Genomic DNA, 461,373 nt, shown 5'->3' with positions numbered 1-461,373 from the left:
CGAGACCGTCTCCGCCACGGTCACCACCGGCGCGACGACGACCGTGAACGTCGCGCTCGACCCGCTGCCGAGGGTCACGGTGAGCGGTGCGGTCACCGACGGCTCGGGCCACGGCTGGCCGCTGTACGCGAAGGTGAGCGTCGCCGGGCCCTCGGGCGCCGCCGACTACACCAACCCGACGAACGGCCGCTACAGCCTCACGCTGCCGGCGGGCGGGACGTACACGCTGACGTTCTTCCCGCAGTACCCGGGCTACCAGACCGTCACCAAGGAGGTCGTGGTCGGCACCCGGAACGTCGTCGAGAACGTCTCCCTGCCGGTGACCCTCGCCTCCTGCTCGACCGCGCCGGGCTACGAGTACGGCTCGGACGGCGAGTACGAGACCTTCGACGGCACCACGACGCCGGCCGGCTGGACGGTCGTCGACCACGCCGGGACGGGCCAGGTCTGGAAGTTCACGGACGACGGCGCGCGAGGCAACCTGACCGGCGGTACCGGCGGCTTCGCCATGATCGACAGTGACGACTACGGCACCGGCGGGCGGCAGGACACCTCGCTGGTCAGCCCGGTCGTCGACCTGACCTCGGTCACGACGCCGGTGGTCCGTTTCAACCAGGACTTCCGCTGGCTCGGCAGCGACCGGGCGGACGTGGACCTCAGCCTCGACGGCGGCGCCACCTGGACGAACCTGCTCCGGCAGGCGGCCAACGTGCGCGGGCCGAGGGTCACCGAGATCCCGATCCCGCAGGCCGCCGGCCAGTCGCGGGTACAGGTCCGGTTCCACTACTACGACGCCTCGTTCGAGTGGTGGTGGGAGGTCGACAACGTCCTGATCGGCAGCCAGGTCACCTGCGTGCCGACCAACGGCGGCCTCGTCGTCGGTCACGTGCGCGACGCGAACGACAACGGGTACGTCAACGGCGCCACCGTCACCAGCGACGACCGGCCGTCCGAGTCGGCCGTCACCACGGCGACGCCGGACGACACCGGCCTGCCGGACGGCTTCTTCTGGCTGTTCTCCTCGCTGACCGGGACGCACCCGTTCACGGCCAAGGGCGGCAGCTACGTCAGCCAGACCAAGGACGTGGACGTCGAGGCGGACTGGGTCACCTCGACCAGCTTCCAGCTCGCGGCCGGCAAGCTGACCGTCCAGCCGGGCTCGCTGACCGGCAAGGCGCGGATGCCCAGCGGCAAGGTCACCAAGACGTTCACGGTGACCAACACCGGCGGGGCGCCCGTCGACGTGACGTTCGGTGAGCGGGACGCCGGTTTCGAGCTCCTGCGCGCCGACGGCTCGCGGATGACCCGGGACCAGATCCTCGCCGCGGCGGGCGCGCCCGCGCAGCGGCTCACCGTGCCGACCTCGTTCGCCGCGCACGCCTCGATGGGTGCCAACGCGACGGGTGCCGCGGCGACCGGCCCGCAGGCCGCGCCGTGGACCGACATCACCGACTACCCGGCGAACGTGATGGACAACCGGGTGGTCAGCCTCGACGGCAAGGTGTACTCGATCGGCGGCGGCACCGGCTCGGCCTCCACGGCGAAGAACTTCGTCTACGACCCGGTCGCGCAGACCTGGTCGGCGATCGCGGACCTGCCGGCCGCGCGCAACGGCATGGCCGTGGGCGTGGTCGACGGGAAGATCATCGCCACCGGCGGCTGGGCGTCCGCGGGACCGGACGCGGCGACCTGGTCGTACGACCCGGCGGCGAACGCGTGGACGCAGAAGGCCGCCAACCCGGCGCCGCGCTCGGCGGCCGGACAGGCGGTCGTGGACGGCAAGCTGTACTCCGTGGGTGGCTGCACCACCTCCGGCTGCACGCCGATGTCCAACACCGTGACGCGGTACGACCCGGTGGCCGACGCGTGGCAGACGCTGGCCGCGTACCCGAAGTCGGTCGCGTTCGCCTCGTGCGGCGGGGTCGAGGGTGTCCTCTACTGCACCGGCGGCAACGACGGCACGGTGGCCCAGAAGGCCAGCTACGCCTTCGACCCGGGTGCGGGCAGCTGGACGCCGATCGCGGACGCGCCGGCCGACAGCTGGGCCAGCTCGTACGCGGTGGCCAACGGCAAGCTGCTGGTCGTCGGCGGCGTGCAGGGCGGCGCCATCACCAACGCCGGCTTCGCCTACGACCCGGCCACCAGCGCCTGGTCGGCCCTGCCGAACGCCAACACCGCCCGGTACCGCGGCGGCGCGGCGTGCGGCTTCTACAAGATCGGTGGTTCCTCGGGCCAGTTCAACTCCACACCGGACAGCGAGGCGCTGCCCGGGTTCGAGGAGTGCGCCACGGGTGCCGCCGACGTCAGCTGGTTCTCGATCGACAAGACCGAGGCCACGCTGGCGCCCGGACAGAGCGTCACGGTCACCGTCGTGATGACGGCGAACGTCGACCAGCCGGGCACGTACAAGGGTGCGGTCGCCATCGGCGAGAACACGCCGTACAGCGTGGCGCCGGTCGCCCTGACCTTCGAGGTGCAGCCGCCGACGACCTGGGGCAAGCTGCTGGGTACCGTCACCGGCAAGGGCTGCGACGGGGTGACCGCGCCGATCTCGGGTGCGGTCGTGCAGGTGGACTCGTGGGCGATGTCCTGGACGTTCAGCACGGACGCGCAGGGCAGGTACGCCTACTGGCTCGACCGGCGCAACAACCCGCTCTCGTTGATCGTCGCGAAGGACGGCTGGAAGCCGCAGACGCGCCAGACGAGGGTCAACACCAGCACGCCGACGGTGGAGGACTTCACCCTCTCCCCCATCAAGTGCTGACCACCCGCTAGATGGTTTCGGCCCCGCTCGGCTGCCGCCGGGCGGGGCCGTCGCCTTTGTCAGGCCGCGCTGAGCCGGAACCCGACGCCGCGCACGGAGTGGATGGTCGCGGCGGCCTCCACCTTCGCGAGCTTGCGGCGGATCCGGCGGACCACGGAGTGGATGTCCGAACCGCGGCCCAGGTGCTGGTTGCCCCAGACCTCCAGGTGCAGGCGCTCGTACGTGAAGACCTGCCCCGGCGCGTCGAGCAGCCGGTGCAGGAAGTCGTGCTCCAGCCGGGTCAGCTCGACCTCGCGGTCCAGCCACCGCAGCACCCGGCGGTCCGAGTCCACGCGCAGGTCCGGTGGGCGCCGCGCCTCCTCCTCGCCGCCGTCGGGCGCCGCGGCCCCGGTGGACGCGTGGGTCGTGGTGCGTGGCACGGCCGCGTCCAGGAACTCCCGTGCCTGCTCAACGCTCGCGACGATCAGGAACGCCTCGGTCCCGCCGAGGAGCTGCGCGAGCTGCCGGCGCTCAGCCGCCGACGGGGCTATCCCGATGATCAGTGGCACGGCAAGGTTTCCGCTCATCCCCCAACCCCTTCCCCCGCATGTCGATCATTGGCTCCGCACCCTAGCGGCGGTAAATCACAAACGAGTTAAATATTTAGATTGCGTCCTTCTGTATCGCATTGATCTGCTTAACTCTTATTTGTTGCTGACGTGCCCGCCGGGCCGGCTAGACGTAAGGATGCGGCTCGATGTGTCACGACGGGGCTACAACCAGTGTCTTGAATGCGCCATGGCGCATGTCCGACAGCTCCACGACACGCCCCTGTCGTTCCGGCAAGATCGTGCCATGAACGCGACGGGTCGGCTGCTGGCCGTTGTCCTGCTGCTGCTGGCGGCGGCGTGTTCGTCGTCGCCGGACGCCTCGACCTCGCCGGACGTCACCGTCGACCTCGACGGCCGCCCGTTCCGCCTCCACGTGCCCAACGGGTACGACGCGGCCGCCAAGGCACCGCTCGTGGTGCTCCTGCACGGGTACACGTCCAGCGGCACCGAGCAGGAGGAGTACTTCCAGCTCACCGGCGAGTCCGACCGCCGCGGCTTCCTCTACGCGATCCCCGAGGGCACCGTCGACCAGGAGAAGAACAAGTTCTGGAACGCGACGGCGACCTGCTGCGACTTCTACGGCTCCCGCGTCGACGACTCCGGCTACCTGCGCCGCCTGGTGGACACGGTCGCCGGAAAGTACACGGTCGACCCCGCGAAGGTCTACTTCGTCGGCCACTCCAACGGCGGCTTCATGGCCCTGCGCATGGCCTGCGACCACGCCGACCGGGTCACCGCGGTCGTCTCCCTGGCCGGCGCCGCCACGGCCGACCCGACCGGGTGCAAGCCGTCGCGGCCGGTCAGCGTGCTCCAGATCCACGGCACCGCCGACCGCACGATCCTCTACGAGGGCGGCCCGTCCACCCGCCCCTACCCGTCGGCGAAAGCCACCGTCGAGCTGTGGCGCGACCTGGACGGCTGCGCGGCCGGGCCCGGCACGTCCGCGGCGCCGATCGACATCGAGCCGGTCCTCGACGGCGCGGAGACCACGGTCACCGCGTACAGCGAGGGGTGCCGGGGCGGAAGCCGGGCGGAGCTGTGGACCATCCAGGACGGGTCGCACATCCCGTCACTCAGCCCTCAGTTCGCCACGTCAGTGGTCGACTTTCTGCTTGCCCGCAGCTCACCGTAGCCGCGATCCGGTTTACTCAGGGTGTGGACGGAGTTGTTCCGGCGCTGATCGGGGTCGGCTGCGTGCTGCTCGTGGCACTCCTGGTCGTCGGCATCGTGTACTCGATCCGGCAGGAGCGGCGCCGCATGGAGGCCATCCGCGCCTGGGCCTACGCGCACCGCTGGCGGATCGTCGAGCGGCCGCAGGCGGCGTGGGTGTCCCGCATGCCGGGCCGCAACCGCCGCGGCGTGTCGCTCGCGCTCGTCGGCGTCGAGCAGGGACACCAGGTCAGCGTCGCCGAGTACAAGTACACGACGACAAGCTCCTCGACGAACGCCAGCGGCCACTCCACTCCTCCTCGACGACGCACCACTACATCGTGACCGTCGTCCACCTGGACGTGCCGGCGGCGGCCATCGCGGTACAGCAGCGGGGCGGCCTGTCCAAGCTGGGGCGGAGCATCTTCGGCGACCGGCCGACGGCGCTCGGCGACGAGCGGTTCGACAGCCAGTGGCGGGTGAGCGCCAAGGACCCCGCGACGGTGCGCGGCTTCATCGGCCCGATGCTGGCGGAGGAGCACATCGCCGGCCGGGTGCCGAGCTGGAGCATCGAAGGCAACGAGCTGATCACGTACCAGAACGGCCGCCTCACCGACCCGGCGGTCATCCCGGCGCTGGTCGCGCCCCTGGTCCGGGTCGCCAGCCTGCTCGGGCGCTGAGTCAGGCGCCGAGGAAGCGCCGGGCGTTCGCGGTCAGCAGCTTGGCCCGCTGCTCCTCGCTGAGGAAGGACGCCTTGCGGACCACCTGGCCGGCCGGGCGCTCGCCCAGCGGGTACGGGTAGTCGCTGCCCACCACCACCCGGTCCTCGCCGACCACCGACACCAGCAGGCGCAGCGCCGGCTCCTCGAAGACCACGCTGTCCACGTAGAACCGTCCGATGTAGTGGCTCGGCGGATGCGCGGAGCGGCCGCGTACCAGGTCGCCGCGGCGGTGCCAGGCGTTGTCGGCGCGTCCCAGCCAGTACGGGAAGCTGCCGCCGCCGTGCGCGAAGCAGATCCGCAGCGTGTCGGGTACGTCGTCGAACACGCCGCCCAGGATCATCGCCATCAGCGACAGGTGCGTCTCGGCGGGCATGCCGGTCAGCCAGCGGGCCATCCACCGGTCCAGGCGGGGGCTGTCGGGCATGTCCCACGGGTGTACGAACACCGGCGCGCCCACCTCGGCGCAGTGCCGCAGGAACTCCACCACCCCGGGGTCGTCGAGGTCGCGGTCGCCGACGTGGTTGCCGATCTCGACGCCGGCGTGCCCCGCGGCCAGGCAGCGGTCGACCTCCGCGCACGCGGCGTCCGGGTCCTGGAGCGGGACCTGGCAGAACGGGACCAGCCGGTCGCCGCCGGCGGCCGCGCACTCCAGCACCAGGTCGTTGAAGATGCGCGCCACCTTCACGGCCTGGTCGGCGGGGCGGTCGTACGAGAAGAAGATCGGGGTGGGCGAGACGACCTGCACGTCGATGCCGTCGGCGTCCATGTCGGACAGCCGCGTCGGCGCGTCCCAGCAGGACGACTGGACCGGGCGCCACTCGCGCTCGCCCACCATCAGCATCGCCGCGCGCTCGGAGTCCACGCGCAGCCACGGCCAGCCGGTGCCGCCGCACTCCGCGGCCAGGTCCGGCCAGCCCTTCGGCACGACGTGCGTGTGCACGTCGTAGACGGGAGCGGTCATGCCGTGCCCACCGCCGGCCCGCCTCACCCGCGACCCGGGTGCAGCGTGCCGCACCTGTCACAGGTGCGGGCGGCCTCGTCCTCGTAGAACTCCTTGAACACCGGCGGCAGGTCCACCACGATGTCGCGGACCTGCAGCTCGACCTCGTGGACGAGGTTGCCGCACGCGGGGCAGTACCACTGGAACTTCTCCAGCGTCCCCTCCTCGCGCACCCGCTCCACGACGAGGCCGACCGAGCCCTCCTCGGGGCGCTGCGGCGAGTGCGGCATGTTGCCGGGCAGCACCCACATCTCGCCCTCGCGGACCTGGATCGTGTCCGGGCCGTCGGGCGTCATCACGTTCAGGTGCATGTTGCCCTTGATCTGGTAGAAGAACTCCTCGTACGGGTCGACGTGGAAGTCGGTGCGCTGGTTGGGACCACCGACCACCATGACGATGAAGTCCGACCCGGTCGGAAACATCTGCTTGTTGCCCACCGGCGGCTTGAGCAGGTGCTGGTTTTCGGCGAGCCAGCTCGGGAAGCTCACCGGTCGCGCGACCTCGGACATGGCAACCCCCTCAAGGTAGAAGAGCGACTGCTTGCATCTCGATGAGCAGATGCGGATGCGGCAGCTGGTGCACGGCGACGGTGGTGCGCGCCGGGCCGGTCTCGTCGAAGAACTCCGCGTACACCTCGTTGTAGCCGCCGAAGTCGTTCATGTTGACCAGGTACGTGGTGACCTGGGTGAGGTCGGAGAGGTCCGCGCCGATCGAGCGCAGGATCTCCCGGATGTTCTCCACGACGGCGCGGGTCTGCACGCGGATGTCCAATGTGGTCGTGCCCAGCTCGTCCACAGTGGCCCCGGCGATGCTGTTGTCGGGGCGGCGGCTGGAGGTGCCGGAGACGAACGCGAAGCCGCCCGCCACCTTCACGTGCGGGAAGCGGCCGCGGGGCCGGGCCATGCCGTCGACGATCATGACGCCCGCACCGCCACCGTGCCGAGGCCCTCGACGACCGCGCGCACGTGCGCGCCCTTCACGAGCGAGACCGCCGCCGTCGCCGCGCCGGCCAGTAGCACCCACCCGGCCTCCGCCGGCGCCCCGGCCAGGCGGCGGGCCGCGCCGAGCGCCCGCCGCGGGTCGCCCAGGATCGCCGCCGTCGAGCCGACCTGCGCGACCCGGCCGTCGACCTCCAGCAGCACGCCGAGGTTGTCCAGGCCGTCGGGCAAGGGCTTCCAGGACCCGATCGTGTACGCGGCCGCGGACGCGTTGTCGGCGACGACGTCCGCGAGGGAGAACGTGAAGTCGGCGTACCGGGAGTCGATGACCTCCAGGGCCGGCGCCACGGCGGTCGCGTTGCCGTCGGCGTCGAGCAGGAACGCCACCTCCGGCTCGATCCGCGGGTGGATGAGCGCCGACGTGTCCACGGTGCCGCCGTCGGGGACCGCCATCGCGTCGGTCAGCCGGCCCCAGATGACCTCGTCGACGCCGACCTGCGCCATCTTGGCCCGGCTGGTGAGGCCGAGCTTGAGGCCGACGAGCCGCTCGCCCCGGCCGAGGCGGCGGGCGACGAGCGCCTCCTGCACCGCGTACGCGCCGTCCGCGTCCAACCCCGCCGCGGAGACGACCTGCGGTATCGCGGTCGCGTCGCGGGCCGCCGCGTCCAGCCGTTCCGCGAGGTCGCCGGTCATCGCCCGCCCTCCTTCACCAGGTCGAGCGCGACGTCCACGATCATGTCCTCCTGGCCGCCGACCATGCGCCGCCGGCCCAGCTCGACGAGGATCGTGCGCACGTCCACGCCGTAACGGTCGGCCGCCGTCTCGGCGTGCCGCAGGAAGCTGGAGTACACGCCGGCGTACCCGAGCGACAGCGTCTCCCGGTCCACCCGCACCGGCCGGTCCTGCAGCGGGCGGACGAGGTCGTCGGCGGCGTCCATCAGCGCGAACACGTCGCAGCCGTGCGCCCACCCCATCAGGTCGGCGGTCGCCGCGAAGACCTCCAGCGGCGCGTTGCCGGCCCCGGCGCCGTGCCCGGCCAGCGCCGCGTCCACCCGCGTGGCCCCGTGCTCGACGGCGACGACCGAGTTGGCCACGCCGAGGGAGAGGTTGTGGTGCGCGTGGATGCCGACCTGCGTCGCCGGGTCGAGCACCTGGCGGTACGCGTCCACCCGCTCGGCCACGTCGCCCATCAGCAGCCGGCCGCCGGAGTCGGTCACGTACACGCAGTGCGCGCCGTACGACTCCATCAGCTTCGCCTGCGCGGCGAGGCCGGCCGGGTCGTTCATGTGCGACATCATCAGGAACCCGGCGACGTCCATGCCGTTGTCCCGGGCCCACCCGATGTGCTGGGCCGCGATGTCCGCCTCGGTGCAGTGGGTGGCGATCCGCACGCTGCGTACGCCGAGGTCGCGGGCCGCGCGCAGGTCGTCGATCGTGCCGATGCCGGGCAGCAGCAGCGTGGTGAGCGTGGCCCGCCGGACCACCTCGGCGGCGGCCGCGATCCACTCCGCGTCGGTGTGCGCGCCACGCCCGTAGTTGATGCTCGACCCGGCGAGCCCGTCGCCGTGCGCCACCTCGATGGCCGCCACGCCCGCCGCGTCGAGGGCGGCCGCGATCTCGCGCACCTGGTCGACGGTGAAGCGGTGCCGCGAGGCGTGCATGCCGTCCCGCAGCGTCACGTCCTGGACGTACACGTTCATACGACGGCCTCCTCGCGCAGGGCGACCATGCGCTCGGCGGTCCGCAGCGCCGCCGAGGTCATGATGTCGAGGTTCCCCGCGTACGCGGGCAGGTAGTGGCCGGCCCCGGACACCTCCAGGAAGACCGTCACCAGCAGACCGTCCTCGATGGACGCGAACTGCACGTCCTGCTTGAGGCGGTACCCGGGCACGTACTGCTGGACGCTCGCCACCATCTGCCCCACCGAGGCGGCGATCCGCTCCCGGTCGGCGCCGGCGTCGGGGCACAGGCAGTAGACGGTGTCGCGCATCAGCATCGGCGGCTCGGCCGGGTTGAGCACGATGATCGCCTTGCCCCGGCCGGCGCCGCCGACCACCTCCAGGGCGCGCGCGGTGGTGACGGTGAACTCGTCGATGTTCGCGCGGGTGCCGGGTCCGGCCGAGCGGGAGGCGATGGCGGCGACGATCTCGGCGTACGCGACCGGCGTGACCGCGGCGACCGCCGCGACGACCGGCACGGTGGCCTGGCCGCCGCAGGTGACCATGTTGACGTTCGGCTCGCGCAGGTGCTGGTCGAGGTTGACCGGAGGCACCACGTACGGGCCGACGGCCGCCGGTGTGAGGTCGACGACGAGCCGCCCGTGCTCCCGCAGCACCTCCGCGTGCCGGTGGTGCGCGCCGGCCGAGGTGGCGTCGAGCACGATGCCGACGTCGGCGAACTCGGGCATCGCGACGAGCCCGTCGATGCCGCCGGCCGTCGTGGCCACGCCGAGGCGCCCGGCCCGGGCCAGCCCGTCGGAGGCCGGGTCGATGCCGGCCATCGCCACCATCCGCAGCGACGTCGACAGCCGCAACACCTTGATCATCAGGTCGGTGCCGATGTTGCCCGACCCGATCACCGCCACGCCGGTCGTCATCAGCTGTCCCCCTTGTCGAAACAGGCGCGGACGGAGCCGAGCCCGGAGATGCGTGCCTCGTACGCCGCGCCGGGCGTCACCGGGACCATCGGCCCGAGCGCGCCGGACAGCACCACGTCGCCGGCGCGCAGCGGCTGTCCCGCCTTGGCGAGGGTCGCGGCGAGCCAGGCCACGGCGTGCACCGGGTTGCCGAGGCAGGCGGCGCCGGCGCCGACCGAGACCGGCTCGCCGGCGTGCTCCAGTACCGCGCCGCACAGCCGCAGGTCCACGTCGGAGAGCCGGACCGGGCGGGTGCCGAGCACGAACAGGCCGCTGGAGGCGTTGTCCGCGACGGTGTCCACGATGGAGATGTCCCAGCCGGCGACCCGGGAGTCGACGACCTCGATGGCCGGCAGCAGGTGGTCGGTCGCCCGGATCACGTCGACGACCGTGGCGTCGGGTTCGGGCAGGTCGGCGCCGAGCACGAACGCCACCTCCGCCTCCACCCTCGGCTGCAGCAGCCGGCCGAGCGGGATCTCGGCGCCGTCGGGCACGGCGGCGTCGGCCATCAGCACGCCGAAGTCCGGCTGGTACACGCCGAACGCCTCCTGCACCGCCCGCGCGGTCAGGCCGATCTTCGCGCCGACCTGCCGGCGGCCGGCTGCGAGCCAGGCGTCGACCTGCTCGCGCTGCACGGCGTACGCGGCCTCGACGTCACCGGTCGGGATCAGGTCCCCGCGCAGCGGCGGACACGGCACGCCGGTCTCGTACGCGGCGCGCAGGACGTCGGCGGCGGCGGTCATGTCAGGTCCACGCAGACGTTTGTGAGCTCGGAGTAGAACGCGAGCGAGTGCACGCCGCCCTCGCGCCCGATCCCGGAGGCCTTCACGCCGCCGAACGGGGTGCGCAGGTCGCGCAGGAACCACGTGTTGACCCACACGATCCCGGTGTCGAGGAGCGCGCCGGCGCGGTGCGCCCGCCCCACGTCGCGGGTCCACACGGTGGCCGCCAGTCCGTAGTCGCTGTCGTTGGCCAGCGCGAACGCCTCCTCCTCGTCGTCGAACGGTGCCACGTGGCACACCGGTCCGAAGATCTCCTCGCGGTTGGTGCGGTCGGCGTTGGACAGTCCGGTGAGGACGGTCGGCTGCACGTAGGCGCCGCCGTCGCGGGCGTCGCCGAGCTCCGGCACCCCGCCGCCGGCCACGACCGAGGCCCCTTCGGCGCGGGCCAGGTCGTAGTAACCGAGCACCTTCTCGCGGTGCTGGCGGGAGATGAGCGGCATCGTGCCGGTGTCCTCGTCGGACGGCCAGCCGAACGGCAGCGCCGCGGCGCGCTTGCCGAGCCGCTCCACGAACTCGTCGAAGACCGGCCGCTGCACGTACAGGCGCTCGGTGCACAGGCACACCTGGCCGCCGTTGGTGAAGCTCGACCGGACCGAGCCGTCCACCGCCGCGTCGAGGTCGGCGTCGGCGAAGACGAGCCCCGCGTTCTTGCCGCCGAGCTCGAACGAGACCGCCTTCACCCCGTCAGCCGCGGCGCGCATGATGGCGCTGCCGGTGGCCGACTCGCCGGTGAAGGTGATCGCGTCCACGCCGGGGTGGCTGGTCAGGAACTCGCCGGCCGAGTCCGGGCCGAAGCCGTGTACCAGGTTGAAGACGCCGTCGGGAACGCCGGCCGCGGCCATCACCTCGGCCAGCACCGTCGCGGAGGCCGGGGTCTCCTCCGACGGCTTGACGACGACCGCGTTGCCGCACGCCAGCGCGGGCGCCACCTTCCAGGTGAGCAGCAGCAGCGGCAGGTTCCACGGCACGACGATCGCGACGACGCCGGCGGGCTTGCGCACGGCGTAGTTGAGCGCGCGGCCGCCGGACGGCGTGACCGTGGTGAACGACTCGGTCGGTGCCGTGGAGACGATGTCGGCGAAGGCCCGGAAGTTGGCCGCGCCGCGCGGCACGTCGAGCGTGCGGGCCTGGCTCACCGCCTTGCCGGTGTCGGCGACCTCGGCCGTGACCAGGTCGTCGAAGCGGCGGTCGAGCTCGTCGGCGATCCGGCGCAGCACCACCGCGCGCTCCCGCTCGCCGAGCCGCCCCCACGGCCCGCGCAGCGCCGCCCGCGCCGCGGTGACGGCGGCGTCCACGGTGGACCTGTCGGCCTCGGCCACCTCGAAGACCTGCTCGCCGGTGACCGGGGAGATCTTGGCGAACGTCCGCCCGGCCGGCTCGAAGCGGCCGCCGACGAAGTTGCGCAGCAGGCCCGGCGCGCCGTCGGGGCGGCCGGTGCGGGCGAGGCGCGGGTCCCAGAGCGTCACGCGACCCACCTCCCTGGCCCCGGGGCCGGCGGGATCCGGTCCGAGGAGCGCAGCGACGAGGCCGGATGGCGCCGGCTGCCCGGGGTCACCAGCGAGCGGAGCGAGCCGGACAAGCCGAGTCCCACGGCCGCGAGGCCGGCGCCGGCCACCAGCGCGGCGGCGCCGACGGCCCGGTGCTGCCACTGGACGCGGCGGCGCACCTCGGCGTACGGCGTGTTGGAGAACGAGACGAGCTCGTACCGGGAGACGTAGCGGCCGGGCAGGGCGCGTTCCAGCGCGTGCTCGACCCGCTTGCCGAGGCGGAAGGCCGGCGAGGCCACCTTGTCGCGCATCTCCACGAAGTTCTCCAGGGCCATCTCGGCGATCGCCGCGGTGTCGTCCCGCCGCCGCTGGTGGAACAGCGGCAGCGCCCGCGCCCACTGCCCGCCGGTGTCGTCGAGGCAGCGGTCCAGCTCGACCACGTCCTCGAAGGCGCAGTTGGCGCCCTGGCCGTAGAACGGCACGATCGCGTGCGCCGCGTCGCCGATCAGCCCGACCCGGCCGTGCGCGTGCCAGGGGTCGCATCGGACGGTGCCGAGCAGCCCCACGGGGTTGTGCTGGTAGTCGTCGACGAGGTTGGGCGCGAGCGGCACGAGGTCCGGGTAGTGCGCGGCGAAGTGCCGCTCGATCGCCGCCGGGCTGCTCAGCGAGGCGAAGCTGCGGGTGCCGCCGTTGGGCCAGAAGAGCGTGCAGGTGAACGAGCGGTCCGGGTTGGGCAGCGCGATCATCATCGACGTGCCGCGCGGCCAGATGTGCAGCGCGCCCGGGTCCAGCGCGAAGTCGCCGCCCGCGGGTGGGATGCTCAGCTCCTTGTACCCGTAGTCGAGGAAGTCCAGCGACTCGGTGAGCGCGTCGTGCGCGAGCAGCTGGCCGCGCACCGCGGAACCGGCCCCGTCGGCACCGAGCACCGTGCCGGCGGTGGCCTGCACCTTGCCCTGCGGCGTCTCGAACGTCAGCTCGCCGGTCGCCGGCTCCAGCCCGACGAGCCGGTGGTCGAAGACGACCTGGACGCCCGGTGCCCGCTCGGCGGCGTCGAGCAGCGCGTTGTTGAGCGCGCCGCGGCTGATCGAGTTGATCGCCCGCTGACCGTCCACACTGTACGGTTGGAAGTCGAGCTTGCCCTCCACCGAACTTTTTTCAACCTGAATCGGGCGGCGCCCACGCTTTGGACGCACGGCAAGGGGAGGTTGAAAATGGTTCGCTGGGTGGATCATGCGGCCGCGCATCGGGAGCGCGTCGACCATCACCTCCTCGGCGAGGCCGATGCGGCGCAGCGCGTTGAGCCCGCGCTCGGACAGCGCGAGGTTGATGGACCGCCCCCGCTCGGCCTTGCCGGCCCGCGGGTCGGGGCGCCGCTCGTAGACGGTGACCTCGTATCCGCGCCGGGAGAGGAAGCAGGCGAGCAGGCACCCGCTGAGGCCCGCCCCGACGATCGCGACGTCGCGACTCCCGCTCATGAGCTCACACCTCCTTGACGACGGCCGCGAGGGCCCGCGCGGCGCGCCAGCAGTCGTGGTACGTCGAGTAGAGCGGCACCGGCGCGAACCGGACGATGTCCGGCTCCCGCTCGTCCGCGACGACGCCGTGCTCGTGGCGCAGCCGGCGGGTGACGTCGCCCGCGCCGCCCTCGCCGATCCGGACGGAGAGCTGGCAGCCGTGCCGCTCCGGCTCGCGCGGCGTGACGACCCGCAGCGGCCGCCCGGGTGTCACCTCGTCGAACAGCGCCCGCAGGTACCCGGTCAGGCGCAGGCTCCGGGCGCGCAGCGCGTCCATGCCGATCCGGTCGAAGATCTCCAGCGAGGTACGCACCGGCCCCATCGCGAAGATCGGCGGGTTGGAGATCTGCCAGGCGTCCACTGTGGCCGGTGGGCGGGCGACCGGGGTCATCTCGAAGCGGGTGGCCGGTTCGGTGCTCCACCAGCCCTCGAAGCGGGGCAGGGAGCGGTCGGCGACGTGCCGCTCGTGGACGAACGCGCCGGCGAGGGCGCCGGGCCCGCTGTTGAGGTACTTGTACGAGCACCAGGCGGCGAAGTCGACGCCCCAGTCGTGCAGGCGCAGCGGCACGTTGCCGGCGGCGTGCGCGAGGTCCCAGCCGACGACCGCCCCGGCGGCCTGGCCGGCCCGGGTGATGCCGGGGATGTCGAGCAGCTCGCCGGTGAGGTAGTTGACGCCGCCGAGCAGCACGAGCGCCACCCGGTCGCCGTGCTCGCGCAGGTACGCCAGGACGTCGTCGCCGCTCGCGAGGCGTACCACTGTCGTGTCGGGGTCGAGGCCGTGGAAGCGGGCCTGGCTGCGTACCGCGTAGCTGTCGGAGGGGAAGGCCGAGTCCTCGATGAGGATCTGGGTGCGCGTGCCGGCGGGCCGGTAGAACGAGACCATCAGCAGGTGGAGGTTGACGGTCAGCGAGTTCATCACGACCGCCTCGCTGGGCAGCGCGCCGACGAGCCGGGCCGCCGGGCCGGTCAGCAGCTCGTGGTAGGGCAGCCACGGCCGGCCGCCCTCCAGGTGCCCCTCGACGCCGAGGCGGGCCCAGTCGTCGAGGTCCGCCGTCAGCTCGGGGACGGTCGCCCTGGGCTGCAGGCCCAGCGAGTTGCCCGCGAAGTAGGCGATGCCCGGCGGGACGTGGAAGAGCTCTCGGTGCCCGGGGTCCGCCTCGTCGCGGCGGCGGGCGTCATCCTCGGTGAGGGTCACGGGAAGCACCGCCTCACATGTGGGTCCGGGCGGACCACAGCTCCGGGAAGACCGGCCGGGTCATGCTGCGGCGCAGCCAGTTGGCGCCGGACGAGCCGGCGGTGCCCGGCTTGTCGCCGAGGGTCCGCAGCACCGCCTTCAGGTGCAGGTACCGCCAGTCGCTGAACTGCTCGCCGACCTCGGTGAGCGCCTCGGCGAGCAGCCACAGGTCGTTGCCGGGGTGGGGCTGGGTGTAGACGCGCACCCAGGCGTCCTCCACGGCCGGGTGCGGCTCGTGGTCGCGGGTGCGGTCGCGGTCGAGCGCGTCGGCGGGGATGTCGTTGCCGCGCCGCGCGAGCAGGGCGACCACCTCGTCCCACAGGCTCGGCTCGCGGATGTCGCGGGTCAGCTCCGCGTACACCGCCTTCTGCCGGCGGAACGGGCGGATCAGGGTCTCGCTCTTGAGGCCGAGCGCGAACTCCATGTGCCGGTACATCGCGGACTGGAAGCCGGAGGCCTCGCCGAGCTGGCCGCGGAAGCGGTTGAAGTCCGCCGGGGACATCCAGCGCAGCGTGCGCCACGAGGCGTTGAGCCCCTCCAGGTGCAGGCCGGCGCGGCGCAGCGGTTCGAGCGCTCCCCACACGTCGTCCTCGCGCACCAGCCGTTGCGCCTCGCGCAGCTCGAAGCGGATCAGCCCGAAGTACAGCTCCATGATCTGGCTGACCACCAGGAACGACATCTCGCCGGCGTCGTCGCTGATGGTCCGCTGGAGCGTGTGCAGGGTGCTGGCGTGCACGTACTCGTCGTACGGCGCGCTCTCCGCGAACTGGATCTGGTCGTCCTCCTGGACGGCCACGGGTGCAGCCACGCAAGATCACCTCCAACCAACAGGATTCTCTGTCGAAGCCCCGCGGTGAATGGCGGATCGAGGGGTTCATGACCGCGGTACCCGCAAAGCCAGCGGTTGAACGGCCACCTGACTTAACGATCGAAAAGTGCGCCGGTTATAGGGTCTTCTGTCCGATTCTGGAGGTGTCCCGCTGACGCCAAGTTCGATAGGATCAAACAGACTCGCGCGGGTCGTACCCCTCCCGCGCAGCACCCCGGGAGGATCGTTGGGCACGTCGGCATCCCAGAAGGAAGAGACCCGCCAGGACCAGGTCGGCGCGCGGATGCGGCAGTTCCGCACCGAGCGCGGCCTGACGCTGCGCGGGCTGGCCGCCCGGGCGGGGCTGTCGATCGGCTTCCTGTCGCAGGTGGAGCGGGGTGTCTCGTCGATCGGGCTGACCGCGCTCAACAGCGTCGCGGCGGCGCTCGACCGGCCGGTCGCGGAGTTCTTCTCCGACGGCGACGAGCCCAGCTCGGACGGCGCGGCGGCCGCGCTGCCCAGCCATTTCACGCTGACCAAGGCCGAGAGCGGCGCCACGCAGTACGTGTCCGGCCAGGTCACCTACCGGATGCTCTCCGACCGCGGTCCCAACCTCGTGCTGGAGCCGATGGTCGTGCACATCGCGCCGGGCGGCCGCCGCGAGGAGGCGTACGCGCACGCCGGCGAGGAGTTCGCCTACGTGGTGACCGGCGAGCTGCTCTACGAGGTCGACGGCGTGGAGCACCGGCTGCTGCCGGGCGACAGCGTGCACCTGCGGTCGAATGTGCCGCACAACATGTACAACGACACCGACCAGGTGACCACCGTGGTCTCGGTGGTCACCCCGCGGCTCTTCTGACCGAGCCCGTGTTCACTGTCACGTAACTTTTAGCGTGACCGACAGCGCGTCGGCGGTCGTGTGCCACAGCGGGGCCGCCGGATCGATCACCGCGAAGTGGTCGCCGGGCTCCTCGATGTACGTGACGTCGTCGCCGGCCGCCCGGGCCGCGGCCACGTAGCGCCGGTTGAAGTCGACCAGGTCGAGGTCGTCGTCGGCACCGACGACCACGAGCTGCGGCACGCCGACAGGCACCCGGGCCATCGGGTCGGAGGCGGCGTAGACCTCGGGCACCTCGTAGCGCGGGCCGCCGAGCGCCGCGGTCACCGCGCCGGTGCCGATCCCCCGCCCGTCGCCGCCGGCGAGGTCGAGCACGCCGGCCAGGGGCACCGCGAGCGCGACACGCCCGTGGTCGGCCGCGACCCGCAGCGCGAGCTGCCCGCCGGCCGAGTGCCCCAGCACCGCGACGCGGTCCAGGTCGAGCGGCTCGTCCACATCGGACAGCGCGGTGAGCCCGGCGGCGACGTCGCTGACGGTGGCCGTCCAGCCGTGCCGGTCGGGGCGCCGGTACTCCAGGTTCCAGGCGGCGAAGCCGCGCGCGGCGAGGTCGGCGGCGAGCGCGTCCATCAGGTCGGCGGCCCAGACCGACCGCCAGAACCCGCCGTGCAGCAGCACCGCGACAGGCACCGGCGACCCGACGCCGTCAGCGAGCGCGGCGCCGGGCGGCATCCGCAGCTCGCCCCACTGCTCCGGGCCGGGCCCGTACCGGATCCGGGTGGCCGGGTGGCGGCGCCGCAGCACCGCGTGCCGGATGGCCCAGACGAGGCCCCAGACACCGCGGCCGTAGAGGTGGGCGGCGCCGGGCGCGACCGCGGCGGGGCCGGTGACCTCGATGTCGTACCAGACGGTCGCCGGCGCGTGCGGGCCGGCGAGCGTCATGAGCGCGCGGGCCTCCGGATGCGGTCCGGGCAGCACGACGGTGGGGATGCCCACGGCGAGCCGCTCACGCACCGCGGCCGCGCCGTCGACGACCGACACGGTCCCGTCGACGCCGAGCCGCGCCAGCTCCCCTTCCGCGACGGTCGTGAGCAGGTCGTGGTCGGCCCGGACACCGGCCACGACGAGCACCTGCGCGCCGTTCATGACAACACCTCCACGGGCTCGCGCCGCAGCAGCGGCAGCACGGCGGTGCCGAGCAGGTCGACCCCGCCGCCGTCGGTCAGGCCGTGCGGGGTGCCGAACTCGACCCTCCGCACGCCCGCGTCGATCAGCGCCTGCGCCCGCGCGGCCACCTGCTCCGGCGTGCCGGCGAACGCGAACATGTCCAGCACGTCGTCCGGGATCAGCCGCCCGGCGGCCGCGTGCTCACCGGCGTCGACCAGCGCGGTCACCCGGGCTACGAGGTCGGCCGGTACCCCGGCGGTGGGGTCGAGGTCGGCGACGACGGCCAGGTACATCGCGACCTCGGTGCGGGCGTGCGCGCGCGCCGCCTCCCCGTCCCGGTCGACGACGGTCACCGCGCCCAGCACGATGCCGACGTCCTCGACCGGCCGGCCGGCCCGTGCCGCCCCGGCCCGCAGCCGCTCGCGGATCACCGGCACCATCGCCGGGTTGGCGCTGCCGCCCACCTTGATCTCGGCGGCGATCCGCCCGGCCAGCGCGGCGCCCCGCTCGCCCCACGCGCCGACCAGCAGCGGCGGGTCGGGACGGTGCACCCGGTAGCGCAGGGCGGTGCCGGCGGCAAGCGTGAAGACCTCGCCGGTGAACCCGCCGGTGTCGCCGCGCAGCAGCCGGTACACGACCTCGGCGCACTCGCGCAGCGCCACGACCGGGCGCGGCTGGGCGATGCCGACCGCGCCGAGCCAGGTGCCGCGGGCCAGCCCGAGGTAGGCGCGTCCGGCGGAGGCGAGATCGAGGGCGGCCACCTGGCCGGCGATCTCGTACGGCGCCATCGAGTACGGGTTGAGGCAGGCCGGGCCGAGCCGCACCCGCTCGGTGGCCGCGGCCATCTCCAGCAGCGGGAAGATCGGCGGCTGGTACATCAGGTCGCCGAAGACCGTCAGCACGTCGAAGCCGCACTCCTCGGCGCGGCGGGCGAGCCGCGCGTAGGTGCCGGCCGGCTTGTCGCTCTGCAGCCCGAGGCCGATCTCCGCCCTGGCTGGACGGTCTTCGCGATCGTTGCCGGCCGCGGGGCAGGCCATCGCTGAGCCTGATGATTCGCTCGCAAGCTCCCTCATGTGAGGTCCGCGGAGTCCATCCGCCGCTTTGCGGTGCGCTCGACCCGCATGACGAGCCGCTCCTCCGGGTCGGGGCAGGCGAACAGCGTGTCCCGCTCGAGCCAGTCGCCGGGGGGCATGTCGCGCTGCTTGGCGGCGAGGAAGGGCAGCACGGCGGCGAGCGCGTACACGCAGAAGTGCTTGCCCTCCGGGATCGTGAGGTGGGCGCTGTGGGTGAGGTCGAAGTAGTCACCGACGTCCATGCCGCAGACCGAGCGCCCCTCGATCCGGTCGACGCACACCCGCAGGTCGTAGATCTCCATGTCGCTCATGGCGCTTCCCTTCCGACGCGGACGACGATCTTTCCGGTGGTGCGCCGGGCGGCCAGGTCGGACAGCGCTGCCGGCGCCTGCTCCAGCGTGGGCGTGCGGCCGACCGGCGGGCGCACGGCACCGGCGGCGCAGAGCGCGAACAGCTCGGCGTACACCTCCCGCACCCGCTCGGCGCGGCGCCACGGGTAGGCCGAGCCCCAGGACAGGCCGACGAGCGTGGCGTTGGCGGCGACGAGCGCCATCGGGTCGACGGGCGGTGGCGGGCCGCCGGCCGCGCCGATCGCCACGATCCGGCCCTCGAAGTCCAGACAGGACAGCGACCGGGTGAACACGTCGCCGCCCACCGGGTCGAGCACCACATCGACCCCGGCGCCGCCGGTCGCGTCCCGGACCGCCGCCACGAAGTCCTCCGCGCGGTAGTCCACCGCGAGGGCGGCGCCGTTGTCCCGGCACACGGCGAGCTTGTCGGGGCCGCCGGCGGTGCAGAACACCGTCGCGCCGCGGGTCACCGCCAGCTGGGTGGCGGCGATGCCGACCCCGCCGGCACCGGCGTGCACCAGCACGGTCTGTCCGGCGCCGACGCCGGCCCGCTCCAGGGCCCACCACGCCGTCTGGTACGTCACCGGCAGCGCCGCCGCGAGCACCGGGTCGAAGCCGGCCGGTAGCGGGGTGGCGAGCGCCGCGTCCAGCGTGACCGTGTCGCCGAGGGCGCCGTGCGGCAGCGCCGGGCAGGCAACAATGTCCACATCGGACATATGCTCCGCGCCGGGACCGGCCGCGACGACCCGGCCGGCGACCTCGACGCCCGGCGTCATCGGCGGGTCGGGGCGCACGGGGTACGTGCCGCGGCAGAGCATCACGTCGAGGAAGTTGAGCCCGACCGCCCGCACGGCCACGGTGACCTGGCCGGGGCCGGGCGGCGGGTCGTCGGGCAGGTCGGCGACCGCGAGCACGTCGGCGGGCTCGCCGTGCGTGTACGCCACCAGCCGCCGGATCACGACGGCTCCGGGGGCCCGCCGGGCCTGGTGCGAGACCCGGCGGGTGTCCCTGAAGAGCCGGAGGGCGCCTCGACCGGCACCCTCTCGGCGTGGTGGTGCACGATGAGCCACCGGCCGCCGTCGCGCCGCAGCACGTCGGTGACCCGGGACTCCTCGGCGGCACCGGAGCCGGCCGCCACGGCGACCAGCACGTACCGGGCGGCGGCGGTGTCGTTCCAGACGTCGACGCGCAGGTCGGTGGCGTCGAGCCGGTCCAAGCGGGGCCGCTGCCCGGCGGCGTCCCGCCCCTCGCGGTAGGCGTCGAGCTCCGAGCGGGTGCGCAGCGGCCCGGGCAGGTGCGTCTCCCAGGTGGTGACCTCGGGGTGCAGGTGGCTGTCGAAGCGCGCCCGGTCGCCGGCGAGGAACGCGTCGTACATGTCCGCGATCCCGGCGGCGATCCGTTCCGCGTCCTTACGCTCCGCCTGCAACGCTCCGCCGCTCGGCGCTCGTCCGCCGTCGTGGTCCATGCCCGTAGCCTCGCGTCTCCCGCTCACCGCACGTCCCATCCGGCCCGGTCGTCCCGGACCACCCGGCCGCCGGACATCACCCAGCGCACCCCGCGGAACGCGGACGTGTGCGCCACCGGGTCGGCGTCCATCGCGATCAGGTCGGCGTACCGTCCGGTTTGGACGGTGCCGAGGTCGTCCTCGGCCCTCAGCCAGCGCACCGGCCCGAGCGTGCCCGCGTACAGGGCGCGCGCCGGGCCGATGCCGGCCTCGGACATGTACTCCAGCTCCCGCACCGAGGCGTTGGTGCCCTCGAAGTGCCAGAACGGCGGCATGTCGCTGCCCAGCAGCACCTCCACGCCGGCCGCCACCGCGGTCGCGTAGCTGTCCAGGTGGCGCGGCCCGGCGCCGAGCGAGCGGGCCTGCATCCACGCCGGTACGCCGAGCTCGTCGAAGAACTCCTTGCAGCGGGTGACCAGCAGCGTGGGCACGAGCGCGGTGCCGCGTTCGGCCATCAGCGCGGCCACGTCCTCGGTCAGCTCGTACCCGTGCTCGACGCAGTCCAGCCCGAGCGAGACCGCCTCGGCGATCACCTCGGCCGGCCCGGCGTGCGCGGTCACCCGCCGCCCCCACGCGTGCGCCGTCTCCAGCACGGCGGCGAGCTCGTCCGGGAAGAGCTGGCGGGTGGTGATCCGCTCGTGCTCGCCGGCGATGCCGCCGGAGATCATCACCTTGATCAGGTCGGCGCCGGCCCTGACCTGGCTGCGCACCCCGCGGCGGAACCCGTCGGCGCCGTCGCATTCGAGCGTGTCCGGGCTCTCGTGGCCGTGCCCGCCGGTGCAGACCAATGCGCGGCCGGCGGTGAAGATCCGCGGCCCGGGCACCCGGCCGGCGGTGATGGCCCGGCGCAGCGCGAAGTCGGCGTGGTCCTTCTCGGCCACGCACCGCACGGTCGTGACGCCGGACAGCAGGGTGCGCCGGGCGCCGTCGGCCATGTAGAGGGCCAGCTCGTGCGGGCTCATCGTCTTGACGCCGTCGCCGCCGCTGCCGGGCAGCGACAGCGACAGGTGGGTGTGCATGTTGACGAGGCCGGGCGTCAGGTACGCGCCGTCGAGGTCGACCGTCTCGTGCTCGCCGGCCTCGCGGGCCTGCGCGAGCACCTCGTCGCGGGGCCCGACGGCGGCGATCCGGTCGCCGCGCACCCAGACACCGGCGTCGGGCAGCGCGGGCACGCCCTCGACGATTCGTCCATCCACGACGGTGCAGCCGACCACCACAGTGGACCCGGTCGATCGTTCCTGGCTCATGTCGACACTCCATACAGATCGCGGGAGACGTAGCCTTCGAGAAGGTCTTCCCGCACCGCGGCCGGATCACGCAGCCGCGGATCTCCGTGACCGCCACCACCGGCGGTCAGCAGGGTGACCCGGTCCCCGGCGGCCACCCGCGTGCGCTTCGTGCTGACTGATGCCTCACTCGGCGTACCGGGAAAGACGATGACCTGGTTCGGCTCGGGCTCCTGCCCGCCGTCGAGCGCCCACGGCCGGCTGCGGGTCTTCTTGATCACCGACAGGAACTCCCCGGCGTCACGAACCGGATGTCCCGCCGCAGCCCCACACCGCCACGGAACCGCCCCGCCCCACCGGAGTCCGTGCGCATCTCCACCCGCTCGAAGAACATGCCCGTCTTGGCTTCCAGCACCTCGACCGGGGTGTTGCGGGCCTGGGTCTGGCACAGGTGGTTGGCCGGGCCGATGCCGTCGTGGTCCGGCGCCGCGCCCCATCCGACCGCGTCGTTGTTGCTGACCGCGAAGAGCTGCCCGGTGTCCGGGTGCGTGCCGACCATCATGAAGCCCGGCACGTCACCGCCCGACGACGCCGGCAGCCGCTCCGGCATGCCCTGGGCGAGCGCCTTGTAGATGAGCTCGAGCGCGACGGTGCCGGTCCACTGGGTGAACGTGGCGGCCGGGTACACGGCGTGGAAGAGCGTGCCCGGCTCGGCCCGCACGTCGAGCGCGGCGAAGTGGCCGGCGTTCGTCTGCTCGCCCGGCGTGGTGATCGCCTTGAACGCGACCCGCGCGGTGGCGATCGTGGCGCCGAAGGGCAGGTTGACCGGCCCGGGCACGGCCGGTGAGGAGCCGGCGAAGTCCACGGTGAACCGTCCGTCCGCGACGGTCACGGTGCAGCGCATGAGGATCGGGTCGTCGGTGACGCCGTCGTCGTCGAGCCAGTCCTGCGCGCTCCACGAGCCCTGCGGCAGCGTGTCGACCGCGGCCCGGGCCCGCGCCTCTCCGTCCTCGATCATCCGCCGTACGGCCGCCGCGACGGTCTCCCGGCCGAACTTCCCGAAGATCTCCAGCAGCCGCCGCTCGCCGGTGCGGATCGCCGCCACCTGGGCGTGCAGGTCGCCGAGGACGAGGTCGGGCATCCGCGAGTTGAAGCGGATCAGCTCGATGATCTCGGGTGCCGGCTCGCCGGCCCGGAAGATCCGGGTGCCGGGGAAGATGACGCCCTCCTGGTGCATGTCGGTGGAGTCGAGCACGTAGCCGGGGTCCTTGGCGCCCAGGTCCATCCAGTGCGCCCGGATGCACAGGTAGCCGACGGACGTTCCATGAAGAAAGACCGGCGCGAAGAGCGTGGCGTCGTACGTGTGCGCGGCGTTCCAGTAGGGGTAGTTCATCAGCACGACGTCGCCCGCGCGCAGGGTGTGCGCGCCGACGTACTCCACGCCCTTGCGGATGGAGTAGTCGTTGGCGCCGAGGAAGCGGCTCAGCCCGGTCGACTCGGCCACCAGGCGCAGCTCGTCGTCGTAGATGGAGATGCCGAAGTCGTGCACCTCGTAGATGACCGGGTTGAACGCGGTGCGGATCAGCGTCGCCCGCATCTCCTCGGCCGCGGCGACGAGGTAGCTGCGCACCACCTCGACCGTGGCGCCGTCCACATCAGACATCGCCGGTCACCCCGTACACGTCCCGCGCGGCCTCGGCCGAGACGAACCCTTCGGCGACGTCCTCGCGTACCGCGTCGGGATCCCGCTCCCCCGGCGCGCCGTGCCCGCCGCCGCCGGCGGTCAGGAGGGTGACCCGGTCGCCGACCTCGACGCGGGTGCGCTTGGTGCTGACCCGCGCCTCCCGCTCGGTGCCCGGAAACACGACCACCTGGTTGGGCTCCGGCTCCTGCCCGCCGGCCAGGGCCCACGGCCGGCTGCGGGTCTTCTTGATCACCGACAGGAACTCCCCGGCGTCACGAACCGGATGTCCCGCCGCAGCCCCACACCGCCACGGAACCGCCCCGCGCCGCCGGAGTCCGTGCGCATCTCCACCCGCTCGAAGAACATGCCCGTCTTGGCTTCCAGCACCTCGATGGGGGTGATCCGGCCGGTGCTGCCGGAGACGTGGGTCGCGGCGTTCATCCCGTCGTGCGCGACGGTGGCGCCCCACCCGACCGGGTCGTTGTTGCTGACCGCGAAGAGCTGCCCGGTGTCCGGGTGCGTGCCGACCATCATGAAGCCCGGCACGTCGCCGCCGGAGGAGGCGGGCAGCCGGTCCGGCATGCCCTGGGCGAGCGCCTTGGTGATGAGCTCGACCGCGACGATGCCGGTCCAGAGGGTGTACGTCGGCTGCGGGTAGACCGCGTGGAAGAGCGTGCCGGGCTCGGCCTTGACCCGCAGCGGCGCCACGGTGCCCTCGTTGGACGGCTGGTCCGGCGAGGTGAGCGACTTCAGCACGACCTTGCAGATCGCCTCGGTGGCGCCGAAGGGCATGTTGATGGGGCCGGCGGTGGCCGGGGACGAGCCGGCGAAGTCCACGGTGAACTCGCCGTCCGCGATCGTCACGGTCGCCTGCATCCGGACCGGCTCGGTCCCGATTCCGTCGTCGTCGAGCCAGTCGACAGCGGTCCACGAGCCCTGCGGCAGCGCGTCGAGGGCGGCCCTGCTGCGAGCGGCGCCGTCGTCGATCATCCGTTGCACGGCCGCCGCCACGGTGTCCCGGCCGAACTTTTCGAGGATCTCCAGCAGGCGCCGCTCGCCCGTCCGCAGGGCGGCGATCTGCGCGTGCAGGTCGCCGAGCACCTCGGCCGGCATCCGCGAGTTGAAGCGGATGAGCTCGTGTATCTCGTGTACCGGCTCGCCGCGCGAGACCACCTTGGTGCCCGGGAAGATGAGCCCCTCCTGGTGCATGTCGGTGGAGTCGAGCACGTAGCCGGGGTCCTTGGCGCCCAGGTCCATCCAATGTGCCCGGACGCAGAGGAAGCCGACGAGCGTGCCGTCGCCGGGCCAGAAGACCGGCGCGAAGAGCGTGGCGTCGGAGGCGTGCGCGGCGTTCCAGTACGGGTAGTTGAGCAGCACCACGTCGCCGGGGTGCAGGTTGTCGCGGCCCACGTACTCCACGCCCTTGCGCAGCGAGAAGTCGTTGGCGCCGAGGAAGAACGTGAGGCCGGTGGCCTCGGCGACCAGGCGCAGGTCGGCGTCGTACATGGACATGCCGAAGTCGTGCACCTCGTAGATGACCGGGTTGAACGAGGTGCGGATCAGCGTGGCCCGCATCTCCTCGGCCGCGGAGACGAGGTAGCTGCGCACCACCTCCACGGTGGCCCCGTCGATCATGAGTCCTCCAGCGTGACGAGCAGGTACCCGTGCCGGTCGACCTCGACCCGCTGTCCACCGGGGACGACCGTGGTGGAGGTGCCCTCGTCGACGAGCGCGGGCCCGGCGAAGCGGTCGCCGGGCGCGAGCAGGTCCCGGTCGTACACGGCGAACGGGACCATCGCCCGGGACGCCACGTCGTACGCGTCGCGGTGCCCGCGCAGCGCCCGGCCCGGGTCGCCGTCACCGGGTGGCGGCTCGTCGAGCGAAGGGCGCTGGGTGCGGCCGATGCCGCGCACCCGCAGGTTGAGGATCTGCAGGCGGTTGCCCATCGTGTGCCCGTACCGGGCGTGGTGCAGCTCCTCGAACGCGGTGCGGATCGCGTCGGGGCGCAGCTCGCGGCCGACCGTGACCATCAGCGAGTGCTCCTGCCCGAGATAGCGCAGCTCCAGCTGCCGCTCCAGCACGGTGTCGGCGGCGCCGACCCCCTGGTCGGTCAGCGACGCCAGCGCGTCCGCCTCGACTCCCTTGTAGAGCGCCTCCAGCTCGTCCAGGTCGGCGTCGTCCAACGTGGCCATCACGGTGCGCGCGAAGTCGTCGACGATGTCGGCCGACAGCATGCCCCAGGCGGAGAAGCCGGACGGGGCGAACGGCACGACCACCTCGCGGATGCCCATCTCCCTGGCCAGCAGCGGGGCCAGCAGCGGTCCCGCGCCGCCGAAGGCGAGCAGCGAGAAGACGCGGGGGTCGTGTCCCCGTTCGACGGTGATCTGCCGGACCGCGCCGACGGTGCGGGCCAGCAGCACGTCGACGACCCCGGCCGCGGCCGCCTCGGCGGTGAGCCCGAGCGGCTCGGCGACCGTCGCGGTGAGCGCGGCCCGTGCGGCGTCCGCCTGCAGCCCCATGGTGCCGCCGAGGAACCGGTCCGGGTCGATGTACCCGAGCACGACCGCGGCGTCGGTGACGGTCGGCTCGGTGCCGCCCCGGCCGTAGCAGACCGGGCCCGGGTCGGCGCCGGCGCTGCGCGGGCCGACCTTGAGCAGGCCCCGGTCGAGCCAGGCGATCGAGCCGCCGCCGGCGCCGATGGTGCGGATGTCGTACGCCGGGATCAGCAGCGGGAAGTGCTCCAGCTGCGCCTCGTACGCGGCGACCGCGCCGCCCCGCTCGATGACGCAGGCGTCCAGCGAGGTGCCGCCGATGTCGAAGGTGAGCATGTTGTCGCGGCCGAGCGCCTCGGCCAGGTACGCGGCGCCGACGATCCCGCCGGCCGGTCCGGACAGCACGGTGTGGGTCGGCGACGTCTTGGCCACGGTGGACGTCATCGAGCCGCCGCCGGAACGCATGATCAGGAACCGGCCGGCGAAGCCGCGCCCGGCCAGGCCCGACTCCAGCTCGTCCACGTACCGCTCGAAGATGGGGCGGATGTACGCCTCCAGCACGGTGGTGCTGGTCCGCTCGTACTCGCGGTACTCCCGCACGATGTCCGTGGACAGCGACAGGCTCACGTCCGGGTACGCCTCGTGGACGATCCGGGCGGCCTCGCGCTCGTGGGTCGGGTCGAGGAACGAGTGCAGGAAGCAGATCGCGATCGACCGTACGCCCTGCTCCTCGACGAGCGTGCGGGCGGCGGCGCGGACGCTGTCCGGGTCGAGCTCCTGCACGACGCGGCCCTTGTAGTCCAGGCGCCCCACCACGCCGGCCGTGTACCGCCGCTTCACCAGGCTCTCCGGCCGCTGGTACGTGAAGTCGTACATGTGGTCGGCGGGCACGTTGCCGCGGCCGAGCAGGAAGATGTCGCGGAAGCCCTCGTTGGTGAGGATGCCGGTGGCACCGCCGCGCCGCTCCAGCACCGCGTTGAGCCCGAGCGTCGTACCGTGGATGAACAGCTCCACAGTGGACAGGTCGGTGCCCAGCTCGGCGATCGCGTTCAGCACGCCGTCGGCCGGGCGGGCGGGCGTGGTGGACGCCTTGCGGAAGCGGACCCGGTTGGTGCGGGTGTCCAGCTCCATGGCGTCGACGAAGGTGCCGCCGATGTCGACGGCGAGCCGGATGTGCTCAGGCACTGTCTTGGCTCCTCTGCATCTGGGTCCTTTCCTGAAGCAGTCCGGGGATCTGCGGCACGCGCCAGCAGGCGGCCTCGCTGGCCCCGTACCGGATGAGCGGCTGCGGCTCGGCGCGGCACTCGTCGGTGGCGAACGGGCAGCGGGCGGCGAGCGGGCAGCCGGTGGCGGCGTCCGCCTCGTCGAGGTCCTTGGCCAGCTCCACGCGCGGGCCGGTGGAGCCGCCGTCGAGGCTGGGCGCGCTTCCCAGCAGCGCCCGGGTGTACGGGTGGCGCGGGTTGCCGAAGACCTCCTCCACCGGGCCCTGCTCGACGATCCGGCCGAGGTAGAGCACCACGACCCGGTCGCAGAAGCCGCGCACGGTGGCGAGGTCGTGGGAGATGAACACCGAGCCGCGCGAGGCGTCGCCGGCCAGCTCGGCGATCACGTCGAGGATCTGCGCCTGCACGGTCACGTCCAGCGCGGACGTGGGCTCGTCGAAGACGATCAGGTCCGGGTTGCCGACCAGCGCGCGGGCGATGCCGACCCGCTGCGCCTGCCCGCCGGACAGCTCGTGCGGGCGGCGGCGGAGCATGGACGCGTCGAGGTTCATCCGGGTGAGCACCTCGGCGACCCGCTCGGCCCGCTCGCCCGCCGGTACGCCCAGGGCGCGCAGCGGCTCGCCGATCGCGTCGGCCACGGTGCGGCGCGGGCTGAGCGAGCCGATCGGGTCCTGGAAGACCATGCGCGCCTTGGTCCGCAGCCGGCGCAGCTTCCTGCCGCGCAGCGCGCGCAGGTCGGTGCCGGCCAGCCGCACGGTGCCGCTGCTGGGCACGGTCAGGCCGAGCATGAGCCGGGCGAGGGTGCTCTTGCCGCAGCCGCTCTCGCCGACCACGCCGACCGTCTCGCCGGCCGAGACCGTGAGGCTGACGCCGCGCAGCGCGTGGTGGCCGCCGCTGCCGAAGCGGCTGCCGTACACGACGTGCGCGTCGTCGATCTCCATGACGACATTGCCTTTGTCTGCTTTGTCCCGTACCTCGACGGGAGCGGCCACCCGGACCGGCCCGCTCTGCGGGTGGAAGCAGGCGAGCTCCCCGTTCAGCGGCGGCCTTTCGGCGGTGCAGCGGTCGGTGGCGTGGGCGCAGCGGGGCGCGAACGGGCAGGACGCGGGCGGTGAGGACAGCAGCGGCATCGCGCCGCCGATCGCGCGGGCCGGGCGGCCGGAGACATCCGGTACGGAGGCGAGCAGCGCCCGCGTGTACGGGTGCGACGGCTCGCGCAGCACCTTCGCGGCCGGGCCGCTCTCCACGACGGTTCCCGCGTAGAGCACGACGACCCGGTCGCAGATCGGCGCGATCGAGGCGAGGTCGTGCGAGATGAGCAGCACGCCGCGGCCGTCGGTGTCGGCGGCGTGCCGGAACTGCCGCAGGATCTCCCGGGTCAGCGTGACGTCCAGGCCGGTGGTCGGCTCGTCGGCGATCAGCAGGCCGGGCGCGCAGCCGGTGGCCAGCGAGATCATCACGCGCTGGGCCATGCCGCCGGACAGCTCGTGCGGGTACGCCTCGAGCCGCCGGGCCGGGTTGCGGATGCCGACCGCCTCGAACAGCTGCCGCGCGGCCTCCCGGGCCGCCTGCTTGTCCAGCTTCTGGTGCGTGGTGAGGCGGTCGGTGAGCTGGCGGCCGACCGTGCGGGTGGGGCTGAGCGCGCCGCGCGGGTTCTGGAAGCAGAGCGCCGCGCCGTGCCCGCGGTGGTCGGCGAGCGCGGCGTCGTCCATCGCGAGCACGTCCGCGCCCTCGAAGCGGACCGCGCCGCCGGTCTGCGAGCCGCTGGGCAGCAGCGCCACGATCGCGCGGGCGACCATGCTCTTGCCGCCGCCGCTCTCGCCGACCAGCCCGACCACCTCGCCGGCGTCGACGTGCAGGTCGACCCCGCTGAGCGCGGCGACGTCCCGCCCCGGCCGCCGGATCAGCACCGACAGGTCCTCTATGGAGAGAAGGCTCATGATTGCCTCCTGGCGTCGGCGCGCTCCTGAAGGCCCTCGCCGAGCAGGCTGAAGCCGAGCACGCAGATCAGCAGGGCGAGGCCGGGCGGTACCGAGGTCCACCACCGGCCGGCGACCACGTCCGGGCTGCCGAGGCTGATCATCGCGCCCCACTCGGCGGCCGGCACGGTCACGCCGAGGCCGAGGAACGACAGGCCGGCCAGCGTGAGCATGGCCCAGCCGCAGTTCAGCGGCGCGATGACCCGGACCGGCGTGAGGCTGTTCGGCAGTACGTGCCGCCACAGCACGCCGAGCGTGGAGGCGCCGGAGGTGATGGAGGCGTCCACGAAGGGCAGCTCGCGGATCGACCGCACCTCGGCGCGGACCAGGCGCGCGTAGGCGGGCGCGTTGACGGCGGCGATCGTGATGACGAGGTTGACGGTGCCGTTGCCGAGCAGGGCGGCGACCGCGAGGGCGAGGATGAACGTGGGGAACGCCTGGAAGATGTCGACGATCCGCATCAGCACGTCGTCGATCCAGCCGCCGAGGTAGCCGGCGAGCAGGCCGAGCGCGGTGCCGAGCACGACCGCGAGGGCCACCGCGGCGACCGCGACGCCGAGGTCGAGGCGGGCCGCGTAGAGCAGGCGGCTCCAGATGTCCATCCCGTTGGTGTCGGTGCCGAGCAGGTGCGCGCCGCCGGGGCGGCCAGCGTCGCGTTCGCGTCGATCTCCTCCGGGCCCCAGCTGCTCAGCAGCGGCGCGGCCAGCGCGGCGAGCGCCACCACCGCGAGGATCACCGAGCCGGTGACGATCAGCGCCCGGGAGAAGCGGCCGCCGCCCGCCCGGCGGCTCTTCGCCGGCGTCGGGATGCCGCCGGTCGCCCTCAGGTCGGCCATCAGATCCTCACTCTCGGGTCGAGGATCGCGTGTACCACGTCGGCGATCAGGAACACGATCACGTAGCAGAGCGCGATGAGCAGCACCGACGCCTGCACCACCGGGTAGTCGCGGTAGAGCAGGCCGCGCAGCGCCCACTGGCCGAAGCCCTGCCACGAGTAGACGTACTCGATCAGCACGGTGGAGCCGATCGCGGTGCCGAACACCAGCGCGGCGAGCGCCGGGAGGCGGACCAGGGCCGGGCGCAGCAGGTACCCCCGGAGAAGCGTGCGCGGGCGCAGGCCGTGCGTGGTCGCGGCGAGGTAGGCCTCCGAGCGCAGCACCTCCAGGGCGGAGGCGCGCACGCTGCGCAGCAGCGGCGCGACGACGACGATCGTCAGCGTCGCCACCGGCAGGACCAGGTGGCTGAGGGCCGAGGTGAACGCCGGACCGTTGGCGGTCAGTGCCGCGTCGAGCAGGTCGGCGCCGGTGAGCGGCGTGAGGTTGGTGTCGGGGTCGACCCGCCCGCTGGGCGCGGGGAACCAGCCGAGCGCGCTGTACCCGACCAGGATGAGCACGAGGCCGAGCCAGAACTCCGGCATCGAGTTGCCGACCAGCGCGAGGATCCGCACGCTGTGGTCGCCGAACCGGTCCGCGCGCCGCGCCGACCACACGCCGAAGACGACGGCGACCACGATGGCCAGGCTGACCGAGAGGACCACCAGCTCCAGGGTGGGTCCGACCCGGACCGCCAGCTCCGAGCCGACCGAGGTTCCACTTTGGATGGAGGTACCGAAGTCGCCGGTCGCCAGCCCTTTGAGGTAGTCGAGGAACTGCTCCCACATCGGCTTGTCGAGCCCGAAGCGGGCGCGGGCCGCCGCCGCGTCCGCCTCGGTCGCGTTCGGGCCCAGGATGGTCCGGATCGGGTCGCCGGGCAGCACGCGCACCAGCACGAAGGTCAGGACGACCACACCGAGCAGGACCGGGACGACCTGTAACAGCCGCCGGGCGACGAAGCGTAGGAGCCGCATCCGCGGGTCAGGCCGACGTGCTCAGGTACCGCAGCCGGGCCAGCCCGTCCATGGGCTGCACCCAGCCGGACACCGACGAGCGGACCGGCAGGTTGAAGTTGGGCTGGCAGATGATCACCCAGGGCACCTCGGCGGCGAAGACCTCCTGCACCCGCTTCCACAGCGCGAGCCGCGCGGCCTCGTCGACCGTGGTGTGCGACTTCTCGTAGATCTGCTCGATCTCCGCGTTGGTGAAGTTGGAGTAGTTGAGCGCCGCGCCCTTCACGAAGCTGGTCGCCAGCATGTACTCGACGTCGTTGACCCACAGCTGGCCGGAGGTGAGCTGCAGCGGGATGTTCTTCTGCTGCCGGCGGCCGGCGAGCGTGGCGGGGTCGAGCGGGGTCAGCTTCAGCTCGATGCCGGCCTTGCGCGCCTCGCTCTGCACCAGCACCGCGATCGCCTGCTGGGTGTCGTTGTCGGTCTCGAAGACCAGCTCCGAGTTGACCGTCCGGCCGCCGAGCGTGGACTTCGCCTTCTCCACGTCGTAGGTGAACGGGTAGCCGCCCTCGTCGTAGCCCGGCATGTCGAGCGGGACGAGGCTCTTGGTGGGGCGGGCGTCGCCGCCGTACACGTTCGCGATGATCTGCTCGTACGGCACCGCGTAGGCCAGGGCCATGCGCACGTTCACGTCGTTGAACGGCGCCGTGGTCACGGACATCTGGATCGCGACCTGCTCGTTGCTGGCGGCCGAGACCACGGTGATGCCGTCGGCCTTCTTGAGGTCGGCGATGTCCCGCTGGCCGATGCCGAGGGCGACGTCGATGTCGCCGTTCTGCAGCTGGAGGCGCTGGTTGGAGCCGTCGGGCACCACGGAGATGCGGATGGTGGCGGCCTTGGCGGGGTCGGGTCCCGGGTACCCCTTGTTGGCCTCGAGCACGATCTCCTGGCCCTGGGTGGCCTTGGTGACGTTGAAGTAGCCGCCGGTCGGCGCGTTCTTGGCCTGCCAGTCCTTGGCCCACGGGTCGGCCTCGGTGGCGTGCTTCTTGGCCTCGACGGAGTCGAAGACGTAGAGCGAGATGGCCTGGATCTGCTTGGTCAGCGCGCTCGGGAACGCCTGCGTGAACGTCACCGTGTAGTCGTCGACGACCTGCACCTGGCTGGCCTCGGTGAGGCCGATGGTGCGGTAGATGCCGGCGACGTTGGACTGGGCGGCGAAGGCGCGGTCCTTGGACCACTTGACGTCCGCGGCCTTCATCTCGTTGCCGCTGGCGAACTTCACACCTTTGCGCAGCTTGAGCGTCCAGACCTTCTGGTCCGCGCTCGGCTCGAACGACTCGGCGAACGTCGGCACGATGTTCTGCGTGTCCAGGATCCTGGACCCGCCCGCGTCGGTCACCCCGTAGTCGATCATGTACGGGAACACGTTCTTGTACAGCATCAGGGCGGTCAGGTCGAACCCGACGAAGTCCTGGTCCCAGCTGCTGAGGTAGCTGGAGACCGCGATGCGCAGGGTGCCGGCCGCCGGCCCGGCCGACTTGGCGCCGGAGCCGCTTTCCTTGGAACCGGCCGCGCAGGCGCCGGTCGCGAACAGCAGCGCGACGCCGCCCCGAGTTGGAGCACGGAGCGGCGGGAAACCCTGAACGGGAGAGGCCTGAGTCAGCCATGAGATGTCCTTCCAGAACCGCGACCGGAGGTGGACCGCTCCGTGTGTTCTATCAGGCTTAAAGTTTGTGAACAAGAGTGCGCGCCTTGTTCACCGAAACCTGTGTCCTAGCTGTTGGACGGGCCCCTGGTGTCCCACTGGCCAGGGCAGCCCTGTTGTTCATCAGCGTTCACACGAGCGTTACACCCACCCGCCGCCACTCCACCCGAACGGCCATGGCCCACCCCCAAAGGGCCCGTGCCAAGCGCGGGAGTCAGTCGGAGGGGTGACCAGCGTGTAGAGGTAGCGGCGGTCGCCGGATACGAGGGCGTCCGCGGGCGTGCCGTCCGGCAGGGCGTCGTAGACGTCCTTCGGCACCTCCCAGCCGGGGAACTCGTCGCGCGTGCCGTCGTCGACGGACAGGTAGTGGACGTCGTACGGCTCGCCGGTCTCCTCGACGTGGTAGGTGCGGGTCAGGCGGGCGACCGTCACGCCGCGCACCACGTCGCGGCCGGCGCCCCGGGCGGCGCGCACGAAGTGGGCGGCGCTGATGTACCATCACCAGGCCACGAAACCGAAGGCCAGGGTGGCGCCGGCGTAGTCGTTGAGGGTGCGGTCGTCGCCCGCGAGCGCCCACACGCCCAGCGCGACGAGGACCGGGCTGCCGATCAGCGTGAAGATCAGCAGCACCACGCCGTCGCGGCCGGTACGGGCCGGGCTGTCGAGGCGCGGGAAGCGGTAGCGGACGCGCACCGCGCGGCGGGGCACGCGGCCGCCGGCGTCCGACCAGGCGGCGTGGGTCCACTCGACGGCCGGGCGGTTTTGCGGTCTGGGCTGCGGATGGACCTCGTACCGGGCCACGGCGCGCATCGTAGCGACGCCGGGCAACGCGCCGGTGGCGCGCGTCAGCGCGCCACCGGCGGGGCGGTCACAGTCCGGCGGCGTGGGCGGCGGCGGTGCCGCCGACCACGGGGAGCACGATGTTGCTGGTCTTGAGAGCCACGTTCAGGTTGGCGCGGCTCTGGTCGGCCTGGCTGGAGTACTGCGGGTAGCTGCCCACGATGATGACGCCGATCCGGTGGCCGGGCGCGAAGACATAGTCCTCGGGCAGCATCGGGAAGCTGTAGTTGTACGCCTGGCCGGGCACCAGCGGCACCGCGGTGCGGATGGACTGGCGGTTCTGGGCGTCCTGGATGCCCTTGGTCACCAGCTCCACGTCGGACGTGGCCACCCGCTTCTGGGTCTGCCTGTAGCAGCCGTCGTCGGTCGGGCTGCTCTCGCCCCAGCAGTCCTGCGTCTCCAGCGTGATGATGCCCTCGCCCGACGCGCGGTGGTTGACCCGCTCGGCGGTGCCGTAGTCGACGAGGATCGCGCCGAGGTTGGTGTCGGTCTGGTCGGCGGTGACGCGCAGCTGCACGACCGGGGTACCCGAGATGTGCAGCGGGGCGGTGAGCGGCGCGGAGAGGAAGGCGAGCCGGTTGGGCTGTACCGCGTCGGGGTTGAGGATCATGGTGTTTTGACTTTGGGTCGGGTTGTCCTGGAATGACGCCGTCGCCGGCTGCGCCGCCGGCACCAGCGTGAGGCCGCCGGCGCCGCCGGCGCCGGGCTGCAGGAAGACCTCGGTGTCGGCCTTGCCGGGCACCGGCCAGTCGGCGTGGGTCTCCCACACGTCGGCCGCGCGCTCGATGTCGACGCGGGGCTCGTCCATGATGCCGTTGGCGACGCCGTGCAGCCAGAAGTCGAACCACCGGTGCAGCGTCGAGACCCACACCGCGCGCCGCGAGTCGAACGGGTCGACGTGCCCCTCCTGGGAGAGCCACAGCTTGCGCGGGATGTTGTTCTCGGCGAGCGCGTACCAGAACTTGCTGAAGTGGTCCGGCCGCACGTTGTCGTCGTTGAGGCCGTGGTAGAGCAGCACGCTCGCGGTCATGTTGGGGACCTTCTTGACGTAGCTGCGCTCGTTCCAGAAGGCGGTGTAGTCGCCGTGCTCGTCGCCGTCCTCGGCGGCGATCCGGTCTCTCGTCGGCTGGCAGTACGCCCGCCGTTCGGGGTTGGTGACCGCGTTGGCCAGGAAGGCGACGTAGCTGTTGCCCCGGGTGATCACGCCGTTGCTGCGCACGTAGTCGTAGTACTCGGTCGGCCCGCTGATCGGCACCACCGTGGTCAGGCCCTTCACGCCGGTGACGGCGGTGGCCATGGCGAGTGAGCCGTCGTACGACTTGCCGATCATCGCGCTCTTGCCGTTGTGCCAGTCGGCCGTCACGGCCTGCCCGGCGGCGTTGCGGGCGACGGCGCGGCCGTTGAGCCAGTTGATCGCCTGCTTGGCGCTGAGGTTGTCCTCGTTGGCGTTTGTGGTCGGGCAGCCGGTGGACTTGTTGGTGCCGACCATGTCGAGCAGGATCACCGCGTAGCCGCGCGGCACGAAGTAGTTGTCGTAGAACAGCGGCCACTTCTCCAGCAGGCCGTCGCCGTCGAGGTCGGCCTTGCACTCGCCCTCGTTGCCGCGGCAGAGCGTGGAGTAGTACGGGCTGGCGTCCATGATGACGGGGACCTTGAGGCCGTCGAGCGTGGCCCTGGGGCGGATCACGTCGAACGCGATGATGTCGCGCAGCCCGTCGCGGTCACTGTCGAATGTGGAGTCGATGAACAGCCGCTCGCGGACCGCGTCCGCGTAGCCGAAGACCGGCTGGGTGACGCCGTCGGATACGACGATCGACGGTGCGGCCGCCGCGGACGCGGGGCCGGGCCCGCCCACGACAGCGATCGCCACCACCGGCAGCAGGGCGGCGGCTGCGGACAGCAGGCGGCCGATACCTCTCATGCACCCTCCCCAACACAACCAGAGGCTGCCGACGTTAGGACCGATCGACCGGCGGGCGCCATACACGGGGGTGAAAATTTACGAACCTCAGTCAAGTGTCGAAAGCCGCTCGATGATCTACCGGCAGATGTACAGTGACGCCCTCCCGTGCCCACCCATACATTCACGGTCACCTACGAAGGGTGACCTGATGAGCCTGTACTTCATTCGGCGTTCGGCCCGGCGCACCGCGCTGGCCGCCACCCTCGCGACCACCCTCGTCGCCGCCGTGGCCGCCGGTCCGGCGATCGCCGCGCCGGGCAACCCCGCGGGCGGGACCGGCCCGTTCGAGGTGCTCGACCCGCAGGCGTGGCAAAACCCGGACACCATGACGTGGAACGACTGGAAGGCCGTCCCGAACAAGAACTGGGCCGACCCCGGCGTGGCCGGCTCGGTGCGCAACTTCAAGATCGCCCTGGTCACCCTCGACTACCCCGACCAGCCCTTCGTCGTCACCCAGCGGGCCCGCTCGACGGTCTTCGGCAACCCGCAGGCGACCGCGCAGAACATCCCCCGCGACCAGGTCTCCACCTTCTACCGGGACTTCCTCAACACGCCGAACACGCTGAACAAGGGGCACACGCTCCACGAGTACTGGATGCAGGACTCCAACGGGCGGTACGGCGTCGACCTGACCGGCTTCGGGCCCTACGAGATGCCGGCCAAGTCCTACCAGTACGGCATCGACAACGGCTTCAACCCGGGCGCGTGCCCGGCCGGCGAGCAGTGCGCGCGCAACATCCGCACCGACGGGCTGGGCGCCTGGCGCGCGGCGGTCGGTGACGAGGTCGCCGACTCGTTCGAGCTCGTCTTCATCCTCTCCTCCGGGCAGGACGAGTCGTCGACCTGGCAGGAGTTCGGCCAGATGATGTTCCAGACGAAGGAGGACGTGCCGGAGGCGTGGGGCCCGCCGGACCCGGCGCTGCCCAACTACGCGCGCACCCGCTACGTCGAGTGGACCTCGTGGAAGGCGGCCGCCACCATCTGGCCCAACGCCGGCGGCGGCTCCTCGACCCAGGCGGAGAGCTCCGGCATGGGCGTGTACGCGCACGAGCTGAGCCACCTGCTGAGCATCGGCGACAACTACAACAACCCGTACGGCGTGCCGCTGCGCCGCGCGTACACGGGCATCTGGAGCATGATGTCGCGCGGGTCGTTCAACGGGCCCGGCGGCCCGCACACCCGATGGCAGATACCACCGGTCAACGGCGGCTCGATGGGCTCGCTGCACACCGTGCGCGACAAGGTGAAGATCGGGCTGCTCGGCGAGGAGCACCTGCTGCGCCTCTCGCGCGAGGCGCTCGCCTCCTCCGGCATGGTCGTCGCGCAGGTCACCGCGCGGGCCGTCGACGCCGGGCCGAAGGGGCTGACCGGCATCAACATCGCGATGAACCGCGACAACTCGCCGGCCTGCGTGGTCGCCGAGAACCCGCTCTGCGACGGCGGCGGCTACAACAACTACACCGTCGAGGTCGTCGACCGGATGGGCGCGGACTCGTTCACGCCGGACAACGGCGTGCTGATCAGCAAGACGAAGAACGCGGACAGCGCGCCGTTCGTGTGGGTGATCGACGCCAACCCGCAGGACATCGACATGATCGACTTCTACCAGCCCAACGGCACGCCGCAGAAGATCACCATGGGCGACTACCGGCAGCTGTCGGACGCGCTCTTCCACGCCGGCACCCGCTCGGGCAGCGAGTACGAGTACGTCGACGAGGCCAACCGCCTGCACTTCTACGTCCTGGACCTCAAGCGGGACGCGAACGGCGTCCTGTCGTACACGGTCGCGGTCCGCTCGCTCGACGGCACCGGCGGCCCGAGCACGCACGGGGTGGACCTCGGCGACGGCTTCGTCACCACGAGCGGCAAGCCGACCGGGCGGGGCGTGACCTGCACGTTCGACCTGACCAACACGGGCACGTGGTCGGCCGGCGGCCAGCAGCACCCGGAAAACGTCGCGCAGTACCTCAAGTCGGACGTCTACCGCCTCTCCGCGGACATCGGGCAGATCGGCTGGCGGGTCGAGGTGCCCAACGCGCTCGCGGCGGTCGGCTTCGGCAAGATGACCAAGGTCAAGGTCTCGGTCGGGGCGACCGCCGACGCGGCCGCCCGCGGTTTCGTGAAGCTGACGGCGACGTCGGTGAGCGACCCGACCAAGACGGTCACCCGCTCGTGTCACGTCGAAAAGGCCTGATCCTGGTGCCCGCCGCGGCCGCCCTGCTCCTCCTGGGCGGCTGCGGCGGGGCCGAACCGGCCTCCCCGACCACGGTCCGGGTGCTCGTCCGCGACATCAACATCCGCGAGGAGGGCGTCGACTGCGCCGGCACCGGCGCGTACACGTTCTTCCACAACCGGGCCCCGTTCCGCGTCCTGGACGGCGAGGGACAGACGCTGGCCGACGGCCGCCTCCCGCCCGGCAAGGCGGTGCGCACCTTCGAGGAGGACCTCGAGGTGGACCGCGTCCCGACGTACTGCGAGTTCGCCGTACCCGTCTCCGTGCCGTCGCGCCCCGGCTACCAGCTGGTGGTCGACGACGAGCCGGCGATACCCCTCACCACCGACCAGGGAGCGCTCGTGGCCGTGGTGCCGTCGTGAGGCTGGTGGCCGCGCTCCTCGCCGCGGCGCTCTGCCTGGCCGCCTGCGACAGCGGCGGTGGGAGGGAGGCCACGGCCGGCGGGGCGGGCACGCTGCCCGGGCCGGTCCCGGCCGGACTCGCCCTGCGCCCGGTCCCGCCGGGTACCCCGAGCGCCCCGGTCTTCACCGGAACGCTCACCGACGGCACCGCCCTCGCCGCCGCCGACCTGTGGGCGCGGCGCCCGGTCGTGCTGCTGTTCTTCAGCTCGTGGTGCACCACCTGCGCGCAGCGGCAGGGCGCGCTGAGCGAGCTGGCCCGCGGCTACCGGGACCGCGTCGTCTTCGTCGGCGTGGTCACCGGGGACGAGCCGGACGAGCTCGACGCGTACCTGCGCGCGCACAAGTCCGAGTTTCCGGTCGTGGTCGACGGGGATGGCACGATCTCCCGGTCGTACGCGGTCCGCGAGCCCGGCGCCGTCGCGCTCGTCGCCAAGGGCGGTGCGCTGCTGCGCGGCTGGCCCGGCGGCCTCGACGCTTCCACATTGGACATACGGATTCGCGAGCTGCTCCTGGGATGAGGTGAGCCGATGAGAACCCGAGCGACGCTGATGCTGGCGGCCCTGGCGGCCGGCCTGGTGGTGGCCGGTCCCGCGCCGGCGCGCGCGGCCGACCCCGCGCCGCTGCCCGAGCCCACGGTTCGCCCGGTCCAGGTCACCGGCCCGGCCGCCGACCGGCTCAACCTGGTCATCCTCGGCGACGGCTACCAGGCCGACCAGCAGGCCATCTTCCGGGCCGACGTCGACCGCAACCTGGCCGTCATGTGGGCCACCGAGCCGTTCCGCACGTACCGCGACTACATCAACGTGTACGCGGTCGAGATCGCCTCGATCGACTACGGCGTCCGCTGCGACCCCGACGGCCGCGTGCGCCACCCGGACGGCACGATCCGGGACACCGGCGAGCGCGAGGGACCGATCGACGGCAAGCGCACCGCGCTGCGCATGATCTTCCAGAACGGCTGCGCCGACCCCCTCGCCCGCGGCACCGTCTACGGTGGAGCGCCGGTGGGCTGCGAGAACGACGCCGCCTACTACCCGCCGGGCGTCAACCCGTGCGAGACCGGCGCGCAGGCGCACAACCGCATCCTCGACTCGTACGTGGTGCCGGCGCTCGGCATCCCCCGCACCTCGCAGAACGTGCAGACGCTCGCCATCTTCAACACGTTCACGTACGGCGGGATCGGCGGCACCAACGCCACCACCTCGGGCGGCTCCCCGCAGGGCCCGCTGATCTCGCTGCACGAGCTCGGCCACTCGCTGGGCACGATGGCCGACGAGTACCCGTACTCCTCCCGCGACGTCGTGCGCCCCTGCTACACCGGCGGCGAGCCGGGCAGCTTTCACCACACGATCTACTCGAGCACCGGCCAGATGGTCGCCGACCAGCACAAGTGGTGGCGGTGGGTCGGCGAGGAGAGCCTGTCCGGCGGCACGATCGGGCTGCACGAGGGCGGCGGCACCTACCCCTGCGGGCAGCGGCGGCCCAGCGAGCACTCCATCATGCGGTGGATCGGCTTCGACTGGGACCAGGTCGGCCGCGAGCACATGGTCGCCCGCATCACCGGGCGGCGCAACGCGGGGCAGATGGCGCTGCGGCACGCCCCGCCGGGGACGGTGCCGGCCGACGGCGTGCTGTGGGTCGAGACCGGGCATCCGCGGTACCACGCGCTGCGGGTGACCTGGCTCGCCGGCGAGCGGGTGCTCGGCACCGGCGGCAGCCTCGACCTCGCGCCGCTGGCACTGCCCGCCGGCACCACCGTGCGGGTCGAGGTGCGCGACCCGGTCGGGCCGGACGGGATCGACTGGGTGCGCAACCCGTCGACCGGCGGCGGCGCCACCGACTCGGGGTACAACGGGCCGCGCTTCGTGCAGACTCGCGAGTGGACGGTCGCCGCGGCGGGCGTGACGCCGTCACCGCCGGCCGCCGAGATCACCAGCTCCACGATGACCACGCAGCCGGTCGCCGGCGACGAGGTCGTCTTCGTCGAGACCAACCACCCGGCCGACCGCATCCTCGATGTGGCCTGGTCGCTCGACGGCCAGCCGGTGCCCGACCAGGGCGACGGGCGCAGCCTCGACCTCGGCGCGCTCGACCTGTCCCCCGGCACCCACCGCCTGGTGGCGACGGCCACCGACCCGGCCGGCGCCACCGACGCGGTCGAGTGGAGCGTCGACAACGGCATGCCGACCGCGCCGCGGCGCCTCTCCACGCCGCTGGCCACGCTGCCCGGCGCGCTGGAGCACCCGGTGTACTTCGACGGCTGGGACATGTGGCTCGACCCGCGCGACGACCAGACCGGGCGGCACGTGGTGGGCCAGTTCCGGCTCGACGGGGACGGCTGGTTCAACTACTTCGGCTTCCCGGAGCGGCCGATGCCGGACTCACCGTTCCAGTTCCGCCACTCGGGCACCAGCGTCAAGGCGCTGACGTACGGCAACCTCGGCACCGGCGGCCTGTCCCGCGCCACGTTCGAGCAGACGCTGCCGGACGACCACCCGAGCGGCGGCTTCGTGCCCGGCTTCGGCACCCACCTGGTCGAGCACCGCGCCATCGACCCGGCCGGCAACATCGGCCCGGCCAGCGGCTACCGCGCCACGGTGCTGCCCGGCGCCTCGCCCGCGTGCACGACCACGCTCACCGGCCGCCAGAGCCGGGTGACCGTGACGCAGGGCGTGACCTGCCTGACCGGCGCGCGGGTGGCGGGCCAGGTGACCGTGCGCGCGGGCGCCTCGCTCGTGGTCCGCGACAGCACGATCAGCGGCACGCTCGCGGCGAACGGCGCCCAGGCCGTGCAGCTCTTCGGCTCCACGGTCAACGGCGCGGCCCAGATCACCGGGACCACGCGGGACGTGACGGTCGCCGGCAACACGTTCAACGGCGCGGTGGTCCTGGCCGGCAACACCCAGGTCAGCGCCAACGAGCGGTACAGCCGGCTGGTCGGCCCCTACGGCCCGGTCCTGGTCGGCAACCGGGTCAACGGCGCCCTGAGCTGCGCGGGCAACAGCACCCGCCCGAGCGACTTCGGCGCACCCAACACCGTCCGCGGCGCCGACTTGTGCCGCGGCTGACCAGCCCCATCCGGAGATTTCGAGCTACCGCGACGCCCGTCGTGGTCCGGACCGTCGCTCCAGCGACTGGTCAGGAGGTCTCAAGATCTGTGATGGCCGGCTCGGTGGCCATCGAAGCGACCGCCGACCTCCCGAAGCCCGCCTACGGCGTATCGCCAAGGTTCGATAGGCCCCGGCGGCTCGGACTGTTCTTGAACCTTGGTCCGGGTGAGGGCGGGGTTCTCGACATAGGCCATCACACTCTCATCGTGTTGATAGCTCGCGTAGCCGACGACCAGCAGCATCTTTGCTGCTCCGCACGCGCCTAACGGTGTCGCATCTCGCCAGGACATACTGCGTCTGGTCTCGACTCTTGAATTGCCAATCCCATTAGGATGATCAAATTTCGGAACATGGCATTGGGTCTAGTCCGGCCAGCCGCTCTTTGAATAGCGAACCCTGCATGGCAGATGACGACAAGGCAGTAGCAACCACACGACGAGGCGGCAGAAAAGACGATCTTGTCCGCAGTCATTGACTTAAGTGCATCGATCTGATGTCATCATGTGGGTGACGACCTCACGACCATAAAGGCTTAATGCTAGCGTCGGGCCTCATGCAGGAGGCCGATACTTTCTGGTTCGCGGAGGAAGGTCTTGTTACTCAAGCCTCTGCGCGGGAGCCACCTTGGATAGCTTGCCGACCGCCAGGATATCGGCGTCTCACTCCGTTGTTTGCCAAGCTCTGCGCCCGTTGTAGGTATCGAGAGAACCCCTGGAGGGAGTTCGCCTAATGCTACGAAGGCTGGTTGCCGCGATGACGGCTGCATTAATTGGAATCGTCGGAGGCTCGGTCCTATTAGCTCGGCCTGCCGAAGCGTATCCGATTAGCTTCTGCAATGACCCCATAGGAGATCTTTGCTACTACTATAGTCCGAACTTCTTGGGAGCCTATGCTGGGATTTGGCAGGCCGTGCCGGATCTTCTCAATCCGAGGGGAACATACCCTGACAACTCCCTTGGTAGCCCTTATCAGCCTGGAACTGGCCAACAGATCGGCAACAACGCCGCTTCGGCGCAGAATCACGACCGGATTACCTGCGTAGCCACGATCTTTTACCGAGCAAACTACAACGCCGGCTATCCAAGCGCCCCGAAAATCAGTCTCCAACCAGGCCAGGCCGTAGCGAATCTTGGCTCGTTGCGAAACAACAATCGATCCCACACCTGGAATTGTTGAAGAGGCAGGTCTTTGGTTAGCCTCTGGCCGATTCATCGCGGGCCGCCCGACTGGGATTTGCTGTTCAATTCAGCGTGACCACGTTCCCAAAGAGTTGTGTTGATGGTCGATTGTACCGAACGGAAGGCTGGCGACTATAATGCGAACGCTTCTCCTGCGATCCCTCGTCGTTGGTGCGGCCTCCTTGCTTGCTGCAACTGGATGTGCCAACGGTGGTGACACAAGTGGGCGGAATGATTGGACCTTGCAAATCGCCGCGCCGCCCCTCGTGACTGATGTACCAGATACGAAGTCCGTGCTGGATACTTCGGCAACATTGCCCATTGCAGGATACCTGCCGACCGAGCAACAAGCGGATCTGGTGAACAATGGACGGGCGGTCGTGATCAATCGATGCCTGGAGCGATACGGATTCGAGCATTTGTTATCGACGACACAGAGCGGCACATTCCAACACACATACACTGCAGACGGTCGATACGGCATCAACGACCTGGTCCGGGCCGAACGCTATGGCTATCATCCAGCCCTCGACGGCAACACCCCCACAGCGCGCCCGCTGCGTGAAGCACCGATCTCAACCGATCTTGAGATGGTCATGACTGGTGGTTTAGATAGCTCAGGCCGGCGCTTGGCTAGCCGAAAGCTCGTCAACGGTCAGATGCCGCCAGTCGGTGGGTGTGTCGCCGAGGCCGCGAGGAAACTAGGTGCCAGAGACGGGCGAACCTACCTTGATACGGAGCTGGCTCAGGTTCTCTCCATCTCTAGCTATGAGCAGTCCTTCGCGGATAGCAGGGTTCAGGATGCCGTTCAAAAGTGGAGCTCCTGCATGCTCGGAGAAGGCTATGACATAGATAAAGATCCGACGGTGGCACCAGACAGGTTTCCGATATTGAACAATCAAGTTCCTTCGGGCGTCGAGATTCGTCAGGCGGTCGCGGATGTCACCTGCAAGATACATTCGAATCTGGTCGGCGTGTGGTTTGCTGTAGAGACAGCGTACCAATCCGCCCTGATAGACCAAAACCTCCAGGAGCTCGCAGCCGCGAAGGACAGCCTCGATACCGCAATAAGTCGGGCTACTACCCTGATGGCCGGCGCCGTATCTTAATGCGCTGGTGTGACTTGACGTCCGCTGCGATCAGGCCCACGGTCGTCACGACCCGGGCGACGGCGAATGCGCGGTATTGAGACCCTGCGATCGGAGCGCTAACCGCTTCTTTGGGGCGCCCCATAACTCCTGACAGTTATGGGCGCCCCTTCATGCCGACTCGTCGCCGGAGTACCGGACCCGGAAGCGGCGGGTCGATATGACGCCTGGGTGTCCTGCTCAGCTGCCCGCTAAGGCTGCTCGGCGAGTTACCGCTTCGCTCCCGGCGTGAGCCGGCAGCCGCTTCGCGGCCTCGGAATCCCTGCCCATAGGGACTTGCAGTGCTCCGGGAGAATGCTTCGGGTGAGCGAGATCCAGCAGTTCGCGGGCAGTTGGAATACGAGACCGGTCAATCCATCGAGGACTTCGTAACAGAACACGCTACTGACGGTCCGAAGCGGGAGCTTTCGGCCGCATCGTGGAGGCGGCAGCCTCTGCCCGTGCTGGTTGGAAGATCAAGGTCCTTGCCAGAGCATTCGTACAGGGCGCCAGGGATGGAGACCGCGTTGACGAGCACTGATGTTCGTCAACGTTCTCGGCGACCTGGCGGCAGGCCACGCACGCGCAATGGCGTCCATCGCGGCGCGGAAAAGGCTCGGTTCGATTCGTTCAACTCTGTGGTCGACGCTGATCTGGCCTGAATGCTGTGGCGCCTTTCCTGCGCGGAACAGGCTGCAATGCGGTGGCTTCGTCACCGACCGGCGTACGGGCACGCACGGCCTCGGTGAAGGTGCGAGGGTGTCGATTGGCGTCACCCCGGTGACTGGCCGGGAGGAGTCAAGATCTCCCATGGCCGGAACCCTGGCCATCGAGGCGACCGCAGACCTCCCGAAGCCCGCATACGGAGTGCGCAGCGGCGGCAACACATAGGACGCGAGGAGCGCCTTGTTGAGATCCCCGGCCGCATGCGGCCGGGGATCTTCTACGTCCAGGCCCGTCAAAACTACTTTCGAAGGCGCGCGAACGTTGCTGTCCCAGGGTCAGTGGTGGATCAACGTGTGGGCAGGCGTACCGGTTACGGCGGCCCATGTTGGCCGCCCTCGACTCGCTACGACGCAATCCGTGGCTGTGTCGCCGGTCCGCCCACACCCCTCCCCTGTCGATCAACGCCGGAGCGCCAGCGGCTCCAGCTGGACAGCGAACACAACAGCATCAAGAGACGCTAGGGAGTAGGGGAGAAAGTATGTGGAGTTTGGCGGCCAAAGGACCAGATGTCCAAATCGGAGGCTTCCCGGAAATGAGTACCTGTCGCCGACGAAGCGTGAGAGAATCGATATCCCTCGCAGAGGATTAACAGCAAAGCCGAATGGATTTGGATTTCGTAATGAAGAACCGTCGACGACGTGTAAGCGTTCAGCAACATCGCGAGAAGAAGACGCAAGACCTGCGCCGGCGGATGTCAAAGGTGGATAGGGTTGGCCGTAAGGTCCGTCCTACCGTCGAGGCGTACGAGCGGGTTGCCAGCAAGAATGCGAAAAAGCTAGCGCAGACGTTGATAGCTCGTCATACGCTCCGAATAGACGCCCTCCAGAGGATTGAAGATTACCTACGCATACCCATCCTTTCGGCACTAGCGCCTATCACTATTCTTGACTTGGCTCTGACCCATCTAGGAGCCTCCACGAGACGGTCGCCTGCCGCATATATAGGCGGATGGGTAGATCACCTTGCGTGGGGAGTCGACAGCGCCATTACGGTCGTTCGCGTCGGGGCGCAGGGAGATTGATGTGGCGATTGCGATTTCGATCGTAAGCGTAATGGTTGCCTGCTTGAGTCTTACTTGGACTGTCTGGACGTGGCTATCTGGGCGACGCACCAAGCTCAGACTTGAGATTTTGGCCGGCGACGTTCCTGATGGGACTGTGTGGGCAATTGAGTGTGTATGCATAAATGACAGTAATCACCGCGTCTACATTCGTGGAGTCTATATTGAGCTGGACCGCTCGGATCCGCTCGAAATCGTCCACATGTTTGCCGGAAAGAATCGCATCAAAACCGCCGAGCTTGAACCGGGTCAAGAGGTTTCATTTTTCTTTCCTGGAGAGGAAATCGCAACAAAGTATGACCTGAATGGTCTTGCGTTCGTCGCCCGAACCACTCGGGGGCAGTGCGCTTTTCGCCAGATACTGACTTGGAATACACCGCCGCTATCATGGCTGTACTAGATCGTGGAGGTGAGGACGGCGTTCGAGAGGATGAACTGGGGCAAAGAATCGATGAGCAGATTGTTGAATGGACCCTCAAGCGAATGGTGCGCGCTGGCTTAGTGCAGGAGATTCCAGGGCTGGAGGGGCAGCCTGAGCGGTACCGACGGACGCAGCCTTTGAAACCCCGCCGCCAGCCGCCGAAAAGTCGCCTAGAACGGCTACGAACGCGCCTTCTGTTTTGGAAGAAGTGACCAACGCTATTTTAATAGGGCATGCTACCTCGTGGCATCCTGGTTGCAGGGCGAGTTACCTGGACGCCACTACTCGTCTCGTTCTCCATCCGCCCATCCTGGAGTCGGAGATCCCCGCCGGAGGCTTCTTCTTGTGGGTGAGTCCGGCCGTAGTCCGGTCCTCCTTGTTCTTCTGCCCCCGTGCGCTTGCCTGTTCTCAAGGCGGCCCTGGGCTTCTTTGCTATATGGGTCAACGCGCCGCCGGCGGGGCTATCACCGCAGGGTGCCCGCCGTGCGCTTGCGCTAAGGCGGGCGGGGTCCCCGAGCGGCGCCCCCTGTAGGGCGGCCCCTGGTCGGCGGCGCGAGCGGCCCGCGGAGCGGGCCGCCTTGATTCCGAGCGCGAGCGAGCCACCGGCCGTCGCGCGGTGCCCGCCGGAGCATGCGATCCGCAGGTCCTGGCTGGCGCACCCGCCCGAACTGGTCGGAGACGAACGCGTCGCTGAACCCCGCCGCCGACGGCGCGGGCCGCAACCCGCGCGTGCAGGCCGCCGCTTCGGTGCGGCGGTAGCCGGCGTAGATGGCGTCGCCGACCAGTGCGGCGCCGCTGGCGGCGGCCGGCCGCGACCAGGTCGGCGGTGTGCCGTCGCCGCCCGCGGTGCCCGTCGCCCGGCTCACTCCCACCGGCCACCAGTCGCCCCGCCAGCTCGCGGCCGGCGGCGGCCACCGCCGCGTCGGTCGAGGAGCGGAGCGGGCGGGCGAGGCCCACACGGACTCCGCCGGCGCCCTCGGCGTCGCGGAAGAAGCCCCGAAGCACACGACGGTGTACCCGCCCGCCGCTCGATCTCCGCCAGCAGCCGCTTGTCGCCCCGGCGGCTCACGGCCAGAAGGAGCAGGTGCCCTGCGCCCTCCCGCGCCGCGCGGCCAGCGCCGGTCGGCGAGCGCGAGCAGGTCACCCGCCCCCAAGGACCGGCGAGACGCCCACCCCGCTCATGACCGCGAAGCCACGGTTCGGCCCGTGCGGGAGGGCGAAGATCCATATTACGCCGATATGCAGCTCCGCGTCTGATTTGCCGGATCAACGCCTGGATGTCGGTCGCCTCGACAAAACTTGAAAACCGGCGCCAGGTCGGATGCCCGACGCTCGACCGGCTGCCGGCGGCGACCGTGGAAGGCGACAGGCAACCAGAAGACGACAGGCAGGCAGAACGCGACAAGCAAGCGGCACGAAAGGGAAATCCAATGGGGACGTTCATGGATGTACACAGTGGCTTCGTCGGCGTCACCGCCGACCAGCTGAAAGAGGCGCACGAGGCCGACCAGGCGATCGAGGCGGAGGAGGGCGTCCACTTCGAGCGCGCCTGGCTGGACCCGGAGTCCGGCAAGGTCTTCTGCCTCTCGACCGCGCCCAGCCGCGAGGCCGTCATGCGGATCCACGAGCGGGCCGGGCACCCGACGACCGAGGTCTACGAGGTGCCGATCCAGGTCGCGTAGCGGCGGCCGGACCCGACGGGTGATCCTGCCGTTGCGGGGCGGCAGGATCACCACTTCTCGATAGTGGACGGACCGCCACGCGTGCGATCCCGGTGAGAATGATCATCTGGGTGGGACACTTGCGCGGGCGGCGGATGGCGTCGAGGGTAGGGAACCGGCGGTACGCCGACGGGTTGGGGCCGCCATGCGGGCCACAAACCGGTCGGGAGCGGCATGAACCTGGAGCTGCAAGGCATCGTCGACACGATGGCGGCGCGGGTCGGCCGGCCGGCGCTGATCGAGGATCGGCGGCACCGGGTCGTCGTGTACAGCGAGCACACCGGCACCATGGACGACGTCCGCCGCAGCTCGATCCTCCGCCGCCACACCACGCCCGAGGTCATCTCGTGGTTCCGCGGCTTCGGCATCATGAAGGCCCGCGCGCCCGTGCGCATCCCCGCCTGCCCCGAGCTGGACCTGCTGCCCCGCCTCTGCGTGCCGATCGTGCACGGCGACCGGCTGCTGGGGTACGTGTGGTTCATCGAGGCCGACAGCGGCATGAGCGAAGCCGACATCGACGTGGTCACGCGCGCGACCAGCGACCTGTCGCTCGCGCTCTACCGGGAAAACCTGCTCGGCGAGCTGGCCGCGCAGCGCGAGGCGGAAGCGGCCCGCAGCCTGCTCTCCGACAACCAGGGCACGCGCGAGGAGATGGTGCGCTCGCTGCAGGCCGACGGCCTGGTCACCGCCGACGGCCCGGCCACCGCCATCGTCGCCCAGCTCGTCCCGGCCCGCGGGCAGGTGCTCGACGAGGACGCCGGGATCGCCCTGGAGCAGGTCCTCGTCGCCACCCGCCGCTGGATCGGCGTGCGCGACGCGCTCCACCTGCTCCGCCACGAGCAGGGCGTCCTGCTCGTCCGCGGCGGCCAGGTCGGCGGCCGCCCGTCCGCCGAGGCGGCCGCCGGCTACCTGCGCGGCGCGCTGCGCAACGTGATCGACGACCTGCCCGAGGTGTCCCGCGTGGTGGTGGGCATCGGCGCGCAGCGGCCGAGGCTGGCCGACGCGATCCACTCGTACGACGAGGCCGTCCAGTCGGCCCGCGTCGGCGTGCAGCTGCCCGCGCTGGGACCGCTGATCTCCTGGTCGAACCTCGGCATCTACCGGATGCTGTCCCAGATGGACGGTCGCCACCTGGACGTGGCCACCATCCACCCCGGCCTGCACCGCCTGCTCGGCGACGACGCCAACCACGTCCTGCTGGGGACGCTGGAGGTCTACCTCGACCTGGCCGGCAACGCACACGCCACCGCCGAACGGCTGCGCCTGCACCGCACCACGCTCTACTACCGCCTGCACCGCGTGGAGCAGCTCGCCGAGACCGACCTCAAAGACGGCAACGAACGCCTCTGCCTGCACCTCGCCCTCAAGCTCGCCCGCCTCAACGGCGCCTACGACCCGAACCCGTAGGACCCTTTTAAGCGGATATACCCCGGTCCGCGTCACCTGCGGACCGCATGCTCCCGCGGGCACCGCTACGGCCGGCGGCTCGCTCGCGCTCGCCGACTTCCCCGGCCTCCGCTGCCGGCTCCGCGCGCCAAGCCCGACCGTCGCCGCCGCCACATCCGCCAGGATGTCATCCCCGCCGCTCACGGTTCGCGGTCGGGTGCCGGGCTTGCGCGCGCTGCCGGCCTGCTTGTTCCGCGCCATCGTCCGCCTCCATCCGTCCGGTGCTCACAGGCTATGAACGGGGCGGCGGTCTCCACTTCTCGAATCCTGACCGATCGGGGTGGGGTGAGGCGGAGGCTGCGGGCCGTCATCGTCCACAAGCGACGCTACGTCGGAGCCGTGCTCGCCGGTTGGGCGACGGCGACGCAGCCGGCCGGGCGGGCCGGGCGCCCGCAGTGGCGGTCCCGGCGGCGCCGGCGGACGAGCCGGTGATGACAGTGTGGAGGATGAGCAGCCGCGCGCCCGGGTCACCGTCTCAGACGGCGAGGGTTACGGGGATCGTCCGCGGGGTCGGGGTGATGGTGAACGGCAGGGTGTGGCCGTCCGCGGTGAGGGAGTACTCGCCGTGGAAGCCGCTGACCGTCAGCGTGCCGTCCGCTGTCGTGCGCATCGGCGTGGGCTTGAGCCACCACTCGCCGTTGATGAGCGCGTCAAGCGCCTCGTACGCGGGCTTCGGGCTGCCGTCCTTGCGTACCAGGCCCGCCGGCGCGCCGAGCCAGGCGCCCTCGTCGGTGATGCCCCAGTAGTTGATGGACTGGACGGCGGGATGGGCGACCAGCGAGCGGTAGTGGCGCGTGATGTCGTCCGCCTGCCGGGCCTCGCCCTCGGCGTCGTGGGCCACTCGGGGATCTGGTAGTCGTTGAGGTCCACGATCTCGGGTGGCATGAGGTGGCCGGAGACGAGCGTGGTCTCGGTCATGTGCAGCGGCAGGCCGTACCGGGCGAACCGGTCCAGCGTGTGCCACATCGCCTCCTCGCCCCGGTACCCCTGGTGCATGTGGGTCTGCAGCCCGATGGCGTCGATCCGGACGCCGGCCTCCAGCACGCCCTCGATCAGGCACTCGTAGGCGGAGCTGAGGTCGAAGTCGTTGAGCACCAGCGTCGCCGACGGGTTGGCGGCGCGCGCCTCCTCGAACGCCATGCGCACCATGTGGATCCTCCCCGGGCGCGGGCGAGCGGGGTGATCGCGTTGTCCCCGTTGTCGAAGACGGGCATGATGACCGCCTCGTTGATGGCGTCCCACAGGTCGATGAGACCGGCGAACCCGCCGACCACGTCGCGGATACGGGCGCGCTGCAGCCGTTCCACCTCGTCGAGGTCGAGGCCGAGCAGCCACTCCGGCTGCACCGTGTGCCAGACGAGCGGGTGGCCCTTGACGGTGACGCCGCGCTCGGCGAACCACCGCGCCGTCCGCGCGAGCCGCTCGGCGTCCGGGGAGCCGCGCCGCGGCTCGTAGCCGCCCCAGTAGAACGGCAGCGTCGCGGTGTTGAAGAGCCGGAGCCACAGGGCGCCCAACCGGTCCAGGGCGGCGACGTCCGCGCCGCCGACCAGGTCGACGAAGTCGAACCCGATGTTGCCGAACGCGAACGCGTGCCGCTGCTGCGCCACCGTCACGTCCCGCTCGGCCAGCGGGCGGCCGTCGGGTCCGGCCACGGTGAGCGTGACCTCGCCGACGCGGTGCTCCAGGGTGTCCGACACAGTGCTCCTCCTCCGCCTGGCCGTTGATTTTCACACGACGTTCACGCGGCCGTATCGGCGCAGGTGGGCTTCATGCTAATAAATCTGACATTGATCTATGTATCCACGTCGCGTCCCCTGCCGGAACACCCCCGTCCGGCCGCGCCGCGGATAGTCAGGAGTCCACATGGCTCGCGTGTTCAAGGCTGGCGCCGCCACCCTCGGCGCCATCGCCGCGCTGCTCGCGCTGACCGCCACACCGGTCCGCGCGACCCCGCCGAACATCCCGTCCGCCAGCACCGCGGCGAGCCGCCTCGCCACGCTCACCGTCGCGGCCGAGTCGCACCAGTCCAGCTACAACCGCGACCTCTTCCCGCACTGGATCACGATCACCGGCTCGTGCAACACCCGCGAGCAGGTGCTCAAGCGGGACGGCACCGGCGTCGCCGTCGACAGCAGCTGCTACCCCACGTCGGGCTCGTGGCGCAGCCCGTTCGACGGCGCCACCTGGACCAACCCCGCGGACGTCGACATCGACCACATGGTGCCCCTCTCCGAGGCGTGGGCGTCGGGCGCCTGGGCGTGGACCACGTCGCGGCGGCAGACGTACGCCAACGACCTCGGCGGACCCGAGCTGTGGGCGGTGACCGACAACGTCAACCAGGCCAAGGGTGACCAGGACCCCGCCACCTGGCAGCCGCCGCTGGCCTCGTTCCGCTGCACGTACGCGCGGGCCTGGATCCAGGTCAAGTACTACTACAACCTCAGCGTCGACAGCGCGGAGAAGAGCGCGCTGAACGGCATGCTCGGCACCTGCTGACCCCCGGCACGAAAGGTAGCGGGTCCGGCCGCCGGCCGGACCCGCTCAGGCGTCGGCGATGACGATCTCCGTGCCGCCGCGCCGGATGGCGTCCAGCGCGGCCGGGTCGGCCGAGGAGTCGGTGATCAGCTCGGAGACCTCGGTGACCGAGCACATGCGGGCGAGGTAGATCTGCCCGATCTTCGATCCGTCGGCCACGACCATCACCCGGTCGGCCCGCGCGATCATCGCCGCGTTGGTGTGCGCCTCGATCTCGTCGTGGGTGGTGAGGCCGCCGCGGGCGGAGATGCCGTCGACCCCGATGACCGCCACCCCGATGTTGAGCCCGGCGAGCGCGCGGTCGGCGAGGGGACCCACCAGCTCGTACGACTGGGTGCGGCTCACCCCGCCCGTCATGATCAGCTTCAGCCGGGGGCGGAGGGCGAGGTCGACGGCGATGTTCAGCGCGTTGGTCACCACCGTCAGGTCGAACCGCTCGGCGACCAGCCGGGCCACCTCGTACGTCGTCGTGCCCCCGGTGAAGCCGATGGTCAGCGGCCCGTGCGGCAGCCGGGAGACGGCGCACCGCGCGATCGCCCGCTTCTGGTCGCGGTGCTGGCCGCCCCGGTAGAGCACGGGCAGCTCGTACGCCACGTCGGCGGTCACCGCGCCGCCGTGGGTGCGGGACAGCAGCTTCTGGTCCTCGAGCATCTGCAGGTCGCGGCGGATCGTCGCGGCCGAGACCCGGAACTCGCCGGCGAGCCGCCCGGCGTCGACCGAGCCGTCCTGCGCGAGGCGCTCCAGGATGCCGCTGACCCGGTCGGCGCGGCGGAGGGTGCTTCGGGCCATGGGTGTCGCTCGCTTTCGGCCGGCTCATGGCGTGCGCGAAACGCACACGATCGCAAATCGTAACCTGCGCGTTCGGCCACCGGTGCCCACGATGTCGTCCAAACGCGCAACCCAGAATGCGCGCATGCACGCGAAGTCTTGTTCTTCGCTCACCGCCGCGCATAGTTTCCCGCCATGACAGCGACCGCGGCGGAGATCGCCAGCCAGCCGGACACCTGGCAGACCGCGTTGGGCCAGGTCGACGCGTTCCGGGACGCCCTCGCCGCGCCCGGCGAGCGGGTCCTCGCGATCGGGTGCGGCACCTCGGCGTTCGTCGCGCAGTCCTACGCGAAGCTGCGCGAGGAGGCCGGGGTCGGCGAGACCGACGCCGCGTACGCCAGCGAGCTGCCGGCCGGCCGCCGCTACGACCGGGTCGTGGCAATCACCCGGTCCGGCTCCACCACGGAGATCCTCACCGCGCTGCGCGCGCTGCCGGCCGGCACCCGGCGGGTGGTGGTCACGGCGGTCGACGGCGAGGCCGTCGACGCGCTGGCCGACGAGCGGCTCGTCCTCGGCTTCGCCGACGAGGCGAGCGTCGTGCAGACCCGCTTTCCGACAACGGTGCTGGCCGGCGCCCGCGCCGCACTCGGCCACCCGCACGGCCAGCTGATCCACGATGGACGGTCGGCGGTCGCGATGCCACTGCCCGCCGACCCCTCAGCGTTCGACCACTTCGTCTTCCTGGGTACCGGCTGGACCGTCGGCCTGGCGCACGAGGCCGCCCTCAAGGTGCGCGAGGCGGCGCAGGCCTGGTCCGAGTCGTACCCCGCGATGGACTTCCGCCACGGCCCGGTCGCGGTCGCCACCGCGCGCAGCCTCGTCTGGGTCTTCGGCTCCGTGCCCGAGGGCATCACCGAGACCGCGGCGGGCGCCGGCGCGACCGTCCACCACGAACCCTCCCGCGACCCGCTCGCCCAGCTCGTGCTCGCACAGCGCCTGGCGCTCGAGCTCGCGCGGAGTCGCGGTCTCGACCCCGACCACCCGCGACTGCTCACCCGGTCGGTGGTGCTCGCCCCCTAGAAGTCGGTCCCGACATGAGCGAGGTTGGCATGAGACACGATGTCCGGCGCGCGTTCGCCGCAGGTATATCCGCCCTGGTCCTCGCTCTCGCGGGATGCACCTCGGGCGCGCCCGAGGACGACGGCAAGGACGCCGCCGAGGGCTACGACCCCAACGCCAAGGTGACCCTCACCTGGTGGACCGGCCAGTCGGCCGAGGCGCAGAACATCCTGGAGGGGCTGGCCAAGGAGTACCAGGCCCTGCACCCCAACGTGACCCTCAACGTGTCGTCCGGCGCCGCCACCACGGACGAGCTGCTCACCAAGCTGTCGGCCGGCTTCACCAGCGGCACCTACCCGGACATCTCGTACGCGTACGGCAGCTGGGCCACCGAGCTCGGCCAGAGCGGCCGCACCCAGGACCTCAAGGCCTTCGTCGCCGAGCCGGCGACGGCGTGGGAGGAGATCCCGCCGGCCGCGCGGGCGACGGCCACCGTCGAGGGCCGGGTGATCGGCGTGCCCGCGCTGGTGGACAACCTCGGCCTCATCTACAACAAGAAGCTCTTCGACGCCGCCGGCCTGCCCCACCCGACCGACGACTGGTCGTGGGACGACTTCCGGGCCGCCGCGAAGAAGCTCACCGACCCCTCGAAGAACATCTACGGCACCGCGTACTCGGTCTCCGGCAGCGAGGACACCACCTGGCACCTGTGGCCGCTGCTGTGGCAAAAGGGCGGCAGGATTCTGGACCCCGGCGGCGCGCCCGCGTTCAACTCCGACGCCGGCGTGGCCGCCCTGGAGTACCTGCGCCAGCTCGCCGTCGTCGACAAGTCGATGTACCTGGACCAGACCGACGAGAAGTACGCGCCGCTGTTCTACTCCGGCAACGTCGGCATGATCATCTCCGGGCCGTGGGTGCTGTACGACCTCAAGGAGCAGAAGGTCGACTACGGCGTCTCGTTCCTGCCCGGCTTCGACGGCAACCACGAGACGGTCTCCGGCCCCGACCTGTGGGTGCTGCTCGACCACGAGGACCCCAACCGGGCCGGCGCCGCCCGCGACTTCGTCCGCTGGCTCACCAGCAAGGAGATCGACGCCAAGTGGAACCTGACGTTCGGCAACCTCCCGCTGCGCTCCTCCGAGCAGGGCACGCCGGAGTTCGCCGCGTACGTCAAGGAGTACGCGCCCGGTGCCCAGAAGTTCTTCGACAACCTCGCCAACGCCAAGCAGCCCCGGCCCACCGTGACCGGGTACGTGGAGATGTCCCGCTACGTCGGTGAGGCCATCTCGAAGGTGCTGCAGGGCGCCGCCGAGCCGAAGGCGGCCCTCGACGACGCCGCGCAGCGGGCCAAGCCGGCGCTGGAAGACCGGTAGCCCCGATGGTCCCGTCCACACTGGAGGCTCCGCGCACCCGCACGGGGAGTGCGCGGAGCCTCCGAACCCACCGGTGGCGCCGCACGGCGGGGCGGGCGGCGACCGGCTGGGCGTTCGCCGGCCCCGGGACCTTGCTGGTCGTCGGCCTGTCGATCTTCCCGGCGGTGTGGGCGTTTCTCATCTCCCGCACCCGGTGGAACGGCATCGCGCCGGCCCGCGACCTCGGCTGGGGCAACTACCAGCGGATGGTCGAGGACCCGGAGCTTTGGGAGTCGGTACGCCACACACTGCTGCTGACCGCGCTGTTCGTACCGTCGTCGATCGCCTTCGGCCTGGTGGTGGCGATCGCGTTGAGCCAGCCGATCCGGCTGATCCGCTTCTACCGCACCTGCATCTTCGTGCCGTTCGTCGCCTCCGCGGCGGCGACCGGCATCCTGGCCGGGTACGTGTTCAACCCGCAGTTCGGCAGCGCGAACGAGCTGCTGCGCCGCCTCGGCCTGCCCGCGCAGCAGTTCCTGGAAGACCCGCGGCAGGTGCTCGTGGTGATCTGCCTGATCGCGCTGTGGGGGCAGGTCGGCTTCGTCGCGGTCATCTACCTCGCCGCGCTGCAGGACATCCCCAAGGACCTGGTCGAGGCGGCCACAGTGGACGGTGCCAGCCGCTGGCAGGTCTTCTGGCACGTGACCGTGCCGGCGCTGCGGCCGGTCACCGTCTTCACCGGCGTGTGGCAGACCATCACCGTGCTCCAGCTCTTCGACCTGGTCTTCACCACCACCCGCGGCGGGCCGCTCAACGCCAGCCAGACGGTCGTCTACTACGTGTACGAGCTGGCCTTCCAGACCCAGCGCTACGGCTACGGGTCCGCGGTCGCGTACGGCCTGTTCGCGTTCACGATGCTGCTCACCGTCGCGATGATCCTGTACTCCCGCCGGGCGAAGGTGGAGGCGTTCTGATGGCTGCCACGGTCAAGCGTCGACGCCTGCCCTTCAGCCCGTGGCACCTGCTGCTGATGCCGCTGTCGCTCACCTTCGCGCTGCCGCTGCTGCAGATGGTGCTCACCTCGTTCATGACCGCGGCCGACATCAACCGCTTCCCGCCCCGGCTCATCCCCACCCAGCTGAGCCTCGCCGGCTACCAGGCGCTGTTCGCCGAGTCGCAGATCCTGCGGTGGCTGGCCAACACGGTGGTCGTCGCGGCCATCTCGATCGTCGGGCACCTGGTGCTCTGCTCGCTGGCCGGGTACGGCTTCGCGCGGCTGCGCTTCCCCGGCCGCACCCTCGGCTTCTTCGCGATGGTCGCGACCGTGATGGTGCCGATCCAGCTGCTGATGATCCCGACCTTCCTGATGTTCAGCCGCCTCGGCATCGCCAACACGCTCGCCGCCGCGTTCGTGCCGTGGCTGGCCTCCGCGTTCGGCATCTTCCTGATGCGGCAGTTCTTCCTGTCCCTGCCCCGGGAGCTGGAGGAGGCGGCGCGGCTCGACGGCTGCGGCACGTTCGGCGCGTTCCGGCGGATCGTGCTGCCGCTGGCCAAGCCCGCCCTCGCGACGCTCGCCGTCTTCACCCTGCTGGGCTCCTGGAACGACCTCGTGTGGCCGCTGATCGCCATCAGCGACGAGCGCTGGTACACGCTCCAGGTCGGGCTGACCTCGTTCCAGGGCACCCGGCGCACCCAGTTCGAACTCTTGATGGCCGGAAACGTCGTGGCCACGATGCCGCTGCTGATCGGGTTCGTGCTCGCGCAGCGGTGGTTCGTCGCCTCGATGACGTTCACCGGCCTGAACCGCTGACGGAGGGATCTCGTGGCGAACATCGTGTTTCTCGGCGCGGGCAGCGTGGTCTTCACCCGCGAGCTGCTCGCCGACATCTTCGGGTTTCCCGAGCTGACCGGCGCGCGGATCGTGCTGCACGACATCGACCCGGAGCGGCTGGAGACCGCGGAGGCACTCGCGCGGCGGATCGCCGACCACTTCGGCGCGCGGCCGACCATCGTGTCCACACTGGACCGCCGGGCCGCGCTGGACGGCGCCGACTACGTCGTCAACGCGATCCAGGTCGGCATGTACCCGGCGACGCAGCGCGACTTCGAGGTGCCCGCGCGCTACGGCCTGCGGCAGACGATCGGCGACACGATCGGCGTGGGCGGCATCTTCCGGGGCTTGCGGACGTTTCCGGTGCTGGCCGGCATCGCGGCGGACATGGCGCAGCTGTGTCCCGACGCGTGGCTGCTCAACTACACCAACCCGATGGCCATGAACGTCACCTACCTCGCCGCCGTCGCGCCCCGGCTCAAGGTCCTCGGGCTGTGCCACTCGGTCTACTGGACGGTGCAGGGGCTCTGCGAGATCGTCGACGTACCGTACGAGGAGGTCACGTACCACAGCGCCGGCGTCAACCACCAGGCCTGGATCCTGCGCTGGGAGCGAGACGGCACCGACCTGTACCCGTTGCTGGACAAGGCGGTCGCGGCCGACCCGGAGCTGCGCCGGCGGGTGCGCGTGGACATGTACCGCCGGCTCGGCCACTACCCGACGGAGACCAGCGAGCACTCCGCCGAGTACGTGCCCTGGTACCTCGGCCACGACGAGGAGATCGCCCGGCTGCGCATCCCGGTCGGCGACTACCTGCGGGTCAGCGAGGAAAACCTCGCCGAGTACGCGGCCTGCCGGCGCGCGGTCGCCGACGGCACCGCCCTCGACATCGAGCGGGACACCACCGAGTACGCGCCGCAGGTGATCCACAGCCTGGAGACGGGTACCACGCGGCGCATCGTCGTGAACATCGCGAACCGTGGGCACGTCACCAACCTTCCGGACGGTTTCGCGGTCGAGGTGCCGTGCACGGTGGACGGCGTGGGCGTCCTGCCGGAGAAGGTCGGCGCGCTGCCGGCGCAGTGCGCGGCGGTCAACCGCCCGTACGTCAGCGTCGGCGAGCTCACCGTCGCCGCCGCGGTCACCGGTGACCCGCGGCTGGTGCGCCAGGCGGCGATGGTCGACCCCAACGCGGCGGCCAACCTCACGCTGGACCAGATCTGGGCGCTCTGCGACGACCTCACCCGCGCGCACGGCGACCTGCTGCCCGAACCCCTGCGCGCGGCGGTGCCGCTCTGATGTTCGACCTGCTCGTGGTCGGCGACGCCAACCCGGACGTCGTGCTGACCGGCGTGCCGAGGCCGATCCCGTTCGGGCAGCGCGAGCGGCTGGTGGACGGCGCCGCGCTGACGATCGGCGGCTCCGGGGCGATCACCGCCTGCGGCGCGGCCCGGCTCGGCCTGCGCACCGCGTTCGTGGGGCGGGTCGGCGACGACGCGGCCGGCCGGTACATGCTGTCCGCGCTGGCCAACCGCGGTGTCGACGTCAGCGGCTGCGTGGTCGACCCGGCCACGCCGACCGCGATGACCGTGGTGCTGGCCGACGGCGAGGACCGGGCGATCCTCACCTACCCCGGCTGCCTGCCCCTGCTCTCGGTCGCCGACGTCGCGCCCAGCATCTCCGCGCGGCACGTGCACGCCAGCTCGTACTTCCTGCAGCCGCGCCTCGCCGCCGGCCTGCCGGACTGGTTCGCCGGCCTCCGCCGCGGCGGCGTGACCACCTCGCTGGACACCAACGACGACCCCGCCGGCGCGTGGGACGGCGGCGTGGGCGCCGCCATCGCGCAGGCCGACGTCCTGCTGCCGAACGAGGTTGAGGCGCTCGCGCTGGCCCGCCGCGACGACGTGGCGTCGGCCGGGAAGGCGCTCGCCGCCTCGGCCGGGCTGGTCGTGGTCAAGCGCGGCGGCGAGGGCGCCGTGGCCTGGCGGGACGGCGCCCCGGTCGGCGTCCCCGGCCTGCCGGCCCGGCCGGTCGACACGGTCGGCGCCGGCGACAGCTTCGACGCCGGTTTCCTGGCCGGCTGGCTGGGCGGCCGCGACCTGGCGGCCAGCCTCCGCCTGGCGGCCGCCTGCGGGGCGCTGTCCACGCGCGCGGCCGGCGGCACGGCGGCGCAACCGACGATGGCCGAGGCACTCGCCGCCGCCGGCCTGGACGAGGAGGACTGATGGCGCTCGTGCCGACGGCGGAGCTGGTCAAGGCCGCGCCGGTGTGCGCGTTCAACGTGATCACGCTGGAGCACGCCGAGGCCGTCGTGGCCGGTGCCGCCCGGGCCGGCCGCCCGGTGATCCTGCAGGTCAGCGAGAACGCTGTCCGCTTCCACGGCGGCCGCCTCGCGCCGCTGTCCGCCGCGTCCCGGATCGTCGCGGAGGAGGCGGAGGTCGACGTCGCCCTCCACCTCGACCACGTGGTGACCGAGCGGCTGTGGCGGGCGGCTCCGGAGCACGGCTTCGGCTCGTTCATGGTGGACGCCTCCCGACTGTCCTATGCGGACAACGTCGCCGCGACCCGCGCCGCGGCCGACTTCGGGCACGCGCACGGCCTGTGGGTGGAGGCGGAGCTGGGCACGATCGGCGGCAAGGCCGGCGACCCGCACGCTCCGGGCGCCCGCACGGACCCGGCCGAGGCCGCCGCCTACGTCGCGGACACCGGCGTGGACGGGCTGGCCGTCGCGGTGGGGTCGCAGCACGCGATGACGAGCCGCGACGCGGCGCTGGACCACGAGCTGATCGCCGCGCTGCGGGCGGCGGTACCGGTGCCGCTGGTCCTGCACGGCTCGTCGGGCGTCGGCGACGGCGAGCTGCGCCGCGCGGTGGCCGGCGGCATCCGGAAGGTCAACGTGGGCACGGCGCTGAACCTGGCGTACACGGGCGCGGTCCGCGCGGGGTCCGGCACGCACACGGACCCACGCCGGTACCTGGCGCCGGCCCGCGACGCGATGGCCGAGGCGGTCGCCGCCTACCTCAGGACGGTCGCGGCCGCCGAGGGGTAGGTAATTCGCTTGCCGGCGCGGTGCCGGTGCGCGACCGTGTACTCCATGACGTTCTGACGGAGAGCACCCGCACCGGTCCCCCGCCTTCCCCAGCGAAGAGAGAGCGTCGTCTTGTCTGCCCCCACCTCGGGCGTTGCCACCGTCACCGTGTTCGCCGCGGCGAGCAGCTGGATCGAGTCCGACGCCGTCGCGCAGTGCCACCAGGTCGCCGCGCTCGACGGCATGCGCCACGTCGCCGGCATGCCCGACCTGCATCCCGGCAAGGGCGCGCCGATCGGCGCCGCGATGAGCTCCACCGTGCTGTACCCGTTTCTCGTCGGCTCGGACATCGGCTGCGGCATCGCGGTCTTCCCGATCCGGCTCAAGCGCGCCGTGCCGGAAAAGCTCGCCGCCCGCTTCCCCGACCTGGACGTGCCGCTCGACCCGGAGCGGGACGCCGGCGACCCGGCGTGGGACGCCGCCGGCGGCGACATCCCGGCCGGCCACCTCGACGGGCTCGGCACGGTCGGGCGCGGCAACCACTTCGTGGAGCTTGCCCGCGTCGACACCGTCCTGGCGGCGGACCACGCGCACCGGGTCGGCGTCGCCGCCGGCGACCTGGTGCTCATCGTCCACAGTGGCTCGCGCGGCCTCGGCGAGCGGATCCTCCGGGCACACACCGAGGTACACGGCGCCGGGCCCGCTGCCGACCCGGCGGCCTACCTCGCGGCGCACGACGAGGCCGTGGCGTGGGGCTCGCTCAACCGCCGGCTGATGGCCGCCCGGGTCGCGTACGCGCTGGGCGCCGAGCCCACCGAGCCGGTCGTCGACGTGTGCCACAACCTCGTCGAGGTGCGCGCCGGGACGTACCTGCACCGCAAGGGCGCGGCACCGGGCGACGGCCGCGACGTGCTGGTGGCCGGTACCCGCGGCACCCGCTCGTACCTGGTGGCCGGGCACGCCGGGCCGGAGGCCAACCACTCGGTGGCGCACGGAGCGGGGCGCAAGATGTCCCGGGCGGACGCGCTGCGCCGGGGGCGGGCCAAGCACACGGTCGAGGAGCTGCGCCGCACCCCGCTGGGGTCGCTTGTCGTGTGCGGCGACCGGCAGCTGCTTTTCGAGGAGGCGCCGACCGCGTACAAGCGGATCGAGCAGGTGGTCGGCGACCTCACCGACCACGGCCTGGCGACGCCGGTCGCCACCACGGTGCCGCTCGTCACGTACAAGACCGCCGCCGCGGCGCGCCGCCGATGAGCCCGCACCTGCTGCTGTCCGCCGGCCGCGGTCCGCGCGAGTGCGCGTGGGCGCTGGCCCGGCTGGCCGGCCGGCTGGAGTCGGAGGCGGCACGGCGGCGGGTCGCCACCCGCCGGGTCGAGGTGGTGGCGGGCGACCGGCCGGGCACGTACCGCTCGATCCTGCTGGAGCTCGCCGGCGACGGCGCCGAGGCGTTCGCCGCCACCTGGACCGGGACGCTGTGCTGGCAGGCGCCCAGCCCGTACCGCAGCGGCGCCGGCCGGAAGAACTGGTACGTGACCGCCCAGCGCTGCGAGGTCGGCGCGCCCCGGACCGTCTTCGCCGAGTCCGATGTGGACATCGTGGCGTGCCGCACCGGTGGGCCGGGCGGCCAGCACCGCAACAAGGCCAGCACCGCGGTCCGCGCCACCCACCGTCCTACCGGGACGGTCGTGGTGGTCGACACCGAGCGGCAGCTCAGCCTGAACCGGAGCATCGCGTTGCGCCTGCTCCGCGAGCGCCTGGCGCGCGGCGACGAGCGGGCCGGCCGGGAGGTCGTCACCGCGCGGTGGCGCATCCACGACCAGCTCGTGCGCGGCGACGCTGTCCGCGTGGAGCGCCCCTAGCGCGCTGGCCACCAGCCTTCACCGGGTGACCGACGGCCTTCGGCGGCTGGTCACCCGTGCCGGCGAAGCCGGCCAAGGTTGGTGGCCGCCGCGCCCAAGCGGGCCTCCGGGGCGGCCGACGTCAGAGCCGCGCGACCCGGCCGGTGCCGACGCCGAACTCCAGCGCCGCGCCGCCGCCGGCCAGCTCCGCCAGGTGGCGGACGGTCGACGGTGGCGCATCGCCCCGGGTTAGAACCGGCCGCCGCCGGTGCGCCGGGAGCGGCTGCCGCTGCCACCGAACCCGCCGCCGCGGAAGCCGCCGCCGCCCCAGCCGCGGGAGCGGCCGCCACCGCCGCCGCCGGACAGGATGCCGCCGAGGATCATGCCGAGCAGCACGTCGGTACCGCCGCCACCGCCCCCGATGCCGCCGATGCCCGGTGGCGACCATTGGTCCACGTTGGACTGTGCGGCCCGGCCGGCCTCGGCGGCGAGCTGGCCGGCCCGCTGCGCCTCGGGCAGCGCGGCGGCCGGGTCGGCGGCGGCCAGTGCCTCGGCGCGGGCGAGGTGCTGCTGTGCCTGCGCGAGCCAGGCGCGGGGCTGGCTGGCCACGGCACCCCGCCGCGTGGCGATGAAGTCAGCGGCGGCGGAGACCTCGGCGCGGGCGGTGACCAGGGCGTGGTCGAGCATCGCCCGGGCCCGCGCGGCCCGTTCGGCGGCGTCGCGCACCTCGGCCAGGGCCCGGTCGAGCGCGGCGTCCGCCTCCTCCAGCCGCGCGGTCGCGGCGAGCGGGTCGGTCGCGGGCGCGGCGGCCGCCTCGCGGGTCGAGGCCAGCACCTGCTCGGCGCCGGCGATCGCGGCGGCCAGGGCGGGGTGCCCGGCTGCGCGGCGCGGGCGGCGGCGAGGTCGGACTCGACCTCGGCGACGAGGGCGTCGATGCCGGAGCGGGCCGCGTCCAGGTCGCTTCGTCCACGCTCGACGGCGTCGAGCAGGGTCTCGGCCTGGCCGAGCGCCTCCTCGGCGGCGCGTACCGCGAGCGCCGCGCGGGGGCGGTCGCCGGCCGTGACCGCCTCGGTGGCCTGCCCGGCCACCGAGCCGGCGAACTCCAGCCGCTGCCGGGCCTGGTCGACGTTGCCGGCGATCGCGGTGGCCACCGGGCCCACGTACCGGCCGCGGACCGCGTCGAGGGCGGCGCCGGCGGCCGGGATCCGCGCCTCGACGGCCGCCCGCCGCCCGGCCAGCTCGGCCGCCTCCGCCTCGACCCGCGCCTCCAGGTCGCGCAGCGCGTCGAACGCCTCCGACTCCGCGTCGAGCCGGCCGTCCGCCGCGGTACACCGCCGGATGATCTCCTCGAGCGTGCCCCGGCGGGTCGCCTCGTCCGGGCCGGGTGTCTCGTCGAGCGTCATCCGCAGCCGGAACGCCTCGGCCACGTCCTGGCGGGCGCTGTCCAGCGCCGCCGTGTACGACGCGGTCGCCTCGGCGCCGTACCGCCCGGTGGCGAGGCTCAGCTCCTGCTCGCTGGCGCGCAGGTCGTTGTCGAGCTCGACCAGCAGGTCGTTGGCCCGGGTGGTCAGCTCCGCGGTGCTGGGGCCGGCCGGCACCGCCGCGGGGCGGGGGCGGCGGCGCCGCAGCAGCCACACGACGAGGACCACGCCGCCGGCGACGAGCAGCAGGCAGAGCGCCCCGCCGATCCACGCGCCGGCCCCGCCACCCCCGCCGCCGGGGTCCGCCTCGCCGGGCTGGATCCGCGGGCTGGGCACCGGCTCGCCGGCCAGCACCGCCCGGTACCCGTCGGCGGCGGCGACGGCCGCGCCGGCCCAGTCGTTCGCCGACAGCGCCGGCTCGATCGCGACGGTGGCCACGACGTCGAGCTGGGTGTCGGTGAGGGGAACTGGGTGTCGAAGGCGTACGCGTACGACCTGTCGTGCGTGGCCACGGCGAGGACCGCGTCGCGCAGGCCGAAGTCGCTGCGGGTGGCCGTCTCGTCCGCCCACCGCTGCGCGGGCGTGCCGTCGAACGAGCGCACGTACACGACGAAGAGCTGGAGCCCCGCGTCCGCCCGCAGGCGGTCGAGGGCGGCCGTGACCTCGGCCTCGCGCCCGTCCAGGGCGCCCACCTCGTCGGTGACCTGGCCGGCCAGGCGCATCGGACCGTCGGCCCGGGCCGGGCCGGGGACCGCGAGCCCGCCGGCGAGCAGGGCCAGGACGGCGGCGGCGAGAGCCCGGGCCGGGCGCAACATCAACGGCACCGGGACAGGCTATGCCGCCGGCGGCGGATCGCGTACGCCAGGCGCGCGCCTGCTGTCACACCCGGTCTTCCGCGTTCGGAACCGACCTTCCGCCGAGGGCGACGCGTTCGGCCCGGCCGCGGCCGAGGAAACTCACGACCCAGTGCAGCAGCGTGGTCACCTTGTTCTTGAAACCGATCAGGTAGAACACGTGCACGGCCAGCCACATCAGCCACCCGATCAGGCCGCCGACGTGCAGCTTGCCCACGTTCGCCACCGCCGCGAATCGGCCGATCGTGGCCATGTTGCCCTTGTCGAGGTACCGGAACGGGCGCTTCGGCGGGCGGCCGTCGAGCCGGCCCTGGATCACGCGGGCGGCGTAGCGGCCGCCCTGCATCGCGACCTGCGCCACGCCGGGCAGGTCGAGCGCCGCCATGTCGCCGACCACGAAGATCTCCGGGTGGCCGGGGACGGTGAGGTCCGGCTCGACGCGGATCCGGCCGGCCCGGTCGGTCGGCACGCCGGTGGCCTGTGCGATCCGGCCGGCGAGCGCGGGCGCGGCCACCCCCGCGGCCCAGATCTTGGTGTACCCCTCGATCCGCTCGCCGCCCCCGCCGGCGTCGACCTTCACGCCGCCCGCGTCGACGTCGACCACGCGGGTGTCGAGCCGCACGTCCACGCCCATCCTGGTGAGCTGCTTGTGCGCCTTCGCCGACAGCGGCGCGTCGAAGGCGGGCAGCACGCGGTCGGCGGCGTCGAGCAGGATCACCCGTGTCTCGGCGAGGTCGGCGTGGCGGTACTGGCCCTTGAGCGCGCGGTGCGCCAGCTCGGCGATCTGGCCGGCCAGCTCCACGCCGGTGGGCCCGGCGCCGATGAGCACGAAGGTCAGCCAGCGGCGGCGGGCCTCCGGGTCCTCCTCCAGGTCCGCCATCTCGAAGGCGTGGAAGATCCGGCTGCGCAGCTCCAGCGCGTCGTCGATGTTCTTCAGCGACGGCGCGTGCTCGGCGAAGCCCTCCTCGCCGAAGTACGAGTTGCGCGCGCCCGCCGCCACGACCAGCGAGTCGTACGGCACCCGCCGCTCGCGCCCGTCCGGGGCGCTGACGACGACGGCCTTGCCGGCCACGTCGACGTCGGTCACCCAGCCGAGCTGGACGTCGAGGTTGCGGCGGCGCTTGAAGATCTCGCGGATCGGCGGCGCCACCTCACCCTCGGACAGGATTCCGGTCGCGACCTGGTACAGCAGCGGCTCGAACAGGTGGTACGTCGTGCCGTTGATCAGCGTCACCGAGACGGCCGGCGAACGCAGCTGCTTGGCCGCGAACAGCCCGCCGAACCCGGCACCGACGACCACCACGCGGTGCTTGGTGCTGGGGTTTTCCGTCATGCCTCCTGGACGGGACAGCGCCCGCCGGCGTGACCGTACGCAGCGGTGACGTGACGCACATCGAGGCCGTCAGTACCCGCCACCGCCGCCTCCGCCACCACCTCCGCCGCCGCTCGCGGCGACCGCGATGATGATGACCACGACGACCACCACCGCGATGGCGATCCACAACCACAGCTTGGCTCTACCGGACATGCTTCACCTCCCTCAACAGGCGGGTTACCCCCACGCTGCGGCCGATACCCGTCGGGCAGGATGCGGATGTGCCGCGAGCCCTGGCCGGGCGTACCCCGACGCCGCCGCCGGTCGAGATCACCGACCTGCTGTGGGAGTGGGACGCGTCCGGGACCCGGCGCCCGGTGGCGGTCGAGGCCGCCGGGCAGCGGCGGGCGGCGCGGCTGGTACGCCGCATGCCGGCCCGCGACGGCCTGCTCGACCCGGCCGCGGTCGACGCGCTGCTGTTGCGCGTGCACTACGAGCTGCAACGGCTCGAGGAGGAGCTGCAGCTGGGGCGCCGTATCGCGCAGACCGTGGCGCCGTGGGTGCGCGACCTCGGCGGCGGGCGGCCGGTGCGGGTGGTGGACGTCGGGTGCGGCCTCGGCTACGTGCTGCGCTGGCTGGCCGCACACCGCCCGCTGGGTCCGGACGTGGAGCTCGTCGGCGTCGACCTCAACCGGCACCTCGTCGCGCACGCCGCGGACCTGGCCGCCGCCGAAGGGCTGCCGTGCCGCTTCGTGGCCGGAGACGCCTTCGCGCCGGGCGTCGCCGTCGACGGCGGTACCCCGTGCGTGATGGTCTCCTCCGGGCTGCTGCACCACCTTCCGGCGGGCGCGCTGCCGTCGTTCTTCGCCGCGCAGAACCGGCTGGGTGTCGCCGCGTTCGCACACTGGGACGTGCGTCCCGGCCCGTGGTCGACGCTCGGCGCCTGGGTGCTGCACGCCGCACGCATGCGCGAGCCGGTCTCGCGCCACGACGGCGTGCTCTCGGTACGGCGGGCGCACCCGGCCGCCGCGCTCCTGGAAGCCGCGCGGGCCGGCGCGCCCGGCTACGAGGTGGCCTGCGCCGACGGTCCGGCGTGGCTGCCCCGCCCGCTGGACGTGCTCCGCCCGGTCACCGGCGTGCGGGCCGCGGCGTGAGGGAGGCGGCCGCGCTGACCGCGCTCGCGTTGCTGGACAGCATGTTCGCCGGCTTCCGCTCCTCGCTGGGGCGCACCGGCCTGATCCGCCACCGCCATCGCGACGTCCTGGCCCACCTGCGCGGCCTCGGGCTCAGCGCGGGCCTGCTCGCGCCCGTCGCGGCGGTCACACTCCTCGACGTGGCCGTGCGGGACGGTCGCCTGGCCACCTACGTGACGGCGGGGCGGGCGATGCTGGCGGTGTACCTGCCCTTCGCCGGGCTGGTCCTCGCGGCCCTCGCCGGCTACCTCGTGCTGCGCTGGCAGCACCGCTTCCTGGCCGCCGCGCTGGTCCTCGGCCCGTGCACGCTGCTGCGTCCGCTGGTCGCGGCGGCCGGTGTCGGCGCCGCCGGCTGGGCCTCGCGCGACGTGCTGGCCACGGCGCTCGCGCTCGGCGCGGTCGCGGCGGCCCTCGCTGTCGAGCCGTGGGCCGAACGCCGCTGGTACGGCGGGTCCCCTCCCCGCGGCGTGGCCCGCCGCGGGGAGGGGACCTGGTGAGAGCTAGGCGTCGTCGTCCTGCACGACCAGCTGGCCGTAGACGTCGCCGGTGAAGACGCCGGTGACCGGCTTGACCGCCACCAGGTAGGTGCGGCCGTCACCGGGCGTCGTGTTGCCGGTGACCTGGATCGGGACGGAGATCGAGGTGCTGCCCGAGGGGACGCTCACCACGGTCGCCGTCGCCGCGCCCGTCGCCGGGTTGACGACGAAGACGCGCACCTGCCCGCTGCCGGTGCTGCTCGTGCGGGTCACGCGCGCCGGCACCTGGTAGGTCACCGTGCCGGAGTTGCCCTCCTGCACGGTCAGCTCGCCGAGGTCGACGCGGGGCAGCGAGACCGGCTGCGGCGAGGGGATGCCGGAGCGCCAGCCCCACGCGTCGACGAGCCACGCCGGCCGCAGCGACGCGGTACGCGGCGTGATCTCCAGGGAGGCGACCTGGCTCAGGTTGAGACCGGCCGAGGTGGCCGGGCTCAGCGGGAAGCGGACCTCCTGCGCCCAGTCGGCGTACGTCTGCGTCGGCCACGGCACCCCGTCGAGCGTCGCCGAACCGAGCACCGCCCGCCGGCCCGAGCTGTCGGTGATCGCCACGTCGAGCTGGGTGCCCGTCGTGCCGCCGCCGATGAGCAACCGCAGCGCCAGCTGGGTGGACGAGGAGATCGACACCGGGCTCGGCGGCCGGACCGTGTAGACGGTGCCCGCCGACGGCCACTGGAACTGCACCGCGTACCGGCCCGCCTCCGGGCGGACGCCCTCGAACGCGACGAAGTTCGGCGAGGTCGACGTGTCGCAGCCGGTCGTGCTGCTGGACAGCACCACCTGCTCGCACACGCGGGCGCCCGAACCGCTCACCACGGTCGAGGTGTCCGGCACCAGCAGCCGCTGCCGGTTGCCGCCCACCGCGCTGGTCAGGATGACCGCCGGGTCGGCCGACGGGGCGCGGAAGCCCGAGCCGTCGATCAGCGGCCGCACCTGGTCGTTGCCGGCGACGAACGTGGCCGCCGCCGCGGCGACGTACGTCGCGCCCACGTTCTGCTGCACCGTCGGGGTCAGGCGCAGCGTCGAGCTCGACCGGCACGTCGGGTCGTACGGGCTCGGGTAGTCGTCGTACGCCGGCGCCGCGGCCAGGCCCGGCGTCCACTCGGTGTTGAAGTAGTTGTGGTTGGCACCGGTCACGTGCACCGCGCTGTGCAGGGCGAACCCGCGGCTGACACCGCGCGTCGCGTCCGCGTACAGCTGGCCCTCCAGATCGTTCACGTCGCCGTCGCAACCGGGCAGGATCACCATCGACGGCACGTCCGGAGCCGGGTTCTGCCCGGTGAGCGTCGGGCCGATCATGGCGAGGCCGCGGATCTGCCAGCGCACCGTCCCGGTGTACCCGTCCTGGCCGGCCGGCGGCGGGGTGAGGCTGTCCAGCGCGGCCCGGCTGACGCCCTCGCCGCCGCGGGAGTGGCCGACGAGCAGCACGCGCGTCAGGTCGGGCACCGGCGCCGAGCGGACGATGGCCGGCGCGGACGGGCGGCCGCTGCCGGCCCAGTCCGCCCAGCGGGACAGGTGGGTGCGGACCAGCGAGGAGCGGGCCTGCGCGCCGCCGTCGGTGGGCGGCAGCCCGGTGGTGTCCTGCGCGTTGACGCCGTTGGCCGAGATGGACACGGTCACGTAGCCCTGCGAGGCGAGCAGCTGCTGCGTGCGCTCGAAGCCGCGGAAGCTCGGGATCGGCGTCCAGCCGGACGAGCACGGCCACTCCAGCCGCGTCGGCGAGGTGCCCTGGTAGCAGGTCGCGTAGCGGCCGTGCAGGATCAGCACCAGCGGCCGGCTGCCCGACGTGCCCTGCGGCGCGACCACGTAGCCGCGCATCTCCACCGGCGCGGCGAAGCCCGGCAGCGTCAGGTCGGGCAGTGTGTACTCACCCGAGATCGTGGTGAAAGACCCCGCGACGCCGGGGTCGACCGGGTTGGGCGGCAGGACCGCCGCCGCCTGGACCGGTGCCGCATTGGTACGCGGTGCGGCCGCGGCCGCCTCGTCCAGCCGCCGGTTTCCGGCCTTCACCCGCAGGTCGTCGAGGTCGCTCGGCGCCGCGCCGGCCACGGTGAGGCGCAGGCTGCGGCGGTCCGGCGCGGTGGCCGGGTGGCCGAGCAGGCGGTCGCCTGCGTAGAAGCCGACCAGCGCGCCACCGACCGGCACCGGCGCCGGGGCGTGCCAGGTCAGCGTGTACCCGGAGTCGGTCTTCTTCAGGTCCCAGCCGTCGGGCGGCGATCCACCTGGTCCCGCCCACGCGGCGCCACCGCCGCCAATTAATAACGCAAATGTGACCGTCGCGGACAAGACGGCTCTGCCGATGCGCATCGGCTACTCCCCCGTGTATTCGGTTGTGCCCATGAGCGCTCGGGAGCGCTCCCAGCGGTGGGAGTCTAGTGTGCGCTTACACTTCGATCAATGCGCATACTGTGATGATGCGCGTTACCCCACTATCCCGGCGCATCGCCGCGATTACGCTGGCGCCGTTGACCCTGCTCGCACTCGGCGCCGCCCCGGCGGAGGCCGGCCGGCGGGGCGAAAACTGGCTCGACAAACCGTTCGTCCACATCGCACACCAGGGCGGCGAAAGCGAGGCGCCCTCCAATACGATGTACGCTTTCCGCCGCGCGGTCCGCCTCGGCGCCGACGTGCTGGAGTTCGACGTTCACTCGACTGTGGACGGTGTGCTCGTGGCCAGCCACGACGCGTCCGTCGACCGCACCACCGACGGCACCGGGCTGATCCGCGACAAGACCTACCGCGAGCTGCGCGCCCTCGACGCGGCGTACAACTTCGTGCCGGGTCGCAACGCCGTGCCCGGACTGCCGCCGGAGTCGTACCCGCTGCGCGGCGTCCGCACCCACGACAAGCGCCCACCGCGCGGCTACCACGCGACCGACTTCGTGATCCCGACGGTGCGCGACGTGCTGCGGACCTTCCGGTACGTGCCGCTCAGCATCGAGATCAAGGGCACCACCGACGCCGACACCGAGTCGTTCCTGCGCAACGCCCGCCTGCTGGCCGGCCTGCTCACCAAGGCCGGCCGCACCCGCGACGTGATCGTGACCTCGTTCAACGACGCCGCGGTGGCCGAGTTCCACCGGCTGGCGCCGAAGGTCGCGCTGGCGCCCGGGCTGCAGGGCCTGACCAGCTACTTCTTCGCCGGCGTGCGGCCGATCGACGGCACGGTCGCGCTCCAGGTGCCGGTCACGTACCAGGGCGTCCCGATCGCCACGCCGGCGTTCATCGCCCGCGCGCACGCCGACGGCTACGCGGTGCACGTGTGGTTCAGCGGCACCGCCCCGGAGGACGAGGCCACGTACAACACGCTGATCGACGCCTGCGCCGACGGCCTGATGTCGTCCTGGCCCGCCCGCATGGAACGCCTCCTCGACGAGCGCGGCATCGCCCGTCCCGGCACTCCAGGCACCGACCCCTGCGGGTAGCACTGCCGGTGCGGGCCGCGGGCGCTTCCGAGCACGGCCGCCCCGGCCCGCACCACCCGCGAACCGGTCGGCGGGCTCCGTCGTCGCGGTCGGTGACTGCCGATCAGGTGCCGGCGGTGCGAGCTTCGAATCTTGGTCAGTTAGCGCGATATTTCGACGCTAACTTGCCAAGATCTGCCGGTGCGGGCTCCTGGGTTGAGCTGGGCGACCGCGGAGGGTGAGGCGGCAACCGCGGGCATGGCGGCGGCTCACAGCCAACGGTCGGGGCAGCAAACGACCACGATCTCAACAGGCCCGGGGTGAGGTCGCCCACCGCGGACGCCTCACCCTGACCGCGAAAGATGTTCCAGATCCTGCTTTCGAGATTCCTGCCAGACCGCCGCCCGGCTCCCGGCTCGCCTCGACAGGTCGCTCGAAGACCGGCCCAGGCGTCGCAAACGCTCAGCTGACCTGGCGGCGCGACCGGCCGTGGGCGTCGTGCGGCAGGTCGGCGTAGTGCCACTGGTGGTCGCGCGCGTGCTTGCAGGCCGTCTCCAGGTCGCCGTCCTCAATGGACCTGAGCAGGTCGGCGTGGTCGCGGGCGATGTCCCGCAGCTTCACCTCGGCCGCCACCATCGTCACCGAGGTGCGGGCCTCGATCTGCAGCGCCTCCCACGAGAGCTTCAGCAGCTCGTTGTGCGCGGCGTCGACGATGTGCCGGTGGAACGCCACGCTCGCCCGCGCGGCGGCCGCGGCGTCGCCGGTGCGGGCGGCGGCGCGCATCGCCTTGACCTCGGCGCGCAGGGCGTCGACGGGCACCGTGCCGGCCAGCATGGCGAGCCGGGTCGCGGTCTCCTCCAGGGCGGCGCGGACCACGTAGCTCTCGCGGAGCGTCTGCTGCACGAAGTGCCGCACGAACGTCCCGCGCCGCGGCCGCGTCTCCACCATCCGCATCGCCTCCAGCTCGCGGAGGGCCTCGCGGACGGGTGCCTGGCTCGTGCCGTACATCGCGGCGATCCTGGTCTCCACCAACCGCTCGCCGGGCTGGATCTCGCCGGAGACGATGCGGACGACGAGCGCCTCGCGGATCTGCTGCGACAGCGTCATGCGCGTCACCAGCGGAGTGACCTCGGGCGCCGGCGGCGCCCCGGGCTCGTCGGGGGTCATGGCGCCATCGTAACCACGCGGCCGACCTTGACGCGGCGAGGCACGCGGCCGTAACGTCCGCGTAACCGATTATCGATAGTCGGTGAGGAGGCGCTCCAAATGATCACGGCAGTGCGTACTCCGGACTCCCTCGCGGCCGCGCTCGGCCACGCCGCCGCCGGCGGCCGGCTGATGGCCGGCGGCACCGTGGTGATGGCCCAGGTCAACAGCGGTTCGCCCGGCTCCCCCGAGCTGGTGAGCCTGCGCCGCGCGGGCATCGGCGGCATCAGCCTCGACGGCGCGGTCGCCCGGGTCGGCGCGACCACGACGCTGACCGAGGTCGAGGAGAGCGCCGAGCTGGCGTTCCTGCGCGGCGCGGCGCGCAGCGTCGCGTCACCCACGATCCGCAACCTGGCCACGGTCGGCGGCAACCTCTTCGTGCCACAGCCCTACGGCGACCTCGCGGTGTGCCTGCTCGCGCTGGACGCCACCGTCGAGGTGGCCGGCCCGGACGGCGGGCGCGAGGTGCCCGTCGAAGCGGTGCTCGCCGGCGGCGTCGCGCCGGGCGAGGTGGTCACGGCCGTCCGGCTGGCCGTGCCGGCGGCGGGCACGTGGTTCTACTACAAGGCGATGCGCCGCAAGCTGAACTCGGCCGCCATCGTCGCGGTGGCCGCGGTGGTGGGCTCGGCCGGCGGGGTCGTGACGTCCGCGCGGATCGCGCTAGGCGGCGTGGCACCCCGGCCGGTCCGCGCCGCCTCGGCCGAGCGGGTCCTCATCGGACGTCCACTTTCGACGGACGTGCTGGAGGAGGCGGGACGGGCGGCGCGCGCCGACATCGCCCCGTTCGACGACAGCTACGCCAGCGCGTGGTACCGCACGCGTGTCCTGCCGGTGCACCTGCGCCGGGCGTTCCTCGGCCAGGCCGACCCGTCAGAGAGGGCGTGACATGGCCTCACAGGTCGTCAACCTCCGCGTCAACGAACGGTCGCGGGAGTTCCTCGCCGCGCCGGGCACCTCGCTGCTGTCCAGCCTGCGCGACACGCTCGGCCTCATGGCCGCCAAGCGGGGATGCGCGCAGGGCAGCTGCGGCACCTGCACCGTGCTGCTCGACGGCCGGCCGGTGATGTCCTGCCTCGTCGCGGTGGAGACCGTCGACGGCGCCTCGGTGCGGACGCTCGAAGGGGTGGGCCGCGACGGCGAGCTCGACGAGGTGCAGAGCGCGTTCCTGGAGGGGTTCGCCACCCAGTGCGGCTTCTGCACCGCCGGCATGATCATGGCGGCGGAGGCGCTGCTGGACCGCAACCCGGAGCCGACCCGGGACGAGGTGGTCGAGGCGATCAGCGGCAACGTGTGCCGCTGCACCGGCTACGGCCCGATCGTCGACGCGATCCTCGACGCGGCGGCGAGGCGGAAGTCGTGAGGTACAAAACGGTACCGGTGGACCGCACGTACTTCCCGGACGCGCCGGCCGAGGACTTCACGGTGATCGGCTCGGTCGTGCAGCGCTCGGACGCGCTCGGCCACGTCACCGGGCGCACCGCCTTCTTCGAGGACCTCAACCCGCCGGACCTGCTCCACCTCAAGATGCACCGCTCGGCCCGGCACCACGCCCGCATCCTCGACGTCGACCTGAGCGAGGCGCTCGCGGTGCCCGGCGTGGTGCGGATCCTGACCCACGCCGACATCCCCCACAACGTCTTCACCCCGCTCAAGCTGATCGGCGTCGAGCCGGACGACGAGCCGGTGCTGGCCGAGGGGAAGGTGCGCTACCTCGGCGAGCCCATCTGCGCGGTGGTCGCCGAGACCGAGGCGGCCGCGCACGAGGGCGCCGCCCGGGTCAAGGTGACGTACGAGGAGCTGCCCGCGGTCTTCGACGTGGAGGAGGCGCTCGCCGAGGGGGCGCCGATCGTCAACGAGTACCACGGCAACAACTACTTCACCTACGAAGGGCACCACTGCCGGCGGATCCGGTTCGGCGACGTGGAGGCGGCGTTCGCGGCCGCGGACCACGTCTTCGAGTGGCGGTACCAGTCCGCGCCGATCGAGCACGCGCCCACCGAGACCACCGGCTGCATCGTGGTGCCGCAGCCGGACGGCCGGTTGCGCATCCACTCCGACACGCAGGCGTGCTTCTTCACGCTCGACAACACGGCGCTGATCCTCGGCACGCCGTTCAACAAGCTGCGCATCGTGGGCGGCACCGTCGGCGGCGGCTTCGGCGGCAAGGTCGACATCGCGGTCGAGCCGGTCGCCTGCGTCGCCGCTATGCTGACCCGCCGGCCGGTCAAGTACGTGTACAGCCGGTACGAGGAGATGCAGGTCTCCTCCCCGCGCGCGGCCGAGCGCATCTACATCAAGGACGCGGTGATGGCCGACGGCCGCATCACCGGCCGCAAGGTCACGCTCTATGTGGACGCCGGCGCGTACTCGCGGCACAGCCCGTACGGCACGACGAAGGCGGCGGCGCACATGCCGGGGCCGTACACGATCCCGAACGTGTGGGTCGACTGCCACTGCGTCTATACCAACCGCACGCCGTCGAGCGCCATGCGCGGCTTCGGGGTGACGATCGGTGACTTCGCGCTGGAGTCCCAGATGGACCGGATCGCCCGCGCGCTGGACATGGACCCGCTGCGGCTGCGGCTTGTCAACGCCTACCGCGACGGTGACCTGAAGGCACACCGCAAGGTCGCCGAGGGCACCGCGCTGGTCGAGGTCATCCAGAAGGCGGCGGAGATGGTGGGGCACGAGCTTCCCGACGAGTACCGGCGGATGTCCTCGATGGACCGGGGGCGCTGAGATGGCCTGGCTGCGCGGGCGCGGGTACGCCTCGGTGAACTACCCGACCGGCATGAACCTGGGCGGCGACCCGTCCCAGGCGCTCATCCACGCCACCACCACCGGCACCTTCGTCGTCTCACTCTCCTCCGTGGACCTCGGCCAGGGCCTCAAGACGGTGGTCGCGCAGTGCGCGGCGGAGACGCTCGGCCTGCCGATGGAGAACGTCATCGTCGACACCGCCGACACCGACACCGGGCCGCACTGCATGGGCACGTTCGCCAGCCGGGGCACCCACCGCGTCGGCAACGCCGTCATCATGGCCGCCGCCGAGGCGCGCGAGGTGATGCTCGCCGTCGCCGCCGAGGAGCTGGAGGTGGACGCGGGCGACCTGGAGACCGACGGCACCGGGTACATCCAGGTCAAGGGCGCCGACGAGAAGCGCATCCACATCACCGACCTGGCCCTCGCCGCGCACTTCACGCACGGGCGCACGATCTCCGGGCGGGGCATCTTCCTCAAGGAGAAGAACGACCCGGTGCCGGAGACCGGGCAGATGGACCCCGACTCGTGCCAGGCGCACGCGTGCACGGTCGCCGTCGTCGAGGTCGACGACGAGACCGGCGTGGTCGAGGTGCTGGAGCTGCACAACGTGTACGAGATCGGGCGGGCGCTCAACCCGGCGATGGTCGCCCAGCAGGTCGAGGGCGGCGCGTGGATGGGCATGTCGCACGCGCTGTTCGAGGCGACCGAGCCGTACTACCCGGTGCGCGACCACGGGCCGACCGACTTCAACGAGTACCTGATGCCCGGTGCGGCGGACATCCCCACCTACCACAACGCGATCCTCGAACGCCCCGCCGGCAACGGGCCGTTCGGCGCCAAGGGAATCGGCGAGATGACCGCCAACGCGCCCATCCCGGCGATCGCCAACGCCATCTTCGACGCGTGCGGCGTGCGGCTGGACACCATGCCCTTCACGCCCGAACGGGTACTGCGCGGGCTCGACGAGCTACGCGGAAACCAGAGTTAGCAGAGGAGTCGCAATGCTCAAGGTCGTCTCGTTGCTCAAGCGCGCGGAGGGCTTGTCCAAGGAGGAGTTCGCGAAGTGGGTGGTCGAGGACCACCTCGCGTTCGCCAGGAAGCTCCCGGGCCTGCGCCGGTACACGGTGAACGTGGCCGTGGCCGAGGACGCACCCTACGACGCGGTCAACGAGCTCTACTTCGACGACGAGCAGGCGCGGGTCGCCGCCTTCGCGTCGGAGGACGGCAAGGCCGCGGCGGCCGACGCCGGCGCGCACACCTCCAGCCGCGTGCACGTGCTCACCACGGCGCACGAGCTGTTCTGATGCCGCTCGGCGAGGAGCGGCTCGCGGCGGCGCTGGCGCGCGAGGGCTACTTCGCCGACGAGGGTCTGCTCACGGCCGTACACCTGGCGCTGTTCCTCGGGCGGCCGCTCCTGCTGGAGGGCGAGCCGGGCGTGGGCAAGACCGCGCTCGCCTCGGTGCTGTCCCGGGTGCTCGACCGCGAGCTGATCCGCCTGCAGTGCTTCGAAGGGCTCGACTCCGGCCAGGCGCTCTACGAGTGGGACTACCCCAAGCAGCTGCTGCGGGTGCGCACCGCCGAGTCCCGGGGCGAGGAGATCGGCGATTTGTACGCCGAGGAGTTCCTGCTGCAACGCCCGCTGCTGCGCGCGGTCCGGTGCGCGCGCGGCGCGGTGCTGCTCGTCGACGAGATCGACCGGGCCGACAGCGAGTTCGAGGCGTTCCTGCTGGAGTTCCTGAGCGACTTCCAGATCACCGTCCCGGAGCTCGGCACCCTGCGCGCCGCGCACGTCCCGGTCGTCGTGCTCACCTCCAACCGCACCCGCGAGCTGCACGACGCGCTGCGCCGCCGCTGCCTGTACCACTGGATCGCCTTTCCCGACGCGGAGCGCGAGCGGGCGATCCTGCACGCCCACGTCCCGGGCCTGGCGCAGGAGGCGGCGGCCGAGCTGGTCCGGGCGGTGCAGCGGATCCGCGAGCTGCCGCTGCTCAAGCGGCCGGGCATCGCCGAGTCGGTCGACTGGGCACGCGGCGCCGCCGCGCTCGCCGACGGCGGCGACGGCTGGCCGCGCGCGCTGCGCCGGGCGCTGGGCCTGCTCGTCAAGGACGAGGAGGACACCCGGGTCGTGCAGCGCCACGCGGAGGAGGTGTTCGGCCATCGGTGACGACCCGCGCCGGCTCGCGGCGGACCACCTGTGGGGCTTCCTGGACGCGCTGCGCCGGGCGGGTGTCGGCGCCGCGCCGGCCAAGCAGGCGGACTTCTTCCGCGCGGTCGCCGGCGCCGCGCCTCGGGACGTGCGGGCCCTCTACTGGTACGCCCGGGTCACGCTGCTCGCCGACATCGCCGGCCTGGCCGCCTTCGACAGCGTGTTCGACGCCTGGTTCGGCGGCAGCGCCGCGGCACCCGTCCCGCCACCGTCCGATGAGGAGGGTGAGGCACCCGCGCGCGGCGGCGGGGACGCCGCGTCCACGGTGGACGCGCGACCCGGCGGCGGGGTCGAGGCGAGCCCGGCCACGACCGCCGGCGGCCGCACGTTCGGCCGCTCGGACGCCCGGCAGCACGAGCTGATGCGGCTGCTCCGCGCGGCCTGGCCGGCGAGCCTGCCGGTCATCCCGTCACGGCGCCGGCGGCCGGCGCGGCGGGGACGCCGGCTCGACATGCGGCGGGTGTGGCGGCAGGCCCGGCGCGACGGCGGCGAGCTGACCCGGCTGCGCTGGACCACCCGGCCGCCCCGGGCCCGCCGCCTGCTCGTCCTGCTCGACGTCTCCGGCTCGCTCAAGCGGCACACGCCCGACCTGGTGCGGCTCGTGTACACCGCACGGCACCCGCGCACCGAGGTCTTCACGTTCGGCACCCGGCTCACCCGCGTCACCGGCGCGCTCGCGGCCGCCCACGCCGACACCGCGCTGGACGCCCTCGCCCGCACGGTCACCGACGCCGACGGCGGCACGGCCATCGGCGCGGCGCTGACCGGCTTCCTCGCCAACCCGCGCTACCTCGCCCTCGCCCGCGGCGCGCTGGTCGTCGTCATCTCCGACGGCCTGGAGCGCGGCGACAGCACCGCGATGGTCCGCGCCACCGAACGGCTGTCCCGGCTGGGCCACCGGCTGCTGTGGTGGTCGCCGCTGGCCTGCTCCCCCACCTACCGTCCGGTCACCCGCGGCATGGCCGGCCTGCTGGGGCACCTCGACCACCTCGGCGGCGTACGCGACCTGGCCACCGGCCTGTCCGAAGTGGAGCGCATCCCCGCCGCCGTCACCGGACCGCGCCGCGCGGCCTGGCGCCTCTTCCCACCGGAGTGAACCCATGACCGACATCGTCGACGCGCACCACCACCTGTGGCGGCGGGCGGACCTGCCGTGGCTGAGCGGCGAGATGGTGCCGCGGATCTTCGGCCCCTACGAGCCGATCCGCCGCGACTACCTCGCCGCCGAGTACATCGCCGAGGCGACCGCGTGCGGCATCACGTCCTCCGTGTACATCCAGACGAACTGGCCCCTCGACCGGTCGGTCGACGAGGTGCGGTGGCTCAGCGAGGTACACGCGGAAAGCGGCTGGCCCACCGCCGTCGTGGGATCCGCGGACCTCTTCGCCGCGGACGCCGCCGACGTGATGCGCCGCCAGGCGGCCGTCACGCCGCTGATGCGGGGCGTGCGGCTCCAGCTGCACTGGCACGAACGCCCGGAGTTCCGCTTCGCCTCCGCGCCGGACCGCATGAACGACCCCACCTTCCGCCGCAACATCGCCGCCCTCGCCGACCTGGGCTGGCTCTTCGAGCTGCAGGTCTTCGCCGGGCAGATGGCGGACGCGGCGGCGTTCGTGGCGGCGTTTCCGACGACCACGTTCGTGCTGGTGCACGCCGGCATGCCGGACAGCGACGAACCGTCCAGGGTGGACGAGTGGACCCGCGGCATGCGCCGCCTGGCCGGGGAGCCGAACGTGGTGGTCAAGCTGACCGGCCAGGGCACGTTCGTACACCGCGTGGACCAGCCGCTGATCGACCGGGTGACGGCGACGTGCCTTTCGCTGTTCGGCCCGGAGCGCTGCATGTGGGGCAGCAACTTTCCGGTCGAGAAGATCTGGACCGAGCTGCCGCCGCTGGTGTCCGCGTGGCAGCGGGCGCTTTCCCCGTATCCGCAGGACGTGCGGGAGGACGTCTTCAGCCGCACGGCCCGCCGCGTCTACGGCCTGCCGTCAGCCGCACTGCCATAGGAAGCGCCCCTCGTCCCCGTCCGGGGAGACGAACACGTACCCGATGCCCGCGTCGCCGAAGTTGTGGCCGAAGCTGTCGGTGAGCTGCGCCACGAACCGCCAGCCGGGCCCCGGCGTCTCCTCACCCTGCAGCCAGCGCGGCTCGCCACCCAGAAACTGCCACGGCTCCCGGCCGGCGTCCACCACGAAGTCGACCGGCAGGTGGTCCGCCGCCGGCCAGGCCGGCCCCTCGGCCTGCGCCCGCACGGTGACGAACGGCGGCACCTGCCCACCCGGCTGGACGATGACCGCGTTTTCGCCGCCGTCCGGCTCCCAGGTGCCGTCGACGTAGTCGTCGCCGTCGGTCATGAAGACGTACGCCAGGCGGGCCTCGCCGCCGCCGTCGATCCGGAACTGCCCGATGAACTGCATCGGCTCGCCGAGCGAGGCCGACAGTGGCCACTGTGGATCCTCCAGCCACCGGGGCTGACCACCCATTTTGGTCACCGCCTCGCCGGCCGGCACCGTGCCCGGCTCGAATCGGACCACGCGCCGCAAAACCTTCACACTCCCATCACACGGTCCGGCCGGCGCGCGTCCCAGAATGGGACGATGTCAACGGCCGGACCCAGCAGTCGCATGCTACGGCCCCGCACACCCGCCGCACTGCCCCTCGCGCCGCGCCCCAGCTCCAGAGCCTCGCGACCGGCGACGGAGGTCGGCGGGCCGGGCCCGAAAGCGCGACCAGCCGCGGAGGGTGAGGCCGCGGGAGCGACGGTCCGGACCACGGCGGACGTCGCGGTAGCTCAAGTAAGCGGATCGGATGCGGGCCGTCACGGGCTGAGCAGCCACCGCGCGGCGTCCGCGACCACGTACCCGTCCGTGCCCTCGGTGCGGATCAGCAGGCTGCCCGCCGTGCCCGCGGCGAACGTGTACGAGCCCATCGCGACCCACTGGCCGCCGCTCGACCGCTGGTTGACCACCCGGTTGGTGGTCCCGCCACTGTGGACGATGTCGACCGGGACGTTGCTGGCGCGGTTCGGGTCGGCCGTCCATCGTAGATAGACCTGGTACGTGCCGGCGGACGGCAGCGTCGGCCGAAAGCGCAGCCGGTTGACGCCCTTGGCGGTGTTGCCGTCGTGCTCGTAGTCCGGCCCCCAGTATCCGCCGACCGACGTGCTCGCCACCCACGTGCCGGCCCTCGTCACGCCGGCGTCGCGGCTGTCCACGACGATCTCGCCGGGTCCGGGCGGCGGCGGCCACTGCAGCAGCTGGCCGTCGGCGAGCAGGCGGGCGCGCAGCGTCGGGTACGGCACCTGCTGCACCGCCGAGCCAGCCGCGAGCGCCAGGACCGCCGCGGTCGCCGCCGACTGCCCGAGGATCATGAATACCGGCTCCATGCGGATCGAGCCGTACGCGATGTGGCTGGCCGACAGGCACACCGGCACGGCGAGGTTGGCGCACTGCGCCTCCTGCGGCACGATCGCGCGGAAGCTGATCCCGTACGGCGCGGGGACGCCGACCTGCACGTCGCCCTCGTTGCGCACCAGGCCGGAGACCACGACGCGCTGGCAGTTGTGCGAGTCCATCGTGTAGCTGGCCAGCCCCACCGGGTCGCTCGCCACCGCCTGGCCCCGGCAGTCGCGCTCGGTCATCACGTACGCCGCGCGCATGCGCCGCGCCTCGCGCACGTAGAGCTGCGGCGGCCACCCGCCGGTCGCCGTGAACTCGTCCGGGGCGAGGCCCCACGACGCGGTCGAGGCGCGGATCGCGGCGGGCACGCGGGGGTCGTTCGCCAGAAACCACATCAACCCTTGCTGGTACGTGGTGTGCGCGGCCGCGATGCTGTCCCGCGCGGCGTACGAGGCGGTGGGGTAGGAGTAGTTGGCGCCGATGAAGTCGGTCGAGAACGCGCCGTTGTTGTTGGAGTCGGTCTTGCCGCCGCCCACGCCGTGCGTGGTGAAGAACGGCCCGGTCGCGCCCGCCTGGATGTGGCGCAGCAGCAGCTCGTACCGGATCGGGTCGTAGCCGGCCGGGCGCGGGAACGGGATGCGGCCCGCGGCCTGGGTCAGGCACATCCGGTAGTTGTAGGCCTGGATGAGGTCGTCGCCGGACCCGGCCGGCGCGAGCGGCACCGCGGAGACGCCGGGGAGCAGGCCGCTCGCCGGGTTGCCGTCCACCACGTAGGGCGAGACCGGCAGCGTGAACTGGTGGCCGCCGCGCAGCTGCACCCCGTTGATCGTCTCGCCGTAGGTCGCGTTGCTCTCCCGCCCGACGGTCCAGGTCACGCCCGCGAGGTGCATGAGGTCGCCCTCGTAGGACGCGTCGATCCACATCGCGCCGCGGAACGCCTGCCCGTTGTCGGCGGCGACCTCGACGATCCGGTTGGCCGACCTGGTCACCGACGCCAGCCGAACCCCGAGGTAGACCGGCACTCCCGCCTCGGCGAGCAGGTCGTCGAAGACCGCGCGCGCCACGTGCGGCTCGAACGTCATCCGGGTCGGCGAGGTCGGCGTCACGGCGGTGCCGTTGTACTTGGCGTAGATCCGCCGGTAGAACTCGCCCGCGATCCCCTTGATCGACGCCGCGGTGCCGCTGTCGGTCTGGCCGAGGCCGCCGGTACTGAGGCCGCCGAGGTGCGGTGACGCCTCCAGCACGAGCGCGGTGCGACCCATCCGCCGCGCCTGGACCGCCGCGACGAGGCCACCCGATGTGGCGCCGTAGACGACCAGGTCGGCGGTGACGAGCGGGGCGGCCAGCGCGGCCGGCGCGAAGCCGGTGACGCCGGTGGTGACGACGACGGCGCCGCCGGCGCGCAGCAGCGCGCGGCGGGACACGGATGACGGCATGGGATCGCTCCTCGCGCAGCCGGACAGACTCAGCTGGACAGAACCGTGGGAGCGCGCCGCCGCTACCCATCGATGATTTTAATCGGATTTCGGTTATCCGCGGCATACCCGGGGCGTCTACCTGTGCGGTTGGACCACATCCACAGGAGGTCAGAGCAATGGCACAGCACCGGACCGGCAGAGCCTGGCGGGCGGCCGCCGCGGCCACGATAGCGGCGGCCAGCGCCGGCGCGGCACTCGTGACGGCGGTGTCGGCGCAGGCGGCGACGGGCTGCCAGGTCACGTACGCGATCGGGTCATCGTGGTCCGGCGGGTTCGGCGCCAGCATCGCCATCACGAACTACGGCGCTCCCGTCAACGGCTGGACGCTGACCTGGACCTTCACCGCCGGCCAGACGGTCACGCAGTCGTGGGGCTTCACCGCGAACCCGGCCAGCGGCACCGTGACCGCCCGCAACGCCGACTACACCGCGTCGATCCCCACCGGCGGCACGGTCAGCGGCGGCTTCAACGGGACCTGGAACAACGCGTCCAACCCGGTGCCGGCGAGCTTCACGCTCAACGGCACGGTGTGCAACGGCCAGGTCGATCCGACCACGCCGCCGCCGACCTCGCAGGCACCGACCAGCGCCCCGCCCACGACCGCTCCCCCGCCCACGACGCCGCCGCCCACGACCGCTCCCCCGCCCGCCAACTCTCTGATCGTCGCGCCGAACGGGAACGACTCCAACGCCGGCACGCTCGCCGCGCCGCTGGCGAGCCTGGCCCGCGCGGTCGAGTTGGCGACGCCGGGCACCACGATCGCGCTGCGCGGCGGCACGTACCAGTTCAGCACCAACGTGCGCGTCATGAAGGACGGCACGGCCGCCAACCCCTACACCGTCACGAACTACAACGGCGAGCGGGTCGTCCTCGACGGCGAAAACCTGCCGCACACCCCGGCGCCGCTCAACGGCAGCATCCCCAACCTGGAGCGCGGCGTGCTGCACATCGAGGCGGACTACTGGCGCTTCCGCGGCCTGGAGATCGTCCACGGGCCGTACGCGATCTTCTGCCGGGACTGCAACAACAACGTCTTCGACCGCCTCGTGACCCGCGACAACTACGAGTCGGGGCTGCAGATCCAGAGCGCGTCCAGCAACAACCAGGTGCTCAACCTCGACTCGTACGGCAACCGCGACCCGCGCAAGAACGGCGAGAGCGCCGACGGCCTGGCCATCAAGGAGGGCTCCGGCACCGGCAACGTGGTGCGCGGCGCCCGCCTGTGGAACAACTCCGACGACGGCTTCGACGCCTGGCTCTTCACCTCGCCGATCCTGATCGAGGGCTCGGCCGCGTGGGGCAACGGCGTCAACCGGTGGAGCCTGCCGGACTACGTCGGCGACGGCAACGGCTTCAAGATGGGCGGCGGCGACCCCGACCCGCCGGCCAACCACACCATCCGCAACAGCTTCGCCTTCGACAACGCGGTGGGTGGCTTCATCGACAACGGCAACCCCGGCACGATCACCGTCGACCGCAACAGCGCCTGGCGCAACGGGGACGGCGGCTTCAAGTTCGCCAACTCGACGTCGCGGCTGACCGGCAACCTCGCGGTCGCCAACGGAGCCGGCGTCTCCCTCGGCAGCTCCACCCACACCGGCAACTCGTGGAACATCAAGAGCTCCTGGAGCGCGGCCGACCTGGCCAGTACCAACTTCTCGACGCTGACCGGCCCGCGCAACGCGGACGGCGGCATCCGCTCGTCCACCTTCCTGCAGCCGACCACGTACCCGAACCTGGGCGCCCGCATCTGACCAACCCACCGGGGCGGGCCTCGGCCCGCCCCCGGATCAGGCCCCCGTTGCCCTACTCCGCCGGCGGCCCGATGACCTTGCCGGCCGCGTCGTAGATCTTGATCAGCGGATGCGCGGCGTCGCGCGGGTTGACGTCGGCGCCGGCCGGGACGCCGGTGATCCAGTAGACGACCAGCTCCGGGTGCGCGCTCCACCGCTTCCACCCGACGGTCAGCGGCGTGCCGTCGTACGTCGCGGTGATCCGGTCGACCGGGCCGATGAACGAGCCGACGATCGTCGTGGTGGCGTCCGGACCGGGGAAGACCGGCCCGTCGAACTCGGCGGAGATGGCCGGGTAGCCCTCGGCCGCCGGCGGCAGCGCGAACATGAACGAGCAGCCGAGGCTCTCCACCTGGCCGGTGACCCGGTCGCCGAGACCGACCGCGAAACCGGCCTTCGCCGGGTCCGCCTCGTCGTCGCGGACAAACCGCACCATGAGCTCCTTGCCGGCGGAGTTGGTGGCGCCGGTCCAGATGCTGTCGCCGACGACCTGGGCGTTCTGCGCGTCGGTGGGGCAGCCGACGCTCGGGTCCAGCGGAGTCCTGGTCGGCCCCGGCGTCAGCAGGGTGGGGTCGGGTACCGGGCCGGCCGGCGTCACGTCCAGCAGCTCGACGGAGGGTGTCGGCGTGGGTGGCGGGGAGCCGCCCACCGGCATGCTGTCCCCGTCGCCGCCGCCCGTCGACAGGACGGCGACCGGCAGCGCCACGGCCATCACCGTGGCACCGGCCGCGGCCGCGACGGTCCGCCGGTGGGCGCGGCGCCGGCCGCCGCGCAGGATCTCCTCGGCGCTGGCCCGGGGCGCCAGGTCGGCGGTCTCCCTCGCCATCGCCCGCCCCAGGTCCGCGATGTCACGCATGGCCACTCAACTCCTCTTCGGACGGTTCGGTCAGGTCCGGTGACAGCCGCAGCTTCGCCAGCGCGCGGGCGGTGGTGCTCTTCACCGTGCCCACGCTGACGCCCAGCTCCTGTGCGGTGTCGTGCTCGCTGAGGTCGGCGAAGTACCGCAGCACCACGGCCGCCCGCTCCCGCCGGGTCAGCCGCTGCAGCGCCCGGCCGATCTGGTCGCGGTGCACCACCGCGGCGGCCGGGTCGTCCAGGCCGGCGCGCTCGGGCGGGGCGGACACCGTACGCTCCCGCCAGGTCCGCGGCGCCCGCCACCAGTCGGTGTGCAGGTTGACCAGGACCCGCCGCACGTACCGGTACGCGTCCTGCTCGCGCACCCGCCGCCACGCCACGTACGAGCGGGTCAGCGCCGCCTGGTACAGGTCCTCGGCGGTGGCGGTCTGGCCGGTGAGCAGGTACGCGACCCGGTACAGCTGGGGACCGCACTCACGGACGAACCGGACGAAGCTCTCGTCGTGCTCGGGACCCCGCATCACGCTACCTTCGGTCGGCTGCCTCACCCTCCTGTACGAGATGGCCCGTGCCCAGGTTGCGCGCAGTACGGTTGGCCGTCATGGCACTCACGCCGCTGCCGGCCAACACGCCGCGCTCGTTCTACCGCGGCGCCGGCCGCATCCACCGCTTCCGGGGCATCGCCGCGCCCGACGACCCGCACTACCCGGAAGACTGGATCGCGTCGACGACCAGCCGTTTCGGGCAGGCACCGGTGGGCCTGTCGACGCTGCCGGGCGGGGAGCCGGTCGCGGACGCGATCGCGGCGCGGCCCGAGTGGTGGCTGGGCCCGGCGCACGTGGCGGCACACGGCGCCGACCCGACCATCCTGGTCAAGCTGCTCGACGCCGGGCAGCGCCTGCCCCTGCACGTCCACCCCGACCGCCGCTTCGCCCGTGACCACCTCGCGTCGCCGTACGGCAAGAGCGAGGCGTGGGTGATCGTCGAGGCGGCGCCGGACGCGGTCGTGCACCTCGGGTTCGCCCGGGACGTGCCGGCGGGTGAGCTCGCCGGCTGGGTCGCCGACCAGCGGATCGGCGAGATGCTCGCGGCCACCAACCAGGTGCCGGTACGGGCCGGCGACGCGGTCGTCTGCCCCGCCGGGGTGCCGCACGCGATCGGCGAGGGCGTCTTCCTCGTCGAGGTGCAGGAGCCGACCGACTTCTCGCTGCTGCTGGAGTGGAAGGGCTTCACCGACGGCCCGGAGGGCGGCCACCTCGGCCTCGGCCACGACCTCGCGCTGTCCTGTGTGGACCGGCAGGGCTGGACGCCCGAGCGCCTCGACGGCCTGCGCGGCACGCGCGCCTCGGACCGGCCCGGCGTGCGCCGCCTCTTCCCGGACCTGGCCGACCCGTTCTTCGCGGCCGAGCGGCTGCGCCCGGACCCGACCAGCGCGCTCGAGGCGGCCTTCTCCGTGGTGGTGGTGACGGCCGGGTCGGGCACGCTGGCGCCTGCGCAGGGGCCGCCGCTGGCCGTCCGCGCCGGCGACACGGTGCTCGTGCCCCACGCCGCCGGCCCGTGCACCCTGCGCGGGACGGTGGAGGCGATCCGCTGCAAACCGGCCTAGTGCGGCGACCACCATGGTTCGCCGGGTTCCCCGGCGAACCAGGCCCTGCAAGGCGCAGGGTTTCCGGGTCCGCCCGCGCAGCGGGCGGACCCGGAAACGTTAGTGGTCACCGCACTGGCGAGGCGATCGGCGCCTAGCCGCAGAGCTGGCCTTCGAGGGTGTCGTGGACCCAGGTCTCCCACTGGTCGTGGGTCCAGCCGCGGTCGCGGACGAACAGCAGGTACAGCTCGGGGCTCAGCAGGCCGAACAGCACGTCGGCCGCGTGCTCGGCGGTGAGGCCGGCGCGGGCGCCCGGCTTGGCGACGAGGCTGCGGGCGGCGGCGGTCTGCACCACGAGGCGCGGGTCCGCGTCGCGCGGCCACATCTGCGCGACGGTCGGGTCCTGCTCGCCGGCGGCGCGCAGGACATCCATGATCGGCGCCACCCGCCGCAGCACCTGGCTGCTGCCGTGCACGTGGGCGCGCAGGTGCGCGCCGGCGGTCCGCGTCGCCAGCGCGTCGACGAACCACGGCCGCTCCATCGTCGGGACCGGCTCGTCGTCGCCGGCGATCGTCGTGTCGACGACCTCTTTGAGCAGCGAGGGCTTGTTGCCGAACGTGAAGTAGATCGTCTGCACCGCCACGCCCGCGCGGTCGGCAACGCTCTGCAGCGTCGTGGCCCCGTACCCCTGGGCGACGAAGAGGTCGCGCGCCGCCTGCGCGATCCGGCGGCGGGTCTCGCGTGACCTCTCGCCCTTTTTCCCGGTGCTGGTGACGGACCGCATGGCCGCACTCTAACACTAGAGTTAGACTCTAGAAACCGACTCTAGGAAGGTGCGACACAATGACGATCATCCGAACCACCCGGTACGTCGTGGAGCCGTCCAACGCCGAGGCGCTGCTGGAGCGGCGTGCCGTCCTGCTGGACGCGATCCGCTCCCGGTGCGGCGGCCCGGACGAGGCCCGGCTGCTCCGGGTCGACGCGCGGACCTGGATGGACATGTGGCGGTGGGACAGCGACGACGCTCTGCGCGCCGCGCTCGAGGCCGCGCCCGGCATGCCCGAGGCGGCCGCCGCGTTCGCCCTCACGAAGGACCTCGACGTCGAGGAGGGCGCCCTGGTCACCGAGGACGCCTGGTCCCGATAACGGCCGCGCCCCCGGCGGCGAAAGGGGGGCGGCCTTCAAAGGTCCAACCCGAAGCAGATCAGGGCTACCGCGACGCCCGTCGTGGTCCGGACCGTTGCTCCCGCGGCCTCACCCTCCGCGCTGGCCCAGCTCACCCCGCGAGGCGCCGGCTCCGGCCCGTCCGGCGGACGGGCCGGATGGAGGCTGAGCGCCTTCGGGTGTCGCCGGCGGAGAGTGGACGGCGACACCGGCGACGACGAGCAGGACGCCGGCGACCTCCAGCGCCGTCGGGACCTGGGCCAGCACGACCACGCCGATGACGGTCGCGGTGGCCGGCAGCAGGCACACCATGAGGGCGTACGTGGCGCGCGCCAGCCGGGCCATCGCGAGCTGGTCCGCCACGTACGGCACCACCGACGAGGTGATGCCCACGCCGGCACCCGCGGCCAGCGCGACCGGATCGGTGAAGGCGGGCGCGGCCGCCGCCCCGCCGATGGGCAGCGCGACCACGGCGGCGATCAGCATCGCCAGCGCCAGGCCGTCGATGCCCGGCACGGTGCCGGCACGGGCGACGCGGTGACCCAGCACGATGTACGCGGCGAACAGCACCGCGTTGGCGGCGGCGAGCGCGATGCCGAGCGGCTCGGACACCAGGCGCACGTCGGTGAGCAGGTACACGCCGCCGACCGCGCACAGCAGGGCGGCGACGTTGCGCCGGGTGCGGGCGGCGAAGGCGGCGAGCACGATCACCGGCAGGAACTCGATCGCGGCGACGGTGCCGAGCGGCAGCCGTTCCAGCGCGAGGTAGAAGACGCTGTTCATCAGCGCCAGCACCGCCGCCCACCCGGCGAGCAGCCGCCGGGTCGGGCGGTCCAGCCCCGACCACAGCCGCCACGGTCGGCGCCACAGCGCGAACACCGCCGCGGCCGAGGCGATCCGCAGCCAGGCGACACCGAGCGCGTCGACGCGGGCGAAGAGCAGCACCGCGAACGCCGGCCCCAGGTAGTGGAACACCGCACTGACCGCGAAGTAGGCGTGCGGCGGCACGCGGGCAGCCGACCGTGACATGCACCTATCCTCGAAAGCGTGGGCGCCTGCGACCATGCGCTTTCGAAGGACGAGGGGGCGATTCGATGAGCATCCGCGCGGCCCGGCCGCCATCTGGCCTTCCGGAGGGAAAGTCGCTGCTCGACGAGACCAACCGGCGGCTGCTCGACGCCCTCCAGGAGGACCCGCGGGCCAGCGCCGCGCAGCTCGCCCGGCGGGTCGGCATGTCCGCGCCGGCGGTCCGCGAGCGCGTCGCCCGCCTGGAGGAGGCGGGCGTGATCCGCGGGTACCGGCTGGACATCGACCCCGCCGCGGTCGGCCTGCCGGTCTCCGCGTGGGTACGCATCCGTCCCGGCCCGGGGCAGCTGCCGAAGATCGCCGAGCTGGCCCGGCGCACGCCCGAGGTCAGCGAGTGCCACCGCATCTCCGGCGAGGACTGCTTCCTGCTCAAGGTGCACGTACCGGCGATCGAGTCCCTGGAGGGGGTCCTCGACCAGTTCCTCCTCCATGGACAGACGATCAGCTCGTTCATCGTGTCCACGCCGGTGCCCCCGCGCAACCCGGGGCTGCCGTCCTAACGCAGCGGCACGTCGGCCGCCGCGCCCGTGCGCGGGGTGACGCGCACCTCGACGGCCGTGGGCGGGAGCAGCGCCGCGTCGCGCCCCGCCGGGCGCAGGCCGGGCTCGCCGGCGGCGCGGTAGTGGAGGGCGGAGCCGGGCGCGACGGCGAGCGTGCCCAGCCCCCCGGCGAGCCGCAGCGACACCGGCAGCGCCGACCGCCAGTTCACGAAGCCGCCCGCCACCACCTCGTAGTCCGTCCCACCCCGGGCGGCCAGGACGACGACGCGGGCCGGGTCGTCGTCGAGCTGGAGGGTCAGCGCCAGGAGCCGCCGCCCGTCCGGCGTCCGGCCGTAGACGGTCACGTTCGGCAGGTCGGGGTTTTCGCCGTGGGTGCCGTAGCTGTCCTGGTACGGGTCGAGCGCGGCACCGCCGTGCGCGAACGCGCGCTCCCGCTCCGCCCACAGCCGCTCGGCACCGGGCAGCACGTAGTCGAGCTGCTCCGGCACCCGTACGTCGCCCGGCTCCGGGTAGAGCACCACCGTGGCGTTGGTGATGTAGACCTGGTCGGGCGCGACCGGCCACACCCGGCGCAGCGCCACCGTCAGGTCCGAGACCTGCCGGCCGACCAGGCGCCACCCGGCTCCGCCCGTGAAGGCGAACGGCTCGAAGGTGCGCACGACCTTCCCGTCCGCGGAGTACCCGAGCGAGGGTGAGAACTCGACCGGCCAGCCGAAGTCCAGCACGAGCAGCACGTCGCGGTCGGGGCCGAGCAGGATCGCCTGGGGTACCCCTTCCAGGCTGTCCGGGCGGTTGACCGGCGTGACGGTCGCGACCCTCGGCCCGCCGGCCGTCGGCTCGATCCACCCGACCGCCGCGCCCGTGCCGCCGCGCTGGGCGACGAACGCGGCCGGTCCGGCCGGGGTGTCGCCCGCCCACCACACGTGCGGCTCGCCGCGCATCCCCGGCAGCGGGTCGTCCATCGCGAGCCACTGGCGCCGCACCTCGCGCAGGTACGCCCCGTCGCCGGCGCGGTCCCCGCGGGTCGGCTCGGCGAACAGCGGCGAGCCCGGCTCCAGCGGCTCCGGCTCCGCGCCGCCCCGGGGGCGCAGCACCGCGCCGGCCGAGGCCGCGGCGACGACGGCGAGCCCGCTGGTGAGTACCGCGCGGCGCCGCCACACCCGCCGCTGCCCGCCGCGGCGCACGTCGTCGAGCAGGTGGGGCGGGGCGGCGAGGTGGTCGGTCGCGCGCAGCAGGGCGGCGCGCACCTCGCGCTCGGAGAGGGTCATCGCGTCCTCCGCGGTTCGTCGGAAACGGGCACCGCGACGCCGGAGTCGGCGAGCGCGTCACGGAGCCTGGCCAGCGCCCGGAACGTGTGGCTCTTCACCGTGCCCTCGGAGCAGTCCAGCGCGGCCGCGGTCTCCGCGACCGAGAGGTCCTGCAGGTAGCGCAGCACCACGGCGGCGCGCTGGCGGTACGGCACGTCGCGCAGGGCAGCGACGACCGCCTCGCGCAGCGCGACGTCACCGGCGTGGTCGGCCGCCGGCGGGTCGAACTCGCCCAGCGCCTGCTCGGGACGGCGGGCGCGCCGGCGCCAGCGGTTGGCGGCGCGGTTGACCAGGGCCCGGCGCGCGTACGCCTCGGGAGTCGACCGGATCCGGCGCCACCGCACGAACACCTGCTCCAGCACCTCCTGGACCAGGTCCTCGGCCGCGTGGCGGTCGCCGGTCAGCAGGTACGCCGTCCGCAGCAGGGCGTCCGACCTGGTGCGCACGAAGTCGTCGAACTCCGCGCCGCGCACATCCCGCATCCAGCCCTCCCCTGCCTCGTCACACACCAGGACACCGGGCGGCGGCGCGGGGTTTACCGTACCGGCGGGCGGTCAGCCTTTGATCGCTCCCTGGGTCAGGCCGCTGACGAAGTTGCGCTGGAAGACGAGGTACAGCAGCACGATCGGGCCGATGACGATCAGGCTGGCGGCGGAGAGCAGCGGGATGTTCGTGGAGTACTGGCCGACGAAGAAGCCCAGGCCGGACGGGGCGGTGCGCAGGTCGGGGTTCTGCATCAGCACGATCACCAGCAGGAACTGGTTCCACGACCACATGAAGTACAGCAGGCCCAGCGTGGTGATCGCCGGCCAGGAGATCGGCAGCAGCACCCGCAGCAGGATCGTGAAGCTGCGCGCCCCGTCCACGCGGGCCGCCTCGAGCAGCTCGGCCGGCAGCGACGCGAAGTGGTTCTGCATCCAGTAGACGCCGAACGGCATGAACAGCGCCGCCTCGGCGAGGATCACGCCCAGGTACGAGTTGGTGAGCCCGACCTGCTGCAGGTCGAAGTAGAGGGCGACCACGACGAGCTCGATGGGCAGCGTCAGGCCCAGCACGAACGCCACCGACATCGACCGCCCGCCCGGCGGGTCGAGGGTGGCCAGCGAGTACGCGGCGAGGGTGGCGAGCACGAGCGCGAGCGGCACGACGCCCACCGCGATGATCACGCTGGAGAGCACGAGCCGGGTGAAGTTGGCCTCGCGCCAGGCGTCCGCGAAGTTGGCCCACGACCACTCGGTGGGGATGCTGAGGCCGGAGATCTGTGCGCCGGAGGGGTGCAGGGCGGCGAGCACGATGCTCACGAACGGCAGCAGGACCGCGGTCGCCATCAGGATGAGGACCAGGTGGCGACCGACGGTCAGGGCGCGTGCGGTGTTCACGCCTTCTCCCGGGTGACGAGGCGGATCGCGGTGACGAAGACGATCACGACGAGGGTGAGGACGACCGCCAGGGCGCTCGCCCGGCCGATGTCGCTCTCGTTGAAGGCCAGCCGGTACACCAGCAGGCCGGGCACTGTCGTCTGGTTGGCCGGGCCGCCGTTGGTGGTCACGAAGACGAGGTCGAAGCTGGCCAGCGCGGCGATCGTGGTGATGACGCTCGCGATGGTGATCTCGCCGCGGAGGGCCGGCAGCGTGACCGTGAAGAACTTGCGGACGGGGCCGCCGCCGTCGAGGGCGACCGCCTCGTAGAGCGAGACGTCCACCTTCTGCACGCCGGCGAGGAAGAGCACCATGCACAGCCCGCTCATCGCCCAGGTGCCGATCAGGCCGAGCGCGACGAGCGCGAAGTCGTAGTCGCCGAGCCAGGCGCGGGTGACGCCGTCCAGGCCGACGGCGCGCAGGCCGTGGTTGACCAGGCCGTCCTCGTTGTACAGCCAGCGCCAGGTGATGCCGACCGCGACGAGCGGCAGCACCTGGGGCAGGAAGAAGATGACCCGGTACGCGGTCATGCCGCGCACCCCGCCCTGCAGCAGCGCCGTCATCAGCAGGCCGAACCCGCACGGGATGACCGCGAAGAAGAGGATCAGCACGATCGCGTGCCACAGCGCGGGTCCGAGCGTGGGGTCGGTGAAGACGTCGGCGTAGTTGTCCAGCCCGGCCCAGGTGGCCGGCAGGATGCCGTCCCAGTGCAGGAACGAGAGCCACACCGTGTGGATCGCCGGCCAGATCGCGAACGCCAGGTACACCGCCGCGGCGGGCGCGATGTAGGCGAGCGCGACGAGCCGCCGGCGGGTCCTTCTCGCGGCCGTCCGGCCGGGGCGGATCACGGTCCGCTCCGGCCGGGCGACGGTGCGAGGGGCGGTGCGAAGGTCAGCCATGGTATTGCGTCCACGACTCCTGCAACGACGCGAGGAACTCCTCGGGGTGGTCTGCTTGCTGAGCAGGCCCTGCACGCCCGCGGTGAGCCGGTCGATCATGTTCGGCGAGGCGAAGTCCGGGAACGGGACGATGCCGTCCGCGTCCACCACCTTCTTGAACTCGCCGGCGATGTCGGCGCGCAGCCCGGTCGCCGTGATCGCGGCGTCGTTGTTGACCGGCATGAAGCCGGTGTCGAACTGGACCTTCGCCGCCTCCGGCGAGCGCATGAAGTCCAGGAACGCCGCGGCCTCGTTCGGGTGCTTGGTCTTCGACGAGATGGAGTACGCGACGCTCGCGCCGGACGCCACGGCCGCGTCGCCGGCGGCGACCTGCGGCAGCAGGAAGAAGCCGACGTTGTCGCCCATGGCCTCGCCGATCGCGGCGGCGGCCCAGTTGCCGGTGATCAGGTACGCGCTCTTGCCGGCCGTGAAGTTGGCCTGCGCGTCGCTGTCCGCGGTCGCGTTGGCGGACGGCGGGACGTAGCCGGCGGCGGCCCAGTCGACGATCTTCTGCGCCGCCTGCTTCGCCCCGTCGGTCTCGATCGTGGCGCCGGGCTTGCCGTACACCCAGTCCCGGTACTGTCCCTCGTCGCCGAGCACGTTGTAGAACGCGTTCCACAGCTGGAAGCCGCCGACCTGCAGGCCGCCCAGGCTGAACGGGGTGGTGCCGCTCTTCTTCACCGCGGCGACCTGCTGCTCGAACTCGGCGAGCGTGGCCGGCGGCGGCGACTTCGCGAGGGACTTGTTGTAGTACACGCCGAGCACCGACAGCGCGCCGGGCACCGCGTAGAGGCCGCCCGTGCCGTACTCCTTGGCCTCCTTGTTGGACCGGAGCACCTCGAGGCTGGAGGCGGGGAAGCCGTCGCCCCAGCCGTACAGCTTCTCGTAGGGCGCGAGGTCGTAGATGAGCCCGGCCGGCACGAGCGAGCGCATGGCGCCCGGGTTGTACTCGGCGATGTCCGGCGGCGTGGAGGAGGCCATCGAGAGCTTGATGGACTTCACGTAGTCGGAGAACGGCGTCTGCTGCCCCTTGATCGTGATGTTGGGGTGCTTGGCCTGGAACGCGTCGATGAGCGCCTGGGTGGGCGGGTCGTCCGTGTACGCCAGCGTGAGCGTGACCGGCTCGGTCGTGAGGTCCTTGGACACGTCGCTCGGCGCGGCGGGTGTGCCGCCGCCGGACTCCGCGCAGCCGGCGAGCGCCAGCAGGAGTGCGGCGGCGGCCGCGATTGACTTGGTGCGCATCTATGTCTCCTTGCGGATGGCGGAGGCGTCGAACCGCTCGCGCTCCACCCAGGACAGTGAGTGGCGGATGGCGCCCTGGACGATCGCGTCCGCGCCGAGCGTGGAGATCTCCAGCCGGGGCTGGTTGAGTTTCTCCGCCCGGAGCGCGTCGACGAGGGCGTCGAGCAGCACCGGACCCAGTTGTGCGATGTCGCCGCCGATGACGATCACCTCGGGGTCGAGGAGCGCCCGGATGGCGGCGATGCCCTTGGCGAAGCGGCGGGCGACGGTCTGGATGGCGGCCAGCCCGGCGGGCGTGGCGGTGAGCTCGGCGATCGTCCCGGCTCCGGCCAGGCGCAGCAGCTCGCGCGTGCCGGCCCAGCGCTCGAACGGGCCGAGGTCGCCGTCGCCGCCCGCCTCGCTCTGCGGCGCCAGCAGGTCGAGGTAGCCGAGGTCGCCGGCGTCGTTGGAGGCGCCGCGGTAGAGCTCGCCGCGCAGCTCGATGCCGGCGCCGATCCGCTCGCCCCAGTCGATGAAGACCAGCGAGTCCTCCACGTGGGGCGCGCCGCGCCAGCGCTCGCCGCGGGTGGCGAGCTTGATGTCGTTGTCCACGTAGAGCGGGGCGTCGACGGCGGCGCGCACGCCGGCGAGGATGGCGTCGCCGACCGCCTCGGGCATGCTCACGCTGAGCGCGACGTGGCCGGTGACCGGGTTGACGATGCCGGGCGCGGACGCCGACACGTGCCACACGTCGGACGGGTCGAGGCCGGCGCGGTCGAGCAGGTCGCGCACGGCCGCGGCGAGGGAGCCGGCCAGTGCGGCCGCACCGTCCCGGCGCAGCGGGCCGGTGGCCTCGGTGGTCACCGTGCCGGCCAGGTCGGCGACCACGCCGCGCACGTGGCCGGGCTGCACGTCGAGGCCGAGCACGTGACCGGCCTCGGCACGGAACCGGACCATCTGCGGTGGCCGGCCGGCAGCCGCGGCCGCCCGGTCGGGGGCGGACATCTCGATCAGCCCCATCGCCTCCAGCACGGCCAGCGAGCGGGAGACCGCCTGCCGGGAGAGCCCGGCGTCCTTGGCGAGGGCGGAGACGCTCGCGCGGCCGGCGGAACGCAGGCGCGTGAGGATCGCCGAGGCGTTGACCTCGAGCATGAACTTCGTCCCGACAGCTACGTTGCGCTCCACCGCGTCTCCCCTCCGGCGATGCCGTACGCTAACATACTTACGCACCGTACGGAAGTAATGGAGTGACCGCATGCCACCGACGTGGGCACCGACCGTGCAGGGACTCTGGGCCCGCGTGACCGGCGGCGACGTGCCGCTCGACCTGGGCCCGCTGCCCGGGCCGAGGGCCTACTCGGTCACCGCCGCCGGCGGCCGCGTGCGGGTCGCCGCCAGCGACGCCGTCTCGGCGTGCGTCGCCATCCACGCCTACATGCGCGAGGCGCACGGGATCCGGGTGAGCTGGGACTCCGACCTCCCCCTCGGGCTGGCGGAGGCCGGCTCGGCGACGGTCACCGGCAAGGCCCGGGTGGCCGAGTTCTACTACCTCAACTTCTGCACGTTCGGCTACACGACGGCGTACTGGGACTGGGCCGACTGGGAGCGGGAGATCGACTGGATGGCCCTGCACGGCGTGACGATGCCGCTGAGCCTGGTCGGCCACGAGGCGGTGCTCGCGCGGGCGTTCGGGCGGCTCGGCATGAGCGAGGCGCAGACCCGCGAGTTCCTCGGCGGCCCCGGCTACCTGCCCTGGGTCTACATGGGCTGCCTCGACAGCTTCGCCGGGCCGCTGCCCGACGGGTGGATCGGGCTGCACCTCGACCTCGGCCGCCGCATCCTGCAGCGGCAGCGCGCGTTCGGGATGACGCCGGTGCTGCCCGCGTTCACCGGGCACGTGCCGCGGCGGCTCGCCCCGCCCGGCGCCCGCACCCGCCTGTGGCAGGGCATGGAGACGGCCGTCGTCGCCCCCGACGACCCGCTCTTCCACCGGCTCGCCACCGAGGTCGTCACCGCGCAGCGCGACCTGCTCGGCACCGACGACCTCTACGCCGCCGACCCGTTCATCGAGATGATCCCGGCCGACACCGACGGCGACGCCGGCTACCCGGCGGCCGTCGCCACCGCGATCGTCGAGGGGCTGCGGGCGGCCGACCCCTACGCCACCTGGGTGCTCCAGTCCTGGCCGTTCTCGTACCAGAGCGACTACTGGACCCGGGAGCGGATCGCCGCGTTCCTCGACCGGGTGCCGCGCGAGGCCGTGCTCCTGCTGGACCTGTGGGGCGAGGCCGACCCGCAGTGGGAGCGCCTCGACGGGTTCGCCGGCCGCCCCTGGATCTGGAACGGACTGCTCAACTTCGGCGGCCGCACCGAGCCGGTGGCCGACCTCGCCGCCACCGACCGCCGCCTCGAAGCCGCGCTCGCCGCGCCGCGCCCGCCGATCGGGCTCGGCCTCACGATGGAGGCGATCCACAACAACCCCGCGTTCTTCGCGCTGGTCGCCGACCGCGCGTGGCGGGCCGCGCCCGCCGGGGTCGAGGCGTGGACGAGGGGGTACGGGCGGGAGCGGTACGGCACCGCGGACCCCGCGACGGACCGGGCGTGGCAGGCGCTGCGCCGCTCGGTGCTGGACGGCGACGCCCGGTCGATCTTCCCGGAGCGGTTCATCTCGGTGGCCGTCACCCGGCCCGACTACGGCCGCGCGCTCGACCTCGACGCGCAGGTGCGGGCGGCGCTCTTCTACCGCCCGGAGGACCTGACCGAGGCCTGCGCGGCGCTGCTGGAGGCGCCCGCGTCCGGGCCGGCCGGCAACGACCTGGCGCTCGCCACCGCCGCCCTGCTGCTGCGCGTCATCGACCACCGGTACCTCGACGTGGTGGCCGCCGCCCGCGCCGGCCGGCGGGACCCGGCCGCGGCCGAGGCGTTCCTGCTCGCCTTCGACGACCTCGACGCGCTGGTGGCGACCCGGCCCGAGCTGCGCCTCTCGACCTGGGTGAGCGCCGCGCGGCGGTGGGGCGGGCCGGCGGAGGACAACGCCCGCCGCATCCTGACCGCGTGGAACACGGCGGACAACCCGGCGCTGCACGACTACTCGGCACGGATCTGGAGCGGGCTCGTCGGCGGCTATCACAAGCGCCGGTGGGAGCTGTGGCTGCGCCACCTCCCGCTCACCCCGGACGGGCACGCCGCCGCGCAGGCCGCGCTCGACGCCGACCTGCGCCAGCTTGCCGAGCGCTTCATCGCGCGGGGCCCGGCGGACGGCCCGCCCGGCACCGACGTCCGGACGGCCGCCCGCGACGTCCTCCACCGGTACGGCGCCGAGTTCCGGGCGCTGCGATGACCGAAAGGAAAACCGTGCCCCCTTCGACCGAGGCGCGCAACCCGCGCACCACCGACATCGACCGCTGGCCCGCCGGCCAGGTGATCGAGGCACTGCTCACCGAGGACGCCGCCGGCATCGAGGCGGCCCGGTCGGCGGCGCCGGCCCTCGCCGAGGCGGTGGAGCGGACACTGGAGCGCGTCGCGCGCGGCGGCCGGGTGCACTACTTCGGTGCCGGCGCCTCCGGCCGGCTGGCCGTGCTCGACGCGACCGAGGCGACGCCGACCTTCGACGCCCCGCCCGGGCTCTTCACGCCGCACTTTCCCGGCGGACCGGCGGCGTTCGCCGACTCCGCGCTGGACTACGAGGACGCGGAGGCCGCCGGGTACGGCGACGCCGGCGAGCTCGGCGAGCGGGACGTCGCGATCGGCATCACGGCGTCCGGCACCACGCGGTACGTCGCGGGCGCGCTCGCCCGGGCCCGCGAGGCGGGCGCCCTGACCGTGCTGATCGCCTGCGCACCCGGCGGCCCGCTCGCCTCCACAGTGGACATAGCGGTCGAGGCGGACACCGGGCCGGAGGCGATCACCGGCTCGACCCGCCTCAAGGCCGGGACGGCCACCAAGGCGCTGGTCAACGCGTTCTCCACGGCGCTGATGGTGCGGTCGGGACGGACGTACTCGAACCTGATGGTCAACCTCGTCGCCACCAACCAGAAGCTGCACGCCCGCGCGGCGTCCGTGATCGCGATGGCCACCGGCCTCGGGCCGCGGGAGTGCGCGGCCGCGCTGGCCGGCGCCGGCGGCGACCTGCCGGTGGCCCTGCTCCACGCGCTCTCCGGCCGGCCGGTCGAGGAGTGCCGGCGCGGCCTGCGCGCGGCCGGCAGCGTACGGGCGGCCCTCGACCTGATGGCCGCCGCCGATGCCCGCTGAGTCGTACGTCGGGGTGGACGTCGGCGGGGGCGGCATCCGGGTCCGGGCGGTGGTGGACGGGCGGCGGCTGCGCGCCAAGGACCGGGGTCCGGTGCCGCGTACGGCGGGCCGGATCGACGCGCCCGCCGTGGCCGCCCGCGTCGGCGGCCTGGTGGCCGGCCTGGGCGAGGTCAAGGCGGACCGGGTGGCGGTCGGCCTCACCGGGATGCCCGGACTGCTGGACAGCCCCGCCGAGCTCGCCGACCACCTGCACCGGCACATCCCGGCCCGTTCGGTGATCATCGCCGGTGACCTGCTCACCACCCACCTCGGCGCGCTCGGCGGCCGCCCGGGCTGCGTGGTCGCCGCCGGTACCGGCGTCATCGCCCTCGGCACCGACCACGCGACCGTGTGGCAGCGGGCCGACGGCTGGGGGTACCTGCTGGGCGACGAGGGCAGCGGCGCGTGGATCGGCCGGCAGGGCCTGCGCGCGGCGCTGCGCGGCGAGGACGGGCGGGACGGCGGCTCGGCGGCCCTGCGGCGGGCGCTGCTGGCCCGCTTCGGCGACCCGGACGCGGCGCTGCGGGCCGTCTACGGCACGACCTCCCCCGCGCACGAGCTGGCCGCCTTCGCGCCCGACGTGGCGGCCGCCGCCCACGAGGGTGACGCTGTCGCGCGGGACATCTGGCGGCGGGCCGGCACGCACCTGGCGGAGGCCGCGCGGGCGGCCGCGCGCGGGCTACCGGCCGACTTCTCCTGGGGCGGGCGCCTCTTCGACGCCGGCGACCTGCTCCTGGCGCCGTTTCGGGAGGAGCTGACCCGCCGGGTGCCCGGTGCGCGGCTGGCGAAGCCGCGCGGCCAGGCGGCCGACGGCGCGCTCCTGCTCGCCCGCCGGGGCCTGCTCGACGGCACCGGCCACCTGCGCTTCGCCCGGGAGTTTCCGCGCTAGTGCGGTGGCCGTTTCAAAGACCCAACCCGAACCAGATCCGGGCTACCGCGACGCCCGTCGTGGTCCGGACCGTTGCTCCCGCGGCCTCACCCTCCGCGATGGGCGAGCTCAACCCCGGGTCCCGTTGAGATCGTGGACGTTTGCTGCCCCTCCAGGGGCAGCAAACGACCACGATCTGCTCTGTAGGCCCCTTTGTCGACGCCGGTAGCCCGCGGCAGCGCGCGGCCGACGGCGCTGGTCCATCGGCGCGCCGCTGGTTCCTGGGCGCATTCGTGCGCCCAGCTTGAGAGCCACTCCCGGCAACCCCATGGGACCGGTCTGCGGGAGCTGGCTCTTCGGGGTGACCGCGACCGAGCCCGGAGGGTGAGGCCGCGGGAGCAACGGCGCTCGGAAAGCCGACCTGAAGGAAATCGTAAGGGGCCGCGGGCAGGCTCTTGACATGCGAAAACTCATTGAATCCACGTTCGTGTCGCTGGACGGCATCATCGACGACACCCGCCCGTCCACCGCCTCCCGGGCCGAGCCGCAGCACTGGGGCCAGCCGTACTGGGACGACGACCACAACGGCTACGCCGGCAAGCTGCTGACCTCGGCGGACGCGATGCTGCTCGGCCGCGTGACGTACGAGGGCTTCGCCGAGGCGTGGTCGAGCCGCACCGGGCAGGACGCCGACTTCATGAACAGCGTCCCCAAGTACGTGGCCTCGCGCACGCTCACCGAGACCACCTGGAACGCCACCCTGCTCAAGGGAGACGTGGCCGAGGAGGTGGCGCGCCTGAAGGAGCAGCCCGGCAAGGACATCCTGAAGTGGGGCACCGGCGAGCTGGACCGCACGCTGGTGGAGCACGGGCTGGTCGACGAGTTCCACTTCTGGTACTTCCCGGTCATCGTCGGCGCGGGCAAGCACCTCTTCGAGGGCGCCGGGTTCGACACCACCCACCTGAAGCTGGCCGACATCAACCGCTTCGGCTCGGGCATCGTGGTGCACATCTACGTGCCCAAGTAGGCCAGCTCCACGGCCTGTTCGAGCGTGAGCTTGCCGCCGCGCGCGAAGAGGGCGTCGAAGTCGGGCTCCGCGGCCCGGACGGCAGCCTCCGTCCGGGCCAGCTCGGCCTCGTCCACATCGGACAGCCGCGAGTCGGTGGCCGCGCGGGCGGCGCCGGCCGCGCCGAGCAGCTCGGCCGCCAGCCCGGCCCGGCCGTCGAGGGCGAGCGCGCCGGCCATCCCGGACACCGCCCACGCCATGCTTTGCGGCGAGCCGGTCTCGCGGTTGGCCTCGAAGCCCTCGCGGTGCCAGGCCAGCGCCTCGGCCGCGTCGCCGCGGCCGGTGGCGAGCAGGCCGAGCTCGACCAGGATCATCGGAAGGTACGGCGGGCTTGCCTCGCCGCTCTGCTGCGCCCGGGCGGCGGCGAGCAGCCAGCGCAGGTGCTCCTGTGCCGTGTCGAGGTCGCCGGCGCGGCGGGCGGCGAACGCGAGGCTGATCGTGGCGAACACCTCGCCGGAGCGCTGTCCCTGCTCGGCGGAGAGGCGGCGGGCCTGCTCGGCGTACCCCGTCGCGGCCTGAAGCTCGCCCCCCTCGACGCTGAGCCAGGCCAGCCACCCCAGCCGCGCCGCCACGTCCGGCCACAGCCTCAGCTCCTCGGCGATGCGCAGCCCGGAGCGGCTCAGGCGGGCGGCCTCGGCGCGGTCGCCGGTCATGTCGGCGAGGCCGATCAACCAGTCGGTGGCCTGCAGCACGCCCCAGTCGTCGCCGAGCGCGCCGAAGAGGTCGGCGCCGCGCCGCGCGTCCCGCTCCAGCGCGTCCGCGTCGCCGCGCATGTGACCGAGCATCGCGCGGGTGCTGAGGACGGCGGCCTCACCCCACCGGTCCCCCGCCGCCCGGAACGTCGTGAGCGCGCCCTCGAGCATCGCCCCGGTCGCCGCCTCGTCGCCGAAGTCGATGACCGACGCGGCCAGAAACCACTGCGCCCGCGCCCGGTCGCCCGGCTCCGCCACCCGCGCGTACCGGCTCAGCACCTCGTCCGCCAGCTCCGGGCCCGCCTCGCCCTGCCGGAGGGCGAGGCCCGCGGACCAGCACTCGGCGCCGGCCCGCAGCGCGTCCGGGGCCGGGCCGGGCACCGCCAGCGCCGCGGTCAGGGCCCGGCGCGCCTCGGTGTGGCGCCCGCGCAGGATGCGGTACCAGGTGAGCGCGGCGGCCAGCCGCAGCGCCGCCTCGGCGGCACCGTCCCGCCGGAACGTCTCGGCCGCGGCCCGCAGGTTTGCCGCCTCGGCGTCCAGCCGGTCCAGCCACTCCCGCTGCTCGGGCCCGCGCAGCCGCCCCTCGGCCCGCTCGGCCAGCGCCAGGTAGTGGTCGGCGTGGCGGCGGCGCAGCGCGGCCTCCTCCCCCGCCTCGCGCAGCCGGTCCAGGCAGTACGCGGCGACCGACTCCAGCAGCCGGAAGCGGGCCTCGCCGGCGCGGACGACCAGCGAACGGTCGACGAGCCGGGCCACCAGGTCCAGCACCTCCCCGACGTCCACGCCGTCGCCCGCGCACACCGCCTCGGCCGCGGCGAGCGTGCACCCTCCGGAGTGGACGGAGAGGCGGCGCAGCACGGCCCGCTCCGGCTCGGACAGCAGCCGCCAGCTCCAGTCGATGACCGCGGCGAGCGTGCGCTGCCGGTCCGGCGCGTCGCGCGGCGCCGTGCCGAGCAGGCCGAACCGGACGCGCGGCACCCGCAGCCGGGACGCCAGCTCGGTCACGCCCAGCGCGGGCACGCGGGTCGCGGCGAGCTCCAGGGCGAGCGGGATGCCGTCCAGGCGCCGGCAGATCTCGGCCACGGCGGCGACCGTGTCCGGCGCCGGGTCTGCCGCGCTCGCTTCGCCGCTCGGTGCGGATCCCGCCGGGCCCGCGTCCAGGCCGGCGCGGGCCAGGAAGAGGCGTACCGCCGGCGACGCGCCGAGCCGGGCCTGGTCGTCGGTGTCCGGCACCTCCAGCGGCGCCAGCTCCCACCGCGTCTCGCCGCGCAGGCGCAGCGGCTCGCGGCTGGTGGCCAGCACGCGCAGGCCGGGCGCGGCGGCGAGCAGCGCCGCGACGAGGTCGGCCACCGGCTCGACCACGTGCTCGCAGTTGTCCAGCAGCAGCAGCGCCGTCCGCGCGCGCAGCGTGGCGGCGAGCCGCTCGGCGGCCGGCCTGGGCGCGCCCGGCGGTTCCGGCACCGACAGCGCGGACAGCAGCGGCTCGGCGGCGTCTCCGGTGCCGTCCCAGGTGGTGAGGTCGACGAGCCACGCGCCGTCCGGGAAGGCGTCGGCCACGCCGCGGGCCACCGCGAGGGCGACGCTGGTCTTGCCCACTCCGCCGGGACCGGTGAGGGTCACGAGGCGGCCGGCGGCGAGCAGCTCGCGCACGCGCCGCACGGCCGGCTCGCGCCCGATGAGGTCGGTGAGCGGGGCCGGCAGGTTGGTGGCCGGGCGCACCGGCCGGGAAGGCGCGGTGGGCGGGTCCTCCGCGGGGTCGCCGGCGAGGATCGCCCGGTGCAGGGCCGCGAGCTCCGGGCCGGGGTCCAGCCCCAGCTCGTCGGCGAGCACCCGCCGCAGGTCGTGGAAGCTGTCGAGCGCCTCGGGCACCCGGCCCGCGCGGTACAGGGCGCGCATGTGCGCCGCCCGCAGCCGCTCCCGGTACGGGTGCCGGCCCACCGCCTCGGCCAGGTCCGCGGCCAGGTCGCGGTGTTCGCCGAGCGCCAGCCGGGCCTCGGCGTACGACTCCAGCGCCGCGAGCCGCTGCTCCTCCCACCGCGCCACGGCCGCCTCGGCGAACTCCTCGTCCGCGAAGTCGGCCAGCGCCGGCCCCCGCCACAGCTCCAGCGCCTCGGCGAGCAGCCCGGCGCGGGTGCGCGGGTCGGCGGCGGAGCGGGCGCGGCCGGCCAGCGAGGCGAAGCGGGCGGCGTCGACGGCGTCGGGCTCGGCGCGCAGCGCGTAGCCGGGCGGCTGGGAGACGACGAGGTCGCGCCCGCCCGCCTCGGCGCCGGCGAGGGCGCGGCGCAGCTGCGAGACGCGCACGTGCACCGCCGCGCCGGGATCGGCCGGTGCCGCGTCGCCCCAGAGGTCGGCGACCAGCCGGTCGACCGGTACCGCCTGGCCCTCGTGGACCAGCAGGTCGGCGAGCAGGGCCCGCACCTTGCGTCCCGGCACCGCCACCGGCTCACCGGCGTCGGTCCACACGGCCAGCGGCCCCAGCACCCCGAATCGCACAGGGCCACCCTACGGAACCCGAGGTGGCCGGCGGCGGGGTGCGCGAGGCTCCCCCGCCGCCGGGGCCGGTCGGTGCTACGCGGGCAGGCCGCCGACCTGCGTGTTGATCCACGTGCGGATCGACGGCAGGTCGCCGTAGATGGAGGGGCCGGTGGCGCAGACCGCGCTGCCGTTGCCGGAGCGGCTGGTGGCGCCGATCAGGTTCCAGCGGCCGCTCACGAGCCGCACCTGCGGGCCGCCGGAGTCGCCGTAGCAGGCGCCGGAGTTGCCGTTGGTGTTGTTCGTGCAGATCTCGACCGGGCCGTCGATGCCCAGGCACCGGCTGTCCGCGACGATCGACGTGTCCAGCTCGGTGGCGTTGACCGGGGCTCCGCCGCAGCCCCGGGTCGGGCAGGTCTGGCCCCAGCCGATGATCCGGGTCGCGGTGCCGGTGGCGCCGGAGGTGGTCGGGATCGGCGCCGGCGCGTACGACACCGAGGTGGACAGGCGCAGCAGCTTGACGTCGGCCCGGGAGTGGCTGACCGCGCCGTTGACGCTGGCCACGACGCCGCCGCTGGTGCGGTTGACGCTGCCGATCCGCACCGAGGAGGGCGTCGGGCAGTGCCGCGCGGTGACGACCCAGTTCGCCTTGATGAGCGAGCCGGTGCAGCCGCCGGTGTAGACCAGGAACGAGTAGTTCTCCGACGCCGGCCGCCCGCCGACGATGAGCGGCGTGGGGCCGCCGTCCGCTTCGGTGGCGCTCGCGGCGTACCCGTGTGGTGCCGCGTTGGCCGGTACCGCGCTGGCGGCGATCGCCGCCGTGACCATGACGGCGCCCAGCGCCGCGGCCGACAGTCTTCTGAGGAGCATGTGGTTGACCTCCTGGACGTCGTGGCGGGGGTGCCCCCGGCGCACGCTATCCATTAATGGAGATTCCTCAATTCAAAGGGCAATCCCGAAAGGTCCCTACCGCCGGATGATGGCTCCCATTTCGTCTGCGCAGGCGAGGGCCGGCGACCGGGCTGTGCCGGTCGCCGGCCTCCACTCCCGCCGCACGCGGGAGCGGGGTTCAGATCCTGCCCGCCCCGGCACTGGAGGTGACGGATGCCTTGACCGTGTTCACGTTCTCCGCGGTGTAGCCGTACGGTACGGCGGCCACGGTGCCGTTGACCTCGCACGGTCCGGAGTTGGTGAGCGAGTTGTTGCGCGCGACGAGGCGGCCGGGGTCGGAGTCCGCGTAGCCGCTGGCGGACCAGCACGCCTGCTGCACGTTCTCGAAGACGTTGCCCTCGACCAGCACGCCGGCGTCCATTGTGGAGGCGATGGCGTACGAGGCCGAGTTGTTGTTGACGTTCGTGTAGTAGTTGTTGAACACGTGGACCGTCTCGCCGAAGCGCACCCGCGGGCTGCGCTCGAAGGTCCGGTCGAACCAGTTGTGGTGGTACGTGATCCGCAGGTGCCCCTCGTCCTCGCCCGCGTTGCCGTCGGAGTGGCCGACCAGCGAGGTCTTCCAGTGGTCGCGGACGATGTTCCACGAGACGGTGATGTAGTCGCCCGCGTGGGTGATGTCGATCATGCCGTCGTAGAAGTCGACATCGTCCTCGATCGTGCTGGACATCGTGTTGTGGTCGATCCAGATGTGCGTGGCGTTCTCGATCTGGATCGCGTCACCGCCCGGCACGCCGCGGATGTTCAGGTTCTGGATGATGACGTTGGCCGGCTGCATGTCCTCGATGTTGAGGGTGGTGCCGGAGACGCCGGAGCTGGCGCCCACGCCGCGGATCGTCTTGTTGGCCGTGACCTCGATCGTGCCCGAGCCGCTGAGCATGCCGTTGACGAGGATCGTGCGCGCGCCGGAGGCCTGCGCCTGCGTGCGCAGGTCGTTCCAGGAGGAGACGGTCACCGTGGAGCCGCCGGCCCCACCGGTCGTACCGCCGGCCTGCGTGGCCCACCCGACGATCCCGCCGGGCTGCGGTGGGCTCGTGGTCGGCGGCGGCGTGGTGGGCGGCGGCGACGAGGGCGGCGCCGAGGTGGGGGTGTCGTGGTCGGCGTCGACGGGGGCGCCGTGGTCGGGCTGGGGCCGGCCGCGTCCGTCACCAGCACGTTGTCGAACGCGCCGGCCGTGTAGTTGGCGACCAGGCCCGCGCGGCCGCTGCCGTACGAGCTGTCCGATGTGGACACGAGCTGGCTGCCGTTGACCGAGCCGACGAGCGAGCCGCCGTTCGCGCTCAGGGTCAGCGTGTACGAGGTGCCGGTGGACGCCGAGAACGACGCCGAGGCGAGCGTGGTGCCCGCGCCCTTGCGGATCTGCACGGAGCTGGGCGTGAGCACGAGCGCGTAGAAGTTCGACGTGCTCTGCACGCGCGCGGCGATGCCGATGCCGCGCGAGCCGGCGCTGCCGAAGGCGGTGGGCCGTACGGTGGCGGACACCGTGACCGTCGTCCACGACGTGGAGCCGGCCAGGGACTTGGCGCTGGCACTGCTGCCCGACTGCGCGTACGCGCCGGACGAGACCGACCAACTGCCGCCCGAGGTGCTCCAGCCGTTGGCGTTGCCGTCGGCGAAGTCGTCCGAGAACAGCGTCGCCGCGCTCGCGGCCGAGCCGATCGTGAATACCAGCGCCGTGACCGCGGCGGTGACGCCAGCCACCAGGGCGATCCGGGTGCCCGTGCCCCTTCTGCGGGTGGGGCCGTTCTGCGCTGCCTGCACTGTGGGGACCTCCCTGCGGTGGGAATGCGCTTTCCTGCCAACGTAGAAAGCGGACTTAAACTCGTCAATGGGTACCACTTGCAGGTTTGTTGCACTAAGCCCACGAAGCACAACAAGCCGACCCGTCGGCCGGTCCAGTTATGGCGGTTTATTGGTGGGTTTGGACGGTGCCCGAAAGTCTCCGCATTCGCAGGATTGACGCCATCCTATGGCAAGCGCTTTCCCGCCGCGACCATCCGCGGCCATCCATGCGTCTTGAAGCGGTCGGGCGGGCAGGGGTCCGCCGGCACCGCGGCTGCCTGGCCAGCACCACGCGCTCTTCCGGGCCGGGCACATCCATCTGGGCGCGGACGCCGCCGCGGGTACCCGGCGCACAGACATGTGGCGCGCTGCCCGGTGTGGCCGTGGCCACCGGATACTCCACCCTCATCGGCCGGCGCCCGCCTCTTCCCCTCCTCGGCCGCCTTGCTCACCGCCGCCGCCACGACCAGTTCGAACGCGCCACTGACCCTCTCAAGGTCACCAACCCCGCCACTGGTCACCCATCTACTGGCTGGCCCACGTGGTCCCCCACGCCTACGGCGCGGTGACCGCCACAGCCCTCGACCGCCTGCGCTGGCCGGCCGGCGCCCGCCACCCGCCACACACGAGCGCCGTGCACGTCGCCCGCCGTCGCCCGATGCACACCACTGACCCACCGCACAGACCACCATCCGACGCGACGACCACCAACCCGCCGCCAGCGCCATCCGCCACCCCCCGACGCGACGATCGCTGATCCGCCCGCACAGGCCGCTCGCCACCGTCCCCATGCGACGACCAGTGACCCCGCGCACGCCGCTCGACACCGCCCGACGCGGCGCCAACTGAGCCGGCACGTTCGTCGAGACCGGTGGCCTGCGCGGCGCTGCGGGAGGCGGCCCCCGGTGGCCGCGGCGGTACATAGGACGCTCCCAGCTCCAGGTCGTCGTCCAGGTGAGGTCGACGACCAAGCGCTGGATCTCGTCGAGGCCCCGCCACCGTGAACGGCTGAGGCGCGCGAGCCGGCAGTCTCGTCGCGCGCGCCCGCTCAAAGCCGCTTTCCACACCGACAGCCACGCAGCTACTCCTCGATCGGCATCACCAGCAGCCCCCGTCGCGCGGATCGTGGTCGTTTACTGCCCCTGTAGGGGCAGCAAACGACCACGATCACCACGGCCGCCACCCCGATCAAGGAACCACCCCTCCACTTCGCCATGTGATCATGGTTTGCGCAGCAACAAATCGCCCAAAAATGCGGCCGAGACCATGGTCAACGCAGCGCAGACCCTGATCACGCAAGCAAAGGAAACGCAGCGCCGCCGGCATGGCGGCCCGCCCCCGTCGACGGTGACCTCTGCGAGCCGGCCCGCGCGAACAGCTCCTGCGCCCACCGCTACCCGGTCGACAGCTGGGGTTCTCGAGCAGCCGCGACTCCACCCGCGCGTTCACTCCGCGGTGCACGCATCACCCCCGCCCGCGACTCCTCGATCGCCACACAGACCCGGTACGCGCCACACAGGCGGCCCCAGCCCGCCGAGGGACCACACAACGGCGGTTGATCAGGGACGTCGCGGGTGGACACGCCGTCAGACACGCCCACCAACTCCCTGATCAACAGCGAGAAGGCGGGCGGCCGGCAACCGCGGACCGGGCGCTACCGAAACGGCGCGCGCTACCGTCGACAAAGGACTAGCGCTGTAGGACGTCAGCCCTCGACTCCTTGGCCACCATGTGGGGAGGCGGGATGACCATGACGTCCGGCACCGAGCGGGCCGCGCCGGCGCGCGATGCCAGTGCGCTGCCCGAGCTGCGGTCGGTGTGGTGGGAAGGCGGCATGCGCGCCCGCGCCGAGGCGACCATCGCGGCCGTGCTGGCCGAGCTGCCCAAGCTGGTGCACACCGCCCTCAAGGTCAGCTGGCGGGCAAGCCGCGGCCGTACGGCGGTCATCGTCGGCGCGACGCTGACGGCCGGTGCGATGGCCACGTTCGGGCTGCTCGCCACGCAGCAGGTGCTCGTCGGGCTCTTCTCCGCCGGGCCCACACCGGACCGGGTGCGGGCGGCGCTGCCCGCGCTGCTGGCCCTCGGCGCGCTGACCACCGTCCGCGCCGCGCTCGGGTCGGCCACCGGCTTCGCCTCGAACGGGCTCACCCCGCTCGTCGACCGCACCGTGCAGCGCCACCTCTACGAGGCCACCACCCGGGTCCGCCTCGAGTCCTTCGACCAGGACACCTTCAGCGACGAGATGGAACGCGCCTGGCGCGGCTGCGACTCCACCACCATGGTCGTACAGGCGGCGATCAACCTGCTGGCCGGCGTCGTGAGCCTGCTCGCGGTCGCCGCCGCCGTGGTGGTCATCCACCCGCTGCTGCTGCCCGCGCTGTTCCTCGCGACGGCGCCGAGCGCGTGGGCGGCGCTGCGCGCGGGTCACCTGCAGTACCAGACGTATCTGGCCGGCACCGTCCGCCGCCGTCGCCTGTGGCTGCTCAACCACCTGATGGCCGTCCGCCAGCCCGCCGGCGAGCTGCGCTCCTACGGGCTGCGCGACTTCCTGCTCGGCCAGTACGACCGCGTGATGACCGCCGAGACCGCGATCCAGCTGCGGCTGGCCCGCCGGGTGACGGTGACCACGAGCGCCGGCGCGGCGATCGGCGGCGTCGCCACGGCCGCGGTGTACCTGCTGCTCGGCTACCTCCTCGTCGACGAGCGCATCCCGCTGTCCGCCGCCGCCACCGGCGTCATCGCGGTACAGGCCGCGCAGCGCGCACTGTCCACTGTGACCTTCCAGGTCGACCGGCTGTACGCCGAGGGGCGGCACTTCCGCGACTACACCGAGTTCATGGCGCGAGCCGGCGAGTACCTGCCGCCGCCCGCCGGCGACCTCGCGCCCGGCCCGCTGGCCAGCCTGAGCCTGCACGACGTGACCCTCACCTATCCGGACCGGGACACCGCCGCCGTCGCCGGCGTGAGCCTGCGCATCCGGGCGGGGCAGATGGTCGCCATCGCCGGCGAGAACGGCTCCGGCAAGAGCACCCTCGCCGCCATCGTCGCCGGCCTGCGCACGCCCGACTCGGGCACCGTGTGCTGGAACGGGGTGCCCACCACCGACCTCGACCCCGACCTGCTGCGGGCGCGCATCGGCGTGGTGTCGCAGGAGTTCTACAAGTGGCCGTTCAGCGCCGCCACCAACATCGCGATGGGCGACATCGACCACACGCCCGACCAGGCGCGGATCGAGGCGGCCGCGGCCAAGGCCGTCGCCCACGACATGATCGTCGAGCTGCCGCACGGCTACGGCACGATGCTCGACCGCGCCTTCGCGCAGGGCCAGGACCTGTCCGGCGGCCAGTGGCAGCGCATCACCGCCGCCCGCGGCTTCCTGCGCGACACCGACCTGCTCATCATGGACGAGCCCTCGTCGGCGCTCGACGCCCCGGCCGAGGCCGCGCTGTTCGACGCGGTGCGCGCCCGGCACGGCGTCAAGACCACCGTCCTGATCACCCACCGCCTCGCCAACATCCGCCACGCCGACGTCATCTACGTCATGCACGAGGGCCGCCTCGCCGAGCAGGGCAGCCACGAGGACCTGATCGCGGCGGGCGGCCTCTACGCGCGGTGGTTCCGCCTGCAGAAGCTCGGCTACAGCGACGACTGAGATCGAAAAGATGTGAGCTACCGCGACGTCCGTCGTGGTCCGGACCGTTGCTCCCGCGGCCTCACCCTCCGCGGTTGGTCACCGCGTGTCAGGACTCGCAGCCGACGCCGTCCTTGTTTCCATCGAAATCGTGCGGGTCCGGCTGCCGCACCGGAAACCGCTTCTGCGGAATGTCCCCGCAGTCGAGGTCCGCCGCCCCGGGCGGGATGCAGAGAGTCGGGTAGGACGGATCGCAGTTGCCGGCCGGCTTGGTCGTGGTCCTCGGCTTCGGCGCGGTCGTGCGCGGCGCAGGCGGTCGGGTGGTCGCCGGCGGCTTCGTGGTGACCTTCGGCTTTGCGCTCGGCGGCGGCGCCGCGGACGTGGGCGGCGCCGTGGACACCGCGGGCGAGGGCGGCGCCGTCGTGAGGTCGGGCTCCGCGGCCGGCGTGCTCTCCGCCGGCTCGACCGTCGCGTCCGCGACCGGAAGCGCGGTCGACCCCTTCGGGTCGCCGCCGTCGACCAGCGCGCCGACCGTGCCCACACCGCAGCACAGCAGCGCCGCGCCACCCAGGACCAGCCCGACGACCGCCAGGGGATGCACCCGCCGGCGGCGGACCGCGTACGGCACGGCGGTGACCGGCGGCCCGCACACCGGCGGCGGGACGGGGTGCCGGCCGTGCAGGTACGGCGGCGGCTGCGGCGGGCCGGGACGGCGGTACCGCGGGTCCTGCCAGGGTGTCTGATCGCTCACCGCGCCAGCCTGCTGCCGGCCGCGCCCGCGACGAATCCCGTGATCGGCCAGTTCCCGCCCACCCGGCGGCGGGTGGGGTCGGCTGGACGGCCGAGCGGTTCCGCGAGGTCAGCCGGCGACGGCGAGCAGGAAGTCGGTGCCCGGCACGGCGAACGCGAACGACACCACCGCCATCCGCGGGATCGACGGCTTGCGGGTGGCCACCGCGTACACCGCGACCAGCGCCGGTGCCGCCACCGTCTGCAGGGTCCACGAGTCGCGGGTGACGAGCACGTCGAGGTGGCAGCAGGCCAGCCAGATCACGTTCGCCGCCGTCCACAGGGCGAGGCCGAGCCGGTAGCAGGCCCGCGGCGTCCAGCGCACCGCGAACGTCGTGTCGCCGGCCGCCAGGTCGGCGTCGCGGTCCATCACGGTGGTGGGCACGTACAGGGCGGCGCCGAGCAGCAGCCCGAGCAGTACGAGGATCGGCGGGTAGTCCAGCACCGACCGGTGCAGCGACCAGCCGCCCAGCGGGGCGAAGACGCCGACGACAAGGGTGTTCACCGCGACGTCGGCACCCGGGCGGGCCTTGAGGCGCACCGGCGGCGTGCTGTACAGCCAGCCGAGCACCAGCACGATCACCGTGCCGGCGACGAACCACGGGCCGGCGGCGACCGAGATCGCGATGGCGGCGATGCTGCACCACCAGTACGCGCGCTTGAGGTCCGTCACGGTCAGCACGCCGGTCACCAGCGGCGCGGTCGACTTGCGCGGGCTGCGCCGGTCGTTCGGCAGGTCGTAGAGGTCGTTCATGGCGAGGACGGCGCCCCACACGAGCGGGCCGAGCACGACCACCGCGGCCACGGCCGCCGGCTGGTCGCGGAGGGGCGGCACCCATTCGGCGGCGGCCAGCACCCAGCCGAAGTACGCGCCGGCCCAGCCCAGCGGCCAGAACCACGGGCGGGTCAACCGCAGCAGTGCCAGCGCGCGGGTGGCGGTGCTGGCCGGAGGTCGCACGGCGGTGGTCACGCCATGATCGTCGCGCACGCCGGCTTAGAGGCCGCTGAGAGGGTCAGCCGGTGAAGAGTTTGGCCGCGGTGATGACGGTCTGTGTCACGCCGTAGCCGAGCATGACCGCGACAAGCAGCCACGACAGCCACAGCCGGGCGGTCTGGTCCTCAGGTGGTCGGCTCATCGGGTCGGGCTCCCTCCGGCGGCGACGGTCTCGGGCGGGTTGGCGGGACGGTCGGTGTGCGGCTCGTGGAAGCGGTCCGGGACGGGACGGATCAGCAGGTTGGCGGCGAAGCCGACGGCCAGCACCCCGACCATCGTGAGCAGCGCCGGCCGGTACGCCTCGGCGGTCAGCGTGCCCGGCTTGCCCTGCGCGTCGAGGAAACCGTTGATGATCAGGGGGCCGGCGATGCCCGCGGCGGACCAGGCGGTCAGCAGGCGGCCGTGGATCGCGCCGACCTGCAGGGTGCCGAAAAGGTCGCGCAGGTACGCCGGTACGGTCGCGAACCCGCCGCCGTAGAACGAGAGGATCACGCCGGCCAGCAGCACGAACAGCGCGGTGGCGGCGTGCCCGACGGAGGCCAGCAGCGCGTAGAGGACCATGCCGACACCGAGGTACACCATGTAGATGGGCCTGCGGCCGATCAGGTCCGATGTGGACGACCACACGAAGCGCCCGGCCATGTTGAAAAGTGACAGCAGTCCCACGAACCCGCCGGCGGCCGCGACCGTCACCGCAGACGTGGTCCCGTCCCGGAAGAAGTCCTGGATCATCGGGCTGGCCTGCTCCAGGATACCGATGCCGGCGGTGACGTTGCAGAAGAGCACGACCCAGAGCAGCCAGAACGAGCGGGTGCGGATCGCGTTGGCCGCGGTCACGTTGCCGGTGGTCACGAGCGGCTTGGCGGCGACCGTCGCGGGGTCGAAGCCGGCCGGCCGCCAGCCCGGCGGTGGGACGCGGACGTTCACCACGCCGAACATCATGATGACGAAGTAGCCGATGCCGAGCGTGACGAACAGGCCGACCAGCGCGCCGCCGGAGGCCACCGAGCCGGCGTTGCCCGAGTCGTACCCGGAGTCGTAGAGCTCCAGCAGCTGCCGGGACAGCGGGCTGGCCACCATCGCGCCGCCGCCGAAGCCCATGATGGCGAGGCCGGTGGCGAGGCCGGGCCGGTCCGGAAACCACTTGATGAGCGTGGAGACCGGTGAGATGTACCCGATGCCGAGCCCGATGCCGCCGAGGAAGCCGTAGCCGAGGTACACGAGCCACAGCTGCCCGGTCGCGATGCCGAGCGCGCCGACGAGGAAGCCGGCGGCCCAGAAGGACGCGGACACGAACATCGCCTTGCGCGGCCCCTTCGCCTCGACCCAGGTGCCGCCGACCGCCGCGGAGAGGCCGAGCATGACGATGGCGATGCTGAAGATGACGCCGATCGCGGTCTGGCTGGCGTCGAAGTGCGCGATGAGCGAGTTCTTGTAGACGCTCGTCGCGTACGCCTGGCCGATGCACAGGTGCACCGACAGCGCCGCCGGCGGGATCAACCAGCGGCTGTAGCCCGCGGGGGCGACCGTGTGCTCGTGGTCCAACGCTGAGAGCAATGGCACGGTGCACCTCCGGACATACGCGAAAGATGTTCCTCAATTGACCGGAACCTAATGCGCATGTCGGGCGGAAGGCATGTCCAGCGGTCGATATCACGCGCCGGGTGGCGGCCGCCGTGAGCCGAACGGCGCGCCGCCCTACGCCGCCGCCTCCGCGAGCGCCGCGAGCAGTGCCGCCGTGGCGGGCGGGTCGGGCGGCTCGCCGTACGTCGCCGCGTACACGTGGCGGCCCGCCCCGCTCAGCTCGCTCGCGACGATGCCCTTGAGGCGGATCGCCCGCAGCGCGAGGCCGGGGATGATCGTGGCGCCCAGGCCGGCCGCCACGAGCGCCTGCATCACCACCATGTCGTCGGAGCTGTACCCGATGCGCGGCTGGAAGCCCGCCTCCCCGCACAGCGAGACGAGGTGGCTGCGGCACCGCTCGCAGCCGGCGATCCAGGTCGCGTCACGATGCGTGGCGAGGTCGCGGCCGCGGCGGGTGGACAGCAGGTACACCGGGTCGTCGAGCAGGTGGTGCAGCCGGATGCCCTCCGGCTCGGGCTCGGTCTCGTCGTACCGGAATATGATCGCCACGTCGATCCGCCCGGCCCGCAGCAGGTCGAGCGCCTCGGGCGGGTGCGTGTCGACGAGGCTGATCTCGAGGTTGGGGTGCCGGCTGGCCAGCGCCGCGACCGCCCGCGGCACGAGCGACCCGATCGCGGACGAGAAGCCGGCCAGCCGCACCCGCCCCGCGGCCAGCCCGACGTGCGCGGCGAGCTCCGCGTCGGCGGCGTCGAGCCGGCCGATGATCTCGGCGGCCCGGTCGGCCAGCATCCGGCCCGCCTCGGTGAGCCGCACACCGCGGCCGGCCCGCTGCAGCAGCTGCGCACCGGTCTCGGCCTCCAGCCGGGCCAGGTGGTGGCTGACCGTCGGTTGCGTGTAGTGCAGCTCCCTCGCCGCCGCCGTGACCGAGCCGTGGCGGGCCAGCGCGTCGAGGACCCGCAGCCGCGTGACATCCAGCATCCATCGAGCATATCTATGGATCAACTCGATACTTTCCATTGGACGCATAAGTCGGATGCGCGCACCCTCGTGAACATGACCACGACAGCGACCCGCGACCTGACCGACCTCCTCGACGCCGTCCGCGGCGCCGTCGCCGCGCGCGCCGGCTGGACGGGCACCGCCCGGCTCGTGGCCGACGCGCTGCGCCGGAACCTGCCGAGCGCGGACGTGCTCACCGCCGCGCAGCGCCTCGGCTCGCCCGACGGCTACCGCAGCCACACCCTGCACGTCGAGCCCGACGGCTCGTTCTCGGTGGTCGCGGTGGTCTGGCTGCCCGGCCAGATCACCCGCATCCACGACCACCTGACGTGGTGCGTCTTCGGCGTGCTGCAGGGCGTCGAGCACGAGGAGCTCTTCGACGCCGACCTCAACCCGGTCGGCCGCAACGACAACCACGCCGGCTCCGTGAGCGGCTTCGCCCCGCCCGGCGACATCCACCGCGTCCACAACACCGGCGACACGACGGCGATCTCGCTGCACGTGTACGGCACCGACGTCACCCGCGTCGGCACCGTCCGCCGCTACTACGAAGCCCTCGACGGGCGTTGATCAGGGAGCTGGTGGGTGGACACGCCGGCCGACACGCCCACCAACTCCCTGGTCAACCGCATAAGGAGGGGTTACGTGGCGCGGTGGGCTACCACCAGGGACTGGACCTGTTCGTCCTCCTCGAGGATGGGGACGCCGTGCAGTTCCACGTCGGCGAAGCCGGCGCGGCCCAGGGCGGCGGTCCAGCCGGCGCGGCTCAGCAACGGGGAGCCGGGGATGCGCGGGTCGTCGGCGGCGTAGCGCCACCAGCCGTCCATCAGGCCGAACGTGACCGTGTTGTAGTCCAGGCGCTGGGTCATCTCGTTGACCACCAGGATGCCGCCGGGCTTGAGCAGGCGCCGGCACTGTTCGAGGGTGTCGCCGATCCGGTGGGTGGCGTGCAGCACGTTGCTGGCCAGCACCACGTCCATCGAATGCGGCTCGAAGCCCTGCGGCTCCGGCGACGCCTCGATGTTGTAGCGGGCGAAGTCCATAAAGGACTTGCTGAACCGCTTGCGGGCCAGCCGCAGGAAGCCCGGACCCACGTCGGTGTAGACGTAGCGCAGGCGGTCGGCGTGGTCGGCGAGCGCCGCGAGCACGAACGCCGTCGTCGCTCCGGTGCCGGCGCCCACCTCGAAGACCTGCGGCGTCGAGTGCGGAAAGCGCCGCGCGAACGCCTCCACGTGCGCGCGCACCCGGTCCGCGGCCAGCCGGTTGAAGTACCCGGTCTGGACGTTGTCGGTGTAGAGCTCGGCCACCAGCGCCATCGAGCCGCCCGGGAAGAGCACGTCCGTCCCGGCGCGCCGGCCGCTCATCACGTCCAGCGCGTGGCCCTGGCAGGCGGCCAGCAGCGGCAGGTACTCGGCGACCTCCGGGTGGCCGTCGCCGAGCGTCGCCGCTCCCGCCCGCGCCAGCCGCGGCGTCACGATCAGGTGGTCGCCGTCCGCGCGGAGGTGGCCCTCGCGGACCAGCAGGTCCACGAGGGCGTCGAACAGCCGGGTGTACGCGGGGACGACGCTCAGCCGCGCGGCGAGCTCGGTCCGGCCCACGACGCCGCCGGGCGCGGGCAGGACGCCGGCGAACTCGGCGGCCACCCGGTCGCGTACCAGGTCGGTGAGCGCGTCGAAGTCGACCCGGAAGCGCCGGTAGCGGTCCAGGTCCAGCGGCACGGCCGCCACGGCGGTGCCGGTCACCGGTCGCCTCCCCACAGCCGTGCGGACACCGCGGACAGCAGCGCCGCCTGTTCGGGTACCAGGTAGAAGTGGTCGCCGGGGAACGCCCGTAGCTCGAACTCGCCGGTGGTCAGCTCCGCCCACGCGCCGACGTCGTCCACTGTGCACACCGGGTCGGCCGCGCCGAGGTACGCCGAGATGGGCGCCGCCACCTTCTCCTGGTCGCGGGCAGGTAGCGGTGCACCAGCCGCAGGTCGGCGCGGAGCGCCGGCATGATCAGCTCGCGCAGCTTGGGTGACCGGAAGACGACCGGGTCGACCTCGCCGAGCCCGCCGATGCGGTCGCACAGCCCTTCGTCGTCGTACTGGTCGGGGTCCTCGTCGACCCACGCGATGTGCGGCGCGCCGTGCCCGGACACGAACAGGTGCGCCGGCGTGATCCCGTACCGGGCCTCCAGCCGCAGCGTCACCTCGTACGCGACCGAGGCGCCCATGCTGTGCCCGAAGAACGCGACCGGCCGGTCCAGGTACGGCTCGAGCGCCTCGGTGATCCGGTCGGCGAGCGGGTGCATGTCCTCGACGCACGGTTCGAGCAGCCGGTCCTGCCGGCCGGGATAGCAGACGGCGAGCAGGTCGACCGCGCCGGTGAGGCGGGCCGCCCACGGCTGGAAGAACGTGGCGGCGCCGCCCGCGTGCGGGAAGCACACCAGCCGCACGTCCGCCTGGCCGACCCGGCGGTACGCCCGCAGCCAGCCGGGGGCGTCCGAAGCAGTGGTCATCGAGGTGCCTTTCAGTCCGACATCGCGACGAGCACGCGCCGGTCGCCGGTGTACGAGCGCCGGCCGTGCGCGACAAGGAGGTTGTCGATCAGGAGCACGTCGCCGACGCGCCAGTCCACGTCGACGGCCGCCTCCAGGCCGCGGTCGCGCACCTGGATCACGTACTCGGCGGGGATCGGGCTGCCGTCGGCGAACCGCACCGACTGGGGCAGCTCGTCCTCGTCCATCACCTCGGCCATCACCTTGGCGGTCTCGTCGTCGAGCGCCGCCGGGTGCCACTGGTCGCTCTGGTTGAACCACACCTCGGCGCCGGTCACCGGGTGCCGCGTGGTCGAGGGGCGCACCTGGGTCACGCGCAGGCCGTCGGCGGTCCACTCCCAGGTGGCGCCGCTCGCGGCGAGAAACCGTTCGACCTGCGCCCGGTCGTCGGTCTCGAACGTCTCCTGCCAGCTCTTGCCCAGGCCCATGCCGTCGTGGAGGTTCTGCTGGTACCGCACTCCCCCGGCGTAGGCGGCGCGCACGTGCGGGTCGAGCGACTCCAGCCACAGCGCGGCGTCGACGAGCGGGGTGGCCCCACCGGTCTCGGCGGCCACCTGGCAGAAGAACATCAGCCGGGACGGCCACTGCGCGGCGTACGACAGCTCGTTGTGCATCGAGATGGTGTAGCGGGACGGGTACTCGGTCGAGGTGTAGACGTTGGCGCCCACCTTGGTGCGCGGCGAGTTGCCGTGCACGTACGCGAGGCGGTTGGGCAGCAGCAGGTCCATCACCCGGTCCAATGTGTCCGGTCGTACGCCGAACCCGCGGAACACCAGCGCCTTCTCGGCGGTCAGCGCGCGCTCCACGTCCAGCGCGGCGATGTGGTCGGCGAGGCCGTCGACCGTCGCCGCGACCCCGGCGCTCTCCGGGCTGATCTCCAGCGGTTTCCAGCTGGCGTTCTCGGTCATCGAAGCCCCCTGGTGGCTCAAAGAGTTTGGGTCCGACGGCAGCCTCGGCCGGCCGTCCACATTTCCTCGATAGTCGTCAGCTGCCGGCCCGCTCCGCCTCGGCCGCGGCGCGACCGCCGAAGCCGAGCACGGCGGACACCGCGATGCCGGCCATCACGACGGCGACGATCGACATGGTGGCGGTCGTGCTGGTCGAGTCGAGCAGGAAGCCGGCCAGCAGCGCGCCGAGCGAGTTGGCGCCGGAGGTGAGCAGCGTGACCACCGAGCCGGCCCGGCCGCGCAGGTGGTCGGGTGCGGTCTTGACGAGGTAGTACATGCCGGCCACGTTGCCGATCCCGGCGATGTAGTTGATGAGCGCGTAGAGCGCGCCGAGCACCACGATCCCGGGCACGAAGCCGATGCCGGCCATCAGCACCGCCCAGGCCACGTTGACGCCCATCATGATGCGGCGGATGCCGAAGCGACTCAGGTACAGGTTGCTGGTCATCGCCCCGGCCAGCCCGAAGGCGCTGTTGACCACGAGCAGCAGGCCCACGGTGTGCGGCGACCCGCCGCCCTCCTTGACCATCACGATCAGGCCGAGGCCGAGGACCTGGAAGAGGATGTTGCTGGCCGCGAAGAGCGCCAGCGCGCGGCGCAGGTACACCTGGCCCCACACGAACGCGAGCCCTTCGCGGATCTCCGGCAGCAGGCTGCGCCGCCGCCCCGGGTCGGGCGGCGGGCCCTGCAGGTCGCGCCGCACGAAGAGCAGGGTCACGAACGACACCGCGTGCGCGACGACGGCGAACGCGAACGGCGCGAACCGGGCCAGCGAGTGCAGCAGCGTGCCGGCCGGCTGGCCGACGATGCCGGCGGCGTTGGCCCGGGACTCGTTGGCCGCCATGGCCGAGCCGAGCTGGTCCGGGCCGACGACGTTGCAGACGGCGGCCCGCTCGGCCAGGCCGTAGCAGATGCCGAGCGTGGCCTCGACGAACGCGACCGCCATCAGGTGCGGTATCCAGACCTCGCCGAGCATGACCGCGACGGCCACGCTGCCGATCGCGAACACCCGGCCGGCGCTGCAGGCGAGCATCGTGCGGCGCCGGTCCCACCGGTCGACCAGGGCGCCGGCCGGCATCTGCACCAGCAGGTTGGGCAGCAGCGCGGCGAACGTCACCAGGCTGGCCGCCGTCGCCGAGCCGGTCGACCAGTACACGAGCAGCGTGTAGCCGATCGACGTGGCCCGGGAGCCGAGGGCCGAGACGCCGGCCCCGATCCACAGCAGCAGGAAGTCGCGGCTCCGGGACAGCGGCCGGGCCGGCGGCGCGGGGGCGGGCGCCGGCGACGCCAGGACGGTCATCGCGCTTCCTGTGACCAGTGCAGCACCGCCATGGCGCTGTACATCTTGTTTTCGGCCTGCTGGAAGGCGATGCTCGCCGGCCCGTCGAGCACCTCCGCGGTCACCTCCTCGCCGCGGTGCGCCGGCAGGTCGTGCATGAAGACCGCGCGCGGGCTGCGCCGCCACAGCCCTTCCCGCACCTGGAACGGCGCGAAGATCTCCCGCCAGTTCGCGTCCGGCTTGCTGGTGCCCGTGGTCTGCCACCGGGTGGTGTAGATGGCGTCCAGCCCGGCCGGCACGTCGACCATGTCGTGCCGCTCCAGCATCCGCCCGCCGTTGCGCCGCGCCTGCGCCAGCGCGGTCGCGACGATGTCGTCCGGCAGCCCGTACCCGGGCGGGGTGCGCAGCTCCAGCTCGACGCCGGGGAAGCGGGTCAGCGCGAGGGCGAGCGCGGTGGCGGTGTTGTTGGCCTCGCCCACGTACAGCAGGCGCAGCCGCTCGATCCGGCCGAAGCGCTGCACCAGCGTGGTCAGGTCGGTCAGCGCCTGGGTGGGGTGCTCGGCCGCGCTCATCGCGTTGACCACCGCCATCCGGTCCTGCGCCGCCCAGGCCCGCATCTCGCCCGGGTCGCCGGCGGTGCGCGCGACGAGGATGTCGAGCATCGAGGCGAGCACCCGCCCGGTGTCCTCACTGGACTCGCCGGTGTTGGTCTGCAGGTCGAGCGGGCCGTACGCGATGACGCTCGCGCCGAGCCGCAGCGCGGCGGAGGTGAACGCGGTCCGGGTCCGGGTGGAGGTCTTCAGGAAGTAGGTGCCGACCACCCGGCCCGCCAGGGGCTGCCGAGCTCGCCGGTGGCGTACCGCGCGCCGCGGGCCACGATCGTGTACAGGTCGTCATCGGTCAGGTCGCGGATCGACACGAGGTGCCGGGCCCGCGTGCGCACCATGGACGCGGTAGTCATCACACCGTCTCCCAACTCTGGTTTGCGGCGGCCAGCATGCTGAGGATCTCGATGCCACCGTCGCCGTTCGTCAACAGGACCAACCCGGTCCCCTCACGCACCCGGCCGGCGGCGACCGCCCGGTACCCGTCCATCCGCCCGCGGTGCACGAACTCCACCTCGGACCCGTCCCAGCGGTCCACCCGGCAGCCGAGCGCCGTGATCCCGTCCGAGCCGGCGGTGAGCATCTGGCGGGCCAGCGGCTCGTCCAGCAGGGCCGCCGGGCCGCCCAGCGCGGCGACCCGGATCTCCTGGACGATCCGCGTGAGGTCGGTGGCGGTGGACCACAGTCCGGCCGCGGCGAGGTCGGTGCGCCGCTTCCAGCCGCCGGGCACCACCTCGCCGCCGGCGTCGTGGCCGAGCGCGACCGGCCGGCCGCTCGCCTTCGGGAAGTCCGGCGGGAAGCCGCTGCCGGTCATGCCCAGCGGCCCGAACACCAGCTCCGCCATCAGGTCGGCGTACGGCGTGCCGGTCACGTCTTCGAGCACGTGCTGGACGGCGACGAAGTGCGCGTTGTCCTCCCGCGCGACGGCGTCCGGCGCCGGCAGGGCCCGCACGGGCCGGTCCGCGTCCCCGGTGGAGACGAGCCCGGCCGTGTGGTCGAGCAGCTGGCGCAGCGTCACCTGGCGCCCGCCCGGCACCCGCCACGTCCGCAGGTACCCGTCGACGTCGACGTCGAGGTCCAGGTGCCCGCGGCGCACGAGGGCCAGCACGCCGACCGTGCTCACCAGCTTGCTGACCGACCCGACCTGGAACACCGTGTCCGTGGTCACCGGCTCGTCGGCGCCGGCCGCGAGCACGCCGTACGCCCGCAGCTCGTCCAGCTCGCCGTCGCGCAGCACCGCGAGCACGGCACCGGGGACGCGGTGGCGCGCGAGCGCCGGTTCCAGCGGTGGCACCACGGGCCCGGTCCGGGCCGGAGCCGGCGCGCGTTCCGGCGTCCCGGCGGCCTCGGCGAGCGTGCGGTCGAGCATGGCGGCCTGGAGCGTCAGCGGCAGGCCGGCCCGGCGCGCGGCGGCGACCACCGGTACGACGAGCAGCGAGTGGCCGCCGAGCGCGAAGAACCTGTCGTGCCGGCCGACCCGCTCGATCCCCAGCACGCCCGCCCAGATGCCGGCGAGCGTGGCCTCGGCGCCGGGGCGCGGTGCCAGGTACTCGGCGGCGGCCGAGGGCGCGTCGGGCAGCGCCCGGTGGTCGACCTTGCCGTTGGCGTTGAGCGGGATCCGCTCGACCGGGACGAACGCGGACGGGATGAGCGGGGCGGGCAGCCGCTCGGCGCAGTGCGCGGCCAGGCCGTCGCCGCCGCCGACGTGGTAGGCGACCAGGCGCGTGCCGCCCGCGGACGGCGCCGCGACGACCACCGCGTCGGCGACCTCCGGGTGCTCCAGCAGGACGGTCCGGATCTCTCCGGGCTCGACCCGGTACCCGCGGATCTTCACCTGGTCGTCGACCCGCCCGAGCAGGTCCAGGTCGCCGCCGGGCAGCCAGCGCCCGACGTCGCCGGTGCGGTACAGCCGCTGCCCCGAGCCGAACGGGTCCGGCACGAACCGGTCCGCGGTCAGCTCCGGACGGCCGGCGTAGCCGCGGGCCAGCCCGACCCCGCCGAGGTACACCTGGCCGAGCACGCCCACCGGAACCGGGCGCAGGCCGGCGTCGAGCACGTACGTGCGCATGCCGCCCAGCGGCCGGCCGATCGGCGCGACGTCGCCCTCGACCGGCCCGGTGACCGGGTACCGGCTGACCGCGACGGTCGCCTCGGTGGGGCCGTACTCGTTGAGGAGCACGGCGTCCGGCGCCAGCGCGTGCCACCGCGCGCAGGTACGGGCGGTGAGCGCCTCGCCGCCGACGACGAGCATCGGGGTGAGCGCGGTCGCCTCGGCCGCCGTCAGCTGGTCGGCGAGCAGGTCGAGGTGGCCGGGGGTGAGCTTGACGAAGCTGAACGGCCCGGCGGCCGCCAGCCGCCACCCGAGCTCGTCGAGCCCGGCCTCGGCCGGCAGCAGCCACAGCCGCTGCCCGGTGACCAGCGGCGCCCAGATCGGCGTCACCACCATGTCGAAGGCGACCGAGGAGAACAGCGGCGCGCCGCCGGTCCGGTCCCCGATCAGCTCGCCGGCGGCCCAGTCGATGTAGTTGGCGAGGCTGCGGTGGCTGACCTGCACGCCCTTGGGGCGGCCGGTGGAGCCGGAGGTGAAGATGACGTACGCGAGCCGGTCCGGGTCGATGTCCACAGTGGGCGGTGAGGCGGGGTGTGCGGCGACCAGCGCGGCGTCCCGGTCGAGCAGCACCAGGCCGGCGCCGTCGCCGAACCGGTCGGCGTAGCCGGTCGAGGTGACGACCGTGGCGGCGCCGGCGTCGGCGAGCATGCCGGCGATCCGGGCGGGCGGGTACGACGGGTCGATCGGCACGTAGGCCCCGCCGGCCTTCCACACCGCGAGCAGCGTGGTGACCAGCTCCGGGCCGCGGTCGAGCAGGACGCCGACCACGCGGTCCGGTCCGGCGCCGAGCCCGCGCAGGTGGTGCGCGAGCCGGTTGGCCGCGGCGTCCATCGCGGCGTACGTGAGCCCGCCGGCCGCCTCGGCCCCCGGCGTGCGCGCCGCCCACGCCGCGATCCGGTGCGGGACGAGCGCGGGTACGGCCTCGGCCGGCGCGGGGTTCCAGCCGGTCACGACGTCGTGGCGCTCGGCGGCGGGCAGGAACGTCCCGCGCGGGTCGCCGTCCGGGTCGGCCGCCATGGCTTGCAGGACGAGGCGGTACATGGCGCCGAGCCGCTCGGCGTCGGCCCGGCTCATGGCGTGGCTGTCGGTGGCCAGCTCGACGTGGCCGGGCTTGGCGGCGACGGCGAGCGCGAACTCGGAGCTGGCCGCTCCCAGCCTCGGCCCGGTCGACACCCGCTCGCCGACCACGCCGTCGAAGTCGAGGTAGCTGAAGTAGACCTCGACGAGCCGGTCGCCCTGGCCGGCCGGGCGGATCGCCGGCGCCGGGTAGCGCCGGTGCGGCCATAGCTCGACCTCGCGGGCGTGCACCGACTGGACCAGGGCGGTCCAGGTGCGGGCCTGGCGGTCGTGCGGGAACGGCAGCGTGTTCAGCGACATCGCGTACACCCGCTCGCTGCCGGCCGCGTCCGGCCGCGTGTTGCAGACCAGTCCGCTGTAGAACGCCGGCTCGTCGGTCAGCTGCCCGAGCACCGTGAGGTGTGCCGCGTGCAGCACCGCCTTCAGGGAGACCCGGGCCGCCGAGGCCAGCTCCCGCAGGCGCGGGGCGAGGTCGGCGAAGGGCACGGTGACCGCGTACGGCTCCCGGTTCGCCGGCGCGACCCGGGGGCGCCACGCCGCCGGCAGCGCGAACCGCGCGTGCCCGTCGACGATGCCCTGCCAGTACTCCTTGTCCACGGTGGAGCGCAGGGAGCGCAGCTCGCCGGCCACGAAGTCGGCGAAGCGCACCGGCGTGGTCGGCGCCTCGGGTGCCGGCCCGCCCGCGCGGAGCGCGCCGTAGGCCTCCAGGATCTCCACGACGAGCGCGTGCAGGCTCCAGCCCTCGATGACCGCGTGGCAGATGGTCAGCGTCAGCCGCCACGCCTCGTCGCTCTCGACGTGCGCGGCGAAGCGCAGCAGCGGCGCCCGCTCGACGTCGAAGAGCGTGCGGTACTCCAGGCCGACGTGCCGCCGCACGGTGGCGTGGCGCTCCGGCTCGGTCAGCCCGCGCAGGTCGTACGACGCCACCGGCACCTCGACGCGGCGGTGCACGAGCTGCATCGGCACCGAGAAGCCGGTCAGGTCCACGGAGGTGCGCAGGATCTCGTGCCGGTTGACCACCAGGTCGACGGCCGCGCGCAGCGTCGCGAGGTCGAACGGCGCGGCGTCCGGCACCGCGAACGAGGCGACGTTGTGGTAGTGGTTCTGGCCGTTGTCGGCCAGCATCTCGATGAGCATGCCGAGCTGCACCTGCGACAGCGGGTACGCGTCGGCCAGCCCGCCCGGCAGCCGGGGCAGGTCCTCGCCGGGCACCAGGTCGAACGGCTCGACCGGCCGCTCGTCCGGCGCCGGGCCGGCGCGCTCGGCCAGCGCCTCGCAGAGCCGGGCCACGGTCTGCAGCGTGAAGATGTCGGCGACCGTGGCGTCCAGGCCGGCGTCGCGCAGCGCGCTGGCGAGCACCAGCGCCTTGATGGAGTGGCCGCCGAGGTCGAAGAAGCCGTCCTCGAGGCCGACCGCCGGTACCCCCAGTACCTGTGCCCACACCGCGGCGACGCGCGCCTCGAGGGGCGTGCGGGGGGCGACGAAGGGCCGGTCGGAGCGGGCCTCGGGCGCGGGCAGCGCGGCCCGGTCGAGCTTGCCGCTGTTGTTGAGCGGCAGCCGGTCGAGCGGGACCAGCACCGCGGGCACCATGTAGTCGGGCAGCGTGCGGGCCAGCGCGCGGCGCAGCTCGCCGGTGCCGCCGTCGGCCACCACGTAGCCGACCAGGCGCGGGTCGCCCGGCGTGTCCTCGCGCAGGAGGACCACCGCCTCGTCGACGCCGGGCAGCGCGCGCAGCGCCGCCTCGATCTCGCCCAGCTCGATCCGGTACCCGCGCAGCTTGACCTGGTTGTCCAGCCGGCCGTGGTAGTCGACGGCGCCGCTGGCGAGCCGGGTGACGAGGTCGCCGGTGCGGTACATGCGGGCACCGGGCGGGCCGTACGGGTCGGGTAGGAAGCGCTCGGCGGTCAGCGCGGGCCGCCGCAGGTAGCCGCGGGTCACGCCGGCGCCGGCCACGTACAGCTCGCCGGGCACCCCGACCGGCGCCGGGTGGCCGTGCTCGTCGAGCACGTACAGCCGCTCGCCGGCGAGGGCCTTGCCGATCCGGCTGCCGGTGCCCACCGCGAGGTCGGCGCGGGTCAGCCGGTGGTACGTGGAGTACACGGTGGTCTCGGTCGGCCCGTACATGTTGACCAGCGCGATGCGCGCCAGCCCGACCCGGTCGGTCCACGGCCGCAGCGCGTCGGCCTCCAGCTTCTCCCCCGCCAGGACCACCGCGCGCAGGCTCAGCCGCCCGATCCGCGGGTCGCCGTCGCCGGCCAGCCGCACCAGGCCGCGGAACGCGGTCGGGGTCTGCGCGAGCATCGTCACGCCCCGCTCGACCAGCAGGTCGAGCAGGTCGCCGGGGACCCGGGCGACCTGCGGGGGCACCACGACGAGCTGGCCGCCGTGCGCCAGCGCGCCCCAGAGCTCGAACACCGAGACGTCGAACGCGTACGAGTGGAACAGCGCCCACACGTCGGTCTCGTCGGCCGCGTAGTGCTCCTGCGTGGCGGCGAGCAGCCGCAGCACGCTGGCGTGGCTGACGCAGACGCCCTTGGGGCGGCCGGTCGAGCCGGAGGTGTAGATGACGTAGGCCAGGTCGTCCGGGCCGCCGGGTACGCCCGGGTGGGTGTCCGGCGCGTCGGCGTGGCCGCCCGGCGGGATGACCTGGCCGTCGAAGCCGGCGAGCCGGTCGCCGGCCGTCACCACCACGCGGGCGCCGGCGTCGGCGAGCATGTAGTCGATCCGCTCGTCGGGCTGCGCCGGGTCCAGCGGCAGGTACGCGGCGCCGGACTTGAGCACGCCGAGCAGTGCGGGCACCAAATCGGCGCCCCGGTCGAGGCAGACGCCGACGACGGACTCCGGGCCGGCGCCGGCCGCGCGCAGCCGGTGGGCGAGGCGGTTGGCACGGGCGTCGACCTCGGCGTACGTGAGCGCGACGCCGCCGGCCACCACGGCCACGGCGTGCGGTGTCGCGGCGGCGCGGGCCTCGAACAGCTCGTGCACCCGGCCGGTCACCGGCGTGTCCTCGGCGGCTTCGACGGGCCTTTCGCGCTCGCCGTCGGGCAGGTACACGGCCTGCGCGTCGCCGGACGGGTCGGCCACCATCGCGGCCAGCACGGCCCGGTACATGGCGCCGACCCGTTCGAGGCCGGCCCGGCCGAGCACGGCGGGGTTGGCGGACAGCTCGTACCGGCCGCGGTGGGCGAAGACCGACAGGTCGAACTCGGTGGCGCCGTCGCCGGCGGTGCCGACGACCGTGGCCGCGGAGCCGCCCTGCGCCCGGCTGAAGTCCTGGTAGTTGAACATCACCCGGAGCAGTCGCTGCCCGCCGTCGCGCTGGATCTCGGCGAGCGGGAACCGCCGGTGCGGCCACAGCTCGACCTCCCGGTCGAACACCGCGGCGACGAGCTGGCGCCAGGTGCGGGCGTCCCGGTCGTAGGGGAACGGCAGCGTGTTCAGGTACATGCCGTGGACCTGGTCGGCGCCGGGCAGCTCGGGGCGGGCGTCGCAGACGAGGCCGCTGAAGAAGCGCCGCTCGGGCGTGAGCTGGCTGAGCACCTTGAGGTGGGCGGCGTGCAGCACGGCCTTTACGGAGACGTCGCCGGCGCGGGCGAGCGCGCGCACGCCCTCGTCCAGGTCGGCCACGTCGACGGTCACCGCGACGCGCCCGGTGCCGGGCTCGCCCCAGCCGTCCGGCAGCGCCAGCCGCGCCCGGCCGTCCACGATGGACCGCCAGTAGTCCCGGTCCTCCGGAGAAGCCAGGGAGGCCAGCTCGCCGGCGACGAAGTCGGCGTACCGCACCGGCGGCACCGGTGCCGGGGCCGGCTCGCGGCCGGCGGACAGCTCCGCGTAGACCTCCAGCAGCTCGGCGAGCAGCCGCGCGACGCTCCACCCCTCGGTGATCGCGTGGCAGACGGTGAACGTGAGCCACCACGTGTCGCCGGTGTCGAGGTGGGCGCGGACGCGCAGCAGCGGCGCCTCGTCGAGCGCGAACGGGGTGGCCCGCTCGGCCGCGACGAACTGCGCGAACCGCGCGGCCCGTACCTCGGCCGGCGCGTCCCGCCCGTCCTCCACCCGGACCTGCGGCGCGGCCTCGGCGTGCACGAGCTGCATCGGCTCCGAGTAGCCGGTCAGGTGGAAGGACGTGCGCAGCGTCTCGTGCCGGCCCACCACGACCCGCACGGCCTGGCGCAGCGCGGACGCCGAGAACGGCCGGCCGTCGCGGACCTGGTGCGCGAGCACGCTGTGGTAGACGGCGGAGTCGCCGCTGGCGGCCATCTCGGCGAGCATGCCGAGCTGGGTGCGCGAGGCCGGGTAGGCGTCGGTGAGCCCGGCCGGCAGCGCGGCCCGGTCGGCGGCGCTGATCAGCGCGAACGGCGCGACGGTGCCCGGCCCGGCGTCCGCCGCCGGTGACAGGGACGCGGCGAGCCGGCGCACGGTCCGGTGCGCGAACACGTCCCGCACGCTCGTCGGGTGGCCGGCCGCGCGCAGGGCGCCGACCAGCGCGACCGCGAGCATCGAGTCGCCGCCGAGGTCGAAGAAGCTCTCGTCCACGCCGACCCGTTCGACGCCGAGCACCCGCGCCCACACCTCGGCGACGGCGGCCTCGGTGCCGTCCGCCGGTGCCGCGTGGGAGGCGCTCTCGCGGACGCCGGGGTCGGGCAGCTGCCGGCGGTCGACCTTGCCGTTGGGGCTCAACGGCAACTCGTCGATCGTCACGTACGCCGACGGGACCATCGCCGCCGGCAGCGCCGCCCGGACCCGCTCGCGGACGGCGGCCACGTCCACCGTGGAGGCGGGCGCCGGCAGCAGGTAGGCGGCGAGGGTACGGCGGCCGTCGCGGTCCACGACCTTCGCCACGGCCTCGGCGACGCCGTCGCAGCCGCGCAGGACCGCCTCGACCTCGCCGAGCTCGATCCGGACGCCGTTGAGCTTGACCTGCGTGTCGAGGCGGCCGAGGAACGCGACGGTGCCGTCCGGCCGCCAGGTGGCCGCGTCGCCGGTGCGGTAGAGGCGGGAGCCGGGCGGGCCGTACGGGTCGGGCACCCAGCGGGCGGCGGTCAGCGCCGCGGCGCCGAGGTACCCGCGGCCGAGCGCGAGCCCGCCGGCGCACAACTCGCCGGGCGCGCCGACCGGCACCGGCCGCAGGTCCTCGTCGAGGACGTACAGCCGCACGTTGGGGTGCGGTACGCCGAGCGGGACCCGGCCGGCCCCGGCCAGCGCCTCGGGGGTGCACGGCCAGCTGGACACGTCGACGGTCGCCTCGGCCGGCCCGTACGTGTTGTGCAGCTCCGCGCCGGGCAGCGCGGCCAGGAACGCCCGGGCCACGTCGGCCGGGATCTCCTCGCCGCCCACGCCGACCGCGCGCAGCGACCGCACCCGGTCGAGCCCTTCGACCAGCAGCGCGGAGAGCATCGCCGGTACGAAGTGGACGGCCGTCACGCCCTCGCGGGCCATGAGGTCGCACAGGTACGCCGGGTCGCGGTGCCCGCCGGCCCGGGCCACGACGAGGCGGGCGCCGGCGGACAGGGCCGCGTAGATCTCGCCGGGCGAGACGTCGAAGCCGATCTCGGTCCTCTGCAGCACCACGGAGCCGGCGTCGAGCCGGTAGAACGTGGGTCCGGCGAACGCCTGCCGGTTGACCAGGGCCTCGTGCGTGAGCACGGCACCCTTGGGCCGGCCGGTCGAGCCGGAGGTGTAGATGACGAAGCAGCCGCTGTCCGGGCCGGCGAGCGGTGCCGGGTCGGTGGCCGGGCATTCCGCCCAGGCCGCCGGCTCGTCCAGCCGGACCACCCGCGCCGCCGACGGGGCAGGTCGTCCACGGTGGTCAGCAGGACCGGCGCGCCGGCGTCGGCGAGCATGAACGCGAGGCGGTCGGCCGGGTAGCCGGGGTCGAGGGGCAGGTAGACGCCGCCGGCCTTGTGCACGGCGAGCATCGCGGCGACCTGCTCCACCGACCGCTCCGCGCAGACGCCGACCAGGACCTCGGGGCCCACGCCCAGGTCGCGCAGGTGGTGCGCGAGGCGGTTGGCCCGCGCGTTGAGCTCGCCGTAGCTGACGTGCGCGCCCTCGCGGGTGACGGCCGTGGCCGACGGCCGCGCGGCGGCCCGTGCCTCGAAGGCGTCGTGCGCCAGGCGGTGCGGCACCGGCGTGACCGGACCGTCCGCCCAGCCCAGGACCGTCTCGCGCTCGCCCGGCGGCAGGTAGGTCTCGCGCGCGTCGCCGTCCGGGTCGGCGACCATCGCCTCCAGCACCCGGCGAAGCATGCCGCCCACCCGCGCCAGCGCGTCCCGGCCGACCGTGCGGGCGTCCGCGACGAGCCGCAGCGCGCCGCTGCTGGCGCCGACGGACAGGCCGAACTCGGTGGTCCCGGGGCCGGCGGGATCCGCTGCGAGGAGCGGAGCGACGAGGCCGGATGGCGCCGGCCGCCCGGGACCTTCAGCGAGCGAAGCGGGCGCGGCCGGCGTGGTGCCGGCGACCTCCCCCGGCACGGCGGCGGGGCGGGCCTCGTGGTAGCCGAAGACGACGTCGATCGGGCGAGGGCCGGCGCCGGCGAGCCGGCGGATGGCGGGCAGCGGGTACCGCCGGTGCGGCGACAGCTCGACCTCGCGGTCGAACACCGCCCGCACCAGGTCCCGCCACGATCCCGCCGCCCGCTCGACGGCGAACGGGAGGACGTTGATGTACATGCCGTGCACCCGCTCCGCGCCCCGCACCTCCGGCCGGGCGTCGCAGACCAGCCCGGTGTAGAAGCGCGGCTCCCGCGTCAGCTGGCTCATCACCTTCAGGTGCGCGGCGTGCAGCACCGACTTCACCGAGACGCCGGCGTCGCGGGCGAAGGCGCGCAGCGGCGCGTCCAGGTCGGCGATGTCCACCGTGGTCCGGTGGCTGCCCGCGCCGGACGGGTCGCCCAGCGCCTGCGGCAGCGTGAGCCCGGGCCGGCCGGTCACCACGCCGTGCCAGTAGTCGCGGTCCTCCGCGGACTCCAGCGCGGCCAGCTCGGCGGCGACGAAGTCGGCGTACCGCACCGGCGGCGCCTCGTCCGGCTCGGCCGCGAGCCCGGCCCGCCGCCGCCGGTACCCGGTCACCAGCTCGCGGAGCAGGGCGTTGAAGTCCCAGCCACCGGTGACCAGATGGCTGACCGAGACGGTGACGGTGTCGCCGTGCGCGGCCACCCGCAGCAGGGGCGCCTCGTCCAGCCGGAACGGCACCCGGTCCCCGGTCGGTCCCTCGTGGACGGTGACCCGTGCCCGCGCGTGCACCAGCTGCAGGGGCACCGAGAAGCCGGACAGGTGCACCGAGGTGCGCAGCGTCTCGTGCCGCTCCACCAGGTCGTCGACCGCGCCCTGGAGCGCCTCGACCGACAGCGGGTGGCCGTCGTCGTCGACGCGGACCGTCTCGACGATGTGGTACAGCGACGGCGCGTCACCCTTGGCGATCTCCACGGCCATCCCGACCTGCGCCTGCGTGGCCGGGTAGGCGTCGGCCAGCCCGTCCGGCAGCGCGGCCCGGTCCTCGGCGCCGATCAGCGCGAAGGGCGCGACGGATCTGGCTCCCTCCTTGTCGTCCTCGGGGGTGGTCATCGACTTGGCGAGCCGGCGCACGGTGCGGTGGGCGAAGATGTCCCGCACGGTGGTCTGCTGCCCGGCGGCGCGCAGCGCGCCGACGAGCGTGACCGCGAGCATCGAGTCGCCGCCGAGGTCGAAGAAGCTGTCGTCGATGCCGACCCGCTCGGCGCCGAGCACCTGCGCCCACACCCACACCATCGCGGCCTCGGCCGCCGAGGTGGGCGGCGCGTACGGCGTCGCGGCGCCCGCCTGCGGGCCCGGTGCGGGCAGCTGCCGGCGGTCGACCTTGCCGTTCGGGTCCAGCGGGACGGCCGGGATCGTCACGTACGCGGACGGGACCATCGCCTCGGGCAGCGCGCCGCGCGCCGCCTCCCGCAGCGCCGCCATGTCCACGGTGGACCCGGCGGCGGGCACGACGTAGCCGACCAGGGCGCGGCGGCCGTCCAGCTCCACGGCGGCGGCGACCGCCTCGGCGACGCCGTCGCAGCCGCGAAGGACCGCCTCGACCTCGCCGAGCTCGATCCGGACGCCGTTGAGCTTGACCTGGGTGTCGATGCGGCCGAGGAAGTCGACCGTTCCGCCGGCGCTGAGTTGGCTGCGCTCGCTCCGCTCGCTGGACGCTCCGGGAAGCCAGGCGGCCGCGTCGCCGGTGCGGTACAGGCGCGCGCCGGGCGGGCCGTACGGGTCCGGCAGGAAGCGCTCGCCGGTCAGCGCGGGCGCGCCGAGATAGCCGCGGGCCAGCGCGGCACCGCCGATGAACAGCTCGCCCCGCACGCCCGGCGCCACCGGCTGCAGGTCGGCGTCGAGGACGCGCAGCACCACGTGGGGGAACGCCGTGCCGATCGGCACCCGGCTCAGCCCGGCCAGCCGATCGGCCGTGACGAGCCAGCTGGTGACGTCGATGGTCGCCTCGGCCGGCCCGTACGTGTTGTGCAGCTCGCACTCCGGCAGCGCGGCCAGGAACGCCCGGGCCACGTCGGCCGGGATCTCCTCGCCGCCGACCGCGACCGAGCGCAGCGACGCGCACCGGTCGAGGCCTTCGCGCAGCAGGGCGGAGAGCATGCTCGGCACCAGCTCCACGGCGGTCACGGACTCGGCGACGATCAGGTCGCGCAGGTACGCGGGGTCGCGGTGCCCGCCCGGCCGGGCGACCACCACGCGGGCGCCGGTGGACAGGCCCGCGTAGACCTCGCCCGGCGAGACGTCGAAGCCGATCGCGGTCTTCTGCAGGATGACCGCGTCCTCGCCGAGCCGGTTGACGTGCGGCGCCGCGTACGCGAGCCGGTTGGCCAGCGCGCCGTGCGGGACGAGCACGCCCTTGGGCCGGCCCGTCGAGCCGGAGGTGTAGATGACGTAGCAGCCGCTGTCCGGGCCGGCGAGCGGCTCCGGGTCGGTCGCCGGCTGGTCGTTCCACGCCTCCGGCTCGTCGAGCCGTATCTCACGTGCGGTGGACGGCGCTCCGTCCACAGTGGTCAGCAGGATCGGCGCCGCGGCGTCGGCCAGCATGTACGCCAGCCGGTCGGCGGGGTAGCCGGGGTCGAGGGGGAGGTACACGCCCCCGGCCTTGTGCACCGCCAGCATCGCGACGATCTGCTCGACCGACCGGTCGGCGCGGACACCGACCAGCACCTCCGGGCCCACACCGAGGCCCCGCAGGTGGTGCGCCAACCGGTTCGCCGACTCGTTCAGTTCGCCATAGCTCATGCTCCTTCCGTCCGAAGTGACCGCGACCGCGGACGGCCGTGCCGCCGCCCGCCTCTGGAACGCCTCGTGTGCCAGCTCCGCGGGTGCCGCGCCGCTGGCGACCGTGCCGAGCACCGCCTCCCGCTCGCCGGCGGGCAGGTACGCCTGCCGCGCGTCGCCGGCCGGGTCGTCGGCCATCGCCTCGAGCACCCGGCGGAACATGCCGCCGACGCGGGCCAGGGCCGCCGGGCCGAACGCCGCCCGGTCGCTGACCAGGTCGATGAAGCCGCCGGCCGCGGTGACCTGGAGGGCGAACTCGGTGCCGCCCTCGCCGGCCACGGCCTCGTAGTCGGCCGACTCCGCGCCGTCCTGCGCCGCGCGCCGGAACTCGGTGAAGTCGAACACCACGTCGATCGGGCGGGAGCCGGCACCGGCCAGGCGGCGCACGGCCGCGAGCGGGTACCGCCGGTGCGGCCACAGCTCGACCTCGCGGTCGAACACCGAGCGCACCAGGTCGCGCCAGGTGCCGGCGCCGCGCTCGTACGCGAACGGCAGGATGTTGATGTACATGCCGTGCACCCGCTCCGCGCCCCGCACCTCCGGCCGGGCGTCACAGACCAGCCCGGTGTAGAAGCGCGACTCCTGCGACAGCTGGCTCATCACCTTCAGGTGCGCGGCGTGCAGGACGGCCTTGGGCGACACCTCGCTCGCCGAGGCGAACGCGCGCAGCCGCTCCTCCAGGTCCTGGTAGCTGACCCGCACCCGCAGCGCCTGCCGGCCGCCGTCCGGCTCGCCCCAGCCCTCCGGCACGGCGAACGCGGGGTACCCGGCGGTGACGTCCCGCCAGTAGCCGGTGTCCACATCGGAGCGCAGGGCCTCCAGCTCGCCGGCGACGAAGTCGGCGTACCGCACCGCGACCGGCTCGGTCGACTCCGGCGGCAGGCCGGCGCAGCGCCGCTCGTACGCGCCGAGCAGCTCGGGCAGCAGCGTGTTGAGGTCCCAGCCGCCGGTCACCAGGTGGCTCACCGCGACGGTCAGCCACCAGCCGCGGTCGTCGCTGACGTGCGCCGCGACCCGGAACAGCGGCGGGGTGTGCTCGACGTCGAACGGCGCGGCCCGCTCCGCGTCGACGAACGCGCGCAGCCGGGCCTCTATGTCACCGTCCAGGGTGGACACCCGGACCCCGGCGGTCGCCTCGGCGTGCACCACCTGCATCGGCACCGAGAAGCCGGTCAGGTGGAACGAGGTGCGCAGCGTCTCGTGCCGGGCGACCACCTCGTCCACGGCGGCGCGCAGGGCGCCGGCGGAGAACGGGCGGCTGCTGTTGACGCGGAACGAGCGCACGATGTGGTACAGCGAGCGGTCCGGGTCCTTCTGGATCTCGACGGCCATGCCGATCTGCGCCTGGACGGCCGGGTACGCGTCGACGGCACCCGCCGGCACCAGCGCCCGGTCGGCGGCGCTGACCAGCGCGAACGGCGCGACGGCCGTGAACGCCGGCGCGGCGGCGGCCGCGTCCTGCGCCTCGATGTGCGCGGCGAGCGCGGCGACCGTGCGGTGCCGGAAGACGTCCTTGACGCCGACCGGGAGCTTCGCCGCGCGCAGCGCGCCGACGAGCACGACGGCCCGCAGCGAGTCGCCGCCGAGGTCGAAGAAGCTGTCCGCGACGCTGACCGACTCCAGCTTGAGCACCTTCGCCCAGATCCCGGCGAGCTGGCGTTGCAGGTCGCCGGCGGGCGCGACGTGCACCCGCTCGTCCGGGACGGCGAGCGCGAGCAGCGCCTTGCGGTCGACCTTGCCGTTGGCGTTGAGCGGGATCGCGTCGACCGGCACGAGGTCGGCCGGGATCATGTACTCGGGCAGGGCGTCGGCGAGCGCGGCGCGCAGGGCGTCCGGCCGCTGACCGGTACCGGTCCAGTAGGCGGCGAGCCGCTTGTCGCCGTTCGCGTCCTCGCGGACCAGCACGGCCGCCTCGTCGACGCCGGGCAGTGCGGCCATGGCGGCCTCGATCTCGCCGAGCTCGATCCGGTAGCCACGGATCTTGATCTGGTGGTCGATCCGGCCGCAGAACTCGACGGCGCCGTCGGGCAGGCGCCGGGCGAGGTCGCCGCTGCGGTACAGGCGGGCGCCGGGCGGGCCGAACGGGTCGGGCACGAACTTCGCGGCGGTCAGCTCGGCCGCGCCGAGGTAGCCGCGGGCCACGCCGGTGCCGCCGACGTACAGCTCGCCGGTCATGCCGACCGGCGCGTGGCTGAGGTTGGCGTCGAGCACGTGCATCGTCATGCCGGGTAGCGCCTTGCCGATCGGGACCACCGGCCGGGTCTGCTCGCCCAGCACGGGGTGGATGCAGGTGCCGACGGACGCCTCGGTCGGGCCGTACTCGTTGATCAGGTTGCCGGGGCCGAGGATGCCCAGCCAGCGGTTGGCGACCGCGGCCGGCAGCGCCTCACCGGCGACGACGACCACCGGGGCGAGGGCGGCGAGCGCCTCGGTGGGCAGGCCGCGGCCGACGATCTCCAGGTGGGCGGGGGTCATCTTGAGGAAGGAGTACGGGCCGGAGGCGGCCAGCGTCGCGCCGAGCTCGGCCAGGTCGAGGTCCTGGTCGACCATGACGACCCGCTGCCCCGCCGCGAGCGGCGCCCACAGGTTCGGCACCTGCAGGTCGAACGCGACCGAGGAGAAGACCGCCGAGCCGCCGGTGCCACGCCCGGCCAGGACGTCCGAGGCCCACCGGATGTGGTTGGCGAGCCCGCGGTGGGTCACCTGCACGCCCTTGGGACGGCCGGTGGAGCCGGAGGTGAAGATGACGTACGCCAGCTCGTCGAGGTCGGTCGCGCGCTCCACCGGGGAGGCGTCGGCGCCGGCGAAGTCGGAGACCAGCAGCGTGTCGACGGTGAACCGGCCGGCGTAGCGGTCGGAGGTGACCGCCCAGGTCACGCCGGCGTCGGCGAGCATGACGGCGAGCCGGCCGGCCGGGTACGACGGGTCGAGCGGCAGGTAGGCCGCGCCCGCCTTCCAGACGCCGAGCAGCGTCACCACGAGGTCGGCGCCGCGGTCCAGCAGCACGCCGACGACCGACCCGGCGCCCACGCCGCGGGAGCGCAGCACACCGGCAACGGCGGCGGCCCGCGCGTCGAGGTCGGCGAAGCTCAGGCCGCCGACCGCCTCGGCGTGCGGGGTCTCGGCCGCCCGGGCCTCGACCTCGTCCAGCACCGAGCGGAGCACCGGCTCGGCCTCGGCCGGCGCCGGCGGCAGCTCGTCCGCGGGCAGGCGGGAGACCCGCGCGTCGCCGTCGAGGTCGGCGACCATCGCCTCCAGCACGGCGCGGTACATGGCGCCGACGCGCACCACGCCCGGGTAGTCGACGGCGTGCGAGCGGGCCAGGATGCTGAGCGTGCCGTCCAACGTGGACACGTGCAGGTCGAACTCGCCGGTCGCCTCGTAGATGGCGTCCTCGACGCCGACCCGCTCGGTGTCGATCTGCTGGAAGTCGAGGTAGTTGAAGAGGATCTCGAGGGGGCGCTTGCCGCCGCCGAGGCGCTGCACGGCGGGGATCGGGTACCGGCGGTGCGGCCACAGCTCCAGCTCGCCGTCGAAGGTCTGCCGGATCAGCTCCCGCCACGTGCCGGCCCGCCGCGCGTCGTGGGTGAACGGCAGCGTGTTCAGGTGCATGCCGTACACCCGGTCGGCGCCGGTCACCTCGGGGCGGCCGTGGCAGACCAGGCCGCTGGTGAAGACGGGCTCGCGGGTGAGCTGGCTCATCACCTTCAGGTGCGCGGCGAGCAGCACGCTCTTCAGCGACGTCTCCGTGCGGGCGGCCAGGTCGCGCAGGCCGTCCATGAGGTCGTGCATGGGCACCCGGGTGCCGCACTGGTACTCGGGCACGGACTCGTCCTCGCCCCAGCCGGCGGGCAGCTCGAAGCGGGGCAGGGCGACGACGCCGCGCCAGTAGTCGCGGTCCTCGGTGGACTCCAGTGCCTCCAGCTCGCCGGCGACGAAGTCGGCGTACCGGACCGGCAGCGGGGCGAACGGGGCCGGCTCGCCGGTGTCCCGGACGGCGCGGTAGTTGTCCAGGATCTCCATCAGCAGCGAGTGGTGGCTCCAGCCTTCGAGGATGCCGTGCGACATCGTGAGGACGAACCACCACGTGCCGTCGTCGCCGACCATCGCGCCGATCCGCATCTGCGGCGCCTGGTCCGGTGCGAAGGGCCGACTCCGCTCGCCGGCCATGTACGCCCGCAGCGCGTCCTCGGTGTGTCCGTCGAGGACGGTGATCTCCACCGGCACGGCGGCGTGGACGAGCTGCATGGGCACCGAGAAGCCGTCGAGGGCGAACGAGGTGCGCAGGATCTCGTGCCGCTCCACGACGGCGCGCACGGCCCGGCGCAGCACGTCCGGTGAGAAGGCGTGGGCGTCGCGGATCGGGAACGCGGAGACGTTGTGGTACGTGCGCCGCTCCTGGTCGGTCATCGTCATGACGAGCATGCCGAGCTGGACCTGGCCGCACGGGTACGCGTCGACGACACCGTCCGGCACGAGCGCGCGGTCGGCCGCGCCGATGAGCGCGAACGGCGCGACGGCCCGGAAGGCCGGCTCGGCGGCGGCGTCCTGCGCCTCGATGTGCGCGGCGAGGGCGGCCACGGTGCGGTGCCGGAAGACGTCCTTGACGCCGACCGCGAAGCCGGCCCCGCGCAGCGCGCCGACCAGCGCGATCGCGCTGATCGAGTGCCCGCCGAGGTCGAAGAAGGAGTCGTGCGCCCCGATCGGGTCGCGCTCGAGGATCCGCGACCAGATGCCGGCGAGCCGCTGCTCCAGCGCGGTGGCGGGCGCGACGTGCACGCGCTCGTCCGGGATCGCGAGCGCGAGCAGCGCCTTGCGGTCGACCTTGCCGTTGGCGTTGAGCGGGATCGCGTCGACCGGTACGAGGTCGGCCGGGATCATGTGCTCGGGCAGCGTGCGGGTGAGCGCGGCGCGCACCTCGTCCGGCCGCCCCGCCGCGCCGGACCAGTAGCCGGCGAGCCGCTTGTCGCCGCCGGCCTCCTCGCGGACCAGTACCGCCGCGTCGCGGACGCCGGGCAGCGCGGACAGCGCGGCCTCGATCTCGCCGAGCTCGATCCGGAAGCCTCTGATCTTGACCTGGTCGTCGACCCGGCCGCAGAACTGCACGGCGCCGTCGGGCAGCCGGTACGCCAGGTCGCCGGTGCGGTACAGGCGGGCGCCGGGCGCGCCGAACGGGTCGGGCACGAACTTGCCGGCGGTCAGCTCCGGCGCGCCGGCGTACCCGCGGGCCACCCCGACACCGCCGACGTACAGCTCGCCGACGACGCCGACCGGTGCCGGCCGCAGCCCGGCGTCGAGCACGAACATCGTCATGCCGGGCAGCGCCCGGCCGATCGGGACGACCGCGGCGGCCTGCTCGCCGTGGATCGGGTGGATGCAGGTGCCGACGGACGCCTCGGTCGGCCCGTACTCGTTGATCAGGTTGCCCGGTCCGAGCACGTCGAGCCAGCGGTTGGCCAGCGTCGCCGGCAGCGCCTCGCCGGCCACGACCACGACCGGTGCCAGCGCGGCGAGCGCCTCGTCCGGCAGCTGCCCGCCGACGATCTCCAGGTGGCCGGGGGTCATCTTCAGGAAGGAGAAGGGGCCGGCGGCGGCGAGCGTGGCACCCAGCTCGGCCAGGTCGAGGTCCTGGTCGACCATGACGACCCGCTGCCCCGCCGCGAGCGGCGCCCACAGGTTCGGCACCTGCAGGTCGAACGCGACCGAGGAGAAGACCGCCGAGCCGCCGGTGCCCCGCCCGGCCAGGGTGCGCGCCGCCCAGCGGATGTGGTTGGCGACGCCCCGGTGGGTCACCTGGACGCCCTTGGGACGGCCGGTCGAACCCGAGGTGAAGATCACGTACGCCAGGGCGTCCAGGTCGGTCGCGGTGGACGGCACCGCGCCGCTCGCGGGTGCGTCCTCGACGCGCAGGATGTCGACGCCCTCGAAGCGGTCGGCGTACCGGGCGGAGGTGACGACGGTGGTGACGCCGCCGTCGGCGAGCATCGGGGCGATCCGGGCGGCGGGGTGGGACGGGTCGATCGGCAGGTACGCCGCGCCCGCCTTCCACGCGCCGAGCAGCGCGGCGACAAGGTCCACGCCGCGGTCGAGCAGCACGCCGACGACGGAGCCGGCGGTGACGCCGCGGTCCCGCAGGGCGGTGGCCACTCCCCGGGCGCGGGCGTCGAGCGCGGCGAAGCTGACGCCGTCGACCGCCTCGGCGGCCGGCGCCTGCGCGACCCGCGCCTCGAACTCGGCGAGCACCGAGCGCTCCACCGGCTCGTCCACCGGGTCGGCGTCGGCGAGCACGACCGGCGCGTCGGCCTCCGGCAGGCAGGCCACGCGGGCGTCGCCGTCCGGGTCCGCGACCATCGCGTCCAGCACGACGCGGTACATGGCGCCCATGCGGGCGAGGTGCTCGGCGGTGACGTGGCGGCGGCTGGCCTGCAGCGTGACGAAGCCGAGCCGGCAGATCACGCCCATCGGAAACTCGGTCGGGCTGTCGTCGATCGAGTCGGCGTAGTCGACCTCGGCGGTGTCGATCTGGTGGAAGTCGTGGTAGCTGAACCGGACGTCGAGCATCCGGGAGCCGTCGCCGATCTCCCGCTGGAGCACCGGCAGCGGGTACCGGCGGTGCGGCCACAGCGACAGCTCGCGGGCGAACGTCTGGCGGATCAGCTCCCGCCACGTCCGCGCCGCGCCGGCGTCGTGCGGCACCGGCATCGTGTTCAGGTGCATGCCGTACACCCGGTCGGCGCCGGCCACCTCGGGCCGGATGTTGCAGACGAGGCCGGTGAAGAAGCGGCGCTCGCGGGTGAGCTGGCTCATCACCTTCAGGTGCGCGGCGAGCAGCACCGACTTGAGCGGCACGCCGGCCGCGCGGGCCAGGCCGCGCAGGTCGGCCTCCAGGTCCTGCAGCGGTACCCAGCGCTCGTGCTGGTCGGCGGCGTCGGCGGTCGGGTCGCCCCACGCCTCGGGCAGCGCGAACCGCTCGTGCCCGGCCAGCGCCTCCTGCCAGTAGGCGCCGTCCACACCGTCCCCTGTGGACTTCAGCTCGGCGGCGACCGCGTCGGCGAAGCGCACCGGCGGCAACGGCCGGGGGTCGACCGGGAGCCCGTCGCGGATGCGGTGGTAGTCGGCGATCACCTCCATGATCAGCGAGTGGTAGCTCCAGCCGTCGAGGATCGGGTGGCACTCGGTGAGCGTCAGCCACCAGCTGCCGTCCGGGTTGACCCGGGCGTGCAGCCGGAACAGCGACGGCTCGGCGAGGTCGAAGAGGTTGCCGCGCTCGCTGGCGATGTACGCGCGCAGCTCGGCCTCCAGCGCGGCCCGCTCGGTGGCCACGGCGCGGTCCATGCCGACCGGCATCTCGGCGGTGGCGTGCACGAGCTGCATCGGCATCGAGTAGCCGTCCAGGTCGAACGACGTGCGCAGCACCTCGTGCCGCTCGACGAGCAGCGCGGCGGCCGCCTTGAACGCGTCGAGGGAGAACTCCCCACGGTCGGGGATCCGGTACGTGGTGACGTTGTGGTAGTGGTTGCGGTCGGTGTCCGCGAGCAGCTCGGCGAGCATGCCGAGCTGGGCCTGCGAGCACGGGTACGCGTCGACGACGCCGGCCGGGACCAGGGCGCGGTCGGCCGCGGAGATGAGCGCGAACGGCGCCACGGACGCGACCGGCCCGGCGGGCGCGGGGCGGCCGGTGAGCCACTGCGCGAGGTGGGCGATCGACCGGTGCTCGAACAGGTCGCGGACCTCGACGTCGAAGCCGGCGGTCCGCAGCGCGCCGGCCAGCCCGACGGCGCGGATCGAGTCGCCGCCGACGTCGAAGAAGCTGTCCTCGACGCTGACCCGGGGAAGGCCCAGCACGTCGGTCCAGACCGCGGCGATCCGTTCCTCCACTGTGGAGCGCGGCGCGACGTACGGCTGGTCGGTGGGGATGACCCCGCGCTCGGGTGAGGGCAGGGCCTTCTTGTCGAGCTTGCCGTTGGTGGTCAGCGGGATCCGGGCCACCGGGACGAACGCCGAGGGGATCATGTAGTCGGGCAGCGTGCGGGCGAGGGCGGCGCGCACCTGTGCCGGGCGCAGCATGGGCGCGCCGTCGGCGAGGACCGAGTAGGCGACGAGCCGCTTGTGGCCGGGCGTGTCCTCGCGGACGACGACCACGACGTCCCGGACGCCGGGCAGCGCGGCCATCGCGGCCTCGATCTCGCCGAGCTCGATGCGGTAGCCGCGGACCTTCACCTGGTCGTCGATCCGGCCGACGAACTCCAGCGAGCCGTCGGGGCGGCGGCGGGCGACGTCGCCGCTGCGGTACAGGCGGGAGCCGGGCGGGCCGAACGGGTCGGGCACGAACCGCTCGGCGGTCAGCTCCGGCCGGCCGAGGTAGCCGCGGGCCACGCCCTGGCCGCCGACGTGGATCTCGCCGGGGACGCCGACCGGCACCGGGTGGCCGGCGGCGTCCAGCAGGTATACGGCGAGGTCGGCGAGGGGGTGGCCGACCGGGCTCGTGTGTGCCCGCTCCAGGTCGGCGTCGACGACGCGGTGGTACGTCACGTGGACGGTCGTCTCCGTGATGCCGTACATGTTCAGCAGCCGGGTGCGGGAAAGGTCGCGGCGGGCCACCCAGGGGGCGAGGTCGCCGTACTCCAGCCGCTCGCCGCCGAAGATGACCGCGCGCAGCGCCAGCCGGTCGATGCGCGGGTCGCCGTCGGCGGCGAGGCGGACCAGGCGGCGGAACGCCGACGGGGTCTGGTTGAGCACGGTGACGCCCTGCGCGACGAGCAGGTCCAGGAACAGCTCGGGCGAGCGGGCGACCTCGGTGGGCACGACGACGAGCCGGCCGCCGTAGAGCAGCGCGCCCCACAGCTCCCAGACGGAGAAGTCGAAGGCGTACGAGTGGAAAAGCGGCCACACGTCGTCCGGTCCGAAGCGGTAGTCGGCCTCGGTGACGCTCATCAGGCGCAGGACGTGGGCGTGGGTGATGCAGACGCCCTTGGGCCTGCCGGTGGAGCCGGAGGTGTAGATGACGTACGCGAGGTTGTCCGGACCGGCACCGGCCTCGGGCGCGGTGGCCGGCGCGGCGGCGACGCGCGCGGCGGTGGCCGGGTCGTCGAGCAGGACGACCGTGCCGCCGTACCCGGCGAACCGCTCGCGGTGCGCGGCGGTGGTGACCACGACGTCGACGCCGGCGTCGGCGAGCATGAAGTCGATCCGCTCGGTGGGCGAGCCGGGGTCCAGGGGCAGGTAGCCGGCGCCGGACGTGAGCACGCCGAGGAGGCTGGGCACGAGCTGGGGGCCGCGGTCGAGGCAGACGGCGACGAGTGCCTCCGGGCCGGCGCCGAGCGCGCGCAGGTGGTGGGCCAGCCGGTTGGCGGCGGCGTCCAGCTCGGCGTAGGTCAGGGTGGTGTCGCCGCAGGTGAGCGCGGCCGCGCCGGGGGTGCGGGCGGCGGCCGCCGCGAACGCGCCGTGCACGGTGCCGGCGACCGGCGCGGCCGGCAGCGCGGGGGCCGGGGTGACGGCGGCGCGCTCGGCAGGGTCGAGGATGTCCAGCTGGGACAGGCGCGCGCGGGGGTCGGCGGCGACGTGGGCGAGCAGGCGGACGTAGTGGTCGGCGAGGCGCTGGACGGTCTCCTCGTCGAAAAGCGCGGTGGCGTACTCGACCTGGCCGCGCAGCAGCCCGTCCTCGCCGTCGACGGCGTGCAGCGTGAGGTCCACCTTGGACGATCGCAGCGGCGGCCAGAGCGGCTCGGCGGACAGGCCGGCCGGCCACTGCGCGGCACCGGCGGCGTCGCCGCGCAGCGTGAACGCCACCTGGTACAGCGGGGTGCGGGACATGTCGCGCTCGGGTTCGAGCTCGTCCACGAGCAGCGCGAACGGCGCGTCGGCGTGGTCGAAGGCGTCCAGCACGGTGGAGCGCAGGTTGTCCAGCAGGTCGATGAACGCCGGGTCGCCGTCCCACCGGCCGCGGATGACGAGGTTGTCGATGCCGTACCCGACCAGCCGCTGCAGCTCGGTGCGGCGGCGCGCGGAGGAGACGCTGCCGACCGGGATGTCGCTGCGCCCGGTGTAGCGGGAGATCAGCGCCTGGAACGCGGCCATGAGCGTCACGAACAGGGTGGTGCCGGCGCCCTGGGCGAGGTCACGCACCGCGGCCGAGAGCTCGGGGCTGAGCGCGAAGGGGAGCGCGGCCCCGCGCCAGTCGCGCACGCGCGGGCGCGGCCGGTCGGCGGGCAGCTCCAGCGGGGTGACGCCGGCGAGCTGGTTACGCCAGTAGTCGACGTGCGGGCGCAGCCCGTCGCCGCGCAGCTGCTCGCGCTGCCAGGCGGCGAAGTCGGCGAAGTGCAGGGCGGGCGGCGCGAGCGGGCTGTCCTGCCCGGCGGCGAACGCGCCGTACAGCACGGCCAGCTCGCCGAGCAGGACCTCGATGGCGGGCGCGTCGCAGGCGATGTGGTGCATGACCGTCACGAACAGGTGCTCGCCGGCGCCGAGGCGCAGCAGGGTGGCCCGGACCGGCCACTCCTCGGCCAGGTCGAAGCCGGTCTCGGTGGTGCCTGCGGTCAGCTCGGCGGCGCGGGCGTCCCGCTCGGCGTCCGGCAGGCCGCGCAGGTCCACTGTGGGCAGCTCGACGTGGCGCGGCGGGTCGATCACCTGGACCGGGGTGGCGCCGGCCAGGGCGTACCGGGTGCGCAGGATCTCGTGGCGGGCCAGGAGCGCGTTCCAGGCGGCGGCGAGCGCGCCGGCGTCCAGCGGGCCGCGCAGCCGCAGCACGGACGGCACCAGGAACTCGGCGCTGGCGGTGTCCATCCGGTTGAGGAACCACATCTGCTGCTGGCCGTACGACAGGGGCAGGTCGCCGGACCGGTCGGCGGTGGGTATCCCGCGGCGCCTGCCGGCGGCCAGGCCGGACAGCCGCCGCTGGAGCAGTTCGTCGCGCAGGGTCGGCTGGTTCGCGGTCGTGGTCATGCCAGCAGCTCCTCGGATCGCATCAGGTCGTGCGTCAGGTCGGCCTCGGACAGCGCGTCCACCTCGGCCCGGATCAGGTCTTCGACGGCGATGGCCAGGGCCTCGACGGTCGGGTGCTCGAACACGAGCCGGATCGACAGGTCCAGCCCGAACTCCTCCTGCAGGCCGGCGGCGAGCCGCGCGGCGAGGATGGAGTGGCCGCCGAGCGCGAAGAAGTTGTGGCGCACCCCGACGGGCACGCCGAGCAGGTCGGTCCAGACCGCGGCGATGCGCTCCTCGACCACGTTGCGCGGCGCGACCGGCTCGTCGGTACCGCCGGTGACGGCCTCGTCGAGCGCGCGCAGCAGGGCGGCGCGGTCGACCTTGCCGTTGGTGTTCAACGCGATCCGCTCGACCGGCACGAACAGGCTCGGGGTCATGAAGTCCGGCAGCCGCCGCGCGCAGTGCGCCGCGAGGTCGGCGGCGGGGTCGCCGCGGTAGAAGGCGACGAGGCGGTCCTGGTGGGCGATGACCACGCATTCGCGGACGCCTGCGTGCTCCTCGACGACCGCCTTGATCTCGCCGGGCTCGATGCGGTACCCGTTGACCTTGACCTGGTCGTCGATCCGCCCGACGTAGTCCATCGTCCCGTCCGCGCGCATGCGGACCAGGTCGCCGGAGCGGTACAGGCGGGACCCGGGCGGGCCGTACGGGTCGGGGACGAACCGCTCGGCGGTCAGGTCGGGGCGGCCGGCGTACCCGGTGGCGAGGCAGGCGCCGCCGATGTGCAGCTCGCCGACCGCGCCGGTGGGCAGCAGCCGCAGCCGGCCGTCGAGCACGCGGACGGTGGTGTTGGCCATCGGCCGGCCGATCGGCACGATCTCCTGGTCCTGCGGCGCCACGACCGGGTACGCGGACATGACCACGGTGGTCTCGGTCGGGCCGTACGTGTTGACGAGCCCGCCCGGTCCGAGCAGCTCCAGCCACCGGTTGGCGAGGCGGCGGGGCAGGATCGCGCCGGCCGTCCACAGTAGACCGGCCAGCTCCGCGGCCTGCCCGGCGTCGAGCTGCTCGGTGATCAGCTCCAGGTGGGCCGGGGTGAGGATGAACCGGTCGAACGGCCCCGCCTCGGCCAGCAGCCGGCCGAGGTCGGCGACGTCGAGGTCCTGCGGCAGCAGCGTCACCGGGCGGCCGGCGACCAGCGCGCTCCAGATGTTCGCGATGGAGAGGTCGAAGGCCACGGTGGAGAACAGCGGTGAGCCGCCGCCGGTGGGCCGGCCACCGCGGTCGCCGAGCGCCTCGGTCTCGGCCGCGCAGGCCAGGAAGTTGGCGACCGCGCGGTGGCTGAGCAGCACGCCCTTGGGGCGGCCGGTCGAGCCGGAGGTGAACAGCGCGTACGCCACCTCCTCCGGGTCGGTGTCCCGTGGCGGCCGGGCGCTCGACTCCGCGTTGATCATCCAGCGGTGGGTGTCGACCATCAGCGTCGGTACGCCGAACCGGTCGGCGTAGGCGGCGCGGGTGATGGCGAGCGCCGCGCCGGCGGTGCCGAGCATGTGCGCGATCCGGTCGGCCGGGTACGACGGGTCGAAGGGCAGGCAGGCGGCGCCGGCCTTCCACGTGCCGAGGAGCGCGGCGACGAGGTCGACGCCGCGGTCGAGCAGGATGCCCACCGTCGCGCCGCGGCCGACGCCGGCCCGTCGCAGGTGGTGCGCGAAGCGGTTGGCCCGGTCGTCGAGCTCGGCGAACGTGGTCTCGCGGCCGCCCTGGCGGATCGCGACGGCGCCCGGCGTGCGCTCGCGCTGCGCCTCGAAGAGGTCGCACGCGGTGGCGGCGGCGCGGGCCACGTCGGGGCCGTTCCAGTCGCGCAGCAGGCGGCGGCGCTCGCCGGGAGGGATCAGGTCCAGCTCCGCCAGGCGGGTGCCGGGGCGGCTCGCGGCGTCGGTGAGCAGCCGGACGAAGTGGTCGGTCAGCCGGCGCGCGGTGCCGGGGTCGAAGAGCGCGGTGGCGTACTCCAGGGCGCCGGCCAGGGAGCCGTCGGGCCTCGGCCACAGGTGCAGGCTGAGGTCGGTCTTGGCGATCCGGGCGGCCTCGCGCAGGGCGTCGAGCGCCTCGGCGTCGTCGCTCGCCCCGCCGGTCATCGCGCTCTCCTGGAGGTTGAACATGACCTGGTAGAGCGGGGTGCGGGACAGGTCGCGGGCGCCGCCGAGGTCCTCGACGAGGCGCTCGAACGGCAAATCCTGGTGCGCGTAGGCGGCCCGGGCCCGCTCGCGCACCGCGGCGACGGCGCGCTCGAAGGGCAGCTCGGGGTCGAGCGTGCAGCGCAGCACGACGGGGTTGAGGAAGACGCCGGCGATGTGCTCGGTGCCGGGCGGCCGGTGGCCGCTGGCCGGGGCGCCGACGGCGAGGTCCCACTGTCCACTGTGGCGGGCGACGACCGTGGCGAACCCGGCCAGCAGGGTCATGAACGGGGTGGCCGAGTGCCGGCGGCCGACCTCGGCGAGCGCGGCGACCACCGCGGCGGGCACGGTGAACGGCACGTGCGCGCCGGCGGGGTCGCGTTCGGCGGGGCGCGGGCGGTCCAGGGGCAGCTCCAGCTCGGGGAGGCCGGCCAGGGTCTCGCGCCAGAAGCCCAGCTCGCGCTCGACCGTGTCGGGGGTGAGCTGCTCGTGCTGCCAGGCGGCGTAGTCCGCGTACTGCGCGGTCAGCTCGGGCAGGGCGGCGGGGCGCCCCTCGGCGAGTGCCGCGCACAGCTCGCGCACGTCGCGCTCCAGGACGACCGAGGTGGCGGCGTCCGAGGCGATGTGGTGCAGGGTGAGCAGCAGCAGGTGGTCGCGGCCCGGCTCGGTCACCAGGCTCGCCCTCCACAGTGGACCGCTGGACAGGTCGAAGCCCTGCCGCATCTGCGCGGCGACGAGCGCGGTCAGCGGCTGCGCGCGGCCGTCGTGCACGGGCAGCTCGACCCAGCCGGGCGGCACCACGCGCTGGCGCGGCTCGCCGTTGTCGACGAGGTACCGGGTGCGCAGCGGCTCGTGCCGCTCCTCCAGCATCGCCAGCGCCCGGCGCACCGTCTCCGGGTCCAGGGCCGCGGGCAGGCGGAACAGCAGCGGCACCACCCACTCGTGGCTGCCGGGTGAGAACTGGTCGAGCAGCCACAGCCGGCGCTGGGCGTACGAGAGGGGCAGCGTGCCGGTGCGCGGCAGCCGGGTGACCGGCGGGTGCTCGGTGACGGTCTCGCCGAAGAGCAGGCGGGCCTGGTCGGCGACGGTGGGCGCGGCGAGCAGGTCGCGCAGCGGCAGCTTGACGCCGGACACCGCGGCGAGCCGGCCACCGAGCCGGATGGTGACCAGCGAGGAGCCGCCGAGCTGGAAGAAGTTGTCGTGCACGCCGACCCGCTCGACGCCGAGCAGGTCCTGCCAGACGCCGGCGACGGTCCGCTCGGCCTCGGTGCGCGGCGCCACGTAGCCGGGTGCCTCGACGGTGGTCTCGATCGGCGGCAGCGCGGAGCGGTCCACCTTGCCGCTGGGGGTGAGCGGAAACTCCTCGACCGGCACGAACACCGCCGGCACGAGCGCCTCCGGCAGCCGGTCGGTGAGGAAGTCGCGCAGCTCGACGGCGGTGAGGTGGCGGCGGCCGGTCAGGTACGCGGCGAGGCGCTTGCGGCCGGCCGGGTCGGCGAACCCGACGACCGCCACGCCGCGCACGTCGGGGTGGGCGGCGAGCGCGGCCTCGACCTCGGCCGGCTCGATCCGTACCCCATTGATCTTGAGCTGGTTGTCCACCCGGCCGACGAACTCCAGCGTGTGGTCGGGCCGCCAGCGCACCTGGTCGCCGGTGTGGTAAAGCCGGTCGCCGCCGGCGCCGAACTCGTCCGGCACGAAGCGCTCGGCGGTCAGGTCGGGCCGGCCGAGGTAGCCGCGACCGAGGCCGACCCCGCCGACGTACAGCTCGCCGACGACGCCGATCGGCACCGGCATCCGGTCCTCGTCGAGCACCTGGACGCGCAGGTTGGGCAGCGGCCGGCCGATCGGCACCGGCCCGGTGAGCTGCGCCGGGTCCACCGGGTGCGCGGTCACGTCGATCGCGCACTCGGTCGGTCCGTACGTGTTCCAGATCCGCACGCCCGGCGACGCCGCGAGCATGCGCTGGCACAGCTCGCCGAACAGCGGCTCGCCGGCGGAGAAGATGAGCCGCAGCGAGTCGCAGTGCACCCAGTCCGGCTCCTCGACCAGCAGCGAGAACACCGACGGCACGCCCTGCAGCACGGTGACGTCGTGCGCCCGGATCGCGGCCACCATGGCGGCCGGGTCGCGCTCGGCGCCGTCCGGCGCGAGCACGACGGTGCCACCGGACACGAGCGGGGCGAAGAACTCCCAGCAGGCCGCGTCGAAGCTGAGCGCCGTCTTCTGCAGCACCCGGTCGGTCGCGGACAGGCCGTGCTCCAGCACCGCCCAGGCCACCCGGTTGCCGATCCCCTCGTGGGTCACCACGACGCCCTTCGGCCGCCCCGTCGAGCCGGAGGTGTAGATGGCGTACGCGGGGCTGGTCGGGTCGATCGCCACGCACGGCGCGGTACCGGGCCGCGCGGCGACCGCCCACCGGTCGGCGTCGAGGCGCACCACGTGGGCGACGCCTTCCGCGGCTGTGCCGGTCGCGCTCGCTGAGCGCCCCGGGAAGCCGGCGCCATCCGGACTCGTCGCTTCGCTCCTCGGACCGGATCCCGCCGGCCCCGGGGCGGAGTCGATCCGGTCGGAGCGGGTCAGCAGCACCCTGGCCCCGGTGTCGGCGAGGATCCACCGGCGCCGGTCGGCGGGGTGGGCGCGGTCCAGCGGTACGTAGGCGCCGCCCGCCCGCCACACGGCCAGCAGCGCGACCACCAGGTCGACGCCGCGGCCGAGGTCGACGCCGACCAGCGACTCCGGGCCGACGCCGAGCGCGACCAGGTGGTGCGCCAGCTGGTTGGCCCGCAGGTCGAGCGCGGCGTAGTCGAGCCGGTCGTCGCCGGACACGACGGCGGTGGCGTGCGGGGTCAGCGCGGCCTGCCAGGAGACGACCTCGGGCAGGACGACCGGGCCGACCGCGCTCGCCACGGCCGGGCCGGTGGGCAGAACGGTGCTCATGGGACGCTCCTCAAGGGAATCGGGGTGGTGGCCGGCTCACGCGGCGGAGCCGGCCGCCTCCATCCGCAGGCGCAGGCTCAGCGGGCGCATGTCGGTCCAGATCTCGCCGATCTTGGCGAGGCACTCCTCGCGGGTGCCCTCGGTGCCCTCGGCGTGCCAGCCGGCCGGCAGGTCGCGGTCGGTCCACCAGATCGAGTACTGCTCCTCGTCGTTGCGGACCACCTGGTAGGCACGGTCGTCGCTCATCGCGCTGTCTCCTTCGCTCTGTCTGTTGTGGACGGTGTATTGGTCAGTCGGTCAGGAAGTCGTCGACCCGCGTGCCGAGACCGCAGCGCTGCGCCTCGGCGCGCACGTGCTCGGCCAGCGCGATGTCGAGGGCGCCGAGGCCGAACGGCGAGAACACCACCGGCCGGCCGTCGGCGGGCGGGAGCGGCTGCCCGCCGGCCAGGCCGCCGATCGTGGCGTGGATGAAGTCGCGGCCGCCGGTGAGCCGCTGCGCCAGGTGCAGCGAGGTGAGCTCGCGGCAGGCGTGGTCGGCGTCGTCGACGACGTTGTACGCGCCGAGCAGGTCGCCGGGCTCCAGGTCGCGCAGGGACAGGTGCAGCACGACCGCGTCCGGCGGGCACGAGGCCAGCGACAGGTGCGGGGTGGCGGCGGTGGTGGCCAGGGAGGTGAGGCGGTGCGCGGCGAGCGCCTTCTCGGCCGTCGGCGCCACCGCGACCGGGGTGTCCGGCAGCAGCCGGGACGCCTTCTCGGCGAACGCCTCGGCGCGCGCCTCATCCAGGTCGAAGACCGCCAGGGACGGCAGCGGTACCACGCCGGCGACGAAGCGCAGCACCTGCGCGTTGATGAGGCCACATCCGATCAGGGACAGCCCGTCCGGGCGGTGGTGGCGGGTCAGCAGGTCGGCGGCGAGCGCGGCGCTGGCCGCCGTGCGGCGGGCCGAGATCACCGAGCCTTCCACCAGCGCGGTCGGCTGGCCGGTCGCGAGCGAGTTGAGCACGATCGCCGCGCTGGCCCGCTCCACGCCGCGGGTGATGTTGGCGGGAAACGACGAGATCCACTTGAGCCCGGCGGCCGGCGGCTCGCTCGCCACGTAGGCGGGCAGGCCGATGATCCGGCTGCGCGCCGCGTCCGGGAAGCCGCCGTCGGGAAAGCGCAGGAACACCGAGTGCGGCACGCTGGTGCCACCCTGCTCGTGCAGGCGGTAGGCCCGCTCGACCACCCGGACGACCTCCGGGTCGGCGCCGTCGAGGATGCGCCGCACCGCGGACCGGCCGACGATCAGCATGTCTCGTCCTTCCACAGGTGGGAGACCTCGCCGAAGTGCTCGGTCACCCAGTCGTCGGAGTAGATGGTGTCGAGGTAGCGGTCGCCGTTGTCCGGGAAGATCAGCACGCACGTCGCGCCGTCCGGGATCTCCGGCAGGTACCGCAGCAGCGCCGAGACGGTGGCACCGGACGAGCCGCCGGCCAGGACCGCCTCCCGGTTGACCAGGAGCCGGCAGCCGACCACGCAGTCCAGGTCGGACACGTAGGTCACCTCGTCCGGCGCGGCGGAGCCGGCCAGCTGCGGGATGACCGACGCGCCGTGCCCCGGGATGAGCCGCGGCCGCGGCGCCTGGCCGAAGATGGCGCTGCCGACCGCGTCGACCGCCACGATCCGGGTGGGCAGCCCCCGCTCCCGCAGGTAGTCGCCGCAGCCCACGAGCGTGCCGCAGGTGCCGGTGGACAGGAACAGGTAGTCGACCCGGCCGTCCAGCTGGGCCACGATCTCGGCCATCGTCTGGCGCTGGGCGGCGGCGTTGAGCGGGTTGGCGTACTGGTTGGGACGGTAGGCGTGCGGCAGGCAGGCCAGCAGCTCCTGCACGCGCTGGACCCGGGCCGGCAGGTACTCGCCGGTCTGCGGGTCCGGCGCGCCGATCATCTCGATCTCCGCCTGGTACGCCCGCAGGATGGCGAGGTTCTGCCGGGTCGTCTTGGGGTCCACCACGCAGATGAACCGGATGCCGTAGTAGGCGCAGATCTGCGCCAGGCCGATCGCGAGGTTGCCGGAGCTGGACTCGACGACCACCGAACGGCCCGGCACCAGCTCGCCGGACTCCACCCGGCCGCGCAGCATGTTGAGGGCGGCGCGGTCCTTGATGCTGCCGCCGGGGTTGAAGCGCTCCAGCTTCGCGTAGATCTGTTGGGAGGTACCGGGAACCAAGCGATCCAGCCGCACGAGCGGCGTGTTGCCGACGGTCGAGAGAATTCCCTGCTGCACGCTGTCCTCCCTTCAAGGGTTCGTCGCGTGTGTCTGCGGACAATCTGCCGGCGCCCGCTATACGGCCCCTATACCGCCGATCCGAGCGCCAGCAGCGCGCGCCGCTCGGCTTCGTCCACCATGGACGCTCGGGACACGGGCCGGTCCGGTGCCGCGCAGGCGGCGCCGAGCAGGCCGAGGTAGTGGCCGAGCAGCCGGTCGACGGTCGGGGCGTCGAACAGGTCGGTGTCGTAGCTGAGCTCGACGGACAGCGAGCGGTCCAGCCCTTCCCGCACGGTCGCCGCGACGTCGAACTGCCCCTCGTCCCACGGCATCGACAGCCGGCGCATGTGGTGCCCGGCGAAGCCGTGGTCGCCGTCGGAGAGGGTGTCGCCGGGCTGCCGGGCGAGCATCGTGAACGTGGCCCGCACCAGCGGCTCCCGGTCCGGCCCGGGCGGCTGGACCAGCGCGAAGGGGTACGCCGCGTGGGCGAGCCCGCCGGACACCTGGCGCTGCGCCGCCGCGAACGCCTCGGCGAACGTGGTCGCCGGGGTGAACGAGGAGCGGAGCACGACAAGGTTGACGAGCAGCCCGACGGCCTCCCGCAGGGCCCGGCCGCGGCGCAGCGACACGGGGCAGCCGATGGTGAACTCGGCCTGGCCGGTGTAGCGGTACAGCAGCCCTTCGTACACGCCGAGCAGGACGCTGAAGGGTGTCACGCCGGCGGACGCCGCGCGGGCCCGTACCCGCTCGGCGAGCCGGTCCGGCACGGGCCGGGAGACCGCGGCGCCGCGGTAGGACCGCCGGGCCGGCCGGGGGCGGTCGGTGGGCAGGGTGGCCGCCGTGGCGCCGGCGGCGGTGCGCTCCCAGTGCGCGCGCAGCTCGGCGCCGCGCGGGCCGTCGAGCATCGCCCGCTCCTTGGCGACGAAGTCGTCGTAGGCGGGCAGCGGCGCCCAGTCGACGGTGCCGCCGCCGTGGATGGTCCGGTACGCCTCGCTCAGGTCGCGCCAGAGCACCCACTGGGACAGCCCGTCGGTCGCGATGTGGTGCACGACCACGACCAGCGCGCAGTCGTGCGGCCGGCGCAGGAGCACGATCCGCGCCGGCCCGTCCTCGGCCAGCCGCAAAGGTGCCGCGCCGACCTCGCGGACCAGCGCGAGCAGCCGCGGGTCGTCGACCGCGCCGACGTCGCGGACCTCGACGGCCCCCGGGCCGGGTGGGGACACTGCCCGCACCGGCCCGGGATCCGCCGCGTGGAACGTCGACCGGAGCAGGTCGTGGCGCTGCCGCACGGCGCCGACGGCCGCCCGCAGGATGCCGGTGTCGAGCGCGGGAGCCGCTATCGCCGCGGTCACCACGTTGCTCGTGGCGCTCTCCGGTGCGATCGTGTGCAGCGCCCACATCGCCCGCTGGCCGGCCGACAGCGCGCGTACGTCTCCGGTCACCGGCTCAGGCCGCCGCGCCGACCGAGTTCGCGGAAAGGACGAACTCGGTGAGGTCCTGTACCCGGATGAAGTTGCCGACTTCCTCGTCCGGCACCTCGATGTCGAAGTGGATCTCGGCGGAGCCGAGCAGGTCGACGAGCTTGAGCGAGTCGAGGCCGAGGTCGGCGAACGTGTCGTTGGGCTCGATCGGGCGGTCGGAGTTGTCGGTCATCAGCTGGCGGGTGAGCCGCTCGACGTCGTTGGCCACCTGGTCACGGTTCATGGGACGGTCCCTTCTAGGCGGTGGAGGCCCTACTGGATGGGGATGGCACTGCCGGAGCCGCGGGGGTCTCCGGACGGTTCAGGGCATCCGGACGACCTGGCTGGCGTACGCGAGTCCGGCGCCGAAGCCGAGCAGCAGCACCGTGTCGCCGGGCTTGGTGCGCCCGCTCTCGTGCAGCCGGCTCAGCGCCAGCGGCACGGACGCCGCCGAGGTGTTGCCGGTCTCGATGACGTCACGCGCCACCTTCTCGTCGGGGATGCCGAGGATCTCGGACAGCTGCTCGATGATCCGCAGGTTGGCCTGGTGCGGCACGAACCAGTCGATGTCCGCGATGTCCACACCCGCCTGCTCGCACGCCCTGCGGGCGACCGGCGGGACGTTCTTGGTGGACCAGCGGTACACGAGCGGCCCGTTCATCGAGGCGTACTCGCGGCCGTCGTCGGCCCACTTCGTGCCGAGGATCTTCGCGCGGCCGCCGTCGCTGCCCCACACCACCGGGCCGATGTCGTTTGTGGACGAGCGGGACACGACCGCCGCGCCGGCGCCGTCGCCGAAGATGACGTACGTGGCCGGGTCGTCGGGGTCGATGTACGCGGTCAGGTGCTCGGCACCGACCACCAGCACGTTGCGGGCCTCGCCGAGGCGGACCGCGTTGGAGGCCATCGCGACGGAGTACGCGAAGCCCGCGCACGCCGCGTTGAGGTCGAAGGCGCCGCAGGCCGGGATGCCGATCCGGCTGGCCACCTCGGGCGCGCCGCCGGGGATCCGGTCCCGCTTCGTCGCCGTCGCCAGGATCACGAGGTCCACTTCGGACGGATCGACGCTGGCCATGGCGAGCGCCTTGCCGCCGGCCTCCGCGGACATCGCCGGCACCGTCTCGTCCGGACCGGCGGAGTGCCGGGTCCTGATCCCGGTGCGCTCCTCGATCCAGTCTTCGGTCACGTCGGTCTCGCGCACCACGTCCGCGTTCGTGACCACCCGGTGCGGACGGTACGCGCCGAGCCCGGTGATGGTCGAACCATAGGTAGCCGTCATCGTTCACCTTCCTTTCGGGCTGAAGCATGTGCGCGGGTCTTCATAGCCGCGCTACATCACAGGGCCATGCCGCCGTCGACCGTGAGGACCTGGCCGTGCAGGTACGAGGCGCGGCCGGAGACGAGGAACGAGACGACCTCGGCGATCTCCTCGGCCTGCCCGAAGCGGCCCATCGACACCTGGTTGCGCATCGCGTCGGTGTGCGCGGCGGGCAGGTCGGCGATCATGTCGGTCTCGATGAAGCCGGGCGCCACCGCGTTGACCCGGATGCCGTGCCGGCCGACCTCCTTGGCGAGCGCCTTGGTGAAGCCGATGATGCCGGCCTTGGAGGCGGAGTAGTTGGTCTGCGTGGCGTTGCCGGACACACCGGCCACGGAGGACACCGTGACGATCGCGCCGCGCCGCCGCCGCATCATCCGGCGGATGACCGCGCGGCAGGCGTAGTACGTGCCGTCGAGGTTGACCCGGGTGACCGCGTGCCAGTCGGCGTCGGCCATCAGGGCCAGCGGCTTGTCGCGGATGATGCCGGCGGACGTGACGACCGCGTCGACGTCGCCGAGCTCGCGCTCGGTCTCGGTGACGAACGCGCGGACCGAGTCGGCGTCGCCGACGTCCACCCGCCGGGCCAGCACCCGGCCACCGGACTCGGCCGCCTCCTTGGCCACCCGCTCGGCGGCCTCCTCGTTGGACTGGTAGCACAGGCTCACGTCGTACCCGTCGCGGGCGAGCTGGAGCACGACGGCGCGGCCGATGCCGCGGGAGCCGCCGGTGACCAGCGCGACCGGCCGGGCGGCCTCGACCAAGGACCCGCTCACGCTGCGCCTCCTGGTTCGCTCGCTCGTGCGGCGCCAAAGGCGCCGTCTTCCTCCGCCACCCCGAAAACCCCGACTTCGTCGGCGGGGCGGCTCCGTCCAGACGCCGCCGCGCCAACTCGCTCGCTCACAGCGCCTCCTGGTTCGCTCGCTCGTGCGGCGCCAAAGGCGCCGTCTTCCTCCGCCGCCGCGCGAACTCGCTCGCTCACGCGGTCACCGCCGATCCGGCGGCGATGGCGGCGCGCAGCGACTCCGCGCTGCGCATCGCGCCGACGAGCCGGCCGACGGTCAGCACGACCTCGTCGCCGACCACGCTGTCGCCGCGCAGGAAGGCGGTGTCCGCGATCAGGCGGTCCATGGTGACCCGGTGGGTGACCTTCTCGCCGGGCAGGACCGGGCGGCCGTACCGGATCCGCTCGAAGACGCCGGCGACCGGCACGCCGTCGGTGAGCACGTTCGGCATGGGCCGGTCGTGCCGGATGAGCACCAGGGCCGCCTGGCCCCAGGACTCCAGCAGCAGCGAGATCGGCAGCGGCGCGGTGCCGGTGACGGTCAGGCCGCCGACCAGCCGGCGCCGCGGCACGAGCTCGCTCACCTCGTCGACGAGCAGCATCGGCGGGCGGTGCGGGATGATCCGCTTGATCTCCTCGATCCCCATCATGGCGTGGCTCCGTTCCGGTAGCGCAGCACCACTTCGGCGACGGTCTCCCCGCCGGCGGCGACCGTGGCGCGGCGCCGCGGCCCGTCCCGGCGGACGTGGACGACGAGGTCGTCCGCGTGCCCGGCGGGCAGCAGGAACCGGCACAGCTCGATCTCGTCGAGGATGAGGTCGGGCTCGGCGGCGCGGGCGGTCAGGTCAACGAACTCGAAGATGTGTACGCCGGGGAGGAGCGGAAAGCCCGGATAGTGCCCGGCGAACACCGGGTCGCCCGGATCGGGGCGTACCCGGGCGACGACCTCGTCGGAGTCGGCGCGTTGCAGCTCAATGGTCGCGGGTGTGACGAAGCCTCCCGCCATGACGGTCTTCACGTAGAAGACCGTCGCGGCGGCGGCTATACGTTCTCTATCCCCGCCCCTCGCGGTCGATCAGGGAGTTGGCGGGCGCGCCGGCCGGCGTGTCCACCCACGAGGTCCCTGATCAACAGGGAAAGGTCAACGGGCGAGGGCGCTGGCGGCGACCGCCATGCGGTCGACGTGGTCGGCCTTCTCGCGGGCGAAGACGCGCACGAGGTCGTGGAAGCGGTGCCGCTGGCGGTTTCCGCCGTCCGGGCCGGTGACCTCCAGCATCCGCGCGTCGACGAGGTTTTCGGTGACCTCCTCGCCGGTGCGGCGGGGCACGCCGAGCACGGCGGCGGTGGCCCAGCTGGCGAAGTCCGGCACCTCCAGCAGGGCCAGGCGGCGCAGCGCGAGCTGGCTCTGGGAGGCCAGCGCGAGGTACGAGCCGTCGAGCCGGGCCCGAACGTCCAATGTGCCCAGTCGCAGCTCGTCCAGGCGGTACTGCTCGTCGGCCAGGCGCTCGGCGAAGTAGGCCAGCGACCAGTGCGGCCGGGCCAGCAGGCGGGAGCCGGCGACCCGGATGCCGAGCGACAGCCAGCCGCACAGCCGCACGATGCGCCGGGCGGCGGCCGGCTCGCCCGCGACCCGCCGCTTGCCGACGACGGTGGCGAGCAGGTCGACGGCCTCGGCGGTACCGAGCGTGCCGACCTCGACCACGGCGGCGCCGGGCAGGTCGGACAGGCTCACCCGGGAGGTGACGAGGACCCGGCAGCCCGCCTCTCCCGGCAGCAGCGGCCGGACCTGCGCGTCGTCGGCGGCGTCGTCGAGCACGACAAGCATGCGCCGCCCGGCGAGGTGGCTGCGGTACAGGCGGACCCGCTCGTCCAGGCCGCGCGGGATGGCCGGCTCGGCGTTGCCGAGGCTGCGCAGGAACCAGCCGAGCACCTCCCGCGGCTCCACCGCGTTGCCGCGGTTGCCGCCGAGGTCGGCGTAGAGCTGGCCGTCGGGGAACCGCTCCCGCTCGCGGTGCGCGGCGTACAGCGCGAGCGCGGTCTTGCCGACACCCGCCATGCCGGTCACCTGGGCGGTCGCCGCGTGGTCGCCGGTCAGCACCTCGGACAGCGCGCCCAGCTCGGCCGCCCGGCCGGTGAAGTCGCCGATCGCCGGCGGCAGCATCGCCGGACGGACCGCGTGCCAGCTGGAGGCGACGGTCGCCGGGCCGGTGCGGGCCGGCTCGGCGGTGAGGATCGCGCGGAACGTCGCGGCCAGCGTCGGGCCCGGCTCGACGCCGAGCTCGTCGGACAGCACCCGGCGGCCCTCGTGGTAGACGGCCAGCGCGTCGGCCTGCCGCTCGGTGCGGAACAGCGCGGTCATCAGCTGGCAGCGCAGCTTCTCGTGCAGCGGGTACTCGCCCACCAGTCGGGTGAGCTCGGGCACGAGGTGGGCGTACCGGCCCAGCAGCAGGTCGGTCTCCACCCGGCGCTCCAGCACCGCCATGCGCAGCTCGGCCAGGCGGTGGGTCTCGGCGCGGGCGAGGAACTCGGTGACGTTCATCAGGGCGGGGCCGCGCCACAGCGCGAGGGCCGCGTGGAACGCGTCGGCGGCCTCCTCGTAGCGGTGGTTCTCCTGCGCCTCGCGGCCACGCGTGGACAGCCGTTCGAACTCGGCGAGGTCGAGCTGGCCGCCGCCGGTGTGGATCACATAGCCGGACCACTGGCGGCGGATGTCCACGTCCGGGCCGAGGTACTTACGCAGGCGGGACACGTAGTTGTAGATCTGGGCGGGGTAGGTGGCCGGTGGGTGCTCGCCCCACAGCAGCTCGCAGAGGCGGGAGTCGGGCAGTGCCCGCCCCCGGACAGCAGCAGGGCGGCGAGGACCGTTCGTTGCTTGGCGCCGTCCAACGGCACCTCCGCACCACGGTTCCAGACGCCGACCGGTCCGAGAACTCGAAACTCCATGGCTAGCTCCGTTTCGCGTGGGCCGTAAGCGGCCATCACATGTACGGATGCTCGCGGTACGCACGTCCGGTACGCATGCGTGCGACGTACTCAAATTCGTGGACCGACACCCCGACACCCACCGACACAAATATGGGTGGTCACTACGCATCCCCTGCGTAGGGCCCTGTGGGAAGTTCATTACGTGACCACGACATCCGCTCCCGCAGCCAGCACCGGACCCGGTGCTCTCCTGCCGGTCGGCTGGTGGGCCCGCGGACTCGCCCTGCACGAGCGGGCCGCCCTGGCGGGCGCGACCGGCCCGGCGACCGGTACCGGCGGCGACCCCGCCACCGGCGACCGGCGGCTGGCGCGGTGGCGGACCGGGCACGGTCCCGGCCTCGCGACCCGCCTCACCGACCTCGGCCTCGACGAGGACGGCCTGCGGGCCCTGCTCGCGCAGGACGCCACGGAGCTCGCCGCCCTGGCCGCCCGGCCCGAGTGGGTGGAGACGGTGGAGACGGCGGTGCGGGCCTCGGTGGCCCTGCCCGCCGGCGCACCGGTACCGGCGGACTGGCGGGAGGCGCTCGCGGTGCCGCTGCAGCCCTTCGTCGACCTCGCGCTGGACCGCCTCCACAAGGAGACGGCGACGCGGGTGCCGCACGGCGACGTGGACATCGCGGCGATGGCGGACACGCTGGGCGCGCTGCTGCGGCAGCGGCTCGTCGCGATCGCCGTCCGCACGCTCGTCGCCGACCTGCACCGCCGGCGCGCCGCGGGCCGGCTGGCCGGGCGGACGGGCGGGCCCGCTTCGCCGACTTCGTCCGGCGGCTGACCGCACCGGACGCGCTGGCCGACCTGCTGGCCGAGCACCCGGTGCTGGCCCGCCTCCTGGCGCAGGCCGCCACGACGGCCGCCGAGGCGATGGTGGAGCTGCTGGAGCGCTTCGTCGCGGACCGCGCCGCCCTCGTCGCCGCGCTGTTCGGCGGCACCGACCCGGGCCCGGTCACCGCGGTCGACGGCGGCCTGGGCGACGCCCACCGCGGCGGGCGGCAGCCGGCGATCCTTCGCTTCGAAGACGGGCGCAGCGTCGTGTACAAGCCGCGCGACCTCGAACCGCAGGTCCGGCTGAACACGGTCATCGACTGGCTCGACGGCGCGGCGCCCGGGATCGGGCTGCGCGGCGTGGCCACGCTCACCCGGCCCGGCTACGGCTGGTGCGAGTTCATCGCGCACACGCCGGTCGCCGACGCGGACGCCGCGCACCGGTTCTTCCGCCGCCAGGGCGCGCTGCTCGCCGTGCTGCACGTGCTGCACGCCACCGACATCCACTTCGAAAACCTCATCGCGCACGGCGACCAGCCGGTCGCCGTGGACGTGGAGACGCTGTTCCACCCGGCACTGTCCCCGGTGGACGGCACCGGCGACCCGGCCGCGGACGTGCTGGCCAACTCGGTGCACCGCACCGCGCTGCTGCCACTGATCGTGATCGGCGAGCAGGGCATCCTGGACATGTCCGGCGTCGGCGGTGACGGTGGGTCCGTCTCCCCCGCCAGCTCGGTGAGCTGGGCGGACGCCGGCACCGACCGGATGCGGCTGACCCGCGGCGCGGTCACCGTGGACGGCACGACCAACAGGCCCCGGCTGGGCGACCGCGAGGTCGACGCGAGCGCGCACGAGAGCGCGATGCTCGACGGCTTCCGGGTCGCGTACGACGCGATCGCGGCCCGCCGGGAGGAGTTCACCGGGCTGGCCCGGGCCTGCGCCGGCATGCCGGTGCGGGTGGTCGTCCGTCCCACGTGGACGTACCAGAGCCTGCTCGACGAGACCACCCACCCCGACGTGCTGCACGACGCGCTCGACCGCGACCTGGCGCTCGGCCTGCTGTGGTCCAACGTGGACGCCGACCCGCTGCTGGCGCAGCTGCCGGGGCACGAGATCTCCGCGATGTGGCGCGGCGACGTGCCGCTGTTCTCCGGCCGCCCGGCCAGCCGGGAGCTCACCGCCGACAGCGGCGAGCCGCTCCCGGTGCCGCTGCGGCAGTCCGGGCTGGACGCGGCGCTCGACAAGATCGCCGGCCTCGGCGAGGTCGACCGGCAGGACCAGGAGTGGATCATCTCGGCCACGCTGGCGACCCGCCGGCCCGACCGCGGCCACCTCGGCGCGGAGCCGATGCCGGGCCGCGTCAGCGGCGCCGCCGCGCAGCCGGACCGCCTGGTCGTGGCGGCCTGCGCCCTGGCCGACCAGCTCGTCGCCCGCGGCATCCCGGATCGTGGACGGGTCAACTGGCTCGGCCTCGAGCTCGTCGACTCCCGCCAGTGGCTTGTCCTGCCGATGGGTGCCGGCCTCGCCAACGGCTACGTGGGCGTCGCCCTCTTCCTGGCCCAGCTCGCCGAGCTGAGCGGGGTCCCGCGCTACGCCGAGGTTGCCCACCGAGCGGTTGGCGGGATACCTCGCCTGTACGAGACGCTGGCCGGCCGGCCCGACCTCGTCGCCGCGATCGGCTGCGGCGGCCTGCACGGGTTCGGTGGCATCGCGTACGGTTTGGCCCGGCTCTCCACGCTTCTCGGCGATCCCAACATCCGGGAGTGGGCGTCGACCGCCGTCACGCTCGCCGCGGCCGCGGCCGAGGTGGAGTCCTCGGCGGACTGGGCCACCGGCTACGCCGGATGCCTCGCCGCGATGAGCGCCGTGCACGCCGAGACCGGACTGGAGCCGGCCGCCGCGCTGGCCACCCGCTGCGCCGACCGGCTCGCCGGGATGCTGTCCACCGTGGACGAGGCCGGCGCCTCGACCGGGCTGCTCGGCTTCGCCGACGGCATGGCCGGGATCGGCTGGGCCCTGCACCGGTTCGCCGCGCGCGGCGGTGCGTCGTACGCCGACGCCGCGCGGCGCGCGCTGCGCCTGGCCGGCCGGCGGCGGGACACCGGCGCCGAGGTCGAGTACGGCTGGTGCCGCGGAGACGCCGGCCTCACGCTGGCCCGCAGCTGCCTGGCCGGCACCCCCGACGACGAGCTCGCCTGGACGGTCCGGCTGCTCGCCGACCGGCCGGTGCCCCGCGACCTGAGCCTGTGCCACGGCGAGCTTGGCATCGCCGAGGTGCTGACCGTCCTGTCCACACAGTCGGCGGACCCGGGTGCCGCGGCGGCCAGGCGCCGCCGCGCCGGCCTCGTCCTCGACGCGATCCAGTGGCACGGCCCCTCCTGCGGCACGCCCGGCGGTGTCCTCACCCCCGGCCTGCTGACCGGCCTCGCCGGCATCGGGTACGGCCTGCTGCGCCTGGCCATGGCCGAGCGCGTGCCGTCGGCACTGCTGCTCGAACCGGCCCCCACGTCCTGACCACAACCCCCCGGAAACACCGACGTCAAGGAGACGACGATGAACGAGAACCACAACACCGCCGCCGACCACAACGACGCCGACCGTAACGACGAGAACAACCAGCCCGCCGAGCAGCCGGTGGCCGATCATCCCGCCGGCGCGCTGCGGCTGCTGCCCGCGGTGACGTTCGGCGTACGGGCCGCCGCGCTCGTCGGGCTCGCGGTACCCATCGGGATCGTGATCGGTAGCCTCGGCGCCGGTGCGGGCGAGGCGCTCGCCGGCACGACCTGCTGCCCGTAGCCGCGCGCTACGGCGGTTGGGGCGGGACCGGCGACCGATCGGACCTGGCCACTGACATGAACGTCGATACAGGCGGCACCGTCCGGCCGTGTTACATCGATCTTCGCCTCGGTAGCGTCCAAGAACGTGCGACGCGGTTCCTCCCTCTTGATCGGCCGGGAGAGCGAGCTTCGCGGTGTCACGGAGAGCCTCACCTCGGCGCGGGCGGGACGCGGCGGAGCGGTCTTCCTGGTCGGCGAGGGCGGGATCGGAAAGTCCCGCCTGGCGGAGGCCGTCGCCCAGCAGGCGTTCGCCGCCGAGATGACCCTGATGCGGGCCGCAGCAGTGCGATCGGCACGGTGGTGCCGCTCCGGCCCCTGACCGAGGCGCTGCTGTCGCTGCTGCGTTCCAACCCGGTGGACGTCGGCACGCTCGGGCCGTACGGACCGATCCTCGGCCGGCTCATCCCGGACTGGGGCGGCCAGCCGGCCGAGCACGAAGGCAGCAGCTCACTGGTGATCCTCGCCGAGGCGGTGCTGCGGCTGACCGGCCTGTCCGGCGGGCGGCGCGGCTGCCTGATGACCCTCGAAGACCTGCAAGACGCCGATGCGGAGACGCTGATGGTCGTCGAATACCTCATTGACAACCTCGACCTGCAGCCCACGCTGCTGCTGGGCACCATCCGCGACGAGTCGTGCGCGGCGCTCACCCTCGCCCGGTCGGCCGCCCGGCGGGGGCGGTGCCTGGTCATCGACCTCGACCGGCTGGACCGCGACGACACCCGCCGCATGGCCGGCGCCTGCCTCGGCGGCGAGCCGGACGACGTACCGGCCGCTGCCGCCGACCTGCTGTTCGCCGGCAGCGCCGGAAACCCGTTCCTCATCGAGGAGCTGCTGGCCGGCATGGTCGACAGTGGAGTGCTGGTCAGCGGCGCCGAGGGCTGGCAGATGGCCGAGCGGCTGCCGGCCAACCCGCCGACCAGCTTCGCCCGTGGCATCGCGCACGGCGTCGAGCAGCTCAGCCCGCCGGCCCGCAAGCTGCTGTCGGTCGCCGCGCTCCTCGGCCGGCGCTTCCCGCTCGCGGTCGTGCAGGCGGCCACCGCGATGAGCGACCGCGACCTGCTCAACCACCTGCAGGGCGAGTTCAGCGGTCGGCTGGTCACCCCCGACGACCAGCTCACCGACTGGTACGCGTTCCGCCACCAGCTGACCCGCGAGACCCTGCTGTCGCTGCTCCCCCAGGAGGAGCGCACCGGGCTGGCGCACACCGTCGTCGCGGCGGTCGAGCGGACCTACCCGGGCCTTCCCGGCGAGTGGTGCCAGTTCGCCGCCACGCTGTACCTCGAGGCCGGCGACGCGCCGGCCGCCGGGCGGCTGCTCACCGAGGCCGGCCGGCGGGCGCTCGCGCAGGGCGCCGCCAACTCCGCCGTCACCCTCCTCGACAAGGCCTGGAGCCTGCCCGCGGACGAGACCGGCCGGGCGACCACATTGGAGACCCTGCTCTACGCGCTGGCCGAGGCCGGGCTGGTCGAGCGGGCGCTCGGCTCGGTCGGCCTGCTCGACCAGGTCGGCGCCCTCGACGTGCGCCGGCGGGCCAACCTGCACACCCGCCTCGCCTGGGCGGCCGCGGTCGCCGGCCGTTCCACCGACGCCCTGGTCCAGGTCGACGCCGCCCGCGGGCTGCTCGGGCCGGCCGCCGGCGCGGAGGACCTCGCGCCCATCGACGTCGTCGCCGCCCACCTGGCCCTGGACGTGCCGGGCCAGGACCGGCTGGAGACCGCGGAGACACTCGCCCGCCGCGCCGCCACGGTCGCCGAGGAGGTACCGCTGCCGGTGGTCGCCTGCCAGGCGTGGCAGCTGCTCGGCGCCCTGGTCCGCCACCGCGACCCGGAGGCGGCGACCGAGTGCCTGGAGCGGGCCAGGTCCATCGCGGTGCAGCACCACCTGCCCATCTGGGAGATCCACGCGCTGATCCGGCTCGGCAACGACGACGCGCTGCGCCACGGCGCGCTCGACCGGCTGCACCAGGCCCGGCTGCAGGCCTCGCAGGTCGGGGCGGTGACCGCCCGCTTCCAGGCGGACGCCAGCATCGCGCTGCACTCGATCCTGCGCGGTGACTACGACACCGCCGAGGCGCTCACCGAGCGGGTGCTGGCCGAGACCACCCGGCTGAAGCTGCTGGAGACCACGCAGTACGTGCTGCTGCTGCGGGCCGTGCTGGCCGGGCACCGGGGCCGCCGCCGGGAGATGGAGGACGCGCTCGCCGAGTTCCGCCGCTGGAACGGCGACGACGCGCAGCACGCCCCGCGCGTGTACGGCCTGGCCCGGACCTTCTGCGCGCTGCTGGAGGAGGACCGCTCCCGCGCGCTCGACGAGCTGTCCAGCGCGCTGCAGGCCGAGCAGCTCAACCCCACGGTGTTCCACCTCGGCGGCCGGTACGGCCTCGACCTGCTGGTACGCGCCATGTCCGGCGAGGCCGACTGGGACACGTACGAGGAGCTCACCACCGAGCCGGCCAGCCGCCTGCGCTGGGATCGCCAGTTCGCGCTCTTCGCCAAGGCCGTGCTGCTCGGCCGCGCCGGGCGGGACGCCGAGGCCACCACCACCGTGCACGAGGCGATGCGGGTCGGCGAGCCGTACGTCACCGGCCGCCACCTCGCCCTGCGCCTGGTGTGCGAGTCGGCGCTCGACGACGGCTGGGGCACCCCGGTGGAGTGGCTGCGCGCCGCCGAGGAGCACTTCCATCGCGCCGACGTACCGGCGGTCGCCAGCGCCTGCCGGGCGATGCTGCGCCGGGCCGGCGCCCGCGTCGCGCAGCGCCGCAGCGGCATCGACAAGCTCTCACCCACCTTGCGCGCGGCCGGCGTGACGGTCCGCGAGTTCGAGGTGCTCAAGCTGCTGGTCCGCCGGCTCAGCAACCGGGAGATCGCCGAGCAGCTGCACCTGTCACCCCGCACCGTCGAGCGCCACGTGTCCAGCCTCATCACAAAGACCGGCCTGCCCAACCGCATCGCGCTGAGCGAGTACGCGGCGGACGCCGCCGACGACTGATCCGTGCCCTTTTAAGGAGCCGCCATGCTCACCCAGACCACCCACGCCGAGGTCATCACGGGCGACGGCGCCGGTGTCGACGCCATCGCCGCGCGCCGCGACGAGATCCGCGCCGCCGTGCGCACGCGCGGTGCCGCGTTGCTGCGCGGCTTCCGGGTCGGCGACGTCGACGGGTTCAACGCCGCCGTCCGCGCGGTCTCCGGCGACCCGCTCACGTACGCCGAGAAGTCCTCGCCGCGCACGGCCATCAAGGGCGACATCTACACCTCGACCGACTACCCGGCGCAGGAGGAGATCTTCCTGCACAACGAAAACTCGTACCAGCAGGTCTGGCCGATGACCCTGTTCTTCTACTGCGTGACGCCACCGTCCACCTTGGGTGCCACGCCGCTGGCCGACACCCGGCGGGTGCTGGCCGCCGTCGACCCGGCGGTGCGCGCGGAGTTCGAGGCCCGCGGCTGGATGGCGGTCCGCAACTTCCGCGCCGAGATCGGCCTGGACTGGACGCACGTCTTCGGCACCACGGACCGCGCGGCCGTCGACGAGTACTGCGCCGAGCGCGGCATCCAGACCAGCTGGCAGCCGGACGGCGGCCTGCGCACGAAGGCGGTGCGCACCGCGGTCCACGAGCACCCGGCGACCGGCGAGCGGGTCTGGTTCAACCACGCCACGTTCTTCCACGTGACCACGCTCGGCGACGACCTGCGCGAAGGGCTGCTGAGCATGATGGACGAGGCCGACCTGCCGACCAACAGCTACTACGGCGACGGCGGCCGCATCCCCGACGACGTGCTCGACCACCTGCGCTCCTGCTACCGCGGCGCCACCACCCGCTTCGACTACGAGCGCGACGACGTCCTCGTCATCGACAACATGCTGGCCGCACACGGCCGCGAGCCCTTCACCGGCCCGCGCCGCGTCGCGGTCGCGATGGCCGAGCCGGTCACCTCGTTCCGCTGACGGCGCCGCCCGCCGGAGCCGTCACGACGGCTCCGGCTGGAGGGCCGGCCCCAGCAGCAGGCCGCCGTCGGCGACGAACTCCGCCCCGGTCGCGAACGACGCCTCGGCGGAGGCCAGGAAGAGCACCAGCCGCGTGATCTCCTCCGGCTCGGCGGCCCGCGGGATCGCGTGCCCGTCGAGCGGAAACGCGTCGATCGCGGCGAACCCGATCTCGCCGGTCTGCGTCGTCATCGGCGTGCGGACGACTCCAGGGTGGACGGAGTTCACCCGGATGTTGTCCCGGCCCAGCTCCAGGGCGGCCACCTTGGTCAGTCCCCGCACGCCGAACTTGCTGGCCACGTACGCCCCGAGCAGCGGCGCCGGCTGGATGCCCGCGGTGGACGAGACATTGACGATCGCGCCGCCGCCGGCCGCGCGCATCGACGGCGTCACCGCCTGGATCCCGAGGAACATCCCGGTGAGGTTCACGTCGAGCACCCGCCGCCAGGTCGCCGGCGAGATCGTGTCCAGCGGCTCCAGCGTGAGTACCCCGGCGTTGTTGACCAGCACCCGCACCGGCCCGAACGCCTCCTCGGCCTCGCGGACCAGCGCCGCCCACCCGACCTCGTCCGCCACGTCCAGGTGCACGAACCGCGCCCGCTCCCCCAGCTCCGCGACCAGCGCCCGCCCCTCGCCGTCGCGCACGTCGGCCACCACCACGCACGCCCCTTCGGCGGCGAACCCGCGCGCGTGGGCCGCGCCCATGCCGCGCGCACCCCCGGTGACGACGACCGTCTGCCCTTCGAAGCGCCCCATGCGGTCTCCCTACCTCAGCCGGCCGATCTCCCCACTGTTGTCTCCTACCGGTCTCATCCCGCCGCTCATAGCCGCCCATCGGGTGCCCGGCGGTGTACGCCCGGCCATAGGCTCACGCCATGAGGTTCGACCACCACACCCTCGTCCTGCTGGTACGGCCGCCGGACGCGCCCGAGCTGAGCGAGGCGGAGGCCGACGCCCTGCAGGACGCCCACCTGGCGTTCCGCGCCGACCTGCGCGACCGCGGCCTGCTCGTCGCCGGCGGCCCGCTCGCCGACCAGGACGACGAGCGCCTGCGCGGCGCCTCCATCATGTCGGTGGACCCAGCCACCGCCCGCCAGCTCTGCGCGGCCGACCCCGCGGTCCGCGCCGGCCGCCTGTCGGTACAGGTCATGACGTGGATGGTGCCCGCGGGAAACATCCACTTCGAGGCGGTGCGGGCTCCCCGCTCCCGCTCCGAGGCCGACGCCGGCTGACCGCCGGCTACCTGGGCCGCAGCGGTACCGGTCCGCGGCGGGCGCGGACCACGAGGCCGGCCACCGCGAGCGTCACCAGCACCGCGAGGGCCGGCGCCCAGGCCACGCTCCACAGCCAGCCACCCGCGGCGACCGCGCCGCCGCCCAGCTCGGGCGGTCCCAGCCGGCCGCGCTCGGCTGCCAGCCGCCCCAGAAGCGCCATTCGCGCCAAGCGTGGTAGCCGGCGTAGCCGGCCGAGGCGAGCAGGAGCCCGGCGCCCGCGCCCGCGCCGTAGGCGATGCCCGCCCGCCGCTTGCGGGGAATGTGCCGCAGCGTCGCGGCGGCCAGCACCGCCGCGCCGAAGACGGCGGCGACGCCGGTCGTGAAGGCGACCAGCCGGCTCGCGACCACCGCCGCGTCGCCGGTCGTCTGGAGCACCCAGGCCACGTGCAGCAGCGGTCCGCCCGGCCGCAGCACCCGACCGTCCACTGTGGTGCCGTATACGTATGTCTGCGCGGCCAGTCCGAGCAGGGCGCCGGCCAGCGCGGCGGCCGCCAGCGCCAGCGCGCCCGCGGCGAGCCGGGTGTCCGGGCGCAGCGGGTCGGCCGGCGCGGCGCCGGTCAGCAGCCAGGCGGCCAGGCCGGCGGTGGCGAGGGCCGCCAGCACCGCGAGGACGAGCATCGGCCGGCCCCGCCCGGTGACCATCGCGACGGTCAGGTGGCCGGAACCGCCCATCGCGAGGAGCGCGGCCAGCACCAGGTGGGTACCGGCGAACCCGGTGGCCGCCGCGCCCGCGAGCGCGGCCATCCGGCCGAGGGCGGGCGGCCCGCTTCCCGGGAGCGGGAGGGTCGTGGCGAACCGGCCGAGGCCCAGCACGAGCACCGCGGCGAGCAGCAGCCCGTACACCGTCGGGCCGACGGGCGCGCGGACGCCGGCCACGAACGACTCCCGTCCCGGCGCGGTGGTGAGTGCGACGGCGACGGCGCTGGCGGCCGCCGCGGCGGCGAGCACGGCGAGGGGCGGCGCGGGCTGCTCCGGGTTCGCGTCCGGAGGGCGACCACCCGCGGCGGCACCGGTGGCGGTGCCGGCGTGCCGGCCGGCGGCGGGGCGGCCAGGGCGCCCTCGGCGACCACGAGCTCCGGCCACTCGATCGCGGTGGGCGCGCGGCCGAGGGCACGGTGCAGCAGCGTCGCGGCGAGCGGGACGCGGCTGGAGCCGCCGACCAGGTAGACCCCGGCGAGGTCGGCGACGGGCACCCCGGCCCGGTCGACGGCCGCCCGCAGCGCCGCGACCGTCCGGGCCACGATCGGCTCGGCGAGCCGGTCGAACTCCTCCCGGCTCAGCAGCGCGTCGGTGCCGGGCGCCGGCAGCGGCACGACGGTGGTGGCCGCGCGGGACAGCATCTCCTTGCCGGCGCGCACGTCGTCCCAGAGCTGGCGCGAGGCGCGCCGTTGCGCCGGGGTGGCGGGTGTGACCAGCTCGCGCCACCGGTCGCCGTCGCGGTCCGCGCCGGCCCGCGCCAGGTGCTCCAGGACCGCCGCGTCGATGTCCAGGCCGCCGGTGTCGGGCAGCCCTTCGGAGGCGAGCGGGACCAGCCCTTCGGCGGTGCGGCGGAGCACCGACGCGTCGAACGTGCCGGCGCCGAAGTCGTACACCGCGACGCAGCCGCCGACCGGCACCGCGCCCGCGAACGTCCGGACGAAGTGGTCGGCCGCCGCCACCGGCTCCGCGACCAGCGCCGGCGGCGGCAGCCCGGCGGCCCGCGCCGCGCGGCACAGCACCTCGCGGCGCGGGTTTCCCCAGGCGATCGGGTGCGTGAGCGTCACCTCGCCCACGGGCGCGCCGGACACGCGGGCGGCCTCGGCGGCGACCCGGCGCAGCACGGCGGCGATCAGGTCGACGACCGGGACCTCGCGGTCGCCGAGCAGGACGGTGCCGTCGTCGACGCGGCGCTTGGGGTTGGGCTCCAGCCGCTCAGGGCTCACCCGGCCGCTGTGCCAGGCGTCGCGGCCGACGAGCAGGTCGCCGTCGGCGTCGGCGAAGACGGCGGAGGGCAGCAGCGGCGACCCGTCGAACAGCAGCGGCGCCGGCCGGCCGTCCTGGCGCACGAGCATCGCGACCGTGGTGGACGTCCCGAAGTCGATGCTCAGGCGTCCACTCACCCCGCCACCCTAGGGCACTTGCGCATCGCTGGAATAGTTTCGATATGCCCTCCGCCTACCGCATCTGGGCCTCGTCGGCCCTGGTGGTCGTCCTGGGTGGGTTGCTCACTTCCGGAGCGCCCGCGAACGCGGCGCCGGCGCCCTCGCCGGCGCCGGGGTCCACAGTGGCGCCCGCCGCCGAGCCGGACCCGGCCTGCGCGGTCAGCGGCTACGTGCCGGAGACCGGCCAAGCGGCCCGGCGGCTCCGCGCGGACCTGCGGGCCCGCACGACAAACGACCTGGCGGGGGTACGGCTGGAGCGAGCCGACACGTGGACCGTCCCGCGCGGGCGGGAGCCGGTGCTGGTCGTCGACGCCACGCGGCGCCTCACCCGCGGCGAGGCGAGCGCGGTGCTTTTCGGCGTCGAGTTTCCGATCCGGTCCGGCTCGGGTGACGCCGGCACGCGGTACGTCAGCTCGACCACCATGCCCCACCTGGGCGCCACGGTGCGCACCATCGGCGTCCGCGCCCAGTCGAACGTGTGCGCCGGTTCCCTCGTGCTCTCCGTCGACCGCGGCCCGCTGACCACCCGCCTGGGCGTGGCCGGCGCCGCCGCCTCGGTGGTCTTCGGGCTGCTGCTCGTCGTGCTCGCCCGCGGCCGGCGCGGCGGCTGGTCGCGCCGCTTCCTGCTGGCGGCGGTGCCGGGAGTGCTGGCCGGCGTGGGCGAGGCGGCGGTGCTGCAGGAGGCCGGTCTGGTCAGCCCGTTCAGCCGCTGGTCCTGGCTGGCGCCCGCCCTCGGGCTGGCGCTCGCCGCGGTGCTGCCGCTGACCCGGCGCCGCACCGTCACCTCCCGCCCCGATGCGCCGGACGGGCCGCCGGCGCCGCCCGCCGTCGCGGGGTACACGATCGACGGCTACGCCGGCCGCACGCCCGTCGCGGACGTCTTCCGCGGCAGCCACGCCGGCACCGGCGACCGGGTGCTGCTGACCGTGCTGCGGCCCGAGCTGGCGGCGGACCCGGAGGCCGTCGCGCGCCAGCGGCGGGCGGCCGCGACGCTGGCGCGGCTGGACGGCGAGCACTGCCCGCGACTGCGGGAGGCGCTTCCCGCCGAGCCGGCGCCGGTGATCGTCACGGGGTACGTGGACGGCGTGACCGCCCGCCAGGTGCTGGCCGAGCGGCACGCGCTCACCGGCCCGCAGGCGTGCGCCGTGCTCGCCGGCGTGCTCGGCGGGCTGTCCGCGGTGCACCGGCTCGATCTCGTGCACCGCGACGTGCGTCCGGAGAACGTGCTGCTGGACGCCGGCGGCGGCGTGCTGCTGAGCGGCTTCGAGCTGGCCGCGCCGGGTGCGGAAAACGCCGGGTCGCCGGCGGGCGCGCCGCCGTACGCCGGTCCGCAGCAGCGCCGCGGCGAGCCGGTCGACGCCCGGGCCGACCTGTGGTCGTGCGGCGTGCTCCTCGGCGAGCTGCTGACCGGACGCCCGCCGGTGGTCGACGAGGCGACCGGCGAGCTGCTCCTGGACGCCGAGGCCGGCGCCGTGCCGGAGCCGATGACCCGCTTCCTCGCGCGCGTACTGGCGACGGACCCGGCCCTGCGACCCGCGTCGGCGGGGCAGATGCTCGACGAACTGTCCACTGTGGCCGCCGAGGCGTACGGGCCGGACTGGATGCGCCTCGGTGCGCTGACCGGCGCGGTGGTGCTGCCGGGCGGCGTGGTCGCGGCGGGCGCGGTCGCCGGCGCGGCGGTACCCGCCGTGGCCGTGTCGGGCGGCGTGACGGCGGCCCTGCCGGCCGGCGGCGCCGCGGTCACCACGACGGCCGGCTTCGGCGCGAAGGTCACGGCCTTCGCCACGCCGGCCCTCGCGCTGGCGACGGCGGCGGTGGTGGTCGTGTTCACCGCGTTCGCCGCCAACGCCGCCCCGCCGAACGCGCCGGAGGTCATCACGCCGGAGGCCGCGCGGGTCATCTTCGTGCGGACGGTCGGCGAGTTCCGCGCCGGCGATCTGCGGCACGCGCCGGACATCGACGACCTGGTCAGGTCCGCCGTCGGTCAGGCACTGCCGAGCGCCGACCTGCGCCTCGCGAACATCACGGTTGGCGTGCCGCGCGGGCAGCGCGGCTACCCGGCCTGGTTCACCGCCTACGCCACGGTCACCCACCCCGACGGCGACGTGTACACGATGCTGCTCCGCTTCGTGCGCACCAGCGCCGGCGGCCCCTGGCTGGTCGTCCGCTTCCAGCTGTGGCGCGGCGTCGCGGTGCCGCCGCCCCTGCTGGACAGCGACGGCCACCTGGCCCGGGCGCCGGTCGGCGACCTGATCGCCGACCCCGCCTCGCTCCCCCAGCGCTACCTGGACTGGGCGCGGCGCGCCGCGCAGAGCCACGCGGTCGGCACCGACCCGCTGCTGGACGCGCCGGACTCGCAGTTTCTGGCGAAGCAGGCGATCGACCGCTTCGACGGCGACCGGTCGTTCGCGTCGTTCCAGTACGAGTTCGGCCCGGGCGCGGTCATCGGCGACCCGATCCCGATGGCCAACGGCACGGTACTGGTGGAGTTCACCGCGACCATGCACCAGACCGTCTACAACCGGCCCCGCTTCCGGACCGGCCCGTGCGACTTGTGGGTGTGGACGGACCTGACCACCGGCCGGCTCCGCATGTACAAGAACAGGTTCGACGTGTCGGTGACCGCGTGGGTGCCGATGAAGAACGGCGCTGCGCCGCCCGCTGCGCCCGCCGGCCAGCGCCCGATCCCGGTGAAGCCGGACAAGGTCTACCTCACGGACGGCTGGAACGCCACCAACATCACGATCCAGCGCTGCTGAGCTACTGCACGGAGTACGTGACGTAGTAGAAGGAGCTCTCCACCTCCGACTTGGCGAGCTTGGCGATCTCGCCGGCGCCGGCCTCGGACTCCATGATCGTGACCGAGCCGAGGAGGTCGTCGCCGGAGACGGTGTCGTACTCCCACAGCGAGACGGACTGCGACGAGGTGACCGGCAGGGACAACCCCGGAGCGACCGACTGGCCGGCCTGCATCTCGACCGTGCCGCCGCCCTGTGGCCACACGGCCTTCTCCAGGCCGCCCGACGTGTCCGTCGTGAGGTACAGCTGGTCGGGGTCCGAGCGGGCCGTGTCGATCGCCTCCACCACACCGGGCCCGCGCTTGACGAACTCGCTCAGCGAGAGGCCGCCCAGCTCTCCGATGCCGATGGCGCCGACGAGCCCGGCCAGCGCCTGGTTTACGGCGTCGTCGGTGCCAGTCGCGTGCCGCACGCACAGAATGCCGGTGATCGTCGCCGTAGCCGTCATGGCAGCCCCCCGAAGCTCTCGTCGCCACTCACGCTAGGCCGAAGATCCACATTCGCGCCGGCATATTCACGTGGTTGATCAGGGACCTCGTGGCTGGGCACGCCGGCCGACACGCCCACCAACTCCCTGATCAACCCCCTCCCGGGGCCGTTCAGAGGGAGAGGCGGGCTATGGCGGACTCGGTCAGGCTGCCCAGCCACAGCGAGCCGGCGTGCTCGCGGACGCCCGTGACCATGACGTACCGGCCGGCCGGGCCGTGGATGGTCCGCAGCACGCGGCCGTCGGCGTCCACCTTGGCGACGATGCTGTACCGGTGCGGCTGCGGCTGCAGCCTCGTCGGCAGCACCGCCGCCACGCGCCGGATCGCGGGATGCGGCAGCAGGCGCTCGGCGATCGCGACCCGCGGGCTGGCCAGGGCGATCCAGAAGGTCCCGTCGCCCACCGGCGACATGTTGTCCGGGTACGCGGGCAGGTCGCCCAGGTCGGTGACCGTCGCGTCGGGCAGGGACAGGCGGGTCAGGCGGTGGGCGGCGGTCTCGCAGACCAGCAGCGCCGACTCCGACGGCGTCAGCGCGATGCCGTTCGGAAAGTGGAAGCCGGTCGCCACCACGTCGGTGGTGCCGGAGGCCGGGTCGTACGCGAGGACGCGCCCGTTCGGGCGGTGCTCGAGCAGGTCGCGGCGCCAGTGCGAGAGCGGGAAGCGGTTGGAGCTGTCGGTGAAGTAGACCACGCCGTCGCGGGCCACCGCGGCGTTGTTGCACAACAGGATGCGGCTGCCGCCCACCGCGCGGGCCAGGTCCGTGACGGTGCCGTCGCCGGTGAGGCGCAGCAGGCCGCGGTAGGCGTCGCAGACGACGAGGCTGCCGTCGCGCGGGTCGACCTCTATCCCCAGTGGACGGCCGCCGGTCTCCGCGAGCAGGTCGGGTGCCGTGCCGGGGCGGGCGCCGGGCGGGAAGCGCCAGATCCGGCCGTCGTCGGTTCCGGTGACCACGCCGCCGTCCGGGTCGACGACGACGTCCTCCGGACCGTGCGCGCCGGGCACGTTCAGGATGTCGAGCACGTCGAGGCCGGTGTCCGTCGCGGCCCACGGCCCGTCGAGGGGCGGTGGTGCGGTGGCCGGCAGCTTCGCCGGGCGGATGAGCCAGGGCGCGGGCGGGCGCGGTACCGGTGTCATGTCCAGCATTGTGGGCCTCGCGGCACCGCACGCGCGCGATGTGTCGCCGGACACGAACCAGCGGTATGGCCGTGACGCACGGTTGCGCTGTCGTAAGGTTGTTGGTTGGCCGCGCGCCCCCCTCTGGCGTCCGTCCAGGAAGGTACGCGATGACCCTGGCCCCTGCCCTGCTCACCCCTGCCCTGGCCGTCTACGAGTCGGAGCGCGCCCCGGCGCCACGGACGCTGCTGGACATCCTCGCCGCGACCGTCGCCCGGCACCCGGACGCGCCCGCCATCGACGACGGCACGGACGTCTACGACTACCGGCGGCTGGCCGCCGAGGTCGAGGCGGTGCAGGAGCGGCTCGCGGCGGTGGGGATCGGCGCGGGCGACCGGGTGGGCATCAGGATCTCCTCCGGTACCGCCGAGCTGTACGTGGCGATCCTCGGGGTGCTCGCGGCCGGCGCGGCGTACGTGCCGGTGGACGCCGACGACCCGGACGAGCGCGCCGAGCTGGTGTTCGCGGAGGCGGGCGTCTGCGCGGTGCTCGGCGACGGCGGCGCGGTGAGCATCCGGGCGGCGGGCAACGAGCCGCGCCCGGACGGCGACGCCTGGATCATCTTCACCTCCGGCTCCACCGGCCGGCCCAAGGGCGTCGCGGTCGGCCACGCGTCGGCGGCCGCGTTCGTGGACGCGGAGGCGGACCTCTTCCTGAAGGCGGCGCCGATCGGGCCGGGCGACCGGGTGCTCGCCGGCCTGTCGGTGGCGTTCGACGCGTCCTGCGAGGAGATGTGGCTGGCCTGGCGGCACGGCGCCTGCCTGGTGCCCGCCGCGCGGGCGCTGGTGCGCAGCGGCGTCGACCTCGGGCCGTGGCTGGCGCAGCGGCGGATCACGGTGGTGTCCACGGTGCCGACGCTCGCCGCGCTGTGGCCCGAGGAGGCGCTGGACGGCGTGCGGCTGCTCATCTTCGGCGGCGAGGCGTGTCCGCCCGAGCTGGCCGAGCGGCTGGCCGTGTCCGGTCGCGAGGTCTGGAACACGTACGGGCCGACCGAGGCGACCGTGGTCGCCTGCGCGGCCCGGCTCACCGGCGACGGGCCGGTGCGCATCGGGCTGCCGCTGGCCGGGTGGGCGCTCGCGGTCGTCGACGGCGCCGGTGAGCCGGTCCCGATGGGCGGCACCGGCGAGCTGGTGATCGGCGGCGTGGGTCTGGCCCGCTACCTGGACGCGGACAAGGACGCGGAGCGGTTCGCGCCGCTGCCCTCGCTCGGGTGGGAGCGCGCCTACCGCAGCGGCGACATCGTGCGCGCCGAGCCGGAAGGGCTCGTCTTCGTCGGCCGCAACGACGAGCAGGTGAAGCTCGGCGGGCGCCGGATCGAGCTGGGTGAGGTCGACGCCGCGCTGCAGGCGCTGCCCGGGGTGGCCGGCGCGGCCGCCGCGGTGCGCCGCACCAAGGCCGGCAACCAGGTCCTGGTCGGGTACGTGACGGCCCGGGACGGCGCGGCGTTCGACAAGGACGCGGCCGCCGAGCGGCTGGGCGAGCAGCTGCCCGCCGGGCTGGTGCCGCTGCTCGCCGTCGTCGACACGCTCCCCACGCGCACCTCCGGCAAGGTCGACCGGGCCGCGCTGCCCTGGCCACTGCCCACGGTGGACACCGCGCCGGCGGCGCTCTCCCCCACGCAGGCGTGGCTCGCCGAGGGGTGGGCGGAGATCCTCGGCGTGCGCGTCACCGAGCCGGGCGCAGACTTCTTCCGCAACGGCGGCAGCAGCCTCGCCGCGGCCCAGCTCGTCGCCTGGGTCCGCCGGCGCCACCCCCAGGTGTCGGTCGGCGACCTGTACCAGCGTCCGCGGCTGGACCACCTGGCGGCCATGCTCGACGGCCTCGGCGAGACCACCGCGACCGAGCGCGAGGTCGCACCCACTCCCCGCCGGGCGGGCGTCATCCAGTCGCTGCTCATGGTGCCGCTGCTGACCGTCGTCGGGCTGCGCTGGCTGACCGTGCTGGCCGCGGCCGCCAAGCTGCTCGGCGTCTCCTGGGCGCCGGCGGTCTCGTGGTGGTGGGTGGCGCTGGGCTGGTTCGTGCTGTTCAGCCCCGTCGGCCGGATCGGGATCTCGGCCGGCGGCGCGCGGCTGCTGCTGTCCGGGGTGCGGCCGGGCAGCTACCCGCGCGGCGGCTCGGTCCACCTGCGACTGTGGGCGGCCGAGCGGCTCGCCGACCTGAGCGGTGCCACCAGCGTGGCCGGCGCGTCGTGGATGACCCGGTACGCGCGGGCGCTCGGCGCGCAGGTCGGCCGCGACGTCGACCTGCACTCGGCGCCGCCGGTCACCGGGCTGCTGCGGCTGGGGCGGGGCGCGGCCGTGGAGCCCGAGGTCGACCTGTCCGGCTACTGGGTGGACGGCGACGTCGTCCACATCGGATACACGTGGATCGGCGCCGGCGCCCGGGTCGGTGCCCGCAGCACGCTGCTGCCCGGTGTCCGGCTCGGCAAGGGCGCCGAGATCGGCCCCGGCTCGACGGTGGCCGGGGTCGTACCGGCGGGCGAGCGCTGGGTCGGCTCCCCCGCCGCACCCGGCGGCAAGGGCGCCAACGACTGGCCGACCCGCCGGCCGGCCCGCTCCCGGCGCTGGGTCGCCGTGTACGGGTTGACCTCCGTCCTGCTCGGCGCGCTGCCGGCGATCGCGGCCCTGCCCGGCATCGCGGTCCTGGCCCGCGCCGCGTCCGGTGCCGCCACCCTGGGCGAGGCGGTGTCCGCCGCGCTCGTCGCCACGCCGCTGGCCGCGCTGGCCTACGTCGCCGGCTACGCGCTGCTGGTCCTGGTGGCGGTGCGGGCCCTGAGCCTCGGCCTGCGCGCCGGCTACCACCCGGTGCACAGCCGGGTCGCGTGGCAGGTGTGGGCGACCGAGCGGTTGATGGGCATGGCGCGGGTCGGGCTCTTCCCGCTGTACGCGAGCGTGCTCACCCCCGCCTGGCTGCGGCTGCTCGGCGCCAAGGTGGGGCGCGGCGTGGAGGCGTCCACGGTGCTCGCGCTGCCCAAGATGACCACCGTCGCGGACGGCGCGTTCCTGGCCGACGACACCATGGTCGCCACGTACGAGCTGCGGCAGGGCTGGCTGCACGTGGCGCCGACCCGCATCGGCAAGCAGGCCTTCCTCGGCAACTCCGGGATGGCGGCGTCCGGGCACTCGGTGCCCAAGCGCGGCCTCGTCGGCGTGCTCTCCTCCGCACCCCGCAAGGCCAAGAAGGGCTCGTCGTGGCTGGGCATGCCGCCGATGCCGCTGCGCCGGTCGCCGGAGGCCGCGGACAGCAGCCGCACGTACGACCCGCCGCCGCGCCTGAAGGCGGCCCGCGCGCTGGTCGAGCTGTTCCGGCTGGTACCGGTCGTGTGCGGGGCGGCACTGGCCGTGCTGGTGCTGGCCGCGCTCGCGGCGGTGTGGCACGGGCTCGGCCCGGTCGCCGCGGGAGCGCTGTCCGGCGGGGTGCTGCTGGCCGCCGGTGTACTGGCCGCCGCCACCGCCACCGCGATGAAGTGGCTGCTGGTGGGGCGCTTCCGGACCGGCGACCGTCCACTGTGGGACTCGTTCGTGTGGCGCAACGAGCTGGCCGACACGTTCGTGGAGGTGCTCGCGGTGCCGTGGCTGCTCGGGTCGGCCAGCGGCACGCCGCTGCTGACCGGCTGGCTGCGCACGATGGGCGCGAAGATCGGCCGCGGGGTGTGGCTGGAGACGTACTGGTTGCCGGAGTTCGACCTCATCCGCATGGGTGACGGCGCGACCGTCAACCGGGGGTGTGTCGTGCAGACCCACCTGTTCCATGATCGGATCATGAGCATGGACGAGGTGACGCTGGAGGCGGGCGCGACGCTCGGCCCGCACGGCATCGTGCTGCCCGGCGCGACGATCGGCGCGCGGACCACGGTCGGGCCCGGCTCGCTGGTGACCCGCGGCGACACGGTGCCGGCCGGCACGCGCTGGCTCGGCAACCCGATCGCGGCATGGCCGGCGACATCCGGTCCGCACGGCGCGACCGGCTCGGACGCAGCCGGCGCCGCGGCGGGCGCGGCACGCACGGCCCCGCACGGGGAATGAAGGAGGCCGCCCGCGCGGGTGCGGACCGTTCCGGCGATCCCTACCTTCCCGAGCACGGAAACGGCGGCTACCGGACCCGCCACTACGACCTCGACCTCGACTACCGGATCGCCACCAACCGGCTCACCGGGCGGGCGACCGTCACGGCGGTCGCCACCCACGGGCTGACCCGGCTGAGCCTCGACCTGGCCGGGCTCCGGGTCGAGCAGGTGCTCGTGGACGGTGCGGCCGCGCGGTACTCCCACGTGCGCCACAAGCTCCACGTCCGGCCGCCGGTGCCGGTGCCGGCCGGTGCGGAGTTCCGGGTCGAGGTGCGCTACGGCGGCCGGCCTCGCCCGCTCGCCGGGCGCTGGGGCGACATCGGGTGGGACGAGCTGGCCGACGGCGTGCTCGTGGCCAGCCAACCGGTGGGTGCGCCGTCCTGGTTTCCGTGCAACGACCATCCGGCGGACAAGGCGAGCTACCGCATCGCGGTGACGGCGGCGACGCCGTACACGGTGGTCGCCACCGGGAGGCTGGCCGAGCGCCGGCGCGGCGCGAGCACGACGGCCTGGGTGTACGAGCTGCCGGAGCCGACCCCCTCCTACCTGGTGAGCATCCAGATAGGACGGTACGAGCGCACGAACCTCTACAGTGGAGTGCCGGTGCAGCGGGCCGCCGTGCCGACGAGGCTGCGCCGCCCCTTCGCGCACGACTTCGGCCGCCAAGGCGAGATGATGCAGGTGCTGCAGCGGTTCTTCGGTGCGTACCCGTTCACCGAGTACACCGTCGTGGTCACGGACGACGACCTCGACGACCCGATCGAGGCGCAGGGCATGTCCATCTTCGGCGCCAACCACGTGGACGGGCGGCGCACCCACGAGCGCCTCGTCGCGCACGAGCTGGCCCACCAGTGGTTCGGCAACAGCCTGACGGTGGCCGACTGGCGGCACATCTGGCTCAACGAGGGGTTCGCGACGTACGCGGAGTGGCTGTGGTCCGGCGCGTCGGGCGGCCCGCCGGTGGAAGGGCTCGCGCGGATGTGGCACGCCCGGCTCCGGACCCGCGCCGCCGACCTGCGGATCGGCGACCCCGGCGTGTCACGGATGTTCGACGAACGCCTGTACAAGCGCGGCGGCCTGACGCTGCACGCGCTGCGCCGCGAGGTCGGCGACGACGTCTTCTTCCGCACCCTGCGCGCCTGGGTCGCCGAACACCGCCACGGCACGGTGACGACGGCCCAGTTCATCGCGCTCGCCGAGCGCCACGCCGCCCGCCCGCTGCACGACTTCTTCCAAGCCTGGCTCTACGCCGCCCCCTGCCCGACCTGCCCGGCCCCCTTTCGGCGGGTTGATCAGGGAGTTGGTGGGCGTGCCTGCCGGCGTGTCCACCCACGAAGTCCCTGATCAACCACGTGAGCCGAGCGCGAGCCGACCGCGCGAGGCGAGCGCGCGAGCGCGCGCTAGCCGCCGCCGGCGCGGAGGACCTCGCTGAGCCGGCGCCGGCGGCGCAGGGCCGACTCGATCGGCACGACCACGGCGACGGCGGCGAGGAACGCGGCCGCGACGAGGGCGGCGCCCCACCACGGCACCGCCACCGCCGGGTCGGCGTCGGTGCCGACGAGCACGCGCAGTGCGAGCGGGCCGAACGTCAGGTACGCGAGCAGCACGCCCAGCAGTGGTCCGGCGACGGCGGCCACCGCCACCGGCGGCAGCAGTTCGCCCGCGGCGACCCAGCGGGCCTCGCGCAGGCGGAGCCCGAGGGTGCGCAGGCGGCCGATGGTCAGCCACCGTTCCGGCGCACTCGCGGCGGCACCCAGCGCGAGGCCGAGCAGCCCCAGCACCAGCAGCGCCGCGGCCGACGCCCATGCCAGGCGCAGCAGGCCAGCGGTCAGCGGAGCCGTGCGGCGTTCCCGGACAAGGTCGGCGCGCAGCACGGTGTTCACGCCGGCACCGGTTTCGACGGCCTGTGCCGTGCCCGGGCCGGTGACCCAGACGGTGTTGGGCACGACGGGCACGCCGGCGGCGGCCATCGCGGCGGCGTCCACGATGACGACGTCCTCCGTGTCGCCGACGGCCGGCCCGGTCGCGACGGCGGTGAGCACGACGGCGGGTGCGTCGTCCCCCCGCGGCAGCTGCATGCGGGTGCCGGGGCGCAGGCTGCCGTCGCTGGACCGCACGAGGGCGGGCACGCCGCCGTCAGCCGGCGCCGTGAGGCGGGCGAGCTGCGGGGCGTCGGGCAGCGGGGTGGTGGCCAGCAGCCGCTGGAAGGCGGCCGCGTCCACGACCACCAGGCGCGGGGTGACCAGCGTCGCCGGGGTGGTGACGCGGGCACCGTCGGTGACCTGGGCGGGGACGGCCTGCCGGACGCCCGGCTGCGCCGCGACGCGCCGCGCGAGCGCCTCCACGTCGACACCGGCGGCGGGGTTGGCGTCCAGGCGGGCGTCGGCGCCGACGGTGCGCCACGCGCCGCCGTCCAGGCCGCGGCCAGCGGTGGCGTCGAGGGTGAACGCGAACGAGGCGAGGCCGGCAGCGGCGACCATCGCCACCAGCGGCAGGGCGTGCGCGGCGGTGGCGGCGGCCCGGGCGGCGCCGACCGCGGCGAGGGGACGCCGGGAGCGCATGCTCCGCCGCAGCGCCGCGCGCAGGCCGGCCGGCAGCAGGCGGAGCACGACGAGCGCGCCGGCGACGGCGCCGAGGGCGGGCGCGCTGGACGGCAGCGTCGCACCGCTGTCCTGTGTGGACCACGCGCCGGTGGCGCCGCCGGCGACGGCGGGCAGGATCCCGCGCTGGTGGAGCGCGACGAGCGCCGCCGCGGCGCCGATCAGGACCGCGGCCTCGGCGGTGGCGCGGCGCAGCTGCCCGGTGCGGAGCAGCCACCGTCGCGCGGCGCGGTTGGCGGGAGCGCGCCGGTCGCGGGTGGCCCGGGCGGCCAGGAGCGTGCCGAACGCCGGGCCGGCGGCGGTCGCGGCCACCGCCACGGGGACCGCCCACCCCCAGGCGACGCCCGGTGCGGCGAGGCGGGCCAGGGCCAGCCCGACCGCGGCGGCGGCCACGGCGACGGCGGCCGACTCCACGAGCAGTTCCGCGCCGAGGTCGGCCAGGGCCGCACCGCGTTGCCGGGCGGCGGTCAGCGGCTGGGCGCGGCGGCGGGCGAGCAGGTCGGCGGCGAGCAGCAGCACGAGTACCGCGGCGGCCAGCACGCCGATGAGCAGGACGGACGCCTGCGCGCCGGCCGCGTTGACCCGCAGCTGCACGTCCCGCAGCACGAGGTCGAGCTGCGACTCCCACCGCAGCGAGGAGTCGTAGACGCTGGACGCGGCGGAGGTCGCCTTGAGCGTGACGAGCGTGCGCGTGACGCCCTCGGCGACGCCGGCGTCGAGGGCGTCCGGTTCGGGCGTGAAGCGTACGGTGCGGTCCAGCTCGTCGTTCTCGTACGCGACCCGGGCGTCGGGCAGCGAGCCGGGCGACAGCAGGCCGCCGAGGCGGGTGGTGCCCACACCGTCGGTACCCGAGGTGGGCCGCAGCAGCCAGGGCACGAGCCGCCAGGTCGGGTCGGTGCTGTCGACCGGCCGGAAGATGCCGCTGACCCGCACGTCCTTGACCCGCCGGTACTGGTCGGCGAGCGGGATGCGGTCGCCCGGCCGCACGCCGAGGGCGGCGGCGTCCACTTCGGAGAGTCCGACCTGCACCGGCCACGGTGGACCGCTGTACGGCACGACCGTGCTCTCCTCGGCCGGCGGCACGGACGGCGCGGGCGGGGTGCCGGCGACCCAGGTGACCTGGCGGTCGCTGTACGCGCCGCGCTCGTCCACGAGGTAGTTGAGCTGGAACGTGCGCAGCACGCTGCCGTCGGTGACCTTCAGCGTGGGTCCGGAGACCACGGCGACGGGCGGGCGCAGCACGCCGCGCACCACGGGGTCGAGGGCGGCGTCGGCCTGGTCGCGGAAGCCGTCGACCTCCTCGGCGAGGCGGGGGTTGCGGGTGCGGCCGCCGCCGGGCGCGTCGTCGTACTCCCAGCCGGAGTGGGCCAGCACGTCGGCGTCCCGGCCGGCGGTGCGGGTGGCGTCGCGGACCGCGTCGTCGGCGGTGGCGCGCAGCATGGGCGGCGCCGCGCCGGCGAGCAGCGTGACGAGCGCGACGACGGCGGCGACCAGCAGCAGCGGTCCGGCGTCGGCCCGCGCGCGGCCCCGCACACTCGGCCAGTGCAGGGCCGGGAGCCGCCGCCGGATCACGACGTCACCCGCAGGTGCGCGGCGTCGGCGCGGCGGGACTGGGCCACGACCACGGCGGCGGTCGCGAGCACGGAACCGGCCAGCAGCAGGGCGACAAGGGCGGCCTGCGCGCCCCACGGCCAGACCGGCAGCACGGCCGGCACGGGCACGGCCCCGGTGTCGGAGCGGACCATGAGCGGCGCGACGGTCCAGGTGGCGAGCGCGCCGACGGCCACGCCAGCGATCACGAGCGGTACCAGCACGCCGGCGTGCTGGCCGAGCAGGACGGCGCGGATCTCCCGCCGGTACATGCCGAGGCCGCGCAGCCGCGCCACCTCGACCGCGCGCAGCCGCAGGTCGAAGGTCACGTGCAGGACCACGCCGGCGAACAGCAGCAGCACCGCGGCGGGCACCAGCAGCCGCAGTGCGGCCGGCAGCCCGGCGCGGGGCGGGCTGCCGACGAGCCGGGCCGCCTCGCCCGCGCGGGTGGTGACGGCGCCCAGGTGCAGGTCGGTGGCGCGGGCGGCGGCGCCGGCGTGCGCGGGCTCGCCGACCCACCAGGCGTCCATCGGGTACTCCAGGTGCCCGGCGACCGCGAGCGCGCGGGAGAGGGTGTCCAGGTCGGCCAGGATCGCGGCGGCGCCGGGCGCGGACGGGACGGTGGGCAGCACCTCGGCGACCGTGACGGTCAGCGGTGTGGTGCCGATGGAGAGGCTGAGCGGCGATCCTTTGTGGACGTCGAGCTCGCCGGCGAAGCGGCTGGACACCGCCACCGGTACCGTCCCGGGGTCGGGAAACGCGGTGGCCACGAGCGTGCGGGCCGCCGCGTCGGATCCGGTGAGCTGCACCGTCGCGGTCATGGTCAGCCGCGCTCCGGCGGGCGCGGCGGCGACGGTGACGGCCGGGTCGGACACCTGCTGCGGTACCGGCGGCGCGGACGTGGCTGTCCACGTTGGACCGGGCGTGGCGCCGGGCACGGTGAGCGTGACGGAGACGGCGCTGCCGGAACCATCGGCGGCCGGCGAGAACGGCAGCGCCACGGCGACCAGCCGCAGGCCGTCGACGGGCGCGCAGTCCCGGATCTCCCGCGCGGTGCCGTCCAGGAGCAGCGGCTCGCCGTCGCAGGTGGTACGCAGGCCGGTCGCGTCCTGCAGCAGCAGCCGCGGCGTCGCGGCCAGCGGCGCCGGGCCGGCGGAGGTACCGGCGACCGTGAGCACCGCACCGGCCGGTACCGCCAGCCCTTCGACGCGTGCCGGCGGTGCCAGGGCCGCGCCCACGCCCGCCCAGCCGCCGTCCATCCGGCCGCGCAGCAGCGCCGCTGCGCGCGCGGTGTCGGTGGCCACCAGGCGCGGCGGGTCGCCCGCGCTGCCGATCCACTGCCCGACGGCGATGCCGCGGTCGACGGCCGGGCTCACGGCACCGCCGGTGGCCGCGGTGACGGCCGCCCCGTCGCCGGTGCGCGGCGCTGCGTCGAGGGTGATGGCCAGGTCGGTGCCGACGGACAGGTCGGCCTGGTCGTGCTGCGAGCGTTCCCAGGTGGCGTTGAGCGCGATCCCGAACGTGCCCGCCGCGCAGGCGAGTCCGATCAGCAGGCCGGTGGCCATCGCGTGGGAGCGGCGGGCCGCCTCGATCGCGGCGAGCGGAAACGCGAGCCCACGCGCGCCGCGCGCGAGCCGGTCCACGCCGCGCAGCGCGGGCGGCGCCACCCGCAGGGCCAGCGCGGCGCCGGCGGCGAGCACGAGGGCCGGTGCCGCCACGCGTACCGCGTCGGCGCGGGCGCCCGAGCCCGCGGGCTGGGCGCCGAGCTGCCACAGGCCCACGGCGGCGAACGCCACGAGCAGCAGGTCGGCGCCGGAGCGGGCGAGCAGCTCGCGGCGGTGGTGGCGCTCGCCGGACGGTGCGGCGCGCCGGATCGCGAGGAGCACGAGCATCGCCGCGAGCCCCACCGCGCCGGCGGCGACCGCGAGTACCTGCGCGGTGTTGACACCCGGACCGACCGCGAGCCCGGCGCCGGCCAGCGGCGCGAGCCGGGTGAGGCCGGAGTGCAGGGCGGACGAGGCCGGCACCGCGAGCGCGGCGGCCAGGAGCGCGATGGCGCCGCCCTCGACGGTCGCGGCGGCGGCGAACTGCCGGGGGCTGACGCCCAGCGCGGACAGCAGCGCGGTCTCCGCCGTCCGCGTGCCGGCGGTGAGGCGGCCGGCGAGCGCGAGGGCGGTCGCGGTCAGGACGCAGCCGATGACGGCGACCGCGAGGACAGCGGCGGCGGTCACCCGCTGCTGCACGCGGGCCAGCTCCATGGTCCGGGGCAGCGGCGACTCGACGCGGTGGATGCGTACCCGGTCGCCGAGCGCGCCGGCCAGCCGCCGGTCGGCGCCGGCGAGGTTGCCGGTCACGGCGTCCAGCTGCGAGCCGGTGGCGTGGGACAGGTCGGGGCGGGCGGTGACCTCCAGGCGGCCGATGAGCGAGCCGCTGGCGAACAGGTCGCGCAGGTCGACCAGGAACGGCCCGTACGCGTGCACCGGCTCCGGTCCCTGCCCCTTGAAGGCGTGGTCGTAGCCGGCGCCGGCCAGCGGGTCGCGGTCCCATTCGCCGCCGGGCAGCGGGCGGGCGACGCCGACGACGGTCACGTCGAGCGGCGGGGCCGGGCCGATGGACAGCTCGGCGCCGAGGCGTACCCGGCTGCCGGGCGCGAGGCCGAGCAGCCGCGCGGTGGCTTCGAGGACGACCGCCTCCAGCGGCGCCGCGGCAGCGGTCGCGGCCCTCGGCCAGCGCCCGTCGAGGAGCACGGCGCGGGCGGGGAGGTCGTCGAGGCCGGACAGGTATGTCTCGGCCGGCATCCCGGCCACCTCGGTGGCGGCCGGCAGCGACCGGTTCACCGACGACGCCCGGGTGGAGGTGGTGGTGGCGAACGGCGCGAGCGCCGAGGTGAGCACCGCGCGCGTGTCCGCGGCGACCGAGGTCGCGTCGGCGCCGCGGACGGTGACGTTGAAGGCGGTCGCCTTGACCTCGTCGGGCGCGGCCCGGGCGGCGACCACCTCGATGGCCTGCTCGCCGGTGCGGGTGACCAGCAGCGCGCAGGTGCCCAGCAGCGTGGCGCCGATCGCGACCACCGCCAGCAGGGCGGCCAGTAGCGGCCACTGCGCGCGGGCGCGGCGGGCGAGCACGCTCAGCACTCGACCTGCCCGTCGTGCATGCGCAGCACCCGGTCGGCCAGCTCCATCATCACCGGGTCGTGCGTGGAGACCAGCACGGTCACACCCTCGGACTCGACGACGCCGCGCAGCAGCGCCATCACCGCGAGGCCGGTCTCGGCGTCGAGCTGGCCGGTCGGCTCGTCGGCGATCACCAGCCGCGGCGAGGCGGCCAGCGCCCGCGCGATCGCCACCCGCTGCTGCTGCCCGCCGGACAGCTCGTCCGGGCGCTGCTGCCCGTGGTCGGCCAGGCCGACCAGGTCGAGCAACAGCTCCACCCGCCGCTCGCGCTCCGCGGGCGCCATCCGGGCCAGGCGCAGCGGTACGCCGACGTTCTCCGCGGCGGTCATGACCGGGATCAGGCCGAACGTCTGGAACACGTATGCGACCTTGGCCCGCCGCAGGTCGGACAGGCCGTCGTCGTCGAGCGCCGTGACCTCGGTGCCGTCGACCACGACCGTGCCGGCGTCGGGGCGGTCCAGCCCGCCGACCACGTTCAGCAGGGTCGTCTTGCCGGAGCCGGAACGCCCGACGAGCGCGACCATCGTGCCGGCGGCGACGTCGAACGACACGTCGCGCAGGGCGTGCACCGACGCCGGTCCGGTGCCGAAGCGGCGGTGGACGCCGCGCACCGTGATCAGCTCGCCGGTCACGCGTCGACGCCGCCGTTCGGGCGGATCTCGACGCGGTCGGCCTCCAGCGCCAGCCGTACCCGCCGGGTCAGCGCGAGCGCCTCGCGGTAGTCGCGCGGGATCTGGACCCGCCCGGCCCGGTCCATCACCGCGTACTCCTCGGCGATCACGTGGGTGCCCCCGTCCTCCGCCGTGGCGGTGCGGCGCAGCACCTCGCTGCTGGTACGCCCGTCACGGATCGCCACCGTCCGCTCGACCTGGCCGCTCACCTCCGGGTCGTGGGTCACCACGACCACGGTGACGGCGAACTGCCGGTTGACGTCCCGCAGCGCCTGGAAGACCTGCGCCGAGGTGTCCGCGTCCAGCTCGCCGGTGGGCTCGTCGGCCAGCAGCACGCGCGGCCGGTTGGCGAGCGCGACCGCGATGGCGACGCGCATCTGCTCGCCGCCGGACAGCTGCGCGGGACGCCGGTCGGCGCAGTGCCCGACGCCGAGGACCTCCAGCAGCTCGCCGGGGCGGGTACGGCGGTCGCCGGCCGGTGCGCGGGCGGCCGTCAGCGGCAGGTCGACCATCTGGCGGGCGGTCAGGTACGGCACGAGGTTGCTCGCCGTCTGCTGCCGCACGAACCCGACGGTGTGCCGCCGGTACCGCACGCGGTCGGACCGGGACATCGACAGCAGGTTCCACCGGTCGACCCGCGCCCGCCCGGCGGTGGGCGCGTCGATGCCGGCGAGGATCGACAGCAGGGTCGACTTGCCGGACCCGGACGCGCCGACGACGGCGATCATCTCGCCGCGCTCCACGACCAGGTCGAGCCCCTGCAGGGCCTGCACCTCGACCGAGCCGGTCTGGTAGATCCGCACCAGGCTCTCGCAGGCGATCATCGTCTCCGGACCGGGCTCGGGCGTCCGGGGGGACGGCTGCGGCACGGAAAGCGGCGGCTTGGACATCCCCCTCCTCCAGCCGACCCCGTGCCAGCGTCGAGTCAGATCCTCGCCCTCGTGATCTCCGCGCGTCAACACACCGTGAACCGCAGGCCCCGCGCCGCTTCCCCGTCGGCGGCGACGACGACCCGTGCGCGCCGGACCCGCGGGTCCTACGTCGGCGCGGAGGACAGCGCCGTCGGGACGTGCTCCTCCGGGCGGGCCAGGGCCCGCAGGAGGACCGCCACCGCGGCGGCGGCCGCGAGGAGGGCGGCGACGACGGGGTACCGGCCGACCTCGAACGCCACGACCACCGCCCACGCCGCCGAGAGGGCGGCCGCCGCGACGGCCAGGGCGGAGGTCGCGCCGGACGTGCGGCCCGCAACCCACCAGCCGGTGGCGAGCGCGACGGTGAACGGCACGAACGCGACCGGGAACCACGGGCCCGGCAGCGCGGTGAAGTAGCCCGGCTGGAGCAGGAGCGTCAGGACCATGGGCAGCAGGTACATGCCGGCGGCGGCCGCCAGCACGCCCCACCGGTCTGCCCGCCTCGCCGGGCCCGCCGAGCAGAGCAGCGTGACGATGCCGAGCGCGCTGAGCGTGAGCGGCATGACGTTGTCGGGCGCCGGGTTGTCCCACTGCTGCGGCCAGAGCACGGCGGGGGTGGCGACGACCGCGACGGCGACCGCGATCCGGCCGGCCAGGCGCGGCAGCACCGCCCAGGCGAGCATCGCGGCGAGCCAGGCGACGTACGCCGGGCGGCCCTGCGTGATCCACTGCTGCATCCGCACGCAGTCGCTCGCGACGCCGCCCGGACCGCCGGAGCAGGAGTAGTACTCCTGCGGCCGGATGACCAGCGCCGCGGCGGCCAGGCCGGCCGCGGTGCCGAGGGCGAGCACCGCGGGTGTCCGCAGGACCTCGGCCGGCGCGCCGGAGCCGGCTGTGCGGCGCGGCACCCAGATCGCGGCGGCGACGCTCAGCACGATCACCGCGCCGCGCACGAGCCGCTCGCCGCCACCGGAGAAGCTGGGCACCAGCAGCCATCCGGTCGCCGCCAGCAGGATCAGCGTGGCCACGCGCCAGTGCCGCCCGCGGCGGCGGGCCACGATCGCCATGCCGGCCAGCAGCAGGGCGAGGGTGGCGGCGGCCACGGCCTCGACCGGCGACTGGTACGCCGAGAGCACCGCCCAGTCCGACGCGAACCACCGCTCTCCCGACCGGTCGGGCACCACCAGCGCCGACCCGCCCAGAACCGCGGCCGAGAGCACGGCGCCGGCTGCCAGCACGCCGCGCTCGCGCCCGGAGATCCGCTCGCCACCGCCCAGGACCGCGACGGCGCCGAGCAGCGCGAGGAGCACGAGCGACCAGCCGGGCGACGGCGAGCTCCACGTCCACGGCATCGCGGCCAGCGCGGCGAGCGTGCCGAGCAGCGCGATCCCGGACAGCACCCACGCGAGGACCGCCGGCAGCGCGACGCGGCCGGCGACGGCGAGCAGCCACGCCAGGTACGCCGGGAGGGCCGGCCGGAACGGCGACGGGTGGCCGGCGGTCGCCTCGCTGTCGCGCAGCAGGCCGAGGAGTGCGATGCCCGCCGCGACGGCGAGGGCGACCGGCGCGGCGGTGCGCAGCGCGAGGCCGGGCTCGCCGGTGCCGAGCGCGCCGAACCGGGTGCGCACGCCGGCCACCAGGATGTCCGCGGCGTCCGCGGCGGTCGGCCGGGACCGGCCCGGTGGTGCGGCGTCCAGCAGGGTGGCGACGATCTCCTCCTCGCGCTCCCGCCGGTATCCGGCCGGGTAGGCGCGCATCAACCGCCGGTACCGCCGCTCAAGCTCGTCCACCTGTCCCCCTATCCGATCGCCCAGCCAGGACTTTTGAACCGCGCCAGCCGCCGCGTCGCCGCGTCCACGTTCCGCCGGAGGCGTTCGGCCTCCTCGGTGAGCGCCTGCGCTCCCTCGTTGGTCAGCCGGTAGTACCGCCGGAGACGGCCGTCGACGACCTCCTCGGACTCGACGCGGACCAAGCCGTCGGCGGTCAGCCGATCCAGTGCGCCGTAGAGCGTGCCGGGACGCAGCCGGAACCGGCCGCCGGACAGCTCCGCCACCTCCTGGATCACCCCGTAGCCGTGCCTGGGCTGGTCCACGAGCGCGGTGAGGATCAGGAACGTCGGCTCGTGCATGCGGGTGAGTATATCGGCGACCGGTATATGACGCCACCCGATCCGTGGAGCACCGTGCGGGCGCCGGAGGGCTGGACGGTGACGGCCACCACGTCGAACCACCGCCGTTCGCTGGGCGCGGACGCGTCCCCCGGTACAATGTGGACGGTTTTGGTGCCGGAAGCGACCGCGGCCGGCAGCTATCCGATCAGGGTGACCACCGCGTACGCCTGGGGCCCCGCCGGCGGGCCGGCAGCAGCGCGAGCGAGCTGGTCGCCGCGGTCGTCGCCGCCCCGCCCGACGGCCGCCGCCACCTGAGCGGCCTGGCGATGGCCGGCGCCGCCAACGCCCGCGGGCCGGTGGAGCTGGACCGGTCGCCAACCCGGCCGACGGCGGCGGCGTGGCGCGGTCGGCGGCGTTCCACACCGGCGGCGCGTACGGGCTGGAGGTCACCACGCCCGTCACCGGCAACTGGTGCGGCCGCGTGTTCGACGAGCCGCTGGACCTCGGCGGCACCACGATGCTGACGTTCGACGTGCGCGCCGCGGAGACCGGGCCGGTCGGCGGGATCGCGGAGCAGGTCGGCGACGACCTCACGTGGTGCCGGGGCGGCCGCTGGGCGTGGACCAACCCGCGGCCGGCATGACCGTCGACCCGGCGCGGATCCGCGCGGTCTGGTCTTCCTGAACGGCGTGCGCGTCTACGTCGACAACATCCGCGCCGCTTAGCGTGGTGAGGGTCAGCTCTACGGCTTGCGCGCGACCCCGCACGCCACGCCCAGCTCCGGCGGCAGCGGGCCGGGGTCGGGGCGCCAGTGCGGCGTGGAGACGACACCGGGCTCCAGCAGGTCCAGGCCGTCGAAGAAGCGGGCGATCATCTCGGGGCTGCGCAGGCAGTACGGGTCGCCCGCGTCGCCGCGGACCTGGGCGCTCTCCACGCCCGCCTCGACGGTGTCGGTGCCGTCGTTGACCACCAGGTAGCTGCCGGGCGGGAGGGCGCCGACGAGGCGGCGCACGATGGCCTGGGCCTCGCCGGTGTCGAGGACGTTGCCGAGGATGCCGAGCATCATCAGGGCGACCGGCCGCGTGAAGTCCAGCGTGTGCGCGGCCTCGGCCAGGATCGTGTCCGGGTCGCGCACGTCCGCGTCGACGTAGTCGGTGGCGCCCAGGTCGGTGCTGGTCAGCAGGGCGCGGGCGTGCACGAGCACCAGCGGGTCGTTGTCGACGTAGACGATGCGCGCGTCCGGCGCGACCTCCTGTGCCACCTCGTGCGTGTTGCCGGCGGTCGGCAGGCCGGTGCCGATGTCGAGAAACTGGCGGACACCGGCCTCGGCGGCCAGGAACCGCACCGACCGGACCAGAAACGCCCGCGACGCCAGGGCGATGTCGACGATCTCCGGGTACAGCTCGCGTACCTGCTCGCCGACGGCCCGGTCGGCGGCGTAGTTGTCCTTGCCGCCGAGCCAGTAGTTCCACACCCGCGCGGAGTGCGGGACAGTGCTGTCTATCTTCGGGGCGCGCTCGTCCACAAGGGACAACCTAGCCTACCGCCGGCGAGCCCTTACGGCTGGCGGGCGCGGTGGAGCACCGTGATGAGCACGCCGTCGCCGACCGTCGTCGCCTCGGCCAGCCGCCACGCCAGCTTGTCCGGCGTCCGCCCGAACAGGCGCCGGCCGGTGCCGAGGACCACGGGAAACGTCATGAGGTGCAGCTCGTCGACGAGGTCGCGTTCGAGCAGCCCCCGCACCAGCTCGATGCTGCCGGCCACCGAGATGTCGCCGTCGACCTCGGCCTTGATCCGGCTCACGTCCTCGGTCAGGTCGCCGGAGAGCACCGTCGTGTGGTGCCACGACGGGTCTTCGAGCGTCGACGAGACGACGTACTTGGGCATGCCGTTGTACTTGTCGGCGAGCTCGCCCTCGTACCCCGGCCACGCCGACGCGAACCCCTCGTAGGTGCGGCGGCCCAGCAGCAGCGCCGCCGAGCCGAGCGCCTCGTCGACCTTGAAGCGCTCGCCCTCCTCGCCGCGGTCGAACTCGAAGGACCAGTTCGGGTACGTGAAGTCCTCGCCGCCGGGCGCCTCCACCACGCCGTCGAGCGAGATGAACTCGGTGACCACCACGCGTCCCACGGCGGTCACCGGTCGAAGGCGCGCAGCTGCGCCGCGAGCACGGAGGCGGGGGCGCTGTGCTGCTGGCCCTCGACCTCGCGGACGGTGGCGTTCGGCAGCACCTCGCCCAGCGCGCGGGCGGCCGACGGCATGCCGGGGAAGGTGTCGTTTCCGTGCATCACGAGCGCCGGTACGGTCGCGTCGGCCCACCGCCGCGCGGGCAGCGGTCTGCCCGACATCGTGGTGCCCATGATCCGGCCGTCGTACGAGATGGTCGGCGCGACGGCCTCCATGACCGGCCAGAAGTCGCTCTGCCGGAACTCTTCGGCCTGCTCCGGCGTCGCCCCGGCCGCGTCGGTCAGGAAGATCACCGCCGCGTCTCCCGGGCGCCCCTCGGCGATGGCGGTCTCGAGGCGCTCCACGTAGTCGGCCGGCAGCGGCGGGCGGCTGTCGTCGACCACGAACGGCGGCTCGAACAGCACCAGCCGCTTGACCGGCAGGCCGGCCGCGGCGGCGTCGAGGGCGAGGACCCCGCCGGACGACCAGCCGAAGAGCGTGGCCGGCGCGCCCGCCACCTCGATGAGCGCGGCAAGGTCCTCGATCTCCCGCTCGATCGCGTACGGCGCGGTGTCCGTGCTGTCGCCGCGACCCCGGCGGTCGTACGCGAAGGTGCGGAACTCGCCGCTCAGCAGCTCGGCGAGCTCCGCGTTGAGCGGGTTGATGGCGGGGTACGCGGTCGCGCCGTCGATGATGATCAACGGCTCGCCCTCTCCCCGCGCGTCGAATGCGATCACGGTGCCGTCCGCGGAGACGGCTGCCGCGCGGGCGTTCTCGGTCATGCGCGTGGTCCTCCCTGGTACCGGTGCGGCACGGTGCCGCCCCGTGTGACCAGGCTATGGACCGGCGATGCCCTCGATCTTGTATAGAAGCGACAAGGGCCGCTCGGCCGGCTGCGGGCGGCGCAGCTCGGTGGCGGTGCGCCCGATGAAGCGCTGCAGCGAGCGGGACAGGTGCGGCTGGTCGTAGTATCCGAGCCGGTCGACCACCGCGAGCGGCGTCAGCCCTTCGCCGAGCAGGACTGCGGCCTGCCTGGCCCGCTCGATCTGCCGGATGCCGCCCTGCGTCAGCCCGGTCGCGGCGGCCACCCGCCGCTGCACCGACCGCGTGCCGACGTCCGGCAGGCCGCCGGCCACCACGTCGTCGACGAGCGGGTCGCGCACCAGCGCGCCGTCGCGGACCAGCCGCTCGACGAACTGCTCCGCGCTGTCGAAGTCGGGCACCAGCCACTCGCCGCCGCACAGCACGAAGCGGGCGTCGGTGGCGTGCGGACTTTCCCGGTACGAGTCGACGAGGCGGGCCGGCGGCAGGTGCGGCATCGAGGAGCCGTGCGCGAACGTGACCCCCCACGACTCCGCCCCGTCGTCCACGTCGACGCTGGACACCGTGGTCTCCGGACCGCGCACGGCCGCGTGGAGCCGCCCCTCGTGCCGCCAGAACACGATCTCCCAGTTTGACGTGGCGATCGAGGTCATCCGCGCGGGCCCGGACGCGCGGCTGCGCCACACCCGATGGATGTACGGCGAGTCCGACGGCCGGTCCTCGTTTTCCAGCGGCATCCCGCCCACTCTATCCGCCGCGCCGCTCACCCTCCGGCCCGCGCCGCTCGCTCAGCGGCCGCGCGGCGCGAGCACGCCGGCCAGCGCGCTCACGGCGGCGATGACCAGCATCGCCAGGTCGTACGCGACCCGGGTGACGCTCACGCCCGGGTCCGCCGGCGGGATCGCACCCGAACGCGCCCCGGGGGCCGCCGCCGGGCGGGCGGGTCGCACGGGCCGGACCGGCCGGACCGGCCGGTCGCGGGTGAGGATCCGCGCAAGATGATCGAGGCGATGCAGGTGGCACCCGACGAAAAGGCCGATCCCGATGTTGCGGCAGCGCGTCCCCTTCTGGGTGACCGCCCGACAGCGCAGCGGGGCGAACAGCGCCAGGTAGGGAACGAGCATCGCCAGCAACACGAACAGTCCCAAGCTCGGCTCATCGGACGCGAAAAGCAACGCCGACAACAGGGCGAAGAATGGCACCGGCGCCCAACGGGCGGCGTTCCTGCGCGGCTGCTTGCGATGCGCCATGCCGGAACACTAGGAGTGAGCGCGCGACAACTGAAGCGCTGCGTCGCACACGCGACGTGAACGTTGTCGATGCGGGCAGCCCGCCCGTCAGGCGGCCTTCTTCGCCTTCCCGGCCGTCCCGGTCTTCTTCGCCGTCGTCGTCTTCTTCGCCGTCGTCGTCTTCTTCGCCGTCGTCGTCTTCTTCGCCGTCGTCGTCTTCTTCGCCGTCGTCGTCTTCTTCGCCGCCGTCTTCTTCGCAGCTGACGAAGCCTTCTTCGCCGTCGTCTTCTTGGCCGCCGCCTTGCTCGTGGTCTTCTTGGCGGCGGTCTTCTTCGCCGCGGTCTTCTTCGCCGCGCCGCGGGAGCTCTTCGCGGCACCGCGGGAGCTCTTCGCGGCCTCCACGCTCTGGCGGAGGACCTCCATGAGGTCGGTGACGTTCGTAGCCTCGGGCGCCTGCTCGGCGAGCGTGACCTCGGCGCCCTCCTTCTTGGCGTCGATCAGCTCCTTGACCCGGTCCGTGTACGTGTCGCGGTACTCGTCCGGCTTCCACGGCGTGGTCATCGAGTCGATCAGCTGGCCCGCCATCGCCAGCTCCTGCGGGCGCAGCTTGACCTTGCCCGGCAGGTTGGTGAGCTCGTCCTGGGGGTCGCGCACCTCGTCCGCGAAGTACATCGTCTCCAGCACCAGCAGCCCGTCCTGCGGCCGGATCGCCGCCAGGTACTCCTTGTTGCGCATCACCAGCGTGCCGATCGCGGCCCGGTTGGCGTCGGCCATCGCGTCGCGCAGGAGGGCGTAGGTCTTGGCGGTCTCGTCGCTGCCCGGCGCCAGGTAGTAGGACTTCTGGTAGAAGACGGGGTCGATCTCGTCCAGCCCGACGAACGCGTGCACCTCCAGCGACCGCGAGCGGCCGGGCGCGACCGCGTCGAGCTCGTCCGGGTCGAGCATCACGTACTCGCCGCCGCCCACGTCGGCGCCCTTCACGATGTCGTCGAACTCGACCTCCTTGCCGGTGCGCTCGTTCACGCGCCGGTACCGGATCCGGTCGCTGGTGCCCTTTTCGAACTGGTGGAACGACACCTCGTGCTCGTGCGTGGCCGAGTACAGCCGCACCGGCACCGACACCAGACCGAAGCTGATCACGCCACTCCAGATCGACCGCGCCACGGCGCACCACCTCCCAAGCACCCCGATACCCGCGAAGGAAGCGGCCGAACCCCTTCCCTTTTACTCACCAGTAACGTAAGAATCGGGCGATGAGCGCCACCCGGACGGTGCACGGGGCGTGCAACCTGTGCGAAGCGATCTGTGGCCTGCGGTTCACCGTCGAAGGCGGCCGCATCACCGCGGTCAAAGGTGACCCGGACGACCCGCTGTCCCGCGGCCACATCTGCCCCAAGGCGCTCGCGCTGGGCGACATCCAGGAGGACCCGGCCCGCCTGCGCGGGCCGGTGCGCCGCACGGCCGAGGGCTGGCAGGACATCAGCTGGGACGAGGCCTACGACCTCGTCGTGGCCAAGCTCCTCGCGACCAGCCGGCGGTACGGGCGTGACGCCGTCGCCGTCTACCTCGGCAACCCGAGCGTGCACAACTACGGCATCCTGACCCACGGCCGCCACTTCCTGGGGCAGCTGCGCACCCGCAACCGCTACTCCGCCACCTCCGTCGACCAGCTGCCGCACCAGCTCGTGGCGCACTGGCTGTACGGGCACCAGCTGCTCATCCCGATCCCCGACATCGACAACACGAGCTACTTCCTGGTGCTCGGCGCCAACCCGCTCGCCTCCAACGGCAGCCTCATGACCGTGCCGGACGTCCGCCGCCGGCTGGCCGACCTGCGGGCGCGCGGCGGGAAGCTTGTGGTGTTCGACCCGCGCCGCACGGAGACGGCGGCGATCGCCGACGAGCACCACTTCGTGCGCCCGGGCACGGACGCGGCGCTGCTGTTCGCGCTGCTCCACTGTGTACTCGCGGATGGTCCTGCCACACCCACCGCGGGCGTCGACGGGCTCGACGCGGTCCGTGACGCGGTCGCCGGCTTCACACCGGAGCGCGCCGCGGCCGTCACCGGCGTCGAGGCGGGCGTGATCCGGCGCGTGGCGAGCGAGTTCGCCGGGGCCGGTGCCGCAGCCTGCTACGGGCGGATCGGCGTGTCGATCCAGCGGTTCGGCGCGCTGTCGCAGTGGGCGATCCAGCTGCTCAACCTCGCCACCGGCAACCTCGACCGGCCCGGCGGCACGCTCTTCACGCGGCCGGCGGTCGACCTCGTCGGCGGTGGGCTGGTCGGGCCGGGACACTACGACCGGTGGCGGAGCCGCGTGCGGGGGCTGCCGGAGTTTGCCGGTGAGCTGCCGGTGGCGGCGCTCGCCGAGGAGATGCTCACGCCCGGCGACGGCCAGGTGCGCGCGCTCGTCACGGTCGCCGGCAACCCGGTGCTCTCCACACCGAACGGTGCGCAGCTCGACCGCGCCCTCGCCGGCCTGGACTTCATGGTCGCCGTCGACCTGTACGTGAACGAGACCACCCGCCACGCCGACGTGATCCTGCCGCCCACGACCGCGCTCGAACACGACCACTATGACCTGGTTTTCCACGCGTTCGCGGTGCGCAACACGAGCCGGTACTCCGGCGCCGTCCTGCCAAAGCCCGACGGCGCGCGCCACGACTGGGAGATCTTCACCGAGCTGGCCCGGCGCTACCGGCGGGCGTCGGGCGGCCGCCGGCGGTGGCGCGCGGACCTGCGCCGCGGCCTGCTGATGCGGCTGCGCCCGGACCAGCTGATCGCGCTCGGCCTGCGAACGGGCCCGTACCGCCTGCGGTTGCGCACCCTCCGCAAGAGACCGTCCGGTGTGGACCTCGGGCCGCTGCGCCCCAGCCTGCCCGCCTCCCTGCGCACGCCCGACCGGCGCGTGCACGCGGCACCGCCGCAGCTGCTGGCCGCGCTGGGCGAGTCCACCGGCGAGCTGCTGACCGCGCCGCCGGCCGGCGAGCTGCGCCTGATCGGCCGCCGGCACCTGCGCAGCAACAACTCCTGGATGCACGGCTTTCCCCGCCTGACGAAAGGCCGCCCGCGCCACCACCTGCTGATGCACCCGGACGACCTGGCCGCCCGCGACCTGCGCGACGGCGAGCGCGTCCGCGTTTCCTCGCGCGTCGGCCACGTGGACGTCGAGGTCGAGGCGAGCGCCGACATCATGCCCGGCGTGGTCAGCCTGCCGCACGGCTGGAGCCACACCCGGATCAACGACCTGACCGACGACGCTTTCCTGGACGCGCTGTCCGGCAACGCCGCCCTCAACGGCGTCCCGGTCACGGTAGCCCACTCCCCCGCCGACTAAGCCCTCCCCGCCGGCCAAGCTCCGCCCGCGCGAGCGCTGTGCCCGCGCCACCGCTGTGCCTCGCGCCACCGCTGCGCTCGCCCGAGCGCCATGCCCGCGCGAGCGCCGCGACTACCGCGACATCACCGGCGACCCGCTGTACGACCCGAACCGCCACACCCGCGTGCAGAAGCTCTACTGGCACCGCGACGGCACGCCGCTGTTCGGCGTACCGGTGGGCAGGGGCGGCCCGATCGTGCGACTGTCCCCTGTGGACTCGCGCGGTGCTTTCATGCGGCACGAGGAGGGCGGCGCGCTCGTGGTGCGCCGCGACGTACGCGAGCTGGCGACGAGCCAGTTCCGCTTCGTCGAGGGCGCCGGCGGCACCGAGACCATCCAGTCGGTGGACTTCCCGGACCGGTACGTCGCCGTGGTGGCCGGCGCGGTGCGCCTCGACCCGGCCGCCACCGCCTTCCGCCGGGTGCGCGGCGCCACGGGCGTGGCACTCCAGCTCGCCGCGGATCCCGATAGCTACCTGACGCACGACCAGGGCCGGCTGGCGGTGGGCCCGCCGGGCGGCGGCCGGACGCGCTTCCTGCTCAGCTGAGACGCTCGCGGCCAGATCACCTGACCGTCAGCGACCATCCGTCGGGCGCAAGCGGCAGCCGCCGCGGTCTGCCCTACAGCGCGTGCGCGGCGGCCGTGGCGATGGTGAGCGCCTCCTCCACCGCCGCCGGGATGTCGGTGACCGGAAAGATGGCGTGCCGCACGGTGCGGTCCCTCGTCACCACGAGCACCGCGCGCTTGAGGCGCGGCTGCTGGCCGATGCGGGCGGTCGGCAGGCGCAGGGCGGCGGCCAGGCGCAGGTCCACATCGGACATCAGCGGGAAGGGTACGCCCTCCGCCTCGGCGAACGCGGCCTGCTCCTCGGGGCGCTGCGTGCTCACGCCGTGCACGGCGGCGCCGGCGGCGGCGAACCGCGGCCAGCGGTCGCGGAAGAGCCGGTTTTCCAGCGTGCAACCGATCGTGCCGGGGATGTCGTCCCAGCCGGCCGGCAGCGGGTTGGGCCGGCCGGTCGCCGGATAGGTGAACAGCACCGTGACCGGCGCGTCGGGCGACACCGGGTCGCGCGGGGCGCCGCCGGAGTCGACGAGCGTGAGGTCCGCGGGCACCGTGCCGCCGGGCAGCGCGCGGGTGCGGACCGCCTCCGGGCTGTCGACGGCCGCGGTGGCGCTGAGCGAGCCGTCGCCCAGCAGCCAGCGGTCGGCCCAGTCCTGCATGCTCACCAGCACCGGGAGGAAGGACTGCCCGCGCGGGGTGAGGCGGTACTCGTACCGCGGGGGGCGCTCCTGGTAGGGCACCTTCGCGACGATGCCGTGCGCGACGAGGTGGGTGAGGCGCTCGGTGAGCACCTTGCGCGAGACGCCCAGCTCGGCGACGAGCGCGTCGAAGCGCACGTGGCCGCGGGCCACCTCGCGGAGCACGAGCAGGTTCCACCAGTCGCCCATCACCGCGGCGGCCTGGGCGACACCGCAGGTCTCGTCCGCCACCCGACCTATGTACATCGACACCTCACCGGGGTAAGTTCCCATTCGAAACTCACTTGCTCCTCGTGAGGAAGGATACGACGTGCCGACGGCATTGCCCACGATGCGCCGCAACTGGCTGGTGACCATGCGGGCGTATCCCTGGACCTACTTCATCGGCACGGTCGCCACCGGCGTGCTGACGGTGGGCCTCGCCTATCTCGCCTTTCACGCGATCGGGGGTGGCCAGGTCAGCCCGACCTTCCTGGCCGACGGCGGGACCGGCGACTACCTGGGGTACGTGACGGTCGGCGCGGCGGCGCTCATGTTCAGCACGCGGATGGTGCTCTGGGTCGCGAAGGCGCAGATCACCGAGCAGCGCGAGGGCACCCTCGAAAGCCAGCTGCTGGCGCCGGCGCGGCGCCTGCCGTACCTCGTCGGTGTGGGCCTGCAGGCCCTGACCACGACGGTGGCCGAGGTCGCGGTGATGCTCGCCTTCGCGGTCGCCATCGGGGTCCGCCTGCCGGCGCCCGACCCGCTCGCGCTGCTCTGCGCGGCGGCCGCGTCGGCGGTCGCGGTCTTCGGCATCTCGATCCCGCTCAGCGCCGTGATGATCTCCGTCGGCGAGGCGCACATCACGCAGAACACGCTGTTCGTCGGCATGGCGCTGCTCTGCGGGTTCACGTTTCCGCCGGCGCTGCTGCCCGACCCGCTGCGGTGGCTGGGCGAGGCGCTGCCGCTGACCTCCGGGCTCCGCGCCCTGCGGGACGCCGCCCTCCACCACGCGCCGGTCACGGCGGTCCTGCCCGACCTGCTGCTCTGCGCCGGCCTCGGGCTGGCCTACCTCGCGGTCGGGCTGCGCCTGCTCGGCCCGGCCGAACGGGTCGCCGTGCGGCGGGGCGGTGCCGCGTGAACGCCGGCATCGTCACCGACCGGCTGACCAAGACGTTTCCGCCGCCGAGCCGCCTGTTCCGCAGGCGAGGGCCGGCCGGGCCGCCCGCCGTCGACGGGCTGTCGCTGTCGATCCCGCCCGGCGCGGTGACCGGGCTGCTGGGGCTCAACGGCGCAGGCAAGACCACGACCATCAAGATGCTCGCGACGCTGCTGCGCCCCACCTCGGGGTCGGCCACGGTGGACGGGCTCGACGTGGTACGGGACGCCCGCGAGGTGCGCCGTCGGATCAACCTCATCGCCGGCGGCGAGCGCATGGTGTACGCGCGGATGACCGGCCGGGAGAACCTCTGGTACTTCGGGCAGCTCTACGACGTGCCGCGCGCGGTGCTCAAGCGCCGGATCGACGAGCTGCTCGACCTCGTGGGGCTGCGCGACGCGGCCGGCACGCTCGTCGAACGCTACTCGCGCGGCATGCGGCAGCGGCTCAGCATCGCGCGCGGGCTGATCAACGCGCCGGCGTACCTGCTGCTCGACGAGCCCACCCTCGGCCTGGACGCGCCGATCGCCCGCGACCTGCGCGGCGTCGTGGCCGACCTGGCCGAGGGCGGGGTGGGCGTGCTGCTGACCTCGCACTACCTCGCCGAGGTCGAGCAGCTGTGCCGCCACGTCCACGTGATCGACCGCGGCGCGCTCGTCGCGGCCGGCAGCCCGGCGGAGCTGACCGCGGGCACCCGCCTGCCGTACAGCGTCGAGCTCACCCTCACCGAGCCCGCACCCGACGCGACCAAGGCGGTGGACGAGCTGGCCGCCCGCGCCGGCGCCGAGGTGCGGCACGACACGGACCTCGACGGCCGGCCGCGGGTCACCCTCCGCCATCCGGACGACCTCGCGGGCGAGCTCACCACCACCGTGGTACGCGCGGGCGGCGCGATCGCCCGCGTCGAGGTGGCGCCGCCGACGCTCGAGGACGCGATCCTCGCGATGGCCGCGCGGTGACGGCCGCGTGGCGGGTCGCCGTGGCGGAGGCCCTCAAGCAACACCGCCGCATCTTCGGTACCAAGCTCGTCGTCTTCTCGATGCTGGTGTGGCCGGTGCTCACGCTCGCCACGACGTACTACACGATCCTGCCGGTGACCTCCGCTCCCGGCGCCGCCGCGCGCTGGCCCCTGGTGAGCGACCCGCAGCGGCTGGCGGCGTTCCTGGCCGCGGGCGCGCTGGCGTACACGTTCTTCTTCTCGCTCGTCCAGTCGGCGTGGCACTTCTCGTTCGAGCGGGTGAGCGGGACGCTGGAGGCGCTGTTCCTCACACCGGCCAGCCGGCTGGCCCTGGTGGTCGCCAACGGCTCCGGCGCGCTCGTCCAGAACGCCTGGCTCTTCGGCGCCTTCGCCGTCGCGGCCGCCGCCGCGAGCGGCACGCTGCACGTGGCCCATCCCGGCATGTACCTCGTGGCGCTCGCCGCGCTGCTGGTGCCGGCCGTCGCGTGGGGCGCGTTCCTGAACAGCCTGCTGATGTTCTCCCGCGACTCCGCTTTCCTCTACACGCTGCTGGACGATCCACTGTGGTTCGTGGCCGGCGTGCGGCTGCCCCTGTTCGCGCTGCCACTGTGGGTCAAGGCGATCGGGCTCGCCTTCCCGCTCACCACGAGCCTCGCGGTACTGCGCGGCGCGCTCCTGGACGCCCACGGCGTCCGCGACCTCGGCGGCGAGCTGGCACTGCTGGCGGGGCTGTCGGTGGCGCTGTTCGCACTGACGGCGGTGACGCTGCGGGTGGGCGAGCGGCACGCCCAGAGGACCGGGTCGCTCCAGCTCTTCTAGCCCCTGCGGTAGCTCAAATCCACTGTGGATCAGGGCTCGACGGCGGCGGCCACCGGGGAGAGGGCCGGCAGCCGGACCGACACGTCGGTGCCCTGCCCCGGCGGGCTGGCCACGAGCATGCGGCCGCCGAGTGCCTCGACCCGGTCGTCCAGGCCGACCAGGCCGGAGCCGCGGCCCGGGTCGGCGCCGCCCGCGCCGTCGTCGATGACGCGCAGGTCGAGGTGGCCGTCGCGCAGCTTGATGCGGACGGCGACCGTTGTGGCCTTGGCGTGCTTGGCGACGTTGGCCAGCAGCTCCGCGACCACGTAGTAGGCCGCCGCCTCGATCGCCGGGTCCGGGCGGGTGGCCATGTCGACGTCGAGCGCTACCGGAATCGGCGAGCGGCGGGCCAGCGTGCGGACGGCCGGGCCCAGGCCGGCCTCCGACAGGATCGCCGGGTGCAGGCCGCGGGCGATGGTCCGCAGCTCGTCGAGTGTCTCGTTGAGGCCGTCCACGATCCGCGACAGGTCGTCCTGGATCGCGCTGACCGGCGCGTCCGGGTCGGACTCGGCGGCGCGCACGGACAGTGCCAGCGTGACGAGGCGCTGCTGTACGCCGTCGTGCAGGTCCCGCTCCAGCCGCCGCCGCGCCACGTCGGCCGAGGTGACGAGGCGGGCGCGGGAGGCGGTGAGGGCCGTGCGCGCGTCCGCGTTGGAGATGGCGGTGGCGACGAGGTCGGTGAAGTGCGCGATGCGGTCCTCGGCGCCACGGTCGGGCGCGGCCGGCAGGCGTACGCGGGCCGCTCCCCACGTGCGGCCGTCCACCGTGATCGGCGCCTCGACCGCGGGACCGGCGCCGTCCCAGGCCGAGCCGCGGACGGCGACGACGGTGGCCGCGCCGCCCGGCTCGTGGCGCACCACCGCGGCCGCCTCGGCGCCCAGCACCTGCCTGACCTCCTCCGCCACCGCCGCGAAGACCTCGGCCGGCGGCACGCCCCGCGCGACGAGGGTGGCCACCCGGCGCAGCGCGGCCTGCTCACCGGCGAGCAGGCCGTGCGCCCGCTGCGCCGCCACCGCCCGCCGCGCGGCGCGGGTGGCGAACCCGCCGACGATCACCGATACGGCCAGGAACAGGGCGAGCACGAACACTGTCGCGGCGTCGAGGACGCGCAGGGGCGGCAGGTAGTACCAGTCGAACGCCTGCACGCTCACGACGCCGACCGGCAGCGCGTAGAGGATGCCGGCGAAGCGCGCCACCGCCAGCACGGCGAGCAGGAGCAGCAGCGCCACGGCGGCGCCGGGCAGCCGGTCGCGGGCGGCCGTGCAGGCCAGCGCGGCCAGCACGAAAGCCACGGCCCCGGCGACCGTCGCCAGGACCACCTCGACCCAGAACGGGGGCCTCACCATGCAGCGAAGGCTGCCACCCGCATGGGCATCCCCATCACGCGGGGGGGCGGGCGGGGAGGGCCGGGCTCGGCCCTCCCCGCGTCGTCGCCTACCGGCAGCGCCAGACCACGGCCTGGATCGTGCCGCTCGCGTCGTCGGACTGGCCGCCGATCGTACGGCCGTCGTCGCTGAGCGTCGTGGCGAGGTTGGTCAGGCCGCCCGGCTCGTGTTTGTGCAGCTCCGGCAGCGGCACCGTCTTGCCGTCGGCGACCAGCACCGCGCGGTTCTGCTCGTCGCCGCCGACCTGCCAGCCGTGCGCGTTTGTCGCGCTCGCCGACTTGAGGCCGTCGACAAGGCGGACCTCGCCGGTGTGGACGTTCCACCGCACCGCCGAGATCTTGAGGTTCCTGGCGCCGTCGCCCTTGCGGCCCGCGCCGTTGGTGGCCACGCCCGTCGCCCAGCCCTGGCGGATGCTGGCCACGCGGGCGGTCACGGCCGGCTTGCCGTCGAGCGTGGGGATCGCGAGCTGGCGGTGCGTGCCGTCGGGGAACCACACGTACGGCCGGTCGTCGCCGATCACCGCGCCGACCACGGTGCCGTCCTCGTCGATGTCGCTGGCCCGCGCGCCCTTCGTGCCCGGGGGCATCGGCAGCCGGGTCGGCTGCTCGGTCGCGGACGGCCAGCGCACCGCGTAGCCCTCGTCGTCGGCGCCCACGATCACGCCGTCGTCGTTGATGGCGTACGCGGAGCCGCTGCGCACGCCGGGCAGCTGCGACACCGTGCCGTCGCGGTACACGTACGGGACGGGGTGGGCGTTGCCCTCGCCGCCGATGTAGCTCCAGCCGACCGCGGTGCCCGTCGTGTTGACGTCCGTCAGCGACTCCTCGAGGTCGCCGGGGAGCATCACCAGCGTGCCGGCGCCGTTGTGCCAGATGACCGCCTGGTACCCGCCGGGCTTCGGGTACGTGCGACCCACGATGTACCGGCCGGTGGGGTCGGCGCCGGTGACGAGGGCCATCGGGGCGCCGTCCGGTGCGGGGAGGCGTTCGAGCGTGCAGCTGGTAGGCGGGGTCGCCGCCACCAGTGCGGTGGTGTTGGGCGGCGCGCCGGTCGCCGCGGTGTCGGGCCCGGTGTCGCGCATCGGGCCCGCCAGGACGATCGACGCGCCGGCCACGGCGAGCGCGGTGACCGCCGCGGCACCCGCGTAGCCGAAGGCGCGGCGGGCGCGCCGGCGTCGACCGGCGACAATCGCGCGCCGCACGTCCACAGTGGACGGAGTGCGCGGCTCGTCGTCCAGCGAACGCAGCAGTTCGATCTCGGTTGGCATATCTGTCGGCTCCTAGTCTTTCGCGGTGGCGTAGCGCGCGAACTCCCGCTCCCCGAGCAGGCGTCGCAGGGTTGCCAGGCCTCGGGCGGTCTGGCTCTTGACCGTCCCGGTCGAGCAGCCGAGCGTCCCGGCCACCTCCTCGACCGACAGGTCGTAGAAGAACCGCAGGACGAGGACGGCCTGCTGCCGGCGGGGCACCTGGCGGAGCGCCGCGCGGACGACCTGCCGGTCCTCGACTCCGTCGCCGGCGAACACTCCGTCGCCGCCCGACGCCGGCTCGGGTGTGTCGCGGAACAGCCGGACCCGGGCCCATCCCAGCCGCCGCTCGTCCACGTAGGTACGGACCAGCATCGTCCGCACGTACCTGTCGAGGTTGTCGGCGGCCTGCGCATGCCGCCACTTCACGTACAGCCTGGTGATGGTCTGCTGGACCACGTCATCGGCGCGGTGCTCGTCCCCGGCCAGGAGAAACGCCAGCCGCCGCAGCGCCGGGATCCGCGCCGTGACGTAGTCGACGTACTCCTGTTCCGAACCGTCCCGCATCGTCCCGCCTTCCGTTGGGCTCATGTCATCCCTGAGACGGGCGCGGCCGATCACCCGGTTGTCAGCCCGTACCGGAAAAAATCGTCCGCCGCGGCCGGCCGACCATCCGGTGGGTGCGGCGGCGCCCGGCGGGTGACCGGTGCTCCTATGGTGGTCGTGTGCCCGAGACACCGATCGACGGCCTGCGCAGCCGGGACCCCCGGCTGCGGCTGCACGCGACGTACGAGGCGGCCGGGCGCGGCGACCAGCCCGGCCTGGTGGAGGCGCTGCTGGAGGTGGCGCTGACCGACGAGACCGAGGTACGCACCGGCTTCGGGCTCAACGACGACACCGAACACGTCGGCGACTCGGCGGCCGACTCGCTGCGGCGGGTCCTGGCGGGCCGGGAAGGCGTCGACCCGCGGGTCCGCGCCGCCGTGACCTCCCTGGACGCGGACGACGACCGGGTGGCGGCCCTGCTGCGCCACCTCGGGCCGGGCCACGAGCCGCTGCGGCGGGAGCTGGCCGAAAGCGCGGAGGGCCGGCTGCGGCTGCGCGCGTTCAAGGCCGACCCCGACCCGCCGGTCGAGTCGACGCTGCTGCTCCTGGACGACCCGTCGCCGCTGGTGCGCCGCGCCGCCGTCCAGGCACTGACCTTCACCCGGACCGGCAGCGCGCCGTTCCTGGCCGCCCTCCGCGTCGAGACCGACCTGCTGGCCCGCAACGCGCTGCTCGGCGCCCTCACCCGCCGCATCGGGGAGCCGGGCGTCCTGTCCGCGGTCGTCGGGCTCCTCGCCGGCGAGCCGCTCCTGCGGCAGTGGACCGCCCGCGAGCTGCGCCGGACGGCCGATCCGGGCGTCGGCGCCGCGGTGGCCTCCCGCATCCTGGTCGAGGACGACGAGGAGGTCCTGTCGCTGCTGCTGCGCTACCAGCACCTGATGGCGTACGCGCCACAGCTGCGCGACCTGCTGGACCGGCTGCGCCGGCACACCGACCGCGGCGGGCGCGCCCTGCTGCTGGCCAGGGTGCTGGCCGAGCCGGACGGCCCGGCCGCCCCGCCCGATCCGGCCGCCGGCCTGAGCCCGCCGCAGCGGGAGCGGCTGCGCCGCGAGGTGGCCGGTTGGGCGGCCGTGTCCACTTCGGACCTGCCGGGCGACCTCCACGAGGCGATGGACGAAGGGGTGCGCGCCGCCGCCTCCGCCCAGGTCGGGACCGCGGCCGGCTGGGCGGCCGAGCTGACCCGCCTCGCGCACGCGTTCACCGCCGCGCAGCTGCGGGCCGGGCTGGAGCCGCTGCCGCCAGGCCCGCTGCGCCACCTGCTCCTCGACGGCGAGGACCCGGCCCGGTCGCCGCTGGTGGTCCACCTGTCGGACGGCGGTTCGGCCGCGCTGTGGCCGGGCACCCCGGTCGCGGTACCGGCGGGCGCGCGGCCCGAGCGCGCCGGGTGGCGGGTGCCCTGCGCCGCCTGCGGGGTGCAGCACCGCGTCGCGGCGGCCCTGACCTGGCGGTACCGCGACGACGAGCGCCACGCGGCGTCGGAGGACGGCTACGCCGCCACGCTGGCCGGCGCCTGCGCGGCCTGCCGCACGCCAGGGCGGGTGGAGGTGCGCGTCTCGCTGGCCACGAGCCGGGTGGACGGCGCGGCGGAGGTGACCTGGGACCACCCCTGACGGCACCGCCCGCCGGCGGGCAGTCATCGTTATGGGGTGAACGCTCCGTCGTGCCCCACCCAGACCCGCCTCTACGAGAACGGCACGGTCGTCGCCGAGGGCTTTCCCGCCGGGGAGGCGGCCGAGAAGCTGGCGGCGCATCCCGACGCCGTGCTCTGGCTCGACCTCGACGACCCCGACATGGCCGACCTGGAGGCGGTGGCCGAGCCGTTCCGCCTGCACCCGCTCGCTATCGAGGACGCGGTGCAGGACCACGAGGCGCCCAAGCTGCAGCGGTACCCGGGGCACGTGTTCCTCAACGTGTACGCCCTGGAGATCACCGCCACCGGTGACCGGCTCCGGCTCGACAAGCAGGAGATCAGCGCCTTCGTCACCGAACGCGCGCTGATCACGGTGCGCAAGTCGCCCAGCGACACCAAGCCGTTCGTCCAGCGGTGGGACGCCGACGCGGAGCTCACCGGGGCGGGCGGCGTCTCCTTCCTGCTGTACGGGCTGCTCTCGGTCGTCGTCGACGGCCAGTTCGCCGCCGCGCAGCGCCTCGACAGCGCCATGGACGCCATCGAGGACGCCCTGATCGAGGAGGGTGCGGCGCCCCGGCCGGTGCGGATGCGCGGGGTGGCCCTCCGCAAGCTCGTCGCCACCGTCCGCCGGCCGGTCGCGCCGATGCCCGACCTGGTCAGCCAGGCGATGCGCACGGACGGCCGCCGGATCGACGAGCGGGTCGCGCCGTACTACCGCGACGTCGAGGACCACGCCCGCCACACCGTCGACGAGGTCGAGCACCTGCGCGACCGGATCGAGGGGGTGCTGCAGGCCGACCTCGCCGAGCAGGGCAACGTCCTCAACGACACCACCCGCAAGCTGGCCGCGTGGGCCGCGGTCATCGCGGTGCCGACCGCGCTGACCGGCTACTTCGGCCAGAACCTGCCCTATCCGGGGTACGGCCAGACGTGGGGCTTCGTCCTGAGCACGGCCATCATCGCCGCGTCCGCCCTCGGCCTCTACCTGTACCTGCGCAGACGCGGCTGGCTGTAGCCCGGTCGGGGGCGTCAGCCGGTGACGAAGGTCAACAGGTAGCGGCCGATGCGGATCTCGTCGCCGGGGGCCAGCGCGGCGGTCTTGACCCGCTCGCCGTTGACGTACGTCCCGTTGAGGCTGTCGAGGTCGGCCACCGTGTAGCCGGAACCCTGGCGGTGGAAGTCGGCGTGCTTGCGGGAGACCGTGGCGCCGTCGAGGACGATCTCGCTGTTGAAGTCGCGGCCGCAGGTGACGACGTCGCGGTCGAGGGTGAACACGGCGCCCGCGCCCGGGCCCTGCCTGATCTGCAGGATCGCGGCGCCGGCCGGCGCCTGCGCCACCGGGGTGTCCTCGCCGGCGGCGTCGCGCGGCTGGATGATCTCCAGCTGGGTGGTCGCGTCGAGGTCGAGCACGCGGTAGGCCGAGGTGGGCGCCGGGTCGGCCACGTTCCACCGGGCGGCGGTGGTCGGCGCCTCGCCGGCCGGCTTGCCCTCGGCGGAGAGCACCGCGTCGGTGCAGCGGATCGGCACGCCGGTCTCCTGCGCGAACGCGATCGCCTCCAGCAGGCTCGCGGGCACCCGCACGCCGTCGCCGACGACCAGGGCGATCTGGTCGGGCGCGGCGGAGGCCTCGCCGACCTCGACGTGCCGGGCCGGCGCGCCGACCGCATCGAGCAGGTCACGCACCAGGGCGGCGCTCACGCCGGCGCGGGCGGCCGCGCCCTTGGAGCTGGCGGTGAGGGGCAGGTAGCGGTCCGTCGCCGGGTCCTTCAGCAGCACACTCGCCGGCTCGTGCCAGGAACCCGCCCGCACGTCCACCACGATCAGCTCCGGCATGTGTCTCCTCCAGCCCCAGGTCCGTCCCCGCCCACCACGAGAGTAGGGCCGGCCCGGCGCGCACGCCCACCCGGCCCTTCGATACGCCGCCGACCGCGCCCGGACCGACCTTTGTGGAGGGTCGACGCAAACCCGCGCGGACCTGCGTCATCACGCAGCCTTGGACACGAATGTGCAACGGGTCGTGACTGCCCGCTCGACCGTTGGTTGCATGTTGACGCAGTGGCAGGGGACGGGAGGCTTCTCGATGACGGGTTCCGGGCGCTCAAGGCTGGCGGCACTCGCCGCCGCCGGCCTCCTGCTCCTCGCCGGCGCGCGGCCGGCCGCGGCCGGGTCGCCCCCCTTCGACCCGGATTGGCGGCCGGTCACGTGCGCCACCGGCGAGCTGACCGGGTACGGCCTGCAGGCCGCGCAGCCGAGCGGGGCGGTGCTCGCGCTGTCGGGGTGGATCCAGCCGTGCGACCCGGACCAGGCGGACGGCGGCGGGTTCCTCGTCATCAGGTACTACCCGCTCAGCGCCGAGCACGGGCGGGCCGTGCCGTACGGGATCGCCTCCGAGCCGACCGGGTTCGACCTGCGGGTAGCGCTTCCCCGGCTGCCGGAGGCGGTCTGCCTCGCCTACGACCGCTACGGCCGGGTGGCCTGCCTCGGCATCGACCCGCAGGGCCCGGACGGGACGCCGGCCGCCGTGCCGATCTCGACGGACGACCCGCGGGTGGCCGGCGATCCGCCGGTCGTGGTGGTCACCGACCCGCACTGCGGCACCTGCGTATGACCACGCAGGTCGGCCCCGTGCCGTCGCTGATCGGCTGGGGCGCCTCGCCCGACGCCGACCTCGTGTACCGGCGGCTCGTCACGTTCGGCCGGGCCACCGCGGGCGAGCTGCTGCGCGACCTGGGGATGACCCGCCCGCGGGTCACCGAGGCCCTCGACAAGCTGGCCGCGCTCGGCCTCGCCGCCGGGCGCCGCGCACCCGGCCGCGCCGGCCTGGTGTGGGTGCCCCGGGCGGCGGTGGGCACGCACCGGGCCGTGCCCACCCGCGCACCCGAGCCCGCCCCGCGGCCGGCGGTGCCCGAGGTCGTCGCGCACGCCGTACGGCTGGGAGAAGGGCTGCGCCACCTGCGGACGCGGGAGGCGACCCGGGCCCGGCTGGCCGAGCTCGTCGCGATCGCCCGCCACGAGCACCTGGCCATGAACCCGGAGGCGCGCTTCGACGCGGCGGCCGCGCAGCCGGCCGTCTCGATGGACCGCGCGCTGCTCGCGCGCGGCGTCGACATGCGGGTGCTCGGCGTACAGCCCACGACACCGGACCCGATGTCGCATTTCGGCCGGACGGCGGGCGAGCGGCGGCCGGCGTACCGGGAGATGCCGGCCGTACCGATGAAGCTCTTCGTGGTGGACCGCAAGGTGGCGCTGTTTCCGGTGACGCCGTCCGACGTCAACCGCGGCTACCTGGAGGTCACCCAGCCGCCCGTCGTGTCCGCACTGGTGGCGCTGTTCGAGCGGCACTGGGCGACCGGCCGAGCCGTACAGGAGAACCCGATGTCACGGATCGACCTCGACCCGCGCGAGCACCTGCTGGTCGGCCTCCTCGCCCAGGGGCACACCGACGTCTCCGCCGCGCGCGAGCTGCGGGTCAGCACCCGGACGGTGTCGACGATCGTGCGCTCGCTGATGGACCGGCTGGGCGTGGACAACCGCTTCCAGCTCGGCGTCGCCCTCGGCGCCCGCCACCTCGTCGAGCCGCCGCCGGAGCCCGACGGTGGCCGGCCCTCACGCGAAGGCCGGCCACCGGAGGAACCGTAGACGCCTAGCAGCTGCCGTACCAGCTGTGGGACGAGCCGCGGTTCTCGGCCCCCACGTGCACCAGGACCTGCTGCCCCGCCCCACGCACAGCGTCATCGGCGCGCCGTACCCGGTGTTGTCGAAGACCCGCACGATGTCGCAGCCGGCACACGGGTTGCCGCGGTTCCACCAGGACATGTCGTTGTTGTTGATGCTCGCGCCGTTCTGGATGTAGTTGTTGCTCCAGTTGGAGTCGCTGCCGGCCCAGGCGTGCAGGTAGCCGCCGGTGAAGCTGCGCAGGTAGTACGCGCAGAAGTCACCCGGGTCGCAGGAGTGGATGCCCATCGGTTGCACGTCGACCTCCGTGGCCACCGTCGCCGTGGCCTGGTCGTCCTTGGGCGCGGCCTGTGCCGCACCCGGCAGCGCCCCGATCACCAGCGCGGCCCCCATCGCCAGCGCCGCCAGCAGCCTTGTCGCTTTTCGCACAGAGTCCTCCCCATCCGGTACGCCCCGGCGTCGATTCACGTGCCGATCAGCTCCGCCGCCCGAGGCAGCGCGGCGGCCTGAAACTCGCGGTGTGCGCGGATGTCCGCGGCGTACTTCGCCCGCACCGGCGCGCCGAGCTCGGCCTCGAGCCGGTGGCCGGTCCGCGCCAGCCCGGTCGCCACGACGCATTCCGCCTCGGCGACCGCCACCCGCCGCTCCCCCTCACCCGACCCGGCGGTGAACCGCTCGCGCAGGTCGACCGGGTCGCGGAAGTCGTGGCCGCGCTCGGCCATGCAACCCGACCACTGCCGCGCCGCGGCCGTGAAGCGCGGGTCGGCGTGGACCTTCGGGCGGATCGCCGAGGCGAGGTTGCCGGTGATGGCCCGCACCGGAAACCAGCGCCGCAGATCCCCGTACAGCTCCTGCTGCGCAGACGCGAGGCACCCGTCCGGCGGCATCGTGACCTGCTGGCCGGTGGGGATCGTCACCGCCAGCGCCGTGCCCCCCGTGCCGTACAGGGCTTGCGTGTACGCGCGTCGCCGGTCCGGCGGCAGCCCGTCCGTGTACCGGTTGTTCGGGTTGCCCTCCCCCGCCTGCCGGCTGGCCAGGTCGCGCAGCGCCCACCCCAGGCCGTGCCGCGCCGCCCACGCCGGATCGTCGATGCCGTACGGAAAGTCGCGGTCCTCGCTGAGCGCCGGGTCAGCCGGGACGAGGTGGTACTCGAAGCCCTGCCCGCGCATGCATCGCGCCACCAGGATCTCCTCGGCCTCGGCCAGCTCGCGCGCCTGCGCCGGCGTGAGCGGCGCCGGCTCCTTCTCCACCGCGGGTGGGGCGGCGGAGCCGCAGCCGGCGAGCGCGGCGGCGGCGAGCAACCCGGTCAGCGCGCGCCTCAGCATGCGCTCGAACGTAGGGCGGGTGCCTTTCAGTTGGCTTTCAGAAGGGCTTCACGCCCGTCGGCGGCCCACGTGGATAATCGCCGTGACGACCGCCCGCAACGCCGGAAGGTGGCACGATCTCATGCCAGCGCCTCAGGAGCTCGCCGCGTTGCCCTATGCCGCGTACCTGGAGCCGCTCGACGGCGCGCCGGAGCGCGAGGTCGACTACACCGAGGTCCACCTCGCCGACACGGACCTCACCGATGTCGACGCGGGCAACGCGCGCTTCACCGAATGCGCGGTGACGGGGGTGTCCTTCGACGGCGGGAGCTTCGCGCGGGCGCGGTTCAACGACGTGTGGGTGAGCCGTACCCGCTGGATCGGGTGCAGCTGGGCCGAGGCGCAGCTGCTGGAGGTGTCGTTTCTCGACGGTGTGCTGGCCGGCGTCCAGGCGTACGGCGCCCGGATGCGGCGGGTGGTCGTCGAGCGCTGCAAGGTCGACAGCCTCAACCTCCGCGGCGCCGACCTGCGCGACGTCGAGTTTCGCGACTGCGAGCTGCTCGAGGCGGACTTCGGCGGCGCGACGCTGGCGAACGTGTCGTTTCCCGGCTCGACGCTGCGGCGGGCCCGGTTCGGCAAGGCCGCTCTGACCAAAGTGGACTTTCGCGGCGCCCGCGAGCTGGACGTCGCCGAGGGCGGCGACGCCCTGCGCGGCGCCATCATCGACAGCGGGCAGCTGGCGGAGCTGGCACCGATGCTGGCGCAGACCCTCGGCATCGTGGTCAAGGACCGCTGAGCGGCGCCCACCTACGCCGCGCTCAGGCGGTGCGCAGGAGGCGGTCCAGCACCCGCACGCCGAACGTCAGCGCGTCGACCGGCACCCGCTCGTCGACGCCGTGGAACAGCGCCGTGTAGTCCAGGTCCGGCGGGAGCCGCAGCGGCGCGAACCCGAAGTGGCGGATGCCCAGGCGGGCGAAGGACTTGGCGTCGGTGGCGCCGGAGAGCATGTACGGCAGGACCGCCGCGCCCGGGTCCTCGGCCGCGATGGCCGCGGTCATCGCGTCGACGAGAGCGCCGTCGAACGGGGTGGCCACCGGCGGCAGCGTGTCCCACTCCAGCTCGACGCCGGGGCCGAGCACGCGGGCCAGCTCCGCCTCGAAGGCGGCCTCCCGGCCCGGCAGCATCCGGCCGTCGACGGTGGCCCGCGCGACCGAGGGGACCACGTTGGCCTTGTACCCGGCCTCGAACATGGTCACGTTGGCGGTGTCCCGCAGCGTCGCGCCGATCATCCGGGACAGGTGGCCGAGGCGGGCCACCGCGGCCTCCGGGTCGTCCGGGTCGAAGGGCACGCCGGTGATCTCGGCGACGCCGGCGAGGAAGTCGCGCACCGGCGCGGTGAGCACCACCGGAAACCGGTGCGCCTGCAGGCGGGCGACCGCGGCGGCGAGGGTGGCGATGGCGTTGTCCCCGTTCACCATCGAGCCGTGCCCGGCGGTGCCGGTCGCCTTCAGGCGCAGCCACATCACGCCCTTCTCGGCGGTCTCCACGAGGTAGGCGCGGACGTCGTCGGCGAGGGTGACGGAGAAGCCGCCGACCTCGCCGATCGCCTCGGTGGCGCCCTCGAACAGGTCGGGCCGGTTGTCGACCAGCCAGCGGGCGCCGGCGAAGCCGCCGGCCTCCTCGTCGGCCACGAACGCGAAGATCAGGTCGCGGGGTGGCACGAAGCCCTCCGACCTGAACCGGCGGGCGGTCGCCAGCGCCATCGCGACCATGCCCTTCATGTCGACGGCGCCGCGGCCCCACACGAAGCCGTCGCGCACCTCGCCGGAGAAGGGGTGCACCGACCACTCGGCGGGATCGGCCGGCACCACGTCGAGGTGGCCGTGCACGAGCAGCGCGCCGCGGCCCGGGTCGGCGCCCTCGATCCGGACCACCACGTTTCCCTTGCCGGGCGCGCCGGACTCCACATAGGTCGGCTGGTACCCGACCTCGGCGAGCTTGGCCGCCACGTACTCGGCGGCCAACCGCTCCCGCCCGGGCGCGGCGGTGTCGGCGCCGTTCGTCGTGTCGAGAGCGATCAGCTCGCTGGTCAGCGCGACGACCTCGCCGGCCGGGTCCACAGGCACCGCCGAACCGTACCCCGAAACCTAGGGTTCTCATCGGCGCGGTGGATCTTGTCGGGCTCGTAGCGTGGCGGGATGCCTGCGCCGGTGCGGGTCCTCACGTTGCCGCCCACGCCGGTCGTGCGGCAGGCTCCGGTGACGCTGCCCGAGGTCCGGCCGCCGGCCGATCGGGTGGCGGGCGTGTCGCCCGCGCAGTCGCTGGTGGGCAACGCGGCCGTGGTGGCCGGGCTCAACGCGGTACCCCCGTCCGGGATGCGCTGGGCCGTGCCCGGCGCGGACCCGGTGGCCGCCCAGGGCGCGGTGGGAAACGCGGCGGTGGCGGCGGGCGCGGCCAAGCCGCCGGTCAAGGAGCCGGTGCGGGCCACGCCGAAGGAGCCGGCGCCGGCGGCCGCCCTGGGCGCGGCGGCGCCGGCGGTGGCCGAGCCCGCGCCGAAGGCCAAGGCGAAGCCCGAGGCGGGCAAGCGGTCGGGTCCGGCGGGTGATCCGAAGTTCCAGGCGTTGAGGAAGGACGTCGGGGCGAAGAAGCGGACGGTCGGCACGAGTCATCCGCCGGCGAAGGCGGAGGCGTCCAACGCGCAGGGTGCGGCGGTGCCGCCGGCCGATGACAAGGAGGCGCAGGGCAAGGCGGCGAACGCGGAGAAGATGGACGCGGCGCAGCCGAGACAGTTCGACAAGGCGGCGTTCGTCAAGGCGGTCAAGGACGCGATCGCCAAGCGGGCGCCGCAGAACCTGGACGAGGCCGACAAGTTCGCCGACTCCGACAAGCCGGCGCAGGTCAAGGCCGAGGTCCAAGGTCAGGTGGCCGACGGCAAGCAAGCGTCCGCCGAGCAGATCGCGACCACGACCGCGGCGCCGCCGGACACCTCCAAGGCCGTGGCGAAGAAGGTCGTCCCGCTGACCGCCGACCGGCCGCCGGCAAAGCCGGGCACGCCGGATCCGGCAGGCGCGGTGCCGGACAAGCTGCCGGCGTCGGCCACCGACACCTCGGACGGGCCGGAGCGCCTCGACCGGCAGCTGGCCGACGCGCAGGTGACCGAGCCGCAGCTGGCCAAATCGAACGAGCCCACCTTCACCAAGGCCCTCGACGGTAAGCGGGGTGTGGAGCGGGAGGCGCCGCAGGCCCAGAAGCGGATGCTCACCCACGAGGGCAAGACGCTCGCCGCGGCCAAGGCCGAAGCCGGCGGCCTGGGCGCCGCCGCGATGACCAGCATCACCGGCACCCGGGTCAGCGCCGGTAAGCAGGTCGGCGCCGGCAAGGGCGCGGCGAAGGGGCGGGACGAGGACGCGCGGGCGCGGGTGACCGCCACGCTGCAGCGGGTCTTCGACGCGACCAAGAAGGACGTCGAGGACATCCTGTCCGGGCTGGACAAGAAGGTGGACGGGCAGTTCACCCGCGAGGAGCGGGCCGCCCGGGACGCGTTCACCGACGAGCACAAGCGCCGGATGCAGGAGTACAAGGACCGGCGGTACGGCGGCGTGCTCGGCAAGGGCCGCTGGGTGCGGGACCTGTTCGCCGGGCTGCCGGAGGAGGCCAACCAGATCTACGTGACCGCCCGCGACCGGTACGTGTCCCGGATGGAAGGCGTCATCTCGAACATCGCCGACACCATCGGCGGCGAGCTGGCCCGGGCCAAGCGGCGCATCGCGGACGGCCGCCGCGACCTGCAGACGGCTGTCAAACAGCTCCCCGCCGACCTGCAGGCGATCGGGCGGGAGGCGGCCGAAGGGTTCGCGGACAAGTTCGACGAGCTGCGCGAAACCGTGGACGACAAGGGCACCGAGCTCGTCGACACGCTCGCCGAGAAGTACACCGAGGCGCTCAAGAGCGTCGACGACGAGATCGCCGCCGAGAAGGAGAAGAACAAGGGCCTGGTCGACAAGGTCGTCGCCGCCGTCAAGGGCGTCATCGACACCATCATCGAGCTCAAGAACCTGCTGCTCGGCGTGCTGCGCAAGGCCGCACAAGCGGTCATGGCCATCCTCAAGGACCCGATCGGCTTCCTCGGCAACCTGGTCAAGGGCGTCGGCGCCGGACTCAAGCAGTTCCTGCGCAACATCGGCAAGCACCTGCAGGCCGGCATCCTGTCCTGGCTGCTGGGCGTCTCCGCCCAGGCCGGCATCCAGCTGCCCGCCAAGTTCGACGCGCGCGGCATCCTGCTGCTGATCGCCTCCCTGCTCGGCCTGACCTGGCAGTTCATCCGCGGCCGCCTGACCCGCCGGGTCCCGGAGCAGGCCGTCGCCGCCGCCGAGACCGCCCTGCCACTGGCCGCGAAGGTCAAGAAGCAGGGCATCGGCGGCCTCTGGGACGACCTCAGGTCCAGCGTCGGCGACCTCAAGAAGACCCTGATCTCCAAGGTCGTCGACTACCTCGTACCCACGGTCATCGTCGCCGGCATCACCTGGGTGCTGTCCCTGCTCAACCCCGCCTCGGCCTTCATCCGCGCCTGCAAGCTCATCATCGACATCGTCCGCTTCGTCATCGAACGCGGCCGCCAGATCATCGAGTTCGTCAACGCCGTCCTCGACGCCGTCATCGCCATCGCCCGCGGCGGCGGCGCAGGCGTCCCCGCCCTCGTCGAACGCGCCCTCGCCAGATCCATCCCGGTCCTCATCGGCTTCCTCGCCGCCATCCTCGGCATCGGCGGCATCGCCGGCAAGGTCAAGCAGATCTTCCAAACCCTCTCCCGACCCGTCGCCAAAGCCGTCGACAAGATCATCGACAAGCTCATCACCCTCATCAAGCGGCTCTGGGCCAAGCTCAAGAGCAAGGTCAGGCCCAAGAAGCCGAGGAAACCGGCGAGGCCGCGCAAGCCCTCCGACCGGCGGCGGCCGAAGCGGCCGAGCCGCCGGGACAACACCCCCGAGGGGCAGAGCCGCCGGCTGCGCGCCGCCGTCGCCGCGGGCGTCTCCGCGGTCAACCGGTACCGGGGCGGCCCGTCGCCGGCAAGATCCTGCAGCCGCTGCTGGCCGCGATCCGGATCCGGTACGGCCTCGACACGCTCAGGCCCGTCGTGCGCGGCGACCACTGGGCGGTCTACGGCCGGATCAACCCGGAGCTGGAAAACGGCACCGGCGCGCGGGCCGAGGGCGAGGAGCCGACCGGCGCCAACCCCCACTTCGCCGAGGACGCCAAGGCGTTCGAGCGGAAGCTGTCGGCGGACGCGGCGGACGACAGCCGCGCCAAGGGTGCGATGCGCACGATGGCGGCCAAGGCCAAGGCGTACATTGTGGAGAGTGTGGGCGGCGGCTGGGACGCCTGGGACGCGGAAAACGCGCGGCTGGCCACGCTGCTGAGCAAGGTGGCCGAGGCCAACGTGCACCGGTCCGGCTCGGTCGGCGGCAAGGTCTCCGACCTGATGGCGGTCTTCGACCGGGGCACGCTCACCGAGCGGTTCGTGCACATCATCCGGTTCTACTCCGGCATCCTGGGCAGCGACCTCGCCGACCGCAGGATGGCGAACGAGGTCCGCAGGCGGATCGCCACCGCGCAGCTCAACTCCGACTTCCTGGAGGCGCGCATGGCGGACCTGCGGAAGATCAGGTTCACCGGCAGGTCGGCAAAGGAGAGGACCGACGCCATCCGGGAGGCGATGGCACCGGTGCCGCCGGACTCGGACGTCAGGTTCCAGCGGGACTCGCGGCAGCGCCGGCCGGCGAGCGAGAGCCGGGACATCGGCGTCACGATCGAGGAGACCGGCCTGCGGATGAGCCCGCGCGAGGTGGGCCTGCACCGATCCGCCCAGCGGCAGGAGTTCGAGCGGGCCGAGCGGGAGCAGCCGGGCCAGACCGACGTGCAGAACGACTGGGACCGGTACCGTGACGTGCTGAAGTGGCACGCGGGCACCAAGGAGTGGACGGCCAGGAACGAGCACAGGTGGGTGGCGGAGATGCAGGAGCTGCAGCTTCCGGTGGGAGCCGGGCCGTCCGGCACGACAAACGCGATGATGAACGCGGCGCAGGCGCTCGGCGGCGAGCTGTACGCCACCCGCCTGGCCTGCATCGGCTTCCTGGTCGGCGCGCGGCACCACACGCTCGTCGAGGTCCTCGTGGCGGCGGAGCCGTTCGGGGCCGGCATGACCCGCGGGCAGAAGATGTACCGCAACGTCGAGCCGTACTCCGAGGCGAAGCTGCGCACGTTCGGCAAGAACGGCAAGTTTCCCGACGAGGCGCCCGACGCTCCCGGACGGGGCCGCTCGTGACCCGGTTCTGCGAGCCGGCGCCGCAGCTCGTCGGGACGAGGTTCTGGCTGCCGCCGGAGCCGTTCGAGTTCGGCTGGGAGACGGCGGTCGGCTGCAACAGCATGCGCTGCGACCGCTGCCGCCAGGTGGTGCGCTCCGAGGCGCGCCCGGACGGCGTCCGCCACTACCGGTGCGCCTGCCAGGAGAAGGACGTCGTCTGGCAGTACCGGATCGGCGACGAGCCCGACGACCTGTACGCGCCGTTCACCGGCTGGGCGTGCGAGGGGCACCCGGACTTCCGGCTCCCGGCGACGCTCGACGGCGTGCGGCTGGACCATGACACCGACTGGGGCGCCCTCGCCGGGTCCGCGATCCGCCGGCCGCCGTTCGTGCCGCCGGGCCTCGACGGTGACGTGGTGTGGCTGGTCCGGCTGCACCGGCTGCTCGACGCCGAAGGGCCGCGGCTGAGCCGCGCGGTCGCCGGCCTGCTCGACTCGGACGATCCGGTGCTGGTCCGCGGCGCGCTCGACTTCTTCCTCGACGAGGACGGGGCGGCCGGCGGCGAGCGCGTCACCGCCATGGTGGTCGAGCGCCGGGCGTGGCTGAGCGAGACCCCCGACCCGCGGTACCCGTCCGACCCGCTCCTCGACACCGCGGCGGAGCTGCTGTTCGCCCGGCTTTCGATCGCCGCGGACACCGGCGAGCCGGCCGACCGGGAGGTGCTCGGCGCCGCCAAGCGGCTGGCCCTCACCGGTGCCGGCCCCCACGACGCGCCGCTCGCGCTCGGCGTGGCGGATCCGGACTGGCTGTGGGCGCACGCGGGCGACCTCGTCAGGGCGCACGAGGAATGGGCCGGCATGCTCGTCTACGCGGTCGCCGACGCCTCCGCGGAGGTCCGGCGGCGGGTCGTCACCGAGGCGGCCGGGATCGCGCCGGACCGGGTGCGCCGCGCGGTCGGGCAGCACGTCCCGGAGCCGGAGCGGGGCGCCCTGCTGGCCGCGATCGACGCCGCGGCGCCGTGACCGCGCGGGCGCGCCAGCCTGAACGCCGGCGCGCCCCTCACGACGCCGCTAGGCCGGCTTGCCGACCGCGTCGAGGCCGGTGAGCTCGGCGGACAGGGTCCACAGGCGCTCAGCCGCGGCGCGCTCGTCGGCGCCCTCGAAGGTCTTGGCCAGCGCGCACGCCTGGTAGTAGCCGCCGCCCTCGCCGGCCAGCTGGGGCGCGGTGGCCACCCAGGTCTGCGTGGCGGCACCCTGCTCCGGCGCCCGGAACTCGGGCAGCAGCGCCACGCCGTCCTCGTCGATCCAGCCGGCACCGACCATCTCGTCCTTGGTCAGGTGGCGCTGGAGCGGAGTGAGGATGTATCCAGGGTTGATCGAGAAGGCGCGCACCCCGGCGTCCCGGCCGCGCCGGTCGAGCTCGGCGGCGAACAGGACGTTGGCCGACTTGGACTGCCCGTACGCCGCCCACTTGTCGTAGCCCTCTTCGAAGTGCACGTCGTCCCACCGGATGCTCGGGGACTCGCCGATGCCCGACGCGACCACCACGACGCGCGCGCCCCCGCCGGCGGCGATGGCCGGCCACAGGTGGTTGACCAGCGCGTAGTGGCCGAGGTGGTTGGTGGCGAACTGGGACTCCCAGCCGTCGCCGACCCGGGTCAGCGGCGCGGCCATGACGCCGGCGTTGGCGATCAGGATGTCGACGCTTCGGCCCGAGGCCAGAAACCGCTCGGCGAACCCGCGCACGCTGTCGAGGTCGGCCAGGTCGAGCTCCTCGACCTCGACACCGGCGATGCCGCCGACCGCCTCGCGCGCGGTCTCCGGGCGGCGGGCCGGGACGACGACCTGCGCGCCGGCCGCGGCGAGCGCCCGTGTCGTTGCCAGGCCCAGGCCGGAGTATCCACCGGTCACGATGGCGACCTTGCCGGTGAGATCGACACCGGCGACCACCTCGGTGGCGGTGCTGTCGATTCCGAAGGCGGGACGCTCAGGCAAGCCAGGGTGCTCAGAAACTGTCATGTCCAACTCTCCGTCGGGCACCGTTTATCGGCGCGAGGGGGTCAGGCGGTCTTCTCCACGCGGTAGAGCCGCCGGGTCATGCTCGGGAACAACAATCCTTGCAGAATGCCGATACCAGCGGCCACCGCCGACGTGAGTGTAACCAGCAGATGAATCACCGTGAATTGGAGTCCGAACACGACACCGTGGTTGCGGAAGGCGTAGGCATAGGTGCGCTTGTCCAGCAGAATGCTGATGCCGGTCAGGGCCGCGGCGGCCAGCAGCGCCCACGGGCCGAGCAGCACCGCCGACCCGAGCGCGAGCACCCCGGCGAGGACGAACCCGCTGCCCAGCGCGCGGTGGCCGGCGCCGGCGCCGCCGGGCAGCTTGTTGAGCCGCAGCCAGTTGGGCGCGCCGAGGCGGGTGCGGTTGAAGACCTTCTTGAGCATCACCCGCATGGTGCCGTCGTGGTCGTGCCGGCCGCGGATCGTCGGCACGGCCTTGACCTCGTACCGCGCGTTGAGCCGGAAGCCGTAGTCCTGCTCCTCGGTCCAGCGCAGCCTGTCGTTGAACTCGCCGATCTCCTCGAACGTCGCCTTCTTCATCGCGAACAGCGCCGAGTGCAGGCCCGGGATGGCACCGTCGATCTCGTTGAACCACACGTACTGCTGGATCGCGCGGTAGCGCTTGACGAGGCTGTCCGGAAACATCGGCTCGGCCCGGTACATGCCGCAGATGGCGCCGAGCCCAGGGTCGTCGCGCAGGAACTGGACGGCCCGCTCGACCGCGTCGGGGTCGAGCGCCACGTCCGAGTCGACGAAGAACAGCACCTCGCCCTTGGCGTGCGCGGCGCCCAGGTTTCGCGCCGTGGAGACACCGCTGTTGACCGGTACCTGCAGCACGGTCACGCCGAGCCCGCGCGCGATTTCCACCGAGTCGTCGGTGCTCGCGTCATCGGCGACGATGATCTCGATCGAGGGGTACGTCTGGCGCTGTGCCGCCTTGACGCACTCGCCGATGGTACTGGCGTAGTTGTAGTTCGGAATGATCACTGAGACCAGCGGCTGCTCGTTCATCGGCACTCCATTCTCGGTTCTTTTCTCAGCGGTCGCGCCGGGGTGTGGCCCGCCCGCGAAGGGTGGTGAACAGGACCTCGTGCGCGTCCAGGGACGCCGCCGCGGAGAACTGGGCCCGGGCGGCCCGGGCCTTCTGCTCCCGCCAGTCCCGTGGCATCGTCGCCAGCTCGCATATCGCGCCCGCCAGGGCTTGCGGGTCCCGCGGCGGGACCACCCGGCCGAACCCGGTCGAGGTCACCGGATAGCGGCTGCCGGGCAGGTCGGTCGTGACCGAGGGGATGCCGCACATCAGCGCCTCGGCCAGCACGATGCCGAACGACCCCGCGACCGCCGGCAGCGTGAACACGTCGATCGAGGCGTAGAAGTCGTCGACCTCGCGGCCGCGCAGCTCGCCGAGGATCCGCACCCGGCTGTCCCGCTCGATCTCGGCCTGTACGGCGGCGAGATTGCTGCCGCCGGCGACCGTGTGGTAGTTGCCCGCGATCAGCAGCCGGGCGTCCGGGTCCGCGATCCGCTGGAACGCCTGTACCAGGTAGCGGATGCCCTTGTCCTCCACGATCCGGCCGAGGAAGCCGACGTGCAGGGCGCGGGTCTCCCGGTACCGCGGCTGCCCGCCGCGCCGGTCGAGGCAGGGCGGCGTGATCGGGGTGAAGTGGCGGCGGCGGATCACCGGCCAGAACCGCGACGCGCGCGCCTGGTCGTGGCTGCTGGCCACCACCGCGGCGGAGCAGCGGATGGCCGCGCGGGACGCGACGTCGGTCGCGCGGACGTACATCCGGCTGAGCCGGCTCGGCGGCAGGTACGGGTCGGTGTGCAGGCGGCTCACCACCGGCACCGGCCGGGTCAGCGGCATCAGCAGCCCGGCCTCCGGCATCGGCAGGTTGAGGTGCAGCAGGGCGGAGTGGCGTGCGAGCTGGCTGGCCAGCAGCGGGTAGTGGGGGGCGACCACGGCCCGGCTGACCCGGGTCAGCACCGGCGAACGGTAGATGTCGACCCCGCCGACCGTGTCGCGCAGCGGCAGCTCGGGATCGTGCTGCGCGGCCACGACGGCGACCCGCCAGCCGCGGTTGGCCATGCCCTCGGCGATGCCGCGCGCGGTGTGCGTCAACCCGCTGACGTACGGCTCGTAGTAGGTGACCGCGACGGTGAGGTCGTATTTCTTGTCCGGCATGGGTACCGCATTCTTTGAGATCACGCTATCGCCGCTTTCGTGTCTCCGACCGTCTGCAGTGGAGCGTCCGGAATCGTGGATAACGCACATTAGCGGCTCGTCCGTGACCAACGCCTTGGCGGATTCTTGGAGCCGGCGCGCCTTCTGACCACCTCGGTCGCCAGCAGGCCGGCGCCGGCCGTGGTGAGCTCGCTCAGCGCGACCACGAGGCGGCTGACCAGCGCCACGACCCCGGCCACCGGCACGGGCAGCACGATGCTGAGCGCGGCCAGCACGACCACCTCGCGCACGCCGATGCCGTCGGGCGCGAAGACCGCGAGCACACCGGCGATGGCGGCGAGGCCGAACGCGCCCACGCAGAGCGGCAATGAGCGCAGCGGCGGCGCGCCCATGGCCACGGCCAGGAACCACAGGTGCGTACCGCCGATCAGCCACGCCGCCAGCTGGGCGACGACCGCCCGCCGGATGCCCGGTCCGGACAGCGCGGTCGGCGGCTCGGGTCTGCGGCGGATCCGGGCGAGCAGGACGGTGCCGAGACCGACCAGGTGCGGGCGGACCAGGACCGCCACCACCGGCAGGACGGCCAGCACCAGCCAGGCGGACGACGCGCCGAACACCTCCGGCCCGGCCGCGAGGCCGACGGTGGCGCCGGTCAGCAGGCTGATCATCAGGGCCAGCAGCCACGCGGCGCTCATCCGGCTCGCCGGCACGCCGATGCTCCGTCCCATCTGGACACTCATGACGAGGCCGAGCACCTTGCCGGGCACGTACTTGACGAACTGTCCCAAGTAGAAGATGCGGGCGGCGTCCGCGGCGGCGACCCGCTCCCCCACCCCGGCCAGCGTCGCCCGCCAGGACAGCATCGTCGCGACGAGCCCGGCGGCATTGGCCAGGAAGGCGAGCGCCGCCATCGAGGCGAAGAAGCCCGGTCGCTGGCCGCGCAGCGTGGTGGCCACTGTGGACCAGTCCTGCCCGCGCAGCGCGAGCACCACGAACGCCGCGGTCGCGACGAGCATCAGCCCCATCAGCGAGCGGCGCAGCAGCATCCGCCCGCGCCGCACCGGCTCGGCCGCGACGGTCTCGGCGACCGCGGCCTCGGCCGTCACGGTGCGGTCTCCGGCTGGCCGGCGAACCGCTCGCGGGCGTACAGCCGCAGCAGCTCGCCCATCCGGTACGTGCCCGGGGCCGAGGTCTCCAGCAACTGCGCGTCGACGAGGCACTCCAGGATCCGCTCGGCGTTGGCCTCGGACTGGCACAGCAGGCGCGCGGCGCTGGAGCGGCTGAGCTCGGACAGCGGCGCCGTGCCGAGCAGCTTGAACGCCTCGGCGATCGCCCGCTCGGCACGGTCGGCGCTGCCGGACAGGCGGTCGTAGGAGCCGGCCATGCTGGCCCGCACGCCGACGCCGTCGAACTCGAGGTTGTCCAGCCGGCGGCGCTCGTCGGCGAGCCGGTCGCGCAGCTCGGCGAGGGGCCAGCCGGGGCGGGCCACGAGCCGGGCTCCGACGATGCGCAACGCCAGCGGCAGGCACTCGCACCACCGGGCGATGGCGGCGGCCGACTCCGGCTCCGCGGCCACCCGCTCGGCGCCGACCCAGTGGCTCAGCAGCGCGACCGCGTCGTCGACGGTGAGCGGGCCGATGCGCAGCTGGCACACGTCGCTCAGGCCGGCCAGCGGCTGGCGGCTGGTCACCAGCGTGCCGCAGCCGGCGCCGCTGGGCAGCAGCGGGCGCACCTGGGCGGCGTCGACGGCGTTGTCGAGCACGAGCAGCAGCCGCCGCCCGGCGACCACCGAGCGGAACAGCGCCGCGGCCTCGTCGACCTGGTCGACGTCGTAGGTCACGCTGCCCACCAGCGTGCGCAGCATCCGGGCGAGCGCGTCGACCGGGGTGAGCGGTTCGGCGTTCGGGCTCGACCCGCGCAGGTCGACGTAGAGCTGGCCGTCCGGGTAGCGGCTGGTGAGCTTGTGCGCGGCGTGGATCGCGAGGGTCGACTTGCCCACGCCCGCGGCGCCGTAGATCGACACGACCGGGCTGGACCGGGCCGGCGCGGCCGGGTTGAGCCAGCTCAGGATCGGCGCGAGGTCGTTGCGGCGGCCGGAGAACCGGGCGATGTCGGCGGGCAGCTGCCGGGGCACGTACCGCACCGGCGTGGCGACCGGGCCGGCGGGCACCGCGTACGGCTCGTCGAGCTCGCCGCGCAGCACGGCCACGTGCAGGTTGCGCAGCTCGGGACCGGGCTCGGCGCCGAACTGCTCGACGATCTGCGCGCGCGTGTCGACGTACCACTGCAGGGCTTCCGAGGTGCGGCCCATCGCGCACAGCGCGCGCATCTGCAGCGACACCAGCGGCTCGGCGAGCGGGTACGACCCGAGCACCCGGGCCAGCCGGTCGGCGACCGACTCGGCGTTGCCCAGCCGCAGCTCCTCCGTGGCCCAGGCGCCGGCGAGGCCGATCAGCTTGGAGGCGACGCTGCGCCGCACCCGCACCGCCCAGTCACTGGCCAATGTGGACAGCGGCGGCCCCTGCCACAGGTCCATCGCCTCGCGCAGCGCCGCTATCCGCTCCTCGCCGCCGGCCTGCGACGTGGCCCGGCCCATGTCGATCAGGTCGTCGAGCCGGTGCAGGTCGACCCGCTGGCGGTCGACGTTCAGCACGTAGCCGTCGCCGTGCCGGCTGAGCCCCACCGGCGGGCCGAACTCGTCGACCTCCGACATGGCGCGGCGCAGCCTGGCTACGTGCGCGTACAGGGCGCTGCGCGGCGCCTCCGGCGCGGCCGGTCCCCAGACCCGCTCGGTCAGCGTGTCGATCGAGACCGGTGTACCGGCGTCCACGGCCAGGGCGGCCAGCACCGCGCGACGCTGACGCGGTCCCACATCAAGTGGCCGTCCGGACGCCTCCACCTCGATCGGTCCCAGTAGTCGGATCCTCACGTCTATCTCCCCGTTTGTTGCGCCTTACCTTTGGCCCGAGCGCGTCAATGGGCTCCGGCCGGTGTCTGGTATCGCCGGCGGAAGCGGGCGTCGAGCAGGTAGCGCAGGCCACCGCTCAGCGCGCCCGCCGAGATGGCGAGGCCGTACGCGAAAGTCAGCAGGACGCTCGGCGGGATCATGCGCCAGCCGGCGGTGCGGCGCACGTAGCGCAGCATCGGCAGGTTGACGGCGATGAACCAGGCCAGCAGGGCGGCCGGTACCGCGGCGAGGTAGGGCGAGAGCAGGGCCAGGGGGAGGGTGACGGTGGCCAGGAACGCGGCGGCCACCTCGGCCGGCCGGTGGGTGGCCTCCCGCTCGGGCTTGAGGTCGCGCTGCTTGAGCACCAGGGGCACCAGCGAGATCGCCCGCTTGTACAGCTTGCGCAGCACCGAGGAGAGCCGGTCGTCATCGTCGTGGTACCCGATGACCGACAGCGTGCGGGTGACCGGGTAGTGCTCGGCGATGCGGAGGCTGAACTCGTGGTCCTCGTTGGCGTACTGCCCGAGCAGCCGCTCGTCGAACGCCCCGATGTTGTCGACCACCCACCGCGGCACGGCGCCGCTGGCGAAGTGGCCGGTGCGCGCCGGGCCGAGCTTGCGGGTGGCCCGGTAGTGCCCGTAGAGCACCTGCACCCACTCGACCACGCCGTCGTCGACGAGCGGCCGGTTGCCGTAGACGCCCCACACCGCGCCGTACGACGGGTGCTCCTGGAAGATCTGCACCGCGTTGGCCACGGCGTCGGGGGCGAGCGCGACGTCGGAGTCGAGGAAGAAGAAGATCTCGCCGTTGCTGGCCTCGATCCCCCGGTTGCGGGCGGGCCCGGCACCGACGTTGGTGGTCAGCTCGACCAGCGTGCAGTCGAGGCCCCGGACGATGTGCGGCGTCTCGTCGGTACTCGCGTCGTCCACCACGACGACCTCGATAGATTCATAGGTCTGAGTCAATGCCGATCCGACGCTGAGGGCGATGGTCTTTGCGCTGTTGTGGCACGGGATAATCACCGACACCAGCGGCTTTGACGTGGTCAATGGCGCTCCTCGGTCAAGGGCCCGCGGTCACTCTAGTGCAAGGAGGACATCCACGGGTAGGTATACCTGATTACCTGCGTGTTAATAGGGGAGACCGCCTGGCCACTGCGTCGGACATCAATGTGATGCACGCCTCTGAACGGCGTGGCGAGTTGACAGGCGGCCAGGCTTTTTGGGGCCCTTTCGTCCGTTATGACGGTCGTGGTACCCGCGCCTTCCATCGCTCCCCCTGAGATCGTCTCCCGCTTCAAAAAGGTATCTACGGGACCTTGCTCGAACCTTGGCGAAGGCACCAAGGAGAGGGCAATCGTGGGTCACTAGCGTCACTGGTGCCAATGTACGAATTCAAGGATCAGGGAGGCGGGGGCAGATGTGACCTGCACAACAGGCCCGCCGGCAACGGCCCGGATTCGACGAATAGACGATGTCGCGTCGATGAATGTCTGAATAAGCGGATGACTTATGAAACGTCACCGTCACGCGGCCGTGACAAAGCATACCGGGGAGCGCGGAGTTTCCCGATCTGGGAGGTGGAAGTGCACATTGTCGTAACCGGAGCGGCGGGCATGTTGGGCACCGCCCTGCTGGCCCGGCCGTGGCCCGGCGTGACCTGGACCGGCGTCGACATCCGCCCGCTCGCGGACCGCGCGGGGGACCGGGCGGCGTACATCCGGGCCGACGTGCGGGACACCGGCGCGATGGAGAAGGCGTTCCGCGGTGCCGACGTCGTCATCCACTCGGCCGCCGCGCTGCCCAGCCACCGCGCGGCGGACATCCGCTCGGTGGACGTGGACGGCACGGTGTCGGCGCTGGACGCCGCACGGCGGGCCGGGGTGGGCAGGTTCGTGCACGTCTCCTCGACCGCGGTGTACGGGCTACCCCGCCTCTGCCCGACGCCCGAGGACTACCCGTGCGAACCGGTCGACCCGTACTCGGCGGCCAAGCTCTCGGCGGAGACCGCCGTGCTGAAGCTGCGGGAGCAGGGGCTGTGCGCGCCGATCGTGCGGCCCAAGACCTTCCTCGGCGAGGAGCGGCTGGGCCTGTTCGCGATGCTCTTCGAGTGGGCCGACGAGGGCCGGCACTTCCCGTTGATCGGCGGCGGCGACGTGGCCACCCAGATGCTCGACGTCGACGACCTGTGCGACGCGATCCAGCTGATCTGCGAGGGCACCGACGACAAGGTCAACGACACGTTCAACATCGGCGCCCACGAGTTCGGCACGCTGCGCGAGGACTTCCAGGCGGTACTCGACGCCGCCGGCCACGGCAAGCGCGTGCTGACCGTGCCGGTCGGTCCCGCCGTCGGCGCGCTGCGCGTCCTGGCCGCCCTCCGGCTCTCGCCGGTCTACAAGCGACTCGTGCACAAGCTGACCCGCGACTCGTACGTGTCCACCGAGCGGGCGGTCGAGCGGCTCGGGTTCGCGCCGCGGTTCAGCAACGAACGGGCACTGCTGAAGACGTACGACTGGTGGCGGGCGAACAGGACGCGACGCAGCGCCGGCCGCACCCACCGCGACCCCTGGAAGCAGGGCGCCCTTCGGCTCGCGAAGGCGCTGTTCTGACAGTCCATGGAGCAAGGAGAGGTTCGCCATGGATCACGCCTTGAAAGTCCCCAGCCCTGCCCCGCCGGACCTGCCGGTCGTCACCGTCAGCCGGACGGCTCCGGCCCGCCTCGGCGGCCTGTTCACCCTGCTGCGGCCCCGACAGTGGGTCAAGGGCGGCCTGGTGCTGCTGGCGCCGGTGGTGGCCGACCCGGTGGCCGCGGTGGCGCAGGTCGTACCGCTGGCCGGCACGCTGCTGGCCTTCCTGGCCGCCTCCTCGGCGGTCTACGTCTTCAACGACCTGAAGGACCGCGAGCGGGACCGGCTGCACCCGACCAAGCGGCTGCGCCCGCTGGCCAGCGGTGTGGTCAACACGCCGGCCGCGGTCGCGCTGCTCACCGCCCTGCTGGCCGGCACCGCCGTGCTGCTGACCGCGCTGCCCGGGCTCGTCGGCGTCATCGTCGGCGGCTACCTCGCCATCAACCTGTGGTACTGCCTGGCGCTCAAGCACCAGCCGCTGGTCGACGTGTCGGTGGTGTCGCTCGGCTTCGTCCTGCGGGTACTCGCCGGCACGGTCGCGGTCGGCATCGAGACCCAGCCGGCGCTGCTGATCGGCGTCTACTGCGCGTGCCTGGCACTGTCGCTGGGCAAGCGCCGGCACGAGCTGGCCGCGATGCTCGCCGACGGTGGTGAGGCGACCGCGCACCGGCCGGCGCTGCGGGCGTACTCGGTGCAGTTCCTGGACCATGTCGTGGTGGTCAACCTCGTGGCGGCGCTGGTCGGCTACCTCGCCTTCGTGTGGGTGTCGACGCCGCCGTACGGGCCGGTCACCGCCGCGCTGACATTTCCGTTCGCCGCCTTCGCGGTCCACCGGTACCTGCAGATGGTCACGGTCGGCAGCTCCGGCGGCAACCCCACCGAAGACCTGGTCCGCGACCGCGCGCTGCAGGTCAACCTCGGCCTGTGGGCGGCGGTCCTGGGGCAGGCCGTCCTGGCGAGCATCTGGTGACCCGTGGAGGGGGCATGAAGGACTACGACCTGTGCGTGGCGGTCAACTACTACGCGCCGTACGTCAGCGGGTTGACCGAGGTGGCGCGGGTGCTCGCCGAAGGGCTGGCCGCCCGGGGCTGGCGGGTGGCGGTGGTGGCCAGCCAGCACGACAAGACGCTGCCGCTGCGGGAGAGCCGCGAGGGCGTGGACGTGTACCGCAGCCCGATGGTCGCCTCGATCAGCCGCGGTCCGGTGTGCCCCGGCTTCGCGCGGCTGGTGCGCCGGGTCGCCCGCCGCTCGCGCGTGGTCAACCTGCACCTGCCGATGCTGGAGGGTGCGGCGATCACCGGGCTGCCGCTGCGGGTGCCGGTGGTCAGCACGTACCACATCGACCTGTGGCTGCCGCCCACGCTGGTCACCCGGGCCGCGATGGCCGCGGTCCGGGTGTCGTCCCGGATCACCCTGCGCCGCTCGGACGCGGTGGTGGTCAACAGCGACGACCAAGCGCGGCACTCGCAGCTGTGGCCGGTGCTGCGGGACAGCCGCCGGTCCGCGATCGCGGCGCCCTGCCTCGACCGGCGCGGCGGCGAGCCGGCGTACCGGGAGACGTCCGGGCCACACATCGGCTTCCTCGGCCGGATCGTGCCGGACAAGGGGCTGGACTACCTGGTGGAGGCGTTCGCCGGGATCACCGACCCGCAGGCGCGCCTGCTGGTCGGCGGCGACTACCTCACCGTCGCGGGCGGCAGCGTGATCGACCGCGTCCGCGCGGCGGCCGAACGCGACAGCCGGATCCGGATCCTCGGCCTGCTGCGCGGCCGGCAGATCAACGACTTCTACGCCTCCATCGACGCGTTCGCGCTGCCGTCCGTCGCGGAGTCGTTCGGCATCGCGCAGGCCGAGGCGATGATGTGCGGCGTGCCGTCGGTGACCAGCGACCTGCCCGGCGGCCGCTACCCGGTGGTGGCCACCGGCATGGGCGCGGTGGTCCAGCCCCGCGACCCGGTCGGGCTGCGCGCCGCGCTGCTGGACGTGCTGGGCTGGGACGCCGACGCGCGCCGGCAGGGCGGCAAGCGGGCCCGCGAGGAGTTCGGTGTGGACGGTTGCATCGACCGGTACGCCGCCCTCTTCCGGGCACACTCCACATGAGACCCCGGCCGCGCGGACCCGCGTCGCGGCGCGGTGGCGAGGTCAGGCGCCGTCGACGGTCCCGGTGCCGAGCCAGCGCTGCAGCTCGCGCGTCGGGACGAGGATCACCGGACCCAGCGGGTCGCCCTTGAACGCCTCCCAGATGTCCTTCAGGTCCAGTGCCTTCTCCGCCGCCTCCTCGACGAGGATGCCGAGCGAACCTCCGCCGGGCGCGGGTGCCCCGGGCGCGGACCCGGACGCCGAGCTCGAGTCGGGCGCGACACCGGGGGCGGAGAAGCCGCCGTCGCCGGACGCACCGGACATGCCGCCCTCGAAGCCACCGGCGGCTTCGGCATCCTGGATCTGCTGCAGCGTCTCGGGCGCGAGCACCAGCGCGGGACCCGCCGCGCCCGCGGCCATCTCGCGCGCCTCCTCCATGGTGGACGCGGTCTGAGTCGACACATCAGGCATGATGCCCTCCCTCCGGACCCCCGCCGGTCAGGCCGCGGACCAAACCGGGTTGGTCGCCGCCCTGCGGGCACTGTCCGCTTTGTCCGACATCGCCAGTCTAGGACGCGGCGATCGCCGTCGCAGCCGAATGATCGCGACCGCGTCCGGTCCAGTGCCGGCTCCACGACGGTCACCAGCTCGGACCGCCGATCCACGCTCACCGCAACGACCTGTTCCAGGACCTTGAGCTACCGCGACGCTCGCGGTGGTCCGGACCGTTGCGCGGGGCCCCGGGGAAACGTGGAGCGCAGCGGAGCGTCTTCTTGGGGTGCGTTCCCGCGGCCTGACCCTCCGCGGTCGCAAGACTCAACCCCGCCGGCGGCCGCAGTGACCCCCAGACGATCTGTTCCCGAGGCAATGCGCCACCCGGCTCCTTGATCCCTGCGCAGCCGGTCTGGCCGGAGCAAGACAGCGCCGCCGTGGCGGTCAGTGACTATCGATCAGGGGCAGGCGGCGCGAGCTTCGAGATCTTGGTTAGTTTGCGCGTTATTGGCGGGGTCAACCGGTGGTTGCAACGCCTAGGAGCTGGGCCATCTTCTCACTGGGGGTGGCCCAGGCCAAGGTTTGGCGGGGGCGGCTGTTGAGTTCGTCGGCGACGGTGTCCAGGTCGGTTTGGCTGATGGTGGTGAAGTCGGTACGGCCTTTGGGGAAGTATTGGCGTAGTAGGCCGTTGGTGTTCTCGTTGCTGCCGCGTTGCCACGGTGATCGGGGGTCGCAGAAGTAGACCGGGCAGCCGGTAGCCGTCGTGAATTGCAGGTGGCGGGCCATCTCCGTGCCTTGGTCCCAGGTCAGTGAGGCCCGCAGCCGCTCGGGTAGCCGGCTCATCGCGGTGGCCAACTGGGCGATGACATGCTCGGAGACCTTGCCGTGGGGTAACCCGACCAGGATCACGAACCGGGTATGCCGCTCCACCAGCGTCGCGATCGCTGAACCGCCGGCACCGCGGCCGCCTTCGAGCAGATCACCTTCCCAATGCCCGGGCACCGCCCGATCACCGGCCTCGGCCGGACGGGCGGAGATATTCAACCCCAGCCAGGGCCGCTGCGAGCGGACCGGCCCACCATCGACCGGCCGAGCCCGACGCCGGGCCCGCCCAGACCGTAACGCCACCTGCCGAGCCAACTCCCCGCGTAGGTTCCCCCGCGCCTGCAGATAGATCGCCTGGTAGATCGTCTCGTGCGACACCCACATCTCCGGCTCGTCCGGGAACTCCACCCGTAACCGGGCCGCGATCTGCTGCGGTGACCAACGCCGCCGCAACCACCCCAGCACCACCTCCCGCAACCGACCCGACCCGACCAGCCTGGCCCGCTTCGGCCGCCGCGACCGCAGATAACACCGGTAATCAGCCACGCTGGCTCGATACCGCTGACCGTACTGCTCATCCGCACGAACCTCCCGCGACACCGTCGAACGATGCCGCCCCAACCGCCGCGCGATCGACCCGATCGACTCACCACCAGCCCGACCCAACGCAATCTGCTCACGCTCAGCAAAACTCAACCGCGCCGCCACCACACCACCCACCAAGATCATCAAAGAGTGTCGCAACCACCGATTGAAACCGCCATTTCGACGCGAACTTGCCAAGATCTGCCGAAGCGGGCTCCTGGGTTGAGCTCGGCGACCGCGGAGGGTGAGGCGGCACCCCGCGCACAGCGGCAGCTCACCTCCAACTCGGGGTCGGGCTAGATCTGCGCGAGCAGGCTCTTTCGGGGTGACCTAGGCGACCGCGGACGGTGAGGCCGCGGGAGCAACGGTCCGGACCACGACGGGCATCGCGGTAGCCCAAAATCCTTTGAAACAAATCGAACCGCGCACCGCGACCGCGCGACAGGACGCCGGGCGGCGCCGCGGACGTCCCTCAGGGTGGCGGGAGGAGCCGTTCCATGAAGGACACGAAGCGGCCCGGCTCGTCGAACATCGCGCGGTGGCCCGCGGCCGCGAAGACCTCCTGGTGCTTGCGCGGGGCCTGGAGCCGCTCGTACCACTGCGCGAACGGCACGGCCAGCCCGCGCATCTCGCGTCCACCTTGGACGAAGTAGGCGGGCACCTCGAGGCGGGGCACGTCGCGGCGCAGGTCGACGCGGGCCATCGACGGGTACTGGGCGCTCCAGGTGTCGAGGATCGCGTTCAGGGTGTGCACCTTCTGCAGCAGCGTGTACTCGGGGACGTCGACCGTGAAGGCGGGCGTGCCCTGGCCGTACGCCTCCGGCGCGTACGTCATCAGCGGCTCGTAGCCGTACACGCTGTCGTACGGCGGCGGTCCCTGCGCGGCCAGCTGCCGGGCCAGCCCGTCCCGGCCGGTGGCGCGCGCCCAGGCGAGGACGTCGGTGTGGAAGATGCGGTCGCTGGCGGTGAGGTCGACCGCCTGGCCGGTGCCGATGTAGGCGTGGTAGCGGTCGGGGTGGCGTTGGGCGGCGAGCACGCCGACGATCGAGCCTCCCGAGTGCGCCAGCAGGTAGATCCTGGCCCTGCCGAAGCGGTCGCGCAGGTAGTCGGTGACGGCGATGGTGTCCGCGACCGCGCCGTCCAGCGTCGCCGCGCCGGTGGGGTCGAGGGCGGGGTAGGACCCGCCGCCGCCGCGCCGGTCCAGCGTCGCCACCACGAACCGCTTCTCCAGCGGGGCCAGGCGGCGGCGCATCGCGCCCAGCTCGGAGCCGCCGGGCGCGCCGGGGATGAAGAGCAGCACCGGCGCCGCCGCGTCCTGGCCGCGGATCATGACGCGCAGGCCGTGCACGGCGGCCAGGTCGGCGACGCCGCCCGGTCCGGTCGAGGCGGTGCGCGCGGGGATCGCGACGGCCGCGGTGAGGGCGACGAGCGCGGCGGTGACCAGCGCGGTGGCCGCCCGGCGGATCCGGCTGGCACGCTGCCCGCGCCGGGTCAGGCCGGCCCCGTAGGCGGCGCCCAGCACGAGCGGCAGCACGGACAGCACGCCGTGCACGCCCCGGCCGGTGACCAGCGCGAGGATCCCGAACGGGCTCGCGTGCGGGGCGTCGACGGACGGTCCCGGTACCCCCGCGCGGGTCAGCTCCAGGGCCGCGACGAAGGCCGCCGGGGCCGCGAGCATGGACCACCGCGAACGGCTCGCCCACCCCGCGGCCAGCCCCACCGCCGCGCTGATGCCGACCGACCACAGCGCGTCGGCGTTGGTGAGCGGGCCGCGCGGCGTCCAGCGCGCCGCCACCACACCCCACAGGACCGCGACGGCGAGTGCGGCGGCCGGGCGCCACAAGCGTGTGACCATCATGGACCGACGATGCGGCGCGGCGGTGGCGGCGCGCATCGGACCGCGGTCGTGGCGCCGCCCGCGACTTTGGTAGGTGCCGCCGCGCGCCGGGGCTCGTAGGCTGCGCCCATGTCCACGTTGCTGTTCGCGCTGCTCGTGCCCGAGCCGGCGGGCAGCCCCGGGTCGGCGCGGCGCGACCGGGTGGCGGACGGCATCGCGATCGGGCTGGCCCTCGCCTACGGGGCGGTGATGGTGCGGCTCGGCGACGCCACGTCGCCCGGCGCGGTCGTGCCGTGGCCGGTGGACGTCGCGGTCGGCGTGCTCTGCGCGGCCACGCTGGTGGTACGCCGCCGCCGGCCGGTCGGGCTCGCGCTGGCGCTGCTGCCGTTCGGCGCGGTGTCGATCATGGCGACCGGACCGGTCACCGCCGCGCTCTTCACGGCCGCGGTCCGGCGGCGGGGGCGGGTCGTCCTGCTGCTCGGTGCGGCGAACGTCCTGCTCGCCGGCCTCTACTTCCTCCTGCACGACCAGCCGGCCTACCCGCTGTGGGTCGACTTCGTCGTGCGCGGCGTGGTCACGGTCGCGGCCGTCGGGTGGGGGCTGTTCGTGCAGGCGCACCGGCGGCTGACCCGCTCGCTGCGCGAGCACGCCGCACGGCTGGAGGCCGAGCAGCACCTGCGCGTGGACCAGGCGCGGCTGACCGAGCGCACCCGGATCGCCCGGGAGATGCACGACGTCCTCGCCCACCGCATGTCGCTCGTCAGCCTGCACGCCGGGGCGCTGGAGGTGCGCACCGACGCGCGGCCCGACGAGGTGGCGCTCGCGGCGGCCGCGATCCGCGACAGCTCGCACGAGGCGCTGCAGGAGCTGCGTACCGTCATCGGCGTGCTCCGGGAAGGCACTCCCGGGCGGCCGGAGCCGCCGCAGCCGGACCTGGGCGACCTGCCCGCGCTCGTCGACGACGCCCGCGCCGGCGGGATGGCGGTCGCCTACACCAGCGGCGTGCCGGCGGCGGGCCCGTCGGTGGCGCTCGGCCGCACCGTGTACCGCCTGGTGCAGGAGGGGCTCACCAACGCCCGCAAGCACGCGCCGGGCAGCCCGGTGGAGGTGGTGCTCGACGGCGCGGCCGGCGACCACCTGCGGGTCACCGTCACCAACGCCTGCCCGCCCACCCCGGCGCGGCCGGCGGTGCCGGGTGCCGGCATGGGCCTTGTCGGGCTCGCCGAGCGGGTCGCGCTGGCCGGCGGCCGGATCGAGTACGGCGCCGAGCGCGACACCTTCCGCCTGCGGGCCTGGCTGCCGTGGCCGGGCTGACCCGCGAGCGGCCGATCCGGGTGGCCGTCGTGGACGACGACCCGCTGGTCCGCGCCGGGCTGCGCATCCTGCTCGGCGGCTGGCCGGACATCGAGGTGGTCGCCGAGGGCGGCGACGGCCTGGAGGCGGTGTCGATCGCCGACGCCCACCTGGTCGACGTCATCCTCATGGACATCCGCATGCCGAGGGTCGACGGCCTGGTCGCCACCCAGCGCATCCGCGGCCGGCGGTCGGCGCCGCAGGTGATCGTGCTGACCACGTTCAACGCCGACGAGTACGTGCTCGAGGCGCTGCGCGGCGGGGCCAGCGGCTTCCTGCTCAAGGACACCCCGCCGCACGACATCATCGAGGCGGTGCGGACGGTCGCCGCCGGCGCGGCCACCCTCTCCCCCGCCGTCGTCCGCCAGCTCATCGACCACATCGCCGACCCGGCGGCCGGGCCGCGCCGCGCCGAGGCCCGCGCCCGCCTCGCCCGCCTCACCGACCGCGAGCGCGAGGTCGCCGTCGCGGTCGGGCGCGGCCTGTCGAACGCGGAGATCAGCGCCGCGCTCGGCATGAGCGTGCCGACGGTCAAGGGCCACGTGTCGCGGCTGCTGTCCAAACTGGACCTCAACAACCGCGTCCAGGTCGCCCTCCTCATCCACGACGCCGGGTCCATTTAGGACAATCATTTGGGCTGCCGCGGCGTCCGTCGTGGTCCGGACCGTCGCTCCCGCCACGTCACCCGCCGCGGCTGGTCGCCCTCACCCCGCCGCGCCGGTCACAGGTCGCGGCGCTGGAAGGAGACGGCGGCGAGGCCCAGGACGAGGGCGACCCAGACCACCGCCCAGCCGGCGTACGCGGGGGTGAGGCCCGAGGAGCTCAGGAACGGGTGCCCCTTGAACGCCTCGCTGAACTGGGTCAGCAGCGTCGGGTCCTGGAAGGAGTTCATCGCGCCGCGCCACAGGCCGTCGGTCGGCAGCAGCATGCGGGAGATGGTGCCGACGCGGGCCACGCTGTCGTTGTCCAGCGCCGTGCCGACGCCGCCGACCACGCCGGCGATCCAGGTAGAGCCGAAGAGGCCGACCGCGACGATGCCGGAGGCCATCGGTGAGATCGCGGTCGACAGCAGTAGCCCGAGCGTGAGCAGCACCGCCGCCTGCGCGGCGAGCAGCGCCAGGCCGGCGACCGGGTTCGGCGGCCAGTAGCCGGTGGTAATGCGGACGATGAGCAGCTGGGCGAGCCCGGCCACCGCGACGAAGCCGCTGCCGAACGCCACCAGCCCCAGCCACTTGCCCAGCAGCACCGCCGAGCGGCGGACCGGGCGGGCCAGCACCGCGAGCGCGATGCCGGACTCGGTCTCGCCGGACATGGTGGGACCGGCGAGGAAGGCGGTGCCGAGCGCGGCGATCAGGCTCAGGCCGAACATCACCAGGTTGAGCACCAGCGACGCGGTCAGCCGCGCCTCGCCGCTGGTCATGCCGCCGAACTCGGCGTCGATGCGGGAGAAGCCCCAGGCGCTGAGCGACAGCAGTACGACGGTCAGCGCGGCCAGCGAGCGCAGCACCTTCCGGCGGGCGGCCTCCTTGAGCGTGAGGCCGGCGATCGTGAGAACGGTACGGACGGTCATCGCTGCTCCTCGCCGGGACTGAGTTGACTGCGCTCGCTCCGCTCGCTGAGGCCTCCGGGAAGCCGGCGCAATCCGGCCTCGTCGCTGCGCTCCTCGGACCGGATCCCGCCGGCCCCGGGGCCGGTACGCAGAATGTCGAGCAGCCGCTCCTCGAGGCTGATCCGCCCCGGCTCCACGGCGTGTACGCGGACCCCGAGGCGGACCAGGTCGGCCACCAGGTCGGGGACGACCGCGTCGTCGAGCTCGGCGGGGAGCGCCACGGCGTACCCCTCGCCGCTGCGGGTCAGCCGCCCCGCCGCGGCCAACCGGGCCTCCGCCTCGGGTCCCACGGCGTCGAGCCGCAGCCGCAGCTCGCGCTGGCCGAGCAGCTCCGGCAGCGTGCCGGACGCGGCCACCCGCCCCTTGTCCAGGATCACGACGCGGTCGCAGACCCGTTCGACCTCGCCGATGAGGTGCGAGTTGAGCAGGACGGCGACCCCGCGCGCCTTGAGCGACAGCAGCAGGTCGCGGACGTCGGCGCGGCCGAGCGGGTCCAGGGCGCTCGTCGGCTCGTCGAGGATGACCAGCTCCGGGCGGGCGACCAGCGCGACGGCCAGCCCGAGGCGCTGCTGCATGCCCTTGGAGAAGCCGCCCACCCGGTCGCCGGCGCGGTCGGCGAGGCCGACGAGGGCGAGGCAGTCGCGCCGCTCCTGCTCCGGCACCGTCGCGCCGGCGAGCCGCACGTGCAGCGCCAGCACCTCGGCGGCGCTGAGCCACGGCTGGTACCGGAAGAGCTCGGGCAGGTAGCCGACGCGGGCCCGGGCGTTCGGGTCGGCCGCGCGCCGCCCGAGCAGCAGCACCTCGCCGGCGTCGGCCCGGACCAGGCCGAGGAGCATCTTGATGACGCTGGTCTTGCCGGCGCCGTTGGGACCGAGCAGCCCCAGCACCTCGCCCCGCTCGACGGTGAAGGAGACGCCGTCGACGGCCGTGCGCCGCTTGTACCGCTTGTGCAGCCCCGAGCACCACACCGCGGGCGACGGTGGCAGGTCGGCGAACACCTCGTGCGCGCCGTCCTCCCGCGTGACCGGGCCGCTCACCGGTCCCACCTCAGCCCTCGCGCCACCGAGAGCACCTCGTCGGCGCTGAGCGAGCCGGCCACCGCGGTGACGACCCCGTCGTCGACCCAGACCACGCCGGCGACCGTACCGTCGCGCGAGGCGAGCACCGTGGCCGGCAGCCCGCCGACGTCCGCGGGTGAGCTGGTCATGTTCTCGGCCGCCATGAACAGCGGCAGCGTCGTCCCGTCGCCGGAGAAACCCCGCAGCTGCGCGGCCACGTTGTCCGGCAGCACCGGCAGGGACAGCAGGTAGTCGCGGGCCGTCTCGAACGGGATGCCCGAGGAGTACGCGGTCGGCGCGACCGCGCGGCCGACGAACATGGCCGGTACCGGGCGCCCCTCCGACCAGGCCAGCGCGAGGCCGGGCCCGGCGTTCAGGCGGAACTGGCTGCCGTCGAGCCCGGGCGGTGGCGGCGGCAGCTTCTCGCCGGCCGCCTCGGAGAAGCGCCGGGCCTTGTCGACCGAGAACGTGAAGGTCGCGCTGACCCGCCCGAGCACGTGGTACGTGGGCTGCCCCGTGACGCCGCGCGGCAGCTCGGCCACCCGCGGCACGCCGAGGCCGGTGGCCTCCTGGGCGGCGGCCGCGCTGCCGACCGTGCGGATCCTGATCTCCTCGGTGATCGCGAGCTCGCCGAAGTCGTCCAGCTCGGGGAGCTTGACCAGGTCGGCCGTGGGCGCGCTGACCGGTGCGATCTGCTCGGCGTGGAAGAACGGCAGCCAGTTGGCGGCGGCCGCGGTGCTCGCACCGGCCAGCAGCGTGACGGCGCCGACGACGGCGACCAACGGGCTGCGCAGCGCGGCGCGCCAGCGGCGGCCGGGAGCGGTGGCCGCACCCCGCCGGCCCTCGACGGCCGCCGCGCGGGACAGCCGCTGCCACGCGGCGTCCACGTCCGGTGCGACCTCGACGTCAAGTGCCGCGCCGACGGCCACGGCGTCCTCGCGGATCGCCGCCAGCCCGGACCGGCACACCGGGCACGCCGCCACGTGCGCGCGGTCGGCGTCGGCCACACCCGCCGGCTCGTCCAGGAGCCGGCGCAACGTGCCGTCAGTCGGATGACGCATGACGGTTCAACTCCTCGCGTAGGGCTGACTCGGCGCGCCGCACGGTCGTGCCGACGCTGCCCGGTGAGAGATCGAGAGCGGCGGCGACCTCGGCGTAGCTGAGGCCGCTGTGCCGCAGGACAAGGGCGACGGCCTGCTTGCGGGGCAGCCGCGCCAGCGCCGCGCGGACGCGGCGGCGTTCGTCGAGGGTCACGACCGCGTCGGCGACGTCCGGGGACACGGTGTCGCCGCCGCCGGCCGCCTCCTCCCGGGACGCGCGGCGGCGCCCGGAGCGGAGGTGGTTAAGCGCGGTGTGCGCCGCGGCGACGGACAGCCAGCCGACCGCCTCGCCCGCCGGCACCGACGTGCGCCCGAAGGTCAGGAACACCTCCTGGGCGACGTCCTCCGCCTCGTGCCGGGAGCCCAGCACGCGCGCGGCGACCGCGACGACCCGCGGGTAGGCCGCACGGAAGACCTGTTCGAGATCGGGACGGACGGCCGCTCGTCCCGGAGGAGTCGACACGGCCACGGCGTCCTTCCGCTCCGCTCGCCTCACCGCCCGGCCGCGCCCGTCGAGCGACAGCAGCGCCGGCACGGCGGCTGCGGTACGACCGCGCCCCGCGAGCTCTACATCTTCCTCCACATCTTGAAAGCACCGCCACCGCCGGGGATGTGACACACGCCGGCCGGTACGCACGAAAAATGGCCGCCCGCGCGTGCGCGGGCGGCCATTTTCGCGGCTGTTCGGGTCAGCTCACGAACCGGCTCCGCCGGCGCCGGGCGATGACGAGCGCGAGCAGCCCGCCGCCGGTGACCAGGGCCAGGCCGGCGGCCACGATCGGCAGCGGGTCCCCGCCGGTGACCGGCAGGGACGGCCCGGCCGCGGGGGTCGTCGGCACGAGCGTCGCGGGCGGCTGCGTGGCCGTCGGCTCGGGCGTGGGCGGCGCGGTGGTGGCCGGCGGGCCGCTGGTCGGCGGGCCCTGGGTGGGCGGCGTCGTGGGCAGGCCCGGGCCGTCGTAGTCGGGCTCGCACTCGTCGTCGATCGTGTACGACAGGCTGAGCGTGGCGAACTGGACGCCGATGTTCACCGTCACGGACAGCGTGAACGGGCCGTCGTAGGCGGGGCTGAACTCCTGCGTGCCGGTCAGCGTGCCGGTCTGGCCGTCGACGGCCGCCGGGATCACCGAGCCGACCGCGATGCCGGACAGCTCCACCGGTCCCGCGTCGACCTGCATGACGGTCGCGGGGATGGGATTGGTGTTGGTGAGCTGCCAGCCCGCCAGCACGTAGTCCAAGGTGCAGTTCGGGCCGCCGAACAGGGCGATGCCGTGCTCCGGGTTGGCCTGCGCGGCGGTCGGCACGGCGAACACCGCGCCGGCTATGACGGCGGTGGCGGCGAGGACCCGCCGCCACGGGTGCCGGAAAGTCACAACGAGCTCCTGGTGAGATGAGGGAACAAGCGCAGATCATTGGCCAGCGCGGATCCTCGCGTCGACCCCGGCGCGGAAGTCCCGTGGAAACCCGCGCCCGACCCGGCCGCGCGGGTAGGGAAAACACGGACCGCGCGGCGCGGCGAGCGCCTTCATCAGCTCGTCAGCCGGAACGTGGCGTCGTTGCGGGCCGTCGCGTCCGGGATCGTGTCCAGCCGCAGCACGTAGCTGTAGTGCCGGATGTACCGGTCCGGGTAGTTGTACGACTGGAACGACGCCCACGACGAGTTGGCCAGCCCGGCCACCTGCCGGAACGTCGCGTCACCGGCGAACGTGCCGCTGCCGTCGTTGCTGGCCAGCTGGAAGTCGAAGCCGTAGTGGCGCAGGTAGTACCCGGGGTAGTTGACCGACTCGAACGAGACCGTGCCCGACGCGCCGGCGAGGCCCGGCCGCACCCGGAACTGGGCGTCCTGCGCGGGGCTCACGTTCGGGTCGATGCGCACGTCGTAGTTGGCGTGGCGCACGTACCGGTCCTGGAAGTTGTACGACTGGATCCGGTTGACCGGCAGCGTGCTGCCCCACTTGCCCAGCACCCGGCTCTGCTCGGCGGCGGTGATGTTGAGAATCGAGCCGTGCCGCTTGCGGCTGCCGCCCATCGCGTAGTCGGTGCGGGTCCGGAAGTTCTGCACGCTGCCGAGGTTGGTGGAGGTGATCGGCATGTAGCCGCGGCCCGTCGCGTACTGGTCCAGCCACAGCGCCCACTCGTTGCGCCCGTTGAACTGCGCCCACATCGGGCCCTCGACCACATTGCCGCCGCCGGTGCCGTTGGAGATGCCCATGTGCGAGAGGTTGCCGAGCGTGGTCCACGAGCCGAGCACCGAGTTGCTGCCCTCGATCGTGATGTGCCCGTCGGCGGAGGCGCGGTAGTACCGGTACCCGCCGGTGCTGTTCGGCACCTCGATGATCTGGGTGTCGATGATGCCCTGGCCGCTGCCCCGGTTGATGTACAGCTGCGGCGCGGTGAACGTGCGGAAGTCGCTGGTCCGCACGTACCAGATGCGGTGCTTGGTCACGCCGTCGCGCAGCGAGTTGGTGGCCCAGTAGACGACGTAGTCGTTGGTCGCCGCGTTCCAGATGGCCTCGGGCGCCCAGGCGTTGCCGGCGCCGCTGATGCCCGCGGCGACGTTGAGCAGGCGCGGCGCGGACCAGTTGACGAGGTCCGTGGACTCCCACACGACGAGCGAGGTGCTGCCCCGGTTGGCCGCGTCGCTCCACGAGGTGCCGCTGGCGATCCGCAGGTCGGTCGCGACGATCCAGTAGCGGTCGCCGGCGGGCGAGCGGACCAGGGCGGGGTCCCGGACGCCGCGGGTGCCGACCGTGGAGAGCAGGACCGGGCTGCCGTTGTTGAGGTCCGTCCAGCGCAGGCCGTCAGTGCTGTGCGCCAGGTAGATCTGCTCGCCGGTCGCCGACTCGCCGGTGAAGTGCGCCATCAGGTAACCGACCGTCGGGTCGAGCGCGGCGGCGGGTTGTGCGGTGGTCACCGCCCATGATGTGCACAGCAGGACCGCGGCCATGAGCGTGGTGCCCAGGCGTCTGAAGGCTCGCCTCATCGGGTTCTCCTAAAGGGTGGGGACGACCGGGCGGATGGTGCCGTCGGCGTTGAACTCCATCCGGTCGATGGTGGTTTCGCGGTTGGTGCCGTTGCCGGCCGGCACGGCGAACCGGTGGTACGCCACGTACCACGTGTCGGTGCCGGGCGCCCGCACGACGGAGTGGTGGCCGGTGCCCTTGATGCCGGCGTCGAGCCGCTTCTGCAGCACCACGCCGCGGTTGGTCCACGGGCCGAGGGGCGTGGAGCCGGTGGCGTACGCGACCCGGTAGTCCTCGCTGCGCGTGTCGTTCTCGGACCACATCAGGTAGTACACGCCGTTGCGCTTGAACACGAACGGCGCCTCGTTGTAGCCGGACGGCGTGATGACCCGCACCTGCGCCGCGTCGAAGGAGACCATGTCGGCGTTCAGCCGCACGGCCCGCGCGACGCCCTGCCCCCAGTACAGGTAGGACTGTCCATTGTCGTCGGTGAAGACCATCGGGTCGATCGCCTGCCCGCCGGAGAACTGGCTGCCGGTCACCAGCGGCCGGCCCAGCGCGTCCCGGAACGGGCCGGCCGGCGAGTCGGCCACCGCCACGCCCAGCTGCTTTGTCGTGTTGCCGCTGGCGAGGCCGCCGCTGAAGTACAGGTAGTACCGCCCGTTGGCGGTGGCCACCGCGGGCGCCCAGGCCGAGTTGTCGGCCCAGGACACGTCCGGCCCGTGGTCGAGGATCACGCCGTGGTCGGTCCAGTTGACGAGGTCGGTGGAGGAGAACGCCTTGTAGTAGGTGCCGCCCCAGCCCGCGTACCCGTCCGTCGTCGGGTACAGGTAGTAGCGGCCGTTGAAGCTGGCGATGTGCGGGTCGGCGAACAGGCCCGGGATCACCGGGCCCTTGGCCGTCTTCGGCGCCCACGGGGACACCAGGCGGAACGAGCTGTCCGCCCGGAAGGCCGCCGTGTCCTGCGTCGCGTCCAGCCAGAGCGCGAAGTCACGGTGGCGGATCCGCCGGCCCGGGTAGTTGTACGACGTCAGCGCGACCGACCCGGCCTCCGCACCGTCGACCGCGCAGAAGGTGGCGTCGGCGCGGAACGCCGCTTCGCCGGTGTTGGCGTCGATCCGCAGCCGGTAGTCGCGGTGCCGCAGGAAGAGCCCGTCCCTGGTCTGCAGGGAGTAGCAGGTGGGCGAGGCGAGCCCGTTGACCACCGTGAACGTCGCGTCCCGCTTGAGCTGCGCGGTGCTGCCCGACGTGACCGCCTCGACCTGGCCCAGCCCGCCGGCGTGGCGCACGAACCGGCCGGGGTAGTTGACCGACTCCAGCGAGCGGGCGCCGGTCGGCAGCGCGGCCGCCTGCGCCGGGCTGCCCGACACCACGACGACAAGGCCGGCGACCAATGTGGACAGTGCGAGGACCGGGAGGATACGCATCGCGGGACTCCAATGTTACGGTCGCGTTGCGCACGAGTGTTAGCGATAACATGCACGGCTGTCAACCCCTCGCGCGACTTTTTCAAACCCATTGACGAAGGGGTAGCAGTTTTTACGCGCGGGACCCGATCCCAGCCAGGCACTGCTCCAGCGCGAACGTCGCGGCGCCCAGGCTCACCGGGTTGCCCGCGATCCCGCACAGCGTGATCTCCGCGGCGGCGAGCGGCCGGGTCAGCGCGCGCTCGGCGGCCACCGCGCGCACCTCCGCCAGCAGCGGCTCGCCCAGCAGCCCGGCCACCCAGCTGCTGAGCACCACCACCTCCGGGTTGACCAGGTTGATCAGGTCGGCGATCGCGACGCCCAGGTACCGCGCCGACTCGGCCAACGCCTTGACCGCGACGGGGTCGCCGGCCGCGATGCCTTCCGCGAGCGCCCGGATCGTCGCGGTCTGGTCCTGCGGGTGCAGCATGGCGCTGTCCGGAGCCAGGTCGCGCAGGTTCTGCATGATCCCCGGCGCCCCTACGTACGCCTCGACGCAGCCGCGGCTGCCGCAGTGACACGGCCGGCCGTCGAGCACCAGCGTGGTGTGCCCCCACTCCCCCGCGCTGTTTGTCGCTCCCCGGTGCAGCGCGCCGCCGAACACGAACCCGGCGCCGACGCCGGTGCCCAGGTTGACCACCGCCACGTCGTCGCGGCCCCGCCCGGCCCCGAACCACAGCTCGGCGACCGCGCACGCGCGCAACGGGTTGTCCAGGTAGAGCGGCAGGTCAAGCGAGGCGGCGAGCATGCCACGCAGCGGCACGTCGTGCCAGTCCCAGTTGGGCGCGAACACCGACACCCCGCCCTCGCGGTCCACCTGGCCCGGCACGCTCACGCCGACACCGAGCACCCGCTCGTGCGGCGCGCCGGCCCGCGCGAGGGCGCCCCGCAGGCTGGACAGGATGTGCGCGACCACCTGCTCGGGCCGCGCCTCGTCCGGGTGCAGCGCCTCCTCGACGCTGGCGAGCACGGTCAGGGCGGGGTCGAAGACCTCGACGTGCACGTACGTCTCGGCCACGTCGACGCCCACCAGCACGCCGCCGGCCGGGTTGACCGCGATCAGCCCGCGCGGCCGGCCGCCGCCGGAGTCCTGGTAGCCGACCTCGACCAGCAGCCCCAGCTCGAGCAGCTCGCCGACGAGGTTGGCCACGGTGGCGAAGCTCAGCCCGGTCAGGCCGGCGACCTGCTGCCGCGAGACCGTCGCGGACGCGATGATGTGCCGCATCACCTCGAACCGGTTTGCGACCCGGATGTCCCTTGAGGTCCGCCGCACACCGCCGACTCTAAACGCTTCGATGCCCGCCCTCCGCGCGGGATTTCCGCGTATGGGCAGAGATCGTGGTACGGATCCGCCCGCGGGAGGGCCAGTCCGTACCACGATCCGGCGGCGGTGACGGGGTCGACCTTCGCCCGGCCGCGCGAGATCTGGCTACCGCGGTGTCCGCGGTGGTCCGGACCGCTGCGCAGGGCTCCGGGGAAAGGTGGAGCGCGGCGGAGCGTCGTCCTGGGGTGCGTTCCCGCGGCTCACCCTCCGCGGTCGCCCAGCTCACCCCGAAGAGCCAGTTCTCGAGGCACCCCGCCCGCACCTGATCGGACGTCACGGACCGTCAGCGGGCGACGCTGCACTGTGGACGGACCCGGAGCAAGGCGGCGCCGTCGCGGAGGTCCGCGACCGTCCATCAAGGGCAGGCGGCGCGCGATCTGCGGGACCTGGCTCTTCGGGGGGTGAGTTGGGCGACCGCGGAGGGTGAGACCGCGGGAGCGACGGTCCGGACCACCGCGGACATCGCGGTGGCCCGGATCCCTTGGATGGATCGTCTACGCGCGCGGGGGTGCTGTCGACTCGCGGATGCGCAGGGACGGGCTGATGACGACCCGGTGGGTGGGGCGGTCGGGGTCGGCGAGGCGGTCGGCGACGAGGCTCACCGCGGCCCGGCCGATCGAGCGGCGCGGCGGGCGGACGGCGGTCAGCGGCGGGCTGAACAGGCCGGCGACCTCGTCGTCGTAGGCCACGATGGACAGGTCGCCGGGCACGGAGAGGTGGCGCTCCTCGCAGTGCTGCACCAGCGCGATCGCCTCCGCGTCCGCGTGCACCAGCAGCGCCGTCGTGCCGGTGGCCTGGCAGCGGTCGAGCACCTCGTCGAGCACGGCGTCGCGCTCCGGCGAGCGGGCGTCGGGCACCACGACCTCGACCGTGGCGGCGGGGTCGAGCCCGCACTCGGCGGCGGCCTCCAGCCACCCGCGGCGCACGTGCGGGCGGGTCGGGCTGTTGGAGTCCAGCAGGACGCCGACCTTGCGGTGCCCGAGCGAGGTGAGGTGCCGCACCGCCATGGCCGCGCCGAGCGCGTGGTCGGTCACCACCGACTCCATGACCGCGTGGTGCGGGCCCACGGTGGCCGCGCGTTCGAGCAGCACCACGGGTACGCCGGCGTGGGCCAGCCAGTCGATGGTGCGTTCCGCCGTGGGCGCGTCCATCCGCGGGGCGATGATCAGGCCGTCGACGGCCATCCGGTCGACGAGGCGTTCGAGCTGGGGTTTGTCGTCCTCGGTGTCGTACGACGAGCCGCGCAGCACGATCCGCATGTCCAGCTCGATGGCCGCCTCCTCCGCGCCCCTCGCCACGTCGGGCCAGTAGTAGTCGAGCGAGGGCACGAGCATGCCGAGCGTGCGCCCGCTGAGCGAGTCGAGGGCCGCGGGCACCTCGCCGGCCGCCGGCGGCTCGTCCGGCGCGATCAGCGCGACCCCGCCGTGCACCCGCCGGACCAGTCCCTCGGCCGCGAGCTGGGCGATGTCGCGCCGGATCGTGACCTGGGCCGCGCCGAGCGCCTGGGACAGGTCGGAGATGCGCATCGCACCGTCGCGCTGCAGCGCCTCCAGCAACTGCTGCCGGCGGGCGACCTGCAGCGGACCGCGGGGCTCTGTCATCGGCTACCTCCGGGTGGCGCGTCGTGCGGGTGGACTTGCTCGACGGTGAGCGCGAACGTGCCGGTCGTACCGGCGGCGGTGACGTCGATCGCCAGCCGGGTGAGCCGCTGTCCCCACACGCCGGCGAGCATAGGATCGTCGAGCACACGGGTGGTCGAGGCGCACGGCGCGGAGCGCGGCTGCCAGCGCAGCCTGACCCGGCCGGCGCCGTCGAGGGCGGTGACGTCGGCGTGTCCGGCCCCGATCCGCACGTCGCCGGCGACCAGCAGGTGCAGGTGGGTCGGCGCGGCGGAGGCGTCGGGGTCCAGCGCCCAGTCGTCGACGACCACGATCCGTCCACTGTGGCGCTCCAGCCGCGCGGTGCGCCGCCAGTGCCGTATGTCGGAGCGCGGGTACGCGCCGGCGAGGTCGAGGCGCAGCTCACCGGCGGCGGCCGTGACGTCCCGCGCGGCGTGGGCGCGGCCGGGTGCCTGCGCGGTGCCGCGGATGTGCGGCACGTTGTGCCAGTCGCTGCGCATGGTCCAGATGTCGTACCGCCCGGGCCCGAAGGTCTGCGCGGTGTAGGTGGGGCGGCCGGCGTCGACGAGTACCGGAACGCCGTCGAGGGCGACCACGACGGAGCCGACGTCGTTGTGGTTGTGGTGCTCGCCGTTGTGCCCGCCTTTGACCGCGAGGGTGAGGCCGGCGGGGCTGCCGGCGGCGGGGCGGGCGAGGAGCACCTGCGTGGACGGGAGCCACACCTCGCGCGGCAGCGGCGGCGGCGCGGGCTCGGCCGCGACCCACTCCGGGTCGGTGAGCGCGCGCAGCAGCCGGCCCAGGCCGTGCTCCTCGCCGGCGACGGGCTCGCCGGGGCGGCGGTGAGCGGCGGCGTGCGCCCGCGCGTCGGTGTCACCGACCCGGCGGGCGGCCCGGTGCAGGGCGTGCCAGGGCTGGCCGCCGGCCGGGCGGGCGGAGCCGTCGGCGTGGTTGAGGTACCACTCGCCGCCCAGGTGCATCCGATGCGGGAAGGCGACGGTGTGGCGCAGCGCCTCGCCGGGCACGCCGCCGAGCGCGCCGCCGGTGGCGTGGGCGAGCAGGTCGAGCGCCTCGTGCGCGCGGCAGGCGCCGTTCCACCAGTAGGCGTAGCCCTCGTCGATCGCACCGTCGGCGGGCAGTGCCGCCACGTACCGGTCGAGCCCCTGGACCACCAGGTCGACCAGCGCGGCCCGCCGGCTCTGGTCGTCGATCAGGCGCAGCGCGGCGACCAGCACGTTGCCGTGGATCCACGGGCTCCAGTTGTGCACGTCGCCGTCGAGGCCGAGCCAGTGCCAGTCGCGGCGGCGGGCGAACGGGGTCAGCACCCGCCGGTCCACCTCGTACCGCACGCGGGTGCGCAGGCCCGGCGTGTGGGCGTCGAGCGGCTCGCCGAGCAGGTGGTCGACCCAGGCCAGCTGGGCGGCGACCTCGCCGGCGCCCAGGTCCAGGCACGGGTCGGTCACCGTGGGCAGCACCGCGCCGTGGACCGCGCGCGTGTCGTCGTGTGCCGGCCAGCACCAGCCGCTCTGCTCGCACAGCAGCGTCACCCCGTCGACGACCTCGTCGAGCCAGCCGCCGTCGAGGGTGGCGGCGGCGAGGACGGCGGCCCGGGTGAGCCGCCGGTGGCGGGCGAAGACCCGCTGCTCGTACGCGTCGCGGTCGCCGTCACGGAAGAACCGCGCGTAGAGGTGGGCGAGGGTCTCGGGCCAGGGCGTCCCCCGCTCGCGCTCGGCCCCCGCGCGCAGGTGCTCCAGCGTGGCGGCGTCCGGCCGGGCCCAGGTGGCGCGGTCGCCGGCGGCCGGCACGGGGAGGGCCTCGGCCGGCGGCACGAGCACGCGCGCGAGCAGGTCGGCACCGGTGTCCGGCCAGGCCGCGGCGAGGGGGCCGGCGAAGCGGTCGTTGGGGGCATGACACCTCGGCGAGCTGCTGAACAACCGTGATCGGACGTGATCATATCAGATCAGTTTGATCGAATCTGCTCGCCTAGGTGTGATCAAGTTATTGACACGTTCGGTTGTGAGCGTTTTACTTCGGAAACCCAGCCGTTGCCTCCCGGTCACACCAGCCGGCAACGCCCTCCGCTCGCCCCCTTCCATGGAGACGGACCGATGCGACAGGACCGCGGATGATGCCCGGAGCGGCGAGCCCCGCCGCGCTGGCCGGCACCTGGGGCCGCGCCGACTGGCTGGCGCTCGCCGACCGCATGCTCGCCGCCGTCCGGCCGTTCGCGTCGCCGGGAAACGCCCTGGTCACGATCCCCGGTCCGGCGGGTGGTTACGGGCGGGAGGTCGACGGCCTCGAAGGGTTCGCCCGCACCTTCCTGCTGGCCGGCTTCCGCATCGCCGGGGCACGCGGGGTGGGCGTCGACGCGCTCGCCGAGTGGTACGCGAAGGGCATCGCCACCGGCACCGACCCGGCCGCGCCCGACCGCTGGGTGCGCATGCGGGAGCACCCCCAGGCGAAGGTGGAGGCCGCCTCCCTCGCGCTGGTGCTCGACCTGACCCGGCCGTGGATCTGGGACCGGCTCTCCCCCGCGGTGCGGGAGCGGGTGGTGGACTACCTGGCGCCCGCGGTGGGCGACGGCACGTACCCGCGGATCAACTGGGTCTGGTTCCGCCTCGTCGTGCAGACGTTCCTGCGCTCGGTGGGCGGGCCGCACTCGCTCGGCGAGATGGCCGAGGACCTCGCCACCCACGACGGCTTCGCCCGCGCCGACGGCTGGCTGTCCGACGGCGCCGAGCGGGCGTACGACCACTACGTCGGCTGGGCCCTGCACGTGTACCCGACGCTGTGGGCCCGGATGGCCGGCGCGGCGGACCTGGCGGCCGGCCGCCGCGACCGCGACGTGGCGACCCTGGACAGGTTTCTGCGCGACGCGGTCGCCTTGGTCGGCGCCGACGGTGCGCCGCTGGTGCAAGGGCGCAGCCTGATCTACCGGTTCGCGGCCGCGGCGCCGTTCTGGGTCGGCGCCCTGGCCGGCGTGCCGTCGGTCGGCCCCGGGCAGCTGCGCCGCGCCGCCACGAGCGTCGTGCGCCACTTCACCGAGCGCGGCGCCTTCGACGACCGCGGCCTGCTCACCATGGGGTGGCACGGGCCGTGGCGGCGGCTCGCCCAGCGGTACTCCGGGCCCGGCTCGCCCTACTGGGCCAGCAAGGGCCTGCTCGGCATCGCGCTGCCGGCCGACCATCCGGTGTGGACGGCGCCGGAGGAGCCGCTGCCGGTCGAGCGCGCGGACTCGGTGCGGGCGGTGCGCGCCCCGGGCTGGCTCGTGTCGGGCACCCGCGCCGACGGCATCGTCCGGGTCGTCAACCACGGCACCGACCACGCCGAGGAGGGCGGCACCGTAGGCGACTCCCCGCTGTACGCGCGGCTCGGCTACTCCACCGCCACCAGCCCGGTGCTCGACGAGGGCGGCTGGCTCAACCCGATCGACCAGTCGGTCACGCTCGTGGACGGCGCCGGCCGGGCCACCCACCGCGCCGGGATGCGGACACTGGTAGTTCACGTTAACAGCGACGGTGTCGGCGTGGCCGGCTCGCGCGGCACGGTCCGCTGGGTCGACCCGGACCCCGGCCACCGCGACCACGGCAGCGGCCGCGCGGGCGCGCACCGCACCGCCGGGGTCGTCACGGTGTACTCGCTCGTGCGCGGCCCCTGGGAGCTGCGCCTGGCCCGCGTCGACAGCCTCGCCGAGGGCGTGGACGCCGGCGCGCTGCGGCTGCGGGTCGGCGGCTGGCCCGTGGCCGGCGACGCGACCGCGGCGTTCGCCGGCGGCGTCGCGCGCGCCACCGGCGCCGGCCTGACCAGCTGGCTGGAGAGCGTGCACGGCGGCGGCACGGCCGGCGCCACCGCGGTGCCTGACGGCGGTCCGCTGGCCGGCGACGTGGTCGTGCCCTGGCTGGAGCACCCGGTCCGGCCGGGCGCCTGGATCGCCGCGCTGGTCGCGCTCTCCGGCGGCGCCGACGCGGCCGATGACCGCCGCGGGTGCCGGGTCGCGCTCGCGCCCGCCGCGCACGACGCGGCGGCCGGGCGGCGCCGGCCCGCCGGCGACCGAAGCGAGCACGACCGGCACAGGTTGGTCGTCGCGGTCGACTGGCCCGACGGGGTCAGCACCACGACCAGCCTGGACGTGCCAGGAGACGCCGGCGAGGCGACCTGGCCGCAGCGTGGGCCCGCCCCCGGGCCCCTGACCTTGAAGGAGAAAGGATGAGGCGCGCGATACCTGCTGCGATCAGTGCCGCTACGGCGCTGGCGCTCGTCCTCGCCGGTTGCGGCGGCGAGGACGAGCCAACCGACCCGAACGCCCCGGTGACGATCACCCTTGCCGGCTGGAGCCTGTCGACGACGCCCGAGTTCAAGACGCTCGCCGATGGTTTCCACGCCGCTCACCCGAACGTGACGGTCGAGCTCAAAGAGTACGACGCGACGAACTACGACACGCAGATGACCGCCGACCTGGCCGCCGGCACCGCGCCCGACGTGTACGTGCTGAAGAACCTCAAGAACTTCTACACGTACCAGAGCGGCGGCCAGCTGCTGGAGCTGCCGGACGCCGCGGGTGGCACCGCCTACGAGGTCGACGGCAAGACCTACGCCGTGCCGTACCGGCAGGACTCGTGGGTGCTGTTCTACAACAAGGACCTGTTCGCCAAGGCGAAGGTGAACCCGCCGGACGGGAGCTGGACCTGGGACGACTACGCCACCGCCGCCAAGGCGCTGACCACCGGCCTCAAGGGCGCCGGCGCGAAGGCGACCGGCACGTACCAGCACGTGTTCCAGTCGACGGTGCAGGGCTTCGCGCTGGCGCAGACGCCCAGCGCCGACCTGCTCTCCGGTGACTTCGGCTACCTCAAGCCGTACTACCAGCGGTCGCTGGACCTGCAGGCGGCGGGCGCGCAGCCGACGTTCGGCACGGCGACGACGAACAAGCTCACGTACCAGGCGCAGTTCGGCAAGCAGCAGTCGGCGATGCTGCTGATGGGCACCTGGTACATCGCGACGCTGCTGAAGCAGCGCACGAGCGGCGACGCCGACAAGTTCGAGTGGGGCATCGCCCCGGCGCCGCAGTTCGACACGTCGACCACGGGCACGTCGGCCACGCCGGTCACCTTCGGCGACCCGACCGGGCTCGGCGTCAACCCCAGGGCGAGCAAGGCCAAGCAGGACGCGGCCAAGGAGTTCCTGCGCTACGTGGTCGGCGAGGACGCCGGCAAGGCGCTCGCCGGCATCGGCATCACCCCGGCGCAGACCTCGGACGCGGTCACACAGACCCTCTTCGGGCTGGACGGGGTGCCCCAGGACGAGCTGTCCAAGTTCGCCTACGCCAAGCACGACACCAAGCCGGAGAACCCGGTGTCCAAGCACACCGCCGGCCTGCAGAACCTGCTCAACGAGACCCACTCGGCGATCTTGTCCGACAGCACCCCGCTGGACAAGGCCATCACCGACGCGCAGGCCCGCGCCAAGAACGAGGTCCTCAACCAGTGAGTGACGGCGGGTCCGGTGCCACCCGGCGCCGGACCCGCCACCGACCGCTCTGGAGACAATCCGAATGGCAACGATGTCGCGGGCCCGGCCCCGCCGGCTGGTTTGGCGCAACACGGTGGCCGGATGGTCGTTCATCCTGCCCAACTTCGTCGGCTTCGCCGCGCTCACGCTGGTGCCCGTCGTCGCGCTGTTCTACCTGGCCTTCACCAACTGGAACGTCTTCGGTGTCGCGGACTGGACCGGCACCGCGAACTTCCGTCGCATGTGGAGCGACGCCAGCTTCTGGACGGCGCTGCGCAACACCATCTACTACGCGGTCTTCCACATCCCGCTGACGCTGGTGGCCTCGCTGGGGCTGGCGCTGCTGCTGAACCGCAGGCTGCGCGGCGTGGCCTTCTTCCGCACCGTCGCGTTCTTCCCGTACATCACGTCGATCGTCGCGATCGCGGTCGTCTGGAACCAGCTGTTCAGCCCCGAGTACGGCCCGGTGAACGCCTTCCTGCGCGGCCTCGGCGTCGACAACCCGCCCGGCTGGACCACCTCGGCGCAGTGGTCGATGCCGGCGGTCATCCTCGTCGGCACGTGGCGGTACATGGGCTACTACATGCTGCTGTTCCTGGCCGGCCTGCAGACGATCCCGGCGCAGCTCTACGAGGCCGCGCAGATCGACGGCGCCGGCCCGTGGCAGCGCTTCACGCACGTGACGCTGCCCGGCCTGCGGCACACCACGTTCTTCGTCACCGTGATGCTGACCATCGAGAGCTTCAAGGTCTTCGACCTCATCCTCGTGATGACGCAGGGCGGGCCGGGGCAGTCCACATTGGTGCTGTCGCAGTACATCTACCAGAAGGGCTTCGTGGAGAACCAGTTCGGCTACGCGTCGGCGGTCTCCATCGTGCTGTTCGCCGTCTGCTTCGGCGTCACCGCCGTCCAGTTCCTGGTCAACCGGCGAGGAGAACGCTGATGGCCCTCACCGAACTGCGTCCACACGCGACTCTCACGGTGCCGGGGCGCCCGGCCGGCGAGCGGCGCCGCGCCTCCCGGGGCTGGCGGGTGGCCGGCTACGCCGCCCTCGCGCTGGCGGCGGCCGCGCTGCTGCTGCCGTTCTACTGGATGGTCGTCTCGTCGCTGAAGACGAACAACGACGTGTTCACCATCCCCATCAAGTGGATGCCGGACCCGGTGGTGTGGCGCAACTACGTCGACATCTGGCAGCGCTCGGACCTGACCACCTGGTTGGGCAACACGCTGCTGCTGTCGGTCGTCGTGACCACGCTCCAGGTGCTCACCGGCAGCTTCGCCGCGTACGGCTTCGCCCGGGTCCGCTTCCCCGGCCGCAACCTGCTGTTCCTGGCGTACGTCGGCACGATCGCGGTGCCGTGGCAGTCGTACATGATCCCGCAGTTCATCCTGATGTCGAAGCTGCACCTGTCGAACACGCTGTGGGCCATCATCGCGATCCAGGCGTTCGGCGCGTTCGGCGTGTTCCTGATGAAGCAGTTCTACGAGACGATCCCGGAGGAGCTGAGCGAGTCGGCCCGGGTCGACGGGCTCACCGAGTTCGGCATCTACCGCCGGATCATGCTGCCGCTGTCCCGGCCGGCGCTGGCCAGCCTGGCGCTGATCACGTTCGTCACCACCTGGAACGACTACCTGGGCCCGCTGATCTACCTGCGCAGCCCGGAGCTGCGCACGATACAGCTCGGGCTGAACACGTTCGTCTCGCAGTACAACGCCGAGCACGCCCTGATCATGACGGGCTCGGTGCTGTCCGTCCTGCCGGTGGCGGTCATCTTCCTGCTCGGGCAGCGGTACTTCGTCGAGGGCATCGCCACGACCGGACTGAAGGGGTGACCATGCGACTGCGTCACGACACCATCGCCGCCGTCTTCGACGCGGTACACGTCGCGCTGCTCAGCAACCTGCTGCTGGTCGCCGGGGCGCTGCCGCTGGTCCTGCTCGCGTTCACCACCGACCCGGCCCGCGCGTGGCCGCTGTACGCGCTGGCCGCTCCGCTGTGCGCGCCCGGCGTGTGCGGCGTGTTCGCGGTCATGTCCGGCTTCTCGGCCGGGCGGGGCGACGGCGTCCTGCGCACCTTCGCCCGCGCGTGGCGGGCCACCGCCCGCCCGGCGATGCTGTGGGGCGCCGCGACCACCGCCGCGCTGGTCGTGCTCGCCGTCGACGCCGCCGCGGCGTGGGGGCACCGGGTCGGCGCGCTCGCCCTGCCGGTGCTCGCCATGCTCGCGCTGCTCACGGTCGCCACCGGCCTGCTCGGGCTGGTCACGATCGCCGAGCGGCCCACCGCGCGGCTGCGCGACGTGGCCCGCGCCTGCCTCTACCTGGGCGTGCGCCGCTGGTACCTCACCGGGGTCTCGCTCCTGGTCCTTGCCCTGCTCGCCCAGTTCATGGCCGCCCGCCCGGCACTGGCGCTCGGGCTCGCCGCGGCGCCGCTGCTCTACGTGGTCTGGGCCAACACCCGCTTCACGCTGCGCCCCGCGCTCGACCCCGCCTGACGCCCGACCCCCGCCTCACGCCCGAGTCCGACCACGGAGGGAAACCACGCCCATGACGGCGATCCATGTCCGTCCCAGCCCAGACGCCGAGGCGATCGCGGCCGCGGTGGCCGCCGCCCTGCGCACCGTCGACGCGAACCTCGACAGCTTCGGCGACCGGTACCCCGACGACACCACGGCCGGCGACCGGTACCCGCCGCGGCCGCCGTCGGCCGGGCAGCCGGAGGGCGGCAACGTCGGCTGGACCACGAGCTTCTGGCCGGGGATGCTGTGGCGGGCGTACGACCTGACCGGCCAGGAGCGGTACCGGCTGGCCGCGCTGTCGCATGTGGACAGCTTCGCGGCGCGCGTGCACGGCGGCATCGACCTGGACACGCACGACCTCGGCTTCCTGTACACCCTCTCCTGCGTCACCGCGGCCCGGCGCGCCGGCGACGAGCGGGCCCGCGACGCGGCCCTGGCGGCGGCCGCCCACCTCACCAGCCGCGTGCTGCCGGCGGCCGGCATCATCCAGGCGTGGGGCGACCTCGACGACCCCCGCCAGCGCGGCCGCACGATCATCGACAGCCTCATGAACACCCCGCTGCTGTTCTGGGCCGCCCGCACCACCGGCGACGAGCGCTACGCGGCCGTCGCGCGGCGGCACACCGCCCAGCTGCGCGAGCACATCCTGCGCCCGGACGGCACGACGTTCCACACCTTCTACTGGGACCCGGAGACCGGCGCGCCGCTGCGCGGCGAGACCGAGCAGGGCCACGCGGACGACTCGTGCTGGGCCCGGGGGCAGGCCTGGGCGATCTACGGCTTCACGCTCAACCACCGGTACACCGGCGAGCCGGAGCTGCTGGCCGCCGCGCAGACCTGTGCCGACTACTTCCTGGCCCACCTGCCCGCCGACCACGTCGCCTACTGGGACCTGGTGTTCGGCGACGGCAGCGGCGCCGAACGCGACAGCTCCGCCGCCGCCATCGCCGCCTGCGGCCTGGCCGAGCTGGCCGGCCACGTGGGCGACCCGGCGCGGGCGGAGCGGTACCGTGAGGCGGCCGGCCGCATCCTGCGCTCGCTCGTCGACGGGTACTCCACCGGCGGGCGCCCGGGCTCGCAGGCCCTGATCCGGCACGGCGTGTACGACAAGCCCAAGGGGATCGGCGTCGACGAGGGCACCCTGTGGGGCGACTACTTCTACCTGGAGGCCCTCGCCCGCGCCGCCGGGCCGGGCTGGGAGGATCCGTGGTGACGACCGGAGGGGTTCTGGGCAGCTTCCGCCTCGACGGCCGGGTCGCGCTGGTCACCGGCGGCGGGCGCGGCATCGGTCAGGCGCTCGCGGTCGCGCTGGCCGAGGCCGGCGCGGACGTCGCGCTGCTGGGCCGCAGCCACCCGGCCGAGACGGCGGCGCGGGTGCAGGCGCTGGGCCGGCGGGCACTCGTGGTGACCACGGACCTCGCCACCGCCGGGCCGGAGGACCTCGCCGCCTCGGTCGACGCGGTGGTCGGCGGGCTGGGCCGGCTCGACGTGCTGGTCAACAACGCCGGCATGATCCGCCGCTCGGACGCGCTCGCGCACTCGCCGCGGGACTGGGCGGCGGTGCTGCGGGTCGACCTCGACGCGGTCTTCCACCTGTGCCAGGCGGCCGGGCGGGTCATGGTCGCGCAGGGGCACGGCCGGATCGTCAACATCGCGTCGATGCTGTCGTACCACGGCGGCGTGCGGGTGCCGTCGTACACCGCGGCCAAGCACGGCGTCGTCGGCATCACCAAGGCGCTGGCGAACGAGTGGGCCGGCGCCGGCGTCAACGTCAACGCGCTCGCGCCCGGCTACATCGCCACCGACCAGACCGCGGTCCTGCGCGAGGACCCCGACCGGGAACGCGAGATCCGCGAACGGATCCCGGCCGGCCGCTGGGGACGCCCCGAGGACCTGATGGGCGCCGTCGTCTTCCTCGCCTCCGACGCCGCCCGGTACGTGCACGGTGCCGTCCTCGCCGTGGACGGAGGCTGGCTCGCCCGCTAGGAGTACCCGTGACGAGTGAGCGGATGTTCGGTACGCAGCGGCAGGAGCGGCTGCTCGCCGAGTTGCGCGGGCACGGCGCGGTGCGCGTGCGCGACCTGGCCCGCGAACTCGGCGTCAGCGAGCTGACCATCCGCCGCGACATCGCCGCCCTCGCCGCCCGCGGCCTGGTGTCCAAGGTGCACGGTGGGGCGACGCTGCCGTCGCACCGCGCCGCGGCCGGCCCGCCGCGGCGGGTCGCCATCCGGTTCACGATCGGGATGGTCGTCCCGTCGCTGGACTTCTACTGGCCGCCGGTGGTGGCCGGCGCGCGGGCCGCGGCGGCGGCGCTGGGCGTCAGCATCCAGCTGCGCGGCTCCAGCTACGACCCGGACGAGGACCGCCGCCAGGTCAGCCGGCTGGTGGAGGCCGGCGAGGTGCAGGGCCTGCTGCTCGCGCCGACGCTGGACGGCGACGGCGCGGTACCCGGGTGGATCGCCCGGCTGCCCGTGCCCGCCGTGCTGCTGGAGCGGGAGCCGCGCGGGTGGACGGCCGCCGAGTGGGTGCGCACCGACCACGCGCACGGCCTCGACCTCGCCGTGCGGCACCTGTGCCAGCAGGGTCACCGCCGCATCGGCCTCGTGCTCGCCCGGGACAGCCCGACGTCGGCGCACCTGATGCGCGCCTGGCGGGCGGGGCACGCGGGCATGGCCGAGCTGGTCGCGCCCGGCCAGCAGGAGCGCGTCGTGCGCGAGTGCCGGCGGGCGGGGGTCACCGCGCTCGTCGTACACAGCGATCCGGAGGCCGTGTCGGTCGCGCAGTGCTGCGCCGAACGCGGCATCGCGGTCCCCGGCGAGCTCGCGATCGTCTCGTACGACGACGAGGTCGCCCACCTCGCCGAGCCCGCGCTCACCGCGGTCCGGCCGCCCAAGAGCCACCTCGGGCGCCTCGCCGTGGAGCTGATGGTCGCCCGCCTGCTCGGCGGCGGGCAGCGCCCCGCGCACCGGGTGCTGCTGGCGCCCGATCTGGTCGTGCGCGCCTCGTCTGTTCGTTTGTGAACGTTACCGATCGACTCGCTTCGAACCCTGGCCCGCCGGTTACGAAGGTGTTACCAATATGATGAACATCGATGTCTTGGGTGTGGGAGGGACACGGAGTGAGAAGCGAGAAGCGGCTGCTGGCCGTGGGAGCGGCGCTGGTACTGGCCGCGGGCGCTGCGGCGGTCGCGGTGGCCGCTCCCGCGCACGCGGCACCGGTCACCGTCACCAACGGCACGCAGTTCACCGACACGTCCGGCGCGGTGGTGCACGCGCACGGCGGCGGCGTGCTCAAGGTCGGCACCTACTACTACTGGTTCGGCGAGAACCGCAACGCCAACAACACCTTCCGCGCGGTCTCCGCCTACCGCTCCACGGACCTGCGCACGTGGGAGTTCCGCGGCAACGTGCTGACCCAGTCCTCGGCCGCCGAGCTCCAGGTCGCCAACATCGAGCGGCCGAAGGTCATCTACAACGCCAGCACCGGCCGCTACGTCATGTGGATGCACAAGGAGAACGGCTCGAACTACAGCGAGGCCCGCGCGGCGGTCGCCTCGTCGGCCACGGTGGACGGCGCGTACACGTACCACGGCAGCTTCCGCCCGCTCGGGCAGCACATGTCCCGGGACATCACGCTCTACAACGACGGCGGCACCGCGTACATGATCTCGGCCGCCGACGAGAACTACGACCTGCACATCTACCGCCTCACCGCCGACTACCTCAACGTGGCCAGCCTGGTCGGCAACTTCTGGAACGACGCGCACCGCGAGGCGCCGGCGATGTTCAAGCGCGGCAGCACCTACTTCCTGCTCACCTCGGCCGCGACCGGCTGGAACCCCAACCAGGCGCAGTACGCCACCGCGTCCAGCATCTCCGGCCCGTGGAGCGGCTGGACCAACGTCGGCAACGGCACCACGTTCAGCTCGCAGCCGACGTACGTGCTGCCGATCCAGGGCAGCGCGACGACCAGCTACCTCTACATGGGCGACCGGTGGGCCGGCGCGTGGGGCGGGCCGGTCAACGACTCCCAGTACGTCTGGCTGCCGATCACCTTCCCGTCGAACACCAGCATGAGCCTGAGCTGGTCGCCGTCGATCACGATCGACGCGGCCACCGGCACGGTCACCGGCAACTCCCCCACCTACTACCGGGTGACCAACCGCAACAGCGGCCGGGTGATGGACGTGGTCAGCAACTCCACGGCCAACAACGCCGAGGTCAAGCAGTACAGCTGGAACGGCGGCGGCAACCAGAAGTGGGAGTTCCAGGACGCCGGCGGCGGCTACGTCCGCCTGGTCAACCAGAACTCCGGCAAGTGCCTCGACGTCGCCTCCGCCTCGACCGCCGACGGCGCCAACGTCATCCAGTACACCTGCGGCGGCGGCACCAACCAGCAGTGGCAGTGGGTGGCGACGGGCAGCTACTTCCAGCTGCGCGCCCGGCACAGCGGCAAGTGCCTCGACGTGGTCAACGCCAACACCGCCGACGGCGCCGACATCCAGCAGTACGCCTGCGGCTCCGGCACCAACCAGCACTGGACCAGGACCCAGTCCTGACCCGCCGGCATCTTCCGGATCCAGCCGGGCCAGGCCGGATCCGGAAGACCCCGGAGATGAGCTACCGCGACGTCCGCCGTGGTCCGGACCGTCGCTCCCGCGGCCTCGCCCTCCGCGCCCGGTCACGGTCTCGAGCCAACCCCGACCTCACGGTTGATCAGGGACCTCGTGCGCGGCCGGCAGGGGATCCGGTCGATCAGGGACCTCGTGGGTTGGACACGCCGGCCGACACGCCCACCGACTCCCTGATCAACCACCGGTGTCGGGCTCTTGGGGTGGGCCAAGCGATCGCGGAGGGTGAGGCCGCGGGAGCAGCGGTCCGGACCACCGCGGGCGTCGCGGTAGCTCGGATCTGTTTCGGTGTGAACCCACAGCTCCTCGCCGGGCGTGTCCGGCCGCCACAAGGCGGACCGAGTCGTTCGCAATCGAACACGGCGCGCGAATTTCACCCGAACGAAACCCAGGATGATCGTGGCCCGGGTATCGTCCCAGCATTCTCGACGACATCGACCCGTTCATCGGCACAGCCGCGACCGACCTGCCCCGAGGCGGCGGTCTCGCCTCCACGTGGTGGTGGCCCAAGCCCCAGGTGGGTAACACGCACCCGGGCGCCACCTCCCCGCTGGGGATGGTCTCCGCGTGCGCGTACTCGGGCGCCTACCCGACGGGGTACGGGCGGTACACGAAGAACACCGAGGGCCTGCCCGAGGAGATGTACGACCGGCTCCAGGCGTCCGGCTTCACCCACTTCCAGCAGTCCGGCACCGGCGCGATCCGCAAGTACTACAACTACGTGCGGGTCACCCCGATGGTGGAGCCGCTGGACGTGCTCGGGCAGGCGTGGGGGCTGTCCGACGAGGTCGCCGAGGCGGGGTACTACGCGGCGACGCTCGGCACCGGGGTGCGCTGCGAGCTGACCGTCGGCGCCAAGGTGGCGGTGCACCGGTACACCTTCCCCGAGGCGCGCAGCGCCCGCATCGTGGTCGACCTCTCCTGCGGCGGGCTGGACATCGAGCTCGGCCGCACCGTGCCGCTGCGCGCCCAGGTGGAAAACATGGGCCAGGGCCGCGCGCAGGGCACGGTCGTGATGGAGGGCGTGCCGCTTTCGGTGTACCTGGAGGTGGACAGCCCCGGCTGGCGCCCGATGCTCTGGTACGACCGGCGGCTCATCGACGGCGGCACCCGCCTGGACTTCGACAGCATCCGGCACACGACGCTGCGCCCGTTCGGCATGCTCTTCATGGGCCCGGCGACCGCGGGCCAGACCATCGAGGTGCGGCTCGGCTTCTCGCTGCGCGGGTGCGACCAGGCCCGCCGAAACCTCGAGCGCGAGTGCTGGCCGACGCAGCCCGCGTTCGAGGCGGTGCACGCCGCCACCCGCACCCGCTGGGCCGACCACATCGACCGGGTCCGGGTCGAGGGCGGCACGCCCGCGCGGCGCACGGTGATGGCGACCGCGCTGTACCACTCGCTGATCAAGCCGTGCTTCGCCGACGACGAGAGCCCGTTCTGGCCCACCGCCGGGCCGTACGCGTTCGACATCTGCACGATGTGGGACATCTACAAGACGCAGCTGCCGCTGCTCGCGGCGATCGTCCCGGACCGCGCGACGGACCTGCTGGAGTCGCTGATCCGGGTGTGCGAGGAGGAGGGCAACTTCCCCAACGGGTACCGGATGGCGCGCGGCGCCGACCGCTTCTTCCGCCAGGCGAGCGCGCTCGCGCACACCGCGCTGGCCGACGCCCACGCGCTGGGCCGGCCCGGCGTCGACTGGAGCTGGGCGCTCGTGCACATGGTCGACGACCTGCGCCGGCTGTACGGCGAGGACTTCTTCGAGCACGGCGTGGTGCACCCGATCACGCACACGCTCGACCTGGCGTACGCGCACTACTGCACCGCGCAGGTGGCCCGCGCGCTCAACGACCGCCGCCTCGCCGACGACCTCGAACGGCGCAGCTGGCAGTGGTCCAACGCCTTCGACCCGGACACCGGGCTGCTGCGCGACTCGGACTTCTACGAGGGCGGCAAGTGGAACTACTCGTTCCGCCTGCTGCACGACATGGCCGGGCGGATCGCGCTGGCCGGCGGCGACGCGGCGTTCGTCGAGATGCTCGACCGCTTCTTCGGCTTCGGCGCCGCGCCGGTCAAGCAGCCCGGCCTGCGCCCCTCGCCGGTCGAGATGGCCGCCGGGTTCGCGCTCAACCGCTTCGAGGGGCTGAACAACGAGCCGGACATGGAGGTGCCCTGGGCCTACCACTACGCCGGCCGCCCCGACCGCACCGCCGAGGTGGTGCAGGCGGCGCTGGCGTGGCAGTTCGGCACCGGCCCCGGCGGGCTGCCCGGCAACGACGACTCCGGCGCGCTCAGCTCCTGGTACGTGTGGGCCTCCATCGGCCTGTTCCCGGTGGCCGGGCAGAGCCTCTTCCTGCTCAACGCGCCCGCGTTCGAGCGCGCCACCCTGCGGGTGGGCGACGAGGAGCTCGTCATCGAGACGAGCGGGCACCGCGGGACGCCCATCGGTGCCGACGGCATCGGCGACGAGCCGCCGACGCAGTACGTCCAGTCGGCCACCCTCAACGGCGAGCCGCTGCACACCACCCACCTCAGCGCCGCCGCCGTCCACCGCGGCGGGCGGCTGCACCTGCGGCTGGGCACCCAGCCGTCGTCCTGGGGATGCGAGACCCGACCACCTTCCCACTCCCCGCCCCCTGAGGAAGCGCCATGAACCAACCCTCCCGCCGCCTCGTCATCGTGGTCAGAGCCGACCCGGTCATCTGCGGCCACGCCGGCGAGGCACGCAACCTCGCCGAGGTCGCGCTCACCCGCGGCTTCGACGACGTGCGCCTGCTGACCTGGCCGATACCGGCGCTCCAGGCGGCCGGGCTCCCGCTCAAGCCGCTGGACCGCCTGCTGCCGTACAGCCCGGGGATCACCGTGGAGCGGCCGGAGCCGGTGGGCGACTACCGGGTGCCGGACGGGCGGCACATCGCCGGCCTCACCGGCCGCCTGGTCGAGCTGCTCGCCGAGCGCGTGCCCACCACCTGCCTGTCCATGTACCTCGTACCGCACACGACGGTGGTCAACGACGCGGTCACGGCGGCGCGGGCGGCCGGCTTCGCGCCGGACGTGCGCACCGTCGCCAAGGCGGTCGGCTCCGACGTCACCAACGTGATCAGGTCATGCCTGCGCGAGGGGCGCCTCGGCGCGGCCACGGTCCTGTTCACCACGTTCCTCGCCAGCGATGCGCTGGTCGCGGTCTCCGAGTACACCCGGGACGAGATCATCGCCTCGGCGCAGGAGGTGGACGCGCACTGCGGCACGTCGTTCGCCGAGGAGTGCCGGCGCCGGGTGACGGTCAGCTACCCGCCGATCGACGCCTCGGCGTACCTGAACCTCGACCCGGCCGAGGTCGACGCCGCGCTCGCCCGGCGCGGCCTGACCCGCGGCGGCTACATCCTCTTCCTGTCCCGGGTGGCCCGGGCCAAGGGCATCTACGACCTGATCATCGCGTACGGCCAGATGCGCTGCCGCGACAAGGTGCGCCTGATCGTCGCCGGCACGGGCCCGGCGCTGGAGCACGTGCAGGCGATGTCCAAAGAGGACGAGCGGATCACGTACCTGACCGACGTGGACGACGTCGAGAAGCCGCTGCTGATGGCGGGCTGCGCCGCGTACGTGCTGCCGACCAAGCCGGAGCCCGACTTCGTGGAGACGTTCGGCATCGCGCTGGCCGAGAAGATGCTCGCCGGCGGCGGTCCGATCGTGACCACCCTGACCGGCGGCACCGGCGAGGCGGTCGGCGACACGGCGGTCATCGTCGAGCCGGGCGACATCGCCGCCCTGGCCGAGACCGTCGACCGCGTGGTGCTCGACATGTCCGAGGCGGAGAAGCGCGACCTGGAGGTGCGGGCGCGGGCCCGCGCCATGCTCTTCGACCGCGGCGTCGTCTTCGACGGCCTCTTCCCCTCCGCGGAGCCCGCCACCGCCATCGGCTGACGCCGGCACCCGGGGCTTTGTCCGATCGAGGACAAAGCCCGGGTGTGCCTGGGCTTCGACCGCCCGTCCGACGTGGACGGTGGTACAACGCTGTGCATGTCGTGGCGTGAGTTCCTCGACGGTGCCGCCTACCCTCTGGCCGCGGCGCTGCTGTTGTACCTCGGGCTGCTGTCGTTCGGCGCGGCCGGCTACGTCGTCCAACGCCTTATGACCGGCTACTCGGCGGTGGTAGCCGTCTTCGTCCGCGCCCGGGGACGGCGGCGCACGCCGGTGACGGGTTGGTTGGTTCTCATCGTGGCGCTCGTCTTCCCGGGAGCGTACATCTATCTCGCGGTGTCAGAGCTGGCGCGCTGGTTCGAGGTTCCGGCCGCCGGTGCCCGAGTGGTCGGGGCCGCCGGCGCCGCCGGCGCGATCCTGATCTTCATCGACGGCTTGGCATTCGCCGCGCGCCCACGACCGCGGCCGTGGCGGCTGACGCTCGCCGACGCCCGGCTGCCGGCGGTCTTCGCCCAGCTGCACCGGAGCGGGCGGCTGCGGGTCGCGCTGCAGATTTACTGGGGCTCGATGTGGGCCGCTGTGCCGACCGTCGTCACTCCGCTCGTCTGGATCGCCGCGGTGAGCAAGGCGAACGCGCTCCGGCCGGTCACGCCGGACACCTTCACCGGCATGGTCGTTGGCACGCTCGCGGTGACGGCCATCGGGGTGTGCGAGGTCTTTCTGTCGCCGCCGAGCCGGCGGCTGCCCGCCGCGGCGGCGCTCGTGGCGTTGGGCGGTATCGATCACATGGCAAAGGGCCGGACCCAGCGCCCTGGCCCGATTTCCGCCAACGGCGATCCGCTGGCCTGGTACCGGCCGCGGCTACTCGCCATCGGGGTGCTCATCGACCGTGAGGCGAGGCGGCTGGATTCGGCCACCCGCGGGCTGGGCCAGCATCCGGTGGCCGCGATCCTGCGCGCCGGCGCCGCCCGACTGCGCCACTTCGCCACCGGCGAGCAGTCCCTCGTGAACCGGCTCCCGGACGACATCCGCGAGCTGGTGACCACGCTGATGGTCGTGCTGGCCGGACCCGCGCGGGGCGAGCCGTACCGGGAGCTGGCGACGATGGTCGGCGCGTTCGACGCCGAAGGGCGTTCGGCGCCGATGCCACGGCGCCGGTGGCCGTCGCTGGAGACCGCCCTCACCCGGGTCGGGCAGGGCTCGGAGGCCCTGCACAAGGTCCTGATCCTGCTCCTTCTCGGCGGGGTCGCCATGCTTGTGTTCCTCGGCCGGATCGAGCTCGGCGACCTGGGCGGCATCCTCCCGCCGTGACGCTGACCCGGGCGCCGTCCGCCCCGGTGATCGCGCTCGCCTCGGGCGCGGTCACCAGCGCAGTTCGAGGCCGAGCGGACCGCGCACGTTGACCGACGCCCGGAGCGCGCCAGCGCGTAGAACGGGTACGGGTCGTCGAGGTGGGCGCCCAGCGGGGTCGTAGCTCTCGGCGAGCTGGCTACCGGTCATCCCGGCTCCTGTTCGAAGAGCACCACGCCGTTGCCGCCGACCGCGATGTACCGGCCGTCCGGGCTGAACCGGGCCGAGCGCGGCTCGAAGGTGAGGGCGAGCGTCCGCTGGGCGGCGCCGGGTGCGGTGGGGTCCCAGATCCGCACGGGGTACGCGGTGAAGACCGGGCCGAAGCCGGCGGTGAGCACGCGCTCGCCGTCGGGGCTGAAGTCCACGACGGGCACCTCGCCGGGCTGGGCCTCGGCGAGGGTGGCCTGACGCCGGCCGGTTCGGGTGTCCCACAGCAGGGCGCCGCCGGTGTCGCTGCCCGTGACGACGGTCCGGCCGTCCGGGCTGAACGCCACCGCGTGTGCTGGTCCACTGTGGTCGGTGAAGGTCGGGTCGCGGCCGGCGGACGAGTCCCACAGCCAGAGCCCGTCGAAGCCGGCCGCCGCCAGCGCCGTACCGTCGTGGTTGAAGTCGACCGCCAGCACGCTCTTGCCGCCGGCGGCCGCGAGCCTGCTGGTCCGCAGGCCCGCCGCCACATCCCACACCTGGACCTCGTCGCCCACCGCCACGGCGAGCCTCTGCCCGTCCACCGTGGACGCGAGCGCGCCCGGGTTGGCGCCGACGGTCAGGGGCCGCGCGAACTGGGTGCGGTCCGAGACGTTCCAGATCCGCACCTCGCCCCGGTCGCCGGCGACGGCCAGCCGCGCGCCGTCCACGAACGCCACCGCCGTGACGGTGCCGACGCCGGCGACCAGCGAGCTGCCCAGCTGGAGCCGTTTCCCGACGTCCCAGATCTGCACCGTCTGGTCGCCGTCGTTGACCGCGAGCAGTTTGCCGTCCGGGCTGAACTCCACGTCTCGCACGACCCGCCCGCCGGTGGCGAGCACGTGCTGCCGGAGCACGGTGGAGGTGTCCGGGCCGCCGCCGATGCCGAGCGCCGGCAGCAACCGGGGCACGGCCAGCACGGCGACCGCGACCACGAGCCCGGCCAGCGCCAGCGCGGCCAAGGCCCGCCTGCGCCGCGGCACCCGCGGTGCGGTCCGCTCCGGCGCGACCTCGTCGACCGGCGGCGGGTGCGGTGCCGGGTCCTGGGCTGGAACGGGGTGCGGGGCTGAGGCCGGGGCCGGGGTCGGCATCCGGGGCAGGGGGCCGAGCGCACCCTCGGCGACCACGAGCTCCGGCTGCTCGACCACGGTGGGCGCGACGCCGAACTCGCGGTGCAGCAGCGTCGCCGCCAGCGGCAGCCGGCTCGCGCCACCGACCAGGAAGACCGCCGCCACCGCGCCCGCCGGCACGCCGGCCGCGTCCACGGCGGCGCGGGCCGCGGCGACGGTGCGGGCCACGAGCGGGGTGGCGAGGCGCTCGAGCTCCTCGCGCCCCAGCGGGAGGTCCTGTTCGAAGAGCGGCACGTACACGGAGGTGCGCGGTGCGCGGGACAGCATCTCCTTGGCGGTGCGCACGTCCTCCCACAGCTGCCAGGCGGCCCGCCGGTCGGCCGATGACGCCGGCACGGTCAGCCGCCGCCAGGTCGCCGCGTCCCGCGCGGCCAGCGACTCGCCCAGCCCGGCGACCACCGCCGCGTCGATGTCGGCGCCACCCGTCTCGGCCAGCCCTTCGACCGCCAGCAGCGCGAACCCGTCCCGCGTGCGGCGCACCACCGATGCGTCGAAGGTGCCGGCGCCGAAGTCGTACACGACCGCGCACGCACCCTCCGCCAGCCACGCACCCTGCGTACCGATGAAGTACCCGGCGGCCGCCACCGGCTCCGGCACCACCTCTTCGACCACGAGCCCGGCGCGGGACGCGGCGGTCGCGAGCAGGTCCCGCCGCGGCGGACCCCAACCGGCCGGGCAGGTGAGCACCGCGGCCGTCACCGGTGTGCCGGCGACCCGTCCGGCCTCGTCCCGCACCCGGGCGAACACCGCCGCCACGAGGTCGGCCACCGGCACCTCCACGTCGCCGAGCAGCACCGGCGTGGAGGCGCCCACCAACCGCTTGGGCGCGGGCTCGAAGCAATCCGGCCGGCTCCGCGCGGTGTGCCGCGCGTCGCGGCCGGTCGACAGGCCCGCCCCCGGGTCCGCGCAGACCCCGGACGGCAGCACCGGTGAACCCTCGAACAGCAGCGGCCGGGCCCGCCCGTCCGGCCACGCCAGGACGGCCGTCGTGTTCGAGGTGCCGAAGTCGATGCCGAGCCGGAACCGAGGGGTCACCGCACCAACGATAGGGCTCAGGTCTTCTTTGGACGGTCCAGCAGAAGGTCGGCGGCGCGGGACAGGACCTGGGCGCGGGTGCGGCCGCCGTGGTCGGCGGCGAGGAAGTGCTCGCCGATCGCGACGCAGAAGGCGATCAGGCTGCGGGCCTCGACCTCGTCGGGGTCGGGGCAGAAGGTGCCGATCATCTCGCGCAGCAGCCCCATGCGCCGGTTGTCCACCCGGCGCAGGCGGGCGGCGACCGCCTCGTCGCGGCGGGCCCAGTCGCGCACCGCGAGGTCGATCGGCAGGAGGCGGTCGCTGGAGAACGTGAGCAGCCCCGCTCGCTTGATCTTCGTACGCGGGTCGCCGCCCTCCCGCTCGACGCGTTCGAGCACCTCGTCGGTGCTCTCCCGCTCCCAGGTGTCGAGCATCGCCTCGAGCAGCGCGTCCCGGTCGGCGAAGGAGCCGTAGAAGCCGCCCTTCGTGACGCCGAGGTTCTTGGCCAGCACCTCCACGCGTACGGCGTCCGGCCCGCCCTCGGCCAGGGCCCGCAGCCCTTCCTCGACCCACCGCTCACGCGTCGTGCGCGTCGCGCCCACGATGTGCCCCACCTCTCATATACGCCACCGTATAAACGGTCTAGCCTGCTTCTTATACGGCAGCGTATACAAGAGCGGAGGCTGTGACATGACCACCCGCACAGTAGAGAGCGCCGTCTGGACCCACGACCTGCCGGCGCCCGTGCGCGCACTCAGCGCGTTGCCCGCCGTCGACTACTGCGACCGGTTCAGCCTCGCCACGGACGTGGTGGCGACGCCGGAGCGGTGGGCGCGGGCGATGTTCGGCGACGTGCCGAGCCCTGGCGAGATCCTGGTCTGGCGCGTCATCCTGGGCCTGCGCCTCAGCCCCGGCCGGTCACCGTCCACAGTGGCCGGCTGGCGGATCGGCGGCCGCGGCGACGGCTGGATCCGGCTGGAGGCCGCCTCCTGGTTCCTGGCCGCCAACATGGTCGTGCGGGCCGAGGGCGGGGAGGCGTCGCTCGTGACCTACGTGCGCTACGCCCGCCCGCCGGCCAGCGTCGCGTGGCCGGTCCTCTCCGCCCTGCACCGCCGCCTGGTCCCCGGCGTGATCCGCGCCGCCGAAACGAGGATCCAGCACGAGATGTGAGCCTTCTGGAGAAGATCCAACCCGAAACAGATCCGGGCTACCGCGATGCCCGCCGCGGTGCAGACCGTTGCTCCCGCGGCCTCACCCTCCGCGGTCCCTCAGCTCACCCCAAAGTGCCCGCTCCCGCGAATCCAGGGGAAATCTCGAAGCTCACCCCGCCCGCACCCGATCGCACGGTGGACGGACCCCGCGCGGCGGTGGGGGACACGACGGGCCGGATGGGCGTCTACGGTGCGGGACTCGCGCGGGCGAAGGAGGTGGTCGTGCGGCGCAGGGCCAGGGCGGACAGGGCGAGCGCCACCGCCGCCGTCGCGGCCGAGCACCACATGATCGCGGTGAACGTGCGCGGCGCCACCCACTCGGTCGTCACCACCAGGACGGCGCAGGCCACCCAGAGCCCGGCGGACGGCCAGCGCGCGCCCGCCGCCACCTGTGCGTTGACCACCACGAACACCAGCGCGTACAGGGCGCCGGTCAGCGCGAACACCGGCGCGTACCGGCCCAGGTCGGCGTAGTCGGGCCCGCCGGCCAGGCGGAAGGCGAGCGCGCCGGCCACCGCCGAGGCCGTGACCAGGAGCAGGCCGGAGGCGGCCACGAGTGCGGTGGCCACCACCAGGCTGCGGCGGCTGCCGCGCGCGAGCCTGGGCAGCGCGATCACGGTCACCACCTGCGGCGCCCAGATCGCGCCCTTGGTCAGCACCGTGCCGACCGCGTAGGCGCCGGACGCCGCCGCCGGGAGCAGGTGGCGGGCCAGCAGCAGGTCGGCGTACGAGGCGACGAGCATCGCCAGCGTCGCCGAGCTGGCGGTGACCACCTGCCGCACGGTGATCCCGCCGCCCGCCGACCCTTGGGAACGGGTCCGGGCGAGGAGGGCGAGCGCGGGCGGGATCAGCAGCGCGGTGAGGGTGCCGGCCAGGACGGAGCCGGTCAGGCCGGCGCCCAGCGCGAGCCCGGCCACCAGCCCGCCGTACCGGCCGAGGGACAGGATGCCCATCCCGACCGCGAGGCGCATGAACCGCTCGTCGCCCTGCATCTCGCCCAGCCAGCGGCCGGCGGCCACGATCGCGCCGGTGTAGACCGCCAGCAGCGGGATGACGGCGAACGGCAGGTCGAGCAGCCCGCCCGCCACCGGAGTCAGCGCGACCACCACGGCGGCGCAGGCCGCGGCGGTCAGCCAGCCCACCCGGCCGGCCGGTGCGTCCGGGTGGCGGGCGCGGTGGACGGCGACGGCGATCTGCAGCCCCAGGCCGGGCACGCCGACGATCGAGCCGATCGCCGCGACGGTGGCCAGCGCGCCGAGGTCGCCGGCGCTCAGCTGGCGGGCGCCGACCACCGGCACCAGGTACGCGGCCGCGCTGGAGACGGCACCGGCGACGGCGACGGCGGCACCGGCCACGCCCACGCGGCGGCGCCGGATCGCCTCAGCCTGTGCCATCGTCACCTCGCAGCCGCGCTCGCGGATCCAGTGCAGGTTACTGATGAGAAACTTGGCGGTCCACCCGGTCGCTGAAAAGGCGGCGGGGCGGCTAGTGTTCCCCACCATGGCCGGCACCTTGTCATCGACGCTGAGCGCGCGATTCGCCGCGGGCATGCCGGCGGGTCTGGTGGGCTCGGCGATCCGGACCGTCTACCCGCGGGTGGAGCCCGAGCTCGCCCGCCTCGCCTCGTACGCGCCGCGCGGCGGGACCGCCGTCGATGTCGGCGCGTGGTACGGGCCGTGGACGCGGGGCTGCGCCGCCTCGCCGACCAGGTGGTCGCGCTGGAGCCCGCCGCCGAGCTGGCCGGCCTGGTCGCCGCCGCCTACCCGGACGTGCGGGTGGTGCGGGCGGCCGCCTCCGACCACGTGGGCACGGCGACGCTCTACCTGCCCGACGGCGGCCCCGGCGTGGGTACGTCCTCTGTGGAGCATGGCGAGGGCCGGCCGGTGGAGGTGCCCCGCGCGACCGTGGACAGCCTGGAGCTGACCGACGTGCGGTTCATGAAGATCGACGTCGAGGGGCACGAGCTGCCGGCGCTGCGCGGCGCCGAGCGGACGATCCGGCGGGACAAGCCCCTGCTGCTCGTCGAGGTGGAGGAGCGGATCCAGCCGATCGAGCCGATCCTCGCCATGCTGGGCGGCTGGGGCTACCGGGCGTACGTGATGCCCCGCGACCGCTGGCTGCCGCTGGCCGAGTTCGACCTCGTGGCGCACCAGCGCGCGGCGGTCGGCCGGGTGCGGCACAGCTTCGCCCGGCGGGTCGTCGCGCCCTGGCCGAGGTACGTCAACCTGGTGCTGTTCCGTCCCAGCGAGCGCAGCGAGTCCCGCCCCGAGGAAACCGCATGAGCGTGGACACGGCGCCCGCGCCGGCGCCGCGGGCCACCGCGACCGTCGCGGTGCCCGCCTGGATCGCCCGCGACCCGCTGCACGTGGTGGCGGCGGTGCTGATCGCCGCGAGCGTGGTGTGGCGGGCCACGATCACCACCCGCGGGTACCTGACGGCGGACGACTTCCCGCTCATCGCGCAGGCGGACGAGGCCGGCCTCAGCCTCGACCACCTCTTCGAGCTGTACAACAACCACCTCATGCCGGCCGGGCGGCTGGTCCTCTGGGTGACCCACCGGCTGACCGGGTTCGACTACTGGCCGTACGCGACACTCATGATCATCGGCCAGCTCGCGGTGGCGGTGGCGTTCTACCGCCTGCTGCGGCTCATGCTGCCGGCGACGTGGGCGCTGCTGGTGCCGCTGTGCCTGTTCCTGTTCTGCCCGCTCACCCTGGAGATCAGCGCGTGGTGGGCGGTCGGCATGAACCTGCTGCCGATGCAGCTCGCGATGATCATGGCGCTCGCGGCACAGGTGCGGTACATCCGGACGCGCCGGCGCCGCCACCTGGCCTCGCTGGCCGGGTGGGTCGTGTTCGGGCTCGTCTTCTTCGAAAAGTCGCTGCTCGTCGTCGCCCTCGTCTTCCTCGTCACGGTCTGCCTGTACTCGCCCGGCGGCCCGGTGCGGGCGGTCGTGACGGCGATCCGCCGGTGGCCGCTGTCGTGGCTGGTGCTCACCGTCATCTCGGCGGCCTTCCTCGCCGGCTACCTGTCGCTGTCGACCTCGTCGCTGCGCGAGCCGACCTCCAGCGGCGAGGTGGGCACCTTCCTGCAGCAGTTCTTCGGGCAGTCGCTCAGCTCGGGCTTCCTCGGCGGCCCGTGGAGCTGGCTCGACGCCTCGGACGGCCCGGCCGTCGCCGCCCCCACGATCACCGCCCAGCGGATCTCCTGGGTGCTCGTTCTCGCGCTGGTCGCCGTGACGCTGTGGCTGCGCCGCGGCGTGGCCCTGCGCGCGTGGGTCCTGCTGCTGCTCTACTCCTCGCTGTCCGCGGGGATCATCGGCGCCACCCGCCTCGGCTCGGTGTTCAGCGGCGTTGCCGGCCTCGTGCCGCGCTACATCGGCGACGTCCTCGTGGTCGCGGCGATCTGCGTCGGGGTGGCGCTGTGCGGGCTGCGCCGGGACGGCGACGAGGGCGACGAGGGCGGCGGGAAGGACGAGCCGGCGCCGGCCGCCGTGCGGGCGCACCCGCGACCGTTCGCCGCGGCGCTGGCGGCCGCCACGGTGCTGCTGGTCGGCAGCAGCCTCTACAGCGGCGTCGACTTCGGCACCGACTGGGCATCCAAGCAGGGCCGCGACTACCTGAACACCGCACGGGCGGGCCTCGATGCGGCCGAGCCCGGCACCGTGTTCATGGACCAGCCGGTGCCGGAGGCGGTGGTCGCCCGGCTCTCCGCGCCGTGGAACATGCAGTCCCGGTTCTTCTCCCCGCTCGACGAGGACCCGGTGTTCGTGACGCAGGCGCGGCAGCTGTGGGTCTTCGACTCCTCCGGCAAGGTCCGCCCGGCGTGGGTCAAGGGCGTCAAGGCCCGCCCGGGGCCGGCGCCCGGCTGCGGCTACCAGGTCACCGGCGGGCAGCCGGTCGCGGTACCGCTCGACGGCACCGTGGTCGAGTACTGGCAGGCGGTGCGGATGGCGTACCTCGTCGACCGGGACACCACGGCCACGTTCCGGATCAGCACCGGCGAGACGAAGACGTTCGAGGTGCGCCGCGGGCTGAACGCGATCTTCCTGCTCCTCTACGGCGGCGGCAGCCAGGTCGAGCTGACCGTCGCCGACCCAGAAGCCAGCTTCTGCACCAACGAGATCGAGATCGGCGAGCTCGTGCCGCAACCGATCGGATAGCGGTGCGCCTCCGCGCGCTCGTCCCGCACGCCACCGCCGCGGTGATCACGATGGTCGTGCTCGCCCCGCTCGCGGCGCCCGGCTACGTGCTGCGGTACGACATGGTCTTCGTGCCCCGGCAGCGGCTGACCTGGGAGATGGTCGCGCCGGCCGACGCGCTGCCCCGGGCGGTACCGCTGGACGCGCTGGTCTCGGTCGCGAACCTCGCCGTGCCGGGCTGGCTGCTGCAGCGGCTCGCGCTGGCCGCCATCGTCTACCTCGCGGCGCTCGGCATGGCGCGGCTCGTACCGTCCGGCCGCACGCTGCCCAAGGTCGTCGGCGCGGTCGCCTACGCCTGGACGCCCTTCCTCGCCGAGCGCCTGCTGCTCGGCCAGTGGGGGCTGCTGCTGGCGTACGCCGCGCTGCCCTGGCTGGTGGCGGCGGCGCGCGACCTGCGGGCTGGCCGGCCCGGCGCGCTGGCCCGGCTGGTCCTGGCCGCGGCGCCGGCCGCCGTGACGCCGACCGGTGGGCTGATCGCGCTGGCCACGGTCGTGGTGCTGCTGGCAGCCACGACGGACCTGGCGCGCCAGGCCGTCGCCGCCGGTGCCGTGGCCGCCCTGTGCCTGCCGTGGGTGGTCGCCGCGTTGACCAGCACGGCCGGTGGCCGGTCCGACCCGGCGGGCGTGGACGCGTTCGCCGCGCGCGCCGAAAACTGGAGCGGCGCCTGGGGCGCGGCGGCCGGCACCGGCGGGATCTGGAACGCGCAGACCGTGCCCGCCAGCAGGGCGTCGGCGCTGGTGCCGCTGGCCACGCTGGCGCTGCTCGCGGTCTGCGCGACCGGCTTCGTCGAGCTGCGCCGCCGGTGGCCGGGCGGTGCCGTGCGGCTGGCCGTGCTCGCCGCCGGCGCGCTGCTGCTGGCCGTCGCCGGCACCCCGCCGGCCGCGCCCGTCCTGCGGTGGCTCGTGGCGAACGTGGCCGGTGCCGGCCTGCTGCGCGACGGCCAGAAGTTCCTGATCCCGTACGCGCTGCTGATGGCGGTCACGTTCAGCGTCGGCGCCGAGGTGCTCGCGCGGTGGCTGTCCGGCCGGCTCGACCGCACCGCCGGGCGGGTCGTACTGGTGGCGGCGGCCCTGCTGCCGGTGGCGATCCTGCCCGACCTCGCGTTCGGCGTCGGCGGCGAGCTGCGCCCGGTGCGCTACCCGGCCGACTGGGCGGCGGTGTCGGCGCGGGTCTCCGCCGCGCCGGGCGAGGTGCTGTCCCTGCCGTTCCACGGCTACCAGGGCTACCGGTGGAACCGCGGCGAGGTGGTCCGCGACCCGGCGCCGCGCTTCCTCGACGCGCCGGTGCTGATGAACGACGCGCTCCAGGTCGGCGACGTGACCGTCGACGGCGAGAGCCCCAGGGCGGCCCGGGTGCGGGCGGCGCTGGCCGCGGGCGAGCCGGTGGCGCCGCTCGGCGTGCGGTGGGTGCTGGTCCGCAAGGAGCCCGGCCTGGATGTTGCGGCCTCGGCGCTGGCCGGGCTGCGCCCCGCCTACGACGGCCGGTACCTGGCGCTCTGGGAGAACCCGGCGGCGGCGCCGGCCGGCGCGGATCCGCCCCGGCGGTGGCCGGCGGCCGCCGCGCACCTGCTCGCCGCCCTCGTGGTCGTCGTCGCGGCGATCTCCCTGCTGCGCACACGGCGCAGGGCGTGGTACCGTCCCGACACTCGTGAATCCGAGGAGGGGTCACAATGGCCAAGCTGGCCACGTTCGTCGTCGCGGCCGTCCTCGGTGCGGCGCTGGGCATCATCGGCGTCTACGCCACCGTCGGAGCGGTGAGCCCGTCGGCCGACCACGTCGCCGACGAGACCACCGAAAACCCCGTAGAGACGGTCTACGGCACCCGCTGATCCTGCGTAGTGGAGGTCCGCGGTAGCTGGTCGGCGACAACGCCGGCGAAGGCCGCCGCGGACACGTCCCAGGTGAAGCGCCGGGCGTAGTTTCGCGCCGCGCCACCCATCCCGGCCCGGCGGTCCGCGTCGCGCAGGAGGCGGCGCACCGCCTTGAGAAACTCGAGCTCGTCGTCGACCAGCAGGCCCGTGCGGCCGTCGACGATCGCCTCGCAGACGCCGCCCGCCGAGCGGAAGGCGACCGAGGGCGTCCCGTGCGCCGCGGCCTCCACGATCGTCAGCCCCCAGCCCTCCTTGATCGAGGGCGTCACCGCGAGCCAGGAACGGCACAGCAGCGCGTGTTTGTCCTCTTCGGACACGAAGCCGGTGAACCGGACGCGGTCCTCGATACCGAGGTCGGCGGCCAGCCGGCGCAGCGGCGCCTCCCACCACCCCTGGCCGGCCACCACCAGCTGGAGGGTTGGCATCTCCAGCGAGAGCAGGGCGGTCGCGCGCAGCGCGAGCTCCACCCGCTTGTGCGGCACGAGGCGGCCGAGCACGAGCAGGCTCGGGTGATCGGTGCGCGCGACCGGCGGCCCGACCGCGGCCGGCGTGCCGTTGCGGATGATCGTTATGCGATCGGCATCAACGCCGAGCCCGACGAGCTCGTCGCGGCTGGACTCGGAGACCGTCACGTACCGGCAGCCGCGGTAGACCCGGATCGCCAGGCGCGACTCGATCCACCAGCCGATCCGCGCCGGTACCGGCCCGAAGATGACCCGCCACTGCTCGCGGTGCACGTGGTGTACCAGCGCGACCACCGGCCGCCGGGCGTAGAGCCGGCTGAGGAACGGCAGCCCGTTGCACACGTCGACGATCAGGTCGGGGCGGCCGAGGCGGCGGCCGGACAGCGGGCCGAACCCGAGCGCCCCGGCCAGGTAGACCAGCGCCGCGAAGAGGTACACCGTGTGCCGGCCACCGCGCCGCACGACGCGTACCCCGTCGGCTTTGGTCTCCTCGGCCGGCGCGCCGGCGTACGCCTGGCAGAAGATCGTCGAGGTGTACCCGCGCGCGGCCATCTCGGCGGCCACCCGCTCGATGTAGACCTCCGAGCCGCCGCCCTCGGGGTGGCGCGTGTCCCGCCAGTTCAGGAACAGTACGTGGCGACTCAGGGCGTCCGTCATGGTCCCCTCGTCACCCCTACTCGCGAGTACGATATGCGGTCGCGTCACACTAGGGCGCTCACCGCACGATCCGCAACGCCCCCTGCGGATCGGAGCCAACGCGACGCACAGGAGGATTCGTGACGGACAGCGGCGTGCGACGCCGGCCGGAGTTCTGGCCTGTCGTCGTGCTGAGCGCCGCTCTCGTCGCCGTGCTGGGCGGCTGGACCGCGGTCAGCTACCTCGACCGCACCCGCAACGACCCGGCCTGCACCAAGCGCACCGCGCTGCGCGTCGTGGTCGCGCCGAGCGTGACCGGGGCGGCCCAGGAGGTGGCCGGGCGGCTCGCCGAGCGCGAGCGCTGCCTGGACCTGGTGGTCGAGGCCCGGGAGTCGGTGCAGGTGCTGCGCGACCTGACCGGCGCGGTGCCGGTCGCCTCCTCCCCCAGCGCCGCGCCGCCGACGGCCGCGGCCGCACCACCGCCCGACGTCTGGCTGCCGGAGTCCACGCTGTGGCTGCGGCGGGCCCGCGACGCCGGCGCGTTCGCGGTGCCCGAGACCGGCGTGCCCGTCGCGAGCACCCCCGTCGTCCTGGCCCTCGACCGGCGCACCGCCACCCGGCTCGGCTGGCCCGGGCGGGCGCCGACCTGGCCCGCCCTGCTGCGCGCCGAGCGCCCGGCGGTGCCGGTCGTCGTGCCGGACCCGGCGGTCAGCCCGCTCGGCTTCGGCGCGCTGGTCGGCATCCGCGCGGTCGCCGGCGACACCCCCGGCGCGGCCGCCGCGATCATGCGCCGCCTCGCGCCGCGTACCGCCGCGGTGGCCGGAGAGGCCCCTCCCGCCCCGGTCGGCCCCGGCAAGGCCGAGTCCGCGGTCGTCAGCACCGAGCAGGAGGTGCTGCGCGGCGGCGGCGAGCGGGTCGCCGTCTACCCGCCGTCACCGGTGCCCGGCCCCGACTACCCGTACGCCGTGCTCTCCTCGGCCGCGTCCCGCGAGGGAGCCGCCGCGTTCCTGCGCGCGCTGCTGGCCGACGAGGGCGCCGCCACGCTCGCCCGGCACGGCCTGCGCACCCCCGCCGGGAAGCCGCCGGCCGGTGCGGCCACCCCCGGACAGATCCGCGAGGCGGCGTACCGGCCGGTGCCGGTGCCCGCGGCCACGGAGGCCGCCGAGCTGCTCAACGCCTGGGGCGGGGTGCACCTGACCGCGCGTCTCCTGGCCGTGCTGGACGTGTCCGGCTCGATGGCGGCGCAGATCCCCGGGGCGCGGGAGACCCGCCTGTCGGCGACCGTCAAGGCCGCGCAGGGCGGCGTGCGGCTGCTGCTCGACGCGACCGAGATCGGCCTGTGGACGTTCTCCACCGACCTTGACGGGCAGCGCGACTACCGGGAGATCGTGCCGGTCGGCCCGGTCGGGCCGAGGCGCGCGCAGATCGTCGAGCGGCTCGGCGAGGTGCGGGTCAAGCCCAACGGCGGCACCGGGTTGTACGACACGACGCTCGCCGCGTACCGCGACAGCGCCCGCAACTGGACCCCCGGGCGGATCAACCTGCTGCTCGTGCTCACCGACGGCACCGACGACAACGCCAGCGGGATCAGCCGCCCGCGGCTGCTGCGCGAGCTGGGCGCGTTGCAGGACAAGCGCCGGCCGCTGCCGATCCTGTTCATCGGCGTGGGCCCGGACATCGACCGGGAGGAGCTGGACCAGATCGCCAAGGCCACCGGCGGCCGGGTCGCGCTGACCCCGAACCCGGCCGGCATCCGGGAGATCTTCTTCACCGCGCTGTCCGAGTTCAGCTGCCTGCCCCCGAAGTGCCGCCGATGACCGCCGCGACGGAGGAACGGGTGGCCGCCGCGGTCCCCGCGCCCGCGCCGGCCGAGACCGGCGGCGGTCTGGCCGGCCGGCGGCTCGGCGCGCTCGCCGGTGCCCTGCTGCTCGTCGTGATCGCGGCGCTGCAGCGGCCGGGCGAGGTCACGTTCGACACCAAGCTCGACCTGGCGGTCGACCCGCTGGCCTTCATGGGCCGCGCGCTGCACCTGTGGAACCCGGAGGCCACCTCCGGCGAGCTGCAGAACCAGGCGTACGGCTACCTGTTCCCGATCGGGCCGTTCTTCGCCGCCGGCGACCTGCTCGGCGTACCGCCGTGGATCACCCAGCGGGCGTGGTGCGCGCTGCTGCTGTGCACGGCGTACCTCGGCGTGCTGCTGCTGGCCGGCGCGCTGCGGATCGGGACGCCGTCCGGCCGGCTGCTGGCCGCGCTCGCCTACGCGCTCGCGCCCCGGATGCTCACCGAGATCGGGCCGCTGTCGTCGGAGATCCTTCCCGTGGTCATGCTGCCGTGGGTGCTGCTGCCGCTGGTGGCGGTACGCCGGATCGGCTCACCCCGGCGCGCGGCGGCCCTGTCCGGCCTCGCGGTGCTCTGCATGGGCGGCATCAACGCCGCCGCGGTCGTGATGGCCCTGGTGCTGCCCGGGCTGTGGCTGGCCACCCGGCGGTGGGACCGGGAGCTGCTGCGGCTCGCCGCCTGGTGGTGCGCGTGCGTCGCCGGCGCCACGCTGTGGTGGATCGCGCCGCTGCTGCTGTTCGGCCAGTACAGCCTGCCGTTCCTGGACTACATCGAGACCTCGGCGACGACGACCGCGGTCACGTCGCTGTTCCAGGCCACCCGCGGCACCAACCAGTGGGTGGGCTACATCGTGCAGGGCGAGCCGTGGTGGCCGGCCGGCTGGATCCTGGTCGACAACCCGGTGCTGATGGCCGCCACCGCGCTCGTCGCGGTCACTGGGCTCGTGGGGCTCACCCTGCCCGGCCTGCCCGAGCGGCGCTTCCTCGTGCTCGGCATGACGACCGGGCTGACCCTGCTCACGATCGGCTACCTCGGCACGCTGGACAGCCCGCTCGCCGCCACGGCCCGCGACCTGCTCGACGGCCCCCTCGCGCCGCTGCGCAACGTGCACAAGTTCGAGCCGGTGCTGCGCCTGCCGGTGGTGCTGGGCCTCGCGTACGCGGCGAGCCGCCGCTTCGGCCTGCGCCGCCTGCGGGCGCCGGCCGCGCCGGTAGTGGCCTGCCTGCTGATCGCGGCGGCGGCACCGGCGTGGCTGTTCCTGCTGCGGCCCGGGCCGGGCTGGACGGACGTGCCGCCGTACTGGCGGCAGGCGGCGGGCTGGCTGTCCACACAGGACTCCACGGCGCGCACGCTCGTCGTGCCCGGCTCCGGCTTCGCGCTGAACACGTGGGGTCGCACCGTCGACGAGGCGATCCAGCCGCTGGCCGGGGCGCCGTGGTCGACGCGGCACCAGATCCCGCTCGGCTCGGAGGGCAACATCCGCGTGATGGACGCGGTCGAGGCGGTGCTCGCCCAGGGGCGCGGCTCGCCCGGGCTCGCCGACTTCCTGGCCCGCTCCGGATACCGGTACCTGCTGGTGCGCCACGACGTCGACCGCGCGGCGACCGGTGCGCCGCCCGCCGCGGTCATCCGGGCCGCCATCGCCGGCTCGCCGGGCCTGACCCCGGCGGCGTCGTTCGGCCCCGAGGTGAGCACCGGCGGCAGCCCGGTCGACGCGGGCACCGCCGTACCGGCGATCGAGATCTTCCAGGTGCGCCCGGCCCTGGGGCTGGCGGGATCCAGTCCGAGGAGCGAAGCGACGAGGCCGGATGGCGCCGGCCTCCCAGGGCCCACAGCGAGCAACGCGAGCGCAGCAGGCCCCGCCGCGCCGGTGGCCTCGGCGACCGCGCTCGCCGGCGTGCCGGTGGTCAGCGGCGGGCCGGAGTCGCTGCTGGGCCTGCTGGAGCAGGGGCTCGTCGACGGCCGGCAGCCGGTGGTGCTGGCCGGCGACGCGGGCGACCTCGACGTGGCCGGGCGGCCGTGGCTCGTCACCGACGGGCTGCGCCGGCGCGAGCTCAACGTCGGCCGCATGCGCGACAACGTGAGCTACACGCTGACCGAGGACGAGCAGACCCGCCAGCGCCGCCAGCGCGACGACCTCATCCCGTTCCCCGCGGACGGGCACCAGACGGTCGCGGCCTACCAGGGCATCCGTTCGGTGGACGCGTCCAGCAGCGGCGGGTACGCCGACACGATCGGCGCCACCGACCCGTCGTACCTGCCGTTCGCCGCCCTGGACGGCGACCGCCGCACGATCTGGCGCTCCGACCCGTTCGGCGCGCCGGTCGGGCAGTGGCTGGAGGTCTCGTTCGACACGCCGCGCCGGGTGGACGAGCTGACCGTCGACTGGGTGGACGACCTGCGGGTGGGCTCGCCGGTCGGCTTCGTACGGATCACCACCGACCAGGGCGCCGTCGACCGGGAGCTGCCCGAGACCCCGGGGCCGCACCGGCTCTCCACGCTGCCCGGCCTGACCGCCAAGGTGCGCGTGACGGTGCTCGCGCTGCGGCCCGGCCACGAGGGCGGCGCGGTGGCCCTGCGCGAGCTCGGGGTCCCTGGCCTGGCCGCCCAGCGTGGCCTGCGCGCGCCGGACGACGCCGCCGGCGGGCGCGCGCCCGTCTACGCGTTCAGCCGCGCGCCGCAGGACCGTGGCGCCTGCTACGCCTCGGGCGGGCAGACCCGGTGCGACCAGTTCCTGGCCCGCGAGGGCGAGGAGCCGCTGGGGCTGGACCGGTTCTTCAGCACGCCGGTCCCCGCCACGTACGACCTGCGCCTGACCGCGCGTCCGCGGCCGGGCGGCCCGGTGCCCGTGCGGCTGCCGGTGACCGCGACGGCGTCGTCGGTGCTGACCGGTGACGCCGCGGTCGCCGCGTACGCCGCCGTCGACGGCGACCCGGCCACCGCGTGGCTCGCCGAGCCGGTCGACCAGGCGCCGACGCTGCGCCTCGCCTGGGACACGCCGCGGGCGGTCGACCGGCTGCGGCTGGTGCCGGCGTCCACGCCGGTGGCCGCCACGCCCCGCGCGGTGCTGGTGCGCACCCCCGCCGGCCAGAGCGCGGCGAGCGTCGACGCGGACGGCTGGGTCAGCTTCCCGCGGGTGACCACCGACCGGCTGGAGATCGAGGTCACCGGGTACGACGCGCGCCTGGCCGACACCCGCGGCGCGGGATGGCCGGCACCGGTCGGCGTGGCGGAGGTCGAGGTGCCGGCGCTGTCGTCCCTGCTCCGCCCGGCGGGCGCGGACACGCCGGTCACCGCGGCGTGCGGCAGCGGGCCGACCGTCGAGCTGGACGGCGTGGCCTACCCGACCTCGGTCACCGGCACGCTCGCCGACGTGCGCGCCGGGCGTTCGCTGCCGCTGGCGATCTGCGACGACTTCAGCGAGGGCAGAGTGGAGCTGCCCGCCGGCGAGCACCGGCTGCACACCACGCCGTCCGCGTCGTTCGTCGTCGACTCCGCCGCGCTCCTGCCGGGCGGGACGGGCGCCGCGCCGGCACCGGTCCAGCGCGCCGTCGAGGCGGTCGAGTGGCATCCCACCGCCCGCACGCTCACCGTGGCGGGCGGCGAGGCCGCGCTGCTGGTCGTACCGGAAAACTTCAACGCCGGCTGGACGGCCACGCTGGACGGCCGCCGGCTGCCCGCGGTGCGGGTCGACGGGTGGCAGCAGGCGTTCACGCTGCCGGCCGGTGCCGGCGGGACGGTGACGCTGACGTTCACCCCGGACCGCCCGTACCGGACGGGCCTGGCGGCCGGCGCCGGCGCGGTCCTGCTCGTCGGGCTGCTGGCGCTGGTGCCGGCCCGGCGCCGCCGCACGGCCGTGCGGCCCGGACGGACGGCCACCTGGTGGGTCGCCGTGCCGCTGATGGCGCTCGCCGTCGCCCTCGGCGGCGTCGCCGCGGCCGTCCTGCTCATCGCCGCGATGCTGGTGCGCCAGCTGCGGCCGGGCGCGCTGCCCGGGATCGCCGCGGTGGCGGGCGCGACCGCCGCGGCCGTCGCGGTGGTCGGCCGGGTGCAGGGACACGGCCAGGACTGGGCGTACGGCGGGCTCGTGCAGGCCGCGATGCTCGTGGCGGTGGCCGCCGTGGCCGCGACGCTCACCCCGTCGGCCCGCGCCGAGCCCGAAGCCGAGCCGCTCGTACCGCCGGAGCCGCCCGACCCGCACCGCGCCACCGTCGGCCGTTCGATCCGGCTCTTCCGCGGCTTCCTGCACGAGCAGAGCGACCCGGACAGGTTCTACTCGATGCTCGCCGACGACTCCGCGCGCCAGCTGGGCTCCTATGTGGACCTGGACGGCGCCGTGGTACTGGACGTCGGCGGCGGCCCCGGCTACTTCTCCGCGGCGTTCCGGCAGGCCGGCGCGGCGTACGTGGGACTCGACCCGGCCGTGGGCGACTTCGCCGCCGGCGGCGCGCCGGTCTCCGGCATGATCCGCGGCGCCGGCACCGCGCTGCCCGTCCGGTCCGGCGCGGTCGACGTCTGCTACTCCTCCAACGTGCTGGAGCACGTCGCCACGCCCGAGGAGATGCTCGACGAGATGCTGCGGGTGACAAGGCCCGGCGGCACTGTCTACGTGTCGTTCACGCCGTGGCTGTCGCCGTGGGGCGGGCACGAGACCGCGCCGTGGCACTACCTCGGCGGCGAGCGGGCCCGGCGGCGGTACGTGCGGCGCATGGGCCGGGAGCCCAAGAACCGGTACCGGCACACGCTCTTTCCGGTCAGCGCCGCGCGGGCGATGCGCTGGGCACGCCAAGCCCGCCGGGAAGGGCGCGTCGAGATCGTGGACGTTCTGCCCCGTTACCACCCTCGATGGGCATGTTGGGTGGCCCGGATCCCCGTCCTCCGGGAGGTGCTGACGTGGAACTTCACGATGATTCTGCGACACCACCGATCCCAGGGGTCGCCACAGATGTGACTCAGTAGTAACCTGCTCGCCAGCCGGCGGACACACCCCCCACCTGTCCGTCCTTACAATGTGGAGGCGCAATGAGGTCCCGCGTGACCCATGCCGTGCTACTCGGCCTTGGTGCCCTCGCGCTAGTTTTCGCCGCGGGATTGGCCTTCGTCGTCGGGCCCCGGGTAAACCAGCTTCCTTACGATCTGGAGCGCACACAGACGGTCGCGGAGGCACCCAACGCGACCTTCATGCAGATAACGAACGGCCAGGTGGCGGTCAACACGGGCACGCTGCGCTCGACCATCACCGTCTCGCCCGACCGGGCGCAGACCGCCGACCTCGAGGGCGACCTCGACGGCAAGGCGGTCGTGTGGGTGGTCGGCCAGGAGGTCGTCCGCACCGACACCAACGATCTGGTCAGCGCGTACAGCACGGCGCTGGCGCTGGACCGCAAGACCGGCGCGGCCCTTCCGTGGGACAAGCAGTGGCTGGACACGGGCAGCGACCGCCAGGAGGTCGACTACTCGGGCCAGATCTACAAGTTCCCGTTCGGCACGGAGAAGAAGACCTACCAGATCTTCGACCGTGACATCCTCGCCACCCAGCCGGCCGTCTTCGTCAAGACCGAGGAGATCGAGGGCCTTTCGACCTACCAGTTCACCCAGGAGATCCGCGGTGGACGCCAGGAGGTGCCGGCCGACCGGCTGCAGATCCTGCTGGGCCAGCTGATTCCCGGCGCCACGTCCGGCCAGATCGTCTACAACAACACCCGCACGGTGTGGGTGGAGCCGACGACCGGGCAGTACATCAAGGTCCAGGAAAAGCAGGAGAAGAACCTCGTCGCCGACAGCGGCCAGTCCGTGCGGATCCTGGACGCGACGTTCACGTACACCGACGACACCGTCGCCAGCAGCGCCGACCGCGCCTCGTCCAACCGGCAGCTGCTGCAGATCGTCACGCTGTGGGCCCCGATCGGCCTCGCGGTGCTCGGCCTGATCCTCATCGCGATCGCGATCGTGCTGGCCAGCCGCCGCGGTGGCCGGCACTCGAGCCCGGCCGCGGTCGCCTCGGCCAGCTCGGGACCCAAGCCGGTCAAGACCTCGTCGTAGCGAAGGCCGTCCGGCCCGGCCACCGGCTGGGCCGGGCGACCGCACCGGTCCCTCAGAAGACCTGGATCAGGACGACCATGAGCAGGCCGGCGCCGATGATGGCGAGCGCGACGATCCGGCGGACGCTGCGGCGCGGCTCGGTGGTCATGTAGTCGGCCAGCTGCTCGTACGCCTGGACGTTGCCCGCCGGCGAAAACGGGCTCGTGTACTTCACTTCCGGCGCCGCGGGCGGCGGCGTGACGTCGTGCTCGGTGCCGGTCGGCCGCACCCGCGGCGGCAGCCGGCGAAACCTGCTGCGATCGGGTCCCTCGTCCACGCCGCCATGGTGGCAGACCGCCGCCCGCGGCTCTCCCGGCGGCGCCGGGGCGCCGCCGGGAGAGCCGGACGCTACGACCCGATCGCGTACGCCCGCAGCACGGTCTGCACGACGGTGTTGCCGTCCGCGTCGGTGACCGACGCCCGGAGCGCGGCGTGCCCGCCCGCCGGGTGGTGCACCGTGGCCGTCCACCGTGGACCGGAGCGCCGCACCGTCGCCTCGTGCCAGGTGCGCCCGTCGTCGTAGGACACGTCCACGGTGAGCCGCCGCACCGAAACCCGCTCCGTGTCCTGCCGCTCGACGTACACCGGGATCGTGAACGACCGGCCGCCGGGCGCGCGGTTGCGCAGGTCGACCGCGGGGGCGAAGCGGGCGGCCAGCAGCGGCAGCTTCTCGCCCTCACCGGCCGCCGAGGAGCGGAACGTCCACGCCGCCGTCACGCTCGTCCACTGCGGCCACCAGTCAACCGACCGTTCGGTGTGCGCCACGAGCCGGTACCTGGCCGGCCCCGCGGGCACCTCGAACCTCGCCCGGTCCGGCACCGGCGCGGTCGACACGAGCGTGCCGTCGCGGTAGAGGCTGATCGACCCGGTGTCGGTGCCGTCCTCGCCGAACGGCACGCGTGGCCGCCCGGCGCCGTCGCCGTACAGCGGCAGGACCACGTCGATCGCGCCGCCGTCACGCCACGCCCACGGCCGCGCCCCGTCCTCCCGGGTCGCCGTGGCGCCGGCGAACGTGGGTCCGGCCACCGCCTTGTTCCAGGCGAGGCGGTACGTACGGCCGGCCGCCAGCTCCAGCGTGTCGTCCAGCGAGTCGCGCGGGCCCCAGTAGCCGTGCGCGTCGAGGTGCCAGGTGCCGGGGCTGAAGTACTCGACCCGCTCCTGCGGCGCCCGCACCGGCATCGACCAGCCGCCGCCGAGGCTCGTGCCGAAGAAGTCGACCCTCGCCGCCACGTAGCGCACCGAGTCGGCGACGTTGTCGTGGTACGCCGTCCGCACCGCGGCCAGGTCCCGCGTGCGCGGGCGGTGCACCTGCGCGCCGGTCACCTGTCCCAGCACCCCGTAGGCCAGCTCGTAGCGGTGCTCGGGCATCGGGCGGCTGGCGTACCGCACCGTGGCGCCGCCGGCCTTGGCCAGCGCGGCGAGCCGTGCGGCGGTCGGGCCGAAGCCGCGCAGCGTGGGCAGTGCCGGCGCCGGCTCCTCGTCCGCGCGCCGGGCGAGGGCGGCCGGGGCGGTCTCCTCCAGCACGTTGACCATGGCCATCCGCGCACCGGCGTCCCGGATGTACCCGGTGCGCCGGTACACCTCCTCGTACGAGGTGTCGCCGGAGAGTTCGAACAGCACCAGCTTGCCCTTCGCGTCGACTTTCGCCAGGTCCTCGGGTGTGCCCTGTCCGCCGAAGACGACCGGCAGGGTGGCCGACTCCCGCGGGGTGGGTGACCCGCTCAGCCACCCGGTGGCGACCTCGAAGGACTGGCCGTCGTCGGCGAACAGCTCCAGCTCCGGTGCCGTCGCCCGCCGGGACTGTCCAAAGGCGAACGTCGTGGAGCTGGTGCCCGGCACCGTCGCGGCGTACGCCGGGTGGAAGCGCGGGTCCAGCCCGCTCTGGATGCCGAACGTGCAGGCGCAGTCGGCGATCCGGCTCATGACCTGCACGTAGTGGTCGCCGCCGCGCGCGGCCGGGTTGTCCACGGTGACCGACACCGGCTGGCCGAGCCGGGCGTCGAAGGTCTGCGCGACGTCCCGGTCGAGGTGCAGCTCGGGGTGGCTGATGAAGCTGTACTCCGGCTCCTGCCCCGCCCGCGGCGTCTCGATCGTCGTGTGCACCGCGTACCGCCCGGCGGGCAGGCGCACCGTCCCGGACAGCCCCCAGTAGAAGAAGTCGCTGTCGTCGAGGTTGTAGATGGTGACGCTGGGGTAGTCGCCTTCCCGCGGCGCCCGCCCGTCGCGGTCCAGGAGCGCGACCGTGAGGTCGAACATGCGGTCCTCCTGCGACACCGAGACGGCGGTGCGGGTGGCGACCGCCGCGCCGGTGGCCTCGATGACCCCGCCGTACGTGCCCGGCGCACCGTCCACAGCGGACATCGTCACGTCCACTGTGGCGGTACCGCCGGCCGGCACCGTCACGCTGTGCGCCGACAGCGCGAGCATCCCTTCCGGCGCCGGCTCGCCGTCGCGGCGGGTGAGCGCGCCGGACAGCGCCAGCGTGACCGGGCTCGCGCCGGTGTTGCGCCAGGTGATGGCCTGCGTGCGGGCCGCGCCCTGGTTGGGCCACCGCAGGTAGGTGGAGAGGCTGCCGGTCGCGGTGACCGCCTGCCCGGTCGCCCGGCCGGCGTCCACCCGCCCGGTGCCGACCGCGTACGGGCCGGCGCCCGCCACCTCGACGGCGGTGCTCATCAGCCCGTCCTTCAGCTCGGCCGGTGTCCACTGGGGATGGAGCTGGGCCAGCAGGGCGGCCGAGCCGGCGACGTGCGGCGCGGCCATCGAGGTGCCGTCCACCCGCTGGTACGCCTCGCCCACCGGCTCCCCCAGCGGCGGCACGCCCGCCGGCGCGGCCGCGACGATCCCCTCGCCCGGCGCCGCCAGGTCCGGCTTGACCGCGCCGTCGCCGGGGCGCGGGCCGCGGTTGGAGAAGTCGCTCCGCACGTCGGCCTTGCTCACGCTGCCGACGGCGAGGGCCTCCGTGGCGACCGCGGGCGTGGAGACCCACTCGTCCGCGCCGTCGTTGCCCGCCGCGGCCACGAAGAGCGTGCCGTGCGCGCGGGTGAGCGCGCCGACCGCCACCGAGAGGGGGTCGGTGCCGTCACTGCCGTACCCGCCCAGGCTCATGTTGACCACGTCGGCGCCGGCTTCGGCGGCCGCCCACTGCATGCCCGCGATGATCGCGTCGAACGACCCGTTGCCGTCGTCGTCGAGCACCTTGCCCACCGCGAGCGTCGCGTCCGGCGCCACGCCCCTGTACCGCCCGCCGGACGCGGCACCCGACCCCGCGACGGTCGACGCGACGTGGGTGCCGTGCCCGTTGCCGTCCTCGACACTGCCCTTGCCGGAGAAGTCGCGGGAGACGGCCACCTTCCCCGCCAGGTCCGGGTGATCGGTGTCGACGCCGGTGTCCAGCACCGCGACCCGCACACCCTTGCCGGTCAGCCCGCGCTGCCAGGCGGCCGGCGCCCCGATCCGCGCGACGCTCTCGTCCAATGTGGCCGCCGCCCTCGCGTTCAGCCACACCCGCCGCACGCCGCCCCCAGACAGATCTCGCCACACGCCGCCCACGCCGGCCTTGCCCGCGTCCAGCGCCGCCATCCGCACGCCGGGCAGGCTGCGGCGCACCGCCACCCCGTCCGGCGCCGCCCGCCGCGCCGCGGCCCCGTCCGTGTACTCGACGAGCAGCGGCAGGCTGGCCACCCGCGCGTCGTCAAAACCCTGACGCACCAACCCGGTCACGTTGAACAGCTGCCAGTCAAGCGTGCCCGCCCGCACCGCCGCGGCCGCGTCGGAAGGCAGCACATACCGGTCGCCGCGCCGCGTGAACTGCTGAAACTGCGCCGCCCGCGCCCGCGGCGCCGGCTCCACCCGCACGTCCGCCCGGCCACCGGCAGCCGGCACCAGCACCCGGTCGCCGGTGACCAGCGTGACCCACGCCCCGCCCGGCCCGCTCCGACCGTACGATGTGGACCCGGCATGGCCGGCCGGCGCCACGGCCACCACCGCACCGGCGGCCGCCAGCACCGCGCTCAGCACGCCCGCGACGTACGCACGTCTTCTCATCGACTCTCCCCGATTTCGACAACACTCCATTCCTACTTGTCCGGGGCGAGCCTTCACGTTCCCTTTTTTGAGCTACCGCGACGTCCGCCGTGGTCCGGACCGTTGCTCCCGCGGCCTCACCGTCCGCGGTCGGCCAACTCAGCCCGGGAGCCCGCTCCGGCAGATCTTGGCAAGTTAGCGTCGAAATATCGCGCTAACTCACCAAGATCTCGACTGCGGCGCCACTTGCGTCCGCCGGATGGTCACTGACGGTGGTAGAGCCCTCCACGACGGCGCCGCATCGTGGGCGGACTCGGCGCCGCGGTGCGTGACTGTCGATCGGGAGCAGCCCGGGCAACGGTCCGGACCACGGCGGACGTCGCGGCAGCACCGAGCCGGCGGGGTGACGGGCTCGACTTGGCGGCAGATCGTGGTACGCACCCGCCCCGACAGCGGCGGATCCGTACCACGATCTGTTGGTTCCGCGCGGACGGTGAGACTGGGGAAGCCTCCCGCAGATCCCGGCGTTGACCGGATCGGTCTGGGGGTTCGCGCGGAGGGGGACGCCGGGGGTCAGGTTCGTTGCCAGTCGGGGGACTCGTCGGTGGCCGCGCCGAAGGTGATCTGGGTGTTGAGCGTGCCGTCGGGCTTGATGATGTAGATGTGGCCCCACGCCTCGTCGTCGTCGAGGTGGACGTAAGCGATCCGCTTGCCGTCCGGTGACCAGGCCGGCATCGTGTGGTGGGCGTCGGTGCCGGGCATCGGCGCTGTCACCAGCGTCAGGCCGGCGCCCGTGGCGTCCACGCGGTGAATGGCGCCGCCGCTGCCGCTGCCGACCACGAAGCGGCTGAAGGCGAGCTGGCCGCTGTCCGGCGACCAGTCCGGCCACCCGTCGTACGTGCCGGCGACCTGCGGGGTGATCGCGGTCAGAACCAGGGACTTGAGGTCCAGCGAGACGAGGAAGCTGCCGGCACCGGCCGGGAGCTCGCGGCTGAAGACGATGCGGGTGCCGTCCGGCGACCACACGGGCCGGCGCTCGCTGATGCCCGCCGTCGCCGTGAGGGCCGCGAAGCCGCCGCCGGCGTCGGTGCGTACGCAGATGTCGGTCTCGGTGGTCAGCGGCACCCAGCATTCGTAGACCAGCCACTTGCCGTCCGGCGACCAGTCGGGCCGGCCCGCGGTCCCGCTGCCGGGCACCACCGCGAGGCCGGCGCCGTTCGCCTTCATGATCCAGAGCTGGTCCGGGCCGGCGTTGGCGCGGCGGAACGCGATCCGGCTGCCGTCCGGCGACCAGGCCGGGTCGCGGTCCTCGACCAGCGGCGAGGCGGTCAGGTTGGTGTCGGCGGCGCCCGTGCGGGTCATGGAGCGGATCTCGCCGAGCGGGTTGACGGCGTCGAAGCGCTCGAAGGCGATCAGGCCGTTGCGGCCTGGAAACGCCGCCGATGCCGGGGCGGCCGGAAGCGCGGCCAGGACGGCCAGCGTGACGAGGCAGAGCGCGAGCGGTCGTTTCATGGACGGCACCGTAGGCGACCGGAACCAGCCCAATACCGGACAGACAACCACGCGCGCCGATACCCGACAGTAGGGTGGCGTGGTGATCACCTGCGTCGTGGAGTACGTCATCGACCCGGCGAAGACGGCCGACTTCGAGCGGTTCGCCCGGCGGTGGATGGAGCTTGTCGACCGGCACGGCGGGACCCACCACGGGTACTTCCTGCCGTCCGAAGGGGCCAGCGACAAGGCGCTGGCCCTGTTCAGCTTCCCCAGCCTCGCGGCCTACGAGGTGTACCGGACGCGGTTCGGCGTGGACCCGGACTTCGTCGCCGCGGACCGGATCCGGGAGGACAGCGGCTGCGTGCTGCGCTACGAGCGCACGTTCATGCGGCCGCTGCTGCCGGAGCGCTGACCCGCCGGCCTCAGAGCTTGGCCGGCTCGATCTGCGACAGCGGCTCCTTCACCGTCTCCACCACGCGGGCCACGAAGCCGACCGGGTCGGGCTGGGGTGCGCGCATGTGCAGGTGGCGCACGCCGAGCGCGGCCAGGGCCTCGGCCCGGCGCAGGAAGCCGTCGCGGTCCTCGATCGGGTCGACGCGGTTCTGCACGGTGATGCGGATGTCGCCGATGTCGCGGCCTTCGCGGTCGCAGTGGCGGCGCAGCACCTCAATCTTGTGGCGGACCTCGTCGACCTCGGCGGTGGTCAGGTTGCAGGCGTCCGCGTACCTCGCCACCAGCCGCAGCGTCTTCTTCTCGCCGTTGCCGCCGATGAGGATCGGCGGGCGGGGGCGGCGCAGCGGCCGGGGACGGTTGAGGGTCTCGGCGAGCGTGTAGTGCCGCCCCTGGTACGCGCCGTCGTTGTCGCTCCACATCTGCAGGCAGATCTGGATCGCCTCCTCGAGCCGCTCGAAGCGCTCGGCCAGCGGCGGGTACGGCACGCCGAGACCGAGGTGCTCGCGCTCGTACCAGGCGGCGCCGATGCCGAGGATCGCCCGGCCGCCGGAGAGCGCGTCGAGGGTGGTCACGGTCTTGGCGAGCAGGCCCGGATGGCGGTACGTCACGCCGGTCACCAGCGTGGCCAGCTCGACGCGCGAGGTGTGCGCGGCGACGAAGGCGAGCGCGGAGTACCCCTCGAGCATGGGGTTTTCGGCCGGCCACACCTGTTCCATCTGGAAGAAGTGGTCCATGACCGTGAAGAGCGCGAACCCGCCCTCGTCGGCCGCCTTGGCGGTCTGCGCCAGCAGCGGTGCGATGACCGCGTCGCCGCCGGGGTTGGTGAAGTTCAGGAAATGGATGCCTACGTCCACGCCGCCACCCTAGCGTGATCAGCGTTCGGCGAGGGTGGACTCGCGGGCCTCGGCCCGGCCCTCGTCGCGGGCGCGGGCGAGCAGCGCGGCGAGCCTGCGCCGGCGGCGCCGCACCGCGGCCCGGGCGGTCAGGGCGAGCGCGGCGAGCAGCGCGAGCAGGACGAGCTGCGGCCCGGGCAGCGTCCACACCGTCACGGTCGCCTCGGCCGGCCGGATCTGCGCGCCGCTGGTGTCGCCGTCGAGGACGGCCGGGGTCAGCACCACTGTCGTCCTGAGCGGTCCCAGCGCCCACACCCCGTCGACCGTGACGTCGACCTCCCGGCTGCCGCCCGGCAGGCTCTGCGCGACCTCCGCGCCGGTGCGGTGCTCGACCGCGCCGAAAAGCTCGCCGGTGGTCACCGTCGCGGCGCCGGTCGCGCCGACGCTGCCGTCGTTGGTCGCCGTGTAGCGGACCCGGACGCTGCCGGCCGAGAACGGGTTCCAGGAGCGCCGGTACGTGGTGGTGAGCCCGTCGACCGCCAGCGAGGCCGTGATCGTGCCGCTGACCCGCATCATGACCCGGAAGCCGACCCGGCTCTCGACCGCGACCGTGCCTCCGGTCGCGGTGACCGTGGCCGCGATGCCGGCGGGGTGGTCGCCGGGCCGGGCGTCCCGCGGCACGGTGATGGTGAACGGCACGACCGCCGTGCCCTTCGCGGGCACCGTCACCGTGTCGCGGACCTCGATCCAGGTGCCGCCGTCCACCGACTTCTGGTTGGACGGGAGCATGTTGAAGCGGCCCTTGTCGGTCAGGTAGCCGTCGGCCGCCTTGAGCGCGAAGACCGTGGGCCGGTCGCTGAAGTTGCGCACCGCCAGGCGCTCGGTGACGACCTGGCCGGGGTCGAGCGTGCGCTCGATCCAGCGGCGGCCGTCCGGGCCGCGCTCGTCGGCCGGCTGCACTGCCCAGGTCACCGCGGGCGTGCCCGGCGTCGGCTCCGCCGTGGCGACACCGGGTGCGAGCGGCACGGCGACGAGCACCGCGGCCAGCGCGGCGGCCAGCCGGGGCAGCAGGCTTCGGTTCATGGCGGGTCCTCCGTGCCGGGGGTGGTGGAGGGCCGCGTCGCCGCGGCCCTCCACCGGTGCGTCATTCGAACAGGGACAGGGTCAGCGTCGACGTGTACGAGCCCGCCGCGACATCCGCCGGAGCCCGCAGGAACAGGTTGGCGTTGACCGAGTACGAGTCACCGGCGACAGCCTCGGAGTCGAACGTCGACACCAGCAACTCCTGATCGACCAGACCGACATTGTTCCCCGGCTGCGTCGGCTCGTCGAGAACCGTCACCACCTCCTCACCCTCGGTCACCAACCCGGTGTCACCGCCATCGATCAGGTTCGGCGCCCAACCCAGATGACCAGCACTGATCGCCGGCTGCCCCCATCACCCGCGAAGTCCGTCGCACTGCCCAGCACGGCCCACGCCGCACCCTCCGGCACCTCCTCCGCGATCCGCGTGTCGGTGACCGTGACCGTCGGCAACGTACCGACGAACTGCCGGACCAGCAGCGTCGAACCATCCTCGGCCAACGCCACCGAGTCACCCGCGATCGACATCGCCAGCACACCCGGCTCCCGGATCTCCTCGATGTCCACCGTGACCCGCACATCGTCACTGTCCCCGGCGCCGCCACCGCCGGCGACGCCAGCGCGAGCGGCCCGGCCAGTACCGCCGCCGCGGCACCCGCCGCGACGAGCCTTCTGCGTCTTCTGCTCATGTGATGCTCCGTTGCCTTTCGTTTGGTGGGTTTGGTGCGATCAGGCGCAGGCCACGCCGGCGTGTTCTTCGGTGTGGACAGTCGTCACCTCCCATCCCATGAAGCCCGTCGGAATGGGACCAGGCAAGCGTTCTCTGTCGTCCACGGTCCCGGTGGCCCGGACGGTGACCGGGCCGGCCGCGACCGATGCGGTGCGCGTGGCGAACGACTGGTAGGCGTTGGCGCCCGGCGCGACGCTCGCGAACGTGCGGTCGCCGTACGCCGTCTCGAAGATGATCTTCACCGGCGCGTCGTGGTCGTTGCGAGCATGCACGGCGACGTACGCCTTGCCGGCGACGCATCGCGCCTGGACGGTGACCGTGACCGGCACGACCACGGGCTGGGTGCCCGGGTCGGCGGCGAAGACCCGCCATTCGGTGATCGCGACCGCCGAGTTGGTGGTGCCGTTGCCGTTCGCCTGGATCGTCGCCCGCACGCGCGGCGTGGTGACCGGCGTGAAGGTGACGGTGTTGAACGCGGTCGTGCTCGTGCCGTACGGGGACGCGCCCGGCACGTCACGCCACGCCGAGGCGGCCTCGTCCCAGTACTGCAGCACCCAGGAGTCGGGCTCGGCGACGCCGTCACCGGTGCCCTGGTTGGAGTCGCGCCAGAACTTCAGCTCCGTACCCGTGATCCGCACCGGGCGGGACCAGTCGTACTGGACCCACTGGCTCTCCGGGCGGCTGCCGGACCAGGTGCCCCAGATCTGCGCCTGGCTCGGGCTGGCCGGGTCGGCACCGTCGTTGAGCGCGGTGACGCTGTTCCAGCCGGCCGTGTACGACGCCGTCGGCGTGCCGATCGGCCCGATGTTGCCGGTGAGCGGGCCGGACAGGTCCGCCGGGATGGTCGCCGACCTGGCGGTCTCGGAGTTACCGGCGGTGTCGGTCGCGCGGAACGACACCGTGTGCCGGTTGGCGTCGGGCGCCGCGACCGGGCCGGTGTACGCGGTCCACGCGCCCGTGTCGATCGCGTACTCGATCCGCGCCACCCCGGAGGTCGCGTCGGTCGAGGTCACCGTGACCGCGCGGGTGGTGCCGTCGACGGCCGCCGTGCTGGCCGGCGCGGTGGCGTCGATCCGCACGGCGAGGCTCGCCGGCACGGAGACGTTGCCCGCGCGGTCGGTCGCGGTCGCGGTGACGGCGTGCTGGCCGTCGCCGGTGACGGTGACGTCGGTGTACCGCACGTCGGTCGCCACCACCGGCTGACCGCCGTCCACCGTGGACTCGATCCTCAGCCGGCCGCCGCGGTCGTCGACGCCCGCGGCGCGCACCCGCACCGCGGACCGGTACCAGCCGGCGCTGCCCGCGCTGCCGCTCGGCGTGAGCGTCAGCACCGGCGCGGTCACGTCGCCCTCGGTGTCGCCGGGCGAGATGACCCGGACCTCCGCCGAGACGCGGCCCGCGGCGTACCCGAGCACGGTGCCCCGCACCGTGAACGTGCCGGGTGCGGCGACCTGCTCCTCGGTCACCGGGTCCCAGAAGACCGGCACCTGCAGGGTCTGCCCGCCGAACGTCGCGGCGACGGTGCCGGGCAGCTCCCGCTCCCCCACCTCGACCGTCATGGCCGGCGGGGTGACCGCGTCCGGCTGCGCCGCGAGGACCTTCCACTCCTCGACCGCCACCGCCGAGTACGTGCTGCCGTTGGTGGAGGCGTCGAATGTCGCCCGCACCTGCGTCGTGGTCACCGGGTCGAACGTGGTGTTCTGGAAGCCCTGCGTGCCCGTCGGGTACCCGCTGGCGTTGGGCACGTCGACCCACTGTCCACTGTCGAGGTTCCAGTACTGGATCCTCCAGCGGGCCGGTGCCGCGACGCCGACGCCGGTGCCCTGCGGCTGGTCGTTCCAGAACTCGATCTGCGAACCGGAGACCCGCATCGGCTGGTCCCACGTGTACTGCGCCCACTGCTGCGGCGGGTTGCTGCCGGTCCAGGTGCCCCACATGTCGGGCGGGAGCGGGTTGGACCGGACGATCTCGTCGTTCAGCGCCTTGATCCAGTACTGCGTGGGCACCGGCTCGTTGGAGACGGTGGCCCTGGCCTCCTGGGCGATGTTCGGCCGCGGCGTGAGGTCGCGCCCCTTGGCCGGCGTCGGCGTGACGAGCTTGATCCGCGGCGGCGTCAGGGTGTCGTCCCACTCGACCTTGTCGATCGCCACGGAACGGCGGAAGTGGCCCCCGCCCACCGCGTCGGCCGTGTGGTACGCGATGTACCACTGGCCGTTGAACGGAAGGATGCCCGGGTGGCTCGTCGTCGAGGAGACCGGCCGCAGGATCGTGCCCCGGTAGGTCCACGGTCCCTCGGGCGCCGCCGCCGTCGCGTACGCGATGCACGCGTGGTAGTTCGCCGGTGTGCACTGCGAGGTCGGTCCGGCGTTGTTGCCGGCGTACGCCATGTAGTAGGTGGCGCCCCGCTTGAAGATCCAGGCCGCCTCGAAGAAGCCGGTCAGCCCGGTGACGGTGCGCTGGGTGCCCACCGGGGTCTTCATGTCGGCCTGGAACTCCAGCATCCGCAGGTTGCCGAACGAGCCCCACCACACGAAGACCCGCTGCCCCTCGACGAGGATCGTCGGGTCGATGTTGTGGATGGTGTTGGTCGCCGGCACCCGCTGGGAGATGACCGGTCCGCCGGCGTGGTCGGTCCACGGGCCGGTCGGGCTGTCCGAGACGGCGACCCCGATGGCGAACTTGTCCGAGGCCGGGCTCTCCCGCTCGTTGATCGGTACGTACCAGTAGTAGCGCCCGTCGACGCCGCGGACCACCTGGCCGGCGTACGCGCGTCCCGCCGTGGCCCAGGCGAAGACCTGCTCCGGGCGCATCAGCGAGGGATGGTGCGTCCACTGTCCAGCCTGGACGTCGGTGGTGCGGAACGCGCCCCACTCGTTCATGATGAAGTCGTTTGTGGAGGGTCCGGCCTCGTCGTGGCCGGTGTAGATGTAGAGCTCGTCCTTGTCGCCCGGGTTGCCGGGCGCGCCGGCCGGCACGACCAGCGGCGCCGGGTCGGCCGAGTAGTAGCTGCCGTCGCCGAGGATCGGGTTCGTGGTGTTCGTGAACGTGTACGGGTCCGCGGCGTAGGCCGGTGCCGGGAGCCCGACCAGCGCGCCGGCGAGGAGCCCGGCGGCCGCCACGCGGCTCACAAAGGTCTTCACGGTGCAGTCTCCTGCCTTCGGGGTGGGGAAGGTGGCGGCGCCGTCGCCGGCGCCGCCACCCCCGAAAGGGTCAGCCGCAGTTGAGTGCGCCGAACTGCGCGGGGATCTGCGCCGTGACCGGCTGGCCGTTGACGGTTCCGGTGACCTTCACCGTCGCGGTACCGGCCGGCACCGTCCTGAGCCGGGTGTTGAACGCCTGGTAGGCGGACTTGCCCGGGGCGACGTTGTCCACCTTGCGGGTGCCGTACGGCGTGACCAGCTCGATCGTGAGCGGGACGGTCTCGTCGTTGCGGGCGTTGACCGCGAGGTACACGTTCGTGCCCGTGCACTGGGTGCGCGCCGTGACCGTGACGTCCCACGCCGGGGTCTCCGGCGGGTCGCCCACGGTGAGCGTCAGCGTGGTCTGCGTGGTGCCGGCCTCGCTGACGTAGTCGGGCAGGATGAGGTTGCCGATGACGGTGTACCGGCCTTCGGTGTCCACGACGCTCTCGTCGAACTGCCAGTCGACGCCGATGGCCTGGTTGTCCCGCGACCCGTCGTTGTACGAGACCTCCACCCTGTCCGGCAGGTACGGCAGCTCGCCGACCTCGACCTTCTGCGTGAAGCTCTCGGCGCCCTGGATGGAGATGCCGTCCTGCGCCGTCTCCGGCCGCACGTAGACGCGCGCCTCGGCGATCAGCCCGTACGCGTCGTTCGTGCCGTAGACCACGAACGGGTCGGTGTTGACCTCGGCCACCATCTCCGGCGTGATCTGCTGCCAGTTGAACGCGACCTTGCCCCGCTCGCCGCTGGCGTAGACGCCGTCGAGCTCGGCCGGCAGCGCCGGCACCTCGCCGACCGTGGTCCGGATCAGCACCGGCGAGCGGACCGAGTCGACGGTCTCGCCGTTGGCCCGCCAGCGCAGCACGCCCGTGCCCGCGCCGCCGGCCATCAGGCCGAAGATGCGGACGCGCAGGTGCGTGGTCGTGATCGGTTCGAAGGTGAGGCGGTTGTACGCGTTGGTGGCGAGGCCGTCGGCGTACGTCGAGCCGCCGGCGAGGGTGACCGGGGTCCAGGTGGTGCCGTCGTTCGAGGACTCGATCACGTACGTCGTGGCCGTGGGCCGCCGGGTGCCGCCGTTGTCGTCGTACCAGTAGATGTCCGTCGACGACAGCCGCACCGGCGCGGTCCACCTGTACTGGATCCACGCCTGCCGCTCGAGGCTGCTGCCGTTCTGCGGCAGGTTCCAGTTGCCCCAGCCGTTGCCGGCCCCCGGGTTGGAGCTGCTCGGCGTCGTCGGCTCGCTGACCCGCTGGTGGTTTTCCCACGCCACGGTGCCGCTGGTGCTGATCGCCGCGGACGAGCCGAACTCGGCCGTGACCTCCTTCTCGGCGAGCGTCACGGACACCGTCGCCTCGGTCCGCTTCTCGCCGTCGTTTGCGAAGAACCGGAACACGTAGTCGCCGGCGACCGTGCCGGTCACCCGGGTCGTGAGCGCGTCCTGGTCGGCGAAGATGACGCCCGCGTTCGCCGGCTTGGAGACGGTCTCCCAGCCGTAGGTGAGCTCGCTGTCGTACGGCACGCCGTCGTCGGCGGCCGTGCCGACCAGCCGGGTGGACAGGTTGCCGTCCTGCGAGCCGTCGCGGACGGCGGTGACGACCGGCGCCTGGTTGGAGACCGGCGGTACGTCGCGACCCGAGTTGAACACCTGGATCTCGGAGATCGCGGTGAAGAACGTCGGGTTGTTCGTGAACGCGACGCGCACCTTGTTCGAGGTGACCGGCCCGAAGAGCGCCTCGTTGAACTTCGCCGCCGGAACGGTCGGGTTCTTGAACTGGCCCGGCACCTCCTTCCAGCCGCCGCTGCCGTCCGGCACCTGGATCCACCAGCGCGCCGGCTCGCGGTAGCCGCCGGCCTGCCGGTCGCTGACGAACGTCACCTTCACGTTGTCGAAGGACCTGGCCGAGCCCAGGTCGAGCTCGACGTAGCCGTTCTTGTCCGCGGTGCCGTAGTTGCCCCAGTAGGGCTCGTTGGCGGTGACGCCGTCGGTCACGGCGGCCAGCGCGACCGGGCGTTCGGTCTCCTTGATGGCGCCCGGCGTGTAGTTCATCGCGGTGCTGCTGTTGCCCGGCGTGTGGAACAGCCGCCACGGCGTCGGCCGCACGCCCTGCTGGGTGTAGGACGAGCTGAGGGCGGCGCCCTTGGCCAGGTTCGGCGCGTCCTCGGTCAGGTCGATGCCGGCCGTCTTGAGGTACGACACGACGCGGTCGTCCTGGATCGGGGTGTCCACCGCGCTCGGGAAGTCGCTGCCGGTCGCGGCGGTGAAGGTGACGGTGAGCCCGCTCTCGGCCTGGACCTGGTTGGTCTTCGGGTCGTAGGTGAGCTTGCCGAGCTTGTCGGTGGTGACCTTCTTCTGGCCGTTGACGAACAGGCTGTAGCCCGCGCCGAGGCCGTACTTCGTGCCGTCCGGGTCCCAGACGATGGTCACGTCCTGGCCGTGGTAGCGCAGGTTGTTGGCCATGAAGTGGTCGTACCCGAACGTGATCGGCCAGAGCTCGATCTTGTCATCGGAACGCGGCTGGATGCCGGCCATGTCCTCGATGAAGATGTAGTTCATGTTGCCGAGCATCACGTGGTTCGGGTTGTTGCGGTTGTAGGTCTTCGCCGTCGGGTTCCAGTTGGAGTAGTACTCCGCCTGGTTCGGCGCGCGCAGGTCCGCGTTCGGGTAGATGCTCCAGGCCATCCAGTCCAGCAGGCGCTTGGCGTAGGCCGGGTTGATGTACTTCTGCTCGGGGTCGTAGTGGCGCAGCGCCGAGCGGACACCGCGGTACTGCACGGTGAAGTTGATGTTCGAGAAGTTGTTCGACCCGCCGATCCCGTAGGCGGCCCGGTCGTACTGGTTGGCCGTGTAGAACGGGAAGATCGGGAAGTTGTCGCCGTAGGTCAGGAAGCGGAAGCCGTCGACGTACGTCTGCCACTGGTCGAACGGGATGAGGTTCTGGGCGTAGACGTCGTAGAGGTTCGACTCCTTCGACGGGATCAGCGTGCGGGCCGACTCCGGCAGCGGGTTGGCCCGGCCGTTGGAGGTCGCCGCGCTGGTGGCGCCGTGCGAGGTGCCGGCGAGGAACATCCGCGTGTCCGGGCTCCACAGGCGGCCGAGGACCGCGTCGCGGATGCCGTTGGCGCTGGCGGCCATCTGGTCCACCTTGGCCTGCTCGGCGCCGCCGATCTGGTACAGCTGGCGGGCGGCGTCGAACGCGCCCCACACGTACGCCGACTCCGGGCGCTCGATGGTCCGCGCGCCGGGCGCGCCGGCGTTGGCCTTCGGGAAGCCGAAGGTGATGGCGTCGGCGTCGTTGCCCGGCATGTAGTTGGTGTCGTACGCGATGAGCTTGTCGTTGTTGCCGTCGTAGTGCTCGAGCTGGCCGGCGCCGTCGCCCTCGAAGTAGTGGGCGAACTTGCTGGCGACGTCCTTGCCGCCGCCGTGCACGTTGTACGCCTCGAGCCCGGCCGTGCCGATGTACTGCGAGTAGTGGTTGTTCCAGCTGGTGTGGCCGGGGCTGTCCAGGAACGCCGAGGAGCCGGAGAGCTCGCCGATGTTGAGGATCTGCCCGTACGGCAGGTACGGCGTGCGCAGCCACTTGGTGTCCTGCAGGTGCATCGGCTGGGTCAGCGCCACGGAGTTCTGGTAGAGGTTCACCCCCTCGATCGTCGTGGGGTACTGGTAGGCGTAGCCGGAGGCGTTGGCGTCGAGGCTGTTGTAGCGCTCGCCCCACCAGCGGTAGACGATCGCCTTCTCCAGCGCCGGGTCGGGCACGTCGATGTACGGCACGTCCTGCGCCCACTGGCGGTTGAACGCCGTGATGCCGGTGCGCACCGCCTCGGCGGGCGGCAGCGCGGCGTACCGGTGGTACGCCTCGACGGTCCTGGGCAGCGTGGCCGAGGAGACCGCGCCCACGACCGACAGCGCGAGCGAGCCGCCGGCCGGCACGGTGACCTCGCGGTCGAGGTTGGTGCCGCTGCGGGTGAACCCGCTGCCGGTCAGGCTGGTCCGGATGGTGTCCCACGCGGTGTCGACGAGGCCGTTGTTGGCGCCGCTGGTGATGACCCGGGTGCCGGTCAGCTCGGCGCCGCCCTCGCCGGCCTGGGTGGCCAGCGGCGAGGCGGCGCGCACGGTGAAGGTGGCCGCGGAGCCGCCGGGGTTGTTGAAGGTGATCGCGGTGACCGCGACGTTGTCGTACGTGATGAACTTCGTCTGGTCCGCGGTGACGCCGGTGGTGCCGATCGTGTAGCGGCTCTTGGCGTGGCTCGGTGCGTTGAAGCGGTTGGCGTTCACTTCGGTGACCGTCTGCCCAGGAACGGTCACCGTGTAGAGGTTGCCGAGGTTGTTGGGGCCGCCCACGTAGGCGCTGCCCGCGAAGCCCATGACGGTGAAGTTGCTGTTGCTCGCGCCGCGCATGTAGAGGGAGCGCCCGCGGGTCATCAGGACGGCCGAGCCGATGGTGCCCGGCACGCCCAGGATCCGGTCGAGGTAGTAGTCGGTGCCGCCGGCCGCCAGGTCCTTGTCGAAGATGGACTGGTGCATGCTGCCGGCCGTGAAGGGTACGCCGGGGTTGAGCTGGTTGACGACGTCGCCGGTGTTGCTGTACGCCGGGTCTCCGATTTCCATCACGTGGCTGAGGCCGTCGGTGTATACCCCGACGTCGCCCTCGTTGCCGGGGAGGATGGGGCTGGCGGCGTTCGCGGGGGACGGCACACCGACAGCTCCTCCCACGACCAGCGCGGTTAGAGCGGCCCAGATGGGCGCTCTCCTCACGCGTCTCCGACTCATGGCGTTTCCTTCCTCATATTGGTGGTGGCGTGTAAGTCATCGATGAGGATTTTCGCGTGTGAGCGCTAACACGGGTGTCGCGCCTCATGGGTGGTGGGGATCCAGACGCGCATCGTGGAAGGGCCGCGGTTGGCCCAGGCGTGGTACTCCACGAGGGGCACCGCGTCGAGCTCCGCGCCCGCCGCGGGCCTGGCCTCGGCCGGGTCGGTCCGGTACGGCCAGGTGTGGTCGTGCGGGCGCACCTGGTGACAGCGCACGGTGACCCGGCCGTCCGCGAGGCGGGGCGGCTCGCTGGTGTCGACCCTTAGCTCGTCGACGGTCCCCACGCCCGGCACGTCGACGGACTCCAGGGCGAAGACGACCGGACCCCGCTCGACCGCCACGCAGCCGCGGACCGCGTCGATGCGCGGGTCCGGGTACGTGAAACGGGGGGCCATCGGCAGGCACAGCACCACCTCGTCGCCGCGCCGCCAGGTGCGCCGCTCGGTCACGACGCCCGGTGCGACCGGCCGGGTCTGCCCGTCGACGATGATGGTCGCGCCCTTGCCCGCCCAGCCGGGCACCCGCAGCGACAGCGCCCACGGCTGGTCGTCGTCACTGTCGACACGCACCCGGATCTCGCCGTCGCGCGGGTAGTCGGTCTCGATCGTCACGCACAGCTCGCGCCCGTCGGCGCGGCGGTGCCGGACCGCTCCGGGGACGTACTGGTGCAGCTGCAGGCCCTCGTCGTCGGCCGTCGCCACGTACGCGGTCAGGCTGGCCAGGGTGCGGGCCACGTTGGTCGGGCAGCAGGAGACCTCGAACCAGGGGGCGCGCAGCGAGGCCGCCGCGCGCAGGCTGGGCCGGTCCGCGTCGGGCAGGGTGCCGAGCTCGCGGCGGTGCAGCGTGTTGGCGTAGAAGAAGCTGCGCCCGTCGGCCGCGGGCGAGGTCGAGACCACGTTGAAGAGCGTCCGCTCGATGAGGTCGGCGTAGCGCGGGTCGCCGTCGGCCAGCAGCAGCCGCCACGCCAGCATCACCGAGCCGATGCCCGCGCAGGTCTCCGAGTACGCCCGGTCCGGCGGCAGCATCCAGTCGCCGCCGAACGCCTCGTCCTGGTGGCGCGAGCCCTGCCCGCCGGTGACGTACGTGCGCCGCGTGACCGCGTTGGTCCACTGTGTACGGACGGCGTCCAGCAGGCTGGCGTCCTTCAGCTCGACGGCGACGTCCACCGCGCCGGCGGCGAGGTAGTTGGCGCGCACCGCGTGTCCACGCAGGACGGTCGCCTCGCGCACCGGTGTCTCGTCCTGGAAGTACTCCCGGCCGTACTCCACGTCGCTGAGCCGCCCGTGGCCGCGGCGGTCGACGAAGAGCGCGGCCTGCGCGAGGTACCGGTCGTCCTCGGTGACCCGGCCGAGCTCGACCAGCGCGGTCTCGATCCCGGGGTGGCCGCAGACGCCGTCGATGCCGTCCGGGCCGAACGTGTCGCAGATGTTGTCGGCGGCCCGGCGGGCGATCTCCAGCAGGCCGTCGTCGGCGCCGGGCCGGGTGCGGGCGCGGGCGACGGCGGCGTGGAGCAGGTGCCCGACGCAGTAGATCTCGTGACCCCACTCCAGGTCGGTCCAGCGCGCCGCCTGCCCCGCCCGGCCGAACTTGGTGTTCAGGTAGCCGTCGGCCTCCTGCGCCGCCCCCACCCGGGCCACGATCGCCCGGAACCGCGACTCGAGCCGCTCGTCGCCGCTGCGGCCGATCTCCCACGCGACCGCTTCGAGGTACTTGTAGACCTCGGAGTCGGAGAACTCGCGCCCGCGCCGGTCGGCGGCGAGGTCGCCCCCGCCCGCGGCGAGGTCGAAGTTGCGGATCCAGCCTTCGCGTTCCAGCCAGTGCTCGATGTGCGCGAGGCTCGCTTCGGCGTTGACCGACTGCCGCTCGGCCCAGAACCCGCCGGTGATCCGGACGTCGCCGAGTCCGAGCGGCCGGAGCCGGCCACGGGCCGGCAGGACGGGTGCGGCCGCGGATGCGGTGGCTTTCATGCTCAGCCTTTCAGCGCGCCGGACATGAAGCCGCGCACGTAGTGTCGTTGAAGCAGGAGGAACAGGACGATGCACGGCAGGGCGAGGATGACGACGCCCGCTTCGGTCGCTCCGTAGTCGACGACACCTTGCACCTGGCCACGCAGGTTGGACACCGCGAGCGGGAGCGTCATGCGCTCCGAGTCGTTGATGAGGATCAGCGGTGCCATGAAGTCGTTCCACGCGGCGAGGAACGAGAACAGCCCGACGGTGATCAGGCCCGGCTTCACCGCCGGCAGCAGCACCCGCCACAACGCGCCCCACGTCGAGCAGCCGTCGACCGTCGCGGCCTCGTCGAGCTCGCGCGGCACCGCCTCGAAGGAGATGCGCATCAGGAACGTGGAGAAGGGCAGCTGGAACATCGTGAGCACGAGCGCGACGCCGACCAGCGAGTTTTCCAGCCCCACCTCGTTGAGCAGGACGTAGAGCGGGATCAGCAGGGTCGCGTACGGGACCATGAGGATCGCGAGCGTGAGCAGGAACAGGAAGTTGCGCCCGGGGAAGCGGAACCGCGCGAAGGCGTAGCCGCCCAGCAGCGAGATGACCAGCGTCAGCAGCACGGTGAGCAGCGAGACGAACGCCGAGTTGAACAGGTACCGCCAGATGCCGGCCTGGTAGTTGGCGAGCGTCTCGTAGTTGCCGAAGCCCCAGCCCTCGGTCTGGTTGGTGCCGGCCTGCGGGGAGACGGAGGCGACCGCGGTCCAGACGAGCGGGGCCAGGAAGATCAGCGCGACCGCGCCGGTGAAGACCCAGTACGGCATGCGCAGCGCGACGCCGTAGACCGTGACGCCCCGCGGCTTGCGGCGGCCGGCCGGTGCGCCGGCGGGCGGCCGGGTGCCTTCGCCGGTGGTCGAGGTCGAATGCGACATGACGGCCATGCGTCAGCTCTCCTCGGACCGGAAGGCGCGCAGTTGCAACGCGTTGATGAGGATCAGGGCGAGCAGCACGATGACGGAGATGGCCGCGGCGACGCCGAGGTCGTTCTGGCCCTGGAACGCCACCGAGTAGATGAGCTGGACGACCGTGATCGTGCTGTTGTCCGGGCCGCCCTTGGTCAGGATGTAGAACTGCTCGAACGCCAGCAGCGAGCCGGTCACGCACAGCACGGTGGTCAGCGCCAGCGTGGGGCGCAGCAGCGGCAGCGTGACCCGCCAGAAGGTCTGCCAGCGGGTGGCGCCGTCCGAGCGGGCCGCCTCGAACACGTCGGCCGGGATGCCCTGCAGACCGACGAGCATGAGGACCATGTAGAAGCCGGCGTACCGCCAGACGATCAGGAACGTCGTGGACAGCAGCGCCGCGGTCGGCGAGCCGAGGAAGGTGAAGCCCCAGCTGTCCATCAGCGGCTTCAGCGGGCTGGCGAACGGCGAGTAGAACACGTAGAACAGCAGCGACGCCGAGGCCAGGCCGAGCGCGCTGGGGATGAGGAACGAGGCGCGCAGCAGGTTGTTCCACCGGCTCGACTCCTGCACCAGCAGGGCCAGACCCAGACCCAGGACCAGCAGCAGTACCGTCGCCAGCACCGTGTACTTGACGGTGAAGACCACCGAGTCGGTGAAGAAGCGGTGGTTGACCGCCTTGTCGAAGTTGTCCGGAGCGTTGAACCCTTGGTCGCCGGTGAGCAGCGGCCACCTCGACACGGACATCTTGACGACCAGCCCCAGCGGCACCACGAACAGTGCCACCACGAACACCGCGGTCGGTGTCGCGTAGAGCCAGCCGAGCAGGCCGTGCCGGCCTCTGGGGCGCGCGCGGCCCCGCGGCGGCGTCTGCGGCGGCCGCGTCGGCGCAGTGACGCTCATGGAAACCCTCGTTTCGTCGTACCGTCGGTAGCTTTCCGGTGCGGGCGGGCGCCCGGCAGGGACCCGCCCGCGCGGAACCTACTGCTGGAGCACGGCGGTGATCTCGCCGTTGTCCTTCGTGACGTCACCCTTGGCGTTGAGCACCTGGTTGCGCACCAGTGTCAGCCACGGGCTGTTCGGCGCGTTGAACGCCTGCTGGAAGTTCAGCGCGACCGGGGTGTCCCCCTTGCCGGCCACCTCGTTGATGGTGACCAGGCGCGGGTCGGTCGCGGCGTACCTGTTGTTGGCGAGGTCGGCGCGCGCGACCACGTCCTTGTTCTTCGCCAGCACCTCGACCTGGGCGTCCTCGGACATCATCCAGCTCAAGAAGTTCCAGGCCTGCGCGGCCTTCTTGGAGTCCTTGGAGACGCCGATGCCGTCGCCGCCGACGAAGGTGGACGCGCCGCCGGACGGGCCGGGGATGCCCGCGACGCCGACGTCGAACGGGGTCGAGGACAGCAGCGTGGCCGGGTAGAACATCAGGCCGACCTTGCCCTCGGTGAAGCCCGCCGTCCAGGTCGGGCCGGTCTCGCCCGCCGAGGACGGCAGCACCGCGCCGGACTTCCACAGGTCCGCCCAGGTGCTGTACACCTGCTTGGCGGCGTCGTCGGCGAGCTTGGACTCCTTGCCGTCCTCGCTCATGACCTCGCCGCCGCTGGCCCAGATCGAGGGGAACCAGGTGAAGACCAGGCATCCGCCGCAGTTGAGGCCGGTCGCCGTGCCGTAGACGCCGTCCTTCTTCAGGCCCTGGATCTTCTTGGCGGCGTCCGCGTACTCGGCGAGCGTCGCGGGCGCCTTCTCCGGGTCCAGCCCGGCGTCCTTGAACAGCTGCTTGTTCCAGAACAGCATCGACAGGTCCAGGACGAACGGCAGCACGTGCGGCTTGCCGTCGAGCGTGCCGGCCGACAGGTGACCCTTGTTGATCTGGTCCTTGAACGCCAGGCCGTTGATGTTCGCGCTGAGGTCCTGGAACAGGCCCTGGCTCACCCAGTTCGGCACGTAGACGATGTCCGCCGCGAACAGGTCCGGCAGCCCGCCGGAGCCGGCCGCCGCGCCCACCTTCGCCACGTAGTCGTCGTTGGGTACCACGGTCAGGCTGACCTTGTTCTGGTGGCTGGCGTTGTACGCGTCGACGAGCAGCTTCGCCTGCTTCTCCAGCGGCGCGCGGGTCCAGAGGGTGAGCTCGCTGCCGTCGTCGACGCCGTTGGGCCCGGCTTCGGCCGCGTCCGTACCGCCACCACCGTCGTCGCCACCGCACGCCGCCACGGCGAGCACCAGCGTCGCCGCGAGGGCCCCGGCCAGTGACCGCAGGGCGGTCCGCCGGCCCAAGGTTCGTTTCATCTGGTCGTCCTCCTCGATTTATGGGGTCATAGGTCAGTTCTCGATGGGTTGGGGCCTACAGCCGCTGTGCCAGCCGGTGGTAGGCGTTGTTCCAGCGGAGGTGGTCGGCGAACGACCGGTGCTCGGTCGTCGCGTCGATCAGGGCGAGCTCGATCCCCGCCATCTCGGCGAAGTCGGCGAGCGCCTCGCGGCCGACCGCGGTGCTCAGCACGGTGTGGTGCGGTCCGCCCGCGAGCAGCCAGCACTCGGCCGAGGTGGCGAGGTCGGGGCGGGGCTTCCAGACCGCCCGGGCGACCGGCAGCCGCGGCAGCGGCTCGTCGGGGTCGACCAGGTCGATCTCGTTGGCGGTCAGGCGCAGGCGGCCGCCGAGGTCGGCGAGGCCGACGACGATGCCCGGCCCCGGCGCGGCGGTGAAGACGAGGCGGACCGGGTCTTCGCGGTCGCCGATCGACAGCGGGTGGATTTCCAGGGCCGGCCGGTCCCGCGCGATGCTGGGGCAGACCTCGAGCATGTGCGCGCCGAGGATCTTCGGCTCGCCGGGCCCGAAGTGGTACGTGTAGTCCTCCATGAACGAGGTGCCGCCGGGCTGGTCGCCGGCGACGACCTTGAGGATGCGCAGCAGGGCGGCCGTCTTCCAGTCGCCCTCGCCGCCGAACCCGTAGCCGTCGGCCATGAGGTTCTGCACGGCGAGGCCGGGCAGCTGCTTGAGCCCGCCGAGGTCCTCGAAGTTGGTGGTGAAGGCGCCGAAGCCGCCGTCCTCGAGGAACTGGCGCAGGCCCAGCTCGATGCGGGCCCCGTAGCGCAGGGACTCGTGCCGCTCGCCGCCGCGGCGCAGCTCCGGTGCGACGTCGAAGCGGTCCTCGTACTCATCGACCAGCTTGTTCACGTTAACGTCCGCAACCTCGTCGACGCTCTCCACCAGCGCGTTCACGCCGTACGCGTTGACCGAGACGCCGAGCGTCGCCTGCGCGCCGACCTTGTCCCCCTCGGTCACCGCCACGTCGCGCATGTTGTCGCCGAACCGCGCCAGCCGCAGCGACCGGGCCGCCTGCCAGCCCGTGGCCGCCCGCGCCCAGGTGCCGATCCGGTCGCGCACGGCCGCGTCGCCGGCGAAGCCCACGACGGTCTTGCGGGCCACGCCGAGCCGGGACTGCACGTAGCCGAACTCGCGGTCGCCGTGCGCGGCCTGGTTGAGGTTCATGAAGTCCATGTCCAGCTCGGACCAGGGCAGCGAGCGGTTGGCCTGCGTGTGCAGGTGCAGCAGCGGCTTGCCGAGCGCGGACAGGCCGGCGATCCACGCCTTCGCCGGCGAGAACGTGTGCATCCAGGCGATGACGCCGACCACGGCGTCGTCCGACGTGGCGTCCAGCAGCGTGCGGCGGATCGCGTCGGCCGTGGTGAGCACCGGCTTCCACACGACCCGCGGGCCATCCGGCAGTCCGCCGGCGACGGTGCGGCACACCTCGCGCGACTGCTCGGCGACCTGCTCGAGCACCTTCTCCCCGTACAGCGACTGGCTTCCGGTCAGGAACCAGATCTCCGCCGGCTCTTTCGCGATGCCCACGACGGCCCACCCGCCTCTTCTCATTCCGAAAACCTTTTCGGAGGATTCTGGCCGCCTGTTTCGGTCGTGTCAACAGTTGATTTCCAGACCCTGGGCGCGACTCATCGACCCGCTTGAGCGGCAATCGACATCCCGCGTGCTCCGTGCCGAAACGTCGAAATCTTTTCGACGGTCACGGACAGTCAGAACCGCTGTCCAGAGCCGCGCGGCCGCCGCGCCGCGCGGGCGTCAGCTGCTCGGCGCCGTCGAGTCGCGCATCACGAGGCGGCCCGGGTACTGCTCCGACGTGGGCGGATCCCCGCCGTCGATGGCCGCGAACAGGCGCCGGCCGGCGACCGCGCCGAGGCGTTCGAGATTCATGTCGATGCTCGTGAGGCGGGGCCGGGAGTGTGCCGCGATGGCGTCCCAGTTGTCGAACCCGATCACGGAGATCGCATGGGGCACGTCGCGCCCGAGGTCCCGCAGGGTCTCCAGCACGCCCCGCGCGATCTGGTCGGAGCCGCAGAAAATCGCGTCGACCTCGGGGTGCTGCTCGACCACGATGTGCGCCGCCGCCCGGCCCCAGGTCTCGTCCCACGACCCGTAGTACGGCTGGCCGCCGAGCATGGCGAGGCCCGCGTCGGCGAGCGCCGCGGCCGCACCCTCGGCGCGGTCGCGGGCCGCCGCGAAGCCCGGCTCGCCGGTGACGTGGGCGATGTTGCGCCGCCCGCACGCCAGCAGGTGCTCGACGGCGAGCCGGCCGCCGCCGACGTTGTCGACCGTGATGGAGATGTCCTTCGGGTCGGTGGAGGGCGCGTACGCGTACACGACCGGGACCGGGATCGCGCCGGCCAGCGGCGGCCGGGGGTCGGTGCTGGACCCGACCACGATCAGGCCGTCGACCCGCCGGGACAGCAGCGCCCGGACGTGGTACGCCTCGCGGATCGCGTCACCGCGCGCGTCGCAGAGAAAGACCGAGACCTCACCGGCGCCGAACGCGTCCTCCGCGCCCATCAGGATCGGGATCGAGAACCGGCCTTCGAGGTCGCTGGTCAGCAGCCCGACCGTGCCGGTGCGGCCGCCGAGCAGCGCCCTGGCCAGCGCGTTCGGCGCGAAGGAGAGCAGCTCGGCGGCCTTGAGCACGCGCGCGCGGGTCGCCGCCTTGACCTCGTCGCGGCCGTTGATGGCCTTGGAGGCGGTCGCCACGGAGACCCCGGCGAGCTTCGCGACATCGGTCAGGGTCGGCGCCCGGTTGGCGGGGACCTCTGGCTCAGTGCTCATGTGACGCTCCCTCTCAGCGACCGAATCCGGCCACTCCCGGTAGCGCCTCCCCGATCACTTCCTACGACAGTACCGCCCCTGAAAACCTTTTCGCGGAGGCCCGGCCGCACGTCAGGTCCAACGCCAGCGGACCCGCGCCGGTCGCGGTGGCAGCCGAGGAACTCCATCACCACAGCTTGGACCCGAGGCCCGCACGGTTCCTTTACCGACCCGCCACCGTCGCCCCCCGACCGGTCCGTACGGTCCCGGGCATGCCTCTGACGCTACCGACGCACCCCGTCGCCGTCCTGCCCCTGAAGCTCTGGCGGCCGCGCTGGTTCGACGGCGTGGCCCTGGTGCTCGGCGCCGTCGCGCCCGACCTCCCCTACGCCGTCGAGGGCTACGGGGTGACCATCCACAGCCACGCCTGGCACGCGCCGCTGTGGTGGGCGCTGCCGGTCGTGCTGGTCGGCGCGCGGGTGGTGCGGTGGGCGGCACCGGTGGTGGCGGCGCACCTGCCCGCGGGCGGCCCGCTGGCGTTGCGGGACTACGGCGTGCTCGGCGGCGTGCGCCACCCGTGGTGGGTCACCGCCTGGTCGGCCGTGCTCGGGGCGGCCAGCCACATCGTGTGGGACGCCTTCACCCACCCGTACGTCGACGGCGGTCGGCTGCTGTTTCCGTGGCTGCACGAGTGGGCGGTGCCCGGGATGTCGTGGTGGGAGGTGCTGGTCATCGTGTCCGACGTGGCCGGCTTCGCGGTCGGCGCCGGGCTCGCGCTGCACCTGGGCAGCGCGCGGCTGCTGCGCCGCTGGCACGGACCGCCGCGGGCGGCGCCCCACCTGCCGGGCACCTTCTGGCTCGCGGTGTCCACAGTGGCCGCCGCCGGCATTGTCCCGCTGCCGTTTCTGCCCGGCGGGTTCCTGCCCGGACATGCGATCCGCTGCCTGCTGGTCGCCGGTCTCGCCCTGCTGGCCGGCGCCGCCGCGGTGCGGCTGCGGGCCGCGGTCGCCGCCGTGTCGCCGTGACGGACCTCAGGCCTTGCGCCCCAGCCCGGCGTAGATCCAGAACGGCTGGTCCTCGTCGCCCAGCTCGCGCCACTGTGGACGGTCGGCCGGCGGGTCCTCCGGGCGCCACAGGTGCACCGGCACGACGCCGGGCTCGAGCAGCTCGAAGCCGTCGAAGAACCGCACCACCTCGCGGTGCGGGCGGAACGTCGGCGGGTCCTTCATCATCTGCTGCATCACGTCGAGGACCTTGTCGGACTCGCTGGTGCCCTCACCGGTGATGTGCGACAGCACGAGGTAGCTGCCCGGCGCCATCGCGTCGCGCAGGCGGGCCACGACGGAGTGCGGGTCCTCCTCGTCGCTGAAGAAGTGCATGACGGCCACGCCGAGCACGCACACCGGCTGGGAGAAGTCGATGAGCTCGGTGACCTCGGGATGCTCGATGATCGCCTGCGGGTCGCGGATGTCCGCCTGCACCACGCGGGTCGGGCCGGAGCCCTCCAGCAGGGCGCGGCCGTGCACGAGCACGATCGGGTCGTAGTCGACGTACACCACGCGGTTGTCCGAGTTGACCTGCTGCACGACTGTATGCGTGTTGTCCACGGTGGGCAGACCCGCGCCCAGGTCGAGAAACTGGGTGATGCCCAGGTCGGCGACGGTGCGGGCGGCCCGGTGGAGGAAGGCGCGGTTGGCCCGCGCGCTGTCCGGGGTCATCGGCACGAGGTCGACGACCTTCTGCCCCAGGACGCGGTCGGCGGCGTAGTTGTCCTTGCCACCAAGCCACCAGTCGTACACCCGTGCCGAGTGCGGCACGTTGGTGTTCAGCTCGCGCGGAAGCTCGACATCGGACATGGCTGGTGGACATCCTCTCGTGGACGGCGAAGCCGCGAGCAGACTAGCCGATGCCGCACCGGACCGCTCCCACCGATCGGGGTGCGGTCCGGCACACGGCGTCGGGCCGCCGGTCAGCGGCGGCTCTTGAAGACGTTCTTCGGTATGTAGCCGGTCACCACCTGTGTTCGGTCGACGACCTCGGCGTTGTGGTAGTTGACGGCGATCGAGGCGAACGAGTACGCCTTGGGCACGGTCAGGCCCTGCGTGGTGACGAGGAAGTCGACGGTCTTCTCGACGGCGATCCGCATCGCGCGGTCGAGGTCCCAGTGGATGCCCATCATCATCCAGTGGTCGTCGGTCTCGGCCCAGGGCAGCTCGGTCTCGACGTTCTTCATCACGGTGATCCGGAACGTGCCGGACAGCGAGTGTTCGACGGCGGTGCCGCTGACCTCGCCGTCGCCCTGGCAGCTGTGCGGGTCGCCGACGAAGATCTGCGCGCCGGGCTGGAAGACCGGCAGGTAGAGCGTGGTGCCGACGTTGAGGTCGCGGACGTCCATGTTGCCGCCGAACTTGCCCGGTGGCGTCGAGTTCTGTACGCCGGTGGCCGGCGGCGGTGCGTTCTCGGTGTTGCCGATGAACTCGCCGGCCGGCGAGGCCACCGCGATGATCCCCATGAACTTCTGGGTCGGGATGCGGATGCCGTCCGCGAAGAAGACGACCTCCTCACCCCGGTACATGCCGGTGCGGTAGAGGTGGGTGCGGACGTCGGGCCAGACGCCGGCGGGCAGGCCGGGCGGTATCTCGGCGGGGATGTCGAGCCCCACGTCGCCTTCGCGCCACCCCGGGTAGAACGTGGCCATCACGCCGCCGGTCGGTGCGGTGTTGTTGAACCCGTACGGCACGCGGGTGTCGATGTCCAGGATGTCGATCGCGACGGTGTCGCCCGGCTCGGCGCCCTCGACGTAGATCGGGCCGGTCAGGACGTGCCCGCCGTACTGCCGGTTGGTGGCCTGCCGCTCGGGCAGCGTCTCCCAGAAGCCGATCCCGTCGTCGAGGATCTCGTGCGGCTTGACGCCGAACGCGCCGAAGTAGTCGCGGGGGTGGACGGCGGGGTTGGTGAAGCCCTGGTGGGAGAGGGTGTCGACGCGGACGGTCTGCCCGGACCGCATGGTGAGGCCGGGCGCCCAGCCGATCGGAAAGCCGCCCCAGTGCAGCTTGTCCGGGGTGGACTTGAGGTGGTGGTGCCACCTGGCGCGCTTGGATCCGCCGCCCCGCTGACCCGCCGACGCCTGGGCGGGGGCGGCGGCCGCTCCCGCCGCGAACGTCGCCGCCAAGCCGGCGGCCAGTACGCTCCGCCGGCTCGCCGAGCTCCAGTGCTTCGTGGACATGCCCAACTCCCATCTGATGATCAAGGGGTTGGTCCACTGTGTCGGCGTCGTGTTTCGGCGCCGTGACGGGTCGCGCAAATCGTTTGTCCGCTCAGGTGGCGCAGATGGCCTGGGCGACGATGAAGTCCCAGTCGGTGGAGGTCGTGTCGTTCTCCGCGGCCAGCACGTTGACGGTGCCCGAGGTCGGTCCGCCGTGCACGTCCACGTACTGCAACGCGACCTCGCCGGGTGCCGAGAAGCTCGTCGCGGCGCCCCCGCCCAGCACGGTCTTGTCGCCGGGGCACTCGGCCCACGCGTTCTTCGTCCGCTCCGAGTCGCTCTGCTGGCTCTCGACCATCACGATCTCGTAGCCGGCCGGCGCCGTCGCGCACACGGCCCACGCCCAGACGCTCCAGTCGCCGGTGTACCCGCCGGCCTCCTCGTGCGCCTGCGCGTAGACCCGGGCGCCGTCGGTGGAGGCGCGGACGACCTGCAGGCCGGCGTGCCCGTACGCGTTGTAGACGGTCCCGCCGCTGCCGACGACCTTGCGGCCGGTCGGGCAGGTGGCGGTCGCCAGCTGGCTCGCCGTGCTCGACGACACCGTGTAGCCGTACGCGATCGACATGTTGGACAGGGCCGGTGCGCAGATCGCGGTGGCGCGGACGCCCCAGTCGTCGACGGTGCCGGTCGGGTCGTTGACCGTGACCTGGTAGAAGTCCTCCTGCCCGAGGAACGGCCGGACCGCCTGCATCTGGGTGACGACCAGGCCGTCCCCCACCTGGCCGCCGAGGATGCCGCCACCGCCGCCGATGACGCGGGTGCCGGCCGGGCAGGTGGCCGTCTCGGTCTTGCTGGTGGCCGGCCCGAAGTTGAAGGACAGCGTGTCGTCGGTGACGTCGGTGATGCCGGGCACGGCGTGCGCCGGGGCGGCCATCAGCGTGGTGGTCAGGATGGCGGCCGCGAGCCCGCTCGTGCCGGCCAGGAGGCGCCGCGAGCGCGTGGAGGTGCGGGTCATGGGTGTCCCTTCGCGGTGGGCGAGGCCGGGGTGCCTCGCCCGCTCAGGGTCACGGGAGGCCGTCAGCGTGGCGTCATCACCAGATCACGGCGCGGGCGGTCCGGGGACGACGACCGTCAGCGCGGCCCGGTACCGCCGGGCCTTCTCGACGTAGCGTTCGGCGTTGGTCCGGATCCTCCCGGGGTCCGGTGGCGTGTCCCGGATCCGCGCCGGCACGCCGAGCGCGGTCGTGCGGGGCCCCGATCCTCGCCGATGACGGTCCTGAGCACCCGTTCGACGCCCGCGCCGGCAGGTGCGCCCTTCGCCGGCGAACCGGTCACGATCGGGTCGTTCGGGTGCGAAAGTGAGAACATGGCCGCTTCCGTCCCGGACACCTGGATACCGGTGGAGCGGCGGTGGCTCGGGCTGGACCGCCGCGGTCTCGTGCCGGCGATCGTGGTCGCCGCGATCGCGCTGCTGCTGTCGGTGGGCATCCCGCTGGTCGATCGGGCCGTGCCGGCCGACGTGCGGGTGATCGAGCCAGGCGACCGGCTGGACCTCGGCGGCGGGATCACGATCGCGCCGCCCGTGGGCTGGCAGCTCGACGACGGCATCCTGGTCAGCGACACCATCACGTCGCCGGTCGAGGTCGGCGGCGGCGACGCCTCGCTGACCCGGGGCGGCCTGTCGGTGGGTATCCACCTGGCGCCGTTCACCGGTGACGCGGCCGCGCTGCTCGACCAGGTCGAGAGGATCGACTCGCGGCACGGCTTCACCGTCACGGGCCAGCGCACGTCGGTGACGGCCGAGGACGGGATCACGGGCCTGGCCGAGCAGTACACCAGCGCCTCGACCCAGGGCCTCGTCGCCGCGTACGTGATCGACGGCACCGGCCTGAGCGTGATCGCCGACGGCACCGCCGGCCTGCTGCCCGCGCACCTGGCGCAGATCGACGCGATGCTGCGCAGCGTCACCCGGGCGGAGCGGGCGTGAGCGCCGCCACCGGGTCGCTGCCGGCGGACACGCGGGGCCGGGACGCCGCCATCGAGGCCTCCGGCTGGGGCCGGCCGTTCCGGTTCGTGCAGTGGCGCAACGCGGCGTTCTGGGTCTACCTCTTCGCGATGGTCGCCGGCGCCGTCAGCCTGGTCCGGTTCTACGGGCCCGGCACCGGCGTCTACGGCGTCGGCCTCGGCAGCGGCGTCCTGCTGTTCTCGCTGTACGCGATCCCGTGGCTGCTCCTGCTCAGCCACCACAACCGGTACACGTCGCTGCCGCCGGCGATGCTGCTGGTCGCGTTCCTGTGGGGCGCCGTCCCGGCCACGTACTGGATCGCGCTGCGCGCGAACACGGCGGCGCTGTCGCTGTACGGCAAGCTGTTCGGCAACGCCTGGGTGCACGACTGGGGCGCCGGCCTCACCGCGCCGTTCACCGAGGAGACCGCGAAGGCGCTCGCCCTCGTGTTGCTGATCGGGATGGCGCCGCGCCTGGTCCGCAGCCCGTACGACGGCCTGGTCATCGGTGCGTTCACCGGCCTCGGCCTGCAGCTCTCCGAGGACGTCCTGTACGCGTTCAACGCCACGACCAGCAACTTCGGCGCCGACCAGGTCGGCTCCGCGTGGGGCATCTTCGTCGGCCGCGCGGCCGCCGGCATCGTCAGCCACGCCCTGTTCAGCGCGGTCTTCTGCTCCGGCCTGATGTGGCTGCTCGGCCGCGCCGGCCCGCGCCGCGTCGCCCGCGGCCTGCTGCTCATGGCCGCCGCCGTGCTCGCGCACAGCAGCTGGGACAACATGGCCGCCTACGGCAACGCCCTCGACGGCGGCGCCGGCACGATCCTGCTGATGATCGTGATCGCCGCCGCCGAGCTCGTCCTGCTGTGGCTGACCTTCCGGCTCGCCGCGCCGCAGGAACAGGGCTGGATCCGCGCGATCCTGGCGTCCGAGGCGCGGACCGGCGTGCTCACCGACGAGGAGGTGCGGGCCGCGGGCGGCGACCGCCGGACCCGCCGGGCGTACCGCCGCTCGGTGCGCGGCCGCGCCGCCCGCAGGAGCGCCCGGCACGTCCTGGCCGCCGCCCACGACCTGGCCCAGGCGCTGGCCCGGGGCGGCGGCCGCGACACCGCGGAGGTGGTACACGCCCGGGCCGAGATCGCCCGCCTGCGATCCCGGCCCGGAGAGCCGGCCTAGGCGGCGCGGCGGCGCTGCTGTTGCGGGACCGGTCGGTGCTGCTGCGGCACGCGGGCCCGGGGCACCTCGATCAGCTCGTCGATGTTGAAGGGGCCGCCCATGGTCGCGCGGTGCTGCGCCATGTGCGCCCGCAGGCCGGCCTCCCAGATCGCCTGCTCCACGTCCGGTGGGGCTATCCACCGGTGCGAGTGGTCGCTGTAGTGCAGGTGCTCGTCGCCACGATGCATAACGCTCATGGACACAGGCTTGTCGCACGGGCCGTCCGAGAGATCCGCCACCTAACCGAGATCGCAATCTCCGCCACCGCGGGGGTGCGTAGGTTTGGCGCAAGGGGCCCACGCATAGACCGTGTCTATGAGGTGCCACGACAATCGGCATTAGTGTTTATGAGTCTGCGGGCGCAGGCTGTCCACATGCTGACCTTCGCGCTCGCCGCTCTGGTACTCGTCATGATCCCCGGGCCGGACCAGGCCCTCATCACCCGCAGCGCGCTGGTCGGCGGGCGGACCGCCGGCCTGCTGACCATGCTCGGCGGCGTGCTCGGCCTCGCCGTCCACGCCGGCGCCGCCGCCGTCGGGCTGTCCGCGCTGCTGCTCGCCTCGGCGAAGGCGTTCACCGCCCTGAAGATCGTCGGTGCGGCCTACCTGCTCTGGATGGGCGTGCAGACCCTCCGCGCGGCGGCCCGTTCCCGGCGCGGACCGGCGGAGGCGGCCGTGCCGCGCAGCCGGCCCCGGCCCGCGACGTCCGTGCGGCAGGGCTTCCTGAGCAACGCGCTCAACCCCAAGGTCGCGCTGTTCTTCGTGACGTTCCTGCCGCAGTTCCTGTCGACGGAGGCGACCGCCGGCGGCACCCGCGCCCAGGCGCTGCTGCTGTCCGCGATCTTCGCCGCGCTGTACCTGGCCTGGTTCGGCCTCTACGTCACCGCCGTCGACGGCCTCGGCCAGCTGCTGCGCCGCCCGCGCGTCAAGGCCGCGATCGAGCGGGTCACCGGCGTGCTGCTGGTCGCCTTCGCGGTCCGCCTGGCGACCGCGCACCCCGCCGCGTAACGCGCCCACGCCCCCGCTGAACTTAAGCGTCCGGACAGGTTCGCGGGACGCCCGAAAGCGTTTCGGCACTTAGTCTGAGCCGGCTATGAGTGACGTCGACCAATATCCCTCGCACCGCCGCCGGCCGCGCTTCACGGGTCGGCGGCGGCTCGCGCTCGCCGCCGTCACCGGCCTCGCCGCCGTCACCGCCCTCGGCACGGTCGCGGCCCTGTCCGCCGCCGCGCCGGGACAGGCGCCCGGCGAGACCGGTGCGAGCCTTCCCGCCGCAGCGCAGCGGTCCGGCACGCCCGCCCCGGCGCAGACGCCCACCGCCACCGCCACGCGCACCTCCCCCGCGCCGCCGGCGACCGGACCGTGCGGGCGCCCGGCCGGTGCCGAGCCGGTCGTGAAGGTCACCGAGGTCAAGGTCGGTACGCGGGTCACCGGCTACGGGCAGGAGGGCGACACGGACGCGCTGCCCATGGCGATCGCGGCCCGGCCGGACGGCGGCTCCTGGCTGGCGTGGCTGGGCACCGACGGCCGGGTGCACCTGGGCCGGCTCGGCTGCGACGACCGCCTGGTCGGCACGGCGACCAGCTTCGCCGGCATCGACCTGCAGGACGTTCAGGCCGACAGCGGCGGCGGCGTGCTGCTGCTCACCCGGCGGGGCAGCTGCGGCAGCGGGCCGCTGTGCGGCGGCTCGTCGAGCCCGTGCAACACCATGCACATGGTCCGCTTCGACAACGCGGGCAAGCTGGTCTGGGAGCGGCAGGTCACCAACCTCGGCGGCGGGCGCGACGGGTACGACGACGGCGCCCGCTTCGTCTGGTGGTACCAGCACCACGGCCGGCTCGCGTCGGACGGCACGACCTGGGCGGCGTACTTCGGCGTGGCCATCACCGTCCAAAATGGAAACTGTGTCGACGTCCACGAAGGCGACCGGATGCAGGTCGTCGACGCCAAAGGCGCCCTCGTCACGCGGCACCGCGACAGCTTCGACGTCGGATGCAGCCACAGCTGGACGGCGCGTGTCGTGTGGGACCCGCGGACCCGCCACTACGTGACCGTCTGCGCGACCGACAACGCGTGCCGCATCGCGCGCCCCGCCCCGTACCGGACCGTGGCCGCCGGCACCTGCGACGGCACGCTCTTCGGCGGCGACGTCGTGCTGGCCGAGGGGCGCGGCTACTGGACCGCGTGGAGCCAGGGCGGCCGGGTGCGCCTGGCCCGCTTCACGGACGGCCCCGCCGGCTCCACCGTCGACACGTCCGCCCGGTCGAGCCACCCGCACCTGGTCGGCTACGGCACCGGCCGGATGCTGCTGGCGTGGGGATCCGGCTCCGCGACGGCCGCCCAGGTGTACGACGCCGGCAGCGGCAAGACCGTCGGCGGCCGGTTCACGCTCACCGTGCGGGACCACAACTACCAGGCGTTCAAGGCGTACCCGGACGGCAGCGTCGCCTACCCCGCGGCCGGCGGCGGCGGCACCTCGATCCGCGTGGCCCGCGTGCTCCCCCTCGCGGGCTGAGCGTGGCGCGGGCTCCCACGGCGCCCGCGCCACCCCCATACGACCGCGCCGGGCACCGGGTTCAGCCGGGTCCTTGTCACAGGCGGCAGGACCGCGTCGTCCTAACAGTGTCGGGGCGTTCGGATGGGGGCACGGGGATGGACGACGAGCAGGCGGCCGGCGCGTTCGAGGAGCACCGCGCCCACCTCACCGGTGTCGCGTACCGGATGCTCGGCACGCTGGCCGACGCCGAGGACGCCGTGCAGGAGGCGTACCTGCGCTTCGCCCGCACCGACATCGCGCGCCTGCGGGACGTGCGGGCCTGGCTGACCACCACCGTCGCCCGGATCTGCCTCGACGAGCTCGGCTCGGCCCGCGCGCGGCGGGAAAGCTACGTCGGCCCGTGGCTGCCCGAGCCGGTCGTCGACGCGGCCGCGCTCGGCCCGGAGGACCGGGTCACGCTGGACGACTCGGTGAGCATGGCGATGCTCGTGCTCCTGGAGTCGCTGAGTCCCGCCGAGCGGACCGCGTTCATCCTGCGTGAGGTGATGGGCCTGCCGTACCCCGAGGTGGCGCTCACCGTGGGCCGGGCGGAGGCGGCCTGCCGGCAGCTCGTCGCGCGGGCGCGGGCCCACGTGCGCCGCAACGCGCCGCGCTTCACCGTCGACCAGGACCAGCACGCCGGCGCGGTCCGCGCGTTCCTCGCGGCCTGCGCGGGCGGCCGGATGGACGCGCTCGTGCGGGTGCTCGACCCGGACGTCGTCCTGCGCTCCGACGGCGGCGGGCAGGTCGCCGGCGTCGCCCGCCGCCCGGTGGTCGGTGCCGACCGCGTCGCCCGGCTGCTGGTCGCCGTCGCCGCGCGCGGCAACGCCCGCCCCGACATCCGCTCCGTGAACGGCGCCCCCGGGCTCGTCTTCGAGGCCGGCGGCCGGGTCGTCGGCGTCATGGCCTTCAGCGTCGCCGGCGACCTCATCACCGGGATCGACTTCGTGGTGAACCCGGACAAGCTCACCCGGATACCCACAGAGATGTGAGCTACCGCGACGTCCGTCGTGGTCCAGACCGTCGCTCCCGCGGCCTCACCGTCCGCGGTTGGTCGCGGTCCTTCAAACCCCTATGCCCTACGGGAGACAGCCATGTCCGAACTCGCCTTCACCCGCACCGGCAGCGGCGCGCCGCTGGTACTGCTGCACGGCATCGGGTCGCTGCGCCAGGCCTGGGCGCCGGTCGTGCCGGCCCTCGCCGAGCGGTTCGAGGTCATCGCCGTGGACCTGCCCGGCTTCGGCGAGTCTGCGCCCCTGCCGCCGTACCTCACGCCGACGCCGGCCGCCCTCGCCAACAGCGTGGCGGCCTTCCTCGACCGCCACGACATCACCGCACCGCACGTGGCCGGCACCTCGCTGGGCGGCTGGATCGCGCTGGAGCTGGCCACCCTGCGGCGGCTGGCCTCGCTCGCCCTGCTGTCGCCGGCCGGGCTGTGGCCGGGGCGCACGCCGCTGTTCAACCGGGTCAGCCTGCGCGCGATCCGGTGGTCCGCCCGACACGCCGGCGGCCTCGGCTCCCGCCTGGTGTCCTTCCGGCTCGGCCGCGCGCTCGTCCTCGGCCAGATCCACGGCCGGCCCGCCCGCGTCGACCCGGAGTACGCCCGGATGGAGATCCGCGGCATGGGCACCTGCCCCGGTTTCGAGGCCACCATGAAGGCGGCGCGCCCCCTCCACTACCGGGCTCAGTCCCCTGTGGACACACCGGTCAGCGTGGCGTTCGGCGCGCGGGACCGCATCCTGCTGGCGTCCCTGTCCCGCCGCGTCGAGCAGCTGCCGCCCGGCGCGCATATCGCCACGCTCCCCGGCTGCGGGCACGTGCCGATGCCCGACGACCCGGAGGCCGTCGCCGCGTTCATCGTCGTGGCAGCGGCGCGCGCCCGCGTCGCCTGAGCGTCAGTGGCCGAACGCGTCGGAGTCGGCGCCCGCCGCGTCGCCCTGGTCCAGCGCGGAGATCGCGGCGACCTCGTCGGCGGTGAGCGAGAAGTCGAAGATGTCGAGGTTCTGCCGCAGCCGCTCGGGGTCGCTGGACTTGGGCACGGTCGCCAGCCCCAGCTCCATGTGCCAGCGCAGCACCACCTGCGCGGGCGTCCGGCCGTGCCGCGCCGCCACCTCGACCACGACCGGCTCGCGGAGCACGTCGTTGCTCTGCCCGCCGATCGGCGACCACGACTGGGTCACGATGCCGTGCTCGGCGTGGTAGGCGCGGGTGGACTCGCGGGTCACGGTCGGGCTGAGCTGGATCTGGTTGACGTCCGGCACGACGCCGGTCTCGGCGATGACGCGTTCCAGATGGGCGGGTTTGAAGTTGGAGGTGCCGATCGCCCGCAGCCGGCCCTGCTCCAGCAGCCGCGCCAGCCCCTGGACCGCCTCCACGTAACGGTCCTGCCCCGGGTTGGGCCAGTGGATGAGCAGCAGGTCGATGTACTCCAGCCCCAGCCGGTCCAGGCTGCGCTCGTACGCCTCGGCGGCCAGCTCGACCCCGTGCCAGCGCTTGTTGAACTTGGTCGTGACGAACAGCTCATCCCGGGGCAGGCCGGAGGCCTTGAGCCCGCGACCGACACCGCGCTCGTTGCCGTAGTTTTCCGCCGTGTCCACGAGCCGGTAGCCCAGCTCGATCGCGGTGGCCACGGTCACCTCCGCGGCGGCGTCGTCCATCGGCCAGGTGCCCAGCCCCAGGCGCGGCATCTGCGCACCGTGCAGCAGCGTGACGGTGGGAGCGGTAGTCGTCGTCATGGCTCCATCCAACCCCGCGCGGGGCCGGGCCGCACGCATGACCACGATCACAGCCCAGGTCAGCCCAGCGCCTCGGCCACTCGACTCTGCGCGCGGTGCCGCCGCGAACCAGTTCCCTCGCGGGTAGAAGCGGCCGTCAGGGCACCGCGGCCGGCTGCGGCTCGGCGGCCGGCGCGAGGTCGTCGGCGGCCGGCTCCCGCGGCGCCGCCTCCACGTCCCGTCCCGCGCCGGTGAGCAGCGCGAACAGGAACAGCACCGCGAGCGGTACGACGTGCATGAGCATGCGGTTCATCGAGTCGGCGTCGGCGGCCCGGTACGCGCCCTCGCGCAGGTACGCCAGCACCAGGCAGAGCGGCAGGAAGGTGGTCAGCGGGAACCGCAGGTGCGCGGCGTGCCGCAGGGGCGGCGACAGCAGCCACGCCAGCAGGAGCAGCCCGACCAGCACGACGATCGACAGCCCGTACCCGCCGAAGCCCTCGAACAGGTTGCGGTAGGTGGCCCGCAGGCTGGTCCGCAGCGTGTCCGGCTCGCGCACCGCCAGGGCCACCAGGCCGAGCCAGAGACCCGCCTCCGCGAGCGCGAGCAGGCGCGGGCCGCGGCCCAGCCGGGGCAGCAGCGGGATGGCCGCGAGCGCGCCCGCGCCGACCACGGCGCCGCCCACGACGACCGGCGGGACGCTCGTGTCGCGGTCGAGGAAGACCCAGAGCTGCAGCGCGGCGAACAGCAGGCAGGCGCCGCCGAAGGACGCCAGCACGGCCGCGCGGTGGCGGCGCGGCAGGTGCGCGGACACGGCCGTCGGCAGCAGGACGAGCGCGGCCAGCAGGAAGCCTTCGGGGCGGGTGATGACGATGACCGGTACGGCGATGATCTGCATGATCATCAGAGCCGGGCGGCGGGTGTCGCCGTTCGCGAGCAGCCACCCGCTGCCGGCCACGAGCAGCACGCAGGCGGCGACCAGAAGATGCCCGTTGAGGTAGAAGAAGCTGAAGACGACCCGGTTGTTGGTCAGCAGCAGCAGCCCGGCGAGGGCGGCGACCGCCGCGAACCGGCCGGTCCCGAGGCCGGCGCGCCGGACGAACCACACGACGGCGGCGAGCGTGGCGGCGGCCAGCAGCGGCGTGACGGAGCGCAGGTAGAGGGCCCCGCCCAGGTCGGCGGGGGCGTGCAGCAGCGGTACGCCGAGCACCCGCGTGGTCAGCAGCTCGGTCGACGCGGTGGACCGGTAGTCACCCTCGGCGATCAGCCGGCCCGCCATCAGGTACGTGAGGGAGTCGGAGTGCCACTTGAGCATCCGGGCCTCGCGCAGCACCGCGACGGCCGCGGCGACCGCGAGCACGCTCGCCACCGCCGCCGGGGGCCAGACGCGGACATCGCGCCCCCTGCGCCAGGCGGCGATCCACCAGGCGACCGGCGCGCCGAGCACCACCGCCAGGGTGATCTCCGGTGCGGTCGGCAGCCCCGTCGCCACCTGGACGAACCCGACACCGATCATCAGGCAGACCCCGGCGAGGAAGCCGAGCGGGAGCAGGCCCCAGTCGCGGATCCCGGCCGTGCGCAGCAGGGCGCAGCCGCCGCCGAGGGCCGCCAGCACCACGACCAGCTCGGCGATCATCGGGGCAGCTCCGCGCGCAGGCTCGCCGGGAGCAGCGCGGTCTCGACCAGCAGCTCCTGGTAGTCGTGGTCCTCACCATCGCGTGCCACCGGCCAGCGGATCAGCGCGAACGTCCGGGCGCCGGCGGTGCCGCGCGCGCCCTCGCCGGTGACGATCCGCTTGAGGTAGTCGTCCGGGTTGGCCGGGCCGGCCGGCCGGGGCAGCGCGGGGTCGACCGCGAGCGCCCAGGGTGCCCCGCGCGCGCCGCCCACGCCGCTGGCCACCACGAACGGCCTGGGGTCGAAGCCGGTGCCCGCCGCGACCGCCGGCGCGGGGACCCACTCGACGCGCCCGGCGCGGCCGAAGACGCGCAGCCGGGACTCGGTCTCGTCAGCGATCTTGCGGTCGTCCGCAAACCCGCTGGGCGTCGGGATGTACACGGTCGCGCCCGGTGCCAGCGTGCCGAGCCCCAGGTACAGCCCGTAGCGCTGGCGGTGCCACCCGCCGTTTTCGTAGGCGATGCGGGCGACGTCGGACGTCTCGTACCGCCCGACGGCCTCGAACTCGCGGAACCGCTCGCGGTCGATGCCCCGGAACTGGGCGAGGTTGACAGCGACGGCGGCGACCACGAGCACAGCGAAGAGCCGGAACCGGTAGGGCGCGACAGCGCTGCGCAGGTGATGGAGGCGCGGCACCCGCCGCATTTTGCCACATGCCCGCACTCAGCCGCCGGGACAGCGGGTGTCGCCGCCGCTGCGCTCCTGGCATACGTATGTGGTGGGCACCGGCTGCGGCGGGTTCAGCTCGCGCCAGGTGGCGCCGGCAAGGGGCACCGAGAGCCCGCAGAAGACGATCGCCAGGACGGTGAAGACCACCCCGGTCCACCGCAGCCGTCCCGCGAAGGCCACCACCGCGATCAGCACCGGTCCGCCTACGCCGGTCAGCGCCAGGCCCAGCAACAGCTGGTTGGCCTTCTTGGCGATCTCGTCCTGCCTGGCGCCGCTGTTGCTGTGGTGGTCGGCCCAGCTCTCCATCCCGGTGCCGAACCACGCGTAGCCGAGCCCCAGCAGCAGGAGCAGCCACGCCACCGTCAGCAGGACGACGGCGGTCGGCGGCGACGGCGGGGCCACCCTCCGGACGGTCATGTGCCGACGCTAGGCCCCGCGGCCACCTCGCGCCTGTGCCGCGGCGCCCAGCCGACCCGGGTACGGGTACTCAGCCGCGGCCCACGATCACCGCGGCGACCTCCCGGATCTGGACCATGTCCGGCTGGAAGGCCTCGGCGATGTCCGGGTGCAGGGCCGCGCGGGTCTCGTCGACGAGGCGGGCGGCGACCTCGTCGACCCCCTCGCCGCGGTAGTCGCCGGACACCACGTCGGTCGCGTGCTGCAGGGCCGAGCTCAGCTGCTCCTCCAGCGCCCCGCGCAGCTTCTCCGGCGCCGGGCTGATGTCGGGCTGGTCGATCGATACGTGCGGTTCCGCCATACCGGCCGGATACCCGGCCGGCAGGCTCCGGCAAACCCGGTCACCGCAGAGGGTCGCTGCCCGAGAGCGTCGGCACGACGGACGTGATCGCACCGTCCACATCGAACCCGGTACAGGCGGGAGCGACGGTCCGGACCACCGCGGACGTCGCGGTAGCTCGGATCGGGGTTGGGGTCGGGTCTCTAATAGCCGAACCGCCGGGCGAGCGTGCCGAACTCCTCGTCGTCCCGCACGCAGCGCTGGTACTCGGCCTCGACGTCGCGCCGTGAGGGCGGGTCGCCTTTCGGGGCGGCGGGTCGTGGTGGGGCGAGGTCGCGGAAGGCCCAGATTCCCGGCAGGGCCGGCGCCTCGCCCAGCACCGTCGGGCGCAGCGTCTCCCGGGTCCAGTTTTCGACCGCCCGCCTCACGCGGTCGCCGTCCACCTCGTCCGCCACGCCGAGGAACCGGACGATCTCGGAGAGCGTGGCGACCGGGTCGCGGTTGGCGTCCTCGAACCGGACCGCGCAGATGGCGTCGACGTTCGGGAAGTGGCGCGCGACCCGCTCCGGCACGGTCCACTCGCGCACGTGGGAGGTCCAGGTCTCGCCGGCCGACCCGCTGCGCGCGCCGAGGCGGGCGATCAGGTCGCGCGGGTCGCGCACCACGTAGACGATCCTGCCGGTCGCCTCCCGGTACGGGTCCAGCACCTCCGCGGCCGGCGGGAAGGTGGTCTTCACGACGGACGGCCGGGCTTCGTCGAGCGGAACGGTGCGCCCCCAGCTGAACAGGGTGACCAGGTCGGGCGCCGCGGCGAGCAGGTCCTCCGGGGAGACCTCGGCCGGTGGCGCGTCCAGGAGGTAGCCGGCCACGAGGCCGAGTACCGGCGTGCTGCCGGACTGCGGGCGGGAGGCTATCCAGGTGAGGGGACGCATCGGTCCTCACCTCCCGCGTACCCGTACTTCTCGACGAGGGCGCTGAACTCCTCGTCCTGTTTCAGCAGGCGCCGGTACGCCTCCTCGACGTCCGCGCCGTAGCCGGCGAGGGACTGCCCGCTCAGCCCCGGCCCGAAGAACGGGAACCGCTCGGCCGCCGGCGGCTCGACGCGCCGCTCGGCCGCGCGCAGCTTGTCCAGCGCCGAATGCGCCACCGCCCGCCGGACCCGCTCCGGGTCGGCGGGTGTGTCGAAGCCCAGGAAGTCGACCATCTTCCGCAGCGCCGCGACCGTGTCCTGCTTCATGTCCTCGTAGCGCACGACGCAGACGTCGGCGTTCGGGAAATGCTGGCGCAGCCGCTCCGGCGAGGTCCACTCGCGCAGGGACTGCGGCCAGGAGCCGAATCCGGTGCGCCGCCAGATCGAGAGCCCGCGATGGGCGATGAAGTTCCTCGCGAAGTCCGCCTTGCGGGCCGGGCTGACATGCAGGAAGCGCTCCACGCTGAGGATCACGTCCCGCGGGTTGCGCACGAGGTAGAGGACCTTGCGGGTGGCGTCGCGGTACGGCCGCAGCACGTCCACGCCGGGCAGGAAGTGCGTCTTGACGGCCCGCGGGCGCGGATCGTCAAGCGGCAGCAGCCTTCCCTGCGAGAAGACGTGGAACAGGTCGGGGACGCCGGGGTGCATTGCGCGGAGCCGGTTCATCTCCAGCTCCACCTGCTCGTCCTGCAGGTAGTTGGCAAGCAGGATGCGGGTCCAGGTGTTGCCGGACCGTGGGTACGACGCTATCCAGGCCAGAGCCATGGTTCTCCACTCCCTCGCCTCATCCGTCGGCGTAAATGGGAATAGTTCCGGAGGCTCACACGGCCGGGTGGCACTGTCAACGCGTGCAACTGCCGCCGCCACCACAGTTGCGCTGGTGGCGGCCCATGGAGATCACGCACGGGGTCGGTCGGTGCCGGTTCATGCCAGGTTGGGCCAGAGGCGTGTTTTGGCTTTTAGCTCTCCGGGGTGTGCGGGACGTAGGGCGTGACGGAGACGCGGGGGTCCAGGCTCGCGCTGGGCGACACCTTCGCGGCGCCGAGCGCGGCGAGCGCCTCGTCCACCGGGCCTTCGATCTCGTAGATGGCGAGGTAGCGGAACTCGGGCGGCGCGTCCGGCGTGCCGTGCACGACGTAGCGCCGGGCGCGCACGAAGCCGGGGACCGCGAGCATCTGCGGCACGTGCTCGCCGTCGTACCACTCGTTGTACTCGTCCTCGCGTCCGGGCGCGGGGTTGCTCCGGACCACCAGGATGGCGTTCTCCACGTGGGTCTCCTGTTCATCGCGGGCGAGCAGCCTCGCCACGACGGTGTGTGCCACGACGCCGGCGACGAGCGCGGACGGCGCGAGTACCTGCCCGGTGGCGTAGCCGGCGGCGGCGAGGGCGAGCAGGACGGCGGCTCGCCAGCCGAGCGGGACCAGCCGCCGCAAGCGCGCGGGCATCGGATGGACGGGGGGTGTCTACCGCGCCAGCTCGCGCGGGGCGTCTTCGGCTGGTCGCAGTTCGACGATGGCGTGCACGGGGCAGTCGAGCAGGGCGCGCCGCACGCCGCGTTCGTGTTCGGGTGCGACGCTGCCGCCGCCGACGAGCGACACGTAGCCCCACTCGTCGAGCGAGAACGTCTCCGGGGCGTGCACGGCGCACAGCCCGAAGCCGTCGCAGACGGTGCGGTCAAGCTTGATCTTCACGGGTTGTCTCTCTCCTCGCCTCAAGGAAGTCCGACGGCGAACGGCGGGTCCAGGGAACGCACGCCCGCGTCGCAGGTCTCGCAGCCGCCGTCGAGGTGCGTGGACACGAGGGTGGGAAACTCGCGCAGCAGGCTCGTCGCCACGTTCGTCGCGCCGTCGAGGGTTCCGCACGCTCCCCGCCCGCGCAGAAACGTGGACCAGTGGGCCAGCCGTTCCAGGTCGTCCGCGCCCGCCTTGTACTCGACGAGGGCTTCCAGCACCGCGCTCATCGCCGCGGTGCCGTTGAAGCAGGAGCCGCACTGCGCGGCGTTCTCCCGGGCGAAGTACGACATCACCGCCGCGCACACGGCGACCGGGCAGGAGCGCCGCGAGACGACCCCGATGGCGCCGCAGCCGAGGCCGCTGCCGACCGCCTTCAGCGAGTCGTAGTCCAGCGGGAGGTCGAGCGCGTGCGGGCCGAGCACCCCGGAGAAGTAACCGCCCATCAGCAGTGCACGGACATCGTCGGGGTCCTCGCCGAGCCAGCCGAGCACCTCGCGCGGCGTCTGTCCAAAGGGGATCTCGTACAGGCCGGTGGCGGCGCAGCCGGTCAGCGTCAGCAGGAACGTGCCGGGTGAGGCGGCGGTGCCGGCCGCGCGGTACCCCGCCGCGCCGAGGCGCTGGACGAGGGGCAGGTTGGCCAGCGTCTCCACGTTGCTGACGAGGGTCGGCCGGCCGGCGACACCGGACTCGAAGGGGCGCGGCGGCTTGTCCGTGGGCAGCGCCGGCCCGCCGTTGAGGGCCCGTACCACCGCGGTCTCCTCACCGGCCACATAGGTCGGTTCGACGAGGGTGACCGTGACCGCCGCGTCCCAGGTCCCCGCGCCGGCCAGCTCGCGCAGGGCCTCGCGGACGCTGCGCTCGCCCGCCGGGTCGGAGACGTAGACGTGCACGTCCTCGGAGCCGACGGTCAGCGCGGCCAGCCGCAGCCCGTCGAGCACGAGATGCGGCCGGTGGCGCAGCAGCCAGCGGTCCTTGACCGAGGCCGGCTCGCCCTCCTCGCCGTTGGCGACCACGACGGGCGTCTCCCGCCCGGCCCGGACGGTCTGCAGCTTGCGGCTGGTCGGAAACGCCGCGCCGCCGCGCCCGCGCAGCCCGGCCTGGTCGACCGACTCCAGCAGCGCCTCGACGTCGCCGGCCGGCGCGTACCCGCCGGTCGACAGGTACCGCTGCAGCCCTTCCCGCTCCCCGACGCCGCCGATCAGCCGGTCGCCGGCGGCGGGGTGGGCGGTGACCGCGGTCGTGAGACTCATGGGACTCCTTCGCAGACCTCACGCGGTGACGATGATGTTTTCGCCCTCGACCCGTACGGGGTAGGTGCGGATGCTCCACTCCGGCTTCACGGCGGTGGTGCCGGTGGCGAGCTCGAACCCCCACTGGTGCCAGGGGCAGTAGATGAACTCGCCATCCCTGATCTCGGCGGCGCCGCCCGGGCGCTCCTCGTCGACGACCGTCTGCCCGTGGGTACGCCCCTGGCACAGCGGCCCGCCCTCGTGCGGGCAGTAGTTGGCGATCGCGTAGAACCGGCCGTCCACGTTGTACACGCCGACGCCGTACCGGCCGATCGGCACCACTTTGGACTGGCCGGGTGCGATCTCGTCCACGGTCGCCACGACGTGCTCGCGCCCGCGGGCCAGCGGCGCCCGCACCGTCTCCCGCTCGCGCATCTAGAACGGCCTCTTCTGCCCGGCGAGGGCCGGGACGGTGCTGGGCAGGTGGAAGACGTCCAGCGCGTTCTGGAACATGATCTTCTCGCGCCACTTGTCGGGCATGTGCTTGGCCACCCACTGCGGGTCGTCGAACGTCCAATGCGGATAGTCCGAGGAGAACAGCAGCAGCTTGTCCGCCTCCATCCACTCGAGAGCGCTGGTGAGCTCGGTCTTGTCCTCCGGGTAGTCCAGCGGCTGCGTGGTGAACCAGATGTGGTCCTTGACGTAGTCGGAAGGCTTGCGCTTCAGGCCGTTTTCCGGGCCGCGGGCCTTGTACACCGCGTCCATCCGCCACATCAGCGGCAGGATCCAGTTGAACGCGTGCTCGATGAGCACGATCCGCAGCGTCGGGAAGCGGTCGAACACGCCGTCGAAGACGAGGCTCGCCACCTGGTTGGCGGCCAGCATCGAGTACGACACCATCAGGTCGTGGTTGTACGTCATGAACCCGACCGGTGACATCGGCAGCTCGTTGTGCTGCCCGCGCCCGAGGTGGCAGGCGACCGGGATGTCGTGGCGGGTCGCGGCTGCCCACACCGGGTCGTACATCGGGTGCCCCCACGACGGGCGGGGCTCGGCGTTGATGAGGACCTGCGCCATGTAGGGGTGGCCGGCCCACTTCTCGATCTCGCGGGCGGCCTCGCCGGGCAGCTGGATCGCGGCGGCGATCGAGCCGTAGTACCGCTTGTGCCAGTTGTTCTCGCTGTCCAGCCAGCACGCGTCCTGCCACAGGTTGGTCGCCACGGCGAGGGCGTGCTCCTCCTCGTCGGTCTGGCCGCCCCCGTTGAGCGGGCCGAGGATCGCGATGTCCGAGCCCGCCTCCAGGATGAGCTGGCGGAACGTCAGGGCCGGGTCGGAGCCGGCGAAGTTGCCGTCGTCCGGGAAGGAGTCGGTGCGCATCGCGAACGCGTGGTTGTAGTCCGGCGCGTCGTAGTACACCGGGTTGCCGGCCATCGCCTTGCGCTGGTTGAAGAGCGTGCGGTACGGCTCGGGGATGAACGGGTCGAGCTCGCCGTAGCGCGGCGTGGGGTGCACGTCGCTGTCGACCACCCGGACCTGTACCTGTTCGGCACCGGCCTGGTGCTTTTCCTGGATCTCGGTAGTCACGAGCGTCTCCTTTCGACGGTCAGGTGGTGGCCGGCTCGGCGGCCCGGATGCCGTACAGCCGCGCCGCGTTCGCGCCGAGCACCTTGGCGCGCTGCGCGGGCGACCAGGCCGCCGGCAGGTCGTCCGGCCCCGCCGCCAGCCACTGTGGATAGCTCGAACCGAACAGGAGCATGTCCTCCTTGCCGGTGAACCCGAGCCACTGCCCGGCGAACTCCGCGTCACCAGGGCCGTCGAGCAGGCCGTGCACGAAGTACGTGTGGCCGGGCAGGTACGAGCTGGGGATGTTCGGCGACCACGGCGTCTGTTCCAGGTGCGGGCGGCCGAACGTGTCCATCCGCCAGATGAACGGGGTGAGCATGTCCGCGGCGCCGTCCGACCACACCACCTTGAGGTCGGGGAACTCGTGGAACACGCCCTCGGCGATCATGTTCAGCAGGTGCCAGACGAACGTCATCGGCTGGTACGCGGCCAGGTGCGAGAAGGTCCGGGTGATGCCCGAGGGCGTCGGCGGGTGGGTGATGCCCACGCCCATCTCCAGGTGCACGGCCACCGGCAGGCCGGCGTCGCAGGCGGCCCGCCACAGCGGCTTGAACTGGGGGCGCCCGTACGGCACCTCGGTCTGCATCGGCAGGCCGATCTGCACCACGCGCGGGTGGTCCTTCCAGCGCCCGATCTCCTTGACCGCGCTGTCGATGTCCCGCGGGTTGACCCGGATGGTGCCGCGGAAGCGGTCGCGGTAGTCGCCGGAGTCGAGCCAGCGCTCGACGAGCATCTGGTTGGTGGCCGCCAGGATCGCCGAGCCGAGGTGCCAGTCGGGCAGGATCGAGGCGGCGGTCATCGGGTGCAGCACCGCGAAGTCGAACCCGCGCTCGTCCAGGATCACCCGGCCGGTGGCGTCGGGGTCGGAGCCGGGGTGCGCGCCCCCGGCGCCCTGGGAGCCCTCGACGTAGCGCGGGCCGGGCGGGGCGAACCAGGGCACGTCCACGTGCGGGTAGCCGCGGCTCTTGAACGGCTCCCGCAGGTAGGTCCGCAGGTCCGCGTCGGACGTGAAGAAGACGTGCACGCTGGCGTCGATAAGAGGTCCAGCCGGAACGGTCATCGTTCCCTCTCTTCCCTCGCTGGTCGCTCTCGAAGCAAATTATTGCTCCGCATGATGGTAAACCTGAGGCCCGTTCCGCCGCTAGCGTGAGGGCCGTTTGCGCTGGTCCTGGCGCTGCCGGGACGCTCTCACTCGTCGATGAACTTCAGGAACTCGGGTGCACCGAGCTGCCAGAAGTCGAAGAGCGCACCCCTCCCCTGCCCGGTCGCGGCGGCCGCCTGCTCCCACGCGTCCTCCGGCCACGGCGGCTCGACCAGCCGCGAACCCTTGATCAGCGCGTGTACCTCGAACGAGGTGCGCTTGGGGTGGTCGTAGTCCCGCTCGCCGCCGCGGACCACCAGCGTGGGCACGTCGATGAGGTCGAACTCCCAGTCGGGTACGCCGGGGATCGACTCGTTCGGCTTCGGGATGAACGCGTCGAGCCAGCGCGTCATCACCCGCTCGAACTCCTCCGCGCCGATGGCCCGCAGCCGGTCGGCGTTGCGCGGGTTGGCCTCGCACAGCGCCGCCCAGCCGCCGCCCGCGACGCCGCCGAGGTTGATGACGCCCTCGATGCCCTGCGACCGGACGGTGCGCAGCTCGTTCATGATGTAGACGCCGGCGAGGCTCATCGTGCTGTAGGTGCCGCCGACGATGCACCAGGTGAGCAGCTTGCGCACCTTCTCCGGGTACAGCTGGGTGAAGACGATCATGTCGCGGGCGCCGCCGGACCCGCCGGCCGCGACCACCCGGTCGATCCCGATCTTCTCCAGCAGCTGCCCGAGCGTCTGGGCCCGCATGTGCGACTCCGACCGGCCGAACACCTGCACGTCGGAGCGGCCGCAGTTGGGCCGGTCCCAGAGCAGGACCCGCTTGCCGCCCTCGGCGAGCGCGTTCGCCAGCTCGTGCACGCCGCCGTAGTCCTTGCTGAAGCGGCCGCCCGGCGTCACGACGACCACCTCGCCGTCCTCGGGACCGATCAGCTCGTACACGACGATCCCGCCGTTGACCTCGACTTCTTGATCCGCCACGAAACCTTCTCCGTTCTTCTCGGAGTACACTTTGGACTGTTGTCAGACGGCCGCGTGCTCGGCCAGGTGCGGTACCCCGAGGACGCGTCGAGCGGGAAGTGGCACGCGGCGAACCGGCCCGGCCGCACCTCCCGCACCTGCGGCTCCTCCGCCTCGCAGACCTCCTGGGCCAGCGGGCACCGGGTGCGGAAGCGGCAGCCGGTCGGCGGGTTCAGCGGCGAGGGCAGGTCTCCGGAGAGCGCCGCCTCCTGGATCGGCGCCTCGGGGTCCGGCTCCGGGATCGACTGGGCCAGCGCCCGCGTGTACGGGTGCGCGGGCGAGGCGAACAGGTCGTCCGAGGTGCCGACCTCGCACACCTTGCCGAGGTACATCACGACGATGCGGTCGCTGAGGTTCTTCACGACGGCGAGGTCGTGTGCGATGAACAGCATCGTGAGCCGGTAGCGCTCCTTCATCTCCTCCAGCAGGTTCATGATCTGCGCCTGCACGGAGACGTCGAGCGCGGAGACCGGCTCGTCGCAGATGAGCACCTCGGGGTCGAGCACCATGGCCCGCGCGATCGAGATGCGCTGGCACTGGCCGCCGGAGAACTCGTGCGGCCGGCGTTCGGCGGCGGTCGAGGGGTCGAGCCCGACCCGCTCGATCATGGTGTGGGTGCGCGACTCGATGTCCGCGCGGGTCAGCCCGCCGTGGATGCGCAGGCCCTCGGCGACGATGTCCTTCACCTTGCGCAGCGGGTTGAGCGACGAGATCGGGTCCTGGAAGATCATCTGAAGCTTGCGCCGCTGCCGCCGCAGCGTCGCGCCGGTGAGGCCGGCGACCTCGACGCCGTCCAGCCGCACCGAGCCCGAGGTGGGCGCCGGAAGCTGCATGATGGCGCGGGCGACGCTGGACTTGCCGCAGCCGGACTCCCCCACCAGGCCGATCGTCTCGCCCCGCCGCGCGTCGAAGCTGACGTCCGAGACGGCGAAGACCCGCTCGCCGCGGCGGCCGGCGTACTCGACGATCAGGTTGCGGACGGACAGGACCACGTCGTCCGCGTCGCGCAGGTGCGCGGTTCCGCTGCCGGCCATCAGACCACCACCTCAGAAGCGACAGGTGTACCCGCCGCGGTGACGCCCGCGGCGATGTTGCGTTCGCGGGCCGCCACCCCGGCCGGTGTGCCGAGCGGGAAGAAGCAGGCGGCCGAGTGGACCGGCGCGTCGGGGTCCGGTTCGAGCGCGGGCGTCTGCTCCAGGCACCGTTGCTGCGCCGAGGGGCAGCGCGGGGCGAAGCTGCAGCCGGGCGGCGGGTCGACGACCACCGGCGGCCGCCCGGGGATGGACGCGAGGCGGGTGTGGCTGGGCAGCGTCACCTTGGGGATCGCGTCGATCAGCGCCCGCGTGTACGGGTGCCGCATGTTGGCGAACAGCCGCGGGGTCGGCGCGGTCTCCACGACACGGCCGGCGTACATCACCGCGATCGCGTCGGTGCGGCCGGCCACCACGCCGAGGTCGTGGGTGATCAGGATCATCGACATGTGCGACTTCTCCTGCAGGTCCGCCAGCAGGTTGAGGATCTGGTGCTGGACGGTCACGTCGAGCGCGGTCGTCGGCTCGTCGGCGATCAGCAGCTTGGGCGAGCAGGAGATGGCCAGGGCGATCGTGACGCGCTGCCGCATCCCGCCGGAGAGGTTGTGCGGGTACTGGTGGAACCGCTTCTCCGGCTCGGGGATGCCGACGAGCGTGAGCAGGCGGACGGCTTCGGCGTACGCCGCGCCCTTGTCGAGCTTCAGGTGGTACCGCAGCGTCTCGGTCAGCTGCTTGCCCACCGGGAGCACCGGCGTGAGCGAGGTCATCGGGTCCTGGAAGACCATGGCGAGGTCCACGCCCCACAGGTGCCTGTTCCGCTTGGGGTTGACCGTGGCGAGGTCGACGTCGTTGAGCCGGATGTGGCTGCCGGGCAGCACCTGCGCGTTGGGCGCCAGGATCTTCATGATCGCCCGGGACAGCACGGACTTGCCGGAGCCGGACTCGCCGACGATGCCGAGCGTCTCGCCCCGGCGCAGGGTCAGGTCGACGCCGTCGACGGCGCGTACGAGCCCGCGCGGGGTGTCGAACCAGACCCGCAGGCTCTCCACCTCGAGGAGGTTGCCGGCCGGCGCGGTGGGCGCTACGCCGACCTTCGGTCGCGCGTCGGTGCTCATATCGAGGACTCCCTGCCGACGCGGCCCCGCGCCCAGTCGCCGAGCCGGTTGAACGCGAACACCGTGAGGAAGAAGAACAGCGCGGGGACCAGCACCAGCAGCGGGTGCTCGCTGAGCGACTCGCGGCCGGCGGCCAGCATGCCGCCCCAGCTCGGTGCGGGTGGTGGGATGCCGACGCCGAGGAAGCTGAGACTGCCCTCGGCCACGACCAGCGTCGCCATCACGACGAGGGCGAGCGACATCACCGGGAGCATCACGTTCACCAGCAGCTCCCGGGTCAGGATGCGCAGCGGTCCGGCGCCCAGCGCCTTGGCCGCGGTGACGAACTCGCGGTCGGCGAACGCGATCGTGTTGGCCCGCGCCACCCGGGCGAAGTTGGGCACGCCGAGCAGCGCGAGCGCCACCACGAGCGTCACCAGGCCCGGCTGGAGCGCGGTGACCAGGGCGATCAGGAAGATCAGCGGCGGGAACGCGAGCATGAAGTTCACGAACATGCTGATGATCGAGTCGACGACGCCGCGGAAGTAGCCGGCGACCATGCCGAGCGAGACGCCGATGACCAGCGCGATGCTCGTCGCGCCGATCGCCACGGCCATCGAGATCCGGGCGCCGTGGACGATGCGGGACAGCACGTCGCGGCCGATCGCGTCGGTGCCGAGCAGGTAGTCCCCGCCCGGCGGCCCGCTGAACACGTTGGTGACCTCGTTGGGGTCGCGCAGCGGCAGCCAGTCCGCCGTGATCGCGGCGAGCACGACCAGGCCGATCCAGACGACGCCGAACGCGGCGCCGATGTCCCGCCGGCGGCGGCGCCGGCGTACCGGTGGCGTTTCCGCGGCGGCGGGCGCCGCCGGTTCCGGTGGGGTGTCCGGGCTGACGCGTTGCTGGATGATCTCGGTCATGAGGTCCGCACCTTCCTCACCCGGGGGTCGAGCAGCGGATACGTCAGGTCGACCGCGGTGTTGATGAGCAGGTAGATCACCGCGGTGAGCAGCACCATGGCCTGCACGACGATGTAGTCCCGGGAGTGGATGGCGGTGATCACCATCGTGCCCATGCCGGGCAGCGAGAAGATCGCCTCCACCAGGACCGTGCCGCCGATCAGCCGGCCGATCACCACGCCGGAGACGGTCACCAGCGAGAACGAGGACTGGCGCAGCGCGTGCCGCAGCAGGATCCGCCAGGTGGGCAGGCCGCGGGCGCGGGCCGACAGGACGTGGTCCTGCTGGAGGGTCGCCATCATGTCGCCCTTGAGCAGGCGGGTGAACAGCACGCACTCGCCGGCGGCCAGCGTGAGCACGGGCAGGATCAGCCGCTGGACGTGCTCGACCGGATCCTCGGAGAACGGCGTCCAGCCGAGGATCGGCAGCACGCCGAGCTGGACGCCGAACAGGTACACCAGCAGGATGCCGAGGACGAACGCCGGCGTGGCCAGGGTCGCCGAGATGAGGAAGGTGGAGACCCGGTCCAGCAGGCCGCCCGGCCGGTACGCCGACCACACGCCGACCGGGATCGAGATGGCCAGCGCCACCAGGATGGACAGGAAGGCCAGCTCCAGGGAGACGGGCGCGCGTTCCGCGATCGTCTCGGCGACGCTGAGCCCGGTCTGGTAGGAGCGCCCGAAGTCGCCCTGGACGACCCCGCCGATCCAGGAGAGGTACCGCTCCCAGATCGGCTGGTCCAGGCCGTACTGCTCCCGGGCGGCGGCGATCTGCTCCGCCGTCGCGTCCTGCGGCAGGATCGCGTCGACCGGACTGCCCGGGATGAGTTCGAGCAGGAGGAAGACCGCCACGGTGACCAGGAACAGCAACAGGAAGAACCTGGCCACCGAGCTCGCGTAGCGACTCAGGGCGCCCACCATGACCGCTCAGTCCTTCCAGGCGTACTGGAAGTAGGCGCTGGCACCCGAGTTCGTGCCGGCGACCACGATTCCCTTGACGTCCTCGTTCACATAGAGGTGGCCGGTCTGGTACCGCCAGTTGCGCAGCGGCCCGTCCTTGGACAGCTCGCCGACGACCTTCTTGTACGCGGCCTCCACCGCGGCCTTGTCGTCCGAGGAGCGGGTGACCTCCAGCGCCTCGTCCACTGTGGAGTTGGAGTAGCTCATCACGTTGAGCGCGCCCTCGGTGTGGAAGACGTCGTAGAGCCGGTCCATCTCCTGCGACAGCGTGGCGCCCATGATGGTCTGGAACTCCCGCTTGTTGGAGGCCACCGACAGCGACGCGCCGTCGACCGCGTTGATTTTGAACGTCAGGCCCTTGATCTGCTGCATCTGCGACTGGATGAGCTGGGCCACCTGCTCCAGCGCCGGCACGCCGGCGTAGCAGGTGAACGTGACGGTCTCGCTCGACTTGCCGGTGCGGGCGAGGTAGTCGTCGAAGAGGCGCTGCGCCTCGGCGAGGTCCTTCTTCGGGAACGTGCCGAACGAGTCGTCCCGTTCCGGCGCGTCCGGCCGCAGGAAGGCGTCGACAGCGGGGTCACCGCCGTACACCGCGTTGTTGATCTGTGCGCTGTCGAACGCGGACAGCATCGCCTTGCGCAGCCCCTCGTCCCGCACGACGGGGTCCTTGAGGTTGAACTGCAGTCCGGTGCCGCCGACCAGCGGCACGCGGAACACCTCGTACCCGCCCTCGGACTCGATCGCCTTGGCGTCCTTTGTCAGCAGCGACCAGTCCACATCGATCTCGCCGCTGCGCAGCGCGTTGAGGCGCTGGTCGTCGGCGCCGATCACCTTGATGACGAGCTCGTCCAGGTACGGCAGGCCGGACTCGAAGTAGGTGGGGTTGCGGGCCAGCTCCAGCTGGGAGTTGCGGGTCCACTTCTTGAGCGTGAACGGCCCGGCGCCCACCGGCGAGTTGCTCACGTCGGCGCCGGCCTTCTGGATGGCTGCCGGCGAGCCGATCGCGCTCAGGCCGCGTACCAGCGCCCACGGCAGCTGGTAGTTGGGCTTGGCCAGCGTCACCGTGACGGTCTGGGCGTCGGTCGCCTGCCAGGTCATGCCCTGGGTGACCCGCGCCGACGGCGAGAGCGTCTTCGGGTCCTTGATGCGGTCCCAGTTGAAGACCACGGCCTCGGCGTCGAACGGGGTGCCGTCGCTGAACTTCACGCCGGAGCGCAGCTTCAGCGTCCACGTCTTGCCGTCCGTGCTCTCGAACGACTCGGCCATCTGGCCGGTGAACTCCTTCTTGTCCAGGTCGTACCGCAGCAGCGTGCCGAAGATCGGCGCGCACCTGTCGAACGACTGCACACCGCAGAACGCCGGGTCCAACGAGGGCGTCTCGACGTTGATCGCGTACGTGAGACGGCCGCCGCGCTTCGGTTCGCCCGATGCGCCGCCACCGCCGTCGTCACCGGAGCCGCAGCCTGTCGCGGCGACCGCCACAGCGAGCACCGCGGCCGCCGACCGCGCTGCCTTACGCCAACCCTTCATGCTTTGTTGCTCCCGTCTTTGGTGCGACCATCTCGTTGCGACACGTGGTCGCCACGCGGCGACTGCGCGAACCGCTCGTCGCCGGCCTGGGGGTTGATCTCATTTGAAACCGACCATTTGGTCGGTATTCTCCGGGGTCTCGCACCGACCCCGCGTAGATGCTTCGTGACGGCCGCCACACAGGCGCCTGTCCAACAGCATCGGTAAGACCGGTCGTGGTAGCCAGTCGCACTCTGTCAAAGCGGCTCGACGGCTTCCTGACGACTTGTCAAAGACTCTCGCGCCGCTTCTGCGGCAACGCCGGTGAGTCCGCCGCGGTCGCCTCCACGACCATGATGGCGGCGTACAGCGAGGTGCTCCACTCTGGATCGTCCAGGTCGACCCGCAGCAGGCGCTGGATGCGGCCGAGGCGCTCGTACAGCGTCGGCCGCGAGACGCCCAGCTCCTGCGCGGTCAGCGACTTGTTGCCCTGGAAGCGCAGGTAGACACCGAGGGTGCGCACCCAGTCACCGCCACCGTCCAATGTGTCCCGATGCAGCAGCGGCCCGAGCATCCGCTCGACGAAGGCCTGCAGCCGGGAGTCGTTGCGCAGCGTGTACAGCAGTCCGCGCAGCTTCACGTCCTCGATGGCGTACACGTCCTTGCGGTTGCGCGGGCTGCCGGCCACGCGCGAGGCCAGCGCCACGTCGACCGCCTCGGCGACCGAGTGGCGCACGTCGGCCAGCGCCGAGACCAGGCCGCCGCGCGCGACGACGGGGCGGTCGATGCCCACACCCCGGCACAGTTCGAGGACGCAGGCGGCGAACGCCGACACCGCCTGCTCGAACTGCTCGGTCTTCAACAGCAGCAGCGCTCCCCAGCGGTCCGGACCGACCTGCGCGGCCAGGCCGTCCAGGCGCGTCTCGTCCAGTGCCCGGTTGACCACCCAGCGCAGGTCGCGGCCGGCCGAGACCACGACGACCGGCAGGTAGTAGCGACCGCGGGTGGGGCGGCCCAGGGCGGCGGCGCGCGCGTGCATCGCCTCCACGCCGCCGGACCGGCCGGAGATGATGCTTTCCAGCACGGTCCGGTGCGCGTTCGCGACGACGACGTCGTCGTCCTGCAGCAGCAGGAGCATCCCGAGCGCCACGGCCGCCCGCTCGATGACGGTGACCTGTGCCCGGTCGGGCGGGCCGGTGGAAAACAGCACGAGCCGCCCGCGCTGGCGGCCGCGGACCTCGACCGGCGTGACGACGGTGTGGTCGGCCTTGTCGACCTGGGTGCCGAACGCCTTCGTCAGCGTGAACGCCTTGCGGTTCCAGCGGTTGAGCAGCTGCTCGGTCTCGCCATCGGGCTCGTGCAGGGCGAGGACCTGGTGCATGAGGTTGGCGAAGACGACCTGGCCGCCGGCGAGCTCGGCCGCGGCGGTGACCAGGTCCTCCATCGGGGCCTCGGCCGAGGTGAGCTCGGTGAACCGCTCGTGCGCGGCCGCCGTGACCTGCAGCAGGCGGCGCTGGCCCATCAGGATGATCGAGTGGGCCGCCTCGGTCATCTTGACGAACGGGACCTCGCGGTGGAAGGCGATGAGCGGGACGTGCCGGCGGTTGCAGGCCCGGACCATGGCCGGCGGCACGGTGGCGAAGCGGCGGCCCAGCTCGATCGCGAGGCCGGCGATGCCCTGGTCGGCCAGCGCGTCGACGTACTGCGCGATCTCCTCGGGCGCCTGCGGAAACGCGATGCCCGTAGCAAGTATCAGCTCCCCGCCCTGAAGCAGTCCCTGGGTGTCCACCAGCTCGATGACGTGCAGCCAGCGGACCCGCCTGTCCAGGTGCTGCTTGCCGGCGACCACGACGGGCGCGCCCTGCTGGGTGACGGGCATGGCGAGAAAGTCTTCGATCGTGAACGTGCTGAGGCCGCCGAGCTCGGCGGTGTCCGCCGGAACGTCCCGGACTGCTCGAAGGCGCGGCCGGGACGGCTCAGCGGTGAGGTTCGCTCGTTCGCCCACTCTGGTTTCCTCCGTCGCGGCGAGTCCGTGCCGGTCGCGGGTGTTTCGATCAAGTGACCCACGTACGACGGGAGTATTACACGCACCGCGTCCAGCAGGGAGTCTTGCGGAGCGAATATTTGATTCGATCTTCAGTCCGGGTGGTACCCCGGCCGCCCGCCGCCAACCGGCATACTGGTGCGCATGACAGCTTCCCTCTCGCGGGTGCCGGACGTCGCGGTCACCGGCAGCCGGGCCGACGCGGTGCGGCAGACGGCGGCGCGGCTGTTCGAGGCGTCGGGCTACGCGGCCACGACGATGAACGACATCGCCGACGCGGTGGGCGTGCTCCCGGGAAGCCTGTACCACCACTTCCGGTCCAAGGAAGACATCGCGGTGGACCTGTTGACGTCGCTCGGCCACGCGCTCGACGACCTCAGCGCGGGGGCGGTCCGCCGGCCCGAGGCCGACCCGGAGGCCACGATCCAGCGGCTGACGGCCGATGTCGTCGCGCTCAGCTTCCAGCACGCCGCCGCCGTCCGGCTCCGCGCGCACGAGGCCCCGCCGACGGTGTCGACGGACCGGTTCCGGGACGCCATGCGGCTGCAGTCACCGGCGCTGGAGCGGGCCTGGCGCCAGGCGGTGGGCGCGCTGGCCACGTCCGGCGCCGCTCCCGCCGTCGACCTCGGCGTCCTGCGCTTCGCGCTGCAGCACCTGTCCTTCTACGCCGCCTCGTTCTACCCGAGCGTGACGAGCCCGCGGACGCTCGCGGCGCACCTGTGCGACCTGCTGCTGCACGGCCTCGTCGTCGACTGCCCGGACGACCGCGAGCTGGACGGCTCGGCGGCGCTGAAGGCGGCCACCGACACCATGGCCGGCTGGCGCAGGAGCGGCCGCGCCGCCGCGCCCGGCGACCGGGAGGCGATCGTCGCGGCGGCCCGGGCGGAGTTCGCCCGGCACGGCTACGAGGCCACGACGATCCGCGACGTGGCAAACGCGGCCGGCGTGCGGATGGGCACGCTGTACCGCCGGATCGAGTCCAAGGAGGCGCTGCTCGGGGAGATCCTCGGCAGCTACGGCGACCGGTTCGACAAGGCGTTCCGGGCGATCGTGACCGCGGGTTCGCCGGTGCCGCAGTCGCTGGACGCCATCTCGCGGGTGTTCGTGTACATGAACCGCCGCTACCCGGAGGAAGGGCGGATCGTCTCGTACGGGTGGAGCCGGCGGGAGACGACGACCGGCCCGCTGCACGACTACTTCATCGCGACCGAGCAGCGCTTCGCCGAGCTGCGCAGGATCATGCGGCGCGGCACCGGCGCGGGCCAGCTGCGCAAGGTCGCCGACCCGGTGGAGACCGCCCTGCACTTCCGGTCGCTGCTGTGGGTGCCGTACCAGGAGCACGCGCGCACCAGCGAGGCGCGGGCGCACGCCTTCCTGCGGGAGAGCCTGCTGCGCGGTGTGCTGTCACCGCGCTGACGGGGTGGCCCGGATCCGCACCTCGCAGTTGAGCGCCGCCTCGAGGGCCGTGTGCAGCCGGCTCTCCGGCACCCGCCGCATGCCGGCCGGATCGAGGGTGACCGTGACGACCTCGCCGTCGCCGTCGAACGTCCGCTCCACCGTGCCGTCGACCTTGAAGGCGGCGAGCACCCCGTGGGCGTCGTCGTCGGTCCCCCGGCTGATGTACGTGACGACGCCGGCCGCCGCCGGAACGCCGAACGCCTCGGCGCAGGCGGTCGCGTGCTTGTCGACGTCGGCCGGGTCCAGGCCCGGCACGATCAGCTCGACCTCGCGGTTTCGGTCGGGCAGGCGGCCGGCCGGCGAGGCCACGACCTCCGTGCCCCGCTCGCGCAGCCGCCGCAGCCCCGCCTCGTAGTCCGCCGGGGACAGGACCCCGTCCCGATCGATGACCACCCGGACGACGGCTGTGCGCATGCCGATCACGCTAGCATCGGCGCCCGCCCGGCCCTAGACTCCCGAGCCAATCGGAGCAAATTCCTGCTCCACATCCACGCCCGGAGTCCTCGTGCTGAGAGCCAAACCCGCGCGCGGACTGACGCTGCTCGGTCCGGCGTTCATCGCCGCGGTCGCGTACGTCGACCCGGGCAACGTCGCCACCAACGTCACGGCGGGCGCCCGCTACGGGTACACGCTGGTCTGGGTCGTCGTGCTCGCCAACGTCATGGCGGTCCTGGTCCAGTACCTGTCCGCCAAGCTCGGCGTCGTCACCGACCGCTCGCTCGCCGGCCAGCTCGGCACCCGGCTCGGCACGAAGACCCGCGTGGCGTACTGGCTGCAGGCCGAGGCGATCGCGGTCGCCACCGACATGGCCGAGGTCATCGGCGGCGCCATCGCGCTCGCGCTGCTTTTCGACCTCCCGCTCGTCGCGGGCGCGCTGTGCACGGCGGCGGTCTCGCTGCTCATCCTCCGGGTCGGCGACGCGCACGGCCAGCCCGCCCTGGAGCGCGTCATCATGGGCTTTCTCGCGCTGATCGCCGCGGGTTTCGTGGCGGGGCTCGTGGTGGACCCGCCGGGCGCCGCGATGGCCGGCGGCCTCGTCCCCTCCTTCGCCGGCACCGACAGCGTGCTGCTCGCCTCGGGCATCGTCGGCGCCACCGTGATGCCGCACGTCATCTACCTTCACTCCGGCCTGACCGCGGGGCGGTTCCGCACGCCCGGCGCCGGGTTGGACGTCCGGCGCACGCTCGCCGCGACCCGCGCGGACGTCGTCGCCGCGCTCCTGGTCGCCGGCCTGCTCAACCTCTCCCTGCTGCTCGTCGCCGCGTCGAGCCTGCACCGGCTGCCCGGCACCGACACGCTGCACGGCGTGCACGCCCTGCTCTCCTCCGAGGTCGGCGCCGGCGTCGCGCTGCTCTTCGCGGTGGCGCTGCTCGGCTCGGGGCTGGCCTCCACGGCGGTGGGCAGCGCGGCCGGCGCGGAGGTGATGGACGGCCTGCTGCGCCGGCGGATCCCGTTGCCGCTGCGGCGGACGCTCACGGTGATACCGGCGATCGTGGTGCTGGCGCTGGGCGCCGAGCCCAGCGCCGCGCTCGTGGTCTCCCAGGTGGTGCTCTCGATGGGCATCCCGTTCGCGCTCGTCCCACTGGTGGTTCTCACCAGCCGGCGGGCGGTGATGGGTGCGCACACCAACCATCCGCTGACCACCGCCGCCGCTTCGGCGGTCGCGGCGTGTGTCATCTCGCTCAACCTCGTGCTGCTGTACCTGACGTTCACGGGCTGAACACGGCCGTTGACATGCTGTCCGCGATCCCCGCGCCCGCTCTGACAGTGTGTCCATTGTCCCGCCGGTGGCACGTGCCGAACGATTGGCGCCATGACTGAGGCGCTCGTCGAACACTGGGTGGACAACGCGAAATACACCGGCACGTCGACCCGGCGGGGAGAGGTGACCAACCCCGCGACCGGAGCGGTCACGTCGTCGGTCTGCTTCGCGGACGAGGCGGACGCGCAGCACGTCATCGCCGCCGCGGCGCGCGCCGCCACGTCGTGGGGCCGCAGCTCGCTGTCCTCGCGCACCCGCATCGTCTTCCGCTTCCGGGAGCTGCTCAACGCGCGCAAGCGGGAGCTGGCCGCCATCATCACCGCCGAGCACGGCAAGGTGCTGGAGGACGCGGTCGGCGAGGTGACCCGCGGGCTGGAGGTCGTCGAGTTCGCCTGCGGGATGCCGCACCTGCTCAAGGGTTCCTTCTCCGAAGGCGTGTCGACCGGCGTGAACGTCCACTCCAAGCGGCAGCCGCTCGGGGTGGTGGGCATCATCAGCCCGTTCAACTTCCCGGCGATGGTGCCGATGTGGTTCTACCCGGTCGCGATCGCGGCGGGAAACACCGTCGTGGTCAAGCCCAGCGAGAAGGACCCCACGGCGCTCATCTGGGTCGCCGAGCTCTGGAAGGAGGCGGGGCTGCCCGACGGGGTGTTCAACGTCCTGCAGGGCGACAAGGTGGCCGTGGACGCGCTGCTGGACTCCCCCGACGTCGCGGCGATCAGCTTCGTCGGCTCGACGCCGATCGCCCGGTACGTGTACGAGCGGGCGACCGCGAACGGCAAGCGCGTGCAGGCCCTCGGCGGCGCGAAGAACCACATGGTGGTGCTGCCGGACGCCGACCTCGACGTGGTGGCCGACGCCGCCGTCAACGCGGGGTTCGGCTCGGCCGGAGAGCGGTGCATGGCGGTCAGCGTGCTGGTCACGGTGGGGCCGGTCGCCGACGACGCGGTCGCGCGCATCACCTCGCGGATGGCGAAGCTGCGCGTCGGCGACGGCACGCAGGGCTGCGACATGGGGCCGCTGGTCACCAGGGCACACCGCGACCGGGTCGCGTCCTTTGTGGACGCCGGTGTCGCGGCCGGCGCGAAGCTCGTCGTGGACGGGCGGGACCTGCGGGTCGAGGACCGGCCGGACGGGTTCTGGCTCGGGCCGACGCTGTTCGACAACGTCACGCCGGAGATGAGCATCTACACCGAGGAGATCTTCGGTCCGGTGCTGAACGTGGTGCGCGTGGACACGTACCAGGAGGCCCTGGACCTGGTGAACGCCAACCCGTACGGCAACGGCGTCGCCGTGTTCACCCGCGACGGCGGCGTGGCCCGCGACTTCGAGCAGGACGTCCAGGTCGGGATGATCGGCGTCAACGTGCCGATCCCGGTGCCGATGGCCTACTACTCGTTCGGCGGCTGGAAGGCGTCGCTGTTCGGCGACACCCACGCGCACGGCGTGGAAGGGGTCCACTTCTTCACCCGTGGCAAGGTCGTGACCAGCCGGTGGGTCGACCCGGCGCGGTCGCCGTCGAGCAGGCTGGCGCTGGCCTTCCCGACGCACGACTGACTTGGCGCCGACCGGCCGACACTACCGGCTGATCTATGTGGTCCTGGCGTTCGGCGTCGTCTCGCAACCCTTGCTCCAGGCGATGACGGTGCCGGCGCTGCCGGACATCCAGCAGCGGTTCGGCACGGACCAGACGACCGCGTCGTGGGTGCTCACCGCGTTCCTGCTGGCCGCTTCCGTCGCCACGCCGGTGGGCGGCCGCATCGGGGACGCGTTCGGCAAGACCCGCGTGTTCGCCATCTCCCTCGGGCTGCTCGCGCTGGGCTCGCTGATCGCGGCGCTGGCCACGGACATCTGGGTCCTGATCGCGGCCCGCGCGGTGCAGGGGCTGGGCGGCGGGGCGGTACCCCTCTCGTTCGCGGTGCTGCGCGACCACGTGCCGCCGGAGCGGGTCCGGGGCGCGATCGCGGTCACCTCTTCGCTGCTGTCGGTGGGTTTCGCCGCCGGCATCGTGGTGGCCGGCCCGATCCTCGACCTGCTCGGGTACCACTGGCTCTTCCTGCTGCCGGCGATCGGCGCGGCGGCCGGCGCGGTGTCGGCGCTGGTGCTCATTCCCGAGTCGCCCGTGCGGTCGCGGGAGTCCATCTCGTTCAGCCCGGCGCTGTTGCTGGCCGGATGGTTGGTCACGCTGCTGCTCGGCATCGGCCGCGGCCCGCACGACGGGTGGTCCTCCCCCACGGTCGCCGGCCTGCTGGCCTCGTCGGCGCTGCTGGCCGCCGCCTGGCTCTACGCCGAGTCGAAGGTCAGGAGCCCGCTGATCAACCTGCGCCTGATGGCGCTGCGCGGCGTCTGGTCCGCCAACCTCGTGGCGCTGATGATCGGCGTGGCCATGTACGGCTCGTTCGCCTTCCTGCCGCAGTTCAACCAGACGCCGAGCGACAACGGCTACGGCTTCGGCGCGTCGGTGACGACGGCCGGGCACATGATGCTGCCGTCGTCGGTGGCCTCGTTTCTGTGCGGCCTGGCCGCCGCCCGCCTCGCCGCGTGGATGGGCGTGCGGCTGACCATCGTGCTCGGCTCGGTGGCCACGGCGGTCGCGCTGGCGATGACGACGTTCGCGCACGAGCGGATGTGGGAGGTCATCCTGGCCAGCTGCCTGTCCGGGGTGGGCACCGGCCTCGTGTTCGCCAACCTGGCCAACGCGATCGTCGACGCGGTGCCGGCCGAGCAGACCGGCACCGCGATCGGCATGAACGCCAACATCCGGATCGTCGGCGGCGCGATCGGAGCGGCCGTCTCCGTGACGATCGTGACGGCCGACCTGCTGCCGTCGGGGTATCCCACCGAGCGCGGCTACATGCTGGGTTTCGCCTTCATGGCGTGTACCGCGCTGGTCGCCGGGCTGGGCGCGCTGCTGATCCCGGGCCGCCGCGCCCTGCCGTCGACGTAGCCTATTTACGTTTGCGGATTTCTTCGGTGGCTTGTGGGACGACTTTGAACAGGTCGCCGACGACGCCGTAGTCGGCGAGTTCGAAGATGGGTGCTTCGGCGTCTTTGTTGACCGCGACGATGGTCTTGGAGGTTTGCATCCCGGCCCGGTGCTGGATCGCGCCGGAGATACCCAACGCCACGTACAGCTGGGGGGAGACGGTCTTACCGGTCTGCCCGACCTGGAACTGGTGCGGGTAGAAACCGGAGTCGACCGCGGCCCGGGACGCGCCGACCGCACCGCCGAGCAGGTCGGCGAGCTCCTCGACGAGTTTGAAGTTGTCGCCGCTGCCCACGCCACGGCCGCCGGAGACGACCACGGACGCCTCGGTCAGCTCCGGCCGGGCACCCTTCGGCTCGACCTTGCGCTCGAGCACCCGGGCCAGCTTCGCCGACTGCTCCACCACCACATCCACCGCCGACACCCGCACGCTGGCCGGCGCCGGGGTCGGGGTCAGCGAGTTGGGGCGGACAGTGACCAGCGGCAACCCGCGAGTCACCCGCGACTTGACGATCGTGGAGCCGGCGAACACCACCTGCGTCGCCACCCCGTCCGCGTCCAGCCCACTAACGTCGGTCAGCAGACCGTTGTCGAGCTTGACCGCGAGCCGGCCGGCGATCTCCTTACCCTCCTGGGTCGAGCCGAGCAGCACCGCGGCCGGCTGCACCGACCGGACCAGCCCGGCCAGCACGGCGGCCTTCGGCGCGACCAGGAACCCGTCCAGATCCTCACTCTCGGCGGCATACACCGTCGCCGCGCCGAACTCGCCCAGCTTTTCGGTCAGAGGAGCGGCCACGCCCGGGCCGCCGAGCACCACCGCCGCCGGGGTGCCCAGCTCACGGGCCAACGTGAGCATCTCCAGGGTGACCTTCTTAACCTCACCACCGGAATGCTCCACGACAACCAAAACCTCAGCCATCGAAACCCCTCCCCTTTTACACAAACTTCTCGGAGGCCAGGAACTCGACCAGCTTCACGCCACCATCGCCCTCATCAGCGACCTTCCGCCCACCCGAACGCGGCGGCCGCTTACTGTGCTGCACCACCACCGACGACGCACCCGCAAACCCCACCTCAGACGCGGCGATCCCCAGATCGGCCACCGACAGCGTCTGCACCGGCTTCTTCTTCGCCGCCATGATCCCCTTGAACGACGGATACCGCGGCTCGTTGATCGTGTCCCACACCGACACCACCGCCGGCGTCGAAGCGGCCACCACCTCGAAGCCTTCCTCGGTCTGCCGCTCGATCGTCAACGACGCACCGTCCACGGTCAGCTTCCGCGCACCGGTCAACGCGGCGATCCCCAGCCGCTCAGCCAACATGTGCGCCATCACCTGCACCCGCCCATCGGTCGCCTCCGCACCGCACAGCACCAAGTCGGGATTGAGAGTGCCCAACGCCGCCGCCAGCACCTTGGAGGTGGCTACCGCGCACGAGCCGTGCAACGCCTCGTCCAGCACATGCACCGCCCGGTCCGGACCCATCGACAACGCCTTACGAATCGACTCCGAAGCACCCTGCGGTCCCATCGTCAAGATCGTGACCTCACCACCATGCGCCGCCTGAACCCGCAACGCCTCCTCAATGGCATACTCATCCATCTCATTGATGACATTGCTCGCCGACCCACGGTCGACCGTATTATCACCAGCCCGCAACGAACGCTCCGCGCTCGAATCCGGCACCTGCTTGACGAGCACCACGATGTTCATCTCTCTGAGCCAACCCTCCGTGTCGGGAAGCCGCGCTTGCGGAAGTCTCGCGGGTCGATCCGCTCGCGGACCAGCCGCACCTGCTCCACTGTGGGCGGTGGGGTGCGCGGCACGCGCGGCGGTACGACGGGCCGGAAACCGGTCGCGGCCAGCACGTCGGCCACGCTCACCCCGTCGTGTACGGACACCAGGCGCATGCGCTGCGAGCCCGGCTCGAAGTCGAAGACGGCCAGGTTGGTCACGACGAGCGCGGGGCCGCCGCGCAGGCCCAGCCGGGCGCGTTCGCCGCCGCCGTCCAGATAGCCGATCCCCGAGCGGAAGTCGACGCGTTCCACCAGTGTGCGCGGGCTGTGGTCGGTGACCCAGAAGATGAGGCTCTTGCCGAGCGAGCCCATGTCGCCGATCCCCGCGGTGCCGGGCAGCCGTACCTTCGGGCGGTCGTAGCGGCCGATGACCGAGTTGTTGGTGTTGCCGTACGCGTCGATCTGTGCCGCGCCGGCGCAGAACTTGAGCAGGAAGCGGTCGCTGGCCGCGTAGTCCCAGAACTCGGCGTAGTGCTCGAGGTACATGACCGAGTCGCGCCACAGCGGCGCTTCGAACGTGGACGCGGTCAGCTCCACGTCGACCGGGTCCACACCGGACGCTCCCGCGATCCACACCAGGTCGGGCGCGTGTGTCATGCGGGCCAGCTGGATGGCGCAGACCGGCAGGAACGAGGAGATCCCGTTGCACACCTGGTCGTCGTTGTCGAAGCGGGCGGCGAGGACCGCGACCATCAGCTCGTCGACCGTGTAGTCGGTGGACGCGGTCATCGCGCCGCCCCGACCAGGCGCAGGTACTCCTCGTGGCTGCCCGGCCCGCGCACGTACCGGTCCAGGAAGTCGCCGCTGCTCTGCTCGCCGGCGGCCGCGTCGACCCACGAGGCGAAGAAGGCGGCGTCGTAGTCGTACGACGGGAACAGCGAGGTGGGATGCGCGCCGTGGGGCGCCTCGACGACGGCGTCGACAGCGAACCCGGGCAGGATCGTGCGGTCCGGCGCCTTCCGCAGCTCGTCGGTGCCGACCACCCGCTCCACCGAGACGACCACCCGCCGCGCGGCGCGGGGCATGGTGCCGGTCGTCGGCAGTCGTACACCCGGCTCCATCGCGACGTTGCCGGAGCGGTCGGCGCGGTGCGCGTGCAGCAGCGCCACGTCCAGCGGCAGCGCGCGGCAGGCCACGACGGGCGGCCCGCCGAACGGGTCCGGGATCACCGCGAGCGCGTCGTTGCCCACGTTCAGCAGGTCGGTGCCGATCAGGCCGCGGGTGGGCAGGAAGGGCAGGTTACGGGCGGCCGCGCCGAGCCGCGCGTACAGGGCGGTCTCGGACAGCTCCTCGACCGCGATGGCGCCGGCCTCGACCGCGCGCCGGAACCGCTGGCACAGCCCGAAGTGCTCCATGGTGACGGCGGCGAACGTGCACCGCGCCAGGCAGCCGGCCGCGGCGAGCCAGTCCACCGGCAGCCCGCCGCTGACGCAGACCAGCTCGAGGTCGCGGCGGCCGGCGCGGATGAGCTCGCGCACCAGCACCATCGGCGCGCACTGGGTGGGTCCGGCCTGCAGGCCCACCACGTCGCCGTCGGCGACGAGCGCGGCGGCCTGTGCGGCCGACACGACCTTGTCCCTCATCGGCCGCTACACCGCCTCGAAGGCCCGGACGCCGTCGTGCGCGGTTGCCCGCAGCTGGCCGGTGCCGGCGAGGACGTCGAGGTGCGCGGCCGTCTCGGTCACCGCGAGGCAGCGGCTCATCACGTCGAGGTCGTCGAAGTGGCGTTCCCGGCGGGTCCACCGCAGGAGCCGCGCCACCTCGTACGCGGTGACGGCACCGGCGGCGACCGCCTCGGCGGACTGGCGCAGCCGCACGTCGTGGTGCCGCACGAGCTCGTCGACGCGGGCGTGCACGCTGGGACCGGTCGGGCCGTGCGCGGGCAGCATCATCCGGTCGGGCAGGTCGCGGACCAGCCGCAGCGAGTGGAGGTAGTCCCGCAGCGGGGATACGGCCGGGCACGGCTCGAAGCCGATGGACGGCGTGATGTGCGGCAGGACGTGGTCGCCGCAGAACATCACGCCGCGGGCGGCGTCGTCGAACACGACGTGTCCGCGCGTGTGCCCGGGTGTCGGGTACGCCCGCCAGGTGGCGGTCCGCAGCGCGATGTCCCGCGGCGCGTCGATCCACACGTCGGGGTCGGCCCAGTCGGCCGGGTCGTGGTCGACCGGCACGCTCGTCACCAGCTCCTTGGCCAGCCCGGGGGCGCCTTCGCGGCGCAGCTGGTCGGCGAGCACGCCCCAGGGCTCGGTCACCGGGCCCTGCGCGACGCGCAGCGCCGGCTGCTCGCCGCGGCCGAGACCGACCCGGATGTGCGGGTTGCCGCGGCGCAACCGGACCGCCAGGTTGTAGTGGTCGCGGTGGACGTGGGTGACGAGGATCCGGCTGATCCGGTCTTCGCCTGCGTCCAGTGCCCGCAGCGCGCGGCGGAGCTGGTCGTGCGCGGCCGGCACCGCCCATCCGGAGTCGACGAGCACGATCGCGTCGCCGTCCCGTACCGCGTAGACGTTGACCGCCCGCAGGCCGTCCTGCGGCAGGGGCAGCGGGATGCGGTACAGCCCGGGCCGTACCTCGTAGACGCCGGGTGCGGTCCAGTCCCGCTCGGGGTCGTCGGGGACGGCGCGCGGTGGCGGGGTCGGCGCCGGCCGGTCAGCGGCCACGGAAGACGGCCGGTCGCTTGGCGGCGAAGGCCGCGAAGGCCTCCGCCACGTCCTCGCTGGCGGTGTTGGCCGCGGACGCCGCGGCCTCGGCGTCGAGGGCGTCGTCGAAGCCGGTGGAGAACGAGGCGTTCAGCAGGCGCTTGGTCAGGGCCAGCGCGAGCGGCGGCCCGTCGGCGAGGCGCCGCGCGGTCCCGGTGGCGGTCCGCAGCAGGTCCTCGGGCGCGGTCACCTCGGCGACGAGCCCGAGGTTCCGGGCCTGCTCGGCGGTCACCGTGTCGCCGAGCATCGCCAGGCGCTTGGCGGTGTGCAGCCCGACCAGCCGGGGAAGCAGCCAGGTGCTGCCGAAGTCCGGTGAGAGGCCGCGCTTGACGAAGACCTGGCAGAACGTGGCCGAGGTCGACGCGACGACCAGGTCGCAGCCGAGGGCAAGGCTCATCCCCGCGCCGAACGCCGGTCCGTCGACCGCGGCCACGCACGGCTGGGGCAGCCGGTGCAGCGCGCGGGCGGCGTCGTGGATCCAGCCCATCAGGCGCAGCGGCGACTCCTGCGGCACGCCGCCGGACAGGTCGGCGCCGGAGCAGAACGAGCCGCCCGCCCCGGTGATCAGGACGGCCCGGTCGGTCGGCGTGGCGGCGATCTGCGTGAGGACCCGTCCCAGCTCGACGAAGCCGTCGACGGTCAGGGCGTTGCGCCGCTCGGGCCGGTCGAGCGTCACCCGGACGAGGCCGGCGTCGCGCTCCACGACGATGCTCATGCCGGACCCCCTCCCGCCGTGACGAGCTCTCCGCCGGCCAGCGCCGGGGCGCCGTCCCGCTCCTCGACGGTGGTCGCGAACAGCAGGCGGTCGCCGGCGCGCCACACCGACGTGCGCAGCGTCTCGCCGGGGAAGACCACTCCGGTGAACCGCGCCTCGAAGCTGCGGACGTCCTGCGCCCGGCCGCCGAGCACCTCGTCGACGAGGGCGCGGCACACCAGGCCGTACGAGCAGAGCCCGTGCAGGATCGGGCGCGGGAAGCCGGCCGCCTTCGCCACCTCGGGGTCGCAGTGCAGCGGGTTGCGGTCGCCGAGGAGGCGGTACCACAGCGCCTGCTGCGGCAGCGTGGGCGTGAAGACCGTGTGGTCCGGCTCGCGGGCCGGCGGGTCGGGTGGGCCGGACGGTCCGCGGTCGCCGCCGAACCCGCCCTCGCCGCGGGAGAACATGCGCATGCTCGATGTCCACAGTGGAGTGCCGTCGGCGCTCTTCGCCTCGGTGTCCACCACGATGACCGCGGCGGACCCCTTGTCGTACAGGTCGGCCACGCGGGTGCTCGCCGTGGCCTTGCCGTCCCGCGGGATCGGGGCGTGCACATCGATCCGCTGGCTGCCGTGCAGGATCGTGCGCAGGTCGACCTCGACGCCGGGGTACGACACGCGGGGCGGCCGGGTCGCGCGCAGTGTCGGCGCGACGACCGCGAACGTGGGCAGGACGACCGAGCCCGACTCCGTCGCGTAGCGCAGCTCTCCCGGGTCGACCGGGTCGCCTCCGGCACCCAGCGCGAGGTGGTAGAGCAGCACGTCGGCGGTGTCCCAGGCGATCTGCTCGACCGTGGGTGGTGCCGCCAGGGCGATGGTGGGGTCGATCGGCATCCGGTTCTCCTCTCGCGGCTACTCGCCGGGCTGGCGGGTCGCCGTCGCGAACTCGTTGGTGTCGTCGCGGACCACGAAGCGGCGGATCTTGCCGGACGCCGTCATGGGCAGCGCGTCGACGAAACGCCACAGCTCGGGAATCTTGAACCGGGCGACCGAGTCCCGCAGGTACTCGGTGAGCTCCGGCCCGGTCACCTCGCTGCCCGGCGCGCGGACCACCACGCCGGCCACCCGCTCGCCGAGCCGCTCGTCGTCGAGGCCGACGAGGACCGCCGCGGCGATGCCGGGGTGGGCGGCGAGCAGCTCCTCGACCTCCGCCGGGTACACGTTCTCGCCGCCCCGGATGATCACGTCCCGGACGCGGCCCTGGAACGTCACGTTGCCGTACTCGTCCATCGAGGCCAGGTCGCCGGTGCGCAGGAAGCCGTCGGCGGTGAGCACCTCGGCGGACTGCTCCGCCATGCCCCAGTACCCGCGCATGACGTACGGCGAACTGGTCACGATCTCGCCGACGGCGCCGACCGGTACCGTCTCACCGGTCGCCGGGTCGATCACCTTCATGTGCACGCCGGCCACCGGGCGCCCCACGGTGCCGGCGATCGTCGCCGAGTCGTCGTGGATGTCGGTCGAGGTGATGGCCGGGCACTCGGACTGGGCGTAGGTGTTGATGACCGGTGCGCCGAGCGTGGTCCGGATCCGCTCCACCAGGTGCTGCGTCATCGTGGCGCCGCCCACCGCCACCGACCGCAGGCCGGCCGCGCCGGCGTGGTCGCCGAGGTGGTTGAGCGCGTCGATGATCATCGTGGGTACGCCGCCGATGCGGGTGACCACGCCGTGGTCGAGCAGGCCCATCGTCTCGGCCGGCACGTACTTCTCGACGACCACGAACGCGCCGGCGTCCACGAGGCCGCCGAGGATGACGAAGCAGGACCCGCCGATGTGGTGGTACGGGACGGGGTTGAGCCAGGTGTCGTTGGGCCCGATCACGTCGCGGCGGTTGCGCTCGCGCGCGGCGTTCAGCACGGCCTTGTGGGTGAGCACCGCGCCCTTGGAGCGGCCGGTGGTGCCGGAGGTGAACTGGATGAGGAACGCGTCCTCCGCGCTGACCACCGGCAGCTGGCCGGCCGGTGCCGTCGCCGCCCACTCGCGCAGGCCGGCGAGGTCCAGCACCGCGCCGGCGCCGCACACGCCCGCCGCCCGCGGGACGAGGCTGTCACCGGTCGGGCCGGTACCGGCGAAGACCAGCGCCGGTGTGGTCAGCGCGGTGGCGTGCGCGACCTCCGCGTCGGTCCACGCGGTGTTGAACGGGGTGAGCACGAGGCCGGCGAGCGCGCAGCCGTACTCCAGCACCACCCACTCCACGCTGTTGCGCGACCAGACCGCGACCCGCTCGCCCGGTGCGACGCGGCCGGCGAGCGCCCGCGCCACGCTCTCGGCGGCGGAGGCAAGCTCGGCGTACGTCATCCGGGACAGCGCGTCGCCGTCGGGCCAGTACAGCGCCGGGCGGGCGCCGAACGCCTCCGCCTGGCGGGCCAGAAGCCGCGGCACCGAGTCGGTCAGCAGCTCGTCACCGCCCTCGGCGGTCCACTCCGCGAGCGGACCGATCCGCCGCCGTGACTGCGTTGTCGTTGGCATGGCGCGCTCCAAAGACTCGATACCGACCAGTTGGTTGAGATTACCGTCACCGGGGCGGAAGCTGCACCGCCTGCGCGGGGACCGTCCACGACGTCGTGTCGAGGATGTCGGGAAGGTGCGCGGCGATGTCCTCGACGGTGGCTTCGTCGTTTTCGTAGCCGGCCGTCTCGATGATGAGGTTTCGGGCGTAGCGCCCCGCGGCCGCGAAGAGGATCTCGCCGGTGAGCGGGCACGACTCGTGGCACAGGTACGCGACCATCGGCGCCACCCGCTCCGGCGACATGCGCGCGTGCAGGTCTTCGGGGAGCATCGCGGCGGTCATGCTCGTGGCGGCGCCGGGCGAGATGAGGTTGACCTGGATGCCGAAGCGGGCGCCCTCGATGGCGAGGGTCCGGCCGAGCCCAACGAGCCCGGCCTTGGCGGCGGAGTAGTTGGCCTGGCCGAGGTTGCCCCACAGGCCGGCGACGGAGGTGGTCATGACGACCCGCCCGTACCGCCGCTCGCGCATCACGCCCCAGGCGGCGCGGGTCAGCCCGATGGTGCCGTGCAGGTGTACGTCGAGGACCTCGGCGACCTCCTCGTCGGACATCTTCCCGAACGTGCGGTCGCGCACGATGCCGGCGTTGTTCACCACGATGTCCACCCGGCCGAAGGCCTCCAGCGCGGTGCCCACCACGGCGGGCCCGGCCGAGGGCTCGGCGATGGAGCCGTCGTGCGCGACCGCCGAGCCGCCCCGCGCGGCGATCTCGGCCGCGACCGCCCCGGCCGGGGTCAGCCCGCCGCCGTCCTTGCGGTCGATGTCGTTGACGACCACGTGCGCGCCGCGGGCGGCCAGCAGGCGCGCGTAGGAGCGGCCCAGCCCGCCTCCCCCGCCGGTGACGATGGCCACCCGGCCGTCGAAGCGCAGTTGTTCCGTCAAGGTGCGTTCTCCCATCGTGGTTGGCGTTCTCAGCGCCGCCGGCTGCGGGGCAGGCCCAGCCGCCGCTCCGCGACGACGCCGCGGAGGACCTCGCTGGTGCCGCCGTAGAGGGTGGAGATCTGCGCCTCCCGGTACAGGTGCTGCAGCTCGCCGTCGGCCGCCGCGCCGGGCGAGTCCGGCCCGAGCAGGCCGTCGGCGCCGGTGGCGTCGAGCAGCTCACCCGACCCGCGCAGGAGCGCCTCGGTGGCGTACACCTTCGCCATGGCGCCCTCCACCGCACCGGCCATGGCCGTGGAACGCAGCCAGGTGGCCCGCGCGCCGAGCAGGCGGGAGACCTCGGTAGCGGCGACGACCCGGCCGAGGCGGCGCAGCAGGCGCGTGTCTTCGGTACGCCCGGCCGCGTGCGCCCACCCCACGGTGGCGTGCACCAGGCGGCGCAGCTGCGCGGCGAACTCGCCGCCCCGTTCGAACGCGAGCGCCAGGCTGACGATCTCCCAGCCCTGGCCCTCCGCGCCGACCCGGGCATCGTCGCCGACCCGCACGCCGGAGTAGTAGGTGATGTTCGTGCGTTCGCCGCTGAGCGTGTGCACGGGGGCGTACGAGAAGCCGGGTGCCGACGTCGGTACCAGAAACATGGTGAGCCCGGCGTGCTTCGCGGCCTGGGGGTCGGTGCGGGCCAGCAGGAAGACGTAGTCGGCCTCGTGCGCGTGGGTGGTGAAGTTCTTCTGCCCGTCGATGCGCCAGCCGTCGCCGTCGCGCACCGCGCGGGTGCGGGCGGCGGCGAGGTCCGATCCGGCGTCCGGCTCGGTGTACCCGAGGCTGAGCAGCAGCCGCCCCTCCCGCACCGGGCGCAGGATCCGCTCCTTCTGCGCGGGCGTGCCGGCCCGCCGGATCGTCTCGGCGATGATGAGCGTGACCGACAGCCCTTCGACGGGCGCGCCGGCGGCCGCCATCTCCTCGTAGAGGATGTCCATGTCGGCCCGGTCGCGCCCTTGCCCGCCGTCCTCGACCGGCCAGGCCGCGCCGATCCAGCCCCGGTCCGCGACCGCGCGGTGGAACTCCGCGTCGTGGTACGTGCCGGACGCGGCGACGCGGGCGCGCACCTCGTCCGTCAGGTGCGCGCGCAGGAACTCGCGCACCTCGGCGCGGAAGGCCTCGGCCCGTTCGTCCAGCGAGAAGTCCATCAGGGCGCGCCCTTCCCGATCGCGGTGGCCCCGATCTGCTCCCAGAGCAGGTCCGGGTCGCCGGCGCCCAGCCGGGTCGCCTTGGCGCGGCGCAGGTACAGCTGGGCGTCGTACTCGAGGGTGTAGCCGTAGCCGCCGTGCACGTGCAGGCACAGCTCGGCGCAGCGCACGGCCGACTCGGCGGCGTGCGCGAAGGCCACCGCGGCCGCCGCCGGCCACGAGTCGAGCCCGTTGTCGTGCCGCCACGCGGCCTCCCGGGCGACCAGCACCGCGCCGTCCGCGGCCATGGCGGCGTCGGCAAGGGGCTGCTGGAGCGCCTGGAACGAGCCGATCGGCACGCCGAACTGCTCGCGCTGCGCCGCGTACCGCACGGCGACGTCCAGCGCCTCGGCGGCCATCCCGGCGCACGCCGCGGCCGTGGCGAGCCGCCAGCGGTCCCGGGACCGGGTCCACAGCTCGCCTGCCTCGGCGCCGCTGGCGACGACCCGGCTCTCGACGCCGTCGCCGCGCAGGGGGCGGTCCGCGGCGGCCTGGAAGCCGAGGTCGCGCACGGGCTGCCCGGGCGCGCCGGCGGCGAGCACGAGGTCGTCGCCGTCGAGCGCGAGCACCGCGTCGGCCACGGCGCCGGCCGGCACCAGCCGCGCCACCCCCGCCACGGCCGGACGGGCCGCGAAGACGACGACGCGCTCCCCACCGGCTGCCTCCGCGGCCACGTCCGCCACGCCGGCGTCGGCCAGCAGCCGGGCCGCCACCGCCGCTTCGACGAGGGGTACGCACGCGAGCCGCCGACCGGCCGCCTCGGCGACGAGCGCCAGCTCGACGAAGCCGCCGCCGCTGCCGCCCGCGCCGGCCGGGACGGTGAGCCCGACCGCGCCCATCCCGGCGAGCGCCTTCCAGAGCGCGGGGTCGAACCCCGACGCCTCGGCGGCGCGCACCCGTTCGGCGGAGGAGTCGCGGGCGAAGACGCGCGCGAACGCCTCGGCGACGTCCCGCTGGTCCGCGGTCAGCTCCAGGTCCATCACGTCGTCCCCTTTCGAGGACTCCTTTATAACCAACCGGTCGGTTGGTATGCAAGCGACGTGCGCGGCGCGTTCACAGGTCTGGAACGAAACCGACTTGTTGGTCGGTTACACTCGCCGCATGCCTAGGCCGTCACGGCGGGAGGACGTCCGCACGACGGCCGCTCGCATCTTCCGCCAGCAGGGCTATCTCGCGGCCACCATGGACCTCATCGCCGAGGAGGTCGGGCTCAACAAGGGAACCCTGTACCACTACTACCCCGCCAAGAGCGCCATCCTCTACGAGCTGCTCTCCGAGCAGGTCGACGGGACGCTGGAGCTGCTGGCCCGCGTCCCGCTGACCGGCAGCGGGTACGACCGGATGCGCTTCTTCGTCCGCGAGCAGGTCGCCCTCGTCGCCACCAAGCAGGACGAGCTCGTCGTGTTCTTCCAGGAGGTGCCGTGGATCGACCAGCGGCTGCCGCAAGCGCAGGCGCGCTCGATCCACCAGCGGATCTACCGGTACGAGGAGTTCGTCAAGGCGCTGCTGGCCGAGGGGACGCGCACCGGCGAGTTCCGGGACTTCACACCCGCCACCGTCCTGTACTCGATCATCGGGCTGCTCGCCTACCTGCCGAACTGGTACCGCCGCCCCGCGTCGGCCGGCACCGACGGCTGGCTGATCGACGAGGTGACCGACTTCGTGATGCACGGCATCAGCGCCCCCACCACCGGTCCCGCCCGCGGAGAGGAGACCGGCGGCGAGGGTGTGCACCGCCGGCGCGGCGTGCGCCGCGCGAGCACGGCCGGCGCCGCGAGTCGCTGACGCCACACCGCCTTGACGCGTCTCGCCGCCCGCGCCTAGCGTTAACCAACCTTTTGGTTGATTAACCGGGGAAGGGGTCGGGACGTGCGGGATGCGGTGATCGTGGAGGCGGTGCGGACGCCGGTGGGCAAGCGCGACGGCGCGCTGGCCGGGGTGCACCCGGCGGACCTGTCGGCGCACGTGCTGGAGGCGCTGGCCGCGCGGAGCGGGATCGACCCCGCGCTGGTGGACGACGTCGTGTGGGGCTGCGTCGACCAGGTGGGCGAGCAGACGTTCGACATCGCGCGCACGGCCGTGCTCGCGGCCGGCTGGCCGGAGACCGTGCCCGGCGTGACCCTGGACCGCCAGTGCGGTTCGAGCCAGCAGTCCGTCCACTTCGCCGCGGCCGGCCTCGTCGCCGGGCAGTACGACGTCGTGGTCGCCGGCGGCGTCGAGTCGATGTCCCGGGTGCCGATCGGCAGCGCGTCGATCGGCGCGGACCCGTACGGGCCGCGGTTCACCGCCCGCTACGGTGTGGCGCCGAACCAGGGCGTGGGCGCCGAGATGATCGCGCAGCGGTGGGGGCTGTCGCGCACCCGGTGCGACGAGTTCTCCCTGGGCAGCCACGAGAAGGCGGCCGCGGCGCAGGACGGCGGGCGGTTCGACGCGCAGATCGCGCCCGTCACGCTGGCCGACGGCACCGTGGTCGAGCGGGACGAGGGGGTGCGGCGCGGCGGCACCGTGGAGGGCCTCGCCAAGCTCAGGACCGCGTTCACGCCCGACGGCGTCATCACCGCGGCCAACTCCTCGCAGATCTCCGACGGCTCCGCCGCGCTGCTGATGACGACCGGCGAGACGGCCCGCCGGCTCGGCCTGGCGCCACTGGCCCGGGTGCACACCGCGGTGGTGGCCGCCAGCGACCCCGTCATCATGCTGACCGCGCCGATCCCGGCCACCCGCAAGGCGCTGGACCGCTCCGGGCTGCGCCTCGACGAGATCGGCGCGTTCGAGGTGAACGAGGCGTTCGCCCCCGTACCGCTCGCGTGGCTGGCCGACATCGGCGCGGACGCCAAGGCGCTGAACCCCAACGGCGGCGCGATCGCGCTCGGCCACCCCCTCGGCGGCTCCGGCGCGCGCCTGATGACCACCCTGGTGCATCACATGCGCGACAACGGGATCCGGTACGGGCTGCAGACGATGTGCGAGGGCGGCGGCCAGGCCAACGCGACGATCCTCGAACTGCTCTGAGCGGGCCACGCGTGGCCGACACCGATCGGGGCGGCGTACCCCTGGCACCGTTCTGGCGGCGGTGGAGCGAGGAGGCGGCCCGGCGGGCCGCGCCGGGCTGGCTGGAGATGGTCGAGCGGCTGCGGCGGCTGCAGGACGCGGTGGCCGCGAGCACGCCGCCCGCCGACGCCGTGGCGCGGGCGACGGCCCTGCTGGGCGAGGCCGAACGGTTGCTGGAGCCGTACGCCGCCGGCGAGGACGAGCAGATCTACGGGCGGTTCCTCGCGGTACCGGGACGCGGGCAGGCGCTCTGCCCACCGCTGCGGCTGGTCCGCTGCACGGCGACCGAGCTGCTCGGCGAGGTCGTCTTCGGCGCGTTCCACGCCGGCAGCAACGGCGCGGTGCACGGCGGCGCCGTCGCGCTGTTCTTCGACGAGGCGATCGGGCGCCTGTCCGACCTCGGCGGGCGCTCGCGCTCCCGCACCGCCGCGCTGGACGTCGACTTCCGCAGCGTCACCCCGGTCGGGCGGCCGCTGACCGTGCGCGTGGCGCTCGTCGAGGAGGCCGGGCGCAAGCGGCGCCTGCACGCGAGGCTCGAGGACGGCGACCGGCTGTGCGCCGAGGCGGACGGCCTTTTCGTGGCCCTGCGCGAGGGTCAGCAGTAACCCGCCGCACGTTGACGAACCCGGGCACGGATGGTTTTATACCAACCAAGTAGTTGGTTATCCACGTCGAATTGGAGACGACATGAAGGACTGGCCCTATTCGGTGTTCCCCACGGGCTGGTACCAGGTCGGGTACTCCTCCGAGTTGCAGCCCGGGGACGTCAGGCCCGTGAAGTACTTCGACCAGGACCTCGTGCTGTTTCGCACCGAGTCGGGTGAGGTGTCGCTGCTGGACGCCTACTGCCGGCACCTCGGGGCGCACCTCGGGTACGGCGGGAAGGTCAAGGGCGAGTGCATCGAGTGCCCGTTCCACGGCTGGCTCTGGACCGCCGGCGGCGGGCTCTCCGAGATCCCCTACGCGCCGGGCGAGCAGCGCCGGGTCAGCATCGACCGCCTGCAGACCCGCGAGGTCGCCGGCCTGATCCTGGCGTGGTACGACTCGTTCGGCCGCGAGCCGTTCTGGGAGTGGCCGGGCATCCCGAGTTTCTGGACGAGGAGAACAACTACCCGATCACCCTCGACCACGTCGGCGTCCGGAAGATCATTCCACAGTCGCCGGTCGAGAACACCCCGGACTACTACCACTTCATGTGGGTGCACGGCGCCGGCCAGCCCGGCAAGCCGTTGCTGTGGAAGGAAGACCAGCACTACCTGCACACGCGGGTCGGCTTCGTCTACGGCCACGGCAAGAAGGCGACATGGATGACACCGAACGGCCCGGTGTTCGGCGAGATCGAGACCGAGGCGTGGGGACTGGGGCTGTCCAACGCGCGGTTCGTGCTGGAAAACTTCATCACCAACCAGCTCACCGCCGCCACGCCCGTCGACCGCGAGCACTCGCAGCTCTTCGAGACGATCACCGTGAACCGCCAGCCCGGCGAGCCGGAGCCGACCGGGCGGGCCGCCCGCATGATCGAGTTCCAGAAGGGCCAGATCCGGCGCGACTTCGCGATCTGGGAAAACCAGCGCTACGTCGAGCACCCGCCGTTCGCCGGCGGCGAGGAGGAGCACTACGCGCGCTTCCGCCGCTGGTCCAAGCAGTTCTACTCGGACCAGCCGTACACGGCGAACGCCCAGATCGCGGCCGCCTAGTACGGACCTTCGCGGTCAGGGTGCGCCTGCAAACCCGAGGCGGACGCGGGCGGCATGACCTGCGAGCCCGTGGTGAGTTGGCGCGCTATTTCAGCGCCAACTTACCAAGATCTGCGGGAGCGGGCTCTCTGGTGAGCTGGGTGACCGCGGAGGGTGAGGCCGCGTCTGGACGGTCCCTAGTAAGGGTCGGGAAGGTCGGGCACCTTCGGCGAGGCGGACGCCGAGGGTGCCCGGAACGTTTTCTCCACCAGCCCGAGGCCGGTCACGCCCGAGCGGACGAAGACGAACGGGGTCGCGCTCCACCACAGCCAGCCGCCGCCGCCCGGGTCGGGCTCCACAAAGGTCAGTGACTGCTCGGTGTCGCGCAGCTCGCCGGCGATCAGCGCGGGTGACCGGCCGCCGACCGCGCAGCGCAACGTGTGCGCCGGGCCGCGCTCCGGGCCGCCCAGGACGAGGTCGTCCACCGGCGCCGGGCGGATGTCGGTGTGCCGCATCAACGCGGCGGCCGCGCCGGTGAGGAACGCCGCGGAACGGTCCTGGAAGACCGCGCGGGCGCGGGTGTGCGGCTCGCCGGCGCCGCCGAGCGGGGCCGCGCTGGCCCACCCCGCGGCGCGCAGCCGGAACAGCACGCTGCCGGCGCCGAGCTCGCCTTCGACGCCCGCGACCACGACCGTCTCGGGCACCTCGCCCGGAAGCGTCACCTCCACGCCGGCCGGCTCGACCGTCACCGCGATGCTCACCGGCACCCGGCGGGCGGTGGACGGCTCGTCCCGCACGGCGCGGGCCGGCGCGGTGAACAGCGCCGCCGTCGTCGACAGCCGGACCGTGGAACGCCCGCGACCGGCGGCGGGCAGGGTGGTGTCGGCCTCGCCCAGCAGCGTCTCGCCGCTGGCCAGGAACACGGCGACCCGCGCCGCCGCGCCCGCCTGCGCCACGAGGACGACGGCACCCGTGTCCGCGCACATGAACACCAGCTCGCGGCGCTGCCCCGTCACAGCGTCTCACCGCCGTCGACACCGATCGTCTCGCCGGTCACGAAGCCGCTCTCCTCACCGCACAGGTGCACCACCAGCGAGGCGAACTCGGACAGCTCGCCCGCGCGCCGCGCCGGTACCCGACGCAGCAGCTTGCGAAGCGTCTCCTCGTCCTCGAACTGGGCCCGGCTCATCGCGGTCTCGAAGTGGCCGGCGGCGACCGCGTTGACGGTCACCCCGTACGGCGCCCACTCGCGCGCCAGCGACCGCGTCAGCTGGACCAGCGCCCCCTTCGCGGTGTCGTACCCGCTCGTGTACGGCACCGTGCGCCGGACCACGTTGGAGACCACGTTGACCACCCGGCCGTACCGCTGGTCGAGCAGGCCGGGCCCGAACGCCCGCAGCATCCGCACCGCGCCGCCGAGGTGCACCTCCATGACGCCGTCCCACTCCTCGTCGGAGACCGGCGTGTCGAAGCCCGGATAGGCGTGCTCCCTGCCGGGCAGCGGCACGAACGGCTTGTACAGCAACGTCCCGGCGTTGTTGACGACGATGTCCACCCGGCCGAACGACTCCAGGATCTCCTCGCGGGCCCGGTCGACCTCGGCGGTGCAGGTGACGTCCACGCTCAGCCCCAGCGCCCGCACCCCCGCCGCGCGCAGCTCCTCGGCGACCGCCTCCACCTCGGCGGTGGAGCGGGCCAGGACCGCGACGTCGGCGCCGCCGGCCGCGAAGCGCAGCGCGGCGGCGCGGCCCAGGCCGCGGCCGCCGCCGGTGACGACGGCGACCCGCCCGCGAACGGTCACGTCCGCACCCCGGCGCTCACCACAGGCGTCCCTCCCGGCGTACCACGAGCGCCTGGTGGATTTCGCGGAGCCGGCTGGCCCGCCGCCCGCCGCGCAGCTGCATCGCCTTGGCCCGCAGGTAGTGGTGGTGCAGGATGTGCTCGACCGTCGTGCCGACGCCGCCGTGCACCTGCGCGGCGGTGAGCACGATCTGGACGTACGAGCGGCCGGCGGCGAACACCGCGACCGCGGCGATGGCGCTCTCGTCCGCGTCCGGCACCGCCCGGGTCAGCGCCTCGTTGCACGCCAGCCGCGCCGCGTCCGCCGCGATGACCATGCGCGCGAGGTGGTGCCGCACCGCCTGGAAGGCGCCGATGGCCTGCCCGAACTGGACCCGCTCCTTGGCGTACCGCGCGCTCTGCTCGACCACCGCCTCGCAGCCGCCGACCATCGCGCTTGCCCGCAGCAGGTTGGCCCGGGCCAGCGCGTACCGCGCCGCCTCCGGGGCGATGGGGCTCGCCACCAGGCGCAGGCCGTCAAGTCCCAGCCGACCGATCCGCTCGTTGTCGACGCTCGGCACGGCGGTGATCCGGTCGCGCAGGTCGGCGGCGGGCAGCGTGGCGCACACCCAGTGCCCCGCGGCCGGCAGCAGCAGGACCACGTCGTCGCACTGCTCGACCCACTCGACCACCGCGGAGCCGGTCAGCCGGTAGCCGCCGCCGGCCTGCTCCGCGCGCACCGTGCGGTCCGGCGGCGCGACGAGGGCCGCGCTGCCGCCGCCGGCGATCCGGGCGAGCGTCCCGTCGAACGCGCCGCCGCCGAGCGTGGCCAGGGCGGTGCCGGCGCGCAGCGTCTGCAGCAGCGGCGAGGCGAAGGCCGCCCGGCCGTACTCGCGCGCGACCACCCCGGCCTCGGCGAGGGTGCCGCCGGCGCCGCCGACCCGTTCGGGCAGGTTGACGGCGGTCCAGCCCAGCTCGCACATCTGCGCCCAGCGCCGCGGCTCGTAGCCGAGCGGGGACGCCTGCTGCGCGTTGAGGTAGGTGTTGTCGACGAAGTCGGCGAAGTAGGCGCGGGCCGTCTTGGCCAGCAGCGCCTCCTCGTCGGTCAGGTCGGTGTCGGTCATCGTGGCATCCCCAGACCGCGCGTGGCGATGATGTCGAGCTGGATCTCGTTCGTACCGCCGCCGAACCGCCACACCGGCGACGAGCGCAGCCCGTGCTCCAGGTGGCCGTGCGCGGGCGCGTACGCCGAGCCGGTGGCGATCGTGCCCTCCTCGCCGACGAGGTCGAGGCCGGTGTCGCAGATGCGCTGGCGCAGCTCGCCCCACCAGATCTTGTTGACCGACGCCTCCGCGTGCGGCACGTGCCCCTCGGCGAGCATCCGCGCGCCGCGCAGCGCGAACAGGCGGCAGATCTCCACGTCCACCGCGTGCTCGCCGACCACCGCCTGCAGCTCGTGCGCCTCGGCCGTGTCGCCGTCCAGCAGCCCCGCGCCGGCGGCCCAGTCGGTCAGCTGCCGCAGCTCCCAGCGCGGCTCGTTGTGGTAGAACATCCGCTCGAAGTTGAGCGCGGTGACGATGCCGGACCAGCCCTCGTTCTCCGCGCCGATCCGCTGGCTCGCCGGTATCCGCAGGTTGTCGAAGAAGACCGCGTTGGTCCGCTCGCCGCCCTGCGTGATGATCGGCGTGATCGTGATGCCGGGCGCGTCCATCGGCGTGATGAACAGGCTGACGCCGCGGTGCCGCTGCTCCGGCCGGCCGGTGCGGACCGCCAGCCAGAGGTGCGTGGCCACCGAGGCGCCGGTGGTCCAGATCTTCTGGCCGTTGACGAGGTACCCATCGCCGTCGCGGACCGCCCGGGTGCGCAGCGAGGCCAGGTCGCTGCCCGCGTCCGGCTCGCTGTACCCGATCGCGAACTCCAGCTCGCCGGCCCGGATACGGGGCAGGTACTCGGCTTTCTGCTCCGCGGTGCCGACGAGCATCAGCGTCGGCCCGATCGCGTTGAGCGTCAGCAGGCCGTTGGGCAGGCGGCGGTTGTACAGCTCCTCGGCCATCAGCCAGCTCTCGATGGCCGTGCGGCCCTGCCCGCCGTACTCCCGCGGCCACGCCACACCCAGCCACCCGTCGGCGCCGAGCCGCTTGAGGAAGCGGCGGCCGTGCGCGCGCGGCTGCATGGGGTCCTCGATGTTCTCCGCGCGGGTCGCCTCGACCAGCGCGGGATCCAGGCCGTCGAGGTAGGTGCGCAGCTCGGCCAGGAACGTCAGCTGCTCGTCACCGAGCACGGTCTTCACGGTCGGGTACCTCCATCCACGACTCCGACGCTATGCCGGCCACCGATCGTAGTCAACCGGTTGGTCGGTAACGGGTCTCACTTCGCCGTGGACACGCCGCGCCGCTGCGCGCGCGGTACCACGAGGCCCATGCCGTCCAGGTCCCAGGTGCCGGCCTTGACGCCCTCGTCGCGCAGCACGTGCTTCATCACCCGGCCCAGCGCGTTGACGGGCAAGGCCTCGCGCACGTCGACGTAGCGCGGGACCGCGAAGTACGGCACCCGGTCGCGGATGAAGTCGAAGAACTCGTGGGCGGTCAGGGTCGCGCCCGCTTCGAGGACCACGCTCGCCTTGATGTCGTCGTCACCGATCGTCGCGGGCAGCGCGCACACGGCCGCGTCCGCGATGGCCGGGTGCTGCCGGATGACGGCTTCGAGGGCCAGCGAGGAGACGTTCTCGCCGCGCCGGCGCAGCACGTCCTTCTTGCGGTCGACGAACGTGATGATGCCGTCCTCGTCCATCCGCCCGAAGTCACCGGTGTGGTGCCACAGGTTCCGCCACGCCTCGACAGAGCTGTCGGGCTTGTTCCAGTAGCCGCTGTACATGGCGTTGGCGACCTTCGGCCGCACGACGATCTCGCCGGGCTCGCCGGCCGGCACCTCGTTGTCGTCCTCGTCGACGATCCGCGCCTCCAGCAGCGGCGACACCTGCCCCGACGACGAGCGCTCGCGGGTGCCGTACGGGTCGCTGTTGGTGACCGGCACGCACTCGGTCTGCCCGTACCCCTCGGACATGACCGGGGTGTGGAACCGTTCCTCGAACTCGCGCTGGCGCTCCTCGGGCAGCGGCACCCAGGAGGCGAGCCGGAAGGGGTGCGCGCCGTCGTCCGGGCGCGGCGGCTGCTCCAGGATCATGTTGGCCATCACGCCGACGCCGACCAGCATCGTCGCGCCGAGGTCGGCGGCCTCGCGCATGAACGACGACGCGTGGAACTCCGGCGCGATGCCGATCGACGCGCCGTTGACCAGCGCGCTCATGAACGCGACCATCTGCCCGCTGGTGTGGAACATCGGGAAGCCGGTGTACACGCGGTCGCCGGGGACCACCCAGTTGCGCATCCCGTACGCCCGGCCGACGGCCACGAAGTAGCCGGTGCTGAGCATGCAGCCCTTCGCGACCGCCGTGGTGCCCGAGGTGTACATGATGGTCAGCAGGTCGCTGGGCCGGGAGGCCGGCGCGAACGTGGACCGCTCCGCGAACAGCTCCGGGTAGGCGACCGTGCCGCCCGCGCCGGCGTCGACCTGCACCGTCTCGGCGATCGAGGTGCCGCCGAGCAGGCCGGCCGCCGCGTCGTAGCCGGGCCCGTCGGCGATAAGATACTTCGCGCCGCAGTCGCTGAGCTGGTACCCGAGGAAGTCGCCCTTGAGGAAGTAGTTGAGCGGCACCTGCACGGCGCCCAGCTTCGCGACGGCGAGCAGCAGCTCGACGGTCTCGATGCGGTTGGGCATGATCGAGGCGATGTGGTCGCCGCGCCGCACGCCGAGCCGGGACAGGCCGGTGGCCAGCCGGTCGGTGCGCTCGTCCAGCTCCGCGAAGGTGAGCCACTGCCCGCCGCAGGTGACGAACGGCGTGTCCGGCTCCGCCGCCAGCCGCTCCCGGAATACACCGTCCACAGTGGTCATCCTGGTTCCTTTCACGCGACACCACCGCCGGCGCGCAGCTTCTCGATCTCGTCGGGCGCGAAGCCCCACTCGGTGAGGACCTCGTCGGTGTGCTGGCCGGGCCGGGCCACCGGCCCGGCGATCCGCGCGGGGGTGCGGCTGAAGCGCGGCGCCGGCGCGGGCTGCACGAGCCCTTCGTGCGCCACGAACGTCCCGCGGGCCGCGTTGTGCGGGTGCTCGGGCGCCTCCCACGGCGAGAGCACCGGCGCGAAACACGCCTCGGCCGCCTCCAGCACCGCACACCACTCGTCCCGCGTCCTGGTCCGGAACACCTCGGCGAACCGCGCGCGCAGCGCGGGCCAGCCCGCGGGGTCCGGCTGCGTGGCCGGCAGGTCCGGCACGCCGAGCGCGCCGACGAGGTTGCGGTAGAACTGCGGCTCGAGCGCGCCGATCGCGATCCACCCGCCGTCGGCGGTCTCGTACGTGTCGTAGAACGGGGCGCCGGTGTCCAGCAGGTTGCGGCCGCGCTCCTGGCCCCACATGCCCATCGCGCGCATGCCGTACAGGAAGCTGTTGAGCAGCGCCGCGCCGTCGACCATCGCGGCGTCCACGACCTGGCCGCGGCCGGAGGAGGCCCGCTCGGCGAGCGCGGCGCAGATCCCGATCGTGAGCAGCATCCCGCCGCCGCCGAAGTCACCCACGTACGTCAGCGGCGCCACCGGCGCCTCCCCGCCGCGGCCGATCGACCACAGCGCGCCGGAGAGGGCGAGGTAGTTGATGTCGTGCCCGGCGTACGGCGCGTACGGGCCGGTGCGACCCCACCCGGTGACCCGGCCGTAGACCAGCCGGGGGTTGCGGGCCAGGCAGGTGTCCGGCCCGGCGCCGAGCCGCTCGGTGACGCCCGGCCGGAAGCCCTCGATGAGCACGTCCGCCCGGTCGACGAGCCGCAGCAGCGCCTCGACCCCGTCGGGGGACTTCAGGTTGACGCCGATCGAGCGGCGGCCCCGGGCGAGCACGTCCGGTGGTGGCGGCCCGTCCGCGGCGGCGACGGCCTGCGTGCGCTCGACCCGCACGACGTCGGCGCCGAAGTCGCTGAGCAGCATCGCGCAGAACGGGCCCGGTCCCAGGCCCTGCAGCTCGACGACTTTCAGCCCGGCCAGCGGGCCGCCGCGCGCGCTCACCGCCGCTCGCTGCGGTCGATGACGAGGCCGAGTGCCTGGAAGTCGACGGTGCCCGGGGTGTCCCACCCGTCGCGGAGCTTGTGCTTGAGCACCCGGGCGACGGCGTTCTTCGGCAGCTCGTCGAGGAACTCGACGTACCGGGGGACGGCGAAGTAGGGCAGGTTCTCCCGGAGGTAGGCGAACAGCTCGGCGGGTTCGAGCCGCGCGCCGCGTTCGAGGACGAGGCACGCCTTGATCTCGTCCTCCCGCACGCCGGCCGGCACGGCGTGGATGGCGACCTCGGCGATCGCGGGGTGCTTGAGGATGGCCAGTTCCAGCTCGACCGAGGAGACGTTCTCGCCGCGGCGGCGCAGCGCGTCCTTCTTGCGGTCGACGAAGTAGAGCGAGCCGTCGCCGTCGAAGAAGCCGAGGTCTCCGGTGTGGTGCCACAGGTTCTTCCAGGCGTCGAGGGTGGCCGCGTCCTTGCGCCAGTACCCCGCGAACATCGAGTACGGCTCCAGCGGCCGGACCACGACCTCGCCGGTCTCCCCCTGCGGGAGCACCCGGTCGGCGTCGTCCACCACGCGCACGTCCAGCCACGGCAGGGCGCGCCCGGCACTGGCCCGGTCGGGGCGGCCGGTCGACGTGCCGTCGCCCATGGTGGCGGGCAGCACCTCGGTCTGGCCGTACCCCTCGCAGATCGCCCGCGTGCCGAAGCGCTCCTCGAACTGCCGCTTGACCGCCGGCGCGAGCGGGATGAAGATCGCCCGCTCGATGGCGTGCTCGGTGTCGTCGGGCGCCGGCGGCGTGGCGAGCAGGGCCGCGGCCATCGCCCCGACGCCGAAGAACTGGGTCGCGCCGATCTCGCGGGCCCGCCGCAGGAACATCGACGCGCTGTACACCGGGTCGAACGCCACCCGGCAGCCGGCCACGAGCCCGTCCATGAGGGCGCTGAGCGCGAAGCCGTGGTACAGCGGCAGCGGGCACATCGACGTGTCGCCGGCGGTGAACCAGCCGTGCATCATGTGCGCTTTGGGCATGTGCGTGAAGTACCCGTTGTTGATCATGCAGCCCTTGGGCATGCCCGTGGTGCCGGAGGTGTAGAGCACGGCGACGAGGTCGTCGGGTCCGGGGTCCGGCCAGGTCCGCACCGGGTCGACGAGGAGGTCCGCGAACGGCACCGCGCCGGTGTCCGACTCCTCCAGCGGGTCGAGCGCGACGAGCCGGGCACCGGACAGCTCGGGCGCCTTGACCGCCTCGGCCATCAGCGGCAGGGCGGCAGCGTCGGCGACGACGACCGCCGGCTCCGCGTCGGCGAGCTGGTAGCGCAGGAACTCGCCTTTGAGGAAGACGTTCAGCGGCACCTGGATCGCGCCGAGCAGCGCGCAGGCGAAGAACAGGTCCACCGCCTCGTCCCGGTTGGGCATCATCGACGCGACCCGGTCGCCGGGGCGCACGCCGCTCTCGTACAGGCCGGCGGCGAGGCGTGCCGCGCGGTCGTGCACGGTACCGACCGAACGCCACGGCCCACCGCACGCGGCGATGTCGCGCTCGGGGTCCTTTTCCAGCCGGGCCCGCAGGTGTCCCGCGACCGTCGTCAGGTTGTCTATCGACACGCCAGCCTCCATCCCAACCAGATGGTGGGTAACGATAGACCACCCTCCGAGCGCCCAACAACCAACCAAGCGGTCGGTTATTCTCAGAGGCGGACGACGAGCTTGCCGCGCGCGGTCCCCTCCGCGAAGGCGGCGAGGGCGTGCGGGAGGCGCTCGAGGCCGTGCACGCGTTCCACGACCGGGTCCAGCGCGCCGCGGTTCAGGTGCGGCGCGAGCTCCGCCCACGCGTTCGCCAGGCGCCCGGACCCGCCCAGCGCCCAGCCGGCCCAGTCCGCGGCGACGACGTCGATGTTGTTCAGCAGCAGCCGGTTGACCCGGAAGCCGGCCGGATCGGCGCCGGCGGCCGGTACCGCCACCGCCCGCCCCTCGGGGCCCAGGCAGCGCAGCACGTCCACGAAACTGTCGCCGCCCACCAGGTCCACGGCCAGGTCGATCAGCCCGCCCGCGCGCACCGCCGCGCGGAAGTCCTCGCCGCCCTCCACGGCGGCCACCCGCCCGGCACCGAACGCGCGGGCCACCTGCACCGTGGCGATGCCGGCGCCGCGCTCGGCGCCACGCACGAGCACCGACTCGCCGACCGCCAGCCCGCCGCGCTCGACGACGGCGAAGTGCGCGGTCAGGTAGTCCACGAGGACCGCGGCGCCGCGCTCGAAGCTGAGCGCCGCCGGCAGCGCGAACGTGTCCTCGGTGTCCGCGACCGCCACCTCGGCGAGCCCGCCGCGGCGGCAGAGCGCGAGCACCCGGTCGCCGGCGGCGAAGCCGCTTTCCCTCGGCGCGGCGAGCACGGTGCCGGCCACCTCCGCGCCGGGCACCAGCGGCGGCTCGGCGCGGCCGCGGCTGAGCGTCAGGTGCGACAGCCCGGCCGCCCGTACCCGGATGGTGACCTCGCCGCCCATCAGCCGGCTCCGGACGCCTCGGCCTTGGCGCGCAGCCGCCGCACCAGCCGGTCCATCGCCGCGAGGGTGTCCGGGTGGTCGAAGAGCAGGACCTGGGCGGTGTACTCGGCGCGCAGCTGCTCGGCCATCGCGGCGTAGGTCGCCTTGCGCAGCAGGCGTTTGGTCGCGCGTGTCCCCAGCGGCGGCATGGCGGCGATCCGCGCCGCGCGCTCCAGCGCGTGTTCCAGCAGCAGGTGGTCGTCGACCGTCTCGACGACGAGGCCGAGGTCCCGGGCTTCCGCGGCGCCGACCAGGCGGCCGCTGTAGAGCAGCTCGGCGGCCCGCTGCGCGCCCACCACGTGCGGCAGCAGGAGGCTGATGCCCATCTCCGGCGCGATGCCGATCGGCGCGAAGCCGGGGCCGAGCCGCGCGGACGTGCCCGCGACGAGCAGGTCGTGCAGCAGCGCTATCCCGAAGCCGCCGCCGACGGCGACGCCGTTCACCGCGGCGATGGTCGGCTTGTCCAGCTCCCACATCCGCAGCGTCCAGCGGCCGGCGTTGCCGAGGTCGTCGAGGCTGACCTGCCCCGGGGACAACGGTGGCAGGCCCTTCTCGCCGCCGATCTCCTCGCTGGCGAGGAACTCCCGGGCCGGCGGCCGGTCCCCCGGGCTCCGCTGGTCGCGCTCGCTTCGCTCGCTGGGCGCTCCGAGAGGCTGGCGCCATCCGGCCTCGTCGCTTCGCTCCTCGGACCGGATCCCGCCAGCCCTGGGGGCGAGGACGGCCGCGTCGGCGCCGACCGAGTAGCTGTCACCGACCCCGGTGGTCACCACGACCCGGACGCTGTCGTCCCGCCCCGCCTCGTCGAACGCCTCGGCCAGCTCGCGCAGCAGCGTGCCGCCGATCGCGTTGTGCCGCTCGGGGCGGTTGAACCGCAGCAGCAGCACGCCGCCGTGCCGCTCCGCCAGAAGGTCGCTCACCGCAGCTCCTCGTTCGTCTCGTCGCGCACCACGAAGCGGCGCACCTTGCCGGACGCGGTCATCGGGAAGGACTCCACAAACCGCCAGGCCACCGGGATCTTGTACTTGGCGACCCGGCCGGCGAGGAAGGCGGCCAGCTCCGCGCCGCTCACCTCGCTGCCCGGCTGGCGCACCACCACGCCGGCCACCCGCTCGCCGAGCCGGGCGTCCTCGACACCGACGAGCACCGCGCCGGCCACGCCGGGGTGTTCGAGCAGGATCTCCTCGACCTCGGCCGGGTACACGTTCTCGCCGCCGCGGATGATGACGTCGCGCGAGCGGCCGCGGAAGGTCAGGAACCCGGACCCGTCCATCTCGCCGAGGTCGCCAGTGCGCAGGTACCCGTCCGGCGTGATCGTGGCCGCCGTCTGCTCCGGCATGTCCCAGTAGCCGCTCATCATGTAGGGCGCGCGCACGAGGATCTCGCCGGGCGTGCCGACCGGCAGCACCGCGCCGGACTCGGGGTCGGCGATGCGGATGTCGGCGGCCGGCAGCGGGCGGCCGAGGGTGCCGCCGATCGTCGCGGGGTCGTCGGCGATGTGCGTCGAGGTGATCAGCGGGCACTCCGACTGCCCGTACCCGATGAGCACCGGCACGCCGAGCGCCTTGCCGACGAGGTCGACCAGCGGCTGGGTGACCGTGGCGCCGCCGAGCGCGACCGACCGCAGGCCGGCGTCCCGCGCGGCGTCGCCGAGCTTGGCGAGGATGTCGACGAGCATCGTGGGTACCCCGCCGATGCGGTTGATGACGCCGAGGCCGAGCAGGCGCAGCACCTCGGCCGGGTCCCACCGCTGCATGACCACGAAGGCGCCGCCGTCGAGCACGCCGCCGAGGATCACGAAGCAGGAGCCGCCGATGTGGTGGTAGGGCACCGGGTTCAGCCAGACGTCGTCGTCGCCGATCACGTCGTGCCGGTTTCGCTGCAGGGCGCCGTTGAGGGCGGCGCGGTGGGAGATGACCGCGCCCTTGGAACGGCCCGTCGTGCCCGAGGTGAACTGGATCAGGAACGGTTGGTCGGGCGCCACCTCGGGAAGCTCGCCCGGCGCGGCGGTGGCGGCCCATTGCTCCAGCGCCTCGATGTCCACGACCGGGGTGCCGCCGTCCAGCGCGCCGGCGCGCGGTGCGAGGCTGTCGCCGGCGTACGACGGTCCGGCGAACAGCAGGGCCGGGCGGGTGAGGCGCACGGCGTGCGCGGCCTCGGCGTCGGTCCAGGCGGTGTTGAAGGGTACGAACACCAGGCCGGCGAGCGCGGAGGCGTACTCCAGCAGCACGTACGGCACCGAGTTGCGGGACCAGACCGCGACCCGCTCGCCGGGCCTGGCCTGCCCGGCCATCGCGCGGCCGAGCCGGTGCGCCGCCTCGCCGAGCTCCGCGTACGTCATGCTGGCCAGAGCGCCGGCCTCCGGCCAGTACAGCGCCGGCCGGTCCGGGCCGGCCGCGACCTGGCGGGCCAGCACCTGCCCCACCGGCTCCTCGACGGTCTCGCCCGCCGGGGTGGCCTTCCACTGCGAGAGCGGACCGACCCGGCTCCGCCCCGATGAACCCGCCATCCGCTCCCGCCTCCTTCGCCAACCAGTCGGTTGGGTGCAGACAATGTAGCCAACCAAATGGTTGGGCTGCTAGTGTCGGCCCGTGCGTGAAGCAACGATCGTCGACGCCGTCCGGACCCCGCGTGGCAAGGGCAAGCCCGGTGGCGCCCTGTCCGGCGTGCATCCCCAGGAGCTGCTCGCCACCGTGCTCGCCGAGCTGCAGAAGCGGGTCGGGTTCAGCCCCGCCGACGTCGACGACGTGCTGACCGGCTGCGCGAACGCGATCGGCGACCACGCGGACAACATCGCCCGCCTGTCCGCGCTGGCGGCCGGCTGGCCCGCCTCCGTGCCCGGCCTGACGATGAACCGGGCCTGCGGCTCCGGGCAGCAGGCGCTGAACACCGCCGCGACGATGGTCGTCTCGCGGCAGGCGGAGCTGGTCGTCGCGTCCGGGGTGGAGATGATGTCCCGCTACCCGGCCGCCACCCGACCGACCCTGGACGGCGGCAACGAGCGGCTGCGAGGGCTGTACCCGCTGATCCCGCAGGGCATCTCGGCGGACCTGATCGCCACCGTCGGCGGGTTCAGCCGCGCCGACGTGGACGCGTTCGCCGCGCTCTCGCAGCGGCGCGCGGCCGACGCGATCGGGGAGGGCCGCTTCGACGGCTCGCTGGTGCCGGTCACCGACGCCGGCGGCACCGTGCTGCTCGACCGCGACGAGCTGCCCCGGCCGACGACGCTCGACGCGCTCGCCGCGTTGAAGCCGTCGTTCGAGAAGCTCGGGACGCAGGTGTGGGAGGGCTACGACCGCAGCTTCGACGCGATGGCGCGCGAGGCGTACCCGCGGGTCGACCGGATCGCGCACGTGCACCACGCGGGCAACTCCTCCGGCCTCGCCGACGGGGCCGCCGCCGTCCTCGTCGCGCGCTCGGACGTGGCCCGCGAGCGCGGCTGGCGCGCCCGGGCCCGGGTCGTCGCCACCGCCACCGCCGGCGCCGAGCCGGTCATCATGCTCACCGCGCCGGGGCCGGCCGCCAAGCTCTGCGTCGCGCGCGCCGGAATGTCCATGAAGGACATCGACCTGTTCGAGGTGAACGAGGCGTTCGCCTCCGTGGTGCTGCGGTTCGCCGAGGAGACCGGGGTGGACCTGGACCGGGTCAACGTCAACGGCGGTGCCATCGCGCTGGGCCACCCGATCGGCGCCAGCGGCCCCATCCTGCTCGCCACGCTCCTGGACGAGCTGGAGCGCCGCGACCTGAACACCGGCCTCGTCACGATGTGCACCGGCGGCGGCATGGCCACCGCCACCGTCATCGAGCGGGTCTAGCACGTCTGGAGGGCGGCGGACGATGCGAGCGGCGCGGGTCATCCATCGCACCGGGCCCTCCGGCGTGCGGGTACACGAGGTCCCGGTGCCGCGCCGCGGCGGCGGCGAGGTGCTCGTGGCGGTGCGCGCCGCCGGCGTGACGTTTCCCGACCTGCTGCTGTCGCACGGCCGGTACCAGGAGACGCCCGCGCTGCCCTTCGGGCTGGGCGGGGAGTTCGCGGGCTCGGTCGTCGAGGCGCCGCCCGGTTCACCGTTCGCGGTGGGCGACCCGGTGGTCTGCTCCAGCCCGTTCCGCGGCTTCGCCGAGTTCGCGGCGGTACCCGTCCGGCACGTGCTGCCGCTCCCCCGGACGTGGACTTCCCGCACGCGGCGTGCCTGCCCTCCAACTACCTCACGATGACGTTCGGCCTGCTGCGGCGCGGCCGGATGCGGCGCGGCGACACGGTGCTGGTGCACGGCGCGTCCGGCGGGCTCGGCATCGCCGCGATGCAGCTCGCCTCGGCGTTCGGCGGGCGGGTCATCGCGGTGACCTCGGCGCCGCTGGACCGGATTCTCGCGCCGGTCGGCTACGCGCCCGACCACGTCGTGCCCGAGGACGGCTTTCCCGAGGCGGTCGCGGAGCTGACCGGCGGGCGCGGCGCCGACCTGGTCGTGGACCCGGTGGGCAACGACCGGCTGGAGCGCTCGTTGCGCTGCCTGGCGCCGCTCGGGCGCGCGCTCGTGCTGGGCTTCGCCGGCGGTACCATCCCGACGCTCCGCACCGACCAGCTGTTCGCGCGCAACGTCGACGTCGTCGGCGTCGGGTGGGGCGCGTTCCTCGCGGTCGCGCCCGAGCAGATGGCGGCCGAGTGGAAACGGCTGCTGCCGCTCGTCGAGTGCGGCGTGGCCAAGCCGCCGATCGACCGGGTGCTGCCGCTGGAGGCCGCGGCGGAGGCACTCACCCTGCTGGAGGAGCGCTCCGCGCGCGGCCGGCTCGTGCTCACACCGTGACGGCCAGGGCCCGGGCACCGGGGTAGTCGGCCTTGCCGTTGGGCGAGCGCGGCACCGTGTCGACGAAGACCACGCGCTTGGGCGCCTTGTACCCGGCCAGCCGCCGCTTGACGTGGCCGATCAGCTCCTCCGGCGCCGGCTGGAGTCCGGGCTCGACGCTGACCACCGCGACCACCGACTGGCCCCACTCCGGGTCGGGTACGCCGACGACGAGCACGTCGGTCACCGCCTCGTGGTCGAGGATGACACCCTCGACCTCCTCGGTGAAGATCTTCTCCCCGCCCGAGGTGATGCACAGCGAGTCGCGCCCCATCAGCTGGATCGTGCCGTCGGCGTGCACCACGCCGTGGTCGCCCGGCACCGACGTGCGCACGCCGTTGATCTCGCGGAACGTGCTCGCGGTCTTTGCCGGGTCCTTGTAGTAGCCCATCGGCAGCCGGTTGCGGACCACGAGCTTGCCGATCACCTCGGAGCCGGCCGCGACCGGCTCGTCGTTCTCGTCCAGCACCCACACGTTAGGCCCGGGAGAGAAGCGGCCGGTCTCCGGGATGTTGCCCTTCGTGGCGAGTGACCAGCCCATGCCGAAGCCCTCCGAGGAGGAGAACCCGTCGAGGATCGCCGCCTCCGGCCAGTGCTCCAGCAGCGCGCGCTTGCTCTGCTCGCCCAGCATGCCGCCGGAGGTGAGCACGTTGCGGATGGTGGAGCTGTCCCACCGCTCGGGCTCGGCGGCGAGGGCGTCCACGATCCGCTTGGCGAAGACCTCCCCGCTGATCGCGAGGCTGGCGACCTTGTACCGGTCGATGGCGTCCAGCAGCTCGACCGCGTCGAAGCCGGGCGCGGCCAGCGAGATGGCGCAGCCGCCGCCGTGCATGGCCATGGTGGCGCCGAAGTAGCCGGTGCCGTGCATGTACGGGCTTCCCGAGATGTGCGCCTGTCCGGGCGCCGTCAGGTCGCGGCGGATGCCGGCGACGCCCCGCTCCAGGTCGTAGTGGGTGGTGGAGACGTCGTTGATCTGCTGGAGCATGTCGACGGCGCGCCACATCACGCCCTTGGGCATGCCGGTGGTGCCGCCGGTGTAGAGCAGGAACAGGTCGTCCGGCCCCCGGCCCCACGCGGACCTGACGCGCCCGGGCGAGGCAGCGGCGGCCTGCTCGTACGGGATCGCCCAGTCGGGGCAGGGCTCGGTGCCGTCGTCGACGTGGATCCACTGCCGCACGCGCGGCACCCGGCCGCGCAGCGCGCCGACGGTCGGGGTGAACGAGCCGTGGAACACCACGCTGGTGACGTCCGCGTCGTCCCACAGGTAGCGCAGCTCCTCGTCCCGGTACCGGTAGTTGGAGTTGACCGCGGGTATCCCGATTTTGAACGCGGCGTGCGAGACCTCCAGGTACTCGGGGCTGTTCCGCAGGTACTGCGCCACGCGGTCGTCGCGGGTCGCGGCGCCGTCGAGCAGGGTCCGCGCGATGCCGTCGGCACGCCGGTCGAACTCGGCCCACGTGAAGGTGCGCTCACCCTGGATCTGCGCGGGAGCGTCCGGCAGCTCCTCCGCGACCGTCTCCCAGACCGTGGCCAGGTTCCAGTCGAACTCCTCTGGTGCGCTCATGGGTTGTGCCTTTCGTGCCCGTCCACCGTGGACAGATCCACCGGTGACTTACTCGGTCGTTGCGACAGGTCGCGGCGGGGAGGGACGTCGAAGGTGCCGGCGAACCCGAGCCGGTTGACCGCCTCCAGCAACAGGTTTGCCGACCTGGCCGGTGCGGTCGGGCGCAGCAGCGCCGGGGTCAGGTGACGGTCGAGCACGGTCAGGTCGTGCTCCTCGCAGAGCCCCACCGCGCCGAGCACCTGATGCGCGTTGCGCAGGACGGTGCCGGCCGCCTCCAGCACGCCGACGCGCAGCGCGAGCGCGTCGGCCATCGTCGCCCGGCCGCGGCGGACCAGAAACCACGTGTAGGCCGCGAGCTCGTCCGCGCCGTCGGCCGCCACGGCCATGTCGGCCAGCCGCCACCGGATCTCACCGAACCGGCCGATCGGCTTGCCGAACTGGCGTCGCGTGGTGGCGTACCGCGCCGCGTGCCCGGTCGCCGCGGCGAGCGCGCCGGCGACCCAGAATCCATCCAGGACGAACGACATGAGGACCGCGCGCTCCGGCAGCCGCGGGCCCTCCTCCGGGCCGAGCGTCACGCTCATGCCGAACGGGTCGAGCGGCGCGCGCCGCGCCCCGCCGGCCGTGACCGGGAAGGCACCGGCGCCGGCGCCGAGCCGCACCGCGACGGCCCGCTGGAAGATGTCGGCGTGCTCGAGGTGGGTGACCGCGCCGTCGACGACGTAGCAGGCGTCCACCTCGGCGCGCAGCGCGGCCGGGACGGACAGGCTTCGGGCCAGCGGCCACGGCGCGACGAACTCGCCGCACGCCCGCACCGCGAGGGCGGCGGCGGCCGACTCCTCCTCGGCGCCGTAGGGGTCGAGGTCGAGCACGCCGACGGCGGCCAGCGCCGGCGCCACCGCCTCGCCACGCACTTGCAGCTTCTCCTCGGCGGACCGGGCGAGCTCGACGCCGCCGAGGTCGGCGAGGACGCCGCGCACGGTCCGCTGGAGGTCGACCGCCTCCTGCGGCCACGCCCGCCGGCTCACTGCGCCGCCTCGCTCATCAGCGAGCGGGCGACGAGGAGCCGTTGTATCTCGATGGTCCCGGACGCGATCGTGGCGGACTTGGCGTACCGGTACACGTCTTCCGCGTGCGCGAGGATGCCGTCGCCGTCACCGGGCGCGATCCCGGCCGGCCCGAGGGCGTCGAGCGCGAGGTCGGCGACCTCCTGGTCGAGCTGGATCGAGGCGATCCGCGCGCCGGAGGCGACCCGGTCGGTCAGCCGGCCGGCCTCCCGGTGCGCGATGGCGCGGTGGTTGAGCAGCCGCGCGGTGCGGGCGTGCACGAGCGCCCGGACGAAGCCGATGCCGGCCGCACCCGCCGCGGTCTGCGGTGCGGTGCCCAGCTCGGCCAGGACCCGCTCGTCCCGGGCGTACCTCGGGATGCCGATCCGCTCGTGGCCGAGCACGAACTTGATCACCTGCCAGCCCTCGTCGACGGTGCCGAGCACGTCGGCGGCGGTCACCCGCGCGTCGTCGAAGAAGACCTCGTTGAGGTGGTGCGGTCCCATCATCGAGGCGATCGGGCGCACGCTCACGCCCGCGCGGTCCATCGGCAGCAGGAAGATCGTGATGCCGTGGTTTCGGGCGTCCGGGTGGCGGCTGGTTCGCGCGGCCAGGAAGCACCAGTCGGCGATCGTCGCGTACGACGTCCAGATCTTCTGCCCGCGCAGCGTCCAGCCGTCGGCGTCGGCGGTCGCCGCCAGCGACAGCGCGCCGAGGTCGCTGCCCGCCTCGGGCTCGCTGAAGCCCTGGCACCAGACGGCTTCGCCCCTGGCGATCCGCGGCAGGTGCGCCGCGCGCTGCGCCTGCGTGCCGAAGGCCATAACGGTCGGGCCGACCCAGCTCAACCCCATGTACTGCGGGCCGCGCGGCTCCAGGTGTGCCCACATCTCCTCGCGGACGACCGCCTGCTCCCACAGGGTCGCGCCGGCTCCGCCGTACTCCGGCGGCCAGTCGATCGTCAGCAGCCCTTCCTGGGCGAGGCGATCGAGCACCTGGCGGGTGACGCTGGTGACGCGCGGATCGTCGGAGAAGGATCCCGACCAGTCGGTGGGGAGAAGCTCCGCGAGCATTTCCCTGAGACGCAACCGCAAGGCGTCCGCCCACTCACCGAGATCCATGTCCACGCCTCGGAGCCTATCATCTAGATGATTTAACGCGAAGACCCGCGAGCGGCGCTGTGGACGGTGCTTTTTCAGCCGTACGCGGTCAGGACAGCCGCGACTGGCGGCGGCTGCCGTAGTCGTCGAGCACCCGCACCTGTCCCCCGGCGGCGGACACGAACTGGGACGTGGCCTTCAGATGCCCGCGGGTCAGCCGGACCGCCTCGGCGGCGTCGCCGTTTTCGATCGCCTCGCTGATCCGCACGTGCGCGCGCAGCACCTCGCGGCGCAGGTTGACCTCCGGGTACTGCCCCTCGTCGACGGCCGACTTGGCCCAGGTCAGCTCCTGCGTGTCCCAGATGCTCTCGATGACGCCGACGAGCAGCTGGAGGGTCTGGTTGCCGGCGGCGTTGACCAGCTCCTGGTGGAAGTCGGCGGCCAGCTCGGTGAAGGCGACGCCGTCCTCCAGGTAGGACTCGGCCTCGGCCGACAGGGCGGCGAGCTTGCGGCCGATCCGGCGGTGGTCGCGTCGCCGGGCCGCCTGCTCGGCCGACAGCGGCTCGACGAGGTTGCGGGCGGTGGCGAGGTCTTCCAGCGAGGTGCGCCGGGCGTGCAGCAGCAGCCCCACGTGGTACGCGGCCGTGTCCGGCGTCGGATGCTTGATGATCGTCCCGCCCCGCTTGCCGCGCCGCACGGTCAGCAGGCCCTCGGTCTCCAGGATCCGGAACGCCTCCCGCAGGCTCGGCCGGCTGACCGGGAACTGCTCCAGCAGCACCGCCTCCGGCGGCAGCTCGGAGCCGTCGACGAGGTCGCCGTCCAGGATGCGGGTGCGCAGCTGGGACGCGACCGCCTCCGCCACGCTCCTGGTGTTGAGCCGCGGCGGGACATTGGGCACCGCACGCCGCTCCCGGCCCGCACTCACCATCGACAGTCCCCCGTCTCGTCTGGTCACAAGGACGAGTAGATGCTAGTCGCCACGTCCTCGACCGACAGGTTGGACGCCCGGTCACGGACCACGACGCGTCCCCGGTCGAGCACGATCACGTCCTCGGCGATGCCCCCGAGCACCTCGTCGACCAGCTGTTCCACCAGCAGGATGGCGAGCCCTTCGTCGCGCAGGGCGGCCAGCGCTTCGAACACCAGGTCGACGAAGACCGGTGCCAGGCCGGACGACGGCTCGTCGACGAGCAGCACGCGCGGCCGGGTGGCGAGCGCGGTGGCGATGGCCAGCATCTGCTGCTGGCCGCCGGACAGGTCGGCCGCGCGCTGGCGCTGGCGGTCGCCGAGGATCGGGAAGCGCGCGTAGAGCCGCTCCAGCTCGCTCTCCCGCTCGCCGCGCTTCACTCCGCCGCCGCGCAGGCCGAGGACGAGGTTGTCCCGCACGGTCAGCTCGCGGAAGACGCGCTTGCCCTCCTGTACCACGGTGAGGCCGCGGGACACCCGGGCCCACGGCGGCAGGGCGGTGATGTCCCGGCCGTCGAGCAGCACCGTGCCGGAGCGCACCGGGAGCAGCCCGCACAGCCCGTTGATCAAGGTGGTCTTGCCGGCGCCGTTGCGGCCGACCAGGGCGGTGATGCCACCGGGCCGCAGCTGGAGCGAGACCTCCCAGACGGCGACCAGGTCGCCGTAGGCGACGCGGACGTCGGTCACGTCCAGCAGCGGTGCGCCCCGGTCCGGGTACGAGTCGGGCATCACGCCACCCCCGATTCCTCCGCCACCTGGCCGCGCCGGCCGAGGTAGCTGTCGATGACCCGCTGGTCGCGGCGGACGGCCTCCGGCGGCCCGGAGGCGATGACCCGGCCGAGCTCCATCGCGAAGACCTGGTCCGCGACGTCCATCACGAACGGGACGTTGTGCTCGACGAGGACCACCGTGCCGCCGGCCTCGCGGGTACGCCGCATGAGCATCTCCAGCTCGCGCAGGCCGTCGTCGTCGAGTCCCGCGGCGGGCTCGTCCAGCAGCAGCACGTGCGGCTTGCCGGCGACGGCGCGTACCACCTCCAGGAGCCGGCGGGTGCCCAGCGGGAGCGACCCGGCCGGCTGGTCGGCCAGGTGGCCGAGGCCGGCGAAGGAGAGCGCGGCCAGCGCCGCCTCCCGGTCCTGCCGGCGCACCCGGTAGTGGGCGGGCAGCCGGACGATGGCCTTGAGCAGCCCGACCTCGCCGTCCCGGAGCCGGCCGGACTCGACCACCTCCAGGACCGTCATGCGGGGCGGGATCAACGGGGTCTGGAAGGTGCGCCCGACGCCGAGCCGGCTGACCCGGTGGGCGCGCAGCCCGGTGATCTGGCGGCCGGCGAGGGTGACGGTGCCCTCGTCGGCGCGCAGGACGCCGGAGATCAGGTTCAGCAGGGTGGTCTTGCCCGCCCCGTTGGCCCCGATGATCGCGGTGATCGTGCCCGGCTCGACCACGAGGTCGACCCCGTTGAGCGCCTTGAGCCCGGCGAACGCCTTGGCGACGCCGGTGACCTCCAGCCGCTGCCCCGGTATCGACAGCGCGGCCGGCTCGGCCCCGCCCTCCGCCGCCGCGGCGGGGGCGGCGAGGCGCCGTTCGAGCAGGCGGCGCCGCAGGATTCGGGCCAGGCCCGCCAGGCCCATCGAGAACGCGACGCCGACGAAGATCAGGAACGCGCCGTACACCGCGGTCGAGTACTTCTGGAACGAGGCGGCCTGCAGCGGGCCCAGCACCAGGATCGCCGCGCCCACCGGCGCACCCCACACGCTGTCCGCGCCGCCCAGCACGGTCGCCGCGAGCAGCGCGATGAGCAGGGTGAGCGTGAACGCGGTGGGGCTGATGAACCCGGTCATGTACGTGAACAGCACGCCGGCGATCCCGGCGGGCAGCGCGCCGATCACGTACGCCTGCACGCGCAGCAGGTAGACCGACCCGCCCAGCGACTCGGCGAGGGTGGGGCTCTCCGCCATGACCCGCAGGAACGCGCCGAAGCGGGAGACGACCATGTTGCGCATGACCAGCATCCACAGCAGGGTGACGGCGATCGCGACGAGGTAGAACTCCTTGCCGAACAGCGGCCGGCCGAACAGCGTCGGTCCGAGCACGCCGGGCAGGCCCGCGTTGCCGCCGGTGTACTCCTTGAGGATCGTGACCAGGCTCGGGATGAGCAGCACGAAGAAGAACGAGACGAGGGCGAGCGACCAGTGGCTCAGCCGCAGTCCGGGTACGCCCGAGACGAGCCCGGCGACGCCGGCCAGCACGGTGGCGACGGCGAAGGCGAGCAGGATGTCGGTGTGCCCGTGGTTGAACAGGATCGCGGCGGCGTAGGCGCCGGAGGCGAAGACCGCGACCTGCCCGAGGGCCAGCTCACCGGCGTAGCCGAAGCTGAGGTTGAGGCCGCTGCACAGCAACGTGTAGACGGCGATCAGCATGACCTGGCGCTGCCAGTAGAAGTCGAGCCCGAGGTACGGCAGGGCGGCGACGACCACGAAGCCGACGAACACGAACAGCGGGGTGTCCAGCAGGACGGAGCGGAGCCTGGCGGTCATCGTCACACCGCCCGCACGCCGTGCCGGCCCAGCAGGCCGGAGGGTTTGAGCAGCAGCACGGCGAGCAGCACGGCGAACAGCAGCACGGGCGGGTACTCGACGCCGAGGTAGCGGCCGCCGTACGCCTGGATGAGCCCGATCGCCATGCCGCCGACGACGCAGCCGACGAAGCTGCCGAAGCCGCCGACCGCGAGCGCCACGAAGCCGAAGATGGTGACGCTGACCGCGATGCCGACGCTCGCGCCGGTCTTCGGTGCCACGAGCGGGCCGAGTAGTCCGGCGAGCGCGCCGGCGAGCGCGAACCCGCCGGTGCGCAGCGCGCCGACGTTGATGCCGCGCGTCCTGGCGGCGTCCGGGTCGCTCGTGGCGCCGCGGGCGGCCAGGCCCCAGAGGCTGCGGCGGGAGAAGACGTGCAGGCCGCCGCCGATGACGATGGCGACGGCGATGAGCCACACGTCCACCGGTGCCATGCGGCCGCCGAGAAGCGTGAAGGGATCCGATCCGCCGAAGAACTCGACCGACTTGGGCGTCGCGCCCCACGTGGCGCCGAGCACGCCCTCGATGACGACGAACGCGCCGACGGTGGTCACCAGCAGCGCCCGCGTGTCGGTGCGGCGCACGACCGGGCGCACGGCGATGAGCTCCTCGGCGGCGCCGACCAGCGCGCCGAGGACCGCACCGAAGAGCGCCGCGGACCACCAGGGCCACCCCAGGTCGACCATGATGAACCAGGAGAAGAAGGCACTGAGGATGACGAACGCCCCGTGGGCGAAGTTGAACACTCCGCCGAACGTCATCGTGATGTTGTAGCCGATGGCGGTCAGCGCATAGACCGCGCCGACCGACAGCCCAGCCCAGACAATCGTCACGGCAGCCCCTACGCAGTCCTTGGCGCGGCTCGCCAGCCGCGCTGTCCAACGACCCTAAGCCGTAATATCGTGGAAATCAACTAAATGATTTGGACGAAGCGGCGCCGGGCGTGCTCAGTACGAGCGCGGCAGGCCCAGCGAGTGCTGCGCGACGTAGTTCAGCACCATCTCGCGGCTCACCGGTGCCGACCGCATGAGCCGGGTCAGGCCCCACAGGTCGCCGATGCCGTACTCGGTCGCGAACGCGTTGCCCCCGTGCACCTGCACGGTCTGGTCGAAGGCGTGCAGCGCGGCGTCGGCGGCGGCCAGCTTCGCGACGGCGGCCGCCTCCCCCACACCGTCGAGCCCGCGGTCGAAGAGCCAGGCCGCCTTGTAGGTCATCAGGCGGGCGAGCTCCAGCTCGATCTTCGCCTCGGCGAGCGGGTGCGCCACGCCCTGGTGCGCGCCGATCGGCACGCCCCACACCGCGCGGTCGCGGGCGTACGCCACGGCCTTGCCGACGAAGTACCGGCCGAGCCCGACGGCCTGCGCGGCGACGTTGACCCGCTCGGGGTTGAGGCCGGAGAAGATCTGCCGCAGCCCCTGGTCCGCGGCGCCGCCGATCAGCCGGTCGGCGGGCACCACGACGTCGTCGAAGAAGACCGTGAACTGCCGGTCCGGCGCCTTGATCTCCATCGGGATCGGGGTGAACGCGAGGCCCGGCGCGCCGGTGTCCACGATGAACAGCGTCAATATCCCGCGGCCGCGCGCGTCGGTGCCGGTGCGGGTGACGACGAGGACGGCGTCGGCCACGTCCATGCCGGTGATGTACTGCTTCGCGCCCTTGATCACCCACGTGTCGCCGTCGCGCGCCGCCGCGGTGGAGATGTTGGGCGCGTTCGAGCCGGCGCCGGACTCGGTGACCGCGAAGGCCATCTTGGTCCGCCCGGCGGCCAGCGGCGGCAGCCACCGCTCCTTCTGCTCGGGTGTGCCGAACTCGTTGATGATCGGGCCGCACATCCCGGCGACGATGAGGAACAGCAGCGGGCAGCCCTGCGCGGCCAGCTCCTCGATGACGATCGCCATCTCCAGCAGCCCGCCGCCCCCGCCGCCGTACTCCTCGGGCAGGTTCACCCCGCCGAAGCCGCTGTCGAAGATGGCCGACCAGAGCTCGCCGGTGAACCGGTCCTGCGCCGCGCACCGCGCGAAGTAGTCGTGGCCGTAGCCGGCCGCGATCCCGCTCACCGCCTCGCGCAGCGCGAGGTGCTCGCTCGACTCGCCGAAGTCCACCTGGCGTGCTCCCTGACCGACCGATAGGTTGGCTACCCGTTCGGGCCAGTACAGCAGAGGAGCGGCCGCGCGACAACCAACCTTGTAGCCAACCATCTGGTCGGTTTGATAGCCTCGCTGCTCTGAGCTACCAGCCCGGAGGCGAGGCTATGCACGGTGTCCGAGCTTTCCGCCCGATCACGCCGGCCGAGCTGGCCTGGCAGACCGACCTGGGCGCCGGCGACCCCGACTACGTCGAGCTGTGGTGGCTGGACGCCGCCCTCGACAACGGATGGCAGCTGGGCATCGGCCTGTACCGTTCCCGCCCGTACGACGGCGGGCGCCCCGCGATCACCGTCAACCTGCTCCGCCCCGGCCACAAGTACCTGGAGCTGCACACCACCTTCGAGCCGGAGGAGTTCGAGCCGCTGCCGTTCGGCGGGCGGTGGGGCACCGGAAACGAGCTGGAAGGCGAGGTGTCCGCCGCCGGCGACCCCGTCTCGTTCCGCGTCCGCCTGGAGGTCGGCGGTGTCCGGCTGCGCCTGAGCGGCAGCGTCGTGTGCGCCGGCGTCAAGTTCACCACCGCCTCCCCCGGTTTCACCCACTACCGGCCGGACAGCGGCACCGCCGTCGGCTGGTGGCCGGTCGCGCCGCGCACCGACGTCTCGGGCCGCATCTGGGTCGACGACAGCGTCGTGGACGTGCGCGGCCGGATGCACGCCGAGAAGCAGCTCTCCTCGCTCCCGCTGGCCGGTGCGAGCCGGTCCCGGTCCGCGCAGTCGGTCTGGACCTGGGGGCACTTCAGCTGCGGCGACTACACGGGGGTGTGGACCGACTCGGCCGCCTCGGAGCAGCTCGGCTTCCGGCACTTCACGCCGTTCGTCCTGTACCGGGGCGGCGAGCCGATCCTGAGCACGTTCGCCTTCGCCTCGTACGTCGAGCGGTTCTGCCTCGAACCCGCCACCGGGCTGCCGAGGCCGGAGGTCGTCACGCTCAAGGCGGCGGCCGGCGACCTGGAGTTCTTCGCCCGGCTCACCGGCGGCCAGGTCAGCGACCAGTTCGAGCTCAACGGCACCCCCGGGGCGTACTACTGCCGCCAGGTCGGCGCGGTCGACGCCGAGCTGTACCACTGGGGCCGCGTCACCAAGCTCTCCGGCGAGGCGGTCCACGAGTGGGGCACCCAGGCCGGCAACTTCCCCTTCGCGGTGGGCGGCCCGGGCTGATGGGCGCCGGGGACGCCGTCCTGGTCACCGAGCCCCGGCCGTCCGTGCGGCGCATCGCGCTGAACCGGCCGGCCTCGCTCAACGCCGTCAACGACGCGCTCGCCCTGCGGCTGCACGACGCGCTCGCCGAGGCCGAGAGCGACCCGCTGTGCCGGGTCGTGGTCATCACCGGCGCCGGCCGCGGCTTCAGCGCGGGCCTCGACCTCAACGGGTACGGTGACGCGCCGGGCACCTCGGGCATGGGCCAGGTGTACCGGGACCTCGCGTTCCAGCGGCTTGTCGCGTCGCTCATCCAGCGCGTGCGCCGGCTCCCCAAGCCGGTGATCGCCCAGGTCAACGGCCCGGCCGCGGGCTTCGGGCTGGCGCTGGTGTGCGCCTGCGACGTCCGCGTCGCCGCCACGACGGCCGTCTTCGCGACCTCGTTCATCCGGGTCGGCGCCAGCGGCTGCGACCTCGGCGTGAGCTGGCTGCTGCCACGCCTGGTGGGCGCCGGCCGGGCGCACGAGCTGATGCTCACCGCCCGCCGCTTCGACGCCGCCGAGGCGCTGCGGATCGGGCTGCTCGCCGATGCCGTGGCCCCCGCCGACCTCGGATCCAGAGTGGACGGTGTGGTCGACGGCCTGCTAGCCGCCGCGCCGATGTCGCTGGACCTGACCAAGCAGGCCATGTGGCTCGGCCTGGAGCTGCCGTCGCTGGACGCGGCCATCGAGCTGGAAAACCGGCAGCAGGTGCTGAGCGCCCGGACGGCCGACAGCCGCGAGGCCCGGGATGCCTTCCGGGAGCATCGATCCCCCTCGTTCACCTACGAGTAAGCGGCCTCTCCATGAGCGTCTGGTAACCCCGTTGTGACCTTGACGACACGCGATCCTGACAGCTAGGGTCCCGCTAATCATCTAAACGAAATTAATGATTTGGATTGGGGCTGAGGTCATGAGATCCAGGCGGGCCGCGCTCGTCGCGGCGTTCGCGGCGTCTGTACTGGCGGTCAGCTCGTGTGGAGGAGACTCCGATTCGGGCACAGACGGGTCATCGGGCGGCGGTTCGTCCGAAGGCCCCATGAAGATCCAGGCACTTGTGGCGCTCAGCGGCCCGATCGCCGTGGTGGGCGCGGCGATGCAGCAGGGCATGGACGTCGCGGTCCAGCTCGTCAACGAAAGCGGCGGTGTCCTGGGCAAGCCCCTGGAGATCGCCTACATCGACAACGGCGGCAGCGCGGACCAGTCGGCCGCGAAGCTGCAGGAGCTGCTCAGCGGCGGCAAGCCGCACGCGGTGATCCCGGGCAGCGCCTCCGAGATCCCGGCCGGCATCCCGATCCTCGCCCAGGCCGGCATCTTCACCTCGCAGCACTTCACCTCGGCCACGTTCAACGACCCCAAGAAGTACCCGCTCTCGTTCGGCAACGCGCACACCATCCCGGACTACGTCGGCAGCCTCGTCGACGAGGCGAAGAAGCAGGGCTACAAGAGCATCGGCGTCCTCGACATCGACGACGCCTCGGGTGAGGCGTTCGAGGCGGTCGCCAAGCCGGCGTTCGGCGAGGCCGGCATCTCGGTGACGTTCGCCCAGGTGCCGCCGGAGTCGATCGACGCCACGCCGCAGCTGCAGCAGGTCCTCTCCGGCAACCCGCAGGCGCTCGTCTTCGCCGGCTACAGCCCGGCCGCCGGCGCGATGGCCAAGGCCCGTACCAAGCTGGGCGTCAAGCTGCCGACGCTCGGCGCGCAGACCTTCTCCGCCAACAACCTCGCCGACCTGGCCGCCGAGAGCGACTACGCCGGCATCACCTTCCAGCAGCTGGCGACCAGCGTGAAGGGCACACCGCAGACCGACAGCGCCGCGTTCAAGAAGTTCTACGACGCGCTGCTGGCCAAGGCGGGCGGCAAGCTGCCGTTCCCGATCAACACCTACCTTGTCGCGTACCACGACGTGGTGCTCGCCGCGTCGGCGGCCAACCTCGCCAAGAGCCTCGACGCCGAGAAGATGGCCAAGGCGCTGGAGGGCGCCAAGGCGGCGGACATGCCGCTCTACGTGAACCCGGTGACGTTCTCCGCCGACAACCACTTCCCCACCTTCGGCCCGGAGGACTTCGTCTTCACCACCTACGGCCCGGTCGACAAGGGGCTCAGCGTCCCGAGCACGTGACCGCGACCGCGAGATGACACACCTGGCTGGGCACCCGTGACGGGTGCCCAGCCGCGTGCCCGCCGGCCGGCGGGCGTCGACAGGACGGAGCACGGATGAGCCGGCGCACCACCGCGACGTTCGGCGTGCTGGTCGTCGCCGCGACCGCCTTCGCCCTGCTCCAGGCGATGGTGATTCCCGTGCTGCCGCAGATCCAGCGCGCGCTGGACACCGACGCGCGCAGCGTGACCTGGGTGGTCAGCGCCTACCTGCTCTCCGCCGCGGTCGCGACGCCGGTCGTCGGGCGGCTCGGCGACGCGGTCGGCAAGAAACCGATGCTGGTCACCGCGCTGCTCCTGCTGGCGGCCGGCTCGCTCGGCGCCGCGTTCGCGCCGGACATCCGGGTGATGACCGCGGCGCGGGCGCTGCAGGGGATCGGCGGCGCGGTGATGCCGCTGGCCTTCGGCATCGTGCGGGACGAGTTTCCCGGCGACCGCGTCCCGTTCGCGATCGGCGTGCTGGCCGCCCTGGGCGGGATCGGGGCGAGCGCCGGCCTGGTGCTGGCCGGCCCGCTCGTCGCGCTGTGGGGCTACCGCTGGCTGTTCCTGCTGCCGATGGTGGTGCTCGTGGTGACCGCGGCCGCGGCCGCCGCCGTCGTCCGCCCGTCGGCCACCCGCGCCGAGCCGATCTCCTGGGCGCCGGCGCCGTTTCTCGCCGGGGCGCTGGCGACGTTCGTGCTCGCCACCACCAACGCCTCCGGATGGGGCTGGACGGACCGGCGCACGGCCGGCCTGTACGCCCTGTCCGCGCTGCTCGGCCTGCTGTGGTACCGGCTGGAGTCCCGCGCCGCGCACCCGCTGATCGACCTGCGGATGATGGCGATCCCGGCGGTCCGCTCCGGCAACATCGTGTCGTTCCTGCTGGGGTTCGCGATGTTCGCCGTGTACGCGTTCGTGCCGCAGATCCTGCAGGCGCCGGCTTCGACCGGGTACGGCGCGGGTACCAGCGTGACCGGCTCCGGGCTGCTGATGCTGCCGCTGGCGAGCGCGGTCTTCCTGGGCGGGCTGGCCGCCGCCCGGCTGGTACGGCGGGCCGGCTCCCGGCGCGTGGTCGTGGCGGCCTGCGCCGTCATCGCGGTCTGCCTGGCCGCCGTCGCCTGGCGGTACGCCACCGCGTGGCAGCTCGTGACCGCCCTCGGCGTCTACGGTCTGGCGCTCGGCGTCGCGCTCGCGTCGCTGGCGACCCTGGTCGTCGTGTCGGTACCGGCGTCGCAGACCGCGGTCGCGGGAGCGGTCAACTTCAACGCCCGCAACATCGGTGGCGCCGTGGGCACCGCGGTGACGGCCACGGTCGTCACCGCCCACCTCGACGGCGGCGGCGTACCGCTCGCGTCCGGCTACACCGCCGGCTTCGTGGTGCTGGCCGTCTCGATGGCGCTCGCCACCGCGCTGGCCGCCGCCATCCCGGTGGCTGCCGGTGGTGGTACGTTCTTAACCAAACGGATGGTTGGTAACACGCGCTGAGGAGGCGCCATGTCGATGTTCGCCGAGACGATCGCACCCGAGCACGAGTACCGGCACGTCCCCGACGACCAGCCCGCCTACAACGAGAGCACGTACTACAACTTCTGCTGCCCGGAGGCGGGCGTGGTCGGCTGGATGCGGGTGGCGATGCAGCCCAACCAACCGGCCGGCCAGGCCGGCGTCCTGGTGTTCCTGCCGGACGGCGAGACGCTGTTCGGCTACGAGCGGACCACCTCGGTCCCCGCCGCCGGGCTCGCCGTGGGCGGGCTCGCGTTCGACATCCTCGAACCACACCGCCGGCAGCGGCTGTCGTTCGACGGGCCGCTGTCCTCCTTCGCCGACCCGACCGTGCTGGCCACACCCGGCACCGCCTTCCGGGAGGCGCCGAAGCGCGAGACCCGCATCCGGCTCTCGGTCACCGGCAACGGCGCCTCGTTCGGCACCAACGGCGAGACGCCGGAGAACGTCCTGGAGGACTCGCTGGCGATCGGCCACTACGAGCAGTTCATCCACGTCGACGGCGAGCTGGCCGCGGGCGACCTGTCGCTGCGGCTGCGCGGCGGCGGCCTGCGGGACCACTCCTGGGGACCGCGCGACTGGGCCGGGCCGGTGCTGTACCGCTGGATCACCGCGGCGTTCGACGACGGCTCGGCCGTCATGACCCTGGACGTCCTGCGCCGCGACGGTGTGCGGACCCGCCGCGCCGCCGCCGTCAGCGGCGGTGTCGCGACCCAGGCCGAGCTGACCGACCTGTCGGTCGAGTGGACCGCCGACGGCTTCTGCCGCCGCGCCGTGTGCGAGGTCGGCACCGCCGGCGGGCCGGTGACCCTGACCGGCACCGCCCGGGCGCCGGAGCGGTTCGTGCCGCTGCGGCACCGGCGCACCACCGAGGACGGCACGGAGCTGGTCACCCGGATCGGCTACTCGGCGTACGAGTTCGTCACCAGCGACGGGCGGCGCGGCCTGGGCGTCGTGGAGATGCTCGACCAGATGGTGGACGGCCGGCCCATCGGGATGGCGGCGACGGCGGCGGCCGGACCGCTGCCCCGGGCGTGACCGCGACATCGGCCGCGCCGCTGGCCACGGGAGTGCCCGCGGCGGTCGGCGGGTGGCTCGCCCGGGGACTGCCCGAGTCCGTGCCGCCGTTCCGCGCCGAGCGGATCGCCGGCGGCTACAGCATGCTCACCTACCGGGTCACCGACGTGGCCGGCCACGCGTGGGTGCTGCGCCACCGGCCGGCCGGGCGCCACGACGGCGGCGCGCACGACACCGGCCGCGAGGCGCGGGCCATGTCGGCGCTGCACCCGACGGCCGTACCGGTGCCGCGGGTCCGGCTCGTCGGCACGGCGGGAGACCCGCTCGGCCTGCCCTGCCACGTGACCGACTTCGTGGACGGCCACGTGCTCGCCGACGCGGACGCGGCGGCCACGCTGCTCGACCCGGCGGCGCTGCGCCACGCCTCGCTGTCGGTCGTGGCCACCCTGGCCGCCCTGCACGCCGTGGACCCCGACGAGGTCGGGCTCGGCGACCTCGGTCCGCGCGGCGCCTACCTGCGGCGCCAGCTGCACCGCTGGCGTTCGGTGATCGCCCGCTCGTCCGCCGGCGAGGCGGCGCCCCGGGCCGCGCGGCTGGAGGCGATGGCCGCGCGGCTGGAGCGGCGGATGCCGCGGGACGACCGCAGCCGCGTCGTGCACGGCGACTACCGGCTCGGCAACGCGATCGTCGACGCCGGCGGCGGCATCCGCGCGGTGCTGGACTGGGAGCTGGTGACGCTCGGCGAGCCGCTTGCCGACCTGGGGCTGCTGGCCGCGTTCTGGGACCCGCCGGCCGAGGCGATGCTCGGCGTCCGGCTGGCCACGTCCGCGCCGGGCGCCGCGAGCCTCGACGAGGCGGTCGCGCACTACGCCGCACTCACCGGGGAGGACCTCTCCGACTTCGACTTCCACTACCGGATGGCGTGCTGGCGGGTGGCGGGCACCGCGCTGCGGGCGCTCAACCGGTACCGCTCCGGCGTGATGAACGACGACGTCGACACCACCCGGTTCGTGGTGGCCTGCGACGCCTGGATCGAGCTGGCTCAGCGGCCGCTCTGACCGGCCCACTCCCCCACGATCGCCTCGGCGTCGTACACCGTGTCGTCGATGTCCGGCACGGCGGCGGCGAAGCGGGAGAACCGGGGCGCCGGCGCCGCCTGGAGCATGCCGCCGTGCCGCACGACCGTGCCCCGGGCGGTCATGTGCGGGTGCCGCGCCGCCTCCGCGAACGACAGCACCGGCGTCACGCAGGCGTCGGTACCGGCGAACACCTCGACCCACTCGTCCCGCGTGCGGGTGGCGAACACGCCGGCCAGCCGCGCCTTCGTCACCGGCCACCGGGCCCGGTCGTGCTGGTCGGGCAGCTCGCCGGCGCGCAGGCCGAGGCCGGCCAGCAGCGCGGCGTAGAAGCGGGGCTCGATCGCGCCGACCGCGACGTGCCGGCCGTCCGCGCAGGTGTACGTGTCGTAGAACGGCGCGGCGCCGTCGATGATGTTCTGCTCGGGCGCGTCCCGCCACGCCCCGGCGTGCAGCAGGCCCACACCAGCTGCACCAGCGTCGAGGCACCGTCGACCATCGCGGCGTCGACGACCTGCCCGAGGCCGGTGCGGCGCGCGTCCCACACCGCCGCGAGCACCCCGATGACGAGCAGCATCGACCCGCCGCCGAAGTCGCCCACCAGGTTCAGCGGCGGCACCGGCCGCTGCCCCGCCCGCCCGGTCGCGTGCAGCGCGCCGGTCAGCGCGATGTAGTTGATGTCGTGCCCCGCGGTCGGTGCGAGCGGGCCGTCCTGCCCCCACCCGGTCATCCGCGCGTAGACGAGCCGCGGGTTGCGGGCGTGGCAGTGGTCGGGACCGACGCCGAGCCGCTCGGTGACGCCCGGCCGGAAGCCCTCCAGCAGCACGTCGGCGTGGTCCACCAGGCGCAGCACCGCCTCCCGGCCGGCGTCCCGCTTCAGGTCCGCCGGCACGTTGCGCCGCCCACGCAGCAAAGGATCCGGCACGTCCCGGGCCGCGGTCGCTCCGCTCGCCGGGGAATTCGGCGCGCCGAGGGTGAGGGAGCCTCCCGGCCGCGGGATCCGCACGACGTCGGCGCCGAGGTCGGCGAGGATCATCGCGGCGTGCGGCCCGGGCCCGATGCTCGCCAGCTCCACGACCCGCAGGCCGGTGAGCGGACCGCCGGTGGCCGCCGGCATCCGGCTCACTCCCCGACGAACTCCGGCACCGTGCGGCTCGCGAACGCGGCCAGCCCGATCCGGGAGTCCTTTGACGTCATGTGCTCCAGCGCGAGCAGGCGCTCGATCTCCAGCCCGCCGGCCAGCCCGCTGGCCATGCCGAGGCGGACCGCGCGCTTGACCCGCGCCGTCACGACGGGGCTGCGCCGGGCGAGCACGCCGGCCATCTCGCGCGCGTGGTCGAGCACCTCGCCGGCCGGCCGTACCGCGTTGACGAGCCCGGCGGCCAGCGCGTCCCGCGGGTCGATAGTGGCGCCGCTGCACATCAGCCACTTGGCCCGCCGCTCGCCGATGATCCGGGGCAGCCGCTGGGAGCCTCCGCCGCCGGGAAACAGCCCGTAGGTGGCGTGCTGGTCGCCGATCCTGGCGTCGTCCGCGACGACCACGAAGTCGCACGCCTGCATCAGCTCGAAGCCGCCGGCGAACGCGACGCCGTGTACCGCGGCGATCGACGGCAGCGGTGAGTCGGTGAGGTGCCCGAAGGCGCGGTGCCACAGGTCGAGGTGCGCGGCGAGGCGGCCGGCGTCGCCCACCTTGTCGTCGACGGCGCCGAGGTCCGCGCCGGCACAGAACGCCCGCCCCTCGCCCCGCACGACGAGTACCCGTATCTCGCGGTCGGCCTCCGCGGCCGTGAGCGCGCCCTCGAGCTGTACCAGGGTGTCGTGGTCGATGGCGTTGAGCTTGTCCGGCCGGTTCAGGACCAGCTCCGCGATCCGGCCCCGCCGGTCCAGGCGTACCCGCTCGGTCATTGCCGCCCTCCTTCGACCCGCAGCTCGGGCAGTACGTCTTCGGCGATGGTGCGCAGCACCCGGTCGCGTTCCTCGGGGCCGGCGGCGACCTGCAGGATGACCGCTCCGGCCCGGCGCCGGCGAACTCGCGCACGCGGCGCACCACCTGCGCCGGCGTGCCGAGCAGCAGGTAACGGCCGGCCAGCGGCGCGAAGTCCTGCCGGTAGGTGGCGCTGACCGCCGCCGTGCCGGTGCGCCGGGCCCAGTCGCCGTCCCGGTCGGCGCAGGCGAAGGCGAACAGCGCGCCGCCGACCCCCGCCGGGTCGCGGCCGTGCGCGGCGGCCGCCGCGCGGACCCCGCGCAGGCCCGCGTGGAGCGCCTCCGGCGTCACCATGTACGGCATCCACCGGTGGGCGTACCGGCCGGCGCGGCGGATCGCGCCGTCCTTGCGTCCGCCCATCCAGATCGGCGGCCCGCCCGGCTGTACCGGCGGCGGGTCCAGGGCGACCCCGCGCAGCCGCGTGAAGCGCCCCTCGTACGACACCGGCCCGCCGCCGAAGAGCAGGCGCACCACGTCGAGTCCCTCGTCCAGCCGGCGGAAGCGGTCGGCCGGGTCCACGCCCGCCGCGGCGAACTCGTCCGGCGCCTCGCCGCCCGCGCCGACGCCGAGCTCGAACCGCCCGCCCGAGACCTGGTCCAGCTCCGCGGCGAGCTTGGCGGCCAGCGCGGCCGGGTAGAGCGGCAGCAGGCTGACCGTGCTGACCAGCCGGATCCGGGACGTCACGGCGGCGGCCGCGGCGAGCTGGACGAACGGGTTCGGTGCGACCTGGAAGAACAGGTGCTCGCCGCAGGCCAGGTAGTCGAAGCCCCACTTTTCGGCCCGCCGCGCGTCGGCGACCACCGAGGCGGCCGGGCCGAGTGCCAGTCCGACCCTCATCCGCGCGCGGCTTCCCGGAAGCGCCCGTGCAGCTCGTCGAGGAAGGCGCGCGCGCCGGCGTAGTCGGGCGGTATCCGGGCCAGCGTCCGGAAGTCGGTCACCCCGAGCGCGAGGGCTTCGGGGATGCCGGCGAACATGCGCGGGAAGTCGAGGGCGCCGTCCTTGACGGCCGTCGGCAGCGCGTACGAGACGCGGATCGTGGCGAAGTCCCGCCCGTGCTCCGCCACCAGCGACCGCATCCGCCCGAGCACGGCGGCGAGGTTTTCCGGCGTGACGCCCCACGGGATCCAGCCGGTGCCGTGCCGGGCGAGCCGGCGGGCGGCGGCCGGGATGGCCCGCCCGCCGAGCCAGATCGGCACGCCGCCCGGGTGCAACGGCTTCGGCATCATGTGCACGGCGTCGAGGTCGAAGCCGCGCCCCGCGTACGTCACCTCGTCGCGTGTCCACAGTGCACGGCACACGTCGAGGGTCTCGTCGAGCACGCGGCCGCGTTCGGCGAAGGGCACGCCCACCGCGCGGTACTCCGCCCGCTGCCAGCCGACGCCGGCGCCGAGCTCCAGCCGCCCGTGCGACAGGGCGTCCACAGTGGATGCCATCTTCGCCAGGAGCACCGCCTGGCGCAGCGGCGCGACGAGCACGTTGGTCGCGAGCCTGACCCGGGTGGTCACCGCGGCCATCGCGGACAGGGCCGCCAGCGGCTCCAGCCACTCGCCGTCCGGCCCGGTCGGCTGGACGCCGCCGGCCACTCCCCCGGCGGCCGGGTCGCCGTACGCGGTCAGGTCGCGCCCGAAGACGAGGTGGTCGGCGACGAATACCCGGTCGACGCCGGCGTCGTCGGCGGCGCGCGCCTGGTCGAGGATGTGGCGCCAGTCCGCCGGCGGGCGGGCGGCGAAGTTTCGCACACCGACCGAGAGCTCGACACCTTCCACCCGGCGAGCATATGGCAACCGCACCTCGTAGCCAACCCACTGGTTGGTTTGGTACGTTCGCCTTCCCAGGCGGCGGAAGGTGGCCAGTGCGGATCGACCACGACGGCAGGACCGCGATCGTCACCGGCGGGTCCCGGGGGATCGGCCGGGAGGTGGCGCGCGAGCTGGTCGCGGCCGGCGCCCGCGTGCTCATCACCGGGCGCAGGCGGGCCGCGCTGGAGGCCACCGCGGCCGCGCTCGGGCCGGCCTGCCTCTGGCGCGCCTGCCATGCCGCCGACGCGCCGGCCGCCGAGCGGTGCGTGGCGTACGCGATGGAGGCGTTCGGCCGGATCGACTATCTGGTCAACAACGCCGGCACCAACCCGCAGTGGGGACCCACGATCGACCTGGCGGCGCCGCTGGCCACGAAGCTGACGGAGGTGAACCAGTGGGCTCCGCTGCTGTGGACGCAGCTGGTGTGGCGGGCCGGCATGCGTGTGCACGGCGGTGCGGTCGTCAACGTCACGTCGATCGGCGCCGCCGCACCCACCCCGAAGACCGGCTTTTACAACGCCACCAAGGCGGCCCTGGACTACCTCACCCGGCAGCTGGCCGCCGAGCTGGCACCGGCGGCACGGGTCAACGCGGTGGCGCCCGGCCTCGTCGACACCGACATGGCCGCGGCGATACCGGACGCGGAGCGGGCCGCGCTGCTGGCCGGCATCCCGATGGGGCGCTTCGGCACGCCCGCGGACATCGCCGCCGCGGCGAGCTTCCTGCTGTCCGACCGGGCCGGCTGGCTGACCGGACACGTGCTCGTGGTGGACGGCGGCGCGCTCGTGGCGGGCGGGAGGGTGGCGGGATGACGGCGCGGACCGAGCCGTACCGGGTGGTCGTCTGGGGGCCCGGCTACACCGGCTCGCAGGCGCTGCGCGAGATCGCCCGGCGGCCGGAGCTGCGGCTCGTGGGCTGCCTGGCGTACAGCCCGGCGAAGGTCGGGCGGGACGCCATGGAGCTGGTCGGCGAGGCGCCGGCCGGGGTCGCGGTCGTCGACGACCCGCGCGCCATCTACGACCTCGACGCGGACGTGGTGCTCTACGCCGGGCGCGCGCTGCCGGACGAGTCGTCGCGGCACGAGGAGATCACCACCCTGCTGCGCGGCGGCAAGAACGTCGTCACCTCCACCGCCTACTTCTTCCCGTGGCAGCGCGGCGAGGAGTACGTGGCGCCGCTCGAAGCCGCCTGCGCGGAGGGCGGCACCACGCTGCACGGCACGGGCATCCACCCGGGCTGGTTCGTGGAACGGTTCGCGCTCACCGCGACGAGCCTGTGCACCGTCGTGCACGCCGTACACCTGCGGGAGATCTGCGACCTCAGCCACCACGCCGGCGAGACGATCGCCGCCATCGGCTTCGGCCAACCGCCCGAACGGTTGGGTACCAGGACCCGCAAGACGCTGCTGAGCCGGTACTACTTCGAGTGCATCGCCGGCCTGGCGCACCACCTCGGCCTGCAGGTGGACCGGATGGCGGCGGACGTCCGCTACCTGACGAGCGAGCGCGACGTCGACGGCGCCGCCGTGACCGTGCGGGCGGGCACCGTGGGCGCGCTGGACGGCACCTGGACCGGGTACGCCGGCGACTCGCCCGTCGTGACCATCCGGGAGCTGTGGTACCTGGACCGGGACCTCGTGGACGGCGCGGTGGACCTCGTCTCCGGCGACATGTACGAGGTGGAGGTCAAGGGCCTGCCCGTCGACGTGCGCACCCGCGCCGACCTGACGACCAGCGACGCCCGCGACGTGTTCGGCGTCGACGACCGCCAGTCGGCCGCCAACCTCGCGACCGCGGTCCAGCTGGTGCAGACGATCCCGGCCGTCGTCGCGGCGCCACCGGGCATCCTGCTGGCGCCGGGCTTCGCGTACCCCGCCGCCGACCTGCGCACCATCCCCGACGTGCTGGGCCGGCGCCCGGTGCCGATCCCCGAGGAGATCCGGTGAACCCGCACGGAGGCGGCGGCACGCTCGCCGGCCGCACGATCGTCATGTCCGGCGGCAGCCGCGGCATCGGCCTGGCCATCGCGCTGCGGGCGGCGCGGGACGGCGCCAACATCGTGCTGATCGCCAAGACCGACACCCCGCATCCCAAGCTGCGCGGCACCATCCACACGGCGGCGGAGCAGATCCGCGCCGCGGGTGGGCGGGCGGTGCCGGTCGTCGGCGACGTGCGCTCCGACGAGACGATCGAGCGGGCGGTACGCGCCGCGGTCGACGAGTTCGGCGGCGTGGACATCTGCGTCAACAACGCCAGCGTGCTGGACCTGTCGGGCACCGCGCGGATCGCGCCGCGCCGCTACGACCTCATGCAGGACGTCAACACGCGCGGCACGTTCATGCTGACCAAGGCGTGCCTGCCCGAACTCGTCAAGGCCGGAAACCCGCACGTGCTCACGCTGAGCCCGCCGCTCAACCTGGAGCCGCGGTGGCTCGGCGCCCATCCGGCCTACATGCTCGCCAAGTACGGCATGACGCTGGCCACGCTTGGCTTCGCCGCCGAGTTCGCCGGCGTGCCGGTCGCCGCCAACTGCCTGTGGCCCCGCACGACCATCGCCACCGACGCGGTCGCCAACCTCCTCGGCGGCGGCGACGCCCTGGCCCGCACGCGCAGCCCGCAGATCATGGCGGACGCGGCCCACGTGATCCTGACGGCGCCGGCCGCCGCGCTCACCGGCCGGACGCTCGTCGACGACGACGTGCTGCGCGCCGCCGGGGTCACCGACCTCGACACCTACGCCACCGTGCCGGGCGCGGACCTCGAGCCGGACTTCTTCCTCTAGCCGGGCTCCCTCCGGCCACATTGGACCAACTTCCAGAGGCAGATCCGGGCTACCGCGACGTCCGCCGTGGTCCGGACCGTTGCTCCCGCGGCCTCACCCGCCGCCGTTGGTCACGGTTTCGCGCTTACCACGCGGCGACGGTGGGCTTGACCCCGCGGACCCGGCAGCGGAGGCCGGGGATCTCGGCGAGCCCCGCGAGCCGCCGGCCTCTGCGGTGCCCGCGGGAAAGCACCCCAAAAACGCTCCGCTGCGCTCCACGTTTCCCCGGGGGCCCCGCGCGTGCGGTCCGCAGGTGACGCGGGCCGGGGCAAACATCTGTCCCGGGGTCAGTCCGTCCACACCGGAGGGCGCTTGTCGCGCAGGGCGGCCGGTCCCTCGGCGGCGTCGGGGTGTGGCCAGTGCTTCTGGACGTCGTCCCAGCCCTCGCGCATCGCCGGCTCGACGAGGCCGTCGCTGAGCCGCCGCCAGGAGCGGCGGGTGGCGCGGACCGCGGCCGGTGACGCCGACGCGACCACGCGGGCGATCTCCACCGCCCGGTCGACGAGGCCGGCCTCGTCGACGAGCTCGGTGACGAGCCCCAGCTCGTACAGCCGGCGGGCGGTCAGCCGCTCGTCGCGCCCCATGAGGGCCATCCGGGAGATCACCGGCAGCGGCAGGCGCAGCGCCAGCGACGGCGGCTCGATCCCGCTGACCTGGCCGACCGACACGTGCGGGTCGAGGAAGGTGGCAGTTTCCGCGGCGATGACGATGTCGGCGTCGGCGACGAAGTGCAGGCCGCCGCCCGCGCAGACGCCGTTGACCGCGACGACGACGGGCACGTCGAGGATCCGGCCGGGCACGAACGACAGCTCGCCGTCGAGGCCCGCGCCGCGCGGGGCCCGGTCGGCGGCGAGGAAGCCGGCGTCCGCCCCGGAGCAGAAGCCGCGGCCGTTGCCGGTGAGGACCACGCAGCGCACGCCGGAACCCCGCCGCAACCGGGTCCACAGCTCTTCCAGCGCCGCCATCAGGTCGGCGCTCAACGCGTTCAGCCGGTCCGGACGGTTGAGCCGGACGAGCACGACGCCGGGCGCCGGCTCTTCCACGATCAGCGTACGTTCCGGCACGGCGACTCCTCCCAGACCAACCAACTGGTTGGTAATCTACGCCGCCGGGGCCGTCAGCGCCGCAGGATCCCGTTGACGACGAACTCCGACAGCTCGTCGACGAGCGACTCCTGGGCCTTGCGGGCGGTGCCGCGGAACCAGTTCGGCACGTACGCCAGGATGCCGATGACCGAGTACATGATCATGTTGACGTTGAGCTCGCGGAACTCCCCCGCCCGTACGCCAGCCGTGATCAGCTGCCGGGTGAAGCGCTCGTACCGGTCGATGCGCCGCCGCAGGTCGGTCGCCTGCTCCTCGTCCAGGTGCTGCTCGATCCAGGGCAGCTCCTGGAAGAAGACCACCAGCTCGTCCTGCTTGGTCGCCACGTGCTCGACCTGGAGCCTGATGAGCGACCGCATCCGGTCGGTGGCGCTCCCGTCGCGGGGCACCCGGCCGACCAGCTCCAGCGTGGCGTCGACCTGGTCGGAGAGCAGCTCGTAGAGGATGGCGCTCTTGGACGGGTAGTAGTGGTACAGCGTGCCCTTGTTGAGGCCAAGCTCGTCGGCCAGCAGATCCATGGTCGCCGCGTCGTAGCCGTGCTCGCGGATGAGGCGTGCCGCTGTGGTCCGCACTTCAGCGCGTCGTGATGGCCGAGGCACCATTGTTCCTTTCGCCGGGACCTGATGATGATAGGCCAGCCGGCGGTCCGGCGCGCCGCACCAGGGACCGGGCGACGCGGGCGCGGTGCCATCGACCGTCGCCGAAGAGGAACTCGTTGAGCTTCGCGCGCTTGAGGTAGATGTGCAGGTCGTGCTCCCAGGTGTAGCCGATCCCGCCGTGCAGCTGCAGCGCCGTGCCGGCGTTGGCGGCCGCGCGCTCGCACCCGTACTCCTTGGCCATCGACACCGCGACCTCGCACTCCGCCGGCTCCGCCGCCGCCTCGCGGACGGCGGCGTCCAGCAGGGCGGCGGCGGTCTCGGCGTTGACGAGCATGTCCGCGGCCTGGTGCTTGACCGCCTGGAAGGAGCCGATCGGCCGGCCGAACTGCTGGCGCTCGCCGGCGTACCCGACCGTCATCGCCAGCACCCGCTGGGCGTTGCCCGCCGAGTCGGCGGCGATCGCGGCGGCGGCGCGGTTGACCAGCGCCGCGATCAGCCGGTCCGCGTCGCTGCCGACGGCCAGCACGTCGGCGTCGGGCACGGACACGCCGTCGAGCGTGACGTGGTCGGCGCAGCGCGTCCCGTCGGTCATCGCGACCGGCCGGGTCGCCACCCCGCCGGCCCGGCTCGGCACGACCGCGACGAGGCTGTCCGGGCCGGCCACCGCCGGCACCACGAGCAGGTCGCTCACCCGCGCGTCGAGGACGTGTGCGGCCGCCCCGCGCAGGACCCAACCGCTGCCGTGCCGCTCCGCCTGTACCCGACCGGTCGGTGGGGTGGTGGCGCACCACTCGGTGAGCGCGGCCGTGCCGTACGCCTGCCCGGCCGCCAGGGCCGGCAGCCACCGTTCGCGCTGCGCGGCGGTGCCGCCCAGTAGCACGGCGCCGGCGCAGAGCACGGCGCTCGTGGTGAGCCGCGACGGCGCCGCCCGCGCGCCCAGCTCCTGGAGCACGGTGGCCAGCTCGTGGAAGCTCGCCCCGCCGCCGCCGTACTCCTCCGGCGCCTCCAGCCCCCACAGCCCGGTGGACGCGAGCTCGGCGTCCAGCTCGCGGTCCGGCCGGCCGCCGGCGTCCATGGCGGCGCGCACCCGGGCCGGGGTGGCGAGCGCGGCGGCGAGCGTTCCGGCCAGCTCCCGCAGCGCCGCACGGTCCGCCTCGTCGAGCGTCACGACAGGGCCTCCCTCGGCAGGCCGAGCCCGCGTTCGCCGATGATGTTGCGCTGGATCTCGCTGGTGCCGCCGGGGATCGTCCACTCCCACGAGCCGATGTAGTCCAGCAGCCACAGCCCCGACTCCCACCCGGAGCTGAGGGGGCGCGGCCGGCGCTCCTGGCCCGCGAGGCCGCTGAGCTCGACGCCGTACCCGGTCATCCGCTGCAGCAGCTCGCTGTAGAAGAGCTTGACGGTGGAGGCGAAAGCGCCGTAGGCCGCGCCGTCGTGGCCTCGCGCGAGCGGGCGCCGCACGAGCAGCCGCAGCGCCTGCACCTCGCTGGCCAGCCGGGCGAGGCGGTCGTCCACCGCGCCGTTTCGGGCGGCCAGCTCGACGAGCCACTCGAACCCGTGCGCCAGCCGCTCGGCCAGCTCGATCATCGTGCCGCCGCGCTCGGAGTTCAGCGTGCTCTGCGCGATGCGCCAGCCGTCGTTCTCCGCGCCGACGCGGTCGGCGACCGGGATCTCGACGTCGGTCAGGAAGATCTCGCAGAAGTGCTGCTCGCCGGTGATCTGCCGGATCGGCCGTACGGTCACGCCGGGCGCGCGCATGTCCATGATCAGGTACGAGATGCCCCGGCGCTTCGGCGCGGACGGGTCGGTGCGGGCCAGCAGCAGGCACCACGCGGCGTCCAGCGCGCCGCTCGCCCAGATCTTCTGCCCGTTGACGACGTACACGTCGCCGCGCCGCTCGGCCCGGGTGCGCAGCGAGGCGAGGTCGGATCCGGCGTCGGGCTCGGAGAAGCCCTGGCACCAGATCTCGCCGTCCCGGATCGCCGGCAGGTGCCGCGCCCGCTGCTGCTCGGTACCGGCGGCGAAGAGCGTGGCGGCCGCGTGGTGCAGGGCCACGAAGTGCAGCACGAGGCGGGGCGCGTCGGCCCGCGCGAGCTCCTCGAAGATGACCGCCTGCCGGGCCAGGTCGTAGCCGCCGCCCCATTCGCCCGGCCAGTGCGGGAACGCGTACCCGCCGCCCTTGAGCTCGTTGAACCACCACCGCTGGAACCGGACGAACTCGTCGTGCCCGGCACCGGCCTGCTCCCGCCGCCAGTCCGGGGGGACGTGGGTGGCGCACCACCGCCGGACCTCGTCGCGCAGCTCGCCAGACATCATCTTAATGATATAGCAGAAAAGGCTGTACTCAGGTAGCTTCGACGGCATGCGCGTCTCCGGCCGCGACGGGGTCGTGACCATCGTCCTCGACCGCCCCCACAAGCGAAACGCCCTCTCCCGCGACATGCAGGTCGAGCTGTGCCGGCTGCTCGCCGAGGCCGACCAGGACGGCGCGGTGCGCGCGGTGATCCTCACCGGCGCCGACCCGGCGTTCTGCGCGGGCAACGACTTCACCGACGCGGCACAGTTCGCGGACCGGTACGGCAAGCGCTTCTGGCACCATCCGGCGCGCGCCCTGTGGGCGATGGGAAAGCCGGTCATCTGCGCCGTCAACGGGGCGTGCGTCGGCGGCGGGCTGGAGATCGCGCTCAGCGCGTCGTTCGTGGTCGCCTCCGAGCGGGCCACGTTCGCCGACACCCACGCGCGGCTGGACGTCGTGCCGACCTGGGGGCTGACCGCGCTGCTGCCGCAGGCCGTGGGCGTCCGGCGGGCGCGCGAGATGTCGCTGACCGGACGGTCGGTGTCCGCGGCGGAGGCGGAGCGGATCGGCCTGGTCAACCACGTGGTGCCGCACGAGCGGCTGCTGCCTTTCGCCGGCGAGCTGGCCGGCCAGGTCCCGCGGACCGGCGCGGTGCGGGACGTGCTGCGGCTGTACGACCGGGGGCCGGGCGCGGCGGCCGCCGCCGCGAGCGAGTGGGAGCAGGCGGTGGCGCTGGAGCGGCCGTTCGACCCGGCCGGGTTCGCCGCCGCGGGGCGGGACGAGGCACGGCGCCGTGCCGGAGGGGAGAGCGAGTGAGCATCAGGCTGACGCCGGACGAGGCCTGGGCGTTCGTGGAGGGAGCGCACACCGGCATCCTGACGACGCTGCGCCGGGACGGTTTCCCGGTGGCGCTGCCGGTCTGGTTCGTGGTGCTGGAGCGGACCGTCTGCTTCACCACGCCGCCGGGCGGCAAGAAGGTGGCCCGCGCGCGGCGCGACCCGCGCGCCTCGTTTCTCGTGGAGTCCGGGCGGGCCTGGACCGAGCTGGCCGCGGTGCACCTGAGCGGGCGGCTCTCGGTGGTCACCGACGAGCGGACGGTCGCGCTCGTGGGCGGGCTGTTCGACGCCAAGTACGCGGCGCACCGGCTGCCCGACGAGCGCATGCCGGCCGCCGCGCGGGCCGTCTACCGCGACCGGGTCACGCTCCGGCTGGTGCCCGACGAGCGGATCCTCAGCTGGGACAACAGCCGGATCAGGCTGCCCGCCGCGCCGGCCTGACCGCCCACTCAACGCGGGCCGAGGCGCAGCGCCGCGTCGAGGCGGATGACCTCGCCGTTGAGCATCGGCACGTCGATCGCGTGGGCGACGAGGCGGGCGTACTCGTCCGGCCGCCCGAGCCGGCTCGGGTGCGGCAGCTGCCCGCCGAGCGCCTCCCGCGCGGCCTCCGGCAGCCCGGCGAGCATGGGCGTCTCGAAGAGGCCGGGCGCGATGGACAGCACCCGGATCTGCCGGTCGGCCAGGTCCCGCGCGGCGCACAGCGTCAGCCCGGCCACGCCGGCCTTGGAGGCGGCGTAGGCGGCCTGGCCCACCTGCCCCTCGTACGCGGCGATGGAGGCCGTGCAGACGATGACGCCACGCTCGCCGTCGACCGCCTCGTTGCCGGCCATCCGGGCGGCGGCGAGCCGGATGAGGTTGAACGTGCCGACGAGGTTGACGTCGACGACCCGCCGGAACTCGGCCAGCGGCAGCGGGGTGCCGTCGCGCCCGAGGATCCGCCGGGCGGTGGCGATGCCGGCGCAGGCGACCGCGACCCGCAGCGGGCCCAGCGCGGCCGCGCCGCCGACCGCCGCCTCGAGCTGCTCGGAGTCGGTGACGTCGGCCGCGAAGAAGGCGGCGGCCGGGCCGAGCGCCGCGACCGCCTCCCGGGCCGAGGGCGTCGGCAGGTCGACCACGCCCACCCGCGCGCCGAGGCTGGTCAGGTGGCGCGCGGTGGCGAGGCCCAGGCCGGAGCCCCCGCCGGTGACCACGGCGACGGTGTCCTTGATGTCCACGGCGATGACCGTCCTCTGTGTCCGGTTCAGCGGGCCGCGCCGGCCGCGAGCGCACGGCTGATGACGATCCGCTGGATCTGGTTCGTACCCTCGAAAATCTGCGTCACCTTGGCCTCGCGCATGTAGCGCTCGACCGGGAAGTCCTTTGTGTACCCGTAGCCGCCCAGTGCCTGTACCGCGTCGGTGGTGACGCGCATGGCGCCGTCGGTGCAGACGAGCTTGGCGATCGCCGCCTCCCGGGTGACCGGCAGCCCCCGGTCCATGCGCCGGGCCGCGTCGAGGTAGGTGGCCCGGGCGGACGCGACGGCGGCCGCCATGTCGGCGAACATGAACGACAGCCCCTGGAAGCTGGCGACCGGCCGGCCGAACTGTTCGCGTTCGTGCGCGTACGCCACGGCGGCGTCGAGCGCGGCCTGCGCCAGCCCGGTCGCGCAGGCGGCGATGCCGAGCCGGCCGGCGTCGAGGGCGGACATCGCGATCGGGAAGCCCTCGCCTTCCGCGCCGACGAGCCGCTCCGCCGGCACCGGTACGCCGTCGAGGTGCAGCTGCGCGGTCGTGGAGGCGGTCAGGCCCATCTTCTCCTCCGGCCGGGCGGCGGCCAGCCCGGGCGCGCCGGCAGGCACCAGGAAGCAGGAGATCCCGCGCTGCCCCGGCGCCGTGCGCGCGAACAGCGTGTAGAAGTCGGCCTGCCCGCCGTGCGTGACCCACGCCTTTGTGCCGGTGACCCGGTAGCCGCCGTCCGCCTGGCGTTCGGCGCGGGTCCGCAGCGAGGCGGCGTCGGAGCCGGACTGCGCCTCGGACAGCGAGTATGCGCCGAGCAGGTCGCCGCCGAGCATCGCGGGCAGCCATTGCCGCCGCTGCGTCTCCGTGCCGTACGCGACGAGCGGGTAGCACGACAGCGTGTGCACGCTGACCCCGACGGCGACGCTCATCCACGCGGTGGCGATCTCCTCGAGCACCTGGAGGTAGACCTCGTACGGCTGGCCGCCCCCGCCGTGCCGCTCCGGACCGACAAGGCCGAGCAGTCCCGCCTTGCCGAGCAGGCGGAAGGTGTCGCGCGGGAACGTACCGGCCGCCTCGTGCCCGGCCGCCACCGGCGCGAGGTCCCGGGCCGCGATCTCGCGGACCAGGTCGATGAGGTCGGCGGCCTCCGGCGTGGGCATCATGCGCTCGACGGGCATGGTCGCTCCTACCGCTCGGTTCCGGCTCGGGGCTCCACCCGCTGGCTTGCCTCGGCCCCGGCCGCCCCGGTCCGCGCGCGCCGGCCGGCGGTGAACGCCCCGATCAGGCGGCCGGCGTCGGCCGAGGCGCCGGCACGGGCGATCGCGCGGGCCTCGTCGTCCAGGTGGGTGCGCAGGTCGCGGGCGGCCGCGGCGCGCAGCAGGCGCTTGGTCTCGGTGGCCGCCGGCTGCGGCGCCGTCACGAGCGCGCGGGCCACGGCCTCGGCCCGGGTCAGGCCGCGGCCGGCGGGCACGACCTCGGCGACCAGGCCCCAGGCGACCGCCTCGGCCGCCGACAGCACCTTGCCGGTCAGGCTGAGCCGGAAGGCCCGGGCGGGCCCGACCACCCGGGGCAGGTGGTACGAGACGCCGCTGTCCGGGGACAGGCCGACCGCGCCGTACGCGGTGGACAGCCGCGCGGTCTCCTCGGCGACGACCAGGTCGGCGCAGAGCAGCAGGCCCAGGCCAGCTCCTGCGGCCACGCCCTGCGCCGCCGCGACGACCGGCCAGGGCAGCTCGGCCAGCAGGGCGAGGCCGTCGTGGAACTCGGCGGCCAGCTCCCGCAGGAACGCGGCGCGGTCGGCCGCGGCGGCCATCGCCTTGACGTCGCCGCCGGCGCAGAACGCCGGCCCGTTGCCGCTCAGCAGCACCGCGCGGACGCCGGGCGCCTCGCCGACCGCGCGGACGGCGGCGGTGAAGGCGCGGGCCGTGGCGAGGTCGATCGCGTTGTACGCCTCGGCCCGGTTGAGGGTGATCCGCGCGAGGCCGCCGTCGACGTCGAGCAACAGGCGCGGCGCGTCGTCCACCGGTTCCTCGCAATCGCTCGATCGTTACCAGTCGTTCGGTTGGGAACGACTCTACGGTGACCGTTGACCGACCGTCAACGACCGGTTGGTTGACAACGGTGTTTGGCTGAGCTAAACACCGGACATGACCCTCGATCCCGCCGCGCTCGGCCGGCGCATCCGCGAGCTGCGCCAGCGGCGGCGGCTCTCGCTGCGCGAGCTGGCCCGCCGGCTCGGGGTCAGCGCGGCCACGGTGTCACAGATCGAGCACGGCCGCACCGGCGTGACGGTCTCCCGGCTGGCCCGGGTCGCGGAGCTGCTCGACGTCGCCGTCACCGAGCTGATCGGCCCGGACGCCGAGCGGGACGGCACCCCGCGCACCCGCCCGCCCGCGGCGGCCACCGGCGGGGACTGGCGCTCGTTCCCGCCGATGGACCTCGACCCGGTCCTCACCGCGGCACTGGAGGCGTTCCTGGAGGTCGGCTACGCCGGCGCCGCGGTCCGCGACATCGCCCGGCGGTGCGAGATGTCGGTGCCCGGCCTCTACCACCACTACGCCAGCAAGCAGGACATGCTCGTCGCGCTGCTGGACGCGTACCTGGACTCGCTGTGGTGGCGCACGACCGCCGCCCGCGACGGCGGCGCCGACCCGGTCGAGCGGTTCGCCCGGATCGTGGAGTGCCTGGCCCTGCACCACACGTACCGGCGCGCGCTCGCCTTCGTCGGGCTCAGCGAGATGCGCAGCCTGGGGCCGCCCGACCGGGAGCGGATCCGCGGGCTGCGCAACCGCCAGCAGCGGATGGTCGACGCCGAGGCCGAGGCGGCGCACCGCGAGGGCCTGTTCGGCACACCCCACCCGAGAGACGCCGCCCGCGCGGTGGTCACCATGTGCACGTCGATCCCGCACTGGTACAAAGCCGGCGGCCCCGAGTCGCCCGAGGAGATCGCCCGGCGCTACGTGCGCTTCGCCCTCGACCTGATGTGCCTGGTCAGCCCTCGGGTGGTGTGAAGGAGGTCGTGCGGCTCATCCCGGCCGCGCGCCCCTTGGCCGCGATGACCAACGCCATCTTCCGCGACGCCTCGTCGATCATCTCGTCACCGAGCATCACCGCACCCAGCCGGCCACCCGCCTCCGACGTGTAGAACTCGTACGCGTCCAGGATCAACTCGGCATGGTCATAATCCGCCTGAGCCGGCGAGTACACCTCATTCGCCGCGTCGATCTGACCCGGGTGCAACACCCACTTACCGTCAAACCCCAACGCCGCCGACCGCTTCGCCACCTCACGAAACCCATCCACATCCCGGATCTGCAGGAACGGGCCATCGATCGCCTGCTTGTCATGCATCCGCGCAGCCATCAAGATCCGCATCAGGATGTAGTGATACGGATCCCCCGGATACTCCGGAATCAACGCACCCACCACCAACGAACGCATGTTGACACTCGCCATGAAATCCGCCGGCCCGAAAATCACCGTCTCCACCCGAGGCGAAGCCCCCGCGATCGCATCCACATTCACCAGACCAGCCGCATTCTCGATCTGCGCCTCGATCCCGATCCGCCCCACCTCCAAACCCAACGCCTTCTCGACCTGCGTCAACGTCAAATCCAGCCACTGCACATGAGACGCCGACTGCACCTTCGGCAACATCACACAGTCAAGGCTCGCCCCCGCCCCCTCGACCACCTCCACCACATCCCGGTACGTCCACGGCGTCGTCAAATCATTGACCCGCACCACCCGCGTCCGCCCACCCCAGTCACCCTCGTTCAACGCCGCCACCACGTTCTTACGCGCATCCGGCTTCGCCAACGGCGCGACCGCATCCTCCAAATCCAAAAACACCTGATCCGCCGGCAGACCCCGAGCCTTCTCAAGCATCTTCACGCTCGAACCCGGCACCGCCAGGCAGGAGCGGCGGATACGCGCGGCACGTTCCATGTGGGGGTGGCTCCTCAGTCGAGGTGGAAGATCTCGGGCAGCTGTTCCAGGCTCTGGTCGGCCCGCCGCCCGGTGGCGCGGACGACCAGCGGCGCCATCTCGGCCTGCCACCGGGTGTTGACGTCGAGGCCGTCCATGCGCTCCAGCGAGGCGGCGAAGTCCGGCGACTCCAGGTAGCCGACGGCCAGCCCGTCCGGGCGCAGGAAGAGGCTGTAGTTGTGCCAGCCGGCCGCGCTGAGCGCCGCCCGCATGTCCGGCCAGACCTCGGCGTGGCGGCGGCGGTACTCCTCGACGGCGTCCGGCCGGACGTGCAGCTGGAAGCAGATCCGTTCCATCAGCGGACCCACAGCGCGGTGGTCGCGTCGACCGTGTCGGGCAGCAGCGACCGGACGGTGGCCCGAAGCGTGTGCCGCCCGGCGGGCAGCGTGAACGCGTCCACTGTGGACGACCAGCTGCCGGCCTGCTCGTGGTGGAAGTGCGGCCAGCGCTCGGGCGTGACCGGCGCCCCGTCGACCTCCAGCGTCACCGCGACGAGCTCGTGCAGGCGGTCGTTGTGCCAGGCGGCGCCCGCGCGGGTCACCGACGTCACCAGCGCGCACCGGCTCTCGATGTCGAGGTCGACCTCGCCTTCCCACCGCCGCTCCACGACCTCCAGCGTGCGGTCGGCGGCCGGTACGCAGGGGACGATCCGGTCCAGCGTGAGCTCGTCGGGCTTTTCGTTTCTCATCCAGCTCGCGATCTGCGGCGCGCGCCCCAGGTAGGCCGGCTTCACGCCGTCGCCGGCCGCCTCCCGGCTCTGCCCCGCCGCGCTCCACTCGTATGCCGTGGGGACGGGTGGCTCCTCGCCAGCGCTCGCCGGTCCGTCCTCGGTGGACAGGTAGACGGCGATGACGCTGCCGCCGGACTGTGCCACCCGCAGCACGCCGCCGTCGAGGGACGCCCGCGCCGTGGCGCCGCCGGTGAGGTAGTCGACGAGCACGCCGCGCCGGCCGGCCGGCACCTCGACCTCGACGGTGCCGGTGGGGCCGGGGCGGGACAGCACGACCCAGCTGCCGGCGTCGCTGGACCACAGGTAGCCGTAGGCGTCGTCGTGCCAGGCCCGGCCGACCGGGCGGCCGTCGCCGAGCAGCTCGGGCTGGCGGGCCCGCTCCAGCGCGAAGAGGGCGGCGACCCGGTCCTCGTCGACCATCCGCAGGTCGCCCCAGAGCTGGTTGAGCAGGGAGCCGCGGGCGACGTCGAGGATCTGCGCGTCCTCCCACTGCGCCGCGCCCTGCCTGCTGGCCCAGAGCGTGGTGCTCACCCACACACCGAGCGAGTCCTGCTGGTGGGCGGGGATGGTGGACCAGTACGACTGCTGGCCGATGTCCTGCGAGGACGCCACGGCCAGGCGCAGGTGCCACGAGGCTACGCCGGACGGGCCGGCCGCCTCGACGAGGTAGTCGCGCTCCCACAGCGTCGCCCCGTAGCGCAGCCACCACGGCGAGCGCAGTCCCCAGTAGAGCATCAGGAACGGCGCGCCCGCGGCGATGACCGCCTCGAACGTCTCGATGAGCGCCTCGGTGGTGGCGAGCAGGCTGTGGATGCCGGGCGCGTGCGCGTGCGCGGCGTTGACGCACCACAGCTCGGTGCCGTCCACTTTGAACCCGGTGGCGCCGTTGGCGGTCACGTGCCGCAGCAGCGCCTCGCGGAACTCGCCCCGCCACGGGTCGGCGGCCGGGCAGAGCCGCCACGGGAAGGCCGCGTTGGCCGCCTGTGCCGCCTCCAGCCGCGGCTCGGCCATGCCCAGCTCGTGGCGGAACGCGCGGGCGCCGTCGCTGGGCGAGACCCACAGGATCAGGTCGAGGTCGTGCCGCTTGATGACCGCCTGCACCGAGGCGGGGCCGTCGGCGAAGTTGGCCGGGTGGAAGCGGCTCAGGTCTTCGGGGTCGTTCCAGCCGCAGTCGAGCGAGAGGGCGTCGAACGTGGCGCCGGCGGCGGTGAGCCGGTCCAGCACGGTGTCGATGTCGCCCATCATCGCGTCGGTCAGCTCGATCTTCGGCTCGTTGACGTGCGAGATCTGGTACCAGCCGTAGGGGTCGTAGATGCGGTACGGCGTGCGCTCGCGGCCGATGCGGGCGAGCAGGTCGCGCACGTCGACGCCGATCACCACGTCCGGCGCTTCCATCGGCTGTCCGGTGGTGAGGCGCCGGCCCGGCCAGTACGCGCTGACCGGTCCGCTGTCGCCGGCGTGGGTGACGGCGCCGGGATGTACCGCCGCCTGGAACCGCCCGTCCCACCGCGCCCACGCGCCGTCGGCGTGGTAGTCGGCGCCGGGTCGCGCCTGCTCGGTCAGGAGCACGTGCGAGACCCAGGGCCCGTCGCCGCGCAGGGTGGCCCGTTGCCGGACGAGGTCGCCGGCGGTCTCGTAGCGGACCGTGGCGGTGATGCCGTCCGGGTATGCGAGCGCGAGCCCGTCGCCGTCCGGCCGGGCCTCGACCGCGTCCAGGGTGCGGAACGCGCCGGCCACGTGTACGTGCTGGTAGCAGTACTTGTCGACGTTGCGCCAGCCCTCGCGCTCGCGGGCCTGGTCCGGGGCGAACACCGGCTCGACCCGCAGCTGGACGGCGATGGTCAGCTCCCGACCGTCCCCGCCCGCGCCGGCCAGGTCGACGGTGACCATTCCACTGTGGACCGGCGCGGCGGTGGCCTCCACGCCGTCGACGAAGACGCGCCAGGTGAGGCGGCGGCGTTCCAGCGGGGAGCCGAGCGTGACGGCGAGCGGGCCGCCGGCGGCCGGGCGGGCGGCGCGGGTGCGGTACCAGAGGTAGCCGGCGTAGGACTCGCCTTCCCAGGTGGGGAAGCCGAAGGTGACCTCGTTGACGCGGGAGGCCGCGTACCAGGTGGTGTCGTCGAGGTCGGCGGCGTGGTAGCCGGCGCGCAGGCCGGCCTCTTCGCCGGGCTCCTCGCCGAGGCGGCCGCCGGGGATCGTGCGCCAGCCGGAGATGTGCGCGAGCTGGTCCGGCTCGGCCACGACCGGGCGTGGCCAGCGCAGCTCCACTGTGGTGTCGCCGGCGGTGACGGTGGTGGTCCCGTCGCCCGGCCGGTGGTCGGCCGGCCGCCAGCCCAGGTCCTCGATGCTCAGCCGCGTCATGCTGCGTCGCCCTCCTTACGGCAGATCAGCAACCAGTCTTCGAAGGTGGGTAGGGAGGTGGCGAAGTGGGTGCCGGGCAGCTCCCACTCCCCTGTCGCGTCGACGCGGGCGGCGTGGGTGGCGGCGACCGCGCCGGTGCGCGGGTTGACCACGTCGACGCGCCACGTGCCGGCGCCGAGCTCGCGCAGCCCGAGGGTGCGCAGCGCGAGCGAGATGCCGATGGTGGGCTCGCGCAGGCTGTTGGCGGGTACGTAGACGACGCGTTCGGTGCCGGTGCCCGCGCAGTACGGCAGGAAGGGGCTCTCCCGCGTCGCGTAGGGCGCCACGCCGCTCTGCCACGGGCGGTGCTCCCACCACCGCAGCTCCGACAGCAGCCGCCCGCCGAGCCCGGTCTGCGCCGCGCCGGGCAGCCGCGCCGCCTCCTGCCAGTCGGTCGTGCCCCACACGTCGCCGGGGTCGTCGGCCCGGCCGCGGGCGAAGGCCCAGATGCCCTGCGCGCCGTAGGTGTGGCCGGCCGCGCCGCCGAGCATGTGCGACCAGAAGAGCATCCGTTGCAGCGTCGCGGAGGAGCCGGCCGCGATCCCCTCGTAGCAGACCTCGGAGTTGACGACCGGCAGCGGGGGTTCGGCGGCGCGGGCCTGGTCGAGGGCGCGCAGCGACTGCGCCACCGAGCCCCGGTCGGCGTGGCCGGTCTGCATCCACACGAGGTCGACCTCGGCCTGGTCGCCGACCGCGTCGAGGCTGGTGTGGTGCCGGAACGCCGGGCAGGGGTGGTACGTGACCGGCCGCTGGTAGGGGTCGGTCCTGCGCAGCTCGGCGCCGATCGCGGACCAGCGGGTGACCAGGTCGGCGACGCGGTCGGGCAGGTCGTCGGCGGTCAGCTCGTCGTAGTGCGGCAGCCCGACCTCGCCGCAGACGCACCAGAGCACCGGGAGGGCGGCCCAGCGGGCGATGATCTCGCGCCAGTGCCGGCGGATGCGCTCGTCGCCGAGGTCGAGCAGGTAGTAGCTCCACGCGCCGACGACGGCGGGGGTCAGGCCGGCCGCGACGACCGCCGCCAGGCGCCGCTCGGCGTCGTCCCACCACTGTGGATCGGGGTGGCTCAGGTCCGGTGTCCAGGACCACCGGCCGCCGGTCGCGGCCTGCGGGGTGAAGGCTGTCGTTTCGGGGTACAGGCCGGCGACGAGCTGCACGACCGTGAACCCCTGTGTGCGACGCAGCTGCACCAGCTCGGCGAAGGCGGCGTCGTCGGCGCGCTCGCTGAACGCGTACCACCAGGTGTCGGCGACCCACAGGAACGGCTGGCCGTTTTCGTCGCGCAGGAACCGCTCGCCCGGACGGGCGGTGAGGTCGCGGCGCGGCGGCGGTGGCGCGGGCATCTCGACGGTGGCGGTGGTGCCGGCGGAGAAGGTGAACTCGTAGGTGCCGGGCGCGGTGTGCCGCACCCGGGCCCGCAGCCGGCCGTCGGCGCCGGTGAAGGCGGGGATGTCGACGGTGTGGCCGTCGGGGGTGGTGACGCGGCAGGTGCCGGGATCGGCGGCGGGGTCGGCCCCACCGCCCAGCGCCTGCACGACGCCGAGGGTGCTCCAGTCCACAGTGGTCTCGCTTTCGTGGCCTACTTGACGGCGCCGGCCGAGAGGCCGCTGACGAAGGCGCGTTGCGCGACGAGGAAGATGATCAGCACGGGGAGCATGACGATCGCCATGACCGCGAACTGCTTGGGCAGCGACGAGAAGTACTGTCCCTGGAAGGCGATGAAGGCGAGCTGTACCGTCTCGTGCTTGCCGTCGGTCATGAACAGCAACGCGAGGATGTAGTCGTTCCACGCCGCGAGCCCTTGCAGGATCGCGATCGTGACGGTGGCGGTGCGGGCGAGCGGCAGGTACATGCGCAGGTAGATGCGGAAGCTCCCGGCGCCGTCGAGGCTGGCCGCTTCGCGCAGCTCGTTGGGCAGGGCCAGGAAGGCGTTGCGGTACAGCAGCACGGACGCGGCCAGCCCCAGCGCGGTGTACGGGCCGACGAGGGCGGGGTAGGTGTTGAGCAGGCCGAGGTCGAGGATCAGCTCGTACAGCGGGACGATGATCGCGGCGGGTGCGAGCATGATGCCGGACAGCAGGATCAGCAGCACGATCCCGGAGCCGCGGAAGCGGTAGAAGGCCAGCCCGAAGCCGGCCAGCGAGCCGAGCACGACGACGGCCACGACCGACGCGATCGTGACGACCGTGCTGTTGACGAACATGCGCAGCAGGTCGGTCTCCCGCCATACCGCGATGAGGTTTTCCAGGGTCAGCCCGCTCGGCGTGACGCTGAAGATGTCGGCGGTGCTGGTGCGCAGCGCGCCGTTGAGCAGCAGCGCGATCGGCAGCAGCCACAGCACTGCCAGCGGCAGCAGCGCGAGGTGGGACCAGGCCAGCCGGTCGCGGGCGGCGCGGCTCGTCGTCGTGGGGCTCATTCGACGCTCCGGTTGGCCCAGCTGATCAGGCGCAGCAGCACGATCGCGCAGATCGCGGTCAGCGCCAGCAGCGCGGTGGCGATGGCGGCCGCGTAGCCCGGTCGGGACAGGTCGAAGGCCTGGTCGAAGATCTGGATGGAGAGCAGGTCGGTGGCGTGCGCGGGGCCGCCGCGGGTCAGGATGTAGACCACTTCGAACTCCCGGAACGCGCCGATCACGCCGAACAGGGTCAGCAGCATGGTCATCGGCCGTACCTGCGGCACGGTGATGCGGCGGGCGCGCTGCCACCACGAGGCGCCGTCGATCCGCGCCGACTCGTACAGGTCGCGCGGGATCATCTGCATCGCCGCGAGGTAGAAGAGCATGAACAGTCCGGAGTACCGCCAGGCGCTCACGCCGAAGGCGGCCCAGATCGCGGTCGCCGGCTCGGCGAGCCACGCCTGGCCGGTGCCGCCGGTCGCGCGGATGACGCGGGTGGCGACTCCCTCGTCGGGGTTGAAGATCCAGCCCCAGGCGAACGCGATGACCGCCGAGGAGAGGACGGCCGGCATGAAGAACACCGTGCGGTACACGACCCGGCCGCGCAGCGCGCCGTCGAGCAGCAGGGCGAGGCCGAGCCCGATGGCCAGCTGCACGGGCACGGTCACCACTGTCCACAGCAGAGTGTTGGTGACCGCCTTCCAGAAGTACGGGTCGAGCCCGCCGAGCATCTCGCGGTAGTTGTCCAGCCCCACCCACTCGCGGATCGGGGAGATGCCGTCGTAGTCGTAGAAGCTGGAGCGGATCGTCGCGACGATCGGGTAGGCCACGAAGATGGCGAAGACCGCGAGCGCGGGGGCGACGTACAGCCAGCCGGGTGAGGGTCGGCGGCGGCGCCGGGGCGCGGGGGCGGCGCCGGCGGTCTTCGTCCCGACCTCCGGCTGCCGCTCCTGCGCCCTGGTGTCCAACCCCACGTTCGACATCACTTCCGCGCGCGCGCCGCGGCGGCGTCCACCCGTTGGAGCTCGGCCTTGGGGTCGGCGTTGTTGACACACACGGCCGCGATGGCGGTCTCGATCGCCTTGCGGGTCTCGATGTAGTCGAACTCGCGGCGCTCGGCGCCCTTGCCGAGCTCGTTGTGCCAGTCGTAGATTTTTTCCCACTCGGCGTTGAGGCCGTCGGGGCGGATGCCCTTGCGGGCCGGCGTGTAGGTCGCCGAGCCGGCCTTCTGGCCGTCCTCGCCGCAGGACCACTCGATGAACTTCCACGCCGCCCACTGCTTGTCCGGCGAGAGGTCGCCGCGCATGGCGGAGGCGACGTTGACGGTGCGCCACGGCCGCACGGCCGAGGTGCTGGAGGCCTGCGGGAGCCCGGAGACGCTGGAGCCGAGCCAGTTGTCGTCGGGCGCGTCCGGCAGCTTCGGCCACAGGCAGGCCGCCCAGTCCCTGAGCCGGTTGGGTCCGGCGAAGAGCGCGCCGACTCCCCAGGTGCCGATCGAGGCGGCGCCGGCCTTGCCGTTGAAGAACAGGTCGTACGCGTCGGGGAAGGCCGGTGTCGCGAAGGGCGCCTTGTTCCACAGCTCGTCGGCGAGCGTGCGCTTGAGGTAGTCGAGGCCGGCCACGATCGCGTCGTCGGTGAAGCTCGCCTCGCCGGCCTCGGCCGCGGCGACGATGCCCGGCTTGAACTGGCTGGCGAACTGGACGAGGAAGTCGGTGTTGGGCCAGTTGTCCTTGGCACCCCAGGTGGCGCCGACCAGGCCCTGGCCGCGCAGGTCGCGGGAGATCCGCACGAACTCCTCGTGCGAGGTGGGCACCTGGCCGCCGGCCTTGGCAAGGACGGCCCGGTTGACCCAGAGGACGCCACCGATGGAGTACTGCTGGGGCATCGCGACCAGTGGCTGGCCCTGCGGCACGCTGTCCCGGATCTCCTTGACCGAGCCCTCCAGGAACTGGGTCTCCCAGTCCTCGCCGTAGGCCTGCTTGGCCAGGTCTTCGACCGGGGAGAGGAACTGCGCGTACTGCCGGATCATCGAGCCGGTCTGCAGGTGCAGCACGTCGCCGGAGGTGCCGTTGGGCACGGCGGTGCGCAGCGCGGTCTCGTAGTCGGGGAACGGGAACTTTTTGATCTCGAGCTTGACCTCGGGGACGGCGGCCTCGAACGCGGCCTTGAGCTTGCCGGCGGCCGGCTCCTCGGGCCACGCCCAGGACCAGAGCGTGAGCGTCACCGTGCCGCTGGGCTTGACCAGCGAGGGCGCGGAGCGGGGGCGGCGGTGCCGCCGTCGTCGGAGCCGCACGCCGCCAGCAGCGGGGCGGTGGTCAGCGCGCCGGCGCCGAGCACCGAGGCGCGCAGGAGGGTGCGGCGGGAGAAAAGACTGGGAGTGGTCCCGGGGGTCGGGGATATCTGCGTGCCCACTGTCACCTGCCAGGGAGATGTTTCGAGCTTGTTAGCGGACGCTAACGCTGGCTGGAATCGTTTGTCAACGCTTCTGGCAACGTTTCCAGAATCGTTATTTCCTGCGGAAACGCCCTCCCAGCATGATCCGCCGGACGACCGTCATCGATCGATGGCGGCGCCCGTCGGCAGTATGGAGTCGTTTCCAGGACGTGGTTCAGTACATGAGCTGGCCACCGGAGACGTTGAGCGTCGCCCCGGTGACGTACGCGGCGCCGGGGCGCAGCAGGTAGACCACCGCGTCGGCGACCTCCTCCGGCGTGCCCAGCCGCCCCAGCGGCACCTGCGCCACCGAGGCGGCCAGCTGCTCGTCGGAGAGGCCGCCGCGCATCATGGCCGTGTCGATGAAGCCAGGCGCCACGGTGTTGACCCGTACGCCGTCGGCGGCGAGCGTGCGGGCCAGGCCGCGGGTCATGGAGACGACGGCGCCCTTGGCCGCGTTGTAGACCACCGAGCCGCCGAGCCCGCCGGTCCACCAGCCCTGCGAGGAGAGGTTGACGATCGAGCCGCCCCGCCCCTGGCCGGCCAGGTGGAGGCCGACCGCGCGGTTGAGGAAGAAGGTGGCCTTGAGGTTGGTGTCGATCTGCAGGTCCCAGTCTTCCTCGGTGATGTCCTCGAGGCGGTGCCGGCGACGCAGGACCGCCGCCAGGTGGGCCAGCCCGGCGAGCGGGCGCCCGATGGCTCGTACCCCGTCGAGGATTTCTTGGTGCGACCGCAGGTCGCGCAGGTCAGCGGGGATCGCGCGGTGGCCGGCGCCGGGGAGGTCGGCCACCAGGGAGTCGAGCCGGCCCGGGTCGAGGTCGACCGCGAGCACCGCGGCGCCGTCGGCGGCGACCAGCCGCGCGACCGCGGCGCCGATGCCGCCGGTCGCCCCGGTGACCACGACGGACGTGCCGTCGAGCGTGTTCGTCACGGCTGCCACCTCCGGCCCCCGCGGGGCGTCACTTCGACGCGGCTTTGCGCGCCACCTTGCGCGGCGCGGGTGTGGCCCGGCGGACCGGTCCGACGCTGTCGCGCGGTGTGAAATGGGTGTCGATGACGACGGTGCGCGGCTCGGCGCCCTTGAGCATGTCGAGCATCAGCCGGGCGGCGGCGGTGCCCATCTCCCCGGAGTCGCGGGAGACGGAGGCGAGGTCGGGCGCGAGCACGTCGAACATCGGCCACTCGTCGAGCGTCACCAGCGCCACGTCGGTGCCGATCGCCCGCCGCAGCTGCCGCAGGCCCTGCAGCGCGCCGGCCGCCGAGGCGATGCCGCCGGTGATCAGCGCGGTGGGCTCGTCGCGGCGGGAGAAGAGCCGGATGACCTCGGCCTTGGCGAAGTCGGCGTCGAAGCTGCCCAGAGCCAGCAGGCTCCGGTCGACCGGCACGCCGGCGGCCGCGAAGGCCGCTTCGTAGCCGCGCAGCCGCTCCCGCGAGGAGCGCACGGTGAGCGCGCCACTGACCAGGCCGATCCGCTGGTGGCCGCGGGCCAGCAGCTCGCCGGTGGCGCGGTACACGCCGGAGTAGTGGTCGCAGAGCACCGCCGCGGCGCCCAGGCCGGCGACCTCGCGGTCGAGCAGCACCACCGGCCCGTTGATCGCGGTGAGCGCGGCGCGGGTGCTCTCCGCCTCCTCCGAGACCAGCGAGACGATCACCCCGTCGACCCGCCGGCGGCGCAGCAGCGCCAGGTTGCGGGCCTCGACGTCGAGGTGCCCGTCCGAGCTGGTGATCAGCATCGAGAAGCCGGAGCGGCGCAGCTCCTGCTCGGCGGCGCGGGCGATGTTGGCGAACAGCGGGTTGGAGATGTCGCGCAGCACGAACCCGATCGTCTTGGTCGAGCCGCTGCGCAGCGACTGGGCCAGCAGGTCGGGCTCGTAGCCGAGCTCGGCGACCGCCGCCTCCACCTTGGCGCGCATGGCCGGCGACACGTCCGGGTGCCCGGTGAGCACCCGGGAGACGCTCGACAGCGCCACACCCGCCTGGACGGCCACGTCGCGGATCGTCGCTCCGCTGCCGTCCGAGTCGGACCTTGCCATCGACGTCCTCCCGCTCCAGTGGGTCCCGCTCGTCACGGGCAGTAAACCAGGTCATCCGTCGGCCCGGTGCCGGCGGATGAAGTCCTCGTCGAGCTCCCACCCGAAACCGGGGGCCTGTGGCAGGGGCAGCTCGCCGTTGACCAGTGCCGGCCGGTTGGCCAGCAACGTCCAGAAGATCGGGTCGCGGGTGGGCGAGAACGCCTCCACGAACGTGCCGTTGGGCACCGAGGCGAGCAGGTGCGAGGCGACCTGGCCCTCCTCGTGGTGGCCGAGCTCCACGTCGAAGGCCAGGGCGAGCGCGGCCACACGCCGCCACTCGGTGGGGCCGCCGCCCCAGGAGGCGTCGTAGTTGCAGACGTCGACCGCGCCGTTGACGAAGATCTCCCGCATGCCCACCCGGGAGATCTCGCTCTGGCCGGCGGCCACGTTGACGTTGCCGCGGGAGCGCACGTCGCGCAGGCCGCGCCAGTCGGCGTGCCACCGGGTGGGCTCCTCGAACCAGCGCAGCCGCACGTCGTCGCCGAGCAGGCGGAGGAACTCCAGGGCCTCACTCACCGTGTACCCCTGGTTGGCGTCGACGACGAACAGGAAGTCGTCCCCGACGATCTTGCGGGCCTGGCGGAGGCGATCGGCATCCTCCGCCGGTGGCTTCGCGCCGATCTTGAACTTCATGCCGACCATGCCGTGCTCGGCCTTGAAGAACTCCAGCTCCTTTTCCAGGTCGGCGGCGCTGGAACCGTAGTAGCCGCCGATCCCGATCATGGGGATGCGGTCGCGGAAGCCGCCCCACAGGCGCCACAGCGGCTGGCCCGCGTACTTGCCGACCGCATCCCAGACCGCGCTGTCGACGCAGGCGATCGCCTGCATGGGGATCGCGCGGTCGCGCAGCTGGTCGAGGGTGACCGGGAGCATCGCCTGCCACACCTTCTCGACCTGCAGCACGTCGAGCCCGACCACCCGCTGGGCGATCTCGTTGTGGATGACGCCGAGCACCTCGTGCTGCTCCTCGTCGGTGTCGGCGTTGTAGGCCTCGCCGACGACGCCGTCCGAGGTGCGGATGCGCGTGATGATCGTGCAGCGGTTGCGCATCGAGTAGTAGCTGCCCTTGTAGTGGTGGCGTAACGGAACCCGCAGCGGGATCGTCTCGATCGCCTCGATCGTCGGCATGCACTTCTCCTGGGGCAGCGTGTTCGGTATCGTTCCTGGAAACGCTACCGGTAACGTCATTCAGAGGTCAACGTGTCTCTTCCCTTGTCGGACGTCAGGATCGTGGCCGTCGAGCAGTACGGCGCCGGTCCCTACGGCTCCATGCACCTGGCCGACCTCGGCGCGGACGTCATCAAGATCGAGCAGCCGCCGGTGGGGGACGTGGGCCGCTACGTCCCGCCGTACCGCGAGGGGACGGACAGCCTCTTCTTCGAGTCGCTCAACCGCAACAAGCGCAGCGTCGGACTCGACATCGCCCACCCGCTCGGCCGCGGCGTGCTGGAGGACCTTGTCGCGCGCAGCGACGCGGTCTTCTACAACCTGCGCGGCGACGTGCCGGCCAAGCTCGGCCTGCGCTACGCCGACCTCAAGGGCGTCAACCCGCGGGTGGTCTGCTGCTCCCTGTCCGGGTACGGCACGACCGGGCCGCGCGCCGCCGAGCCCGGGTTCGACTACATGGTGCAGGGACTGGCCGGCTGGATGAGCGTCACCGGCGAGCCGGACGGCCCGCCGACCAAGACCGGCATGTCCGCCGTCGACTTCGCCACCGGCCTGGCCGCCGCGCTCTCGCTGATGATCGGGGTGCACGCGGCCCGCCGCGACGGCGTGGGCGGCGACGCCGACGTGGCGCTGCTGGACACCGCAGTGTCGATGCTCAACTACCTCGCCACCTGGACGCTCACCCGCGGCCACGCGCCGGCCCGCATCCCGCGCTCCGGGCACCCGACGATCGTCCCGTTCGGCAACTTCCCCACCGCCGACGGCTGGATCGTGGCCGGCGGCAGCAAGGAGAAGTTCTGGACCCGGATGACGGCTGCCATGCAGCGCCCGGATCTGGCGGCGGACGCGCGCTTCGCCACGTTCGACGACCGGCTGCGCCACCGGGACGAGATCATCGCCATCCTCGACGGCGAGTTCACCCGGCGTACGACGGCTGAGTGGCTGGCCCTGCTGACCCGCCACGGCGTGCCCTGCGCGCCGGTCAACGACGTGGCCGCCGCCCTCGCCGACGCCCAGGTGGTCGCCCGCGACCTTGTCTTCCGCACCCCGCACCCGACGCTCGGCGAGGTCGGGCAGGTCGCCTCGCCGGTTCGCTTCGGCAGCACTCCCCCGCGCCGCGACCGCGGCCCGACCCTGGGCGAACACACCCGCGAGGTCCTTGTGGATCTTCTCGGCTACACCGACGATCACATCGCCGACCTCGTGCGCGCCGGCGCCATCCCCACCGGAGGTCAACCATGAGCAAGCTGCGGCTCTCCGTCATCGGCGCCGGCTCCTGGGCCGTCTCGTCCCACCTGCCCGAGCTGGCCAAGCGCCGCGACGACGTGGACTTCCACGGCGTCTGCCGGCTGGGCGGCGACATGCTGGCCCGGATCCGCGACGACTGGGGCTTCGCGTACGCCAGCGAGGACTACCGCGAGGTGCTCGCGCAGGGCGCCGACATCGTGCTCGTCGGCAGCCCGGCCGCGCTGCACCACGAGCACGCCAAGGCGGCGCTCGAGGCTGGCGCGCACGTGCTGGTGGAGAAGCCCTTCACCGCCACCAGCGCGCAGGCCTGGGACCTCGTCGACATTGCCGCCCGCACCGGGCGCCACCTGCTCATCGCGTACGGGTACAACTACCGGCCCATGATGCGCGCCGCCCGGGAGCACCTCGCCGGCCTCGGCGGCATCGGTCCGGTGGAGTCGCTGATGGTGCACATGGCCTCCGGGACGCGCGAGCTGCTGTCCGGCTCCGGCGCCTACGCCCGCGCCTCCGACCTCTCCGCGCCCGACATGGCCACCTGGGTGGATCCGGCGCTGTCCGGCGGCGGGTACGGGCAGGCTCAGCTCACGCACGCGCTCGGCCTGGCGCTGTGGCTGCACGAGGTCGACGTCACGGCGGTCGGGGCCGTGGTGGCGAGCCCGCTGGGCGGCACGGTGGAGCAGCACGACGCGGCGGTGCTCCACTTGGCCGGCGGGGGCATCGGCACGCTCAGCGGCGCGTCGGCCCACCAGAAGGCGATGGGCTACCGCGACCAGCTGCAGGTCCGCATGGTCGGCCGGGACGGGCAGTTTCAGCTCGACGTGGAGAACGACCGCCTGCGCGCCTACCGCGAGGGCACCGGTGACGCCGACCTGGCCTTCCCCGAGGGCAGCGGGCGCTACGAGTGTGACGGGCCGCCGCACACGCTCGTGGACCTGGCGTTGGGGCGGGCGGCGGAGAACTGCTCACCGGGCGAGCTGGGCGCGCGCACGGTCGCGGTGCTGGAGGCGCTCTACGCCAGCGCGGCGGGCGGCGGCACGGTCGCGGTGGCGCCCCGGCCCTGAGCCTCCTTCGAGTCAGGTGCCGGCCGCTACCGCCGCGCCGAGGCGGAGTGGTCTCAAATGGGCGCCGGTGGACCGGTGGTGTAGGTGTGGCCGAGCCGGGTGCGCCACACGAAGGTGCCCGGCGTCGGCTGGGTCACGCAGACCCCGTCGCTGTGCTTGTAGCCGTGGCAGTGTCTACACAGGACACCCAGGTTGGCCGGCGTGGTCGGGCCGCCGTCCTCCCACGCTCGCGTGTGGTCCAGGTCGCACCTGTGCGCGGGTGTCCGGCAGCCCGGCGTGCGGCACGTCCTGTCCCTGGCCCTCACGAACGCGGCCTCACCTGCCGGCGGCCGCCGCCGCAGCCTGCCGTGGGCCACCACGGCACCGGCCTCGCCGCCGGTGACGCTGAACCGCCACGCACCGTCGCGCTCACCATCCGCGACCTTCCGCGCGACCTCGGCGAGCACCGGCCCCCAGCCCTTGATGGCGCCCGGCTGCTCCGACAGGCCCATCAGGGTGGCCAGCGGGACGACGAGCTCCACGCCGCCGCGGCGCGGGGTTTCGGCGGTGGGGTGCTCGCCGTTGAGGATGTCCAGGAAGAGGTCGGCGCGCAGCGCGTCCATCGACCGCGCGTCCCCGGCGCGCTTGGCGGCGCGGGCCAGCGCGTCGATGCGGGCGGCGGCGGTGGCGGCGCGATCGGGCGGCAGGTGGTATCCGGCGAGTGTGGCGGTGCCGGTCGGGTCGAGGCCGTGCTCGACGCGGCGCATCGCCAGCGCCTGCTGCTGCCGGCGGGCGGCCGCGTCGGGATCGGCGGAGATGACCAGCTTGCGGAGCCGGATCCGCAGCTGCCCCGTGGTCAGGCCACCGGCGACCGGCAGGACGTGGCCGACGATCTCCTGGGCGACCGGCGGTGGCAGGGCCGCAGTCTCCTCGTCCAGGACACGCGCCTTGGGCAGGTCGATCCGGCCGGACCGCAGTGCCTCGCCGACCGCCGGAAGGCGCTCGGTCAACTCGTAGGCGAGGCCCAGCAAGGTGTCGGCCGCCCGGCGGGTGATGGCCAGCGCCAGCCGGATCTCGTCCGACGCATACTCAGCGGGGCGCTCCGTGCGCTCGGGCGGGCTGGCCTCGTCGCCGGGCGGGCAGTAGGCGGTCTCCCGCACGGACGCGAGCAGCTCGGCCTGGTAGTGGGCGACCTGCCGGCTGGTGGCCTTGACCACCTCCACCAGCTCGTAACCATTCAGCGCGGAGCGGTCGATGCGGGCGAGGACCGCGGCCAGGTCGGCGCCGGCCGGCACCCGCGCCAGCTCGCCGATCACCACACCCAGGTCGAACACGTGTCCGATGCTAGCCGCCCCGCCCCCTCCCCACAGCCTCCACAATGGACTCAAGCGGAGCGCTGCCCTCGATCGCCGCCGCAGCGAGGGTCCACAGCGTCAGCACGTCGAGGCCTCCCATCGCTGACCACTTGCGTTCGGCCAGGGGCACCGTGTCCTGGTCCGGGCCGCCGGGGGCGTGCGTGACCTCGACCGCCTCCTCCGGACGGCCTGCGGGCCAGAGGCGCACCGACTGGATCGGGCGGCCCTCGTCGGCGTGTATCCGCACGTCAAGTGGCGGGCGCTCGGCCACGAGGTGGAACGGGTCGCTGGACACCCACGCACGGGCGACGGTCGCCGCCAAATCCCACCACAACGTGGTATCGCTCGACGCCGCCGCAGGCGCCACCGACGCCTCAAGCGCGTCCACTGTGGAGACGCGCGCGCGGAGGGCGAGCACCGCCGCCACCGCGCTCTGGGCGAAGCCGTTCACCGGGTACGGGCGGATGGCGGTCTGCCCCAGCGCACCTGCCGCGGCCGGTGGCGGGCCGGCCGCGCCGAGCAGTGCGCCGACGCCGGCCGGGCCGTCCAGCACACCCGCGGGCGGGCGCATGCCCCAGGCGGCGGCGCGGGCCGCTTCCAGGCCGGTCAGGGCGGCGGCGGCGCGGTGCCAGGCGGCGGCCGGGGAGCGTTCGCGCATGGTCTGGCCGATCCCGCCGGCGGTGGTGAGGGCGAGGCCGACGGCGGCGGCGATCGCGTCCGGGTCACGCGCACCGGCGAGCATGACGGCGGCGGCCGCGGCGGCGCCCGCCGCTCCAGCGGTGGCGGTGGCGTGCCACCGGGCGGCGTAGGCGTCGCCGAGCCAGGTCGCGGTGACGGCCGCGGCCTCGTAGCCCGCGGCGGCGGCCTCCACCACAGGTCCGTCCGCCGTGACGGGAGCGGCGAGGATGGCGGGCCACACCACCGAGCCGGGGTGGATGCGGGCGGGCCAGAAGATGTCGTCGCGGTCGCCGGCGTGTGCGCGCACCGCCAGCGCGGCGGCCGGCGCGAGCGGCGGGGCGTCCGTCGCCGCCACGCACGCGAGGTGGTCGGCGAGCAGCAGGCGGGCACGGTCGCGGTCGACGGGGGCGGCGGCCGCGTGCCCGGCGATGGCGGCGAGCGTGCTCATGCCCGGTAGCGGTCCACGACGCTCTCGTCGACCGTGATGCCCAGCCCGGGCCGTGCCACCGGCGGCAGCATCCAGCCGTCGACGTGCGCGAAGGGCTCGGCGACGAGGTCGTGCTGCATCGGGTTGGGCAGCGGCTTGAGCTCGAAGACCTTGCAGGCCGGCGTGCTGAACGAGATGGCGAGGCTCGCCGCCGTTACGATCGCCGAGGACCAGGCGTGTGCGTTGGCCTGCCGGCGGTAGAACTCCACCCGGTCGACGACCTTCTTGAACCCGGTGATGCCCTCGGCCCGCGCGGGGTCGACGCCGAGCACGTCGCAGGTGCCGGTCGCGAGCACGCGTTCGAAGCCGTCGAGGGTCCATTCCTTCTCGCCGTACGCGATGGAGGTCTGGGTCTTGGCCCGCAGCGTCGCGTAACCTTCCGGATCCCACGCGCCGAGCGGCTCCTCGATCCACTCGATGCGGTGGTCCTCGAAGGCGCGGACCCGGCGCACCGCGGTGGCCACGTCCCACTTGATGGCGATGCCGAGGTCGATCATCAGGGCGCGGTCGGGGCCGATCGCCTCGCGCATGGCCCGCACGTACTCGACGTCGCGGTCGTGCTCGTAGCCCAGTCGCGCGTTGCCGCGCTTGCCGAAGCCGACCTTCACGCCCTGCAGGCCGGTGGAGAGCCAGCCGGCCGCCTCCTCCGCCATCTCCGGGATCGACTCGCGGTGGGCGTGCGCGGAGGCGATGGCCGGCAGCCGCTCGTGCACCGGGCCGCCGAGCAGGTCGAGCACGCTGCGCCCGAGTGCCTGCCCCTTGAGGTCCCACAGCGCGATGTCGAGGGCGGCGATGGCGTAGGAGGCGAGGCCTCCGCCGTAGCCGTACCACCAGGCGCGGTCCTTCAGGACCCGCCAGATCGCCTCGGTGTGCACCGGGTCGCGGCCGACGACCGCCTCGGCCATCCCCTCGATGAGGCGGGCGACCGCGTGGTTGGCGTCCGGAAACTGGGTGATGGCCTCGCCCCAGCCGACCGCCCCCTCGTCGGTGGTCACCTTGACCAGGCACAGGTACCGGGTCGCGCCGAAGTCGTTGGGCTCCGGGTAGGCGACCGGGATCGGTTCGACGGCGGCGACTTTCACGGCGCCAGCCGGTAGAGGTCGAGCGCGTTGCCGGACAGCACGGCCCGCTGCTCGTCCTCCGACAGCGTGGACACGTATTCCCGGTAACAGTCCATGATGGAGTCGTAGGAGCTGAAGAGGCGGTCCACCGGCCAGTTCGAACCCACCACGCACCGTTGCGGTCCGAAGCTGTCCACGCAGTGCTCGGCCCACGGCCGCAGCGACTCGCGGCTGAAGAGCGGGTCGGTCATCGCCAGCCCGGAGATCTTGCAGGTCACGTTGGGGTGTTTGGCGAGCTCGGTGATCGCGGCGCGCCACGCGGCGAAGTAGTCCGGGTCGCGGCGCCGCGGGTAGCCGAAGTGTTCCAGCACGACGCGCAGGTCCGGGTGGCGGGCGGCGAGCGCGCCGGCGGCGGCCATGTTGGGGTACTCGCAGTCGAGGTCGAACACGAGGTCGTGGGCGGCCAGGAAGCGCAGCGACCGCTCGTACGCGGCGGGCAGCTCGCCGGCGGCCAGGGCCGGTTCGGCGGCGAAGTCGCGTACGCCCTTGAAGAGCGGTGACTCCAGGTGCCGTTCGAGCTGTGCCTGCGCGCCGTCGAGCCCGAGGTCGGCGTGGCCGACGATCGCGGCGGGGATGCCGTCGTACTGTGCCGCCATCTCGGTCAGCCACACCGTCTCGGTGACCGGGTCGGGTGAGCCGATCGCCGCCTGCACGTGCACGAAGTGGGTGACGCCGGCGAACCGCGCCTCGGCCCACACGTGGCGGGCGTCGAACGCCTCGCTCTTGATGCCGTCGATGTCGCCGAGGATGGGGTGTACCGCCTCCGGCGCCAGCCAGTCCCAGCGCAGCTCCGGATGCTTGTGGTTCCAGAAGTGCACGTGGGTGTCGACAATGGACAGCACGGCGCTACCTCCTCCTCAGCCCGCCTGGATGACGGCGATCGGCTGCCCGGTGCGCACCTCGTCGTCCTCCTTGACCAGATGTTCCCGCACCACGCCCGCCACCGGGGACGGAACCTCGACAACGGCCTTGTCGGTCTCCACCTTCACGAGCGGGTCGCCGGCCGCCACGGTGGCGCCGACGGCGACCTCCCACTCGATGATCACGACCTCGTCGACGGTCTCGGCCACCCGGGGCAGCTTGACGGTCACCTTCATGCCGCGGCCCACACGTTGCGGAACATGGCCGCCGGCTCGGGGTCGGGCAGCGCGGCCACCGCGTCCGCGACGGCGTCGAGGTCCTCGCCGACCGCCTTCTCCAGCGCGGTCAAGTCGTCCTCGGAGGCGGCGCCGGCGGCCAGCAGCTCGGCCCTGGCCAGCGTGAGCGGGTCGCGCTCGCGCCACCTTTCGAGCTCACCCGCCGGCCGGTAGGTGGCCTGGTCGGCGCGGGAGTGCCCGGCGAAGCGGTAGGTCTTGGCCTCCACCAGCGTCGGCCCTTCGCCGGCCCGGGCCCGCGCGACCGCTTCGGCCAGCACCGCCCGCGTCGCGGTGACGTCCATGCCGTCGACCGGCACGCCGGGGATGTCGTACGAGCCGGCCCGGCGGTGCAGGTCGCTGAGCGGGGTGGTGAGGTCGATCCGGCTGTACTCGGCGTAGACGTTGTTGTCGCAGACGAAGACGACCGGCAGCTTCCAGACGGCGGCGAGGTTGAGCGCCTCGTGGAAGGCGCCGATGTTGGCCGCGCCGTCGCCGAAGACGCAGACCGCGACGTGGTCCTCACCGCGGGTCTGGTACGCCAGGGCGGCACCGGCGGCCACCGGCAGGCCGGCACCGACGATCGCGAACGTGGGCAGCAGGCCGACGTCCGGGTCCGACAGGTGCATCGAGCCGCCGACGCCGCCGGTACACCCGTCGGCCTTGCCCATGATCTCGGCGAGCACGGAGTGGACGGTCATGCCGAGCGCGAGCGCGATGCCGTGCCCCCGGTAGGTCGCGCTGACCGTGTCGGTGGGGCGCAGCTCCAGCGCCAGGCTGACGTCGAGCGCCTCCTGGCCGGCGCACAGGTGGGTGGTGCCGTGGATGGCGCCGCGGGCGAACAAATCGTTGACCCGGTCCTCGAAGCGGCGGATCTCGTACATCCGCTCGTAGCGCGCGACCGGGTCGGCCAGCGCCGCACGCCGCCGCTCCGGGTCGTTCGACCTCACCAGGGTCATGCCGCCACTCCCTCACGCCGCCACCACGGATCCGGCACCTCGCCGGTGTCCAGGTACGTCTTCAGCTGGTATTCGACCTCGTCGACGGACGGGCTGAAGCGCGCCTCCAGCCCCCGGTTGTAGGGCACCGGCACGTCCGGCGCGGTGATCCGGAACGGCGGTGCCTGCAGCGCCCGGAACGCCGCCGCGGTCACCGCCGACACGACCTCGCTGCCCCAGCCGCCGCTGGACGGCGACTCCTCGACCACGACGAGCCGGCCGGTCCTGGCCACCGAGGCGAGCACCGTGTCGCGGTCCCAGGGCACGAGTGTGGACAGGTCGATCACCTCGACGCCGGTGCCGAGCCGCTCGGCCGCGCTCACCGCGGCGCGCACGGTCTGCCCGAGCGCGACGACGGTGACCGCGTCGCCCTCGCGGACGACCCGGGCGGTGCCGAGCGGGACGATCCCCTCCTCGCCGGTGACGCACTCGCCGCGCTCGGCGTAGAGCGCGCGGGGCTCCAGGATCGCGACCGGGTCGGGGTCGCGGATGGCGGCGCGGAGCAGCCCGTACGCCGTCTGCGCGTCGCTGGGCACGGCGACCTTGAGGCCGGGCGTGGCGGTGAGCCAGTTTTCCAGCGTCTGGCTGTGCTGGGTGCCGAAGCCGAGGCCGGAGCCGATGCTGGCGCGCACGACAAGCGGCACGCTGACCCGGCCGTTGCTGAGGTAGCGGAACTTGGCCGCCTCGGTGACCAGCTGGTCGAGCGCGACGCCGAGGAACTCCATGAACATGATCTCGACGACCGGCCGCATGCCCACCGCGGCGGCGCCGACCGCGGCGCCGACGAAGCCCATCTCCGAGATCGGGGTGTCCCGCACCCGCAGCGGCCCGAACTCGGCCAGCAGTCCTTCGGAGGTCTTGAACGGGCCCTCGGCGGCCGCCACGTCCTCCCCGAACAGCAGCACCGAACCGTCCTCGCGCATCGCGTCGGCCAACGCCGCCGCAATCGCCTGCCGCACCCGCATCCGCGCCATCCGACCTACCCCTCCGGCCTGCATCTTCTCGGGCTGGAAACGATTCTAATCCTGACCCGATCATGACCGTGCGGTCAAGTGGTCGAGCGGACCCGAACGCGGTCGCGACCGTCGGGTCAGGCCTGACCAGGCGAATCGCCGGCAACGTTTCCAGGAACGAACTCGCTGCGCGCCGTGATCTGCCCGCCCGCGTCCAGGACCTGCGCGCCGTCCGGCCCGGGCAACACCGTCAGCGTCTGGGTGCCCACCATCGGCGCGACCAGCCGGAAGGCGAAGGTCCGCCCGACCAGGCCGTCACCGTGCCGCCGGGCGAACTCGGCCATCATCAGCGCCTGCAGCGGACCGTGCACCACCAGGCCGGCGTACCCCTCCGCGCGCGCCCAGCCCAGGTCGTAGTGGATGCGGTGCGCGTTGTAGGTCAGCGCCGAGAAGCGGAACAAGAACGCCTCGTCGACGGCCAGGCGCAGCCGCGGACCCACCGGTGGCTCGGACGCGGGCGCGCCGGCGGTCGGCGAGGACGCGTCCGCCGCGCGGTACACCAGGTCGCTCTCCTCCACGATCGCGACGTGACCGTCCTGGCTGATCTCGCCGCGCAGCGTCAGAAACGTCAGCGGGCCGCTGCGCCCCACCTTCTCGCTGGTCCGCGTCACCCAGCTGCGCCGCGTCGCGCGCCGCCCGATCCGCAGCGGCCGCGCGGTGGTCACCCGGCCGCCGGCGAACATCCGCTTGAGTCCGGGGCCGGGCGGCGCCGGTACACCGGACGTGGGGTGGCCGTCCGGACCGAGGTCCGCGGTGCGGCGGCGCTCCAGCAGGTACACCCAGTGCCACATCGGCGGCAGCACGTCGCCGGGGATCTCGACGTCCAGGAGGTTGGCGAGGGCTTCCGCGGGCTCGGGGGCGATGACCTCTTCCCGTACCACCCCACCTGCCGGTGGCTGCACTGTCATGATCGAAATGGAACCACGCGTCGCGCCGGGCCACCAGGTTTCGGGGTTGCATCCGGTACCCAGGTACAGCCATACGGTCGGACGCATGACGGATTTCCAGGTACCGGACGCGTGCACGTTGCCGACGGTGGAGCGGCCGCTGCGGCTGGCCGAGTTCGACGACCTTTTCGCCACCGCGGTCCGCGGCGTCCAGCGGGTGGGCGAGGCGCGGCTGCGGATGGCGATGTCCGGCCCGGCGGGGCTCGGCGAGACGGTACGCGACCTGACCGCGCGGGAGAGCGAGTGCTGCTCGTTCTTCACCTTCACCATCACCCCGGAGCCGGCCACCGGCGATGAGGCGCTGACGTTGGACATCACGGTGCCCGCGGCGTACACCGAGGTGCTCGAGTCGCTCGCGCGGCGCGCGGAGTCCGTGGCGTGGCTGCAGGAGCGCGCCGGCCGGCTCGGCATCCCGGAGGCGGACCTGAGGGAACTGGCCTCGGCGTGGCGCTCCGGCGACTGCCCCGTGGCCCGCGACCGGCTCGAGGAGGCGCTCGCCAGCCGCTCCGCCGCCGTGGAAGGCGAGATCGCCGCCCTCATACGCCGCGCCACCGAGGCCGGCGCCGGCTCGGCCGAGTGGGCGCGGGCGACCGCGGACAGCCTGCCGGTGACCGAGCAGGCCGCCCGCTTGCAGGCCGCCTCCGCCGCGCTGGCCGGTGCCGGGCCGCACGCCGGCCGCTGCGGACCCGGCTGCCCCTGCGGTACCGCCTTGTCCGTGCCCGCCGGCTCGTACCGGATCGCGGAGCCGGCGTCCGACGGGCAGGAGGCGCTCACCTGCGACCTCGTCGCCGACGGCGGCGAGGCCGGTGAGCGGATCGGCGCGTGGCAGCGGGTCCTGGCTCGCGTGCGGGCCCGCGAGCCGCTGCCGGACACCGCGACCGGGCTGGCGCTGCGCTTCCCGCTCGACCTCGATCTGGCCGCGGCGGTGGCCCGGCTGGCCGCCGCCGAGTACCGCTGCTGCTCCTTCGGCTCGTACACGCTCGTCATCGACGGCACCGGCCTCACGCTCGAGGTGCGGATGCCGGAAGGCGCCGCGGACCTGCTCGCGGCCGTGCTCGGCACCCCTGACCGGCCGCGCGCGGAGGCGGCCGCGTGAGCCTGCGGACGCCCGTGCGCCTCGACCGCGAACCGCCGACCCGCAGCAAGGTGACCGGCGCGCTGGCCGCCCTCGCCTGCGCCGCGTGCTGTGCGCTGCCGCTGCTCATCGCGGCCGGAGTGCTCACCGGGGCCGGCGCGGCGATCCTGCGGAAGACGCTGGTCGCCGCGGCCGCCGCGCTCGCCGCCGCCGCGCTGGGCATGTGGTGGCTGCACCGCCGCCGCACCCCCGGCCGCGCGGCCGCGCACGCCGGATGCGGCACTGCGGGCTGCGACTGCTGAGACGATACATCTTCCGCTGAATACAGCATTCGCTGTATCGTCTTCGCCGTGGAGACGATGCCGTGGAGACGTTGACGCACGGACAGGTGCTGGCCCGCTTCGGGCACGCGCTGTCCGACCCGGTCCGGGCGCGGCTGCTGCTCGCGCTGCGGGACGCGCCCGGATACCCGGCCGACCTGGCCGACCTGCTCGGCACCAGCCGGCAAAACCTCTCCAACCACCTGGCCTGCCTGCGCGGCTGCGGCCTCGTGGTGGCCACCCCGGAAGGCCGGCGCACGCGGTACGCACTGGCCGACCCGCGGCTCGCGCACGCGCTCGGCGACCTGCTGGGCCTGGTGCTTGCCGTCGACCCGGCCGCCTGCCCGTCGGCGGACACGGACGGCTGCTGCTGATGGCCGGCAAGCCGCTGCCGCTGGTGGCCGCCGCCGCCCCGCCGTCCGCCCGGCAGCGCGTGCTGGCCCGGCGGGTGCGGCTGCTGGTCGCCGCCACCATCGCCTACAACTCGGTGGAGGCCGCCGTCGCCATCACCGCCGGCAGCCTCGCCTCGTCCACCGCACTGGTCGGGTTCGGTCTCGACTCGGTCATCGAGGTCTCGTCCGCCGCCGCGGTGGCGTGGCAGTTCACCGCGGCCGACCACCGCCGCCGCGAGCGGACCGCGCTGCGGGTCATCGCGTTCTCGTTCTTCGCCCTGGCCGCCTACGTCACCGTCGAGTCCGTGCGCGCGCTGGCCGGCGGCGAGCGGGCCGAGCACTCGACCGTCGGCATCGGCCTGGCCGCGGTGTCGCTCGCCGTGATGCCGGTGCTGTCGGCCGCGCAGCGCCGCGCGGGCCGCGAGCTGGGCTCGGCGTCCGCGGTCGCCGACTCGCGGCAGACGCTGCTGTGCACGTACCTGTCCGCCGTCCTGCTGGCCGGGCTGGTGCTGAACTCGCTGTTCGGCTGGTGGTGGGCCGACCCGGCCGCCGCGCTCGTCATCGCCGCCGTCGCGGTCAAGGAGGGCCGGGACGCCTGGCGCGGGATCGCGTGCTGTCCACAGTGCACACCCGCGGTGCGGGCGTGATGGCCGGGCTCGGCGAGCGCACGAGCCTGGTGACCGGGGGTCCGTTCGCGCTGGCCCGTAACCCGACCTTCACGGCGATGGCCGCGACGAGCCTCGGCCTGACCGCGATGGCGCCGAACCCGATCGCGCTGGCGGCGACCGCCGTGCTGGTGGCGGCGGTCGAGATGCAGGTACGCATGGTCGAGGAGCCGTACCTGTCGCGGGTCCACGGCGCGGTCTACCGGGCGTACGCGGCACGGGTCGGCCGCTTCCGGCCCGGCGTCGGCCGGCTCTCCTGACCGCAACTCTGGTCAGGGCCGCCGGCGGCCGACGGCGAGGAAGCGGTGCGGCGCGTCGTCGTAGACGCTCAGCCGCCACCCGGTCCGCTCCATGGCCGCGCGCAGCGGCCCCTCGCCGAGCGGGTCGTCGGGACGCACGGCGTGGCCGTGGCGGGCGGCGAGCGCGGCGCGGCCGGAGGGGTGGAAGAGCACGAGCCGGCCGTCCGGGCGGGTGATCCGGGCGAGCTCGGTGAGGCCGGTCGCGGGGTCGCTCAGGTGGGTGATCAGCCCGGCGGCGAGGACCGCGTCGACGCGGGCGGCGCCGACCGGCAGGCGGTGGGCGTCGCCGAGGAGCAGGACCGCGCCCGCCACCTCCGCCCGGGGGCGGGCGACGGCCAGCATCTGCGGGGTCAGGTCCAGGCCGATGACGGTACCGGTGGGGCCGACCGCCTCGCGCAGGGCCGGCAGCGCCCGGCCGGTGCCACAGCCGGCGTCGACGACCACGCCGCCCGGCGGGATGCCGGCATCGGCGACGGCCGCCGCGTACGCCGGCAGGTCGTCACCGAACTTCGTGTCCCAGGTGTGCGCGCGGGCGGCGAAGAACGCCCTGGACTCCGTCACGTACCAGTGGCCGTGGCGGGCCAGCCGGGCGGTGAGGTGCCGGATCACCGGCCAGCCGGGGTCGTACATGTCGACCACGATGTCGGCGTCCTGGTGCCGCTCGGCGGGCCGGCCCCCGCCGGCGACAGGCGTGCGCAGCCAGATCACCACGTCCCACCGCCCGGCCGGCGGGCGCTCGCGCCACCCCGGACCATCGGCGAGCGCGATCCCGCCGGAGGGCCGGCCGTTGTCCGGGGTGAGGCGGGCACAGGCGCGTCCCGCGGCGCGCAGCGTCTCCGCCAGCCGGTCGGCGACCATCCGGGTGTGCGCGCCACCGTCGACGACGACCGACGGGGCGCCGTCCGGGATCGCGGCGGCGAGGTGGGCCAGCACCTCCGACCAGCGGCGTGCCTGCTCGTCGGTCAGCTGCGGTCGAGCGGCCATCTCACCATCATGCAGTTGCGGCGCCAACGAGTCCAGCACCCTGGACGATGCGAACCAAACTGGCCTGTTTGCATGGCATGTGCTGGGGGCTAGGCTGCTCGGTGTGACGGTGTTTCGGATTGGTGAGGCCGCCGAGCTGCTCGGGGTCAGCGCGGACACGGTGCGCCGGTGGGTCGACGCGGGCCGGCTCGCCGCGGGCCGGGACGAGCACGGGCACCGGGTCATCGCCGGCGCCGACCTCGCCGGCTTCGTGCGGTCGCAGGCGGTCGACGGGGAGGAGCGCTCGGAGGAGTCCTCCGCGCGCAACCGGCTGCGCGGCATCGTCACCGCCGTCGTCAAGGACACCGTGATGGCGCAGGTGGACATCCAGGCCGGGCCGTTCCGGGTGGTGTCGCTGATGAGCCGCGAGGCGGTGGACGCGCTCGACCTCGAGGTCGGTTCGGTGGCCGTGGCGGTGATCAAGTCGACGACGGTGGTGGTGGAGCGGTCCGCACCCGCCGGCGGCAGAGGGAGGGCCAGCGCGTGAGCACAGGTGGCATCCGCGCCGGGCTGGCCGCGTTGGCCACGGTCGGGTTGCTGGCGGTGGCCGGCTGCGGTGCCGGCGACGAGCCGGCGGCGGGGGCGGACAGCTCGGCGGTGACCGGCGAGGTGACGGTGTTCGCGGCGGCGTCGCTGACCGAGTCGTTCACCCGGATCGGCGCGGACTTCGAGGCTGTCAACCCGGGCACGAAGGTCACGTTCAGCTTCGCCGGCAGCTCCCAGCTGGCCACGCAGATCAACCAAGGGGCCCCGGCGGACGTCTTCGCCGCCGCGTCGCCCACCACGATGAAGACGGTCACCGACGCGGGCAACGGCGGCGGCACGCCGGTCACCTTCGTGAGAAACCAGCTCGTCATCGCCGTGCCCAAGGCAAACCCCAAAGGGGTCACCGGCCTCGCCGACCTCACCGGGCCGGACGTGAAGGTCGCGCTCTGCGCCGAGCAGGTGCCGTGCGGCGCCGCCGCCAGGAAGGCACTCGACGCGGCCGGCGTGCGGCTGACCCCGGTGACGCTGGAGCAGGACGTGAAGGCGGCACTGTCCAAAGTGAAGCTGGGCGAGGTCGACGCCGCGCTGGTGTACCGCACCGACGTCAAGGCCGCGGCGTCCGATGTGGACGGCGTCGAGTTTCCGGAGTCGGCGGGCGCCGTCAACGACTACCCCATCGTGGTGCTGAAGGACGCGCCCCACAAGACCGCCGCGGACGCGTTCGTGGCGTACGTGCGGTCCGGCAAGGGCCAGGCCGTGCTGACCGCGGCCGGGTTCCAGGCACCGTGACGGCGGCGGGCGCGTCCCGGCGGGTCGGTGGGCGGGTGCCGCTGCCGCTCCTGGTACCCGCCGGGCTGGGCCTGCTCTTCCTCGTGCTTCCCTTGGCGGGGCTGCTGATCCGGGCGCCGTGGACCACGCTGCCGCAGCGGCTGACCGAGCCGGGCGTGCTCACCGCGCTGCGGCTGTCGCTGCAGACCGCCACCCTGGCCACGCTGCTGTGCCTCGTCCTCGGCGTGCCGCTCGCGTGGCTGCTGGCCCGCGTCCAGTTTCCCGGCCGCCGGCTGGTGCGGGCCCTCGTCACCGTGCCGCTGGTGCTGCCGCCGGTGGTCGGCGGCGTGGCCCTGCTGCTGGTGTTCGGGCGCCGCGGCATCGTCGGCAGCTGGCTCGACTCGGCGTTCGGCGTCACGCTGCCGTTCAGCACCACCGGCGTCGTGCTGGCCGAGGCGTTCGTCGCGATGCCGTTCCTGGTCATCGCCGTCGAGGGCGCGCTGCGCGGCGCGGACACCCGCTACGAGGAGGCGGCGGCGACGCTCGGCGCCGGCCGGTGGACCACCTTCACCCACGTGACGCTGCCGCTGGTCGCTCCCGGCGTCGCCGCCGGGGCGGTGCTGTGCTGGGCGCGGGCGCTGGGCGAGTTCGGTGCGACCATCACGTTCGCCGGCAACTTCCCCGGCCGGACGCAGACCATGCCCCTGGCCGTGTACCTCGCGCTGGAGACCGACCTGCAGGCCGCGATCGTGCTCAGCCTCATCCTGCTCGCCGTCTCCGTCACGATCCTCGCCAGCCTCCGCGACAAGTGGATCGCGAGCCCATGACCGCCCCCGCGCTGCTGGACGCGCACCTCGTCGTCGACCGCGGCACGTTCCGGCTGGACGTGCGCCTGGCCATCGACAAGGGCGAGGTGGTGGCGCTGCTCGGGCCCAACGGCGCCGGCAAGACCACGGCGCTGCGCGCGCTGGCCGGGCTGCAGCCGCTGACCGACGGGTACATCCGGGTGGACGGGCGTGACCTCGACCGGCCCGACCGTCGCGTGTGGACACCGACCGAGCGGCGGCCGATCGGCGTGGTCTTCCAGGACTACCTGCTCTTCCCGCACCTGTCCGCTGTGGACAACGTCGCGTTCGGGCCGCGCCGCCACGGCGTGCACCGCCACGACGCCCGCGAGCGGGCCGCGCGGTGGCTGGACCGGGTCGGGCTGGCCGAGCACGCCTCCCGCAAGCCGCGGCACCTGTCCGGCGGTCAGGCGCAGCGGGTGGCGCTGGCCCGTGCGCTCGCCGTCGACCCCGCCCTGCTGCTGCTCGACGAGCCCCTGGCCGCGCTGGACGCCCGCACCCGGCTGGACACCCGGGCGGAGCTGCACCGCCACCTCGCCGAGCACCCGGGCGCCACGCTGCTGGTCACCCACGACCCGCTCGACGCGCTCGTGCTGGCCGACCGGCTGGTCATCGTCGAGCACGGCGTGATCGTGCAGGAAGGCGACGCCGCCACCATCACCGCCCGGCCCCGCACCGACTACGTCGCCCGCCTCGTCGGCCTCAACCTCTACCGCGGCACCGCCGGCGGGCACACCGTCCGGGTCGCCGACGGGTTCGCGCTGTCCACCGCCGACCGGCTCGACGGCGACGCGTTCGTCGCGTTCCCGCCGTCGGCGGTGGCGCTGCACCCGCAGCGGCCCGAGGGCAGCCCGCGCAACGTCTGGCCGGCCACGATCACCGGTATCCAGCGCCACGGTGACAACCTGCGCATCCAGCTCGACGGGCCGATCGTGGTCGCCGCCGACATCACGCCGGCCGCCGCCGCCCACCTGCACCTCGTCCCCGGCCAGCCGGTGTGGGCGGCGGTCAAGGCCGCCGAGACCCGCGCCTACCCGGCGTCCGGGTAGGGGGTTACAGGGGCGGGTAGGCGTTCTGCATGAGCTGCTGGAACTGCGCCGGGAACCAGGCGCCGAACGGCGGCGCGCCGGCCAGCGCCCCGGTGTGGGTGCTGCTGCCCCGCGGCGGCCCGGTGAAGGTCGGGTCGCACATGCGGTCGAACGCGGCCGCGCCGGGAATCGGGATGCTCGCGCCGTCCGACTCGCCCGGCGGCTTGATCCACGCGTAGGCGTGGATGCCCTCGGCGGGTGCGGCGGTGGGCCGCTCCCCCAGGCCGGCGCCGGCCTGGTTGCAGTAGTTGCCCTTGGTCACGCGGCGGTCGATGCGCGACTCGTCGACGAAGACGTTCGGGTCCATCGACGTGGACGGCGCGACCGGCCGGGCCGGGCCGCCCCACCCGTTGCGGGACGTGTCGACCAGGAAGCCGATGCCGGCGGCGAAGCCGGCGAAGGTCACCTCGTCGTTGAACTGGTTCCAGTCCACCCAGCGCGAGTACCGGTACGGATAGACCATCGGGATGAACGGCTCGCGCAGCGCCGAGTAGTTGGCCGTGTTGGTGACGAAGCCGCGCACGGCCGCCGTGGTGCTGCCCGACGCCTGGGCGGCCTGTACCAGCAGGCTCACCGTGGGCGCGAGGTTGTCCTCCCAGCCGATCACGCCGTGGTGCGAGACGTCGAGGTAGTTGAAGACGTTGGGCAGCGCGCCGAGCGCCGCCAGCGCGTACCCGATCCCGTCGACGTAGCCGCGGTTGGCCAGCATCGTGTCGCAGAGCAGGGTCGCGCCGTACCGCCAGCCGGTGCTGGTGACCAGGTTCGGCAGCGAGTCCGGTTCGACGACGGTGACGATGCGCAACCCGGCGTAGGCGGGCCGGGCGAGGATCGCGGCGATCGGGTCGACGAACTCCGCCTTGTACCGCGGCAGGTCGCTCGCGCCCAGCTCGCCGTCCGAGGCCATCCGCCCGCAGTTGCGGCCGGGCAGGTTGTAGAGGACGACCTGGACCACCATCGGCTCGCCGGCCGCCTGCACGACCGCCTGGTCGAGGTGGGCGGCCAGGCCCATCGCGCCGGTGTCGCCGTGGACGGCCGCGATGCTGTCCAGCCAGATCGCGGTCGGCTGGTGCGCGACCCGGTCGCCGCCGGGCTCGGTGAGCGCCTTCGCGCTCCACTCGGGGTTGACGTACACCCGGGCGCCCTCGTACGGGTTGGCGGGCGTCGGCTGGCTCGCGGCGCCGGCGGTGCCGGAGGCGGCGGCGACCGCCAGCAGGGCGGTCGCGGTCGCGATGATGAAGCGCCTCATACCCACAAAGCGTTGCATAGAAGTTTGTCTATAACAACGCGCGCCCGTCATACGCGACCGCGACCCGCTCGCGTCAGGCCTTTCCGGCCTCCTGGCCCGCGGGCGGCTTGAGCACCATCGCGACGGTCATCCAGAAGCCGGCCGAGGCGAGCACCGTCATGAGGGTGGCCAGCGCCTTGTCGTCGTAGTGCTTGGCGACCTCGGCGTACAGGTCGTCGGGCACGCGCTCGCGGCCGCGTTCGGCCGGCTGGAACACGGCCTCGGTCAGCGCCAGCGCCGCCCGCTCGGCCTCGCTGAACCACGGCGCGTCCCACCAGGTCGCGACGGCGGCGATCCGGTCCTCGGGCTCGCCGGCCTTGCGCAGGTCCGTCGAGTGCCGGATCACCTGGTACGTATTGCCCACGATCTGGCCCGCCCGCAGGTAGACCAGGCTGCTGGTGACCGGCGGCACCGAGCCGTTTCCGGTGGCCTTCGCCAGCGCGCCGGCGACCTGGCCGATCTCGGGCAGGTGCGTGTTGATGTCAGGTATGCGCGGTCCCATCGTGCGTCCTCCCGTGAGGTTCGAAGCGGTCTCTCGCTTCCCTGACGGATGCCGGCGGGCAAAGGTCTCACGCACCCGATGGATCGATATCCGTCTCTTTACTCGGTCGTTCGCCGCGGAGTACCTTCCTGCGTATGCGGCACGTGGAGACTCCGGTGCTGGTGGTGGGCGGCAGCCTCGTCGGCCTGTCCACGTCCCTGTTCCTGGCCCACCACGGCGTCGAGCACCTGGTCGTCGAGCGCCATCCCGGCACCGCGATCCACCCCGCGCGGCGTTCCTGATGCAGCGGACGGTGGAGCTGTACCGCGGGGTGGGGCTGCAGGAGGAGGTGGTCGCGGCCGCGGAGCGCGAGTTCGCGCAGAACGGCGCGATCGTGGCGGTCGACTCGCTCGGCGGGCGCGAGCTGCAGTGGTTCTTCGAAAACATCAACGCGGGCGTCGAGCACCTGAGCCCGTCGCCGCGGATCTTCGTGACCCAGATCGGGCTGGAGCCGGTGCTGCGCGCGCGGGCCGCCGAGCTGGGCGGGCAGCTGCGGTACTCCTGCGAGGTCGTCTCGCTGCGGGCCGAGGAGGCCGGCGTCACCGCGGTCGTGCGCGACCGGGGCACCGGCGAGGAGTCCACCGTCCACGCCGCGTACGCGGTGGCCGCCGACGGGGTGCGCGGCGCGGTCCGCGGCCAGCTGGGCATCGGGACGGCCGGGCACGGCACGTTCTCCGACAGCATCACGATCTACTTCCGCGGCGACGTGCGCCCGCTGCTGCGCGGCCGCAACCTCAGCGTCGTCTACGTGGTTGGCCCGCGCCTGCAGGGCTTCTTCAGGTTCTCCTTCGACGGCCGGTCGGGCTTCCTGGTCGTCAACACGGCCGTGGACGGCGACGGGCGGCGCACGACGGCGATCGGGCAGAACGCGACCGAGGCGGACTGCGTCCGGTACGTGCGGGAGGCGCTCGGCGCGCCCGACCTGCCGGTCGAGATCGAGGACGTGCAGCGGTGGAACGCCGCCGCCGAGTGGGCCGAGCGGCTGCGCGCCGGCCGCGTCTTCCTCGCCGGCGACTGCGCCCACGTGATGCCGCCGACGGGTGGCTACGGCGGCAACACCGGCGTGCACGACGCGCACAACCTGGCGTGGAAGCTCGCGTACGTGCTCGACGGGCGGGCCGGCACCGAGTTGCTCGACACGTACGAGGCGGAGCGGCTGCCGGTCGGGCGGCTGACGGTCGAGCAGGCGTACACGCGCTACGTGACCCGGCTGGATCCGGGCTGGGCACCGACGGCCTCGATCCGGTGGTTGACGACGCGCTGATCGACCTCGGGTACCGCTACCGGTCCAGGTCGATCCTGGAGGACGGCCCGGACGACGGCGCGGCGTGGGAGGACCCGCGGGCGCCGAGCGGGCGGCCGGGCGTGCGCTGCCCCCACGTGAGCGTGCGGCGCGCCGGCACCGAGCTGTCCACATTGGACGTCATCTGCCGCGACGCGGTGCTCTTCACCGGCCCGGACGGCGCCGCGTGGGCGCCGGCCGCGGTGGCCGCCGCCGAGCGGCTGGGCGTGCCGCTGGACGTGTGCCGGGTCGGCGACGGCGGCGACGTGGCGGATCCGGGTGGCGGGTTCACCACGGCGTTCGGCCTCGGACCGGGTGGCGCCGCGCTCGTGCGCCCGGACGGCGTGGTCGCGTGGCGGGCCCACGACCCCGTCGCCGACCCCGGGGCCGCGGTCGGCGCCGCCCTGGCACGCACCCTCTGCCGCCCCTGGTAGGGCCCGCTCAGCCGGGCTCGGGGGTGCCGAGCGCCTCCGCCGCCTCGTCCAGGGCGTACTCCCCTTCGGGCAGCGCGTCGAGTCGGGTGCGCAGGTCGGCGGGAAGGTCCGCGGCGAGGGCGTGCCGCAGGATGTCGTCGCGGGTCGCCCGTTCCTGCGCGGCGTACACGCCGTCCAGCAGCCGCGCCAGCGAGCGGTCGCCCGTTTCGTCCGTCATGATCTGCGGCCTACCCCCGCCGGTCCGGCCCAAACGCACGACGGCGCGGTGGTCACCAAGGGCCGTCGGTGACCACCGCGCCCAGCCGGCGGCTGGGGGATCAGCACCGCCGCCAGGTGAAGGTGAACAGGGTGTCGACGTCACCTTCGCTCGAGCTCATCGAGATGCTGTTGCGCCTGGTCGAGCTGCCCTCGTCCACCCGCAGCTCGGTGTTGACGTTCAGGATCCGCTGCTCCTCGCAGGGCTTGTAGACCAGCGCGTACGCCTTGTCGTCGGCCCGCCAGGCACCGTTCAGGGGGCCGGCGAAGGTGTGGTCCGCCTGGTTGTTCTCCGACGAGCCCTGCCAGTAGTAGTTGGTGCGGTGCAGCGCGGTGGCGCCGCTGTCCAGCCGGGCACGGCCGCGGTACTCGGCCGAGGCGACCGCGAACGTCCAGCCCGGCGGGACCGTCACCAGCAGGGCGGCCTGGCAGTTCTTGCGGCGGTCGGTGATGTCGACGCTCCCGCCGGCCTCGGCGACGAAGCTGCTGTACCTGAGCCGGAAGCCGGTCCGGTCCGAGTTGGTGATGACGCGCACGGTCCCGGGCGGGCAGCCCGAGCCGTTGGCCGCCACCACGTCGATGTGGATCGCGTCATCCGGGACCGCCTCCACCTCGGCCGCCGAGCCGGTGACCCCGGCATAGGCGGACCCGGCCAGAGACAGTGCCAGTGCCACAGCGAGCGCGACGGTGATCGCGCGTCCGGCGCCGATCGGTCCTACCGTCATGGGATCTCCTCAGGTTGGGAAAACTGATTGATGACTCCGCGCCGCGCACCTTGTCGCCGGACAGCCTCGCGCCGACCCTCGGTCGCGAGGAAGCTGGAGACGACTGGTGGCCGCCTGGGGTTTGGGCGTCTCGCGTGGGATCGTAGCCAGCCGTTTACAGATCACACAAGACATTGATGCCTGTCATATCGAAAATAGACGTCGAAATAATGTTACGACTGCGAACAGCGCCGCGATTGCTAGATCAAAACGGAAGTACTCGCGGAAAACGTCCGGCGATCTGGCCTGATATCGGTTGATTGGCACCTTAGATCAGACTTGGCGGACCGCATCGCGGCGCACCTTTAATTAGAAGGATTCATTAATGATTGAATCAGGGCAGCATGCCCACAATCAGCCATTGATATCCTTCAATTCGACTTATAACATTGGCCGGCGCGCGCGCATCATCGCACCGCTTCGAAAGGAGTCCCATGCGTAAGCTATTGGTGCGTAGTGGTGTTGTACTGGCGCTGTTGACCTCCTCCCTGATCGGCTCGACGCCCGCATCCGCCGAGGGCTTCCTGGACGAGCCGATCCCGCCGCCGGCAGACCAGGTCGTGATCGACCTCATCGCGATGGCGGGCTCCGGTTGCCGCCCCGGCACCGCGGATGTGGCGGTTTCGCCGGACAACACCGCCTTCACCGTCATCTACAGCGACTACCTGGCGCAGGCCGGCCCGGGCCTGCCGGTCGCCGACGGACGCAAGAACTGCCAGATCAACGTGCTCGTCCACGTGCCGCAGGGCTTCACCTTCGCGATCGCCAAGGTGGACCACCGCGGGTACGCGCTGGTGGAGCGCGGCGCCACCGCGATCCAGCGGGCCAACTACTACTTCCAGGGCATGTCGCAGGGCAGCTTCACCACACACCCGCTCACCGCGCCGCTCGACGACAACTGGATCGCCACCGACGAGGTGGAGGTCGCCGCCCTGGTCTGGCGACCCTGCGGCGAACTGCGCAACCTGAACATCAACACCGAGCTGCGCGTGTCCCGGGGCTCCTCGACCGGCACCAGCTTCGTGACGATGGACTCGACCGACGGCGACATCTCGACCGTCTACCACTTCAAGTGGCAGCGCTGTAACCAGCGCTGAGGCCCGACACTCCACACAGGAGTTGCCCGGGGGATCGCCGGCCGGCAGCCGTCGGCGGTCCCCCGGTCACCGCGAGTCCCGCCGCGCGGACCGCCCTCCGGACGGGGAGCCGGCGGCGACTCAGCCGCCCCAGCTGACGTCGCGGGCGACCCGCTCGTAGTGCTTGGCGAGCTCGCGGTCGACCTCTTCGGCCCGGCCCTCGGTCAGGGTGACCGCCGGGCTGTGTGCTGGGCGCTCCCGGATCATCCGCGCGCGCAGCCCCGAGGGCGGGTGCGAGGCGAACAGCGACGGCTCGTCGCGGACCGACAGCTGGCGCAGCGCCGCCAGCCGCTCGCTCGCCGACAGCCGCGCCTCGTCCGCCGAGCGGCGCCACTGCGCGGGGCCGTGGCCGGCCCGCATGTCGCGGCGCACGACCATCTCGACCGAGTCGAAGACCACGAGCGCGTCCTGCAGGCTGGCGGCCGCCGCCGAGCCGCCGGCCCGCGCGGAGAGCTGGTCGGCGAGGTACTCGGCGCGCTGGGCGTCCCGCTGGCCGAGCCAGAGCAGCACCACGTGCGCGCCGAACAGCAGGCGCGACAGCATCCGCTGGAGCACCTCGGCCAGCAGCGTCGCCGGCCCGTTGTTCTCCACCATGCTGGAGCTGACCGGGCGCACGAGATCGGCCGCCTCGCCCAGCATCGTGAACGCCGGCTGGGTCAGCAGGCCGCGGCGCACGTCGCCGTTGACGAAGTGGCCCAGCTCGTGGCCGAGCAGGGCGACCCGCTCCTGCGGCGGCAGGGTCGCCCACAGCGGCAGGCCGAGGCACAGCGCCCGCCGGCGGCGGATGCCGATCGAGGTGGCGTAGGCGGAGAAGCCGTCGTTGACCGCCAGCACCGCAGGCGCCGGCGCGTCGACCGCTGCCGCCACCTCGTCGACCAGCCTGAACAGGGCCGGCGCCCGATCGCGGTCGAGCACCACGGCGGACGGGTCGAGGCGGCCGAACCGCGGACGCAGCATGAACGCCAGGCCGATCGCCGCGAGGCCGAACGGGATGGTCAGCGTCGGGAAGTCGTGCACGACGAGCCACACGCCGAACGCGGCGAGGAACGCGACGAAAGCCAGCAGCACCACCGAGGCGGCCACCGTCGCCACCCGGGCGAACCCGCCGCCGGAGCGGTCGGGGCCGCCGGCGAGCAGGCGGGTGAACTGGCCGCGGGTCAGGCGCGTCGCGAGGCGGTGCGTGCGCCGGTCGATCCATCGCCACCCGAACTCGGGGCGGCGGCGGTCCGGCTCGTACAGGTCGAGGTTCCACTCGCAGCTCGGACACCAGGGCACGGCGCCGGAGACGGACACGGTGGTCGACGGGCAGCGGGCGCAGACGCCGGCGAGCGTGGGCATCACGGCGTCTGAAGGTACGGCATCGGCCCGCACCGCCGGTACCCCCGAAATGGCGGCCCGGTCTCAGACGGCCGCGACCTTGGCGCGGATCTCGGCCGCCCGCGGGTGTCCCAGTCCGTCCAAGATGGACACCGCGGCGTGCCAGGCCTCGCGGGCGGCCGCGGCGTCGCCCGTCGCCTGGTGCGTGTCGCCGACGTGGTCCAGCGTGTCGGCCTCGTAGAACTGGTCGCCGAACTCGCGGAACAGCTCCAGCGCCAGCCGGTAGCTTTCCAGCGCCTCGTCGAACCGGCCCAGGTGGTGGTAGGCGTACCCGATGCTGTCCCAGGTGCTGGCCTCGCCGTGCCGGTCGCCGGTCAGGCGCAGCAGCCGGATCGCCTCCTGGCAGTCGGTCAGCGCCGCGTCGAACTCGCCGACCAGCGCGTGGTACCAGCCGACCGAGTTGTACGCGTACGCCAGCCTGGCCTGGTCGTCGGTGTCGCGCAGCAGGTCGCGGCTGCGCGCGGCGTGTTCCAGGGCGTCGCGCGGGCGCCCCTCGCGTTCGAAGGTCATGCAGAGGCTGCGGTGGCAGCGGGCCTGGCCGGGCACGTCGCCCATCTCGCCGTACAGCTCCAGGGCCTGGCGGGCGTGCGCGCGGCTGTCGTCGTACCGGTCCAGCCAGGCGTACGCGCCGATCAGGTCGCGGTGGATCCGCGCCAGCCACGCGCGGTCGTCGAGCTGGCCGGCGGCCTCCAGCGCGATCCGCAGCCCGGCCAGCCAGTCCTCCCAGTGCCCGCGCAGGTGCTGGTACCAGCCGACGGCCCAGCCGAGGTGGCAGGCCTGGGCGGGAAAGCCCCGCTCCCCGGCCGTCCCGATCGCCGCGGTGAGCACCGGGTACTCGACGGAGTACCAGGCCAGGGCGGCGTTGAGGTCGGCGAGCGGCTCCGGCACGGCACCGGCGACCGGTGGCGGCGGCTCGACCGGGTCGCGCAGCGCGTCGAGCAGCATGGTGGCGGTGTTCGCGGTGCGCGTGTAGTGGTCCAGGACCCGCGCGAGGCCGCCGTCCGCGCCGGAGGACTCGGCGAGCTCGACCGCGTACGCGCGGAGAAGGTCGTGGCAGGCGAAACGGCCGGGGCGGTGCTCGGTGAGCAGGTTGGCCCGGGTCAGCTCGCGCAGCAGCGCCTCGGCCTCGGTGAGCGGGACGGCGGCGAGGCTGGCCGCCGCGGCGAGGCCGATGTCGGGCCCCGGGTGGACGCCGAGCAGCCGGAACAGGCGGGCGGCGCGGTCCGGCAGCATCCGGTACGACCAGGACAGCACGCTGCGCACGTCGGCGGCGGCGTCCCCGGCGGCGAGGGCGTCGAGCGGGCGCCCGAGCTCGGCGGCGAGCCGGGGCAGCGGCACCTCGTCGGCGACCGCGCGGGCCGCCGCCACGGCCAGGCCCAGCGGCAGCCCACCGCACCGCTGGACGATCCGGGTCACCGCCTCGGCGTGCGCGGCGACGTGCGCGGGCCCGAGCCGGGCGGCGAGCATCTCGGTCGCCTCCTCGGTCGACATCACCGCGAGCCCGACCGCCCGCGCGCCGTCGACGGCCACCAGCCCGGTGAGCCGATTTCGGCTGGTGACGATCACGGCGCAGCCGGGTGAGCCGGGCAGCAGCGGGCGGACCTGCGCGGCGTCGCCGGCGTTGTCCAGCAGCACCAGCACCTGGCGGGTGGCCAGCCGGCTGCGGTAGAGGGCGGTCCGCTCGTCCGGGTCGGCCGGGATCTGCGCGGCCGGCACGCCGAGGGCGACCAGGAAGCCGTGCAGCGCGGTCGCCGGGTCGAGGGGCGTGCCGGCAGGGTCGAACCCGCGCAGGTTGACGTAGAGCTGGCCGTCGGGGAACTTGTCGGCCACCCGGTGCGCCCAGTGCACGGCGACGGTCGTCTTGCCGACGCCGGCGGTGCCCGAGATGGCCGCGACCCGGGCGCCCGCGCCGCCCAGCAGCAGGTCCAGGGCGGCCAGCTGTTCCACCCGGCCGGCGAAGGCGGGCGCGTCCGCGGGCAGCTGGCGCGGTGCGGCGGGCAGGGCCGGGCGGACCCGGCCGGTGCCTTCGGGCTCCGGCTCGGCCGGCGGCGCCGCCGGCGCGGCCTGCCGGTCGGCCGCGCCGCGGCGCTCGGCCACGCGGTCCCGGGCTGTGGCGAGGATCCCCTGCTCCGCCGGTGTCGCGCCGAGCAGCCGGATCAGCGTGTCGAACCGGCTGGTGGACGGCAGCACCTGCCCGGAGAAGTAGCCGCCGATGACGCCGACGGACCACCCGGTCTTGGCGGCCAGCTCGCGGTAGGTCAGCTCGGGAAGGGCACGCTCGCGGGCCTCCCTGCGGCGCAGCTGGCGCAAGGCCCGCGCCAGGTCCGCCAACGTGTCGATTTCGGACAGCACCACACGCATCCCCCAACCCGCCCGTTAGGTCGGTCACCCACCCCGCCCACAAGGATAGAACGCTGTCAATTGCGCCCGACCCGCCTCTATCAGATCCATGACAGCGCCATGTTCGGTGCCGTCCGGCGGTGTCCAGTATCCCGGGCGCCCCGGCCACGAATTCGTGTAACTCAATACATCCGTTGACGCATCCGAATTTCGGAGCGAGGAGTATTCATGTTGTTGGGACGAAGGACCGTACCCCGCCTGCTGGTCACCGCCCTGGCCGGGGCGCTGGTCGCGAGCGCCCTGCCGGCGGCGGCGCAGGCCGCGCCCGCACCCGGCGGCACGCTGGCACCGCTGCGCGCCGCGACGGGCGAGCTGATCGCCGGCAGCTACATCGTCGTGTACAAAAAGGACACCGCCGCACCGGCCACGGCCCGCGTCGAGACCGGCGTCAGGTCGCAGGGCGGGCAGATCAGCCACCGGTACGACACGGCGCTGCGCGGGTTCGCCGCGAAGCTCTCGTCGACCGCCCTGGACCAGGTGCGGCGCGACCCGAACGTGGCGTACGTCGAGACCGACTCGGTCATGCGGCTCGAGGCCACGGCCAGCTGGGGCATCGACCGGATCAACCAGCGCGGCCGGACACTCGACGGCGTCTACGCGGCCAACTCCAACGGCACGGGCGTGCACGCCTACGTGATCGACTCGGGCGTGCGCACGACGCACAACGAGTTCGGCGGCCGGGCCACCCTGGACGCCAACGTCGTCGGCGACGGCCGCAGCGACGACTGCATCGCGAGCGGGCACGGCACCCATGTCTCCGGCACCGTCGGCGGCGCGACGACAGGTGTCGCGCGGTCGGTGCGGATCCACGGCGTGCGGGTCTTCGGCTGCGGGCGCACGACGCCGACCTCGACGGTCATCGCCGGCGTCAACTGGGTCACCAACAACGCGCAGTTCCCGGCGGTCATCAACATGAGCCTCGGCGGCTCCGCCTCCACCGCGATGGACGACGCCACGAACGCGGCGATCAACCGGGGCATCACCGTGGTCGCCTCGGCCGGCAACGAGGGCGCGGACGCGTGCGGCAACTCCCCGGCCCGGGTGCCGCGCGTCATCACGGTGGCCAACTCCACCAGCGGCGACGCCCGGTTCAACGGGGTGCTCGGCCCGTCGAACTTCGGCGCCTGCGTGGACCTCTTCGCGCCCGGTACCGACATCGTCTCGGCGCTGAACACCTCCGACACCGGCACCCGCGTGCTGACCGGCACGTCGATGGCCGCCCCGCACGTGGCCGGCGTCGCCGCGCTGTACCTCAACCGGCACGCCACGGCCAGCCCCCAGCAGGTGCGGGACGCCATCGTGCGCAACGCCACCGCCGGGGTCGTCACCGACGTCCAGGGCTCACCGAACCTGCTGCTCAACTCGACCCTGGACGCGGTCGCCGACGTCAACGGCGACGGCGTCACCGACTTCACGGTCTGGCGGCCCGCCAACGGCACCTGGTACGCCCGGAACCTGTTCTCCGCGCAGTGGGGCCTGCCCGGCGACGTGCCGGTCTCGGCCGACTACAACGGCGACGGGGTGACCGACATCGCGGTCTGGCGGCCGTCCGACGGCGTCTGGTACGTCGCGAACCAGTTCACCATCCAGTGGGGACAGTCGGGCGACATCCCGGTCCCGGCCGACTACAACCGCGACGGGGTGACCGACCTGGCGGTGTTCCGGCCCTCGAACGGAACCTGGTACGTGCGTGGCTTGTGGAGTGTGCAGTGGGGGCAGGCCGGTGACATCCCGATCGCGGCGGACTTCAGCGGTGACGGCATGGCCGAGGTGGCCGTCTTCCGTCCTTCCAACGGCACCTGGCACGTGCGCCTGCTCTGGTCCGTCCAGTGGGGACAGTCAGGAGACGTGCCGGTCGCGTCCGACTTCAACGGTGACGGGGTGGCCGAGGTGGCGGTCTTCCGGCCCTCCGACGGCATGTGGCACGTGCGCCTGCTCTGGTCCGTCCAGTGGGGACAGTCAGGAGACGTGCCGATCGCCGGCGACTTCAACGGCGACGCGCTCACCGACGTCGCGGTCTGGCGGCCCTCCGACGGGATGTGGCACGTCCGGCTGATCACCTCGGTGCAGTGGGGCCAGAACGGCGACATCCCGGCCTCCTGACCACAGCGACCCCGGCCGGTCGGGATCAGGCCGGGGTCTTCTCCTCCGCCGAATGGGGGGGTGGCCGCGCGGGCGACAACGCCCGCGCGGCTGCCGTTCACCCCGCCGTCAGTCCACGTGGAGCACGACCTTGCCACCGACCCGGCGGTGCAGCAGCGCCTCGATGGCCGCCGCGGGCTCGCGCCACGACGCTTCGCGCTCCACCTGCGGGTCCAGGCGCCCGGCGGCGACGAGCGCGCACAGCCGGCCGAGGTCGCCGCTGCCGCTGGCGTGCGCGGCGAGCTCGTCGGGAAGGTTCAGCGTGTAGATCCGCGCGCCGTACGACCGGTCGAACCGGCCCGCCCGGAACGTGACCGTCCCGTCGCCGTCGAGCGTGCCGACGTTCACCACGAGACCGCGCTTGGCCAGGTGCTCGATGGCCTGCGCGAAGGTCGCGCCGCCGACGCAGTCCAGGACGAAGTCGAAGTCGCTGTCGAGGGCTTCGACCACGGCGGCCGCGCCGAGGCTCCGCAACGTCCCGCCAGCCGCTGCCGCGTCGCGGACCAGCGCCGTGACCTGGGCGCCGCTGGCGTACGCGAGCTGGACCGCGATGCGGCCCACGCCGCCGGTCGCGCCGGTGACCAGCACCCGCTTGCCGAGCAGCAGGCCGGCGACCTCCAGCGAGCGCAGCGCCGTCAGGCCGGCGGTGGGCAGCGCGGCGGCCCGCGCGGCGGTGACCCCGTCCGGGATGGGCGCCAACCGGTCGGTGGGCACCGCGACGAGCTGCGCCCACGCACCACTGTGGACGATGCCGGCGACCCGGGTGCCCGCCGGCGGGCCGCTGCCGTCGGCGGCCGGGCGCTCGACCACACCGGCGAGATCCCAGCCGGTCGTCGCGCCCTCGGGCAGGTCCGGCAGGCGCAGCACCTCGCCGCGGTTCAGCGAGACGGCCCGCACCCGGACGAGAGCTTCGCCACCTTGCGGCACCGGGTCGACGACCTCGGTGAGCGTGACGTGCGGCGCGGCGGCGGTCGTGGTCAGGGCGAACATGGCCGGCACTCCCGATGGTCGATGCCGAGGGATCGGCGTGGAACGGTCGGCGTGGAACGGCGTGGACCGCCTCGATGGTGCGCGGCGGCGACAGGGCCGCCGCACGAGACGAGGAGGGCACGTGAGACTTCGTACCATGGCCACCGCCGCGGTGTTGGGCGCCGGGATCGCGGCGGCACCGGGGGCGGCGCACGCCGCGACCGGACCCACCGTGACGGTCGCAGGGGGTGTCGCTTCCGTCGCCGGCACCGCCGGTCGCGACCTGATCGGGGTGACGACGGACGCCGCCGGGCTGAGCGTCGACTTCGGACTGGACGGCACCGTCGACGCGCAGGTGCCCCGGTCCCGCTTCCGGGAGGTGCGGGTGCTGGCGGCGGCCGGCCTCGACGTGGTGAGCGGCCGCGGCGCCGGTGAGGTGCCGGTCACCCTCGACGCCGGACCGGACGCCGACGTCGTCACCGTGCTCGGCACCATCGGGCAGGACGGGGCGGACGACGCGCCCACCACCGTCGACGGCGGCGACGGGGACGACAACGTCCTCACCTCCACCCCGGGGCCGGTCACGGTCCTCGCCGGTGCGGGTGACGACCGGGTCACCGGCGGCGGCGCGGGTGCCGGCCGGCAGGCCGTGTCACTCGATGACGGCGACGACAGGTTCACCACCTCGCTCAACGCGTTCGCCGGCGACCGGCGCGACGATGTGGACGGTGGCGCCGGGCGGGACGTGCTGAGCATGGAGGGGAGCCTGTCCAGCGAGAGCGTCGGCATGTCCGCGGTCAAGGGTCGCCTGCTCGTCGCGCACGACTTCCGCAACCAGGTCGTGGCCGGCGGGGTCGAGGACGTGGCGTACATCGGCTTCGGCAGCGTGGACTCCAGCGGCAGCGGTGACGCGGTCGCGGTCAACGACCTGTCCGGCACCGGCGTCGTCCGCGTCACGGCCAACTTCAGCGCCGACCAGTCGAATGGGGCGCCCAACGGCAGCGCCGACACCCTCACCGTGCGCGGGACGCCGGGGGTCGACCGCATCACGGTCAGCGGCGCCAAGGCGGACGTGCTGGTCGCCGGGCTCCAGCCCATCGTGGCCGCCGTCTTCCTGCGGCCGGAGGACTTCCTGCTGATCGACACGCTGGCCGGCGACGACGTCGTGGACAGCTCGGGCCTGCAACCCGGCCTGGTGCAGTTGCTGGTCCGCTGACCGGCCACACGCGCTGGCACCGCCGCGGCGGTGCCAGCGCGTCCCCCCGTTGCCGGCCAGCGGTGCTCAGCGGCCGCTCACCCGAGCGGGATGGTGACGGTCAGCGGCGCGCTGCGCGCGGAGACGTCGTTGTCCGCGCTCAGCGCCTGCACGGTCAGGGTGTACGTGCCACCGGGCTCGACGGCGCAGTCGATGTGCACGAGCTGGAAGACGCTGACGCTGGTGGCCGGGACGCTGGACAGCACCGTGTCGCCGGACAGCACCTGGTACGACACGGGCGTGCCGTGGGTCGAGGCGTCCCACTCGATCCGGTCGAGCACGCCGCCGACGTGCACGGCGCGCAGGTTGGCCGGGGTGGTCGGTGGCGGCAGCGTACGCGCCGGCGTGGCGACCTGGACGGAGACCGCGGCGGAGCTGTTGCCGGCCAGGTCGACCGCGCGCACCGACGCCGTGTACGTGGTGCCCGGCGCGAGCCCGCCGAACCCCTGCGTGGGGCCGAACGCGCGGGCCTGCAGCGGACCGGTCGGCGTCTGCAGCGTCGTGTCGTAGAAGACGGTCCCGGAGTTGTCGGTCGAAGGGGTCCAGGCCAGCGTCACCCACGTGTGGCCCACGCTCTGGACGCGCAGGTTCGCCGGCGCGGTGGGCGGCACGCGGTCCGGCGGCGCCGCCCCGGCGGCCGTGGCCGGAGCGACCATGGCGGCACAGGCGGCGAGCGTGAGCCCGATCGTGGTCGAGACGATACGTCGGTGTGTGTCGGACATGCATGCCCCTCTTCCTGACCGCGGTGCGACGGACTTGCGACGGCGTACATCCCTGTAGCCGTTCCAAGCCGTTCCATCGGGGTCAGCCGTCCGGGTCGGCCGGGCGGTACCAGCACCTGATTCCACTGTGCACACTGGCGCGCAGGTGGGCGCCGATCAGGGGGTCCGCGCGGTCGATCCGGGCCACCGCGCGCCGGATGGCCCGGCCCACGGCCAGGCGGGCACGCTCCTCGTCGTTCACGAAGGAACGGCGCCGGCCGGCCAGTCCGGTACCGGCGCCGAGCTGTGCCAGTACCCAGGCCCGCTCCTGCTCCATCGCGGCGACGGCCCGGGCGTCCCGGCGGCGCCCGGCCACGTCGATGGCCTCGGTCAGCTCGGCGACCCGCCGCCGGTAGCTGCGGGCGGCGGTGTCGTCGATCACCTCCTGTGTGGACCGCACCTCGGTCGCGGCCGCCCGCCCGAGCGCCTCGACGCCGGCCACCAGCTCCAGCGACGCGATCTCGGTGCCGGGGTTGGCGGTGAGCACGGCCAGGTGCAGCATGCCCACCATGTGGTCGACGGTCACCGCGCGCGTGCCCAGCTCGACCCGCCAGCGGCGGCCCTGGCGCACGCAGGTGGCCGGCGTCGCGGCGGTGCCGCCCCGCCCCACCACCGGCGCGAGCTGCCCCGCGGCGGCCCGCTGCGCGGCGGCCGCCGCGGCGTCGCCGGGACCGCCACGCCGGTCCAGCGCCTCGGCGAAGCGCAGCCGCGAGGCCCGCACCGCCGGCCAGTGCACGAGCGCCAGGTTGCGGTGCACGGCCTCACGCAGGTGCCCGATCGCCCGGTCCAGGTCACCCATCGCCAGCGCCGCCACCCCGAGGGCGTGCTCGACCGAGCCGAAGCAGGCCACGCCGAGGCTGGCCATCATCGGCAGGTGCGCGAACGGCAGCAGCAGCGCGTGCACGCGGGCGGCGGCCGGGCGGTTGTCCAGCAGGTACGCCGCTTCCGCGATGCCGTACATGGTGACCAGCCAGCTCGAGGAGCGCGGAAGCCGGTCGAGGCCCGGTCCGCGCAGCGACGCCAGCGCGGCCTCGGCGGTACGGCGGTCGCCGGCCAGCGCGGAGGCGACCGCGACGGCGCCGAGCAGGGAGTTGTCGACCGCGCTCAGCGTGGGCGCGGTGGCCGTGACGCCGAGCATCGGCAGCAGCTCGGGCAGGCGGCCCTGGTACCAGCGGATCGTCACCAGCTGGGCCGCCAACCACGCCTGGGCGTCCGCGTCGCCGGCCTTGGCGCCCAGCTCGTAGCTGTTCTGCGCCGCCTGCTCCGCCTCCTCCAGCCGGCCGGCGCGGATGGCGAACATGACGTCGATCGCGCTGACCACGAAGTCGGCGGCCAGGTGCGGCCCCTCGGCCAGCAGCGTCCGCAGCTCGGCCAGCCGCCGCCCGGCGTGCCGGTCGCCGGCCAGCAGCATGTCGACGCACTGCCAGAGCAGGCTCATCACCATCGGGCCGCGCCGGCCGGTGCTGGCGGCCTCCCGGACAAGCTCGCCGGCCAGGCGGCGGCGGGTCGGCTCGTCGTCCGGGCCGAGCAGGCAGTGGTGCGCGACGCTCAGCGCCTCCATGCGGGCCTGCGGGTCGGGCGAGGCCCGCGCCTCGTCGAGCAGCGCGAGGATCGTCGCCGACCGGCCGGCACGGTAGTCGGCTTCGCCGGCGGCCCGGACGCGCAGGCGCAGGGCGAGGTCGCGGCGCTCGTCCGGGTCGAGGTCGGCGGTGTCGAGCAGCGCGCCGGCCTGGGCCAGCCGGGCCTCGAACAGCCCCGCGGCCACGGCGGTGCGGTGCTCGTGCACCCACAGCCCGCCGTACCCGACGGCTGCCCGCGCCATCACCGCGACGTCACCGGTCCGCTCGGCCTCCACATAGGCCGCCTCGAACCAGCGGCGCGCGCCGGCCAGGTCCCCTCGTACTCCAGCGCGCGGTGTCCGCACTCCCACAGCGACAAGGCCGAGTCGCGCCGCGGTCCACATCCCGCGCCGGTTGCGGTCGCTCCCCTCATAGATCCACCCAGTCCCCCCATACCGCTCCTACGGCCAGACCCGATCCAAGGTTCATTGAGCGAGCAACCATCTCGCGTTGTAAGAGCGCCCACCTTGACCCGAAATACCGCCCCCGCCCAGTTGATCAGGGAGTTGGCGGGCGTGTCGGCCGGCTTGTCCACCCACGAAGTCCCTGATCAACCGGCGGCGGTCGTGGTGCTCAGCCCCGACTACGCCGACAGCGTGAAGTTCGCCGACGAGTGGCTGCCGGCCGCGCCGGACACCGACGGGGCGCTCGCGATGGCGATGCGGCACGCGATCCTCAAGGAGTTCTTCGTCGACCGCGCCACGCCCCGCTTCGTCGACGACGTGACCCGGTTCACGGACCTGCCCTACCTGGTGACGCTGGTGCGGGGCAGCGGCGGCGCGCCGCGCCCGGGCAAGCTCCTGACGGCGGCCGACCTGGGCGAGGCGGACCGGCAGGCGGTGAGCCGGTCGAGGTCGCGCTGCCCGCTTCGACACCGCGCCGGCAGCCGCGGGCACAGCGGCAGTTCACACATCCAACTCGGGTCGGACTTTATGTGGCTGGCCGTTCGTCGTGGGCGTGGTCGACGTCGCCGTCGTCGTTCCAGCGGGCTCGGGACCACCACCACGGACCGCGGCGCGCCGCCGTCAGACAGGCTTCAGCTGAGCGTCACCTGTTCGAAGGGAATGGGGATCTGGAGCGGACCTAAGCTCGCCGCGTGCGCTGGCGGTGGGTCGCATTCGGGGTTGTGGGTGTGCTGCTGGTGTCGGCGGCCGTCGGGGTCTACTCCTACGGTTCCTTCTACGGGTGGTGGGCCCGCCCGACCGTGCGTGACGCGCCCGTCGCGGAGCCGGCGGCCGTGGAGACGGTCGTCAGCGGGCTGCGCATCCCCTTCGACCTGGCGTTCCTGCCCGACGGGTCGGCGCTGGTCACCGAGCGGGAGACCGGCCGGCTGCGCAAGGTCTCGCCGGACCGGCGGCTGACCGAGGTGCGGACGATCGACGAGATCTCGCGGCCGGCCAACAACGCCGGGCTGCAGGGGGTGGCGGTTTCCCCCACGTACGAGCGGGACGGCTGGGTCTACGTCTTCTACACCACCGAGCGGGACAGCCGGATCAGCCGGCTGCGGCTGGACTCGACGGCGCCACTCGAACCGGTCCTGACCGGCATCCCGCGCGGGCCGATCCACAATGGCGGGCGGATCCGGTTCGGCCCGGACGGGATGCTCTACGTGACCACCGGCGAGAGTGACGTACGCGCCAAGGCGCAGGACCGCGACGACCTGGGCGGCAAGATCCTGCGCCTCACGCCGGAGGGCGAGCCCGCACCGGGCAACCCGGTGGAGGGCTCACCGGTGTACAGCCTGGGTCTGCGCGACCCGCAGGGCATCGCCTGGGACGGCGACGGCCAGCTCTACGCGTCCGAGTTCGGGCATCACAAGCTCGACGAGCTCAACCGGATCGAGGCCGGCGCCAACTACGGCTGGCCCGAGCTGGAGGGCACCGGCGGCGAGCCGACTTCACCGACCCGGTCGCGACGTGGCGGCCGGCCGACGCCTCGCCCAGCGGGATGGCCTTCCACGACGGCCGCATCTGGATCGCCTGCCTGCGTGGGCAGCGGCTCTACCGGATCGGCACCGACGGCTCCTCGCCCGCGCAGCTGCTGACCGGACGGTACGGCCGGCTGCGGCAGGTGACGCCCGCCCCGGACGGCTCGCTGTGGGTGCTGACAAACGACCGCGTCGGCCCCGACTACGACCTGATCCTGCGGGTGACCCCGTGAGTCATGGCGGCGGCGGGTAGTCGCTGAGCGGCGCACCGTCGACGAGATGGCGGGGCCCGCCACCACTGATCCGGGGGACACTGGCCTCCGGCTCATTCGCCGCCCGCCTTCCGCGCAGCGCGCGCTCCAGCTCCCGCAGCGCCCATTCCCGCTCCCTTTGCTCGAACTCCGCCTGCTTTCGGTACCCCCGGTTGCGACCGCGTCGTGGCATGGTTCCCGCAGCTCCTTTCTCGTGTCGAACCCAACAGGAAAGAATCGGCGCGGGAAGCTTGACCCGTCAGGCAGGCAAGAAGCGACGCAGAAAGTGGGTAGTTTTTGGGTAATAGTTGACGACTGGGCGCCGCGGGGTCTAGCTTGAGCCCTGGCCAGGGGAGGTGTATTTGGTACTGAAGGCCAAGAATCGCTATTACTGGAGTACACGCCGACAACTTGAGATCGGCGTTGCGCGGGCACTCGATTGGCTTGTAGATCCCGGATTCCCGATTGGTGACCCAGAGACGATTCCCGACATTCTGCGGGACTTGCCGATGGTCATTGCGGCACAGCTCGAATACGAACCCTGCAAGGCGCTCGAACGCCTGATCGCCGAGGCGATCGACTACGTCGACCCGCACGCCGACGACGCGCGAAGGACGGGTGGCGATCCAGGCGCGGTAAAGCGTCAGGCCTATAAGACGGTGATGTTGAAGCAGATGTTCGGCCTCACCCCGGAAACCCGAGGCAAGAGCTACGATTATCGGTTCGGACTATTTGCCGACGATTTCGAACGGTTTCCGTTGCACAGCCAGGTCCGCGGCTACATCCGAGCGGAGTACCTGCCTGACGTTGCGAGCTACTTGTGCATGGGCGCGGCCGACCGAAGTCCGGACCTACCCGATCTCGACGAGCTTGAAAACGCCCTCGACAGAATCATCACAAAGGGCCTTCCCCTCATGCCGGAGGTCGCGTCCGCCGAGCTTCTCGCCTTTCTTCCTACGGTAGGGTTCTCGGAGAGCATGCAAGAGCGGGTCGCACGGATGGATTGTCATCTGCATCGTCAGCTTGATGCCTTCGTAATGGAGCACTACGCCGAGGCCGCGCGGATATTTTTCGCCGCAGCACCTGGCACCAAGGGCACGAAAGTAAAGGCGCGAATGCAGAAAATCGCCCTTGTTTTGGATGCGGGAAATGGGCTTGACAACATCAAGAACACCGTTCGGCCCAAGGTTCTGGAAGGGCTTGCCTGGCAGCTCTACCGGTTGAAGTTGGAGGAGCAGAATCGGGCGCGTATCACGTCTCGGGAGCAGGTGGACTACCGATAGCGCGTGGCCTGGCCGGCGGGGAGTCGGCGAGCTTCCGGCCGCTGCGGGCTCATCGGCTCCCACCGGCACCTCGGCGGGAGGTGCCCCATCGGCGTCTGGTTACGATCTCAGCTGGGCTTTCAGCCGAAGGTCCGGGACTGAAATGGACGTCATGGTCGGCCACGAAAAGATTCGCGCCCTGCTCCTGGAGAGCATCCATCCCGACGCCGTGGCTCGGCTGCACGCCGCGGGCTGCGTCGTCGAGACCGTACCGAACGCGCTCGACGAGGACGAGTTGATCGAGCGCGTGCAGGGGGTACACCTGCTCGGGGTGCGGTCCAAGACGCAGGTGACGGCGCGGGTCCTCGCGGCGGGTTCCCACCTGCTGGGCGTCGGCGCGTTCTGCATCGGCACCGACCAGATCGACCTGTCGGCCGCCGCCGCGTCCGGCATCGCGGCGTTCAACGCGCCCTTCTCCAACACGCGCAGCGTGGTGGAGCTGGCGCTGGCCGAGATCATCATGCTCGCCCGCCGCGTGGTCGAGAAGAACAACGCGATGCACAACGGAGTCTGGGACAAGGCCGCCACCGGCAGCCACGAGGTCCGCGGGCGGACGCTCGGCATCGTCGGGTACGGCAACATCGGCACCCAGCTGTCCGTGCTGGCCGAGGCCCTCGGCATGCGGGTGTACTTCTACGACACCGCCGACAAGCTCGCGCTGGGCAACGCCAAGCGCTGCGACACGCTCGACGAGCTGCTGGAGGTGTCCGAGACGGTCACGCTGCACGTCGACGGCCGCCCCGGAAACAGCGGCTTCTTCGGCGAGGAGCAGTTCGCCCGGATGCGGCCGCGCAGCCTGTTCCTCAACCTGTCCCGCGGCTTCGTGATCGACTACCCGGCGCTGCGCCGGCACCTGCAGAGCGGCCACATCGCGGGCGCGGCGATCGACGTGTTCCCGCAGGAGCCGAAGGGGCGCGGCGACGAGTTCAAGTCCGAGCTGCGCGGCCTGCCGAACGTGATCCTCACCCCGCACGTCGGCGGGTCGACGGAGGAGGCACAGGCGGACATCGGTGGGTTCGTCGCCAACAAGCTGGCCCAGTACGTCAGCGAGGGCAACACCACGCTGAGCGTCAACCTGCCGACGATCGCGCTGCCGCAGCCGCCGCGCACGCACCGCATCGCGCATGTGCACCGCAACACCCCCGGCGTGCTGGCCCAGGTCAACAGCATCCTGGCCGAGCACGCGGTCAACATCGAGGGGCAGCTGCTGGCCACCCGCGGCGAGTACGGCTACCTGCTGACCGACGTCGGCGTGGACTACCCCGAGGACGTGCTCACCCGGCTGCGCGCGATGGAGCAGAGCATCCGCGTGCGGGTCCTGTCGTGAATAGCACCCCGCGGGACCTGGAGGACGAGCTGCGGGCGGTCGTCGGCCCGGCGCACGTGCTTGTCGACGGTGACCTGCGCGCGCCGTACGAGACCGACTGGACCCGCCGCTTCACCGGCAGCGCGCGCTGTGTCGTGCGGCCGGGCAGCACCGGCGAGGTGGCCGCCGTGATCCGGGCGTGCGCGGCCGCCGGCGCGCCGATCGTGGTGCAGGGCGGCAACACCGGGCTGGTTGGCGCGGGCGTGCCGGCCGGCGGCGAGGTGCTGGTCAGCCTCACCCGGCTCAGCCGGGTCGAGCCGGTCGACGCGGTCGAGGCCCAGGTGACCGTCGAGGCCGGCGTGACGCTGGAGCGGCTGCAGGCGCACGCCCGCGAGGCGGGGCTCGACTTCGGCGTCGACCTGGCCGCCCGCTCCTCCGCCACCGTGGGCGGGATGATCGCCACGAACGCCGGCGGCATCCGGGTGCTGCGCCACGGCAGCATGCGCGCGCAGGTCGCCGGGGTGGAGGCGGTGCTGGCCGACGGCACGGTGCTGAGCCGGCTGGGCGGGCTCGCGAAGGACAACACCGGTTACGACCTGACCCACCTGCTGGCCGGCAGCGAGGGGACCCTCGCCGTCGTCACCCGGGCGCGGCTGCGGCTGGTACCCCTGCTGCCCGCGCGGGCCGTGGCCCTTGTCGCGGTGGCCGGCACGGACGCGGCGCTGGACCTGCTGGCGGCGGCGCGGGCGCAGCTGCCCACCCTGTCCGCCGCGGAGATCTTCTACCCGGACGGCCTCGACCTGGTCCGGTCGTACGCGAAGCTGCCCGCGCCGTTCGGCGAGCCGGCCGGGGCGTACGTCGTGCTGGAGTGCTCGGCCCGCACCGACCCGACCGACAGCGTGCTGGAGATGCTCTCCACCTGCGACGCCGTCGTGGACGCCACGGTCGCCGCGGACCGCGCGGGCATCGAGCGCCTCTGGTCGTACCGGGAGGCGCACACCGAGGCCATCAGCGCCGCGGGCGTGCCGACCAAGCTCGACGTCTGCGTCCCGCTGGGCGAGCTGTCGGCGCTGGTCGCCGAGCTGCCCGCGACGGTGGCGGCGGTCGCGCCGGCCGCCCGGGTGATCCCGTTCGGGCACCTCAACGAGGGCAACCTGCACCTGAACGTGCTGGACACCGGTGACCGCGCCGAGGAGGTGACCGACGCGGTGCTGCGGCTCGTCGCGGCGCACCGGGGCACGATCAGCTCCGAGCACGGCGTCGGGCGGGCCAAGGCGCCGTGGCTGCCGCTGTCCCGTACGCCGGAGGAGATCGAGGCGATGCGCCGGATCAAGGCCGCCCTGGACCCGGCGGGCCTACTCAGCCCCGGCGTGCTCCTGCCGGGCTAGGACGCCGTTCAGCAGCGTCTCCACCGCGGCGGGCAGGGCGGTGGCCGGATCCGGGCGGACCCCGTCGGGCAGGACGTGGCCGGCGATCGCGAAGCTCAGGCACGCGCCGGTCAGCAGCGTCGCCGCCGCGACCGTGTCGACGTGTGCGGGCACTCGGCCGAGCGCCTGCTCGCCGAGCAGGTAGCCGGAGAGCCGGCTCTGGTTGGCCTGCGGGCCGTGCAGGTCGGCGTGGATGGTCTCCATGAACCGGTGCAGCAGCGCCGGCTCGCTGATCAGGCCGACGCCCATCGGGAGCAGGTCGGCCTGGAAGTCCAGCGACGCGCGGGCGAAGGCGTGCAGGTTGCCGGCCACGGTGCCGGTGCCGGGCTCGGGCAGCGCCGCGGCGAACCGGTCGGCGAGCCGGTGGTACCGGCGCAGCAGCGCGGCCAGCAGCAGCTCGTACTTGTCGGCGAAGTAGTTGTAGAGCACCCCGTCGGAGACGCCCGCGGTGCGGGCGATCTCCCGGGTGGTGATCGTGGCGACCGGGCGCTGGGCGAGCAGGTCGTCGGCGGTGTCGATCAGGTGCTGGCGCAGCGCGGTGGCCGGGTCGTCGCCGGCCCGGCCGGTGACCGCTTTGGCTCGTCTAGGTGACATCTCGCCTGACTGTAGTGGCGCTCGCCGCCACCACGATCACCACGGCGTACCCGACGAGCACCAGCCCGGCGCCCCACTGCGGCAGCACCGGCACCGTGGACGGCATGTAGCCGAGCGCGAGGCCGGCCCGGTTGGGCAGCCACCGCCCCAGGTCGCCGAGCAGGTTGCCGACGATCGTCTCGACGAGCGCGATCCAGACCAGCGCGGCGGTCACGGCCGCGGTCAGGTTGCGGACCAGGGCGCCGAGGGCGACACCGATCGCGGCGTACACGAGGTTGAAGGCGACGATGCCGGCGGCGATCCGCCACACCATGCCGCTTTGCAGGTCCAGTGGCGAGCCGTCGGCGGCCAGCCAGAGCGCGGCGACCGCGGTGCCGACGGCCGCGCTGAGCACCCCGGCGGCGGTGCCGAGCAGGGTGTACACGGCGAGCTTGGCGGCGACCACCCGCGCCCGGTGCGGGGTGGCCAGGTAGGTGTCGGTGACCGTGCGGTGCCGGTACTCGCCGGCCACGGCGGTCACGCCGAGCACGAGGGTGAAGATCGCCGAGACGAGGCCCGCGTGGGACATCAGCGTCCGGACCCCGTCGTCGGTGTCCAGGTCGGTGCCGGCCGCGGCGAGTCCGCTGACCCCGGCGACGATCACCGCCTGCTGTATCGCGATCAGCAGCCACGGCCCGCGGACCGTGCGCAGCTTCGTCCACTCGTTGCCGATGAGCGACAGCATGCCGATCCCCCTCTACCGCGCCCCGGCCGGCTGCGCGGCCGCGACGTCCTTTGTCAGGTCCAGGAACGCCGCCTCCAGCGACGCGCCCTCCTCGCTCAGCGCGGACAGCACGATCCCCTCGCGGGCGGCGACCTCGCCGACCTGCTCGGCGCTCATCCCGCGCACGCGGACCGCGCCCGCCTCGAGGCTCGCCTCGCCGCCGTGGCCGGCGAGCAGGTCGCGCAGCCGCTCGGCCTGCCCGGTGCGGGCCAGGACGACGCTGCCGGCGCCGAGCCCGTCCAGCGGACCGGCGTACCGCAGGCGGCCGGAGGCGACGATCACCACGTGGTCCGCGCTCTGCGCCACCTCGCTGAGCACGTGGCTGGAGACGAGGATCGTGCGCCCCTCGCCGGCCAGGTCGCGCAGCAGCCCGCGCAGCCACGCCATGCCCTCCGGGTCGAGGCCGTTGGCCGGCTCGTCCAGCACGAGCACGCGCGGGTCGCCGAGCAGGGCGCCGGCGAGGCCGAGCCGCTGGCGCATGCCGAGGGAGAACCCGCCCACCCGGCGCCCCGCCGCCTCGCGCAGGCCGACCAGGTCCAGGACCTCCTCCACCCGTCGCGGACCCGCGCCGCTCGGGCCGGCCAGGACCCGCAGGTGGTCGCGGGCACGGCGGCCGGGGTGCGCGGCCGTCGCCTCCAGGACCGCGCCCACCACCCGGCGGGGCTGCCGCAGCCGCTGGTACGGCTCGCCGTCGATCAGCGCGGCACCAGCGGTGGGTCGCACGAGGCCGAGGAGGGCGCGCAGGGTGGTGGTCTTGCCCGCCCCGTTCGGCCCCAGGAAGCCGGTGACCCGGCCGGCGGGCACCGCGAACGTGAGGTCCCGCACCGCGTCCACGGCGCCGAACCGCTTACTCAACCCGTCTATCTCGATCAAGGACGCCTCCCCGATTATGAGCGAATGTTCATGAGCATGCGCTCACTATAGGGCGTCGTAGACCGCAAGCCAATGGGCGGGTTTCTCAGTGGCCGACCCAGCCGCGGTACGCGGCCGGGTCGACGTTGCTGCCGCAGACGACGGTGACCACGTGGCGGCCGGCGAAGCGCGCGCGGTCTTCCCGCACGGCGGCGACGCCGAGCGCGGCCGACGGCTCGACGACCTGGCCGGCGAGGTCCAGCAGGTGCCGCATGCCGGCGCGGATCGAGGCTTCCTCGACGAGTACCGCGTCGTCGGCCACCGCGAGCAGGTCGTCGAGGACCTCGGGGATCGGGTGCCGGCCGGCCACGCCGTCGGCGATGGTGTCGATCGTGTCGGTGGTGACGACCTGGCGCGCGTGCCAGGAGCGGGTCATCGCCGGCGCCCCCGCCGGCTGGACGCAGATCACCTCGACCTCGGGGCGCAGCGCCTTCATGACGTAGCCGATGCCGGTGGCCATCGCGCCGCCGCCGAGGGCGACCAGGACCGCGTCGATCGGCGGGCCGGCGGCCAGCTCCAGCCCGATCGTCGCCGCGCCCTCACAGGTCTCGATGTCCAGGCTGTCCTCGACGAGCCGGACGCCCCGCTGCGCCGCGAGCCGCACCGCCCGCTCGCGCGCGTCTTCGATGTCGCCGTCCACCAATTGCAGCTCGGCGCCGAGCGCGCGGATGCCGTCGAGCTTCGCGGCCGGAGCGCCGCGCGCGGCCACCACGGTCGCCCGGATGCCGCGGCGGCGGGCCGACCAGGCCAGCGCCTGCCCGAGGTTTCCGGCGCTGGCGCACACGACCGCGTCCCCGCCGCCGCCGGCCAGCAGGCTGGTGACGAGCTCGGTGCCGCGCGCCTTGAAGCTGCGCACCGGGTTGGCCGTCTCCAGCTTGAGGCTCACCGCACAGCCCAGCCGTCGCCCGAGCGGGCCGCACTCGTAGAACGGGGTGTCCAGGAAGAGCGGGTCGATCGCGTGCCGCGCGGCGCGGATCCGGTCGAGATCCATCCGGGTACCGCCGCGGAACGCTGTGCTCGCCACGCAGAGAGGCTAGTTGATCAGGAGAGGTTGATGGTCGCCAGCGGCGCCATGGTGGGCGCCGGCGACCCGCCCGCGGGCTCCCGCGTGATGGCGAAGGCGCTGGAGCCCGGCTCCCAGTCGAAGGCGAGCGTGCCGCCGCTGATCCCGGCCGGCAGCAGCGCCGCCGACTTCGGGGCGCCGCCGGTGAACACCCACATCTGGTAGATCTGGCCGGCCGGCGGGTCGCTCAGGCCGGCGAGCATGGCCACACCACCGTGCTCGCTGTCCGAGACCGCCGCCGCGATCCGCCCGCCGTCGGGCAGGTTGGCGCCGCGCATGGTGACGTCGCGGGCGTTCATCACCGCGTAGATCCGCTCCCGCTCGGCGCGCAGCGACTGCACCTGGTGCCGCTCGTCGGCGAGCCGCTGGTCCATGACGATCCAGGTGGCGGCGATGGCGACCACTGCCGCGGCCGCGACGCCGAGGGTGGCCCGCCGCCAGCGCTCGGCCCGCTTGGCCGAAAGCGATGTCAGGGTGGCGACGCCGGCGGCCGGGGCGGCTTCGGCGGTGGTGACCTGGCTGGTCTGGCTCACGAGGGCCAGGACGCTGTCGCGCAGGCCGGGCGGCGGCGGCTCGTCGGCACCGCCGAGCTTGGCGGCGACCTCCTGAAACTCCGCCACCTCGATGCGGCACGACTCGCACTCGAGCAGGTGCCGGGCGAAGGCCGCGCGCTCGATGTCGTCGACGGCGTCGAGGGCGTAGGCCCCGGACAGCGAGTGCAGATCCGCGGTCACGTCCTCACCTCCCACCCGCGGCGGGGAAGGCCGGCGCCGGGCCGGCCGTCGATGGCGATAATACGCTCGCCAGGCCCGTCCGGTTCAGGCGACATCGGCCACCGTCCCTGCGCTTCCAAGATTCCGACAAGGCACGCTGTCGTAGCCTTCGAGTCGCCGGACCGTGCTGCCGAGGGTGGTGCCATGCAGGGACAGGACGTGGTGACCGAGGTCGAGAGCCCGCCGGAGACGCCCGCCACCGCGAAACCCCGGCGCCGGTGGGGCACCTGGGGCACCCGGCTCGCGGTGACCGCCTGCGTGGGCTGGCTGGCGCTGGTCGTCGCGCACATCGTGCTCAGCGGCCGCACGTACGTGTGGGGCCAGGTCGACCTGCTGCCGCCGATCGTGTTCGCGGCGATGCCCGTGCTGCTGGCCGGCGTCGCGCTGATCGCCCGGCGGGTCCGCTGGCGGCTCACGGTCGTCTGCGCGGTCGCCCTGCTGTTCGGCGCGAGCTACAGCGGGATCAACGTCGCCACGCTCTGGTACACGCCGCCGCCGGCCGGGCCGGGCGCGATCACGGTGGTGACGTGGAACACGATGTACTGGGACCAGGACATGATCAGCGACGGGGAGAAGACCACCGAGGACTTCTACTCGTTTCTGCGCGGCATGAACGCCGACGTGTACATGCTCCACGAGTACGCACACGTCGACTTCACGCCGGCCGACATCTTCTCGCAGGTCCAACCCATCGACCAGCGGGAGCGGCTGCGCGAGGCGTTTCCCGGCTACCAGGTCGTGATCGTGGGCCGCAACGTCACCCTGTCCCGCTTTCCGGTCGTCGCCTCGCGCGGGCTCGACTCGACGCCGTGGCTGCCCGAGGAGTTCCGGGCCGTACCGCCGGCCATGCGCGAGTACGCCGCCTTCTACAACAGCCAGGCGCTGCGCACCGACGTGCGGCTGCCGGACAGGGTCGTCTCGTTCTATAACGCGCACCTGTACCAGCCGCCCAGCCGGCTGCTGTCGCTCAGCGGCGACCGCAGCCGGGGCCGGGTGGAGACCGACCGGTTCAACGACTCGATGCGCAAGGCCAGCCTGCGCGCGCTCGAGGCGGACATGGATGGCAACTCGCAACCGATCGTGTTCGGCGGCGACCTCAACACCACGCCCGCGATGGGCATCCGGCGGATGCTGCCCGACCAGCTCGTCGACCACACGCGGGCGCTGTCCTCGCTGTACCCGACCACGTGGGCGGTCGGTGGCGCCAACAGCGAGCGGAAGTTCGGCGCCCCGCTCTGGCGGATCGACTGGCTGCTCAGCACGTCCGACGTCACTGTGCACGAGTACGAGTTCGTGGACCCGAAGGGCCTGTCCGACCACCGGCCCCAGCGCGCGGTCCTATCCACCGGCTGAGACGCCCTCGGACAGCTCCCAGAAGGCGGCGTAGCGGCCACCGCGGCCCAGCAGCTCGGCGTGGCCGCCCTGCTCCACGATCCGGCCGCCGGAAAGGAACGCGACCCGGTCGGCTCGCCGCACGGTGCGCATCCGGTGCGCGACCATGACCACGGTCCGGCCGGCCATCAGCCGCTCGATCCCGTCGTGCACCGCCGCCTCGTTCATCGGGTCGAGCGCGGAGCTCACCTCGTCCAGCAGCACGATCGGCGCGTCCTTGAGCAGCGCCCGCGCGATCGAGACCCGCTGGCGTTCGCTGCCGGACAGCAGCGCGCCGGCGCGCGGCCCGCCGCACGTCCCGCAGCGCGCCGTCCAGCAGCGCGAAGCGCTCGGCGGTCCGGCCGCCGGCGCGCAGCACGGGCTGGGCCTGCAGGTACTCGATGACCCGCGCGGTGGCCTCGTGGTCGCGCTCGCGGCGCTCGGCGTCGGCGGCGGCCGTCGCGCGTCCGGTCCAGACCTGGATCGCGGCGACGACCGGGGCGGCGACCAGCGCGGCAAGCCCCAGCTGCCAGTTGAACGCCGGCGGGGCCAGCTATCTGGGCGAGCCGGCTCACGCGTGGCGCCTGGTCCGAGCCGGCCGGCCTGGGACCGCTGGTGAACACGGCCGCCGACGAGTACCACCCCTCGCTCTCGCCCGGCCTGGACCGGCTCTTCTACGTGGCGGGCGGCGACCTCCACCAGGTGGCGACCTCGGCGCTGGCGGTACCGCTCACACCGCGGTGAGCAGCGCGTCCAGCGGCCGCGGCAACGCGTCCCGGGCGATGGCCGCCTCGACGAGCAGCCGCGCGTAACGCGACTTGCGGGTCGCGCCGCTGCCCAGAAACCGCCGCATCTGCGCCTGCGGGTCGCGGCCGCGCCAGGCGGGCTGGCTCTGCAGCGAGCGGAACGATCCGAGGTCGCCCTGCGAGTCGAACAGCGCCTCGACGCCGGTGGTGCCCACAGCGCGGATCAGCTCGTCTTCGAGGTCCTCGACGCAGGTGTAGAAGCCGAGCCGCTCCATGCCGGCCCGGTCGGGCGGGGAGCCGACCCCGGTCGCGACGAGGCCGCGCCGGAAGACCTCCTCCTCGTGCAGGTCGCACAGTCCGGTCAGGCGCATCCAGCCGCCCAGCGGCCCGAGGCCGCGCAGGAACCGGCCGATCGCGTGTGCCCCGCCGATCGGCACGACCACGACCTGCTCGGCCGCCAGGTCCCGGCCGCGGGCGGCGGCGGCCGTCTCGACGGCGATCTGGTCGCTGATGCCCTCGACGAGCACCAGGGCGGCGGCGCTGTCGAGCTTGGCGAGGGCGCGCGCGGTCGCCTCGATCGGCGCGGTCGGGCCGCTCACGTAGCCTTCGAGCGCCCGGCGGGCGAGCGCGCGGCGGGTGGCGAGATCCATGGCGGCTACCGCCCGGTGCTCCGTCGATCAGCGCGCGCCATGGCCGCATCATCGACCACGGGCACGGCCCGGGACAACCGATTTGTTCATGGCGTTCCGGGTGGGGCGGTGGTGGGCGTTTTGACGGACGAATCGGGGAAAGCGGCACGGCCGGGGGTGACTGCTGTGACCAGGATCGAACCGCGGCCCAGCCCGCTGACCGCGCGACCGTGGCCGGTGCGCGAGGAGGTCCGGGGCTCGTTCCTGGCCCGCACGCTGCGCTCCACGGACGCGAAGCAGATCGGGATCATGTACGGCGTCACCGCGTTCGCCTTCTTCATGGTCGGCGGGCTGATGGCGCTGCTGATGCGCGGTGAGCTGGCCCGGCCGGGCATGCAGTTCCTCTCGCCCGAGCAGTACAACCAGCTGTTCACCATGCACGGCACGATCATGCTGCTGCTGTTCGCGACGCCGATCGTGTTCGCCTTCGCCAACTACGTGGTACCGCTGCAGATCGGCGCGCCGGACGTGGCGTTCCCCCGGCTCAACGCGTTCGCCTACTGGCTGTTCGCGTTCGGCGGCACGCTCGTGCTGGCCGGCTTCATCACGCCCGGCGGCGCCGCCGACTACGGCTGGACCGCCTACACGCCCCTGTCGACCGCCGAGCACTCGCCCGGCGTGGGCGGCAACATGTGGGTCGTCGGCCTGGTGCTGTCCGGGCTCGGCACGATCCTCGGCGCGGTCAACATGATCACCACGATCCTGACCCTGCGGGCACCGGGCATGACCATGTTCCGGATGCCGATCTTCACCTGGAACATCCTGCTCACCAGCGTGCTGGTGGTGCTCGTGTTCCCGCTGCTCGCGGCCGCCCTGCTGGCGCTGCTCGCGGACCGCGTGCTGGGCGCGCACGTGTACGACCCGGGCCACGGCGGGCCGCTGCTGTGGCAGCACCTGTTCTGGTTCTTCGGGCACCCCGAGGTCTACGTCGTCGCGCTGCCGTTCTTCGGCATCGTCACCGAGGTCATCCCGGTCTTCTCCCGCAAACCCATCTTCGGGTACAAGGGACTGGTCGGCGCCACGATCGCGATCACGCTGCTGTCGATGAGCGTGTGGGCGCACCACATGTTCGCCACCGGCCAGGTGCTGCTGCCGTTCTTCAGCTTCCTGAGCTTCCTGATCGCGGTGCCGACCGGCCTGAAGTTCTTCAACTGGATCGGCACGATGTGGCGCGGCCAGATCACCTTCGAGACCCCGATGCTCTTCGCGATCGGCTTCCTGGTCACGTTCCTGCTCGGCGGGCTGTCCGGCGTGATGCTCGCGTCACCGCCGATCGACTTCCACGTCACCGACACGTACTTCGTGGTGGCCCACTTCCACTACGTGCTCTTCGGCACGATCGTGTTCGCCGTGTACGCCGGCATCTACTTCTGGTTTCCCAAGGCGACCGGCCGCATGCTCGACGAACGGATCGGCCGCGTGCACTTCTGGCTGACCTTCATCGGCTTCCACACCACGTTTCTGGTGCAGCACTGGCTCGGCAACGAGGGCTTCCCCCGCCGGTACGCCGACTACCAGCCGGACGACGGCTTCACCACGCTCAACACCGTCTCCACGATCGGCTCCTTCGTGCTCGGCGCCTCGACCCTGCCGTTCCTCTACAACCTGTGGCGCTCGTACCGGTACGGCCAGGTCGTGACCGCCGACGACCCGTGGGGCCACGGCAACTCCCTGGAGTGGGCCACCTCCTCCCCTCCCCCGCTGCGCAACTTCGACCGGATGCCGAGGATCCGCTCGGAGCGGCCGGCCTTCGACGCGAAGTTTCCGGAGCTGGCCGCCGGCGGCCAGTCGGACGCCGGCCCGCCCGAGGGTGGCGCCAAGCCGTTGACCAGCGAGTCGCGCGGCGGCGCCACCTACTCCGAAGACACCACCACCGAGCGGTAGCGGCCCCCTACCCGCCGGCGGTGTTCGACGCGGGTCGGACCGGACGGGGGCGAGGCGGCGGGGCCGGCCAGTCGCCGTCCGCGACGATCGACGCGAGGTCGTCCTGACCGGTCAGGTCGTGCCGGGCCGCCGCGCGGAACCCGCTGAGCACCGTGCGGTACCGCTCGCTGTCGTACGGCTCGCGCCCGTAGGTGACCGCGTCGATCGTTATCATCATCTGCCGCCCCGCCGCCACGACCTCGGCTCCACCGATCAGCGCCACCTTGATGAAGGCCAGGTGGGCGGCGTTGCGGGCCTCGCGCCGCTCGGCGTCGTCCTCCGGGGTGTCGTCCGTGAAGTCCTGCAAGACCCTGCGCGCCTTGCTCGCCAACGTCTGAAACGCGATGTAGGCGTCGAC

The 461,373-nt window shown here is 73.4% G+C and carries 386 protein-coding genes and 14 pseudogenes (2 of these 400 only partly in view); 153 read left to right on the top strand and 247 right to left on the bottom strand.

Annotated elements, in window-relative coordinates; translation table 11 throughout:
• A protein-coding gene (locus Phou_RS33170) for a S8 family serine peptidase (RefSeq protein WP_173063524.1) crosses the window boundary here: on the top strand, positions 1 to 2,764 show its 3' portion. 1,631 nt of this gene lie to the left of the window's left edge; only the last 2,764 of its 4,395 coding nucleotides appear in the window; its start codon lies beyond the left edge, outside the window; the stop codon is at positions 2,762 to 2,764.
• Between the two features lie 59 nt (positions 2,765 to 2,823).
• Here Phou_RS33170 and Phou_RS33165 read toward each other — a convergent pair whose 3' ends face one another.
• Entirely contained in the window at positions 2,824 to 3,330 is a 507-nt protein-coding gene (locus Phou_RS33165; protein ID WP_173063520.1) for a winged helix-turn-helix domain-containing protein, read from the bottom strand.
• Positions 3,331 to 3,598: 268 nt separating this feature from the next.
• On the opposite strand from Phou_RS33165, the gene Phou_RS33160 reads away from it, so the two are divergent.
• From Phou_RS33160 to Phou_RS33150, 3 genes are read left to right on the top strand one after another with little or no spacing between them, the layout of a single operon-like run.
• Positions 3,599 to 4,486 carry a CE1 family esterase gene (locus tag Phou_RS33160; protein WP_173063517.1) on the top strand — a complete coding sequence of 296 codons (888 nt, stop codon included), beginning with the start codon at positions 3,599 to 3,601 and terminating at the stop codon, positions 4,484 to 4,486.
• Between the two features lie 23 nt (positions 4,487 to 4,509).
• A complete protein-coding gene (locus Phou_RS33155) occupies positions 4,510 to 4,848 on the top strand; it encodes a hypothetical protein (RefSeq protein ID WP_173063513.1) in 339 nt (112 codons plus the stop codon).
• A complete protein-coding gene (locus tag Phou_RS33150) occupies positions 4,845 to 5,183 on the top strand; it encodes a hypothetical protein (RefSeq protein WP_173063510.1) in 339 nt (112 codons plus the stop codon). Before Phou_RS33155 ends, Phou_RS33150 begins: the two co-directional genes overlap by 4 nt.
• A gap of 1 nt (position 5,184) precedes the next feature.
• Here Phou_RS33150 and Phou_RS33145 read toward each other — a convergent pair whose 3' ends face one another.
• The 11 genes and pseudogenes from Phou_RS33145 to Phou_RS33095 all read right to left on the bottom strand — a co-directional run bounded on the left by Phou_RS33145 (position 5,185) and on the right by Phou_RS33095 (position 15,639).
• Positions 5,185 to 6,186, bottom strand: coding sequence for an amidohydrolase family protein (locus tag Phou_RS33145; protein ID WP_173063507.1), 1,002 nt, complete (start codon positions 6,184 to 6,186; stop codon positions 5,185 to 5,187).
• A 23-nt stretch (positions 6,187 to 6,209) separates the two neighbouring features.
• Entirely contained in the window at positions 6,210 to 6,734 is a 525-nt protein-coding gene (locus tag Phou_RS33140; RefSeq protein ID WP_173063504.1) for a 3-hydroxyanthranilate 3,4-dioxygenase, read from the bottom strand.
• Between the two features lie 10 nt (positions 6,735 to 6,744).
• Complete coding sequence (locus Phou_RS33135) at positions 6,745 to 7,143, bottom strand: RidA family protein (RefSeq protein WP_173063501.1); 399 nt, start codon at positions 7,141 to 7,143, stop codon at positions 6,745 to 6,747.
• On the bottom strand, positions 7,140 to 7,856 hold the full coding sequence (locus tag Phou_RS33130) for a 2-keto-4-pentenoate hydratase (protein ID WP_173063498.1): 717 nt from the start codon (positions 7,854 to 7,856) through the stop codon (positions 7,140 to 7,142). Before Phou_RS33130 ends, Phou_RS33135 begins: the two co-directional genes overlap by 4 nt.
• A complete protein-coding gene (dmpG, locus tag Phou_RS33125; protein ID WP_173063495.1) occupies positions 7,853 to 8,863 on the bottom strand; it encodes a 4-hydroxy-2-oxovalerate aldolase in 1,011 nt (336 codons plus the stop codon). Before dmpG ends, Phou_RS33130 begins: the two co-directional genes overlap by 4 nt.
• A complete protein-coding gene (locus Phou_RS33120) occupies positions 8,860 to 9,759 on the bottom strand; it encodes an acetaldehyde dehydrogenase (acetylating) (protein WP_173063492.1) in 900 nt (299 codons plus the stop codon). Before Phou_RS33120 ends, dmpG begins: the two co-directional genes overlap by 4 nt.
• Entirely contained in the window at positions 9,759 to 10,541 is a 783-nt protein-coding gene (locus Phou_RS33115) for a 2-keto-4-pentenoate hydratase (RefSeq protein WP_173063489.1), read from the bottom strand. Before Phou_RS33115 ends, Phou_RS33120 begins: the two co-directional genes overlap by 1 nt.
• Positions 10,538 to 12,046, bottom strand: a complete 1,509-nt coding sequence (locus Phou_RS33110) for a 2-hydroxymuconic semialdehyde dehydrogenase (RefSeq protein ID WP_173063486.1) — start codon at positions 12,044 to 12,046, stop codon at positions 10,538 to 10,540. Before Phou_RS33110 ends, Phou_RS33115 begins: the two co-directional genes overlap by 4 nt.
• A 122-nt stretch (positions 12,047 to 12,168) precedes the next feature.
• Positions 12,169 to 13,542 (bottom strand): annotated as a pseudogene (locus Phou_RS33105) (FAD-dependent oxidoreductase); the annotation flags it as partial.
• Positions 13,543 to 13,546: 4 nt separating this feature from the next.
• The gene (kynU, locus tag Phou_RS33100) at positions 13,547 to 14,776 is read right to left on the bottom strand and encodes a kynureninase (protein WP_173063481.1); all 1,230 of its coding nucleotides are present in this window, start codon (positions 14,774 to 14,776) and stop codon (positions 13,547 to 13,549) included.
• 13 nt (positions 14,777 to 14,789) lie between these two features.
• Positions 14,790 to 15,639 (bottom strand): annotated as a pseudogene (locus Phou_RS33095) (tryptophan 2,3-dioxygenase).
• Positions 15,640 to 15,870: 231 nt separating this feature from the next.
• On the opposite strand from Phou_RS33095, the gene Phou_RS33090 reads away from it, so the two are divergent.
• The gene (locus Phou_RS33090) at positions 15,871 to 16,482 is read left to right on the top strand and encodes a helix-turn-helix domain-containing protein (RefSeq protein ID WP_246274018.1); all 612 of its coding nucleotides are present in this window, start codon (positions 15,871 to 15,873) and stop codon (positions 16,480 to 16,482) included.
• Between the two features lie 18 nt (positions 16,483 to 16,500).
• Here Phou_RS33090 and Phou_RS33085 read toward each other — a convergent pair whose 3' ends face one another.
• The 17 genes and pseudogenes from Phou_RS33085 to Phou_RS33010 all read right to left on the bottom strand — a co-directional run bounded on the left by Phou_RS33085 (position 16,501) and on the right by Phou_RS33010 (position 35,443).
• Positions 16,501 to 17,604 (bottom strand): alpha/beta hydrolase, encoded by a 1,104-nt coding sequence (locus tag Phou_RS33085; RefSeq protein WP_173063475.1) that lies wholly within the window; start codon positions 17,602 to 17,604, stop codon positions 16,501 to 16,503.
• Positions 17,601 to 18,698 (bottom strand): LLM class flavin-dependent oxidoreductase, encoded by a 1,098-nt coding sequence (locus Phou_RS33080; protein ID WP_246274017.1) that lies wholly within the window; start codon positions 18,696 to 18,698, stop codon positions 17,601 to 17,603. The genes Phou_RS33085 and Phou_RS33080 overlap by 4 nt, the downstream gene beginning before the upstream one ends.
• Positions 18,695 to 19,009 carry a TIGR04076 family protein gene (locus tag Phou_RS33075; RefSeq protein ID WP_173063469.1) on the bottom strand — a complete coding sequence of 105 codons (315 nt, stop codon included), beginning with the start codon at positions 19,007 to 19,009 and terminating at the stop codon, positions 18,695 to 18,697. Before Phou_RS33075 ends, Phou_RS33080 begins: the two co-directional genes overlap by 4 nt.
• Positions 19,006 to 20,007, bottom strand: coding sequence for an NADPH:quinone oxidoreductase family protein (locus Phou_RS33070; RefSeq protein WP_173063466.1), 1,002 nt, complete (start codon positions 20,005 to 20,007; stop codon positions 19,006 to 19,008). Before Phou_RS33070 ends, Phou_RS33075 begins: the two co-directional genes overlap by 4 nt.
• Positions 20,004 to 20,513, bottom strand: a complete 510-nt coding sequence (locus tag Phou_RS33065) for a YybH family protein (protein WP_173063463.1) — start codon at positions 20,511 to 20,513, stop codon at positions 20,004 to 20,006. Before Phou_RS33065 ends, Phou_RS33070 begins: the two co-directional genes overlap by 4 nt.
• Before the next feature lie 23 nt (positions 20,514 to 20,536).
• Positions 20,537 to 21,799 carry an amidohydrolase family protein gene (locus Phou_RS33060; RefSeq protein WP_173063461.1) on the bottom strand — a complete coding sequence of 421 codons (1,263 nt, stop codon included), beginning with the start codon at positions 21,797 to 21,799 and terminating at the stop codon, positions 20,537 to 20,539.
• Positions 21,796 to 23,375, bottom strand: a pseudogene (locus tag Phou_RS33055) (hydantoinase B/oxoprolinase family protein). The gene Phou_RS33060 and the pseudogene Phou_RS33055 overlap by 4 nt, the downstream one beginning before the upstream one ends.
• 58 nt (positions 23,376 to 23,433) lie before the next feature.
• The gene (locus Phou_RS53375) at positions 23,434 to 23,715 is read right to left on the bottom strand and encodes a hydantoinase B/oxoprolinase family protein (RefSeq protein ID WP_246274016.1); all 282 of its coding nucleotides are present in this window, start codon (positions 23,713 to 23,715) and stop codon (positions 23,434 to 23,436) included.
• Complete coding sequence (locus Phou_RS33050; protein WP_246274015.1) at positions 23,712 to 25,097, bottom strand: hydantoinase B/oxoprolinase family protein; 1,386 nt, start codon at positions 25,095 to 25,097, stop codon at positions 23,712 to 23,714. The genes Phou_RS53375 and Phou_RS33050 overlap by 4 nt, the downstream gene beginning before the upstream one ends.
• Positions 25,094 to 27,139, bottom strand: a complete 2,046-nt coding sequence (locus tag Phou_RS33045; protein WP_246274014.1) for a hydantoinase/oxoprolinase family protein — start codon at positions 27,137 to 27,139, stop codon at positions 25,094 to 25,096. Before Phou_RS33045 ends, Phou_RS33050 begins: the two co-directional genes overlap by 4 nt.
• Complete coding sequence (locus Phou_RS33040) at positions 27,132 to 29,117, bottom strand: dipeptide ABC transporter ATP-binding protein (RefSeq protein WP_173063459.1); 1,986 nt, start codon at positions 29,115 to 29,117, stop codon at positions 27,132 to 27,134. Before Phou_RS33040 ends, Phou_RS33045 begins: the two co-directional genes overlap by 8 nt.
• Positions 29,114 to 29,758 (bottom strand): ABC transporter permease, encoded by a 645-nt coding sequence (locus tag Phou_RS33035; RefSeq protein WP_246274013.1) that lies wholly within the window; start codon positions 29,756 to 29,758, stop codon positions 29,114 to 29,116. Before Phou_RS33035 ends, Phou_RS33040 begins: the two co-directional genes overlap by 4 nt.
• A gap of 232 nt (positions 29,759 to 29,990) precedes the next feature.
• A complete protein-coding gene (locus tag Phou_RS33030) occupies positions 29,991 to 31,001 on the bottom strand; it encodes an ABC transporter permease (protein WP_173063457.1) in 1,011 nt (336 codons plus the stop codon).
• A gap of 7 nt (positions 31,002 to 31,008) precedes the next feature.
• Complete coding sequence (locus Phou_RS33025; protein WP_246274012.1) at positions 31,009 to 32,718, bottom strand: ABC transporter substrate-binding protein; 1,710 nt, start codon at positions 32,716 to 32,718, stop codon at positions 31,009 to 31,011.
• A gap of 105 nt (positions 32,719 to 32,823) precedes the next feature.
• A complete protein-coding gene (locus tag Phou_RS33020; protein ID WP_173063453.1) occupies positions 32,824 to 33,156 on the bottom strand; it encodes a hypothetical protein in 333 nt (110 codons plus the stop codon).
• A gap of 24 nt (positions 33,157 to 33,180) precedes the next feature.
• Positions 33,181 to 33,483: a hypothetical protein gene (locus Phou_RS33015; RefSeq protein ID WP_173063450.1), complete on the bottom strand. Its 303-nt coding sequence runs from the start codon at positions 33,481 to 33,483 to the stop codon at positions 33,181 to 33,183.
• 67 nt (positions 33,484 to 33,550) lie between these two features.
• Positions 33,551 to 35,443, bottom strand: a complete 1,893-nt coding sequence (locus Phou_RS33010; RefSeq protein WP_173063447.1) for a CocE/NonD family hydrolase — start codon at positions 35,441 to 35,443, stop codon at positions 33,551 to 33,553.
• Positions 35,444 to 35,633: 190 nt separating this feature from the next.
• Here Phou_RS33010 and Phou_RS33005 point away from each other — a divergent pair, with 190 nt between their 5' ends.
• From Phou_RS33005 to Phou_RS32990, 4 genes are read left to right on the top strand one after another with little or no spacing between them, the layout of a single operon-like run.
• Positions 35,634 to 37,679 (top strand): M6 family metalloprotease domain-containing protein, encoded by a 2,046-nt coding sequence (locus Phou_RS33005; protein ID WP_173063444.1) that lies wholly within the window; start codon positions 35,634 to 35,636, stop codon positions 37,677 to 37,679.
• Entirely contained in the window at positions 37,658 to 38,080 is a 423-nt protein-coding gene (locus tag Phou_RS33000) for a hypothetical protein (protein WP_173063441.1), read from the top strand. Before Phou_RS33005 ends, Phou_RS33000 begins: the two co-directional genes overlap by 22 nt.
• Entirely contained in the window at positions 38,077 to 38,637 is a 561-nt protein-coding gene (locus Phou_RS32995; protein ID WP_173063438.1) for a TlpA family protein disulfide reductase, read from the top strand. The genes Phou_RS33000 and Phou_RS32995 overlap by 4 nt, the downstream gene beginning before the upstream one ends.
• Before the next feature lie 9 nt (positions 38,638 to 38,646).
• Positions 38,647 to 41,187 carry a M64 family metallopeptidase gene (locus tag Phou_RS32990; RefSeq protein ID WP_173063435.1) on the top strand — a complete coding sequence of 847 codons (2,541 nt, stop codon included), beginning with the start codon at positions 38,647 to 38,649 and terminating at the stop codon, positions 41,185 to 41,187.
• 80 nt (positions 41,188 to 41,267) lie between these two features.
• On the opposite strand, the gene Phou_RS32985 is transcribed toward Phou_RS32990, so the two are convergent.
• The gene (locus Phou_RS32985; RefSeq protein WP_173063432.1) at positions 41,268 to 41,471 is read right to left on the bottom strand and encodes a hypothetical protein; all 204 of its coding nucleotides are present in this window, start codon (positions 41,469 to 41,471) and stop codon (positions 41,268 to 41,270) included.
• Between the two features lie 487 nt (positions 41,472 to 41,958).
• Between Phou_RS32985 and Phou_RS55810 the strand changes: the two genes are divergently transcribed.
• From Phou_RS55810 to Phou_RS32955, 7 genes are all read left to right on the top strand, one after another.
• Positions 41,959 to 42,405 carry a peptidase inhibitor family I36 protein gene (locus Phou_RS55810; protein ID WP_173063429.1) on the top strand — a complete coding sequence of 149 codons (447 nt, stop codon included), beginning with the start codon at positions 41,959 to 41,961 and terminating at the stop codon, positions 42,403 to 42,405.
• 244 nt (positions 42,406 to 42,649) lie between these two features.
• On the top strand, positions 42,650 to 43,516 hold the full coding sequence (locus Phou_RS32975) for a hypothetical protein (RefSeq protein WP_173063426.1): 867 nt from the start codon (positions 42,650 to 42,652) through the stop codon (positions 43,514 to 43,516).
• Positions 43,517 to 44,074: 558 nt separating this feature from the next.
• Positions 44,075 to 44,425, top strand: coding sequence for a hypothetical protein (locus tag Phou_RS32970; RefSeq protein WP_173063423.1), 351 nt, complete (start codon positions 44,075 to 44,077; stop codon positions 44,423 to 44,425).
• Positions 44,426 to 45,282: 857 nt separating this feature from the next.
• Positions 45,283 to 45,720 carry a hypothetical protein gene (locus tag Phou_RS32965; protein ID WP_173063420.1) on the top strand — a complete coding sequence of 146 codons (438 nt, stop codon included), beginning with the start codon at positions 45,283 to 45,285 and terminating at the stop codon, positions 45,718 to 45,720.
• Positions 45,721 to 46,371: 651 nt separating this feature from the next.
• A complete protein-coding gene (locus Phou_RS54660) occupies positions 46,372 to 46,500 on the top strand; it encodes a hypothetical protein (protein WP_281365105.1) in 129 nt (42 codons plus the stop codon).
• Between the two features lie 683 nt (positions 46,501 to 47,183).
• Positions 47,184 to 47,423: an SCO4226 family nickel-binding protein gene (locus tag Phou_RS32960; RefSeq protein ID WP_246274011.1), complete on the top strand. Its 240-nt coding sequence runs from the start codon at positions 47,184 to 47,186 to the stop codon at positions 47,421 to 47,423.
• Between the two features lie 213 nt (positions 47,424 to 47,636).
• A complete protein-coding gene (locus tag Phou_RS32955) occupies positions 47,637 to 48,869 on the top strand; it encodes a PucR family transcriptional regulator (protein WP_173063414.1) in 1,233 nt (410 codons plus the stop codon).
• Between the two features lie 514 nt (positions 48,870 to 49,383).
• Here the strand turns inward: Phou_RS32955 and Phou_RS53370 are convergent.
• The 3 genes and pseudogenes from Phou_RS53370 to Phou_RS53365 form a co-directional block, all read right to left on the bottom strand.
• Positions 49,384 to 49,749: an endo-1,4-beta-xylanase gene (locus Phou_RS53370; RefSeq protein WP_246274115.1), complete on the bottom strand. Its 366-nt coding sequence runs from the start codon at positions 49,747 to 49,749 to the stop codon at positions 49,384 to 49,386.
• A gap of 128 nt (positions 49,750 to 49,877) precedes the next feature.
• Positions 49,878 to 50,003, bottom strand: a pseudogene (locus Phou_RS54655) (endo-1,4-beta-xylanase); the annotation flags it as partial.
• Positions 49,961 to 50,605 (bottom strand): endo-1,4-beta-xylanase, encoded by a 645-nt coding sequence (locus tag Phou_RS53365; RefSeq protein WP_281365104.1) that lies wholly within the window; start codon positions 50,603 to 50,605, stop codon positions 49,961 to 49,963. The gene Phou_RS53365 and the pseudogene Phou_RS54655, both read right to left, overlap by 43 nt.
• A 166-nt stretch (positions 50,606 to 50,771) precedes the next feature.
• Here Phou_RS53365 and Phou_RS32945 point away from each other — a divergent pair, with 166 nt between their 5' ends.
• Complete coding sequence (locus tag Phou_RS32945; protein ID WP_173063411.1) at positions 50,772 to 51,404, top strand: HNH endonuclease family protein; 633 nt, start codon at positions 50,772 to 50,774, stop codon at positions 51,402 to 51,404.
• 45 nt (positions 51,405 to 51,449) lie between these two features.
• On the opposite strand, the gene Phou_RS32940 is transcribed toward Phou_RS32945, so the two are convergent.
• On the bottom strand, positions 51,450 to 52,232 hold the full coding sequence (locus Phou_RS32940) for a DeoR/GlpR family DNA-binding transcription regulator (protein ID WP_173063408.1): 783 nt from the start codon (positions 52,230 to 52,232) through the stop codon (positions 51,450 to 51,452).
• Positions 52,233 to 52,406: 174 nt separating this feature from the next.
• On the opposite strand from Phou_RS32940, the gene Phou_RS32935 reads away from it, so the two are divergent.
• The 9 genes from Phou_RS32935 (at position 52,407) to prfH (ending at position 61,340) form a co-directional block, all read left to right on the top strand.
• A complete protein-coding gene (locus tag Phou_RS32935; protein WP_173063405.1) occupies positions 52,407 to 53,291 on the top strand; it encodes an SIS domain-containing protein in 885 nt (294 codons plus the stop codon).
• A 29-nt stretch (positions 53,292 to 53,320) separates the two neighbouring features.
• The gene (locus Phou_RS32930; protein WP_173063402.1) at positions 53,321 to 54,643 is read left to right on the top strand and encodes an ABC transporter substrate-binding protein; all 1,323 of its coding nucleotides are present in this window, start codon (positions 53,321 to 53,323) and stop codon (positions 54,641 to 54,643) included.
• Between the two features lie 5 nt (positions 54,644 to 54,648).
• Positions 54,649 to 55,596, top strand: a complete 948-nt coding sequence (locus Phou_RS32925; RefSeq protein WP_173063399.1) for a carbohydrate ABC transporter permease — start codon at positions 54,649 to 54,651, stop codon at positions 55,594 to 55,596.
• A complete protein-coding gene (locus tag Phou_RS32920) occupies positions 55,596 to 56,432 on the top strand; it encodes a carbohydrate ABC transporter permease (RefSeq protein ID WP_173063396.1) in 837 nt (278 codons plus the stop codon). The genes Phou_RS32925 and Phou_RS32920 overlap by 1 nt, the downstream gene beginning before the upstream one ends.
• A 12-nt stretch (positions 56,433 to 56,444) precedes the next feature.
• Positions 56,445 to 57,752 carry an alpha-glucosidase/alpha-galactosidase gene (locus tag Phou_RS32915; protein WP_173063393.1) on the top strand — a complete coding sequence of 436 codons (1,308 nt, stop codon included), beginning with the start codon at positions 56,445 to 56,447 and terminating at the stop codon, positions 57,750 to 57,752.
• Entirely contained in the window at positions 57,752 to 58,678 is a 927-nt protein-coding gene (locus Phou_RS32910) for a carbohydrate kinase family protein (RefSeq protein ID WP_173063390.1), read from the top strand. Before Phou_RS32915 ends, Phou_RS32910 begins: the two co-directional genes overlap by 1 nt.
• Positions 58,678 to 59,502, top strand: coding sequence for a class II fructose-bisphosphate aldolase (locus Phou_RS32905; RefSeq protein WP_173063386.1), 825 nt, complete (start codon positions 58,678 to 58,680; stop codon positions 59,500 to 59,502). The genes Phou_RS32910 and Phou_RS32905 overlap by 1 nt, the downstream gene beginning before the upstream one ends.
• 111 nt (positions 59,503 to 59,613) lie before the next feature.
• Positions 59,614 to 60,735, top strand: coding sequence for an RNA ligase RtcB family protein (locus Phou_RS32900; RefSeq protein ID WP_173063383.1), 1,122 nt, complete (start codon positions 59,614 to 59,616; stop codon positions 60,733 to 60,735).
• Positions 60,732 to 61,340, top strand: coding sequence for a peptide chain release factor H (gene prfH / locus Phou_RS32895; protein ID WP_173063380.1), 609 nt, complete (start codon positions 60,732 to 60,734; stop codon positions 61,338 to 61,340). Before Phou_RS32900 ends, prfH begins: the two co-directional genes overlap by 4 nt.
• Before the next feature lie 228 nt (positions 61,341 to 61,568).
• Here prfH and Phou_RS51460 read toward each other — a convergent pair whose 3' ends face one another.
• The 5 genes and pseudogenes from Phou_RS51460 to Phou_RS54650 all read right to left on the bottom strand — a co-directional run bounded on the left by Phou_RS51460 (position 61,569) and on the right by Phou_RS54650 (position 65,122).
• Positions 61,569 to 61,715: a hypothetical protein gene (locus tag Phou_RS51460; protein WP_218579308.1), complete on the bottom strand. Its 147-nt coding sequence runs from the start codon at positions 61,713 to 61,715 to the stop codon at positions 61,569 to 61,571.
• Positions 61,700 to 63,178: a hypothetical protein gene (locus Phou_RS53360; protein ID WP_246274010.1), complete on the bottom strand. Its 1,479-nt coding sequence runs from the start codon at positions 63,176 to 63,178 to the stop codon at positions 61,700 to 61,702. Before Phou_RS53360 ends, Phou_RS51460 begins: the two co-directional genes overlap by 16 nt.
• Positions 63,179 to 63,270: 92 nt before the next feature.
• Positions 63,271 to 63,462: pseudogene (locus Phou_RS53355) on the bottom strand (TPM domain-containing protein); the annotation flags it as partial.
• A gap of 157 nt (positions 63,463 to 63,619) precedes the next feature.
• The gene (locus Phou_RS32885) at positions 63,620 to 64,927 is read right to left on the bottom strand and encodes an NAD(P)/FAD-dependent oxidoreductase (protein WP_173063377.1); all 1,308 of its coding nucleotides are present in this window, start codon (positions 64,925 to 64,927) and stop codon (positions 63,620 to 63,622) included.
• A 69-nt stretch (positions 64,928 to 64,996) separates the two neighbouring features.
• Positions 64,997 to 65,122: a hypothetical protein gene (locus Phou_RS54650; protein ID WP_281365103.1), complete on the bottom strand. Its 126-nt coding sequence runs from the start codon at positions 65,120 to 65,122 to the stop codon at positions 64,997 to 64,999.
• A gap of 68 nt (positions 65,123 to 65,190) precedes the next feature.
• Between Phou_RS54650 and Phou_RS32880 the strand changes: the two genes are divergently transcribed.
• The gene (locus Phou_RS32880; protein ID WP_178134987.1) at positions 65,191 to 66,063 is read left to right on the top strand and encodes a methyltransferase domain-containing protein; all 873 of its coding nucleotides are present in this window, start codon (positions 65,191 to 65,193) and stop codon (positions 66,061 to 66,063) included.
• Entirely contained in the window at positions 66,060 to 66,599 is a 540-nt protein-coding gene (locus Phou_RS32875) for an oxidoreductase (RefSeq protein ID WP_173063374.1), read from the top strand. The genes Phou_RS32880 and Phou_RS32875 overlap by 4 nt, the downstream gene beginning before the upstream one ends.
• Before the next feature lie 3 nt (positions 66,600 to 66,602).
• On the opposite strand, the gene Phou_RS32870 is transcribed toward Phou_RS32875, so the two are convergent.
• Complete coding sequence (locus Phou_RS32870; RefSeq protein WP_173063371.1) at positions 66,603 to 68,942, bottom strand: alpha/beta hydrolase; 2,340 nt, start codon at positions 68,940 to 68,942, stop codon at positions 66,603 to 66,605.
• Between the two features lie 158 nt (positions 68,943 to 69,100).
• On the opposite strand from Phou_RS32870, the gene Phou_RS32865 reads away from it, so the two are divergent.
• Positions 69,101 to 70,060, top strand: coding sequence for a glycerophosphodiester phosphodiesterase family protein (locus tag Phou_RS32865; protein ID WP_218579306.1), 960 nt, complete (start codon positions 69,101 to 69,103; stop codon positions 70,058 to 70,060).
• A 441-nt stretch (positions 70,061 to 70,501) separates the two neighbouring features.
• Here Phou_RS32865 and Phou_RS32860 read toward each other — a convergent pair whose 3' ends face one another.
• Positions 70,502 to 71,206 (bottom strand): GntR family transcriptional regulator, encoded by a 705-nt coding sequence (locus Phou_RS32860; RefSeq protein ID WP_173063365.1) that lies wholly within the window; start codon positions 71,204 to 71,206, stop codon positions 70,502 to 70,504.
• Between the two features lie 99 nt (positions 71,207 to 71,305).
• Here Phou_RS32860 and Phou_RS32855 point away from each other — a divergent pair, with 99 nt between their 5' ends.
• The 8 genes from Phou_RS32855 to Phou_RS32820 are packed head-to-tail and all read left to right on the top strand — an operon-like array spanning position 71,306 to position 78,220.
• Positions 71,306 to 72,130, top strand: coding sequence for an FAD binding domain-containing protein (locus Phou_RS32855; protein ID WP_173063362.1), 825 nt, complete (start codon positions 71,306 to 71,308; stop codon positions 72,128 to 72,130).
• A 1-nt stretch (position 72,131) separates the two neighbouring features.
• Entirely contained in the window at positions 72,132 to 72,605 is a 474-nt protein-coding gene (locus tag Phou_RS32850; RefSeq protein ID WP_173063359.1) for a (2Fe-2S)-binding protein, read from the top strand.
• The gene (locus Phou_RS54645; RefSeq protein WP_173063356.1) at positions 72,602 to 73,984 is read left to right on the top strand and encodes a xanthine dehydrogenase family protein molybdopterin-binding subunit; all 1,383 of its coding nucleotides are present in this window, start codon (positions 72,602 to 72,604) and stop codon (positions 73,982 to 73,984) included. The genes Phou_RS32850 and Phou_RS54645 overlap by 4 nt, the downstream gene beginning before the upstream one ends.
• Position 73,985: 1 nt before the next feature.
• Entirely contained in the window at positions 73,986 to 74,996 is a 1,011-nt protein-coding gene (locus tag Phou_RS54640; RefSeq protein ID WP_173063353.1) for a xanthine dehydrogenase family protein molybdopterin-binding subunit, read from the top strand.
• A gap of 13 nt (positions 74,997 to 75,009) precedes the next feature.
• The gene (locus tag Phou_RS32835) at positions 75,010 to 75,312 is read left to right on the top strand and encodes an EthD family reductase (RefSeq protein ID WP_173063351.1); all 303 of its coding nucleotides are present in this window, start codon (positions 75,010 to 75,012) and stop codon (positions 75,310 to 75,312) included.
• Positions 75,312 to 76,172 carry an AAA family ATPase gene (locus tag Phou_RS32830; protein WP_173063349.1) on the top strand — a complete coding sequence of 287 codons (861 nt, stop codon included), beginning with the start codon at positions 75,312 to 75,314 and terminating at the stop codon, positions 76,170 to 76,172. Before Phou_RS32835 ends, Phou_RS32830 begins: the two co-directional genes overlap by 1 nt.
• Positions 76,165 to 77,310: a VWA domain-containing protein gene (locus tag Phou_RS32825; RefSeq protein WP_503827012.1), complete on the top strand. Its 1,146-nt coding sequence runs from the start codon at positions 76,165 to 76,167 to the stop codon at positions 77,308 to 77,310. The genes Phou_RS32830 and Phou_RS32825 overlap by 8 nt, the downstream gene beginning before the upstream one ends.
• Positions 77,311 to 77,314: 4 nt before the next feature.
• On the top strand, positions 77,315 to 78,220 hold the full coding sequence (locus tag Phou_RS32820; protein ID WP_173063345.1) for an amidohydrolase family protein: 906 nt from the start codon (positions 77,315 to 77,317) through the stop codon (positions 78,218 to 78,220).
• On the opposite strand, the gene Phou_RS32815 is transcribed toward Phou_RS32820, so the two are convergent.
• A complete protein-coding gene (locus tag Phou_RS32815; RefSeq protein WP_218579305.1) occupies positions 78,203 to 78,748 on the bottom strand; it encodes a YwqG family protein in 546 nt (181 codons plus the stop codon). The two genes, Phou_RS32820 and Phou_RS32815, sit on opposite strands and share 18 nt — an antisense overlap.
• 284 nt (positions 78,749 to 79,032) lie before the next feature.
• Positions 79,033 to 81,048 carry an FAD-dependent oxidoreductase gene (locus Phou_RS32810; protein WP_173063343.1) on the bottom strand — a complete coding sequence of 672 codons (2,016 nt, stop codon included), beginning with the start codon at positions 81,046 to 81,048 and terminating at the stop codon, positions 79,033 to 79,035.
• A gap of 158 nt (positions 81,049 to 81,206) precedes the next feature.
• Here Phou_RS32810 and Phou_RS32805 point away from each other — a divergent pair, with 158 nt between their 5' ends.
• The gene (locus Phou_RS32805) at positions 81,207 to 82,844 is read left to right on the top strand and encodes a cellulose-binding domain-containing protein (RefSeq protein WP_173063342.1); all 1,638 of its coding nucleotides are present in this window, start codon (positions 81,207 to 81,209) and stop codon (positions 82,842 to 82,844) included.
• 52 nt (positions 82,845 to 82,896) lie between these two features.
• On the opposite strand, the gene Phou_RS32800 is transcribed toward Phou_RS32805, so the two are convergent.
• Both Phou_RS32800 and Phou_RS32795 read right to left on the bottom strand, forming a co-directional pair.
• The gene (locus Phou_RS32800) at positions 82,897 to 83,739 is read right to left on the bottom strand and encodes a hypothetical protein (RefSeq protein ID WP_173063339.1); all 843 of its coding nucleotides are present in this window, start codon (positions 83,737 to 83,739) and stop codon (positions 82,897 to 82,899) included.
• Positions 83,732 to 84,259: a SigE family RNA polymerase sigma factor gene (locus Phou_RS32795; RefSeq protein ID WP_173063336.1), complete on the bottom strand. Its 528-nt coding sequence runs from the start codon at positions 84,257 to 84,259 to the stop codon at positions 83,732 to 83,734. Before Phou_RS32795 ends, Phou_RS32800 begins: the two co-directional genes overlap by 8 nt.
• An 80-nt stretch (positions 84,260 to 84,339) precedes the next feature.
• Between Phou_RS32795 and Phou_RS32790 the strand changes: the two genes are divergently transcribed.
• Complete coding sequence (locus Phou_RS32790; protein ID WP_173063335.1) at positions 84,340 to 85,344, top strand: class I mannose-6-phosphate isomerase; 1,005 nt, start codon at positions 84,340 to 84,342, stop codon at positions 85,342 to 85,344.
• Between the two features lie 133 nt (positions 85,345 to 85,477).
• Here the strand turns inward: Phou_RS32790 and Phou_RS32785 are convergent, their stop codons facing one another.
• The gene (locus tag Phou_RS32785; protein WP_173063334.1) at positions 85,478 to 86,107 is read right to left on the bottom strand and encodes a TetR/AcrR family transcriptional regulator; all 630 of its coding nucleotides are present in this window, start codon (positions 86,105 to 86,107) and stop codon (positions 85,478 to 85,480) included.
• A gap of 59 nt (positions 86,108 to 86,166) precedes the next feature.
• Here Phou_RS32785 and Phou_RS32780 point away from each other — a divergent pair, with 59 nt between their 5' ends.
• Positions 86,167 to 86,469, top strand: a complete 303-nt coding sequence (locus tag Phou_RS32780; protein ID WP_173063333.1) for a hypothetical protein — start codon at positions 86,167 to 86,169, stop codon at positions 86,467 to 86,469.
• A 108-nt stretch (positions 86,470 to 86,577) separates the two neighbouring features.
• Here Phou_RS32780 and Phou_RS32775 read toward each other — a convergent pair whose 3' ends face one another.
• On the bottom strand, positions 86,578 to 87,516 hold the full coding sequence (locus tag Phou_RS32775) for an EamA family transporter (protein ID WP_173063332.1): 939 nt from the start codon (positions 87,514 to 87,516) through the stop codon (positions 86,578 to 86,580).
• A gap of 65 nt (positions 87,517 to 87,581) precedes the next feature.
• On the opposite strand from Phou_RS32775, the gene Phou_RS32770 reads away from it, so the two are divergent.
• Entirely contained in the window at positions 87,582 to 88,073 is a 492-nt protein-coding gene (locus tag Phou_RS32770) for an Lrp/AsnC family transcriptional regulator (protein WP_173063331.1), read from the top strand.
• Here the strand turns inward: Phou_RS32770 and Phou_RS32765 are convergent.
• From Phou_RS32765 to Phou_RS32740, 5 genes are all read right to left on the bottom strand, one after another.
• Positions 88,070 to 89,341 carry a hypothetical protein gene (locus tag Phou_RS32765; RefSeq protein WP_173063330.1) on the bottom strand — a complete coding sequence of 424 codons (1,272 nt, stop codon included), beginning with the start codon at positions 89,339 to 89,341 and terminating at the stop codon, positions 88,070 to 88,072. The genes Phou_RS32770 and Phou_RS32765 overlap by 4 nt on opposite strands.
• A complete protein-coding gene (locus Phou_RS32760) occupies positions 89,338 to 89,862 on the bottom strand; it encodes a SigE family RNA polymerase sigma factor (protein ID WP_173063329.1) in 525 nt (174 codons plus the stop codon). The genes Phou_RS32765 and Phou_RS32760 overlap by 4 nt, the downstream gene beginning before the upstream one ends.
• A gap of 72 nt (positions 89,863 to 89,934) precedes the next feature.
• Positions 89,935 to 90,759: a carbohydrate ABC transporter permease gene (locus tag Phou_RS32755; protein ID WP_246274009.1), complete on the bottom strand. Its 825-nt coding sequence runs from the start codon at positions 90,757 to 90,759 to the stop codon at positions 89,935 to 89,937.
• Positions 90,756 to 92,978, bottom strand: coding sequence for an extracellular solute-binding protein (locus Phou_RS51450; RefSeq protein ID WP_218579304.1), 2,223 nt, complete (start codon positions 92,976 to 92,978; stop codon positions 90,756 to 90,758). The genes Phou_RS32755 and Phou_RS51450 overlap by 4 nt, the downstream gene beginning before the upstream one ends.
• Positions 92,979 to 94,142, bottom strand: a complete 1,164-nt coding sequence (locus Phou_RS32740; protein WP_218579303.1) for an ROK family transcriptional regulator — start codon at positions 94,140 to 94,142, stop codon at positions 92,979 to 92,981.
• A gap of 70 nt (positions 94,143 to 94,212) precedes the next feature.
• Between Phou_RS32740 and Phou_RS32735 the strand changes: the two genes are divergently transcribed.
• The 4 genes from Phou_RS32735 to Phou_RS32720 all read left to right on the top strand — a co-directional run bounded on the left by Phou_RS32735 (position 94,213) and on the right by Phou_RS32720 (position 99,142).
• Entirely contained in the window at positions 94,213 to 96,297 is a 2,085-nt protein-coding gene (locus Phou_RS32735; protein ID WP_173063325.1) for an alpha-N-acetylglucosaminidase, read from the top strand.
• On the top strand, positions 96,294 to 97,208 hold the full coding sequence (locus tag Phou_RS32730; protein WP_173063324.1) for an N-acetylmuramic acid 6-phosphate etherase: 915 nt from the start codon (positions 96,294 to 96,296) through the stop codon (positions 97,206 to 97,208). Before Phou_RS32735 ends, Phou_RS32730 begins: the two co-directional genes overlap by 4 nt.
• Positions 97,198 to 98,136, top strand: a complete 939-nt coding sequence (locus tag Phou_RS32725; RefSeq protein ID WP_218579302.1) for an N-acetylglucosamine kinase — start codon at positions 97,198 to 97,200, stop codon at positions 98,134 to 98,136. Before Phou_RS32730 ends, Phou_RS32725 begins: the two co-directional genes overlap by 11 nt.
• A 439-nt stretch (positions 98,137 to 98,575) precedes the next feature.
• On the top strand, positions 98,576 to 99,142 hold the full coding sequence (locus tag Phou_RS32720) for a dihydrofolate reductase family protein (RefSeq protein ID WP_173063323.1): 567 nt from the start codon (positions 98,576 to 98,578) through the stop codon (positions 99,140 to 99,142).
• Here Phou_RS32720 and Phou_RS32715 read toward each other — a convergent pair.
• From Phou_RS32715 to Phou_RS32700, 4 genes are all read right to left on the bottom strand, one after another.
• On the bottom strand, positions 99,127 to 102,363 hold the full coding sequence (locus tag Phou_RS32715; RefSeq protein ID WP_173063322.1) for an ATP-binding protein: 3,237 nt from the start codon (positions 102,361 to 102,363) through the stop codon (positions 99,127 to 99,129). The genes Phou_RS32720 and Phou_RS32715 overlap by 16 nt on opposite strands.
• Positions 102,364 to 102,438: 75 nt before the next feature.
• Complete coding sequence (locus Phou_RS32710; protein WP_173063321.1) at positions 102,439 to 103,266, bottom strand: S1 family peptidase; 828 nt, start codon at positions 103,264 to 103,266, stop codon at positions 102,439 to 102,441.
• A 145-nt stretch (positions 103,267 to 103,411) separates the two neighbouring features.
• A complete protein-coding gene (locus Phou_RS32705; RefSeq protein WP_173063319.1) occupies positions 103,412 to 104,245 on the bottom strand; it encodes a pectate lyase family protein in 834 nt (277 codons plus the stop codon).
• Positions 104,242 to 105,051, bottom strand: coding sequence for a hypothetical protein (locus Phou_RS32700; RefSeq protein ID WP_173063316.1), 810 nt, complete (start codon positions 105,049 to 105,051; stop codon positions 104,242 to 104,244). Before Phou_RS32700 ends, Phou_RS32705 begins: the two co-directional genes overlap by 4 nt.
• Positions 105,052 to 106,816: 1,765 nt before the next feature.
• On the opposite strand from Phou_RS32700, the gene Phou_RS32695 reads away from it, so the two are divergent.
• Positions 106,817 to 108,724: an ABC transporter ATP-binding protein gene (locus Phou_RS32695; protein WP_246274008.1), complete on the top strand. Its 1,908-nt coding sequence runs from the start codon at positions 106,817 to 106,819 to the stop codon at positions 108,722 to 108,724.
• A gap of 88 nt (positions 108,725 to 108,812) precedes the next feature.
• Here Phou_RS32695 and Phou_RS51445 read toward each other — a convergent pair whose 3' ends face one another.
• The 5 genes from Phou_RS51445 to Phou_RS32675 form a co-directional block, all read right to left on the bottom strand.
• The gene (locus Phou_RS51445; RefSeq protein WP_218579301.1) at positions 108,813 to 109,454 is read right to left on the bottom strand and encodes a hypothetical protein; all 642 of its coding nucleotides are present in this window, start codon (positions 109,452 to 109,454) and stop codon (positions 108,813 to 108,815) included.
• Between the two features lie 108 nt (positions 109,455 to 109,562).
• Entirely contained in the window at positions 109,563 to 110,462 is a 900-nt protein-coding gene (locus Phou_RS32685; protein ID WP_173063310.1) for a UbiA family prenyltransferase, read from the bottom strand.
• Positions 110,463 to 110,505: 43 nt separating this feature from the next.
• Positions 110,506 to 110,628: an MFS transporter small subunit gene (locus Phou_RS54635; RefSeq protein ID WP_281365102.1), complete on the bottom strand. Its 123-nt coding sequence runs from the start codon at positions 110,626 to 110,628 to the stop codon at positions 110,506 to 110,508.
• Positions 110,625 to 112,043, bottom strand: a complete 1,419-nt coding sequence (locus Phou_RS32680; RefSeq protein ID WP_173064918.1) for an OFA family MFS transporter — start codon at positions 112,041 to 112,043, stop codon at positions 110,625 to 110,627. The genes Phou_RS54635 and Phou_RS32680 overlap by 4 nt, the downstream gene beginning before the upstream one ends.
• Before the next feature lie 141 nt (positions 112,044 to 112,184).
• Complete coding sequence (locus Phou_RS32675) at positions 112,185 to 113,048, bottom strand: LysR family transcriptional regulator (protein WP_173063307.1); 864 nt, start codon at positions 113,046 to 113,048, stop codon at positions 112,185 to 112,187.
• Positions 113,049 to 113,123: 75 nt separating this feature from the next.
• Between Phou_RS32675 and Phou_RS32670 the strand changes: the two genes are divergently transcribed.
• Positions 113,124 to 113,639: a cysteine dioxygenase family protein gene (locus Phou_RS32670; protein ID WP_173063304.1), complete on the top strand. Its 516-nt coding sequence runs from the start codon at positions 113,124 to 113,126 to the stop codon at positions 113,637 to 113,639.
• Between the two features lie 71 nt (positions 113,640 to 113,710).
• Here the strand turns inward: Phou_RS32670 and Phou_RS32665 are convergent, their stop codons facing one another.
• The 19 genes and pseudogenes from Phou_RS32665 to Phou_RS50690 all read right to left on the bottom strand — a co-directional run bounded on the left by Phou_RS32665 (position 113,711) and on the right by Phou_RS50690 (position 155,513).
• Positions 113,711 to 114,811, bottom strand: coding sequence for a class I SAM-dependent methyltransferase (locus Phou_RS32665; protein WP_173063301.1), 1,101 nt, complete (start codon positions 114,809 to 114,811; stop codon positions 113,711 to 113,713).
• On the bottom strand, positions 114,808 to 114,951 hold the full coding sequence (locus tag Phou_RS51440) for a hypothetical protein (RefSeq protein WP_218579300.1): 144 nt from the start codon (positions 114,949 to 114,951) through the stop codon (positions 114,808 to 114,810). Before Phou_RS51440 ends, Phou_RS32665 begins: the two co-directional genes overlap by 4 nt.
• Positions 114,921 to 115,568 (bottom strand): thioesterase II family protein, encoded by a 648-nt coding sequence (locus Phou_RS32660; protein WP_218579299.1) that lies wholly within the window; start codon positions 115,566 to 115,568, stop codon positions 114,921 to 114,923. Before Phou_RS32660 ends, Phou_RS51440 begins: the two co-directional genes overlap by 31 nt.
• Before the next feature lie 11 nt (positions 115,569 to 115,579).
• A complete protein-coding gene (locus Phou_RS32655; protein ID WP_173063298.1) occupies positions 115,580 to 116,515 on the bottom strand; it encodes a TauD/TfdA family dioxygenase in 936 nt (311 codons plus the stop codon).
• 76 nt (positions 116,516 to 116,591) lie between these two features.
• Entirely contained in the window at positions 116,592 to 117,854 is a 1,263-nt protein-coding gene (locus Phou_RS32650) for an MFS transporter (protein ID WP_173063295.1), read from the bottom strand.
• Positions 117,851 to 118,779, bottom strand: a pseudogene (locus Phou_RS32645) (ornithine carbamoyltransferase). Before Phou_RS32645 ends, Phou_RS32650 begins: the two are co-directional and overlap by 4 nt.
• Before the next feature lie 14 nt (positions 118,780 to 118,793).
• The gene (locus Phou_RS32640; RefSeq protein ID WP_173063292.1) at positions 118,794 to 127,400 is read right to left on the bottom strand and encodes a non-ribosomal peptide synthetase; all 8,607 of its coding nucleotides are present in this window, start codon (positions 127,398 to 127,400) and stop codon (positions 118,794 to 118,796) included.
• Between the two features lie 32 nt (positions 127,401 to 127,432).
• Positions 127,433 to 141,859 (bottom strand): annotated as a pseudogene (locus Phou_RS53340) (amino acid adenylation domain-containing protein); the annotation flags it as partial.
• The gene (locus Phou_RS32590) at positions 141,856 to 146,955 is read right to left on the bottom strand and encodes a non-ribosomal peptide synthetase (RefSeq protein ID WP_173063289.1); all 5,100 of its coding nucleotides are present in this window, start codon (positions 146,953 to 146,955) and stop codon (positions 141,856 to 141,858) included. The gene Phou_RS32590 and the pseudogene Phou_RS53340, both read right to left, overlap by 4 nt.
• Positions 146,956 to 146,991: 36 nt before the next feature.
• On the bottom strand, positions 146,992 to 147,201 hold the full coding sequence (locus Phou_RS32585; protein WP_173063285.1) for an MbtH family protein: 210 nt from the start codon (positions 147,199 to 147,201) through the stop codon (positions 146,992 to 146,994).
• A 43-nt stretch (positions 147,202 to 147,244) separates the two neighbouring features.
• Positions 147,245 to 148,246 (bottom strand): 2,3-diaminopropionate biosynthesis protein SbnB, encoded by a 1,002-nt coding sequence (gene sbnB, locus Phou_RS32580; protein WP_173063282.1) that lies wholly within the window; start codon positions 148,244 to 148,246, stop codon positions 147,245 to 147,247.
• Complete coding sequence (sbnA, locus tag Phou_RS32575) at positions 148,240 to 149,208, bottom strand: 2,3-diaminopropionate biosynthesis protein SbnA (RefSeq protein ID WP_218579396.1); 969 nt, start codon at positions 149,206 to 149,208, stop codon at positions 148,240 to 148,242. The genes sbnB and sbnA overlap by 7 nt, the downstream gene beginning before the upstream one ends.
• Before the next feature lie 80 nt (positions 149,209 to 149,288).
• Positions 149,289 to 150,644, bottom strand: coding sequence for a condensation domain-containing protein (locus tag Phou_RS32570; protein ID WP_173063276.1), 1,356 nt, complete (start codon positions 150,642 to 150,644; stop codon positions 149,289 to 149,291).
• A 4-nt stretch (positions 150,645 to 150,648) separates the two neighbouring features.
• Positions 150,649 to 150,906, bottom strand: a complete 258-nt coding sequence (locus Phou_RS32565; RefSeq protein ID WP_218579298.1) for an acyl carrier protein — start codon at positions 150,904 to 150,906, stop codon at positions 150,649 to 150,651.
• A 78-nt stretch (positions 150,907 to 150,984) separates the two neighbouring features.
• A complete protein-coding gene (locus Phou_RS32560; RefSeq protein WP_173063273.1) occupies positions 150,985 to 151,941 on the bottom strand; it encodes a beta-ketoacyl-ACP synthase III in 957 nt (318 codons plus the stop codon).
• Between the two features lie 56 nt (positions 151,942 to 151,997).
• Positions 151,998 to 152,756 carry a 3-oxoacyl-[acyl-carrier-protein] reductase gene (fabG, locus tag Phou_RS32555; protein ID WP_246274004.1) on the bottom strand — a complete coding sequence of 253 codons (759 nt, stop codon included), beginning with the start codon at positions 152,754 to 152,756 and terminating at the stop codon, positions 151,998 to 152,000.
• 202 nt (positions 152,757 to 152,958) lie between these two features.
• Positions 152,959 to 153,414 carry a 3-hydroxyacyl-ACP dehydratase FabZ family protein gene (locus Phou_RS32550; RefSeq protein WP_173063270.1) on the bottom strand — a complete coding sequence of 152 codons (456 nt, stop codon included), beginning with the start codon at positions 153,412 to 153,414 and terminating at the stop codon, positions 152,959 to 152,961.
• Complete coding sequence (locus Phou_RS32545; RefSeq protein ID WP_173063267.1) at positions 153,411 to 153,782, bottom strand: ApeI family dehydratase; 372 nt, start codon at positions 153,780 to 153,782, stop codon at positions 153,411 to 153,413. Before Phou_RS32545 ends, Phou_RS32550 begins: the two co-directional genes overlap by 4 nt.
• Before the next feature lie 123 nt (positions 153,783 to 153,905).
• Positions 153,906 to 155,513 (bottom strand): BTAD domain-containing putative transcriptional regulator, encoded by a 1,608-nt coding sequence (locus tag Phou_RS50690; protein WP_178134986.1) that lies wholly within the window; start codon positions 155,511 to 155,513, stop codon positions 153,906 to 153,908.
• A gap of 378 nt (positions 155,514 to 155,891) precedes the next feature.
• Between Phou_RS50690 and Phou_RS53335 the strand changes: the two genes are divergently transcribed.
• The 5 genes and pseudogenes from Phou_RS53335 (at position 155,892) to Phou_RS32515 (ending at position 163,296) form a co-directional block, all read left to right on the top strand.
• Positions 155,892 to 156,521 (top strand): hypothetical protein, encoded by a 630-nt coding sequence (locus Phou_RS53335; protein ID WP_246274003.1) that lies wholly within the window; start codon positions 155,892 to 155,894, stop codon positions 156,519 to 156,521.
• Positions 156,518 to 159,025 (top strand): type 2 lanthipeptide synthetase LanM family protein, encoded by a 2,508-nt coding sequence (locus Phou_RS32530; RefSeq protein WP_246274097.1) that lies wholly within the window; start codon positions 156,518 to 156,520, stop codon positions 159,023 to 159,025. The genes Phou_RS53335 and Phou_RS32530 overlap by 4 nt, the downstream gene beginning before the upstream one ends.
• A 39-nt stretch (positions 159,026 to 159,064) precedes the next feature.
• A complete protein-coding gene (locus Phou_RS32525) occupies positions 159,065 to 159,307 on the top strand; it encodes a hypothetical protein (protein WP_173063264.1) in 243 nt (80 codons plus the stop codon).
• A 126-nt stretch (positions 159,308 to 159,433) separates the two neighbouring features.
• Positions 159,434 to 162,336 (top strand): annotated as a pseudogene (locus Phou_RS32520) (ATP-binding protein).
• 24 nt (positions 162,337 to 162,360) lie between these two features.
• Positions 162,361 to 163,296, top strand: coding sequence for a TauD/TfdA family dioxygenase (locus Phou_RS32515; protein ID WP_173063261.1), 936 nt, complete (start codon positions 162,361 to 162,363; stop codon positions 163,294 to 163,296).
• A 21-nt stretch (positions 163,297 to 163,317) separates the two neighbouring features.
• On the opposite strand, the gene Phou_RS32510 is transcribed toward Phou_RS32515, so the two are convergent.
• Positions 163,318 to 164,091, bottom strand: a complete 774-nt coding sequence (locus Phou_RS32510; protein WP_173063258.1) for a glucose 1-dehydrogenase — start codon at positions 164,089 to 164,091, stop codon at positions 163,318 to 163,320.
• A 119-nt stretch (positions 164,092 to 164,210) separates the two neighbouring features.
• On the opposite strand from Phou_RS32510, the gene Phou_RS32505 reads away from it, so the two are divergent.
• The gene (locus Phou_RS32505) at positions 164,211 to 164,567 is read left to right on the top strand and encodes a YciI family protein (protein WP_173063255.1); all 357 of its coding nucleotides are present in this window, start codon (positions 164,211 to 164,213) and stop codon (positions 164,565 to 164,567) included.
• A gap of 72 nt (positions 164,568 to 164,639) precedes the next feature.
• Here Phou_RS32505 and Phou_RS32500 read toward each other — a convergent pair whose 3' ends face one another.
• Together Phou_RS32500 and Phou_RS32495 are read right to left on the bottom strand one after the other, a co-directional pair.
• On the bottom strand, positions 164,640 to 165,353 hold the full coding sequence (locus tag Phou_RS32500; RefSeq protein WP_173063252.1) for a hypothetical protein: 714 nt from the start codon (positions 165,351 to 165,353) through the stop codon (positions 164,640 to 164,642).
• On the bottom strand, positions 165,260 to 166,708 hold the full coding sequence (locus Phou_RS32495) for an Hsp70 family protein (protein ID WP_173063249.1): 1,449 nt from the start codon (positions 166,706 to 166,708) through the stop codon (positions 165,260 to 165,262). The genes Phou_RS32500 and Phou_RS32495 overlap by 94 nt, the downstream gene beginning before the upstream one ends.
• A 44-nt stretch (positions 166,709 to 166,752) precedes the next feature.
• Between Phou_RS32495 and Phou_RS32490 the strand changes: the two genes are divergently transcribed.
• Positions 166,753 to 169,509: a serine/threonine protein kinase gene (locus Phou_RS32490; RefSeq protein ID WP_173063246.1), complete on the top strand. Its 2,757-nt coding sequence runs from the start codon at positions 166,753 to 166,755 to the stop codon at positions 169,507 to 169,509.
• Between the two features lies 1 nt (position 169,510).
• Here Phou_RS32490 and Phou_RS32485 read toward each other — a convergent pair whose 3' ends face one another.
• A complete protein-coding gene (locus tag Phou_RS32485; RefSeq protein ID WP_173063243.1) occupies positions 169,511 to 169,996 on the bottom strand; it encodes a C2 domain-containing protein in 486 nt (161 codons plus the stop codon).
• A 151-nt stretch (positions 169,997 to 170,147) separates the two neighbouring features.
• Positions 170,148 to 171,170, bottom strand: a complete 1,023-nt coding sequence (locus Phou_RS32480; protein ID WP_173063240.1) for an SMP-30/gluconolactonase/LRE family protein — start codon at positions 171,168 to 171,170, stop codon at positions 170,148 to 170,150.
• 149 nt (positions 171,171 to 171,319) lie between these two features.
• Here Phou_RS32480 and Phou_RS32475 point away from each other — a divergent pair, with 149 nt between their 5' ends.
• The gene (locus tag Phou_RS32475; RefSeq protein ID WP_173063237.1) at positions 171,320 to 175,234 is read left to right on the top strand and encodes a Pls/PosA family non-ribosomal peptide synthetase; all 3,915 of its coding nucleotides are present in this window, start codon (positions 171,320 to 171,322) and stop codon (positions 175,232 to 175,234) included.
• Positions 175,231 to 176,619 carry a M1 family metallopeptidase gene (locus Phou_RS32470; RefSeq protein ID WP_173063234.1) on the top strand — a complete coding sequence of 463 codons (1,389 nt, stop codon included), beginning with the start codon at positions 175,231 to 175,233 and terminating at the stop codon, positions 176,617 to 176,619. The genes Phou_RS32475 and Phou_RS32470 overlap by 4 nt, the downstream gene beginning before the upstream one ends.
• 56 nt (positions 176,620 to 176,675) lie before the next feature.
• Here the strand turns inward: Phou_RS32470 and Phou_RS32465 are convergent, their stop codons facing one another.
• From Phou_RS32465 to Phou_RS32440, 6 genes are all read right to left on the bottom strand, one after another.
• Complete coding sequence (locus tag Phou_RS32465; protein ID WP_173063231.1) at positions 176,676 to 179,447, bottom strand: FtsX-like permease family protein; 2,772 nt, start codon at positions 179,445 to 179,447, stop codon at positions 176,676 to 176,678.
• Positions 179,444 to 182,599, bottom strand: coding sequence for an FtsX-like permease family protein (locus Phou_RS32460; RefSeq protein ID WP_173063228.1), 3,156 nt, complete (start codon positions 182,597 to 182,599; stop codon positions 179,444 to 179,446). The genes Phou_RS32465 and Phou_RS32460 overlap by 4 nt, the downstream gene beginning before the upstream one ends.
• Positions 182,593 to 183,270: an ABC transporter ATP-binding protein gene (locus Phou_RS32455; protein ID WP_173063225.1), complete on the bottom strand. Its 678-nt coding sequence runs from the start codon at positions 183,268 to 183,270 to the stop codon at positions 182,593 to 182,595. The genes Phou_RS32460 and Phou_RS32455 overlap by 7 nt, the downstream gene beginning before the upstream one ends.
• On the bottom strand, positions 183,267 to 184,199 hold the full coding sequence (locus Phou_RS32450) for an ABC transporter ATP-binding protein (RefSeq protein WP_173063220.1): 933 nt from the start codon (positions 184,197 to 184,199) through the stop codon (positions 183,267 to 183,269). Before Phou_RS32450 ends, Phou_RS32455 begins: the two co-directional genes overlap by 4 nt.
• 146 nt (positions 184,200 to 184,345) lie before the next feature.
• Positions 184,346 to 186,010 (bottom strand): hypothetical protein, encoded by a 1,665-nt coding sequence (locus Phou_RS32445; RefSeq protein WP_173063217.1) that lies wholly within the window; start codon positions 186,008 to 186,010, stop codon positions 184,346 to 184,348.
• A gap of 8 nt (positions 186,011 to 186,018) precedes the next feature.
• The gene (locus tag Phou_RS32440; RefSeq protein ID WP_371872221.1) at positions 186,019 to 186,348 is read right to left on the bottom strand and encodes a PadR family transcriptional regulator; all 330 of its coding nucleotides are present in this window, start codon (positions 186,346 to 186,348) and stop codon (positions 186,019 to 186,021) included.
• 27 nt (positions 186,349 to 186,375) lie between these two features.
• Here Phou_RS32440 and Phou_RS32435 point away from each other — a divergent pair, with 27 nt between their 5' ends.
• Together Phou_RS32435 and Phou_RS32430 are read left to right on the top strand one after the other, a co-directional pair.
• Entirely contained in the window at positions 186,376 to 186,645 is a 270-nt protein-coding gene (locus Phou_RS32435; protein WP_246274002.1) for an NEW3 domain-containing protein, read from the top strand.
• An 82-nt stretch (positions 186,646 to 186,727) separates the two neighbouring features.
• Positions 186,728 to 186,973 carry a hypothetical protein gene (locus Phou_RS32430; RefSeq protein WP_173063211.1) on the top strand — a complete coding sequence of 82 codons (246 nt, stop codon included), beginning with the start codon at positions 186,728 to 186,730 and terminating at the stop codon, positions 186,971 to 186,973.
• Between the two features lie 99 nt (positions 186,974 to 187,072).
• On the opposite strand, the gene Phou_RS32425 is transcribed toward Phou_RS32430, so the two are convergent.
• The 6 genes from Phou_RS32425 to ku form a co-directional block, all read right to left on the bottom strand.
• Positions 187,073 to 187,864 carry an SAM-dependent methyltransferase gene (locus tag Phou_RS32425; RefSeq protein WP_218579297.1) on the bottom strand — a complete coding sequence of 264 codons (792 nt, stop codon included), beginning with the start codon at positions 187,862 to 187,864 and terminating at the stop codon, positions 187,073 to 187,075.
• Positions 187,865 to 187,887: 23 nt separating this feature from the next.
• The gene (locus tag Phou_RS32420; protein ID WP_218579296.1) at positions 187,888 to 188,466 is read right to left on the bottom strand and encodes a dihydrofolate reductase family protein; all 579 of its coding nucleotides are present in this window, start codon (positions 188,464 to 188,466) and stop codon (positions 187,888 to 187,890) included.
• Complete coding sequence (locus Phou_RS32415) at positions 188,463 to 189,275, bottom strand: alpha/beta fold hydrolase (RefSeq protein ID WP_173063205.1); 813 nt, start codon at positions 189,273 to 189,275, stop codon at positions 188,463 to 188,465. Before Phou_RS32415 ends, Phou_RS32420 begins: the two co-directional genes overlap by 4 nt.
• A 54-nt stretch (positions 189,276 to 189,329) precedes the next feature.
• The gene (locus tag Phou_RS32410; RefSeq protein ID WP_173063202.1) at positions 189,330 to 190,052 is read right to left on the bottom strand and encodes an AraC family transcriptional regulator; all 723 of its coding nucleotides are present in this window, start codon (positions 190,050 to 190,052) and stop codon (positions 189,330 to 189,332) included.
• Positions 190,053 to 190,103: 51 nt separating this feature from the next.
• Positions 190,104 to 190,565, bottom strand: coding sequence for a hypothetical protein (locus Phou_RS32405; RefSeq protein WP_173063199.1), 462 nt, complete (start codon positions 190,563 to 190,565; stop codon positions 190,104 to 190,106).
• Positions 190,566 to 190,652: 87 nt separating this feature from the next.
• On the bottom strand, positions 190,653 to 191,708 hold the full coding sequence (ku, locus tag Phou_RS32400; RefSeq protein ID WP_173063196.1) for a non-homologous end joining protein Ku: 1,056 nt from the start codon (positions 191,706 to 191,708) through the stop codon (positions 190,653 to 190,655).
• An 89-nt stretch (positions 191,709 to 191,797) separates the two neighbouring features.
• Between ku and Phou_RS32395 the strand changes: the two genes are divergently transcribed.
• Both Phou_RS32395 and Phou_RS53325 read left to right on the top strand, forming a co-directional pair.
• A complete protein-coding gene (locus Phou_RS32395) occupies positions 191,798 to 193,879 on the top strand; it encodes a molybdopterin-dependent oxidoreductase (protein ID WP_173063193.1) in 2,082 nt (693 codons plus the stop codon).
• Between the two features lie 55 nt (positions 193,880 to 193,934).
• On the top strand, positions 193,935 to 194,465 hold the full coding sequence (locus tag Phou_RS53325) for a hypothetical protein (RefSeq protein WP_178134985.1): 531 nt from the start codon (positions 193,935 to 193,937) through the stop codon (positions 194,463 to 194,465).
• A 73-nt stretch (positions 194,466 to 194,538) separates the two neighbouring features.
• On the opposite strand, the gene Phou_RS32385 is transcribed toward Phou_RS53325, so the two are convergent.
• Positions 194,539 to 195,423, bottom strand: coding sequence for a winged helix-turn-helix transcriptional regulator (locus tag Phou_RS32385; protein WP_173064871.1), 885 nt, complete (start codon positions 195,421 to 195,423; stop codon positions 194,539 to 194,541).
• 64 nt (positions 195,424 to 195,487) lie between these two features.
• Between Phou_RS32385 and Phou_RS32380 the strand changes: the two genes are divergently transcribed.
• Genes Phou_RS32380 through Phou_RS32370 form a run of 3 tightly spaced genes read left to right on the top strand, consistent with a single transcriptional unit; the run spans position 195,488 to position 198,092 of the window.
• Complete coding sequence (locus tag Phou_RS32380) at positions 195,488 to 196,297, top strand: ABC transporter permease (protein ID WP_173063189.1); 810 nt, start codon at positions 195,488 to 195,490, stop codon at positions 196,295 to 196,297.
• Complete coding sequence (locus Phou_RS32375; RefSeq protein WP_246274001.1) at positions 196,294 to 197,274, top strand: ABC transporter ATP-binding protein; 981 nt, start codon at positions 196,294 to 196,296, stop codon at positions 197,272 to 197,274. The genes Phou_RS32380 and Phou_RS32375 overlap by 4 nt, the downstream gene beginning before the upstream one ends.
• Positions 197,271 to 198,092, top strand: a complete 822-nt coding sequence (locus Phou_RS32370; RefSeq protein ID WP_173063186.1) for an ABC transporter permease — start codon at positions 197,271 to 197,273, stop codon at positions 198,090 to 198,092. The genes Phou_RS32375 and Phou_RS32370 overlap by 4 nt, the downstream gene beginning before the upstream one ends.
• 29 nt (positions 198,093 to 198,121) lie before the next feature.
• On the opposite strand, the gene Phou_RS32365 is transcribed toward Phou_RS32370, so the two are convergent.
• The 3 genes from Phou_RS32365 to Phou_RS32355 form a co-directional block, all read right to left on the bottom strand.
• Positions 198,122 to 199,477, bottom strand: coding sequence for a histidine kinase (locus Phou_RS32365; protein ID WP_173063183.1), 1,356 nt, complete (start codon positions 199,475 to 199,477; stop codon positions 198,122 to 198,124).
• Between the two features lie 88 nt (positions 199,478 to 199,565).
• The gene (locus Phou_RS32360) at positions 199,566 to 200,783 is read right to left on the bottom strand and encodes a hypothetical protein (RefSeq protein ID WP_173063180.1); all 1,218 of its coding nucleotides are present in this window, start codon (positions 200,781 to 200,783) and stop codon (positions 199,566 to 199,568) included.
• 12 nt (positions 200,784 to 200,795) lie between these two features.
• Positions 200,796 to 201,326 carry a SigE family RNA polymerase sigma factor gene (locus tag Phou_RS32355; RefSeq protein ID WP_173063177.1) on the bottom strand — a complete coding sequence of 177 codons (531 nt, stop codon included), beginning with the start codon at positions 201,324 to 201,326 and terminating at the stop codon, positions 200,796 to 200,798.
• A gap of 158 nt (positions 201,327 to 201,484) precedes the next feature.
• Between Phou_RS32355 and Phou_RS32350 the strand changes: the two genes are divergently transcribed.
• Together Phou_RS32350 and Phou_RS32345 are read left to right on the top strand one after the other, a co-directional pair.
• Positions 201,485 to 202,975, top strand: a complete 1,491-nt coding sequence (locus tag Phou_RS32350) for a hypothetical protein (protein WP_173063174.1) — start codon at positions 201,485 to 201,487, stop codon at positions 202,973 to 202,975.
• Positions 202,976 to 203,011: 36 nt separating this feature from the next.
• Positions 203,012 to 204,010, top strand: coding sequence for a magnesium transporter CorA family protein (locus tag Phou_RS32345; protein WP_173063171.1), 999 nt, complete (start codon positions 203,012 to 203,014; stop codon positions 204,008 to 204,010).
• 14 nt (positions 204,011 to 204,024) lie between these two features.
• Here Phou_RS32345 and Phou_RS32340 read toward each other — a convergent pair whose 3' ends face one another.
• The gene (locus tag Phou_RS32340) at positions 204,025 to 204,828 is read right to left on the bottom strand and encodes an FHA domain-containing protein (protein ID WP_173063168.1); all 804 of its coding nucleotides are present in this window, start codon (positions 204,826 to 204,828) and stop codon (positions 204,025 to 204,027) included.
• Between the two features lie 247 nt (positions 204,829 to 205,075).
• On the opposite strand from Phou_RS32340, the gene Phou_RS32335 reads away from it, so the two are divergent.
• Both Phou_RS32335 and Phou_RS32330 read left to right on the top strand, forming a co-directional pair.
• Positions 205,076 to 205,603, top strand: a complete 528-nt coding sequence (locus Phou_RS32335) for a hypothetical protein (RefSeq protein WP_173063165.1) — start codon at positions 205,076 to 205,078, stop codon at positions 205,601 to 205,603.
• Complete coding sequence (locus Phou_RS32330) at positions 205,600 to 206,634, top strand: LuxR C-terminal-related transcriptional regulator (RefSeq protein ID WP_173063162.1); 1,035 nt, start codon at positions 205,600 to 205,602, stop codon at positions 206,632 to 206,634. Before Phou_RS32335 ends, Phou_RS32330 begins: the two co-directional genes overlap by 4 nt.
• On the opposite strand, the gene Phou_RS32325 is transcribed toward Phou_RS32330, so the two are convergent.
• Together Phou_RS32325 and Phou_RS32320 are read right to left on the bottom strand one after the other, a co-directional pair.
• Positions 206,602 to 207,099: a peptidase inhibitor family I36 protein gene (locus Phou_RS32325; RefSeq protein ID WP_173063159.1), complete on the bottom strand. Its 498-nt coding sequence runs from the start codon at positions 207,097 to 207,099 to the stop codon at positions 206,602 to 206,604. The genes Phou_RS32330 and Phou_RS32325 overlap by 33 nt on opposite strands.
• Positions 207,100 to 207,134: 35 nt before the next feature.
• Positions 207,135 to 207,995, bottom strand: a complete 861-nt coding sequence (locus tag Phou_RS32320; RefSeq protein ID WP_173063155.1) for a hypothetical protein — start codon at positions 207,993 to 207,995, stop codon at positions 207,135 to 207,137.
• A gap of 121 nt (positions 207,996 to 208,116) precedes the next feature.
• On the opposite strand from Phou_RS32320, the gene Phou_RS32315 reads away from it, so the two are divergent.
• On the top strand, positions 208,117 to 208,770 hold the full coding sequence (locus tag Phou_RS32315; protein ID WP_173063152.1) for a pentapeptide repeat-containing protein: 654 nt from the start codon (positions 208,117 to 208,119) through the stop codon (positions 208,768 to 208,770).
• A gap of 22 nt (positions 208,771 to 208,792) precedes the next feature.
• On the opposite strand, the gene Phou_RS32310 is transcribed toward Phou_RS32315, so the two are convergent.
• Positions 208,793 to 210,100: a M20/M25/M40 family metallo-hydrolase gene (locus Phou_RS32310; protein ID WP_173063149.1), complete on the bottom strand. Its 1,308-nt coding sequence runs from the start codon at positions 210,098 to 210,100 to the stop codon at positions 208,793 to 208,795.
• Positions 210,101 to 210,172: 72 nt separating this feature from the next.
• On the opposite strand from Phou_RS32310, the gene Phou_RS32305 reads away from it, so the two are divergent.
• From Phou_RS32305 to Phou_RS32295, 3 genes are read left to right on the top strand one after another with little or no spacing between them, the layout of a single operon-like run.
• Entirely contained in the window at positions 210,173 to 213,391 is a 3,219-nt protein-coding gene (locus Phou_RS32305) for a hypothetical protein (RefSeq protein ID WP_173063146.1), read from the top strand.
• Positions 213,298 to 214,296 (top strand): hypothetical protein, encoded by a 999-nt coding sequence (locus Phou_RS32300; RefSeq protein WP_173063143.1) that lies wholly within the window; start codon positions 213,298 to 213,300, stop codon positions 214,294 to 214,296. Before Phou_RS32305 ends, Phou_RS32300 begins: the two co-directional genes overlap by 94 nt.
• Entirely contained in the window at positions 214,293 to 215,297 is a 1,005-nt protein-coding gene (locus tag Phou_RS32295; protein WP_173063140.1) for a hypothetical protein, read from the top strand. Before Phou_RS32300 ends, Phou_RS32295 begins: the two co-directional genes overlap by 4 nt.
• A 48-nt stretch (positions 215,298 to 215,345) precedes the next feature.
• Here Phou_RS32295 and Phou_RS32290 read toward each other — a convergent pair whose 3' ends face one another.
• From Phou_RS32290 to Phou_RS32265, 6 genes are all read right to left on the bottom strand, one after another.
• Complete coding sequence (locus Phou_RS32290) at positions 215,346 to 216,293, bottom strand: oxidoreductase (RefSeq protein ID WP_173063137.1); 948 nt, start codon at positions 216,291 to 216,293, stop codon at positions 215,346 to 215,348.
• A 41-nt stretch (positions 216,294 to 216,334) separates the two neighbouring features.
• The gene (locus Phou_RS32285) at positions 216,335 to 217,348 is read right to left on the bottom strand and encodes a glycosyltransferase family 2 protein (protein WP_173063134.1); all 1,014 of its coding nucleotides are present in this window, start codon (positions 217,346 to 217,348) and stop codon (positions 216,335 to 216,337) included.
• A gap of 25 nt (positions 217,349 to 217,373) precedes the next feature.
• Entirely contained in the window at positions 217,374 to 218,519 is a 1,146-nt protein-coding gene (locus tag Phou_RS32280) for a glycosyltransferase family 4 protein (protein WP_173063130.1), read from the bottom strand.
• Between the two features lie 89 nt (positions 218,520 to 218,608).
• Positions 218,609 to 219,625, bottom strand: coding sequence for a lysylphosphatidylglycerol synthase domain-containing protein (locus Phou_RS32275; protein WP_173063127.1), 1,017 nt, complete (start codon positions 219,623 to 219,625; stop codon positions 218,609 to 218,611).
• Positions 219,622 to 221,367: an AfsR/SARP family transcriptional regulator gene (locus Phou_RS32270; RefSeq protein ID WP_173063124.1), complete on the bottom strand. Its 1,746-nt coding sequence runs from the start codon at positions 221,365 to 221,367 to the stop codon at positions 219,622 to 219,624. The genes Phou_RS32275 and Phou_RS32270 overlap by 4 nt, the downstream gene beginning before the upstream one ends.
• A 125-nt stretch (positions 221,368 to 221,492) precedes the next feature.
• Complete coding sequence (locus Phou_RS32265) at positions 221,493 to 222,488, bottom strand: glycosyltransferase family 2 protein (RefSeq protein ID WP_246274095.1); 996 nt, start codon at positions 222,486 to 222,488, stop codon at positions 221,493 to 221,495.
• 563 nt (positions 222,489 to 223,051) lie between these two features.
• Here Phou_RS32265 and Phou_RS32260 point away from each other — a divergent pair.
• Genes Phou_RS32260 through Phou_RS32250 form a run of 3 tightly spaced genes read left to right on the top strand, consistent with a single transcriptional unit; the run spans position 223,052 to position 226,195 of the window.
• Positions 223,052 to 224,077 carry an NAD-dependent epimerase/dehydratase family protein gene (locus Phou_RS32260; RefSeq protein WP_218579295.1) on the top strand — a complete coding sequence of 342 codons (1,026 nt, stop codon included), beginning with the start codon at positions 223,052 to 223,054 and terminating at the stop codon, positions 224,075 to 224,077.
• Between the two features lie 28 nt (positions 224,078 to 224,105).
• Positions 224,106 to 225,065 carry a UbiA prenyltransferase family protein gene (locus tag Phou_RS32255; protein ID WP_173063115.1) on the top strand — a complete coding sequence of 320 codons (960 nt, stop codon included), beginning with the start codon at positions 224,106 to 224,108 and terminating at the stop codon, positions 225,063 to 225,065.
• A 14-nt stretch (positions 225,066 to 225,079) separates the two neighbouring features.
• Complete coding sequence (locus Phou_RS32250) at positions 225,080 to 226,195, top strand: glycosyltransferase family 4 protein (protein WP_173063112.1); 1,116 nt, start codon at positions 225,080 to 225,082, stop codon at positions 226,193 to 226,195.
• A gap of 42 nt (positions 226,196 to 226,237) precedes the next feature.
• Here the strand turns inward: Phou_RS32250 and Phou_RS32245 are convergent, their stop codons facing one another.
• The 3 genes from Phou_RS32245 to Phou_RS32235 all read right to left on the bottom strand — a co-directional run bounded on the left by Phou_RS32245 (position 226,238) and on the right by Phou_RS32235 (position 229,934).
• On the bottom strand, positions 226,238 to 226,645 hold the full coding sequence (locus Phou_RS32245; RefSeq protein WP_173063109.1) for a hypothetical protein: 408 nt from the start codon (positions 226,643 to 226,645) through the stop codon (positions 226,238 to 226,240).
• Positions 226,646 to 227,182: 537 nt separating this feature from the next.
• Positions 227,183 to 228,220, bottom strand: a complete 1,038-nt coding sequence (locus Phou_RS32240) for an IS30 family transposase (protein ID WP_173063106.1) — start codon at positions 228,218 to 228,220, stop codon at positions 227,183 to 227,185.
• A gap of 328 nt (positions 228,221 to 228,548) precedes the next feature.
• On the bottom strand, positions 228,549 to 229,934 hold the full coding sequence (locus tag Phou_RS32235; RefSeq protein ID WP_246274000.1) for an alpha/beta fold hydrolase: 1,386 nt from the start codon (positions 229,932 to 229,934) through the stop codon (positions 228,549 to 228,551).
• 108 nt (positions 229,935 to 230,042) lie between these two features.
• Here Phou_RS32235 and Phou_RS32230 point away from each other — a divergent pair, with 108 nt between their 5' ends.
• Entirely contained in the window at positions 230,043 to 231,227 is a 1,185-nt protein-coding gene (locus Phou_RS32230; protein WP_246273999.1) for a sensor histidine kinase, read from the top strand.
• The gene (locus Phou_RS32225) at positions 231,215 to 231,889 is read left to right on the top strand and encodes a response regulator transcription factor (protein WP_218579294.1); all 675 of its coding nucleotides are present in this window, start codon (positions 231,215 to 231,217) and stop codon (positions 231,887 to 231,889) included. Before Phou_RS32230 ends, Phou_RS32225 begins: the two co-directional genes overlap by 13 nt.
• 98 nt (positions 231,890 to 231,987) lie before the next feature.
• Here the strand turns inward: Phou_RS32225 and Phou_RS32220 are convergent, their stop codons facing one another.
• The 10 genes from Phou_RS32220 to Phou_RS32175 form a co-directional block, all read right to left on the bottom strand.
• Positions 231,988 to 232,836, bottom strand: coding sequence for an ABC transporter permease (locus Phou_RS32220; RefSeq protein ID WP_173063103.1), 849 nt, complete (start codon positions 232,834 to 232,836; stop codon positions 231,988 to 231,990).
• Positions 232,833 to 233,912, bottom strand: coding sequence for an ABC transporter ATP-binding protein (locus tag Phou_RS32215; RefSeq protein WP_246273998.1), 1,080 nt, complete (start codon positions 233,910 to 233,912; stop codon positions 232,833 to 232,835). The genes Phou_RS32220 and Phou_RS32215 overlap by 4 nt, the downstream gene beginning before the upstream one ends.
• Positions 233,909 to 234,994 (bottom strand): hypothetical protein, encoded by a 1,086-nt coding sequence (locus tag Phou_RS32210; protein WP_173063100.1) that lies wholly within the window; start codon positions 234,992 to 234,994, stop codon positions 233,909 to 233,911. Before Phou_RS32210 ends, Phou_RS32215 begins: the two co-directional genes overlap by 4 nt.
• Positions 234,978 to 235,616, bottom strand: coding sequence for a sigma-70 family RNA polymerase sigma factor (locus Phou_RS32205; RefSeq protein WP_246273997.1), 639 nt, complete (start codon positions 235,614 to 235,616; stop codon positions 234,978 to 234,980). Before Phou_RS32205 ends, Phou_RS32210 begins: the two co-directional genes overlap by 17 nt.
• Before the next feature lie 106 nt (positions 235,617 to 235,722).
• Positions 235,723 to 236,403 carry a hypothetical protein gene (locus tag Phou_RS32200; protein WP_173063097.1) on the bottom strand — a complete coding sequence of 227 codons (681 nt, stop codon included), beginning with the start codon at positions 236,401 to 236,403 and terminating at the stop codon, positions 235,723 to 235,725.
• A 155-nt stretch (positions 236,404 to 236,558) separates the two neighbouring features.
• Positions 236,559 to 238,013 carry a glycoside hydrolase family 43 protein gene (locus Phou_RS32195; RefSeq protein ID WP_173063094.1) on the bottom strand — a complete coding sequence of 485 codons (1,455 nt, stop codon included), beginning with the start codon at positions 238,011 to 238,013 and terminating at the stop codon, positions 236,559 to 236,561.
• Positions 238,014 to 238,022: 9 nt separating this feature from the next.
• On the bottom strand, positions 238,023 to 239,420 hold the full coding sequence (locus Phou_RS32190) for a family 43 glycosylhydrolase (RefSeq protein WP_173063091.1): 1,398 nt from the start codon (positions 239,418 to 239,420) through the stop codon (positions 238,023 to 238,025).
• Positions 239,421 to 239,532: 112 nt separating this feature from the next.
• Positions 239,533 to 240,732: an ROK family protein gene (locus Phou_RS32185; RefSeq protein WP_173063088.1), complete on the bottom strand. Its 1,200-nt coding sequence runs from the start codon at positions 240,730 to 240,732 to the stop codon at positions 239,533 to 239,535.
• Between the two features lie 545 nt (positions 240,733 to 241,277).
• Entirely contained in the window at positions 241,278 to 242,384 is a 1,107-nt protein-coding gene (locus Phou_RS32180; protein ID WP_173063085.1) for a substrate-binding domain-containing protein, read from the bottom strand.
• Positions 242,381 to 244,333 carry a heparinase II/III domain-containing protein gene (locus Phou_RS32175; RefSeq protein WP_173063082.1) on the bottom strand — a complete coding sequence of 651 codons (1,953 nt, stop codon included), beginning with the start codon at positions 244,331 to 244,333 and terminating at the stop codon, positions 242,381 to 242,383. The genes Phou_RS32180 and Phou_RS32175 overlap by 4 nt, the downstream gene beginning before the upstream one ends.
• Positions 244,334 to 244,524: 191 nt before the next feature.
• Between Phou_RS32175 and Phou_RS32170 the strand changes: the two genes are divergently transcribed.
• From Phou_RS32170 to Phou_RS32115, 12 genes are all read left to right on the top strand, one after another.
• Complete coding sequence (locus Phou_RS32170) at positions 244,525 to 246,609, top strand: DUF2264 domain-containing protein (protein ID WP_173063079.1); 2,085 nt, start codon at positions 244,525 to 244,527, stop codon at positions 246,607 to 246,609.
• Positions 246,606 to 247,886, top strand: coding sequence for an ABC transporter substrate-binding protein (locus tag Phou_RS32165; RefSeq protein ID WP_173063076.1), 1,281 nt, complete (start codon positions 246,606 to 246,608; stop codon positions 247,884 to 247,886). The genes Phou_RS32170 and Phou_RS32165 overlap by 4 nt, the downstream gene beginning before the upstream one ends.
• 64 nt (positions 247,887 to 247,950) lie before the next feature.
• Positions 247,951 to 248,850: a carbohydrate ABC transporter permease gene (locus Phou_RS32160; protein ID WP_173063073.1), complete on the top strand. Its 900-nt coding sequence runs from the start codon at positions 247,951 to 247,953 to the stop codon at positions 248,848 to 248,850.
• Entirely contained in the window at positions 248,850 to 249,740 is an 891-nt protein-coding gene (locus Phou_RS32155) for a carbohydrate ABC transporter permease (protein WP_173063070.1), read from the top strand. Before Phou_RS32160 ends, Phou_RS32155 begins: the two co-directional genes overlap by 1 nt.
• Positions 249,741 to 249,742: 2 nt before the next feature.
• A complete protein-coding gene (locus Phou_RS32150; RefSeq protein ID WP_173063067.1) occupies positions 249,743 to 250,399 on the top strand; it encodes a ferredoxin-NADPH reductase in 657 nt (218 codons plus the stop codon).
• A gap of 52 nt (positions 250,400 to 250,451) precedes the next feature.
• Positions 250,452 to 251,636, top strand: coding sequence for a glycoside hydrolase family 88 protein (locus Phou_RS32145; protein ID WP_173063064.1), 1,185 nt, complete (start codon positions 250,452 to 250,454; stop codon positions 251,634 to 251,636).
• Positions 251,633 to 252,409 (top strand): 2-dehydro-3-deoxy-D-gluconate 5-dehydrogenase KduD, encoded by a 777-nt coding sequence (gene kduD / locus Phou_RS32140; RefSeq protein ID WP_173063061.1) that lies wholly within the window; start codon positions 251,633 to 251,635, stop codon positions 252,407 to 252,409. Before Phou_RS32145 ends, kduD begins: the two co-directional genes overlap by 4 nt.
• Positions 252,410 to 252,417: 8 nt before the next feature.
• A complete protein-coding gene (locus Phou_RS32135) occupies positions 252,418 to 253,443 on the top strand; it encodes a substrate-binding domain-containing protein (RefSeq protein ID WP_246273996.1) in 1,026 nt (341 codons plus the stop codon).
• A 98-nt stretch (positions 253,444 to 253,541) separates the two neighbouring features.
• Positions 253,542 to 254,981 carry an RICIN domain-containing protein gene (locus tag Phou_RS32130; protein ID WP_246273995.1) on the top strand — a complete coding sequence of 480 codons (1,440 nt, stop codon included), beginning with the start codon at positions 253,542 to 253,544 and terminating at the stop codon, positions 254,979 to 254,981.
• Positions 254,982 to 255,474: 493 nt separating this feature from the next.
• Complete coding sequence (locus tag Phou_RS32125; RefSeq protein WP_173064848.1) at positions 255,475 to 257,706, top strand: glycoside hydrolase domain-containing protein; 2,232 nt, start codon at positions 255,475 to 255,477, stop codon at positions 257,704 to 257,706.
• Positions 257,703 to 258,977, top strand: coding sequence for a glycosyltransferase (locus Phou_RS32120; RefSeq protein ID WP_173063055.1), 1,275 nt, complete (start codon positions 257,703 to 257,705; stop codon positions 258,975 to 258,977). The genes Phou_RS32125 and Phou_RS32120 overlap by 4 nt, the downstream gene beginning before the upstream one ends.
• Before the next feature lie 96 nt (positions 258,978 to 259,073).
• Entirely contained in the window at positions 259,074 to 260,285 is a 1,212-nt protein-coding gene (locus Phou_RS32115; protein ID WP_173063052.1) for a hypothetical protein, read from the top strand.
• Between the two features lie 51 nt (positions 260,286 to 260,336).
• Here the strand turns inward: Phou_RS32115 and Phou_RS32110 are convergent, their stop codons facing one another.
• From Phou_RS32110 to Phou_RS32100, 3 genes are read right to left on the bottom strand one after another with little or no spacing between them, the layout of a single operon-like run.
• Complete coding sequence (locus Phou_RS32110; RefSeq protein ID WP_173063049.1) at positions 260,337 to 260,474, bottom strand: hypothetical protein; 138 nt, start codon at positions 260,472 to 260,474, stop codon at positions 260,337 to 260,339.
• Positions 260,471 to 262,672 carry an Hsp70 family protein gene (locus tag Phou_RS32105; RefSeq protein WP_173063046.1) on the bottom strand — a complete coding sequence of 734 codons (2,202 nt, stop codon included), beginning with the start codon at positions 262,670 to 262,672 and terminating at the stop codon, positions 260,471 to 260,473. The genes Phou_RS32110 and Phou_RS32105 overlap by 4 nt, the downstream gene beginning before the upstream one ends.
• A gap of 17 nt (positions 262,673 to 262,689) precedes the next feature.
• Positions 262,690 to 263,253, bottom strand: a complete 564-nt coding sequence (locus tag Phou_RS32100; RefSeq protein ID WP_173063043.1) for a TetR/AcrR family transcriptional regulator — start codon at positions 263,251 to 263,253, stop codon at positions 262,690 to 262,692.
• Positions 263,254 to 263,341: 88 nt separating this feature from the next.
• Here Phou_RS32100 and Phou_RS32095 point away from each other — a divergent pair, with 88 nt between their 5' ends.
• Complete coding sequence (locus tag Phou_RS32095; RefSeq protein WP_173063040.1) at positions 263,342 to 263,821, top strand: hypothetical protein; 480 nt, start codon at positions 263,342 to 263,344, stop codon at positions 263,819 to 263,821.
• 226 nt (positions 263,822 to 264,047) lie between these two features.
• Here the strand turns inward: Phou_RS32095 and Phou_RS32090 are convergent, their stop codons facing one another.
• Positions 264,048 to 265,364, bottom strand: a complete 1,317-nt coding sequence (locus tag Phou_RS32090) for a lipopolysaccharide biosynthesis protein (protein ID WP_246273994.1) — start codon at positions 265,362 to 265,364, stop codon at positions 264,048 to 264,050.
• A gap of 162 nt (positions 265,365 to 265,526) precedes the next feature.
• Between Phou_RS32090 and Phou_RS32085 the strand changes: the two genes are divergently transcribed.
• From Phou_RS32085 to Phou_RS32075, 3 genes are read left to right on the top strand one after another with little or no spacing between them, the layout of a single operon-like run.
• A complete protein-coding gene (locus Phou_RS32085; protein WP_173063037.1) occupies positions 265,527 to 266,144 on the top strand; it encodes an FkbM family methyltransferase in 618 nt (205 codons plus the stop codon).
• On the top strand, positions 266,141 to 268,024 hold the full coding sequence (locus tag Phou_RS32080) for a hypothetical protein (protein ID WP_173063034.1): 1,884 nt from the start codon (positions 266,141 to 266,143) through the stop codon (positions 268,022 to 268,024). The genes Phou_RS32085 and Phou_RS32080 overlap by 4 nt, the downstream gene beginning before the upstream one ends.
• Positions 268,025 to 268,074: 50 nt before the next feature.
• Positions 268,075 to 269,820 carry an MmpA family trehalose lipid delivery protein gene (locus tag Phou_RS32075; RefSeq protein ID WP_246274093.1) on the top strand — a complete coding sequence of 582 codons (1,746 nt, stop codon included), beginning with the start codon at positions 268,075 to 268,077 and terminating at the stop codon, positions 269,818 to 269,820.
• A 55-nt stretch (positions 269,821 to 269,875) separates the two neighbouring features.
• Here the strand turns inward: Phou_RS32075 and Phou_RS32070 are convergent, their stop codons facing one another.
• Positions 269,876 to 271,054: a glycosyltransferase family 4 protein gene (locus Phou_RS32070; protein WP_173063032.1), complete on the bottom strand. Its 1,179-nt coding sequence runs from the start codon at positions 271,052 to 271,054 to the stop codon at positions 269,876 to 269,878.
• A gap of 119 nt (positions 271,055 to 271,173) precedes the next feature.
• On the opposite strand from Phou_RS32070, the gene Phou_RS32065 reads away from it, so the two are divergent.
• The 3 genes from Phou_RS32065 (at position 271,174) to pgfA (ending at position 278,914) form a co-directional block, all read left to right on the top strand.
• Complete coding sequence (locus Phou_RS32065; protein ID WP_173063030.1) at positions 271,174 to 272,850, top strand: substrate-binding domain-containing protein; 1,677 nt, start codon at positions 271,174 to 271,176, stop codon at positions 272,848 to 272,850.
• Complete coding sequence (locus tag Phou_RS32060; RefSeq protein WP_173063028.1) at positions 272,847 to 277,823, top strand: alpha-(1->3)-arabinofuranosyltransferase domain-containing protein; 4,977 nt, start codon at positions 272,847 to 272,849, stop codon at positions 277,821 to 277,823. The genes Phou_RS32065 and Phou_RS32060 overlap by 4 nt, the downstream gene beginning before the upstream one ends.
• A gap of 71 nt (positions 277,824 to 277,894) precedes the next feature.
• Positions 277,895 to 278,914 (top strand): cell envelope lipid trafficking protein PgfA, encoded by a 1,020-nt coding sequence (pgfA, locus tag Phou_RS32055; protein ID WP_246273993.1) that lies wholly within the window; start codon positions 277,895 to 277,897, stop codon positions 278,912 to 278,914.
• A 52-nt stretch (positions 278,915 to 278,966) separates the two neighbouring features.
• Here pgfA and Phou_RS32050 read toward each other — a convergent pair whose 3' ends face one another.
• From Phou_RS32050 to Phou_RS32040, 3 genes are all read right to left on the bottom strand, one after another.
• On the bottom strand, positions 278,967 to 279,230 hold the full coding sequence (locus tag Phou_RS32050; protein ID WP_173063024.1) for a hypothetical protein: 264 nt from the start codon (positions 279,228 to 279,230) through the stop codon (positions 278,967 to 278,969).
• Between the two features lie 71 nt (positions 279,231 to 279,301).
• Positions 279,302 to 282,997 (bottom strand): S8 family peptidase, encoded by a 3,696-nt coding sequence (locus tag Phou_RS32045; RefSeq protein ID WP_173063022.1) that lies wholly within the window; start codon positions 282,995 to 282,997, stop codon positions 279,302 to 279,304.
• 552 nt (positions 282,998 to 283,549) lie between these two features.
• Complete coding sequence (locus Phou_RS32040; protein WP_173063020.1) at positions 283,550 to 284,488, bottom strand: TolB family protein; 939 nt, start codon at positions 284,486 to 284,488, stop codon at positions 283,550 to 283,552.
• Between the two features lie 82 nt (positions 284,489 to 284,570).
• Between Phou_RS32040 and Phou_RS32035 the strand changes: the two genes are divergently transcribed.
• Entirely contained in the window at positions 284,571 to 284,882 is a 312-nt protein-coding gene (locus Phou_RS32035; RefSeq protein WP_173063018.1) for an NIPSNAP family protein, read from the top strand.
• A gap of 10 nt (positions 284,883 to 284,892) precedes the next feature.
• Here the strand turns inward: Phou_RS32035 and Phou_RS32030 are convergent, their stop codons facing one another.
• From Phou_RS32030 to Phou_RS31980, 12 genes are all read right to left on the bottom strand, one after another.
• Positions 284,893 to 285,777 (bottom strand): LLM class F420-dependent oxidoreductase, encoded by an 885-nt coding sequence (locus Phou_RS32030; RefSeq protein ID WP_173063015.1) that lies wholly within the window; start codon positions 285,775 to 285,777, stop codon positions 284,893 to 284,895.
• A gap of 18 nt (positions 285,778 to 285,795) precedes the next feature.
• Positions 285,796 to 286,839 carry a hypothetical protein gene (locus tag Phou_RS32025; protein WP_173063012.1) on the bottom strand — a complete coding sequence of 348 codons (1,044 nt, stop codon included), beginning with the start codon at positions 286,837 to 286,839 and terminating at the stop codon, positions 285,796 to 285,798.
• A gap of 61 nt (positions 286,840 to 286,900) precedes the next feature.
• Positions 286,901 to 287,098 (bottom strand): hypothetical protein, encoded by a 198-nt coding sequence (locus tag Phou_RS55105; RefSeq protein ID WP_308784666.1) that lies wholly within the window; start codon positions 287,096 to 287,098, stop codon positions 286,901 to 286,903.
• A gap of 44 nt (positions 287,099 to 287,142) precedes the next feature.
• On the bottom strand, positions 287,143 to 287,418 hold the full coding sequence (locus Phou_RS55100; protein WP_308784665.1) for a hypothetical protein: 276 nt from the start codon (positions 287,416 to 287,418) through the stop codon (positions 287,143 to 287,145).
• Between the two features lie 150 nt (positions 287,419 to 287,568).
• The gene (locus Phou_RS32015) at positions 287,569 to 290,709 is read right to left on the bottom strand and encodes an OmpL47-type beta-barrel domain-containing protein (RefSeq protein WP_246273992.1); all 3,141 of its coding nucleotides are present in this window, start codon (positions 290,707 to 290,709) and stop codon (positions 287,569 to 287,571) included.
• 70 nt (positions 290,710 to 290,779) lie between these two features.
• Positions 290,780 to 295,444, bottom strand: coding sequence for an Ig-like domain-containing protein (locus tag Phou_RS32010; protein WP_246273991.1), 4,665 nt, complete (start codon positions 295,442 to 295,444; stop codon positions 290,780 to 290,782).
• 140 nt (positions 295,445 to 295,584) lie between these two features.
• Positions 295,585 to 297,528 (bottom strand): glycoside hydrolase family 127 protein, encoded by a 1,944-nt coding sequence (locus Phou_RS32005; protein ID WP_173063006.1) that lies wholly within the window; start codon positions 297,526 to 297,528, stop codon positions 295,585 to 295,587.
• A gap of 2 nt (positions 297,529 to 297,530) precedes the next feature.
• Positions 297,531 to 298,445, bottom strand: coding sequence for a carbohydrate ABC transporter permease (locus Phou_RS32000; RefSeq protein WP_173063003.1), 915 nt, complete (start codon positions 298,443 to 298,445; stop codon positions 297,531 to 297,533).
• A 3-nt stretch (positions 298,446 to 298,448) separates the two neighbouring features.
• The gene (locus Phou_RS31995) at positions 298,449 to 299,366 is read right to left on the bottom strand and encodes a carbohydrate ABC transporter permease (RefSeq protein WP_173063000.1); all 918 of its coding nucleotides are present in this window, start codon (positions 299,364 to 299,366) and stop codon (positions 298,449 to 298,451) included.
• 78 nt (positions 299,367 to 299,444) lie between these two features.
• Entirely contained in the window at positions 299,445 to 300,746 is a 1,302-nt protein-coding gene (locus Phou_RS31990; protein ID WP_173062997.1) for an ABC transporter substrate-binding protein, read from the bottom strand.
• Between the two features lie 55 nt (positions 300,747 to 300,801).
• Complete coding sequence (araA, locus tag Phou_RS31985) at positions 300,802 to 302,334, bottom strand: L-arabinose isomerase (RefSeq protein ID WP_173062994.1); 1,533 nt, start codon at positions 302,332 to 302,334, stop codon at positions 300,802 to 300,804.
• Positions 302,335 to 302,538: 204 nt separating this feature from the next.
• Positions 302,539 to 303,570, bottom strand: coding sequence for a LacI family DNA-binding transcriptional regulator (locus tag Phou_RS31980; RefSeq protein WP_173062991.1), 1,032 nt, complete (start codon positions 303,568 to 303,570; stop codon positions 302,539 to 302,541).
• Between the two features lie 251 nt (positions 303,571 to 303,821).
• Here Phou_RS31980 and Phou_RS31975 point away from each other — a divergent pair, with 251 nt between their 5' ends.
• Positions 303,822 to 304,574 (top strand): DUF4184 family protein, encoded by a 753-nt coding sequence (locus tag Phou_RS31975; RefSeq protein WP_173062988.1) that lies wholly within the window; start codon positions 303,822 to 303,824, stop codon positions 304,572 to 304,574.
• 6 nt (positions 304,575 to 304,580) lie between these two features.
• Here Phou_RS31975 and Phou_RS31970 read toward each other — a convergent pair whose 3' ends face one another.
• From Phou_RS31970 to Phou_RS54630, 4 genes are all read right to left on the bottom strand, one after another.
• Positions 304,581 to 305,405 carry an SAM-dependent methyltransferase gene (locus tag Phou_RS31970; RefSeq protein WP_173062985.1) on the bottom strand — a complete coding sequence of 275 codons (825 nt, stop codon included), beginning with the start codon at positions 305,403 to 305,405 and terminating at the stop codon, positions 304,581 to 304,583.
• Positions 305,406 to 305,518: 113 nt separating this feature from the next.
• Positions 305,519 to 306,775, bottom strand: coding sequence for an acetamidase/formamidase family protein (locus Phou_RS31965; protein WP_173062982.1), 1,257 nt, complete (start codon positions 306,773 to 306,775; stop codon positions 305,519 to 305,521).
• Between the two features lie 91 nt (positions 306,776 to 306,866).
• Entirely contained in the window at positions 306,867 to 307,769 is a 903-nt protein-coding gene (locus Phou_RS31960) for a hypothetical protein (RefSeq protein ID WP_173062979.1), read from the bottom strand.
• Positions 307,770 to 307,853: 84 nt separating this feature from the next.
• Positions 307,854 to 307,985, bottom strand: coding sequence for a hypothetical protein (locus Phou_RS54630; protein ID WP_281365101.1), 132 nt, complete (start codon positions 307,983 to 307,985; stop codon positions 307,854 to 307,856).
• Positions 307,986 to 308,120: 135 nt separating this feature from the next.
• Here Phou_RS54630 and Phou_RS31955 point away from each other — a divergent pair, with 135 nt between their 5' ends.
• On the top strand, positions 308,121 to 308,741 hold the full coding sequence (locus Phou_RS31955) for a hypothetical protein (protein WP_173062976.1): 621 nt from the start codon (positions 308,121 to 308,123) through the stop codon (positions 308,739 to 308,741).
• The gene (locus Phou_RS31950) at positions 308,738 to 309,931 is read left to right on the top strand and encodes a PrsW family intramembrane metalloprotease (protein WP_218579292.1); all 1,194 of its coding nucleotides are present in this window, start codon (positions 308,738 to 308,740) and stop codon (positions 309,929 to 309,931) included. The genes Phou_RS31955 and Phou_RS31950 overlap by 4 nt, the downstream gene beginning before the upstream one ends.
• Here Phou_RS31950 and Phou_RS31945 read toward each other — a convergent pair.
• Positions 309,928 to 310,167, bottom strand: coding sequence for a hypothetical protein (locus Phou_RS31945; protein WP_173058969.1), 240 nt, complete (start codon positions 310,165 to 310,167; stop codon positions 309,928 to 309,930). The genes Phou_RS31950 and Phou_RS31945 overlap by 4 nt on opposite strands.
• Positions 310,168 to 310,344: 177 nt before the next feature.
• Between Phou_RS31945 and Phou_RS31940 the strand changes: the two genes are divergently transcribed.
• From Phou_RS31940 to Phou_RS31925, 4 genes are all read left to right on the top strand, one after another.
• Positions 310,345 to 310,977 carry a LysE family translocator gene (locus Phou_RS31940; RefSeq protein WP_173062973.1) on the top strand — a complete coding sequence of 211 codons (633 nt, stop codon included), beginning with the start codon at positions 310,345 to 310,347 and terminating at the stop codon, positions 310,975 to 310,977.
• 85 nt (positions 310,978 to 311,062) lie between these two features.
• Positions 311,063 to 312,484: a hypothetical protein gene (locus Phou_RS31935; protein WP_218579291.1), complete on the top strand. Its 1,422-nt coding sequence runs from the start codon at positions 311,063 to 311,065 to the stop codon at positions 312,482 to 312,484.
• 137 nt (positions 312,485 to 312,621) lie between these two features.
• The gene (gene sigJ / locus Phou_RS31930; RefSeq protein WP_173062970.1) at positions 312,622 to 313,497 is read left to right on the top strand and encodes an RNA polymerase sigma factor SigJ; all 876 of its coding nucleotides are present in this window, start codon (positions 312,622 to 312,624) and stop codon (positions 313,495 to 313,497) included.
• A gap of 102 nt (positions 313,498 to 313,599) precedes the next feature.
• Positions 313,600 to 314,397 carry an alpha/beta fold hydrolase gene (locus Phou_RS31925; protein WP_173062967.1) on the top strand — a complete coding sequence of 266 codons (798 nt, stop codon included), beginning with the start codon at positions 313,600 to 313,602 and terminating at the stop codon, positions 314,395 to 314,397.
• Between the two features lie 3 nt (positions 314,398 to 314,400).
• On the opposite strand, the gene Phou_RS31920 is transcribed toward Phou_RS31925, so the two are convergent.
• The 20 genes from Phou_RS31920 to Phou_RS31825 all read right to left on the bottom strand — a co-directional run bounded on the left by Phou_RS31920 (position 314,401) and on the right by Phou_RS31825 (position 333,516).
• Positions 314,401 to 315,240 carry an aldo/keto reductase gene (locus tag Phou_RS31920; protein ID WP_173062964.1) on the bottom strand — a complete coding sequence of 280 codons (840 nt, stop codon included), beginning with the start codon at positions 315,238 to 315,240 and terminating at the stop codon, positions 314,401 to 314,403.
• A gap of 136 nt (positions 315,241 to 315,376) precedes the next feature.
• Entirely contained in the window at positions 315,377 to 316,852 is a 1,476-nt protein-coding gene (locus Phou_RS31915; RefSeq protein WP_173062961.1) for a hypothetical protein, read from the bottom strand.
• A complete protein-coding gene (locus tag Phou_RS31910; RefSeq protein WP_173062958.1) occupies positions 316,849 to 317,526 on the bottom strand; it encodes a hypothetical protein in 678 nt (225 codons plus the stop codon). The genes Phou_RS31915 and Phou_RS31910 overlap by 4 nt, the downstream gene beginning before the upstream one ends.
• 27 nt (positions 317,527 to 317,553) lie before the next feature.
• Positions 317,554 to 317,976: a DUF6234 family protein gene (locus Phou_RS31905; RefSeq protein ID WP_173062954.1), complete on the bottom strand. Its 423-nt coding sequence runs from the start codon at positions 317,974 to 317,976 to the stop codon at positions 317,554 to 317,556.
• Positions 317,977 to 318,046: 70 nt separating this feature from the next.
• On the bottom strand, positions 318,047 to 318,316 hold the full coding sequence (locus Phou_RS31900) for a hypothetical protein (RefSeq protein ID WP_173062951.1): 270 nt from the start codon (positions 318,314 to 318,316) through the stop codon (positions 318,047 to 318,049).
• 182 nt (positions 318,317 to 318,498) lie between these two features.
• Positions 318,499 to 319,227 (bottom strand): sulfotransferase, encoded by a 729-nt coding sequence (locus Phou_RS31895; RefSeq protein ID WP_173062949.1) that lies wholly within the window; start codon positions 319,225 to 319,227, stop codon positions 318,499 to 318,501.
• On the bottom strand, positions 319,206 to 320,030 hold the full coding sequence (locus tag Phou_RS31890; RefSeq protein ID WP_173062946.1) for a sulfotransferase domain-containing protein: 825 nt from the start codon (positions 320,028 to 320,030) through the stop codon (positions 319,206 to 319,208). Before Phou_RS31890 ends, Phou_RS31895 begins: the two co-directional genes overlap by 22 nt.
• 194 nt (positions 320,031 to 320,224) lie before the next feature.
• Entirely contained in the window at positions 320,225 to 320,710 is a 486-nt protein-coding gene (locus Phou_RS31885; RefSeq protein ID WP_173062943.1) for a DUF4286 family protein, read from the bottom strand.
• 18 nt (positions 320,711 to 320,728) lie between these two features.
• Positions 320,729 to 320,956 carry a ferredoxin gene (locus Phou_RS31880; RefSeq protein WP_173062940.1) on the bottom strand — a complete coding sequence of 76 codons (228 nt, stop codon included), beginning with the start codon at positions 320,954 to 320,956 and terminating at the stop codon, positions 320,729 to 320,731.
• Between the two features lie 20 nt (positions 320,957 to 320,976).
• A complete protein-coding gene (locus Phou_RS31875) occupies positions 320,977 to 322,248 on the bottom strand; it encodes an NADH-ubiquinone oxidoreductase-F iron-sulfur binding region domain-containing protein (RefSeq protein WP_173062937.1) in 1,272 nt (423 codons plus the stop codon).
• A gap of 18 nt (positions 322,249 to 322,266) precedes the next feature.
• Positions 322,267 to 322,662: a Rieske (2Fe-2S) protein gene (locus Phou_RS31870; RefSeq protein ID WP_173062934.1), complete on the bottom strand. Its 396-nt coding sequence runs from the start codon at positions 322,660 to 322,662 to the stop codon at positions 322,267 to 322,269.
• Complete coding sequence (locus tag Phou_RS31865) at positions 322,663 to 323,811, bottom strand: amidohydrolase family protein (protein WP_173062931.1); 1,149 nt, start codon at positions 323,809 to 323,811, stop codon at positions 322,663 to 322,665.
• A 19-nt stretch (positions 323,812 to 323,830) separates the two neighbouring features.
• On the bottom strand, positions 323,831 to 324,910 hold the full coding sequence (locus Phou_RS31860; RefSeq protein ID WP_173062929.1) for an amidohydrolase family protein: 1,080 nt from the start codon (positions 324,908 to 324,910) through the stop codon (positions 323,831 to 323,833).
• Between the two features lie 128 nt (positions 324,911 to 325,038).
• Positions 325,039 to 325,920, bottom strand: coding sequence for an alpha/beta fold hydrolase (locus tag Phou_RS31855; protein WP_173062926.1), 882 nt, complete (start codon positions 325,918 to 325,920; stop codon positions 325,039 to 325,041).
• The gene (locus tag Phou_RS31850) at positions 325,869 to 326,993 is read right to left on the bottom strand and encodes an ABC transporter ATP-binding protein (RefSeq protein ID WP_173062923.1); all 1,125 of its coding nucleotides are present in this window, start codon (positions 326,991 to 326,993) and stop codon (positions 325,869 to 325,871) included. The genes Phou_RS31855 and Phou_RS31850 overlap by 52 nt, the downstream gene beginning before the upstream one ends.
• A complete protein-coding gene (locus Phou_RS31845) occupies positions 326,993 to 328,105 on the bottom strand; it encodes an ABC transporter ATP-binding protein (RefSeq protein ID WP_173062921.1) in 1,113 nt (370 codons plus the stop codon). Before Phou_RS31845 ends, Phou_RS31850 begins: the two co-directional genes overlap by 1 nt.
• Complete coding sequence (locus Phou_RS31840; protein WP_173062918.1) at positions 328,102 to 329,004, bottom strand: ABC transporter permease; 903 nt, start codon at positions 329,002 to 329,004, stop codon at positions 328,102 to 328,104. The genes Phou_RS31845 and Phou_RS31840 overlap by 4 nt, the downstream gene beginning before the upstream one ends.
• A complete protein-coding gene (locus Phou_RS31835; protein ID WP_173062915.1) occupies positions 329,001 to 329,963 on the bottom strand; it encodes an ABC transporter permease in 963 nt (320 codons plus the stop codon). The genes Phou_RS31840 and Phou_RS31835 overlap by 4 nt, the downstream gene beginning before the upstream one ends.
• A gap of 6 nt (positions 329,964 to 329,969) precedes the next feature.
• Positions 329,970 to 331,532 carry an ABC transporter substrate-binding protein gene (locus Phou_RS31830; RefSeq protein ID WP_173062912.1) on the bottom strand — a complete coding sequence of 521 codons (1,563 nt, stop codon included), beginning with the start codon at positions 331,530 to 331,532 and terminating at the stop codon, positions 329,970 to 329,972.
• 268 nt (positions 331,533 to 331,800) lie between these two features.
• A complete protein-coding gene (locus Phou_RS31825; RefSeq protein WP_173062909.1) occupies positions 331,801 to 333,516 on the bottom strand; it encodes a PucR family transcriptional regulator in 1,716 nt (571 codons plus the stop codon).
• Between the two features lie 183 nt (positions 333,517 to 333,699).
• Here Phou_RS31825 and Phou_RS54625 point away from each other — a divergent pair, with 183 nt between their 5' ends.
• Entirely contained in the window at positions 333,700 to 334,971 is a 1,272-nt protein-coding gene (locus tag Phou_RS54625; protein WP_173062906.1) for a TetR/AcrR family transcriptional regulator, read from the top strand.
• On the opposite strand, the gene Phou_RS31815 is transcribed toward Phou_RS54625, so the two are convergent.
• On the bottom strand, positions 334,960 to 335,427 hold the full coding sequence (locus Phou_RS31815) for a hypothetical protein (RefSeq protein WP_173062903.1): 468 nt from the start codon (positions 335,425 to 335,427) through the stop codon (positions 334,960 to 334,962). The genes Phou_RS54625 and Phou_RS31815 overlap by 12 nt on opposite strands.
• 91 nt (positions 335,428 to 335,518) lie before the next feature.
• On the opposite strand from Phou_RS31815, the gene Phou_RS31810 reads away from it, so the two are divergent.
• The 3 genes from Phou_RS31810 to Phou_RS31800 all read left to right on the top strand — a co-directional run bounded on the left by Phou_RS31810 (position 335,519) and on the right by Phou_RS31800 (position 339,722).
• Positions 335,519 to 336,733 (top strand): Nramp family divalent metal transporter, encoded by a 1,215-nt coding sequence (locus tag Phou_RS31810; RefSeq protein WP_173062900.1) that lies wholly within the window; start codon positions 335,519 to 335,521, stop codon positions 336,731 to 336,733.
• A gap of 93 nt (positions 336,734 to 336,826) precedes the next feature.
• Positions 336,827 to 338,332 carry a CoA-acylating methylmalonate-semialdehyde dehydrogenase gene (locus Phou_RS31805; protein ID WP_173062897.1) on the top strand — a complete coding sequence of 502 codons (1,506 nt, stop codon included), beginning with the start codon at positions 336,827 to 336,829 and terminating at the stop codon, positions 338,330 to 338,332.
• A 1-nt stretch (position 338,333) separates the two neighbouring features.
• Positions 338,334 to 339,722, top strand: coding sequence for an MFS transporter (locus Phou_RS31800; protein WP_173062894.1), 1,389 nt, complete (start codon positions 338,334 to 338,336; stop codon positions 339,720 to 339,722).
• A gap of 1 nt (position 339,723) precedes the next feature.
• Here the strand turns inward: Phou_RS31800 and Phou_RS31795 are convergent, their stop codons facing one another.
• From Phou_RS31795 to Phou_RS31745, 11 genes are read right to left on the bottom strand one after another with little or no spacing between them, the layout of a single operon-like run.
• Positions 339,724 to 340,680, bottom strand: coding sequence for an electron transfer flavoprotein subunit alpha/FixB family protein (locus Phou_RS31795; protein ID WP_173056086.1), 957 nt, complete (start codon positions 340,678 to 340,680; stop codon positions 339,724 to 339,726).
• Positions 340,681 to 340,696: 16 nt separating this feature from the next.
• Positions 340,697 to 341,476, bottom strand: a complete 780-nt coding sequence (locus tag Phou_RS31790) for an electron transfer flavoprotein subunit beta/FixA family protein (RefSeq protein ID WP_173062891.1) — start codon at positions 341,474 to 341,476, stop codon at positions 340,697 to 340,699.
• A complete protein-coding gene (locus Phou_RS31785) occupies positions 341,473 to 342,288 on the bottom strand; it encodes a CoA-transferase (protein WP_173062888.1) in 816 nt (271 codons plus the stop codon). Before Phou_RS31785 ends, Phou_RS31790 begins: the two co-directional genes overlap by 4 nt.
• Complete coding sequence (locus Phou_RS31780; protein WP_173062885.1) at positions 342,285 to 343,142, bottom strand: CoA transferase subunit A; 858 nt, start codon at positions 343,140 to 343,142, stop codon at positions 342,285 to 342,287. Before Phou_RS31780 ends, Phou_RS31785 begins: the two co-directional genes overlap by 4 nt.
• 6 nt (positions 343,143 to 343,148) lie before the next feature.
• Positions 343,149 to 344,219 (bottom strand): MBL fold metallo-hydrolase, encoded by a 1,071-nt coding sequence (locus Phou_RS31775; protein ID WP_173062882.1) that lies wholly within the window; start codon positions 344,217 to 344,219, stop codon positions 343,149 to 343,151.
• Complete coding sequence (locus Phou_RS31770; RefSeq protein ID WP_173062879.1) at positions 344,209 to 344,973, bottom strand: enoyl-CoA hydratase/isomerase family protein; 765 nt, start codon at positions 344,971 to 344,973, stop codon at positions 344,209 to 344,211. The genes Phou_RS31775 and Phou_RS31770 overlap by 11 nt, the downstream gene beginning before the upstream one ends.
• The gene (gene chsH3, locus Phou_RS31765) at positions 344,970 to 345,845 is read right to left on the bottom strand and encodes an enoyl-CoA hydratase ChsH3 (RefSeq protein ID WP_173062876.1); all 876 of its coding nucleotides are present in this window, start codon (positions 345,843 to 345,845) and stop codon (positions 344,970 to 344,972) included. Before chsH3 ends, Phou_RS31770 begins: the two co-directional genes overlap by 4 nt.
• Positions 345,846 to 345,863: 18 nt before the next feature.
• Entirely contained in the window at positions 345,864 to 347,480 is a 1,617-nt protein-coding gene (locus tag Phou_RS31760) for a class I adenylate-forming enzyme family protein (protein ID WP_173062872.1), read from the bottom strand.
• A gap of 46 nt (positions 347,481 to 347,526) precedes the next feature.
• Entirely contained in the window at positions 347,527 to 348,399 is an 873-nt protein-coding gene (locus Phou_RS31755) for an SDR family NAD(P)-dependent oxidoreductase (protein WP_218579290.1), read from the bottom strand.
• A 29-nt stretch (positions 348,400 to 348,428) separates the two neighbouring features.
• The gene (locus tag Phou_RS31750; protein ID WP_173062866.1) at positions 348,429 to 349,583 is read right to left on the bottom strand and encodes an acyl-CoA dehydrogenase family protein; all 1,155 of its coding nucleotides are present in this window, start codon (positions 349,581 to 349,583) and stop codon (positions 348,429 to 348,431) included.
• Positions 349,583 to 350,602, bottom strand: a complete 1,020-nt coding sequence (locus Phou_RS31745) for an acyl-CoA dehydrogenase family protein (RefSeq protein WP_246274091.1) — start codon at positions 350,600 to 350,602, stop codon at positions 349,583 to 349,585. Before Phou_RS31745 ends, Phou_RS31750 begins: the two co-directional genes overlap by 1 nt.
• A 121-nt stretch (positions 350,603 to 350,723) precedes the next feature.
• On the opposite strand from Phou_RS31745, the gene Phou_RS31740 reads away from it, so the two are divergent.
• The 5 genes and pseudogenes from Phou_RS31740 to Phou_RS53310 all read left to right on the top strand — a co-directional run bounded on the left by Phou_RS31740 (position 350,724) and on the right by Phou_RS53310 (position 354,370).
• Positions 350,724 to 351,407: a TetR/AcrR family transcriptional regulator gene (locus tag Phou_RS31740; RefSeq protein ID WP_173062859.1), complete on the top strand. Its 684-nt coding sequence runs from the start codon at positions 350,724 to 350,726 to the stop codon at positions 351,405 to 351,407.
• Between the two features lie 84 nt (positions 351,408 to 351,491).
• The gene (locus Phou_RS31735) at positions 351,492 to 352,634 is read left to right on the top strand and encodes a thiolase family protein (RefSeq protein ID WP_173062856.1); all 1,143 of its coding nucleotides are present in this window, start codon (positions 351,492 to 351,494) and stop codon (positions 352,632 to 352,634) included.
• A gap of 11 nt (positions 352,635 to 352,645) precedes the next feature.
• Positions 352,646 to 353,278, top strand: a complete 633-nt coding sequence (locus Phou_RS31730; RefSeq protein WP_173062853.1) for a PaaI family thioesterase — start codon at positions 352,646 to 352,648, stop codon at positions 353,276 to 353,278.
• A gap of 82 nt (positions 353,279 to 353,360) precedes the next feature.
• Positions 353,361 to 353,627 (top strand): annotated as a pseudogene (locus Phou_RS55805) (Rieske 2Fe-2S domain-containing protein); the annotation flags it as partial.
• Between the two features lie 116 nt (positions 353,628 to 353,743).
• The gene (locus Phou_RS53310) at positions 353,744 to 354,370 is read left to right on the top strand and encodes a hypothetical protein (RefSeq protein ID WP_246273990.1); all 627 of its coding nucleotides are present in this window, start codon (positions 353,744 to 353,746) and stop codon (positions 354,368 to 354,370) included.
• Positions 354,371 to 354,546: 176 nt separating this feature from the next.
• Here Phou_RS53310 and Phou_RS31715 read toward each other — a convergent pair whose 3' ends face one another.
• The 10 genes from Phou_RS31715 to Phou_RS31670 form a co-directional block, all read right to left on the bottom strand.
• Entirely contained in the window at positions 354,547 to 355,365 is an 819-nt protein-coding gene (locus Phou_RS31715) for a hypothetical protein (RefSeq protein ID WP_173062845.1), read from the bottom strand.
• Entirely contained in the window at positions 355,362 to 356,150 is a 789-nt protein-coding gene (locus Phou_RS31710) for an SDR family NAD(P)-dependent oxidoreductase (RefSeq protein WP_173062842.1), read from the bottom strand. Before Phou_RS31710 ends, Phou_RS31715 begins: the two co-directional genes overlap by 4 nt.
• Before the next feature lie 16 nt (positions 356,151 to 356,166).
• On the bottom strand, positions 356,167 to 357,252 hold the full coding sequence (locus Phou_RS31705; protein ID WP_173062839.1) for an acyl-CoA dehydrogenase family protein: 1,086 nt from the start codon (positions 357,250 to 357,252) through the stop codon (positions 356,167 to 356,169).
• A complete protein-coding gene (locus Phou_RS31700; RefSeq protein WP_173062836.1) occupies positions 357,249 to 358,418 on the bottom strand; it encodes an acyl-CoA dehydrogenase family protein in 1,170 nt (389 codons plus the stop codon). Before Phou_RS31700 ends, Phou_RS31705 begins: the two co-directional genes overlap by 4 nt.
• Before the next feature lie 77 nt (positions 358,419 to 358,495).
• Complete coding sequence (locus Phou_RS31695; RefSeq protein WP_173062833.1) at positions 358,496 to 360,079, bottom strand: AMP-binding protein; 1,584 nt, start codon at positions 360,077 to 360,079, stop codon at positions 358,496 to 358,498.
• Positions 360,080 to 360,090: 11 nt separating this feature from the next.
• Positions 360,091 to 361,239, bottom strand: a complete 1,149-nt coding sequence (locus Phou_RS31690; RefSeq protein WP_173062830.1) for a CaiB/BaiF CoA transferase family protein — start codon at positions 361,237 to 361,239, stop codon at positions 360,091 to 360,093.
• Positions 361,236 to 362,834 (bottom strand): AMP-binding protein, encoded by a 1,599-nt coding sequence (locus Phou_RS31685; protein ID WP_173062827.1) that lies wholly within the window; start codon positions 362,832 to 362,834, stop codon positions 361,236 to 361,238. The genes Phou_RS31690 and Phou_RS31685 overlap by 4 nt, the downstream gene beginning before the upstream one ends.
• 83 nt (positions 362,835 to 362,917) lie before the next feature.
• Complete coding sequence (locus Phou_RS31680; protein WP_173062824.1) at positions 362,918 to 363,730, bottom strand: zinc-binding dehydrogenase; 813 nt, start codon at positions 363,728 to 363,730, stop codon at positions 362,918 to 362,920.
• Positions 363,730 to 364,686, bottom strand: a complete 957-nt coding sequence (locus Phou_RS31675) for an enoyl-CoA hydratase/isomerase family protein (RefSeq protein WP_173062821.1) — start codon at positions 364,684 to 364,686, stop codon at positions 363,730 to 363,732. The genes Phou_RS31680 and Phou_RS31675 overlap by 1 nt, the downstream gene beginning before the upstream one ends.
• Positions 364,683 to 366,275 carry a class I adenylate-forming enzyme family protein gene (locus tag Phou_RS31670; RefSeq protein ID WP_173062818.1) on the bottom strand — a complete coding sequence of 531 codons (1,593 nt, stop codon included), beginning with the start codon at positions 366,273 to 366,275 and terminating at the stop codon, positions 364,683 to 364,685. The genes Phou_RS31675 and Phou_RS31670 overlap by 4 nt, the downstream gene beginning before the upstream one ends.
• A gap of 82 nt (positions 366,276 to 366,357) precedes the next feature.
• Here Phou_RS31670 and Phou_RS31665 point away from each other — a divergent pair, with 82 nt between their 5' ends.
• From Phou_RS31665 to Phou_RS31660, 3 genes are read left to right on the top strand one after another with little or no spacing between them, the layout of a single operon-like run.
• On the top strand, positions 366,358 to 367,581 hold the full coding sequence (locus tag Phou_RS31665; RefSeq protein ID WP_173062815.1) for an acetyl-CoA C-acyltransferase: 1,224 nt from the start codon (positions 366,358 to 366,360) through the stop codon (positions 367,579 to 367,581).
• 22 nt (positions 367,582 to 367,603) lie between these two features.
• Complete coding sequence (locus Phou_RS51430; protein WP_218579289.1) at positions 367,604 to 367,981, top strand: alcohol dehydrogenase catalytic domain-containing protein; 378 nt, start codon at positions 367,604 to 367,606, stop codon at positions 367,979 to 367,981.
• Complete coding sequence (locus Phou_RS31660) at positions 367,933 to 368,571, top strand: zinc-binding dehydrogenase (RefSeq protein ID WP_218579288.1); 639 nt, start codon at positions 367,933 to 367,935, stop codon at positions 368,569 to 368,571. The genes Phou_RS51430 and Phou_RS31660 overlap by 49 nt, the downstream gene beginning before the upstream one ends.
• On the opposite strand, the gene Phou_RS31655 is transcribed toward Phou_RS31660, so the two are convergent.
• From Phou_RS31655 to Phou_RS31620, 8 genes are all read right to left on the bottom strand, one after another.
• Entirely contained in the window at positions 368,561 to 370,174 is a 1,614-nt protein-coding gene (locus tag Phou_RS31655; RefSeq protein ID WP_173062812.1) for an AMP-binding protein, read from the bottom strand. The two genes, Phou_RS31660 and Phou_RS31655, sit on opposite strands and share 11 nt — an antisense overlap.
• On the bottom strand, positions 370,171 to 371,202 hold the full coding sequence (locus tag Phou_RS31650) for an acyl-CoA dehydrogenase family protein (protein WP_173062809.1): 1,032 nt from the start codon (positions 371,200 to 371,202) through the stop codon (positions 370,171 to 370,173). Before Phou_RS31650 ends, Phou_RS31655 begins: the two co-directional genes overlap by 4 nt.
• On the bottom strand, positions 371,199 to 372,338 hold the full coding sequence (locus tag Phou_RS31645) for an acyl-CoA dehydrogenase family protein (RefSeq protein ID WP_173064833.1): 1,140 nt from the start codon (positions 372,336 to 372,338) through the stop codon (positions 371,199 to 371,201). Before Phou_RS31645 ends, Phou_RS31650 begins: the two co-directional genes overlap by 4 nt.
• A gap of 88 nt (positions 372,339 to 372,426) precedes the next feature.
• The gene (locus Phou_RS31640) at positions 372,427 to 373,272 is read right to left on the bottom strand and encodes a FadR/GntR family transcriptional regulator (protein WP_173062804.1); all 846 of its coding nucleotides are present in this window, start codon (positions 373,270 to 373,272) and stop codon (positions 372,427 to 372,429) included.
• The gene (locus Phou_RS31635; protein ID WP_173062801.1) at positions 373,269 to 374,012 is read right to left on the bottom strand and encodes an ABC transporter ATP-binding protein; all 744 of its coding nucleotides are present in this window, start codon (positions 374,010 to 374,012) and stop codon (positions 373,269 to 373,271) included. Before Phou_RS31635 ends, Phou_RS31640 begins: the two co-directional genes overlap by 4 nt.
• Positions 374,012 to 375,820, bottom strand: coding sequence for a branched-chain amino acid ABC transporter ATP-binding protein/permease (locus Phou_RS31630; protein WP_173062799.1), 1,809 nt, complete (start codon positions 375,818 to 375,820; stop codon positions 374,012 to 374,014). Before Phou_RS31630 ends, Phou_RS31635 begins: the two co-directional genes overlap by 1 nt.
• A 2-nt stretch (positions 375,821 to 375,822) precedes the next feature.
• Positions 375,823 to 376,689 carry a branched-chain amino acid ABC transporter permease gene (locus Phou_RS31625; RefSeq protein ID WP_173062797.1) on the bottom strand — a complete coding sequence of 289 codons (867 nt, stop codon included), beginning with the start codon at positions 376,687 to 376,689 and terminating at the stop codon, positions 375,823 to 375,825.
• 114 nt (positions 376,690 to 376,803) lie between these two features.
• Complete coding sequence (locus Phou_RS31620) at positions 376,804 to 377,958, bottom strand: acyl-CoA dehydrogenase family protein (protein ID WP_246273989.1); 1,155 nt, start codon at positions 377,956 to 377,958, stop codon at positions 376,804 to 376,806.
• 149 nt (positions 377,959 to 378,107) lie between these two features.
• Here Phou_RS31620 and Phou_RS31615 point away from each other — a divergent pair, with 149 nt between their 5' ends.
• From Phou_RS31615 to Phou_RS31590, 6 genes are all read left to right on the top strand, one after another.
• Positions 378,108 to 379,160 (top strand): hypothetical protein, encoded by a 1,053-nt coding sequence (locus Phou_RS31615; protein WP_173062793.1) that lies wholly within the window; start codon positions 378,108 to 378,110, stop codon positions 379,158 to 379,160.
• Positions 379,160 to 379,972: an enoyl-CoA hydratase/isomerase family protein gene (locus Phou_RS31610; protein ID WP_173062791.1), complete on the top strand. Its 813-nt coding sequence runs from the start codon at positions 379,160 to 379,162 to the stop codon at positions 379,970 to 379,972. Before Phou_RS31615 ends, Phou_RS31610 begins: the two co-directional genes overlap by 1 nt.
• A 244-nt stretch (positions 379,973 to 380,216) precedes the next feature.
• A complete protein-coding gene (locus tag Phou_RS31605; RefSeq protein WP_173062789.1) occupies positions 380,217 to 381,299 on the top strand; it encodes an ABC transporter substrate-binding protein in 1,083 nt (360 codons plus the stop codon).
• Between the two features lie 95 nt (positions 381,300 to 381,394).
• On the top strand, positions 381,395 to 382,801 hold the full coding sequence (locus Phou_RS31600) for an MFS transporter (RefSeq protein WP_173062786.1): 1,407 nt from the start codon (positions 381,395 to 381,397) through the stop codon (positions 382,799 to 382,801).
• A 9-nt stretch (positions 382,802 to 382,810) separates the two neighbouring features.
• On the top strand, positions 382,811 to 383,857 hold the full coding sequence (locus Phou_RS31595; protein ID WP_173062783.1) for a DUF7064 domain-containing protein: 1,047 nt from the start codon (positions 382,811 to 382,813) through the stop codon (positions 383,855 to 383,857).
• On the top strand, positions 383,854 to 384,894 hold the full coding sequence (locus Phou_RS31590) for a phosphotransferase family protein (RefSeq protein ID WP_173062780.1): 1,041 nt from the start codon (positions 383,854 to 383,856) through the stop codon (positions 384,892 to 384,894). The genes Phou_RS31595 and Phou_RS31590 overlap by 4 nt, the downstream gene beginning before the upstream one ends.
• On the opposite strand, the pseudogene Phou_RS55800 reads toward Phou_RS31590, so the two are convergent.
• Positions 384,879 to 385,945, bottom strand: a pseudogene (locus Phou_RS55800) (CaiB/BaiF CoA transferase family protein); the annotation flags it as partial. The gene Phou_RS31590 and the pseudogene Phou_RS55800 overlap by 16 nt on opposite strands.
• Positions 385,946 to 386,034: 89 nt before the next feature.
• A complete protein-coding gene (locus Phou_RS31580; RefSeq protein WP_173064830.1) occupies positions 386,035 to 386,817 on the bottom strand; it encodes an enoyl-CoA hydratase/isomerase family protein in 783 nt (260 codons plus the stop codon).
• Here Phou_RS31580 and Phou_RS31575 point away from each other — a divergent pair.
• Both Phou_RS31575 and Phou_RS53305 read left to right on the top strand, forming a co-directional pair.
• The gene (locus Phou_RS31575) at positions 386,817 to 386,990 is read left to right on the top strand and encodes a hypothetical protein (RefSeq protein WP_173058966.1); all 174 of its coding nucleotides are present in this window, start codon (positions 386,817 to 386,819) and stop codon (positions 386,988 to 386,990) included. The genes Phou_RS31580 and Phou_RS31575 overlap by 1 nt on opposite strands.
• Positions 386,991 to 387,023: 33 nt before the next feature.
• Positions 387,024 to 387,533 (top strand): hypothetical protein, encoded by a 510-nt coding sequence (locus Phou_RS53305; protein ID WP_246273988.1) that lies wholly within the window; start codon positions 387,024 to 387,026, stop codon positions 387,531 to 387,533.
• A 196-nt stretch (positions 387,534 to 387,729) separates the two neighbouring features.
• Here Phou_RS53305 and Phou_RS31565 read toward each other — a convergent pair whose 3' ends face one another.
• Positions 387,730 to 388,662 carry a TIGR03619 family F420-dependent LLM class oxidoreductase gene (locus tag Phou_RS31565; RefSeq protein WP_173062777.1) on the bottom strand — a complete coding sequence of 311 codons (933 nt, stop codon included), beginning with the start codon at positions 388,660 to 388,662 and terminating at the stop codon, positions 387,730 to 387,732.
• Between the two features lie 86 nt (positions 388,663 to 388,748).
• Here Phou_RS31565 and Phou_RS31560 point away from each other — a divergent pair, with 86 nt between their 5' ends.
• The 3 genes from Phou_RS31560 to Phou_RS31550 are packed head-to-tail and all read left to right on the top strand — an operon-like array spanning position 388,749 to position 391,476.
• On the top strand, positions 388,749 to 389,507 hold the full coding sequence (locus tag Phou_RS31560; protein WP_246273987.1) for an SDR family oxidoreductase: 759 nt from the start codon (positions 388,749 to 388,751) through the stop codon (positions 389,505 to 389,507).
• Positions 389,504 to 390,640, top strand: a complete 1,137-nt coding sequence (locus Phou_RS31555; protein WP_173062771.1) for an NAD(P)H-dependent amine dehydrogenase family protein — start codon at positions 389,504 to 389,506, stop codon at positions 390,638 to 390,640. Before Phou_RS31560 ends, Phou_RS31555 begins: the two co-directional genes overlap by 4 nt.
• On the top strand, positions 390,637 to 391,476 hold the full coding sequence (locus Phou_RS31550) for an SDR family oxidoreductase (RefSeq protein ID WP_218579286.1): 840 nt from the start codon (positions 390,637 to 390,639) through the stop codon (positions 391,474 to 391,476). Before Phou_RS31555 ends, Phou_RS31550 begins: the two co-directional genes overlap by 4 nt.
• A 326-nt stretch (positions 391,477 to 391,802) precedes the next feature.
• On the opposite strand, the gene Phou_RS31545 is transcribed toward Phou_RS31550, so the two are convergent.
• From Phou_RS31545 to Phou_RS31530, 4 genes are read right to left on the bottom strand one after another with little or no spacing between them, the layout of a single operon-like run.
• Positions 391,803 to 392,579 carry an enoyl-CoA hydratase/isomerase family protein gene (locus Phou_RS31545; RefSeq protein ID WP_173062768.1) on the bottom strand — a complete coding sequence of 259 codons (777 nt, stop codon included), beginning with the start codon at positions 392,577 to 392,579 and terminating at the stop codon, positions 391,803 to 391,805.
• A gap of 53 nt (positions 392,580 to 392,632) precedes the next feature.
• Positions 392,633 to 393,190, bottom strand: a complete 558-nt coding sequence (locus Phou_RS31540) for a TetR/AcrR family transcriptional regulator (RefSeq protein WP_173062764.1) — start codon at positions 393,188 to 393,190, stop codon at positions 392,633 to 392,635.
• A 1-nt stretch (position 393,191) separates the two neighbouring features.
• Entirely contained in the window at positions 393,192 to 394,385 is a 1,194-nt protein-coding gene (locus tag Phou_RS31535; protein ID WP_173062762.1) for an acyl-CoA dehydrogenase family protein, read from the bottom strand.
• Positions 394,382 to 395,530 carry an acyl-CoA dehydrogenase family protein gene (locus Phou_RS31530; protein ID WP_173062760.1) on the bottom strand — a complete coding sequence of 383 codons (1,149 nt, stop codon included), beginning with the start codon at positions 395,528 to 395,530 and terminating at the stop codon, positions 394,382 to 394,384. Before Phou_RS31530 ends, Phou_RS31535 begins: the two co-directional genes overlap by 4 nt.
• Positions 395,531 to 395,579: 49 nt before the next feature.
• On the opposite strand from Phou_RS31530, the gene Phou_RS31525 reads away from it, so the two are divergent.
• Together Phou_RS31525 and Phou_RS31520 are read left to right on the top strand one after the other, a co-directional pair.
• On the top strand, positions 395,580 to 396,329 hold the full coding sequence (locus tag Phou_RS31525; RefSeq protein ID WP_173062758.1) for an enoyl-CoA hydratase-related protein: 750 nt from the start codon (positions 395,580 to 395,582) through the stop codon (positions 396,327 to 396,329).
• Positions 396,326 to 396,790, top strand: a complete 465-nt coding sequence (locus Phou_RS31520) for a pyridoxamine 5'-phosphate oxidase family protein (protein ID WP_173062756.1) — start codon at positions 396,326 to 396,328, stop codon at positions 396,788 to 396,790. The genes Phou_RS31525 and Phou_RS31520 overlap by 4 nt, the downstream gene beginning before the upstream one ends.
• Before the next feature lie 8 nt (positions 396,791 to 396,798).
• On the opposite strand, the gene Phou_RS31515 is transcribed toward Phou_RS31520, so the two are convergent.
• Genes Phou_RS31515 through Phou_RS31505 form a run of 3 tightly spaced genes read right to left on the bottom strand, consistent with a single transcriptional unit; the run spans position 396,799 to position 399,589 of the window.
• The gene (locus Phou_RS31515; RefSeq protein WP_173062754.1) at positions 396,799 to 397,563 is read right to left on the bottom strand and encodes an SDR family NAD(P)-dependent oxidoreductase; all 765 of its coding nucleotides are present in this window, start codon (positions 397,561 to 397,563) and stop codon (positions 396,799 to 396,801) included.
• A gap of 26 nt (positions 397,564 to 397,589) precedes the next feature.
• Complete coding sequence (locus Phou_RS31510) at positions 397,590 to 398,744, bottom strand: acyl-CoA dehydrogenase family protein (RefSeq protein ID WP_173062752.1); 1,155 nt, start codon at positions 398,742 to 398,744, stop codon at positions 397,590 to 397,592.
• 8 nt (positions 398,745 to 398,752) lie between these two features.
• Positions 398,753 to 399,589, bottom strand: a complete 837-nt coding sequence (locus tag Phou_RS31505; RefSeq protein WP_218579285.1) for an enoyl-CoA hydratase/isomerase family protein — start codon at positions 399,587 to 399,589, stop codon at positions 398,753 to 398,755.
• A gap of 124 nt (positions 399,590 to 399,713) precedes the next feature.
• Between Phou_RS31505 and Phou_RS31500 the strand changes: the two genes are divergently transcribed.
• Positions 399,714 to 400,577 carry a TetR-type transcription factor C-terminal domain-containing protein gene (locus Phou_RS31500; RefSeq protein ID WP_173062750.1) on the top strand — a complete coding sequence of 288 codons (864 nt, stop codon included), beginning with the start codon at positions 399,714 to 399,716 and terminating at the stop codon, positions 400,575 to 400,577.
• On the opposite strand, the gene Phou_RS31495 is transcribed toward Phou_RS31500, so the two are convergent.
• From Phou_RS31495 to Phou_RS31450, 10 genes are all read right to left on the bottom strand, one after another.
• Positions 400,558 to 401,514, bottom strand: coding sequence for an HpcH/HpaI aldolase/citrate lyase family protein (locus tag Phou_RS31495; protein ID WP_173062747.1), 957 nt, complete (start codon positions 401,512 to 401,514; stop codon positions 400,558 to 400,560). The two genes, Phou_RS31500 and Phou_RS31495, sit on opposite strands and share 20 nt — an antisense overlap.
• 14 nt (positions 401,515 to 401,528) lie before the next feature.
• Complete coding sequence (locus Phou_RS31490; protein WP_173062744.1) at positions 401,529 to 401,849, bottom strand: L-rhamnose mutarotase; 321 nt, start codon at positions 401,847 to 401,849, stop codon at positions 401,529 to 401,531.
• Complete coding sequence (locus Phou_RS31485; RefSeq protein ID WP_173062741.1) at positions 401,849 to 404,644, bottom strand: hypothetical protein; 2,796 nt, start codon at positions 404,642 to 404,644, stop codon at positions 401,849 to 401,851. The genes Phou_RS31490 and Phou_RS31485 overlap by 1 nt, the downstream gene beginning before the upstream one ends.
• Positions 404,641 to 406,239, bottom strand: coding sequence for an apiosidase-like domain-containing protein (locus Phou_RS31480; RefSeq protein ID WP_173062738.1), 1,599 nt, complete (start codon positions 406,237 to 406,239; stop codon positions 404,641 to 404,643). Before Phou_RS31480 ends, Phou_RS31485 begins: the two co-directional genes overlap by 4 nt.
• 20 nt (positions 406,240 to 406,259) lie before the next feature.
• Positions 406,260 to 407,096, bottom strand: coding sequence for a carbohydrate ABC transporter permease (locus Phou_RS31475; protein ID WP_173062735.1), 837 nt, complete (start codon positions 407,094 to 407,096; stop codon positions 406,260 to 406,262).
• Complete coding sequence (locus Phou_RS31470; protein WP_173062732.1) at positions 407,093 to 408,049, bottom strand: carbohydrate ABC transporter permease; 957 nt, start codon at positions 408,047 to 408,049, stop codon at positions 407,093 to 407,095. Before Phou_RS31470 ends, Phou_RS31475 begins: the two co-directional genes overlap by 4 nt.
• Positions 408,050 to 408,057: 8 nt before the next feature.
• Positions 408,058 to 409,368, bottom strand: a complete 1,311-nt coding sequence (locus tag Phou_RS31465; protein WP_173062729.1) for an ABC transporter substrate-binding protein — start codon at positions 409,366 to 409,368, stop codon at positions 408,058 to 408,060.
• A gap of 315 nt (positions 409,369 to 409,683) precedes the next feature.
• Positions 409,684 to 410,439: an SDR family NAD(P)-dependent oxidoreductase gene (locus Phou_RS31460; protein WP_173062726.1), complete on the bottom strand. Its 756-nt coding sequence runs from the start codon at positions 410,437 to 410,439 to the stop codon at positions 409,684 to 409,686.
• Positions 410,440 to 410,467: 28 nt separating this feature from the next.
• On the bottom strand, positions 410,468 to 411,541 hold the full coding sequence (locus Phou_RS31455) for a LacI family DNA-binding transcriptional regulator (protein ID WP_173062723.1): 1,074 nt from the start codon (positions 411,539 to 411,541) through the stop codon (positions 410,468 to 410,470).
• Between the two features lie 51 nt (positions 411,542 to 411,592).
• Complete coding sequence (locus Phou_RS31450; protein ID WP_173062720.1) at positions 411,593 to 412,708, bottom strand: mandelate racemase/muconate lactonizing enzyme family protein; 1,116 nt, start codon at positions 412,706 to 412,708, stop codon at positions 411,593 to 411,595.
• Between the two features lie 84 nt (positions 412,709 to 412,792).
• On the opposite strand from Phou_RS31450, the gene Phou_RS31445 reads away from it, so the two are divergent.
• Together Phou_RS31445 and Phou_RS31440 are read left to right on the top strand one after the other, a co-directional pair.
• Positions 412,793 to 413,989, top strand: a complete 1,197-nt coding sequence (locus Phou_RS31445) for a CaiB/BaiF CoA transferase family protein (protein WP_246273986.1) — start codon at positions 412,793 to 412,795, stop codon at positions 413,987 to 413,989.
• Positions 413,986 to 415,056: a Gfo/Idh/MocA family protein gene (locus Phou_RS31440; RefSeq protein ID WP_173062713.1), complete on the top strand. Its 1,071-nt coding sequence runs from the start codon at positions 413,986 to 413,988 to the stop codon at positions 415,054 to 415,056. Before Phou_RS31445 ends, Phou_RS31440 begins: the two co-directional genes overlap by 4 nt.
• Positions 415,057 to 415,109: 53 nt before the next feature.
• Here Phou_RS31440 and Phou_RS31435 read toward each other — a convergent pair whose 3' ends face one another.
• The 8 genes from Phou_RS31435 to Phou_RS31400 all read right to left on the bottom strand — a co-directional run bounded on the left by Phou_RS31435 (position 415,110) and on the right by Phou_RS31400 (position 422,728).
• Positions 415,110 to 416,369, bottom strand: coding sequence for an HNH endonuclease signature motif containing protein (locus Phou_RS31435; RefSeq protein WP_173062710.1), 1,260 nt, complete (start codon positions 416,367 to 416,369; stop codon positions 415,110 to 415,112).
• A gap of 10 nt (positions 416,370 to 416,379) precedes the next feature.
• Positions 416,380 to 417,516 (bottom strand): MmgE/PrpD family protein, encoded by a 1,137-nt coding sequence (locus Phou_RS31430; RefSeq protein ID WP_173062708.1) that lies wholly within the window; start codon positions 417,514 to 417,516, stop codon positions 416,380 to 416,382.
• Positions 417,513 to 418,637, bottom strand: coding sequence for a mandelate racemase/muconate lactonizing enzyme family protein (locus tag Phou_RS31425; RefSeq protein WP_173062706.1), 1,125 nt, complete (start codon positions 418,635 to 418,637; stop codon positions 417,513 to 417,515). The genes Phou_RS31430 and Phou_RS31425 overlap by 4 nt, the downstream gene beginning before the upstream one ends.
• On the bottom strand, positions 418,634 to 419,518 hold the full coding sequence (locus Phou_RS31420) for an amidohydrolase family protein (protein WP_173062704.1): 885 nt from the start codon (positions 419,516 to 419,518) through the stop codon (positions 418,634 to 418,636). The genes Phou_RS31425 and Phou_RS31420 overlap by 4 nt, the downstream gene beginning before the upstream one ends.
• Before the next feature lie 15 nt (positions 419,519 to 419,533).
• Positions 419,534 to 419,773, bottom strand: coding sequence for a biotin/lipoyl-containing protein (locus tag Phou_RS31415; RefSeq protein WP_173062702.1), 240 nt, complete (start codon positions 419,771 to 419,773; stop codon positions 419,534 to 419,536).
• A complete protein-coding gene (locus Phou_RS31410) occupies positions 419,770 to 420,768 on the bottom strand; it encodes a thiamine pyrophosphate-dependent dehydrogenase E1 component subunit alpha (protein ID WP_173062700.1) in 999 nt (332 codons plus the stop codon). The genes Phou_RS31415 and Phou_RS31410 overlap by 4 nt, the downstream gene beginning before the upstream one ends.
• Positions 420,765 to 421,781, bottom strand: a complete 1,017-nt coding sequence (locus Phou_RS31405; RefSeq protein WP_173062698.1) for an alpha-ketoacid dehydrogenase subunit beta — start codon at positions 421,779 to 421,781, stop codon at positions 420,765 to 420,767. Before Phou_RS31405 ends, Phou_RS31410 begins: the two co-directional genes overlap by 4 nt.
• Positions 421,782 to 421,897: 116 nt before the next feature.
• Positions 421,898 to 422,728, bottom strand: a complete 831-nt coding sequence (locus Phou_RS31400) for an HTD2 family dehydratase (protein ID WP_173062695.1) — start codon at positions 422,726 to 422,728, stop codon at positions 421,898 to 421,900.
• 85 nt (positions 422,729 to 422,813) lie between these two features.
• Here Phou_RS31400 and Phou_RS53300 point away from each other — a divergent pair, with 85 nt between their 5' ends.
• The 5 genes from Phou_RS53300 (at position 422,814) to Phou_RS31375 (ending at position 425,479) form a co-directional block, all read left to right on the top strand.
• Entirely contained in the window at positions 422,814 to 423,863 is a 1,050-nt protein-coding gene (locus Phou_RS53300; RefSeq protein ID WP_246273985.1) for a hypothetical protein, read from the top strand.
• The gene (gene merT / locus Phou_RS31390) at positions 423,860 to 424,144 is read left to right on the top strand and encodes a mercuric ion transporter MerT (protein WP_173062692.1); all 285 of its coding nucleotides are present in this window, start codon (positions 423,860 to 423,862) and stop codon (positions 424,142 to 424,144) included. Before Phou_RS53300 ends, merT begins: the two co-directional genes overlap by 4 nt.
• Before the next feature lie 62 nt (positions 424,145 to 424,206).
• Complete coding sequence (locus Phou_RS31385; RefSeq protein WP_173062688.1) at positions 424,207 to 424,536, top strand: ArsR/SmtB family transcription factor; 330 nt, start codon at positions 424,207 to 424,209, stop codon at positions 424,534 to 424,536.
• A complete protein-coding gene (locus tag Phou_RS31380) occupies positions 424,536 to 425,201 on the top strand; it encodes a cation efflux transmembrane domain-containing protein (RefSeq protein ID WP_173062685.1) in 666 nt (221 codons plus the stop codon). The genes Phou_RS31385 and Phou_RS31380 overlap by 1 nt, the downstream gene beginning before the upstream one ends.
• Complete coding sequence (locus tag Phou_RS31375) at positions 425,177 to 425,479, top strand: methyltransferase family protein (protein ID WP_246273984.1); 303 nt, start codon at positions 425,177 to 425,179, stop codon at positions 425,477 to 425,479. The genes Phou_RS31380 and Phou_RS31375 overlap by 25 nt, the downstream gene beginning before the upstream one ends.
• Positions 425,480 to 425,491: 12 nt before the next feature.
• Here the strand turns inward: Phou_RS31375 and Phou_RS31370 are convergent, their stop codons facing one another.
• Complete coding sequence (locus Phou_RS31370; RefSeq protein ID WP_173062681.1) at positions 425,492 to 426,502, bottom strand: class I SAM-dependent methyltransferase; 1,011 nt, start codon at positions 426,500 to 426,502, stop codon at positions 425,492 to 425,494.
• Positions 426,503 to 426,605: 103 nt separating this feature from the next.
• On the opposite strand from Phou_RS31370, the gene Phou_RS31365 reads away from it, so the two are divergent.
• The 4 genes from Phou_RS31365 to Phou_RS31350 are packed head-to-tail and all read left to right on the top strand — an operon-like array spanning position 426,606 to position 429,689.
• Complete coding sequence (locus tag Phou_RS31365) at positions 426,606 to 427,028, top strand: TOBE domain-containing protein (protein WP_173062678.1); 423 nt, start codon at positions 426,606 to 426,608, stop codon at positions 427,026 to 427,028.
• Positions 427,025 to 427,816, top strand: coding sequence for a molybdate ABC transporter substrate-binding protein (gene modA, locus Phou_RS31360; protein WP_173062675.1), 792 nt, complete (start codon positions 427,025 to 427,027; stop codon positions 427,814 to 427,816). The genes Phou_RS31365 and modA overlap by 4 nt, the downstream gene beginning before the upstream one ends.
• The gene (locus Phou_RS31355) at positions 427,813 to 428,622 is read left to right on the top strand and encodes an ABC transporter permease (protein WP_173062672.1); all 810 of its coding nucleotides are present in this window, start codon (positions 427,813 to 427,815) and stop codon (positions 428,620 to 428,622) included. Before modA ends, Phou_RS31355 begins: the two co-directional genes overlap by 4 nt.
• On the top strand, positions 428,619 to 429,689 hold the full coding sequence (locus Phou_RS31350) for an ABC transporter ATP-binding protein (RefSeq protein WP_173062669.1): 1,071 nt from the start codon (positions 428,619 to 428,621) through the stop codon (positions 429,687 to 429,689). The genes Phou_RS31355 and Phou_RS31350 overlap by 4 nt, the downstream gene beginning before the upstream one ends.
• A 4-nt stretch (positions 429,690 to 429,693) precedes the next feature.
• Here the strand turns inward: Phou_RS31350 and Phou_RS31345 are convergent, their stop codons facing one another.
• Together Phou_RS31345 and Phou_RS31340 are read right to left on the bottom strand one after the other, a co-directional pair.
• On the bottom strand, positions 429,694 to 430,974 hold the full coding sequence (locus Phou_RS31345) for a glycoside hydrolase family 6 protein (protein ID WP_246273983.1): 1,281 nt from the start codon (positions 430,972 to 430,974) through the stop codon (positions 429,694 to 429,696).
• A 73-nt stretch (positions 430,975 to 431,047) separates the two neighbouring features.
• On the bottom strand, positions 431,048 to 431,515 hold the full coding sequence (locus Phou_RS31340; protein WP_173062663.1) for a carboxymuconolactone decarboxylase family protein: 468 nt from the start codon (positions 431,513 to 431,515) through the stop codon (positions 431,048 to 431,050).
• Between the two features lie 134 nt (positions 431,516 to 431,649).
• Here Phou_RS31340 and Phou_RS31330 point away from each other — a divergent pair.
• A pseudogene (locus Phou_RS31330) lies at positions 431,650 to 432,818 on the top strand (FAD-dependent monooxygenase).
• Positions 432,800 to 433,270 (top strand): aromatic-ring hydroxylase C-terminal domain-containing protein, encoded by a 471-nt coding sequence (locus Phou_RS31325; RefSeq protein WP_173062654.1) that lies wholly within the window; start codon positions 432,800 to 432,802, stop codon positions 433,268 to 433,270. Before Phou_RS31330 ends, Phou_RS31325 begins: the two are co-directional and overlap by 19 nt.
• A 7-nt stretch (positions 433,271 to 433,277) precedes the next feature.
• Here Phou_RS31325 and Phou_RS31320 read toward each other — a convergent pair whose 3' ends face one another.
• Together Phou_RS31320 and Phou_RS31315 are read right to left on the bottom strand one after the other, a co-directional pair.
• Positions 433,278 to 433,487, bottom strand: coding sequence for a DUF2795 domain-containing protein (locus tag Phou_RS31320; RefSeq protein WP_173062651.1), 210 nt, complete (start codon positions 433,485 to 433,487; stop codon positions 433,278 to 433,280).
• Positions 433,488 to 433,587: 100 nt separating this feature from the next.
• Positions 433,588 to 434,250 carry a DUF4360 domain-containing protein gene (locus tag Phou_RS31315; protein ID WP_173062648.1) on the bottom strand — a complete coding sequence of 221 codons (663 nt, stop codon included), beginning with the start codon at positions 434,248 to 434,250 and terminating at the stop codon, positions 433,588 to 433,590.
• A 473-nt stretch (positions 434,251 to 434,723) separates the two neighbouring features.
• Here Phou_RS31315 and Phou_RS31310 point away from each other — a divergent pair, with 473 nt between their 5' ends.
• A complete protein-coding gene (locus Phou_RS31310) occupies positions 434,724 to 435,386 on the top strand; it encodes a DUF4360 domain-containing protein (RefSeq protein WP_173062645.1) in 663 nt (220 codons plus the stop codon).
• Between the two features lie 120 nt (positions 435,387 to 435,506).
• Here Phou_RS31310 and Phou_RS31305 read toward each other — a convergent pair whose 3' ends face one another.
• Positions 435,507 to 436,763 carry a M48 family metalloprotease gene (locus Phou_RS31305; protein ID WP_173064818.1) on the bottom strand — a complete coding sequence of 419 codons (1,257 nt, stop codon included), beginning with the start codon at positions 436,761 to 436,763 and terminating at the stop codon, positions 435,507 to 435,509.
• A gap of 63 nt (positions 436,764 to 436,826) precedes the next feature.
• Entirely contained in the window at positions 436,827 to 439,163 is a 2,337-nt protein-coding gene (locus Phou_RS31300; RefSeq protein WP_173062642.1) for a tetratricopeptide repeat protein, read from the bottom strand.
• Positions 439,164 to 439,370: 207 nt separating this feature from the next.
• Between Phou_RS31300 and Phou_RS31295 the strand changes: the two genes are divergently transcribed.
• On the top strand, positions 439,371 to 441,305 hold the full coding sequence (locus Phou_RS31295; RefSeq protein WP_173062639.1) for a S8 family serine peptidase: 1,935 nt from the start codon (positions 439,371 to 439,373) through the stop codon (positions 441,303 to 441,305).
• Positions 441,306 to 441,413: 108 nt separating this feature from the next.
• Here Phou_RS31295 and Phou_RS31290 read toward each other — a convergent pair whose 3' ends face one another.
• A complete protein-coding gene (locus Phou_RS31290; protein ID WP_173062636.1) occupies positions 441,414 to 442,334 on the bottom strand; it encodes a zinc-binding dehydrogenase in 921 nt (306 codons plus the stop codon).
• Between the two features lie 121 nt (positions 442,335 to 442,455).
• On the opposite strand from Phou_RS31290, the gene Phou_RS31285 reads away from it, so the two are divergent.
• Complete coding sequence (locus tag Phou_RS31285) at positions 442,456 to 443,529, top strand: hypothetical protein (RefSeq protein ID WP_173062633.1); 1,074 nt, start codon at positions 442,456 to 442,458, stop codon at positions 443,527 to 443,529.
• A 77-nt stretch (positions 443,530 to 443,606) separates the two neighbouring features.
• Here the strand turns inward: Phou_RS31285 and Phou_RS31280 are convergent, their stop codons facing one another.
• Both Phou_RS31280 and Phou_RS53295 read right to left on the bottom strand, forming a co-directional pair.
• Complete coding sequence (locus Phou_RS31280) at positions 443,607 to 444,290, bottom strand: fibronectin type III domain-containing protein (RefSeq protein WP_173062630.1); 684 nt, start codon at positions 444,288 to 444,290, stop codon at positions 443,607 to 443,609.
• An 82-nt stretch (positions 444,291 to 444,372) separates the two neighbouring features.
• Entirely contained in the window at positions 444,373 to 446,253 is a 1,881-nt protein-coding gene (locus tag Phou_RS53295; RefSeq protein WP_246273982.1) for a hypothetical protein, read from the bottom strand.
• A gap of 258 nt (positions 446,254 to 446,511) precedes the next feature.
• Between Phou_RS53295 and Phou_RS53290 the strand changes: the two are divergent.
• Positions 446,512 to 446,796 (top strand): annotated as a pseudogene (locus Phou_RS53290) (molybdopterin-dependent oxidoreductase); the annotation flags it as partial.
• A gap of 248 nt (positions 446,797 to 447,044) precedes the next feature.
• Positions 447,045 to 448,012, top strand: a pseudogene (locus Phou_RS53285) (PQQ-dependent sugar dehydrogenase); the annotation flags it as partial.
• Between the two features lie 97 nt (positions 448,013 to 448,109).
• On the opposite strand, the gene Phou_RS31260 reads toward Phou_RS53285, so the two are convergent.
• The gene (locus Phou_RS31260; RefSeq protein ID WP_173062621.1) at positions 448,110 to 448,319 is read right to left on the bottom strand and encodes a hypothetical protein; all 210 of its coding nucleotides are present in this window, start codon (positions 448,317 to 448,319) and stop codon (positions 448,110 to 448,112) included.
• A 169-nt stretch (positions 448,320 to 448,488) separates the two neighbouring features.
• Between Phou_RS31260 and Phou_RS31255 the strand changes: the two genes are divergently transcribed.
• The 3 genes from Phou_RS31255 (at position 448,489) to Phou_RS31245 (ending at position 452,142) form a co-directional block, all read left to right on the top strand.
• Positions 448,489 to 449,409 carry a hypothetical protein gene (locus Phou_RS31255; protein WP_173062618.1) on the top strand — a complete coding sequence of 307 codons (921 nt, stop codon included), beginning with the start codon at positions 448,489 to 448,491 and terminating at the stop codon, positions 449,407 to 449,409.
• A 142-nt stretch (positions 449,410 to 449,551) separates the two neighbouring features.
• On the top strand, positions 449,552 to 450,775 hold the full coding sequence (serA, locus tag Phou_RS31250; RefSeq protein WP_345512932.1) for a phosphoglycerate dehydrogenase: 1,224 nt from the start codon (positions 449,552 to 449,554) through the stop codon (positions 450,773 to 450,775).
• Positions 450,772 to 452,142, top strand: coding sequence for an FAD-binding oxidoreductase (locus tag Phou_RS31245; RefSeq protein WP_218579284.1), 1,371 nt, complete (start codon positions 450,772 to 450,774; stop codon positions 452,140 to 452,142). Before serA ends, Phou_RS31245 begins: the two co-directional genes overlap by 4 nt.
• Here the strand turns inward: Phou_RS31245 and Phou_RS31240 are convergent.
• The 5 genes from Phou_RS31240 to Phou_RS31220 all read right to left on the bottom strand — a co-directional run bounded on the left by Phou_RS31240 (position 452,110) and on the right by Phou_RS31220 (position 456,247).
• Entirely contained in the window at positions 452,110 to 452,775 is a 666-nt protein-coding gene (locus tag Phou_RS31240; RefSeq protein WP_173062615.1) for a TetR/AcrR family transcriptional regulator, read from the bottom strand. The genes Phou_RS31245 and Phou_RS31240 overlap by 33 nt on opposite strands.
• On the bottom strand, positions 452,765 to 453,499 hold the full coding sequence (locus tag Phou_RS31235) for an ABC transporter permease (RefSeq protein WP_173062612.1): 735 nt from the start codon (positions 453,497 to 453,499) through the stop codon (positions 452,765 to 452,767). The genes Phou_RS31240 and Phou_RS31235 overlap by 11 nt, the downstream gene beginning before the upstream one ends.
• A gap of 12 nt (positions 453,500 to 453,511) precedes the next feature.
• The gene (locus tag Phou_RS31230) at positions 453,512 to 454,411 is read right to left on the bottom strand and encodes an ABC transporter ATP-binding protein (protein ID WP_173062609.1); all 900 of its coding nucleotides are present in this window, start codon (positions 454,409 to 454,411) and stop codon (positions 453,512 to 453,514) included.
• Positions 454,412 to 454,496: 85 nt separating this feature from the next.
• Positions 454,497 to 455,474, bottom strand: a complete 978-nt coding sequence (locus tag Phou_RS31225; protein WP_246273980.1) for a threonine ammonia-lyase — start codon at positions 455,472 to 455,474, stop codon at positions 454,497 to 454,499.
• A gap of 17 nt (positions 455,475 to 455,491) precedes the next feature.
• Positions 455,492 to 456,247, bottom strand: a complete 756-nt coding sequence (locus Phou_RS31220) for an anti-sigma factor (protein ID WP_173062605.1) — start codon at positions 456,245 to 456,247, stop codon at positions 455,492 to 455,494.
• 183 nt (positions 456,248 to 456,430) lie between these two features.
• Between Phou_RS31220 and Phou_RS31215 the strand changes: the two genes are divergently transcribed.
• On the top strand, positions 456,431 to 457,639 hold the full coding sequence (locus tag Phou_RS31215; RefSeq protein WP_173062602.1) for an endonuclease/exonuclease/phosphatase family protein: 1,209 nt from the start codon (positions 456,431 to 456,433) through the stop codon (positions 457,637 to 457,639).
• On the opposite strand, the gene Phou_RS53280 is transcribed toward Phou_RS31215, so the two are convergent.
• Positions 457,625 to 457,882, bottom strand: coding sequence for a hypothetical protein (locus Phou_RS53280; RefSeq protein ID WP_371872243.1), 258 nt, complete (start codon positions 457,880 to 457,882; stop codon positions 457,625 to 457,627). The genes Phou_RS31215 and Phou_RS53280 overlap by 15 nt on opposite strands.
• A 118-nt stretch (positions 457,883 to 458,000) precedes the next feature.
• Positions 458,001 to 458,141: pseudogene (locus Phou_RS55795) on the bottom strand (hypothetical protein); the annotation flags it as partial.
• 131 nt (positions 458,142 to 458,272) lie between these two features.
• On the opposite strand from Phou_RS55795, the gene Phou_RS54620 reads away from it, so the two are divergent.
• On the top strand, positions 458,273 to 458,401 hold the full coding sequence (locus Phou_RS54620; protein ID WP_281365098.1) for a hypothetical protein: 129 nt from the start codon (positions 458,273 to 458,275) through the stop codon (positions 458,399 to 458,401).
• Here the strand turns inward: Phou_RS54620 and Phou_RS31205 are convergent.
• Entirely contained in the window at positions 458,388 to 459,053 is a 666-nt protein-coding gene (locus tag Phou_RS31205) for a TOPRIM nucleotidyl transferase/hydrolase domain-containing protein (RefSeq protein WP_173062599.1), read from the bottom strand. The two genes, Phou_RS54620 and Phou_RS31205, sit on opposite strands and share 14 nt — an antisense overlap.
• Positions 459,054 to 459,227: 174 nt before the next feature.
• Between Phou_RS31205 and ctaD the strand changes: the two genes are divergently transcribed.
• Positions 459,228 to 460,976 (top strand): aa3-type cytochrome oxidase subunit I, encoded by a 1,749-nt coding sequence (ctaD, locus tag Phou_RS31200; RefSeq protein ID WP_371872240.1) that lies wholly within the window; start codon positions 459,228 to 459,230, stop codon positions 460,974 to 460,976.
• Between the two features lie 7 nt (positions 460,977 to 460,983).
• Here ctaD and Phou_RS31195 read toward each other — a convergent pair whose 3' ends face one another.
• Positions 460,984 to 461,373, bottom strand: partial view of a hypothetical protein gene (locus tag Phou_RS31195; RefSeq protein WP_173062593.1) — the 3' portion only. 150 nt of this gene lie beyond the right edge of the window; only the last 390 of its 540 coding nucleotides appear in the window; its start codon lies off the right edge, out of view; the stop codon is at positions 460,984 to 460,986.

The sequence above is a fragment of the Phytohabitans houttuyneae genome (assembly GCF_011764425.1).
Taxonomy (GTDB): Bacteria; Actinomycetota; Actinomycetes; order Mycobacteriales; family Micromonosporaceae; genus Phytohabitans; species Phytohabitans houttuyneae.
Note: the sequence above shows the minus strand (reverse complement) of the source record. Positions and strands in the feature narration are given on the sequence as shown.

Coding starts and splice junctions, on each gene's coding strand:
- Phou_RS31965 (WP_173062982.1), bottom strand. CDS start 306,775: ATGTCCACGAAGCACTGGAGCTCGGCGAGCCGGCGGAGCGTACTGGCC.
- Phou_RS32285 (WP_173063134.1), bottom strand. CDS start 217,348: ATGAACGAGCAGCCGCTGGTCTCAGTGATCATTCCGAACTACAACTAC.
- Phou_RS32760 (WP_173063329.1), bottom strand. CDS start 89,862: ATGCGGGATGTGCGCGGCGCGGAGTTCGACGACTTCGTGCGCACCAGG.
- Phou_RS32250 (WP_173063112.1), top strand. CDS start 225,080: ATGAAGGACTACGACCTGTGCGTGGCGGTCAACTACTACGCGCCGTAC.
- Phou_RS31995 (WP_173063000.1), bottom strand. CDS start 299,366: ATGAGCGTCACTGCGCCGACGCGGCCGCCGCAGACGCCGCCGCGGGGC.
- Phou_RS32300 (WP_173063143.1), top strand. CDS start 213,298: ATGGCGGCCAAGGCCAAGGCGTACATTGTGGAGAGTGTGGGCGGCGGC.
- Phou_RS32970 (WP_173063423.1), top strand. CDS start 44,075: ATGTTCGTCAACGTTCTCGGCGACCTGGCGGCAGGCCACGCACGCGCA.
- Phou_RS33050 (WP_246274015.1), bottom strand. CDS start 25,097: ATGATCGACGGGGCCACCGTGGAGGTGGTGCGCAGCTACCTCGTCTCC.
- Phou_RS31750 (WP_173062866.1), bottom strand. CDS start 349,583: ATGGACTTCTCGCTGGACGAACGGGCCGAGGCCTTCCGCGCCGAGGTG.
- Phou_RS33160 (WP_173063517.1), top strand. CDS start 3,599: ATGAACGCGACGGGTCGGCTGCTGGCCGTTGTCCTGCTGCTGCTGGCG.
- Phou_RS32405 (WP_173063199.1), bottom strand. CDS start 190,565: ATGGCGCATCGCAAGCAGCCGCGCAGGAACGCCGCCCGTTGGGCGCCG.
- Phou_RS31260 (WP_173062621.1), bottom strand. CDS start 448,319: ATGCCACGACGCGGTCGCAACCGGGGGTACCGAAAGCAGGCGGAGTTC.
- Phou_RS31410 (WP_173062700.1), bottom strand. CDS start 420,768: ATGACCCTGGTGAGGTCGAACGACCCGGAGCGGCGGCGTGCGGCGCTG.
- Phou_RS31610 (WP_173062791.1), top strand. CDS start 379,160: ATGGGCGCCGGGGACGCCGTCCTGGTCACCGAGCCCCGGCCGTCCGTG.
- Phou_RS31290 (WP_173062636.1), bottom strand. CDS start 442,334: ATGTTCGCCCTGACCACGACCGCCGCCGCGCCGCACGTCACGCTCACC.
- Phou_RS32415 (WP_173063205.1), bottom strand. CDS start 189,275: ATGACCGAGAACGCCCGCGCGGCAGCCGTCTCCGCGGACGGCACCGTG.
- Phou_RS32935 (WP_173063405.1), top strand. CDS start 52,407: ATGACAGCGACCGCGGCGGAGATCGCCAGCCAGCCGGACACCTGGCAG.
- Phou_RS33065 (WP_173063463.1), bottom strand. CDS start 20,513: ATGGACCACGACGGCGGACGAGCGCCGAGCGGCGGAGCGTTGCAGGCG.
- Phou_RS31680 (WP_173062824.1), bottom strand. CDS start 363,730: ATGGGCGGCGAGGTCACCATCCGGGTACGGGCGGCCGGGCTGTCGCAC.
- Phou_RS32195 (WP_173063094.1), bottom strand. CDS start 238,013: ATGAGGCGAGCCTTCAGACGCCTGGGCACCACGCTCATGGCCGCGGTC.
- Phou_RS31835 (WP_173062915.1), bottom strand. CDS start 329,963: ATGGTGGGCGCCCTGAGTCGCTACGCGAGCTCGGTGGCCAGGTTCTTC.
- Phou_RS32150 (WP_173063067.1), top strand. CDS start 249,743: ATGCGACTGCGTCACGACACCATCGCCGCCGTCTTCGACGCGGTACAC.
- Phou_RS32550 (WP_173063270.1), bottom strand. CDS start 153,414: ATGATGGGGATCGAGGAGATCAAGCGGATCATCCCGCACCGCCCGCCG.
- Phou_RS31895 (WP_173062949.1), bottom strand. CDS start 319,227: ATGCGTCCCCTCACCTGGATAGCCTCCCGCCCGCAGTCCGGCAGCACG.
- pgfA (WP_246273993.1), top strand. CDS start 277,895: ATGAGGTCCCGCGTGACCCATGCCGTGCTACTCGGCCTTGGTGCCCTC.
- Phou_RS31745 (WP_246274091.1), bottom strand. CDS start 350,602: ATGGACCTGGAGCTGACCGCGGACCAGCGGGACGTCGCCGAGGCGTTC.
- Phou_RS32590 (WP_173063289.1), bottom strand. CDS start 146,955: ATGAGCACCGTTCTGCCCACCGGCCCGGCCGTGGCGAGCGCGGTCGGC.
- Phou_RS54660 (WP_281365105.1), top strand. CDS start 46,372: ATGCGATCCGCAGGTCCTGGCTGGCGCACCCGCCCGAACTGGTCGGAG.
- Phou_RS32170 (WP_173063079.1), top strand. CDS start 244,525: ATGATGCCCGGAGCGGCGAGCCCCGCCGCGCTGGCCGGCACCTGGGGC.
- Phou_RS32120 (WP_173063055.1), top strand. CDS start 257,703: ATGAACCAACCCTCCCGCCGCCTCGTCATCGTGGTCAGAGCCGACCCG.
- Phou_RS31280 (WP_173062630.1), bottom strand. CDS start 444,290: ATGTCCGACACACACCGACGTATCGTCTCGACCACGATCGGGCTCACG.
- Phou_RS32290 (WP_173063137.1), bottom strand. CDS start 216,293: ATGACAGTTTCTGAGCACCCTGGCTTGCCTGAGCGTCCCGCCTTCGGA.
- Phou_RS32280 (WP_173063130.1), bottom strand. CDS start 218,519: ATGCCGGACAAGAAATACGACCTCACCGTCGCGGTCACCTACTACGAG.
- Phou_RS31400 (WP_173062695.1), bottom strand. CDS start 422,728: ATGACAGTGCAGCCACCGGCAGGTGGGGTGGTACGGGAAGAGGTCATC.
- Phou_RS31320 (WP_173062651.1), bottom strand. CDS start 433,487: ATGACGGACGAAACGGGCGACCGCTCGCTGGCGCGGCTGCTGGACGGC.
- Phou_RS31455 (WP_173062723.1), bottom strand. CDS start 411,541: ATGGCAAGGTCCGACTCGGACGGCAGCGGAGCGACGATCCGCGACGTG.
- Phou_RS32940 (WP_173063408.1), bottom strand. CDS start 52,232: ATGGCCCGAAGCACCCTCCGCCGCGCCGACCGGGTCAGCGGCATCCTG.
- Phou_RS32805 (WP_173063342.1), top strand. CDS start 81,207: ATGGCACAGCACCGGACCGGCAGAGCCTGGCGGGCGGCCGCCGCGGCC.
- Phou_RS31555 (WP_173062771.1), top strand. CDS start 389,504: ATGACGGCGCGGACCGAGCCGTACCGGGTGGTCGTCTGGGGGCCCGGC.
- Phou_RS32025 (WP_173063012.1), bottom strand. CDS start 286,839: ATGAACCGAAGCCTGCTGCCCCGGCTGGCCGCCGCGCTGGCCGCGGTG.
- Phou_RS31945 (WP_173058969.1), bottom strand. CDS start 310,167: ATGAGCGTTATGCATCGTGGCGACGAGCACCTGCACTACAGCGACCAC.
- Phou_RS32045 (WP_173063022.1), bottom strand. CDS start 282,997: ATGAGAAGACGTGCGTACGTCGCGGGCGTGCTGAGCGCGGTGCTGGCG.
- Phou_RS33075 (WP_173063469.1), bottom strand. CDS start 19,009: ATGAGCGACATGGAGATCTACGACCTGCGGGTGTGCGTCGACCGGATC.
- Phou_RS31925 (WP_173062967.1), top strand. CDS start 313,600: ATGTCCGAACTCGCCTTCACCCGCACCGGCAGCGGCGCGCCGCTGGTA.
- Phou_RS32710 (WP_173063321.1), bottom strand. CDS start 103,266: ATGGATAGCGTGCGCCGGGGGCACCCCCGCCACGACGTCCAGGAGGTC.
- Phou_RS32730 (WP_173063324.1), top strand. CDS start 96,294: ATGACCGAAAGGAAAACCGTGCCCCCTTCGACCGAGGCGCGCAACCCG.
- Phou_RS32340 (WP_173063168.1), bottom strand. CDS start 204,828: ATGCCGGAGCTGATCGTGGTGGACGTGCGGGCGGGTTCCTGGCACGAG.
- Phou_RS31600 (WP_173062786.1), top strand. CDS start 381,395: ATGAGCCGGCGCACCACCGCGACGTTCGGCGTGCTGGTCGTCGCCGCG.
- Phou_RS32475 (WP_173063237.1), top strand. CDS start 171,320: ATGACCCTGGCCCCTGCCCTGCTCACCCCTGCCCTGGCCGTCTACGAG.
- Phou_RS32795 (WP_173063336.1), bottom strand. CDS start 84,259: ATGCGGGGTCCCGAGCACGACGAGAGCTTCGTCCGGTTCGTCCGTGAG.
- Phou_RS31790 (WP_173062891.1), bottom strand. CDS start 341,476: ATGAACATCGTGGTGCTCGTCAAGCAGGTGCCGGATTCGAGCGCGGAG.
- Phou_RS32835 (WP_173063351.1), top strand. CDS start 75,010: ATGCTCAAGGTCGTCTCGTTGCTCAAGCGCGCGGAGGGCTTGTCCAAG.
- Phou_RS32695 (WP_246274008.1), top strand. CDS start 106,817: ATGACCATGACGTCCGGCACCGAGCGGGCCGCGCCGGCGCGCGATGCC.
- araA (WP_173062994.1), bottom strand. CDS start 302,334: ATGAGAAGAGGCGGGTGGGCCGTCGTGGGCATCGCGAAAGAGCCGGCG.
- Phou_RS32230 (WP_246273999.1), top strand. CDS start 230,043: ATGTCCACGTTGCTGTTCGCGCTGCTCGTGCCCGAGCCGGCGGGCAGC.
- Phou_RS31760 (WP_173062872.1), bottom strand. CDS start 347,480: ATGCCAACGACAACGCAGTCACGGCGGCGGATCGGTCCGCTCGCGGAG.
- Phou_RS32675 (WP_173063307.1), bottom strand. CDS start 113,048: ATGCTGGATGTCACGCGGCTGCGGGTCCTCGACGCGCTGGCCCGCCAC.
- Phou_RS31980 (WP_173062991.1), bottom strand. CDS start 303,570: ATGAGCACTGAGCCAGAGGTCCCCGCCAACCGGGCGCCGACCCTGACC.
- Phou_RS31485 (WP_173062741.1), bottom strand. CDS start 404,644: ATGACGCGGCTGAGCATCGAGGACCTGGGCTGGCGGCCGGCCGACCAC.
- Phou_RS32945 (WP_173063411.1), top strand. CDS start 50,772: ATGGCTCGCGTGTTCAAGGCTGGCGCCGCCACCCTCGGCGCCATCGCC.
- Phou_RS32830 (WP_173063349.1), top strand. CDS start 75,312: ATGCCGCTCGGCGAGGAGCGGCTCGCGGCGGCGCTGGCGCGCGAGGGC.
- Phou_RS31785 (WP_173062888.1), bottom strand. CDS start 342,288: ATGACCGCGTCCACCGACTACACGGTCGACGAGCTGATGGTCGCGGTC.
- Phou_RS32080 (WP_173063034.1), top strand. CDS start 266,141: ATGAGCGTGGACACGGCGCCCGCGCCGGCGCCGCGGGCCACCGCGACC.
- Phou_RS33010 (WP_173063447.1), bottom strand. CDS start 35,443: ATGAGAGGTATCGGCCGCCTGCTGTCCGCAGCCGCCGCCCTGCTGCCG.
- Phou_RS31655 (WP_173062812.1), bottom strand. CDS start 370,174: ATGAGCGCACCAGAGGAGTTCGACTGGAACCTGGCCACGGTCTGGGAG.
- Phou_RS32305 (WP_173063146.1), top strand. CDS start 210,173: ATGCCTGCGCCGGTGCGGGTCCTCACGTTGCCGCCCACGCCGGTCGTG.
- Phou_RS33085 (WP_173063475.1), bottom strand. CDS start 17,604: ATGAACGGCGCGCAGGTGCTCGTCGTGGCCGGTGTCCGGGCCGACCAC.
- Phou_RS32660 (WP_218579299.1), bottom strand. CDS start 115,568: ATGACCACTGCTTCGGACGCCCCCGGCTGGCTGCGGGCGTACCGCCGG.
- Phou_RS31495 (WP_173062747.1), bottom strand. CDS start 401,514: ATGGAACGTGCCGCGCGTATCCGCCGCTCCTGCCTGGCGGTGCCGGGT.
- Phou_RS32385 (WP_173064871.1), bottom strand. CDS start 195,423: ATGTACATAGGTCGGGTGGCGGACGAGACCTGCGGTGTCGCCCAGGCC.
- Phou_RS32360 (WP_173063180.1), bottom strand. CDS start 200,783: ATGCCAACCGAGATCGAACTGCTGCGTTCGCTGGACGACGAGCCGCGC.
- Phou_RS31770 (WP_173062879.1), bottom strand. CDS start 344,973: ATGAGCATCGTCGTGGAGCGCGACGCCGGCCTCGTCCGGGTGACGCTC.
- Phou_RS31875 (WP_173062937.1), bottom strand. CDS start 322,248: ATGAGTCTCACGACCGCGGTCACCGCCCACCCCGCCGCCGGCGACCGG.
- Phou_RS32320 (WP_173063155.1), bottom strand. CDS start 207,995: ATGCTGAGGCGCGCGCTGACCGGGTTGCTCGCCGCCGCCGCGCTCGCC.
- Phou_RS32670 (WP_173063304.1), top strand. CDS start 113,124: ATGACCACGACAGCGACCCGCGACCTGACCGACCTCCTCGACGCCGTC.
- Phou_RS32180 (WP_173063085.1), bottom strand. CDS start 242,384: ATGACAGAGCCCCGCGGTCCGCTGCAGGTCGCCCGCCGGCAGCAGTTG.
- Phou_RS32365 (WP_173063183.1), bottom strand. CDS start 199,477: ATGGTGAGGCCCCCGTTCTGGGTCGAGGTGGTCCTGGCGACGGTCGCC.
- Phou_RS31990 (WP_173062997.1), bottom strand. CDS start 300,746: ATGAAACGAACCTTGGGCCGGCGGACCGCCCTGCGGTCACTGGCCGGG.
- dmpG (WP_173063495.1), bottom strand. CDS start 8,863: ATGAACGTGTACGTCCAGGACGTGACGCTGCGGGACGGCATGCACGCC.
- Phou_RS31300 (WP_173062642.1), bottom strand. CDS start 439,163: ATGCGTGTGGTGCTGTCCGAAATCGACACGTTGGCGGACCTGGCGCGG.
- Phou_RS31605 (WP_173062789.1), top strand. CDS start 380,217: ATGAAGATCCAGGCACTTGTGGCGCTCAGCGGCCCGATCGCCGTGGTG.
- Phou_RS32885 (WP_173063377.1), bottom strand. CDS start 64,927: ATGACGGAAAACCCCAGCACCAAGCACCGCGTGGTGGTCGTCGGTGCC.
- Phou_RS31635 (WP_173062801.1), bottom strand. CDS start 374,012: ATGCCCGACTCGTACCCGGACCGGGGCGCACCGCTGCTGGACGTGACC.
- Phou_RS32450 (WP_173063220.1), bottom strand. CDS start 184,199: ATGTCCAAGCCGCCGCTTTCCGTGCCGCAGCCGTCCCCCCGGACGCCC.
- Phou_RS32765 (WP_173063330.1), bottom strand. CDS start 89,341: ATGACCCTCTCCGAGCGCGAGGTGCGCGCCGCCCTGCTGCGCGCGACC.
- Phou_RS32925 (WP_173063399.1), top strand. CDS start 54,649: ATGGTCCCGTCCACACTGGAGGCTCCGCGCACCCGCACGGGGAGTGCG.
- Phou_RS32410 (WP_173063202.1), bottom strand. CDS start 190,052: ATGCCGCTGGAAAACGAGGACCGGCCGTCGGACTCGCCGTACATCCAT.
- Phou_RS31440 (WP_173062713.1), top strand. CDS start 413,986: ATGAGCAAGCTGCGGCTCTCCGTCATCGGCGCCGGCTCCTGGGCCGTC.
- Phou_RS32355 (WP_173063177.1), bottom strand. CDS start 201,326: ATGCGGGACGGTTCGGAACAGGAGTACGTCGACTACGTCACGGCGCGG.
- Phou_RS32505 (WP_173063255.1), top strand. CDS start 164,211: ATGAGGTTCGACCACCACACCCTCGTCCTGCTGGTACGGCCGCCGGAC.
- Phou_RS54650 (WP_281365103.1), bottom strand. CDS start 65,122: ATGTCCGGTAGAGCCAAGCTGTGGTTGTGGATCGCCATCGCGGTGGTG.
- Phou_RS31450 (WP_173062720.1), bottom strand. CDS start 412,708: ATGCCGACGATCGAGGCGATCGAGACGATCCCGCTGCGGGTTCCGTTA.
- Phou_RS32145 (WP_173063064.1), top strand. CDS start 250,452: ATGACGGCGATCCATGTCCGTCCCAGCCCAGACGCCGAGGCGATCGCG.
- Phou_RS32525 (WP_173063264.1), top strand. CDS start 159,065: ATGAACGAGAACCACAACACCGCCGCCGACCACAACGACGCCGACCGT.
- Phou_RS32005 (WP_173063006.1), bottom strand. CDS start 297,528: ATGAAAGCCACCGCATCCGCGGCCGCACCCGTCCTGCCGGCCCGTGGC.
- Phou_RS32485 (WP_173063243.1), bottom strand. CDS start 169,996: ATGACGGCTACGGCGACGATCACCGGCATTCTGTGCGTGCGGCACGCG.
- Phou_RS32560 (WP_173063273.1), bottom strand. CDS start 151,941: ATGACGGCTACCTATGGTTCGACCATCACCGGGCTCGGCGCGTACCGT.
- Phou_RS32110 (WP_173063049.1), bottom strand. CDS start 260,474: ATGACCGGTAGCCAGCTCGCCGAGAGCTACGACCCCGCTGGGCGCCCA.
- Phou_RS31315 (WP_173062648.1), bottom strand. CDS start 434,250: ATGACGGTAGGACCGATCGGCGCCGGACGCGCGATCACCGTCGCGCTC.
- Phou_RS32990 (WP_173063435.1), top strand. CDS start 38,647: ATGAGAACCCGAGCGACGCTGATGCTGGCGGCCCTGGCGGCCGGCCTG.
- Phou_RS31370 (WP_173062681.1), bottom strand. CDS start 426,502: ATGGCCGCTCGACCGCAGCTGACCGACGAGCAGGCACGCCGCTGGTCG.
- Phou_RS31845 (WP_173062921.1), bottom strand. CDS start 328,105: ATGAGCACCGACGCGCGACCGAAGGTCGGCGTAGCGCCCACCGCGCCG.
- Phou_RS32860 (WP_173063365.1), bottom strand. CDS start 71,206: ATGACCCCCGACGAGCCCGGGGCGCCGCCGGCGCCCGAGGTCACTCCG.
- Phou_RS32440 (WP_371872221.1), bottom strand. CDS start 186,348: ATGCACGAGCCGACGTTCCTGATCCTCACCGCGCTCGTGGACCAGCCC.
- Phou_RS32510 (WP_173063258.1), bottom strand. CDS start 164,091: ATGGGGCGCTTCGAAGGGCAGACGGTCGTCGTCACCGGGGGTGCGCGC.
- Phou_RS32220 (WP_173063103.1), bottom strand. CDS start 232,836: ATGACCGTCCGTACCGTTCTCACGATCGCCGGCCTCACGCTCAAGGAG.
- Phou_RS32790 (WP_173063335.1), top strand. CDS start 84,340: ATGGCACTCACGCCGCTGCCGGCCAACACGCCGCGCTCGTTCTACCGC.
- Phou_RS31405 (WP_173062698.1), bottom strand. CDS start 421,781: ATGGCGCGGATGCGGGTGCGGCAGGCGATTGCGGCGGCGTTGGCCGAC.
- Phou_RS31740 (WP_173062859.1), top strand. CDS start 350,724: ATGCCTAGGCCGTCACGGCGGGAGGACGTCCGCACGACGGCCGCTCGC.
- Phou_RS32910 (WP_173063390.1), top strand. CDS start 57,752: ATGTTCGACCTGCTCGTGGTCGGCGACGCCAACCCGGACGTCGTGCTG.
- Phou_RS31920 (WP_173062964.1), bottom strand. CDS start 315,240: ATGACGACGACTACCGCTCCCACCGTCACGCTGCTGCACGGTGCGCAG.
- Phou_RS32500 (WP_173063252.1), bottom strand. CDS start 165,353: ATGGCCGCGCTCGCGGGCGCGGCGGCCACCGGGTTCGCCGGTACCCAC.
- Phou_RS31310 (WP_173062645.1), top strand. CDS start 434,724: ATGCGTAAGCTATTGGTGCGTAGTGGTGTTGTACTGGCGCTGTTGACC.
- Phou_RS31205 (WP_173062599.1), bottom strand. CDS start 459,053: ATGGATCTCGCCACCCGCCGCGCGCTCGCCCGCCGGGCGCTCGAAGGC.
- Phou_RS32315 (WP_173063152.1), top strand. CDS start 208,117: ATGCCAGCGCCTCAGGAGCTCGCCGCGTTGCCCTATGCCGCGTACCTG.
- Phou_RS33060 (WP_173063461.1), bottom strand. CDS start 21,799: ATGAGCCAGGAACGATCGACCGGGTCCACTGTGGTGGTCGGCTGCACC.
- Phou_RS31840 (WP_173062918.1), bottom strand. CDS start 329,004: ATGACCGAGATCATCCAGCAACGCGTCAGCCCGGACACCCCACCGGAA.
- Phou_RS33145 (WP_173063507.1), bottom strand. CDS start 6,186: ATGACCGCTCCCGTCTACGACGTGCACACGCACGTCGTGCCGAAGGGC.
- Phou_RS31580 (WP_173064830.1), bottom strand. CDS start 386,817: ATGACCGAGCGGGTACGCCTGGACCGGCGGGGCCGGATCGCGGAGCTG.
- Phou_RS31830 (WP_173062912.1), bottom strand. CDS start 331,532: ATGAAGGGTTGGCGTAAGGCAGCGCGGTCGGCGGCCGCGGTGCTCGCT.
- Phou_RS31960 (WP_173062979.1), bottom strand. CDS start 307,769: ATGACCCGCACCTCCACGCGCTCGCGGCGCCTCCTGGCCGGCACGAGC.
- Phou_RS33120 (WP_173063492.1), bottom strand. CDS start 9,759: ATGACGACCGGCGTGGCGGTGATCGGGTCGGGCAACATCGGCACCGAC.
- Phou_RS31670 (WP_173062818.1), bottom strand. CDS start 366,275: ATGGCGGGTTCATCGGGGCGGAGCCGGGTCGGTCCGCTCTCGCAGTGG.
- Phou_RS32060 (WP_173063028.1), top strand. CDS start 272,847: ATGACCGCCGCGACGGAGGAACGGGTGGCCGCCGCGGTCCCCGCGCCC.
- Phou_RS32470 (WP_173063234.1), top strand. CDS start 175,231: ATGAAGGAGGCCGCCCGCGCGGGTGCGGACCGTTCCGGCGATCCCTAC.
- Phou_RS32810 (WP_173063343.1), bottom strand. CDS start 81,048: ATGCCGTCATCCGTGTCCCGCCGCGCGCTGCTGCGCGCCGGCGGCGCC.
- Phou_RS32515 (WP_173063261.1), top strand. CDS start 162,361: ATGCTCACCCAGACCACCCACGCCGAGGTCATCACGGGCGACGGCGCC.
- Phou_RS32490 (WP_173063246.1), top strand. CDS start 166,753: ATGCCCTCCGCCTACCGCATCTGGGCCTCGTCGGCCCTGGTGGTCGTC.
- Phou_RS31975 (WP_173062988.1), top strand. CDS start 303,822: ATGCCTCTGACGCTACCGACGCACCCCGTCGCCGTCCTGCCCCTGAAG.
- Phou_RS31380 (WP_173062685.1), top strand. CDS start 424,536: ATGGCCGGCAAGCCGCTGCCGCTGGTGGCCGCCGCCGCCCCGCCGTCC.
- Phou_RS33135 (WP_173063501.1), bottom strand. CDS start 7,143: ATGATCGTCGACGGCATGGCCCGGCCCCGCGGCCGCTTCCCGCACGTG.
- Phou_RS31860 (WP_173062929.1), bottom strand. CDS start 324,910: ATGACCGTTCCGGCTGGACCTCTTATCGACGCCAGCGTGCACGTCTTC.
- Phou_RS51430 (WP_218579289.1), top strand. CDS start 367,604: ATGCGAGCGGCGCGGGTCATCCATCGCACCGGGCCCTCCGGCGTGCGG.
- Phou_RS32395 (WP_173063193.1), top strand. CDS start 191,798: ATGAGCGCCACCCGGACGGTGCACGGGGCGTGCAACCTGTGCGAAGCG.
- Phou_RS32000 (WP_173063003.1), bottom strand. CDS start 298,445: ATGGCCGTCATGTCGCATTCGACCTCGACCACCGGCGAAGGCACCCGG.
- Phou_RS32930 (WP_173063402.1), top strand. CDS start 53,321: ATGAGACACGATGTCCGGCGCGCGTTCGCCGCAGGTATATCCGCCCTG.
- Phou_RS31430 (WP_173062708.1), bottom strand. CDS start 417,516: ATGAGCACGCTCGCCGCCATCGCCGGGCACGCGGCCGCCGCCCCCGTC.
- Phou_RS53300 (WP_246273985.1), top strand. CDS start 422,814: ATGACGGATTTCCAGGTACCGGACGCGTGCACGTTGCCGACGGTGGAG.
- sbnB (WP_173063282.1), bottom strand. CDS start 148,246: ATGCTGATCGTCGGCCGGTCCGCGGTGCGGCGCATCCTCGACGGCGCC.
- Phou_RS54625 (WP_173062906.1), top strand. CDS start 333,700: ATGACAGCTTCCCTCTCGCGGGTGCCGGACGTCGCGGTCACCGGCAGC.
- Phou_RS33130 (WP_173063498.1), bottom strand. CDS start 7,856: ATGACCGGCGACCTCGCGGAACGGCTGGACGCGGCGGCCCGCGACGCG.
- Phou_RS32770 (WP_173063331.1), top strand. CDS start 87,582: ATGAGCATCCGCGCGGCCCGGCCGCCATCTGGCCTTCCGGAGGGAAAG.
- Phou_RS32650 (WP_173063295.1), bottom strand. CDS start 117,854: ATGACCGTCCTGGCGTCGCCGGCGCCCGCCCCCGCGCCGCCGGCCCGG.
- Phou_RS31705 (WP_173062839.1), bottom strand. CDS start 357,252: ATGACCGACACCGACCTGACCGACGAGGAGGCGCTGCTGGCCAAGACG.
- Phou_RS31805 (WP_173062897.1), top strand. CDS start 336,827: ATGACTGAGGCGCTCGTCGAACACTGGGTGGACAACGCGAAATACACC.
- Phou_RS54640 (WP_173063353.1), top strand. CDS start 73,986: ATGGCCTGGCTGCGCGGGCGCGGGTACGCCTCGGTGAACTACCCGACC.
- Phou_RS33080 (WP_246274017.1), bottom strand. CDS start 18,698: ATGAGGGAGCTTGCGAGCGAATCATCAGGCTCAGCGATGGCCTGCCCC.
- Phou_RS31870 (WP_173062934.1), bottom strand. CDS start 322,662: ATGCGCGAGCGGGAGACGGTGCGGGCGCCGCTGGCCCGCGGGCGCGAG.
- Phou_RS32095 (WP_173063040.1), top strand. CDS start 263,342: ATGACCACCCGCACAGTAGAGAGCGCCGTCTGGACCCACGACCTGCCG.
- Phou_RS32155 (WP_173063070.1), top strand. CDS start 248,850: ATGGCCCTCACCGAACTGCGTCCACACGCGACTCTCACGGTGCCGGGG.
- Phou_RS33030 (WP_173063457.1), bottom strand. CDS start 31,001: ATGCGGCTCCTACGCTTCGTCGCCCGGCGGCTGTTACAGGTCGTCCCG.
- Phou_RS31215 (WP_173062602.1), top strand. CDS start 456,431: ATGCAGGGACAGGACGTGGTGACCGAGGTCGAGAGCCCGCCGGAGACG.
- Phou_RS33005 (WP_173063444.1), top strand. CDS start 35,634: ATGAGCCTGTACTTCATTCGGCGTTCGGCCCGGCGCACCGCGCTGGCC.
- Phou_RS32160 (WP_173063073.1), top strand. CDS start 247,951: ATGGCAACGATGTCGCGGGCCCGGCCCCGCCGGCTGGTTTGGCGCAAC.
- chsH3 (WP_173062876.1), bottom strand. CDS start 345,845: ATGCCGATCGACCCCACCATCGCCCTGGCGGCACCACCCACGGTCGAG.
- Phou_RS33165 (WP_173063520.1), bottom strand. CDS start 3,330: ATGAGCGGAAACCTTGCCGTGCCACTGATCATCGGGATAGCCCCGTCG.
- Phou_RS31695 (WP_173062833.1), bottom strand. CDS start 360,079: ATGACCACTGTGGACGGTGTATTCCGGGAGCGGCTGGCGGCGGAGCCG.
- Phou_RS31490 (WP_173062744.1), bottom strand. CDS start 401,849: ATGGAACGGATCTGCTTCCAGCTGCACGTCCGGCCGGACGCCGTCGAG.
- Phou_RS31940 (WP_173062973.1), top strand. CDS start 310,345: ATGCTGACCTTCGCGCTCGCCGCTCTGGTACTCGTCATGATCCCCGGG.
- Phou_RS31815 (WP_173062903.1), bottom strand. CDS start 335,427: ATGCGCACAGCCGTCGTCCGGGTGGTCATCGATCGGGACGGGGTCCTG.
- Phou_RS31900 (WP_173062951.1), bottom strand. CDS start 318,316: ATGGCGGAACCGCACGTATCGATCGACCAGCCCGACATCAGCCCGGCG.
- Phou_RS32920 (WP_173063396.1), top strand. CDS start 55,596: ATGGCTGCCACGGTCAAGCGTCGACGCCTGCCCTTCAGCCCGTGGCAC.
- Phou_RS32785 (WP_173063334.1), bottom strand. CDS start 86,107: ATGCGGTCCGTCACCAGCACCGGGAAAAAGGGCGAGAGGTCACGCGAG.
- Phou_RS32905 (WP_173063386.1), top strand. CDS start 58,678: ATGGCGCTCGTGCCGACGGCGGAGCTGGTCAAGGCCGCGCCGGTGTGC.
- Phou_RS31305 (WP_173064818.1), bottom strand. CDS start 436,763: ATGCCCACGCTCGCCGGCGTCTGCGCCCGCTGCCCGTCGACCACCGTG.
- Phou_RS31240 (WP_173062615.1), bottom strand. CDS start 452,775: ATGTCACCTAGACGAGCCAAAGCGGTCACCGGCCGGGCCGGCGACGAC.
- Phou_RS32985 (WP_173063432.1), bottom strand. CDS start 41,471: ATGCTGCTGGTCGTCGGCTACGCGAGCTATCAACACGATGAGAGTGTG.
- Phou_RS31890 (WP_173062946.1), bottom strand. CDS start 320,030: ATGGCTCTGGCCTGGATAGCGTCGTACCCACGGTCCGGCAACACCTGG.
- Phou_RS32165 (WP_173063076.1), top strand. CDS start 246,606: ATGAGGCGCGCGATACCTGCTGCGATCAGTGCCGCTACGGCGCTGGCG.
- Phou_RS51450 (WP_218579304.1), bottom strand. CDS start 92,978: ATGCGCACCAAGTCAATCGCGGCCGCCGCCGCACTCCTGCTGGCGCTC.
- Phou_RS31630 (WP_173062799.1), bottom strand. CDS start 375,820: ATGACCGCCAGGCTCCGCTCCGTCCTGCTGGACACCCCGCTGTTCGTG.
- Phou_RS33035 (WP_246274013.1), bottom strand. CDS start 29,758: ATGGACATCTGGAGCCGCCTGCTCTACGCGGCCCGCCTCGACCTCGGC.
- Phou_RS31510 (WP_173062752.1), bottom strand. CDS start 398,744: ATGCCCGTCGAGCGCATGATGCCCACGCCGGAGGCCGCCGACCTCATC.
- Phou_RS31525 (WP_173062758.1), top strand. CDS start 395,580: ATGCGCGTCTCCGGCCGCGACGGGGTCGTGACCATCGTCCTCGACCGC.
- Phou_RS32735 (WP_173063325.1), top strand. CDS start 94,213: ATGCCACCGACGTGGGCACCGACCGTGCAGGGACTCTGGGCCCGCGTG.
- Phou_RS31340 (WP_173062663.1), bottom strand. CDS start 431,515: ATGGGACCGCGCATACCTGACATCAACACGCACCTGCCCGAGATCGGC.
- Phou_RS31530 (WP_173062760.1), bottom strand. CDS start 395,530: ATGTCTGGCGAGCTGCGCGACGAGGTCCGGCGGTGGTGCGCCACCCAC.
- Phou_RS31970 (WP_173062985.1), bottom strand. CDS start 305,405: ATGTCCGATGTCGAGCTTCCGCGCGAGCTGAACACCAACGTGCCGCAC.
- Phou_RS31595 (WP_173062783.1), top strand. CDS start 382,811: ATGTCGATGTTCGCCGAGACGATCGCACCCGAGCACGAGTACCGGCAC.
- Phou_RS55810 (WP_173063429.1), top strand. CDS start 41,959: ATGCTACGAAGGCTGGTTGCCGCGATGACGGCTGCATTAATTGGAATC.
- Phou_RS32070 (WP_173063032.1), bottom strand. CDS start 271,054: ATGACGGACGCCCTGAGTCGCCACGTACTGTTCCTGAACTGGCGGGAC.
- Phou_RS33115 (WP_173063489.1), bottom strand. CDS start 10,541: ATGACCGCCGCCGCCGACGTCCTGCGCGCCGCGTACGAGACCGGCGTG.
- prfH (WP_173063380.1), top strand. CDS start 60,732: ATGAGCCCGCACCTGCTGCTGTCCGCCGGCCGCGGTCCGCGCGAGTGC.
- Phou_RS33140 (WP_173063504.1), bottom strand. CDS start 6,734: ATGTCCGAGGTCGCGCGACCGGTGAGCTTCCCGAGCTGGCTCGCCGAA.
- Phou_RS31780 (WP_173062885.1), bottom strand. CDS start 343,142: ATGAGGGACAAGGTCGTGTCGGCCGCACAGGCCGCCGCGCTCGTCGCC.
- Phou_RS31795 (WP_173056086.1), bottom strand. CDS start 340,680: ATGGCTGAGGTTTTGGTTGTCGTGGAGCATTCCGGTGGTGAGGTTAAG.
- Phou_RS32245 (WP_173063109.1), bottom strand. CDS start 226,645: ATGCCTGATGTGTCGACTCAGACCGCGTCCACCATGGAGGAGGCGCGC.
- Phou_RS32855 (WP_173063362.1), top strand. CDS start 71,306: ATGATCACGGCAGTGCGTACTCCGGACTCCCTCGCGGCCGCGCTCGGC.
- Phou_RS32780 (WP_173063333.1), top strand. CDS start 86,167: ATGACGATCATCCGAACCACCCGGTACGTCGTGGAGCCGTCCAACGCC.
- Phou_RS31475 (WP_173062735.1), bottom strand. CDS start 407,096: ATGAGCCCCACGACGACGAGCCGCGCCGCCCGCGACCGGCTGGCCTGG.
- Phou_RS32565 (WP_218579298.1), bottom strand. CDS start 150,906: ATGAACCGTGACCAGGTGGCCAACGACGTCGAGCGGCTCACCCGCCAG.
- Phou_RS31500 (WP_173062750.1), top strand. CDS start 399,714: ATGACCCTCGATCCCGCCGCGCTCGGCCGGCGCATCCGCGAGCTGCGC.
- Phou_RS33040 (WP_173063459.1), bottom strand. CDS start 29,117: ATGAGCCTTCTCTCCATAGAGGACCTGTCGGTGCTGATCCGGCGGCCG.
- Phou_RS32720 (WP_173063323.1), top strand. CDS start 98,576: ATGCGAAAACTCATTGAATCCACGTTCGTGTCGCTGGACGGCATCATC.
- Phou_RS32210 (WP_173063100.1), bottom strand. CDS start 234,994: ATGCGTCATCCGACTGACGGCACGTTGCGCCGGCTCCTGGACGAGCCG.
- Phou_RS32870 (WP_173063371.1), bottom strand. CDS start 68,942: ATGCGCATCGGCAGAGCCGTCTTGTCCGCGACGGTCACATTTGCGTTA.
- Phou_RS32075 (WP_246274093.1), top strand. CDS start 268,075: ATGGTCGTGCTCGCCCCGCTCGCGGCGCCCGGCTACGTGCTGCGGTAC.
- Phou_RS31350 (WP_173062669.1), top strand. CDS start 428,619: ATGACCGCCCCCGCGCTGCTGGACGCGCACCTCGTCGTCGACCGCGGC.
- Phou_RS32775 (WP_173063332.1), bottom strand. CDS start 87,516: ATGTCACGGTCGGCTGCCCGCGTGCCGCCGCACGCCTACTTCGCGGTC.
- Phou_RS31415 (WP_173062702.1), bottom strand. CDS start 419,773: ATGAAGGTGACCGTCAAGCTGCCCCGGGTGGCCGAGACCGTCGACGAG.
- Phou_RS32960 (WP_246274011.1), top strand. CDS start 47,184: ATGGATGTACACAGTGGCTTCGTCGGCGTCACCGCCGACCAGCTGAAA.
- Phou_RS31645 (WP_173064833.1), bottom strand. CDS start 372,338: ATGGATCTCGGTGAGTGGGCGGACGCCTTGCGGTTGCGTCTCAGGGAA.
- Phou_RS32115 (WP_173063052.1), top strand. CDS start 259,074: ATGTCGTGGCGTGAGTTCCTCGACGGTGCCGCCTACCCTCTGGCCGCG.
- Phou_RS32090 (WP_246273994.1), bottom strand. CDS start 265,364: ATGGTGGGGAACACTAGCCGCCCCGCCGCCTTTTCAGCGACCGGGTGG.
- Phou_RS31615 (WP_173062793.1), top strand. CDS start 378,108: ATGCACGGTGTCCGAGCTTTCCGCCCGATCACGCCGGCCGAGCTGGCC.
- Phou_RS32955 (WP_173063414.1), top strand. CDS start 47,637: ATGAACCTGGAGCTGCAAGGCATCGTCGACACGATGGCGGCGCGGGTC.
- Phou_RS31955 (WP_173062976.1), top strand. CDS start 308,121: ATGGCCGCTTCCGTCCCGGACACCTGGATACCGGTGGAGCGGCGGTGG.
- Phou_RS32255 (WP_173063115.1), top strand. CDS start 224,106: ATGGATCACGCCTTGAAAGTCCCCAGCCCTGCCCCGCCGGACCTGCCG.
- Phou_RS32480 (WP_173063240.1), bottom strand. CDS start 171,170: ATGACACCGGTACCGCGCCCGCCCGCGCCCTGGCTCATCCGCCCGGCG.
- Phou_RS31850 (WP_173062923.1), bottom strand. CDS start 326,993: ATGGCCGGCAGCGGAACCGCGCACCTGCGCGACGCGGACGACGTGGTC.
- Phou_RS31915 (WP_173062961.1), bottom strand. CDS start 316,852: ATGATCGCCGAGCTGGTCGTGGTGCTGGCGGCCCTCGGCGGCGGCTGC.
- Phou_RS32190 (WP_173063091.1), bottom strand. CDS start 239,420: ATGCGTATCCTCCCGGTCCTCGCACTGTCCACATTGGTCGCCGGCCTT.
- Phou_RS31235 (WP_173062612.1), bottom strand. CDS start 453,499: ATGCTGTCGCTCATCGGCAACGAGTGGACGAAGCTGCGCACGGTCCGC.
- Phou_RS31905 (WP_173062954.1), bottom strand. CDS start 317,976: ATGACCGTCCGGAGGGTGGCCCCGCCGTCGCCGCCGACCGCCGTCGTC.
- Phou_RS54635 (WP_281365102.1), bottom strand. CDS start 110,628: ATGAGCCGACCACCTGAGGACCAGACCGCCCGGCTGTGGCTGTCGTGG.
- Phou_RS32040 (WP_173063020.1), bottom strand. CDS start 284,488: ATGAAACGACCGCTCGCGCTCTGCCTCGTCACGCTGGCCGTCCTGGCC.
- Phou_RS32820 (WP_173063345.1), top strand. CDS start 77,315: ATGACCGACATCGTCGACGCGCACCACCACCTGTGGCGGCGGGCGGAC.
- Phou_RS32850 (WP_173063359.1), top strand. CDS start 72,132: ATGGCCTCACAGGTCGTCAACCTCCGCGTCAACGAACGGTCGCGGGAG.
- Phou_RS32330 (WP_173063162.1), top strand. CDS start 205,600: ATGACCACGCAGGTCGGCCCCGTGCCGTCGCTGATCGGCTGGGGCGCC.
- serA (WP_345512932.1), top strand. CDS start 449,552: ATGGACGTCATGGTCGGCCACGAAAAGATTCGCGCCCTGCTCCTGGAG.
- Phou_RS32725 (WP_218579302.1), top strand. CDS start 97,198: ATGCCCGCTGAGTCGTACGTCGGGGTGGACGTCGGCGGGGGCGGCATC.
- Phou_RS32800 (WP_173063339.1), bottom strand. CDS start 83,739: ATGCGTGACATCGCGGACCTGGGGCGGGCGATGGCGAGGGAGACCGCC.
- Phou_RS32335 (WP_173063165.1), top strand. CDS start 205,076: ATGACGGGTTCCGGGCGCTCAAGGCTGGCGGCACTCGCCGCCGCCGGC.
- sigJ (WP_173062970.1), top strand. CDS start 312,622: ATGGACGACGAGCAGGCGGCCGGCGCGTTCGAGGAGCACCGCGCCCAC.
- Phou_RS32240 (WP_173063106.1), bottom strand. CDS start 228,220: ATGATCTTGGTGGGTGGTGTGGTGGCGGCGCGGTTGAGTTTTGCTGAG.
- Phou_RS31295 (WP_173062639.1), top strand. CDS start 439,371: ATGTTGTTGGGACGAAGGACCGTACCCCGCCTGCTGGTCACCGCCCTG.
- Phou_RS31345 (WP_246273983.1), bottom strand. CDS start 430,974: ATGAGGCGCTTCATCATCGCGACCGCGACCGCCCTGCTGGCGGTCGCC.
- Phou_RS32235 (WP_246274000.1), bottom strand. CDS start 229,934: ATGATGGTCACACGCTTGTGGCGCCCGGCCGCCGCACTCGCCGTCGCG.
- Phou_RS31935 (WP_218579291.1), top strand. CDS start 311,063: ATGAGTGACGTCGACCAATATCCCTCGCACCGCCGCCGGCCGCGCTTC.
- Phou_RS32435 (WP_246274002.1), top strand. CDS start 186,376: ATGACGCCACCCGATCCGTGGAGCACCGTGCGGGCGCCGGAGGGCTGG.
- Phou_RS31885 (WP_173062943.1), bottom strand. CDS start 320,710: ATGCCCGCGCGCTTGCGGCGGCTGGTCCCGCTCGGCTGGCGAGCCGCC.
- Phou_RS32585 (WP_173063285.1), bottom strand. CDS start 147,201: ATGAGCGACGACCGTGCCTACCAGGTGGTCCGCAACGACGAGGAGCAG.
- Phou_RS32655 (WP_173063298.1), bottom strand. CDS start 116,515: ATGACCGAGAACGCCAGCTGGAAACCGCTGGAGATCAGCCCGGAGAGC.